The sequence below is a fragment of the Erwinia sorbitola genome, assembly GCF_009738185.1.
GTDB classification, from domain to species: Bacteria; Pseudomonadota; Gammaproteobacteria; order Enterobacterales; family Enterobacteriaceae; genus Erwinia; species Erwinia sorbitola.
In genome coordinates, this window is record NZ_CP046509.1 from 1,877,230 (window position 1) to 2,338,602 (window position 461,373).

The 461,373-nt window shown below is 53.6% G+C and carries 404 protein-coding genes, 2 tRNA genes, 4 pseudogenes and 1 other annotated feature (2 of these 411 cut by a window edge); of the genes and pseudogenes, 208 read left to right on the plus strand and 202 right to left on the minus strand.

All coding sequences use genetic code 11. The features are described from left to right. Positions 1 to 745, plus strand: partial view of a glycosyltransferase family 9 protein gene (locus tag GN242_RS08395; RefSeq protein ID WP_154751506.1) — the 3' portion only. Its footprint begins 341 nt before the window's first position; the window shows 745 of its 1,086 coding nt (coding positions 342–1,086); the start codon falls outside the window, past its left edge; the stop codon is at positions 743 to 745. A gap of 450 nt (positions 746 to 1,195) precedes the next feature. Here GN242_RS08395 and GN242_RS08400 read toward each other — a convergent pair whose 3' ends face one another. Together GN242_RS08400 and GN242_RS08405 are read right to left on the minus strand one after the other, a co-directional pair. Beyond that, complete coding sequence (locus tag GN242_RS08400) at positions 1,196 to 1,624, minus strand: type II toxin-antitoxin system HicB family antitoxin (protein ID WP_154751505.1); 429 nt, start codon at positions 1,622 to 1,624, stop codon at positions 1,196 to 1,198. Positions 1,625 to 1,735: 111 nt separating this feature from the next. After that, a complete protein-coding gene (locus GN242_RS08405) occupies positions 1,736 to 1,939 on the minus strand; it encodes a hypothetical protein (RefSeq protein ID WP_156287279.1) in 204 nt (67 codons plus the stop codon). Positions 1,940 to 2,288: 349 nt separating this feature from the next. Between GN242_RS08405 and GN242_RS08410 the strand changes: the two genes are divergently transcribed. Next, a complete protein-coding gene (locus GN242_RS08410; protein ID WP_154751503.1) occupies positions 2,289 to 3,668 on the plus strand; it encodes an aspartate aminotransferase family protein in 1,380 nt (459 codons plus the stop codon). Positions 3,669 to 3,735: 67 nt separating this feature from the next. Here the strand turns inward: GN242_RS08410 and GN242_RS08415 are convergent, their stop codons facing one another. Genes GN242_RS08415 through GN242_RS08425 form a run of 3 tightly spaced genes read right to left on the minus strand, consistent with a single transcriptional unit; the run spans position 3,736 to position 5,270 of the window. Continuing rightward, complete coding sequence (locus GN242_RS08415) at positions 3,736 to 4,119, minus strand: EamA family transporter (RefSeq protein WP_197094776.1); 384 nt, start codon at positions 4,117 to 4,119, stop codon at positions 3,736 to 3,738. Further along, a complete protein-coding gene (locus GN242_RS08420; protein WP_154751502.1) occupies positions 4,116 to 4,472 on the minus strand; it encodes an EamA family transporter in 357 nt (118 codons plus the stop codon). The genes GN242_RS08415 and GN242_RS08420 overlap by 4 nt, the downstream gene beginning before the upstream one ends. Positions 4,473 to 4,532: 60 nt before the next feature. Next, positions 4,533 to 5,270 (minus strand): MtnX-like HAD-IB family phosphatase, encoded by a 738-nt coding sequence (locus GN242_RS08425; protein ID WP_197094777.1) that lies wholly within the window; start codon positions 5,268 to 5,270, stop codon positions 4,533 to 4,535. 288 nt (positions 5,271 to 5,558) lie between these two features. On the opposite strand from GN242_RS08425, the gene umuD reads away from it, so the two are divergent. Then, positions 5,559 to 5,978: a translesion error-prone DNA polymerase V autoproteolytic subunit gene (gene umuD / locus GN242_RS08430; RefSeq protein ID WP_154751501.1), complete on the plus strand. Its 420-nt coding sequence runs from the start codon at positions 5,559 to 5,561 to the stop codon at positions 5,976 to 5,978. A 2-nt stretch (positions 5,979 to 5,980) separates the two neighbouring features. Then, on the plus strand, positions 5,981 to 7,243 hold the full coding sequence (gene umuC, locus GN242_RS08435; RefSeq protein ID WP_156287280.1) for a translesion error-prone DNA polymerase V subunit UmuC: 1,263 nt from the start codon (positions 5,981 to 5,983) through the stop codon (positions 7,241 to 7,243). A 7-nt stretch (positions 7,244 to 7,250) separates the two neighbouring features. Here umuC and GN242_RS08440 read toward each other — a convergent pair whose 3' ends face one another. After that, a complete protein-coding gene (locus GN242_RS08440) occupies positions 7,251 to 7,397 on the minus strand; it encodes a hypothetical protein (RefSeq protein ID WP_154751499.1) in 147 nt (48 codons plus the stop codon). 365 nt (positions 7,398 to 7,762) lie between these two features. Here GN242_RS08440 and GN242_RS08445 point away from each other — a divergent pair, with 365 nt between their 5' ends. From GN242_RS08445 to GN242_RS08455, 3 genes are all read left to right on the plus strand, one after another. After that, positions 7,763 to 8,143, plus strand: coding sequence for a putative holin (locus GN242_RS08445; protein ID WP_154751498.1), 381 nt, complete (start codon positions 7,763 to 7,765; stop codon positions 8,141 to 8,143). Further along, complete coding sequence (locus GN242_RS08450) at positions 8,130 to 8,417, plus strand: phage holin family protein (RefSeq protein WP_154751497.1); 288 nt, start codon at positions 8,130 to 8,132, stop codon at positions 8,415 to 8,417. The genes GN242_RS08445 and GN242_RS08450 overlap by 14 nt, the downstream gene beginning before the upstream one ends. A gap of 549 nt (positions 8,418 to 8,966) precedes the next feature. Beyond that, positions 8,967 to 9,167 carry a hypothetical protein gene (locus GN242_RS08455; protein WP_156287281.1) on the plus strand — a complete coding sequence of 67 codons (201 nt, stop codon included), beginning with the start codon at positions 8,967 to 8,969 and terminating at the stop codon, positions 9,165 to 9,167. 26 nt (positions 9,168 to 9,193) lie between these two features. On the opposite strand, the gene GN242_RS08460 is transcribed toward GN242_RS08455, so the two are convergent. The 4 genes from GN242_RS08460 to ldcA form a co-directional block, all read right to left on the minus strand. Further along, a complete protein-coding gene (locus tag GN242_RS08460; RefSeq protein ID WP_154751496.1) occupies positions 9,194 to 9,442 on the minus strand; it encodes a hypothetical protein in 249 nt (82 codons plus the stop codon). A gap of 296 nt (positions 9,443 to 9,738) precedes the next feature. Further along, entirely contained in the window at positions 9,739 to 9,984 is a 246-nt protein-coding gene (locus GN242_RS08465) for a DinI-like family protein (protein ID WP_154751495.1), read from the minus strand. A gap of 108 nt (positions 9,985 to 10,092) precedes the next feature. Further along, complete coding sequence (locus tag GN242_RS08470) at positions 10,093 to 10,767, minus strand: MBL fold metallo-hydrolase (protein ID WP_154751494.1); 675 nt, start codon at positions 10,765 to 10,767, stop codon at positions 10,093 to 10,095. Positions 10,768 to 10,784: 17 nt separating this feature from the next. Next, positions 10,785 to 11,708, minus strand: coding sequence for a muramoyltetrapeptide carboxypeptidase (ldcA, locus tag GN242_RS08475; RefSeq protein WP_156287282.1), 924 nt, complete (start codon positions 11,706 to 11,708; stop codon positions 10,785 to 10,787). Between the two features lie 195 nt (positions 11,709 to 11,903). Between ldcA and emtA the strand changes: the two genes are divergently transcribed. Then, the gene (gene emtA / locus GN242_RS08480) at positions 11,904 to 12,539 is read left to right on the plus strand and encodes a membrane-bound lytic murein transglycosylase EmtA (protein ID WP_156287283.1); all 636 of its coding nucleotides are present in this window, start codon (positions 11,904 to 11,906) and stop codon (positions 12,537 to 12,539) included. Positions 12,540 to 12,542: 3 nt separating this feature from the next. On the opposite strand, the gene GN242_RS08485 is transcribed toward emtA, so the two are convergent. After that, entirely contained in the window at positions 12,543 to 13,280 is a 738-nt protein-coding gene (locus GN242_RS08485; protein ID WP_156287284.1) for a flagellar brake protein, read from the minus strand. A gap of 200 nt (positions 13,281 to 13,480) precedes the next feature. On the opposite strand from GN242_RS08485, the gene GN242_RS08490 reads away from it, so the two are divergent. Beyond that, positions 13,481 to 13,729: a GlsB/YeaQ/YmgE family stress response membrane protein gene (locus tag GN242_RS08490; RefSeq protein ID WP_154751490.1), complete on the plus strand. Its 249-nt coding sequence runs from the start codon at positions 13,481 to 13,483 to the stop codon at positions 13,727 to 13,729. Between the two features lie 100 nt (positions 13,730 to 13,829). Here GN242_RS08490 and treA read toward each other — a convergent pair whose 3' ends face one another. The 4 genes from treA to GN242_RS08510 all read right to left on the minus strand — a co-directional run bounded on the left by treA (position 13,830) and on the right by GN242_RS08510 (position 19,617). Continuing rightward, on the minus strand, positions 13,830 to 15,506 hold the full coding sequence (gene treA, locus GN242_RS08495; protein WP_154751489.1) for an alpha,alpha-trehalase TreA: 1,677 nt from the start codon (positions 15,504 to 15,506) through the stop codon (positions 13,830 to 13,832). 221 nt (positions 15,507 to 15,727) lie between these two features. After that, entirely contained in the window at positions 15,728 to 16,657 is a 930-nt protein-coding gene (argC, locus tag GN242_RS08500; RefSeq protein WP_156287285.1) for an N-acetyl-gamma-glutamyl-phosphate reductase, read from the minus strand. Positions 16,658 to 16,771: 114 nt separating this feature from the next. Further along, positions 16,772 to 17,494: a DUF3142 domain-containing protein gene (locus GN242_RS08505; RefSeq protein ID WP_156287286.1), complete on the minus strand. Its 723-nt coding sequence runs from the start codon at positions 17,492 to 17,494 to the stop codon at positions 16,772 to 16,774. Further along, positions 17,464 to 19,617 (minus strand): PA5441 family protein, encoded by a 2,154-nt coding sequence (locus tag GN242_RS08510; RefSeq protein ID WP_156287287.1) that lies wholly within the window; start codon positions 19,615 to 19,617, stop codon positions 17,464 to 17,466. Before GN242_RS08510 ends, GN242_RS08505 begins: the two co-directional genes overlap by 31 nt. 383 nt (positions 19,618 to 20,000) lie before the next feature. Between GN242_RS08510 and GN242_RS08515 the strand changes: the two genes are divergently transcribed. The 6 genes from GN242_RS08515 to GN242_RS08540 all read left to right on the plus strand — a co-directional run bounded on the left by GN242_RS08515 (position 20,001) and on the right by GN242_RS08540 (position 32,153). After that, the gene (locus tag GN242_RS08515) at positions 20,001 to 25,637 is read left to right on the plus strand and encodes an Ig-like domain-containing protein (RefSeq protein WP_156287288.1); all 5,637 of its coding nucleotides are present in this window, start codon (positions 20,001 to 20,003) and stop codon (positions 25,635 to 25,637) included. Between the two features lie 31 nt (positions 25,638 to 25,668). Beyond that, entirely contained in the window at positions 25,669 to 27,165 is a 1,497-nt protein-coding gene (locus GN242_RS08520; protein ID WP_154751835.1) for a TolC family protein, read from the plus strand. Between the two features lie 16 nt (positions 27,166 to 27,181). Next, a complete protein-coding gene (locus GN242_RS08525; RefSeq protein ID WP_230320637.1) occupies positions 27,182 to 27,973 on the plus strand; it encodes an efflux RND transporter periplasmic adaptor subunit in 792 nt (263 codons plus the stop codon). Continuing rightward, the gene (locus tag GN242_RS08530) at positions 27,970 to 29,289 is read left to right on the plus strand and encodes an efflux RND transporter periplasmic adaptor subunit (protein WP_156287289.1); all 1,320 of its coding nucleotides are present in this window, start codon (positions 27,970 to 27,972) and stop codon (positions 29,287 to 29,289) included. Before GN242_RS08525 ends, GN242_RS08530 begins: the two co-directional genes overlap by 4 nt. Before the next feature lie 3 nt (positions 29,290 to 29,292). Continuing rightward, positions 29,293 to 31,395: a site-2 protease family protein gene (locus GN242_RS08535; protein ID WP_156287290.1), complete on the plus strand. Its 2,103-nt coding sequence runs from the start codon at positions 29,293 to 29,295 to the stop codon at positions 31,393 to 31,395. A gap of 83 nt (positions 31,396 to 31,478) precedes the next feature. Beyond that, positions 31,479 to 32,153, plus strand: a complete 675-nt coding sequence (locus GN242_RS08540) for a phage tail protein (RefSeq protein ID WP_156287291.1) — start codon at positions 31,479 to 31,481, stop codon at positions 32,151 to 32,153. A gap of 62 nt (positions 32,154 to 32,215) precedes the next feature. Here GN242_RS08540 and GN242_RS08545 read toward each other — a convergent pair whose 3' ends face one another. The 3 genes from GN242_RS08545 to GN242_RS08555 form a co-directional block, all read right to left on the minus strand. Then, the gene (locus GN242_RS08545) at positions 32,216 to 33,793 is read right to left on the minus strand and encodes a methyl-accepting chemotaxis protein (protein WP_156287292.1); all 1,578 of its coding nucleotides are present in this window, start codon (positions 33,791 to 33,793) and stop codon (positions 32,216 to 32,218) included. Between the two features lie 208 nt (positions 33,794 to 34,001). Then, complete coding sequence (gene fumA / locus GN242_RS08550; protein WP_154751481.1) at positions 34,002 to 35,648, minus strand: class I fumarate hydratase FumA; 1,647 nt, start codon at positions 35,646 to 35,648, stop codon at positions 34,002 to 34,004. A 178-nt stretch (positions 35,649 to 35,826) separates the two neighbouring features. After that, on the minus strand, positions 35,827 to 37,338 hold the full coding sequence (locus GN242_RS08555; protein WP_154751480.1) for a DASS family sodium-coupled anion symporter: 1,512 nt from the start codon (positions 37,336 to 37,338) through the stop codon (positions 35,827 to 35,829). Positions 37,339 to 37,931: 593 nt separating this feature from the next. Here GN242_RS08555 and GN242_RS08560 point away from each other — a divergent pair. Both GN242_RS08560 and GN242_RS08565 read left to right on the plus strand, forming a co-directional pair. Beyond that, complete coding sequence (locus tag GN242_RS08560) at positions 37,932 to 40,709, plus strand: flavocytochrome c (RefSeq protein ID WP_156287293.1); 2,778 nt, start codon at positions 37,932 to 37,934, stop codon at positions 40,707 to 40,709. A 72-nt stretch (positions 40,710 to 40,781) separates the two neighbouring features. Beyond that, entirely contained in the window at positions 40,782 to 41,744 is a 963-nt protein-coding gene (locus tag GN242_RS08565; RefSeq protein ID WP_156287294.1) for an FAD:protein FMN transferase, read from the plus strand. Here GN242_RS08565 and dcuR read toward each other — a convergent pair. The 4 genes from dcuR to GN242_RS08585 form a co-directional block, all read right to left on the minus strand. Next, positions 41,725 to 42,444: a two-component system response regulator DcuR gene (gene dcuR / locus GN242_RS08570; RefSeq protein ID WP_154751477.1), complete on the minus strand. Its 720-nt coding sequence runs from the start codon at positions 42,442 to 42,444 to the stop codon at positions 41,725 to 41,727. The two genes, GN242_RS08565 and dcuR, sit on opposite strands and share 20 nt — an antisense overlap. Next, entirely contained in the window at positions 42,441 to 44,084 is a 1,644-nt protein-coding gene (locus GN242_RS08575) for a sensor histidine kinase (protein ID WP_156287295.1), read from the minus strand. The genes dcuR and GN242_RS08575 overlap by 4 nt, the downstream gene beginning before the upstream one ends. Before the next feature lie 241 nt (positions 44,085 to 44,325). Then, complete coding sequence (locus GN242_RS08580; RefSeq protein ID WP_154751475.1) at positions 44,326 to 44,556, minus strand: YgdI/YgdR family lipoprotein; 231 nt, start codon at positions 44,554 to 44,556, stop codon at positions 44,326 to 44,328. An 18-nt stretch (positions 44,557 to 44,574) separates the two neighbouring features. Beyond that, complete coding sequence (locus tag GN242_RS08585) at positions 44,575 to 44,808, minus strand: YgdI/YgdR family lipoprotein (protein WP_154751474.1); 234 nt, start codon at positions 44,806 to 44,808, stop codon at positions 44,575 to 44,577. A 388-nt stretch (positions 44,809 to 45,196) separates the two neighbouring features. Between GN242_RS08585 and GN242_RS08590 the strand changes: the two genes are divergently transcribed. Continuing rightward, a complete protein-coding gene (locus GN242_RS08590; protein ID WP_156287296.1) occupies positions 45,197 to 45,400 on the plus strand; it encodes a biofilm development regulator YmgB/AriR family protein in 204 nt (67 codons plus the stop codon). Positions 45,401 to 45,557: 157 nt separating this feature from the next. On the opposite strand, the gene GN242_RS08595 is transcribed toward GN242_RS08590, so the two are convergent. The 4 genes from GN242_RS08595 to GN242_RS08610 all read right to left on the minus strand — a co-directional run bounded on the left by GN242_RS08595 (position 45,558) and on the right by GN242_RS08610 (position 47,195). After that, positions 45,558 to 45,776: a biofilm/acid-resistance regulator YmgB/AriR gene (locus GN242_RS08595; RefSeq protein ID WP_309547462.1), complete on the minus strand. Its 219-nt coding sequence runs from the start codon at positions 45,774 to 45,776 to the stop codon at positions 45,558 to 45,560. Positions 45,777 to 45,844: 68 nt separating this feature from the next. Beyond that, entirely contained in the window at positions 45,845 to 46,144 is a 300-nt protein-coding gene (locus GN242_RS08600; protein WP_154751472.1) for a hypothetical protein, read from the minus strand. A gap of 175 nt (positions 46,145 to 46,319) precedes the next feature. Then, the gene (gene ycgZ, locus GN242_RS08605) at positions 46,320 to 46,565 is read right to left on the minus strand and encodes a regulatory protein YcgZ (protein WP_154751471.1); all 246 of its coding nucleotides are present in this window, start codon (positions 46,563 to 46,565) and stop codon (positions 46,320 to 46,322) included. A gap of 309 nt (positions 46,566 to 46,874) precedes the next feature. Next, positions 46,875 to 47,195: a hypothetical protein gene (locus tag GN242_RS08610; RefSeq protein ID WP_154751470.1), complete on the minus strand. Its 321-nt coding sequence runs from the start codon at positions 47,193 to 47,195 to the stop codon at positions 46,875 to 46,877. 518 nt (positions 47,196 to 47,713) lie between these two features. Here GN242_RS08610 and GN242_RS08615 point away from each other — a divergent pair. The 3 genes from GN242_RS08615 to aphA all read left to right on the plus strand — a co-directional run bounded on the left by GN242_RS08615 (position 47,714) and on the right by aphA (position 51,093). Beyond that, positions 47,714 to 48,892: a NupC/NupG family nucleoside CNT transporter gene (locus tag GN242_RS08615; RefSeq protein WP_154751469.1), complete on the plus strand. Its 1,179-nt coding sequence runs from the start codon at positions 47,714 to 47,716 to the stop codon at positions 48,890 to 48,892. Positions 48,893 to 49,006: 114 nt separating this feature from the next. Next, the gene (locus tag GN242_RS08620) at positions 49,007 to 50,347 is read left to right on the plus strand and encodes an OprD family outer membrane porin (protein WP_231617158.1); all 1,341 of its coding nucleotides are present in this window, start codon (positions 49,007 to 49,009) and stop codon (positions 50,345 to 50,347) included. Positions 50,348 to 50,370: 23 nt separating this feature from the next. Continuing rightward, the gene (aphA, locus tag GN242_RS08625) at positions 50,371 to 51,093 is read left to right on the plus strand and encodes an acid phosphatase AphA (RefSeq protein WP_154751468.1); all 723 of its coding nucleotides are present in this window, start codon (positions 50,371 to 50,373) and stop codon (positions 51,091 to 51,093) included. A gap of 148 nt (positions 51,094 to 51,241) precedes the next feature. Here aphA and GN242_RS08630 read toward each other — a convergent pair whose 3' ends face one another. Further along, complete coding sequence (locus tag GN242_RS08630; RefSeq protein ID WP_156287297.1) at positions 51,242 to 51,973, minus strand: nucleoside/nucleotide kinase family protein; 732 nt, start codon at positions 51,971 to 51,973, stop codon at positions 51,242 to 51,244. 180 nt (positions 51,974 to 52,153) lie between these two features. Between GN242_RS08630 and GN242_RS08635 the strand changes: the two genes are divergently transcribed. From GN242_RS08635 to lptG, 7 genes are read left to right on the plus strand one after another with little or no spacing between them, the layout of a single operon-like run. Next, complete coding sequence (locus tag GN242_RS08635) at positions 52,154 to 52,873, plus strand: nucleoside/nucleotide kinase family protein (RefSeq protein WP_156287298.1); 720 nt, start codon at positions 52,154 to 52,156, stop codon at positions 52,871 to 52,873. Between the two features lie 35 nt (positions 52,874 to 52,908). Further along, positions 52,909 to 53,667, plus strand: a complete 759-nt coding sequence (locus tag GN242_RS08640) for a nucleoside/nucleotide kinase family protein (RefSeq protein ID WP_156287299.1) — start codon at positions 52,909 to 52,911, stop codon at positions 53,665 to 53,667. Continuing rightward, positions 53,664 to 55,004 carry a lipopolysaccharide biosynthesis protein gene (locus GN242_RS08645; RefSeq protein WP_154751465.1) on the plus strand — a complete coding sequence of 447 codons (1,341 nt, stop codon included), beginning with the start codon at positions 53,664 to 53,666 and terminating at the stop codon, positions 55,002 to 55,004. The genes GN242_RS08640 and GN242_RS08645 overlap by 4 nt, the downstream gene beginning before the upstream one ends. Continuing rightward, positions 54,997 to 55,842: a hypothetical protein gene (locus tag GN242_RS08650; protein WP_156287300.1), complete on the plus strand. Its 846-nt coding sequence runs from the start codon at positions 54,997 to 54,999 to the stop codon at positions 55,840 to 55,842. The genes GN242_RS08645 and GN242_RS08650 overlap by 8 nt, the downstream gene beginning before the upstream one ends. Positions 55,843 to 55,893: 51 nt before the next feature. After that, a complete protein-coding gene (locus tag GN242_RS08655) occupies positions 55,894 to 56,454 on the plus strand; it encodes a YtfJ family protein (RefSeq protein WP_156287301.1) in 561 nt (186 codons plus the stop codon). Between the two features lie 42 nt (positions 56,455 to 56,496). Beyond that, positions 56,497 to 57,567, plus strand: a complete 1,071-nt coding sequence (gene lptF, locus GN242_RS08660; RefSeq protein WP_156287302.1) for an LPS export ABC transporter permease LptF — start codon at positions 56,497 to 56,499, stop codon at positions 57,565 to 57,567. Beyond that, positions 57,564 to 58,643, plus strand: a complete 1,080-nt coding sequence (gene lptG, locus GN242_RS08665; protein ID WP_156287303.1) for an LPS export ABC transporter permease LptG — start codon at positions 57,564 to 57,566, stop codon at positions 58,641 to 58,643. The genes lptF and lptG overlap by 4 nt, the downstream gene beginning before the upstream one ends. 8 nt (positions 58,644 to 58,651) lie before the next feature. On the opposite strand, the gene spt is transcribed toward lptG, so the two are convergent. The 4 genes from spt to GN242_RS08685 are packed head-to-tail and all read right to left on the minus strand — an operon-like array spanning position 58,652 to position 62,758. Continuing rightward, on the minus strand, positions 58,652 to 59,824 hold the full coding sequence (spt, locus tag GN242_RS08670; RefSeq protein WP_154751460.1) for a serine palmitoyltransferase: 1,173 nt from the start codon (positions 59,822 to 59,824) through the stop codon (positions 58,652 to 58,654). Beyond that, a complete protein-coding gene (locus GN242_RS08675; RefSeq protein ID WP_154751459.1) occupies positions 59,811 to 60,071 on the minus strand; it encodes an acyl carrier protein in 261 nt (86 codons plus the stop codon). The genes spt and GN242_RS08675 overlap by 14 nt, the downstream gene beginning before the upstream one ends. A gap of 31 nt (positions 60,072 to 60,102) precedes the next feature. Then, positions 60,103 to 61,017, minus strand: a complete 915-nt coding sequence (locus GN242_RS08680; protein WP_154751458.1) for an NAD-dependent epimerase/dehydratase family protein — start codon at positions 61,015 to 61,017, stop codon at positions 60,103 to 60,105. Between the two features lie 4 nt (positions 61,018 to 61,021). Further along, positions 61,022 to 62,758 carry a fatty acyl-AMP ligase gene (locus tag GN242_RS08685; RefSeq protein WP_374189819.1) on the minus strand — a complete coding sequence of 579 codons (1,737 nt, stop codon included), beginning with the start codon at positions 62,756 to 62,758 and terminating at the stop codon, positions 61,022 to 61,024. A gap of 653 nt (positions 62,759 to 63,411) precedes the next feature. On the opposite strand from GN242_RS08685, the gene GN242_RS08690 reads away from it, so the two are divergent. Beyond that, entirely contained in the window at positions 63,412 to 64,542 is a 1,131-nt protein-coding gene (locus GN242_RS08690) for an N-acetyltransferase (protein ID WP_156287305.1), read from the plus strand. A gap of 80 nt (positions 64,543 to 64,622) precedes the next feature. Here the strand turns inward: GN242_RS08690 and ychF are convergent, their stop codons facing one another. Next, a complete protein-coding gene (gene ychF / locus GN242_RS08695; protein ID WP_154751455.1) occupies positions 64,623 to 65,714 on the minus strand; it encodes a redox-regulated ATPase YchF in 1,092 nt (363 codons plus the stop codon). 355 nt (positions 65,715 to 66,069) lie between these two features. On the opposite strand from ychF, the gene GN242_RS08700 reads away from it, so the two are divergent. Further along, positions 66,070 to 67,551, plus strand: a complete 1,482-nt coding sequence (locus GN242_RS08700) for a SulP family inorganic anion transporter (protein ID WP_156288237.1) — start codon at positions 66,070 to 66,072, stop codon at positions 67,549 to 67,551. 137 nt (positions 67,552 to 67,688) lie between these two features. Continuing rightward, the gene (locus GN242_RS08705; protein WP_154751454.1) at positions 67,689 to 68,369 is read left to right on the plus strand and encodes an EAL domain-containing protein; all 681 of its coding nucleotides are present in this window, start codon (positions 67,689 to 67,691) and stop codon (positions 68,367 to 68,369) included. Positions 68,370 to 68,418: 49 nt separating this feature from the next. Here GN242_RS08705 and pth read toward each other — a convergent pair whose 3' ends face one another. After that, positions 68,419 to 69,006, minus strand: coding sequence for an aminoacyl-tRNA hydrolase (gene pth / locus GN242_RS08710; RefSeq protein ID WP_156287306.1), 588 nt, complete (start codon positions 69,004 to 69,006; stop codon positions 68,419 to 68,421). A gap of 272 nt (positions 69,007 to 69,278) precedes the next feature. Between pth and ychH the strand changes: the two genes are divergently transcribed. Next, on the plus strand, positions 69,279 to 69,566 hold the full coding sequence (gene ychH / locus GN242_RS08715; RefSeq protein ID WP_154751453.1) for a stress-induced protein YchH: 288 nt from the start codon (positions 69,279 to 69,281) through the stop codon (positions 69,564 to 69,566). 32 nt (positions 69,567 to 69,598) lie between these two features. Here ychH and GN242_RS08720 read toward each other — a convergent pair whose 3' ends face one another. Both GN242_RS08720 and GN242_RS08725 read right to left on the minus strand, forming a co-directional pair. Beyond that, on the minus strand, positions 69,599 to 70,795 hold the full coding sequence (locus GN242_RS08720) for a GGDEF domain-containing protein (protein ID WP_156287307.1): 1,197 nt from the start codon (positions 70,793 to 70,795) through the stop codon (positions 69,599 to 69,601). Positions 70,796 to 70,884: 89 nt separating this feature from the next. Continuing rightward, the gene (locus GN242_RS08725; protein WP_156287308.1) at positions 70,885 to 72,354 is read right to left on the minus strand and encodes an MFS transporter; all 1,470 of its coding nucleotides are present in this window, start codon (positions 72,352 to 72,354) and stop codon (positions 70,885 to 70,887) included. 101 nt (positions 72,355 to 72,455) lie between these two features. Here GN242_RS08725 and GN242_RS08730 point away from each other — a divergent pair, with 101 nt between their 5' ends. Continuing rightward, positions 72,456 to 73,358, plus strand: coding sequence for a LysR family transcriptional regulator (locus GN242_RS08730; RefSeq protein ID WP_154751450.1), 903 nt, complete (start codon positions 72,456 to 72,458; stop codon positions 73,356 to 73,358). A 97-nt stretch (positions 73,359 to 73,455) separates the two neighbouring features. On the opposite strand, the gene prs is transcribed toward GN242_RS08730, so the two are convergent. The 3 genes from prs to lolB form a co-directional block, all read right to left on the minus strand. Beyond that, positions 73,456 to 74,403, minus strand: coding sequence for a ribose-phosphate diphosphokinase (prs, locus tag GN242_RS08735; RefSeq protein WP_085939527.1), 948 nt, complete (start codon positions 74,401 to 74,403; stop codon positions 73,456 to 73,458). A 255-nt stretch (positions 74,404 to 74,658) separates the two neighbouring features. Beyond that, on the minus strand, positions 74,659 to 75,522 hold the full coding sequence (gene ispE / locus GN242_RS08740; RefSeq protein WP_154751448.1) for a 4-(cytidine 5'-diphospho)-2-C-methyl-D-erythritol kinase: 864 nt from the start codon (positions 75,520 to 75,522) through the stop codon (positions 74,659 to 74,661). Then, positions 75,519 to 76,145, minus strand: a complete 627-nt coding sequence (gene lolB / locus GN242_RS08745) for a lipoprotein insertase outer membrane protein LolB (RefSeq protein WP_154751447.1) — start codon at positions 76,143 to 76,145, stop codon at positions 75,519 to 75,521. Before lolB ends, ispE begins: the two co-directional genes overlap by 4 nt. A 213-nt stretch (positions 76,146 to 76,358) precedes the next feature. Between lolB and hemA the strand changes: the two genes are divergently transcribed. The 7 genes from hemA to GN242_RS08780 all read left to right on the plus strand — a co-directional run bounded on the left by hemA (position 76,359) and on the right by GN242_RS08780 (position 82,198). Beyond that, positions 76,359 to 77,615, plus strand: a complete 1,257-nt coding sequence (hemA, locus tag GN242_RS08750; RefSeq protein ID WP_154751446.1) for a glutamyl-tRNA reductase — start codon at positions 76,359 to 76,361, stop codon at positions 77,613 to 77,615. A gap of 38 nt (positions 77,616 to 77,653) precedes the next feature. Then, entirely contained in the window at positions 77,654 to 78,736 is a 1,083-nt protein-coding gene (gene prfA / locus GN242_RS08755) for a peptide chain release factor 1 (protein ID WP_154751445.1), read from the plus strand. Further along, positions 78,736 to 79,569 (plus strand): peptide chain release factor N(5)-glutamine methyltransferase, encoded by an 834-nt coding sequence (prmC, locus tag GN242_RS08760; RefSeq protein WP_156287309.1) that lies wholly within the window; start codon positions 78,736 to 78,738, stop codon positions 79,567 to 79,569. Before prfA ends, prmC begins: the two co-directional genes overlap by 1 nt. Positions 79,570 to 79,581: 12 nt before the next feature. After that, the gene (locus tag GN242_RS08765; RefSeq protein ID WP_154751443.1) at positions 79,582 to 79,980 is read left to right on the plus strand and encodes a SirB2 family protein; all 399 of its coding nucleotides are present in this window, start codon (positions 79,582 to 79,584) and stop codon (positions 79,978 to 79,980) included. Continuing rightward, positions 79,977 to 80,786 (plus strand): invasion regulator SirB1, encoded by an 810-nt coding sequence (sirB1, locus tag GN242_RS08770; RefSeq protein WP_154751442.1) that lies wholly within the window; start codon positions 79,977 to 79,979, stop codon positions 80,784 to 80,786. The genes GN242_RS08765 and sirB1 overlap by 4 nt, the downstream gene beginning before the upstream one ends. A gap of 28 nt (positions 80,787 to 80,814) precedes the next feature. After that, on the plus strand, positions 80,815 to 81,669 hold the full coding sequence (gene kdsA / locus GN242_RS08775; protein WP_154751441.1) for a 3-deoxy-8-phosphooctulonate synthase: 855 nt from the start codon (positions 80,815 to 80,817) through the stop codon (positions 81,667 to 81,669). A 109-nt stretch (positions 81,670 to 81,778) separates the two neighbouring features. Next, positions 81,779 to 82,198: an META domain-containing protein gene (locus GN242_RS08780; RefSeq protein WP_154751440.1), complete on the plus strand. Its 420-nt coding sequence runs from the start codon at positions 81,779 to 81,781 to the stop codon at positions 82,196 to 82,198. A 687-nt stretch (positions 82,199 to 82,885) separates the two neighbouring features. On the opposite strand, the gene chaA is transcribed toward GN242_RS08780, so the two are convergent. From chaA to cscK, 6 genes are all read right to left on the minus strand, one after another. Beyond that, on the minus strand, positions 82,886 to 83,977 hold the full coding sequence (gene chaA / locus GN242_RS08785) for a sodium-potassium/proton antiporter ChaA (RefSeq protein WP_154751439.1): 1,092 nt from the start codon (positions 83,975 to 83,977) through the stop codon (positions 82,886 to 82,888). Positions 83,978 to 84,398: 421 nt separating this feature from the next. Continuing rightward, positions 84,399 to 85,421 (minus strand): LacI family DNA-binding transcriptional regulator, encoded by a 1,023-nt coding sequence (locus GN242_RS08790; protein ID WP_156287310.1) that lies wholly within the window; start codon positions 85,419 to 85,421, stop codon positions 84,399 to 84,401. Positions 85,422 to 85,449: 28 nt separating this feature from the next. After that, positions 85,450 to 86,859, minus strand: coding sequence for a sucrose-6-phosphate hydrolase (locus GN242_RS08795; RefSeq protein WP_154751438.1), 1,410 nt, complete (start codon positions 86,857 to 86,859; stop codon positions 85,450 to 85,452). Beyond that, positions 86,856 to 88,229 (minus strand): sucrose-specific PTS transporter subunit IIBC, encoded by a 1,374-nt coding sequence (locus GN242_RS08800; RefSeq protein ID WP_154751828.1) that lies wholly within the window; start codon positions 88,227 to 88,229, stop codon positions 86,856 to 86,858. The genes GN242_RS08795 and GN242_RS08800 overlap by 4 nt, the downstream gene beginning before the upstream one ends. 33 nt (positions 88,230 to 88,262) lie before the next feature. Beyond that, positions 88,263 to 89,801, minus strand: coding sequence for a carbohydrate porin (locus GN242_RS08805; protein WP_154751437.1), 1,539 nt, complete (start codon positions 89,799 to 89,801; stop codon positions 88,263 to 88,265). A gap of 147 nt (positions 89,802 to 89,948) precedes the next feature. After that, the gene (gene cscK / locus GN242_RS08810) at positions 89,949 to 90,869 is read right to left on the minus strand and encodes a fructokinase (RefSeq protein WP_154751436.1); all 921 of its coding nucleotides are present in this window, start codon (positions 90,867 to 90,869) and stop codon (positions 89,949 to 89,951) included. A gap of 292 nt (positions 90,870 to 91,161) precedes the next feature. On the opposite strand from cscK, the gene GN242_RS08815 reads away from it, so the two are divergent. Further along, complete coding sequence (locus GN242_RS08815) at positions 91,162 to 91,839, plus strand: gamma-glutamylcyclotransferase (protein WP_154751435.1); 678 nt, start codon at positions 91,162 to 91,164, stop codon at positions 91,837 to 91,839. Positions 91,840 to 91,945: 106 nt separating this feature from the next. Here the strand turns inward: GN242_RS08815 and GN242_RS08820 are convergent, their stop codons facing one another. From GN242_RS08820 to GN242_RS08855, 8 genes are all read right to left on the minus strand, one after another. After that, positions 91,946 to 93,361 (minus strand): serine/threonine protein kinase, encoded by a 1,416-nt coding sequence (locus GN242_RS08820; RefSeq protein ID WP_154751434.1) that lies wholly within the window; start codon positions 93,359 to 93,361, stop codon positions 91,946 to 91,948. A gap of 33 nt (positions 93,362 to 93,394) precedes the next feature. Beyond that, a complete protein-coding gene (locus tag GN242_RS08825; protein WP_154751433.1) occupies positions 93,395 to 94,345 on the minus strand; it encodes a hypothetical protein in 951 nt (316 codons plus the stop codon). A gap of 14 nt (positions 94,346 to 94,359) precedes the next feature. After that, positions 94,360 to 95,136, minus strand: a complete 777-nt coding sequence (locus GN242_RS08830) for a PP2C family protein-serine/threonine phosphatase (RefSeq protein WP_154751432.1) — start codon at positions 95,134 to 95,136, stop codon at positions 94,360 to 94,362. Then, a complete protein-coding gene (tagH, locus tag GN242_RS08835) occupies positions 95,133 to 96,308 on the minus strand; it encodes a type VI secretion system-associated FHA domain protein TagH (RefSeq protein ID WP_154751431.1) in 1,176 nt (391 codons plus the stop codon). Before tagH ends, GN242_RS08830 begins: the two co-directional genes overlap by 4 nt. A gap of 38 nt (positions 96,309 to 96,346) precedes the next feature. Next, a complete protein-coding gene (tagF, locus tag GN242_RS08840) occupies positions 96,347 to 97,045 on the minus strand; it encodes a type VI secretion system-associated protein TagF (RefSeq protein WP_154751430.1) in 699 nt (232 codons plus the stop codon). After that, a complete protein-coding gene (gene tssM, locus GN242_RS08845) occupies positions 97,029 to 99,167 on the minus strand; it encodes a type VI secretion system membrane subunit TssM (RefSeq protein ID WP_154751429.1) in 2,139 nt (712 codons plus the stop codon). Before tssM ends, tagF begins: the two co-directional genes overlap by 17 nt. Next, the gene (gene icmH / locus GN242_RS08850; RefSeq protein ID WP_156287311.1) at positions 99,167 to 100,387 is read right to left on the minus strand and encodes a type IVB secretion system protein IcmH/DotU; all 1,221 of its coding nucleotides are present in this window, start codon (positions 100,385 to 100,387) and stop codon (positions 99,167 to 99,169) included. The genes tssM and icmH overlap by 1 nt, the downstream gene beginning before the upstream one ends. 113 nt (positions 100,388 to 100,500) lie before the next feature. Next, positions 100,501 to 101,013, minus strand: a complete 513-nt coding sequence (locus tag GN242_RS08855) for an SH3 domain-containing protein (RefSeq protein WP_154751827.1) — start codon at positions 101,011 to 101,013, stop codon at positions 100,501 to 100,503. Between the two features lie 472 nt (positions 101,014 to 101,485). Here GN242_RS08855 and GN242_RS08860 point away from each other — a divergent pair, with 472 nt between their 5' ends. The 10 genes and pseudogenes from GN242_RS08860 (at position 101,486) to astE (ending at position 115,982) form a co-directional block, all read left to right on the plus strand. After that, positions 101,486 to 102,772, plus strand: a complete 1,287-nt coding sequence (locus GN242_RS08860) for a nitrate regulatory protein (RefSeq protein ID WP_154751427.1) — start codon at positions 101,486 to 101,488, stop codon at positions 102,770 to 102,772. Positions 102,773 to 103,131: 359 nt separating this feature from the next. Then, positions 103,132 to 105,948: pseudogene (gene nirB / locus GN242_RS08865) on the plus strand (nitrite reductase large subunit NirB); the annotation flags it as partial. Beyond that, positions 105,948 to 106,802 carry a uroporphyrinogen-III C-methyltransferase gene (cobA, locus tag GN242_RS08870; RefSeq protein WP_156287313.1) on the plus strand — a complete coding sequence of 285 codons (855 nt, stop codon included), beginning with the start codon at positions 105,948 to 105,950 and terminating at the stop codon, positions 106,800 to 106,802. The pseudogene nirB and the gene cobA, both read left to right, overlap by 1 nt. Positions 106,803 to 106,863: 61 nt before the next feature. Continuing rightward, positions 106,864 to 108,306 carry a YchO/YchP family invasin gene (locus GN242_RS08875; protein WP_156287314.1) on the plus strand — a complete coding sequence of 481 codons (1,443 nt, stop codon included), beginning with the start codon at positions 106,864 to 106,866 and terminating at the stop codon, positions 108,304 to 108,306. 146 nt (positions 108,307 to 108,452) lie between these two features. Then, the gene (locus tag GN242_RS08880) at positions 108,453 to 109,358 is read left to right on the plus strand and encodes a bestrophin family protein (RefSeq protein ID WP_156287315.1); all 906 of its coding nucleotides are present in this window, start codon (positions 108,453 to 108,455) and stop codon (positions 109,356 to 109,358) included. 506 nt (positions 109,359 to 109,864) lie between these two features. Continuing rightward, the gene (locus GN242_RS08885) at positions 109,865 to 111,085 is read left to right on the plus strand and encodes a bifunctional succinylornithine transaminase/acetylornithine transaminase (protein WP_156287316.1); all 1,221 of its coding nucleotides are present in this window, start codon (positions 109,865 to 109,867) and stop codon (positions 111,083 to 111,085) included. Then, positions 111,082 to 112,116 (plus strand): arginine N-succinyltransferase, encoded by a 1,035-nt coding sequence (gene astA / locus GN242_RS08890; RefSeq protein ID WP_156287317.1) that lies wholly within the window; start codon positions 111,082 to 111,084, stop codon positions 112,114 to 112,116. The genes GN242_RS08885 and astA overlap by 4 nt, the downstream gene beginning before the upstream one ends. Next, positions 112,113 to 113,582 (plus strand): succinylglutamate-semialdehyde dehydrogenase, encoded by a 1,470-nt coding sequence (gene astD / locus GN242_RS08895; RefSeq protein WP_154751420.1) that lies wholly within the window; start codon positions 112,113 to 112,115, stop codon positions 113,580 to 113,582. The genes astA and astD overlap by 4 nt, the downstream gene beginning before the upstream one ends. Continuing rightward, positions 113,579 to 114,907 (plus strand): N-succinylarginine dihydrolase, encoded by a 1,329-nt coding sequence (astB, locus tag GN242_RS08900; RefSeq protein ID WP_154751419.1) that lies wholly within the window; start codon positions 113,579 to 113,581, stop codon positions 114,905 to 114,907. The genes astD and astB overlap by 4 nt, the downstream gene beginning before the upstream one ends. Before the next feature lie 73 nt (positions 114,908 to 114,980). After that, entirely contained in the window at positions 114,981 to 115,982 is a 1,002-nt protein-coding gene (gene astE, locus GN242_RS08905) for a succinylglutamate desuccinylase (RefSeq protein WP_156287318.1), read from the plus strand. Positions 115,983 to 116,020: 38 nt separating this feature from the next. On the opposite strand, the gene GN242_RS08910 is transcribed toward astE, so the two are convergent. From GN242_RS08910 to GN242_RS08925, 4 genes are all read right to left on the minus strand, one after another. Further along, complete coding sequence (locus GN242_RS08910) at positions 116,021 to 118,144, minus strand: peptidase domain-containing ABC transporter (RefSeq protein ID WP_156287319.1); 2,124 nt, start codon at positions 118,142 to 118,144, stop codon at positions 116,021 to 116,023. Then, positions 118,134 to 119,234: an HlyD family secretion protein gene (locus GN242_RS08915; protein ID WP_231617147.1), complete on the minus strand. Its 1,101-nt coding sequence runs from the start codon at positions 119,232 to 119,234 to the stop codon at positions 118,134 to 118,136. The genes GN242_RS08910 and GN242_RS08915 overlap by 11 nt, the downstream gene beginning before the upstream one ends. Before the next feature lie 282 nt (positions 119,235 to 119,516). Next, positions 119,517 to 119,768 carry a hypothetical protein gene (locus GN242_RS08920; RefSeq protein WP_154751415.1) on the minus strand — a complete coding sequence of 84 codons (252 nt, stop codon included), beginning with the start codon at positions 119,766 to 119,768 and terminating at the stop codon, positions 119,517 to 119,519. A 10-nt stretch (positions 119,769 to 119,778) separates the two neighbouring features. After that, a complete protein-coding gene (locus GN242_RS08925) occupies positions 119,779 to 120,537 on the minus strand; it encodes a hypothetical protein (RefSeq protein WP_156287320.1) in 759 nt (252 codons plus the stop codon). A gap of 558 nt (positions 120,538 to 121,095) precedes the next feature. Between GN242_RS08925 and spy the strand changes: the two genes are divergently transcribed. Continuing rightward, the gene (gene spy / locus GN242_RS08930; RefSeq protein ID WP_156287321.1) at positions 121,096 to 121,584 is read left to right on the plus strand and encodes an ATP-independent periplasmic protein-refolding chaperone Spy; all 489 of its coding nucleotides are present in this window, start codon (positions 121,096 to 121,098) and stop codon (positions 121,582 to 121,584) included. Positions 121,585 to 121,662: 78 nt separating this feature from the next. Here the strand turns inward: spy and cho are convergent, their stop codons facing one another. The 4 genes from cho to GN242_RS08950 all read right to left on the minus strand — a co-directional run bounded on the left by cho (position 121,663) and on the right by GN242_RS08950 (position 125,345). Beyond that, positions 121,663 to 122,538 carry an excinuclease Cho gene (gene cho, locus GN242_RS08935; RefSeq protein ID WP_156287322.1) on the minus strand — a complete coding sequence of 292 codons (876 nt, stop codon included), beginning with the start codon at positions 122,536 to 122,538 and terminating at the stop codon, positions 121,663 to 121,665. Positions 122,539 to 122,622: 84 nt separating this feature from the next. Then, the gene (gene nadE, locus GN242_RS08940; protein ID WP_156287323.1) at positions 122,623 to 123,450 is read right to left on the minus strand and encodes an NAD(+) synthase; all 828 of its coding nucleotides are present in this window, start codon (positions 123,448 to 123,450) and stop codon (positions 122,623 to 122,625) included. A 123-nt stretch (positions 123,451 to 123,573) separates the two neighbouring features. Further along, positions 123,574 to 124,764: a multidrug effflux MFS transporter gene (locus GN242_RS08945; RefSeq protein ID WP_154751411.1), complete on the minus strand. Its 1,191-nt coding sequence runs from the start codon at positions 124,762 to 124,764 to the stop codon at positions 123,574 to 123,576. Beyond that, positions 124,761 to 125,345 carry a TetR/AcrR family transcriptional regulator gene (locus tag GN242_RS08950; RefSeq protein ID WP_154751410.1) on the minus strand — a complete coding sequence of 195 codons (585 nt, stop codon included), beginning with the start codon at positions 125,343 to 125,345 and terminating at the stop codon, positions 124,761 to 124,763. The genes GN242_RS08945 and GN242_RS08950 overlap by 4 nt, the downstream gene beginning before the upstream one ends. Before the next feature lie 197 nt (positions 125,346 to 125,542). On the opposite strand from GN242_RS08950, the gene osmE reads away from it, so the two are divergent. Both osmE and GN242_RS08960 read left to right on the plus strand, forming a co-directional pair. Then, positions 125,543 to 125,878, plus strand: coding sequence for an osmotically-inducible lipoprotein OsmE (osmE, locus tag GN242_RS08955; RefSeq protein ID WP_154751409.1), 336 nt, complete (start codon positions 125,543 to 125,545; stop codon positions 125,876 to 125,878). A 381-nt stretch (positions 125,879 to 126,259) separates the two neighbouring features. Next, entirely contained in the window at positions 126,260 to 126,499 is a 240-nt protein-coding gene (locus GN242_RS08960; RefSeq protein ID WP_154751408.1) for a hypothetical protein, read from the plus strand. Between the two features lie 133 nt (positions 126,500 to 126,632). On the opposite strand, the pseudogene katE reads toward GN242_RS08960, so the two are convergent. From katE to hxpB, 5 genes and pseudogenes are all read right to left on the minus strand, one after another. Then, positions 126,633 to 128,759, minus strand: a pseudogene (gene katE / locus GN242_RS08965) (catalase HPII); the annotation flags it as partial. A gap of 150 nt (positions 128,760 to 128,909) precedes the next feature. Further along, positions 128,910 to 130,307, minus strand: coding sequence for an L-cystine transporter (locus GN242_RS08970; RefSeq protein WP_154751406.1), 1,398 nt, complete (start codon positions 130,305 to 130,307; stop codon positions 128,910 to 128,912). A 175-nt stretch (positions 130,308 to 130,482) separates the two neighbouring features. Further along, positions 130,483 to 131,064, minus strand: coding sequence for a metal-dependent hydrolase (locus tag GN242_RS08975; protein ID WP_154751405.1), 582 nt, complete (start codon positions 131,062 to 131,064; stop codon positions 130,483 to 130,485). A 152-nt stretch (positions 131,065 to 131,216) separates the two neighbouring features. Beyond that, positions 131,217 to 131,978 carry a 2-dehydro-3-deoxy-D-gluconate 5-dehydrogenase KduD gene (gene kduD / locus GN242_RS08980; protein WP_156287324.1) on the minus strand — a complete coding sequence of 254 codons (762 nt, stop codon included), beginning with the start codon at positions 131,976 to 131,978 and terminating at the stop codon, positions 131,217 to 131,219. A gap of 189 nt (positions 131,979 to 132,167) precedes the next feature. Continuing rightward, entirely contained in the window at positions 132,168 to 132,839 is a 672-nt protein-coding gene (gene hxpB, locus GN242_RS08985; RefSeq protein WP_154751403.1) for a hexitol phosphatase HxpB, read from the minus strand. A gap of 170 nt (positions 132,840 to 133,009) precedes the next feature. Between hxpB and GN242_RS08990 the strand changes: the two genes are divergently transcribed. After that, on the plus strand, positions 133,010 to 133,549 hold the full coding sequence (locus GN242_RS08990; RefSeq protein ID WP_154751402.1) for a YniB family protein: 540 nt from the start codon (positions 133,010 to 133,012) through the stop codon (positions 133,547 to 133,549). 29 nt (positions 133,550 to 133,578) lie between these two features. On the opposite strand, the gene GN242_RS08995 is transcribed toward GN242_RS08990, so the two are convergent. Both GN242_RS08995 and ghoS read right to left on the minus strand, forming a co-directional pair. Beyond that, positions 133,579 to 134,472, minus strand: coding sequence for a fructosamine kinase family protein (locus tag GN242_RS08995; RefSeq protein WP_154751401.1), 894 nt, complete (start codon positions 134,470 to 134,472; stop codon positions 133,579 to 133,581). A 101-nt stretch (positions 134,473 to 134,573) separates the two neighbouring features. Further along, on the minus strand, positions 134,574 to 134,864 hold the full coding sequence (ghoS, locus tag GN242_RS09000) for a type V toxin-antitoxin system endoribonuclease antitoxin GhoS (RefSeq protein WP_154751400.1): 291 nt from the start codon (positions 134,862 to 134,864) through the stop codon (positions 134,574 to 134,576). A 453-nt stretch (positions 134,865 to 135,317) separates the two neighbouring features. Here ghoS and GN242_RS09005 point away from each other — a divergent pair, with 453 nt between their 5' ends. The 15 genes from GN242_RS09005 (at position 135,318) to GN242_RS09075 (ending at position 149,454) form a co-directional block, all read left to right on the plus strand. After that, positions 135,318 to 136,073: a DUF481 domain-containing protein gene (locus tag GN242_RS09005; RefSeq protein ID WP_154751399.1), complete on the plus strand. Its 756-nt coding sequence runs from the start codon at positions 135,318 to 135,320 to the stop codon at positions 136,071 to 136,073. A 472-nt stretch (positions 136,074 to 136,545) separates the two neighbouring features. After that, positions 136,546 to 138,474: a threonine--tRNA ligase gene (thrS, locus tag GN242_RS09010; RefSeq protein ID WP_156287325.1), complete on the plus strand. Its 1,929-nt coding sequence runs from the start codon at positions 136,546 to 136,548 to the stop codon at positions 138,472 to 138,474. Positions 138,475 to 138,477: 3 nt separating this feature from the next. Continuing rightward, positions 138,478 to 139,029, plus strand: coding sequence for a translation initiation factor IF-3 (infC, locus tag GN242_RS09015; RefSeq protein WP_072277407.1), 552 nt, complete (start codon positions 138,478 to 138,480; stop codon positions 139,027 to 139,029). 91 nt (positions 139,030 to 139,120) lie between these two features. Beyond that, positions 139,121 to 139,318, plus strand: a complete 198-nt coding sequence (gene rpmI / locus GN242_RS09020) for a 50S ribosomal protein L35 (RefSeq protein WP_005968897.1) — start codon at positions 139,121 to 139,123, stop codon at positions 139,316 to 139,318. Between the two features lie 163 nt (positions 139,319 to 139,481). Next, positions 139,482 to 139,838 carry a 50S ribosomal protein L20 gene (gene rplT / locus GN242_RS09025; RefSeq protein WP_154751397.1) on the plus strand — a complete coding sequence of 119 codons (357 nt, stop codon included), beginning with the start codon at positions 139,482 to 139,484 and terminating at the stop codon, positions 139,836 to 139,838. Positions 139,839 to 139,948: 110 nt separating this feature from the next. Beyond that, positions 139,949 to 140,074, plus strand: a sequence feature (Phe leader region). After that, positions 139,955 to 139,999 carry a pheST operon leader peptide PheM gene (pheM, locus tag GN242_RS09030; RefSeq protein ID WP_123225455.1) on the plus strand — a complete coding sequence of 15 codons (45 nt, stop codon included), beginning with the start codon at positions 139,955 to 139,957 and terminating at the stop codon, positions 139,997 to 139,999. It overlaps the preceding feature by 45 nt. 88 nt (positions 140,075 to 140,162) lie before the next feature. Beyond that, on the plus strand, positions 140,163 to 141,146 hold the full coding sequence (pheS, locus tag GN242_RS09035) for a phenylalanine--tRNA ligase subunit alpha (RefSeq protein WP_154751396.1): 984 nt from the start codon (positions 140,163 to 140,165) through the stop codon (positions 141,144 to 141,146). A gap of 15 nt (positions 141,147 to 141,161) precedes the next feature. Further along, positions 141,162 to 143,549, plus strand: coding sequence for a phenylalanine--tRNA ligase subunit beta (pheT, locus tag GN242_RS09040; RefSeq protein ID WP_154751395.1), 2,388 nt, complete (start codon positions 141,162 to 141,164; stop codon positions 143,547 to 143,549). A 4-nt stretch (positions 143,550 to 143,553) separates the two neighbouring features. Continuing rightward, on the plus strand, positions 143,554 to 143,853 hold the full coding sequence (gene ihfA / locus GN242_RS09045; RefSeq protein ID WP_017802142.1) for an integration host factor subunit alpha: 300 nt from the start codon (positions 143,554 to 143,556) through the stop codon (positions 143,851 to 143,853). A gap of 143 nt (positions 143,854 to 143,996) precedes the next feature. Further along, positions 143,997 to 144,977, plus strand: coding sequence for a vitamin B12 ABC transporter permease BtuC (gene btuC / locus GN242_RS09050; protein WP_154751394.1), 981 nt, complete (start codon positions 143,997 to 143,999; stop codon positions 144,975 to 144,977). Between the two features lie 46 nt (positions 144,978 to 145,023). Continuing rightward, positions 145,024 to 145,566: a glutathione peroxidase gene (locus tag GN242_RS09055; RefSeq protein WP_154751393.1), complete on the plus strand. Its 543-nt coding sequence runs from the start codon at positions 145,024 to 145,026 to the stop codon at positions 145,564 to 145,566. A gap of 3 nt (positions 145,567 to 145,569) precedes the next feature. Further along, the gene (gene btuD, locus GN242_RS09060) at positions 145,570 to 146,310 is read left to right on the plus strand and encodes a vitamin B12 ABC transporter ATP-binding protein BtuD (protein ID WP_156287326.1); all 741 of its coding nucleotides are present in this window, start codon (positions 145,570 to 145,572) and stop codon (positions 146,308 to 146,310) included. Between the two features lie 72 nt (positions 146,311 to 146,382). Continuing rightward, entirely contained in the window at positions 146,383 to 146,841 is a 459-nt protein-coding gene (locus GN242_RS09065; protein ID WP_154751392.1) for an NlpC/P60 family protein, read from the plus strand. Positions 146,842 to 147,180: 339 nt separating this feature from the next. Further along, complete coding sequence (locus tag GN242_RS09070) at positions 147,181 to 147,924, plus strand: EAL domain-containing protein (RefSeq protein WP_154751391.1); 744 nt, start codon at positions 147,181 to 147,183, stop codon at positions 147,922 to 147,924. Positions 147,925 to 148,014: 90 nt separating this feature from the next. Beyond that, positions 148,015 to 149,454 (plus strand): protein adenylyltransferase SelO, encoded by a 1,440-nt coding sequence (locus GN242_RS09075; protein WP_156287327.1) that lies wholly within the window; start codon positions 148,015 to 148,017, stop codon positions 149,452 to 149,454. Here GN242_RS09075 and GN242_RS09080 read toward each other — a convergent pair. From GN242_RS09080 to ppsR, 6 genes are all read right to left on the minus strand, one after another. Further along, positions 149,451 to 150,227 (minus strand): heme ABC transporter ATP-binding protein, encoded by a 777-nt coding sequence (locus GN242_RS09080; protein ID WP_154751389.1) that lies wholly within the window; start codon positions 150,225 to 150,227, stop codon positions 149,451 to 149,453. The two genes, GN242_RS09075 and GN242_RS09080, sit on opposite strands and share 4 nt — an antisense overlap. Next, positions 150,220 to 151,221 (minus strand): FecCD family ABC transporter permease, encoded by a 1,002-nt coding sequence (locus GN242_RS09085; RefSeq protein ID WP_156287328.1) that lies wholly within the window; start codon positions 151,219 to 151,221, stop codon positions 150,220 to 150,222. Before GN242_RS09085 ends, GN242_RS09080 begins: the two co-directional genes overlap by 8 nt. Then, a complete protein-coding gene (locus GN242_RS09090; RefSeq protein ID WP_154751387.1) occupies positions 151,218 to 152,039 on the minus strand; it encodes a heme/hemin ABC transporter substrate-binding protein in 822 nt (273 codons plus the stop codon). The genes GN242_RS09085 and GN242_RS09090 overlap by 4 nt, the downstream gene beginning before the upstream one ends. After that, positions 152,036 to 153,067: a hemin-degrading factor gene (locus GN242_RS09095; protein WP_154751386.1), complete on the minus strand. Its 1,032-nt coding sequence runs from the start codon at positions 153,065 to 153,067 to the stop codon at positions 152,036 to 152,038. Before GN242_RS09095 ends, GN242_RS09090 begins: the two co-directional genes overlap by 4 nt. 175 nt (positions 153,068 to 153,242) lie before the next feature. After that, a complete protein-coding gene (locus GN242_RS09100) occupies positions 153,243 to 154,289 on the minus strand; it encodes a 3-deoxy-7-phosphoheptulonate synthase (protein WP_154751385.1) in 1,047 nt (348 codons plus the stop codon). A 148-nt stretch (positions 154,290 to 154,437) separates the two neighbouring features. Then, complete coding sequence (ppsR, locus tag GN242_RS09105) at positions 154,438 to 155,271, minus strand: posphoenolpyruvate synthetase regulatory kinase/phosphorylase PpsR (protein ID WP_154751384.1); 834 nt, start codon at positions 155,269 to 155,271, stop codon at positions 154,438 to 154,440. Positions 155,272 to 155,743: 472 nt separating this feature from the next. Between ppsR and ppsA the strand changes: the two genes are divergently transcribed. Continuing rightward, positions 155,744 to 158,122 carry a phosphoenolpyruvate synthase gene (gene ppsA / locus GN242_RS09110; RefSeq protein ID WP_154751383.1) on the plus strand — a complete coding sequence of 793 codons (2,379 nt, stop codon included), beginning with the start codon at positions 155,744 to 155,746 and terminating at the stop codon, positions 158,120 to 158,122. Between the two features lie 476 nt (positions 158,123 to 158,598). Here ppsA and ydiK read toward each other — a convergent pair whose 3' ends face one another. Then, positions 158,599 to 159,723 carry an AI-2E family transporter YdiK gene (ydiK, locus tag GN242_RS09115; RefSeq protein ID WP_154751382.1) on the minus strand — a complete coding sequence of 375 codons (1,125 nt, stop codon included), beginning with the start codon at positions 159,721 to 159,723 and terminating at the stop codon, positions 158,599 to 158,601. A 362-nt stretch (positions 159,724 to 160,085) separates the two neighbouring features. On the opposite strand from ydiK, the gene ydiJ reads away from it, so the two are divergent. Together ydiJ and GN242_RS09125 are read left to right on the plus strand one after the other, a co-directional pair. Further along, positions 160,086 to 163,142, plus strand: coding sequence for a D-2-hydroxyglutarate dehydrogenase YdiJ (ydiJ, locus tag GN242_RS09120; RefSeq protein ID WP_156287329.1), 3,057 nt, complete (start codon positions 160,086 to 160,088; stop codon positions 163,140 to 163,142). Continuing rightward, positions 163,142 to 163,555: a hotdog fold thioesterase gene (locus GN242_RS09125; RefSeq protein ID WP_154751380.1), complete on the plus strand. Its 414-nt coding sequence runs from the start codon at positions 163,142 to 163,144 to the stop codon at positions 163,553 to 163,555. The genes ydiJ and GN242_RS09125 overlap by 1 nt, the downstream gene beginning before the upstream one ends. 63 nt (positions 163,556 to 163,618) lie before the next feature. Here the strand turns inward: GN242_RS09125 and GN242_RS09130 are convergent, their stop codons facing one another. Continuing rightward, a complete protein-coding gene (locus GN242_RS09130; RefSeq protein WP_154751379.1) occupies positions 163,619 to 164,023 on the minus strand; it encodes a hypothetical protein in 405 nt (134 codons plus the stop codon). A 391-nt stretch (positions 164,024 to 164,414) separates the two neighbouring features. Between GN242_RS09130 and sufA the strand changes: the two genes are divergently transcribed. The 7 genes from sufA (at position 164,415) to GN242_RS09165 (ending at position 171,531) form a co-directional block, all read left to right on the plus strand. Then, the gene (sufA, locus tag GN242_RS09135) at positions 164,415 to 164,789 is read left to right on the plus strand and encodes a Fe-S cluster assembly scaffold SufA (protein ID WP_154751378.1); all 375 of its coding nucleotides are present in this window, start codon (positions 164,415 to 164,417) and stop codon (positions 164,787 to 164,789) included. Between the two features lie 5 nt (positions 164,790 to 164,794). After that, positions 164,795 to 166,288, plus strand: coding sequence for a Fe-S cluster assembly protein SufB (sufB, locus tag GN242_RS09140; RefSeq protein WP_154751377.1), 1,494 nt, complete (start codon positions 164,795 to 164,797; stop codon positions 166,286 to 166,288). 50 nt (positions 166,289 to 166,338) lie between these two features. Beyond that, positions 166,339 to 167,085, plus strand: a complete 747-nt coding sequence (gene sufC, locus GN242_RS09145; protein WP_154751376.1) for a Fe-S cluster assembly ATPase SufC — start codon at positions 166,339 to 166,341, stop codon at positions 167,083 to 167,085. Next, positions 167,060 to 168,337 carry a Fe-S cluster assembly protein SufD gene (sufD, locus tag GN242_RS09150; protein WP_154751375.1) on the plus strand — a complete coding sequence of 426 codons (1,278 nt, stop codon included), beginning with the start codon at positions 167,060 to 167,062 and terminating at the stop codon, positions 168,335 to 168,337. The genes sufC and sufD overlap by 26 nt, the downstream gene beginning before the upstream one ends. Further along, positions 168,337 to 169,557, plus strand: coding sequence for a cysteine desulfurase SufS (gene sufS, locus GN242_RS09155; protein ID WP_154751374.1), 1,221 nt, complete (start codon positions 168,337 to 168,339; stop codon positions 169,555 to 169,557). The genes sufD and sufS overlap by 1 nt, the downstream gene beginning before the upstream one ends. A gap of 379 nt (positions 169,558 to 169,936) precedes the next feature. Then, positions 169,937 to 170,359 carry a cysteine desulfuration protein SufE gene (sufE, locus tag GN242_RS09160; RefSeq protein WP_154751373.1) on the plus strand — a complete coding sequence of 141 codons (423 nt, stop codon included), beginning with the start codon at positions 169,937 to 169,939 and terminating at the stop codon, positions 170,357 to 170,359. Between the two features lie 140 nt (positions 170,360 to 170,499). After that, positions 170,500 to 171,531, plus strand: a complete 1,032-nt coding sequence (locus GN242_RS09165) for a L,D-transpeptidase family protein (RefSeq protein ID WP_154751372.1) — start codon at positions 170,500 to 170,502, stop codon at positions 171,529 to 171,531. A gap of 106 nt (positions 171,532 to 171,637) precedes the next feature. Here GN242_RS09165 and GN242_RS09170 read toward each other — a convergent pair whose 3' ends face one another. Continuing rightward, positions 171,638 to 171,874, minus strand: a complete 237-nt coding sequence (locus GN242_RS09170; RefSeq protein WP_034895178.1) for a major outer membrane lipoprotein — start codon at positions 171,872 to 171,874, stop codon at positions 171,638 to 171,640. Positions 171,875 to 171,976: 102 nt separating this feature from the next. Between GN242_RS09170 and GN242_RS09175 the strand changes: the two genes are divergently transcribed. Continuing rightward, positions 171,977 to 172,171, plus strand: a complete 195-nt coding sequence (locus GN242_RS09175; protein WP_154751371.1) for a hypothetical protein — start codon at positions 171,977 to 171,979, stop codon at positions 172,169 to 172,171. 8 nt (positions 172,172 to 172,179) lie between these two features. Here GN242_RS09175 and pykF read toward each other — a convergent pair whose 3' ends face one another. From pykF to GN242_RS09195, 4 genes are all read right to left on the minus strand, one after another. Next, on the minus strand, positions 172,180 to 173,592 hold the full coding sequence (gene pykF, locus GN242_RS09180; RefSeq protein WP_154751370.1) for a pyruvate kinase PykF: 1,413 nt from the start codon (positions 173,590 to 173,592) through the stop codon (positions 172,180 to 172,182). A gap of 420 nt (positions 173,593 to 174,012) precedes the next feature. Then, positions 174,013 to 174,089: transfer RNA gene (locus GN242_RS09185), tRNA-Val, on the minus strand. Positions 174,090 to 174,300: 211 nt separating this feature from the next. Next, positions 174,301 to 174,377 (minus strand) — tRNA-Val (locus GN242_RS09190). Between the two features lie 146 nt (positions 174,378 to 174,523). Then, positions 174,524 to 175,897: an MATE family efflux transporter gene (locus GN242_RS09195; protein WP_156287330.1), complete on the minus strand. Its 1,374-nt coding sequence runs from the start codon at positions 175,895 to 175,897 to the stop codon at positions 174,524 to 174,526. A 286-nt stretch (positions 175,898 to 176,183) separates the two neighbouring features. On the opposite strand from GN242_RS09195, the gene GN242_RS09200 reads away from it, so the two are divergent. Then, a complete protein-coding gene (locus GN242_RS09200; RefSeq protein ID WP_154751369.1) occupies positions 176,184 to 176,849 on the plus strand; it encodes a riboflavin synthase subunit alpha in 666 nt (221 codons plus the stop codon). 48 nt (positions 176,850 to 176,897) lie between these two features. On the opposite strand, the gene cfa is transcribed toward GN242_RS09200, so the two are convergent. Together cfa and punC are read right to left on the minus strand one after the other, a co-directional pair. Continuing rightward, positions 176,898 to 178,046 carry a cyclopropane fatty acyl phospholipid synthase gene (cfa, locus tag GN242_RS09205; RefSeq protein WP_154751368.1) on the minus strand — a complete coding sequence of 383 codons (1,149 nt, stop codon included), beginning with the start codon at positions 178,044 to 178,046 and terminating at the stop codon, positions 176,898 to 176,900. Positions 178,047 to 178,359: 313 nt separating this feature from the next. Continuing rightward, positions 178,360 to 179,571 carry a purine nucleoside transporter PunC gene (punC, locus tag GN242_RS09210; protein WP_156287331.1) on the minus strand — a complete coding sequence of 404 codons (1,212 nt, stop codon included), beginning with the start codon at positions 179,569 to 179,571 and terminating at the stop codon, positions 178,360 to 178,362. Positions 179,572 to 179,685: 114 nt separating this feature from the next. On the opposite strand from punC, the gene punR reads away from it, so the two are divergent. After that, positions 179,686 to 180,603, plus strand: coding sequence for a DNA-binding transcriptional activator PunR (punR, locus tag GN242_RS09215; RefSeq protein ID WP_156287332.1), 918 nt, complete (start codon positions 179,686 to 179,688; stop codon positions 180,601 to 180,603). Between the two features lie 17 nt (positions 180,604 to 180,620). Here the strand turns inward: punR and purR are convergent, their stop codons facing one another. Then, positions 180,621 to 181,646, minus strand: coding sequence for an HTH-type transcriptional repressor PurR (gene purR, locus GN242_RS09220; protein ID WP_154751365.1), 1,026 nt, complete (start codon positions 181,644 to 181,646; stop codon positions 180,621 to 180,623). 296 nt (positions 181,647 to 181,942) lie between these two features. On the opposite strand from purR, the gene cydH reads away from it, so the two are divergent. Next, the gene (gene cydH / locus GN242_RS09225) at positions 181,943 to 182,032 is read left to right on the plus strand and encodes a cytochrome bd-I oxidase subunit CydH (protein WP_154751364.1); all 90 of its coding nucleotides are present in this window, start codon (positions 181,943 to 181,945) and stop codon (positions 182,030 to 182,032) included. Positions 182,033 to 182,096: 64 nt separating this feature from the next. Here cydH and GN242_RS09230 read toward each other — a convergent pair whose 3' ends face one another. Continuing rightward, entirely contained in the window at positions 182,097 to 182,999 is a 903-nt protein-coding gene (locus tag GN242_RS09230) for a C40 family peptidase (RefSeq protein WP_156287333.1), read from the minus strand. Between the two features lie 387 nt (positions 183,000 to 183,386). Here GN242_RS09230 and GN242_RS09235 point away from each other — a divergent pair, with 387 nt between their 5' ends. Continuing rightward, positions 183,387 to 183,725, plus strand: a complete 339-nt coding sequence (locus GN242_RS09235; protein WP_062743464.1) for a Grx4 family monothiol glutaredoxin — start codon at positions 183,387 to 183,389, stop codon at positions 183,723 to 183,725. A 76-nt stretch (positions 183,726 to 183,801) separates the two neighbouring features. Here the strand turns inward: GN242_RS09235 and rnt are convergent, their stop codons facing one another. The 5 genes from rnt to eptA form a co-directional block, all read right to left on the minus strand. Beyond that, a complete protein-coding gene (gene rnt / locus GN242_RS09240) occupies positions 183,802 to 184,470 on the minus strand; it encodes a ribonuclease T (protein ID WP_154751362.1) in 669 nt (222 codons plus the stop codon). Positions 184,471 to 184,566: 96 nt separating this feature from the next. After that, the gene (gene gloA, locus GN242_RS09245) at positions 184,567 to 184,974 is read right to left on the minus strand and encodes a lactoylglutathione lyase (RefSeq protein ID WP_154751361.1); all 408 of its coding nucleotides are present in this window, start codon (positions 184,972 to 184,974) and stop codon (positions 184,567 to 184,569) included. An 87-nt stretch (positions 184,975 to 185,061) separates the two neighbouring features. Beyond that, entirely contained in the window at positions 185,062 to 186,162 is a 1,101-nt protein-coding gene (locus tag GN242_RS09250; protein WP_154751360.1) for an alkene reductase, read from the minus strand. 43 nt (positions 186,163 to 186,205) lie between these two features. Further along, a complete protein-coding gene (locus GN242_RS09255; protein ID WP_154751359.1) occupies positions 186,206 to 186,796 on the minus strand; it encodes a TetR/AcrR family transcriptional regulator in 591 nt (196 codons plus the stop codon). A gap of 38 nt (positions 186,797 to 186,834) precedes the next feature. Beyond that, positions 186,835 to 188,472, minus strand: a complete 1,638-nt coding sequence (gene eptA, locus GN242_RS09260) for a phosphoethanolamine transferase EptA (protein WP_156287334.1) — start codon at positions 188,470 to 188,472, stop codon at positions 186,835 to 186,837. Positions 188,473 to 188,811: 339 nt separating this feature from the next. On the opposite strand from eptA, the gene GN242_RS09265 reads away from it, so the two are divergent. Both GN242_RS09265 and GN242_RS09270 read left to right on the plus strand, forming a co-directional pair. Continuing rightward, on the plus strand, positions 188,812 to 189,051 hold the full coding sequence (locus GN242_RS09265; RefSeq protein ID WP_156287335.1) for a DUF1289 domain-containing protein: 240 nt from the start codon (positions 188,812 to 188,814) through the stop codon (positions 189,049 to 189,051). Between the two features lie 89 nt (positions 189,052 to 189,140). After that, positions 189,141 to 190,037 (plus strand): aldo/keto reductase, encoded by an 897-nt coding sequence (locus GN242_RS09270; RefSeq protein WP_154751356.1) that lies wholly within the window; start codon positions 189,141 to 189,143, stop codon positions 190,035 to 190,037. 30 nt (positions 190,038 to 190,067) lie between these two features. On the opposite strand, the gene GN242_RS09275 is transcribed toward GN242_RS09270, so the two are convergent. From GN242_RS09275 to GN242_RS09285, 3 genes are read right to left on the minus strand one after another with little or no spacing between them, the layout of a single operon-like run. Then, complete coding sequence (locus GN242_RS09275) at positions 190,068 to 192,068, minus strand: FUSC family protein (protein ID WP_156287336.1); 2,001 nt, start codon at positions 192,066 to 192,068, stop codon at positions 190,068 to 190,070. Further along, entirely contained in the window at positions 192,065 to 192,922 is an 858-nt protein-coding gene (locus GN242_RS09280; protein WP_156287337.1) for an efflux RND transporter periplasmic adaptor subunit, read from the minus strand. The genes GN242_RS09275 and GN242_RS09280 overlap by 4 nt, the downstream gene beginning before the upstream one ends. A 9-nt stretch (positions 192,923 to 192,931) precedes the next feature. Beyond that, positions 192,932 to 193,168 (minus strand): DUF1656 domain-containing protein, encoded by a 237-nt coding sequence (locus GN242_RS09285; RefSeq protein ID WP_156287338.1) that lies wholly within the window; start codon positions 193,166 to 193,168, stop codon positions 192,932 to 192,934. A 150-nt stretch (positions 193,169 to 193,318) separates the two neighbouring features. Between GN242_RS09285 and slyA the strand changes: the two genes are divergently transcribed. Next, entirely contained in the window at positions 193,319 to 193,756 is a 438-nt protein-coding gene (gene slyA, locus GN242_RS09290) for a transcriptional regulator SlyA (RefSeq protein WP_154751353.1), read from the plus strand. Positions 193,757 to 193,803: 47 nt separating this feature from the next. Here slyA and GN242_RS09295 read toward each other — a convergent pair whose 3' ends face one another. Beyond that, entirely contained in the window at positions 193,804 to 194,271 is a 468-nt protein-coding gene (locus tag GN242_RS09295) for an outer membrane lipoprotein (protein WP_154751352.1), read from the minus strand. Between the two features lie 276 nt (positions 194,272 to 194,547). On the opposite strand from GN242_RS09295, the gene anmK reads away from it, so the two are divergent. From anmK to pdxY, 5 genes are all read left to right on the plus strand, one after another. Next, complete coding sequence (gene anmK / locus GN242_RS09300; protein ID WP_154751351.1) at positions 194,548 to 195,666, plus strand: anhydro-N-acetylmuramic acid kinase; 1,119 nt, start codon at positions 194,548 to 194,550, stop codon at positions 195,664 to 195,666. Positions 195,667 to 195,728: 62 nt separating this feature from the next. Beyond that, entirely contained in the window at positions 195,729 to 196,049 is a 321-nt protein-coding gene (locus GN242_RS09305) for an MliC family protein (RefSeq protein ID WP_154751350.1), read from the plus strand. Between the two features lie 64 nt (positions 196,050 to 196,113). Continuing rightward, a complete protein-coding gene (pdxH, locus tag GN242_RS09310) occupies positions 196,114 to 196,770 on the plus strand; it encodes a pyridoxamine 5'-phosphate oxidase (protein WP_154751349.1) in 657 nt (218 codons plus the stop codon). Between the two features lie 132 nt (positions 196,771 to 196,902). Next, a complete protein-coding gene (gene tyrS / locus GN242_RS09315) occupies positions 196,903 to 198,177 on the plus strand; it encodes a tyrosine--tRNA ligase (protein WP_154751348.1) in 1,275 nt (424 codons plus the stop codon). A 70-nt stretch (positions 198,178 to 198,247) separates the two neighbouring features. Continuing rightward, positions 198,248 to 199,108, plus strand: coding sequence for a pyridoxal kinase PdxY (gene pdxY / locus GN242_RS09320; protein WP_154751347.1), 861 nt, complete (start codon positions 198,248 to 198,250; stop codon positions 199,106 to 199,108). Positions 199,109 to 199,158: 50 nt separating this feature from the next. Here the strand turns inward: pdxY and gstA are convergent, their stop codons facing one another. Next, positions 199,159 to 199,764, minus strand: a complete 606-nt coding sequence (gene gstA, locus GN242_RS09325) for a glutathione transferase GstA (RefSeq protein ID WP_156287339.1) — start codon at positions 199,762 to 199,764, stop codon at positions 199,159 to 199,161. Positions 199,765 to 199,862: 98 nt separating this feature from the next. After that, positions 199,863 to 200,780 carry a LysR family transcriptional regulator gene (locus GN242_RS09330; RefSeq protein ID WP_156287340.1) on the minus strand — a complete coding sequence of 306 codons (918 nt, stop codon included), beginning with the start codon at positions 200,778 to 200,780 and terminating at the stop codon, positions 199,863 to 199,865. A 93-nt stretch (positions 200,781 to 200,873) separates the two neighbouring features. Between GN242_RS09330 and GN242_RS09335 the strand changes: the two genes are divergently transcribed. Then, positions 200,874 to 201,491 (plus strand): glutathione S-transferase family protein, encoded by a 618-nt coding sequence (locus GN242_RS09335; protein ID WP_156287341.1) that lies wholly within the window; start codon positions 200,874 to 200,876, stop codon positions 201,489 to 201,491. Positions 201,492 to 201,493: 2 nt separating this feature from the next. Continuing rightward, complete coding sequence (locus GN242_RS09340) at positions 201,494 to 202,381, plus strand: pyridoxamine 5'-phosphate oxidase family protein (RefSeq protein WP_156287342.1); 888 nt, start codon at positions 201,494 to 201,496, stop codon at positions 202,379 to 202,381. 45 nt (positions 202,382 to 202,426) lie between these two features. On the opposite strand, the gene dtpA is transcribed toward GN242_RS09340, so the two are convergent. Further along, complete coding sequence (dtpA, locus tag GN242_RS09345) at positions 202,427 to 203,920, minus strand: dipeptide/tripeptide permease DtpA (RefSeq protein ID WP_156287343.1); 1,494 nt, start codon at positions 203,918 to 203,920, stop codon at positions 202,427 to 202,429. A 554-nt stretch (positions 203,921 to 204,474) separates the two neighbouring features. On the opposite strand from dtpA, the gene betI reads away from it, so the two are divergent. Genes betI through betA form a run of 3 tightly spaced genes read left to right on the plus strand, consistent with a single transcriptional unit; the run spans position 204,475 to position 208,245 of the window. Next, a complete protein-coding gene (gene betI / locus GN242_RS09350) occupies positions 204,475 to 205,074 on the plus strand; it encodes a transcriptional regulator BetI (RefSeq protein ID WP_154751341.1) in 600 nt (199 codons plus the stop codon). 20 nt (positions 205,075 to 205,094) lie between these two features. After that, complete coding sequence (betB, locus tag GN242_RS09355) at positions 205,095 to 206,552, plus strand: betaine-aldehyde dehydrogenase (protein ID WP_154751823.1); 1,458 nt, start codon at positions 205,095 to 205,097, stop codon at positions 206,550 to 206,552. 46 nt (positions 206,553 to 206,598) lie between these two features. Beyond that, on the plus strand, positions 206,599 to 208,245 hold the full coding sequence (betA, locus tag GN242_RS09360) for a choline dehydrogenase (RefSeq protein WP_154751340.1): 1,647 nt from the start codon (positions 206,599 to 206,601) through the stop codon (positions 208,243 to 208,245). Between the two features lie 63 nt (positions 208,246 to 208,308). Here betA and GN242_RS09365 read toward each other — a convergent pair whose 3' ends face one another. The 10 genes from GN242_RS09365 to ydgT all read right to left on the minus strand — a co-directional run bounded on the left by GN242_RS09365 (position 208,309) and on the right by ydgT (position 216,453). Continuing rightward, positions 208,309 to 208,944 carry a carbonic anhydrase gene (locus tag GN242_RS09365; protein WP_154751339.1) on the minus strand — a complete coding sequence of 212 codons (636 nt, stop codon included), beginning with the start codon at positions 208,942 to 208,944 and terminating at the stop codon, positions 208,309 to 208,311. A 104-nt stretch (positions 208,945 to 209,048) separates the two neighbouring features. Next, positions 209,049 to 209,684, minus strand: a complete 636-nt coding sequence (gene nth, locus GN242_RS09370; RefSeq protein ID WP_156287344.1) for an endonuclease III — start codon at positions 209,682 to 209,684, stop codon at positions 209,049 to 209,051. Beyond that, the gene (locus GN242_RS09375) at positions 209,681 to 210,382 is read right to left on the minus strand and encodes an electron transport complex subunit E (protein ID WP_154751338.1); all 702 of its coding nucleotides are present in this window, start codon (positions 210,380 to 210,382) and stop codon (positions 209,681 to 209,683) included. The genes nth and GN242_RS09375 overlap by 4 nt, the downstream gene beginning before the upstream one ends. Continuing rightward, on the minus strand, positions 210,375 to 211,007 hold the full coding sequence (rsxG, locus tag GN242_RS09380; protein WP_154751337.1) for an electron transport complex subunit RsxG: 633 nt from the start codon (positions 211,005 to 211,007) through the stop codon (positions 210,375 to 210,377). Before rsxG ends, GN242_RS09375 begins: the two co-directional genes overlap by 8 nt. Then, a complete protein-coding gene (gene rsxD / locus GN242_RS09385) occupies positions 211,007 to 212,068 on the minus strand; it encodes an electron transport complex subunit RsxD (protein WP_154751336.1) in 1,062 nt (353 codons plus the stop codon). The genes rsxG and rsxD overlap by 1 nt, the downstream gene beginning before the upstream one ends. Next, entirely contained in the window at positions 212,069 to 214,402 is a 2,334-nt protein-coding gene (gene rsxC, locus GN242_RS09390) for an electron transport complex subunit RsxC (RefSeq protein WP_156287345.1), read from the minus strand. Further along, positions 214,395 to 214,970 carry an electron transport complex subunit RsxB gene (rsxB, locus tag GN242_RS09395; RefSeq protein ID WP_154751334.1) on the minus strand — a complete coding sequence of 192 codons (576 nt, stop codon included), beginning with the start codon at positions 214,968 to 214,970 and terminating at the stop codon, positions 214,395 to 214,397. The genes rsxC and rsxB overlap by 8 nt, the downstream gene beginning before the upstream one ends. After that, complete coding sequence (gene rsxA, locus GN242_RS09400; protein WP_062743415.1) at positions 214,970 to 215,551, minus strand: electron transport complex subunit RsxA; 582 nt, start codon at positions 215,549 to 215,551, stop codon at positions 214,970 to 214,972. The genes rsxB and rsxA overlap by 1 nt, the downstream gene beginning before the upstream one ends. A 126-nt stretch (positions 215,552 to 215,677) precedes the next feature. Beyond that, positions 215,678 to 216,118 carry a DUF2569 domain-containing protein gene (locus GN242_RS09405; protein ID WP_156287346.1) on the minus strand — a complete coding sequence of 147 codons (441 nt, stop codon included), beginning with the start codon at positions 216,116 to 216,118 and terminating at the stop codon, positions 215,678 to 215,680. Between the two features lie 119 nt (positions 216,119 to 216,237). Next, entirely contained in the window at positions 216,238 to 216,453 is a 216-nt protein-coding gene (gene ydgT / locus GN242_RS09410) for a transcription modulator YdgT (protein ID WP_154751333.1), read from the minus strand. Positions 216,454 to 217,021: 568 nt separating this feature from the next. Between ydgT and ytfQ the strand changes: the two genes are divergently transcribed. From ytfQ to yjfF, 4 genes are read left to right on the plus strand one after another with little or no spacing between them, the layout of a single operon-like run. Beyond that, positions 217,022 to 217,978: a galactofuranose ABC transporter, galactofuranose-binding protein YtfQ gene (ytfQ, locus tag GN242_RS09415; RefSeq protein WP_154751332.1), complete on the plus strand. Its 957-nt coding sequence runs from the start codon at positions 217,022 to 217,024 to the stop codon at positions 217,976 to 217,978. A 51-nt stretch (positions 217,979 to 218,029) separates the two neighbouring features. Next, on the plus strand, positions 218,030 to 219,553 hold the full coding sequence (ytfR, locus tag GN242_RS09420; protein ID WP_156287347.1) for a galactofuranose ABC transporter, ATP-binding protein YtfR: 1,524 nt from the start codon (positions 218,030 to 218,032) through the stop codon (positions 219,551 to 219,553). Next, the gene (gene ytfT, locus GN242_RS09425) at positions 219,546 to 220,565 is read left to right on the plus strand and encodes a galactofuranose ABC transporter, ATP-binding protein YtfT (RefSeq protein ID WP_156287348.1); all 1,020 of its coding nucleotides are present in this window, start codon (positions 219,546 to 219,548) and stop codon (positions 220,563 to 220,565) included. Before ytfR ends, ytfT begins: the two co-directional genes overlap by 8 nt. Continuing rightward, a complete protein-coding gene (gene yjfF, locus GN242_RS09430; protein ID WP_156287349.1) occupies positions 220,558 to 221,541 on the plus strand; it encodes a galactofuranose ABC transporter, permease protein YjfF in 984 nt (327 codons plus the stop codon). Before ytfT ends, yjfF begins: the two co-directional genes overlap by 8 nt. Positions 221,542 to 221,685: 144 nt before the next feature. On the opposite strand, the gene araA is transcribed toward yjfF, so the two are convergent. Continuing rightward, positions 221,686 to 223,191 carry an L-arabinose isomerase gene (gene araA, locus GN242_RS09435; protein WP_154751329.1) on the minus strand — a complete coding sequence of 502 codons (1,506 nt, stop codon included), beginning with the start codon at positions 223,189 to 223,191 and terminating at the stop codon, positions 221,686 to 221,688. A gap of 11 nt (positions 223,192 to 223,202) precedes the next feature. Then, positions 223,203 to 224,888, minus strand: coding sequence for a ribulokinase (locus GN242_RS09440; protein ID WP_154751328.1), 1,686 nt, complete (start codon positions 224,886 to 224,888; stop codon positions 223,203 to 223,205). Between the two features lie 372 nt (positions 224,889 to 225,260). Between GN242_RS09440 and GN242_RS09445 the strand changes: the two genes are divergently transcribed. The 5 genes from GN242_RS09445 (at position 225,261) to GN242_RS09465 (ending at position 231,055) form a co-directional block, all read left to right on the plus strand. After that, positions 225,261 to 226,244 carry an arabinose ABC transporter substrate-binding protein gene (locus GN242_RS09445; protein ID WP_154751327.1) on the plus strand — a complete coding sequence of 328 codons (984 nt, stop codon included), beginning with the start codon at positions 225,261 to 225,263 and terminating at the stop codon, positions 226,242 to 226,244. A 241-nt stretch (positions 226,245 to 226,485) separates the two neighbouring features. Further along, a complete protein-coding gene (gene araG / locus GN242_RS09450; protein ID WP_156287350.1) occupies positions 226,486 to 228,009 on the plus strand; it encodes an L-arabinose ABC transporter ATP-binding protein AraG in 1,524 nt (507 codons plus the stop codon). A gap of 20 nt (positions 228,010 to 228,029) precedes the next feature. Then, on the plus strand, positions 228,030 to 229,010 hold the full coding sequence (gene araH / locus GN242_RS09455) for an L-arabinose ABC transporter permease AraH (RefSeq protein ID WP_154751325.1): 981 nt from the start codon (positions 228,030 to 228,032) through the stop codon (positions 229,008 to 229,010). Between the two features lie 11 nt (positions 229,011 to 229,021). Then, the gene (araC, locus tag GN242_RS09460) at positions 229,022 to 229,942 is read left to right on the plus strand and encodes an arabinose operon transcriptional regulator AraC (RefSeq protein WP_154751324.1); all 921 of its coding nucleotides are present in this window, start codon (positions 229,022 to 229,024) and stop codon (positions 229,940 to 229,942) included. 72 nt (positions 229,943 to 230,014) lie between these two features. Beyond that, the gene (locus GN242_RS09465; RefSeq protein ID WP_154751323.1) at positions 230,015 to 231,055 is read left to right on the plus strand and encodes an oxidoreductase; all 1,041 of its coding nucleotides are present in this window, start codon (positions 230,015 to 230,017) and stop codon (positions 231,053 to 231,055) included. A 44-nt stretch (positions 231,056 to 231,099) separates the two neighbouring features. Here GN242_RS09465 and add read toward each other — a convergent pair whose 3' ends face one another. After that, positions 231,100 to 232,098, minus strand: a complete 999-nt coding sequence (add, locus tag GN242_RS09470) for an adenosine deaminase (RefSeq protein ID WP_154751322.1) — start codon at positions 232,096 to 232,098, stop codon at positions 231,100 to 231,102. Between the two features lie 175 nt (positions 232,099 to 232,273). Here add and GN242_RS09475 point away from each other — a divergent pair, with 175 nt between their 5' ends. Further along, positions 232,274 to 233,620 (plus strand): hypothetical protein, encoded by a 1,347-nt coding sequence (locus tag GN242_RS09475; RefSeq protein ID WP_156287351.1) that lies wholly within the window; start codon positions 232,274 to 232,276, stop codon positions 233,618 to 233,620. Between the two features lie 35 nt (positions 233,621 to 233,655). Here the strand turns inward: GN242_RS09475 and GN242_RS09480 are convergent, their stop codons facing one another. Both GN242_RS09480 and manA read right to left on the minus strand, forming a co-directional pair. Continuing rightward, complete coding sequence (locus tag GN242_RS09480) at positions 233,656 to 235,158, minus strand: YdgA family protein (protein WP_154751320.1); 1,503 nt, start codon at positions 235,156 to 235,158, stop codon at positions 233,656 to 233,658. Between the two features lie 137 nt (positions 235,159 to 235,295). Then, positions 235,296 to 236,480 (minus strand): mannose-6-phosphate isomerase, encoded by a 1,185-nt coding sequence (manA, locus tag GN242_RS09485; protein WP_156287352.1) that lies wholly within the window; start codon positions 236,478 to 236,480, stop codon positions 235,296 to 235,298. Between the two features lie 200 nt (positions 236,481 to 236,680). Between manA and fumC the strand changes: the two genes are divergently transcribed. Then, entirely contained in the window at positions 236,681 to 238,078 is a 1,398-nt protein-coding gene (gene fumC, locus GN242_RS09490; RefSeq protein WP_154751318.1) for a class II fumarate hydratase, read from the plus strand. A gap of 47 nt (positions 238,079 to 238,125) precedes the next feature. On the opposite strand, the gene tus is transcribed toward fumC, so the two are convergent. Together tus and ynfM are read right to left on the minus strand one after the other, a co-directional pair. Continuing rightward, a complete protein-coding gene (tus, locus tag GN242_RS09495) occupies positions 238,126 to 239,061 on the minus strand; it encodes a DNA replication terminus site-binding protein (protein WP_156287353.1) in 936 nt (311 codons plus the stop codon). Positions 239,062 to 239,311: 250 nt separating this feature from the next. Beyond that, entirely contained in the window at positions 239,312 to 240,580 is a 1,269-nt protein-coding gene (gene ynfM, locus GN242_RS09500; protein WP_508610858.1) for a multidrug efflux MFS transporter YnfM/SxtP(Kp), read from the minus strand. 102 nt (positions 240,581 to 240,682) lie between these two features. Here ynfM and GN242_RS09505 point away from each other — a divergent pair, with 102 nt between their 5' ends. From GN242_RS09505 to bioD, 3 genes are all read left to right on the plus strand, one after another. Further along, positions 240,683 to 241,570, plus strand: coding sequence for a LysR family transcriptional regulator (locus GN242_RS09505; RefSeq protein WP_154751317.1), 888 nt, complete (start codon positions 240,683 to 240,685; stop codon positions 241,568 to 241,570). A 234-nt stretch (positions 241,571 to 241,804) separates the two neighbouring features. Continuing rightward, positions 241,805 to 243,025: a sugar metabolism global transcriptional regulator Mlc gene (mlc, locus tag GN242_RS09510; protein ID WP_156287354.1), complete on the plus strand. Its 1,221-nt coding sequence runs from the start codon at positions 241,805 to 241,807 to the stop codon at positions 243,023 to 243,025. 122 nt (positions 243,026 to 243,147) lie between these two features. Next, positions 243,148 to 243,813: a dethiobiotin synthase gene (gene bioD / locus GN242_RS09515; protein ID WP_154751316.1), complete on the plus strand. Its 666-nt coding sequence runs from the start codon at positions 243,148 to 243,150 to the stop codon at positions 243,811 to 243,813. Positions 243,814 to 243,929: 116 nt separating this feature from the next. Here the strand turns inward: bioD and GN242_RS09520 are convergent, their stop codons facing one another. Next, entirely contained in the window at positions 243,930 to 245,324 is a 1,395-nt protein-coding gene (locus GN242_RS09520; RefSeq protein ID WP_156287355.1) for a glycoside hydrolase family 1 protein, read from the minus strand. A gap of 20 nt (positions 245,325 to 245,344) precedes the next feature. Then, complete coding sequence (gene bglF / locus GN242_RS09525; protein ID WP_156287356.1) at positions 245,345 to 247,237, minus strand: PTS beta-glucoside transporter subunit IIABC; 1,893 nt, start codon at positions 247,235 to 247,237, stop codon at positions 245,345 to 245,347. A gap of 349 nt (positions 247,238 to 247,586) precedes the next feature. Between bglF and zntB the strand changes: the two genes are divergently transcribed. From zntB to dbpA, 5 genes are all read left to right on the plus strand, one after another. Continuing rightward, complete coding sequence (gene zntB / locus GN242_RS09530) at positions 247,587 to 248,570, plus strand: zinc transporter ZntB (protein WP_156287357.1); 984 nt, start codon at positions 247,587 to 247,589, stop codon at positions 248,568 to 248,570. Positions 248,571 to 248,852: 282 nt separating this feature from the next. After that, on the plus strand, positions 248,853 to 249,002 hold the full coding sequence (gene ynaL / locus GN242_RS09535) for a proline-rich small protein YnaL (RefSeq protein ID WP_154751312.1): 150 nt from the start codon (positions 248,853 to 248,855) through the stop codon (positions 249,000 to 249,002). Positions 249,003 to 249,203: 201 nt separating this feature from the next. Further along, a complete protein-coding gene (gene ttcA / locus GN242_RS09540) occupies positions 249,204 to 250,097 on the plus strand; it encodes a tRNA 2-thiocytidine(32) synthetase TtcA (protein ID WP_154751311.1) in 894 nt (297 codons plus the stop codon). 112 nt (positions 250,098 to 250,209) lie between these two features. Next, complete coding sequence (locus GN242_RS21660; RefSeq protein ID WP_195918328.1) at positions 250,210 to 250,347, plus strand: hypothetical protein; 138 nt, start codon at positions 250,210 to 250,212, stop codon at positions 250,345 to 250,347. A 514-nt stretch (positions 250,348 to 250,861) separates the two neighbouring features. Then, positions 250,862 to 252,241: an ATP-dependent RNA helicase DbpA gene (gene dbpA / locus GN242_RS09545; RefSeq protein WP_156287358.1), complete on the plus strand. Its 1,380-nt coding sequence runs from the start codon at positions 250,862 to 250,864 to the stop codon at positions 252,239 to 252,241. A 58-nt stretch (positions 252,242 to 252,299) separates the two neighbouring features. Here dbpA and GN242_RS09550 read toward each other — a convergent pair whose 3' ends face one another. Further along, positions 252,300 to 252,587 carry a putative quinol monooxygenase gene (locus GN242_RS09550; protein ID WP_154751310.1) on the minus strand — a complete coding sequence of 96 codons (288 nt, stop codon included), beginning with the start codon at positions 252,585 to 252,587 and terminating at the stop codon, positions 252,300 to 252,302. Between the two features lie 121 nt (positions 252,588 to 252,708). Further along, positions 252,709 to 253,365 (minus strand): MgtC/SapB family protein, encoded by a 657-nt coding sequence (locus GN242_RS09555; protein ID WP_154751309.1) that lies wholly within the window; start codon positions 253,363 to 253,365, stop codon positions 252,709 to 252,711. Positions 253,366 to 253,565: 200 nt separating this feature from the next. Between GN242_RS09555 and GN242_RS09560 the strand changes: the two genes are divergently transcribed. After that, positions 253,566 to 253,838, plus strand: coding sequence for a putative hemolysin (locus tag GN242_RS09560; RefSeq protein ID WP_154751308.1), 273 nt, complete (start codon positions 253,566 to 253,568; stop codon positions 253,836 to 253,838). A 103-nt stretch (positions 253,839 to 253,941) separates the two neighbouring features. Here the strand turns inward: GN242_RS09560 and GN242_RS09565 are convergent, their stop codons facing one another. After that, complete coding sequence (locus GN242_RS09565; RefSeq protein ID WP_154751307.1) at positions 253,942 to 254,934, minus strand: 2-hydroxyacid dehydrogenase; 993 nt, start codon at positions 254,932 to 254,934, stop codon at positions 253,942 to 253,944. 189 nt (positions 254,935 to 255,123) lie between these two features. Here GN242_RS09565 and GN242_RS09570 point away from each other — a divergent pair, with 189 nt between their 5' ends. From GN242_RS09570 to GN242_RS09580, 3 genes are read left to right on the plus strand one after another with little or no spacing between them, the layout of a single operon-like run. Next, positions 255,124 to 257,754, plus strand: a complete 2,631-nt coding sequence (locus GN242_RS09570; protein ID WP_156287359.1) for a YdbH family protein — start codon at positions 255,124 to 255,126, stop codon at positions 257,752 to 257,754. Then, positions 257,738 to 257,929, plus strand: coding sequence for a YnbE family lipoprotein (locus tag GN242_RS09575; protein WP_154751305.1), 192 nt, complete (start codon positions 257,738 to 257,740; stop codon positions 257,927 to 257,929). Before GN242_RS09570 ends, GN242_RS09575 begins: the two co-directional genes overlap by 17 nt. A 10-nt stretch (positions 257,930 to 257,939) precedes the next feature. Next, positions 257,940 to 258,263 (plus strand): YdbL family probable chaperone protein, encoded by a 324-nt coding sequence (locus tag GN242_RS09580; RefSeq protein WP_154751304.1) that lies wholly within the window; start codon positions 257,940 to 257,942, stop codon positions 258,261 to 258,263. 67 nt (positions 258,264 to 258,330) lie between these two features. Here GN242_RS09580 and GN242_RS09585 read toward each other — a convergent pair whose 3' ends face one another. Then, positions 258,331 to 258,936: an FMN-dependent NADH-azoreductase gene (locus GN242_RS09585; protein ID WP_154751303.1), complete on the minus strand. Its 606-nt coding sequence runs from the start codon at positions 258,934 to 258,936 to the stop codon at positions 258,331 to 258,333. A 236-nt stretch (positions 258,937 to 259,172) separates the two neighbouring features. Between GN242_RS09585 and hrpA the strand changes: the two genes are divergently transcribed. Beyond that, on the plus strand, positions 259,173 to 263,072 hold the full coding sequence (gene hrpA / locus GN242_RS09590) for an ATP-dependent RNA helicase HrpA (RefSeq protein ID WP_154751302.1): 3,900 nt from the start codon (positions 259,173 to 259,175) through the stop codon (positions 263,070 to 263,072). 49 nt (positions 263,073 to 263,121) lie between these two features. Here hrpA and GN242_RS09595 read toward each other — a convergent pair whose 3' ends face one another. From GN242_RS09595 to rstA, 7 genes are all read right to left on the minus strand, one after another. Continuing rightward, positions 263,122 to 264,012: an N-acetylmuramoyl-L-alanine amidase gene (locus tag GN242_RS09595; protein WP_156287360.1), complete on the minus strand. Its 891-nt coding sequence runs from the start codon at positions 264,010 to 264,012 to the stop codon at positions 263,122 to 263,124. Positions 264,013 to 264,124: 112 nt separating this feature from the next. Next, positions 264,125 to 264,931, minus strand: coding sequence for a trypsin-like serine peptidase (locus GN242_RS09600; RefSeq protein WP_154751300.1), 807 nt, complete (start codon positions 264,929 to 264,931; stop codon positions 264,125 to 264,127). Positions 264,932 to 265,051: 120 nt separating this feature from the next. After that, positions 265,052 to 265,135, minus strand: coding sequence for a small membrane protein YdgU (ydgU, locus tag GN242_RS22005; protein WP_508610860.1), 84 nt, complete (start codon positions 265,133 to 265,135; stop codon positions 265,052 to 265,054). A gap of 87 nt (positions 265,136 to 265,222) precedes the next feature. Further along, entirely contained in the window at positions 265,223 to 265,759 is a 537-nt protein-coding gene (gene asr / locus GN242_RS09605; RefSeq protein ID WP_154751299.1) for an acid resistance repetitive basic protein Asr, read from the minus strand. 197 nt (positions 265,760 to 265,956) lie between these two features. Continuing rightward, a complete protein-coding gene (locus tag GN242_RS09610; RefSeq protein WP_156287361.1) occupies positions 265,957 to 267,441 on the minus strand; it encodes a carboxypeptidase M32 in 1,485 nt (494 codons plus the stop codon). A gap of 17 nt (positions 267,442 to 267,458) precedes the next feature. Further along, positions 267,459 to 268,748, minus strand: coding sequence for a two-component system sensor histidine kinase RstB (gene rstB, locus GN242_RS09615; protein ID WP_154751298.1), 1,290 nt, complete (start codon positions 268,746 to 268,748; stop codon positions 267,459 to 267,461). Further along, positions 268,745 to 269,473 carry a two-component system response regulator RstA gene (rstA, locus tag GN242_RS09620; protein ID WP_154751297.1) on the minus strand — a complete coding sequence of 243 codons (729 nt, stop codon included), beginning with the start codon at positions 269,471 to 269,473 and terminating at the stop codon, positions 268,745 to 268,747. The genes rstB and rstA overlap by 4 nt, the downstream gene beginning before the upstream one ends. A 177-nt stretch (positions 269,474 to 269,650) precedes the next feature. Here rstA and GN242_RS09625 point away from each other — a divergent pair, with 177 nt between their 5' ends. After that, positions 269,651 to 270,082, plus strand: coding sequence for a hypothetical protein (locus GN242_RS09625; RefSeq protein WP_154751296.1), 432 nt, complete (start codon positions 269,651 to 269,653; stop codon positions 270,080 to 270,082). 76 nt (positions 270,083 to 270,158) lie between these two features. Here the strand turns inward: GN242_RS09625 and GN242_RS09630 are convergent, their stop codons facing one another. Both GN242_RS09630 and ydgH read right to left on the minus strand, forming a co-directional pair. Then, positions 270,159 to 271,550, minus strand: a complete 1,392-nt coding sequence (locus GN242_RS09630) for an amino acid permease (RefSeq protein WP_154751295.1) — start codon at positions 271,548 to 271,550, stop codon at positions 270,159 to 270,161. A gap of 210 nt (positions 271,551 to 271,760) precedes the next feature. Next, on the minus strand, positions 271,761 to 272,711 hold the full coding sequence (gene ydgH, locus GN242_RS09635; protein WP_156287363.1) for a DUF1471 family protein YdgH: 951 nt from the start codon (positions 272,709 to 272,711) through the stop codon (positions 271,761 to 271,763). A gap of 961 nt (positions 272,712 to 273,672) precedes the next feature. Between ydgH and pntA the strand changes: the two genes are divergently transcribed. Beyond that, positions 273,673 to 275,202, plus strand: coding sequence for a Re/Si-specific NAD(P)(+) transhydrogenase subunit alpha (gene pntA / locus GN242_RS09640; protein WP_154751293.1), 1,530 nt, complete (start codon positions 273,673 to 273,675; stop codon positions 275,200 to 275,202). Between the two features lie 10 nt (positions 275,203 to 275,212). Further along, the gene (pntB, locus tag GN242_RS09645; protein WP_154751292.1) at positions 275,213 to 276,601 is read left to right on the plus strand and encodes a Re/Si-specific NAD(P)(+) transhydrogenase subunit beta; all 1,389 of its coding nucleotides are present in this window, start codon (positions 275,213 to 275,215) and stop codon (positions 276,599 to 276,601) included. A gap of 77 nt (positions 276,602 to 276,678) precedes the next feature. Here the strand turns inward: pntB and GN242_RS09650 are convergent, their stop codons facing one another. The 3 genes from GN242_RS09650 to fnr all read right to left on the minus strand — a co-directional run bounded on the left by GN242_RS09650 (position 276,679) and on the right by fnr (position 278,779). After that, complete coding sequence (locus GN242_RS09650; protein ID WP_156287364.1) at positions 276,679 to 276,945, minus strand: DUF2534 family protein; 267 nt, start codon at positions 276,943 to 276,945, stop codon at positions 276,679 to 276,681. Between the two features lie 11 nt (positions 276,946 to 276,956). Next, on the minus strand, positions 276,957 to 277,907 hold the full coding sequence (gene uspE, locus GN242_RS09655; RefSeq protein ID WP_154751291.1) for a universal stress protein UspE: 951 nt from the start codon (positions 277,905 to 277,907) through the stop codon (positions 276,957 to 276,959). A 116-nt stretch (positions 277,908 to 278,023) separates the two neighbouring features. After that, positions 278,024 to 278,779 carry a fumarate/nitrate reduction transcriptional regulator Fnr gene (gene fnr, locus GN242_RS09660; RefSeq protein WP_154751290.1) on the minus strand — a complete coding sequence of 252 codons (756 nt, stop codon included), beginning with the start codon at positions 278,777 to 278,779 and terminating at the stop codon, positions 278,024 to 278,026. Positions 278,780 to 279,137: 358 nt separating this feature from the next. Here fnr and smrA point away from each other — a divergent pair, with 358 nt between their 5' ends. Beyond that, positions 279,138 to 279,698 carry a DNA endonuclease SmrA gene (gene smrA, locus GN242_RS09665; protein WP_156288241.1) on the plus strand — a complete coding sequence of 187 codons (561 nt, stop codon included), beginning with the start codon at positions 279,138 to 279,140 and terminating at the stop codon, positions 279,696 to 279,698. A gap of 4 nt (positions 279,699 to 279,702) precedes the next feature. On the opposite strand, the gene GN242_RS09670 is transcribed toward smrA, so the two are convergent. Further along, positions 279,703 to 280,626: a LysR substrate-binding domain-containing protein gene (locus GN242_RS09670; protein ID WP_156287365.1), complete on the minus strand. Its 924-nt coding sequence runs from the start codon at positions 280,624 to 280,626 to the stop codon at positions 279,703 to 279,705. Between the two features lie 345 nt (positions 280,627 to 280,971). On the opposite strand from GN242_RS09670, the gene GN242_RS09675 reads away from it, so the two are divergent. From GN242_RS09675 to GN242_RS09685, 3 genes are all read left to right on the plus strand, one after another. Beyond that, a complete protein-coding gene (locus tag GN242_RS09675; protein ID WP_156287366.1) occupies positions 280,972 to 282,291 on the plus strand; it encodes an MFS transporter in 1,320 nt (439 codons plus the stop codon). 103 nt (positions 282,292 to 282,394) lie between these two features. Then, positions 282,395 to 283,918 carry a carboxylesterase/lipase family protein gene (locus GN242_RS09680; RefSeq protein ID WP_156287367.1) on the plus strand — a complete coding sequence of 508 codons (1,524 nt, stop codon included), beginning with the start codon at positions 282,395 to 282,397 and terminating at the stop codon, positions 283,916 to 283,918. 244 nt (positions 283,919 to 284,162) lie between these two features. Beyond that, a complete protein-coding gene (locus GN242_RS09685; RefSeq protein WP_156287368.1) occupies positions 284,163 to 285,806 on the plus strand; it encodes a methyl-accepting chemotaxis protein in 1,644 nt (547 codons plus the stop codon). Here GN242_RS09685 and GN242_RS09690 read toward each other — a convergent pair. Then, a complete protein-coding gene (locus GN242_RS09690; RefSeq protein ID WP_156287369.1) occupies positions 285,803 to 286,654 on the minus strand; it encodes a LysR family transcriptional regulator in 852 nt (283 codons plus the stop codon). The genes GN242_RS09685 and GN242_RS09690 overlap by 4 nt on opposite strands. Before the next feature lie 134 nt (positions 286,655 to 286,788). On the opposite strand from GN242_RS09690, the gene GN242_RS09695 reads away from it, so the two are divergent. Together GN242_RS09695 and GN242_RS09700 are read left to right on the plus strand one after the other, a co-directional pair. Beyond that, complete coding sequence (locus tag GN242_RS09695) at positions 286,789 to 287,958, plus strand: methionine aminotransferase (RefSeq protein WP_156287370.1); 1,170 nt, start codon at positions 286,789 to 286,791, stop codon at positions 287,956 to 287,958. A gap of 24 nt (positions 287,959 to 287,982) precedes the next feature. Continuing rightward, a complete protein-coding gene (locus GN242_RS09700) occupies positions 287,983 to 288,759 on the plus strand; it encodes a transporter substrate-binding domain-containing protein (RefSeq protein WP_156287371.1) in 777 nt (258 codons plus the stop codon). A 63-nt stretch (positions 288,760 to 288,822) separates the two neighbouring features. On the opposite strand, the gene pepT is transcribed toward GN242_RS09700, so the two are convergent. Further along, positions 288,823 to 290,055 carry a peptidase T gene (gene pepT, locus GN242_RS09705; protein ID WP_156287372.1) on the minus strand — a complete coding sequence of 411 codons (1,233 nt, stop codon included), beginning with the start codon at positions 290,053 to 290,055 and terminating at the stop codon, positions 288,823 to 288,825. Between the two features lie 127 nt (positions 290,056 to 290,182). Between pepT and GN242_RS09710 the strand changes: the two genes are divergently transcribed. Further along, the gene (locus GN242_RS09710) at positions 290,183 to 291,775 is read left to right on the plus strand and encodes an ABC transporter substrate-binding protein (RefSeq protein ID WP_154751280.1); all 1,593 of its coding nucleotides are present in this window, start codon (positions 290,183 to 290,185) and stop codon (positions 291,773 to 291,775) included. Between the two features lie 31 nt (positions 291,776 to 291,806). On the opposite strand, the gene GN242_RS09715 is transcribed toward GN242_RS09710, so the two are convergent. Next, complete coding sequence (locus GN242_RS09715) at positions 291,807 to 292,730, minus strand: LysR family transcriptional regulator (RefSeq protein WP_154751279.1); 924 nt, start codon at positions 292,728 to 292,730, stop codon at positions 291,807 to 291,809. A gap of 162 nt (positions 292,731 to 292,892) precedes the next feature. Here GN242_RS09715 and GN242_RS09720 point away from each other — a divergent pair, with 162 nt between their 5' ends. Together GN242_RS09720 and GN242_RS09725 are read left to right on the plus strand one after the other, a co-directional pair. Further along, positions 292,893 to 294,311: a M20 family metallopeptidase gene (locus tag GN242_RS09720; RefSeq protein WP_156287373.1), complete on the plus strand. Its 1,419-nt coding sequence runs from the start codon at positions 292,893 to 292,895 to the stop codon at positions 294,309 to 294,311. Between the two features lie 2 nt (positions 294,312 to 294,313). Continuing rightward, a complete protein-coding gene (locus tag GN242_RS09725; protein ID WP_156287374.1) occupies positions 294,314 to 295,585 on the plus strand; it encodes an MFS transporter in 1,272 nt (423 codons plus the stop codon). Between the two features lie 47 nt (positions 295,586 to 295,632). Here GN242_RS09725 and GN242_RS09730 read toward each other — a convergent pair whose 3' ends face one another. After that, positions 295,633 to 296,673, minus strand: a complete 1,041-nt coding sequence (locus tag GN242_RS09730) for an acyltransferase family protein (protein ID WP_195918327.1) — start codon at positions 296,671 to 296,673, stop codon at positions 295,633 to 295,635. 448 nt (positions 296,674 to 297,121) lie between these two features. Further along, the gene (locus tag GN242_RS09735) at positions 297,122 to 299,011 is read right to left on the minus strand and encodes a sigma-54-dependent Fis family transcriptional regulator (RefSeq protein ID WP_154751275.1); all 1,890 of its coding nucleotides are present in this window, start codon (positions 299,009 to 299,011) and stop codon (positions 297,122 to 297,124) included. Between the two features lie 275 nt (positions 299,012 to 299,286). Between GN242_RS09735 and ssuD the strand changes: the two genes are divergently transcribed. The 8 genes from ssuD (at position 299,287) to GN242_RS09775 (ending at position 308,837) form a co-directional block, all read left to right on the plus strand. Then, entirely contained in the window at positions 299,287 to 300,459 is a 1,173-nt protein-coding gene (gene ssuD / locus GN242_RS09740; RefSeq protein WP_154751274.1) for an FMNH2-dependent alkanesulfonate monooxygenase, read from the plus strand. Positions 300,460 to 300,504: 45 nt separating this feature from the next. Further along, positions 300,505 to 301,896 (plus strand): FAD/NAD(P)-binding protein, encoded by a 1,392-nt coding sequence (locus GN242_RS09745; protein ID WP_156287375.1) that lies wholly within the window; start codon positions 300,505 to 300,507, stop codon positions 301,894 to 301,896. Positions 301,897 to 301,997: 101 nt separating this feature from the next. Then, positions 301,998 to 303,407, plus strand: a complete 1,410-nt coding sequence (locus GN242_RS09750) for an LLM class flavin-dependent oxidoreductase (RefSeq protein ID WP_156287376.1) — start codon at positions 301,998 to 302,000, stop codon at positions 303,405 to 303,407. Then, entirely contained in the window at positions 303,404 to 304,417 is a 1,014-nt protein-coding gene (locus tag GN242_RS09755; RefSeq protein ID WP_154751271.1) for a methionine ABC transporter ATP-binding protein, read from the plus strand. Before GN242_RS09750 ends, GN242_RS09755 begins: the two co-directional genes overlap by 4 nt. Beyond that, positions 304,414 to 305,118 (plus strand): methionine ABC transporter permease, encoded by a 705-nt coding sequence (locus tag GN242_RS09760; RefSeq protein WP_154751270.1) that lies wholly within the window; start codon positions 304,414 to 304,416, stop codon positions 305,116 to 305,118. The genes GN242_RS09755 and GN242_RS09760 overlap by 4 nt, the downstream gene beginning before the upstream one ends. After that, the gene (locus GN242_RS09765; protein ID WP_156287377.1) at positions 305,115 to 305,990 is read left to right on the plus strand and encodes a MetQ/NlpA family ABC transporter substrate-binding protein; all 876 of its coding nucleotides are present in this window, start codon (positions 305,115 to 305,117) and stop codon (positions 305,988 to 305,990) included. The genes GN242_RS09760 and GN242_RS09765 overlap by 4 nt, the downstream gene beginning before the upstream one ends. Positions 305,991 to 306,175: 185 nt before the next feature. Continuing rightward, on the plus strand, positions 306,176 to 307,639 hold the full coding sequence (locus GN242_RS09770; protein WP_154751268.1) for an MFS transporter: 1,464 nt from the start codon (positions 306,176 to 306,178) through the stop codon (positions 307,637 to 307,639). Further along, positions 307,632 to 308,837, plus strand: coding sequence for an acyl-CoA dehydrogenase family protein (locus GN242_RS09775; RefSeq protein WP_154751267.1), 1,206 nt, complete (start codon positions 307,632 to 307,634; stop codon positions 308,835 to 308,837). Before GN242_RS09770 ends, GN242_RS09775 begins: the two co-directional genes overlap by 8 nt. A gap of 167 nt (positions 308,838 to 309,004) precedes the next feature. On the opposite strand, the gene GN242_RS09780 is transcribed toward GN242_RS09775, so the two are convergent. Then, positions 309,005 to 309,916, minus strand: a complete 912-nt coding sequence (locus tag GN242_RS09780; RefSeq protein ID WP_197094792.1) for a sulfonate ABC transporter substrate-binding protein — start codon at positions 309,914 to 309,916, stop codon at positions 309,005 to 309,007. Between the two features lie 175 nt (positions 309,917 to 310,091). After that, complete coding sequence (aldA, locus tag GN242_RS09785; RefSeq protein WP_154751265.1) at positions 310,092 to 311,531, minus strand: aldehyde dehydrogenase; 1,440 nt, start codon at positions 311,529 to 311,531, stop codon at positions 310,092 to 310,094. Positions 311,532 to 311,912: 381 nt separating this feature from the next. Here aldA and rhaT point away from each other — a divergent pair, with 381 nt between their 5' ends. Then, entirely contained in the window at positions 311,913 to 312,947 is a 1,035-nt protein-coding gene (gene rhaT, locus GN242_RS09790) for an L-rhamnose/proton symporter RhaT (RefSeq protein WP_154751264.1), read from the plus strand. Between the two features lie 64 nt (positions 312,948 to 313,011). Here rhaT and rhaR read toward each other — a convergent pair whose 3' ends face one another. Further along, positions 313,012 to 313,875: an HTH-type transcriptional activator RhaR gene (gene rhaR, locus GN242_RS09795; RefSeq protein WP_156287379.1), complete on the minus strand. Its 864-nt coding sequence runs from the start codon at positions 313,873 to 313,875 to the stop codon at positions 313,012 to 313,014. An 11-nt stretch (positions 313,876 to 313,886) separates the two neighbouring features. Continuing rightward, entirely contained in the window at positions 313,887 to 314,711 is an 825-nt protein-coding gene (gene rhaS, locus GN242_RS09800) for an HTH-type transcriptional activator RhaS (protein WP_156287380.1), read from the minus strand. A gap of 309 nt (positions 314,712 to 315,020) precedes the next feature. On the opposite strand from rhaS, the gene rhaB reads away from it, so the two are divergent. From rhaB to rhaM, 4 genes are read left to right on the plus strand one after another with little or no spacing between them, the layout of a single operon-like run. Then, positions 315,021 to 316,493: a rhamnulokinase gene (rhaB, locus tag GN242_RS09805; protein ID WP_156287381.1), complete on the plus strand. Its 1,473-nt coding sequence runs from the start codon at positions 315,021 to 315,023 to the stop codon at positions 316,491 to 316,493. Next, positions 316,490 to 317,746, plus strand: a complete 1,257-nt coding sequence (locus GN242_RS09810) for an L-rhamnose isomerase (protein ID WP_154751261.1) — start codon at positions 316,490 to 316,492, stop codon at positions 317,744 to 317,746. Before rhaB ends, GN242_RS09810 begins: the two co-directional genes overlap by 4 nt. Positions 317,747 to 317,755: 9 nt before the next feature. Next, complete coding sequence (gene rhaD / locus GN242_RS09815; RefSeq protein ID WP_156287382.1) at positions 317,756 to 318,598, plus strand: rhamnulose-1-phosphate aldolase; 843 nt, start codon at positions 317,756 to 317,758, stop codon at positions 318,596 to 318,598. Then, entirely contained in the window at positions 318,588 to 318,902 is a 315-nt protein-coding gene (gene rhaM / locus GN242_RS09820; RefSeq protein ID WP_156287383.1) for an L-rhamnose mutarotase, read from the plus strand. The genes rhaD and rhaM overlap by 11 nt, the downstream gene beginning before the upstream one ends. A 101-nt stretch (positions 318,903 to 319,003) precedes the next feature. Here the strand turns inward: rhaM and hpxO are convergent, their stop codons facing one another. Continuing rightward, positions 319,004 to 320,161 (minus strand): FAD-dependent urate hydroxylase HpxO, encoded by a 1,158-nt coding sequence (gene hpxO, locus GN242_RS09825; protein ID WP_156287384.1) that lies wholly within the window; start codon positions 320,159 to 320,161, stop codon positions 319,004 to 319,006. A gap of 254 nt (positions 320,162 to 320,415) precedes the next feature. Here hpxO and GN242_RS09830 point away from each other — a divergent pair, with 254 nt between their 5' ends. The 3 genes from GN242_RS09830 (at position 320,416) to GN242_RS09840 (ending at position 322,068) form a co-directional block, all read left to right on the plus strand. Beyond that, positions 320,416 to 321,048 (plus strand): hypothetical protein, encoded by a 633-nt coding sequence (locus GN242_RS09830; protein ID WP_154751257.1) that lies wholly within the window; start codon positions 320,416 to 320,418, stop codon positions 321,046 to 321,048. A gap of 100 nt (positions 321,049 to 321,148) precedes the next feature. Next, complete coding sequence (locus GN242_RS09835; protein ID WP_156287385.1) at positions 321,149 to 321,595, plus strand: DUF441 domain-containing protein; 447 nt, start codon at positions 321,149 to 321,151, stop codon at positions 321,593 to 321,595. Between the two features lie 47 nt (positions 321,596 to 321,642). After that, positions 321,643 to 322,068, plus strand: coding sequence for a hypothetical protein (locus GN242_RS09840; RefSeq protein WP_156287386.1), 426 nt, complete (start codon positions 321,643 to 321,645; stop codon positions 322,066 to 322,068). Between the two features lie 816 nt (positions 322,069 to 322,884). Here the strand turns inward: GN242_RS09840 and GN242_RS09845 are convergent. Together GN242_RS09845 and GN242_RS09850 are read right to left on the minus strand one after the other, a co-directional pair. After that, positions 322,885 to 323,709: a sugar phosphate isomerase/epimerase family protein gene (locus tag GN242_RS09845; RefSeq protein WP_154751254.1), complete on the minus strand. Its 825-nt coding sequence runs from the start codon at positions 323,707 to 323,709 to the stop codon at positions 322,885 to 322,887. 309 nt (positions 323,710 to 324,018) lie between these two features. Continuing rightward, on the minus strand, positions 324,019 to 325,293 hold the full coding sequence (locus GN242_RS09850) for a Glu/Leu/Phe/Val family dehydrogenase (protein WP_154751253.1): 1,275 nt from the start codon (positions 325,291 to 325,293) through the stop codon (positions 324,019 to 324,021). 407 nt (positions 325,294 to 325,700) lie between these two features. Here GN242_RS09850 and dsdA point away from each other — a divergent pair, with 407 nt between their 5' ends. From dsdA to GN242_RS09870, 4 genes are all read left to right on the plus strand, one after another. After that, a complete protein-coding gene (gene dsdA / locus GN242_RS09855) occupies positions 325,701 to 327,035 on the plus strand; it encodes a D-serine ammonia-lyase (protein WP_154751814.1) in 1,335 nt (444 codons plus the stop codon). Positions 327,036 to 327,237: 202 nt separating this feature from the next. Further along, a complete protein-coding gene (gene fabV, locus GN242_RS09860; protein WP_156287387.1) occupies positions 327,238 to 328,437 on the plus strand; it encodes an enoyl-ACP reductase FabV in 1,200 nt (399 codons plus the stop codon). A gap of 253 nt (positions 328,438 to 328,690) precedes the next feature. Beyond that, positions 328,691 to 329,248 (plus strand): DcrB/PsbP domain-containing protein, encoded by a 558-nt coding sequence (locus GN242_RS09865; RefSeq protein ID WP_195918326.1) that lies wholly within the window; start codon positions 328,691 to 328,693, stop codon positions 329,246 to 329,248. A gap of 387 nt (positions 329,249 to 329,635) precedes the next feature. Then, the gene (locus GN242_RS09870; RefSeq protein WP_154751250.1) at positions 329,636 to 329,956 is read left to right on the plus strand and encodes a YuaE family lipoprotein; all 321 of its coding nucleotides are present in this window, start codon (positions 329,636 to 329,638) and stop codon (positions 329,954 to 329,956) included. A 187-nt stretch (positions 329,957 to 330,143) separates the two neighbouring features. On the opposite strand, the gene GN242_RS09875 is transcribed toward GN242_RS09870, so the two are convergent. Further along, entirely contained in the window at positions 330,144 to 331,061 is a 918-nt protein-coding gene (locus GN242_RS09875; RefSeq protein ID WP_156287388.1) for a bestrophin family protein, read from the minus strand. A 239-nt stretch (positions 331,062 to 331,300) separates the two neighbouring features. On the opposite strand from GN242_RS09875, the gene GN242_RS09880 reads away from it, so the two are divergent. The 3 genes from GN242_RS09880 (at position 331,301) to GN242_RS09890 (ending at position 335,850) form a co-directional block, all read left to right on the plus strand. Further along, a complete protein-coding gene (locus tag GN242_RS09880; protein WP_154751248.1) occupies positions 331,301 to 332,638 on the plus strand; it encodes an LLM class flavin-dependent oxidoreductase in 1,338 nt (445 codons plus the stop codon). A 74-nt stretch (positions 332,639 to 332,712) separates the two neighbouring features. Next, the gene (locus GN242_RS09885; RefSeq protein WP_154751247.1) at positions 332,713 to 333,192 is read left to right on the plus strand and encodes a GNAT family N-acetyltransferase; all 480 of its coding nucleotides are present in this window, start codon (positions 332,713 to 332,715) and stop codon (positions 333,190 to 333,192) included. Between the two features lie 270 nt (positions 333,193 to 333,462). Continuing rightward, positions 333,463 to 335,850 carry a TonB-dependent receptor domain-containing protein gene (locus GN242_RS09890; protein ID WP_156287389.1) on the plus strand — a complete coding sequence of 796 codons (2,388 nt, stop codon included), beginning with the start codon at positions 333,463 to 333,465 and terminating at the stop codon, positions 335,848 to 335,850. A 63-nt stretch (positions 335,851 to 335,913) separates the two neighbouring features. On the opposite strand, the gene GN242_RS09895 is transcribed toward GN242_RS09890, so the two are convergent. After that, positions 335,914 to 336,216 (minus strand): Rdx family protein, encoded by a 303-nt coding sequence (locus GN242_RS09895; RefSeq protein ID WP_156287390.1) that lies wholly within the window; start codon positions 336,214 to 336,216, stop codon positions 335,914 to 335,916. 31 nt (positions 336,217 to 336,247) lie between these two features. Beyond that, positions 336,248 to 336,862, minus strand: a complete 615-nt coding sequence (locus GN242_RS09900) for a TetR/AcrR family transcriptional regulator (RefSeq protein ID WP_154751244.1) — start codon at positions 336,860 to 336,862, stop codon at positions 336,248 to 336,250. A gap of 107 nt (positions 336,863 to 336,969) precedes the next feature. On the opposite strand from GN242_RS09900, the gene GN242_RS09905 reads away from it, so the two are divergent. The 4 genes from GN242_RS09905 to GN242_RS09920 all read left to right on the plus strand — a co-directional run bounded on the left by GN242_RS09905 (position 336,970) and on the right by GN242_RS09920 (position 340,746). Then, a complete protein-coding gene (locus GN242_RS09905; protein WP_156287391.1) occupies positions 336,970 to 337,632 on the plus strand; it encodes a DUF3313 domain-containing protein in 663 nt (220 codons plus the stop codon). Between the two features lie 155 nt (positions 337,633 to 337,787). Then, positions 337,788 to 338,933: an LLM class flavin-dependent oxidoreductase gene (locus tag GN242_RS09910; RefSeq protein ID WP_156287392.1), complete on the plus strand. Its 1,146-nt coding sequence runs from the start codon at positions 337,788 to 337,790 to the stop codon at positions 338,931 to 338,933. Continuing rightward, the gene (locus GN242_RS09915; RefSeq protein ID WP_154751241.1) at positions 338,933 to 339,805 is read left to right on the plus strand and encodes an ABC transporter substrate-binding protein; all 873 of its coding nucleotides are present in this window, start codon (positions 338,933 to 338,935) and stop codon (positions 339,803 to 339,805) included. The genes GN242_RS09910 and GN242_RS09915 overlap by 1 nt, the downstream gene beginning before the upstream one ends. Continuing rightward, positions 339,802 to 340,746: an aliphatic sulfonate ABC transporter substrate-binding protein gene (locus GN242_RS09920; protein WP_156287393.1), complete on the plus strand. Its 945-nt coding sequence runs from the start codon at positions 339,802 to 339,804 to the stop codon at positions 340,744 to 340,746. Before GN242_RS09915 ends, GN242_RS09920 begins: the two co-directional genes overlap by 4 nt. 67 nt (positions 340,747 to 340,813) lie before the next feature. Here the strand turns inward: GN242_RS09920 and GN242_RS09925 are convergent, their stop codons facing one another. Both GN242_RS09925 and GN242_RS09930 read right to left on the minus strand, forming a co-directional pair. Beyond that, a complete protein-coding gene (locus GN242_RS09925; RefSeq protein WP_156287394.1) occupies positions 340,814 to 341,713 on the minus strand; it encodes a LysR family transcriptional regulator in 900 nt (299 codons plus the stop codon). Positions 341,714 to 341,859: 146 nt separating this feature from the next. Then, entirely contained in the window at positions 341,860 to 342,255 is a 396-nt protein-coding gene (locus GN242_RS09930; RefSeq protein WP_156288243.1) for a (R)-mandelonitrile lyase, read from the minus strand. A gap of 474 nt (positions 342,256 to 342,729) precedes the next feature. Between GN242_RS09930 and GN242_RS09935 the strand changes: the two genes are divergently transcribed. The 5 genes from GN242_RS09935 to GN242_RS09955 are packed head-to-tail and all read left to right on the plus strand — an operon-like array spanning position 342,730 to position 348,547. Beyond that, positions 342,730 to 344,826 (plus strand): TonB-dependent receptor, encoded by a 2,097-nt coding sequence (locus tag GN242_RS09935; protein ID WP_195918325.1) that lies wholly within the window; start codon positions 342,730 to 342,732, stop codon positions 344,824 to 344,826. Continuing rightward, positions 344,816 to 345,733, plus strand: coding sequence for an ABC transporter substrate-binding protein (locus GN242_RS09940; protein WP_156287395.1), 918 nt, complete (start codon positions 344,816 to 344,818; stop codon positions 345,731 to 345,733). Before GN242_RS09935 ends, GN242_RS09940 begins: the two co-directional genes overlap by 11 nt. Beyond that, a complete protein-coding gene (locus GN242_RS09945; RefSeq protein WP_156287396.1) occupies positions 345,730 to 346,719 on the plus strand; it encodes a FecCD family ABC transporter permease in 990 nt (329 codons plus the stop codon). The genes GN242_RS09940 and GN242_RS09945 overlap by 4 nt, the downstream gene beginning before the upstream one ends. Beyond that, positions 346,712 to 347,743 (plus strand): FecCD family ABC transporter permease, encoded by a 1,032-nt coding sequence (locus GN242_RS09950; protein ID WP_156287397.1) that lies wholly within the window; start codon positions 346,712 to 346,714, stop codon positions 347,741 to 347,743. Before GN242_RS09945 ends, GN242_RS09950 begins: the two co-directional genes overlap by 8 nt. 12 nt (positions 347,744 to 347,755) lie before the next feature. Beyond that, a complete protein-coding gene (locus tag GN242_RS09955; RefSeq protein ID WP_156287398.1) occupies positions 347,756 to 348,547 on the plus strand; it encodes an ABC transporter ATP-binding protein in 792 nt (263 codons plus the stop codon). A gap of 8 nt (positions 348,548 to 348,555) precedes the next feature. On the opposite strand, the gene GN242_RS09960 is transcribed toward GN242_RS09955, so the two are convergent. Then, a complete protein-coding gene (locus GN242_RS09960) occupies positions 348,556 to 348,747 on the minus strand; it encodes a hypothetical protein (protein ID WP_154751234.1) in 192 nt (63 codons plus the stop codon). 208 nt (positions 348,748 to 348,955) lie between these two features. Between GN242_RS09960 and GN242_RS09965 the strand changes: the two genes are divergently transcribed. The 3 genes from GN242_RS09965 (at position 348,956) to GN242_RS09975 (ending at position 354,053) form a co-directional block, all read left to right on the plus strand. Beyond that, positions 348,956 to 350,914: a methyl-accepting chemotaxis protein gene (locus GN242_RS09965; RefSeq protein WP_197094779.1), complete on the plus strand. Its 1,959-nt coding sequence runs from the start codon at positions 348,956 to 348,958 to the stop codon at positions 350,912 to 350,914. A 210-nt stretch (positions 350,915 to 351,124) separates the two neighbouring features. After that, positions 351,125 to 352,312: an aminotransferase-like domain-containing protein gene (locus GN242_RS09970; protein WP_156287399.1), complete on the plus strand. Its 1,188-nt coding sequence runs from the start codon at positions 351,125 to 351,127 to the stop codon at positions 352,310 to 352,312. 283 nt (positions 352,313 to 352,595) lie between these two features. Further along, positions 352,596 to 354,053 (plus strand): MDR family MFS transporter, encoded by a 1,458-nt coding sequence (locus GN242_RS09975; RefSeq protein ID WP_156287400.1) that lies wholly within the window; start codon positions 352,596 to 352,598, stop codon positions 354,051 to 354,053. A gap of 44 nt (positions 354,054 to 354,097) precedes the next feature. On the opposite strand, the gene GN242_RS09980 is transcribed toward GN242_RS09975, so the two are convergent. Together GN242_RS09980 and GN242_RS09985 are read right to left on the minus strand one after the other, a co-directional pair. Next, entirely contained in the window at positions 354,098 to 354,394 is a 297-nt protein-coding gene (locus GN242_RS09980; RefSeq protein WP_154751231.1) for a DUF1161 domain-containing protein, read from the minus strand. Between the two features lie 53 nt (positions 354,395 to 354,447). Continuing rightward, positions 354,448 to 354,795: a DUF1283 family protein gene (locus GN242_RS09985; protein ID WP_154751230.1), complete on the minus strand. Its 348-nt coding sequence runs from the start codon at positions 354,793 to 354,795 to the stop codon at positions 354,448 to 354,450. A 137-nt stretch (positions 354,796 to 354,932) separates the two neighbouring features. Between GN242_RS09985 and GN242_RS09990 the strand changes: the two genes are divergently transcribed. Next, on the plus strand, positions 354,933 to 355,259 hold the full coding sequence (locus tag GN242_RS09990; RefSeq protein WP_156287401.1) for a YnfA family protein: 327 nt from the start codon (positions 354,933 to 354,935) through the stop codon (positions 355,257 to 355,259). 22 nt (positions 355,260 to 355,281) lie between these two features. On the opposite strand, the gene ydfG is transcribed toward GN242_RS09990, so the two are convergent. Next, positions 355,282 to 356,028 carry a bifunctional NADP-dependent 3-hydroxy acid dehydrogenase/3-hydroxypropionate dehydrogenase YdfG gene (ydfG, locus tag GN242_RS09995; RefSeq protein WP_154751229.1) on the minus strand — a complete coding sequence of 249 codons (747 nt, stop codon included), beginning with the start codon at positions 356,026 to 356,028 and terminating at the stop codon, positions 355,282 to 355,284. A gap of 399 nt (positions 356,029 to 356,427) precedes the next feature. On the opposite strand from ydfG, the gene guaD reads away from it, so the two are divergent. Both guaD and dcp read left to right on the plus strand, forming a co-directional pair. Then, complete coding sequence (gene guaD, locus GN242_RS10000) at positions 356,428 to 357,759, plus strand: guanine deaminase (protein ID WP_154751228.1); 1,332 nt, start codon at positions 356,428 to 356,430, stop codon at positions 357,757 to 357,759. 104 nt (positions 357,760 to 357,863) lie between these two features. Continuing rightward, positions 357,864 to 360,008: a peptidyl-dipeptidase Dcp gene (gene dcp / locus GN242_RS10005; RefSeq protein ID WP_154751227.1), complete on the plus strand. Its 2,145-nt coding sequence runs from the start codon at positions 357,864 to 357,866 to the stop codon at positions 360,006 to 360,008. A gap of 95 nt (positions 360,009 to 360,103) precedes the next feature. Here dcp and lplA read toward each other — a convergent pair whose 3' ends face one another. Then, entirely contained in the window at positions 360,104 to 361,120 is a 1,017-nt protein-coding gene (gene lplA / locus GN242_RS10010) for a lipoate--protein ligase (RefSeq protein WP_154751226.1), read from the minus strand. Between the two features lie 321 nt (positions 361,121 to 361,441). Here lplA and GN242_RS10015 point away from each other — a divergent pair, with 321 nt between their 5' ends. Genes GN242_RS10015 through GN242_RS10040 form a run of 6 tightly spaced genes read left to right on the plus strand, consistent with a single transcriptional unit; the run spans position 361,442 to position 367,786 of the window. Next, positions 361,442 to 362,659: an SfnB family sulfur acquisition oxidoreductase gene (locus GN242_RS10015; protein ID WP_154751225.1), complete on the plus strand. Its 1,218-nt coding sequence runs from the start codon at positions 361,442 to 361,444 to the stop codon at positions 362,657 to 362,659. Positions 362,660 to 362,669: 10 nt separating this feature from the next. Beyond that, complete coding sequence (locus GN242_RS10020; RefSeq protein WP_154751224.1) at positions 362,670 to 363,881, plus strand: SfnB family sulfur acquisition oxidoreductase; 1,212 nt, start codon at positions 362,670 to 362,672, stop codon at positions 363,879 to 363,881. After that, positions 363,878 to 365,230 carry an LLM class flavin-dependent oxidoreductase gene (locus GN242_RS10025; RefSeq protein WP_154751223.1) on the plus strand — a complete coding sequence of 451 codons (1,353 nt, stop codon included), beginning with the start codon at positions 363,878 to 363,880 and terminating at the stop codon, positions 365,228 to 365,230. Before GN242_RS10020 ends, GN242_RS10025 begins: the two co-directional genes overlap by 4 nt. Before the next feature lie 24 nt (positions 365,231 to 365,254). Next, positions 365,255 to 366,055, plus strand: a complete 801-nt coding sequence (locus GN242_RS10030) for a MetQ/NlpA family ABC transporter substrate-binding protein (RefSeq protein ID WP_154751222.1) — start codon at positions 365,255 to 365,257, stop codon at positions 366,053 to 366,055. Between the two features lie 2 nt (positions 366,056 to 366,057). Further along, positions 366,058 to 367,152 carry a methionine ABC transporter ATP-binding protein gene (locus GN242_RS10035; protein ID WP_154751221.1) on the plus strand — a complete coding sequence of 365 codons (1,095 nt, stop codon included), beginning with the start codon at positions 366,058 to 366,060 and terminating at the stop codon, positions 367,150 to 367,152. Continuing rightward, positions 367,136 to 367,786, plus strand: a complete 651-nt coding sequence (locus GN242_RS10040; protein ID WP_156287402.1) for a methionine ABC transporter permease — start codon at positions 367,136 to 367,138, stop codon at positions 367,784 to 367,786. The genes GN242_RS10035 and GN242_RS10040 overlap by 17 nt, the downstream gene beginning before the upstream one ends. 73 nt (positions 367,787 to 367,859) lie before the next feature. On the opposite strand, the gene GN242_RS10045 is transcribed toward GN242_RS10040, so the two are convergent. The 8 genes from GN242_RS10045 to GN242_RS10080 form a co-directional block, all read right to left on the minus strand. Continuing rightward, positions 367,860 to 369,125 (minus strand): SfnB family sulfur acquisition oxidoreductase, encoded by a 1,266-nt coding sequence (locus tag GN242_RS10045; protein WP_374189529.1) that lies wholly within the window; start codon positions 369,123 to 369,125, stop codon positions 367,860 to 367,862. 120 nt (positions 369,126 to 369,245) lie between these two features. After that, entirely contained in the window at positions 369,246 to 371,441 is a 2,196-nt protein-coding gene (locus tag GN242_RS10050) for a DUF262 domain-containing protein (protein ID WP_154751218.1), read from the minus strand. Next, complete coding sequence (locus GN242_RS10055) at positions 371,438 to 373,228, minus strand: DUF262 domain-containing protein (protein ID WP_154751217.1); 1,791 nt, start codon at positions 373,226 to 373,228, stop codon at positions 371,438 to 371,440. The genes GN242_RS10050 and GN242_RS10055 overlap by 4 nt, the downstream gene beginning before the upstream one ends. A 161-nt stretch (positions 373,229 to 373,389) precedes the next feature. Further along, on the minus strand, positions 373,390 to 373,677 hold the full coding sequence (locus tag GN242_RS10060; RefSeq protein WP_154751216.1) for a hypothetical protein: 288 nt from the start codon (positions 373,675 to 373,677) through the stop codon (positions 373,390 to 373,392). 58 nt (positions 373,678 to 373,735) lie between these two features. Then, on the minus strand, positions 373,736 to 374,545 hold the full coding sequence (locus tag GN242_RS10065; RefSeq protein ID WP_154751215.1) for an SDR family oxidoreductase: 810 nt from the start codon (positions 374,543 to 374,545) through the stop codon (positions 373,736 to 373,738). Further along, on the minus strand, positions 374,542 to 375,453 hold the full coding sequence (gene iolE / locus GN242_RS10070; protein ID WP_154751809.1) for a myo-inosose-2 dehydratase: 912 nt from the start codon (positions 375,451 to 375,453) through the stop codon (positions 374,542 to 374,544). Before iolE ends, GN242_RS10065 begins: the two co-directional genes overlap by 4 nt. Positions 375,454 to 375,479: 26 nt before the next feature. Then, positions 375,480 to 377,324 carry a 3D-(3,5/4)-trihydroxycyclohexane-1,2-dione acylhydrolase (decyclizing) gene (gene iolD, locus GN242_RS10075; RefSeq protein ID WP_154751214.1) on the minus strand — a complete coding sequence of 615 codons (1,845 nt, stop codon included), beginning with the start codon at positions 377,322 to 377,324 and terminating at the stop codon, positions 375,480 to 375,482. Positions 377,325 to 377,470: 146 nt separating this feature from the next. Next, positions 377,471 to 378,388, minus strand: a complete 918-nt coding sequence (locus GN242_RS10080; RefSeq protein WP_156287403.1) for a MurR/RpiR family transcriptional regulator — start codon at positions 378,386 to 378,388, stop codon at positions 377,471 to 377,473. A gap of 393 nt (positions 378,389 to 378,781) precedes the next feature. Between GN242_RS10080 and GN242_RS10085 the strand changes: the two genes are divergently transcribed. From GN242_RS10085 to GN242_RS10105, 5 genes are read left to right on the plus strand one after another with little or no spacing between them, the layout of a single operon-like run. Next, entirely contained in the window at positions 378,782 to 380,215 is a 1,434-nt protein-coding gene (locus GN242_RS10085; protein ID WP_154751212.1) for an NAD-dependent succinate-semialdehyde dehydrogenase, read from the plus strand. A 10-nt stretch (positions 380,216 to 380,225) separates the two neighbouring features. Further along, positions 380,226 to 381,038 (plus strand): HpcH/HpaI aldolase family protein, encoded by an 813-nt coding sequence (locus GN242_RS10090; RefSeq protein WP_154751211.1) that lies wholly within the window; start codon positions 380,226 to 380,228, stop codon positions 381,036 to 381,038. Between the two features lies 1 nt (position 381,039). Then, positions 381,040 to 382,020 carry a hydroxyacid dehydrogenase gene (locus GN242_RS10095; protein ID WP_156287404.1) on the plus strand — a complete coding sequence of 327 codons (981 nt, stop codon included), beginning with the start codon at positions 381,040 to 381,042 and terminating at the stop codon, positions 382,018 to 382,020. Between the two features lie 49 nt (positions 382,021 to 382,069). Beyond that, on the plus strand, positions 382,070 to 383,065 hold the full coding sequence (gene iolG, locus GN242_RS10100; RefSeq protein ID WP_156287405.1) for an inositol 2-dehydrogenase: 996 nt from the start codon (positions 382,070 to 382,072) through the stop codon (positions 383,063 to 383,065). 21 nt (positions 383,066 to 383,086) lie between these two features. Beyond that, the gene (locus GN242_RS10105) at positions 383,087 to 384,205 is read left to right on the plus strand and encodes a Gfo/Idh/MocA family protein (protein WP_154751208.1); all 1,119 of its coding nucleotides are present in this window, start codon (positions 383,087 to 383,089) and stop codon (positions 384,203 to 384,205) included. Between the two features lie 41 nt (positions 384,206 to 384,246). On the opposite strand, the gene fhuE is transcribed toward GN242_RS10105, so the two are convergent. Continuing rightward, positions 384,247 to 386,436 (minus strand): ferric-rhodotorulic acid/ferric-coprogen receptor FhuE, encoded by a 2,190-nt coding sequence (gene fhuE, locus GN242_RS10110; protein WP_154751207.1) that lies wholly within the window; start codon positions 386,434 to 386,436, stop codon positions 384,247 to 384,249. A 276-nt stretch (positions 386,437 to 386,712) separates the two neighbouring features. On the opposite strand from fhuE, the gene GN242_RS10115 reads away from it, so the two are divergent. Beyond that, entirely contained in the window at positions 386,713 to 386,922 is a 210-nt protein-coding gene (locus GN242_RS10115; protein ID WP_133846571.1) for a YMGG-like glycine zipper-containing protein, read from the plus strand. A gap of 31 nt (positions 386,923 to 386,953) precedes the next feature. Here GN242_RS10115 and glgX read toward each other — a convergent pair whose 3' ends face one another. From glgX to treZ, 3 genes are all read right to left on the minus strand, one after another. Next, positions 386,954 to 389,029 (minus strand): glycogen debranching protein GlgX, encoded by a 2,076-nt coding sequence (gene glgX / locus GN242_RS10120; protein WP_156287406.1) that lies wholly within the window; start codon positions 389,027 to 389,029, stop codon positions 386,954 to 386,956. A gap of 72 nt (positions 389,030 to 389,101) precedes the next feature. Beyond that, positions 389,102 to 391,627 carry a malto-oligosyltrehalose synthase gene (treY, locus tag GN242_RS10125; protein WP_156287407.1) on the minus strand — a complete coding sequence of 842 codons (2,526 nt, stop codon included), beginning with the start codon at positions 391,625 to 391,627 and terminating at the stop codon, positions 389,102 to 389,104. After that, positions 391,624 to 393,411: a malto-oligosyltrehalose trehalohydrolase gene (treZ, locus tag GN242_RS10130; RefSeq protein ID WP_156287408.1), complete on the minus strand. Its 1,788-nt coding sequence runs from the start codon at positions 393,409 to 393,411 to the stop codon at positions 391,624 to 391,626. The genes treY and treZ overlap by 4 nt, the downstream gene beginning before the upstream one ends. A gap of 175 nt (positions 393,412 to 393,586) precedes the next feature. Between treZ and GN242_RS10135 the strand changes: the two genes are divergently transcribed. Further along, positions 393,587 to 394,051, plus strand: coding sequence for a GNAT family N-acetyltransferase (locus tag GN242_RS10135; protein ID WP_156287409.1), 465 nt, complete (start codon positions 393,587 to 393,589; stop codon positions 394,049 to 394,051). A gap of 15 nt (positions 394,052 to 394,066) precedes the next feature. On the opposite strand, the gene GN242_RS10140 is transcribed toward GN242_RS10135, so the two are convergent. The 3 genes from GN242_RS10140 to GN242_RS10150 all read right to left on the minus strand — a co-directional run bounded on the left by GN242_RS10140 (position 394,067) and on the right by GN242_RS10150 (position 396,669). Beyond that, complete coding sequence (locus GN242_RS10140) at positions 394,067 to 394,429, minus strand: cupin domain-containing protein (RefSeq protein WP_156287410.1); 363 nt, start codon at positions 394,427 to 394,429, stop codon at positions 394,067 to 394,069. Positions 394,430 to 394,670: 241 nt separating this feature from the next. Continuing rightward, the gene (locus tag GN242_RS10145; RefSeq protein WP_374189834.1) at positions 394,671 to 395,999 is read right to left on the minus strand and encodes a glycoside hydrolase family 10-like protein; all 1,329 of its coding nucleotides are present in this window, start codon (positions 395,997 to 395,999) and stop codon (positions 394,671 to 394,673) included. Positions 396,000 to 396,252: 253 nt separating this feature from the next. Beyond that, positions 396,253 to 396,669, minus strand: a complete 417-nt coding sequence (locus GN242_RS10150; protein ID WP_154751201.1) for a winged helix-turn-helix transcriptional regulator — start codon at positions 396,667 to 396,669, stop codon at positions 396,253 to 396,255. Between the two features lie 304 nt (positions 396,670 to 396,973). Here GN242_RS10150 and GN242_RS10155 point away from each other — a divergent pair, with 304 nt between their 5' ends. The 4 genes from GN242_RS10155 to GN242_RS10170 all read left to right on the plus strand — a co-directional run bounded on the left by GN242_RS10155 (position 396,974) and on the right by GN242_RS10170 (position 400,529). Then, positions 396,974 to 397,813, plus strand: a complete 840-nt coding sequence (locus tag GN242_RS10155; RefSeq protein WP_197094796.1) for an SDR family oxidoreductase — start codon at positions 396,974 to 396,976, stop codon at positions 397,811 to 397,813. Between the two features lie 32 nt (positions 397,814 to 397,845). Further along, positions 397,846 to 398,694: an SIR2 family NAD-dependent protein deacylase gene (locus GN242_RS10160; protein WP_197094780.1), complete on the plus strand. Its 849-nt coding sequence runs from the start codon at positions 397,846 to 397,848 to the stop codon at positions 398,692 to 398,694. Continuing rightward, positions 398,691 to 399,449 (plus strand): protein-ADP-ribose hydrolase, encoded by a 759-nt coding sequence (locus GN242_RS10165; RefSeq protein WP_156287414.1) that lies wholly within the window; start codon positions 398,691 to 398,693, stop codon positions 399,447 to 399,449. Before GN242_RS10160 ends, GN242_RS10165 begins: the two co-directional genes overlap by 4 nt. Before the next feature lie 102 nt (positions 399,450 to 399,551). Further along, entirely contained in the window at positions 399,552 to 400,529 is a 978-nt protein-coding gene (locus GN242_RS10170) for an alpha/beta hydrolase (protein ID WP_197094781.1), read from the plus strand. Positions 400,530 to 400,668: 139 nt separating this feature from the next. Here the strand turns inward: GN242_RS10170 and GN242_RS10175 are convergent, their stop codons facing one another. After that, positions 400,669 to 400,920: a YdgH/BhsA/McbA family protein gene (locus GN242_RS10175; protein WP_154751197.1), complete on the minus strand. Its 252-nt coding sequence runs from the start codon at positions 400,918 to 400,920 to the stop codon at positions 400,669 to 400,671. Between the two features lie 185 nt (positions 400,921 to 401,105). Next, positions 401,106 to 401,266 (minus strand): annotated as a pseudogene (locus tag GN242_RS10180) (SDR family oxidoreductase); the annotation flags it as partial. A gap of 249 nt (positions 401,267 to 401,515) precedes the next feature. Between GN242_RS10180 and GN242_RS10185 the strand changes: the two are divergent. Next, entirely contained in the window at positions 401,516 to 402,409 is an 894-nt protein-coding gene (locus GN242_RS10185; protein WP_154751196.1) for a LysR family transcriptional regulator, read from the plus strand. 34 nt (positions 402,410 to 402,443) lie between these two features. Here the strand turns inward: GN242_RS10185 and GN242_RS10190 are convergent, their stop codons facing one another. Both GN242_RS10190 and GN242_RS10195 read right to left on the minus strand, forming a co-directional pair. After that, complete coding sequence (locus tag GN242_RS10190) at positions 402,444 to 403,433, minus strand: aldo/keto reductase (protein ID WP_154751195.1); 990 nt, start codon at positions 403,431 to 403,433, stop codon at positions 402,444 to 402,446. A gap of 26 nt (positions 403,434 to 403,459) precedes the next feature. Continuing rightward, entirely contained in the window at positions 403,460 to 404,311 is an 852-nt protein-coding gene (locus tag GN242_RS10195; protein WP_154751194.1) for an aldo/keto reductase, read from the minus strand. A gap of 223 nt (positions 404,312 to 404,534) precedes the next feature. Here GN242_RS10195 and GN242_RS10200 point away from each other — a divergent pair, with 223 nt between their 5' ends. Continuing rightward, positions 404,535 to 405,413, plus strand: coding sequence for a restriction endonuclease (locus GN242_RS10200; RefSeq protein ID WP_045341144.1), 879 nt, complete (start codon positions 404,535 to 404,537; stop codon positions 405,411 to 405,413). A 48-nt stretch (positions 405,414 to 405,461) separates the two neighbouring features. Here the strand turns inward: GN242_RS10200 and GN242_RS10205 are convergent. From GN242_RS10205 to GN242_RS10245, 9 genes and pseudogenes are all read right to left on the minus strand, one after another. After that, positions 405,462 to 405,670 (minus strand): annotated as a pseudogene (locus GN242_RS10205) (transposase); the annotation flags it as partial. A gap of 108 nt (positions 405,671 to 405,778) precedes the next feature. Further along, positions 405,779 to 407,548, minus strand: coding sequence for an SIR2 family protein (locus GN242_RS10210; protein ID WP_226079124.1), 1,770 nt, complete (start codon positions 407,546 to 407,548; stop codon positions 405,779 to 405,781). A 218-nt stretch (positions 407,549 to 407,766) separates the two neighbouring features. Further along, a complete protein-coding gene (locus GN242_RS10215) occupies positions 407,767 to 408,831 on the minus strand; it encodes an alpha/beta hydrolase (protein ID WP_154751193.1) in 1,065 nt (354 codons plus the stop codon). A gap of 107 nt (positions 408,832 to 408,938) precedes the next feature. After that, positions 408,939 to 409,523 (minus strand): flavodoxin, encoded by a 585-nt coding sequence (locus GN242_RS10220; protein ID WP_156287415.1) that lies wholly within the window; start codon positions 409,521 to 409,523, stop codon positions 408,939 to 408,941. A gap of 9 nt (positions 409,524 to 409,532) precedes the next feature. Continuing rightward, positions 409,533 to 410,294, minus strand: coding sequence for a carboxymuconolactone decarboxylase family protein (locus GN242_RS10225; RefSeq protein WP_156287416.1), 762 nt, complete (start codon positions 410,292 to 410,294; stop codon positions 409,533 to 409,535). Then, positions 410,272 to 410,751 (minus strand): (R)-mandelonitrile lyase, encoded by a 480-nt coding sequence (locus tag GN242_RS10230; protein ID WP_154751190.1) that lies wholly within the window; start codon positions 410,749 to 410,751, stop codon positions 410,272 to 410,274. Before GN242_RS10230 ends, GN242_RS10225 begins: the two co-directional genes overlap by 23 nt. A 65-nt stretch (positions 410,752 to 410,816) precedes the next feature. Further along, positions 410,817 to 412,274, minus strand: coding sequence for a heavy metal sensor histidine kinase (locus tag GN242_RS10235; protein WP_156287417.1), 1,458 nt, complete (start codon positions 412,272 to 412,274; stop codon positions 410,817 to 410,819). 14 nt (positions 412,275 to 412,288) lie between these two features. Next, positions 412,289 to 412,969 carry a heavy metal response regulator transcription factor gene (locus tag GN242_RS10240; RefSeq protein WP_156287418.1) on the minus strand — a complete coding sequence of 227 codons (681 nt, stop codon included), beginning with the start codon at positions 412,967 to 412,969 and terminating at the stop codon, positions 412,289 to 412,291. Positions 412,970 to 412,983: 14 nt separating this feature from the next. Then, positions 412,984 to 414,150: an aldo/keto reductase gene (locus tag GN242_RS10245; RefSeq protein WP_197094782.1), complete on the minus strand. Its 1,167-nt coding sequence runs from the start codon at positions 414,148 to 414,150 to the stop codon at positions 412,984 to 412,986. Positions 414,151 to 414,424: 274 nt separating this feature from the next. On the opposite strand from GN242_RS10245, the gene GN242_RS10250 reads away from it, so the two are divergent. The 3 genes from GN242_RS10250 to GN242_RS10260 all read left to right on the plus strand — a co-directional run bounded on the left by GN242_RS10250 (position 414,425) and on the right by GN242_RS10260 (position 418,168). Continuing rightward, positions 414,425 to 415,450: an alpha/beta hydrolase gene (locus GN242_RS10250; RefSeq protein WP_231617163.1), complete on the plus strand. Its 1,026-nt coding sequence runs from the start codon at positions 414,425 to 414,427 to the stop codon at positions 415,448 to 415,450. A gap of 1,166 nt (positions 415,451 to 416,616) precedes the next feature. After that, positions 416,617 to 417,525, plus strand: a complete 909-nt coding sequence (locus tag GN242_RS10255; protein ID WP_156287420.1) for a LysR family transcriptional regulator — start codon at positions 416,617 to 416,619, stop codon at positions 417,523 to 417,525. 133 nt (positions 417,526 to 417,658) lie between these two features. Beyond that, the gene (locus GN242_RS10260; protein ID WP_156287421.1) at positions 417,659 to 418,168 is read left to right on the plus strand and encodes an SRPBCC family protein; all 510 of its coding nucleotides are present in this window, start codon (positions 417,659 to 417,661) and stop codon (positions 418,166 to 418,168) included. A 128-nt stretch (positions 418,169 to 418,296) separates the two neighbouring features. On the opposite strand, the gene GN242_RS10265 is transcribed toward GN242_RS10260, so the two are convergent. After that, positions 418,297 to 419,034: a carbonic anhydrase gene (locus GN242_RS10265; RefSeq protein WP_156287422.1), complete on the minus strand. Its 738-nt coding sequence runs from the start codon at positions 419,032 to 419,034 to the stop codon at positions 418,297 to 418,299. A gap of 133 nt (positions 419,035 to 419,167) precedes the next feature. Then, a complete protein-coding gene (locus GN242_RS10270) occupies positions 419,168 to 419,905 on the minus strand; it encodes a hypothetical protein (protein ID WP_156287423.1) in 738 nt (245 codons plus the stop codon). 221 nt (positions 419,906 to 420,126) lie between these two features. Here GN242_RS10270 and GN242_RS10275 point away from each other — a divergent pair, with 221 nt between their 5' ends. Next, positions 420,127 to 420,819, plus strand: coding sequence for a YetF domain-containing protein (locus GN242_RS10275; protein ID WP_154751182.1), 693 nt, complete (start codon positions 420,127 to 420,129; stop codon positions 420,817 to 420,819). A 48-nt stretch (positions 420,820 to 420,867) separates the two neighbouring features. On the opposite strand, the gene GN242_RS10280 is transcribed toward GN242_RS10275, so the two are convergent. Continuing rightward, positions 420,868 to 421,272 carry a GFA family protein gene (locus GN242_RS10280; protein ID WP_154751181.1) on the minus strand — a complete coding sequence of 135 codons (405 nt, stop codon included), beginning with the start codon at positions 421,270 to 421,272 and terminating at the stop codon, positions 420,868 to 420,870. 212 nt (positions 421,273 to 421,484) lie between these two features. On the opposite strand from GN242_RS10280, the gene GN242_RS10285 reads away from it, so the two are divergent. Next, complete coding sequence (locus GN242_RS10285; protein ID WP_154751180.1) at positions 421,485 to 421,697, plus strand: hypothetical protein; 213 nt, start codon at positions 421,485 to 421,487, stop codon at positions 421,695 to 421,697. Positions 421,698 to 421,749: 52 nt separating this feature from the next. On the opposite strand, the gene GN242_RS10290 is transcribed toward GN242_RS10285, so the two are convergent. From GN242_RS10290 to GN242_RS10300, 3 genes are read right to left on the minus strand one after another with little or no spacing between them, the layout of a single operon-like run. Continuing rightward, complete coding sequence (locus GN242_RS10290) at positions 421,750 to 422,565, minus strand: carbohydrate ABC transporter permease (RefSeq protein ID WP_156287424.1); 816 nt, start codon at positions 422,563 to 422,565, stop codon at positions 421,750 to 421,752. Between the two features lie 2 nt (positions 422,566 to 422,567). Next, the gene (locus tag GN242_RS10295) at positions 422,568 to 423,437 is read right to left on the minus strand and encodes a carbohydrate ABC transporter permease (RefSeq protein WP_154751178.1); all 870 of its coding nucleotides are present in this window, start codon (positions 423,435 to 423,437) and stop codon (positions 422,568 to 422,570) included. Between the two features lie 57 nt (positions 423,438 to 423,494). Beyond that, a complete protein-coding gene (locus GN242_RS10300) occupies positions 423,495 to 424,835 on the minus strand; it encodes an ABC transporter substrate-binding protein (protein WP_154751177.1) in 1,341 nt (446 codons plus the stop codon). A gap of 530 nt (positions 424,836 to 425,365) precedes the next feature. On the opposite strand from GN242_RS10300, the gene GN242_RS10305 reads away from it, so the two are divergent. Both GN242_RS10305 and GN242_RS10310 read left to right on the plus strand, forming a co-directional pair. Then, positions 425,366 to 425,965, plus strand: coding sequence for a GNAT family N-acetyltransferase (locus tag GN242_RS10305; protein WP_156288251.1), 600 nt, complete (start codon positions 425,366 to 425,368; stop codon positions 425,963 to 425,965). 12 nt (positions 425,966 to 425,977) lie between these two features. After that, positions 425,978 to 427,072, plus strand: a complete 1,095-nt coding sequence (locus GN242_RS10310) for an ABC transporter ATP-binding protein (RefSeq protein ID WP_156287425.1) — start codon at positions 425,978 to 425,980, stop codon at positions 427,070 to 427,072. A gap of 22 nt (positions 427,073 to 427,094) precedes the next feature. On the opposite strand, the gene GN242_RS10315 is transcribed toward GN242_RS10310, so the two are convergent. Together GN242_RS10315 and GN242_RS10320 are read right to left on the minus strand one after the other, a co-directional pair. After that, positions 427,095 to 428,231 (minus strand): ROK family transcriptional regulator, encoded by a 1,137-nt coding sequence (locus GN242_RS10315; RefSeq protein WP_154751175.1) that lies wholly within the window; start codon positions 428,229 to 428,231, stop codon positions 427,095 to 427,097. Then, positions 428,228 to 429,118: a glucosamine kinase nucleotide-binding domain-containing protein gene (locus tag GN242_RS10320; RefSeq protein WP_156287426.1), complete on the minus strand. Its 891-nt coding sequence runs from the start codon at positions 429,116 to 429,118 to the stop codon at positions 428,228 to 428,230. Before GN242_RS10320 ends, GN242_RS10315 begins: the two co-directional genes overlap by 4 nt. A 288-nt stretch (positions 429,119 to 429,406) precedes the next feature. Here GN242_RS10320 and GN242_RS10325 point away from each other — a divergent pair, with 288 nt between their 5' ends. Both GN242_RS10325 and GN242_RS10330 read left to right on the plus strand, forming a co-directional pair. After that, positions 429,407 to 430,552 carry a Gfo/Idh/MocA family protein gene (locus GN242_RS10325; RefSeq protein WP_154751173.1) on the plus strand — a complete coding sequence of 382 codons (1,146 nt, stop codon included), beginning with the start codon at positions 429,407 to 429,409 and terminating at the stop codon, positions 430,550 to 430,552. Between the two features lie 216 nt (positions 430,553 to 430,768). Further along, a complete protein-coding gene (locus GN242_RS10330) occupies positions 430,769 to 431,977 on the plus strand; it encodes a diguanylate phosphodiesterase (protein ID WP_154751172.1) in 1,209 nt (402 codons plus the stop codon). 28 nt (positions 431,978 to 432,005) lie between these two features. Here the strand turns inward: GN242_RS10330 and GN242_RS10335 are convergent, their stop codons facing one another. After that, positions 432,006 to 432,455 (minus strand): DUF4385 domain-containing protein, encoded by a 450-nt coding sequence (locus tag GN242_RS10335; RefSeq protein ID WP_156287427.1) that lies wholly within the window; start codon positions 432,453 to 432,455, stop codon positions 432,006 to 432,008. A 552-nt stretch (positions 432,456 to 433,007) separates the two neighbouring features. Here GN242_RS10335 and GN242_RS21775 point away from each other — a divergent pair. Both GN242_RS21775 and GN242_RS10340 read left to right on the plus strand, forming a co-directional pair. Then, positions 433,008 to 433,175, plus strand: coding sequence for a YnfU family zinc-binding protein (locus GN242_RS21775; protein ID WP_255474417.1), 168 nt, complete (start codon positions 433,008 to 433,010; stop codon positions 433,173 to 433,175). Between the two features lie 125 nt (positions 433,176 to 433,300). Then, complete coding sequence (locus GN242_RS10340) at positions 433,301 to 441,916, plus strand: glycoside hydrolase family 94 protein (protein WP_374189826.1); 8,616 nt, start codon at positions 433,301 to 433,303, stop codon at positions 441,914 to 441,916. On the opposite strand, the gene GN242_RS10345 is transcribed toward GN242_RS10340, so the two are convergent. From GN242_RS10345 to exaC, 4 genes are all read right to left on the minus strand, one after another. Next, positions 441,885 to 442,793 (minus strand): LysR family transcriptional regulator, encoded by a 909-nt coding sequence (locus GN242_RS10345; RefSeq protein WP_156287428.1) that lies wholly within the window; start codon positions 442,791 to 442,793, stop codon positions 441,885 to 441,887. The genes GN242_RS10340 and GN242_RS10345 overlap by 32 nt on opposite strands. A gap of 44 nt (positions 442,794 to 442,837) precedes the next feature. Further along, a complete protein-coding gene (locus GN242_RS10350) occupies positions 442,838 to 443,671 on the minus strand; it encodes a YdcF family protein (protein WP_230320635.1) in 834 nt (277 codons plus the stop codon). A gap of 65 nt (positions 443,672 to 443,736) precedes the next feature. Next, complete coding sequence (gene adhP / locus GN242_RS10355; protein WP_156287429.1) at positions 443,737 to 444,762, minus strand: alcohol dehydrogenase AdhP; 1,026 nt, start codon at positions 444,760 to 444,762, stop codon at positions 443,737 to 443,739. A gap of 25 nt (positions 444,763 to 444,787) precedes the next feature. Further along, a complete protein-coding gene (gene exaC, locus GN242_RS10360; protein ID WP_154751168.1) occupies positions 444,788 to 446,308 on the minus strand; it encodes an acetaldehyde dehydrogenase ExaC in 1,521 nt (506 codons plus the stop codon). A 284-nt stretch (positions 446,309 to 446,592) separates the two neighbouring features. Here exaC and GN242_RS10365 point away from each other — a divergent pair, with 284 nt between their 5' ends. After that, on the plus strand, positions 446,593 to 448,407 hold the full coding sequence (locus GN242_RS10365; protein ID WP_154751167.1) for a sigma-54-dependent Fis family transcriptional regulator: 1,815 nt from the start codon (positions 446,593 to 446,595) through the stop codon (positions 448,405 to 448,407). Here the strand turns inward: GN242_RS10365 and GN242_RS10370 are convergent. Then, entirely contained in the window at positions 448,380 to 448,775 is a 396-nt protein-coding gene (locus GN242_RS10370; RefSeq protein WP_156287430.1) for a YybH family protein, read from the minus strand. The genes GN242_RS10365 and GN242_RS10370 overlap by 28 nt on opposite strands. A gap of 310 nt (positions 448,776 to 449,085) precedes the next feature. Between GN242_RS10370 and mqo the strand changes: the two genes are divergently transcribed. Next, a complete protein-coding gene (gene mqo / locus GN242_RS10375) occupies positions 449,086 to 450,738 on the plus strand; it encodes a malate dehydrogenase (quinone) (RefSeq protein ID WP_154751165.1) in 1,653 nt (550 codons plus the stop codon). Positions 450,739 to 450,800: 62 nt separating this feature from the next. On the opposite strand, the gene GN242_RS10380 is transcribed toward mqo, so the two are convergent. The 4 genes from GN242_RS10380 to GN242_RS10390 all read right to left on the minus strand — a co-directional run bounded on the left by GN242_RS10380 (position 450,801) and on the right by GN242_RS10390 (position 452,595). Further along, positions 450,801 to 451,190 (minus strand): hypothetical protein, encoded by a 390-nt coding sequence (locus tag GN242_RS10380; RefSeq protein ID WP_156287431.1) that lies wholly within the window; start codon positions 451,188 to 451,190, stop codon positions 450,801 to 450,803. A 148-nt stretch (positions 451,191 to 451,338) separates the two neighbouring features. After that, the gene (locus GN242_RS10385) at positions 451,339 to 451,773 is read right to left on the minus strand and encodes a hypothetical protein (RefSeq protein ID WP_154751163.1); all 435 of its coding nucleotides are present in this window, start codon (positions 451,771 to 451,773) and stop codon (positions 451,339 to 451,341) included. A 404-nt stretch (positions 451,774 to 452,177) separates the two neighbouring features. Continuing rightward, complete coding sequence (locus GN242_RS21840; RefSeq protein WP_255474415.1) at positions 452,178 to 452,300, minus strand: hypothetical protein; 123 nt, start codon at positions 452,298 to 452,300, stop codon at positions 452,178 to 452,180. A 136-nt stretch (positions 452,301 to 452,436) separates the two neighbouring features. Beyond that, positions 452,437 to 452,595, minus strand: a complete 159-nt coding sequence (locus GN242_RS10390; protein ID WP_154751162.1) for a hypothetical protein — start codon at positions 452,593 to 452,595, stop codon at positions 452,437 to 452,439. Positions 452,596 to 452,864: 269 nt separating this feature from the next. On the opposite strand from GN242_RS10390, the gene GN242_RS10395 reads away from it, so the two are divergent. The 4 genes from GN242_RS10395 (at position 452,865) to GN242_RS10410 (ending at position 460,717) form a co-directional block, all read left to right on the plus strand. Continuing rightward, complete coding sequence (locus GN242_RS10395; RefSeq protein WP_156287432.1) at positions 452,865 to 453,491, plus strand: Vat family streptogramin A O-acetyltransferase; 627 nt, start codon at positions 452,865 to 452,867, stop codon at positions 453,489 to 453,491. A 406-nt stretch (positions 453,492 to 453,897) separates the two neighbouring features. After that, positions 453,898 to 455,346 (plus strand): SrfA family protein, encoded by a 1,449-nt coding sequence (locus GN242_RS10400; RefSeq protein ID WP_156287433.1) that lies wholly within the window; start codon positions 453,898 to 453,900, stop codon positions 455,344 to 455,346. Continuing rightward, positions 455,346 to 458,330 carry a virulence factor SrfB gene (locus GN242_RS10405; protein WP_154751159.1) on the plus strand — a complete coding sequence of 995 codons (2,985 nt, stop codon included), beginning with the start codon at positions 455,346 to 455,348 and terminating at the stop codon, positions 458,328 to 458,330. Before GN242_RS10400 ends, GN242_RS10405 begins: the two co-directional genes overlap by 1 nt. Further along, positions 458,327 to 460,717, plus strand: coding sequence for a virulence factor SrfC family protein (locus tag GN242_RS10410; protein ID WP_156287434.1), 2,391 nt, complete (start codon positions 458,327 to 458,329; stop codon positions 460,715 to 460,717). The genes GN242_RS10405 and GN242_RS10410 overlap by 4 nt, the downstream gene beginning before the upstream one ends. On the opposite strand, the gene GN242_RS10415 is transcribed toward GN242_RS10410, so the two are convergent. Both GN242_RS10415 and GN242_RS10420 read right to left on the minus strand, forming a co-directional pair. Continuing rightward, entirely contained in the window at positions 460,714 to 460,998 is a 285-nt protein-coding gene (locus GN242_RS10415) for a barstar family protein (protein WP_154751157.1), read from the minus strand. The genes GN242_RS10410 and GN242_RS10415 overlap by 4 nt on opposite strands. 1 nt (position 460,999) lies before the next feature. Beyond that, positions 461,000 to 461,373: the 3' portion of a ribonuclease domain-containing protein gene (locus GN242_RS10420; protein ID WP_156287435.1), read on the minus strand. The gene runs 100 nt beyond the window's last position; only the last 374 of its 474 coding nucleotides appear in the window; its start codon lies off the right edge, out of view — the gene reads right to left on this strand; the stop codon is at positions 461,000 to 461,002.

The window sequence follows — 461,373 nt, forward strand, 5'->3', positions numbered from 1 at the left end:
TATAGAGGCAATGCGTAAGAAAAATTTAAAAACAATTTTTTTTATCAGTAATCTAAGAGCGAAAACAAATCTTCAGGCAGTAGGGTTAAATATGAGGTGTTGTTCACCATTATGCACGATAGCCTCAAAAATGGATCAGGTTTATCGAGCGCCTGTTCCTATGACTTGGGCGATCCTGATGAGAGAAACTGGATTTCCTGTTGTACGCTCTATGTTTGAATTTCCCCTCAGCAAAGAGGTTATAGCCGAAGTACGTTGTGAAACAGGTGTATTTGATAGCTATATTGCATTCAATTTTGAAGGAAGTGTAAAGGAGCGAACCTTTTCACTCTCTGTCGCTAAGAGTCTTATAGAGTTAGTCAGAAATGAGCTAAAAATGCCGATTTTCATTGTTCATGGGCCAAAGGGTGCTGATAATGCAGTTGAATTGACAAAATCCTATGACTATGTGTATAGAATTACACTGTCTCCTTCAATAACACGCTCTGCGGCAGTGGTAAAGGATGCCTCTCTGATAATAACGCCAGATACCTCCATATTACATATAGCTAGTGCTTACAATGTCCCAGCTATTGCTGTATACGCTAATTACAAAACTCGCTGGCCTGCTATGCAGGATTTTTCGGAAACAATTGTAGTAGGACGTGATGTTGACTACATTGATATCGATGAGTTCAGAAATTCCTTGAGACGCCTTATTTCTAGAGTTCGTACAACCAAACGGTCATCAAACAAATTATTATAAATATATACAGCGTTGCTATACTGAATATCCACAGTTCCAGGTGTTTTTTTATTTATTCGGCTGCCTTGTGGCGGCCTTTTTAATACCTTGAATCAAAATGAGTCAGAGAATTAATTCAACCGGAAAGAGATGGGAGTGATTTTTATCCAGTCCTGAGGACATCTGTAGTCTGCTGCTTAAGGGTTATATGAATAGCGCCGGTTTCTTACCGGTGTAGTGTGAACTGAAAATTATTCGAGGATGAAGGAGTGAGTAATGGCAGCACTATAGCCGGTTACCTGACACCCGTTAGCCATGGGCCAGATTATGACAGATAGATTTGATAAGGCTAAAATAAAAAATACATTTATTGCTATGTAGACAGGCTTAAAAGTACAGCGGAGTTATTTATTCAAACGAAGAAAGAGAGAAGCAGACCTGTCAGTGATAGTAATCTGCTTCTCGTCCTTTTCAGGTAATCCTGATGGCAACCGAGACTTCACGACCCAGCAGATACAATGCCTGCTCTAAGGCCTCGACTTTAGAAGCATGCTCAACATCTAACAGTCGGTCAATCTGCGGGCCTTTCATATTGAGCTTGCGTGCCAGATCCGCTTTACGCGTTCCGCTCTGAATCATGGCATTGTGCAGCGCTGCTTTCAGGCAGGTGAGTACAGGGAGATGGATCAAAATATCATCCTCTTCTGCCTGAGAAGGGGCGGGTATAGGCTGGCGTGAACTGATGCTTTCGCCGATAGCTGCCGTTAAACCGTCAAGAGCTTCCAGCTCAATATCTTCCTCTGCAAACGCCACAGAAGAGAGGGTGTCGAAATCAGGAAAACTGATCTCATAGGATTGAGTCTCTTCGTCATACGAAACTGACGCCGGATATTTAAACATGCCGTACCTCTCGCTCAGGCCTTAAAGCCTTCAGATATCATGGCGGCATGATAACAGATTTGTTGTAAAATATAACAAAAGTGTTAGTCCTGTTTTCCGTGGGAGCCATCACTAACGATGTTCCGGCACACTCAGAGTAGATTTCTCACAGTCAGCCTGCAGTCGTGCCTGCACATCCGGAGGCACCGGCGCGGTCTTCATGCTGCGCCAGGAAAGGCACTCGCGGGTCTCACGGCGCTCCGCTACCGGCCCGCGCTGCGAGCAGGCGGTTGATACCGTAACAATGGAAATCAGCAACACAGCGCTGTAGTTCATCTTCTTCTCCGTTTCATCACCAGGATAGATCTTGTATCACTGTGGCCGGGCATTGTCCTGCCTTATGCGGCGATTCTGTAAGTTGATATTTATTCTTTAGCGGTAGCCATTTTACTCCAGATAATAGACTATCTGGTGGCGGTTTTTTTTGGCTATTCTGTGCGGATCCCCTCTGATAATTAGCTTAAATATAACTTGTTTAGAGTTGATTAACGCTAACTTCTATAAAGATTAAACGACATGCATAAAAAAGTAATACAAGGTAATTTTAGTCAAAAACCGGCGGTCATGTGAATGAGGGGGGCTGATAAACTCAGGCCACCTCGTCAAGCCAAAATAAGGACTTTGTATGACTCCGTATGAAGAACAACTGCTAGCAGATGAAGCTAAATATTGTTCACATGGTGATACCGTGCATTATGTCAGTACGCCAAAAATTTTTGATAGCTGTAGGGGTAGTTACCTTTTCGATGCGGAAGGAACGCCTTATCTGGATCTTCAGATGTGGTATTCCGCAGTTAATTTTGGCTATGCCAACCCGCGGCTGGATAATGTTCTCAAACGCCAGATTGATGTGCTGCCGCAGATTGCCAGCCAGTATCTGCACCCAACCAAAATTGAATTAAGTAAAGCTATTGCTCAGGATATGGAACGTAAGTTTGGTCTGCCGGGGCGTGTTCACTATAACGTAGGCGGCTCACAGTCTATTGATGACTCCCTGAAGTTGGTGCGTAACTACTGTAACGGTAAAAGCCTGATGTTTGCCTTCGAAGGTGGCTACCATGGGCGCAGCCTGGGAGCATCTTCGATTACCTCCAGCTACCGTTACCGGCGTCGTTTTGGTCATTTTGGCGAACGTGCTCAGTTTATTCCGTTCCCTTATCCGTTCCGGCGTCAAAAAGGGATGACAGCGGAAGAGTATGCAGAAAAACTTATTGCCGACTTTGCACGCCTGTTTGCCAACGAGTATCACGGAGTATGGGATCCTAAAGCCGGGCAGTCCGAATATGCTGCATTCTATATTGAACCCGTTCAGGGAACCGGCGGCTATGTTATTCCGCCGCGTAACTACTATAAAGGCCTGAAAAAAGTACTCGACGAGCACGGCATTCTGCTGGTGGTTGATGAGATCCAGATGGGTTTCTATCGTACCGGCAAGCTCTGGTCGGTTGAGCACTTTGGTATCACACCGGACGTGCTGGTATTTGGTAAGGCATTAACCAACGGCCTGAATCCGCTGGCTGGTATCTGGGCGCGTGAAGAGATGATTAATCCAGTGACCTTCCCGGTAGGATCAACTCATTCAACCTTTGCCTCTAACCCATTGGGAACCTCAGTCGGGCTGGAAGTGATGCATATGCTGGCGGAAAAAGATTATGAGAAACAGGTTATGGAAAGCGGAGCCTGTTTCCTGGAAGGGCTGAAGTCGTTGCAGCTGCGCCACCCGGAAATTGGCGATGTGGATGGCCTGGGCCTGGCGCTGCGCGCCGAACTCTGTACTGCCGATGGCTTTACACCCAATAAGCCGCTGCTGGATAAAATGGTGGATATTGGATTATCCGGTACTCTGGACTATCACGGGCAGAAAACCGGGCTGGTGCTGGATGTGGGCGGATACTACAAAAATGTGATTACGTTTGCGCCGTCACTGGAAATCAGCCGTGCCGAAATCCATCAGGCGATTGAGCTGCTGGATCAGCTGATCGTACGCGCTAAAAAAGAGATGTGATTACCATACTCTGTGTTGTTCAGTCAGCTAACGCCCCGTATTTACGGGGCGTTTTTTTGGCGCTGTTTTAGTGTGACAGGTGAGTTCCCGCATCTTTTGCCAGGCACAGAATACCCAGCAGGATCAGTATGCCGCCGATAATTTTTACCAGAGTAAGCTCATCGTTAAACAGCCAAATGGATACCAGCGTCACGGAGACAACATCAAGATGCGAAGCGGCAAAAGCGGGGCCAACCGGTGCGTGCCTGAGCAGTGTCATCCAGGTATAAAAAGCGCCCATATAACCGGCAAAGGCAATATATACCCAGGGATGGGTAAAGATCCGCCCCAGCCATGCGGCATCCAGCGTTAGTGGGGAGGCGTGGATCGCCGTGTATTTAAAACTGACCTGTGCCAGCGTATCAAATAGCATCAGGGCAATAAATCCCAGCAGATAAAAGCGTTTCATCATTCCATTCCTACAGCCACCACACCCAGCGCGATCAGCAGGATGCCAATGATGCGCCATTTGCTTAAGCGCTCCTTAAACCACAGCCTCCCGGCAATCATAATCACGACGACACTGATGGCACCCAGCATCACTCCGACGGAAAGCGGCACCAGCGACAGAAAGGCCAGCCAGAGGACAAATTGCAGCACATAGCAGCCCACTCCCAGCCAGATCCAGCCATGACAGAGCATATAGCGCCACCAGGTGAGACTACTGGATTGCCCGCTGTGGCGCGTGGCGGCCTTAAAAGAGAGCTGGCCGCAGGTATCGACCAGGACGTTTAACAGCCATAAAATCAGGGTGAGTTGACTCATACCATCAATAAGTTTGCTACGCCGATCCTGTGGGTTGCAGGCGGCAGGAGATCATGGTTGTTAATCATGAGTCCTCCACGGCATCAGCGGATTAAAAGAAAAGGGGGGACACTTCCCGTCAGGTGAGTTCAGCAGCTGTTCCAGGGCAGGCACGGCATCGCTAAAGTCATTAAATGCCGTGTGTGCAATACCTTTACGGCGGCACTCACCGATTAAACTGCCCTTTGCCAGAACATGGTCGGCTTGTGCAGCAACGCAAAAATCGGAATGTCCGTCGCCCACCATCAGTACGCGGCCTTTAACCCTTTGAGCAATGGCACATTTACATACCCCGTTAGCGCAGCGGCAGTGGGGCGCACGCCAGGGAAATTGCAGCCCCCAGCTCCGTTCACCCTGCTGCTCGAGGTGGTTAGCGATGACCGTTAAATGCCCCAGACCATGGCGATCGAGGATGCGCTGAATAGCGTAATCCAGCCCGTCGCTGACAATCTTCAGGGGGACATTCAGACGCCGGGCGAGGGCGACAAACTGTTTAAATGCAGGATCAATACTGATGCCGCTGAGACAATTATCCAGCGCTTCACGCGTCATATCGAGTAGCGCAATTTGCCCGGACATACACTCTCCGGAGCCTATCTCTCCCGCCAGCCACTGCTGTTCCAGCCTTTCCCAGCCGGGAAGAGCAAAGCGTGCGAGCAGGGTATCCGTAGTGTCTTCAGCGCTAATCGTTCCATCAAAATCACATAAGATCATCCAGGGAAAAGCATCATTAAATTCGAGGGGAGGCCTGGTTATCATGCATATACCTGTTTGTATGGGTTGCTATGCAGGTTAATAACATTTTTTCTGCTTTAAGAGTTGTTCATTGATGGGGTACACCCGGCGGTAGCATTTATCGTTAGAAAACGTGAGTTTACGTGCAGGCTTCATGATTTTTACAGCATAGCGTAACCCTGGCCGTCTTACCGCTAAGTGCTAAATATAGAGTGACTTCAAACTCTTCCCGGAATCATCTGACAAGATGCTTGATTGATTACCGCGAATGGTAATACTGTATATAAATACAGTGTCATTGAGATTTATATTATGCAGTTCATTCACCCGGCCAACAGTTATCACACCATGCAGCTGCCGCTGTTCCTTGAGCGCGTACCCTGCGGCTTTCCCAGCCCGGCTCAGGACTATGTTGAAGATCGGCTTGACCTCAATAAGTTTGCGATTAAACATCCCAGCGCCACCTACTTTATCAAGGTCAGCGGTGACTCAATGCGCGGCGCAGGAATAGGCGATGGGGATCTGCTGATTGTGGATCGTTCTCTGAGCGCCGTGCATGGCGATATTGTGGTCGCCGCCGTAGCCGGCGAGTTCACGGTAAAAGAGCTGCGCACCCGGCCCTCTCTGCAACTGGTTCCCCATAACAGCCAGTATTCTGCGATCTCCTTTCTGAGTGAGGAAGAGCTGGAGATCTTCGGCGTGGTGACCTTTACCCTTAAAGCGCATAAATAACGATGTTTGCGCTGGTAGATGTCAACAGCTTCTACACGTCCTGTGAAACGGTTTTTCGCCCGGATCTGGCGGGAAAACCCGTGGTGGTGGTATCGAACAACGATGGCTGTGTGATTTCCCGATCCGCTGAAGCCAAAGCGCTGGGGATAAAAATGGGCGCACCCTATTTCAAGCTGAAACAGGAGCTGTACCGTCAGCATGTGCATGTTTTCAGCTCTAACTATGCGCTTTATGCTGACCTCAGCCACCGGGTAATGACGTTACTGACGGAGATGGCGCCAGGCGTAGAAATTTACTCCATTGATGAAGCCTTTATTAACGTTACCGGGGTAGAGAACTGTATGGCGCTGGATGCTTTTGGTCACCAGATGCGCCATCGCATTCTGAGAGATACGGGCCTGACGGTGGGCGTGGGGATTGGCCCAACGAAGACGCTGGCAAAACTCGCCAACTATGCCGCTAAAAAATGGCATAAAACCGGCGGCGTGGTGGATCTGTCGAATATCGATCGCCAGCGCAGATTGCTGGCACTGGTACCGGTAGAAGAGGTGTGGGGAGTGGGGCGCAGAATTGCTAAAAAACTCAATCTGATGGGTATTGAGAATGCGTTACAGCTGGCGGAGTCCTCTCTCTGGGTTCTTCGCAAACATTTTAATGTGGTACTGGAGAGAACCGCCCGCGAGCTGCGCGGCGAATCCTGTCTTGGCATGGAAGAGTTTGCGCCCACTAAGCAGCAGATTATCTGTAGCCGCTCGTTTGGACATCGGATTACGGCTTATGAAGAGATGCATCAGGCCATCTGCGCCTATGCCGAGCGTGCTGCGGAAAAACTGCGTCAGGAAAAACAATTTTGCCGCTTTATCAGCGTTTTTCTGCGCACCAGCCCCCATGCGGAAGGGGAAATCTTCTATGGTAATCAGGCTTCGGGTACGCTGCTGACTCCCTCTAATGATACGCGGGACATTATCCGCGTGGCATCGGAGTCGCTCGACCGTATCTGGGTTGAGGGGCATCGTTATATGAAAGCCGGAGTGATGCTGGGGGACTTCTTCAGCCGCGGCGTGGCCCAGCTAAACCTGTTTGATGAACATCAGCCGAAGGCCAACAGTGAGGCGCTGATGGGCGTGCTTGATGCTCTGAACCAGTCTGGCAAGGGTAAAGTCTGGTTTGCCGGGCAGGGAATAGATAAAAGCTGGGCGATGAAGCGGGAGATGCTGTCGCCCGCTTACACTACGCGCTATGCAGATTTTCCGGTGGCGAAATAAAACCAGGCTAATGCTCGCTTTTGAGATGCATCCTTTCTCCGAGCAGATGCCATAACGCCAGCAAAATGCCCGGCAGGCAGACGCCGATAATCACTAAAAACCCCATCAATGGCCCACCAATCAGCAGCAGAGAAAAGAGTAAAGCGGCGTTCATAGGGATCCTTCGTTATCTGGTTTTTCCTGGTAATTAATGCTGTTCCGTCCACGAAAGGCATGTTTTGATCGCGATCATAATGTGAGATTTTGCCTGGCAATAATCTGACGCCGACCGGTACAGCCCTAAGGATAATCCTGGTGTGGTTAAGGGCGGGGATCCGGGATGATGCTATTTTTTTAATAAACTAGCGGTACTGAAAAAATGCGTGAAATTTGTTTTCCCTGCTCACGCGTACGCAAAAACCCATGTAACTTAATACAAAGACAGTTATCCACATAAGCGTTGTAACTGTTTATCAACCCGGCATTTGCCGGGTTTTTTTTATCCCTGAATCGGTAAGAGGGCACAGTAAAGGGGGCAACATGGCAGGAACTCTATTAGCAGTAAGTCTGGGGGCCGCAGTAACTTCGGGCGTTAGTCTGTTCAGTTTTATCGGTGCCACCGACTATGGTGTCCTGTTTGGCGCTTTTGCCGGTGCGGTGTTTTATGTCACTACCGCGGCAGATATTCAGGTCATTCGCCGCGCTGCATATTTTATGGTGTCGTGGATTGTCGGTATTTATGGTGCTGGCCTGGTTGGCGCGAAACTGGCGCTGATACTGGGTTATAGCGATAAACCGCTGGATGGTTTGGGTGCAGTGCTGCTGTCTGCACTGGCGATTAAAACGTTGACGTTTTTCAGCCAGCAAGATCCGTCAAAATGGCTGGCTCGCTGGAGAGGAGGGCCTCATGGTAACAAGTGATCCTATGGTCATCACCAATGTGGTGGTGTGCTCGGCAATTGTGTTACGCCTGATGTTCTTTTATAAGGCAGGCTCCAGGCATCAGTCCTGGGCCGCATGGCTTGCCTATTTGATCATCCTGGCTTACGCCTCGGTGCCGTTCCGCTTTCTGTTTGATGTTTATGTCCATACACACTGGGCTGCGGTGACTATGAATCTGATTTTCTGTGCAGCGGTGTTTCGTGCGAAAGGCAATGTTGCGATGGTGTTTGAGGTGCTGCGTCCACGGCGTTGAATGGTTTGTATCGGGCGGGTATTCCTTATTTACATCGGCCCTGACCGAAACCGTAGATGAAACCAGATCGGGAGGGGCGTATGGTCTGTCAGTCGCAGTTTACCTGAAAAGGTAACAGCGGCGGTACAGAGGAACATGGAGCGGTGAGGATGGTGGCCGCTACCGTGTCAGCCCCTGCCAGCACTGTGCTGGTGGGCAATGACACACTCGATATCAACAGCATTAAACGCAAACTGTGGTACTTCAGCCAGCCAGAGGTAAAAGCACTAACCGCCCTTAATTGGGCGGTTTTGTATTTATCGCTATCAATTGTCCGAATCAGACTCTTTTCCCGATAACCCCGCATAAAACAGATGATATATTCGCCTTTATTGCCGGTTTTTTGACACTTTCAGGCTGGCGATAATCTGAATTAAGGAGAAAAAATACCTTTTTTAGCCAATAAACGTTTGAAAAGCAGGCAAGGTGCAATTTAAATCCGGCGCCGGGGTTGTGATGACGTCATCAGGCTACGTAAAATAGATCCAAAAGGTAAATCAGGAGAAGATCGTGTCTGAGACTGTATCTGGCGAAAATCGATTTGAACGGCTTGAAGAAGCAAAAAATATTGCCCTCGGCTGGCGTATTGTGGGGCAGATGTCACCTCAGACTCTTGAAGAAGCCATTCAGATGCTGCGTGACAGTTCAAATTTCGCCGCAAAAGTGTGCGATTTGCTGTCAGAAGAGCTGGCGGCAAATACCCGGCGCTGAACACCACACGTTAAGGCAGTTTGTCTTTACAGGCGTTGATCGCTTCGTGGTTCACCGCGATGGCGAAAGCGTGACCACTCTTCCCAGCAGTTTTCCGGATTTATATCACTGAAGTTTTGTGAAGGCTCCAGCGCACAGGCGATACGGTCGGGAACAGAGACACAAATGGCGGTGTCGCGCAGCGCCTCAACTTCTTCGCGCGTCAGGCTCGCCCCTTTTAGTTGTTCAGCATCGCTGAGTAGTTCCATCAGCGATGGAATGTAGATTGTCGCCATACGTTGCCCCGGCTAAATGTCCATCATAATTTGAACGAAGGTATATGTTGTTGGTTATGGTTGATTTTTCGGCAATGGGCGGGGAAACTTTAGCGATGAACTCTGTGCGGGGGCAGTAACAGTTTACGGGGACTGATATTTAAGACAAAAAAAAGCCCGCTAAGAGCTTTAGTGCGGGCCAACACCAGGGAAATCGATTAAATAAAATAATAGGATCTATCTTAATAAATGCAAACAGAAAGCATCCCTATTAGCTATTAAATCCAAATTTGTTCGTTGGCCACGCAGAATTTGCATCAAAACTCTTCAGATACCATCCACTGGTCTGCTTCATCAAACATCTCTTCGATGATGCGCAGCAGCGTAGATTTATCGCTTTTACTGGCATCGCTCTTCACACCGTTAGCCTGCATAGGTTTTACTTTTACCTGCGCGTCCGGAAAAACCTTCTGTACTCGTTTTTCCAGTTCGTTAAGGATCAGTTGTTCGGCATTGGCCAGACCGGCTACGTTGCGCTTGTCATAAATCAATTCAACAAACATTTTTGCTCCTTATGCTGTTTTGCTGGATAAAAATACAGGTATCTCCTGCCGGGTTCAAACACTATTTCCGTTCACGGCAGAAGAAAGCGTATAAACAGCTAAAAAGAGCTAACCGCTGCCGAGATGGAGCAGAGGCTGGCGGAGATCGAGGATATTATTTTCAGCTTCATCCAGCAGCGCCAGCCACTGGCGCACATCGACTTCCTGCCATGCCAGCTGCCCGACAGTGGTGCCCATCAGCACCACATCCGGACGTAATGCCCGATAAAACTCCAGCGTCTGGCGTAAATCGCTTTCATTACTCTCTTCTACCAGTATGGTCACCCAACGGTCAGCGGACAACGTGACAGTGTCACCGACAAACAGATAAGTTTTACCGTAAGGGGAAGCATAGAGATAGCTGGTACTGCCTGGAGTATGCCCCGGAGTGGGTACCACATGGAAACTGCCGCAGTGAACTTCCGCCGCGTTGAAGGTGGCGTCAGCTTCAGCAAAGTGGCTTACCTGGCCCAGTGCCCGTGCATGGCAGTAAAGCGCAGAGTTAAAACGCTGCTGTAAGCGCTGGGTAGCCGGGCTGGCTTCGTGCCAGTGCGTCAGATAGTGGCGAATAATACCGCCCTGATCGGCGATGGTCTGATGGTCTTCCGGGTGTTCAACCCGGGATATCAGCAGGTTTCCACGTACGTGTTGCAATAAAAAACCGTGCATTATCAGCTGCGGTTCATCATCACTGGTGGGAAATTCCGGGGCGGAAACCCAGAGGTCTTCATACAGCTGTTTCATTGTTGCGCTCCCAACGATCAGCGCAGCACCGGATATCCAGATAGCTGTAATGAAGCGGCACTGTCAGCGACCGTCAGCACGCCCCGGGAGCCAAGGGGCAGGGTAACGGTGTCTGCGCTGTGGCCAAATGGTAAACCGGTAATCACCGGGATACCCGTCAGATCGCGTATCAGATTCCAGACGCTGGTAAAATCGTAGCCATTGTCGTAGTCCGTTGAAGTGGTTCCGCTAAAGCTGCCGGTGATAATGGCATTCTGGCGGGAAAGAATACCGCTCTGATGCAGTTGCAACAGCATGCGTTCAATACGGAAAGGGTGTTCATTAACATCCTCGATCACCAGAATGCCATCCTGAATTTCAGGCATCCATGGGGTGCCAATCAGTGAGGCGATCATGGCCAGATTCCCGCCCCAGACGGTGCCGGAGACTTGAACCTGCTGCGAGACTGTCGTCCACTCCAGTGTTAATTTAGGCGAAGTCAGCGCGCGCCAGAAGTGCTCAATGGTAAAATCAGATAAAACCTCAGCACCAAAATTGCCCGCCAGCATCGGGCCGCTAAAACTCACAATCCCGCTTTGTGTCAACAAAGCTAGCTGAATGGCAGTAAAATCACTGTGGCCGCAGAGCGCGGCAGGTGCATCAGCCAGGCAGGCACGCAGTGCATCATAGTGCAGATTCGGTAACAGCCGGGTAGCGCCATAGCCGCCGCGTACTGCCAGAATGATGTCCGGCAAAGGGTTAAGCTGTGTCAGACCGTTGATATCAGCCAGTCGCTGGCTGTCGTTACCGGCAAAGCGCTGCTCGCGACGGGCAATAATGCCGCTGTTCTCTACCCGGTGGCCCGCGGCCTGCAAACGCGCGACGCCGCGGGCAGCTGCCGCAGGGTTATGACAGTAACCAGAAGGAGCAACCAGATGAATTGTACGAGGAATTGTTGCCATAACGCTCACTTTGATGATTTTTTATGCACCAGCGTTGAATTATTTTAAACTCAGCGCTGTCCAATAATCTTGATGATGAACAATAGCCGCTGTGAAGTCACCAGCGCACAGCACAATTTAAGAGTTACGGTAATTTCCTGATGACGATCATTCCGTATGATAGTCGCTGGCTACGGCTCAAAGGATAATAAAAGCGTGAGAAAAAGCGTAAAGATGGCGGCGATAGTCGCTGCACTATTACTGGCAGGTTGTGCCAGTACACCCCAGAGAAAAATTGTTCGTCAGCCTGATACGCCATTAACTCAGGCACCACCTTCACAGGTGGCCAGCGCCTGGTCGATGATGACCGAGCAGGCAGCTCAACGTAATGGCGTGGATCAGAAGCTGGTGGAAGCGATTATCGCAGTGGAATCGGGCGGCAATCCAACGGTAGTCAGCAGGTCAAATGCCGTGGGTTTGATGCAGATAAAAGCCTCCACGGCAGGGCGGGAGGTATATCGCTCAAAGGGGCTACGCGGGCAGCCGACGAAATCGGAACTGCGTGATCCGGTGAAGAATATCGATATAGGCACAGCGTATCTGCGCATCCTTCAGGAGCAGCAGCTGGCAGGCATTCGCGATCCGAAGACCCTGCGCTATGCCACTATCGTATCCTATGCCAACGGAGCCGGTGCGTTGTTGCGCACATTCTCACGTGACCGCGATCGTGCAATTGCGATGATCAACGCCATGACGCCAGAAGCCTTTTACCAGCATGTGCAGAATAAACATCCTGCCGCACAGGCTCCGCGCTATCTGTGGAAAGTGACCACCGCTTATCGCACTATCTGATGATTACTGGAAACGGTTGGCTTTATCGCGAGCCAGCCGTTCCAGAGAGAAGATAACCTGCTGTAGCTCGCGCTCCTGCCCGGCATTCAGTGACAGGAAGCGGAAGCTGAGGCGCGGTGTCACAATCGTCTCATTTTTACTGCCCACCACGCTGCGTTTGCCGATGGTAATCAGCTGCGCATCCACTTCAAGACGGCCATACTCCTCCATCTCAACACGCAGCTTTTTAATGCTGTCACCGGTTTTTAACACCTCCGGCAGGGGGGCATCAGACAACACACCAATGCCACCCAGCGACAGATCCTGTAAGCGCAGACGCCCTTCACCAGAACCATCGGGCCACGGAATATAGCAGTAGAATATTGGATTGAGAGGAGCGGTAACGCGGAAAAATTCACGGCGCTGGATCATCCACAGCAGTTCCGGGATATCGGCGGAGAACGCAGGCAGCCCTTCATGCTCGCATACGCTGATTGCGGGAAGCGCAAACTCCACTTTGGCACCGCGAGTTTCAGCGGTGATATGCAGGTTGTGAGCTTCTGTCGCCAGCTGATTATCGTAATCATTACTGCCGAAATCGAGAATCATACTCTCTTTATCAGCGTACAGCAGTCGGGTAATAAACTGACCGCGCGGGTGTGAAACCATCACCGGCGTTTGGTTTTCATGCAGGTCACGCAGAACAGCCAGCACAGCCAGTGGCCCGCGTTTCAGGTATTGTTCTTTGTCGTCCTCTTTCACATCCGGCTCCAGTCGAATAGCAATTCATGCGTGTTAGCGATCCTGTTACGGTTATCGGCAGTTCCGTCAGGGCCTTTACAATTATCTTACTAAAATAGCGAAGAAAGTTTAGATTTAAATCACAGACTTATAAACCTCACCTATACTTACTCCGTTTTACCAGCTCACGTATTAAATCAGAAGATATTAAGGAGTTATTGATGGGTATTCTTTCATGGATCATTTTTGGTCTGATCGCCGGTATTATCGCCAAGTGGATTATGCCGGGTAAAGATGGTGGCGGCTTCATCATCACCGTAGTTCTTGGTGTGGTGGGTGCGGTAGTGGGTGGCTGGATCAGCACCTTCTTTGGTTTTGGTCGGGTAGATGGTTTTAACTTCGGCAGCTTTGTTGTTGCGGTGATTGGCGCCATTGTGGTGCTGTGGATCTATCGCAAAGTGCGCAGTTAAACAGCATATTTAAAAAAGGGAGGCAGATGCCTCCCTTTTTGTTGCCCGTGACCGGTACTGAATAGCGATTGATCCGGGCACTGTTGCAGAGCGTTACAGATTACGGAGCGGGTTTTGCCGCGCTGATATCACCAACGTTATTACAGGTCACCCCTTTCGGGCAGTAGAGATCCATCAGTTTTAGCGTCACGCCGTTAGTCCAGCCAAAGCCGTCCTGTAGCGGGTACTCGCCGCCACCGCCGCCTCCCAGCCCTTTACCTTCCACTACGTATTTCTCCACCAGCTTATGCTCTTTATCGTAGGTGGCCTGCACATTTTGCAGGAAGCGCATGCCGACTTCTTTCGCCAGCTCCTGTTTACCGTAGTGGTTCAGACCTTCAACGGCGGCCAGCTGCAACGGTGCCCAGCCGTTAGGCGCATCCCACTGCTGGCCGTTATTTACGGTGGTGGTGACCAGGCCGCCCTCTTTAAGCAGCTGCGCTTTGACCGCGCTGGCAGTGCGATCGGCGTGATCTTCGCTTGCCGCCTGTAAATAGAGCGGGAACAGCGTGGCCGCCGTCAGCTGTGGTCGCACCTGAGCTTTCTGCCAGTCATAATCCGCAAACCAGCCCTGTTTCTCATCCCACAGATAGTGGTTAATGGCGTCACCACGCTGTGCGGCACGTTCTGTCAGACGCTTGCTGGCCTCCTCATTTTTATCCACTTTGTAGGCGTGGGCGAGGGTATTTTCCAGATGGAACATCAGGGCGTTCAGGTCAACGGGCACAATGCGTGTCGTATGGATAGTGGCAAGATCCCCTGGTTTATCAAACCAGCGCGAGCTGAAATCCCAGCCCGATGCCGCACCGGCACGCAGGTCACGATACAGCCCGGCTTTATCACGGGACGGCGCTTTTCCGGCGGTGGCGATATCATCCATGTAAGATTCGGTACGTGGCACATCGCGCGCATCCCAGTAGCGGTTCAGCAGGGTGCCATCTTTCAGTTTCACCACCCGTTTGCTGGCGGTACCTGGAGCCAGCTTGTCGCTATCGGCCATCCAGTAGCTGTACTCTTTCTCCAGCTGCGGCAGATATTTGCGGTAGACATCTTCACCGTTATGTTTCGCCAGCAGATCCACCATCATGCTAAAGAACGGCGGCTGTGAACGGCTGAGATAGTAGCTGCGGTTACCGTTAGGGATATGGCCGTATTTATCCAGCTCGGAAGCAAAGTTATCGACCATATCCTGAATGCGATCCCAGTGGCCGCTTTCAGCCAGCCCCAGCATGGTGAAGTAGCTGTCCCAGTAATAGACTTCGCGGAAACGCCCGCCCGGCACCACATAAGGCTTCGGCAGCGGCAGCAGTGAGTCCCACTGATTAGCCTGGCTGGCGGAGCGTGTCAGCACCGGCCACAGACCGTTAATATGTTCACGCAGGCTCTGGCCGGCAGGCGGCACATATTTCTCCCCGGCAGCAGGCAGGATAAAGTTGGTATCAACGAAGCGTTTTAGATCGAAATTACGCTGCATTTTCTGCATCTGCCAGTCGCTAAGAATCGCGGTCGGATCCTGTTTGGGTACGGCATCAGCGAAGGTTTTCTGGTCGGGGAAAATCTTCGCCGCCTGCACCGCGTGGAACAACGGCCCGAGCCGGATATCCGGTGGCTGCGGATTATTACTCAGCATACGCTGATTATCTTCCGCCTGAAGTGTGAAGCTGGCGGTGAGCGCGGCGGTGAGCAGCAGGGGGGTAATCAGGCGCGTATTCCATTGACGTTGTTCGACTCTTCTCATTAGCCATTCTCCATGTCCAGACCATATCCGATCTGTAAGTAGTTGAGCAGATTAAAACTTTAGTAGATTTTAACCGTATGAACAGGAATCGAATTGGCAAAGTGTGAGTCAGGTTGGGGTTTTAGCCACCTCAGATGCTGAAAGTGGACGAAAAAAGCAGGGGAGCAGGGTGAGAAAGAGGGCGTGAATACGGGGGCGGGCATGCCCCCCGTGAAAGGAAATTACAGATTAACGCAGGTCTCTTCCGGCAGACCAAGCATGAGGTTGAGGTTCTGCACCGCCGCGCCGGAGGCCCCTTTGCCCAGGTTATCAAGCCGCGCAACCAGAATGCTCTGCCGCTGCCGGGCATGGCTGAAGACGAACAGCTCCATATTATTGGTATTATTCAGCGCCTCAGGCAGCAGGTACGGTGCCGTATCTGCGTCCAGACTGTTCAGTTCGTTGACGTGAATAAAGCGCTGACCGGCATAGAAGCTTGCCAGCGCCTGCTGCAACGCCACGCCATCGCTGTTATTCAGTGGAATAAATACCAGCATTCCCTGTGCATAATCACCGACTGACGGCTGGAAGATTGGCCTGCTGTCTAGCCCGCTCCATGCCTGAATCTCTTTAATATGTTTGTGATCGAAGCCAAGACCGTAGGCGGCGAAACCCGTACCTGCCTGCTGATATTTTTCAATCATCGCTTTACCGCCGCCGCTGTAGCCGGAAACGGCATTAATTGCCAGCGGCTGATCCGCCTGCAACAGGCCGCTCCGGGTCAACGGTGCCAGCAGGGCGATAGCGCCTGTGGCGTAGCAGCCAGGGTTGGAAACGTGGCTGGCGGTGCGGATCTTCTCGCGCTGGTCGACGGCCAGTTCCGGCAGACCATAAACCCAGCCTGCCTCAACCCGGTGCGCGGAGCTGGCATCCAGCACGCGTGCGCCCACTTCATCGGCAAGCGCTACCGCTTCACGTGCAGCGGCATCGGGCAGGCAAAGGATACTGACATCAGCCTGCTTCATCAGCGCCTGACGTGCAGCCGCATCTTTACGCTGCGCCTCATCGATGTTGAGCATTTCAATCTGAGGATGAGTGGCCAGCCGCTGTTGGATCTGCAACCCGGTGGTGCCCGCCTGACCGTCGATAAACACGCGATATTTCTGACTCATTACCGTCTTTGCCCTGACTTTGTAAAAAAAAGAGTGCGGAGAGTATGCGAGATTTATAGCAAGGGGACAATAGATAATGACTGAATATCTGTTTTTATTGCATAATAAATCACTTTATCGCGAGTTCAGCATAAACACCACGCTGCCGCGATACCAGGGTGAGGCCAACAGGTGCTGCTCATCCTGTTTGTCCCAGTGCCCATGCTGAACCAGACCAAGCCGGAACGGAATACGCAGCGCCGCCAGCGCCGGAAAATAGTCGGCGTAGTTGCTTACCGTCTGGCGTCCCTGATAGCTTTGAATGACCAGTTCATCCACCGGCAGCGTATTCAGCGTTGCCACATTACCGGTTTTTGCCCAGTCCAGCAGCCCGGTCACACCCAGGGAGAATTGCCCGGGCAGCACCGTTCTCAGCCGTTGCAGAAAGATACTGTAGCTGTCCAGTCGGTGGGTGGCCGCATCAAAGTCAATCTGTACCCCCACCACCTGGTTACCCGCCTGCGCCCAGCGCTGCGCCAGTCGTACAATACGCGCCAGCATCTCATCCGGTACGTCGAGGGTTTCCATCCGTACGGTGAGCCAGATTTGTGGAAAGGATAAACGGCTGACCGGCAGCCCCATCCGCACAAACTGTGCCTGGCCCTGCCGGGTGATAACTTCGCCCTGATGCAGATAGACGGTGCGCGCCGCCTTCAGCTCCGGGCCGGGGCGAACCCCGGACCACAGCCAGAAGGCCTGATAATCGCTGGCGTTAACCTGCTGCGCGGCACCCGCCGGAAGGCCGCACAGCGCGGCCAGCAGCAGGCTTACCAGTAGTACTTGAGCTTGTTTGCCCATGTGCTTCCCGGATACTGTTTTTTCAGCTGAACGAACCAGCGCTGACGCTGCGCTTTATCGACGTCTTTGCCGCCGCAGTCGTTATAGCCGGACGGGGCATAGCACATCACGGCACGGTAAAGCGCGTAGCTTTTATCTTCCGGCTCGGTTTTACTGTTACCGATCACCTGCTGATAATAGTGCTGGCGATCGGGACGCCCCGGGTGCTTACCGGCCGCCACAATAGTATCGAGGGTGCCGTTGCCGCCGCTGTCACTCCAGGTGCTGACCGAGACGTTAGTGGTGCGGAAGAACTCGCTCAGGCAGTTCAGCGCATGGCTGTTGCCGGCGCGTTGACTGAGCTGTGTCACTACCGTTTCCAGCGCCGGACAGACGTAGCCTTTCTCGGTCTTTTCGCCAGTCCAGTCAAAGGCAGTGAGCTGCACATCAGCAAACGCCTCGCTTACTACCGGCTGCGTAATATGCTGGCTGAGTTTTCTGTCCTGCAACCATTCGCCGTAGCGCCCTTCGGTTAAATCCCTCACCAGTAAAGTATGCAGGGCAATAGTGCGTTCTTCATCGTTCGGCCCGCTGCTCGCCTGCTGGCGCAGCAGTTCCGGCGTGGCACGGGTTTTCAGCACCAGCGAACGGTAGCGCAGGTTGGTCACCCGGCTGTCCGGGGCATAAATGCGGTCAACTTCATCGCCTGAAACCAGCGCTGCGGCCAGCCTGGCCTGGAGAAACTGCTGCTGCTCTGCATCCTGGGTGAGGGTTAACAAATGCGTCCAGCGATCGCGGGCAGCAGGCCACTGCTGCTGTGCCATCAGCGCATCGCCGTACAGCACCTGCTCACTGAAAGTGACAATATCCCGGGCGGGCAGCGTTTTCACCTCAGTGATATTGGCGGTGACCGCGGCATAGTCCGCTGTGCGGAATGATTGCACCAGCGTCAGGTAGTGCCACAGCGGCAGCTGGCTGGCCTGCGCAAAAATCGGTTTAAGAGTATCAAGATACGCCTGATCAACGCAGGGCTGGCGAGGATTACAGTCGTTGCTACGCATCAGGCGCAGCGTCTGGGTAAATGTGAGCAGCGGGGCGTTGGGAGCACTGATAAACATCGCATCGCCGCTTTGATCTTTACTTTGCAGTTTCAGATCGTTTTCCGCTATCAGCTTCACAATCTCATCTTTGGTACTCGCCTGGTTCAGCGATTGCTCATAGCGAACGGCCAGCGTATCCCAATCCTCCAGATACCAGTCAATACGCCGCATCATACCTTCAGCGGAGGCTCTGTATTGCCCATTCGGCCAGGCGGTAAGATAGGCCTGAGCCGCCGTCCGCGCCAGGGTCGCGGCGTTTTTATCGATCTTCTTCACATCGAAATCGCCATATTCGCCGCTGGCATTTTCACTGCTCTGATTAAGCGCAGTGCGCATCAGCATATAGCTGGCGGTTTCCGCAACCCACTTCTGTTTAGCGGTTTGCAACGCAGTGAATGCCTGGGTGGCATCAGGGTAGCTGCCCTGATAAAAGTCATTGGCGGCCAGCAGGTAGTCACGGAAAGCACGCGCAGAGGAGCCTTCAGGGTAGTTCAGGGCTTCCGTCTGCGAGCCTGATTCCGGGCTGTCCGGGAGCGACATGCGGGCAATCGCCAGCGCCCGGCGCTGCTCCGGCGTCAGAGAGGTATCGTCCAGCAGAGCCTGGTAGAAGAGGGAAACGGTCGTCAGAGAATTGGATATATGGCGATTTTCCTCTTCGCCCTGAGACATCTTAGCCACTTCCAGCACGCTGGTATCCAGCCCAAGCGCGGCAATCTGGCTCTCCAGAGGAGCAGGGAGAGCGTCTGCCGGAGTGGCAGGGGATGCAGGCGCGGAGCTGGTGGCGTCATGGTAGCCGAAATAGAACGAGCGGCTGCGCGTCATATCTGCGGGTACGGGCTGCGAGTCGAGGGTAACGGGTTTCTTTTCACTGACCAGGCGTAACAGGTTGTCACGGGTGTCGTTGGTCACGTCCAGTACCGGCGGGCTGACAATAAAACAGTCGGTACTGCCCCACTGGCAGCTTTCAATATCAGAGGAGGCAAACGTCTGGAAACTGGCTGTCAGTGACGCCAGTACGGTCAGGGCAATCCTTGTTTTACGCATAATCCTTTTCCGGCAGGTGATGGAGAGTTGATGAGCCGGCGAATTCTAAGCTGAAAAGGCGTTTTTCATCAACGGTATTGCCGTCTCCATTCTCTCATTCCGGGGGGAGTTGCAGCCTGAATACGTGTTTTCAGCAGCCTGCACAATGCTGGCTGGTAATGTAAGCTTATGTTAATTTTCTGAAATTTTTGTACACAAAAACATTTCAAAGATAACACTTCTATAAGTTTATGTTTTTTGCTAAAAATGCTTTGGTTAATTTGATTAATAGGATTATTCCTGATCCTCCGTCAGATGAAACCTTAACTGAGATCGCATATCAATATCCCAACGCGTGAATATATAGCCCATTGCCAGCGGCTGTGCGGCTCAGGAGCATCATCATGACATGGCAAAACTGGTTCGGCAGCACTAAGCGGGCGTCATCTCAGAATGTGACGAACCCCAAAGAAATGATTAGTAATTCTGTTCCCCGTACCGTGCCTGCCGCCTGGCTGCTTGAGCCGCGTATGCTGTTCGATGGTGCCATTGCTGCCACAGTAGTTGAGAACGCGGCGAACAGCGCCACGGCGTCGGATACCCACGCGACGGCCGCAGATAGCAAGGCAGACAGCCACGCCGACAGCTCCCACGCTGCGGCCACGACAAATACTGCCAGCGAAACAACCAGCAGCAGCGATCAACATCACAACAGTGACAGCAGTGACAGCCAGAGCGATGCCGTGACGCCAGCGGCCACCCCGGCGCGCCATGAAGTGGTGTTTATCGACACTTCCCTTAAGAATTATCAGACGCTGGTGGACGGTATCCAGCCCGGCGTTGAAATCGTCCTGATCGATGGCAGCAAAGATGGATTACAGCAGATCGCCAGCTGGGCCTCGACGCATAGCGGTTACGACGCGATTCATATCTTTTCCCACGGCTCGGAAGGCAAGCTTAACCTTGGCAGTACCGTACTGACCGACAGCAGCATCAAATCTGCCGATGTGCAGGCGGCGCTGGCGGTGATTGGTCAGTCGCTGAAGGCCGACGGTGACCTGCTGCTGTACGGCTGCGATGTTGGAGCAGGCAGCGACGGCGCGGCGTTTGTTGCCGATCTGGCAGCGGCGACCGGGGCAGATGTGGCCGCTTCAGTCGATGCAACCGGCAGCAGCAAGATAGGCGGCGACTGGGTGCTGGAAAAAAGCATCGGAGATATCGATACCGCCGCGCTGCATATAGACGGTTACCAGGACGTGCTGTCGGTGGTGACCTTCAGTGAAAGTGATAGCGATCTTGACGGCTCTACTCTGAGTATTACGCGTCCGGTTGAAGGACAGAACATCACGTTTGCTGTTCCCAATAACGGCGCTTATATGGGCTTAGATATGTCCAGCTATGGCACAGGGATATATGCTCTGGATGGCTCTATCAACGGCAGTAATACCAGCCTGGTGATCTCATCACCGGCAGGCTACAGCTTCGATCTCACCGGGCTGAAAGGAATAGCCACCACCGGTATTCTGCACTTTGAGCTGACCTTCTCTAACGGCACCACCGGCTCGTTTAACGCTGTGGTCAGTGAAAACGGCTATACCGCTATCAGCAACTTTTCAACGGCGATCAATGATGTTACCCGGGTGGTCATCACCTCCAATGATTATTCGGCACTGCAGGATATCACCATCTCCGATGTGAAGCCGATCGCGCCTGCGGTGGTCAGTGTTAGCGCCACCACGGCCAACGGTGCCTATAAAGCCGGTGATACGGTTATGGTTACCGTTAATTTCTCCTCAGTAGTGATGGTGAATACCACCGGTGGCACGCCCACTCTGCTACTGGAAACCGGTACTATCGACCGACTGGCAACCTACGTCAGCGGTTCAGGCACCAGTCAGCTTATCTTCAGCTATACGGTGTCAAATGGCGATCAAAGTGCCGATCTGAATTATGTCAGCAGCAGTTCGCTGGCGCTGAATGGCAGCACCATCAGCGATAGCAACAGTGTAAACGCCACCCTGACGCTGCCAGATACTGGCGCGCAGTATTCCCTGGGGTGGGGAAAAAATATTGTTATCGATACCCAGCTGCCAACGGCCACTATCACACTCAGTGATACCGCGCTGAAGACCGGTGAGACGGCAACGGTGACCATCATCTTTAGCGAAGCGGTTAGCGGATTTGATAATTCGGATTTAACCGTGGCAAACGGTACCTTAAGTGCGGTGTCCTCAGCCGATGGCGGTGTCACCTGGATAGCAACCTTTACGCCTGACAGCAGCGTTACCGACAATACAAATACTATCGGCCTCGCAATGAGTGGGGTGCACGATGTGGCGGGGAATAACGGCAGCGGTAACGTCAGCTCGCCCAACTACGCTATTGATACATTGCGCCCTACCGCCAGCATTGTGGTGGCTGATAACACGCTGACCGCAGGCGAAACCTCTTTAGTTACCATCACTTTCAACGAAGCGGTTACAGGCTTCACCCTCGCCGATCTTAGCGTGGAAAATGGCGTGATGAGCGGCTTGAGCACTTCTGATGGCGGCATCACCTGGACGGCAACGCTTACCCCTGTCTCAAATGCCAGTGACGCTACCAATGTGATCACGCTGGCCAACAGCGGCGTGGCAGATCTGGCAGGTAATGCGGGCAGCGGCACCACAAACTCGAACAATTTTAGCGTGTCGACCCGGCAGCCAACCTCAACGATCGTTATCGCGGATAACACGCTGAATATCGGGAAAACCTCGCAGGTAACTATCACTTTCAGCGAGGCGGTCACCGGCTTTACCAACGCGGATTTGGTGGTGGCTAACGGTACGTTAAGCGCGGTGAGTTCATCAGATGGTATTACCTGGACAGCCACCCTTACGCCAACGGCTGACACTACCGATGCCACCAACGCGATTACGCTGGACAATAGCGGCGTACAGAATGCCGCGGGAAATATCGGCATCGGCTCGGCAACCTCGAACAATTATGCTGTTGATACCCATCGCCCGACGGCAACGATTACTATGAGTGATACCGCGTTGAAAATTGGCGATACCTCGACGGTCACCATCACCTTCTCTGAGGCCGTCAGCGGGCTTACCAATGCAGATGTGACTACTACTAACGGAGGACTGAGCCTGATTAGTTCAGCCGACGGCGGTCTCACCTGGACGGCAACCTTTACGCCAACATCAAATATCACTGATACCAGCAATATCATTACGCTGGATAACACCGGCATCGCTGACCTTGCAGGTAACGCCGGCAGCGGCAGCACCGAATCAGTCAGCTATTCGATAGACACCCGTCGGCCGAACGCCACCATCGTGGTGGCCGATAATGCCCTCACCGCAGGTGAAACGTCGCTGGTCACCATCACCTTCTCGGAGGCGGTAACCGGTTTTACTAACGCGGATCTGACCGTGACAAACGGCACCTTAAGTGCGGTCAGTAGCTCTGATGGTGGCGTCACCTGGATAGCAACCTTTACTCCGGTACTGGGCTTCAAAAGTGCCAGTAATCAGATCACCCTGAATAACGCGGGGGTGGCGGATCTGGCGGGCAATGCGGGAAGCGGTAATATCAGCTCAAATAACTTCAGTATTGATACCCAAAGACCGACCGCCAGCGTTGTGGTTGCGGATAATGCTCTCAGGATTGGTGAAACTTCGCTGGTCACCATCACCTTCACAGAACCGGTAACCGGATTTACCAACGCGGATTTAACCGTTGCTAACGGAACCTTAACAGCGGTCACCACCTCAGACGGCGGCATGACCTGGACGGCGACCTTTACACCATCCAGCGACCTGACAAATGCCGCTAACATGATTATCGTGGATAACACCGGGGTAGAGAATATGTCGGGCAATGCCGGTAGTGGCACAACCAGCTCCAATAACTACGCCATTGATACCCAGCGCCCGACGGCCACCATCGTGATGGCGGATAATGCTCTGGCCGCCGGTGAAACCTCGCTGGTGACCATTACCTTCTCTGAGGCGGTAACCGGCTTTAGCAATGCTGATGTCACTGTGACTAACGGCAGCTTAACCGCTCTCAGCTCCTCTGACGGCGGCATGACCTGGACGGCAACCTTTACGCCAACGGAGGGAACCAATAATGCCAGCAATGCGATCGTGCTGGATAATTCCGGGGTGACGGATCTGGCGGGCAATGCGGGCAGCGGCACCACCGAGTCAGGCAACTATTCGATTGATACCCTGCGGCCAACCGCCACCATTGTTATGGCTGACAGTACGCTGGCGGCTGGCGAATCTTCACTGGTGACCATCACCTTCTCGGAGGCGGTCACCGGTTTCAGTAACAGTTCACTCACTGTGCCCAATGGCACCCTCAGTGCGGTAAGTTCAGCGGATGGCGGTCTCACCTGGACGGCGACCTATACTCCGGCGACGAATGTTCGTGATACCACTAACCTGATTGTGCTGAATAATACTTCCGTAGCGGATCTGGCGGGCAATCTGGGTACGGGCACCACCAGTTCCGTTAATTTCACCATTGATACCGTGCGCCCAGCCGCTACGGTGGTGGTGGCGGATCCGTCGCTGAGAGCAGGACAAAGCTCACAGGTGACCATTACCTTCACGGAGGCGGTCACCGGTTTTACTAATGCCGATCTGACCGTTGCGGGCGGTACGTTAAGCGCAGTCAATTCAATCGATGGCGGTATAACCTGGACGGCGACCTTTACCCCGGCCGCCAGCCTGACCAGCACCAGCAATCTGATCAGTCTGGATAATACCGGCGTTGCGAATGCTTCCGGCAACACAGGGAGCGGTACGACGGTTTCCAATAACTACAGCATCGATACAGCCTTACCAGCGGCCTCCATCGTGGTGAGCAATCCGTTAATGGGTAACGGGGCGACCTCGCTGGTGACGATCACCTTCTCTGAAGCGGTCAGCGGTTTTGATTTGTCCGATATCTCGGTGGCGAATGGCACACTGAACAACCTGAGTTCCGCGGACGGCGGCATCACCTGGACGGCAACGCTGACGCCGACGGCAGGAGTGACCGACAGCACTAACCTGGTGCTGGTGGATACCAGCGGGGTGCAGGATGCCGCCGGAAATGCGGGCAGCGGTAGCGCCATTTCCAATAATTATGCCCTGGACGCTACGCCGCCTGTCGGCACCATTACCCTGAGTGACACTCAGCTCACCGCAGGGGAAACGGCCCGGGTAACGATCACCTTCAATGAGGCGGTTACAGGCTTCAGCAATGCCGACCTGAAGGTCAGCAACGGCACGCTGAGTGCAGTAGTCTCGACGGATGGTGGTATCACCTGGACGGCACTCTTTACCCCGACGGCGGGAACGGTTGCGGCGGGTAATCTGATCACTCTTGATAACAGCGGCGTCACCGACCTGGCTGGCAATGCGGGCAGCGGCAGCAGCGCCTCCCCAGCGTTCTCCATCGACAGCCGTCCGGTAGAACCGACCACCACCGTTGCGGGTAATCCGCAGTTTCTGTCAACCGACGGGCAGCCAGGTGCAGCGGCGCTTGCGGGCGGTGACGGCCCGCGCAGTCAGATTCAGCTTATCACGCTGCCGGATGTGCCCGCTGGTCTGCTGGCCTCCGGTTCAACCATCTTTGGCGCGACCACCGGCTTAAGTACTACGCCTTCAGCGGCTATCGTCTTCAGCCAGCCCGGTCAGGGTGGCGGAGCGGCAGCGCCCTCTGCGCTGGCAGCCGTCTTTAGTCAGAATGATGTTAACCATTACGAACCCGGCGTGATCCGCTCTCAGTCGGTTGATCTGAATCAGCCGATGGGCGGCAGATCGACCCTTGCCGGGCTGTTTGGCGGCATCAACCTGCCAGGCACCACCGATCTTGAAGTGTTCTCCGGCAGCAGCTGGAAGAGCGTCTCTGACAACAGCATTACAGGCGCAATTGCCCCGACCTCCGTGTTTGGTGCGCCGGTATTCAGCCAGCAGTTGCAGTGGCTGGATGAGGTTCAGTCGCAGCAGGTGGCCTCGCTCGAAGTGGCCCTTAAAAATATAAAGCCGGCAGTCTAAAAATAACTCAGGTCTGGGGTAAGGAATGATGATGCATAAATATGGAAAAATCTTCAGCGTTAGCGTGATTGCTCTGTTGATTAGCGGCTGTGCGGTCTCTACGCAGCCCATAGATAAGAAGGCCAGCCAGCAGCGCGCCGATGCCGATCTCACTGCGATGTTTAAGAATCAGGATCCTGTGACCGCACCGATCACCCTGCACGATGCGATGGCCCGTGCGCTGAAATATAACCTTGAAGCGCGACTGAAAGTCATGGAGCAGGCGCTGTCTCAGCAGCAGGTCGATCTGTCACGCTTCGATCTGCTGCCGAAAATGGCGGCGGAAGCCGGGTATGCTACCCGCGATAACTACAGCGCCTCCAGCAGCCGCAGCGTTGAATCCGGTAACCAGTCGCTGGAGCCATCAACCTCACAGGATCGTACCCGTCGCGTGGCCGATCTGACGATGGTGTGGAACATTCTCGACTTTGGCGTCAGCTACGTAACCGCCCATCAGCAGTCGGACAAACGCTGGATTGCTGAAGAGCGACGCCGCAAGGTCACTCATACAATCGTGCAGGATGTGCAGTCCGCATACTGGCGCGCCGTGGCGGCTGAACGCCTGCTGGGCCGCATTGATACCTTAATTGGCCGCGTCAATATGGCGCGGGAAAACAGCCAGAAAATGTCGACGCAAAAAGTCGGCGATCTGATTGAAGCCTACAGCTATCAGCGCGCACTGCTGGATGCTACCCGCCAGCTGGAAGAGCAGCGCCGGGCGCTGTCGCTGGCAAAAACTGAGCTGGCCACGCTGATGAACCTGCCGCTGGGCACCAGCTATACGCTGGCACTGCCTGATCGGGAACAGCTGGTGGAACCGGCGCTGAATGTACCGATGGACGATCTGGAAAAAGCAGCGCTGGTGAATCGCCCGGAACTGCGCGAGCAGGACTACCAGGTGCGCATCAGTGCGGCTGAAACACGGAAATCCCTGCTGCGGATGCTGCCGGGTATTGAACTCTCCATTGGGGGGAATTACGACAGCAACTCCTTCCTGGTGAACCAGAGCTGGGTCGATGCCGGGGCAAAAGTAACCTGGAACCTGTTTAATCTGCTCTCTGGTCCGGCGGCCTACGATGTGGCCAAAGCGGGGGAGAGTGTTTCCGAGCTGCGCCGCCAGGCAATGTCGATGGCGGTGCTGGCGCAGCTCTACGTGGCGCGTGCCAACTTTAATGAAGCGCTGCGTCAGTATCACACCGGTAAAGAGTTGCAGGTACTCGACAGTGAAATTCTGGCGCAGCTGAATAACCGCTATCAGGCTGGCAGCATTGGTGAACTGCAACTGATCCAGGGAGAACTTAATGCGGTGAATACTTCGCTGCGTAACGATCTCGCCTATGCGGAACTGCGCAACGCCTACGGACAGGTATTTGTTACCGTGGGTCTTGATCCGCTGCCGGAAGCACAGAAGCTGACGGATATTCCGTCCGTCGGGCAGGCACTGGATCGCACCGAAAAACGCTGGGCAGCCGGCAATATTTCACTGTAAGGCGCAGGGTAATCTGTTGAACAGCAAAATCCGATATTCTCTCATGGTGATGGCCGCGCTGTGCGCGACCTCACAGCCAGGCTATGCCGCCGGTGAGTTACAGCTCGACCCGGTGGCCGCCACTCACGCGGCCCCGGAGGGAAAAGCCCGGGAAGCTCGCGGCGTGCTGCGGGCGGTCGACCAGGCGGTACTCTCCAGCGAACTGAATGCCAAAATTACTGAGATGCCGTTTCGTGAAGGCGAAGCCTTTAACAAAGGCGACCTGCTGGTAAAGTTTGACTGTTCCGCCTATCAGGCGCAGCTATCAGCATCCCAGGCGGCGATGCGTGCCGCGCAGCAGGAGGTAAGCCAAAACCGTCAGCTGGCGGCGATGAAATCCGTTGGCCGCAATGCGGTGGCGCTGTCGGAGGCGCGACTGGCACAGGCAGCGGCGGAAAGTCAGGTTTATCAGATTCAGACCAGCCGCTGTCGCGTTATTGCACCGTTTTCCGGGCAGGTAGTATCGCGTAAAGCACAGGTTTCTGAATATCTGGCGCAGGGCGCTCCGCTGCTGGAAATCGTTGATAACCGCCATCTCGAAATTAATCTGCTGGTGCCGTCGAGCTGGTTAGCCAGCCTGAAGCCGAAGCAGACGTTTACCTTTACTCCTGATGAAACCGGAACCGAGTTGCAGGCGGAAATAGTCCGCGTGGGCGCGCGTATTGATGAAAGCAGCCAGACTCTGGTGCTGATTGGTCGTGTCACTCAGGCTGACAGCGGCCTGATTGCAGGGATGAGCGGCAGCGCACGCTTTACGGATCCGCAGTGAGCAGCACGGCTCCTCCGGCACCAGAGCGGGTGTTTGCCGAGTTTTTCCAGCTTGAATGCCGGGCCAGAGCGGCAAAAACCAGCGAAACTCTCGCCTGGTCAATAGTTAACGATGGCCAGAAATTGTTCGGCTTTCGCCATGTGGCGCTGATTATCAATGGCCGCGTGCGCGCGGTTACCGGGGTGTCAGTGCCCGATCCCCATGCGCCGTTTATCGCCTTTATTGAGCGTGCTGCAAAGCAGCTGATCGCCGGGCAGCATGCTGGCGAAGCCGGCATCATTCAGGCGGACTGGCTGGATGCACAGTCACAGCGTGACTGGCAGACGCTGTCAGCGGCAGAAGCGCTGTGGGTGCCGCTTAACGATCGCCACGGGCAGCTGTTTGGTGGGCTGTGGCTGGCGCGTGATACTCCCTGGCAGGAGGCAGAGCGCCTGCTGGCGCAGCAGCTTGGCGATGTCTACAGCCACGCCTGGCTGGCGCTGGAGCCGCGCAAAGCCTGGCAACCCCGGCTGCCTAAATTAAAAATTCTGGCGGCCGCCGTAGCGGTGATAGTTGTGATGCTGATCCCGGTCAGGCAGTCGGTGCTGGCCCCGGCCGAAGTGGTGCCGCTGGGGGGCAGGGTGGTGACGGCTCCGCTCGATGGCGTGATTGCGCAGTTTATGGTGAAACCCAACCAGCCGGTGAAAAAGGACGACCTGCTGGTACGTTTTGATAACACAGTACTAAAAGCACAGGCTGATGTGGCTGAACGGGCGCTGGATGTGGCGGAGGCCGAGCGGCGCACTGGCGGCCAGCGTGCTTTCCAGGATGCTGATTCCAAATCCAAACTTGATCTTCTTTCCGCCCAGGTGGAGCAGAAACGGGCGGAGCTTAACTATGCACGCGATCTGCTGCAACGCAGCGAAGTGCGCGCCGAACGCGACGGTATTGCGGTATTTGCCGATGCGGAACGGCTGGTGGGCAAACCGGTAAGAACCGGCGAGCGGCTGATGGAGCTGGCCGACCCGCGCCAGGCAGAGCTAAAAATCGAGCTGGATGTGGGTGATGTTATCCCGTTTCCGGCCGATGCGGGGGTAGCGCTGTTTCTTGACAGCGATCCGCTGCATCGCCACGACGCGCAGCTGACCCGTGTTGCCTATGAAGCCGCCATGACGCCCTCTGGTCTGCTGGCCTACCGTCTGGATGCGCGTTTCGTGAACAGCACTCCGCGTATCGGGCTGCGCGGTACGGCAAAAATCTACGGTGAGTATGTTCCGCTGGCGGCCTATCTGTTCCGTCGGCCGCTGGCGGCACTGCGTAAAACGGTAGGTCTGTAAATCATGGCGGCGCTTCCGGCGTTACGCGACGATCTGCAACTCTCGCAGGCGGCTCCGGCGCTGGATGGTTCGCCACAGTGGACGCTGGCGGATACCCTGGCCGGGCGTTACTTCAAGCTGAACGCCAGTGCGATACGCCTGCTGCGTCACTGGGCGCTGGCTGATGATGAGAGCGTACTGGCGGCCGCCAACCGTGAGCCGGGGATCCCGCTGCTGGCGGAGGAGCTGGCTGAGTTTTTACGCTTTCTGCGGGCTCACGACCTGGTCAGCGGCACGGATGCCGAACAGCGCGCCAGCTATCCTCTGAAGTCGGCGGCCCGTCGGCAGGGCCTGCTGAAAAGCGTGTTGCATCAGTATCTCTTCTTTCGTATTCCCCTCTGGCGGCCCGATCCTTTCCTCAACCGCACCTGGCCGTGGCTGGATCAATACGGCGGCGCTCTGCTGCGTTACCTCTTCCCGCTGCTGCTGGTTACCGGGCTGTTTCTGGTCAGTCGCGACTGGCCGCGCTATCAGGGATCCTTTTCTTATCTGTTCACCATGGGCGGGGCGATGGCCTTCGGCTGCACCCTGGTGGTGGCGAAGTTTATTCATGAGCTGGGTCACGCCTGGATGGCCAAACGTGCCGGTTGCCGGGTACAGAGCATGGGCGTGGCGTTTATCGTTATGCTGCCAATGTTTTATACCGATGTCAGCGATGCCTGGCGCATACGTGAGCATCGTGCCCGCATCCTGATTGGTGCGGGGGGGATTCTGGCCGAGCTGCTGTTGGCAATTGTTGCACTGTTTGCCTGGTCACTGCTGCCGGAAGGGCCGCTGCGCACGGCCGCTTTTCTGCTCTCCAGCGCGACCTGGATCACGACCGTGATTATCAATATTAACCCGCTGATGCGCTTCGATGGCTACTTCATGTTAAGCGACCTGTGGCGTATCGATAATCTTCAGGGGCGTGCCTATGAGCTGTGTCGCTGGCAGCTGCGGGAGGTGCTGTTTGGCTACGGTGAAGCGCCGCCTCAGCGCTGGTCACCGCGTATGCGCCGCCGTTTGCTGCTGTGGGGCTACGCGTCCTGGCTGTGGCGCTTCTTTCTGTTCCTCGGTATTGCGCTGACGGTCTATCACTACTTCTTCAAGGTGCTGGGTCTGTTGTTAATGATGGTGGAGATCGGCTGGTTTATTGTGCTGCCGGTCGTACAGGAGATGGCGATGTGGTGGAAACAACGGCAGCATTCGCGGCGAAAAATAATGGTACGTAGTCTGCTGATGGTCGTGCTGCTGCTGGCGGTGCTGTTTGTACCGTGGCGCAGCAGTATTGAGATCCCGGCGCTGATGGAGGCCAGCCGGGTCAGTACGCTCTATGCCCCGGCCCCTGCGCAAATTGTCCGGCTGCACGTTCATGACAGTGAACGGGTGCGCGCCGGTCAGCTGCTGCTGGAGCTGGCTTCACCTGACCTGGATGCCCGCCTGATTATTGCGCGCCAGCGTATCGCTATTTTACAGCTGCAACTGCGTCGCCAGGCGGCACGGCAGGATACGGTGGGTGACATGCTGATCCTGCAACAGCAGCTGGCTGCTTCGCTGGCGGAGCATCGTGGTCTGGCGGCCCAGCGTGAACAGCTGCTGATACGTGCCCCGCAGGCGGGGGTTATCAGGGATATCGCCCGCGACCTGACGCCGGGGCGCTGGCTGTCGCCGGATATCGCTGTGCTACGCGTAGTTGGACAGGAAACCGGCGAGCTTCATGGCTATTTGCGCGAAGATAATCTGCAACGGATTACCCCTGGCGACGGCGGGCGATTTATCGCCGATGACCCGACGCTGGCGGCATTTCCGGTGCGTCTGACAGCGATTGATCCGACCGGGAGTCCGTTCCTGGAAGAGGAGAAACTGGCCTCCGATCGCGGGGGACCGGTAGCGGTCAGGCGGGATGAAGAGAAAAGGGCGCGCCCGGTTCAGGCGTGGTATGGCGTCAGGCTCGAACCCGCCAACGCCACCGCCGCGCCGCAGCAGCCGGTACGTGGAATCGTGGTGATCAAAGGGGAGGCAGAGTCTCTGTTTACCAGTCTGTGGCGGCGAGTAGCGGCGCTTGGTCTGCGGGAAAGTGGTTTTTAAGTTTCGTTATCTGTAAGGCTAAGGCTTTTTGTCCGGCAAAAAAAATAGTTTGGCTAACCTATTGTGATAAAAAGGAAACCTTTATGAAATCTTCAGTGAAAACGGCGTTATCTCTGGCAGTTTCTGGTCTGGCTGTCCTGGCGTATGCGCAGAGTGCGCAGGCATCCTGCACCAGCGAACCTTATCTTGGTTCAGTCTGCTATACGGCGGCCAGCTTCTGTCCTGCAAATGATTATGTGGAAGCCAACGGTGCCACGTTAGCCATCAGCCAGAACTCAGCGCTGTATGCCCTGCTGGGCACCACCTACGGCGGTAACGGTCAGACTACCTTCCAGCTGCCCGACCTGCGCGAGAGAGGGATCGTTGGTGCTAATGGCGGTACTCTGCCGCTGGGAACGGTACGCGGGGCTGATACGATTACCCTGACCCAGAGCCAGATGCCGACGCATACCCATGTTGCCACCCTGACGACACAGCCGGCAACGACCGTGGTGGTTAATGCCAGCGGTAATAACGCTGCCTCGACCGCACCATCCGCCACCAATAACCAGCTGGCGGTGCTTAACGGGCCAGCAGCTAAAGCCTATGCCCCGCAGGGCGGTACGCAGGTTGCGCTTGGCGGCGTCAGCGCCACGTCCACCGGCGGTACTATTGGCGTTTCCAACGCTGGTTCCAGCCTGCCTGTGACGATTATACCTAAACAGACCGCACTGCTGGCCTGCATCGCTGTCCAGGGGCTGTTCCCGTCACGTCCTTAATATCCCGTAAGGTACTGCCCGACGTCAGCACTCTGCGCGTCGGGCAGGTTAACTTTCACCCGTTACTTTTCGCGTAGTTTAAACACCCGCACCATTTCCAGAAGCTGCTCCGCCTGCTGCTGCATCGCCTGAGCGGCCGCCGCCGATGCCTGGGAAAGCGTGGCATTCTGCTGAGTGGCGGCATCCATATGCACCACCGCCACGTTCACCTGGTCAATACCGCTGCTCTGCTCACCGCTGGCCAGCGAAATGGTTTCCACCAGCTGGCTGACGCGCTGTACGCTGGTAACAATCTCCTCCATGGCACTACCCGCCACTTTCACCAGCGAGTTACCCTGGTTGATACGCGCCACTGAACTGTCGATAAGAGTGCCAATCTCTTTAGAGGCGGTAGCAGAACGCTGTGCCAGCGCCCGGACTTCTGCCGCTACTACGGCGAAACCTCGCCCTTCGCTGCCTGCCCGTGCAGCTTCAACCGCCGCATTAAGTGCCAGAATATTGGTCTGGAAGGCGATGCTGTCAATCACACCGATAATGTTGCTGATTTCGGTAGAGAACTGGTGGATTTCGCTCATGGTTTTCACCACCTGTTCTACCACCTCACCGCCGTGGCTGGCCACGCCAAAGGCTTCTGCGGAGATATTGCTGGCGATACGGGAGTTCTCGGCGTTGTTTTTCACTACCGACGTCAGCTCTTCCATTGATGCAGCGGTCTGCACAATAGCGCTGGCCTGTGCTTCATTGCGGGTAGAGAGTTCGCGGCTGCCAGTGGCTATCTCGCTGGAGGCGGCGGCGATGGTCTCAGTACCGGATCGAACCCCGGAGACAATACGGGTCAGATTGCCGTTCATCTCATGCAGGGCATTCATCAGTTCGGCGGTTTCATCACGGCCAGTGACGATAATCTGCGTCTGTAAATCACCGGAGGCCACCGCACGCGCAATAATGACCGCCTGCGCCAGCGGACGGGTGATACTGCGGATCAGCCACCAGGTTATTAAAAATCCGGCCAGCAGCGTCAGCCCCATCGCCAGCAGCAGCATCAGGCGCGTCTGCTCATAGAGATGCTGAGTGCGTGCATCGCTCTGCTGACGGATCAGCACCGCCTGTTTCAGCGTGGCGCTCACCATCTCATCGATCATGCGCGTGGGTTCGCGGTCAATGCCAGCTACCAGCGTATCGACACGATGGGGGCTGCCGGCGTCCTGAACATTGTACTGTTGCAGGGCGGAGAGGTAGTGCTGTTCCAGTTCAGCATGCAGCGTGCGGGTTTTTAAAACCTCTGTATTGCTCATACCAATCTGCGGCAGCAGGGTACTGAGCCGGGTCAGCAGCTCCTCGGTTTTCTGGCTCTGCATCACAAATGCATCGCGATATTTATTAAATTTATCCTGCCCCTGAGTGCCGCGCAGCAGGGTGTTTTTCCACTCCTGAACCTGAATTTTAAACTGTACCTGCGCATTACGCGCGGTATCGATGCTCTCTGCAATGGTCTGTTCCGTGGCCATAATATGCTGGTTCTGCTTCAGCCCGTCGGTGTTGACCGTCAGACCACGTATGCCGATAAACAGGGTCGCCAGCAGCAAAATAGCTGCCAGCAGACCGAGGCGTTGCCCGATGGAGAGATGATTAAGTTTCATGGTGTCAGGATCCCCGGTAAAAAGGTAAAAAGCTCACATATCTCAGAGATATCGGCCTGTGCGGCAGTGGCTTTAATCGGGAGGGGAGGGAGTAACAGCGGATATTGAGGCTAACTGGCTAATCTGTAGGGATAAGTCTGGTTTATGACATTTTCGTGACAATTGCGTTCCCCCTCAATACCGCGAGGGGGAGCGCCACGTTATGCGATTATTTTACGCATTTATCGCACTGGGCCTGATGGATCTTCTGGAAGAAATCGTTGCCCTTATCATCGACCAGAATAAAGGCCGGGAAGTTCTCAACTTCAATTTTCCAGATGGCTTCCATTCCCAGCTCAGGGTACTCGATGCACTCCAGACTCTTGATACTCTGCTGTGCCAATACCGCTGCCGGGCCGCCAATGCTGCCGAGGTAGAAACCGCCGTGTTTATGGCAGGCATCGGTCACCTGCTGGCTGCGGTTGCCTTTCGCCAGCATGATCATGCTGCCGCCGTTAGCCTGAAGCTGGTCAACGTAGGAATCCATACGGCCTGCGGTTGTCGGGCCGAGGGAGCCGGAAGCATAGCCTTCTGGTGTTTTCGCCGGTCCAGCGTAGTACACCGGATGATCCTTGATGTACTGCGGCAGACCCTCACCGTTGTCAATGCGCTCTTTCAGCTTGGCGTGGGCAATATCACGGCCAACGATAATTGTGCCGCTCAGAGAGAGGCGCGTGGAGACCGGATACCCGGAGAGCTGGGCAAGGATCTCTTTCATCGGACGATTCAGGTCAACATGCACCACATCGCCTTCACCCTGCTGGCGCAGTTCGGCAGGGATGTACTGGCCTGGGTTATCTTCCAGCTTCTCGATCCAGATGCCTTCGCGGTTAATCTTCGCTTTGATATTACGGTCAGCGGAACAGGAAACCGCCATCGCCAGCGGGCAGGATGCGCCATGACGCGGCAGACGGATAACGCGGATATCGTGGGCAAAGTATTTGCCGCCAAACTGTGCACCGAGGCCCAGCTGCTGTGCTGCCAGCAGCAGTTCCTGCTCCAGCGCTACATCGCGGAACGCCTGGCCGTGTTCGTTACCTTCGGTAGGCAGCTCATCGTAGTAGTGCGTTGAGGCCAGTTTGACGGTCTTCAGCGTGCTGTCGGCAGAAGTACCGCCAATCACAAAGGCGATATGGTACGGCGGGCAGGCGGCTGTGCCGAGGCTGCGCATTTTCTCGGTGAGATAATCTTTCAGTTTACCCGGGGTAAGCAGCGCTTTGGTTTCCTGGTAGAGGTAGGTTTTGTTGGCAGAACCGCCGCCTTTCGCCATACACAGGAATTTATACTCTTCACCATCAACGCTGTAGAGGTCGATCTGTGCAGGCAGGTTAGTGCCGGTGTTGACCTCACGGTACATATCCAGCGGCGCATTTTGCGAGTAGCGCAGATTGTCTTCGGTGTAGGTGTTGTAAACGCCCTGCGCCAGCGCGGCTTCATCGCCGCCGCCAGTCCACACGCGCTGACCTTTTTTACCCATGATAATCGCGGTTCCAGTGTCCTGGCAGGTAGGCAGAATGCCTTTAGCAGCGATCTCGGAGTTTCTCAAAAACTGTAAGGCAACGTACTTATCGTTTTCACTGGCTTCCGGGTCAGCCAGGATGGCCGCCACCTGGCGCTGGTGGGCCGGACGCAGCATAAACGAGGCATCGTGAAACGCCTGCTGCGCCAGTAAAGTCAGGGCCTGTGGCTCGACTTTCAGTATCTCCTGCCCTTCAAATTCAGTCACGGAAACGTGGTCGCTGGTCAGCAGGTAGTATTCGGTATCCTCTTTGGCAAGAGGGAACGGGCTCTGATAATAGAAAGGTTTTTTCGACATTTTAATCTCACTTAATGATGTGTTGCCGCGTGTCTTCTCGGAGCCACAGGCAACATCACTGGCGATAATTTGGTTATTGATTTTTTATCTTGCCAGCCCGTGGGGAAGGGTGGGCCGGCAAGTGTAAGGAGAATGTTACATTACTGCTCTGTAATCTGCATGCTCTTGCATGTCATATTCAGAACATCATTACCATCCACGGATAACCAATCAGCATCAGTGCGCAGAGGAAGATTGCGCCGAAGATCGTACCCAGACGCCAGTAGTCTTTGGTTGGCAGGTAGCCACTACCGTAGTAAATCGGGCTTGGACCGGTGCCGTACGGAGTAATGATGCCCATCAGACCCAGTGAGGTACACATCATCAGGCAGAACACCGGCATATTGATACCCGGAATCGAAGCGGCAATTGTCAGCATGGCCGGTAACAGCGCCGTGGTGTGCGCAGTGGTACTGGCAAACAGATAGTGCAGCAGGAAGAAGGCAATCATCAGCACCACCGCCGAGACCTGAGGATCATAGCCTTGCAGCAGCATCCCGCCTTCTTTACCCAGCCAGGCGATGAAGCCAACCCGTGCCAGACCATCTGCCAGTGCAACCAGGGTAGCGAACCAGGCGAAGGTGTTCCAGGCCGGTTTGTTGCTGGTAATGTCGTTCCAGTTGAGTACGCCAGTCCACAGCATCAGTACCACCACCAGCAGTGCTGCCATGGCAGGTTCAATCCACGCCGTTGCGAAGATCCACATCAGCAGGGCTGAGACCACAAATACCAGCAGCAGGATTTCATGGCGTGTCAGTTTGCCCAGTTTTTCCAGCTCGCTGATCGCCCAGCGCGGTACTTCGTCGTTAAATTTCACTTCCGGTGGATAGAACCAGTAAGCCAGCAGCGGCATGGTCAGCAGCAGCAACAGACCTAATGGCAGGAAGGCAAGGAACCACATCCCCCAGGAGATATCAAAGCCAATCACACTTTTCACCAGCGCCAGGGCCAGCAGGTTAGGTGCCAGCGCCGACAGGAACATCGAACTGGTGATACAGGCGGCGGTAATCGCAACCCACATCAGGTAAGAACCGATTTTACGTGCGCTTGGATCGTTTGGTTTTGAACCATACAGCGGCGGCAGGTTGGCAATAATCGGGTAGATTGTGCCCCCGCTGCGTGCGGTATTGGATGGAGTGAACGGTGCCAGCAGCAGGTCAGCGAAGGTAATGGCGTAACCCAGCGTCAGGCTGCGACGACCAAGGTATTTCACCAGAATCAGCGCCAGGCGGCGGCCAAACTGCGTTTTGTCATAACCCGCGGCAAACATAAAGGCACCGAAGATCAGCCACACAGTCGAGTTACCAAACCCGCTGACAGCCCATTTAAACGCCTGCGCAGCAGTTTTGAATTTCGGATCCGCCAGTTCGGCAGGGCTGAACAGCAGCCACTGACTGAATAGCGCAATAACCACGACCCCGGTCAGGCCGATAACAGCGCCCGGCAGCGGTTCGAAGATCAAACCAACAATCACCCCAACAAAGATAGCGAAGAAGTGCCATGCATATGGTTCCAGACCGTGAGGTACCGGCACCAGCAGCAGCAATACCGCAACCAGTACTGGCAGGAACAACATGATCAGGCGTTTTTTTTGCCCCGCAGCGGCAGGAGGAGCCTTTGCGGTATCACTTACCATAGATGTTTGTTTCATAGTTTTTGTCTGCAAGTTAATAAGAATGCGTTAAGTGTCCCGGTACTTATAACTGATTTTTTTACTTTCTTTTCTATTTATTTAGCTTTTTTACCGTGACATCTGAAATGAGTTTCGCCTTTTCCCAATAAAAACGACCTCTATTTATTGGGTGGATATAAATATAATGCGACTTCCTTAAATATAGACTTTGATCTGGATCAAGAAAAATTGGAGCCTCTTTATATTTTTAACAAATCATAATTTTTTATTAAGAGTAACTTTCATTTAAAGGCCGTAAGAGTCATCTGATTGTACATTTAATTTCCAGTAACGCCAGTGTTATTTTTATATGTTGTTGATTTTAAATGCTTTAAATTTTATGTAAACGATGGGTTGATTTTTTGTAGCTGTTGGTTAACAATTAATAAAACTATTTGTGTCATCCAAGGGAAATAAAAAGTATTCGTTTATTTAAAAGTTAAATAATTAAAGTTATCGATTATATAGCTAAAGAAATTGTTATATTAACGATATGACATCGGATGACTAAAACAATTAATAAAATATCGTCCGCTACAGAATTCAAAAACTTTTAATTTGGAGTCCACCTAATGAATACGCTAACACCTATTCTGAACCCGCTGACACTGCCTAACGGTGCAGTACTGAAGAACCGCCTGCTGATGGCACCGATGACGACCTGTACTGGCTTCTACGATGGTACTGTGACCAGCGAACTGGTGGAGTATTACCGCGATCGTGCCGGTAGTATCGGCACCGTGATTGTCGAATGCTGCTTTATTGACCCGAAAGGCCCGGCCTTCCCGGGTGCCATCGCTATCGATAGTGATAATAAGATCCCGGGACTGGCGAAAATCGCCCATGCCATCAAAACCGAAGGCTCGAAGGCGATTCTGCAAATCTACCACGGCGGCCGTATGGTGGAGCCTGAGCTGATCGGGGGCAGAACGCCGGTAGCACCAAGCGCCATTGCCGCACCGCGCGAGGGTGCGACCACGCCACAGGCGCTGACTGCTGAAGAAGTTGATGTGATGATCACCAAGTTTGGTGATGCGGTTAACCGTGCAATCAAAGCGGGCTTTGACGGTGTGGAAATCCACGGCGCAAACACCTATCTGATCCAGCAGTTCTACTCTCCGAACTCTAACCAGCGCGACGACAAATGGGGCGGCAGCCGCGATAATCGTGCGCGCTTCCCGCTGGAAGTGCTGGAGATCACCCATAAAATGGCGGAACGCTTTGCGGATTCGTCCTTTATCATCGGCTACCGTTTCTCTCCGGAAGAGATCGAAGTTCCTGGTATTCGCTTTGACGACACCATGTATCTGCTGGAAAAACTGGCGGCACGCGGGCTGGACTACGTGCATTTCTCCGTTGGTCAGCTGCTGCGCTCTTCGATTGTCGATCGTGAAGATCCTACGCCGCTGATCACTAAATATCGTGCTGCTCGTTCTGCAACGCTGGCGAAAGTGCCGGTGATTGGCGTCGGCGGCGTGGTGAACAAAGCGGACGCCGAAATGGCGCTGGAGTACGGCTTTGATCTGGTGGCAGTGGGTAAAGCCTGCATTGCCTACCCGGACTGGGCTGACCGTATTATCAAAAATGATCACCTGGAGCTGTTTATTGACAGCACCCAGCGTGAAGCACTGAACATTCCTGAACCGCTGTGGCGCTTCTCTCTGGTTGACGCCATGATCCGCGACGTCAGCACCAGCGGTCGTAAATATAAAGCCGGGGTTTACCAGGAGAAAGTGGAAGCCGAAGCGCTGAAGCTGAAAATCAACGTTACCCTCGATACCGACCGTATTACCGATATTTCGCTGATCCCGGATGACACCCTCGACGTTGACTTTACCACTACGTTTGAGAGCCTGCGCAGCCGTATGCTGGTGGCTAACAGCCCGCATGTGGATGCCGTTACCGGGGCAACCACTCAGAGTGAGGCGCTGAAAAAAGCCGTCTCCCGTGCGATGGCTACCTCCAGCAAAGAGCATGTGATTGAAGAGGGCGGCAACCCACAGGCACCGCAGAACTTTGATGTGGTGGTGGTAGGCAGCGGCGGTGGCGGTCTGGCGGCAGCGATTCAGGCCAGCGATGCGGGTGCTCATGTGGTGATCATCGAGAAGATGCCTACCATCGGCGGTAATACCATTAAAGCCTCCGTCGGGATGAATGCGGCAGAAACCCGCTTCCAGAAGCTGAAAGGCATCGAGGACAGCAAAGAGTTGTTCTATGAGGAGACGCTGAAAGGCGGCAAGTTTAAAAACAACCCTGAGCTGCTGCGTGAGTTCGTTAACCTGGCGCCGGAAGCAATTGAGTGGCTGGCGACGAACGGTATTGAGCTGAACGACATCACCATTACCGGCGGTATGAGCATTGACCGTACACACCGTCCTGCGGATCGCTCTGCGGTAGGGGGCTTCCTGATCAGCGGGCTGGTGAAGAATATTAACCAGCGCAATATCGAAGTACTGCTGGAGACCTCCGTCGCCGAAATTCTGATGGAAAATGGCGCGGTGAGCGGCGTGAGAGTGGTCGATGAATATAACGACACGCGTATTCTGCATGCCAAAAGCGTGATTGTCGCTACCGGTGGCTTCAGTGCCAACCGCGAGATGGTGGTTAAATATCGTCCAGAGCTGGACGGCTTCGTCACTACCAACCACAAAGGCGCGACCGGTAGCGGGATCGCGATGCTGGAGAACATTGGCGCAGGCACTGTGGATTTGGGCGAAATCCAGATTCACCCGACCGTGGAACAGACCACTTCCTATCTGATTTCAGAAGCAATTCGCGGCGGCGGTGCCATTCTGGTGAGCCAGGCTGGCCAGCGTTTCTATAACGAGATGGAGACCCGCGACAAAGTTTCTGCTGAGATCATTGCCCTGCCTGAGAAGAGCGCGTGGATTATCTTTGACGACCAGGTACGCACTAATAACAAAGCGGCCGATGAGTATATCGCCAAAGGCTTTGTTATCAGCGCGCCAACGCCGCATGAGCTGGCAGTTAAACTGAATATGGATCAGGAGACTCTGCAAACCACCCTGGGCCGTTACAATCAGTTTGTGGCAGAGCAGAAGGACGAGGACTTTGGCCGTGCCACGGCGCTGCGTCACCCGCTTAATCAGGGGCCTTACTACGCTATTCGCATCGCACCAGGCGTGCACCACACTATGGGCGGTGTCACCATTAACACCGATACTGCGGTGCTGGATGCGCAGAAACAGGTGATTAAGGGTGCCTGGGCGGCAGGTGAAGTGGTTGGGGGCATTCACGGCGCTAACCGCATCGGTGGTAATGCCGTAGCCGATATTATCATCTTCGGTATTCTGGCAGGGCGTAACGCAGCAGCTTACGCGAAACGTTAAATCGGCGTCGGGTTAAGCCGACGATGCGCAGGGGAGGAGCATGCTCCTCCCGCTTGCCAGGAGGATGGCGCGATGTCCGCAGGTTCCTACTCTTATTCCGCAGTACTGATGGGTTCTCCCATTCTTCTCAAACTGTTTGAACATGATGAAGCACTCGCTGGTCGGGTGTTTCGTCTTATCAGGCATCAGGAAAATCTGTTTACCGTAAACCGTGCGCAGTCGGAAGTGATGGCGATTAATCATGCGGCGGGGCTGCATCCGGTGGTGGTTTCTCCTGCGGTCTATCCGCTGATTAAGCGTGCCAGCGAGGTCAGCAAGCTGAAAGATAGCTGCTTTAATTTCGCCATCGGGCCGCTGGTAAAGCGCTGGAAAATTGGTTTTCAGGGCGATACGGTACCGCCTGCCGGCGAGTTACAGGCGTTACTGGCGCTCACCGATCCGCATCAGGTGATCCTTGATGATGATGCCCGTTCGGTGTTTCTGCAACAGGCGGGAATGGAGATCGATCTGGGGGCCATCGCCAAGGGCTATATCGCTGATGTGGTGCGCGACTATCTGCAACAGCAGCAGGTGGAGTGCGCGCTGATCAATCTTGGCGGTAATGTGCAGACGCTGGGCCATCCGCATCAGCAGAGCTGGGGCATTGGCCTGCAAAAGCCGTTTGCCGGGCCTGAAGAGCTGATCGGGGTGATTAACGTCACCCATAAGTCAGTGGTGACTTCCGGAGTCTATGAGCGCTATTTCGAACGGGATGGCCGCCGTTATCACCATATCCTTGACCCCCGTACCGGCGCACCGCTGGATAATGAGCTGCTGAGTGTGACGATTATTTCGGAGGACTCAATTGACGGGGATATCTGGACGACGCTGCTGTATGGTCTGGGTGTGGAAAAAAGCCTCGCCTGTTTGCGTGATACGCCACAGATCGAGGCTATTTTTGTCACCAGAGACCGCGAGGTCATCTGCTCTTCACAGCGCGGTTACCGCTTTACGCTGCTTGACCACAGCTACCGGCTTACTGGCAGTACTGCTTAAGCAGGGCGGTATGTTCAGGTTGCAGGCGGTAGCGATAGACCGGCCTGCCGGTTGCACCATAGTGAATGCTGGTAAACAGGATATTGCTGTGAGCCAGCCAGATAAGATATTTTCGGCAGGAGACGCGTGAAATATTCACCGCTGCGGCAAGATCGTCGGTGGAAAACTCCTCGTGCGGATGGGCATCGATCCACAGGCACAGCGTGCGTAACGTTTGCGGCGTTAATCCTTTCGGCAGGCGTTTAGTATCTTCAACGGCGGGATGGTTACCATGGATAAGCTGGTCAACTTCGGCCTGTTCATAAAACTGATGGTTATCCATCAGCGTCTTTTTCTGTTTCCAGCCGGTCAGCGCTTCTTCAAAACGTGAAAACTGGAAAGGCTTGATCAGGTAATCCACCACACCGTAATGCAGAGACTGTTTAATGGTGGCGGCATCGGCCGCAGAAGAGATAACAATCACATCCACCGGACGCTTTGCTTCCCGCAGCGCGGGCAGAAGATCCAGCCCGTTATCCTGCTGCATATAGACATCCAGCAGAATCAGATCGACCGGCAGCTCGCTGTTCAACACCAGGTCTTTCGCCTGCTGAAGGGTTGAGGCAACGGCGCAGCAGGAAAATCCTGGCAGTTGGGCGACATAGCAGCGGTTCAGTTCTGCGACCATCGCATCATCATCGACGACTAAAACATTGATCATGCGTTTTTACTCTCTCCATCATCCCAGGGCAGTTGTACAAAAAATTGCGTATAAACGCCAGGCTCGGACTCTACAATAATTTTTCCGCCAAGGCTTTCAGTTTGTTGTTTTACCAGAAACAGCCCGACGCCACGCTCTTCACCTTTTGACGAGAAGCCCTTATTAAAAATCGCCTCCAGCTGGTCGGCGGCAATGCCGGGACCGTCGTCGCTGACCTCGCAGGCGAGATAGCCATTCTGGTAGTGCAGCAGTACGCTCACTTCCCCTTCAGCGTTTGGCCCCAGTGCATCCAGAGCATTTTCAATCAGGTTCCCCAGCACGGTGATCAGCGCCGCAACCTGCTGTTCGCTGCCGCTGTCCGGCAGCAGGCAGTCATCGCTGATCAGCAGATGGTTGCCGCTATCTGAGGCGCGGTTGATTTTACTTAACAGGAAACCGGCAATCACCGGTGACTTGATCTTCCCCAACAGCGATCCGATCTCCGTCTGATAATTATTAGCGGTTTTAAGAATATAATCCTCTACTTTGCCGTAACTTTTCATATGCAGCAGGCCGAGTATGACATGCAGTTTATTCATAAACTCATGGGAACGCTCGCGTAACGCATCCACATAGCTGACCAGGCCATCCAGCCGCTGCATCAGCTGGCTGACTTCCGTTTTATCCCTGAAAGTGCAGATAGCGCCGATAATCACGCCGTTGCTGCGAACCGGCATAGTGTTGCAGAGCAGAACCCGGCCTTTAAAATCGATCTCTTCATCACGACGAGGAACTCCATGGCTCAGGACATCACGAAGATTGGAGATCAGCGGCCCGGAGGCGGCCACCATCTCGCCGACTTCGGTGTTGATCGCCTGCTGAAGGCCGGTTTCGCGCAGCAGCTGTCGTGCCGCACGGTTGATTAGCGTCACCTGCATATGATCGTCAATGGCGATCACCCCTTCTTTCATCGATTGCAGCATCGCCTGACGCTGTTCAAACAGCGTGGAGATTTCATACGGTTCCAGACCGAACAGAATACGCTTGGCGGCGTTCACCAGCATATAGGTGCCAATGGTCCCAACCAGCATCCCGCACAGGGCCGTCCAGAAGATATTCCAGCGGCTTTTGCTGATCTGCAAGGCCACCTCACTTAATGAGATGCCAATGGCCACCACGCCAATTTGCCGCTGCTGGCTGTCATAGACCGGGGTGAACAGCCGCAGCGCCTCCGCCAGTTTGCCGTGGTTGATGGCCATATTTTCTCGGCCATGCAGCGCAGGCTCAATGTCATTGCCGATAAAATGCTGATTAATCAGCTCCGCGTTGGGATGCGAATAGCGGATGCCGTCCATATTGGTGACCACCACAAACAGCAGGTCGTTACTCTCCTGTACCGCGCTGGCAATTGGCTGAATGATGCCGCTGGCAGGTGGCAGCAGCAGAGCGCGCTGGATCTCGGGGGAGTCTGCCAGAGTGCGCGCCACCGCCAGCGCTTTATCTTTAACGCTCTCCTGAGTGACGTTGCTGATCTGAAAGAAATAGAACAGGTGAACAATCAGCAGCACTGTGGCAATCACCGCACTGACCATCAGACTGACGGAGGTACTGAGTTTCATCGGACGCTTGCGCGCGGCAATCGGCTGCTGCGGGTCGCTCATCGGGACTCCTGAAAGAAGGGAACCAGCTTAATCTGCGGCTAATATAACGCGGGAAGCCGGGGAAGCATGATGATTTTGCATAAGAATATCAGCAAGCGGGGGAGCGACACTATCAGCGAACGGGTGAAGAGAGTCTGATGGTTTGAAAATATATAGGGGAGGCGACGCAGAAGGGGCAGAAACAACGGACTGCGCTGAGGAGTGTCAGGTAATTCCCTCAGCGCTGTAACGATGTACGGACTTAGTGCGGCAGCTCGCTGAGTTCTTTCACATCAGCTTTGTTGATCTGCTGCTCAGTACCGTTAGCATCGGTATAACCAATCAGACCCGTTTTAGCGTCCTCTTTCGGTTTACCGTCACTGATAATCGTTCTGCCATCATTGGTATGAATGGCGTAGCTGCTGCGGGTACAGCCTGTCAGTGCAGTGATACAAAAAAGTGCTGCCAGAGAAAGTGCCATTGTCTTTTTCATCTTATTAACTCCTGTTATTTAGTTGTCGAGTTCACTCATGTTTTTGATCTGTTCGCGGTTAATCTGTTCTGTCTTGCCAGTCTGTGCATCTTTATAAGAGACCAGGCCGGTTTCATCATCTACCTGCGGTTTACCATCGGTGACGATTGTTTTACCGTCAGTAGTTTGAATTGACTGGTTTGAAGAACAGCCCGCAAGCATTACCAGAGACAGTGCAGCGATAAAGGTCGCTTTAAACATTGTGACTTTCATTAGGATTTCCTTATGTGTTTCTTTCTCAATAACCTTCTTTGTAATTGTAGATGAGTTCTGAGATTTCGCCTGTAATCTCACTGAGATAATTCCGATACATGATATGCAGGGTAGATTAAGAAGTGGGTAAAAGAAGGCAGGACGGAATACTCTGAAAGTTAGTTTTTTAACTTGCAATTTTGATATTTGTTATTTAATGCTAATGGCATTCTACAGTTAATCTCAATTGATACAGTAGGCTGAAATAAAAAAATCATTTAAATCAAAAGGTTTAAATAATCGTCAGGGCGGGGTGGTTTATATTTAGCCGTGGACTATATCAGGAGATGTGCATTATTCATTTTGAAATGATAAGCTGTATGTACATACAGCCAGATAAGGGGTGCATGTGCACGGCAATAACCACGACTATCCCAAAGAGATTTATGCAGTTATTGGGCGCGCAGTCTCAGAACTGATTGCGGCCAATCAGCCTTTGGATAAAAAGAGTGTGCTAATTATGTTGCAGGCTCACAGTACCAAAACTACAGATGCTGATATCCAGAGCATTTATCGTCAGGCATTCCGCTATCTGCTGGAAAGTTTTCATTGATGATAACAAGAGGGTGTCGCCGGTTTCCGCCAATATCCGGGAGCGGGCCACAGGCAAATTATTCTATTTTAATAAATGTGCACCCGCACACCTGAGAGAACACTCAGGTGTGCGGGCGAAACGCTATGCGCTGCAATACTGACAGATTAATAAAGTATCATGCATCGTCAGGGGTCATACCGACCACGACTTCCAGCACCTGGCGGTATACATCTAACTGGATAACATCTTTTGTGGTTTCCAGCTTCTCAATAAGACTAAGGATAATGGCCTTATTGCTGACATGTCTGCCGCCGGAAGCCAGTTCTTTGATCACTGCCCCGAGAACCTGAGCTTCCTGAGAAAACTTCTCACCACCACCTTGAAAGTAAGTCATGATTTCGGATTCAGATGACATCTGTTGCATTGTGTTAGCCTTAAATTTAATTGAGAGGGGAGAAGCCCTTAATGTTTTTTACTTCCGTCAGAAGGCCCTTCACTGGTAAACAAGTGAGTGACATTGTCGCGATCGCGAATTTCCTGAGTATCATGATGGCGTTCGGGAGACTGATAATTTCTCACCTCAGCAATCGCCCGCCTGCATGCGCGCTGTCGCGATAAATCTTTCTCTGCCGCAGCCATCGACTGTAGCTGTCGTACCAGAGCTGCACTGCTGATGGCCGCATCGGCTTTCAGCAGAACCATGACAGCTTCGCCCATAATAATATCGGATAGTATTTCTTCTTCGTCTTCGTTTCTGTACATACCAACTTCTCTGATTCAGTGATGCGGGTCAGTCTTGAAGACCCGCAGAAACCTGCATCCCGTTACCGCTGCACTGGCGTAAAGCCAGGAGGTCGAGACGGTCAGATGGTCGGACTGAGTCGTAACGTAAAGTGCACTGTAAAACCTTTAATCAGCAAACATAATGCTCTGAAACTCAGTCACCGCGGCCAAAAAGCATGCCAATCAGTTCTTGATAGTGCCGTTCCTGCTCCGGTCCTGAAGCCAGCTCAAGGCGCGTCAGCAGCTTTGAACAGATGGCTTTACGGTTGAGATTACGTCCTGAACGCAGGATCTCAACCACAATATGGCCAAGAGTTTCCTGCTGGGAGGGCATAATCACCTCACTAAAGTAACGGCTGATGTCATTTTCGATTTTCGGATTGGAACCGTCCTGACGCATAACAATGTCCCTCAGTCGTAGTAGTCAATTTAGTTAAAATTCCCGCACTAAAGTTATACATCTATGGGTAATTTGTACAGGAATAGTGAATAATCATTCAGCATTAGCTTAAGCAAAAAATGCTAAGTGTTAAATATCATCAGGTTATGATGTGAATTATTGGCAAATAATACATTTCTGTAACGTGCAGAAAAGAGGGAATAATCCGAATTTTGGCAGGAAATGGTGAGAAAACCGTCATCCCTGACGGAAGTTAACCGTGGGCTGTCGCCACGGTGTGACGGATATTGTCCGAACTATAAGCGGGTTTTAGCTTTTTGATTTATCGGTTTTGGCAAAAATGCTCATATTGATGTCGGATTCCTTGCTCACCGGGTCGCTGTGGTGACCGGGGGATGAGAGCCATAGGTTATCTGCGGGCAGAGCGAGGCTTCCTTTTTTGTATTCGAGCAACCACCTTCTGGCTTCCCAGATTTTCAGTAGCCGATCGTCATCCTCTTCTGCACTGGCCATACTTTGTAACTGGTTGATAAGTGAGCCGAGACTGATCTCTTCCCTGCTGAAGATTAGATTCATGGCAGCCTCGCCAATAATGACGTGTTGGTTTTCATCTTCATCAGAAATATACAAATTACCTCCAGCGAGCTTTTCTAAAGATTAACTATTGAACTGCTCTTTTATTATAAGCCATAGCGCTGAAAGTGGCGGCTCAGGAGGCACTTTTGGGCCAATATCATTGATAGCTTCTGGCGATTAAACTTCGGGCGTTTTACATCACGACAGGTTTTACGCCGCCATACTGATGCTAATCACAGGTGAAAAAGCCATCTGACAGCGAGGATCATCCTGCCTGTTGCCTGCCGCTCTCCGCCAGTTTGCCCGCCAGAAGTGAAAATCGATATCGCATGCAGTGTTAGTTTTCAATGCTGGATAGCCTGATTTTTCGCAGAAAACACTCCATTTGTTACTAAAACAACAAATTCGACTGATATTACCGTCTTATTTGTTCTTATAATCACATTCTATGTGACGTTTGTCACTTTAATCACACCCATAGTTGGTATCATTTACCCACACTTGGAGGAAGACTGCCCGATGCCATCGGGAGATGTTCCGTTAGTTCACACAGACATTTATCAGGACAGATAATGAAGTTTCTTATAGGCGTTGTTAGTTTAGCGGTCATATTCCTCCTTGCGCTGATGGTCAGTAACGATCGCCGTGCTATCCGTTACCGGCCTTTAGTGACGATGTTGTTTTGCCAGTTTGTGCTGGCAGCGTTGCTGCTGAAAACCAGCGCAGGTAACAAGATTATTGCGGTGATTGCCGGGGTCTTTGAGAACCTGATGCATTATGCCAGCGAGGGGGTGAACTTTGTATTTGGTGGGATGCAGAACCCGGGGCAGATAACCTTCTTTATATCGGTACTGCTGCCAATCGTCTTTATCTCGGCGCTGATTGGTATTTTACAACATTGGGGAATACTCAATTTCCTCATTCGTTACATCGGATTAGGCCTGAGTAAAATTAACGGTATGGGCAGGCTGGAGTCCTATAATGCCGTGGCTTCTGCGATTCTGGGTCAGTCCGAAGTGTTTATCTCTCTTAAACAGCAGCTCGGCAAGATCCCTCAGCACAGACTCTACACGCTGTGTACCTCGGCGATGTCAACGGTTTCAATGGCTATCGTTGGGGCCTATATGGTGATGCTGGATCCGCGCTACGTGGTGACTGCACTGGTGCTGAACCTGTTTGGCGGCTTTATTATGGCGTCACTACTGAACCCTTATGTTGTTGACCCTGCGGAAGATCTGCTGGAGGTGGTTGAAGAGAAGCAGAGCTTCTTTGAGATGTTGAGCGAATACATCATGGATGGCTTTAAAGTCGCTGTGATTGTTGGTGCGATGCTGATTGGTTTTATCGCCCTGATAGCTCTGGCGAATGCGCTGTTCACTTCACTGTTTGGCATTTCGTTCCAGCATGTATTGGGATATATCTTCTCTCCGCTGGCGTTTCTGGTGGGTGTTCCATGGCACGAGGCGGTTTCTGCTGGCGGCCTGATGGCGACCAAGATTGTCAGTAACGAATTTGTCGCGATGATCGATCTGACTCAGGGTGATTTGAAATTCTCTGAGCGCACAATGGCTATTCTATCTGTGTTTATGGTCTCTTTCGCTAACTTTTCGTCTATCGGAATTATTGTCGGTGCCATTAAGGCGCTCAATAATGATCAAGGTAACTGTGCTGCGCGCTTTGGTTTAAAACTGTTATATGGTTCAACGCTGGTCAGTTTCCTTAATGCAACAATTGTAGGTCTGTTTTATTAAATATTAATACAAGGGTGAGCAAAGCTGGCATGAAGCCTGTCTTTGCTCAATAAACCTGTACTATCCATGCCAGTCTGTTAGCCAGACCAGGAGAAAAGGACTTTAATAATGATGATGCATTTATTTGCTCGTTCAAAACCCCTGCTCGGAACTCTTATATTGACTACAGCTCCTTTACCGCTATTTGCGGCCGAAGAAGTTAAATATGAACTTCCTGATGCAATAAATAGTTTTATTACCGACAGCCACGCAGATATTTCTTTAAGGAATCAGTTTAAAAACTTAAATACCTCCGATTATGGCGATCGCTCTGTGCAAACTGCCTGGGGGCAGGGTATTTCGCTGGATTTTAGCTCTGGATATTTAGCCGATTTTATTGGTGTTGATGCCTCTTATTATCAGGTACTGAAACTGGCAGCCAGTGATAACTTCTGGGGCCGCAGTATTCTTCATAATGAAGATGGCAAGGCCAAAGGGTTCAATAAATTTGGCCAGTTATTTGCCAAGATTAAATTAGAGGGTGAAGACAGCTATTTTAAACTCTATTCCGGGTGGCAAAAAATCCATAAGTGGGGGGCGCTGACCAACTCAAGTCGTGCGATTCCAAGCACCTATCAGGGCTGGCGCATGGACAGCGGATATGGGCCGCTGATGCTGCGTGGAGCCTGGGTGACGCGTTATAGCGACAGGGGTTCACCAGATCAGATTCGCTTCGAAACAGCCGATCGTAAAAAGCAGATCGACCATATCGCCACCGGCGAAGTGATCTATCAGGATAAGGGCTATAGCGCACTCTATTTCTTTGGTGAAAGCCATAAGTACCTTCAGCGTCATGGGGTTGAGCTGGGCTGGCAGCCGGAATCACTGGCGGAGAATAAAGTTAAAATCGTGGGGATGTTCTATTATAACCACGGCCTGAGTGACTGGACGGCGATGAATCCCGACTACCGGCCATTTAATAACGATGCCTTCCACCCGGCCTTCTATGCTGAGTGGCAGCAGAATAACTGGAAACACAAGTTGGGTGCCGCTTATACCAAAGCAAACTCTACCGATCACCTGGGTTATTTCGAGCGTCATATGACGAAAAACAGCCGCGGTCGTTTTAACTCGATGGCAGATGCCTGGGGTAATGACTACGTCGGTAACAACGAGAAAATGGTGGGCTGGACCACGGAATATCTGATTACACCAGAAGTGAAGCTGGGTCTGCAAAGTGCCTTTGGCTGGGGAATGAAATACCAGGGCCAGCAGATCAGACGTGGGGAAACGATCCTCTTCTCCAAATGGCAGCCATCAGAAATTAAAAACCTTAGTCTGCAGCTGTCCGGTGGCCCGTCATGGAACTATCAAAGTAACAAGAATCGGCCGCTGCTGACGGAAGATGGTAAACCAAAACGTGCAGTAAACCACTCAGTTGAGTTCCAGGTAGATTACGCCTTTAACCTGTTTTAATTTTCAACACTAAGGAAAAAAATATGTCTCTGTTAAAACGTAAAAACCTTCGCTTCACGCTGCTGGCCTCTCTGCTGTGTGTCGCTCCGGCATTTAGCGCCGTTGAAATACCCGCTGTAGCAGCAGACACGGGTGCGACGCTGCAACAGCTTAACGTTCAGTATCCTATCCATTTTATCTCGATCGATCAGATTGCTGCGGGCCTGAAAGGGCGTGCACCGATTGATGTGGGCTTTGATATTGACGATACGCTGCTCTATTCAACTCCGGCTTTCTTCCATGGTCAGCAGCTGCTTTCACCGGGAAGCAACGACTTCCTGAAGAAAAGTGAGTTTTGGGATCAGCTCAGTAACGGCTGGGATGCGTTCTCGGTACCTAAAAAATCAGCGCTGGCGCTGGTGAAATTGCATATGGATCGCGGCGACCGCATCTGGTTTATCACCGCCCGTCCAATGCCAACCACCGGTAAAGAAACCGTAACAGAGCAGCTTGGAAAGAGCTTCTCCATCCCTGCGGATAAGCTGAATAAAGTGATCTTCGTCGGTGAGAGCAAAGGCGCTAAAGTGAAGGACATTCGCGATCATCATATCGAAATCTTCTACGGTGATGCAGATGGCGACATTCGTGATGCCCGCGAAGCTGGTGCAGAACCTATTCGTGTGATCCGCGCGCAGAACTCTTCTAACCAGCCGATGCCACGTAACGGCGCATTGGGCGAAAAAGTGTTAGTGAATTCCGACTACTAATACATCGGGCTATTGCTCTGCTCTGTCAGAAGCCGTTCAGTTAAGCATTAAATGAGCGGCTGTATGGGCAGCGCTGCTGATGAAATCCGTAATCTCTCAGGGATTACGGATTTTTTTGTTAACGCGGGGGCACCATTGAGGTGAGGTCTTATGATTTAAGATGAGCCATGGAGTGGCTGCTGGCGTCAGCATAGTGATAGCCAAGAGACTCCATCAGATTTGATATCGCTTTTTCGGCAACAGAGAGCACTTCAGCAAGAGGGCGGTTGGCATCAATATTGACAATTTTTGCCCCTTCAAATGAGAGTAGCGGCATGATCGCAATTTTTTTGGCCAGCGACTCTGGCCGGTGATCGGGTTTACGCGCGCAGGCAACATTAAGATCGACGTGCAGCTTTATCACTAAATCTGGTTTTTGCCTGGTCATCCAGTCAAAGGCACGACGCTCCAGTTTTGCCAGCAATGATATAAAGCTATGGCCTGCACAATTAACCGGAAAAACGATTCCATCATTAGAACCAGGGATCTGTATCTGAGGGAAACGGTCGGTTAATACAATCATTCCCCGCCGACGAAAACTCATCATACGCCTGAAACGGTAGAGACGCCGCAATACAAAAAATATAACAACGATGGAAGCGAGAAAACCCGGGCATTTTCTGACCGACTTTTTATTTTTCTTAATAACTTTGTCGAAAGAACCCCCCAGAACCGGTAATTTAATCACGGCACGGCCTACATTTCCTGCTTGTTTTCCCAGGTGGACTCTTACCGCAGGGCCATATTTTTTTACATGAAGAATAAGATGCTCACAAACAGTAGTTTTTCCTGAACCATCGCTGCCAATAACGGCGATAAGTGGCGGGGTTTTCGGTTTCATACCTGTATATACTCTTCTCAAAAATGATTTACAGAAGCTACGCCATTCTTTAATTATCCTCAAGATGGCGGACTTTAGAAAAGCATCAACTCACCAAGTCGATTTTATGGCACATACAGCAACTATCTTTAATTACCGATCAATTAGCATGGGGTAAATAAACTTGTTACTGGATTTTTTGTGTGCCAACAAACTATTTCTTTTGCCAATCATGCTCCGGTCAGAGTTATAGCGATTGCCGGATGTGATGGCGCGGGTAAATCGACGCTGGCCACAAGCCTTGTCACTCATTTGTCACCCCTGCAACCAACGAAACTATTTTATCTCGGGCAGTCATCAGGCCGGATTGGCAAATGGATCGGCAGCCTTCCGCTTATTGGCGCACCTTTTGGCGGTTATCTACAGGCAAAGGCTGCGCGTGTTCATGATTGTTCTGCGCCACCTCCCGGTGCGCTCACTGCGCTGGTGATCTTCCTGCTCTCCTGCTGGCGAACCTTTATGTTCCGGCGGATGCTGGCCTGGAGCCGGCAAGGATATTTGATGATTACAGATCGTTATCCGCAGGACGAGATGGCAGGATTTCGCTTTGATGGCCCTCAGCTGTCTAAAACTGCGGGAGGCAGCTGGTGGGTATGTGAACTGCGAAAACGCGAGCGGAAAATGTACCAATGGATGGCTTCTTACCCTCCGGCACTGTTAATCAGACTGGATATTGACGCAGCGACGGCACATTCGCGTAAACCCGACCATACACTCTCAGCGCTGCGCGAGAAGGTGGCGGTGATACCTCATCTGACGTTTAACGGCGCGAAGATTGTTGAAATAGATGCCTGTGAGCCAGTAGAGATGATTCTGGAGAAGTCTCTCGATGCTGTTGAGAAATTTCTCGGGCGGGAATGAATTATAACTTTATGATTAAATTAAGATTATTTTAAATGCAAACTGATGCGCTGCAAAGTACTCATGCTTTAAAACCAACGTTAGTTCCAGGATTGGTGGCGGTGGTCGGCTGCGATGGAACAGGTAAATCAACGTTGACCGCAGACTTAGTGAAGAGTATGGAAGCACACTGGGTGACCGAAAGACGGTATTTAGGTCTGCTTTCCGGAGAGGATGGCGACAAGATCAAACGCCTGCCACTGATTGGCGTATGGCTGGAAAGGCGGCTGGCGGCCAAGTCATCAAAGACCCAAAGTATGCGCAGCCGCTCTCCGGCTCTGTGGGCTGCGCTGGTTATGTATGGATTTTCCCTGCGTCGTCTGGCCAATTTTCGCCGGACGGTGCGTCAGGCACAGCGCGGCGTGTTGATGATTAGCGATCGCTATCCGCAGGCAGAAATATCTGGTTTTTACTACGACGGGCCAGGCATTGGCGTGGAGCGCGTGACGGGTTGGCTGATGATGCGTTTAGCTTTGCGCGAACGGCGACTTTACCAGCAAATGGCACTATATCGCCCTGAATTAGTGATAAGACTGAATATCGACCCCGAGACCGCCTGTTCCCGCAAGCCCGATCATGATTACGAAGAACTCCGCGATAAAATCGGCGTGATGGAAAAGATTAATTACAACAATTGCGAAATTCTTGAGCTGGATTCCCGGGCTCCCTATAGCGAAGTGCTGAAAAAAGCACAGCTCGCCGTATCTTCAGTTGCGACTTCCTCTCAACGCAGAGCTGTCAATGGCAAAACATGAAACACTGGTTTTCTGATGGTGCCCTGCGCACTATGATTCGTAACACCGCTTTTCTGGGTTCCAGCAATGTGGTCAGCGCGCTACTGGGCTTGCTTGCGCTTTCCTGTGCGGGTAAGGGCATGTCTCCGGAGATGTTTGGCTCGCTGGTGGTTATCCAGTCCTATGCAAAGGCGATAAGCGACTTTATTAAATTTCAGACATGGCAGTTTGTGGTTCAGTACGGTACACCTGCACTGGCAAGTAACAATCTGCAACGTTTTAGCGATGTGGTGTCATTCTCCTTTGGCCTGGATATTACCAGCGGTGTGGTTGCAGTACTGGGCGGAATGTTGCTGCTTCCATTTCTTTCGCACTCTTTAGGCTTAGGCGCAAACGATTTTTGGTTTGCCATGCTTTATTGCACTTTGATCCCTTCTATGGCGGCGTCAACACCCACCGGAATTTTACGTGCCTTAGACCGTTTCGACCTGATAGCTATTCAGCAGGCAACCAAACCTTTCCTGCGTGCAATTGGCAGTGTTATTGCCTATTTCGGTGATTATGGCTTTGCAGGTTTTATCATTACCTGGTATGCCTCAAATTTAATTGGCGGCACGATGTACTGGTGGTTTGCTGCGCGGGAATTAAGGCGGATTAACATTCATGGCGCATTGCGGCCCCGGCTTTTTAACGTTGCTCAGAGAATAGAGGGAGCCTGGAATTTTGTCTGGACGACCAATATTGCTCACTCCATCTGGTCTGCACGCAATACATGCAGCACGGTGTTTGTTGGTATTATCCTCGGGCCAGCGGCCGCAGGGCTGTTTAAAATCGCCATGACATTTTTTGATGTCACTGGAACTCCCGCTAAACTGCTGGAGAAAAGTTTCTATCCTGAGATTATGCGTCTGGATCCGCGTACGAAAAAACCCTGGTTACTGGGGCTGAGATCTGCATTGCTGGCGGGTACTTTGGGTATGCTGGTAGCGCTTGCCGTTGTTGTTATCGGGAAACCGCTTATTTCTTTGGTATTTGGTTATAAATATCTGATGGCCTATAACTTAATTCTAATTATGCTGTCAGCCATTGTTGTATCAATGCTGGGTTTTCCGCAGGAGTCATTATTATTTATGGCCGGGAAACAGCGTGCATTTTTAGCGGCCCAGTCAATAGCATCAGTATGCTATATCACACTGTTGATCGCGCTATCCCATTTTTTCGGCGTGTCTGGGGCGGCTTTTGCCTATTTAGGCGGGCAATGTCTGGATGTGTTGTTGTCGTTGATTCCTACTTTACGAGCCTACAATAATCGCCATTTGTTAAATTTACGGGTGCCAGAAGGAGTTGTTAATGATTAAAGGAAAAGAGTGCCGAAAATTCTCACCTGAAACCATGCAGTTATTATTTACGGCAGTAGATGAAGATGATGTGGTAGATGAATCTGTCAGCTTGCCAGTGGTAATAAATTTGCAATGTTCACAGGAGGATATAAAAAATAATTATGCTTTGTGTATTCAGCATTGGGAGGAGGGTTTTACCAGGAGGATGCTCCTGGGTTTGATTCTTAAGGTGTCAGGGGGCGCAGGATTAAATGAAGAAGAGCGCAGGCAGCTCAAAAATATTCGATCCCGTTATAAACATTTGCGTTTTGCTCAACGACTATACAGTAAAAATCATCGTTCGATGTTTTTTTTTAGCAAAATAACGATGTTTCTGGGACGTTTCCAGGACGCTTTTCGCAACGATAAAACAGAGGAAATTACATTTTATAGCAGACTATTGCGTATTTATCTGACGCCACCATTCTGGCTATGGGTGAAGTACTCTGTACGCCATGTTTCACTGGATTCAGTGAGTGCGTTTATTCACTATCGGCAACAGCAAATACTCAAGCTAAAGGCATTAATTGCCTCTCCACAGCTGACCGGAAAAGAATTTCACACGGTGCGTAAAATAATCAGCCAGCAGGTATCGTATTATGACACGTTAAGAGCAATTAAGCCGGCTGATAATGAGGCCCGGGAAATTTCCCGCTTTCTTGCTGCAATTAATGGTTTGATGGGGGATCGGCATGACGAGATGGTAGCGGACAGCCTATCAGGCCGGAAATCCTATAAGGAGAAGGTTTCGATGGATCTCGATATTCGCCAGCGCCTGGAACTGCTGGTAGAGAGATATCCTGTCGGCCAGCATTAGATAGATGCCGTCAGATCCCTTGTTGCGGTTAGCCGAAGAAAAGGAAACTCCATGAAGTTGTGCAGAGTGATGTCGGTTTTATTCCTGTTATTTCCCGTGCTGGCATGGGCGCATAATTTTGTCGTTGGTCAACCGGTCACGCCGGTTAGCATTACCGATCGGGGAGAGCAGCTATTAAGAAACGGTATTTTTAGCTATCAACCCTGGAATAGTTCAGAACTGGCGGGGAAGGTTCGCGTGGTGCAGTACATTGCCGGGCGAACTTCGGCAAAAAAGGAAAATTCTTTGCTGGTGGGTGCGATTAAAAATGCTCAGTTTCCCGGCGATCGCTTTCAGCCGACAACTATCGTAAATACAGATGATTCGATCCCCGGTACTGGTTATTTCGTGCGTAAAAAAATTGAGAAAAATCAGCGGCGCTATCCCTGGGCGCAATTCATTATCGACAGCAACGGCATTGGTCGCAAAGCCTGGCAGCTTAAGGAGGAGAGTTCGACCATTTTGGTACTGGATAAACAGGGGCAGGTTCAGTGGGCAAAAGATGGTGCGCTGACTCCGGAAGAAGTGCGTCAGGTGATGAGCAGAGTGGCTGAACTGTTAAATGACCAGTGAGACTCACACTAAAACACGCAGGGCGTGAGAGAGGCTAACACTATGTACCTGATCGAGCGCTATATCGTAGCTCAAACCCAACGGCTGGTGCTGACCATCGTAGGTTTTCTGATCTTCATTTTTGCCAGCTACTCCGCACAACGCTATCTGACTGAGGCGGCCAATGGCACATTAACCCTGAAGGTCGTGGCTGATATTATTTTCTACAAGGTTCTGATTGCACTGGAAATGTTGCTGCCCGTTGGCCTTTACGTTTCCGTAGGCGTTGCGCTTGGTCAGCTCTATAGTGACTCGGAAATCACCGCTATTTTTGCCTCTGGCTCCAGCCCGATACGGCTCTATAAGGCGGTAATATTTCTGGCTTTACCACTTGGTATAATCGTTGCGCTGCTATCGGTGTACGTCAGGCCCTGGGCCTATCAGCAGATTTATCTGTTGGAAGGGCAGTCACAATCTGAACTGGATGTTAACCGTCTGGAACCGCGAAAATTTAATGTGAACGATGATGGCCGTATGGTGCTTGCCGCAGCGGTTGACCCGGAAACCAGCATTTTGACTGATGCGCTGATTTATACTTCCTCGGGTGATAAAAGCAGCGTGTATCGTGCCCGCAGCGTTAAAGTGACCGATCCTTCGCCTGCAACGCCGGCAGTTTTACTGCACACCGGCACCTCATATGTGCTGCAGCATCAAGGTATGGGTGATAAAGAGTCATATTATCATGAGCTTAACCTTCATCTTAAACCACAGCTGCAAAGTATTAATATCAGACGTAAGTCGTCATCAGTCATCATGCTGGCAAGATCGGTCACACCCGCAGATCGGGCGGAGTTGCAGTGGCGAGAAAGCCGTGGTGTTAACACGATTTTGATGGCGCTGTTAGCCATCCCGATGAGCCGTATTAAGCCCCGGCAGGGGCGGTTTGCGACTCTGCTTCCCCTGACGGTGCTGTTCACCCTGATATTTTACGGTGGAAATCTCTGCCGCACGCTGGTTGCTAACGGGACGTTACCCGTGATCCCGGGTGTTTGGCTGGTCTCTGTGGCGATGCTGGCAGGATTAATATTGCTGCTGGCCCGTGATTTTTCGTTACTGTCGAAATTCTTTCGATGAATATCTTTAACCGCTACTTAATACGAAATGTCTTTATTGGATTTGCCGCCGCAGCCGGGATGTTAGTGCCACTGTTTACCACCTTTAATCTGATCAATGAGCTTGATGATATCAGCCCTGGTGGATACCGCTGGACGCAGGCCATGATGGTTGTGCTGATGACCTTACCCCGCAGCGTGATTGATTTGGGGCCTTTTATAGCCCTTATCGGTGGGATTGTCGGGCTTGGCCAGCTATCAAAAACCCTTGAGCTGACGGCGATACGTACGGCAGGTTTTTCTATTTTCAGAATTGCGATGGCTATCCTGTGTGCCGGGGCGATGTTAACTATTGCACTTGGCGTACTCGATGAATGGGTCGCTTCCCCGTTGCAGCAGCGCGCGTTGCATCTGAAGAACATCGCAATGGCGCAGGGTTCTGAAGGGGATAATAATGGAAATTTACTCTGGGCCAGACGTGATAATCAATTTGCGACGGTAAAAAGTCTTGATGAACATAATCAGCCTGTGGGTATCGAGATATTTTATTACCGGCCCGATCTCTCACTGCAATCCTATATTTATGCGAAAAAAGCCACGGTGCTGAAGAGTGGAGCATGGCTTTTACAAGGGGTAAATCGAAAAAGCTGGGCGGGCAAACAAGAGCAGGGTGAGGCGCTGAGTACACTGCAATGGCCGTCGATTTTTACCCAAATGAGCCTGGCAGAACTTACTATGCCCAGCGACAGTTTTTCTGTCAGGCAGCTGTACCATTATATTCACTATCTGCAAGATACTCATCAGCCCAGTCTGGAATATAAGATCGCTTTATGGCAGAAGTTAGGACGCCCGATATTAATGCTGGCGATGATTTTAATGGCCATCCCCTTCACCTTCAGCATTCCGCGCTCACCAGGTTTAGGCAGCCGGTTAGCCACTGGCGTTATCGTCGGGCTACTGACCTATATCAGCTATCAGATTATCGTTAACTTAGGGCTGCTGTTCTCTCTTAATGCCCAGCTAACAACGCTGGCTGCGCCAACGTTACTGCTGGTTATCGCCTTAAAGCTGGTCTGCCGTTTTAATCAGCAACACTGAACAAATTATCAGCCTTTTAGTGCAGCGAAAGCCTGAATAATGGTCTCTATCTGTGCATCGGTGTGTGCTGCGTTGATGCTACAGCGCAGCAACGTTATTCCGGCCGGAGTCGCTGGCGGTAACACCAAATTCACATAGACATTGTGAGCAATCAGATCCCGCCAGACACGCAGACCTTTCTCTTTGCTGCCAATGATCACCGGAACCACCGGGCTGATATGTGGCCCGAGGTCATAACCCAGCTGCTGAAGGCCCTGATAGAGTTTGTGTGCATTATTCCACAGTTTTTTCCGTAGTTCCGGATGTTGCGCAATGGTCTGTAAAGAGGAGCGAACGGAAGCAATACTTGAAGGGGAGGGCGAGGCTGTAAAGATGTAAGGCCGGCTGCTGTAGCGCAGTACTTCCATTGCTCGCGAACCCACGGCAAAACCGCCGATAGAGGCCAGACTTTTGCTGAAGGTGCCGATAATAATATCGATATCCTCTTCAACGCCCAGCTCTTCAGCCAGGCCCCGGCCATGAGCGCCCATGACGCCAAAAGAGTGCGCTTCGTCTACCAGAATGTAACCGCCAAGGCGGCGTTTAATGTCGACAATTTCTGCCAGGGGTGCAACATCCCCCAGCATGCTATAAATACCTTCAACGATGATAAGTGCCTCACGGGCACGTTCACCCAGGCGTATCATGCGGTGTTCAAGATCGCGGGCGTCGTTGTGTCGGAAACGAATAATGGTTGCTCCGCCCAGCGTGCAGGCATCATAAATACTGGCATGGCAGTCGGCATCCAGCATTACCACTGCATTATTATCGGCAAGGGTACTGATAATACCGAGGTTAGCGGTATAGCCGGTGGAGAAGACAATGGCCGTTGGCCGGCCAAAAAAAGCGGCAATCTCCTGCTCTAACGCCAGATGTGAACCATAGCTGCCGTTTGCCATTCGCGAGCCGGTGGTGCCGGTTCCCTGTGCCGCTAATGCTGCCTGACCATCTGCAATAGCCTGTTGATTAAATGTCAGTCCCAGATAGTTATTGGTACCTGCGAGGATAATCCTCTGATGACCAATGCGACCTTCCGTTGCAGAATAGACCTCATCAATGCAGGTACCAAAGGGGTTAAGCCCGGACGTCAAAAACTCTTCCCGATGCTGCGCATAACGGGCAAATTTGTCATAAAGGGCCATAGGTTTTCTCCAGATGAGGGAGCAGAGCATCCCGCAGCTGCCCGGGAGTCCTGATATCCAACAAAATATTTATCGGAATTGGAATATCAAACCTGTCTTCTAACATCATTAAGAGATCCATCACTTTGATAGACTCAAGACCAAGTTCATCGACGAGATCGCTGTCCGGCCTTATCTCCTCTTCACTTGTTACCATACCCCGTAAGCACTCAAGGATATAATCCATTACCGCGTCACGATTTTTCATATAAACCTTTAACTTATCTATTTTCAGATGATCAAAAGGCCCCTTCACGCAGTGCGTGCTCCAGACTAATCTGTGGGAACCAATTGATCTGCCCGGATAAACACGTATTGCTGGCCGACCAGTCTTTATGGGTCAGTTCACGGATTTTATTACGGGTCAGCATCGGCTCTGATCCGACTACACGGTTTGACAGCCAGCTTATATCGGCAAAAAGTTTCAGCAGAGGTAAAGGAATGTCTATCAGCCGAACTGAACCGTGGCGTATATCCGCACCTATTTCCTGTAAGCGACGCCAGCTATATCCACCGGCGATGCCATCACAAAGCTCAAACGGCCCGAATGGATGCTGATCGGATAAAATCCACTGGCTGGCGGCAGCGGCTAAATCACTGACATGAAGAAACGACAGCCGGGCATCTGCCTCACCCAGCCGTGGCAGCAGGCCACGCAACAGCCAGCTAAATAGTGGTTTTAACTCACGATCGCCAGGCCCATACACGGCGGTAGGACGAAAGATCCCAAGTTTAATATCCGTTGCCAGCGCGGTAAGCTGCTGCTCGGCAAGATATTTTGAATGGGCGTACCAGGAGAGTTCGGGATGGCGCGCAGCGAGGGAAGAGATATACAGAAAACGCTTACAGCGCTCACTCTCTTTCGCTGCCTGCATCAGTCGTATACTGCCGTTAACATTACAGTTAATAAAACTCTCTTCTTTGTGCCCGCGAACCTGGCCTGCGCAATGTATAACGCTGTCGGCTCCCCTGACTAACTCATCAAGAGCATCGCGCTGCTCCAGAGCACCATAAACCCATGTGAGATTATTCAGCGAGCTTTCACATACATGGCGGGTCAGTGCTCTTACGTCAAATCCGCGTTCAAGCAGGTTAGCGGCAATATGCCTGCCGATAAAACCGGATACACCGGTGATTGCTACGGTGGCAGTCATTACATTATCCCGCCAGTTCAGCCTGTGGACTCAACCCGGTAAGAGCGCTCAGATAGCGCTTCTTCGCTTCAGCACGGGCGGGTTTCCCTGAGGAGGTTCGGGGCAGGCTGTGGGGCGGCAGAAGCTCAATATCAACGGCAACGCCGAACTCACTTTGAATATGCGCCATCAGCGTATGCACGATTTGCGCACGTCGTTCTTCAGAACTGACCTTGCACTGGATCTGTAAAATAATCCGGTCACCGTCATCATGATCGTGTGTATTGACGAACGCTATCGCATCGCCTGAGTGGATTTCCGGTTCCAGCTCCGCAACATATTCAATATCCTGCGGCCATATATTACGGCCACGAATAATAATCAGATCTTTCTTGCGGCCGGTGACGAACAGGCAACCATCCAGCAGATAACCTAAATCACCGGTATCCATCCAGCCATGTGCGCGAATCTCTTCCTGAGAAGCCGCATCCTGAAAATAACCGCTCATCAGGCTGGGGCCTGAGATAAAGATATGGCCGACTTTACGGTCGGGCAACCTGACGCCTTTATCACTGCGAATCTCAATGCGATGCTGAGGAAGCGCTTTGCCACAGTTTACAAATGTAGAGATGGCGCGGGTTTTTTTGCCGGGCTTCACGGCTTTACTCTGGTATTCCAGAACTGCGCGGTCGACATTGTCCACCTGGAGTCCGCTATCTGCCTGCGCAAAGCAGACGGCAAGCGTATTTTCCGCCAGGCCATAGCAGGGCATAAAAGCCTGACTGTCGAAGTTTACTTTACTGAAATATTTCCCAAACTGACTCAGCAGGGCGGCAGAAATGGGTTCGGCACCCACTCCGGCTACACGCCAGCTGGAGAGATCAATATCGGCTAACTCGTTATCGTTACTTCGGCGTAAGCATAAATCGTAGCCGAAAGGGGGGGCAACAGAGATGGTACAACGGTTTTTACTGATAAGCTTCAGCCATTGCATCGGCCGCATGGCAAAGTCCTGAGTACGTAAGTAGTCAACGGATACCTGCGTAGCGACAGGGGTTAGCATACAACCTACCAGACCCATATCGTGATAGAACGGCAGCCAGGAAATACAGCGATCCCCGCTACGTAATTTAATGCCATCATGACTGATAACGCGTAAATTAGACATCGCAGCCCGGTGAGTGATAATAACTCCTCGCGGAAATCGCGTACTGCCAGAAGTATATTGAAGGTAGGCGATGTCCTCTGGAGATGGTAACTGCAATTCAATCTCATTCTCTGGTAATGCATCCAGATTATTATTACTTAAGATGTGTATTCCATGAATGCCAATACTGGCATCACTCACCAGTGGTAACCACTCTTCGCTGCTGATAATAGCTACCGGTTGACAGTTGGATAATAATTCGTGGAGCTTAGTGATATAAGACTTTCGCTGACCAACCCCCATGGGTATAGGCAGTGGCACTGCAACTAATCCGGCATACTGGCAGGCGAAAAAAGCCTCCACGAAACCTGCATCAGTTTCAGCAATAAGTGCAACTCGATCGCCTTTTTTAAAATTCAATGATAACAGGCGCCTGGCTCCTGCAACTGCCCGCTCTTTCAATATGCGATATTCCAGCGCGGTGACAAGTTGATTGCGCCGATCGTAAAAATTCATACCTGTATTACCACCAGCGGCGTAGTCTAAGGCCTCAATTAATGAGGGGAAATCCGCATAGCGCATCGGCAAAGACTGGGTTGAGCTTGTTTTAGACATATATAACGGAGCCATAGATTTTTAATTACCAAACAGGACAGAACAGCTATGAATGGATGATGTTTTTTGCAAAAAACTATTCGTTTTTTTGATTTTCACAACTTAATTTAACCTTTGTGTTTAATTGTAAGATTACTGCCTGTATATATTAATCTACAGGTGTTGTTTATTAAATCATGCTAAATCAATTGGTTAGTAAGCGATTTCCCATGGATTGTCAAATATGCCTTTTATCGTTCTCAGGTCAGGATAGAAGTATCTTGCATATGGAGTTTTCTTGAGTGAATAGAGTAAGGTTATTATGGCCGTTCGGTTTTCAAAAGTGTATGGCTAGTTTTACAATATCAGCTGTAAAGGCATTTACTGGTAAAAATAGCCATACCTGCTTTTTAGTGTTTTGTAATACATTAATCCTGTTAAATTATCCTGGAAGGGTGGGTATAATAGAGTAAGGGATAATATATACATGCCGATATTCTTACCGTGCGGTTTACACAGTGGAATCTTAAGCCCTGTTGCGACAGGTTCCCTGAATATGGTTATTCCTTTTCCGGTTATTAGTCTGGATGGTAAAAAGCAATAAATCGCAAATACTGTTAAGCCTGCCAGGTATATTGTGTCCGCCTGATGTCAGAGCTGGATGTAAGGATTGTATGATTCATATTGAAAAGGTTCATAATAAGCATGAGCTTAATAACTTCATTGCTTTTACTTCATCATTATATTCTGATGACCCCAACTGGATTGACCCTCTCTATATTGAGCGCACGGAGCATCTCTCTGAGAAAAATCCAGGTGTCGACCATATCGAATGGCAGGCATGGGTAGCTAAAAAAGAGGGTAAGATAGTTGGAAGAATAACCGCGCAAATTGACAGCCTGCATCATGACCGTTATGGAGCAGATACCGGACATTTTGGCATGATTGATGCTATTGACGATCAGGATGTATTCAGTGCGCTATTTTTTGCGGCTGAATCCTGGCTGAAATCAAAAGGTATTCGTAAAGTAACCGGGCCGTTTGGTCTCAATATTAATCAGGAAAGTGGGTTATTGATCGAAGGTTTTGATACACCACCCTCTGCCATGATGGCTCATGGAAAGCCCTATTATGCCACCAGGGTAGAGCTGCAAGGTTATAAAAAAGGAACTGACTTGCTGGCCTACTGGATGCGGCTTAAGGATTTACACTTCCCCGTTTCCTTGCAGAAACTGATGGAAAAAGTACGCCAAAAGGTGACGATCCGGCCACTGAATCGTAAGCGTTTTGCTCATGAAATGCAGATTATGCGGCAGATCTTTAACTCTGGCTGGCAGAATAACTGGGGCTTTGTCCCGTTTACTGAGCGTGAGTTTGCCAGAATGGGCGATCAGATGAAGTTCTTCGTCCCCGACGATATGATCTACATCGCTGAGATAGACTCCTCCCCCTGTGCTTTTATCGTCGGTTTGCCCAATATTAATGAGGCCATCGCTGATTTAAAAGGGCGTCTGCTGCCGCTGGGCTGGGCAAAGCTGCTGTGGCGTCTGAAGGTGAGCGGGGTGCATACGGCGCGTGTGCCGCTGATGGGGGTGTGTCAGGAGTATCAGTTTAGCCGTTCAGGCCCGGTGATTGCGCTACTGCTTATCGAGGCATTACGCGACGCTTTTTTCCGGCAAAATATTGAAGCGTTAGAGATGTCATGGATTCTGGAGTCCAATACCGTAATGTGTACAATTCTGGAGCGGATCGGCGCTGAACCCTATAAGCGCTATCGTCTGTATGAAAAGCATCTGACTGAATGACAGAGATACAATAAAAAACCCACGCCGTAGCGTGGGTTTTATCGGTCTATTTTGTGCTGTCAGCGATGCGGGCAGCAGTATCAGACGTTGAACAGGAAGTTCATCACATCGCCATCTTTCACGATGTAATCTTTACCTTCTGAACGCATCTTACCCGCCTCTTTTGCACCCTGTTCACCTTTGTAGGTAATAAAGTCTTCAAACGCGATAGTCTGGGCGCGGATAAAGCCTTTCTCAAAGTCAGTGTGGATCTTACCGGCAGCCTGAGGGGCGGTAGCGCCAACAGGAATTGTCCATGCGCGTACTTCTTTTACGCCAGCGGTAAAGTAGGTTTGCAGGTTCAGCAGGGCATAACCGGCACGGATCACGCGGTTCAGACCGGGTTCTTCAATGCCAAGCTCGGCCATAAACTCTTCGCGATCGCCATCTTCCAGTTCAGCAATATCAGATTCAACGGCAGCACAGACCGGTACCACTACGGAACCTTCTTTCTCTGCAATTGCGCGCACTACGTCGAGGTATGGGTTATTTTCAAAACCGTCTTCGTTAACGTTAGCGATATACATGGTTGGCTTCAGAGTCAGGAAGCTCAGATAGCGGATTGCCGCTTTATCTTCATCGCTCAGATCCAGCGCGCGCAGCATACCGGCTTTCTCAAGGTGCGGCAGGCACTTCTCCAGCGCAGCCTGTTCAGCTTTTGCGTCTTTATCGCCGCCTTTGGCCTTCTTCTGTACGCGCTGCAAAGCACGCTCACAGGTGTCCAGGTCAGACAGTGCCAGTTCAGTGTTAATGGTATCGATATCGTCTGCCGGATCGACTTTATTATTTACGTGAATAATATTGTCGTTTTCGAAGCAGCGCACTACGTGACCGATAGCTTCGGTTTCACGGATGTTAGTCAGGAACTGGTTACCCAGGCCTTCACCTTTAGACGCGCCTTTCACCAGACCGGCAATATCAACGAATTCCATAGTGGTTGGCAGGATACGCTGTGGCTTAACGATCTCAGCCAGCTGGTCGAGACGTGAATCAGGCATCGGCACGACGCCGGTATTCGGCTCAATGGTACAGAACGGGAAGTTAGCTGCTTCGATGCCCGCTTTGGTTAACGCATTGAACAGTGTGGATTTACCGACGTTTGGCAGGCCCACAATACCGCATTTGAATCCCATGTTGAATCACCTTAATATCTTGATAATCAACGCACTTGTACATGCACTGATAGTGTCACAGACGGTTGTCTTAAAAGTTTCCGCGCATTATACACGTAATTTCAGCCTGGCGGCGGTTGATTTCTGAGACGAGGGCTAAGTTATCTCTTGAGATCGGCCTCACATTTTTTCATACTGACACGTCTTTACAGAATGCGGAGAACTTCACAGATGCATCGCTTGCAGCTTACGCCACCCTGAATGTTCTCCTCCCTGCGCAACCCCTGTTGCCGCCTTTCGTCGCTCTGACGAGCCTGTTGTGCGCCATATCACCTGCGGTATGGATGAACGATCACATAATAAAATTGGAAATATGATGTTTAACCTGAGCAATTTCAGGGCGAGTGACGTCAAAAATGACGTGCTGGCCGGTGCCGTGGTGTCCGTGGCGCTAATTCCGGAGGCCACTGCGTTCTCTCTGCTGGCGGGGCTGTCGCCAACTATTGGCCTGCATACCGCTTTTATTCTCGGGCTGGTGACCGCCTTCTTCGGCGGTAAGCCGGGGATGATCTCCGGCGCTGCCGGATCCATTATCGTGGTGCTGATTAGCCTGATTACCCAGCACGGCTATGAATATGTGCTGCTGGCAACCATTCTTGCCGGGCTGATTCAGCTGGCGATCGGCGTACTCCGTCTGGGTAAATTTATTCGTCTGGTGCCCCAGCCTGCAATTTACGGTTTTGTTAACGGGCTGGCGATTGTCATCATGCTGGCTCAGTTCCCGATGATTAAAGGGCAGGGGCCGGTGATGTATGCGCTGGTGGCGCTGGCGATGCTGATAGTCTGGTGGTTCCCGAAGCTGACAAAAGCGATACCGGGTTCGCTGGCGGCGCTGATTGCCATTAGTGCGCTGGCTATTGGTCTGGGGCTGGATACCAAGCGCGTCGGTGACCTTGCGGATATCTCCGGTACGCTGCCCTCATTTCATCTGCCCGCAGCTCCCTTAAGCTGGGAGACGTTAAAAATTGTGCTGCCCTATGCGGTGGTGATCGCCCTGGTCGGGCTGATAGAGTCGCTGCTGACCCTCGCCGTGCTGGATGAAATGGGCGGAAAGAAAGGCGCAGGTAATCAGGAGTGCGTGGCGCAGGGCATCGGTAACACCATTTGTGGTTTCTTCGGCAGCTTCGCCGGTTGCGCGATGATCGGCCAGTCGATTATCAATTTTACCTCTGGCGGGCGCGGGCGTATATCTAACCTGGTGGGCGCGGTGCTGCTGATTTTATTTGTCGTCAGCCTGTCGCAATACATCGCGTTGCTGCCGGTGGCGGCGCTGGCCGGAATTATGTTTGTGGTGTGCATTAACACCTTTGAGTGGAGTTCGCTGCGTCGCCTTAAGCGGATGCCGAAAGCCGATGCGGTGGTTATGGTGGCCGTCACGCTGGTGACCATTTTTACCGACCTGGCGATGGCGGTTATCTGTGGAGTTATTATCTCTGCGCTGGTTTTCGCCTGGCAGCATGCGCGCATCACTATCCTGTCGCAGTCAGAGCAGGAGGGTCAGAAGACGTATCGTCTGGAAGGGCCGCTGTTCTTTGGTTCTGCCGCCAGCTTCCAGGAGCTGTTCCACCCGGAACAGGATCCGGACAGCGTGGTGATTGATTTTGCCCGCACCCGGGTGATGGACTCCAGCGGTGTTGAGGCTATCGACAAATTAACGGCGCGCTATCTTGAAGCGGGTAAAACCCTGCGTCTGCGCCACCTCAGTGAGGATTGTGTCAGTTTGCTGCGCCAGGCGGGGCCTTTCTGTAGCCATGAACTGGATGATCCGGATTATAAAGTTGCTAGCAACGATGCCTGAACCATAAAGCTAATGCTGGCCCTGCCGATAATCTAAAAATCGTCTTTTACCGACGGCGAATACAGAATTTACTCCTATAGTTTATCTGTGCGACGATTTTATACACTGGCAGGACGCCCGTTAACTGGCCCGACGGCATGAAAAACGACTTTTTTTGTACTCCTGTTCATACGCTCACCGGTGAGCTGATTGCCATTGATCTGGGTTACCGGCCTCAGCCGGTGGCCGTAAACGGGCCGCCCGGGGCCGTATTACCCCCGTTATTGCCTCAGGATCGGTTGTTAAATCAGCTGCTGATTATTGAAGAGTACGCCGACTACTTTCGTCAGCATGGGCTGATGTGCAGCGTGGCGATTGATTTCCAGCTGGCGCGTGCGGTAACTGAGTCATCATTTATCCAGCAGATCCTCAGCCATCTGCCCTTTGTACGGCTTAAGCTCTCGGAAGATTTTCCTAATCTGCATGACGGTATGGCTAATCCGCTACTGCGTACCCTGATTGAACAGCTGAATATTTTATGGCTGGATGACCTGGGTGCTGGCGATGCCAATCTGAATGCGTTGCAGTCAAATATGTTTGAAGCGGTGAAACTTGATCGCCAGTTTTACCTTGAAAACGTTAATAAACCTTTTTTCACCGTGCTGATTAATCATATCCGTCAGTACACTAACCGGGTGATTGTTGAAGGGGTGGCCGGAGACGGGCACCTTGAGGCGCTGCGTAGTAGCAAAATCTGGGGAGTGCAGGGTTATTTCAGCCCGATGCTGACGCTGGAGAGCCTGGAGCAGGGTAACGACCAGCGCTGTCAAAATCATTAGCATCGCTGTGGCAGTGGTGCCGCAGCGATGAGCAGATAAAGAGCGCGCCTTAGCCCGCCTTGTAACTGTGCAGTCGATTCATGGCTTTCAGCCGATCCTCTTTTAACCATACCTCGGTGCAGCGCACCGCTTCATCTACGGCGTTATCAATCAGTGTCTGTTCCGCAGCCTGCGGTTTACCTAACACAAATCCCACCACTTTATTACGATCCCCCGGATGGCCGATGCCGATGCGCAGGCGGTGGAACTCCTGGTTATTACCCAGCTTGCTGATGATATCTTTAAGGCCGTTATGACCGCCGTGACCGCCACCCAGCTTGAACTTTGCCACTCCTGGCGGCAGGTCAAGCTCATCATGCGCCACTAAAATCTCTTCGGGGGCAATGCGATAGAAGGTCGCCATCGCTGCCACGGCTTTGCCGCTCAGATTCATAAATGTGGTGGGAACCAGCAGGCGCACATCTTCGCCGCCGATATTCAGACGCGCGGTATAACCGTAAAATTTGCTCTCTTCTTTTAACGACTGATTATGGCGTTCAGCCAGCAAGTCAACATACCAGGCACCAGCGTTATGGCGTGTGGCGGCGTATTCAGCGCCAGGATTGGCAAGGCCAACAATCAGTTTAATGCTGCTCACAAGTAGGTTTTCCTGAAGCGTGCGGGATGAAAACGGCTAGTTTACTGAAGCGGCTGCGAGAACTCAAAGATCTGCCGCCATTGTGATGAAAATCACAATAATTGAACAGCGTGATAATACATTTTCTATATAAAAACAGTCTGTTAAAAGTAAAGTTTTGTCAAAGATTAAGCGATAAATGTGATCGGTGACTCATCAGGCTTGTTAAACATTGCCTACACTAGAGGCTTATGGCAAGGAGTCTGCCTTTATTGACAAACTGGAGGTACGCAATGAAACGTAAACATCTACATTTGATGGGTAATACCCTGATGGTACTAGGTTTGGTGGTGATGATCGGCGGGGTGGGGTATTCGGTGCTGAACCAGCTTCCACAGCTCAACTTACCGCAGTTTATGGTGCATGGTGCTATCTTTAGTATTTTCATTGGCGCACTGTTATGGCTGGTGGGCGCGCGCATCAGCGGCCGGGAAAAAATTGCCGACCGTTACTACTGGGTACGCCACTGCGGTGAAAAACGCTGCCGCCATGGTGCCAGCCAGCATCATCTGAATCGTTAGTAAGATTAATATTTATTCTGTTGCACACCCGGTTATGCCGGGTGTGTTGCGTGGGGCTGACTGACAAGCGCTTCTTCCGCTCCCGGGGTGTCCCGCGGGCGAAAAGTTTTCACCTGATTTCTTCCTGCCGCTTTCGCCTGATATAACGCCTCATCTGCTGCGGTCATTAAGCTGTCAATATCTTCACGCTCTGGCTGACAGCTGGCAACGCCGATGCTGACCGTATATTTTACCTTCTCCGGACAAGAATCCTCCACCACCAGGCGAATGCGTTCGGCAATCTGCTCACACTCGGCTTCACCACACATCAATACTGCGGCGAACTCCTCACCTCCCAGACGGGCAAAATAGCTGTTTGCAGGCAGAAGGGCGGTAACCTGCTGGCAAAAATCGGTGAGCACCCGGTCGCCGCTGGCGTGGCCGTACTGGTCGTTTATGGTTTTGAAGTGGTCAAGGTCAAACAGCATCACCGAAACGGGCTGCTGGAGAGAGTTCCAGTTAGCATTCAGCTGGGAATTTTTCTCGAACAGTGCGCGGCGATTCCAGATCCCGGTGAGTGGATCAAGCAGTGAGGCCTGACGATAGATAATCTGCGTCCGCTCATTGACCATCGCCATCATAGTAAAGCTCAGGCCGATCACCACCAGAATAGATTCGAGAATAACGTAAACAGAGAAGGTCGAGCCGCCGATAGCACCATGCAGCGGGCTGGGTATGCCGCCGTCCAGCAGTGCGCGCAGCAGATTAAAGCCCAGGTGGATGCCCAGCAGCAGCTGCGCCGGCCACCACGTTACCGGCAGCAGAGCGCGTGCGCGATGCAGCTCCCGGAGCATCGCCGAGGTATAAATAATGCACAGCAGTGAGCTCATCAGAATGCGCAGCGGCAGGGAGTTATAAAAGGCGGGAGCCAGGCACAGCATCCCCCAGACCACCATACCCACTATCCAGAACCAGCCGCAGCGGGCACCGCGCAGCGCTCGAAATGCGTTCAGTTGCAGACCGTAAGCGCACATGACCAGCAGATTGCCGGCCACAATGGGCATAAATACAAATCCTGAGCTGCGCATGCTGCTCAGGCCTACCGCAACAATGCTTAATACCAGCGAGAGACAGTTAAATCCCAGCACTCGGTTGAACTGCGCGCCACGCCAGGCGAATACCATGATGACGCTGAGAAAAGTCAGCACATACAGTTCGCAGACAAACAGCGTATAAACGTCGAGTACCATTTAGGATTATTCCTGGAAGCAGCCATCCGGGCAAAATATCACTAAAAAATACTCTCCAAAAGGGGAGCTGAACCGTTCCGCGAAAATAATTAATCTTTTGCCGGCAAACCGGACGCCCGTTTCGGGAGCAGACAGCGCCATATAGCGATGGCACACAGCAGCGTGATGGTCATCAGTACCAGCAGTAGCTGTTGAAATGCCTGTTCTGCCAGGGGCAACAGATGGGGGCCGGAGAGGTGATAACTTGCCAGCTGGCGGGCACTTTCTGGTGCTTCACCTTGAGTATTAAGCTGGTTTACCAGCAGCTGACTGAAGAGTGTACTGACGCTGGCCAGCGCCACGCCTTCTCCCGCAACGCGTACCGTACTGAAAATACCTGTCGCCATTCCGGCACGCTGCGGCGGTACTACGCTGACGGATAGATTATCCATTAACCCCCATGGCAGACCGCTGCCGCTGCCAATCATCACCATCGCCAACAGTGTGACTGGCAACGAGCTTTGTGGAGTTACCACACTCAACAGCCCAATTCCGGCGGCGGCCAGCAGCAGGCCTGCACAGCTGATGCTGCCCGGATGAAAGCGCCGCGTCAGGGATACTGCAACTGATGGAACAATCAGCATCGGTAGTGAAATAGCCAGCATTAACAGGCCGGTGGTCAGCGCGTCATAGCCATAAAAACCCATAAAACGTAGCGGCAGTACCACCAGCAACACCACAAAGCAGTAGCAGGTCGCTACCGGCAGCAGCTGTACGCCTACAAAACGGCCATACCTGAACAGGCTGAGGTCGAGCATGGGGTGGGGGCTGCGGCGCTCAATCCAGACGAACAGCAGCGCCGTTACCAGCGATGCGGTGAGTAGTGATGTCGACAGCAGACTACTGCCACTGTCGGCCACTTCGAGCATTCCCCAGGTAAACAGCGTCAGCATGATACTGAAGCTGAAAATCCCCGCCCAGTCCAGCGCCTGAGCATCGGGGTTGCGTGATTCAGGCAGAGTGCGGATACCAATCACTAACGCCAGCACGCCGAACAGTGCGCAGCAGAGAAATACGCTGTGCCATCCTGCTACGGCCATCAGCATACCGGCAATCACCGGCCCCGCAGCGAGGCCCACACCAAAGCTGGTTCCCAGCAGGCTGAATGCACGCGCCCGTTCGCTGCCGTCAAATGCATTTGCCAGCGCCGCGCCTCCTCCGGCCAGCGCAGCGGCGGCGGCAGCTCCCTGTAAGGCGCGCACCACGTCCAGCCATACCACGGAGGGTACCCAGCCGGTCAGCAGCGACAGCAGCGTAAATACGCTCACTCCGCTGATAAACAGGCGTTTACGTCCATAGCGATCCGCCAGGGAGCCAGCTGCCATCAGCAGACTGCCGAAACTGAGCAGGAAGGCGTTGGTGATCCAGCTCAAAGCCAGCGGAGATCCCCCGGGTTGCAGGGCAATGGCCGGGGTAGCGATCACTCCGGCTGAAAAACTCAGGGGCAGCATCAGCGCTGCGCTGCACACCGCGAAGATGCTCCAGCGGCTGCTGTTGGCAGTCAGTGTCAGGGTACTCATGGTTAACTCTCCGCTTCCTTCCAGTAAAAAAGCAGGATAAATTGGCTTTCGTTGGCGATAAACAGGCCATGTGTACGCAGATAAAGGACAAAAAGTCTCGAATGAGTAGCGTAGAGAGTTTAAGCGGGTTAAATGCGTTTGTGAAAGCGGCACAGCTTGGCAGCTTTGTTGCGGCCGCAGATCGGCTTGGCGTATCGGCATCGGCTATCGGTAAAAGCGTGGCGCGGCTGGAGGCCAGCCTCGGCGTCAGCCTCTTGAATCGCAGTACGCGCAGCCTGAGTCTGACCGAAGAGGGCCTGCTATTTTTTGAACGCAGCCAGCGCATTGTGGCAGAGCTGGAAGAGGCAGAAGAGGAGCTTTCGAGGCTGATGGCCGCGCCTCGCGGGCGACTGCGTCTGAGTTTTCCGGCGATTGGTTACCGGCTGCTGCTGCCGCTGCTGCCAGGGTTTACCGCCCGTTACCCGGAGATTGAGCTGGATCTGGATTTTAACGATCGGCTGGTCGATGTGATCGGTGAAGGGTATGACGCAGTGCTGCGCAGCGGCGAATTTGCCGATTCACGGTTGAAAGCGCGCAGGATGGGGGGATTTCGCTTCCGTATCGTGGGCGCAACGGGCTATTTCCGGCAGCATGGTATTCCGCAAACACCCGCCGATCTCGCGCAGCACGCCTGCCTGCTCTATCGTTTTTCCGGAAGTGGCCAGATCCAGCCATGGCAGTTTGACACCAGCCATCAGGCACGTCCGCTCTCCCTGACCGGGCCGCTGGTGTTTAACAATCTGGAAGCGCAGATTTCTGCCGCACGTCGCGGACTTGGGGTGATCTACGTGCCTGATTTTGCCGTAAAGGAGTATCTGGAAAAAGGAGAGTTGCGCAGCGTGCTGGATGAGCAAATCAGTGCGGGAGGGCAATTTTCACTGCTGTGGCCGGGAAACCGGCATCTGTTACCCAAACTACGGGTATTGATCGATTATCTGGCAGAGCATATTGAACTGAGCAAATAAAAAGGGACAGGTATCAGCCTGTCCCTTTTCTGCGGGTTAGCGGGAAAATCATCGATGCCTGGGTGCAGGCAACGATTGTTCTCCAGTCAGGCCCGGATTAGTGCTCAAACATCGCAGAAATAGATTCTTCGTTGCTGATGCGACGGATCGCTTCAGCCAGCATGCCTGACAGGGTCAGGGTACGCACGTTTGGCAGCGCTTTAATTTCTTCCGGCAGTGGAATGGTATCGCACACTACCACCTCATCAATCACCGAGTTACGCAGGTTTTCGACCGCGTTGCCGGAGAAGATAGGGTGAGTAGCGTAGGCAAATACGCGTTTAGCTCCACGTTCTTTCAGCGCTTCCGCTGCTTTACACAGAGTGCCACCGGTATCGATCATATCATCGACCAGCACGCAGTCACGGCCAGCAACATCACCGATGATATGCATCACCTGAGAGACGTTGGCACGCGGGCGGCGCTTGTCGATAATGGCCATATCGGTGTCGTTCAGCAGTTTAGCAATAGCTCGTGCGCGAACTACACCACCAATGTCCGGGGAGACCACAATCGGGTTTACCAGGCCAATTTGCAGCATATCTTCAAGCAGAATCGGGCTACCAAATACGTTATCAACCGGGACGTCAAAGAAGCCCTGAATCTGTTCAGCATGCAGATCCACAGTCAGAACGCGGTCAACACCAACGCTGGAGAGAAAATCGGCAACGACTTTAGCTGTGATCGGCACACGGGCAGAGCGCACACGGCGATCCTGGCGAGCATAGCCAAAGTAAGGGATAACCGCAGTAATACGACCAGCGGAAGCGCGACGCAGGGCGTCAACCATAACAACCAGTTCCATCAGGTTATCATTGGTCGGGGCACAGGTGGACTGGATGATGAAAATATCACCACCGCGTACATTTTCGTTAATTTGTACGCTCACTTCACCATCGCTGAAACGACCGACGGCGGCGTCGCCCAGGCTGGTGTAAAGGCGGTTGGCAATACGTTGTGCTAGTTCCGGGGTGGCGTTACCAGCAAAAAGCTTCATATCAGGCACGAGAAGAACCTCAGGCTTTGCGTCCAGAGAATGAAATACCATAAGTCGCACTGGGCGGTATACGACCTACGTTTTCATACGGGTGTTTTGACCCAGCGATCTTGATGCTACAGCAGGCATTGGCAGCATGTAGTTGCCTCATTCACTTATCGGGTAAGTTTCCGAGACTCCTCCACTTGCCGCTTTGCTACAACACAATAACGCGGGCTAAATCAGAGCAGTAGTGCAGTATCTGGAACAGGTGACACTGTCACATCAACTCAATTGCTCGGAAAGTGTCCGGTGCAGCGGCGAAACGTTAACGCCTCGCGCAACAAACCCCTGCAACTCTTTCGGAGCCAGCTCAAGCACCTGACGCGCGGCATGCTCAGTGTCGAATTCGGCAAACACACAAGCACCCGTTCCAGTCAGGCGCGACGGCGCGTATTCTAGCAGCCAGGAAACAAGCTGTTCAACCTCGCGAAAACGATTTCTTACTGCTGCTTCACAATCATTGCGGAATTCGGCCTCTAATAAGGCGCTGATTTCACGTTTTGCGGTGTTTCTGGTCAATTGAGGATCGTTAAACACTAACGGCGTGGGGATGCTGACGCCGGGATGCATCACCAGATACCACTTTTCTGCCGGATAAACCGGCGTCAGCTGTTCGCCAACGCCCTCTGCAAAGGCGGAAAAACCGTGCACAAAAACGGGAACATCAGCACCCAGGCGCAGCCCAAGTGCTGCCAGCTGCTCAAAACTGAAGCCGGTTTGCCATAAATAATTGAGTGCCACCAGCACGGTGGCCGCATTGGAAGAGCCTCCGCCCAGCCCGCCACCCATCGGTAAACGCTTCTCTACCGCCAGGGTAGCGCCAGCATTATCGGGCAGAACGCCCTGCGCGAATGCCTGGTCGCGCAGCAGCTGTGCCGCCCGCACTATCAGATTCTGCTCATCCGGCACGCCGTCGATTGGGGTCAGCAGGCGCAATTCACCCTCGCTGTTGGCCTCAATTTGCAGCGTGTCACCATAGTCAAGAAACTGAAACAGCGTCTGGAGATCGTGATAACCGTCTGCGCGACGGCCGGTGATATAGAGAAATAAATTCAGTTTTGCCGGGGCAGGCCATATTGAGATCATTTAACTGTCCAGCTATCCATCTTCAGTTTAATTCGCTGGTCGCCTTCACGCAGTTCAAGATTTGACGGCAGCTGTGGGTTCTGCTTGCTGTCGTAACCCTGATAAGTCACCTTCCACTGTTTGCCATCCTGACTGTAATTTACCTCACGCAGGCGGTACTGATCGTCAAGAGTGAAATCGGTGGCATCACCCGGCAGGCCGAGGATCCACTGACGCAGGTTATCCAGCGGAATGCTCATACCAGTAAGCTGAGAGATCATTTTTGCCGCATCGTTGCTGACGTAGCGCTTGCCTTTGTTATCCACGATCTGAGCCACCTGACCCTGCTGGTCAAGCTGCAATTCGGTACTGCCCAGTGGGTTGGTCAGCAGCAGGCGATAGCGATCCGCTGCGGTTTGCTGCCAGTTAAATCGGGCATAGACTTTCTGCCGATCGGAAAGATAGGCAAAAGCACCACGCGTCTGGTACTGGGTGATTTTCTCTACCGCCTGCTGGTGTTCACGCCATTGTGGAGCGGTCGGGCTCTGGCCGGGTGTTTGCGCTGGATTGTTCAGAACACACCCGGTCAGCAGCAGGGCGGCAAGGGGAACAAGCCGCAGCAGGCGGCGATTCGACGATAACATGTTCAGGTAAGCTCCTAAGTACTCAGTTCGCGATCAACCCTTCACGCTAACGAGCTAAAACGGCTGCGTCAATGCTCAAATTGTCTCATTTCATCGTTCAGAGGTATATCTTGTTACAGGGATAGGCGAAGCATGGCTTTTATTGATCTCGCTCATCTTGTAGAATGCGCCTCACAAAACCCTATTAACTGTGGGATCACCCAAACCTGCAACATGACGTTACTGGCTCTCGGCATCAATCATAAAACGGCACCTGTGGCCCTGCGTGAACGTGTAACGTTTTCGCCGGACACGCTACAACAGGCGCTAAATAGCCTGCTGGCGCAGCCGCTGGTACAGGGCGGCGTTGTGCTGTCTACCTGTAACCGGACCGAGTTGTATCTGAGCGTTGAGCAGCAGGAAAACCTGCAAGAGCAGCTGGTTGCATGGTTATGTGATTACCATCAATTAAGTGTAGAAGAGGTGCATAAAAGCCTCTACTGGCACCACGACAATGACGCCGTCAGCCATTTGATGCGCGTTGCCAGCGGGCTGGACTCGCTGGTACTGGGTGAACCTCAAATTCTTGGTCAGGTAAAAAAAGCTTTTGCCGACTCCCAACGCGGCCACTCGCTTTCCAGCGAGCTGGAGCGTATGTTCCAGAAATCATTCTCCGTCGCCAAACGTGTGCGCACCGAAACCGAAATTGGTGCCAATGCGGTATCGGTCGCCTTTGCGGCCTGTACGCTGGCGCGTCAGATCTTCGAATCGCTCTCCACGGTTAACGTGCTGCTGGTAGGAGCGGGTGAAACCATTGAACTGGCTGCCCGCCATCTGCATCAGCATAAGGTGAAGAAGTTGATGATCGCCAACCGCACCCGTGAGCGTGCGCAGGCGCTGGCCGATGAAGTCGGTGCTGAAGTTATCAGTCTGCCGGAAATAGATTTACGTCTTGCAGAAGCCGATATTATTATTAGTTCAACAGCCAGCCCGCTGCCGATTATTGGCAAGGGGATGGTGGAGCGTGCGCTGAAGAAACGCCGCAACCAGCCAATGCTGCTGGTGGATATTGCCGTACCCCGTGACGTAGAGCCGGAAGTGGGCAACCTGCCTAACGCCTATCTCTACAGCGTTGATGACCTGCAGGCGATAATTGAAAGCAATCTGGCCCAGCGCCAGGCAGCGGCCGTGCAGGCTGAAACTATCGTGGTGCAGGAGAGCAGCGAATTTATGTCCTGGCTGCGGGCACAGAGCGCGGTTGAAACTATCCGTGACTATCGCTCACAGGCAGAACAGGTGCGGGCTGAACTGGAAGCACGTGCAATCGCTGCACTGCAACAGGGTGGCAATGCCGAAGAGGTGTTGCGTGACCTGGCCCATAAGCTGACCAACCGTCTGATTCACGCCCCTACCAAATCTCTTCAGCAGGCCGCGCGCGATGGCGATGGCGAACGCCTGCAAATTTTACGCGACAGCCTCGGGCTGGACTAGCGTTTCAAGCCTCTTTTTTACAAGGTAAAAAACTACGAATGAAGCCTTCTATTGTTGCCAAACTGGAAGCCTTGCAGGAGCGCCACGAAGAAGTGGAGGCGATGCTGGGCGATGCCGGAGTTATTGCCGATCAGGATCGTTTTCGTGCACTCTCCCGCGAATATGCCCAGCTAACCGACGTCAGCCAGTGTTTCCGTCAGTGGCAGCAAACCCAGCAAGATATCGAAACCGCTGAATCAATGCTCAGTGATCCTGAAATGCGCGAAATGGCTCAGGAAGAGCTGAAAGAAGCGCGCGCCGCCAGTGAAGTGCTTGAGCAACAGTTGCAGGTGCTGCTGTTACCAAAAGATCCAGACGATGAGCGTAACTGCTATCTGGAAGTGCGTGCCGGTACCGGCGGTGATGAAGCGGCAATTTTCGCGGGCGATCTGTTCCGTATGTATTGCCGTTATGCCGAGTCCAAACGCTGGAAAGTGGAAGTGATGAGCGCCAACGAAGGCGAGCATGGCGGTTATAAAGAGGTGATCGCCAAAGTGATTGGTGAGGGTGCCTATGGTCGCCTTAAGTTCGAATCCGGTGGTCATCGCGTCCAGCGTGTGCCGGAAACGGAATCTCAGGGCCGTATCCACACCTCAGCGTGCACCGTAGCGGTGATGCCTGAGCTGCCGGAAGCCGAACTGCCGGATATCAATCCATCTGATTTAAAAATCGATACTTTCCGCTCCTCAGGGGCTGGTGGTCAGCACGTTAACACCACCGATTCTGCTATCCGTATTACCCACCTGCCAACCGGCATTGTGGTGGAGTGCCAGGATGAGCGCTCTCAGCATAAGAACAAAGCGAAAGCATTGGGCGTGCTCGGTTCGCGTATCCGCGCGGCAGAAATGGCCCGCCGTCAGCAGGAAGAGTCCTCAACTCGCCGTAACCTGCTCGGCACCGGTGACCGCTCTGACCGTAACCGTACTTATAATTTCCCTCAGGGCCGTGTCACTGACCACCGCATCAACCTGACCGTCTATCGCCTGGATGAAGCGATGGAAGGAAAGCTGGATGCGCTGATTGAGCCAGTGGTGCAGGAGCATCAGGCTGACCAGCTGGCGGCACTCGCCGGGCAGGATTAATGCAGATTCGTGTCTGGCTGCGTCATGCAGTGGCTCAATTGTCAGCCAGCGATAGCCCGAAGCGCGATGCGGAGATTCTGCTGGGTAAGGTGACCGGTAAATCTCGCTCCTGGCTGATTGCCTTCGACGATACCAGGCTTGACGACGCGCAGCTGACCCGGCTTGAAGCGCTGCTGGCGCGGCGTGTCGCCGGGGAACCGGTGGCATATCTGACCGGCGAGCGCGAGTTCTGGTCACTGCCGCTGACGGTATCGCCAGACACGCTGATCCCCCGGCCAGATAGCGAAGTGCTGGTGGAGCAGGCGCTGGCGCGTTTGCCCTCCGCTGGCTGTGCGCTGCTTGATCTTGGCACCGGAACAGGCGCCATTGCGCTGGCGCTGGCCAGTGAGCGAGCGGATTGCCAGATTACCGGGGTAGATCGTATTCCGGCTGCGGTGGCTCTGGCGCAGCACAATGCCAGCAAGCTGGCGCTGACCAACGCCCGGTTTCTCCACAGCGACTGGTTCTCCGCGCTTGCCGGGCAGCAGTTCGCGCTGATTGTCAGCAATCCTCCCTATATTGATGCTGACGACCACCATCTGTCAGAGGGGGACGTGCGTTTTGAACCCGCCAGCGCGCTGGTGGCGGACGATCACGGGCTGGCGGATATCAAGATTATTGCCGCCGAAGCAGGGCGCTATTTGCTTAAAGACGGCTGGCTGCTGCTGGAGCACGGCTGGCAGCAGGGCGAACAAGTCCGGCAAATTTTGCGCGAGAACAGCTTCCATGCCGTGGAAACCTGTCAGGATTACGGCGGCAATGACCGCGTAACAGTCGGGCAAATAAAAGGATAAAAAGGAACATTTATGGCTGCCTGGTACCTCCCGCTTAAATATTTTCATCTGTTGACCGTAACTATCACCGCACTGATGTTCATGCTGCGTTTTTACTGGTTCCAGACCCACTCTCCAATGCTGCAACGTCGCTGGGTGCGCATTGTGCCGCATCTGAATGATACGCTGCTGCTGCTGTCGGGCGTGTTACTGGTGGCGATAACTCACTTTTATCCGTTTACTCCGCAAGGCAACTGGCTGACTGAGAAGCTGTTTGGCGTTATCATCTATATTGCGCTGGGCTTTATTGCCCTCGGACGCCGTCCGCGTGCGCAAAAAGTGCGCTGGTTTGCGTTCTTAGTGGCGTTGATCGCCCTTGTGGTCATAGTGAAACTCGCCACAACTAAAATGCCACTGCTGGGGTTTGTATGACGTCTATAGCTGATTTTGATTTTACCGCAGCGCCGCTCAGTGAGGCGGTGATTGCTGCGTCGCTGGCTATTCGCAGCGACTTTCCGGCTGAAGATGTCAGAGCGCGCTTATCGGCGCTGGTTGCCGAAGCTCGGGCTGAAATTCCTTCAGAACTTGCCGCCGATTTACAGGTTGAGCAGTTGATCGAACTTTTCTGGGGTCGCTGGGGTTTCGGCGGCGCGAGTGGTGTTTACCGGCTCTCTGATACTCTGTGGCTGGATAATGTATTACGTACCCATCAGGGTACAGCGGTGTCGCTCGGGGTGATTTTTCTCCATATTGCCGACCAGCTTGACCTGCCGGTGCTGCCGGTGATCTTCCCGACGCAGCTGATTCTGCGGGCGGACTGGATCGATGAGAATATGTGGCTGATCAATCCGTTTGACGGCGAAACGCTGGACGAACATCAGCTGGAAGTGTGGCTCCAGGGCAATATCGGCCCGTGGACTGAACTGTATGAGGATGATCTTCAGGAAGCCGAGCCGCTGATGGTGTTGCGCAAAATGCTCGACACCCTGAAATCTGCACTGATGGAAGAGAAGCAGATGGAGATGGCGCTGCACGTCAGCCAGGTGCTGGTGCAGATGGATCCGGAAGACCCGTATGAAATACGCGATCGCGGTCTGATTTTTGCTCAGTTAGAGTGTGAACATGTGGCCCTCAATGATTTAACCTACTTTGTTGAACAGTGCCCGGAAGACCCGATTAGCGAGATGATTAAAGTTCAGATCCACTCGATTGAACAGAAACAGATTACCCTTCACTAATTGAAGTGAACTCTATAAAGGCGAAGACATGAAACAAAAAGTGGTTAACATTGGTGATATCAAGGTCGCTAACGATCTGCCGTTCGTCCTGTTTGGTGGTATGAATGTGCTGGAATCGCGCGATTTGGCGATGCGCATCTGTGAGCACTACGTCACTGTGACCCAGAAACTGGGTATTCCATATGTGTTCAAAGCTTCTTTCGATAAAGCCAACCGCTCTTCTATTCATTCCTACCGTGGCCCAGGCCTGGAAGAGGGCATGAAAATCTTCCAGGAGATCAAACAGGCTTTCGGCGTGAAAATCATCACCGACGTTCACGAAGCCAGCCAGGCGCAGACCGTTGCCGACGTGGTGGATGTGATTCAGTTACCGGCTTTCCTGGCGCGTCAGACCGATCTGGTTGAAGCGATGGCGAAAACCGGCGCAGTGATCAACGTGAAGAAGCCTCAGTTCGTCAGCCCGGGTCAGATGGGCAATATCGTTGATAAATTCGCTGAAGGCGGCAATGACAAAGTGATCCTGTGCGATCGCGGTGCTAACTTCGGTTATGACAACCTGGTGGTGGACATGCTGGGCTTCAACGTGATGAAGCAGGTTTCTAACGGCAGCCCGGTGATTTTCGACGTGACCCATGCCTTGCAGTGCCGCGACCCAATGGGCAGCGCTTCAAGCGGACGCCGTGCACAGGTTTCCGAACTGGCGCGCGCCGGTATGGCGGTAGGTATTGCTGGCCTGTTTATTGAAGCGCATCCGGATCCGGCTAACGCTAAGTGCGACGGCCCTTCAGCGCTGCCGCTGGATAAGCTGGAGCCGTTCCTGGTTCAGATGAAAGCGATTGATGATTTGGTTAAAAGCTTCCCTGAACTGGATACCAGCAACTAAGTTGGTACTATCTCAATACGGGCCAGGAAACTGGCTCGTTTTTTTTGTGCAGTACCCTCAGAACCCCTGTTTTATTACCTACAATGGAAAGTAAATTAAAGGAGTCTTTATGAAAAAAACGATGTTGCTACTACTTGGCGCGATGGCGCTGACCGGCTGTAGTAATGCCAGCCAGACGGGTAACCAGCCCGATGCCGGGAAGTTAGCGAATCGCTTATTTGCGCTCACTTCTGTTGATGGTCAGGCTGTAACGCCGCGCGAAGGGATGAAGCCCGGCATCAGCTTTGGTGAGAATCTGAAGGTGAGCGGTGTGATGTGTAATCGTTTCTTCGGCCAGGGCAAGCTGGAGCAGGGGCGACTGTTTGTGCCGCAGCTGGCTTCAACCCGGATGATGTGCAGCGATGCGCAGCTTAATCAGTGGGAGCAGACGCTATCGGCCGTGCTGGTTCAGGGAGCTGAGGTGAAGCTGACTGAACAGACGCTGACCTTAACGGGAAGCGGTCACACCCTGGTGTATCAGGCGCATTAACCAGTGGCGAATATACCGCTGGCTGTTGTAGGGGGCAGGCATGCCTGACCCGGGGACGAGGCGAACCTCGCTTCTGCCATAAACCAGTGGCGAATAAACCGCTGGCTGTTGTAGGGGTCAGGCATGCCTGACCCGGGGCGAGACGAACCTCGCTTCTGCCATAAACCAGTGGCGAATATACCGCTGGCTGTTGTAGGGGGCAGGCATGCCTGACCCGGGGACGAGGCGAACCTCGCTTCTGCCATAAACCAGTAGCGAATATACCGCTGGCTGTTGTAGGGGTCAGGCATGCCTGACCCGGGGCGAGACGAACCTCGCTTCTGCCATAAACCAGTGGCGAATATACCGCTGGCTGTTGTAGGGGCAGCATGCCTGACCCGGGGACGAGGCGAACCTCGCTTCTGCCATAAACCAGTAGCGAATATACCGCTGGCTGTTGTAGGGGTCAGGCATGCCTGACCCGGGGCGAGACGAACCTCGCTTCTGCCATAAACCAGTGGCGAATATACCGCTGGCTGTTGTAGGGGTCAGGCATGCCTGACCCGGGGACGAGGCGAACCTCGCTTCTGCCATAAGCCAGTGGCGAATATACCGCTGGCTGTTGTAGGGGTCAGGCATGCCTGACCCGGGGCGAGACGAACCTCGCCCCTTCAATACACGCTGATATCGCCGAAAATCTGGCTGCCTTTAAAGCATAATCGTCATCAGATACGCAATAAACAACGCCAGATGCGCCGCACCATTCAATACATTGGTACGCCCGGTTGAAAACGAAATCTGGCACAGCAGCAGTGCGGCGATCATCACTACCATCTGCGGCGGCTCAAGGCCGAAAATCAGCTGCTGGCCCGTCAGTGTCGCGATCAGCGTCACCGCAGGAACCGTCAGAGAGATGGTTGCCAGCACCGAACCAAAGAACAGGTTCATCGCGCGCTGTACCTGGTTTGCCAGCACCGCTTTAATCGCTCCCAGCCCTTCAGGTGACAGGATCAGCAGCGCTATCAGGAAGCCGGTAAACTGTTCCGGTGCCTTAAGTTCTGTCAGCAGTGACCCCAGCGTATTGGCATTCATCTTCGTGACGGCAATCACCGCAACCAGATGTATCACCAGCCACAGAGTATGCCAGGTGCTGGAATGAACGGAGGGTTTGCCATGGTGTGGATCATCGCCTTCATCCTCATGCTCATAGACAAACAGGCTCTGATGGGTTTTGGTCTGAATCAACAGGAAAACCCAGTACATTGCGGCTGAAATTGCGGAAGCCAGCAGCGCCTGTCCAATGGAAAAGTTACCGCCGGGCAGGGCGTTGGGGAACACCAGCACAATGATACCCAGCGGGAAAATAGCGATAAGATACTGTTTGACCCCGGCAAGATTCACATACTGTGTGGCGAATTTACGCCCACCCAGCAGCAGAGCGAAGCCCACCAGACCACAGGTCACAATCATAATGATGGAGTAGAGCGTGTCTCGCATCAGTGCAGGTGCTGCATCACCGGTAGCCATCAGGGCAGAAATCAGGCTGACTTCAAGAATAACGACGGAAAGACTGAGGATCAGTGAGCCGTAAGGTTCGCCCAGGCGATGTGCCAGCACGTCCGCGTGGCGCACCACGCTAAAAGCGCTGCCTAAAATCGCCACCAGAGCTATCAGGTTGATGCCGATGACCAGTGGTATGGAGGCTGTGTTACCCCAAAACCATAAAATGGTCAGGGCCGCGACAGGGAAAATAAGGGAATACTCGGTGTGACGGGTTTTACTGCTCTCGTGCGCACTCATAGGCTGACGCTCCTTATTTATATCCTGTTGACCTGGAGTGGCGGGATCGCCACAGGCCTATTAAACATAGTCTGACAATGTGAAAGACAGGGGCGAAAGTGTAACCTTAGTTACAGATAGTTCTTAATAAATTTACGCGGATTTACGGACAGACAGAGAAAAAGGGATAAGAGGGCTATTTATCGGGGTTATGTCGCTATCTTGATGAATACTCATCAGCTTTATTGTCTCTTTAAGACCTCTAAGATGGGCTTTAAGGATTAAAATCAGCAGGTAACGTATAAAATCACCCGCCTTACTAAAAAATCAGCGGTTATGCTGGTAATTACGGCCTGTATTAAATCAGGGTGGGATGCGGGCTGATTTGCGCTGAAAATTGCACTCAATCGGCAGATAAAGACGGGGCAATTTCCCCGTCGGATCAGGAAATTACCGGCGTGGCACGTCGCCACTTCAAACGCGCCGGCAGCCAGCGCTGCATCATCTCCGGCTTTTGCTCATCGATTAACTGCGTCACCATTTCAAAGCAGTTCCAGGCCAGCAGGCGTTCGTCCTGTGCCACGGTATCAATACGCACGGAGAGTGCATCATAGAGATAGTGGTCATCAAAGCTGCTCAGGTGCATGGGGGTATCCAGCAAATCATGCTGGCTGAGATAGCGTAATACACCCTCTTGCAGTCCGCAGGCCGCACAGAACAACGCCTGCGGCACACGGCCAAGCCTGGCATAAAGTTCGGCGAACATCTCATAACCTGAACTGGCATGATAGTGGCCGTGCATGATCCACTCCGGTTTTACCTCCAGACCTGCCCGCTCAAGCCCAAGGCGGAAGCCTGCCAGACGGTCACGGGTGGGGGAGATACGCGGCTGACCACCGAAGAAGTAAATCTCTTCATAGCCTTCCCGCGCAACGGCTTCCATTAATGTCGCGGTGGGGCCGGTAGCATCGGTAATCACCAGCGGCAGTGAGGATTCACCCAGATGGCGGTCGAACAGCACCACCGGCAGCTGCTGGTTGATTTTCAGATATTCGGTATCATTCAGCATACTTGAGGCAACAATCAGCCCGTCGACCTGGCGCTGAATCAGGTTATTTACCGCCAGCGTTTCCTGACTGGCATTCTCCGCAGTACAGGCAATCAGTAGCTGTAAACCGGCATCACGGCACAGCATCTCAAGTTCATGGGAGAAGCGGGCAAAGCCCTGGTTGGTCATTTCCGGCACCACCAGTCCAAGGGTATGGCTGCGCGCAGAGTTAAGCGCGCGGGCGTGGATGCTGGGTTGATAGTGCTGCTGGCGGGCGATCTCCAGCACACGCTGACGGGTAGCCTCGGCAACGCGCAGTTCCTTTCCGCGACCATTAAGCACCAGGCTGGCGGTGGATTTAGAGACGCCCGCCAGCCGGGCAATATCGTTAATCGTGATACGTTTGTTTTTAGTCACAGTGGCTTAGGTGTGATGGCTCATAGGCTCATTCTATCACGCATTGCTGCAAGCTCCAGTGACTCAGCCCGATCTGCCCAATGCCGTCAAAAGAGACCGTAGGGGTGGACGCCGGGAAATAGCGTGACGACATAACGGCTTCTCCTTCGTTGATAAAGATCTCAATGCTTGAACGGTCGCACAGGATACGCAGCAAGGAGACCTCACCACGCCAGTCACGGTTTTCCGGCTCTCCGCTGCGCAAATTATTACGCAGCAGGGTGACTCCTTCCGGGTGAACCGTTAGCCGTAAGGTATCGGCAAAATTAAGTTCACAGCTGCCGTCGATGCTGAGTTCCAGTTCAGCGCTGTCAATCGCCAGCGTCGGAAGGCTCCGCGCAACGCCTGCAAACCGGCTCTCCTGACCGCGCAGCTGTTGCAGCTCACGGGCAGGGTGCTGGAACAGGCGATCGCCGCGCAGGATGAGCTCACGCGGACAGGTCATGGTATGCATCCAGCCGTTAACCCGGGTGGGTTGATAGAACTCGTCGCCGTCAGGAATGCCCATCCAGCCGATCATCAGGCGGCGGCCATCGTCACTGAGGCAGGTTTGCGGGGCGTAAAACTCAAAACCCAGATCCAGTTCGTGAAATTCACCGTGATCGAACCGGTGGTTTGCGTAATCGAAGGAACCGCAAAAGTAACCGCTCTGGAAAGTGTTACGCCAGCGCCATGTATCGGCCTTCAGCCCCTGCGGACAGACTACCAGCACGCTGCGGCCGTCGAGTTCGAACAGGTCAGGGCACTCCCACATATAGCCGAAGTCACCAAGACCGTTAAGGTGGCTGCCTGCAATCTCACCCAGCGAGATCCACTGATGCAGATCGGGAGAGCTGAACAGCAGCACTTTCCCCTGCAACTCAAGATTCTGTGCCCCCAGAACCATGTACCACAGGCCGTTATGCTGCCACACTTTCGGGTCGCGTACGTGGCCGGTATACCCCTCCGGAAGCGCCAGTACCGGGCCAGATTTATGGAACTCCCCGTGCTCATCGCGGGTGGCGAGGCATTGCCATGCGGTGCGGCTGCCATCGTCAAACTTCACATTGCCGGTGTACAGCAGCGTCATGACGCCCTGGTTATCGACGGCACTCCCTGAATAGCAGCCGTGACTTTCATACGGCTCCGAAGGTGCCAGCGCCAGCGGTTCATGCCGCCAGTTGACCAGATCCTGCGAGCTCCACTGTCCCCAGAACTTGGCTCCGTGAGCACACGCGAGCGGGTTCCACTGGTAGCAGAGCACAAAACGCTGGTTGAAATGGATAAAGCCATTCGGGTCGTTCATTAATCCGACAGGGGGAGCCAGATGCCAGGCCGGACGATGAGGATCGGCTGCCGCACGCTGCTGGCCGGAAAGTACCGCCCGCAGCGCCTGTTTTAACAGATGGGCTTCACTCATGCTTTCACCTCAAATTTGATTTTCAGCAGCAGTGACAGTACAAAAGCCGTACCGAAGGCGATTACCATGCCAATCAGATAGTTAAGCATTGAGCTGGCCTGCACAATCGCCATACCCGGCAGGGCGGTCAGGCCAACGGCCGTCATATTAACATGCATGGTGACTACCCAGGCACCGCCGAGCGCACCGCCTGCCAGTCCGGCGATAAAGGGCTTAATATAGCGCAGGTTAACCCCAAAAATAGCCGCTTCGGTAATACCCAGCATGGCGGAAAACGCCGACGGCAGCACGATGCTGCGCACTTTTATATCGCGGGTTTTAAACCATACCGCGAGGCAGGCCCCTCCCTGTGCCACATTCGCCATTGACCAGATCGGCAACAGGAAATTGACGCCAATCGACGGATTACCCAATAATCCGGCCTCAATGGCATGGAAGCTGTGGTGGATACCGGTGATCACAATCACCGAGTACAGACCGCCGAACAGCAGTCCGGCCAGCCATCCCGCGTGGGCGATGAGCGTACTGAGCACCATAGAGATACCATCGCCGAGCATACGTCCCGCCGGGCCGATAATCAGCAGCGCGATAAAACCGGAGATAATCACCGTCAGGAACGGGGTCAGAATGATATCCAGCGCATCGGGGATCACCCGGCGCAGACGCTTCTCACAGTGGCTCATAAACCACACTGCCAGCAGCACCGGGAATACCGTGCCCTGATAGCCGATCATCGCAATCTCCAGCCCAAAGAAATTCATGGTATGGAAACCGCTGGCGACGCCCCATGCGTTGGTCAGCGCCGGGTGGGTGAGGATCCCGCCGAGAGTGGCACCAAGATAGGGATTACCGCCAAACTCTCGTGCGGCGGTAAAACCAATCAGGATCGGCAGAATGATAAATGCCGCCGAGCTGCACATATCCAGCATAATAAACAGTGCGCTACCGGCATCGACCCAGCCATAGGTTTTCACCATTCCCAGCAGCCCCATCAGCAGGCCTGAGGCAACGATAGCCGGAATAATTGGCACAAAGATATTCGATAGCACCCGTGCAATACGCTGGAATGGATTAAGTTTCTGCGCGGCAATATCAGCCGCTTCGCTCTTGCTGGATTCGTTTATTCCGGCGACCTTCACAAAAGCGGCATGAACTTTATTTACGATGCCGCTGCCAAAAATAATCTGCATCTGCCCGGCGTTGCGGAAGCAGCCTTTCACGCCCTCCAGCGCTTCAATGGCGTCCTTCTGTACTAACTCATCATCGACCATAACCAGACGCAGACGTGTGGCGCAGTGCGCGGCGCTGGCAATATTTTCCCGTCCACCGAGTAACGGCAGCAGTTCCCGGGCTGTTTTTTCAAAATCCATCATGTCACCTTTCTATTTATTGTGATGAGCTGATCAGAACCACGTTTCCATCTGTACACCGAAGTTCCATTCACCGCCGGAGCTGAAGCCGCTGCTGCCAAATGAGTCGTCACTGGCATAGCGATCGAGCGCGCTGTCCCAGTCCATCCAGCTGGCGAAGAGGCGAATTTCCGGACGGGTAAAGAAGTCACCGATATCCGCAACTTTAAAGGTCGGCGCTACGGTCAGCTTCCAGAAACTGCCGGAAACCGCCTGGCGATCTTTATAACCCTGAGGATCGAGATCCATATACTGATAGCTGCCTTCCCAGGCGAGAGCAAAGTTCTGGTTTATCTCCTGAATCAGTCGCGCATTAAGGGTGGCCCAGCGATAGCTATCGCCTGCGGCATAGCGGTCACTGCTGGTTTGCGCCAGTACAGCCGGGGCAAAACTCCATGTTTTGTTCAGCGGGGTGACCCCGTAGCTCGCAAGACGCCAGGTTTCTGCCTGCTGCGTCAGATTGCCGTCAGAACCCACGCCTTTAACCTCAGCCCCCAGTCCACGGCCGTAGAGCAGCGCCGTTTTAGCCGTGCCCTCGCGCAGCCCCCAGAAGCTGTCGTTATGCAGCGCCAGCATGGCATGAACGCCGGTGTCGCCTGCATTATCATTTTCCCGGGCAACATTCAGGCGTTCATCGTTATCTTTAGCCCGCAGGCCGCTGATCATCAGCTGGAAGGGGCCGGCAAAATTATTGCTGGTGACAATGTAGTTTTGAATGGTGTTATCAATGGCTTCAATATCACCGAAGTTACGTCCGTAGATCGAGAAGTTACTCTTTACACCGTCCGCCCACTGTACGTCGTAGATCCCGCCGCCGGTTCCGGCAAGGAACACCACATCGGAGTCCAGCCAGTGAATATCGAAGTTATCGCGGTCAAAACGCTTGCCCGCCCAGAGGGTGCTGTGGTCAAACACCCCTGAAAATTCCGGCAGGTTGCCCAGCTCAACAAAGGCCTGGCGGATATTCAGCTCGCTGGTGCTGCCCGTCCAGTCATTATAATCGCGCTGTCCGTCGGCCAGCATCGCCTTGAAGCGGGTGGTGGCACCGTTAGCCAGCTGCTGTTTATGCTCAAAGTTGAGTTCAACATAGGTATTGTTTTCGTTGCCGAGACGGCCAACGGCACCGCCGGTATCTCCGGCAGGGGTCAGATAGGGACCGCTCTGCGTGCTGGCCGCTGAGTCGTTCATTATCAGACCGGATCGCGCATAGCCATGGAACTCGAAGCCATCGGCAAAATTACCTGCACTGGCGGTCGCCACCGGTGCCGCCGGAGCTGGTAAGTTTACCGCAGCGGATGTTGCAGCTGTTTGCTGCTGCCGTTGCTGTGACTGCGCCTCCAGCCGGACAATCTTCTTCTCCGCTGTTTCTGCGCGGGTTTCGGCATTGGCGGCACGATCTTCGGCTTTTTGCAGGCGCTGCTCCATCGCCATCAGTCGCTCTTCGAGGCTGGTAAGCGTGGGGGCAGCGAAGCTGACAGATGGAGCCGTTAACGCCAGGCCAATGGCTAAGGCAAGAATACGAGGTTTGATCATTTGCACGGTTTCCCAGAGTGATTGTTTTGTTTTTTTGCTAAACCGGTTCGATGCAGAGAGTAAGCGAACAGGATTAGGCGATACAATCACATTTGCTAACCCGGTTTAGGAAGTGTGACCGGGTTGGCAATTTAGAGCGCGAAGGGGTTAAAAAGCGTTGAGATCGGCGGCGTAAGGCAGGGCGGTCATGGCCCCTTTGGCGGTAGTGGCGGCTGCACCGCTGCGCTGCGCCTGCTGCACAGCATGCGGGAGATTTTTCGGCTTCAAAGGATCGGCTTCCGTTGCCAGCGCGGCCAGCAGTCCGGCGACAAAGGCATCGCCTGCACCGGTGGTATCCACCACCTCAACGCGTGGAGCGGCGAAGTGCTGTAATAACTCTGTCTGCCAGAGATAAACCCCCTGACTGCCGCAGGTGATCAGCAGCAGTGACGGCTGATAACGACGGGTGAAACTGTCAACGCCCGCGGGCACATCGCTGCAATCGGTCAACGCATATAGCTCATCTTCAGACAGCTTGATAATATCTGCCAGCGTAAAGGCTTCGGCCAGCGCTGCCGCTAATTGTGCGGGGTCTGACCACAGGTCTTCCCGTAAATTAGGATCGAAGCTGACCCAGCCCCCGGCGGATTTAATCTCACGCATGGCCTGCATCGCTGCACTGCGTGAGGGTTCGGCGCTCAGGGCAATGGAGCACAGATGCAGACCTTCACCGGCGTGGAACGCGGGCAGGCGGTCGGCGCTGAGAAACAGATCGGCCGAGGGGCGAACCATAAAGGTAAACTGGCGCTCTCCCTCTGCATCCAGGCTCACCACTACCGTTGAGGTTCGCTGGCCCGGTGCGCGATACATCCACTCCGTATCCACCTGCTCGTCGTGCAGTGTTTGTTGCAGGAATTCACCGAATGGATCGCTGCCTACGCAGCCGATAAAGGCGCTGCTGCCGCCAAGTCGTGCAATGCCAACGGCCACATTAGCCGGTGCGCCGCCCGGACACTTCAGCAGATGTGTATTTCCCTCAGGCAGCAAGTCCACCACCGCATCGCCCAGTACCCAGATTTTGTTACTCATCGTCATTATCCTGATGTGATTATCTGCCGAAAAGCTAAACTGGTTTAGCAAAAAAATCAAAGTTCTTTTACCTCTGTCGCTGATGACCGGGACGGAAAGGAGTAAAGATTTCTCTCCGGCTGCCGATCAACTTAAGTGAAACTTTTTTTCTTTTGTGATCGCCTTCAAACTTGATTGCGTCCGTGGAAATGCATAAGGTCGTCAATAGCATTCAGTTTTTGCTTAAAACAAGACAGCTCAGGGATGCGGTCAGAACAGCGGAGCGTTAAGCAGTGGTGTGTTGGAGGTGGCAATGTTAACAAGAGATTTTCTATTGCAGGCAGATTGCAAAACGGCCTTCGGTGATATCGAAGAGTCGCTGTTGTGGACCTGCGAACAGCGTGCCGCTTCGCTGGCGGCAACGTTGTCCTGTCGTCCCGATCACAGTCCTGTGTGGATTTTTGGCTACGGCTCCCTGATGTGGAATCCGGTGTTTGAGGCGGATGAAGTCGCTGCTGGAACGCTGCAAGGCTGGCATCGTGCTTTCTGTCTGCGGCTGACCGCCGGGCGCGGTACAGCCAGTCAGCCCGGGCGTATGCTGGCATTGAAAGAGGGCGGCCAGACCACCGGGCTGGCGTTCTGCCTGCCGGAGGCAAAGCTACACGAAGAGCTGGAACTGTTGTGGAAGCGGGAGATGATTACCGGCTGTTATCTGCCTACCTGGTGCGATCTGGTGCTTGACGACGGGCGGACGGTGACTGCGCTGGTATTTGTAATGGATCCGCGCCACGCGCTGTATGAATCTGACTCCTGCCCGAAGACTATCGCACCGCTGATTGCCAAAGCCACCGGGCCGCTTGGTACCAACGCACAGTATCTTTTTTCCCTGGAAACGGAACTGAAGCAGCGGGGCATGCATGACGATTGCCTGAACGATTTAGTACAGCGGGTGCGCGAGCTACAGCAGTGCCATAACGGGCTGGCAGGATAATGCGGTATTTTCGGGTCAGGCGTGCCTGACCCCTGGGATAGATATGAGCAAGACGATGGGTAGGGGCGAGGCATGCCTCGCCCGTCTTACACCCGAGCATTAAACGTTAACGACCCGGATTAATCAGCCAGGTGCCCGCGCGGTCGATCTTCAGCTGCTGCGTATGCACGCCTTTAGCCGTGTGGACTTCAAGATGATAATCTCCCGCCGCCAGATTCAACGAAGCATAGCCGCTGTTATTCGGTTTTACGTCCATCACGCTGCCGTTCAGCAGCAGAGACTCGCCGCTATTTAACTTCAGATAGACCGTGGCCATGGCCGGAGCGCTGGTGGCTGTGGCCTGCGCAGCAGGTGGAGTAACGCCACTGCCAGCCGCAGCCGAGTGCTCAGGCTCAGTTTTATCACCACGGTTCAATCCCCAAACCAGCGCTGCGACTGCGGCCACCGCCAGAGTGCTGAGTAACAGCAGAGGACGTGACAGACGCTTCGCTATCCGTGGTGCCATCACCGGTTCGGTCGTTCCGGCCCCTGGATTAACCGCCAGCGCCACTGGCTCCGGATCGGGCAGCTGAGGCGGCTCTTCCAGAGGAATCGCGACGCTGGTGACCAGCTCTCCCATTTCACTCACTGGCAGATCAATCAGCGCTGCCAGCTCTTCGATGGACTGTGGTCGCTGCTGCGGATCCATTTGCAGTGCCTGGTCAATAGCACGCAGCAAGGGCAGTGAATAGCCTTCCGGACATAATGAACTCAGCGGCTGATAGTGGTCTTCAATGCAGCGAACGACGCTGACCGGCGGCGGATTACCGGTGATCAGCGTATGTAACACCGCGCCAAGCGCATAGATATCAGTCCACGGCCCCTGATCGCTGTCACCCTCTTCACTGTATTGTTCAATTGGCGCGTAGCCGGGTTTCAGCATGATCTCCGTTTCATCGGAGAGGTTACCAATCTCTTTGCGCGCTGAACCAAAATCAAGCAGTACTGGCAGCTGGTTATCCTGGATCTGAATATTATCCAGCGAGATATCACGGTGCAGATAACCGGCCTGATGAATGGTATCGATAGCACCAAACAGCGGCGGTAACAGCTGACGGATCCACGCTTCGTCAATCGTCTCCGGGGCACCCTGCTGCCACTCTTTCAGCGTCATGCCGCTGTAAAACAGCGTACCCATATAGGCGGTGCCGTTCTCTTCCCAAAAGCGCAATACATGCAGCAGGCCAGGATGGTTAAAACGTGCCAGCAGACGCGCTTCCTGGATAAAACTGTTCAGTCCGGCGTTAAACAGGCGCTGATAGCGCTCACCGCGCAGGGTGATAGAGAGATCTTCGCCCCGGCTGGCCAGCGACATTGGCAGATATTCTTTGATGGCAATGGTGCGCTCAAGCAGGTGATCCCATGCGCGATACACAATGCCGAAACCGCCGCCGCCAATCACTTCCTTGATTTCAAATTCATTAAAACGGTAGCCAGCCGGTAGGGCATTGGGTACATTTTTTTGTGGGTCGTTTGCCGTCATAGTGAAACTCTCCTGGCGTCCTGATAAGCGGGGTTAATTAACGGTACGCCAGGCGCCAATCGCCGGGTCGGCGAGGTCGGCGTGCAGGTCATCCACCAACAGCACAGTCACTTTCACACCAGCGTCAATGGTGCCCGACCAGCTTTTACGTGCGGCATCCACCGCCGCTTTTAATGCTGCGCCATCACTGGCCTGTTTTTTGTCCATTTTTACCAGCAGCGTGCCGTCAAAAGACCAGACGTGCAGGTTTGGATTAAATGGCAGCACCAGCCAGCTGTTGGGCGCATCGCTGCGAGCCAGCACCAGACGCTGGTTATTGACCGCCACCACATCCACCGATCCAGGCGTAGGATGAAGATGGGTCAGCGGGTAGCCCTGATAAAAGTTTACCGCCAGCGGTTCGCTGCGGTTGCCCTGTTGCAGGGTCAGTTTACTTGCCCCTTCCAGCCAGCCCTCTGTAGAGCAGGTTAACGACTTATCATCAGGAATAAACAGGGACTGACCGTTGTCATCCCACCAGGTTCGGAAGTGGCAACCGCCGGGCAGGTCGAAATGCTGCAACGGTTCGGCGTTGGCAGGCTGCGACAGGTCGAGCGGCGAGGCATTGCTTGCGGTGGCAGTGGCGGTAGCATCAGCGGTCACAATTGGCCGCCAGCTCTGCTCTTTGGCCGCCGTGCCTGTTGCCAGCACTGTTCCTTTGGTATTCGTCATCTGCCACGGCAGCTCCAGCAGTTTGCCGCACTGGTTTTGCAATAAATTACCCACACGCGGTAAGAAACTGGTCAGCACACCGGACTCGGTGCTTTTACCGGAAACGATGCGCAGGTTCAGCGTCTCCTTGCACCAGGCCGCCGGCGTGTTGCTGCTGACATTATCGATAAACACTTCCAGCTCAAGGCTGGGGGAATAGACCACCCGATAGTCTGCCGCCTGGGCCGTGGTGGCGAACAACAGAGTCAAAGTAGCTGGCAACCAAAATTTCATAGCATTCCTTGGTGTTAATCGCGCGGCGGGAGAAAACGGGCAGAATCCGCCATGGAAAAGAGTAATGTGGTCTCTTGTGGTGAACCAATCCAGACTGCCACGGCGCTCAGGTTATCTTTTTTTTCGCTCTGGTCGATGGCTTTTTGCATCAGCGCCAGCCACTCTGACGGGGAATTAACCATGCGCAGCGCCTGCTCCATCTCGCCGGGTGTGAGATTGCTCCAGAAACCATCGGTACAAATCAGAAACGCGTCGCCATCTTCCAGCGTGATGACATCGCTGTAGCCGTGCGGGTGTGTCACATCCGCACCCAGTGCATTATAGAGTAAGTTGCTGTTAATTCCCGTATTTTCATACCCGGCCGCCAGCAACTGTTGCGCAAGACTGTGGTCACGAGTCACGCTATGTACCACCCCACGGCGAAACAGATATACCCGGCTGTCCCCGGCATGCACCCACCAGGCCCTGAGGCTGTCGCGATCAATAAACAGCGCTGCCAGGGTCGTGCTCATCTTCTGATAATTCGGATTAATCCTCTGCGCATCAAGGATAGCCTGCTCGGTGCGATCGATCAGCGTGGCCGTTTCATGCGGGTGCAGGGGAGCATCGCCGTCAAGCTGGTTCAGCAAAGTATCACGGGCGATCTGTGCAGCCAGTTCGCCACCGGGGGTACCCGCCACGCCATCGCAGACCATAAAGCAGGCGCTGCGATGGCCTAACATTGTGCCGGTGGTGTCCTGGTTGCTCTCTCGTTTACCAATCTGAGTCGTGGCGGAATAGTTAATATTCATGCGTCTTCCGGGCGAATTTGCGAATCTTTGTATTGGTTAACTTCCATGTCATAGGCATGAAGGAACGCTTCGCCAAACAGGGTATGAAAGTCATCCTCGATTTCACCAGAGGTGTTCTGATAGTGGCGCAAAAAATAGTCCCACAGCGCCGCTTTCTTGCTGCTGTTAAGTGCAATACGCGGCACCTGACCATCGCGACGCGCCAGATCTTCCAGCCGCTGCGGATTAAATGATTGCAGCATCGCGGCGATAATCGCACGGATACCGGCAATCATTCCTAACTGATGGGCCTGGAGATCGACAAGGGCATCCCGTACCGCCTGCTCCGGCGGCATAAAGCCGGGCATCTGGCTCTGGTACATCTGCATCAGTACCGTTTTGCCGGAAGGGAGGATTTTAAACGGGTTATTAGCCTCATTGAGGATCATCGTCATTTCTGCTTTAACCCCGCGTTTGAGGATTGAACGCGAGGAGAGTAGCGCCACGGTGCCCTGCGAAAACAGACTGAGCATACGGCCCGTGGTTCGCATCTGATCTTCAGTCAGCGGCGTTTTATCAAGGGTGGTATCCAGACCCATACCTTCCAGCAGGGCGGCCAGCATGCGCTGTTCACGGTTGCCTCCTGCCGCCGGGCCACTTCCGCTGGCGGGGGGATCGTGGCTGACCGGATCGATGCCCAGACGGCCAACGGTCTGACGTGCCGAACGCAGGCTGGCAGCTTCAGCGCTCAACGCCTCGTGCAGTGATGAGGTGAAAGCATCCTGTGCGGCGTGCTGCATTCCGAGGGGATCGTTATCGCTGCCCTGATCGTCAGCAAACAGCGACAGCATATCAACTGACTGTTCAGCCGCAGGGACTTCGCGCTGCGGATCGCTGACATCAATCTGATAAGGGCCAATGGTCAGCGTATCGCCGTGCTCCAGGATGATCTGACTTCCACGCATCAGCGCACGGCCATTATGAATCACCGCGATAACGCTGCCCTGATTAGTAAGACGGCATTCGCCGTTCGCCGCCACATGCACCAGTGCCTGGAGGCGTGAAATGGTTCTGTCGGGATCGGGAAGTACCAGATCGTTATCCACACTGCGGCCAATTGTGCCGCCAGGGGGAACAAAATCACAGGCGATTACCGGAACATCGGCCTGATTCTGTAAAATGGTCAATCGCATGCTTTTTTCCTGCAATAAGGCCCTGAGGCCTAATCACTCTATTCAAACATCGGCGGATAGAGTCCGTTACGGCCCGGCTGTAACCCGGCCGCCGGATGAAATAACTGCGAAAACAGCTGGGCGGTAAGATTACCGCTGTGCTTGTGGCTGGTCAGTGGATAACCATCACTCTGGTTAGTCCACCAATAGCTGGTGTACTGCAACGGATCGAAGCGCTTTGCCACTTCCTGCCAGGCCAGCGTACAGGGGAGATCCTGATAGCCGATCACATCCATAATATCGGAACGCCCGGTGTCAGGCAGCGACAGCGGAGAGATACCCCGCAGCGCCTGCTCCAGCCAGTCGACGGAGTGGAGCTGCTGCACCGCCTCGTTCAGAGTGGCCCCAAGCTCCTGGAACCACTCCCCGGAGATGGTCAGCTGTGCCGGGTGCCATGCTTTTACCGGCACACTCTGGAGCGCCAGCAACGGCCATGCGCGTCCAACGCGATCCCGCGAGGGCATCAGACAGCCAATCTGCACCCGCTGCACGCCTAAGGTGGCGGGCAGGGCGAAGTTCCACACCGGTGCCCGGCTGAACGGGTCGGTGGCCCCATCATGATGGTGATGCCAGTGAACCAGCCCGAGCTGGAACCAGTTCGACCAGCTGTCAACTAAGGCTTCCGGCATCCGGCGCTGCAAAAAATCGCCGGTTGTTGGAAGCTTGCCATACCATCCCAGGTCATTTCTCGCTGCCATAATGATGACCTTTTCGCTGAACTGCGGTGAATTGCCCGCCAAAAGTGGCGCTCATTGCAGCAGGTTCCCCGACGTTTGCCTGGCGGGAGGCATTTTCCTGGTTAAAGGCTAACTTTTTCAATATCAGCGCGTTATCACGCATATAAGGTGAGCTGAGAATCTGACGATCCAGCAGCTGGCTTAAATGCCAGTCCAGCTGTTGAAGCTGGCTGTTGGTTACGCTGGATGGCAGGCTGAGTTGCAGATTCTTCATCACCCATCCGCGCAGGAATTCGCCATCGTAGCTGCGCGGCTGGTACAGCATCTGATAGGCACGCAGGGCATTCCGGCTGAACTCTGCGTCGTTGCCATCATCATCGCGCAGGGTTTGAGCGATAGTTTGCGCCACCCGCGGCAGTAACAGCGACTTCAGGGCACCCTGATACAGCCCCCACGCAGCATCGCTAATCTGATCGCCCCGGTATAGCCCGCCACGCAGCGTGAGGGGAGGAGCGTCCAGTGAGAAGCTGCTGGTTTGTGGTAGTGCCACCAGGCTGTTTAAGAAGGGTAGCAGATCAAGGATGTTACCGTGATTATTGCCGTTCAGCTTTTTTGCCTGCTCGGTAATCGCGGGTAAGCGCGCAGAGACCTGTTGCAGGTAGTGCTGATTATTATAGTAGCTGGTCAGCCACAGGGCTGAAGTGGCCAGCAGCGTCAGCGCCAGAACGACATAACCGGCGCGATGCAGCAGGCGATTACGATCCTCCCACAGGCGGTCACTGCCCGCCAGGCGGCTCTCTTTGAACACCACATCACACAGCAGACCGCGGATAAAGAAGCTCTGCCCTTTGTTGGCGGGGATCGGCGCGCTGCGGTTCACACTGTCCCAGCTGGCAATGGACTGCCCCTGCGGCTGCGGCAGTTGCAGCTTACGTGACAGCTCGCCCATCACCCGGTCAAACGGCAGTCCTTCCTGAGTGCCGCTGGTAAAGAACAGGCCGCGCGCAGCCCAGGGGGTTTCGCCATTTTGCGGTGAAAAGACAATATCAAGATATTCCGCCAGCAGAGGCCGCAATGCGCAGAACTCCTGCGGGAACTGGAAGCATTCGGCGCGCAGGGTGAGGTCGCTTTCCTGCGCCATCCTGTCGCTCAGATCGGTCATCAGCCGCGTTGAAAGCAGATGAAACTGCTGTTCAAACTGCGCATTAAGCCGACGGTCGCTCTGCCGGCCTGGCTCCCACGGGAAGGTGAAGCCCCAGATTTGCTCACGCTGCTGTTTATCCAGCCGGGCAAAGTAGCGTAAGAATCCTTTCAACAGGTCGGTTTTAGTCACCATAATATAGACCGGGAAAGCGATGCCGGTCTGCTGGTGTAACTCAGCCATACGCTGGCGTAGCGCGCTGGCCTGCGCGTGGCGAACTTCGGCTGAATCGCTCAATAAGTCGGCGATGCTGAGTGTCATAATGACGCCGTTAATCGGCTGACGCGGGCGATAACGCTTAAGCAGGGTGATAAAGGTCTGCCATTCACTGGCATCGCGGGTGCGCTGGCTCTCTTGCAGCGTATAACGGCCGGCGGTGTCGAGAAGTACGGCCTCCCCGGTGAACCACCAGTCACAGTGACGGGTACCGCCGATGCCGCGCAGTGCGGTTTTCCCCATTGAGTCGCTGAGGGGAAATTCGAGGCCGGAGTTGATCAGCGCGGTGGTTTTTCCCGCACCAGGCGCGCCGACGATCAGATACCAGGGCAGCTGATAGAGATACTGCGCACTAAAACGCTGTAGCCAGCCGCCACGCTTGCCGAACTGAGTTTTCTTTAACAGTGCGGCGGCTTCGCTGAAACGGTTATCCAGCATTTCACCAGTGGCCTCTAGTTCAGCATGATCGCTGCTGCTGAGTTGCAGACGGGTCAGCAGTTTGCTGTTAAACCAGGCACGGTAAAGCTGCGGGATGAGCTGAAACAGGATCCACAAAAAGTAGCTCAGGCCGATTAACAGCTGACGATTCAGCGGGCTGTCCAGTGCCTGAAAGCGGGTAAATGACAGCAGCGGCCCGACCATCCAGATCAGCGCAGACAGGGCAGTGACGCCAGTCAGTCCCCATAGCAGGCGGCCGGGCAGCCGTGAAAAAAAGTTCTTCAGCATTATTTTTTCCCCGTAGAGTGGCTGTTGTCTGATTCGGGGGCAGCGAACAGGGTGATTTCAACGCGACGGTTCTGTGCGCGGTTTTCCGCACTGTCATTCGGCAGCAGTGCGCCGCTGTCACCACGGCCCTGGGCACGTATGGTGATGCCCGGCTGGGCAATCAGCTGCGCCATCATGGTACTGATGGCGCGGGCCTGAGCGGCGGAGTATTCATAGTTTGACGGGAAACGGCTGGAAAGCACCCGTTCATCATCGGTGTAAGCGCTGACCTGAATAGTTCCTCTGGCCGTCTCCATTGCAGTTGCTACGCGGGCAATCAGCGCGCGACCTTCAGGAGAGAGTACCGTGGTGGAGTGAGTGAACAGGCGGTCGGCGGGGAGGATCACTTTACTGCCGTTGGCGCTATCGGCCACATCGAGCTTACGCTCGGCAATCAGGTCACTGAGACGCTGGCGCAGATCCAGCAGCTCCTGTGGTGCGGCACCGCGCTGTCCGGCAACCACTTTTGGTAGCGGTGTCTGCCAGATTTGACGCAGCAGCGGTTCGGCAGCATTCCCCAGTCGCCAGTTAAGAGCGGAGAAAATCAGGCAGCCAATAAAAGTGGCGAGGATGACGCAGACCCACAGCGGTACCGGCGGACGCCACAGCGTACTCTGCCCGGCGGCGACGGCGGTTTGTGGCAGCAGCGGCTCCTGCTGACTACGAACATCCTGGATTAGCTGCGCCAGCCGGGTGCGAACGGCATCACGTTGCAGACGGCCATTATCCATCCCGCGATAGCGTCCTTCATAACCCAGCAGCAGACAGAAATGAATCACTTCCAGCAGCCAGAGATGCTGGGCGGGGTTTTGTGAAATGCGCGACAGTAGCTGAAAGACTTTTTCGCCGCCCCAGCTTTCATTATGGAAAGTGATCAGCAGGCCATTGCCTGACCATACGCCCCGGCTGCCCCAGGGGGTTTGCGCGGCGGCTTCATCCAGCACGGCACAAAGGCAGTAACGGGCACCGATGATCATTTCAAAGGGCATACCCGCCTGCTTACAACGCGTCTCGAAATGACGCATCTCATCGATAAGCTGGTGGCGTAAACCGGCCGGGTCGTCATGGGTGGCTGCCAGGCGGATTTGTACAATAGCATTGAGCAGCGGAGAGGCTGCTAACAGTAATGGGTTATCTGGGCTGACCGGTGTGGCTGGGTCAACGGGAAATTCCGACGTCATCAGGATGTGTTAATCTCGGCTGTGTGCCAGCAGGTAATTAGGGTCAACTTCACCAGAAGGTGAATAAACGCTTTTGCTGCCGTCCGTGGCAACGCGGGCTGTGTCAGGTGCGATTACTCAAGAATCCAGGTCGCGGTATTATTGTTGCGACAGGCCTTGCTCTTCCCACCCACATCCACGCACACTTTCTTGCTGTTTTTACGCGGACGCGGTCGGTCACTGCGTAGAGTGGCATCGTACAGGTCGCTCTTCACCCCGGCTTTCAGGGGAACGTAGCCGATTAACTGCTGCTCATCGACTTCCGCAATAGCGAGCCAGCGGTTTTCAACTTCACCCAGCACGGTAAATGGCTTGCCGTTTTCCAGGTAGCGCACCACCTTACCGCTATAGTCAGGGCTGGTCATGACCGAGGCATTATACAGCGCCCGATAGTTCTCATTCACCGGGGTAAAGGACGCGGGTGCCTTCACTGCATGACGGTGCGTTAACGTCACGCCATCGACGACGCTGGTGACTATGGTGTCATCGTTAACGGGCGGCGGTGGTGCTTTGCATCCTGCTAAAGTGAGCGCGGCCAGCAGGGTAAACGCGATGCTAATTTTCACATTGATCCTCGTGAATATCATCAATAAGTCGGGTTCTTTTCACACGCAACACGGCGGCTTTGAGCTAGTCCGGGAACGCGTCATCAAACATAGACTGCTCTCAACATTCCGGGATAAAATTTTACAGGTTTACATAAAGATAATTCTTAGCCCAGTTTACCTGACGCTTTTGGGAATGGGAACAATTGCAGTAACGTGATGAACATGTTAGCACGGGTTTTAAGCGTGACAGAGTTTGCCTGAAAGGTGACAAAACGGCAATTTGATTAGCGTCAATAACCACTATTCTGCTCTGCGTTATGGTAGCTACTGAAAAACCAGCTGACACGTTTCTTCGCAGCCGGGTAAATGAGTAAATTTGGTTAATTAACTTTCAGTTGCCTCATTTAATTTCAGGTTGCGATTTTTCAGCTAAATGCCAGAACAGAGCAGTGTGTGATGTCGGTACGGCTTTTGCTTTGCTGGAATAATCGCGAAAAAGCGGAGAACACCGATGAGCACTCAATATCCTTCAGCCCTGGCATTTCTGCGCGCATCCAGACAACAGGAAATCGCCGCTTTGCGCCATCTGTTGAACAGCGGCAGGCTGACTACTGAAGTCAGCCATCTGATCCATGAGTTGCAGCGCGAACGTGGGGCCAGCAATATCTGGATCTGCTCTGCCGGTGAGGAGTTCAGCGATGAACTTTCCCGGTGCGGCCGTCAGGTAGCGCGCAGCCAGGAAAGAGTGATGGCGCTGCTGCCGTCGCTGCCCGAAGTGGCAAACGACTGGCCAGCATCCAGTCGGCTGTTCAGCGCTATTGCCATTGCGATGCAGGCGCTTAATGAACAGGAAGTGTTACGTCAGCAGGTGCGGGCGTTGCAGCTGACCCATACGCAGGCGATGACCGGCTTTAATCATATTATCCGGCAGCTGATGCATCTGGTATTTGAAATGGTTGATACCGCCTCCGATCCCGGCGTTTCACGGGCGCTGATCGCGATGTACAGCTTTATGCAGGGAAAAGAGCTGGCCGGGCAGGAGCGTGCTGTAGGATCGGCGGGGTTTGCCGCCGGGCACTTCCCTCCGGAACTGCGTCAGCAGATGCTGTCGCTGATTGATGCTCAGGAGCGCTGTTTTAGTAATTTCACCCAGTTTGCCGATGACGAGACGCTGCAATGCTGGCAGTCAGTGGCGCAAAGTGAGAGTGATGTGGAGCGGTTAAGGCGTATTGCCTGCACGCTTACACGGCCTGATGAACAGGGCGCGGCAATGGCGCTGCGCTGGTATCAGTCCCTTTCACGGCGCATTGACGGATTAAAAACCGTTGAAGACCGGCTGGCCCATGCGCTGATGCAGCGCTGTCGCCAGAGTATCAGCGAGGCGGAAGGGCGCGGAGATATCGGCCCGGCAGAGATGCAGCAACAGATGAAGCAGCGCGCGGAAGAACCGTCCTGGAGTGTATTTTTTACCAGCTACGACGGGCAGCAACCTCACGCGGAGCCATTACAGGCGGATGGCCTGGCACCACAGCTAGGGCGTTCGTTATTGACGCTGGTGCAGCAACAGTCCAGGCGCCTGCAGGATCAGGATGATGAACTGGCGGCCATGCGCGCCAGCATTGAAGACCGTAAACAGATTGATCGCGCCAAAGTACTGCTGATGCGTCATCAAGGCTACAGCGAAGATCAGGCGTGGCAGACCCTGCGCAAGATGGCGATGGATCAGAACAAGCGCATGGTAGATATAGCCAGCGCATTGCTGGCGGTGGCATCTGCATTTACCACCCCGGCGCAGTAAACCTGCACAAACAGTGTGCAGGATTTGCCTCATCGCAGCGCACAACGGCGTGCCCTGCGAAGAGGAGCGCACGGGCAGAGTAGCAAAGCAGGGCAGATAAGGTGTTGAGAAACCCGGCAGCGCAGCGCTGATAGCGCAGTAAGGCGTGTTGGCACACCGCTTGCATTTATTCTCAGGCAGTTTACAGACAACATAACGCATTTGTTCCGCCAACGGTGGGGGATCGAGTGCTTTGGATAAAGGCGTCCAACCGCATGCATCACGCATGACGGTGGACGCCTTTTTTTATGATTTTTTTTCAGGAAGCATCGATGATGAGCGATAAACATAACTTAGCGGCTGCCGCACACGGTGGCTTACCCGATAATGAAAAACCCACGCTGGTAGTGGTCGGGCACGGTATGGTGGGTCAGCATCTGCTGGAGCAGCTGGTCAGCAGGCAGCTTCATCAGCAGTATCACATCGTGGTTTACGGCGAAGAGCGCTATGTAGCCTATGACCGCGTGCATCTGTCGGAGTATTTCGCAGGCAAGGGGCACGCAGAGCTGTCGCTGGTCGCTGATGGGTTTATCGAACAGCACGGTATTGAGCTGCGTACCGGTCGTCAGATAGTGGCTATCGATCGTCAGCAGCGTCAGGTGCTGGAAAACGATGGTCGCGCCCAGCAGTATGACCGCCTGGTGCTGGCCTGTGGCTCCAGCGCGTTTGTTCCGCCGATCCCCGGCAGCGAACACTCATCCTGCTTTGTTTATCGTACCCTCGACGATCTGGATTCCCTGGCCGCCAGGGCTGCCGGGTCAAAGCGCGGCGTGGTGATTGGCGGTGGGCTGCTGGGTCTTGAAGCGGCTAACGCCCTGACCCGCCTCGGCCTGGAGACGTCAGTGGTGGAGCTTTCCCCGCGTCTGATGGCAGTACAGTTAGATGACGGCGGTGCGGCGATGCTGCGGCGTAAAATCGAGGCGCTGGGTGTCAGCGTACTCACCGGGAAGGCCAGCCAGCGTATTGAACCGCAGCCCGACGGTACCCTGCAATTACACTTTGCTGATGGCAGCCTGTTAGAAACGGATCTGGTGCTGTTCTCTGCCGGTATCCGTCCGCGCGATCGCCTGGCCGCTGATGCCGGTCTGACGCTGGGCGAACGCGGCGGTATCGCCATTGACGACCATTGCCAGACTTCCGATCCCTCTATCTGGGCAATTGGTGAATGTGCCGCCTGGCAGGGGCAGCTGTATGGTCTGGTGGCACCGGGTTATCAGATGGCTCGGGTGCTGGCCTCTACTCTGGCTGGTGAAGAGGCGGCGTTTGTCGGTGCGGATATGAGCACGAAGCTGAAGCTCCTCGGGGTGGAAGTTGCCTCAATGGGCGATGCGCATGGCCTGACGCCGGGCAGCCAGAGTTACTTCTGGACCAATGAACCGCGCGAGATTTACAAAAAAATCGTGGTATCAGCAGATGGTAAGAGCCTGCTGGGCGCGGTGCTGGTGGGTGACAGCAGCGAATATAATATGCTGTTGCAGATGATGCTCAACGGCATGGCACTGCCGGAGGCACCGGAAACGCTGATCCTGCCGCAAAGCGCGGGGCAGCCATCGAAAGCGCTGGGCGTGGCAGCATTACCTGACAGTGCGCAGGTTTGCTCCTGTCACAACATTACCAAAGGGGATATCTGCGCGGCGGTGAAGGCTGGCTGTAGCGATATGGCGTCACTGAAAGCGACGACCAAAGCGGCCACCGGCTGCGGCGGGTGCGCGGCGCTGGTGAAAGAGGTTATGGAGTACCAGCTGGCCGATCTCGGCGTTGAAGTTAAGAAGGATATCTGTGAGCACTTTGCATGGTCGCGTCAGGAGCTTTACTCACTGATCCGCGTTGGCAATATCAGAACCTTCGAACAGCTGCTGGCGAAGCATGGCCAGGGGAGCGGCTGCGAAATCTGTAAACCGCTGGTGGGGTCGATGCTCGCCTCCTGCTGGAATGATTATTTGCTGACCCCTGCTCTGCTGCCATTGCAGGATACCAACGATCGTTACTTTGCCAATATTCAGAAGGATGGCACCTACTCAGTGGTACCGCGCATGCCGGCAGGTGAGGTCAGCGCCGAGGGGTTAATTGCCATTGGTGAAATCGCCAGGAAGTATCAGCTTTACTGCAAAGTGACCGGCGGTCAGCGTATTGACCTGTTTGGTGCCCAGCTGGAGCAGCTGCCGGAAATCTGGCAGGCGCTGGTGATGGCCGGGTTTGAAACCGGTCATGCCTACGGCAAATCGCTGCGTACGGTGAAATCCTGCGTGGGTTCCACCTGGTGTCGTTACGGCGTACAGGATTCAACCGGATTCGCTGCCCGTCTTGAGAACCGCTACAAAGGCCTGCGCACACCGCATAAATTCAAAATGGCAGTTTCAGGCTGTACCCGCGAATGTGCGGAAGCCCAGAGTAAGGACATCGGTGTCATTGCCACCGATAAAGGCTGGAACCTGTATGTGTGCGGTAACGGTGGGATGAAACCGCGTCACGCCGACCTCTTCGCCAGCGATCTGGATGATGAGCAGCTGGTGCGTTACGTCGACCGTCTGCTGATGTTTTATATCCGTACCGCCGATCGTCTGCAACGTACCAGCACGTGGATGGATAATCTGGAAGGAGGGGTGGAGTATCTGCGCCAGGTGGTGATTGACGATGTGCTGGGGATTGCCGCTGAACTCTCCGACGATATGCAGCGCGTGGTTGACAGCTATCAGTGCGAATGGCAAACCACTCTTGCCAATCCTGACCGCCTTGCGCTGTTCCGTCGTTCTGTTAACGAGGCACAGCCGCTGTCAGAGTGGAATGCAGTGTGTCAGCTGGATGAAATCCCGCCGCAGGCAGGCATTGGTGCAAGACTCGGCGTACAGCCTATTGCACTGTTCCGCCTGGAGGATCAGGTTTATGCGCTGGACGATCGCGAGCCGGGAACGGAAGCCTGTGTCCTGTCACGCGGGATACTGGGCGACAGCGGCGGTGAAGCGATGGTGATCTCACCGCTGTACAAACAGCGCTTCCGCCTCAGGAACGGTCAGAGTCTGGATAACCCGGCGCTGTTCCAGCGTAGCTGGCCGGTGAAAGTGGAGCAGGGGCAGGTATGGGTCGCGGCCAATCCGCTGATACCAGCCGAGAGTGCAACCTTCGCCCGGAGTGAATAATGGCGACGAAAATACCTTCACTGGATAAACTGCTGCTGCGGGGGACGGCCTCGCAGCAGGCGGGTGCGGTATGGCTGGTTGGGGCCGGGCCGGGGGCAGTTGATCTGCTCACGGTTCGTGCGCTGCGCCTGATTGAACAGGCTGATGTGGTGGTGTATGACCGGCTGGTCAGCGCTGAAATTCTGGCGCTGATCCCGCCCGCGTCGCTGGGTATTGATGTCGGTAAAACGCCAGGCTTCCACGGCATGAAACAGTCGCAAATCAACCAGCTGCTGGCAGACCTGGCGCTGGCCGGACATCAGGTGATCCGCTTAAAGGGCGGCGATCCCTTTATCTTCGGCCGTGGTGGCGAAGAGATGGTGTGGCTGCAACAGGCAGGAGTAACCTGCCATATCGTCCCCGGAATTACCGCCGCTACGGGCTGCGCAGCGGCCAGCGGTATTCCGTTAACCCATCGCGATCTGGCGCAGTCGGTTCGTTTTATTACCGGCCATGGCCGTGATGGCAAGCCGGAGCTGGACTGGCAGAGCCTGCGCGATGCCCGCCAGACGCTGGTGTTCTATATGGGGCTGACATGGTGTGCGGCGTTAAGTGAGCGACTGATCGCCTCCGGACGTGATGCGCAAACCCCGGTGGCGATTATTGAGCGCGGTACCCGCGTCGATCAGCGCACCCTGATCACCCGGCTGGATCAGCTGGCACAGACTGTGGCGGAGCAGCAGCCGCAGTCACCGAGCCTGCTGATCGTCGGTGATGTGGTGAGTTTATACCGTGAGGAGGGAGAGCTGACCTCTGCTGTGATGGCTGCGGGGCGTCCGTTTTTCGCCTCAGTTACCGATTCTGTGCTAAGGTGATTAGTATGATTTTGTGAACAAACTCACACTTATGCGGTTAAAAAGTATTGCCATTGAGGTTATGAGTCAATTTAGTCGTTTTTTATCTATCTCCCCATCTCTGGTGTTGTTCCTGGCAGCGATCGGCCTGCCGCTTAACGCTGCGCAGGCGTTCGATCAGCCTGCGCGCGTACCCGATGCCCCATTTGACGATCCCACACGCTTCGCTCAGATGCAGCAGCAGCTGCCCGGGCTTGGCATAGTGGAGAGCGACAACGGACTGGCGAAAAAAATTGCCACCGCAGCAAAAAGCATCGGCGAAGCCAGTATGAATAACGACAGCGACAAGTCCCTGCGTGAAGAGGCTCGCGTCTGGGCTTTTAATCAGTTCCGGGATGCAGCCACTCAGCGCGCAGCCAGTGAAAGTGAGCAGCTGTTGTCACCTTATGGCCGGGCCAACGTTTCGCTGGCCGTTGATGATGCCGGAAGTTTTACCGGTACTTCCGCTCAACTGGTGACGCCATGGCAGGATAATTATCAGTATCTGACGTTCAGCCAGATCGGTGTGGAGCAATCTGACTACGGTACGGTCGGCAATGCCGGGCTGGGGCAGCGCTGGATCGCCGGGAGCTGGCGCGTGGGTTACAACGCGTTTGTTGACGATCTGCTGACATCACATCAGCAGCGTGGCTCACTGGGCGCTGAGGCCTGGGGGGAGTATCTGCGTTTTTCGGCAAACTATTACCATCCGCTTTCGGGCTGGCGCAACCACAACAGCGCCTCACAGCAGCGGATGGCGCGGGGCTATGACATTACCACCCGGGGCTATCTGCCTTTTTATCGCCAGCTGGGCGTGACACTCAGCTATGAGCAGTATCTGGGCAACCATATTGATCTGTTTAACAGCGGTAATGCCACGGAAAACCCCACGGCAGTTTCGCTGGGCGTAAACTATACCCCGGTGCCGCTGTTTACCCTCTCAGCCAGTCATAAAGAGGGGGACGGCGGGGAGTCGCAGGATCAGTTCGCGCTAAAAATGAATTACCGCATTGGCGTGGCTCTGAGCCAGCAGCTCTCTTCCAGCAACGTTGCCGAGGCGCAGTCTTTGCGGGGCAGCCGTTACGATCAGGTTAACCGCAACAACTCCCCGGTGATGGAGTTCCGTCAGCGTAAAACGCTGTCAGTGTTCCTTGCCACCCCTCCCTGGCAGGTACAGCCGGGTGAAACCCTGGCGCTGAAGTTGCAGGTACGCAACAGCAATCCTGTTAAAGCGGTCAGCTGGCAGGGGGATACGCAGTCGCTGAGTCTGACACCTCCTGCGGATAATGCCAGCGTTCAGGGCTGGAGTATTATTATTCCGCCCTGGGACAGCAGTCCGGGTGCCAGCAACGAATATCATCTTTCGGTAACGCTGGAAGACAGCAAGCAGCAGCGGGTAACCTCTAACTGGATCACCCTGAAGCTGGCCCCTCCGGTGACGCTGCAGGCCCCGGATAACGGCAGTTTCAACCTGATGGCCCCCTGAAAACAGGGTATTCTGCTATTTGCTGAATTCATGATTTTTGTCAATACGCCGCCTGAAAATATATGTGACTAAAGTCACAAAATACCACTTCTCAGCGGCGGAAATTTTCTGCACAATCTGCGAAAAATCCCACTCATCTGCACATCATGATCATCCGTCCTAATAGTCACTGGTTTGTACGCCTGTTTGCCTGGCACGGTTCGGTATTACCCGGAATCTGGTTCCGCTTAACGCTCAATCTGCTGATGTCCCTGATCGCTATTTTTTGTCTCGACTGGTATGAAACCCTGGGTATTAAGCTGACTCTCGCGCCCTTCAGTCTGCTGGGGGTGTCGATTGCGGTATTCCTCGGTTTTCGTAACAGCGTCTGTTTCAGCCGTTTTATTGAAGCGCGTATGTTCTGGGGGAATCTGTTGATAGCCTGCCGTACGCTGCAACGCCTCGCGCTGGCGATTTCACCTGCGGATGCGCCGCGTGTGATGGCGCTGCTGCTGGCTTTTTGCTACAGCCTTAAGCACCAGCTGCGTCACAGCGACGCCCACCAGGATTTGCGTCGTTATCTGGGGGATGAAGCGGATGAAGTGCTGAAACGCCGCTCGCCCACTAACTTTATTGAACTGCAACTGTCGCAATGGCTGGCTGAACAGCGCCGACGCGGTAATCTTTCTGACATTCTCTATATGCATATGGACAGCAATATTAATCAGCTGTCGCAGGTGCTGGGCGGCTGTGAACGGCTGGCCAGTATGCCAGTACCGTTTGCTTATGGCCTGCTGCTGCACAGAACCGTCTATCTTTTCTGTACGCTGCTGCCGTTTGCGCTGGTGCCTGATTTACATTATATGACGCCGCTGGTGTCGGTGTTTATTGCCTATACCTTCCTGTCGCTCGATACCCTGGCGGAAGAGCTGGAGTTGCCGTTTGGCTTTGCTAATAACCATCTGCCGCTGGATGCAATGTGTACCACGATTGAAATTAATCTACGTGAGATGAATCTGGAAGAGGATCTGCCGGATACTCCGCGACCAGATTGCCGCTATCGGTTGACCTGAACCGGGTTAAGTGACCACAGGCCGGCAGTCGCTCCGGCCTGTGGAAGCTGGGTAACCTGTACCGCCGGGTCAGGCATGTCTGACCTCTACGCCTTCTTCTCCCTCCCCCCGCAGTGGGGCATGTCTTGTCCTGCTTTTGCACTCTTCTGGCGCTCCTTTCTGGTGCAAACGGTTCATTCCAGGGCGTTAACTGACTATTTTTAAAACCAAATTCCGGCTTCGATCACAAATCCGATATTTTATTTTACCACTGCATAATTCTGCTTTTTATTGTGCTGTAAAGGCGCGTTGTTCAGATTGTTATTCACTTTTTATGCATTAACAATGAATAGCGATCTTGTGTAACTTGTTGATATTTGGTGGTTGCCTTCGGTTTATGCATTTTTTTCGCTGGATGGCACGCCTCGTGCAATCTACATTAGAGCTGCAATGAATCATTTCATTAACATTATTTAAACTTTTAATTCACTCTGCCAAAGGCAGGGAACCTGTAAAACGAGGCCGCCATGCAACCGTCAGTTACCCGTGAAAACTTTGATCAATGGATTGTTCCCACCTATGCGCCAGCCAGCTTTGTACCGGTGAAGGCGGAAGGTTCGACGCTGTGGGATCAGGAAGGGAAGTCATATATCGACTTTGCCGGCGGTATCGCGGTTAATGCTCTCGGTCATGCACATCCCGATCTGCAACTCGCCTTACAGCAGCAGGCCGCACTGTTGTGGCATACCGGAAATGGCTACACCAATGAACCGATCCTGCGCCTGGCAAAACAGCTGGTTGATGCCACATTTGCGGACAGAGCATTCTTCTGTAACTCCGGCGCAGAAGCTAACGAAGCGGCGCTGAAGCTGGCACGTAAGGTGGCGATGGATAATGGTCATCAGCATAAAAACGAAATCGTGGCGTTTAAGAATGCATTTCACGGCCGTACGCTGTTTACCGTTTCAGCGGGCGGGCAGCCTGCCTATTCAAAAGATTTTGCCCCGTTGCCGCAGGGGATTCATCACGCGGTGTTTAACGACCTGACTTCTGCTGCGGCGTTAATTAATGACCAGACCTGTGCGGTAATTGTGGAGCCTGTTCAGGGCGAGGGCGGCGTGGTACCGGCTGAACCGGCTTTCCTGCGCGGGCTGCGTGAACTGTGCGATAAGCATGGCGCACTGTTGATCTTCGATGAAGTGCAGACTGGCGTAGGCCGCAGCGGTTCCCTGTATGCCTACATGCATTACGGCGTGACGCCGGATGTGCTGACCACTGCCAAAGCGCTGGGCGGTGGCTTCCCGATGGGGGCCATGCTGACGACCGAAACTCTGGCGGCACATCTTAATGTCGGCAGCCACGGTACTACCTACGGCGGTAATCCCCTGGCAGGTGCGGTGGGCGGCAAAGTGATGGAGCTGATTAACCGTCCGGAAGTGCTGGCGGGCGTGGCTGAACGCCATCAGTGGTTTGTTGAAGGGTTAAATGCCATCAATCAGCGGCTGCAACTGTTCAGTGAAATCCGTGGGCTGGGCCTGTTGATTGGCTGCGTGCTGAATCAGGACTTCAGCGGAAAGGCGAAGCAGATCAACCTGGCCGCAGCACAGGAAGGGCTGATGGTGTTAATCGCCGGCGCCAGCGTGGTGCGTTTTGCGCCTTCCCTGATTATCACCCGACAGGAAGTTGAGGAGGGGCTGCTGCGCTTTGAACGTGCCTGCCGCGCCGTCACTGAAGGGGCCAGCGTATGATGTATATTCGTCCCGTTGAACGAGACGATCTGGCGCAGTTAATGCACCTCGCCGGGAAAACCGGCGGGGGGCTGACCTCGCTTCCTGCTGACAGTGACACGCTGTCAGCGCGTATCGAACGTTCGCTTTTGACCTGGCAGGGTAAGCTGCCGCGTGCAGAACAGGGATACGTATTTGTACTGGCAGACAGTGAGAGCCAACAGGCAGTCGGCATCTGCGCTATCGAAGTGGCGGTCGGCCTGCAAGACCCTTGGTACAACTTCCGCGTTGGCACCCAGGTGCACGCCTCTAAAGAGTTAAACGTCTACAACATGCTGCCTACGCTGTCATTAAGCAATGACCATACCGGCAGCAGCGAGCTGTGTACGCTGTTTCTCGATCCTGAGTACCGCAACGGCAAAAATGGCTACCTGTTATCGAAATCACGCTTTCTGTTTATGGCCGGTTTTCGCCAGCACTTTATGCAGAAGGTCGTGGCAGAAATGCGCGGCGTGATTGATGAAGAGGGCCGTTCGCCCTTCTGGGACAGCGTGGGTAGCCGTTTCTTTTCAATGTCATTTTCCGATGCTGACTACCTGTGCGGCACCGGACAGAAGGCTTTTATTGCCGAACTGATGCCAAAGCATCCTCTGTATATCGACTATCTGTCGGATGAGGCAAAAGCGGTGATTGGTCAGGTGCATCCTCATACCGCTCCGGCGCGCGCTGTGCTGGAAGCCGAAGGTTTTCATTTCCAGAATTATGTCGATATTTTCGACGGCGGGCCGACGCTGGAGTGTGATATCGACCGGGTACGCGCCATCCGTAAAAGCCGCCTGATCGCCGTGACCATCAGTACCGAACAGGACGAGCAGCTGCCGCTGTGCCTGGTGGCGAATGAAAATTACCAGCAGTTCCGCGTGATGCTGCTGCCCGCCGATCCGCAGAGCGACACAATCCGTGTCACTGCTGCCCAGGCAGAAATTTTAGGCTGCCAGTCGGGTGATAACCTGCGGGTGGTGACACTTTGTCGTGAGGAGAAAAAAGCATGACGCACTCTATTAATGGTCAGTGGCTGACCGGCGGTGGCGATAATTTCAGTAAAACCGATCCGGTAGACGGTGAACTGTTATGGCAGGGTAAGGCCGCGACGGCCGCGCAGGTGACTTCAGCCTGTGAAGCAGCGCGCGCTGCGTTTCCTGCCTGGGCACGCCGCCCGTTCTCTGAGCGCCAGGCGATTGCGGAAAAATTTGCTGCGCTGCTGGAAAAAAACAGGGTTGAACTGAGCGAAACCATTGCGCGTGAAACCGGTAAGCCGCGCTGGGAAACCCTGACAGAAGTGCAGGCGATGATCAATAAAGTGGCGATTTCGCTGCGCGCCTGGCATGCCCGTACCGGGGAGCATGCGGAAGGTGAAAGCTCGCTGCGCCACCGCCCACACGGGGTGATGGCGGTGTTTGGGCCGTATAACTTCCCTGGACATTTGCCGAATGGTCATATTGTTCCGGCACTGCTGGCGGGTAACTCCGTGGTGTTTAAACCCAGCGAACTGACGCCGATGACCGCCGAGCTGACGGTAAAGCTGTGGTTAAGCGCCGGGCTGCCGGGTGGCGTGCTTAATCTGGTGCAGGGGGGGCGTGATACCGGGCAGGCGCTGGCGCAGGAACCCCAGGTGGATGGCGTGCTGTTTACCGGCAGCGCCGCGACGGGTTATCAGCTGCATCGTCAGCTTGCCGGGCAGCCGGAAAAAATGCTGGCACTGGAGATGGGCGGCAACAACCCGCTGATCGTTGAAGATCCCGATGATATTGATGCCGCTGTACATATCGCCATTCAGTCAGCCTTTATCAGTGCCGGGCAGCGCTGTACCTGTGCGCGCCGTCTGCTGGTAAAACGCGGTGCCGCCGGGGATGCTTTCCTTGAGCGTCTGGTGGCGGTGGCAGGCAAGATCCGTACCGGCCGCTGGAACGACGAACCGCAGCCGTTTATGGGCAGCGTAATTTCTGTTCAGGCGGCAGAGAAAATTTTCAGCGAGTGGCAGGCGCGTATCGATGCTGGCGGTAAAGTGCTGCTGGCAATGGAGTGGCCGCAGCGCGCCAGCGCGATTCTGACGCCGGGCATTATTGATGTAACCGGTCTGCAAAATCTTCCTGATGAAGAGGTATTTGGTCCGCTGCTGACGGTCATCCGCTATGACGATTTTGACCGAGCGATCCGTATTGCCAATAACACCCGTTATGGCCTGGCATGCGGGCTGATTTCACCGCAGCGCGAGAAATTCGAACGTCTGCTGATCGAGGCACGTGCCGGAATCGTTAACTGGAATAAGCCGCTGACCGGGGCCGCGAGTACGGCGCCATTTGGTGGTATTGGTGCATCAGGGAATCATCGTGCCAGCGCCTGGTATGCAGCCGATTATTGCGCATGGCCAATGGCATCGCTGGAGACGGCAGAATTGACGCTGCCTGCCAGCCTGTCACCGGGCCTCGATTTTAGTGCACAGGGAGAGACGCCATGAGCGCACGCGAAGTTAATTTTGACGGTTTACCCGGTCTGACTCACCATTACGCCGGCCTGTCATTTGGTAATGAAGCGTCAACGCGTTATCAGCATCAGGTTTCTAACCCAAAGCTGGCGGCACTGCAGGGTCTGATGAAGATGAAAGCGCTGGCGGATATGGGTTTTGCTCAGGGTGTTATCCCGCCTCATGAGCGGCCGAATATTGAGGCGCTGCGTCAGATTGGTTTTAGCGGCAGCGACGAGCAGGTGCTGGCACAGGCGGCGAAGCAGAACCCGGCGCTGCTCTCTGCCGCCAGTTCAGCGTCCGCAATGTGGGTGGCAAATGCTGCCACGGTATCACCGTCTGCCGACAGTGCTGACGGACGGGTGCACCTGACCGTGGCGAACCTGAACAATAAATTCCACCGCGCCATGGAGGCACCTACCACCGGGGCGCTGCTGCGGGCAATTTTTCGCGATCCACAGCATTTCAGCGTCCATGATGCACTGCCGCAGGTAGCGATGTTTGGGGATGAAGGGGCGGCAAACCATAACCGTTTCAGCCAAAACTACGGTGATGCCGGGGTACAGATGTTTGTTTATGGCCGGGCTGAACTGGGGGGGGGAGTGGCTCCGACCCGTTACCCGGCACGCCAGACGCGCGAAGCCAGCGAAGCGGTAAGCCGCCTGCATCAGCTTGATGCGGCACGAACGGTTTTCGCCCAGCAGAACCCGGCGGTTATCGACCAGGGCGTGTTTCACAACGATGTCATCGCGGTCAGTAATCAGCAGGCGCTGTTTTGCCATCAGCAGGCTTTCTTGCATCAGCCGCAGCTGCTGGCTGAACTGGCGGAGAAAGTGCCAGGCTTTATTCCCATCGAAGTGCCTGACGATCGTGTCAGCGTGGCGGATGCAGTGGCAACCTATCTGTTTAACAGTCAGCTGTTGAGCAAGGACGACGGCAAAATGCTGCTGGTGCTACCTGAAGAGGCGCGCCGTCATGCGGGGGTCTGGTCGTACCTGACGGAGCTGGCGGCCAGCGGTGGCGTCATAGATGAACTGAAAGTGTTCGATCTGCGTGAGAGTATGTGTAACGGCGGCGGGCCGGCCTGTCTGCGCCTGCGCGTGGTGCTGAACGAGCAGCAACAGGCGGCGGTTAACCCGTCAGTGATGATGAACGAGCGGTTATTTGCTACACTGAACGGCTGGGTGGAGCGCCACTATCGGGACAGGCTGTCACAGGCCGATCTCGCAGACCCTCATTTGCTGCGCGAAGGACGCGAAGCACTCGATGACCTGACTAAGCTGCTAAACTTGGGCAATGTTTACCGTTTTCAGCAGTAAAGCGATGATCGCAGGGCCGGAGGGTTTCTCCGGCCTGTCAGGGCTGAACGGCGATTGATTTAAAGGAGTATAGATGCAGGATTTCCTCACATTAACCCTCAACGGGCACAGCCCTGCGCAACCGGATGGCCGCAATGAGCATCTGAACTGGCGCTGGATTGACGTGGGCATTCTTGAGCTAACCCCGCATGAAACGGTGTCAATGGCGCTGGTAGTCTCGGCGGGTATCCATGGCAATGAAACGGCACCGGTTGAGATTCTTGAAGAGATTATCGGCCCACTTTTGCGCGGCGAAAAGCCGCTGCTAACCCGCCTGCTGGTAATCTACGGCAACCCGGCGGCGCTGCGCCAGAATAAACGCTATCTGCACGGCGATATGAATCGTATGTTTGGAGGCCGCTGGCAGCAGTATGAAGATTGCCCCGAAGCCCGTCGCGCCTGGCGTCTGGAGCAGGCGATGGAGAACTTCTGGCAGGCAGGCGAGTATGAAGAAGTGCGCTGGCATATTGATATGCATACCGCTATCCGCGATTCGTATCACACCCGTTTTGGCGTAATGCCGCTGCGTGAAACGCCCTGGCCGGAAACATTTATTGACTGGCTTGGCGCTGCCGGGCTGGAAGCGCTGGTGTTCCACCGTGCACCGGGTGGCACCTTTACACACTACAGCAGCCAGCATTTCCAGGCCGCAAGCTGTACGCTGGAGCTGGGTAAAGCTCTGCCGTTTGGTGACAACGATCTCAGCCAGTTTAGTGCTTCAGAGCAGGCACTGAAGGCGCTGATCAGCGGTGGAACGCTGCCTGAAGTCGCCGCGCCGCCGCGCCGTTATCGCGTGTCACAGCAGATTACCCGTCTTTCCGATCGCTTTGTGCTGCACATGAGCGCGGAGACCCTGAATTTTACCGCTTTCCCTCAGGGAGTGTTGCTGGCCGAGGATGGCGATAAGCGCTATTACGTGCAGCAGGCGCAGGAATTTGTGCTGTTTCCCAACCCGTCGGTTGCCACCGGACTGCGTGCCGGGCTGATGCTGGTGGAAGATACCGCCCATAACGAAGCTCTGGGCTCCTCGTTGTAGTAGCAGAATGCCTGCCGCCTTTTCTCTGCATGTTACGGTTATCCGTTTATTGCTGAGGACAACTTGCCGAGATAAACCACACGTTGTGCTGAGGCAATGGTTGAAGGGCGGTGAGCAATGATAATGCGGGTGATGGCAAGCGCAGCAATAGCGTGGTTGATGGCGGCTTCGTTTTCTTCATCCAAATGGCTGGTGGCTTCATCCATAAATAAAATACCCGGGCGGCGATAAAGGGCGCGGGCAATGAAAATTCTCTGGCGCTGGCCGCCGGACAGTCCTTCTCCCAACTCTCCGATCAGCGTCTCATACCCCATCGGTAAGGTCATGATGTCCTCATGGATATGGCTGACCCTGGCACAAGCCTGCATCCACTCTTCATCTTTCTCCGCGTTGAATCCGGTCAGATTATCGCGTAAAGATCCGGCGAACAGGCGGTCATCCTGTAAAATACAGGCGATAGACTGGCGGTAGTTATTTAATCCGATCGCACTGATATCATGCTCATTAACGCTGATATTCCCCTCTCCTGGGGGAGTCAGCCCGCACATGATTTTCATCAGGGTGCTTTTCCCACACCCCGATGGGCCGGTGATAGCAAGACTTTCTCCGGCTGCCACCTGAAGGTTAAATGCCGACAGGATCGGAGGGGATTGCGCATCGTAGCGAAAAGTCACACTGTTGACGCTTAATGAGAGTGCTGTACCCGGCGTAAAGAAGCGCTTATCGCTGATGCAGGGTTCAGGCTCTGAAAGGGCGATATCTGAGATGCGGTCATTATGCAGTGAAAGCATACGTAGCCTGAGCAGCATATCGGTAATGCCGAGCACGCGGTCGGTAAACAGTTCGCGGAACGTTGTGAAGGCTACAAATGCACCGATAGTCATGCTGTTTCCCATAATCGCGTGGATCCCCAGCCATAAAATCATCACGTTATCGCAGGCGCTGGTAAAGGTGCTGATGGTGTTGAAAATAATATCAAATCTGCGCTGGCTGATGCCTGCATTGGCAGCATTAATACGCAGTGTCAGCCAGTTGTTGCTGCGGTTGTTCACCAGCCCCTGAGCGCGCAGAGTAGCGATGCCGTACAGTGTTTCGGTAAAATGGGAGTCGGCGACGGCACTCTTGATAATCTGCTCCTCATTCAGCTGGCGATAACGGGCAAAAGTTGCCAGCCTCAGTGCTGCATATACGGCGGTAAAGGCGAGAACGATGGTCGTCAGATAGCCGCCGTAAGCAATCAGCAGGATCAGCGCACCCACGACCATAATGCTGTCAATGATGCTGCCGGTAATATCGTGAATAAAGCTGTTGCGTAACACGTCCAGAGAGTCAAAGCGCGACTGAATATCGCCGATCCTGCGTTTCTCGAACCACTCCAGCGGCAGACGCAGCATGTGCCTGATTAAGCCATCCTTCCACTGAATATCCGTTAACGTATCAACCACCATCAGTGACCAGGCACGCACCATGCTGAGTATCGCCTGTAAAAAGACCAGGCTGAACAGAGATAAGCAGACCAGCGAGAGCAGACTGTAATCCGCCGCCGGAATAACGTGATCCATCACCACCTGAGTGCCGACCGGCAGCAGCAGGCTGATAAATTCAATCATCAGTGAGAACAGGGTAATCTTGACTAACGCTTTACCAAAGCCCTGAATATTGCCAAAGAGCTGATAAAATTTAAGCCTGTGCGTTGAGCGTCCGGGCGTAAAGATTTTTGCTGGCCACATTTCCAGCGCCACACCGGTAAAGGCGTCGGAAAAGGTTTTGCGGCTGATGATGCGCTTTCCCGCTGCGGGATCGTGGATAACAAATTTATCACGCGTGATTTTGACCAACACCACAAAGTGGCTGAAATTCCAGTGGATAATGCAGGGCAGATTTAGCTGGGTGACCTCGTCTATCTCCAGCGACAGCGCCCGGCATGATAGCCCGATCTCTCCTGCTGCGGCCTGCAGCGTACCCAGCGTTGCTCCCCGGGACGAAACACCAAAACGCGCGCGCAGAGACAGAATATCGGTATGAAGTCCGTGCCAGCCCGCCATCATTGCCAGGCAGGCTAAGCCACATTCGGTGGCTTCCGTTTGCAGGATGACCGGTACGCGTCTGCGCCCGGAGAAGTTAAGCTGCTCCCGCAGAAAACTCAGTGTCTCACTTGCCATTGACCTGGCCTCCCGCACTCTCTCTGATTTGGTATAGCGGCGACAGTAGCCACTGATAAAGTTTACGTTCTTCGAGGAATAGCGTGCAGGTGGCTTTCATACCGTTCTCGGGCAATAGCTGCTGCCCCTGCCAGTGGAAGCCGGATATATCCGGGCGCACCAGAACTTTGTACCAGGTGTGCGGACTGCCGGGATCGGGCCGCGGGGCTGCCGGGTAGCTAGCCATCTCCTGCGCGGAGGCAGGCGTCAGCGATATTCCGCTGATAGTGCCCGGAAACTGGCCAAACTTCTCTGATGGGTAGGCATCGTAACGAATATTAATTTTTTCACCCTGGCGGAGCCAGGGGATTGCGCTATCCGGTACCCAGAGCACCAGCTCATAAGATGAAACATTCCCTGGAATAATCTGCAGTAAACTGTCCCCGCCACTTACCATTTGCCCATCCGTAACGCTGACAGAATCAACTCGTCCGGCGACCGGTGAGGTGACAATAACGGTATCTGCTGCATCAATATCAGTTAACTGGCGTTGTAGTTCATGTTTCTGAATACCTAATTTCAGAATTTCATTATCAAAATCCGTTGACTGGGTGCGTAAACTGCCCTCCAGCATCAGTATCTGCAAGGTATTCTGTTCGTTTTGCGCAGTGAGGGTCAGCAGATCGTTTTGCTGCTGATAATAGACCGTGCTCTGATTAGTGAGCTGATCGTTATTGATTAATCCCTTTTGACGATAATGTTGATAATTCTCCATATTGGTTTTCATTACGCCCAATCCTTTTTGCGCCTCTTTTATGATGATATTGGCATGATCCAGCGCTTGCTGATAATGGGCTTTTTGCCGCGAGAGGGCTTCCAGCGTCACGCGTTTATTCTCCAGAGTTCTGGCGATAATTTTATCTGTTGTCTGGATCTGGCTCTCAATATCCTGATGCTGCCGCTGACCAACCACACCGAAAGTGGTAGAGCGGCTGACGTTGATTGCATACAGCGGCTGGCCGGCAATCACACGCTCCCCCGCTGACACTTTACGCTGGATAATAAAACCCTGCTGGGAGGAGGAAATAGTAATGGTATGCGGGATAGACACTAATTCGCCGCTGACATTAATCCTGCGGCTGTAGCTGCCAAATAAAATTATGGTGATAAAACAGATAAAAAAAAGCAGGGTGAAGGAGGCGGTTAGCCACAGAGGTAAGCCTGATGTCAACAGGGCTTTCCCGATCCATGCATTATCGCGCTGATGTAAAGCTTCCTTCCTGTAGAGAGACATGATGTTCTGGCCGACTAAATTACAATACGATGACATGACAGGCGTCAGGGGGTGAGCATTAATAGGGCCTCCTTGCGGAGGCCTGTTAAGCAAGCGAAATTAGCGGTTTTTACCGCCGCCGCGCTGCGAACTGGAAGATTTTGAGCTGCCGCTTTTCCCTGTGCTGCCTTTTCCGCCTTTAGATGTAGCTGAATCCGGTACGTTTACACCACAGCCCCCATGGAGACTGTAAGAGGTTGTGCTGCCTCCTTTACCATTTTCTGTGTGGCTGTAGCTACCGCCAAATGAACAGCTGCCAATTGAAAAACCGCCAGCTACAACATTCATTTCCTGTGTGGAGAGTTCGCGCATATTATAATTCCTATCTACAATGGTTAGCGAAAATAACACCGTTTTTTTTCATTGACTGAAGCCATTTTTCCTGGCCTTCAGAATAAAAAATATTGTTCACACCAAATGCTTCCAGGTCTTCCTTAGAATATGAGAACCATTTTTCTGGAAACCGTTGGTGATAATTTCTAAGGAGCTGCGGGCAAAATCCTATTTTATATTCCACTCCAATGGTGCGATAAAAATCACTCTCCATTTTTTTTAAAGCCAGAAATTCTGGCGCTGAAAAAAACTGTTGTCTGGTGATTTTTTCATTCGTGTAGTCGATAGTGAATTCAGCTTTAGGGCTGTGTGCGCTACCGTGCCATAACAGGTAAGAGTCAGGATTTATTTTTTTCTTTATACCCGCTGGGAATATGTAATTAGCGCAGGCTGAAGCGCAGACACTGCGTATTTCAATGTTTATTTTTCTCTGGTGAATAGCAAGACCGATATTCATCGCTGGAGCAATAGAGCCGCCAATGCTATTAATCGATAAGGTTTTTATCTGATGAGCTATAAGTAACTTATTAACGGTGGCGTCAGCGTTATCATCAATTTTCCCGTCATAGTAAAGCGTGTCGCCTTTAACATAAACAACGGGCGGTTCCAGTAGCACGCGCTCATCCTTAATATCAATTGGATGCCATGCTGCACAGATAAATGGAATACCGCTCAAGAGAAGAGTGAGTAAAGAATATTTTGAAATCTGACAGAAGAGTGCCACATCAACCCTGATGTTATTCATCATTGAATTAATATCCTGTACTGACGCGAAAATAGAACCGTGTGAGAATCCATTTTTATGCTTAAGGCATCGAGCGGATTTAATCTAAAGGTAAACTTATGTCATCTCAAAGTAAACAAGTGAAACAAAATATTTCATTAAAATATTTTATTGTTATTTATCAGTATCTTGATGTCTATTGTTTTTTTGTGGCGAACTGTGTGGGCATCCTGGGTTACCTCCTGAATTTTAATACAGTTAATCAAAATTACCATTAGTTGCAACATATTGGTTCCCGTCTGATCACCTCCAGGAAAAGTGCAGGCCTCCTCACTTTACCCTTTCGATTCTTTTTCACCTGTATTACACTTCTCCATAATTCCTGCATAAATCACTTCGTAAACATATTTTATTTCAATTCCTTACCTGATCCTTCTTATTTTCTCCATGATTGGCGTCAAAATGTCTTTTATGCTTTCACGGCTTTACTTTGGCTCTGAGTACTTGACATTCAGCATCGTAGACTTGCTTTCGTCATCACGACAACTGAATTGCCACAGACTGAAATACAAGGAAAATATAATGCGTAAATTAACTTCTTTCGTTGTTGCCGCTACACTGGCCCTCGGCTCTGCTGGTATTGTTCATGCCGCAGCAGATACATTGACGCCATCTCCAGCGGGTGCTGAAAAACCAATGATGCATAAAGGCCTTCATCATGGTGGTATGCATAACATGTTTAACGAACTGAATCTGACTGACGCGCAGAAACAGCAAATGCGCACTATCCGCAAAGATGCGCATAAAGAGATGCAGCGTCCGTCGCTGGAAGAGCGTAAAGCTATGCACAGTATTATTGCTTCAGATACCTTTGACAGCGCTAAAGCAGAAGCGCAGGCCGCTAAAATGGCGGAAAACGGCAAAGCGCGTGCACTGCTGATGATGCAGACTCAGAACAAACTGTACAACGTGCTGACTCCAGAACAGAAGAAGCAGTTTAATCAGAATTTTGAGAAGCGTCTGACAGAAAAACCTCAGCATGAAGGTAAAATGCCTGCTGCGGACGATTAAAAGTCGCTGAATCAGATAGGAGACCGCCGACGTTGCCCATCTTGCCTGAAAGGCGGTGGTCAGCGTCGGCGGTTTTGTTTATGGCGTGGCGACGGGCAGGGGGATCACCGGCAGTTTGCCCGAGAGCAGCGGCCGGCAAAGGATTTTGTAGCCGTCGCTGTCAAATCCTGGCGGTGTGCTGCATAGCGTTACCGCATCTTCAAGTTCGCTGACTGACCCCAGATACAGCCAGTTATTAATCACATGTATCTGCTTCTGCATAACGCCTTCTTCAACTACCGCCACTGCACCAGGCCACGGCCAGCACTGAAGCTGCACAGCCTCCAGGGCCGTCAGCAACCGCTGCTGATGATCTTCTACAGGCTCCTGACCGCAGCAGGCCCCGGCACAGCGGCGCAGGCCAAAGCGAAAGCAGGCTCGTCCCTTGCTGAGTGGCTCAAGGCCCAGCAATCCATAACAGAGGCGCTGTTCATCGGCAATTTTTTCCAGCGTGGCCAGTGCAGCGCGGCGATGAGCGTACAAACCGAACAGATTGGGCGTATGGGAGAAGTCGACTTCTTTGGCATACACGACTTCGGGCCGGTTGTTGCGGATCAGCAGCGAGCAAAGCTGACGATTTTTGCGCAGGCGTTTATTGAATAGCGGCTGTTGTAGTTTGATCATCTGCGCTTCCAGCAGCAGGGCACCCATCTCTCCGGCGGTAGGAATAAAGCTGATACGCCGCGCCTGGTAGAGCATTTTTGCTTCAGCGGGAGTGCGCAGATGAGACAGCACCCGGCTGCGGATATTGACGCTTTTGCCAATATAGAGCGGCAGAGTTTCACTCTCACCGTGAAAGATATAGACACCGGGAAGGTTAGGCAGGCTGGCAAGCCATGGTCGTAGCTGTTCAGGATACTGATAGATCGCCTCAGCCTCGAATTCCAGGCGATGGCTGGCTGCTTTTCTTGTCACTCACACCTCCGTTTACTGGTCAGGCATACAGTATAGCAGGAGATGTGCAGGGACGAAGCACCAGTTGCGCTTCGCCCCCTGAGTTTACTTTTTCCAGAAATCGTCGAAAACAGTGATCGGTGGACGACGTTTATGCTCGGTTTTCAGATACCAGTTTTCAATGGTTTTCGCCGCATCAGCATCAATGCTTTCACCCTGTAAATAGCGATCAATCATTTCATAGGTCACACCCAGCGCCACTTCATCCTGAAGGCCGGGACGATCGTCTTCAAGATCCGCCGTTGGCTGCTTGAGATAGAGATGCTCCGGGCATCCCAGCGCTTTCAGTAGCTGTTTCCCCTGGCCCTTATTCAGACGGAACAGCGGATTGATATCGGTTCCACCATCGCCGTATTTGGTGAAAAATCCGGTGACAGCTTCGGCCGCATGATCGGTGCCCACCACCACGCCAGAGGTCATGCCAGCGATACTGTACTGAGCTTTCATTCGCTCACGCGCTTTCTCGTTACCACGGATAAAGTCAGACAGGGTGATACCTGCATCACGCAGCGCCTGCTCGCTGGCCTGTACGGCAGCCTTGATATTAACAGTCAGCACGCGGTCGGGCTGGATAAAGGTAATTGCATCCTGGCAATCCTGCTCATCAGCCTGCACGCCGTGCGGCAGACGAACGGCAATAAACTGGTAACTGTTATCACCGCTTTCTTCGCGCAGTTCGTTGATGGCGGTCTGGCATAGTTTACCGGCCAGCGTAGAGTCCTGCCCGCCGCTGATCCCCAGCACCAGTGTTTTCAGAAACGGATAGGTTTTCAGGTATGACTTAAGAAACTCGACGCTGGTGCGTACTTCTTCACGGGGATCGATCGTGGGTTTTACGCCCAGTGCTTTGATAATTTCCTGTTGCAAAGTCATTAAACTCTCCTCAGATTCAGCGCCGACTCACGGCGGCCGGATGCGTGTATTGTCAGTTAAAACTAACGCGACGGGCGCGAAACAACAATAACTCCATCGTTATTCGCGCCATACGCTGATAAATCAGGCGTTTTTCGGTTTTAATGCCAGCACGTTAAACATCACTATTGCCAGCATATAGCAACCAAAAATGGTCGCAGTCATGGTAAGCAAAGAGGTACCACCGATGCCGGTAACCGGAACGCTGATGCCGCCCAGGGTGAACATCGTTACGCCTATTACCGCAGAGGCGCTGCCAGCCCGGTGACCCTGACTCTGCATTGCCAGCGATGATGCGGTAACGGAAATCACCCCGTTACTGGCTACGCTGAAGAACAGCGCCACCAGAACCAGCGGCAGGGCAGCCCCGGTTAACCCGGCCAGCAGCAGGCTGCCCGAAGAGATAAAGGCCAGCGTCAGACCACCTTTTAATACCCGGTATTCGCCCCATAGCGGGCTGAGGCGGGCACTAACCTGTGATGCAATAATCAGGCCGATACCGTTGGCGGCGAAACATAAACTGAATGTTTGCGGCGAAAGCTGATAGACCTGTTGCAAAACAAAAGGGGACGCGCCGATATAAGCAAACATGCCGGCCATCATAAAGCCCTGCGTCAGGCAGAAGCCCATAAACGGACGATGAGTTATTACCTGCCCCAGGGCAGCCCATGCTGAAAAAATACTGCCCTGGCTGCGCCGCTCCGGCACCAGCGTTTCATGCAGCTTAACTCGTGCGAGGATCAACAGCAGCAGCGCGATGACAGCGATAACCATAAACAACCCTCGCCAGTCGAGGAAAGCCATCAATGCTCCACCCATCACCGGTGCGGCAATCGGTGCCAGCCCGTTTACCAGCATCAGCAGAGCAAAAAAGCGGGTGAGTTCATGACCACTGTACATATCCCGTGCAATAGCACGTGACAGTACCGCTCCACCGGCACCGGACAGCCCCTCAAACAGGCGCGCCAGCAGCAGCTGATTGATATCCTGCGCCATGGCGCAGCCTATGGAAGCAACCAACAGCAGCACCAGTGACAGCAGCAGGGGGCGGATGCGGCCATACTTATCGCTCAGAGGGCCAAAAAATAGCTGGCCAAGGCCGAGGCCGAGCAGCCCGGCAGTGAGACTAAGCTGGGCCGTGGCCGTTGGGGTGTTGAGATCTGCTGCCAGCTCCGGCAGGGCAGGCAGATAGAGATCGATGCAGAGCGGGCCAAGGGCTGCCAGCAACCCGAGTGTGATAGCGTAACCCAGGCGTTTGTTTTGTACAGGTGTCATGATTCCTCTGTTTTAAAAAGCAGGTCGTTTATGTGTTGATACAACGTGTAGAGACGCTCCGGTGACGCTTTCTGCGGAGTCAACCGGCGATAGGAGGTGCCATCGACCAGTACGGCGATGATTTCAACGCTGGCATGAATACGTTCAGCGCTGAATCCGGGATGCATTCGGGAAGCTTTTTCGCAGGCGTGTCTGAACATGCGCTCATCAGCATCGGCCATCATTTTGGCTATGCGGGGATTGCGGGTGGCCTCCGCAGCCACCTCCATCATCAACGCTTCGTCATCGCTATTCTGCATCTGACGCCACGCCAGCAGTTCACAGAGGTGAACATTGCTGCTGGTGGCGAGCATTTCATGCACGCGTGAATCGACAATTCGCTTCACAATTTCTTCGATGATGGCGTCTTTATTTGTAAAGTATCGATAAATCTGCCCGACGCTTAACTGCGCCTCGCTGGCGAGCTGCGCCATACTGGCTGCGTGAAAACCGTGCTGACGAAAACAGCGTCTGGCGGCGACAATAATTTCGTCCTGGCGCAGCCTGTGGCGGGCATCGCGGGCTGTTCTCTGGATACTCATCGGGACTCCGCGTTAGCAAATGAAACCTGCAAGCGCGGATTGCACAAGCCAGGATTTGGGTGTGAATGTTCATTCTCAGTCAAGGGATTATAAGCGTCAAAGGCATAAAGTGATAATAATTTGACGCCATAAAGTTGATAAATCTGCATTTCTATTCCAGGCTTATCGATACATGGATAATAAAAGAGGAAGAAAACATGCGTAAATTGACGGGATTGATTGGTGCTGCGGTGGCTCTGGCTGTGTTATCTGGTTGTACAGCTTATGACCGTGTCGAAAGCTATGCGACTAAGCCAGTCGTTCAGGATGTGAAAAAAGGGATGACCCGCCAGCAGGTTCGTGACATCGCCGGACCACCATCAACCGAAATTACCATGGTACATGCACGCGGTACCTGCCAGACCTATGTTCTGGGAGAGCGTGACGGTAAACAACAGACTTACTTTGTCAGTTATTCTGATACCGGTCGTGTAATGAATTACGGTTTCCAGAGCTGCAAAGAGTACGATACCGATCCGCAGGCTAATCAATAATCCATTGCGGTTCGATAATAAACGGTCACCTTACGGTGGCCTTTTTTATATTCATTTTTTATTAATTCAGCTGATTATTTGTTAATATTTTGTAATACTGTGCATCCTCGCATAAATTCCTCCTATTTTTTACGATAATTGAATTTATTGGTCGTAATATATTTAAATTGATTTTTAACAAAACCTCTTTATATTTAACTCATTCAATAATATCAATGAGTTAAATAAATAATTATTTTATTCCACCTGATTTATTTGATGTTAACAGGCGGCGAACACTAATTATGGACGGTTCACTATGTCCTGTTTAGTGAAATTCGATTTTAATGTTCATGGGCACCGGGTAGTGCCCCAGTGGTTAATTTAACTAAGGAGTTTTAGATGAAAGAATTATCAATTTCCCAGGTAGAAAAAGTAAGCGGTGGTTTTAACTTTGGTTCATTCTTAAGTGCCATCGGACTTAAAGGAACGGGTAAACTGGTCAATGCAATTGAAACAGAAATTTACGACGCTACTTTTGGCAAAATCCCAGTCGTAGGGCCGGCTTTTAAAGATATTTGTACCGACTTTTTCGGTCAGGGTTTCTCACCTTCACAGTCAAATAATAAGCCCGCTGAATAATCAGTAGTCTTGCTATGAAACTGTTGTAAGAAAGAGAGGATCATTGACATGATCCTCTCTTTTACCGCCAGGGAACTTTACTTATCTTACTTACGGATGAGAAAGTCTCCCTGATATCTGCTTTAGCGCAGTATTAAGCCGGAACGCTTAACGCTTTCTGGCTACGTGACCAGATGCGGTGCGCCGCCATCGCTGTCAGAAACTCGCTCATCAATACGCCATCTGCCTTAGCCTCGGTGATGATACCTTCCTCCTGCTCATCGTCAGCCAGACCAAACTGTGCGGCAAAGCGCCGTGCGTTACCGCTCAGACCGATCACTTTTAGATGCTTATACGCTTCCAGCAGGAAATAGCAGGCATCGCCGCGCAGCAGCAGCGCATCAGTATTACCATCCGGCACAATAACCGCGTCGAAGGTCAGCGATGGCATGGCGCTAAAGGTTGCATCAACGGGCAGCGACGAACCATCGCTGGCTTTAACCTTGCCCATATGTGGTGCCAGCAGTCTGGCGTGGACGCCGTGATTTTTCAGCTCCTGTAGAATAGCCAGAGTGTCAGCAGCGTCGACACCATCGCTGATCAGCAGTGCTACTTTCCTTCCCTTGATGTTGCCACTTGGAACGGCATAGAGACTCAGGCTGGCATCTTTTTTCAGGCCGTTGATATCTTTTGGCGGGGCGGTCTGCAGCTGCTCTTCGGAGAGCGTCAGGCCCAGATTCTCCGCCACGCTGTTGGCCAGCGAAATATCGATATGGGTCAGCTGATCGAGCACGCGCGCGCGAATTTCTTCGCGTTCTACTTTGCTTAATTCAAAGGAGAAGGCATCAACAATATGCTGCTGTTCTACCGGCGTCTGGCTTAACCAGAAAAGGCGCGGCTGGGAGTAGTGCTCGGCGAACGACGGGCTGCGCTCACGAACTTTATGTCCTTCGATGCGCTCCTGGTAGCTTTCAAACCCACCGTGACGTGCAGCAGGGGGCGTTTCACGCGGCCAGTTATCATTGATTGAGTTAGGTTCATAATTGGCCGGATTGGTATCGATATCCATCCGGTGCATTCCCTGCCGCTGGAAGTTGTGATACGGGCACACCGGGCGGTTGATGGGGATTTCGTGGAAGTTAGGGCCGCCCAGACGGCTGATTTGCGTATCGGTGTAGGAGAACAGACGCCCCTGCAACAACGGATCGTTGGTGAAGTCCATGCCCGGAACAATGTGGCCAGGGTGGAAAGCGACCTGTTCGGTTTCAGCAAAGAAATTATCCGGGTTGCGGTTAAGTACCATTTTGCCAATCAGCTCAACCGGAACCAGCTCTTCAGGGATCAGTTTGGTTGCATCCAGCAGATCAAAATCAAAGGCGAACTCATCGCTCTCTTCTATCAGCTGTACACCCAGTTCATATTCCGGAAAATCCCCGGCGGCAATCGCTTCCCACAGATCGCGACGATGGAAATCCGGGTCACGGCCATTTAGTTTCTGTGACTCATCCCACAGCAGTGAGGCTTTACCCGCCACAGGTTTCCAGTGAAAACGAACAAAGGTAGCTTTACCCTCAGCGTTAATAAAGCGGAAAGTGTGAATACCAAAACCTTCCATCGTGCGATAGCTGCGCGGAATACCGCGATCTGACATCGCCCAGATGACGTTGTGCAAGGTTTCAGGTTGCAGTGAAATGTAATCCCAAAAGCTGTCATGAGCGCTGGCACCCTGAGGCATCTCATTGCCTGGCTCTGGCTTTACCGCATGAACGAAGTCCGGGAACTTGTGTGCGTCCTGAATAAAGAACACAGGGGTGTTATTCCCTACTAAATCGAATACCCCCTCTTCGGTATAGAATTTAGTGGCAAAACCACGGATATCACGCACGGTATCGGCGGAACCTGCGCCGCCCTGAACCGTTGAGAAACGGACAAATACCGGAGTAACAGTATCCGGGGATGCCAGAAAACCGGCTTTGGTCACGTGGCTCATATCACGATAAGGCTGAAAATAACCATGTGCCGCTGAACCGCGGGCATGCACAACGCGTTCTGGGATACGTTCGTGATCAAAATGGGTGATTTTTTCGCGCAGAATAAAGTCTTCGAGCAGGGTCGGGCCTCGGGTGCCTGCACGTAACGAGTTCTGATCGTCCGCAATACGAGTGCCCTGATTGGTGGTCAGCGGCTGCTCTTTGCCGCCCTTACGAAAGTATTCAAGAGCATCTACTTTGCTATTAGCAGGTGCTGAAGAGTGGCCTTGCTTCGGGCCTTCGGATTTTTTTGACATAATTCACTGCTCCAGTAACGGGCTTTAAGACACCAGTAACTATAGAACAGTGAGCAATATACGCCTGTAAAAAGCAGGGATAAGTCAAATCAGCAGAGTAAGTGAGGGAAACGAGCCGACAGACAGCCGGCTCGTGAGGGCTAATTAATGGTGTGCCAGTTTGGCTTCGTTATCCGCATCAGTGTTCATAATCGCCTTATCCGTCTGTTTCAGCCACTGGCTGGTCAGCGTACCGGCGGTCATTGAACCATTGACGTTAAGCGCGGTACGGCCCATATCGATCAGCGGTTCGATGGAGATAAGCAGAGCCACCAGGGTGACGGGTAAACCCATTGCCGGCAACACAATCAGTGCAGCAAAGGTTGCCCCCCCGCCAACGCCGGCAACACCCGCAGAGCTGAGGGTAACAATTCCGATCAGCGTGGCGATCCACATTGGTTCAAACGGGTTGATTCCGACAGTAGGTGCAACCATTACCGCCAGCATGGTCGGATAAAGGCCGGCACAGCCGTTCTGCCCAATGGTGGCACCAAAAGAGGCAGCAAAGCTGGCGATGGATTCCGGAATACCCAGACGACGAGTCTGTGCTTCCACGCTCAGAGGGATGCTGGCAGCGCTGGAGCGGCTGGTAAAGGCAAAGGTAATAACCGGCCATACTTTTCGGAAGAAACGCAGCGGATTAACACCGTTTACCGACAGCAGCAGCGCGTGTACAGCAAACATGATCGCCAGACCCAGGTAAGAGGCCAGCACAAAACTACCCAGCTTAATAATGTCGCTAAGGTTAGAGGTAGCAACAACTTTGGTCATCAGCGCCAGAACGCCATACGGCGTCAGTCGCATAATCAGGCGCACCAGCTTCATCACCCAGGCTTGCAGGGTATCAATCGCTTTCAGTACACGCTGACCTTTTTCAACGTCATCCTTCAGCAGCTGTAAAGCGGCCACACCCAGGAAGGCAGCAAAGATAACCACGCTGATGATCGACGTTGGGTTAGCCCCGGTCAGATCGGCAAACGGATTTTTCGGTACAAAAGAGAGCAGCAGCTGTGGTGCGCTGAGATCGGCGACTTTACTCACATAGTTGCTCTGAATGGCAGCCAGACGGGCTGTCTCCTGTGCACCCTGAACCAAACCACTGGCGTTAAGGCCAAACAGCCAGGTGACAAATACCCCAACCGCTGCCGCTATCGCGGTGGTGAACAGCAGCACACCAATGGTCAGCAGACTGATTTTACCCAGCGACGAAGCATTATGCAGGCGTGCCACCGCGCTGAGGATAGAGGCGAAGACCAGCGGCATTACAATCATCTGTAACAGCTGTACATAGCCATTGCCGACAAGGTTAAACCAGCTGACAGATTCGTTGATTACCGGGCTGTTTTCCCCGTAGATAGCGTGCAGGGCCAGACCAAACAGCACCCCGACCACCAATCCAAACAGCACTTTCTTCGACAGGCTCCAACCCGTGCGGCCGGTTTTCGCGACCAGCAGCAGCAGGGCGACAAAGGCCACAAGGTTAATAATTAGTGGAAAGTTCATTCCCATTTCTCCAAAAAAATACAGGCTATCTATATGTAGCCATACTGGCGACAGTTAATGGCTGTCGCACATTACGTAAATCAGTGGCGGAATGGTATCAGCTAGTTTTAGTGCAGCCTTATATCCAAACGGAATTATTTATAATCTTTTGTGATTATCTGTCTGTTTATTCATCTTATTGTTTTTTAATTAAGCGTTCGATGTGATTTTGCGCACTATTGACTACCTGGCTTGTCCATTCTGATGCACCAAAGGGAAGCGCTCCTGCCGGGAACCAGAGGGCATAGATCACCAGGCCTGTACACAAAACGCGCTCCAGCTGGTTGCCTTTTTGGCTTCTGAGCAGCGGCAGGCGAAAACGCCAGCGGCAGGGCCACAGTAAAGGTACGCCAGCGGGTGTGAGCATATCTGCCACGATATGGCTGAGGTAGCCGAGTACCATCCCCTGAAAAGCATCTGCCGGGATCAGCCAGCCCGCAGGCAATTTTAGCTGCAACAGGGCTACGCCACCGGCCACCGCCAGCAGACTATGGGTAAACCCCCGGTGACCAAAGGCACGGGCGATCGGCTGCGACAACCATCTCAGACGCTGACCGAGAAACGACTTTGGATGGTCGATATCCGGTAACAGGCAGGTGAGGAGCGTCGCAGGAATAATATGCCACCAGTCTGCGCTGGCCAGTACCGGGGTCAGTTCGGCACGTTTGGCAAAAATCGCACTGGCGATGGCAAAAATAAGATGGCCTTCGGCCGTCATGTGAATACCTGGCTACATTACTGTCAATGTATCCAGTATAGGGAATATATACAGTGGAATAAATATGTGACGTTGTAACGAAACATAAATATTTTTGTCACTATGCTGCGGCGAACGAATCGGGAGGGCAGATTCTGCTCACCGCATCGACGCTAACGCGCCAGCCATCCGCCGTCGACCGCCAGCGTAAATCCGTTGATGTAGTCTGAGGCAGCAGAGGCAAGAAACACCACCGGCCCCATCATATCTTCGCCACTGCCCCAGCGTCCGGCGGGGATGCGCTCCAGAATCTGTTGATTCCGTTCTTCATCATCCCGCAGCTGCTCGGTGTTGTTAGTGGCCATATAACCAGGCGCGATGGCGTTAACATTGATCCCGTACTGTGCCCATTCATTTGCCATGAGACGCGTCAGGCCCATTACTGCGCTTTTTGATGCGGTATAAGAAGGTACCCTGATCCCTCCCTGATAAGAGAGCATAGAGGCAATATTGATAATCTTACCGCCTTGCCCCTGCTGAACGAACTGTCTGGCGACCGCCTGAGAGAGGAAAAACAGCGTTTTACTGTTAACGTTCATCACATCATCCCAGTCACGTTCGCTGAATTCGAGGGCATCAGCGCGACGAATAATCCCGGCATTGTTCACCAAAATATCCAGCTGAGGAGAAGCATCCAGTGCCTGTGCCATCACCGCGTCGAGAGAGTGGCTGTCAGCCAGATCTGCTGTAATGCTGATAAATCGCCGCCCGGTAGCTGTGACTTTCTGCGCAGTTTCGCTGGCAACAGAACGGTTAACACCAATGATATCGCAGCCTGCCTGGGCCAGCCCCAGCGCCATTCCCTGACCAAGACCGGTATTGCAGCCGGTAACCATGGCGACTTTACCTTCCAGATTAAATGCATTCAGGATCATCGTGACTTCCTTATAGATAAGATGGCACACGCCATAATGGGAGGAAAAACAGGGATGCGTGCGCCGATAAACGGAGCATAGGCAGAAGAGAAGATGATTACAACAAAAATGAAACGATGTTTTATTTATTTTAACGACAAGGTGAAAATATGAAAAACCAGGCGGTAGGGGTTACCGCCTGATGCTGAGTTAGCGACCGTGCAGATGTTGTGCTGTCAGCTCTTCAAGGCTGGCAAGCTTCACGTCGGCCAGCGACCAGCGCAGATCCGCTGCATGGGCAGCATCCGGCACAACGACAGAACGCATGCGTGCTGCTTTGGTGGCAATCATTCCGTTGAAGGAGTCTTCCAGCGTGACGCAGTTCAGAGGATCAATCCCCAGTCGTGCGGCCGCATCGAGATAAACCTGCGGATGAGGCTTGCTGTAGGGCAGTGATTCCGCCGAAGCCAGCACTTCGAAGTAGTCACGCAGGTTGAACATCTCCAGCACCCGCTCCAGCATAAACAGCGGCGAAGCAGAGGCGAGGCCGATCTTTAACCCTTCTGACTGACATAGCTGTAATGCCTGTTCAACGCCTGGCAGCAGGGGGCGGGTTTCTTCAACCAGGCTTAAGGCCCGCGCAATAACCCGTTGGGTAACTTCTGTCTGGGAAGGCCCCTTCCACGGCAGGGTTTCGTACCACATACGTACCACCTGATCGATGCGTAACCCGAGTGCATCCGGCAGTTCGCTGCGGCGGCTCAGGTCGACATCAAGGGTGGTGAAAACATCCAGTTCGGCTTGTTGCCACAGGGGTTCTGAATCAATCAGCAGGCCGTCCATATCAAAAATGGCGGCGAGTACGGGGCGGTGGTAAGACATTCTACGGCTCCATTTGACAGTTTATGGCAGCTTATCATGAAGAGTTGATGAAAAAATTATCATCGTGGCAGCATACATGCGGAAAGGCGTCATTAAGTCCGTATTTTGCAGGCACTTTTAAGCGACTACAGGTAGACTTACAGCCAGACATCAGATGGACAGGAGTAAGCATGACGTATCAACAGGCTGGCAGGGTTGCGGTTTTAAAGCGTATCGCGGGCTGGATTATTTTTATTCCCGCGCTGTTATCAACGCTGATTTCACTACTGGGTTTTCTGGAAAAAAGTCGGGAGCAGCGTGAGGGTATCAATGCGGTGATGCAGGATTTCGCCCATGTAATGATCGACATGGTTCGTTTTAATACCGGTTTCCTCTCTGGTTTTTGGCATAATTCTCCAGTGCCAGATTTTAACCACGGCTCAAATATCCTTTTCTGGATCATCTACGTGCTGATTTTTGTCGGTTTAGCCTTACAGGCTTCCGGTGCACGTATGTGGCGTCAGACCCGCTTCCTGCGTGAGAATATTGAAGATCAGATGATCCTTGAGAAGGCACGCGGAGCTGAAGGCCACAGCCGGGAACAGCTGGAAGAAAAAATCGTGGTGCCACGGCACACTATCTTCCTGCAAATATTCCCGCTCTATATCCTGCCGGTGATCGTCGCCGTTGCCGGTTACTTCGTGCTTAAGCTGGCCGGATTTATCTACTAGTCTGCGTTAACCCACGTGCGCGCAGCCTGTCAGGCTGGACGCGCGTGGTGCTTCCCCGGTTCATCATTATCCAGTAATGCACATACTGCACGCTGCGCTTCTCCCAGCCAGTCCCCGCCAAAAACATTGGCCCGATTGAGTAAATAATAGAGCTGATAGATTGGCTGACGTTGCAGGTAGTCACCAGGGAGCGGCCAGACAGACTGGTAACCGTCGTAAATCTGTAAAGGAACCTCCGGGAACCAGGGCAGCATAGCCAGATCGCACTCGCGATCGCCCCAGTAACAGGCCGGGTCAAATATCCACGGCCCGTTGTCACCTCCGGCACAGTTAGCCGGCCACAGGTCACCGTGCAGCAGTGATGGCTCAGGATGGTGAGTTTCCAGTATCTTCTGCACGCAGCGGATGATTAATTCGCTGTCGCCATACTGGATGCCTTTCTCCTCAGCCAGCTGGAGCTGCCAGCCGATTCGTTGTTCGGAAAAAAACACTGACCAGCGGCGCAGCCAGCTGTTCGGCTGCGGCGTAGTCGTGATGTTATTGTCAAAGTCCAGGCCAAACTGTGGCTGCTCGCTCCAGCGATGAAGATGCGCCAGCTGTTGACCCAGCAGAAAGGCCCCATGTTCATCAAGCTTCCTGACTGGAATATATTCCAGCAGTAAAAAACTGGTATCACGATCGTTACCGACGCCATATACGGCAGGAACGCGCACGGTCTGACTGCGCGCCAAAAGTTCTAACTGGTCGGCTTCCCAGCGGAACATATCCTGCATCTCGCGCTGGTTACATTTAACAAAAACTTCATGCTCACCATAGCGCAGGTGCCAGGCTGGATGGACATCACCACCGGGCAGTTCCCTGCGTTCGGTAATCTCTGCCGGCCCCAGCTGCTCACTCAACAGACGACTAATGGCTGACCACATAGGACGCTCCTCTTTTTCGCTGTGACTTCATGCCATGTTAACGCTTAAAGAATAATCAAAAAATGCGTTAGCGCACGTTAAGCGTCAGTCTTTACATAAACTTAGCCAGTGTTACGGCGGAAGGTATCCCAGGGCTGGATCTCAATCTCCGGGGCCTCGCCCAATACCTGTTCACCTATTCCCACGGCCTGCTGGTGAATCTCCTCTTCTGATAGCGCACCAATGTAGCCAAAGTTGTTTGTACCCAGCTCATATGGCAGGCCGTTATCATCTTTAAGTGTGGCTGAAAAACCACTATTAATCAGTGCGCTACTCAGCTCCAGCACCTCTGACAATCCTTTCTCGTTATAGCGAAACGTCACAACATACTGATTAATTCCATGGTTACTCATGATTCACCTCATTGTTAAAAAACATGTTTTTAGCGTAGTCGATACCGCGGGTCACTGTGGTTAATTCAGAATATCGCAGGGGAGGGGCTGTGATTAACGCATTTGTGCGCGTAGTAAATCATGCAGTGTGACTTCACACGCGGAAGACGGTAAGGCGCAATCGAGGTTGATTACTGGTATTAACATTTAGTTACATTACTAACGGTTTTCGTTTGAAAAACACCTTTTGCTAAAGATATTTCTTATTTACATCCAGGTGTTTTATGACCAAATACCCTCTATAATGCGCCGCGTTAATGGGAATGTTCTCAATAACTGTGTTGTTTTGTCATGTTGCTTTGGAAAAAGAGCGGTTTAACAAATTGTTACGATTATTACCGTAAAATGCGTTGATCGTCCTTCAAAACGCTTCAGACTCACTCTTTTAAAAACTGTCGTACGGGTCACATTTAAATGAAAGCGCTTAATAAGCTGTCTGTAGTTCTGCTGCTCTCCGGGGGAGCACTGTGTCAACAAGCCCTGGCGGATAACAATGTCTTCACGGTTATGGATGACCCTTCTACGGCGAAAAAAGATTTTGAAGGTAACGCCGCCGCTGGTTATCTGGCGCAGTCTGGTAACACTACCAGCTCTTCAGCAACCGCTAATACTAACCTGACATGGTATACGCCTAGCTTCGCGTACAGCCTGTGGGGCAACGCCAGCAACACTTCCTCTAACGATGAGCGCTCCTCAGAGACTTATCAGGTGGGCGGACGTACGCGTTATAACATGAACAGTGCTGACTATCTGTTCGGTCAGGCAAGCTGGTTAAGCGATCGTTTTAATGGTTACGATGGTCGCTCGATTCTTGCGGCAGGTTATGGTCGTCAGCTGCTGAATGGCCCGGTGCATTCACTGCGTGTGGAAGCCGGTCCAGGTGTGCGTTATGACGATTACCATGAAGGTGGCCATGAGACTCAGGCGCTGGCCTACGGTGCATTGAGCTATCAGTGGCAGTTGACCGATACCACCAAGTTCGTTCAGGGTGTTTCTGTTCTGGGTAGCGACGATACTACCGTCAACTCAGAAACCGGCTTGCAGGTAGCGATCAACGAGCACTTTGCGCTGAAAATGGCTTACAACGTGACCTGGAACCAGAATCCTCCAGCGTCTGCGCCTGATCACACCGATACAAAAACAACGATCATGCTCTCCTACGCGATGTAATCTTCTGGCGAGCCGCGCGATGCGGCTCGTTTTCTACTGCTGTCCGGACATTAAGCCGCATCAAACCCAATACTGAACTGATAATACAGTTAAGCGGCAGTCGCAAAATATCGACCTTATTCCCCCTGAAACACTCTTAATCATTAAGCCTGCTTTTGCCTGGTTGCCATCTGCTGGTTCATTCAACAGATCATTTTGCTTAACCGATTGGTGTTACGCCACTAACAGTATTCACTTTATCTGGCACCTTACTTACTCAATACAGCCATCCGTGCAATTGAACTCTATGAAGTGTAAGATGTTCCTCCTTCGGAAGTTTTTTACTCATTCACTTTCGATAATGTGTACCAGGCAGTGCACCAAATCGGCAAATGTGAGTCGGTTTCAAGTGCAAAGTGCTTGTTGTATAAAGAAAATTTTACTTTTGCATGTAATCTTACGTGTGGGTTACCACTGCAATTAAGGATGTTTCATGCCCGTTATTACTCTTCCTGATGGAAGTAAACGTTCGTTTGACCACGCCGTCAGCGTGATGGATATTGCTATGGACATCGGGCCTGGCCTGGCGAAAGCCTGCATAGCCGGTCGTGTTAATGGCGAACTGGTTGATGCGGTTGACCCGATCACCGAAGATGCCAATGTAGCTATCATCACCGCAAAAGACGAAGCTGGTCTGGAAATCATTCGTCACTCCTGCGCCCACCTGTTAGGACATGCGATCAAGCAGCTGTGGCCCGATACCAAAATGGCAATCGGTCCGGTTATCGACAACGGTTTTTACTACGATGTTGACCTTGATCATACGCTGACCCAGGAAGACATTGAGCAGCTGGAAAAGCGTATGCACCAGTTAGCTGAGACGAATTACGACGTTATCAAGAAGAAAGTCAGCTGGCAGGAAGCGCGCGATGCCTTCGCTGCACGTGGTGAAATTTATAAAACCACCATCCTTGATGAAAACATCAGCCATGACGACCGTCCTGGCCTGTACCATCACGAAGAATATGTAGATATGTGCCGCGGCCCGCACGTACCTAATATGCGTTTTTGTCACCACTTTAAGCTTCAGAAAATTTCTGGCGCTTACTGGCGTGGCGACAGCAATAATAAAATGCTGCAACGTATCTACGGTACTGCATGGGGCGATAAGAAGCAGCTGGCGGCCCATCTGCAACGCCTGGAAGAAGCGGCGAAGCGTGACCACCGTAAAATCGGTAAGCAGCTCGACCTGTATCATATGCAGGAAGAGGCACCGGGTATGGTGTTCTGGCACAATGACGGCTGGACGATCTTCCGTGAGCTGGAAGTCTTTGTACGCACCAAGCTGAAAGAGTATGAGTACCAGGAAGTTAAAGGTCCATTTATGATGGATCGCGTGCTGTGGGAAAAAACCGGGCACTGGGAAAACTACAAAGAGGCGATGTTTACAACCTCTTCAGAGAACCGCGAATACTGCATTAAGCCAATGAATTGCCCTGGTCACGTGCAAATTTTCAATCAGGGTCTAAAATCTTACCGCGACCTGCCGTTACGTATGGCTGAGTTCGGTAGCTGCCACCGTAATGAACCGTCAGGTGCATTACATGGTCTGATGCGAGTGCGTGGTTTTACCCAGGATGATGCCCATATCTTCTGTACCGAAGAGCAGGTACGCGATGAGGTCAACGGCTGTATTAAGATGGTGTACGATATGTACAGCACCTTCGGCTTTGAAAAAATCGTTGTAAAACTCTCTACCCGTCCAGAAAAACGTATCGGTAGTGATGATCTGTGGGATCGCTCAGAGGCTGACCTGGCCGCTGCGCTGAAAGAGAACAACATACCGTTCGACTATCAGCCGGGTGAGGGCGCCTTCTACGGCCCTAAAATTGAATTTACCCTGCATGACTGTCTCGACCGTGCATGGCAATGTGGTACTGTGCAGCTCGACTTCTCACTGCCGAGCCGCCTGAGTGCCTCATATATAGGTGAAAGTAATGAACGTCAGGTGCCGGTGATGATTCACCGTGCAATCCTGGGGTCCATGGAGCGCTTTATCGGGATTTTAACCGAGGAATATGCCGGTTTCTTCCCGACCTGGCTGGCTCCAGTACAAGTTGTGGTGATGAATATCACCGATGGTCAGTCCGAATATGTTGCAGAATTGACCCGAAAACTGCAAAATGCGGGCATTCGTGCAAAAGCGGACTTGAGAAACGAGAAGATTGGCTTTAAAATCCGTGAACATACTTTACGACGTGTTCCCTATATGTTGGTCTGTGGTGATAAAGAGGTGGAAGCTGGCAAAGTGGCCGTTCGCACCCGCCGCGGTAAAGACCTGGGAAGCATGGACGTAAACGAAGTGATCGCTAAACTGCAGGGTGAAATCCGCAGTCGCAATCTTCATCAATTGGAGGAATAAAGTATTAAAGGCGGAAAACGAGTTCAACCGGCGCGTCCGAATCGCATAAATAGAGAAATTCGCGCCACTGAGGTTCGTCTGACTGGCGTCGATGGCGAACAGATTGGTATTGTCAGTCTGAATGAAGCTTTGGAAAAAGCTGAAGAAGCAGGAGTTGATCTTGTTGAGATCAGCCCCAACGCCGAGCCGCCCGTTTGTCGTATAATGGATTACGGCAAGTTCCTTTACGAAAAAAGCAAATCTTCTAAAGAACAGAAGAAGAAGCAAAAGATTATCCAGGTTAAGGAAATTAAATTCCGTCCTGGTACCGATGATGGCGACTATCAGGTAAAACTACGCAACCTGATTCGCTTTCTGGAAGATGGCGATAAAGCCAAGATCACACTGCGTTTCCGTGGTCGTGAGATGGCGCACCAACAGATCGGTATGGAAGTGCTTAACCGCGTCCGTAAAGATCTGTGTGAAGATATTGATCTGGCAGTTGTCGAATCCTTCCCAACAAGGATTGAAGGCCGTCAGATGATTATGGTGCTCGCTCCCAAGAAGAAACAGTAGGCCCTAAAGTAATCATGCCGCGTACTTCGGTGCGCGGTTTGATTCGCCTGTCTGGTTCATTTTATTAACAATGCGAAGTGGATATTTTTAAATGCCAAAGATTAAAACTGTACGTGGCGCGGCCAAGCGCTTTAAGAAGACCGCCGGTGGCGGCTTCAAGCGTAAACACGCTAACCTGCGTCATATTCTGACTAAAAAATCTACTAAGCGTAAACGCCACCTGCGTCCTAAAGGTATGGTGTCTAAAGGCGATCTGGGTCTGGTTATTGCCTGCCTGCCGTACGCATAAGTAAACTTTTTTTAGTACCCGATAGATTTCGGATTGCAGTAAGGCGGCAACTTAAGTGAATTCCTGATCTTACCTGTGTAAGTGACTGGATTGAACCAGGAAGCCAATACCGCTGCAACATGAAAAATAAAGGGTAAAACAGAATATTAAACAGGAGAGCTAAATGGCTCGTGTAAAACGTGGTGTAGTTGCTCGCGCACGTCACAAGAAAATCTTAAAACAAGCTAAAGGCTACTACGGTGCACGTTCACGTGTATACCGTGTTGCTTTCCAGGCTGTTATCAAAGCTGGTCAGTATGCTTACCGTGACCGTCGTCAACGGAAGCGCCAGTTCCGTCAGCTGTGGATTGCGCGTATCAACGCCGCAGCCCGCACTAACGGTATGTCTTACAGCCGCTTCATCAATGGCCTGAGAAAGGCTTCGATCGAAATCGACCGTAAGATTCTGGCTGACATCGCAGTATTCGACAAAGCAGTATTTGCTGCTCTGGTAGAAAAAGCGAAATCAGCTCTGGCGTAAGCCAGATTGAAGAGGGAGCTGGTCTCCCTCTTTTTTTATTATATGAAATGATTGACATTTTTACCCTCCGGCCTTTCAATAGAGCGGTCAGAAACTGCATATAAGGTCAACTAAACATGAAAACTGCTATTTTCCGTTTCTTTTTTTACTTTAGCGCCTGATTGTCGGGGGCTTAAGCGCAAAGAAAAGAAACGAAAAATCGCGCTGAAAGCCTCCCTCGTGGAGGCTTTTTTCGTTTTAGCGCAGATGAAATAACGATTACCGGACGGCTATTCGTCCCTGATTAAAACAGACTGGCCAGCTTGGCTGGAAGAAGAGGAAAGCATGTCACATCTCGCAGACCTGGTAGCGAGCGCGAAAGCCGCTATCAAAGATGCTCAGGATGTCGCCGCGTTAGATAACGTACGCGTCGAATACCTGGGTAAAAAAGGGCATCTTACGCTCCAGATGACCTCCTTGCGTGAACTGCCTGCGGAAGATCGTCCGGCAGCGGGTGCGGTGATCAATGAAGCTAAACAGCAGGTACAGGAAGCGCTGAACGCGCAGAAAAATGCGCTTGAGTCTGCGGTAATGAATGCCCGCCTGGCACAAGAGACTATCGACGTTTCTTTGCCGGGTCGTCGTATTGAAAACGGTGGGCTGCATCCGGTAACGCGCACCATCGACCGTATCGAAACCTTCTTCGGTGAGCTTGGTTTTTCTGTGGAAACCGGCCCAGAAATTGAAGATGACTATCACAACTTCGATGCGCTGAATATTCCAGGCCACCATCCGGCCCGTGCCGATCACGATACCTTCTGGTTCGATGCCACGCGCCTGCTGCGTACGCAGACGTCTGGTGTGCAGATTCGCACCATGCAAAATCAGCAGCCGCCCATCCGTATTATTGCGCCGGGCCGCGTTTATCGTAACGATTATGACCAGACTCACACCCCAATGTTCCACCAGATGGAAGGGTTGATTGTTGATAAAAACATCAGCTTTACCAATCTTAAGGGAACGCTGCATGACTTCCTGAATAACTTCTTTGAAGAGGATTTACAGGTGCGTTTCCGCCCGTCTTATTTCCCCTTCACTGAACCTTCCGCTGAAGTTGATGTAATGGGCAAAAACGGCAAATGGCTGGAGGTTCTGGGCTGTGGCATGGTACATCCGAATGTGCTGCGTAATGTCGGGATTGACCCGGAAGTGTACTCAGGTTTCGCCTTTGGTATGGGAATGGAGCGTCTGACCATGCTGCGTTATGGCGTGACCGATCTGCGTGCCTTCTTCGAAAATGATTTACGTTTCCTCAAACAGTTTAAATAAGGGCGGGTAAAACCAATGAAATTCAGTGAACTCTGGTTACGTGAATGGGTCAACCCGGCCATTGACAGTACAGCCCTGTCCGATCAAATCACTATGGCCGGTCTGGAAGTGGACGGTGTTGATGCGGTGGCAGGCGCTTTTCATGGCGTGGTAGTTGGCGAAGTGGTCGAGTGCGGTCAGCACCCAAACGCGGACAAATTGCGTGTCACTAAAATCAATGTGGGCGGCGATCGCCTGCTGGATATCGTCTGTGGCGCGCCTAACTGCCGTCAGGGGCTGAAAGTTGCCGTGGCAACCGTGGGTGCAGTGCTGCCGGGTGATTTCAAAATCAAAGCCGCTAAACTGCGCGGCGAGCCGTCTGAAGGGATGCTGTGCTCGTTTTCTGAGCTGGGTATTTCCGACGATCATAACGGTATTATTGAACTGCCGCAGGATGCCTCCATCGGCACCGATATTCGTGATTATCTCAAGCTGGATGACAGCACCATCGAGATTAGCGTTACCCCGAACCGTGCCGACTGCCTGGGTATTATTGGCGTGGCGCGCGATGTGGCCGTGCTGAACAAGCTACCGTTAACAGCACCAGAGATGGCCCCTGTTGCCGCCACCGTGCAGGATACTTTCCCAATCCGCGTTGAAGCGACAGAAGCCTGCCCGCGTTACCTTGCCCGTGTAGTAAAAGGGATCAATGTTAACGCTGCCACGCCGCTGTGGATGAAAGAAAAGCTGCGTCGCTGCGGTATTCGCTCAATCGATCCGGTTGTTGATGTGACCAACTATGTTCTACTGGAACTGGGTCAGCCGATGCATGCCTTCGATCTTGATCGTCTTGAAGGTGGGATCGTAGTGCGTATGGCAGAAGAGGGCGAAACCCTGGTTCTGCTGGACGGCAACGAAGCTAAACTGAGCAGTGATACGCTGGTTATTGCCGACGAGAAGAAAGCGCTGGCGATGGGAGGAATTTTCGGTGGTGAACACTCAGGTGTTAACGAAGAAACCCAGAACGTGCTGTTTGAGTGTGCCTTCTTCAGCCCGCTGTCAATCACCGGCCGTGCGCGCCGCTATGGCCTGCATACCGATGCTTCACATCGCTACGAGCGTGGCGTAGACCCGGCACTCCAGCACACCGCAATTGAACGTGCGACTCGTCTGCTGCTGGATATCTGCGGTGGTGAAGCCGGCCCGGTTATTGACGTGACCCATGAGGCATCCTTGCCTGTGCGCGCCAGTATCACGCTGCGTCGCGAGAAACTGGATCGTTTGATCGGCCATGTGATTGCGGATGCTGAAGTAAGCGATATCCTGCGCCGTCTTGGTTGCGAAGTGACTGAAGGACAGGACGAGTGGCAGGCTGTGGCTCCAGGCTGGCGTTTTGATATTGCCATTGAAGAAGACCTGGTAGAAGAAGTCGCTCGCATCTATGGTTACGATAACATCCCAGACGTGCCTGTACAGGCCGGTCTGGTGATGACCAGACACCGTGAAGCGAACCTCTCCCTGAAGCGTGTTAAGGCATTGCTGGTGGATAAAGGCTATCAGGAAGCGATTACCTACAGCTTTGTTGACCCGAAAATCCAGGCACTGCTGCATCCGGGTGAAGAAAGCCTGGTGTTGCCAAGTCCGATCTCAGTTGAGATGTCGGCAATGCGTCTGTCCCTGTGGAGTGGCCTGCTGGGTGCGGTGGTATATAACCAGAACCGTCAGCAGTCTCGCGTACGTTTATTTGAAAGCGGTCTGCGCTTTGTGCCTGATACACAGGCAAACCTCGGTATTCGTCAGGATGTTATGCTGGCAGGGGTAATTAGCGGCCATCGTAATGAAGAGCACTGGGATCTGGCGCGTAGTCCGGTTGACTTCTATGATTTAAAAGGTGATTTAGAGTCCTTGCTGGAGTTAACCGGCAAACTTGATGAGATCCAGTTTGTGGCAGCGACCAATCCCGCGTTACATCCGGGGCAGAGCGCTGCAATTTATTTACGCGGTGAACACATTGGATTTATTGGTGTAGTGCACCCGGAACTTGAGCGTAAACTGGATCTTAACGGCCGAACCGTGGTGTTTGAACTGCTGTGGGATAAGGTGGCAGACCGCGTCCTGCCTGATGCCAGCGGTATTTCACGCTTCCCGGCTAACCGCCGTGATATCGCTGTTGTAGTGGCAGAAAATGTGCCGGCAGCAGATATTATCACCGAGTGTAAGAAAGTTGGCGTAAATCAGGTAGTTGGCGTAAACTTGTTTGACGTGTACCGTGGTAAGGGCGTAAATGATGGTTTTAAGAGCCTCGCTATCAGCCTGATTTTGCAAGATACCAGCCGGACACTCGAAGAAGAGGAGATTGCCGCTACCGTTGCAAAATGCGTAGAGGCACTGAAAGAGCGATTCCAAGCATCCTTGAGGGATTGAACCTATGGCGCTTACAAAAGCTGAAATGTCTGAATACCTGTTTGAGAAGCTTGGTCTTAGCAAACGGGATGCCAAAGAGCTGGTTGAACTGTTTTTTGAAGAAGTGCGTCGCGCTTTGGAGAATGGTGAACAGGTCAAACTGTCAGGATTTGGTAATTTCGACCTTCGCGACAAAAATCAACGTCCGGGGCGTAACCCTAAAACGGGTGAAGATATTCCCATTACGGCTCGCCGTGTTGTGACGTTCAGACCGGGTCAGAAACTCAAAAGCCGGGTTGAGAACGCTTCACCGAAAGAAGACTGATTTCTGCCATTCAAAAGGCCGCGCAAGCGGCCTTTTCATTATCAGTTACTCAGCTACAATTATATCGCCCACGCCGGACGCCCTTTCTTTTTTTCGATTTCCCTCTACAATTAACCCTCTGTTTTCCTTTAAAAACTCTGGTTATGACGCTGCTTGCTCAACAGATTTCCGCCGCTCAACGACGTTCCGGCTTATGGCTGTGCGGGCTGGGGATATTTTGCTTTGCGCTTTTGCTGGTCAGCCTGTGTGCAGGGGATCGCTGGATCCCGCCGGGGGAGTGGTTTACCCGCGATGCACAGCTCTTTGTCTGGCAGCTGCGCCTGCCGCGCACGCTGGCGGTGATGCTGGTTGGCGCGGCGCTGGCCGTGGCAGGTGCGACAATGCAGGCTTTGTTCAGTAATCCACTTGCTGAACCTGGCCTGCTTGGCGTGTCAGGCGGCGCTGGTGTCGGTCTGGTATTGTGTATTCTCTCCGGTATCAGTAACCCGTGGCTGATGAGCCTGAGCGCTATCCTCGGGGCGCTGCTGGTTACCCTGGTGCTGTTGCACTTTGCCCGTCAGCACCTCTCCAGCAGTCGTTTGCTGCTGGCAGGAGTGGCGCTGGGCATAATTTGCAGCGCGCTGATGACCTGGGCGGTCTATTTTAGCAGCAGCATGGATCTGCGTCAGTTAATGTACTGGATGATGGGTGGGTTTAGCGGCGTTGACTGGCGCTACAGCTGGCTGATGCTGGCGCTTATTCCGGTGCTGATCTGGTTAAGCAGCCGGGTACGAGTGTTAAACCTGCTGGCGCTGGGGGAGGTCTCTTCACAGCAGCTGGGCCTGCCGCTGGTGCTATGGCGCAATCTGCTGGTGATGGCAATTGGCTGGCTGGTGGGGGTCAGCGTAGCGCTTGCCGGAGCAATCGGTTTTGTCGGTCTGGTCGTTCCGCATATTCTGCGGCTTAACGGTCTGAGCGATCATCGTATTCTGTTGCCTGGCTGTGCACTGGCCGGTGCGGGTGTGCTGCTGGCCGCCGATATTATTGCCCGTGTGGCGCTCACTTCCGCTGAACTGCCGATAGGAGTGGTGACAGCAACGCTGGGCGCACCGGTGTTTATCTGGCTATTATTGAACCACCGCTGACAGCCTGACGGCTGTTTTTCTCCTTACGTTAAAACAGGAAAAGACCATGAGTATTTTCGAAACAGAACTGGTGACGCTCGACGGCGATAAAACTACCCTGGCCCAGTGGCAGGGGGATGTTCTGCTGGTGGTTAACGTGGCATCAAAATGTGGCCTGACACCGCAGTATGAGGCGCTGGAGAATCTGCACAAGGAGCTGCACGATAAGGGACTGACGGTACTGGGCTTCCCGTGTAACGCTTTCCTGGAGCAGGAACCGGGTAGCGAGGCAGAGATTAAAACCTTTTGCAGCACCACCTACGGCGTGACGTTCCCGATGTTCAGCAAAATAGAGGTAAATGGTCCGCACCGTCATCCTTTGTATGCGCAGCTGGTGGCGGCACAGCCTGAGGCTATTGCCCCGGAAGGCAGCGGTTTTCTGGAGCGCATGACCAGTAAAGGGCGTGCTCCGAAGCAAAAGGGCGATATTCTGTGGAACTTTGAAAAGTTCCTGATTGGCCGGGACGGTAAAGTGATAGGGCGCTTCTCGCCGGATATGACGCCGGATGACCCACAGTTAGTTGCCCGAATCCATCAGGCACTGGCGTAGCAAGTGCTGCTGAGATTAACAGACGTTGCTGTAACCGGACGCCTGTTTCCGTTCAGTGCGCAGGTGACGGCCGGGCAGATTATTCATCTGGTTGGCCCCAACGGTGCGGGTAAAAGCTCGCTGCTGATGGCGATAGCCGGATTACTGCTAACGGCAGGAGAAGTGCAGTTTGCCGGGCGAGCGCTGAAGGACTGGCCCGGTATTGCTCTCGCACGCCAGCGTGCTTATCTGGCGCAACAGCAGTCTCCCCCCGGGCAAATGCCGGTCTGGCACTATCTGCTGATGCATACACAGCAGCAGGGTGAGGCATCACATACCACGCTGCTGGCGCTGGCGCAGGCCTTACAGCTTAGTGATAAACTGGCACGGCCGCTGACGCAGCTTTCCGGTGGAGAGTGGCAGCGGGTACGTCTGGCGGCGGTCATCTTACAGGTTAGCCAGCCTGAGGGAAGTCTGCTGCTGCTGGATGAGCCGTTAACCGGGCTGGATATTGCCCAACAGGCAGCGTTTGACCGCCTGATCCCACAGCTGAAGGCGCAGGGCGTCACGGTGATCATGAGCAGCCATGACTTGAACCACTCCCTGCGTTATGCGGATCAAATCTGGCTGATGCGGCCAGGGCAGCCTGCATTGCAGGGTTGCCCGCAGCAGGTGCTGACGCCGGAGCATCTGAATGCGCTCTATCAGGTTTCATTCCGTCTGCTGGAAATTGAGGGACAGGCGATGCTGACAACACTGTGCTGATCATATTGGCGCTGTTGCCAGTTACAGGTATTGCCGTTAGATTACAGACTGTTGCTATTAAGGTGCATCATTATGCGTTACTGGCTTCTGCTTGTTGTTATTATTCTGGCCGGCTGTAGCAGCCGTGCACCTGCCCCGGACGGGCGTCTGTCGGACTCCATCGCCGTGATCGCTCAACTTAACGATCAGCTCGGTCAGTGGCGGGGCGCTCCTTACCGCTATGGTGGCATGAGCCGCCGTGGTGTTGACTGCTCAGGTTTTGTTTACCTTACCTTCCGCGATCGTTTTAATATGCAGCTACCGCGCACCACGTCTGCGCAGACTGATATTGGCACGCGCATCGACAAGGCACAGCTGCTGCCGGGCGATCTGGTCTTCTTCAAAACAGGCAGCGGTGAAAGTGGCCTGCACGTCGGGATTTACGATACTGATAATCAGTTTATCCATGCCTCAACCAGCCAGGGTGTGACCCGTTCGTCTCTGGATAATGTTTACTGGCGTAAAGTTTTTTGGCAGGCACGGCGAATTTAATCGCCAGTAAAGCACCAGTCTGTTGTTTTACAGCTTATTTGATATATGTCCGCACAATTAACCTATGCGGAATATAAAATACCACTTTAGCCTCCATTTCTCTTAAGTCATCATTTCAATAAATCAGTGCATTATTTCCATAAAGACAACACAAACATAAAGGGTAATGAAATCGATTAGCATCGTTTATGTCAGTTTTGTGTTAGCTTAATGATCTGGATTACAAGCAAATGCACACTGCAAATGAATTGCCGCAGAGTGACAGTCTCTTGACACTGTTGCGTGTCCTATTTTGTTGATATAGGATGCTGTGAGTGCCGCTTAATAATGGCGAACAAGATGAATATCTTTCTGGAAGCTGATTATAAAACTTACACAGCATTCTGCCCGGTTTACAGCCCTGGCGGGCTGTTAACGTCCGTCGAAATGTTAACTCACTTCACCCATGCCAGTATCAATGTAGCAATGCCGCAGGACATTTTAACGCCGCTATTAAATGACAGACAGCGTGTCCTGTTGTTGCAGGAACAAATTAACATCGTCGAGAAGCATTACGAATTTTTTAACGATAACGACCTGAAAGTGGCGATTAATATTGATCAACCGCTGGCTGAGACTATCCTCGGTAGTGAGTTTATTCTGAAAAAGATGTGCCAGCTGGATTGCCTCGAACTTGAGATTAGTGAAAGCTTTCCTGATTTAACCTTAGGTAAAAATAATAATTTCTTGCAGGCATTGAGTGAGAAATTTAACTTAAGTCTGAATAATTATGGCGCTGGTAAGGCGACTTCAAAAGCAGTTTTTGACGATCTTTTCTATCGAATCAAACTGGATAAAGCATTTATTCAGCATAATATTAAGCGTTTATCCTTTCATCCCTTTATCAGCGCTATCCTTGATCATATCAAACCGCACTGCCAGGAGATTGTGGTGCAGGGTGTCGATGATATGCCGGGATTACAGGTGGTGCGTGACTATGCTTTTGATGGTATCCAAAGTGCTCTCTTCCCGACGGTCAATGAAGATGCGCTCACCCATCTGACCGTACCTCCCTATCAACTGCGGGAACGTATGTTGCAATAACCCTGAAAACTCTCCGTGTTTGATAACGCCACCGCGCTTTACACTAACGGAGTCAGCGGGGATGTTCCCGTCGACTCTGACGGAGACGCCATGCAATTTAATAATACCTGGTATCAAGAGCTGAGTGGTTTCTATACCGCGCTTGAACCTGCGCCGTTAAAAAACCCTCGACTGCTGTATCACAGCGCGCCGCTGGCGCGTGAGCTTGGGCTGGATGAGCAACTGTTCGGCGCAGAACATGTCGGATTCTGGAGCGGCGAGCAGTTGATGAACGGCATGCAGCCGCTGGCGCAGGTTTACAGCGGGCATCAGTTTGGTGTCTGGGCCGGTCAGCTCGGCGACGGGCGCGGACTGCTGCTTGGTGAGCAGCAGCTGCCCGACGGGCGTAAATTTGACTGGCATCTGAAAGGGGCAGGGCTGACACCCTACTCTCGTATGGGAGATGGGCGGGCAGTATTGCGCTCCACGCTGCGGGAGTTTCTGGCTTCTGAAGCGATGCACGCGCTCGGTATTGCCACCTCGCGTGCTCTGACGGTGGTAACCAGTGATGAGCCGGTCTATCGTGAAACCAGCGAGCCTGGCGCGATGCTGCTGCGCGTGGCCGAAAGTCATCTGCGTTTTGGTCACTTTGAGCATTTCTACTACCTTGGGCAGCAGGACAATGTCACCCGGCTGGCGGACTACGCAATTCTGCACCACTGGCCGCAGTGGCATCAGGAGCCGGATAAATACCTGCTGTGGTTCAGCGATGTGGTGAAGCGCACCGCCCGGCTGATTGCTGGCTGGCAGAGCGCTGGCTTTGCCCACGGCGTTATGAACACCGACAATATGTCGATTCTCGGACTCACTCTGGACTACGGCCCTTACGGTTTCCTCGATGACTACCAGCCGGGCTTTATCTGTAATCACTCTGACCATCAGGGGCGTTACAGCTTCGAGAATCAGCCGATGATCGGACTGTGGAATCTTAATCGTCTGGCGCATGCGCTATCAGGATTAATGAGCACCGAGCAGTTAAAACAGGCGCTTGCACTGTATGAACCGGAACTGATGCGCGGCTGGGGCGAGAAAATGCGCGCCAGGCTGGGTCTGCTGACTGCCGGTAAAGACGACAATAATATTCTTACCGGCCTGCTGTCGCTGATGGCGAAAGAGGGCAGCGATTATACCCGGACATTCCGCCAGTTAAGCTCCGTTGAGCAACAGCAGTCACGCTCGCCGCTGCGAGATGAATTTATCGACCGTGAAGCGTTTGATAGCTGGTACAACGTCTATCGCCAGCGTCTGTTACAGGAAGAACGTTGCGATGAAGAGCGTCAGCGGACGATGAAACAGGCAAATCCGGCGCTGGTGCTGCGTAATTATCTGGCGCAGCAGGCGATTGAGCATGCGGAACAGGATGATATCAGCGTGCTGGAACGACTTCATCAGGCGCTGCTGAGGCCGTTCGACGATGCGCCAGAGTTTGCTGATCTGACGCGTCGTCCACCGGACTGGGGCAAAAAACTCGAAGTGAGCTGCTCCAGCTAACGGCGCAGTGAGACCTGCGGGACACCCTCATTCAGATGGGGGTGTACCATTACGTCGGCATGATACCAGCGCGTTAGCGTAGCCTCATCCAGCACCTCTGATGGCAGGCCCTCGGCCACCAGTTTTCCCTCTGCCAGCAACATCACACGATCTGACCACAGAGACGCCAGATTTAAATCGTGCAGTATGCAGCAGACGTGGAGCGGATACTGCCGGGTTAACTGCGATAATAGCCGCAGCAGATGCTGCTGATGATAGAGATCCAGCGCGGAAGTTGGCTCATCGAGAAACAACCATCCCTGCGGGCCATCCTGCCGCCACAGCTGTGCCAGCGCGCGGGCAAGCTGCACCCGCTGCTGCTCACCGCCGGAGAGTTGCAAATAGTCGCGTTGAGCCAGAGTATCGCAGCCTGTTAACGCCATCACTTTCTCTACCACCGGTTGCACCGGGCCAGGCCAGGGTGCGCGCCCCATGGCCACCACGTCATATACGCTAAGGGGAAATGCCATGCTGCTCTGCTGACGCATCACGGCGCGCTGTCGTGATAGCTGCATGGCAGGCCACTGCACCAGAGGTTGATCGTTTAAACAGCAGCTACCACGCTGCGGCGTTAGAAAACCGGTAAGCAGCCGTAGCAGGGTGGATTTACCCGCTCCATTGGGGCCAATCAGCGAAACCAGCTCTCCCGGCCGCAGCGTCAGTGACACATCATCAATCAGCCAGCGTTGCCCCAGCTGGTAGCTTAACCCGCTGGCGTTCAGTAAATCAGCCATTGAGACCTCCCCGGCGGCGCAGAATCAACCACAGGAACCACGGCCCGCCAATCAGACTGGTCAGCAGGCCCACCGGCATCTCTGCCGGAGCCACCAGGGTGCGTGCCAGCGTATCGGCTAACAGCAGCAGGATGGCACCGCTGAGTAGCGAAGAGGGCAGCAGCCAGCGATGATCGCCACCAAGGCAGAAACGCATCAGATGCGGCACGACAAGACCAATAAACCCAATCACCCCGCTGACCGCCACCGCCGCCGCCACCAGAAAAGCACTCAGTACCAGCAGATAGCGCTGTGTGCGCGGCACATCAATGCCCAGATAGTGTGCTTCTTCCTCACCCAGTTGCAGCAGGTTAAGACGCGTCGCCAGCCGCTGTACCAGCACCATGCAGGGCAGTACCACAGAAGCACATACCAGCACCGTTGGCCATTGTGACTGTCCAAGACTGCCCATGGCCCATAGCGAGAGCTGACGGAGCTGCTGGTCGTTGCTTAACCAGGACAGAACGCCTACCGACGCACTACACAGGGCATTAATGGCAATGCCGACCAGCAGCAGGCGGCTCAGGCCACTCTGTCCTTGCTGACTGAGCAGGAAGATCACCAGAGTTACTGCCAGACTACCCAAAAACGCTGCCAGCAGCGGCAGATACAGCATCAGTACTCCTGGTAGTGAAACTGATAGCACGATAGAGAACGCCACCGCCAGCGCTGCGCCACTGCTGATCCCTAACAGGCCCGGATCAGCCAACGGGTTACGAAACAGTCCCTGCATGACGCAGCCGGAGAGCGCCAGCGCGCCGCCAACAACTACCGCCAGCAGCACGCGGGGCAGGCGAATGGTAAACCAGATTTGCCACAGGCTGCTGTCAATGCCGGCATGCCACAACATCGGCAGCGACAAATGCATCGCGCCGCTGTTGGCAGCGCTGATACCCAGAATCAGCAGCAGCAGCACAAGTCCGCACAGCCAGCGCAGGTAACGTGCTGACATCACGGCAGGGCTTCCGCGGTCTGACGCAGTTTCAGAATGGCCGCAGGAGTGTCGATCCCAAAGCCGAGCAGCGCCATATCATCCACGATCAGCAGCTGCTGATTTTTGCCTGCCGGGGTCAGTGCCAGGCCGGGGATCTTCCACAGATTTTCTTCACCGCCGAGAGTGCGAATACCATCGCTGGTTGCCACAATCAGCTGCGGCGCGCTGGCAATCACCCCCTCCTGCGACAGCGGCTTATAGCGCTGAACGCTGGCCATTGCATTTTGCAGACCTGCCGCATGAATCGCTGCATCGGCAGAGGTTTCGCTGCCAGCGCCCATGGTGCCCATTCCCTGATGGGCGAGAATAAATAGTACTTTGACCGGCAGCGGCGATTTTGGCACGCTTGAGAGCTGTTTCCGTACTTTTTCCTGCAAAGCCTTACCGGCATCTTCGCGATGCAGGGCGGTGGCGATAGTGTGGATTTTCTCGCTGATTGCGGAAATATCGGCCTTGCCGGTGACATCCACCACTTTCACACCGTTTTGCTCAACCTGTTTCAGCGCCAGCGCCGGTTTGGCCAGCTCACTGGCGATCACCAGCGTTGGTTTTAGCGCCAGAATGCCCTCAGCGTTGAGCTGACGCATATAGCCAACGTCAGGCAGTTTTTTTGCCACTGCCGGATGCAGACTGGTGCTGTCTCGCGCCACCAGCTCTTGCTGCGCATCCAGCGCATAGATAATCTGGGTAACATCGCCGCCAATACTGACGATGCGCTCGGCGGCGGCGGCCTGCAATGCCAGCGGCAGGGCAATCAGAGCGAGCAGGCGGGATTTCATACGGAGGCACCTTCTGCACTGAGAGCGGTTAACTGTTCACGCCAGCGGGTCTGCTCTGGCTGGCCTTCGCTACGCTGGCCGTACAGTTGCGCAATCTGCGTACCATCGGCCGCAAACAGCTCCAGGCTGGTGACAATGCCATCAGCGGTAGGCTTCCGGGTGATCCAGCTCTCAGCAATAAGCTGTTCTTGCAGGTGCAGGGTGAACGCCGGGTTAAAGATATTCAGCCAGTTGTGCATTGGCATCAGCTTCTCGATCGTCCCGGTAAAAATCTGCACACAGGCGCGGTTGCCGACAAAAATCATAATTTCATTGCCATCATGGCGTACGGTCTCCAGCAGCGCAGCCAGCGACTGATTGCTGACCTGCTGTGCCAGATCGTCGCTCACGGCCTGGAAAGCCTGCTGACGGGATACGTCGTGTTTTTTCAGCAGACGGAAGAACTGATGGACATCGGTCATGGCGCGCCAGTCGCTTTCAAGCGCAGCACTGTCAACGTTGCTGGAGAAGGTCGCAGCAGCGGCGGGGATAACGCTAAATACTGCCGCCGCATCGGTACGATACTCCGCGAGCAGCTGCCGCCAGGCGTCCATATGGGTATTTTCGGTTGCGTAAACTTTCAGAACGGCGTCGCCGTGCTGGTCAAAAAACTGAATACTTTGACGTTCACCGTGGCCGGTCATCTCCGTAAGATGGAAGACGCTGGCCCACTGATTGACGAAGACGCGCAGGTCGAGCGCACGCGGATTAAGCACAATACCCGCATGAGCACCGATATGAATATTACTGAAAACACCCAGATGTTCATGTACCGCATATTCGTTGCGCGTAATGCATTTGGTTTCGCCGACGGCTTCCAGAGCGTGCAGCAGTTCACGCATATCAGGGCGCAGCGGCTGTGCCTGATGGCCCACACGAGCGGCAGTCAGCTCTGCCTCGCTGATACCCATTAACGCTGCCAGATCGCGCGCATATTTCTTCGGATGCCGTTCTTTTAAGTCGCTGTATTGTTGATAGTGCGCAGTCATTGCTGTAGTCCTCACGGAAGCCGCTTAAAGGAAAGAGTATTCATTATCAGAATGATAATCATTATCAATGAAAGAGGCCGGTGCGCAAGCAGAAATTAACCGGCGGGTAACACTTAAGGGGCGAAAAGCATAATATGAAACGGGCCGACCCGTTGCAGGCCAGCCCGACGAAGGGTCAGAAGCGGGTGTCTACCGCCTGCGCCAGCTGCTCCAGTACGCTGACAGTATCTTCCCAGCCGAGGCAGGGATCGGTAATCGACTGACCATAAACCAGCGGCGTCTCCGCGAGCACCTTCTGCGTGCCTTCCTGTAAGAAGCTTTCAATCATCACACCTGCGATGGCACGCGATCCGTCACGGATCTGCTGTGACACGCTGGCGGAAACCTCTTTCTGTAAGCGATGCTGCTTCAGGCAATTACCGTGACTGAAATCGATAACCAGCTGCTCCGGTAAATTAAATTCGCGCAGATGTGCTGCGGCAGCGGCTATATCTGCCGGGTGATAATTCGGCGCTTTACCGCCGCGCATAATGATATGTCCGGACGGGTTTCCGCTGGTCTGATAGATGGTCATCTGACCGCGTTTATCCGGCGAAAGGAACATATGGCTGACGCGGGCGGCGCGGATTGCGTCTACTGCAATGCGCGTATTGCCATCGGTACCGTTTTTGAAGCCTACCGGGCAGGAGAGTGCAGAGGCCATTTCACGGTGAATCTGGCTCTCCGTCGTACGGGCACCGATAGCGCCCCAGCTGATCAGGTCGGCAATAAACTGACCGATCACCATATCCAGAAACTCGGTGGCGGTGGGCATACCCAGAGCATTGATATCCAGCAGCAGTTTACGCGCCACCGCCAGCCCGTGGTTAACCCGGAAACTGCCGTCAAGATCGGGATCAGAGATCAGCCCCTTCCAGCCAACTACGGTACGCGGCTTTTCAAAATAGGCGCGCATCACGATTTCCAGGCGTGAGTGATATTTTTCACGCAGTACGTTTAAGCGTTCAGCGTACTCCAGTGCAGCCAGCGGGTCATGCAGCGAGCAGGGGCCTACCACCACCAGCAGGCGCGGATCTTCGCCGCTGAGAATTCGGGCAATACGCTTACGTGACGCTGTCACGTTTTCGACGATGGACGTGGTGATTGGCAGCCGATCCTGCAATTCAGCAGGCGTAACAAGGCTGTCGATGCGCGCGGTCCGCAGTTCATCTGTTTTGTTCATGGTGATCTCTAAATTTTTGTCTTCACAACGGCAGGAATACCGGGAAGTAATGGCGTTCACCTTAAACCAAAATGCGATGAATTCAACCGCCAAACAGCAGGGGAATAGCATTTCCGGCTCCATTTAAAAGCAGCCGGAAGTGGAAGATTCAGTACATACGGCGCGTAAGTCCCATGATATCGAGGATCTTAGTGGCGATCTCCTCAACGGAATAATTGGTGCTGTTAAGGTAACGAATCTGGTTAGTACGGTACAAAGCTTCAACTTCGCCCACCTCCATACGGCACTGGCGCATGGAAGCATAGCGGGTATTTTCTGCCCGCTCCTGACGGATGGCCGCCAGACGTTCAGGATCGATGGTTAAGCCAAACAGCTTGTTCTGGAAGGTTTTCAGCGCCGGAGGCAGCTTCAGGTTATCCATATCATCGGCGATAAAAGGATAGTTAGCCGCGCGGATACCGAACTGCATGGCGAGATAGAGGCTGGTGGGGGTTTTACCGCAGCGCGATACTCCCAGCAGAATAACCTGAGCATCTTCCAGCCCACGCAGCGAGATGCCGTCATCGTGTGCCAGGGTGTAATCGATGGCGGCGATACGCGCATCATATTTGCCAAGATTACTGGCGGTCAGACCATGGGTGCGGTTGGCAACGGGCGCGGGGTCAACCCCCAGCTCCTGCTGTAGCGGTGCCACCAGCGACTGGACGATATCCTGACAGAAGCCATCGCTTTGCAGAATAATCTCGCGAATTTCCGGGCTGACAACCGAAATAAATACCAGCGGACGCACGCCGCTCTGCTGATAGAGGGCATTAATCTGCGCTTTTACCGCCTGAGCGCGCTGCACATTTTCCACAAACGGCAGGGTGACGCTTTGCGTCACAACGGGAAACTGCGACAGCACGGCATGGCCAAGGACTTCGGCAGTAATGGCGGTGCCATCTGAAATATAAAAAACACTACGTTCGGCGTTCACGTCCATTTTATCTCCGCAGGCAGGGGTAGAGTGCAGACTAAATTAATCCGTACTGATAAAGCAAATCGTGATGCGGGTTGCAAAACAGAACGAAAAAACCATTTTTTATATAAATGAACATTTTGTTTTTATAAAATCAGAGAAATCTCTATAAATTAGAAAATGAAATGATGTTTCTGTTAATTATGCATATTTACCGCCCTTTCAAATAAAAGCATGCGCATATGGAATCATTTTTTGTTGCGCAAGCGCTGTTTTAACTTTTACGACTGATTGATTTTAACTGATTGATTAAACACAACAAAAATAATTAATCTTGTTGCGCAACGCTGATGTTATAAGCGGAGAAATCTTAAAAATAAAAAAATCATCTGCTTGAACGATTCACCACTTTAACAATTCGGCTTATCTGTGCCAGTCTCAAGAAGCAATGCTGTATCCCAGTTATTTCTAATTAAATCTTACAAGGATTGCTTCAATGTCCAATAAAGGCCAATTGCCGCTAGTGCTCTGGTATAACCAGCTTGGCATGAACGATGTGGATCGGGTGGGGGGCAAAAATGCATCCCTGGGTGAAATGATTACTAACTTGTCATCGTTGGGCGTCTCTGTGCCAAACGGTTTTGCGACAACCTCGGAAGCGTTCAACCTGTTTCTCGACCAAAGCGGCGTCAATCAGCGGATCTATGATCTGCTGGATAAGACCAATATTGATGATGTTGATGAGCTGGCAAAGGCGGGTAAACAGATTCGTCAGTGGATTGTTGAAACTCCGTTTACTCCCGAACTAGAGCAGGCGATTCACCAGGCCTACAACCAGCTCTCTGCCGATGATGCCGAAGCCTCTTTCGCCGTGCGCTCATCGGCCACTGCTGAAGATATGCCGGATGCTTCTTTCGCCGGACAGCAGGAAACCTTCCTTAACGTACAGGGTTATGATGCGGTGCTGGTGGCGGTGAAGCATGTATATGCCTCATTGTTCAACGACCGTGCAATCTCGTACCGTGTACATCAGGGCTACGATCATCGTGGTGTAGCGCTCTCCGCTGGCGTACAGCGCATGGTGCGCTCCGATCTCGCCTCATCAGGTGTAATGTTTACCATTGATACCGAATCTGGCTTCGATCAGGTGGTGTTTATTACCTCCGCCTTCGGTCTGGGCGAAATGGTGGTGCAGGGGGCCGTAAACCCGGATGAGTTCTACGTGCACAAACCAACGCTGGCCGCCGGGCGTCCGTCGATTGTGCGCCGTAATATGGGCTCGAAAAAAATTCGCATGGTTTACGCCGACTCACAGGAGCATGGCGAGCAGGTAAGAATTGAAGATGTGCCAGAAGCAGAGCGCGACCGGTTCTCCCTTACTGACGACGAAGTGGAAGCGCTGGCGGCACAGGCCGTGCAGATTGAGAAACACTACCAGCGCCCGATGGATATTGAATGGGCAAAAGATGGCCATACCGGCAAGCTGTTTATCGTGCAGGCGCGTCCGGAAACCGTGCGTTCTAACGGTTCAGTGATGGAGCGTTACACGCTACAGGGTAAAGGTAAAGTGGTGGTTGAAGGCCGCGCAATCGGCCATCGAATCGGCGCGGGTGAAGTAAAAGTCATTCACGATATCAGTGAAATGAACCGTATTGAAAAAGGCGACGTGCTGGTAACTGATATGACCGACCCGGATTGGGAACCGATCATGAAGAAGGCCTCAGCCATTGTTACAAATCGCGGAGGACGAACATGTCACGCGGCGATTATTGCCCGCGAACTGGGTATTCCGGCGGTGGTAGGCTGCGGTAACGCAACCGATATTCTGAAAGACGGGCATAAAGTGACGGTTTCCTGCGCGGAAGGTGACACCGGCTATGTCTATGATGACCTGCTCGATTTTGAAGTTAAAAGCTCGCAGGTTGACGAAATGCCGTCGCTGCCGCTGAAAATCATGATGAACGTAGGTAACCCCGATCGCGCATTTGACTTCGCCTGCCTGCCTAATGAAGGTGTCGGTCTGGCGCGACTGGAGTTCATTATTAACCGCATGATCGGCGTACACCCGAAAGCATTGCTCGAGTTTGATCAACAGACCCCGGAGCTTCAGCAGCAGATCCGCGGAATGATGAAAGGCTTCGACGATCCGCTTGAGTTCTATATTGGCCGCCTGACCGAAGGGATTGCCACGCTGGGTGCTGCATTTGCACCTAAGCGCGTAATTGTGCGCTTGTCCGACTTTAAAACTAACGAATACGCCAATCTTGTGGGCGGTGACCGATATGAGCCGGAAGAGGAGAACCCGATGCTGGGCTTCCGCGGTGCCGGTCGTTACGTTGCTGACAGCTTCCGTGACTGCTTCGCGCTGGAATGTGCGGCAGTTAAACGGGTACGCAACGATATGGGGCTGACCAACGTTGAGATTATGGTGCCTTTCGTTCGTACCGTGGCACAGGCGAAGGCGGTGGTAGAGGAGCTTGAGCGTCAGGGGCTGAAGCGCGGCGAGAACGGGCTCAAGATCATTATGATGTGCGAGATCCCATCCAATGCGCTACTGGCTGAAGAGTTCCTGCAATACTTTGACGGTTTCTCCATTGGCTCCAACGATATGACGCAGCTGACGCTGGGGCTGGATCGTGATTCTGGCGTAGTGTCTGAGCTTTTCGATGAGCGTAACGACGCGGTGAAAGCGCTGCTGTCGATGGCTATTCGCGCCGCGAAGAAGCAGGGAAAATACGTGGGGATCTGTGGCCAGGGGCCATCCGACCATGAAGATTTTGCAGCATGGCTGATGGAAGAGGGCATCGACAGTTTGTCCCTCAACCCGGATACCGTGGTGCAGACCTGGCTGAGTCTGGCTGAGTTAAAGAAATAACGCGGAGAGCAAACAGCGGATCGGCTAAACCCGATCCGTACTGATAATCCGGCATCTGAACAGGGATAATCGCCAGTCGATTATCCTTTTTTTATCTCTGATTTTGGGCAAAAAAAAGCCCATCACAGTGGATGGGCAAAGACTACACACAGCAATTCTTTTACTCAGGGGAAATGAGTTGTTTAGAAACCATTGAGTTGGCTTCAAACCTGATATCCATACTATGCAACCGCGTTCCAGGCGTCTTTAAGAATCATCTTATTAGTTTAAAAGTAGTAATACTTTTACGCCTGTCTGGCTATTTTTGACGCAACAAGGTGAGGAAAATCTCATCAATTAACAGAGGTCTGGCCTGAAACGGCTAAAAAACGCGGTTTAGTGATAAATTCTATTAATGAAATTCAGAATTTGTGAAACGGATATATTCCAGCCACTAATGTTTGCAGCCGGCGGGCCGGCTGCAAACAACATGACGATTACGCTTTTGGCGGCTGCGCTTCGGCCTCAATTTCAGCCAGTTCTTCCACCACCGCCAGCGGATCCTCCTCTGGTGCCGGGGCTTCATGCACCCAGACAGAAACCAGCCGGTAGGAGACGGCCAGCACCACCGGGCCGATAAATAAACCAATCATTCCAAAGGCAATCAGGCCGCCAATCACACCTGACAGGATAAGTATCATTGGTAAATCGGCACCCATGCGAATCAGCATAGGTCGCAGCACGTTGTCCAGCGTGCCGACCACGCAGCTCCAAATCAGCAGTACCGTGCCCCAGGTGGTGTCCCCACTCCAGTAGAGCCAGATGATCGCCGGAACCAGCACAACCAGAGGGCCAAGCTGCACCAGGCAGGAGAGAATCATCAGCACCGTCAAAATAGTGGCATAAGGAATTCCGGAGATTGCCAGCCCGATCCCGCCCAGCACACCCTGCACTAACGCTGTGACCACCACCCCAAGCGCCACCGCACGGATTGCCTGCCCGGCCAGCAGCACCGCTGCATCTCCCCGGCGTGACGCCAGGCGAAAGGCAAAGTGACGAATGCCGTGCCCGACTTGCTCACCGCGCCAGTACAGCAGCACGCTGAACAGCAACATCAGACCAAGATGCATCATAAAACGGCCAAAATGACCGGCCTGAGCAAAGAAAAATCCTGTGGTGCGGCCAATATAGGGCTGAATTTGTGCCAGCAGGGCAGAGCCGCCCCCGGCCAGCAGATGGTTATAGGCCGAATACAGTTTTCTGCCAACCAGTGGGATGCTGCGTATCCAGTGCAGTTCCGGCATTTGCAGATGGCCGGAGCCGAGCCAGGCCAGCATTGGTGCGCTGTTCTCTATCAGGCCGTTGACCAGTACGGCAACGGGAATAATAAACACCAGGATCAGCAGCAGAGTCATCACCAGCACCGCCAGCCCACGGCGGCCCCATAGCCACTCCTGAACTTTGATCATTAACGGCCAGGTGGCGATAACCACCATGCTGGCCCAGGCAAACCCCAGGATAAAGGGTTGCACCACCCAGAAACACGCAACAATCATGATGCTGATAAACAGCAGCGTAAACACGATTTGCGGTAAGTCCCAAGCTTTTTGCGCGTTCTTCATCGATTAACAATGGCCTCAGTAAAATGCGATATATCTCTTAAAATCAGTGCTGACGCTGCGGTTAAGCTGGCTCTGATGTTTTAATCATGATGTATGAAGTCGTTTCCTGACAGAAACAACAGGTTATTCTTTTACTACGTTTTTTGAAATCGCGGCAGGTCATAAAAAAATATGATATACCCTAAATAATCCGGGGTGCGGGCGGGCGGTATCGCAGCGAATCCCCAGGAGCCTGGATCGGTAAGTATCCGGGCCGAATTGCGAGAAAAGCCAGCGATCCTGAGCTTGAAGTATCTCGAAGTACATATCCTGAATAATTTGAGCAACGCACACGATTCACATAACTTTTTGGTCACCCGATAATGATCCCACAGATTTCACAGGCACCGGGTCTTGTTCCGCTGGTGCTGAGTTTTTTGGATGCCCTAAAACAGAACGGTTTTAGCGGCGATACGGCGACAAGCTATGCCGACCGTCTGATTATGTCTACTGACAACAGCATTTATCAGCTGTTGCCCGATGCGGTAATTTTCCCCCGTTCTACGGCTGACGTCGCGCTGATTGCACGCCTCGCCGATGATATCCGCTTTGCATCCCTGGTTTTTGCACCACGCGGTGGCGGCACCGGCACTAACGGCCAGTCGCTCAACCAGGGCATTGTGGTGGATATGTCGCGTCATATGAAGCGCATTCTGGATATTAACGTCGAGGAAGGCTGGGTCAAAGTTGAAGCTGGCGTGATAAAAGATCAGCTCAATGCTTACCTGAAACCTTTTGGCTATTTTTTCTCCCCGGAACTGTCGACCAGTAACCGTGCCACCCTGGGCGGCATGATTAACACTGATGCTTCAGGACAGGGATCGCTGGTCTATGGCAAAACTTCCGACCACGTGCTGGGATTAAAAGCTGTGCTGTTGGGCGGTGAGGTAATGGATACTTACGCCATTCCGGTAAGCGAGGCGGAAAAACGCGCGCAGGTGCCGGGTGCGGAAGGCGACATCTACCGCGTGGTGCTGGATCGCTGTCGTGAACAGCGTGAACTGATCGTCGACAAGTTTCCTAAACTGAACCGCTTTCTTACCGGCTACGATCTGCGCCATGTGTTGAGCGATGATCTGCAACAGCTCGATCTGACGCGCATCCTGTGCGGTGCGGAAGGGACGCTGGCATTTATTGCAGAAGCGACGCTGGATATCACCCCGATCCCGAAAGTGCGGCGGCTGGTGAATATCAAGTATGACTCCTTTGACTCCGCGCTGCGTAATGCGCCGTTTATGGTTGAGGCGCAGGCGCTATCGGTGGAAACCGTTGACTCTAAGGTGCTGAACCTGGCGCGTGAAGATATCGTCTGGCACTCCGTTAGCGAACTGATCACCGACGTACCGGACAAAGAGATGCTTGGCCTGAATATGGTCGAATTTGCCGGAAATGATAAAGCGCTGATCGACAGTCAGGTGGAGTCGCTGTGCCAGCGCCTGGATACGCTGATGGTGCAGCGGCAGGGCGGGGTGATTGGCTATCAGCTGTGTAACGACGTTGCAGGCATTGAACGTATCTACGGTATGCGTAAAAAAGCTGTGGGGTTGCTCGGTAATGCCAAAGGCCGCGCCAAACCGATCCCGTTTGTCGAAGATACCTGCGTACCGCCGCAGAACCTCGCTGACTATATTGTTGAGTTCCGTGCACTGCTTGACGGGCATAACCTCAGCTACGGCATGTTTGGTCACGTAGACGCAGGAGTGCTGCATGTGCGCCCCGCGCTGGACATGTGCGACCCGCAGCAGGAGATGCTGATGAAGCAGATTTCTGATGAAGTGGTGGCGCTGACCGCACGCTATGGCGGCCTGCTGTGGGGCGAACATGGCAAAGGGTTCCGCGCTGAGTACAGTCCGGCGTTCTTCGGTGAGGTGCTGTACAACGAGCTGCGCCGCATTAAAGCGGCTTTTGACCCGGCTAACCGTCTCAATCCGGGGAAAATCTGCGCCCCGCTGGGGGTGGATGACCCGATGCTGAAAGTGGATGCGGTTAAACGCGGTACCTACGATCGTCAGATCCCGGTTAATGTGCGCAGCGACTGGCGCGGTGCAATGGAGTGTAACGGTAACGGGCTCTGCTTTAATTTCGATGTGAAAAGCCCGATGTGCCCGTCAATGAAGATCACCAGCAACCGTATGCACTCGCCAAAAGGCCGTGCCACGCTGACGCGTGAATGGCTGCGTCTGCTGGCGGAGCAGGGCGTGGATCCACTGGTGCTGGAGCAGCAGCTGCCGTCGAAAGGCATCAGCCTGCGCGGCATGATCGAGCGTACCCGTAATAGCTGGCAGGCAAAACGTGGGCAGTATGACTTCTCCCATGAGGTAAAAGAGGCGATGTCCGGCTGTCTCGCCTGTAAAGCCTGTTCGACCCAGTGCCCGATTAAAATTGACGTACCCGGTTTCCGTTCGCGCTTCTTGCAGCTCTATCACACCCGCTATCTGCGCCCTGCCAGCGACTATCTGGTAGCCACGGTGGAGAGCTATGCGCCACTGATGGCCAAGGCGCCGAAAACCTTTAACTTCTTCCTGCGTCAGCCCTGGGTCAAATCTCTCAGCAAGCGCCATATCGGTATGGTCGATCTGCCGCTGCTGTCGTCACCGACTTTAAAACAGCAGCTGGCCGGGCATCGTGCATCCAGCACCACCCTGGAAGAACTGGAGAAGATGAGCGCGGAGCAGCGCGCGCAGTGTGTGCTGGTGGTACAGGATCCGTTTACCAGCTACTACGAAGCGCAGCTGATCGGTGATTTTGTTCAGCTGATTGAGAAACTGGGCTTCAGGCCGGTAGTGCTGCCATTTTCCCCTAACGGTAAAGCGCAGCATATTAAAGGCTTCCTGCAACAGTTTGCCCGTACGGCTCAGAAAACCGCTGATTTCCTCAATCGCGTGGCACAGTTAAATATGCCGCTGGTGGGTGTCGATCCGGCGCTGGTGCTTTGCTATCGTGATGAGTATCGTGAGGTGCTGGGCGAGAAACGCGGTAACTTCCACGTGCAGCTGGTGCATGAGTGGTTGCAAAACGCGCTGGCTGCCCGTGATCCTCAACCGGTAGCGCCAGCAGAACCCTGGTATCTGTTTGGCCACTGTACGGAAGTGACCGCTTTACCGGGGTCAGTTAAGCAGTGGGAAACGATCTTTGCCCGCTTCGGCGCGAAGCTGGAAAATGTCAGCGTCGGCTGCTGCGGCATGGCGGGTACCTACGGCCATGAAGCGAAAAATCTGGAGAACTCGCTGGGAATTTATGCACTTTCCTGGCAGCAGGCTCTGCAAAAATTGCCGCGTCAGCGCTGTCTGTCAACCGGCTACTCCTGCCGCAGTCAGGTCAAGCGTATTGAAGGTAGCGGTATACGCCATCCTCTACAGGCTTTACTGGAGATTGTTTAATGGGAATCTGGCAGCGTGAAGCAACGCTTGAGCAGCTAAATTTACGTAGTAAAGAGACAATGGTGGAGCATATCGGCATCCGCTTTACGCTACTGGATGATGACAGCATAGAAGCGGTAATGCCCGTCGATCGTCGGACGCGCCAGCCGTTTGGATTGCTGCATGGTGGCGCATCGGTGGTGCTGGCGGAAACCCTCGGCTCAATGGCTGGCTATCTCTGCACCACGGGTGAGCAGCAGGTCGTAGGCCTGGAAATCAATGCTAATCATCTGCGTGCTGCGCGTGAAGGAGAGGTGCGGGGAGTGTGCCGTGCCGTGCATATCGGGCGGCGCAATCAGGTGTGGCAAATAGAAATTTTCGACGACAATAACCGCTTGTGCTGTACGTCCCGCCTCACAACTGCTGTGATTTGACCTATAACCCCGTTATTTACGGGGTTTTTTTGCATCACCAGCACGCGTTATAATGCTTCCAGATTACATTATCCACGACGCGTGCTTAACAAACTCGCTTTGCAACACGCTCGCTTTATCCCATTCGCCATTCATTGCCAGCTGATGACAAAGGCGACTCAGGGAGTGGCGTGCCAGTTGCCAGGCCTGCATCCTGTAAAGCCGCTCGCGCGAGGTGTCGCTCAACTCAACAACCAGTCGTTGATGGAGTTTTCCCATAGCGTGAAGATAGCTCTGATCGTCGCCATTTAACTGGCAGAGTTCGGCCATGTCGAGGCAGGTATCATTGAACTTACGTAGCTGTTCAATGGAGCACTCAGGACGGTTTAACCTGGCCTGGGCCATATAAAAATCGACGGTCATATCACGTATGGAAAATTTGTACTCATCAATTTTATGTTGCAGCCACGCACTCATCGACAGATTCATTACGGGTTCCAGTCGCGCTAATGATAATCATTATCATATTATAATTACGTGAATATACAATCTCTGAGGCGGATTTTTTATTGATAACGCCCGCCTCTCAGAAAAATCGGTGATAACGATAAACGCTTTTTGAGCAATAGCTACAATAAAGCAGGTAATAAATTTGTTTTGAATAACAAAATATAAACATCTTGTTTTCAAACGCTTATCTTTTCCGTTGCAGGGCCTGACGGGCAGAGCGCAATCTGTTTCACAGGGTCTAAACTTAGATAAAGAGTCTCTAAAAATGGCCCTGAGCCTTTATCCCTGCAAAACAAGAGGTTGAAGTGATTCTGGTAATCACTAACATAGAGGCACTAGCCCGAAGGGCTAACGTATCGTGAGGTAAATTATGCAATCAGCAAATCCTGCCACTTTTTCTCCAGAAGACTTTATCTGGAAAGGTCTGACGCTTACCGACAGCGCAGCAAAACAAATCATCAACCTGGCCGCAGGCGACCCTGAGATTAAGGGCCTGAAGCTGGGTGTGAAGACCTCCGGCTGTGCCGGTTTTGGTTACACCATGGACATGGCGAAAGAACCAGCGGCAGATGATTTGGTGTTCAGCCATAACGGTGCGTTGTTATTCGTGCCCCTCCAGGCGATGCCTTACATTGACGGTACGGAAGTTGATTTCGTCCGTGAAGGCCTGAACCAGATTTTCAAATTTAATAACCCTAAAGCTCAACACGCCTGCGGCTGTGGTGAGAGCTTTGGCGTTGAGTGAAACTTATGTCCCGTAATACTGACGCGTCTGACGATGTACAGGTTTGGGAAGGCAGCCCTCAGAACTACAAAGAAGGCTTCTTTACCCAACTGCAAACCGAAGAGTTCGAGCACGGCATCAATGAAGATGTGGTGCGTGCAATCTCGGCTAAACGTAACGAACCTGAGTGGATGCTGGAATTCCGCCTGAAAGCTTTTGCCGCGTGGCTTGAAATGGAAGAGCCGCACTGGCTGAAAGCCAACTACAAAAAGCTGGATTATCAGGATTACAGCTACTACTCAGCGCCGTCATGCGGCAACTGTGATGACAGCTGTGCTTCAGAGCCGGGTGCGACTCAGGCCTCAGCGACTGATGCGCCAAATTACCTGACGCAGGAAGTGGAAGACGCATTCAAACAGCTGGGTGTTCCGGTTCGTGAAGGCCAGGAAGTGGCTGTTGATGCCATATTTGACTCCGTCTCTGTGTCGACCACCTACCGCGATAAGCTGGCGAAAGAGGGAATTATTTTCTGTTCGTTCGGTGAAGCTATCCATGAGCACCCGGAGCTGGTGCAACAGTACCTTGGCACCGTGGTTCCGGCTAATGACAACTTCTTCGCTGCGCTGAACTCGGCTGTCGCGTCTGACGGTACTTTCGTTTATATCCCGAAAGGGGTGCGTTGTCCGATGGAGCTGTCGACCTATTTCCGTATTAATGCGGCGAAAACCGGCCAGTTCGAACGCACAATCCTGATCGCCGATGAAGGCAGCTACGTGAGCTACATCGAAGGTTGCTCCGCGCCGGTGCGTGACACCTATCAGCTGCATGCAGCGGTGGTGGAAGTGATCATCCACAAAGATGCGGAAGTGAAATACTCCACGGTGCAGAACTGGTTCTCTGGTGGTGATTCTGAAGGCGGGATCCTCAACTTTGTGACTAAACGTGCGCTGTGTGAAGGGGCGAACAGCAAGATGTCCTGGACGCAGTCTGAAACAGGTTCGGCAATCACCTGGAAATATCCAAGTGTTATTCTGCGCGGCGACAACTCTATCGGTGAGTTCTTCTCTGTGGCGCTGACCAGCGGACGCCAGCAGGCGGATACCGGCACCAAGATGATTCACATTGGCAAAAATACCAAGTCGACCATCATCTCCAAAGGGATCTCTGCCGGAACCAGCCAGAATACCTATCGTGGTCTGGTGAAAATCATGCCAACCGCCACCAATGCGCGTAACTTTACTCAGTGCGACTCAATGCTGATTGGTGCCGAGTGTGGTGCGCATACCTTCCCTTATGTGGAAGTGCGTAACAACACCGCACAGTTAGAGCACGAAGCGACCACATCACGTATTGGCGAAGATCAGCTGTTCTACTGCCTGCAACGCGGGATCAGTGAAGACGATGCGATTTCTATGATTGTTAATGGCTTCTGCAAGGATGTCTTCTCAGAGCTGCCGCTGGAGTTTGCAGTGGAAGCGCAGAAACTGCTGGCAATCAGCCTCGAACACAGCGTGGGCTAACCCGCGCAAAGCATTGATATGGTGCCGGAAAGCACTGCGAAGGAAACATTATGTTAAGCATCAAAGATTTACAGGTAAGCGTAGAAGACAAAGCTATCCTGCGTGGATTGAATCTTGAAATCAAACCTGGGGAAGTTCACGCCATCATGGGGCCTAACGGCTCAGGGAAAAGTACCCTTTCTGCTACCCTGGCAGGGCGTGAAGACTATGAAGTCACCGGCGGTTCCGTTGAGTTTAAAGGCAAAGACCTGCTGGAACTGTCACCGGAAGATCGTGCGGGTGAAGGCATCTTTATGGCTTTCCAGTACCCGGTTGAGATCCCGGGAGTCAGCAACCAGTTCTTCCTGCAAACCTCTGTGAATGCGGTGCGCAAATACCGCGAGCAGGAAGCGCTGGATCGCTTTGATTTCCAGGACTTCATCGAAGATAAAATCCAGCTGCTGAAAATGCCTGAAGATCTGCTGACTCGCTCAGTCAACGTCGGTTTTTCCGGCGGTGAGAAAAAGCGTAATGATATCCTGCAAATGGCGATGCTGGAGCCGGATCTGTGCATCCTTGATGAAACTGACTCTGGTCTGGATATCGATGCCCTTAAAATCGTGGCAAACGGCGTTAACAATCTGCGCGATGGTAAACGCTCATTTATCATTGTTACGCACTACCAGCGTATTCTTGACTACATCAAGCCAGACTTCGTGCATGTGCTGTATCAGGGCAAAATTGTGAAATCAGGTGATTTCTCACTGGTTAAACAGTTAGAGGAGCAAGGCTATGGCTGGCTTACCGACGAAGAGTGATAATGCGTTGCAACAGTGGCATCACCTGTTTGAAACGCGTGGTGAAAGCCGTTCGTTGCAGGCACAACAGCACTGGCAGCAGCTGCTTCGTTTAGGCCTGCCTACGCGTAAGCAGGAAAACTGGAAATATACTCCGCTGGATTCGCTCCTGAGCCACCAGTTCGTGCTGCCTCATCCTGCGCAACTCAACGCTGCCACTATCGATGAGCTGGCGCTGGCGATTGACGCCGTGCGTCTGGTCTTTATCGACGGTCGCTTTGTTTCTGGGTTGAGCGACAGTGAGTTTGACCTGTTCTCCATTCAGGTGACCCAGGCGGCTGAACGCCGTGAGTTAAGCGCACCCATTCAGCCTGAGGTGTTCCTGCATCTGACGGAAAGTCTGGCGGAAGAGGTTACCACTATCCAGCTGGCGCGTGGCAAAGCAGCACCGCGTCCGCTCTATCTGCTGCACATCAGCAGCGGAAGCGCCACGGGCGAGATGAATACCTCGCACTACCGTCATCATCTTCAGCTTGAAGAAGCAGCAGAAGCGACGGTGATTGAGCATTACGTTACGCTCAACGGCTGCACCCACTTTACCGGCGCTCGTTTTACCGCCGACGTGGGTAATAACGCACAGCTGAAGCACTACAATCTCTGCTTTGAAGACCAGAGCAGCTATCACTTCTCACATAACGACCTGATGCTGGGCCGTGACGTGCGTGTGCAGAGCCACAGCTTCCTGCTGGGTGCGGGCCTGACCCGTCACAACACCAGCACCAGGCTGGAAGGTGAGGGCAGCGATCTGGTGATCAACAGCCTGATGCTGCCGCTGGACAAAGAAGTGTGCGACAGCCGCACCTATCTGGAGCACAACAAAGGTTATTGCCAGAGCCGTCAGCTGCATAAAACTATTGTGCGTGACCGCGCCCGTGCCGTGTTTAATGGCCATATCAAAGTGGCTAAATATGCGCTGAAAACCGACGGTCAGATGAGCAACAACAACCTGCTGCTGGGGCGTCTGGCAGAGGTGGATACCAAACCGCAGCTGGAAATCTATGCTGATGATGTGAAGTGCGGGCATGGTGCCACTATCGGACGTATCGACGAAGAGCAGATGTTCTACCTGCGCTCGCGTGGTATCGACGAAGCTGCGGCCCAGCGCATGATTATCTTTGCTTTTGCCGCTGAGTTAACCGAAGCCATTTCTGACGAGACTCTGAAAGAAGCCGTCATGCAGCGTATCGCACAGCGTTTCCCTGGAGGACTGTAATGAGTTTTGACCTGGCCCGCGTTCGGGCGGAGTTTCCGCTGCTCTCGCGTGAGGTCAACGGGCAACCGCTGGCCTATCTCGACAGTGCAGCCAGCGCGCAAAAGCCGCAGGCAGTCATTGACGCGGAAAGCCGCTTTTACCAGCACGGTTATGCTGCCGTGCACCGAGGTATTCACACGCTGAGTGCTGAAGCCACCACGGAAATGGAAAATGTGCGCGTCCAGGCGGCACAGTTTCTTAATGCTGCCTCAGCGGAAGAGATTGTCTTCGTTAAGGGCACCACTGAAGCGATTAATCTGGTTGCTCAGAGCTGGGGCGGCAGCCAGTTACAGCCGGGTGATAACATCATCATCACTGAGATGGAGCACCACGCTAATATCGTGCCGTGGCAGATGGTGGCCGAGCGCACCGGTGCTGAAGTGCGCTTTATTCCCCTGACTGCCAGCGGTGAGCTGGATATTACTCAGCTCCCTGCGCTGATTGACAGCCGTACCCGCCTGCTGGCGGTGACGCAGGTCTCCAACGTACTTGGTACTGAAAACCCGGTTAAAGCGCTGGTAGCGCAGGCTAAGGCCGCTGGAGTGGTCACGCTGATCGATGGCGCGCAGGCGGTAATGCATCACCATGTTGATGTGCAGGATCTGGACTGTGATTTTTATGCTTTCTCCGGGCATAAGATTTATGGGCCAACCGGGATTGGCATTCTGTATGGTCGAAAGGCGCTGCTGGATCAGATGCCGCCTTGGGAAGGGGGCGGGGCGATGATTGCTACCGTCAGCCTCACCAAAGGCACAACTTACGCCGCCGCTCCATGGCGTTTCGAAGCAGGTTCACCGAATACCGGGGCGATTATTGGTCTTGGCGCGGCGATGAAGTGGGTAAGCGATCTGGGTCTGGATGTAATTGCCGAACGCGAGCAGCAGTTAATGCGCTATGCACTGGATAAACTGGCATCTGTACCGGATCTGGTGATTTACGGCCCTCAGCAGCGCGCTGGCGTGATTGCATTTAATCTGGGTAAACACCACGCCTTTGACGTTGGCAGCTTCCTGGATCAGTATGGCATCGCTATTCGTACCGGTCATCACTGTGCCATGCCGTTGATGCACTATTATCAGGTGCCGGCCATGTGTCGCGCTTCTTTTGTTATCTATAATAGTGAAGAAGAAGCGGATCGCCTGGCCGCCGGGCTGACACGTATTCACCGTTTGCTGGGTTAAGCTTAACCCGTATCGCTCTTTGAGCGCGATGCATGCCTCGATTACCCGACACCGGTTCGTAGGGGCGATGCATGCCTCGATGACCCGACACCGGTTCGTATGGGCGATGCATGTCTCGGTTACCCGACACCGGTTCGTATGGGCGATGCATGTCTCGGTTACCCGACACCGACCCGTAGGGGCGAGGCATGCCTCGATTACCCGACACCGGCCCGTAGGGGCGATGCATGCCTCGATTACCCGACACCGGTTCGTAGGGGCGATGCATGTCTCGATTACCCGACACCGGTTCGTAGGGGCGATGCATGTCTCGATTACCCGACACCGACCCGTAGGGGCGAGGCATGCCTCGCCCTTGCGTTTTTAAAGTGAGGAAGCAATGGCAACTTTGCCAGATAAAGACAAACTGGTACGCAACTTTAATCGTTGTGCAAACCAGGAAGAGAAGTATCTCTACATTATTGAACTGGGTGCTCGTCTGCCTGAAGCCACAGACACGCTCCATCAGCCGGAAAACATTGTTCCAGGCTGCCAGAGCCAGGTATGGATTGTGGTTGATACTGACGAAAGCGGCTGCGTACGCCTGCAAGGCGACAGCGATGCTGCGCTGGTAAAAGGGCTGATTGCTATTGTCTTCGCGCTTTACCAGAAGATGACCCCGCAGGAAATTGTCGATTTCGACGTGCGTCCCTGGTTTGCCGAGCTTTCACTGACTCAGCAGCTCACTCCCTCCCGCTCACAGGGGCTTGAGGCGATGATTCGTGCCATCCGTAAGAAAGCGCTGATTCTTACTCAGGCGTGAGTTGCTACACTTCTCGGTAAGTACCCCGCTGCGCTACAGTGGGGTGTTTACGCAGGCTGAAGCCGGTTACCGTTGCGTTTATCGCGCGGCAATATGGGGTTCAGTCTGTGTACTTATCCATTCATAACCGAGAAATGCGCATGAAACTTTTTTACCGCTTTGCCGGGATTTCTGTTCTTACCTTTCTTGCCGGGATGCACTGCGCCAGCGCTACCGAGTACCCACTTCCCCCTGAAAACAGCCGTCTGATTGGTGAAAATACCACCTGGGTAGTGCCCGATGACCGGCAGCCGCTGGAATCAGTGGCGAAGAAATACAAAGTTGGTCTGCTTGGTTTGCTGGAAGCTAATCCGGGAACCGACCCGTGGTTGCCTAAACCGGGGACGCAGCTGACTATTCCTGCTCAGATGCTGCTTCCCGATACCAAACGTGAAGGGATCGTCGTTAACGTAGCGGAACTGCGGCTCTACTATTATCCAAAAGACGAAAACAAAGTGATTGTCTATCCGATTGGAATTGGCCAGCTGGGAGCCAATACGCCTGCCATGGTTACCAGCATCAGTCAGAAGATCCCCAATCCTACCTGGACACCAACCCCCAATATTCGTAAACGCTATGCGGCTGAAGGCAAATCACTGCCGGTTACCGTTCCTGCGGGGCCTGACAACCCTATGGGGCTGTATGCGCTGCGTCTGGCATACGGTAAGCAGCATTACCTTATTCACGGCACCAACGCAGATTTCGGTATCGGGATGCGTGTCAGCTCAGGCTGCATCCGTCTGCGCCCGGATGATATTGAAGCCCTGTTTAACAGCGTACCGAAAGGTACTCGTGTGCAGATTATCAATCAGCCGGTGAAATATGCGGTTGAACCGGACGGTAAACGCTACCTGGAAGTGCATCAGCCGCTGTCGCACAGTGAAAATGACGATCCGCAAACCATGCCGATTGCGCTGACGGCGGCCGCGAAGAAGTTTATCAACAGTGATGCCAGCGATCGTGCCGTGATTAAAGCGGCAATTGAACGCAGAGCGGGGATGCCAGTTCTGGTTAATGAAGGTGAGAAAGTGACAGGGGATAGTCCAGTGCCTGTTAACGAAGCACAGCGCGATCCTGCGGCCCTGAAAGGGAATGCTGCGCCAATCACTAAGGCTGGTAAGGGAAGTGCGTAGCGTTGATTACAGAGCGTTTTAAGTACTATTAAGAATACAAAGAAATATAGTGAAAAAAAGGCAAAAAAAATGGCGCACATTGTGCGCCATTTCATTACCAGAACTCTTACTTACGGTAAGAGTGAGCCTGGTTGTCCAGACGCTGGTTAGCACGAGCTGCGTCATCTTTAGCAGCCTGAACGTCAGAACGGATTGCGTTCACGTCGTTGCTCAGCTGGTCAACTTTAGCGTTCAGAGTCTGCACGTCGGTAGACAGCTGATCGATTTTAGCGTTGCTTGAGCAACCAGCCAGCATAGTTGAAGCCAGGATTACCGCGCCCAGTACCAGTTTAGTACGATTCATTATTAATACCCTCTAGATTAAGTTAATCTCCATGTAGCGTTACAAGTATTACACAAAGTATTTTCTAATGAGAATAATTTTTTGATGAGAAAGTGCTTAAACTTGATCGTTCGCTCAAAGAAGCATCTTATTTCTGATTTTTTACAAAAAATGAAGCTAAAACAGGCGATTTTAATTGGAGGGATGATCGGATTTGCGGTGATTAAATCGTTAATTTCGATTGGACGCTTTGTTAAACACCTTACTCAAGTTATAAAAAAAGCGCCACTCGGGGCGCTTTTTATCTACAAGGCGTAATCTTTCAATTAGAGAACGTGGACCGATGCAGTATTTGTGGTTCCACTTGGAACCAGCGCACCAGAAACCATCACAACCACATCTCCTTTCACAGCATAGCCGCTTGCCTCTGCCGCTTCTTTACCCAGGCGGTAGAAATCGTCAGTAGAGGCGATCTCTTTCACCACAGAAGTGATGATGCCTTTGCTCAGTAACAGCTGACGCGAAGTCTGTTCATTGGTGGTCAGCGCAAGGATAGTTGCGTGCGGGAAGTACTTACGAATTGATTTCGCAGACTTACCGCCTTCGGTAGCGACAACAATCAGCGGAGCTTCCAGTTTTTCAGCAGTTTCTACCGCACCACGGCATACCGCTTCGGTAATGCGCATTTTGCGGTTGTCATGCTGAGAATCGATGCGGCTCTTCATCACGCGGTCAGTACGCTCGCAGATGGTCGCCATGATGGTGACAGACTCCAGCGGGTATTTCCCTTTGGCGCTCTCACCTGACAGCATGACAGCATCAGTACCGTCCAGGATGGCGTTAGCAACGTCACCCGCTTCCGCACGGGTAGGGCGCGGGTTTTTGATCATTGAGTCAAGCATCTGGGTTGCAGTGATAACCACTTTACGTGCGCGGTTACACTTCTTGATCATCATCTTCTGCGCGAAGATCACTTCTTCAACCGGGATCTCAACGCCGAGGTCACCACGAGCGACCATGATACCGTCTGAGGCATCAAGGATTTCGTCGAAGTTGTTCAGGCCTTCCTGGTTTTCGATTTTAGAGATGATCTGAATGTGTTCGCCGCCGTGTGCTTTCAGATGCTCACGGATTTCAATCACGTCTGAACGTTTACGGATGAACGAGGCAGCAACAAAATCAACGCCCTGTTCACAGCCGAAGATCAGATCCAGCTTGTCTTTTTCAGCCAGCGCAGGCAGCTGAATGGAAACGCCCGGCAGGTTAACGCCTTTGTTTTCGCCCAGATCGCCGTTGTTCAGTACTTTACATACCACGGTGCTTTCAGTGACTTCGGTAACTTCCATACCGATTAAGCCATCGTCAACCAGCACGGTGTTACCGATTTTCAGGTCAGCGGCGAAGCCAGCGTAGGTGACAGCCACGGTATCAGCATTACCGATAACGGTCTGATCGGTGGTGAAGGTGAAGGTCTGACCCGCTTTCAGGGAAGCATCATTTCCGCCTTCCAGTTTCATGGTGCGGATTTCAGGGCCTTTAGTATCCAGCAAAATAGCAGCCTGGTGACCGCTTTTGCTCATGACTGAGCGCAGGTTAGCAATACGCTGACCGTGCTCTTCATAGTTCCCGTGGGAAAAGTTCAGACGCATCACGTTCATGCCAGCATCAAGCAGATTGGTCAACATCTCTTCAGATTCGGTTTTTGGGCCGATAGTACAAACGATCTTAGTCTTTTTCATGACGATTTATCTATAAGTTGTGATGGATGATTAAAACTGACTCCCGGCGGTATAGAACCTCCGGACGGAAAAATTGCGTTGTAAAAACGGCGATACGTAAGGATAGGTGATGGAGTAAAAGCGTGCAGGGCAAATAAAGACGCGGTTTCGGCGCAGACGCAGCAAGACGTTGCGCAACAGGTACTCGTTATAAATTGAGGGGTAACCATACGCTGAAACCATTCAAGTGAAACAACGTTCCGTATTATAGTCGCTAAGTCTACGAAAACCAATTAAAAAGCATTAAATAGCCTGTGCCTATGATGCGTATCAAATTCGTTGCGCAAACGCAGCATAAAGTAAGGATAATCTGAAAGATTAAAGGGTTTAGTTTTTGAAAAAAGAGGGGAGTGAACAACAGAAAAGTGGATTTCAAGAAATTGGTGCGTCTGAATGGACTCGAACCATCGACCCCCACCATGTCAAGGTGGTGCTCTAACCAACTGAGCTACAGACGCAAATTACTTCGTCTTTCGCACTTCAGCTTTGTTAGCTGCCTTCGTTCACCTCAGTCACATACCGATGTATGCTCCTGCGGACTCACTCAGTTGCTGCCGCGCTGTAGCACGAAATACTCGTACTTAGACTACTTCGTTTCACACTTCAGCTTTGTTGCTGTAGCACGAAATAACCGTAATTCGAAATACTTCATCTTTCGTAGAAGAAAGATGGTGCGTCTGAATGGACTCGAACCATCGACCCCCACCATGTCAAGGTGGTGCTCTAACCAACTGAGCTACAGACGCAAATTGCTGTCATGGTGACAACGGGGACGAATATTAGCGGCACCCTGAGCGACTGGCAAGGAGAAAAAAGGTTTTTCCTGCCTGATTGCTGCGCAACTGTGCGAAGCGCAGCAATTTTAATCACCTGGCAGCGAAATAATCGGAAATTAACGCGCAGCACGCGTCAAAATCATCTCCGCAGGCTGACGTTGCAGACGACGAATACGCCAGATCATCATCACAGCTGAGGAGGTCAGGCCGATAATAAAGCCCGTCCAGAAACCGGATGGCCCCATCGCAGGTACCACCCAGTCCGTCATTGCCAAAATATATCCGCTTGGCAGGCCGAGGATCCAGTAGGCAACAAAGGTGATAAAGAAAATTGACCGCGTATCTTTGTAGCCGCGCAAAATACCACTGCCAATCACCTGAATCGAATCAGAGAACTGATACACCGCCGCCAGGAACATCAGCTGCGCCGCCAGAGTAATAACCTCCGGGTTATCGGTATACAGCAGCGCTATCTCCTCGCGGAAGGTAACGGTAAACAGAGCTGTCAGGCAGGCCATGCAGATACCCACGGCCTGAGCTGTCCATGCAGCCACTTTTGCCTGTTCAACAGACCCCTGACCGAGACGGAAACCCACGCGAATCGTTGTTGCTACGCCCAGTGACAGCGGCAGTACAAACATCAGTGAACTGAAGTTCAGGGCAATCTGGTGACCCGCGACTTTTACAATGCCCATTGGTGAAACCAGCAGGGCGACCACGGCGAATAACGTCACCTCAAAAAAAAGTGCCAGCGCGACCGGAAGCCCAAGCCCCGCCAGGCGGCGTAATGCTTTCCAGTCAGGCGCACTGAAGCGCTCCGGAACATGGATATCGCGCATTGATCTCGCACGGTTCACCCAGGCTTTCATCACGATAAACATCACCCAGTATACGGAGGCAGTCGCCACGCCGCAGCCTACGCCGCCGAGTGCAGGCATTCCGAAGTGGCCGTAAATAAAGATGTAGTTCACCGGAATGTTAACCAGCAGGCCGAGAAAGCCCATTACCATACCCGGTTTGGTTTTAGATAAACCTTCACACTGATTACGTGCCACCTGGAAAAACAGATAGCCCGGAGCGCCCCACAGCAGCGCATGCAGGTAGCCTACGGCTTTCCTCGACAGCTCGGGGTCAACATTGTGCATCGCACCGATAAGGTATCCGGCATTATACAGCACCACCATTATCAGCACTGAAACCATGCCAGCCAGCCAGTAAGCCTGACGAACCTGATGAGCAATACGTTCGCGGCGACCTGATCCATTGAGTTGAGCCACCACCGGTGTCAGCGCGAGGATCAAACCATGACCAAATAGAATGGAGGGTAACCAGATTGAGGTTCCCACTGCAACGGCGGCCATATCCGTGGCGCTAACGGCACCGGCCATTACTGTATCAACAAAGCCCATGGCAGTTTGCGCAACCTGCGCAAGGATCACCGGAATAGCAAGGGCTAATAACTGACGCGCCTCTGAGAGGTACTTCTGCACAAATACACCTTTTTAATTTTATCCACTATGTTCCGCGCCTGCTGGTCGCAACGTGAAATCCACTGGGGAGCTGAATGATGAAAAGACACTGCTGAAGAAATATACGGCATTTACGATGACGCCGGCAGAGCAGGCGTTACATTCTAGTGTCCATGCTGAAAATAGCCAATCTTCTGATACGAGAATCGCTCTTTATGTCACGCAAATATACTGTGCTTTATTTGGTTTTGTTGCGATGCCAGGGCAAACTAACCACAGCGAAAACACATTGATTGAGGCAACAGCTATGTTTACCGGTATTGTGCAGGGCACCGCAAAGGTGCTGGAAATTGACGAAAAACCTAATTTTCGTACCCACGTGATACAAATGCCGGAGGCGTTACTGCCAGGGCTCGAACTGGGTGCGTCTGTCTCCCATAATGGTTGCTGCCTGACAGTAACCGAAGTGGATGGTGACCGCGTCAGTTTTGATCTGGTAAAAGAGACGCTGCGTATTACTAATCTGGGCGATCTGAAAGTAGGCGATGCCGTTAACGTTGAACGCGCTGCAAAATTCAGCGATGAAATTGGCGGACATCTGATGTCGGGGCACATTATGACCACGGCGGAGATCAGTAAAATACTCACCTCAGAAAATAATCGTGAGATCTGGTTTAAACCGCAGGACTCCAGCCAGATGAAATATATTCTGCATAAAGGTTTTGTTGGCATCGACGGTATCAGTCTGACGGTGGGGGAGGTCACGCGGACAAAATTTTGTGTCCACCTGATCCCGGAAACACTGATGCGCACCACCTTAGGCAGCAAGCGCCTCGGGCAGCGTGTGAATATCGAGATTGATCCGCATACTCAGGCAATTGTTGAGACCGTTGAGCGCGTTCTCGCTCAGCGTGAAGCCGCGCTACTGGCTGCTGCTATCAGCGAGCAGCAGAATGAAACACCTGAGGCATAAAGCATAAAAAAGGGCGACACCACGTCGCCCTTTTTACTTGCTGCATATTTAGCGCGCCACGCGCAGCCCGCCTTGCTTTCCATGCGTAAACACCACCTGCCACAGCTGAATATCCCTTGCGCGAAATGCACCGGCACAAGAATTCAGATAGTAAGTGAACATTCTTTTAAAACGCTCACCGTACTTATCAGAGAGCTGAGGCCAGGCGTTGATAAAGCGCTGATACCAGTGCATCAGTGTGACATCATAATCAGCACCGAAATTGTGCCAGTCCTCCATAACAAACCATGGTTCACTGGCTTCCGCAATATGCCGCACTGACGGCAGGCAGCCGTTAGGGAATATATATTTATCAATCCATGGATCAACATTGTTGTTGGTCTTATTCGCGCCAATCGTATGCAGCAGGAAAATGCCCTCTGGTTTCAGATTGCGGTTGACCACGTCAAAATAGGTAGCATAATTTTTCGGCCCGACATGCTCAAACATCCCGACGGAAACAATTCGGTCGAATTGTTCGGACAGATCACGGTAATCCTCAAGCAGAATGGTGACATCCAGTCCCTCGCAACGCTGCTGTGCCAGTTTTTGCTGTTCAACTGAAATGGTGACACCTGTGACGCTCACGCCAAAATTGCGCGCTGCGTATTCCGCCAGTCCACCCCAGCCGCAGCCTATATCCAGCAGCGACATGCCCGGCTCCAGATTCAGCTTCTCACAAATCATCTGCAATTTAGCTTCCTGAGCCTCTTCCAGCGTACGGGCCTGTTTCCAGTAAGCACAGGAGTACTGCATATAGGGATCGAGCATCAGAGTGAACAAGTCATTGCCCAGATCATAATGCTCTTTGCCAACAATCCACGCGCGCTTACGTGATTGCAGATTGGTGATACGTGCAGCGACCACACGCAGCGTATCGCGGAAATGATGCGGGAGCTGCTGATCCAACTTTGCCTGTAAAATACGCTGGAAAAAAACATCCAGCCGTTCACATTGCCACCAGCCATCCATATAGCTTTCACCTAACCCCAGCGAACCTTCCTGCAATACGCGTTTGAAAAAATCGGGGTTAGAGATCTGGATATCCCAGGGGCGGGATCCGTTGATTTCGATATTTGCCTGACTCAACATCTCCTGCACGATGCGATACCACGGATTGTCTTCCAGGCTCACTTCTTCTATACACGATGAACTCATAGCTTCTCCATCACCCTGTGTGATTGAAACCTGAGAAAAAGAATAGTCAATTTCTACAGATATGTGAGAGCAATCACGGCACATGCCGCGGTCTGATATCCGACGTTAAAAAAGAGGTTTGATTTGAATCTGGCAGAGGTCGTAACTGAGTCACGCGGAACAACATCATGACAACCTTGTCAGAATCTAACAGTGGACGATGACCAGAAGCCACCATCCACTCAAAAATGTTGTTAAGTTGTTATTTTATAATGCGCTATGAAGTATATGCTCACGCACAGCAATATTCAACGCATTATTGTTAGTGTGCTAATTAAATGTTTTTACAAGATTTTACCTGGCCGTCAGTGCGGTGAAGCGCCTGCTTTTGCTCCGCAGAGCGTTGGACAAGGTAACCGATTACAGCCAGAACGATGGTGCTCGCCATCACCAGCGTTGTTGTGCGCAGCGGCGACTGAATCCATGCAGACACGGCCAGACTGGCTAAAAAGCAGAGGCCGAGCTGCAACATATTCTGTAACGCAGCGGCCTTGCCGGTAGCCTGGGGGAAGGGCAGTAGAGCACTGGAGACGACAACAGGATAGATCGCACCATTTGCCATCGCCATACCGCAGAACGGCAGCAGCAGCGCAAACAGTGAAGGCTGTGACTGATGTGACACCAGATAAAGCGCAACGGTACTCAGCGTGTAGAATGCCAGCAGCCATGGCAGCAACTGACGCCCGGCATAGTGATTCAGCAGGGCCCGGCAGCCAAACCCACCAATAAGAAACGCCGCAGTTTGCGGAACGTAGCTCAAACCGATATCCGCAGGTGTTAAGCCAAGATTACCCAGGATAAATGGTGAGCCGGTCAGCCATGCAAAGAAACTGGCGGAACAGGCGGCATAAATCGCCACGTTCCCGCTGTATACCGGCGACTTTAGCAGGGTGAAAAAGCCGGGTGCGGGGGGCTTTACCGCCGCTTTATCCACCAGCGGTCTTGATGGCAGTCGCAGCGTAGGAATCAGCAGCGTGACGCTAACCAGCAGCAGGACGACGAAAATAGAGCGCCATGAAAAATGTTGCAACAGCCATGCACCCAGCAGCGGTGCCAGCGCGGGGGAGAGTGCAACCAGCGGCATTATGGTGGCAAACACGCGGTTGGCCTGCGGGCCGCTGTAACGGTCAACCACCAGCGCCTGCCAGCTTACCGCTGCGGCACAGACACCTACCGCCTGAAGGAAACGCATGGCCAGCAGCCAAAAGGCAGACTCTACCCACAGCATGGCCGCACAGCCAATAATAAACAGGCTCAGGCCCATGATTAATACCGGCTTGCGACCGATGCGGTCAGAAAGCGGGCCCCATACCAGCTGGGCGCAGGCAAAACCGGCGAGGAAGATACTCAGGCTGGCGCTGATGGCTCCGGCACCTGTTTGCAGATCCTGCTGCATCACGCCAAATGCGGGCAGGTACATATCAGTAGCAAGGAAGCCCAGCATACTGAGCAGCGCAAGGTAAATCATAAATCCTTTGGAACGCATATTTATTAACTCTTATCAGACAATTTTTTTACGTGTGGAGTTTAATCTCGTGCTGAGTCACCTGTGAAACGTTAATATTAGCGGGTTGCAGTGAAAAATATTGAAGGCAAAAATATGTGGTCTGAACATTCTCTGGAAGTGATTGATGCTGTCGCCAGAACGGGCAGCTTTACCTCTGCGGCGGCAGAGCTGCATCGCGTACCCTCGGCGATCAGTTATACCGTGCGTCAGATGGAAGAGTGGCTGGCAATCAGCCTGTTTGAACGTCGTCATCGCGATGTGGTACTGACAGAGGCAGGTCGTGTTTTTATTGAAGAAGGGCGGGCTGTTATCAAAAAAATGCTCGTCACCCGTATCCGCTGCCAGCAGGTGGCTAACGGCTGGCGCGGGCAAATCAATATTGCTGTCGACCGGATTGTGCGCCCGGCCCGCACCCGGCAGCTGGTGGTGGATTTTTATCGGCGTTTTCCGGATATGGAACTGCATATCATGCCAGAAGTTTTTAACGGGGTGTGGGATGCGCTGGCAGATGGTCGCGTGGACGTGGCGATCGGAGCAACCCAGGCGATCCCGGTCAAAGGGCGCTTTGCCTATCGTGATATGGGAAGCCTCAACTGGCGTTGCGTGGTGCAAACTGAACATCCATTATTCAGTCAGGATGGCCCGTTAAGCGAGGCGCTGATCCGCGAGTGGCCATCACTGGTACTGGAGGACACCGCACGCGCATTACCAAAACGCACCACCTGGACGCTGGATAACCAGCGGCGGCTGGTGGTGCCCGATTGGGAGAGTGCTTTTGACTGCCTGCGCGCCGGTTTGTGCGTGGGGATGGTGCCCGGGCATTTTGCGCAACCGTGGTTGCAGCAGGGGGTTCTCGGCGAACTGACGCTGACAGCAGCGTTTCCTGACAGCCCCTGCTATCTCAGCTGGTCAGAGCAAAGCGCATCGCCTGCATTAAACTGGCTGCTTGAATATCTGGGGAACACGGAAACGCTTAACGCTGAATGGCTGAGTGAACAACCCGGCCTGTAGCCGGGTGGGGACAGAGCTTATCGACGATAGTCGCGGTACGGGCCATCGGCAACGGAGCGGCGCTCAATCAGCGATGGATGAACTTCAATGGTCTGCGGCTCTTCGCGCTTGCTGGTGATGCGATCGAGCAGCATATCAAAGGCAGTTTCACCCAGGCGCTCTTTTGGCTGGTGTACGGTCGTCAGCGCAGGGGTAAAGTAACGCGCGTTGCGCACGTTATCATAACCGATCACCGAAATATCCTGCGGCACGCGCAGCCCCATCTCATCTGCTGCGCAAATCGCCCCCATTGCCATAATATCGCCGCCGCAAAAAATGGCTGTCGGGCGCTGTTTTTGCGATAAAATCTGTTGCATGGCGCGATAACCTGACTCGGGTTCAAAGTCACCTTGCACCAGCCACTCATCGCGCAGGGTGATCCCCGCTTCTGCCAGCGCTTTGAGGAATCCCGCATGGCGACCGCCGCCGGTATTACGCTCAAGCTGTCCCGGAATCGCACCGATATCGCGGTGCCCGCGCTCAATCAAATAACGCCCAGCCAGATAGCCCCCTTCAAAGGCATTATCCTGTACGCTATCGGTGAAATCACCGCGCGACTCGCCCCAGTCCATAACCACCATTGGAATATTGCGATTATCTTCCAGCATGGAGATTAGCGTATCGGGATACTCTGAACACATAACCAGCAGGCCATCAACGCGCTTTTGCGCCATCATCGACAGGTACGCCTGCTGCTTTTGCAGGTCATTATGCGCGTTGCCTAAAATCAGCGTATAGCCTTTGGCAAAGCAGCGGTTTTCAATCGCTTCAATAATCTCAGCAAAATAGGGGGCTTCACTGGATGTTGCCAGCAGACCAATAGTTTTGGTGTGGTTGACCTTAAGACTGCGAGCCACGGCGCTGGGGGAATAGTGCAACTCTTTAATTGCTGCCCACACCGCTTCGCGCGTCTCTTCGGCTACAAAGCGCGTTTTATTAATAACGTGGGACACTGTGGTGGTTGAAACACCTGCGCGCTTTGCCACATCCTTAATTGTTGCCATTAAAATCGTACTCCTGGTGTTATCATAACATCTTGATAACTAATTGGTTAAACGTTTGCCTGGGTACAGCCATTCCTGCCCGAACAGAATAAATTTAGGTGCTGTCTCAAAGGGGCTGGAAGGGGTAGAATCGTCCGTAGAGTGACATGCAGTACTGGCTAAAAAAAAGTTCCCGGGTCTGTTGCGCAACGGAAAGGACGAATTCTAACAAGGCTGCGCGCAGAAAACGAGATTTTTACAGGTAACTGTGGGAAAATATGTTGGCTTACAAATAACAAGGTTATTAAGGAGAGGGGATGAACACTGATATGAAAATGACAGCTATTGCTGTTGTGGGTTCACTGCTGATGATTATTGCGTTTAGTTTTACGGCTGTAATGCACTAAATCCTAACGGGAAGGGGTAACTCTCTTCCCGTATAACCTTTATCTAAATGGCAATGGCTTTACATCAGCGAATGGTTTTAGGCGTCATCATACGGCGCGCGCCGATGTAGTGTTCCTGCCAGTAATCCTCGCTCAATGCGCTGACCTGAATATCCTTCCCGGTACGCGGTGACTGGATAAATTTGCCGCCCCCAAGATAGACGCCAACATGGTCAGCGGTTCCGCGTCCGTTAATACGGAAGAACACCAGGTCGCCTTTCTCTAACTCATCGCGCTTAATCGCAGCGGCATCGCGCAAGTGATACATTTCATTAGCAGTGCGGGGGATCTTGAATTTAACCAGGTCTTTATAGGCGTACCACACCAGGCCACTGCAATCGAAACCGGTTTTGGGTGAGGTGCCGCCCCATTGATAAGGCTTACCAAGCTGCCCCATCAACTTATTCATCGCGGTTTCGCGGGCTTTCTGATAGCGCGCACGGTGAGCCTTACTGAGTTTCAGCGGGGCGCTGCCCGGTTCAGTCATGTCACTTTCGACTGTTTTGCTACCCGCGCGTTTACGGCCATATAACTTTTTACCCGCTTTCTTATTAGCAGCGAGTTTTTTACTCAGCGTCTGTTTCTCTGCCTTTAACTTGCGCGGCGGTTCAACGGCAGTTTTTTTCTTCTCTTTATCTTTCAGTTTTTTTGCCAGAACGAGGCGCGCAGCTTTAGATGGCTCTTTTTTGGTGGCGGCGCGAGTGGGTTCTTTTTTAGCGGTAACCTTGGTTTTTTTAACCACAGGTTCTTTCGCTTTTTTGGTCGATGTGGTTTTGACCGGGCGACGTTTACGGCGATCGTCTGCGTGAGCACTGTTGCTATCAGCTTTCTGCTGATTTGCATTAATAGGGGCATGTGGCGATGCGTGCGCCATATTGAAAAATAGCTGGGTGAAAGCCAGTATGAAGAGCGTGATAAGTAAACGCATCGTTCCCATTAACAGTTTGTGCGCTGCTACGACACAGCAACGCGGTCAGAAAAGAGATTTCCGCTGTAAGGCAGAAGGTTAGGGCAATTCTAATCTAACTTCTTAACAAAGGGTAAGGTCTTTTTTGTTTCAATATTACAGATCAAGAAAATGATGGAATATTGAACACAATCAGCTGTTTAACTCAGCAATAAAAACAAATTTAATCCTGTCTGGTGCAGCAGCCATGATAAGAAAATGTTATTTTGTTTCCTGGTATTGTCTATTGGCTGCATTTTCACCAGATACCCTATGTGAAAATGTCATTTTCATCACCATGACAGAGCCGCTACAATAACAAGGCTGCGCCTAGCCTACACATGAAGTATCGTATTGAGGAAGACATTTATGAGTACTGTTGAAAAAATTCAACGCCAGATCGCTGAAAACCCTATTCTGCTGTATATGAAAGGTTCTCCGAAACTGCCAAGCTGCGGTTTCTCTGCGCAGGCTGTGCAGGCACTGTCGGCATGCGGTGAGCGCTTCGCGTTCGTTGATATTTTGCAGAACCCTGACATCCGTGCTGAAATGCCAAAATATGCTAACTGGCCAACTTTCCCTCAGCTGTGGGTGGACGGTGAGCTGGTAGGCGGCTGCGATATTATCATTGAGATGTATCAGCGCGGTGAGCTGCAACAGTTGATCAAAGAGACTGCGCAGAAATATCCGTCTGACGCCGCAGAGTGATGCCGGCTTAGTGTCAGCATAAAAAAACGGGCCTGTTATGGCCCGTTTTTTTTTGCTGAATACAAGGGTAAATAGCTTACTCCTCGCTGTCGTCACTCCCGGCGTCAGCAGGCAGCGGCCAGCCGCCAAGACGCTTCCAGCGGTTCACCAGCTCACAGAACAGATCGGCAGTTTGCAGGGTGTCGTACAGGGCAGAGTGCGCCTGTGCATTGTCAAATGGTAACCCCGCAGCGGTACAGGCTTTCGCCAGAACCGTCTGACCCAGTACCAGTCCGCTAAGGGCAGCCGTATCGAAGGTGACGAACGGGTGGAAAGGGTTGCGCTTCAGCGCGGCACGTTCGGCGGCGGCATTCATAAAATTCAAATCGAACGTCGCGTTGTGCGCCACCATAATTGCCCGGCTACAGCCGCTCTCTTTAATCCCTTTACGCACCAGTTTAAAAATGGCATGCAGGGCTTCGTACTCGCTGACTGCGCCGCGCAGTGGATTTTCTGGATCAATGCCGTTAAATGCCAGTGCTTCAGGTTGCAGAACTGAACCGACAAAAGGCTCAACGTGGAAATGGATGGTTTCATCCTTCTCCAGCCACCCGTTGTCATCCATCTTAAGCGTCACCGCCGCGATTTCCAGTAATGCGTTTGTTTTGGCGTCAAAACCAGCGGTTTCAACATCAATAACGACTGGATAAAAACCGCGAAAACGGCTGCTAAGGGTATTCAGTTCATTCGATTCAGACATCAGCATCTCACAGGCGAAAAAAGGCAGCGCGTATTATGGCAAATTTTAGCGGGGGTTGCAGCAGAGGAGGGAAGGAGGGTGCCAGAAAGGCACCCAAAATATTTAATGGCCGAGGCCTTTTCCTGCTTGTTTATTCTCGATTAGCTCGATTTTGTAGCCATCCGGGTCTTCAACGAAGGCAATGATCGTGGTGCCACCTTTAACCGGGCCAGCTTCACGGGTAACATTGCCGCCATCATTGCGGATGCGATCGCAGGTTGCAGCCACATCATCTACGCCCAGCGCGATATGACCGTAAGCATTACCCAGCTCATAGCTGTCAACGCCCCAGTTGTAAGTAAGCTCAAGGACGGCACCTTCGCTCTCTTCGGTATAGCCGACAAATGCGAGGGTGTATTTATATTCGGTATTTTCACTGGTGCGCAGCAGGCGCATACCCAGCACTTTAGTATAGAAATCAACGGAGCGTTGCAGATCGCTCACGCGCAGCATGGTATGAAGTAAACGCATAACATCCTCTTTTAAATCGGCGTCATCATTGATGACGTAAAAAAACCAGTATAGCTTTTATGCCATCCGGTGCGAACCCTTGTAGCATTAACCGAGGAACGGATAGTCGGTATAGCCTTCCGCGCCGCCACCATAGAAGGTTTCAGGCTTAGGTTCGTTCAGCGGTGCACCGTTTTGCAGACGGGCTACCAAATCCGGATTGGCAATATAGCTGCGACCAAAGGCAGCGGCATCAATCAGCCCCTGTTCGATCAGTGTCTCCGCTTTTTCCGCTGTATAACCACCTGCGCCAACAATTACGCCGGGGTAAACAGCACGGATCGCCTGGCGGAATTCGTTGGTGTAAGGTTTGCCACCGGCCCAGTCAGGCTCGGAGATATGCAGATAGGCCAGCTGACGTTTCGCCAGTTCAGCAATAAAGTACAGCGCTGCTTCTTCCTGGTCTTCGCCGTTATCCAGACCATTAAAAGGTCCCAGCGGTGAGATACGGATGCCGATGCGGTCGGCACTCCAGCCTGCAATAGCCGCATCAACCACTTCGAGAGCAAAGCGGGTGCGATTTTCGATGCTGCCGCCGTACTGGTCGTCGCGCTGGTTAGAGGCCGGTGAGAGGAACTGGTGAATCAGGTAGCCGTGAGCAGCGTGCAGTTCAACCAGGTCAAAATCAGCTTCCCGGGCATTGATGACTGCCTGACGGAAATCACCCACGATACCGGCGACCTCTTCAGTAGCCAGAGCGCGAGGGGTGGACGTGGCTTCGCGGATAGCGTTCCCCTCTGCATCACGCAGGGAAGTACGGGTTTCTGCATTAATCGCGGACGCTGACACCGGAGCCTTACCTTCAGGTTGCAGGCTGGCATGAGAAATACGCCCGGTGTGCCACAGCTGCACTGCGCTGTGACCGCCATCCTGATGAATACCGGCGTTAATCGCTTTCCAGGCGCTGATTTGCTCTGCTGTGTGCAGTCCTGGCGCTCCGGCATAGCCTTTGGCCTGGAAACTGATCTGCGTGGCTTCGGTGATAATCAGCCCGGCGGATGCGCGCTGGCGATAGTACTCACCCATAAGTGGAGTAGGAATATCGCCCGGCTCAATGCTGCGCAGGCGCGTTAACGGCGCCATAAAAATACGGTTCGGTACAGTAATAGCACCGGTTTTCAATGGGGTAAAAAGCTTATTCAGTTTCATAACTTACTCCTGGTAGACCGGTCGACTAGAAAGGGTGTTTTTTTTAATCTTTACGCAAGATTCGCGTCATTTCATGCCATGCATTGAGCAACGGAGCATTATCACGGCAGATTTTACTTTGCAGGCTGGCACCCAGCCAAAGGGTATAAAGCGTTTGCGCACACTCTGCACTGTTGACTTCCCTGGACAAACATCCCTGCTGCTGCGCCTTCTCCAGCGCACTCGTCAACGTCGCCATCAATGCATTCGAACCTGCATTTAACGCCTTGCGCATGGCTTCTGAGAGATCGCAAACTTCAGCAGAGAGTTTCACCGACAGGCAGCCAGCGAAGCTGCTTTCCTCACAGAATGAGAGCGACTGAAGATAGTAATCAAGCACGCGCTGGCGCGAATCACTCTGATGATCGTCAAGATATTCCTGCAAGCGTTGATGGTAACGGGCGAAATAACGCTCCAGCATTTCAACGCCAAACACTTCTTTAGATGGAAAGTAATGGTAGAACGACCCTTTTGGCACTTCTGCCTGTCTCAGCAACTCAATCAGGCCCATACCGTTGAAGCCGCGCTGCAGGCAGAGCAGCTCACCGGTATCAAGCAGATGTTCACGTGTGTCAAAGCGGGTCGTCTTATTCATCGCAGCAGAGTACTAGACCGAACGGTCGGTTTCAACCCTCAACTGCTTTTACGACACGAATGGATCATATCCAGCGTGGGCTGATACTCCCGGGTCTGCACATTCATCATTCCCAACAGGGTATGGAAAATATTGTCCTGTGAGATATCAACCGTCTGAGCCTGCTGTTGCAGACACTGCTGGTCGACGCCAAATGCAGCGGCGTAATCCGGTGACATCCAGAGTAAAAACGGGATATGTGTCTGCTGGCTGGGTGCAAATACGTAAGGTGCACCGTGCAGATACATTCCGCGCTCGCCCAGGGACTCTCCATGGTCAGAGAGATACACCATCGCCACGTTATATTTATCACTGTACGATTTCAGCAGAGTAATGGTGCTGTCCAGCATGGAGTCAGTGTACAGAATCGAATTATCGTAAGTGTTGACCAGCGCCTGATGGTCACAGTCCTGAATCTGGTTACTGTCGCAGGTTGGCGTAAACTTGCGCATCGAATCCGGATATCGCAGGTAGTAAGCCGGCCCGTGGCTGCCCATCTGATGCAGCACAATCACTGTGTCATCTTTAACGCTGTCGATATAGTTGTTGAGGCGGTGCAGCAGCACCTCATCAAGGCAGTAATCGCTTTTACATAACTCGCTAACCTTCCACCTGGTCATATCGGTATGGGGTACCCGATCGCAGGCACCTTTACAGCCGCCGTCATTCTCGCGCCACAGCACATTGACTCCGGCGTGCGCCATCACATCCAGCAACCCCTCCTGATGCCGGGCGAGCGCTGCGTCATACCGGGTGCGTGGCATATTGGAGAACATGCAGGGCACGGAGATGGCGGTTTCCGTGCCGCATGAGGTGGCATTACGGTAATAGATAACATTGTCCTGCTTCAGTTTCGGGTTGGTTTCCCGGGAATAACCCCCGAGTGAAAAGTTTTCCGCCCGCGCGGTTTCACCCAGCACAAAGATCACCAGTGTTTTCTTCTTCTCGCCGCTAATAACCGGGCCTTTTCGCGCATCAGTACCGATTTTTATCAGCGTCTGATCCCCGGCAAACCAGCGGTTATTAACGTAGTGGCCGATGCTGCTCACCACGTTTACCGGCGTGATCATTTTCACCAGGCCTTTGTTGTTGCGGATCATTGAGGCGTAATCTTTATAGAACAGCGCAGCCACCAGCAGCACGATGAGGATGGCCCCAAGAGAGGTCAGCAGACGCCAGACAAATGACATCCACCATGGGCGGTGATTTTCAATACGCGTATAAAGCATGATAACGACGGGTAACACGCCCAGCAGCAGCATCCAAAGCAGATATCTGGCGCTAAAGAGGGCGGTTGCCTCTTGCAGATCTGTTTCGAATACGTTCTGAATCATATTGGTGTCGATCACCGTGCCGAAGCTGTACATAAAGTAGTTAGCAGCGGCGCTGAAGACGATCAGCAGCAGCAGCAGGGGTTTACGCAGCCACGGCAGCGCCAGACAGTTAAAGATTATTAAAAAAGCACTGAACAGCACGACGGGAATGGTTGCTGCATACAGATAGTCGCGTACATGCTCAAACGGAATACTGGCCCATGCACGTAACAGGAAAATACCGTTAAGGATCAGTGCAAAAAACAGTGCCGCACAAAAATTGAAAGTGATTTCGTTACAACGTAACTTATTCAGGTGTTTCATGGTCTTCCAGCATCAGAATATTCTGCAACAAGAGTAGCCGGGAAATATTAGTTAAACCTTAACTTTGGTTAAACATAGAGATAGGCCATCGGCGTTGGGCTGCGGAATTTAGTAAGCAATGGTAAAAACTGACGAATACGCACTGGATGATCGATACGGTACCCCATAGCGGCGGCATGCTACCCATGCTGTGCTGTTGGCAAGGCAGGTGTTGAGCGAAAGTGTGAACATACCGCGCACCTTGAGCGACAATTTTCGTAAAAATCATCGCATCGCGCTTGCGGACATGGGATCAGCCGTCTTCAATGAAGAGAGAGGATGAATAAACCAGGAGTCGCGGTGGCCGAACAATTAGAGTTTTTCCCGGTACCCAGCCCGTGTCGGGGTATTTGTCAGGTAAATGAGCGCGGCTACTGCCGTGGCTGCCTGCGTAGCCGGGAAGAGCGCTTCAGCTGGATGAGCTACAGCGACGCACAGAAACGTGAGGTTCTGCGCCTCTGCCGCCTGCGTATTCAGCGTCAGCGCCGCATCGGGACGCCGGAAGTGCCTGATGAACCTGAGCAGCCAGCACTGTTTTAATCCCTGCGAGATCCCGTGCTGTTATGGCAGCACCCTGATAGCGTATTATGCGTCCAGCTAATTTGCTAACGGGTAACGGGAGTAACAAGATGCCAGAACGCGTACAGATCGCCCCACAGGGGCCATTATTTTCACCGCTGGTGATGGGATACTGGCGGCTGATGGAGTGGGGAATGACCTCACAGCAGCTTGTAGAATTTATTGAGCAACATCTGGAAAGCGGTATCAGTACGGTGGATCATGCCGATATTTACGGCGGCTACCAGTGTGAGGCAGAGTTTGGCAAAGCACTGCGTCTGCAACCCTCCCTGCGCCAGCGTCTGGAGCTGGTCACCAAATGCGGCATCGCCACCACGGCAGATCCGCAGCATGCTCTCGGTCACTACATCACTGACGCTGCGCATATTATCCATAGCGCGGAGAATTCACTGCGCTATTTTAATACCGACTACCTTGATCTGCTGTTAATACATCGTCCCGATCCGCTGATGGATGCCGACGAAGTCGCTGGTGCATTTCAGCATCTGCATCAGAGCGGCAAAGTGAAATATTTTGGCGTCTCTAACTTTACCCCGGCGCAATATTCGCTGTTGCAGTCGCGTCTGCCTTTCACTCTGGTTACTAATCAGGTTGAGATCTCTCCGGTGCACCAGCCGCTGCTGCTGGATGGCACGCTGGATCAGTGTCAGCAGATGCGGGTCAGACCGATGGCCTGGTCATGTCTGGGGGGCGGCAGCATGTTTACCTCTCCTGAGTATCAGCCGCTGCGCGATGAGCTGGCGCTGATCCAGCAGGAGACGGCAGCAGACAATATAGAACAGCTGATCTATGCCTGGATTATGCAGCTGCCGTCGAAGCCGCTGCCAATCATTGGTAGTGGCAAGATTGAGCGGGTCAGGCTGGCGGCGAAAGCTGCTCACATCTCCCTGTCACGTCAGCAGTGGTTCCGCATCCGCAAAGCCGCACTTGGCTATGATGTGCCGTAAAGAGGGCTGCCAGTCCCACGGCAAATACCTTTAAGTTGTCTGCAATCGCGATAGCGAACAGTACAAACGCCAGATAACCCCGGCAAGCTCGATCTCCTCTGCCTGCCGGGAGTCACTCAGTTTATTAATACGCTCCTGCAACGTTTTTAACGTATCGTTGAGGGGATTATGATGGACGCCTCGTTCGCTGATTATCGATTGTAAATCACGCAGCACAGCGTCGCGTATGCTGGCCAGCGCGGCTGAATCTGTTTTCCATTCGCGCAAAATCCACGCTACGTGCGAACAGTTCAGCAATACCACTCCCCAGCGCATCAGCCAAAGGTGCGCCTGCTCGTCACGACTGTTTTTGAGCTGGTTAATATGATGATAAACCACGGATTCAAATTCATTCTTACTGAGCCGTGGATGCCTGCCCAGCTGGTTAATAAACTCACGGCGCAAAGCCCGTATATGGCGTCTGCCGCGGCGCTTATCGGAACTGGGGCGCAAGATACTATAGGCAAGCCAGACCAGGGCAACACCTAAGACTTTGGCCAGATTCTGATTCATAAAATCCTGATAGTCATAGGTGGGAGGATTGGTAAGTGCCAGAAATGAACCCATAAAAACAATCAGTTGCCCCCAAAGAGCAGCCCGTTTTTTTTGCTGTAGCTTGAGTAGCTGCATGGTGATAAGCAGTGGAAAGAGCACCACCAGGAACTGCCAAAGCACCGTGACCTGCACCATAAACCCAAACTTCATTACAAAGGTGAAAAGTGACAGCAATCCCAGGGTCTTAATCAGCAGCGTAGCACTACTGACGGGCGAGGGCGAAGATGAATAGAGTACGCAGCTGATGGCAGCCAGCGTCAGTGCAGAATCACCGGCATCCCACTGAGTGATGATGCAAAATCCAGTGGCAAGGAAAATAACGCTGAAGGTACGCAGGGCATTCCAGCTGGCTTCCGCGCCGTCTGACTCACTGGCCAGTGAGGGCACCGCCGGTGGATTAAGATCCGTATGATTGTCTGCCCGCTCAAACTGACGTAGCCAGCGTGCAATATTCAAATACAGCCAGCAGAAATAGCGTAACCGCTCCCAGAAAGCCCGGTGCCGGTAATCCGCACTGTCGGTGGGTGCGGCACGGTATAAGATCTTCGCCAGATAATATTTATCCGTTTCGCCTCTTACAATTGCCTCCAGCAGTTCATGCATCGCAGTGAACATGCTTTCCGGCGGATTATCCCAGTTCAGCAACATGCGGCGCAGGCTGGAGATTACGCTGGTCAGGCGCAGCTGCTGGTGTAATACATATTTCAGAACATTGTTCTGGCGGCGGAAGCGATAATGGCTCCAGAATGCCTGAATTCGTAACAGGTTAATCGTCAGAATCTCACCGATAACATTTTCGTGAGCCTGGCGGATCGTGAGGGTATCCTCTTTCTGCAACAGCATCATTGCGTGGTCGATCAGCTTACTGTGCATCTCTTTCAGCGAGTTGATCAACGCGTCCCCATCGGAGGTGCTGGGCAGGATCATCATCATCAGTGCGCCACATAAAATCCCGGAGATCACCTCGCATACCCGCGCCTGAGCAATCGTCCATATACTATTGATCTCAACCACATTAATAGTGGTAAACGCGATGATGGCTGCGGTATAACCCGCCAGGGAAAAGGCGTATGCCACATTGTTTTGATGATGGTTGGACACCCAGGTACACACGGCCAGCCACCCTGAAATAGAAAAGGCGAAAAGCCAGGGTTCGTCCAGCGTATGACCGGCGATAATCAGCGCCGCCGTGGCACCAAGCATACTGCCCACGATGCGCCCGAGGCTTTTACTGATAACGCCGCCTACGGTAGGAAAACTTACTACCGCAGCAGAGGTCATTGCCCAGTATGGCTCATCCAGTTGCAAGCCATACGCGATACTCAGCGCCAGACACATGGCGATGGTATTACGCAGCGCATAACGCCACTGCGGGCTGGTGGCTTTTAGCCATGGCAGTTGTTTAAGATCCAGCAGCGTGAGGTTAACAGGTTTCATTGTTCAACGGAGATGGTGCAGGTGGTTCCGGCGACCAGCAGCAAATTGGGTGGAGTATTGGTCAGGCGGATACGTATTGGCACGCGCTGGGCCAGCCGCACCCAGGGGATATTCGGTTTAATATCGGGTACCAGACCGCTGTCAGATTCGATGCTCTGATCGTAAATGGCGCGACCGATACTCTCCACAACACCGGTTAACGGCTGGTTATTACTGTAGAGGACGATATTGGCCGCCGCACCCGTGTGGATATGGCGCAGTTTGGTCTCTTCAAAATAACCCATGATGTAAAACGAATGACTGTCTACCAGCACGAACAGCGGCGAGCCGGTTGAAGCATAGTTACCCACGCGGGTTTCAAGGTTGTTGATCCAGCCGTCGGTCGGGGCGTAAACCTTGGTTTGCGACAGGTTCCAGCGTGCGCGATCCAGTTCAGCCTGTGATGCTTTGGCGGTGGCGACCATGGCCTTAACAGTCAGATTAGCTACATCAAGATCTTCTTCTGAAATGACGTTGCGCGGCAGACTCTGACGACGATGTGCCTCATGTTGTGCTTTGACAAGGTCTGACTGCGCTTTTGCCAACTGAGCTTCGGCATTCAACACCGCGATGCGATAAGGCTCATCATCAAGGGTAAACAGCAGGGTGCCTTTCTTCACAAACTGGTTATCTTCCACATCCAGCCCTACGATACGCCCGGCGACCTGAGGGGTAATATTAACCAGTTCAGCCCTGACTTTCCCATCACGCGTCCAGGGGGCCTGCATATAAAAGTTCCATAACCACCAGCCGGCACAGAGTGCCACCGCAAAGAAAATTATTGTGGTGAAGTACTTAAGTGAACTCAGATTCATAACATTACATTACCTGATGATCAGCAGCCCCAAAGCGGCCGCGATGCAGAGAATAAACAGGGAAAGATCCAATAAAGTGGGGTGCCAGATCTCACCCGAATACATCCAGTCACGAAGCAACGGGTGAAGCAGCAGCCAGAAAAAAAAGCCCAGCAGAACAGGTTTGAACAGCGGTGGGAAAAAAAGCGAATCTCCGAAAACCAGTTCGGTGATGGGGCTGGTAGCAGGCAGAATTGACGTTATCACACACAAAATTCCTATGATTGGCACAATGCAGGCGAAGCATAGCTGAAGAGATCCCTCTGCCGATGATGGATTTGTGTTTTACCTTGTAAACTCGCAGAATAGTCTAAAATCATGCTTGATAGCTAGCAAGCTAATTATAAGGGGTGGGAATTGGATACAACTCTGGGAACAGACCTGTCAAGGCTGGTGCGCATCTGGCGCGCATTAATTGATCAACGATTAAAACCGCTGGAGCTGACGCAGACCCACTGGGTGACGTTACACAACATCCATCAGCTTCCGCCGGAGCAATCGCAAATCCAGCTGGCAAAAGCCATTGGTATTGAACAGCCTTCCCTGGTGCGGACACTCGACCAGCTGGAAGAGAAAGGGTTAATTACACGCAGTACCTGCGCCAGCGATCGCCGGGCCAAGCGTATCAGCCTTACTGAGCAGGCCGCGCCGATTATTACTCAGGTTGAGCATGTTATTGAGGCCACCCGTGATGATATCCTGGCGGGGATTTCGCAGCCTGAGATCGACAAAATGGTCACGCTGATTGCCAGGCTGGAAAAAAACATTCTTGAGCTTCACGGAAAAGACGAATAAAAAAAACCGGCATAATAAGCCGGTTTTTTTATGCCAGTCGCCCGGCATTAGCGTGGGGAAACTGTTACCTGGCTGCCGTTTGCGGCCATTGCCACGCGCTGACCAACAGAGTAGCGGCTTGCCGCCTGTTTCTGAACCACGATGATAGTGTTGCCATCATCTTTGCGGATTTCCAGCTCTACGCCCTGACTTTTGTTCATGGCGCCCTGAACGCTCTGACCGGCAACACCGCCTGCTACCGCACCTGCTGCGGTTGCCAGCTTACGTCCGGTACCGCCGCCAACGGAGTTCCCAAGGAAGCCACCCAATACCGCACCACCAATTGCACCGATCACGTTGGTGTCATCGCCACCCTGAATCTGAACGGGACGAACAGCGACCAGCGTACCGTAGGTGACTGTCTGGATCTGCTTGGCCTCAGAGGCGCTGTAAACATCACCGGACAGCGTATTATCATTTACACAGCCAGCCAGCGTTATCCCGGCAAGCGCCACGATTAATAAACGCATCATCATCTTTAAAACTCCTATGTGTAGCAGTCGCTGCGGATCGTCGGGCAGCGGTCAAAGTCGCTATTATAAGGCACAAGCGGTGCATTTCTTACTATTAGTTTGTAAAAGCACCGCAGAAAGATAACTGCAATTGCTTAAACAAGGTATCAATCACCGTGAAAAATGCCTGCTGGTTCACAGAGCAAAGAAAAGATCACTAAATCATAGAATTGCCGCGTCAATTTTGCCAGGCTGGCGCAATAAAACTCATACACCCCGCAGACGGGATAAGGCGAAGGCATGAAATCAGGGCGATTTATTGGCGTTATGTCCGGCACCAGCCTCGACGGCATTGACGTGGTGATGGCAGTAATTGATGAACAGATGGTAGCCCAGCAGGCCAGTTACAGTCATCCGATCCCCCAGGAGCTGCGTCAGCAAATTCTGGCGATCTGTCAGGGCCAGTCGCTGACGCTGTCGCAGTTAGGGCAACTGGACACCCGCTTAGGTCGGCTGTTTGCTGAAGCCGTTCAGGCGTTACTGAAACAGCAGGGGCTGTCAGGCGAAGATATTACCGCCATTGGCTGCCACGGACAGACCGTGTGGCATGAGCCGCAGGGGGATGCGCCGAATACGCTGCAAATTGGTGACAATAACCAGATTGCAGCCGCGACCGGCATCACCGTCGTGGGCGACTTCCGGCGGCGTGATATGGCGCTGGGCGGGCAGGGCGCTCCGCTGGTTCCGGCTTTTCATCATGCGGTATTAATGCATCCCGGCGAGCGCCGTATGGTGCTGAACATCGGTGGTATTGCGAACCTCTCACTGCTACTGCCTGGGCAGAAGCTGCGCGGATTTGATACCGGCCCCGGGAATATGCTGCTGGATGCCTGGATCTGGCGTCAGCAGGGCAAACCCTATGATAAAGACGGAGCATGGGGAGCCGGAGGCAGCGTGGTCTGGCCGCTGTTGCAACAGATGCTCAACGATCCCTATTTTTCCCTCAGCGCGCCGAAAAGCACCGGGCGTGAATATTTCAACCTCAGCTGGCTGGAGCAGCAGCTCTCATCCTTCCCGGGCTTACCTGCGCAGGATGTCCAGGCAACGCTGGTGGAGCTGACCGCCACCACAATTGCGCAGCAGGTTTTACTCAGTGGAGGCTGCGATCGTCTGCTGGTGTGCGGCGGCGGCGGCCATAACCCACAGCTCATGGCGCGTCTGGCGGCACAGCTGGCGGGAACGGAGGTGACGAGCACCGACAAGGCGGGTATCAGCGGAGATGATATGGAAGCGCTGGCTTTTGCGTGGCTGGCATGGTGCACACTCAGCGGGTTACCGGGTAATTTACCGTCCGTTACCGGCGCACGCGAAGCCAGTGTGATAGGCGCTATATTCCCGGCAAATCGGCCTTTTCGCTGATTGCATCAGCGCAAATGGTGATTTAGCCTGAACAGCGATCCCGTAACTTACAGGAATGAACAATGAAAAAGTGGTACACCGCCGCTATGCTGGTGGCATTGTCAGGATGCAGCTATTTTCAGACCGCCACGCAGGAGCAGACCAGAACGTTGCATTATACCTGTGGCACGCTGCCTTTAACGGTCAAACTGGATAACAGTAAAGGCGAAGTGAGTCTGATACTCGACGGACAACAGCTGGTGCTGAAAGAGCAGCCAGCGGCCTCGGGCACGCGCTATGCCGACGACCATTACGCCTTCTGGTCTAAGGGTGACAGTGCCTTTATTGAGCGTAATGACAAGATCATTATCAATGATTGCCACCTGCAAGAGCCAGCATCTTAATCCATTGAACTATTGTGGGGTGCGGCGCACAATGCCGTATCCTTACTTATCAGAAGCCAGAGCAATGACCGACAGCGACCATCTGCAACAAATTGCCCATCTGCGGCGTGAATACACTCGGGGCGGCCTGCGCCGTAAAGACCTGCCAGCTGACCCGTTAGCCCTTTTCGAACAGTGGATCAACCAGGCGGTGGACGCGCAGCTACCGGATCCAACCGCGATGAGCGTGGCGACGGTTGATGAGCGCGGGCAGCCCTATCAGCGCATCGTACTGTTGAAGCATTTTGATCAGCGTGGCCTGGTATTTTACACCAACCTCGGCAGCCGCAAGGCGCAGCAGCTGGAACAAAATCCGCGTATCAGCCTGCTGTTCCCATGGCATATGCTTGAGCGCCAGGTGATGGTGCTGGGAAGCGTTGAGCGTCTCTCCACCCTCGAAGTTCTGAAGTATTTCCACAGTCGGCCACGTGACAGCCAGCTCGGGGCCTGGGTATCGAAACAGTCCAGCCGTATCTCGGCTCGCGGCATCCTTGAAGGTAAGTTCCTTGAACTGAAGCAGAAGTTCCAGCAGGGCGAAATCCCCTTGCCGAGTTTCTGGGGGGGTTACCGCGTAAAAATTGACTCAATGGAGTTCTGGCAGGGCGGTGCTCATCGCCTTCATGACCGTTTTTTCTACCAGCGTGAAGATGACGCGTGGAAAATCGACCGTCTGGCACCCTGAACAGGAAATATTGCCCTAAATGGGTGGATCGCAGCGGCCTGGCCCTTTATTCTATATCCTTCATTTTTTTCCGCGTCCCGGCGGAAAGCTGTGTACCAGCTTAGGTGCAGACTTTTTCACATGGAGTCTTAGATGGCCAGCAGTAACCTGATCAAACAATTGCAAGAGCGGGGCCTTGTCGCCCAGGTAACGGATGAAGATGCGTTAGCAGAACGACTGGCACAGGGGCCAATCTCTCTCTATTGCGGCTTCGATCCTACCGCCGACAGCTTGCACTTGGGGCATCTGGTGCCGTTGCTCTGCCTGAAACGTTTTCAGGATGCCGGACATAAGCCAGTGGCTTTAGTCGGTGGCGCAACTGGCCTGATCGGCGACCCGAGCTTTAAAGCAGCGGAGCGCAAGCTGAACACCAGCGACACCGTGAGTGAGTGGGTTGAAAAAATTCGCCATCAGGTTGCTCCGTTCCTCAATTTCGACAGCGGCGACAATAGCGCTATTGCGGCCAATAACTATGACTGGTTTGGCAGCATGAACGTGCTGACCTTCCTGCGTGATATTGGCAAGCACTTCTCTGTTAACCAGATGATTAATAAAGAAGCGGTTAAGCAGCGCCTGAACCGTGACGATCAGGGGATCTCCTTTACCGAATTCTCTTATAACCTGTTGCAGGGTTACGACTTTGCCTGTCTGAACGAGCGCTACGGCGTAGCATTACAGATTGGCGGCTCCGATCAGTGGGGTAACATCACCTCAGGTATCGACCTCACCCGTCGTCTGCATCAGAATCAGGTGTTCGGTCTGACTGTGCCACTGATTACTAAATCTGACGGTACTAAATTCGGTAAAACTGAAGGCGGCGCAGTATGGCTGGATGCGAAAAAAACCAGTCCATATAAGTTCTACCAGTTCTGGATTAATACCGCAGATAGCGATGTTTATCGCTTCCTGAAGTTCTTCACTTTCCTGAGCATTGAAGAGATCAACGCGCTGGAAGAGGAAGATAAGAACAGCGGTAAAGCACCGCGCGCCCAGTATGTCCTGGCAGAGCTGGTAACTCGCCTGGTACATGGCGAAGAAGGCCTGGTAGCCGCACAGCGCATTACCCAGAGCCTGTTCTCGGGTGCACTGAGTGAATTGACTGAGCAGGATCTGGCGCAGCTGGCGCAGGACGGCATGCCAGGGGTAGAGCTGGAAAAGGGCCTGGATTTACAGCAGGCGCTGGTTAACACCGAGCTGGCTCCATCCCGTGGTCAGGCACGTAAACTGATTGATGCGAAATCCATCAGCATCAACGGTGTGCTGCAAACCGAGGCAGAATATGCCTTCGTTGATGCTGACCGCCTGTTTGGCAAATATACCCTGCTGCGCCGTGGCAAAAAGAACTACAGCTTAATCAGCTGGAAATAAAAATATAATCTGAGTAACAGGAAGCCGGCGATGCCGGCTTTTTTCAGGCAAGCAAGGTCAGAGTCTCGCGATGAAAAATATTCTCTCTATCCAGTCCCATACTGTTTTTGGTCATGCCGGAAACAGCGCAGCAGAATTCCCGATGCGGCGCCTTGGCGCAAACGTTTGGCCACTTAACACCGTTCAATTCTCAAACCATACGCAATATGGTCAATGGGCGGGTTCGGTAATGCCTGCCACGCATTTGACTGATATTGCCAGCGGTATTGCGGCCATTGACCGCCTGAAAACCTGCGATGCCGTGTTAAGCGGTTATCTCGGATCCGCCGAGCAGGGCGAAGCTATTCTTGAAATTGTTCGCATGGTTAAGGAAGCCAACCCGAAGGCATGGTACTTCTGTGATCCGGTAATGGGCCATCCGGAAAAGGGGTGCATCGTGGCCCCTGGCGTGGCTGAGTTTCACGCTAAAGCCTCGTTACCTGCCAGCGATATTATTGCGCCCAATTTGCTGGAGCTGGAGATGCTCAGTGGACATCAGGTTACCGATGTTGCCCAGGCAGTAGCGGCAGCACGTGAACTGATTGCTAAAGGGCCGAAGGTGGTGCTGGTTAAGCATCTTGCTCGTGCCGGTTACCGCAGTGACCGTTTCGAAATGCTGCTGGTCACCGCAGATGAAGCCTGGCATATTGCCCGCCCGCTGGTTGACTTTGGTGTGCGCCAGCCTGTAGGTGTTGGCGATCTGACCAGTGGACTCTTGCTGGTGGATCTGCTGCACGGGCTTTCTCTACAACAGGCGCTGGAACATGTCACCGCCGCCGTATACGAAGTTATGCTGAAAACCCATCAGATGGGCGAGTATGAGTTGCAGCTGGTCGCGGCACAGCAGGCTATTGCTGAACCACAACAGCATTTCACGGCTGAAAAACTGTAACCGACAACTGTTTTCAGGCTATTTGGGCAGGTTTCGCCTGCCCGTTATCCTCAGTTCAGACCTTCAGCCTTGAGCGCTTCCATAACGTCAGGGCGCTCTGCCACCCGATCAAACCATTCGTTAAGTGCATCCAGTCCGGCCAGGTTTAGCTTCAGGGCGTGCGCCCAGCGAGTAACGGTGAACAGATAAGCATCTGCCACGGTGAAGCGCAGGCCCATCAGCCACTGTTTCTCTTTCAGCTCGGCATTCACATACTGAAATTTCTGCTCCAGAAGCTCCCGACTCAGCGTCTTGTAATCCTCCGGCGTACCCGGTCGAAACAGCGGGCTGAAACCCTTATGCAGCTCCGTGGCAATAAAATTCAGCCACTCCAGGGTGTGGTAGCGTGTCAGGCTGCCTGGGGGAGCCAGCAGCTGGCGGTCAGGCTTCAAATCAGCAAGATACTGCACAATCGCCACGCCTTCGGTGAGCACTGAACCATCATTAAGCTGAAGGGCCGGAACCTGCCCTTTAGGGTTGATCTGCAAATAGTCTTCACCCTGCTCGGTCTTTTTGGTCCTGGTATCCACGGTGATCAGCGTGAAATCAAGGCCGCTTTCGCGCAGCACAATATGTGGTGACAGTGAACAGGCACCAGGTTTACAGAACAGCTTCATTGCTCGCTCCTTTTTTTCCTCAGATGAACTAATTTAGCTTAATGCCGAAGCGGGGAAAAGTCTGCGCAGCAAAAGATATAAGCCGTTTTTTTTGCCGATTATTTAACCTGTGACAAATTCGGCCCTCTTAAACTGTCAAGCGCAGGCAGGGATGTGCGCGCCAGATCCCAGAATGCGCGAACTTTGGCGGGCATATATTTTACACTCTGTGCTACCAGCTGCACCGGCACCGCTGAAGGCCGAAATTCCGCCAGCACTTCGCATAGCGTGCCTCGTTGCAGGTCATCATAAACCTGATAGGAGAGCAGGCGGGCGATGCCTTTATTGCCCCGGGCCGCAATCAGCTGCGCCTCCACTTCATTAACCGTGAACCTCGGCGTAATACGGACTCTCTCCTGGTGTGCTTCACCGCCGAAACGCCACTCGCGCTGTGCTGCGGGGGCTGCGCTGGCGATAAGATGATGCCCGGTCAGCATCGCGGGCGTGAGCGGCGTGCCACAGCGCCTGAGATAGCCCGGACTGGCCACCAGCATGCGTTGTACCTGACCAACCTCAGTCGCTATCAGCGAAGAGTCACGCAGCTGGCCAATACGCACCGCCATATCCAGCCCCTGTTCGATCAGATCCTGATAACTGTCACTGAGCATCAGATCAATCTGGATATCGGGATAAAGCTCAAGAAAAGTCAGCACCAGCGGGGTGATATGCTGGCGTCCGAACTGTACCGGGGCCGTCAGACGAATTTTGCCACTCAGCTGATTGCCCGCGCTGGCTGCTAAAGCCTGTTGATAATCCTCCAGCAACCCCTTTGCCCGCTCAAACAGCGCCAGCCCGGCGGAGGTGGGCGACAGTCGCCGGGTGGTGCGCTCTATCAGACTTACCGCCAGGCGGCTCTCAAGGGCGGCCAGCGCGCGTGTGACGGCCGCCGGAGAGCGTCGCAGCGTACGTGCCGCAGCGGCCAGACTGCCCTGCTGAACCACGGCCACAAAAACCGCCATTTCATCCAGTTTATCCATGATTATTCCGCCTGGCGAAATTATGAATTGCTATTTTTGCCCGTTTACCCTGTTTTCAGCAAGAGTAAGCTGGCAAAAAAACTGGAGGTAAACATGAGTTCATTAACACTGTACGGTACTGCGCTTTCCGGTCACGTTCACCGCGTAAAGTTACTTCTGACTATGCTGGGGCTTCCCTATACCTGGATAGAGGCGGGGGCTGAAGTGAGGAAGAGTGCGGAATATCGCGCATTTAATCCCCTCGCGCAAATACCGGTACTGGTCGACGATGGTATCGCTATCAGCGACAGCAACGCGATTCTTATCTGGCTGGTGAAACGCTATGCACCCGCAAGTGGCTGGTTGCCGCAGGATCTGCTGGAGGAAGTGCAGGTACATCAGTGGCTGGCGAAAGCTGCCGGGGAGATCCGCTACGGCGTTGCCTCTGCGCGGCTGATTAAACAGTTCAATGCGCAGGAAAATTATGATTCAGCCGTTCAGGTGGCGAAGAAGTTTTTACCCACACTGGAGGCTCATCTGAGTGAACGCCTGTGGCTGGCAGGCGAGCGTGCGACCATTGCCGATCTGGCCTGCTATGCCTATGTTGCCTGTGCGCCAGAAGGGGGTATCCGGCTGGAACCTTATCCTGCAATTAACAGCTGGCTCCGGCGGATTGCGGCGCTGCCAGGTTTTATCCCGCTGCCGTCACTGCCGTTGCCTGCGGAAGTGTGACCATGTTTCATTCGGGAGAGCAACAGGCGCAGCAGAAGGCGGGCTATCAGCAGGTCAGGGCTGCGCTCTATACGACGATGCCTGAACAGCACCGGCTGTTTTATCAGGGACTGGAGACATTTTATCTCAGCGTATTGGATCACGACGGCTGGCCGGTGGCGGCACTCATCCAGGGAGCCAGCGGCTTTATTGCCAGCCCGAATGAAACTCAGCTCACCCTGCCTCAGGATGCACTCGAAGCGGTGCCATATCTGCCCGCTTTGAAAGCCGGAATGGCGGTGGGCGGGCTGGGAATCGATTTTTCTAATCGTCGCCGCAACCGGGTGAACGGTGTGGTTGAAGGCGTCAGTGACGGTCGGTTGCAGCTGCATGTACAGGAGAGTTTCGGCAACTGCCCGCAGTATATTCAGCGGCGTAACCTGGCGCAGCATAACAGCCGGCGTAGGCTACAAATCGAATCGCTGAACTCTTTGGATGCGGATGCGCGCTATTTAATTTCTGCGGCTGATACATTATTTGTCGCCAGTCACGCGCCACGGCAGGGTAGCACAGGTGGTGCGGATATTTCGCATCGCGGAGGTATGCCTGGGTTTATTATCCTCAAGGGAGGAAAACTGTGGATCCCGGATTACACGGGTAATCGCTATATGAACACCCTGGGTAACCTGCTGCTGGAACCGCGTTGCGCTCTGCTGATTATGGATTTTCACCAGGGGGCTGCACTGCATATACAGGGAAGGGCAGAGATCTTGTGGCAGATGCCAGGGGAAGGGCGAACGGAGCGCTTCTGGACGGTGGAACCACAGCGAATCTTGCGGCTGCGCCAGCTGCTGCCCGCTGCCGGAACTGACGTAGAATACGCCGATTCGACGCTGGCCGCCGGGCAATAAAAAAGGGCGACCTTATGGTCGCCCTTTAGTTTAAACCTTTAACAATCAGGCATTCACTTTCTGCGGTGCAGGAGCTGCATCCTGAGTCATGCGGTTCAGCAGCGGCGCTGTAATCATCATTAATACCGCAATCACGCCGGTAACAATGCCGATTTTCAGGAACACATCGCCGTACACATGCAGCGACAGCAGCGGATCAGTAATATTCTCTGGCACCGCCATCAGATTAGCTACCTTACCCGCGACCATAGCCGCACCCGCGGTGGTCAGGAACCATGAGCCCATAATAAAGCCCATCAGGCGCTGCGGTACCAGCTGCGCGACCATCGCCAGGCCCAGCCCGGAGATCATCAGTTCGCCCACGCTTTGCAGTGCATAGCTGAGGATCAGCCAGTTCACCGACACAATACCCAGCTGATTAGCAAACGACGCCCCCAGAGGCAGCACCAGGAAAGCTGCGGAGCAGAGCACCATACCCAGCGCAAACTTATGCGGCATCGGCAGGCGGTCACCCATCTTATTATAGATAGCTGCCAGCAGCGGGCTGAAGATCATAATCCAGAACGGGTTAAGCGCCTGGAACTGTTCAGGCTGGAAGGCAATACCCAGAATGCTGTGCTCGACGTTACGGATAGCAAAGAAGTTCAGTGAGGTAGGCATCTGCATATACAGCACGAAGAACACAATTGCCTGCACCATCAGTACAAAAGCAACAATCATCTTACGGCGTGCGTGGCCCTTAAGTGCAAACGTCTCTTTAGCGAATACCAGCACAATACCGATAGCGATCACTGCCAGAACCAGGCGTGCAATGCCCTGATTATGCAGCAGCCAGGTTGCCAGGGTAATCATCACCACAATACCTACCAGCGTGGCCAGCAGTTTGCTGATATTCAGCGGCGCGAAGTCTGCTTTAGAGCCGTGATTTTTCACCCATTTACGGAAGAACATAAAGTTCACGAGGGTGATCAGCATACCAACAAAGGAGAGGGCAAACGCGGTGCTCCAGCCATACTCAGCCGCCAGCCATGGGGTGGCAAGCATAGAGAAGAATGAACCGATATTGATCGCCATGTAATACATGGTGAAAGCACCGTCGAGGCGCGGATCGTCTTTCTCATAGCAGGTAGAGAGCAGCGAAGATGGGTTGGCCTTAAACAAGCCATTACCGACAGCGATGGTCGCCATGCCAATATACACCAGGCTGACGTCATGACCGGACCAGGCCACCAGGGCATAGCCCAGCGCCAGTACCAGAGTACCCAAAACGATCACGCGTTTGGTTCCCAGTACTTTATCTCCCAGCCATCCGCCGACGGCTACCAGGCCGTAAACCAGCGCGCTGAAGGAGGCGAATAGTGTAATTGACTGCGCTTCGGACATTCCCAGCATTTTCACCAGGTAGACCGCCATAATCCCTTGCAGGCCGTAGTAACCGAAACGCTCCCAAAGTTCGATGGAGAAAATCAGATAAAACGAGCGGGGTTGCTTAAACGCGTTGAGGCTTGCTGCCTCTGGTTTCTTGTTTGCAGTTGACACTTGTACCTCTGAGTGCTTGACCTGTTTCGAGACAGGAAATAAGTCGGCGTAACGCGGGACGTGCGCTCGCCTTATAGTTATATGAAAGGGAAAACGCGGAATAATCTCGCCGATTGCAGCCTTTGAGGCAAGTATTATTTCAATACTGTCATTTAGTAAAATGGCAGGTAGAAATGAAGCGTTTAATCGTTTGCTCGATTTTATATGCTGCATGTTGGTGTTTATATGGTTTTATGATTCATACGCTGGTGGCTGTTTACTCAGCTTGCAGACAATAGTGCTGGTGGATCTGTATGCAACCACAAGTTCTGACTTAATATCTTTTGTGAGAGTTATCATCTGCCAGCCAGGTAAAAAACAGAGAGTAATCATAGTTGTTGCGCAGGAATTTAGTGATAATTGCAAATAAAGCACCTTAATGTGATTTAAATCACAAAAACATCGATAATTTATGAAGTTAAAGAACTAGCTATTGACAGTATTTTTTATTGATTGAACGTTCAATATAAAACAACTACACTTACTGCTATTCAATAGCTAAAACCGATGAAGCGATGCCAAAAATAGGAATGAAGGCGATTCGTCAGGCGCAGCTGATCAACGCGACGCTGACAGTGATTGACCGTGTGGGCCTGGCTGACGCCAGCCTGGCTTTAATAGCGAAAGAGGCGGGGGTATCCACCGGGATTGTCAGCCACTATTTTGGCGACAAAAACGGTCTGTTAGATGCCTGTATGCGGCAGATCCTGTCTGACCTCTACGTCGCCTTAGAGCACCATCGTCGTAAGGCGACGTCCGATCCTGCTGCGCAGATCCGGGCCATTATTGACGGCAACTTTGACGTGACGCAGATTGCCGCCCCGGTGCTGAAAACCTGGCTGGTATTCTGGGCGAATAGCCTGCATCAACCTAATCTTCACCGCTTGCAACGGATGAACGATCGTCGACTTTATTCCAATCTTACGGCGCATTTCCGCCGTGTTCTGCCTGAAGAGCAGGCCCGCGCTGCTGGCGCAAGTATGGCGGCGATGATTGACGGGGTGTGGTTACGAATGACACTGGCCCCTCAGCCGATGGAACAGGGCCTCGAACTGGCCCGCACGCTTTGTTATCAAAATCTCGCGCTGTGGCTGAACAGCGCATCCACCCCCTGAAAGGAGGAGACATGGCCGATATGAAACGCCACGGTTTATACATCAACGGACGAGAAGTTGCAGGCAATGGCGAACTTTTCACCACCATCAATCCTGCTAATGGTGAAGTGCTGGCCGAAGTTACCGCAGCCAGCCAGCAGGATATTGATGACGCCGTTGCCTCCGCTCACGCCGGGCAGCGCATCTGGCGCAGCTACACCCCGGTAGAGCGCAGCCGCGTCCTGCTCAAGGCCGTTGCGCTGCTGCGTGAGCGCAATCAGGCGCTGGCTGAACTGGAAACCGCTGATACCGGAAAACCTATCAGCGAAACCTCCGCTGTTGACATCGTTACCGGCGCAGATGTGCTGGAGTACTACGCCGGACTGGCCGTGGCGGTGGAAGGTGAGTCAATTCCTCTGCGCGACACCGCGCTGGTCTATACCCGCCGCGAACCGCTGGGCGTCTGCGCTGGCATCGGAGCCTGGAACTACCCGATTCAGATTGCTATGTGGAAAAGCGCACCCGCGCTTGCCACCGGTAACGCGATGATCTTTAAGCCAAGTGAAGTCACACCGCTCAGTGCGCTGGAACTGGCTAAGATCTTTAGCGAAGCCGGACTGCCTGATGGGGTATTCAACGTTGTGCAGGGGGCGGCTGCCGTCGGGCAGGGACTGAGCCAGCATAGCGGAATTGCCAAAGTTTCATTTACCGGCGAAGTGAATACCGGTAAGCGCGTGATGGCCGATGCTGCGCTGGCGAACCTGAAGTCTGTCACCATGGAGCTGGGCGGAAAATCACCGCTGGTGGTGTTCGGGGATGCCGATCTGGAGCGCGCGGTCGACGGCGCAATGATGGCGAACTTCTACAGCAGCGGCCAGGTTTGTACCAACGGAACGCGCGTATTTGTCCAGCGCTCGCTGCTGCCTGCCTTTGAAAAACGGCTGCAAGAGAAAATGGCGGGCATCCACTGTGGTGATCCGACGGATCCTGCGGTGAACTTCGGCCCGCTGGTGAGTGAGGAACACTGCCAGAAGGTGGTCTCCTATCTGGAGATCGGCAAGCAAGAGGGCGCGCGTCTGCTGGCTGGTGGCTCACGCATTACCGAAGGCCCGCTGGCGAAAGGCTGTTACGTGCAGCCGACAGTGTTTACCGACTGCACCGATGAGATGCGTATTGTGCGCGAAGAGATCTTCGGCCCGGTCATGAGTATCCTGGCGTTTGATGACGAAGATGAAGTGATTAAACGCGCCAATGATACCGAATACGGTCTGGCGGCCGGAGTGTTTACCACCTCGTTAAATCGCGCACACCGTGTGATTCATCAGCTGGAAGCCGGCATCTGCTGGGTTAACAGCTGGGGCGAGTCACCGGCACCGATGCCGGTTGGCGGCTACAAGCAGTCAGGTGTCGGGCGTGAAAACGGCCTGGAAACCCTGCACCACTACACCAGAACCAAATCCATTCTGATCGAGATGGGCGACTACCCGTCCGCATTCTGATTATTCGCCGCGACGCGCGCGTCGCGGCAACATTCCCGGAGGTTTAATGCAGAAATTTGACTATATCATTATTGGTGCGGGTTCAGCAGGCAACGTGCTGGCGACCCGTCTGACTGAGGATGCTGACGTATCGGTACTGTTACTGGAAGCAGGCGGTAAAGATCACCGCTGGGACTTCCGTACCCAAATGCCAGCCGCTTTAGCTTATCCGTTGCAGGGTAAACGCTACAACTGGGCATTTGAAACCGATCCGGAACCACATATGGACAACCGCCGCATGGAGTGTGGACGGGGCAAAGGCCTGGGGGGATCGTCGCTGATTAACGGCATGTGTTATATCCGTGGTAACGCGATGGACTACGACAACTGGGCGAGCAAACCGGGCCTGGAAAACTGGTCATATCTCAACTGTCTGCCCTATTTCCGCCGCGCGGAAAAGCGCGATATTGGTGAAAACCACTGGCATGGTGGCGAAGGTTATCTCAGCGTCACGACGCCAAAAAAGGGCAATAATCCGCTCTACCGGGCGTTTATTGATGCTGCAAAGCAGGCCGGGCACCATGAAACCGACGACCTCAACGGCTATCGGCAGGATGGTTTTGGGCCGATGGATCGTACCGTTACCGCTAAAGGCCGTCGTTCCAGCACCGCGCGTGGTTACCTCGATGTGGCAAAACAGCGTCCCGGACTGACGATTGTGACCCAGGCGCAGACCGACCGCATTCTGTTTAGCGGCAAAACGGCTACCGGCGTTACCTGGTTGCGCAACGGTAAGCAGGGGCAGGCGGAGGCGCGCCGGGAAGTGCTGCTGTGTGCCGGTGCCATCAACTCACCGCAGATCCTGCAACGCTCCGGCGTTGGCCCGGAAGAGTGGCTGCGCGAGCTGGATATCGAAGTGGTGCACGCACTGCCGGGTGTCGGCCAAAACTTGCAGGATCACCTGGAAGTCTATATGCAGTACGGTTGTAAAAAACCGGTCAGCCTTTATCCGGCATTGCAGTGGTGGAATCAGCCGGCTATCGGTGCTGAATGGCTGTTCAACGGAACAGGCGTCGGTGCCAGCAACCAGTTTGAAGCAGGTGGCTTTATCCGCAGCGACGATCGGGCGGACTGGCCGGATCTGCAATACCACTTCCTGCCGGTCGCAATTAACTACAACGGCAGCAGCCCGGTAAAACAGCATGGCTTCCAGGCCCACGTCGGGCCAATGCGCTCCATGAGCCGTGGCCGCATTAAGCTGACTTCAAAACATCCGTATGCAGCGCCGTCGATCTTCTTCAACTATATGTCGGAAGAGCGCGACTGGGTCGAATTCCGTAATGCGGTGCGCCTGACGCGTGAAATTATGCGTCAGCCCGCGCTGGCGGAATACTGCGGTGAGGAGTTACAGCCGGGTATCAACGTGCAAAGCGACGAAGAGATTGATGCATTTATCCGTGAGCATGCTGAAACGGCCTATCATCCCTGCGGCAGCTGCGCGATGGGTAACGATGAGATGGCGGTTGTTGATGCAGAAGGGCGCGTACACGGTCTGAACCGCTTACGCGTAGTTGATGCTTCCATCATGCCGCAGATTGTCACCGGTAACCTGAATGCACCCACGGTGATGATTGCAGAGAAAATCTCTGACGCCATTCGTGGTAAAGCACCACTCCCGCTTTCTGAAGCGGAATACTATCGGTTAGTTCGTTAACAGAGCTTTTAGTCTGAATCGGTAGAAAAAACCAAAAAAAACGGGGCCAGGGCCCCGTTATTCTTACTCGAAGTAAACACCCGGGTTATCAGACAGTAGTACAAATTCTTTCGTGTCTTTTTCTAACGCCCGAATGGCTCCACTTTCAATATCATACACCCAGCCGTGCAGGCGCAGCGTATTGTCACGCAGGCCTACAGCAACACACGGGTGCGTCTTAATGTTATTCAGCTGCGCGATCACATTCTCCTGCACCATCGCATTCACTTTTTCCTCTTCGCTGGTGTAGGTGCGTTTATCCACCACCGCTTTCGCTGCGTCAGCAAAATGCAGCCAGTGCGCTACGGCTGGCATTGGATCCAGACACTGACAGGTGGCGATAGCTTTCATCGCACCGCAGTTAGAGTGACCACAAATCACGATATCCGTCACGCCCAGTGCGACCACAGCATACTCAATGGTGGCAGAGACGCCGCCGGGTTCAGGGCCAAAAGAGGGAACGATATTGCCTGCGTTACGGATCACGAAGAGCTGTCCAGGTTCCTGCTGGGTGACCAGTTCCGGAACCAGACGGCTGTCGGAGCAGGAAATAAACAACGCTTGGGGATTCTGGCTAGAGGCGAGGCTGCGGAATAGCTCTTTCTGGTGTGGAAAAACATCTTTCTGGAAGTTTAGAAAACCTTCAATGATATGTTGCATAGCGAAATCTCTATTCTTGATTATGGCCGAGAAGCGGTAAAAACCGACTCATAATGAGGATAAAAGTTATAATTTTAAGCAGGTTAGCAGGCATCTTTAAACGCCTACTCTTCTACTTTAGCATCAAACTCACAAAGATCCTCAATCAGGCAGGAGCCACAGCGCGGTTTTCGTGCAATACAGGTGTAGCGTCCGTGGAGGATCAACCAGTGATGGCAGTCGACCATAAACTCTTTGGGCACCACTTTAAGCAGTTTTTCTTCCACCTGCTCGACATTCTTACCCGGAGCAAAGCGGGTGCGATTACAGACGCGGAAAATATGAGTATCAACGGCGATAGTTGGCCAGCCAAAGGCGGTGTTTAATACCACGTTGGCGGTTTTGCGCCCGACGCCCGGCAGCGCTTCCAGTGCCTCACGGCTCTCCGGCACTTCGCCGCCGTGCAGTTCCAGCAGCATACGGCAGGTCTTGATTACATTTTCCGCTTTGCTGTTAAACAGGCCGATAGTCTTGATGTGCTCTTTCACCCCATCCACCCCCAGCGCCAGAATCGCGGCGGGAGTATTCGCCACCGGATATAGCTTTGCGGTGGCTTTATTGACGCTCACATCGGTCGCCTGCGCGGAGAGCAGCACCGAGATCAGCAGTTCAAAAGGGGAGGTAAATACCAGTTCCGTGGTGGGGTGCGGGTTGTTATCCCGCAGCCTGGTCAAAATTTCCTGACGCTTGTCCTTGTTCACAGCACACCTGTTTTTCCATCCGGCAGCGCCTGAGCTTCTGTTTCAGCTTTCAGGGCGGCACGTTGTTTCAGTTTATTATCAATTAAATACTTCGCTGCCAGCAGCATACCCAGGCCGATAAAGGCACCCGGTGGCAGCATTGCCAGCAGCATCGGCGAGTCGAAATGAACCACCTCGATACGCATCGCCTTAGCCCAGGGGCCAAGCAGCAGATCTGCACCGTTAAAGATGGTGCCGTTACCGATAATCTCACGCATCGAACCCAGCACCACCATCACGCTGGTAGCGCCCAGCCCGATCGCCATGCCGTCCAGCGCTGCCAGCGGAATGCTGCTTTTCGAGGCCACCGCCTCAGCGCGTCCGACCACAATACAGTTGGTGACAATCAGCGGGATAAAGATCCCCAGCGACTGATAAAGGCCATAAGCGTAGGCATTAATCAGCATCTGCACGCAGCTTACTACCGCGGCAATTATCATCACATAAATAGGAATACGAATTTCTGACGGTACCCAGCGGCGGGAGAGGGAGATCCCGCTGTTAGTACAGGTCAGCACCAGCGTGGTAGCCAGGCCGAGGCCGAGCGCATTGGTGGCGGTAGAGGTTACGGCCAGCAGAGGACACAGCCCCAGCAGCTGAACCAGCGCTGAGTTATTCTTCCACAGCCCACCTATCAGCAGGGTTTTAGCTTCACTCATTGGATTCTCCACAGGCGGGCAGCGTAGCAAGCTGCCCCGGTAAGGTTTCAATATATAACGTAGTGCGTTTTACCGCATTCACCACTGCGCGAGGGGTGATGGTCGCGCCGGTAAACTGGTCAAACTCGCCGCCATCTTTTTTCACCGCAAACTGGCTGTCATCCGCACCTTTGACCTGCTTACCGTTGAAGCTGTTAATCCAGTCAGAAATACGCAGATCGATCTTATCGCCAAGACCCGGTGTCTCATGGTGTTCAACCACCCGCGTTCCGTACACCATACCGGTAAAACTGGCGCCAACCACCATCTGTATATTTCCCGAATAACCATCGGGAGCAGTGGTTTCAATCGCCACCGCCACAGGCTTACCCTGCTTGCGCGCCAGATAAAGGCGATGCGGGCTGCCGTTGCCCAGCGCCGGATTGCTGACGATATAGCACTCCTGCTGGATATGGTTATCGTACAGATCAGGCGGCACCACCTGATCCAGCAGTACCTTCTGCTGTAAGGCAGTCTGGTGAGCAATCGTCGGTTTGGTTACGGTGTTCACTACCGCGGTAAGACCCGTTGTGATGGCAGCAAACACCGCCAGTGTGACACCGTTTTTACGAATGGCATCCAGCATTATTTATCCTTCCGGTGGCCGTAAACGCGCGGCTGCGTGTAGTAATCGATCAGCGGAACGCAGATATTCGCCAGCAATACAGCGAAGGCAACGCCATCCGGATAGCCGCCGAAACTGCGGATCAGCCAGACCAGCAGACCAATTAATGCGCCGTACAGCAGCCGTCCTTTATCGGTAGTGGAGGCTGTCACCGGATCCGTAGCAATAAAGAATGCGCCCAGCATGGTAGCACCGGATAAAAGATGAATAGTCGGTGATACCAACGTCTGGGGGGAAATCAGCCAGCCGAGGGTGGCGCAAAATGCCAGAGAAATCAGCATTCCCGCCGGAATATGCCAGCGGATGCTGCGTGTATACAGCAGAAAAATCCCGCCCAGCAGATAGCCCACATTTACCCACTGCCAGCCAAGCCCGGCGAGTACGCCACTGTATATCGGCTGTGCCAGCAGTTGCTCTGCACTGTGCCCGGCGCGCAGTCCGGTTTTGAAGGTATCCAGCGGTGTAGCCTGACTGACGCCATCAATCCCTACCTGCAACTGCTGCATGGTGTGACCATCAAGGGTGTGGTAATGGAAAATCATGCTCAGGGTATCGCCAAGAGTTGGCGTGATACCTTGCAAACTATCCGGCGGCAGCCAGCTGGTCATCTGTACCGGAAATGAGATCAGTAACACCACATAGCCAACCATCGCCGGGTTGAATGGATTCTGCCCAAGACCGCCGTACAGCTGCTTGGCGATCACCACCGCGAATATCGTACCGATAACAATCAACCACCAGGGAGCCAGCGAGGGAATACTGATCCCTAACAGCAGGGCGGTGAGCAGCGCTGAGTTATCTTTCAGCGTATCAGCCAGCGGCAGCTTGCGCAGTCGCAGAATAGCAGCCTCAGCGCCGATAGCAGCAAGGGCGGCAATCATCACCTGAATCAGATTACCCCAGCCAAAGTAATACCACTGCGCAGCCATACCGGGCACGGCGGCAATCAGCACCAGCAGCATGATGGTACTGGTGCTGCGGCGGTTATGAGTGTAGGGCGAACTTGCAATACGAAAAGCCATTTAATCCTCTTGCGTTGAAGGCTGCTGCGATTTACGCGCTTTCACGCGTGCAATGGCCGCGGCCACCGCCGCTTTACGTGCACTATCCGAAGCGGCGGGCGCTTCATTTTCATCTGTCTGAGCTGCATCCGCAGCCTGGGCGGCTTTCTTCGCTTTGGCGCGGGCAATGGCGGCTTCAATTGCCGCTTTACGCGCATCCACCACCGGTTCAGCGGCAGGCACATCCGCCTCAGCGGGCTGTGCCGGGCTGTCAGCGGCCTGGGCGGCTTTCTTCGCTTTGGCACGGGCAATGGCGGCTTCAATCGCCGCTTTACGCGCATCCACCACCGGTTCAGCGGCAGGCACTTCCGCCTCAGCGGGCTGTGCCGGACTGTCGGCGGCCTGGGCGGCTTTCTTGGCTTTGGCACGGGCAATGGCGGCTTCAATCGCCGCTTTACGCGCATCCACCACCGGTTCAGCGGCAGGCACTTCGGCTTCAGCGGGCTGTGCCGGACTGTCGGCGGCCTGGGCGGCTTTTTTCGCTTTGGCACGGGCAATGGCGGCTTCGACCGCCGCTTTACGTGCATCCACCACCGGTTCAGCGGCAGATGCGTCGGCCTCAGCGGGCTGTGCCGGACTGTCGGCGGCCTGGACGGCTTTCTTCGCTTTGGCACGGGCAATGGCGGCTTCGACCGCCGCTTTGCGCGGGTCGTCAGTTTGTCGTGTCACCGGCTCGGTAACGCTCTGTTCTGCCACCTGCCGGGCGCGGGCCTCAGCCTGGCGGGCTTCACGCAGAGCCTGTTTTCCTGCGCGTTCGGCGCTATCCTGGCCTGAGGTTTCGGCCTGTTTAGCTTTCACTCGCGCACGCGCAGCCGCAATGGCATCCGCATCGGTGGCGGCGACGCTGCGTTTTGCCTGCTGGTGTTTCGCATCTCTGGCTGCTTTTTCGCGCTCAAGCCGCTGCTGGCGCGCCTCAAAACGCGCTTTCGCCAGAGCGTTACGCTCTGCTTCCTGATCAATCGCCAGGATCTCAGCTTTTTCCTGACGGTAATACTGCACCAGAGGAATGTTACTCGGGCAGACATAAGCACAGGCACCGCACTCTATACAGTCTGCAATATTATATTCACGCGCTTTATCATGATCGCCACCGCGGCTGTACCAGTAAAGCTGCTGAGGTAGCAGGGCAGCCGGACAGGCATCGGCGCAGGCGCTGCAACGAATACAGCCCTGTTCTGGTTCGCTCTGGCCCATTTCGCTGGCGGAAGGAGCCAGAATACAGTTGGTAATCTTCACCACCGGCACATCGAGGGTTGGCAGCGTAAAGCCCATTAACGGCCCGCCCATCACCACCATCTGTTCTGCGCCGGGTTGAAAACCGGCCTGTTGCAGCAGATGGCTGATGGGGGTGCCGAGGCGCGCCCAGACATTACCCGGCTGCGCCACCGACTCTCCGGTCAGGGTCACTACACGCTCGGTTAACGCTTCACCGTCAATAATTGCCCGTTTAACGGCAAAGGCGGTGCCGACATTCTGCATCAGAACGCCAATATCAGTTGAACGACCGCCGTGCGGGACTTCCTTACCGGTCAGGATTTTGGTCAGCTGCTTCGCGCCACCTGACGGATACTTGGTCGGGATCACGCGGATTTGCAGATCGGTAGCGCTACCCAGCGCTCGCTTCAGTGCCGCAATGGCTTCCGGTTTATTGTCTTCAATGCCAATCAATACCTGATCCGCCTGGAGGATCCACGCCAGAATACGGCTGCCTTCCAGCACCTCATCGGCACAGTCCTGCATCAGACGATCGTCTGCGGTAATGTAGGGTTCGCACTCGGCACCGTTGATAATCAGCGTGTTTACGCCACGCAGGCCGCCTTTCAGCTTGGTCGCCGTCGGGAAACCAGCGCCGCCAAGGCCCGCCACCCCGGCCTGATGGACTTTCTCCACCAGTACAGTGCGCTCAACGCTGCGGTAATCACTCAGCGTTTGCTTCTCAATCCAGCGATCTTCGCCGTCCGGTGTAATAAACAGGCACATCTCTGCCAGCGCCGATGGATGGGCTGTCATATGTGGCGCTATTTTAGTTACCGTGCCGGAGGTAGGCGCATGGATTGGTAGCATTCTGCCGCTACCAAACGTCAGCGGTTGCCCGCGCAGTACCTTATCGCCCGGACGAACAGCTATCTCACCTTCAGGGCCGATATGCTGCTTCAGCGGCAGTATAAATTTTGCAGGCAACGGCAGCTGACGCAGAGGCGTACCGCTGGACTGGGTTTTCATCTCCGGCGGATGAATACCACCGTCGAAATCCCAGAGACGATCTTTCTTGAAAAAGTTAAGCAGGTTAAACATGACTATCTACAGGAATAACCCGGATTGGGATGGCGTTCAGATCCCATTTCCAGTTAGCAGTGGTGGGCGCAACCGGACGCATTTCAATGCAGTCGGTCGGACAGGGGGCAACACACAGATCGCAGCCGGTACAGACATCGCTTAACACAGTGTGCATCGCGCGCGTGGCACCGACAATGGCATCGACCGGGCATGCCTGAATACATTTGGTGCAGCCGATGCAGTTGGCTTCGTCAATCCAGGCAACTTTTCGCTCGGGTTCGCTCTGCATCTCATCGCCCAACGGCTGAGGATCGACGTTAAGCAGCGCCGCCAGTTTTAGCATCGTCTGCTCCCCGCCGGGGGCGCATTTATTGATCATCTCACCGTTATTACCAACCGCGTCCGCGTAGGGGCGGCAGCCAGGGTAGCCGCACTGGCCGCACTGGCTTTGTGGCAAAATAGCATCGATTTGTTCAACAATCGGATCTTCTTCAACCTTAAAACGGCGCGAAGCATAGCCCAGCAGGCCACCGAAAATCAGGCTAAGAGCACTTAATACCGCAACCGCAATCCAGATAGCACTCATCAGAACTTAACCAGCCCGGTAAAGCCCATAAACGCCAGCGCCATCAGTCCGGCAGTGACCAGTGCAATCGAAGAGCCTTTAAACGGCGCGGGTACATCCGCCAGCACCAGACGTTCGCGGATACCGGCAAACAGCACCATAACCAGTGAAAAACCCAGTGAAGCACTGAAGCCGTAGAGTGCCGCCTGGAGAAACGTATGGTTGAGGTTAACACTGAGCAACGGCACGCCGAGCACCGCACAGTTGGTGGTGATCAGCGGCAGGAAAATGCCCAACAGACGGTAGAGGTCAGGGCTGGTTTTACGAACCACCATCTCGGTAAACTGCACCACGACGGCAATCACCAGGATATAGGCCATAGTACGTAAATAGACCAGATCCAGCGGCAGCAGGATCAGATGGTTCACCAGCCAGGCACAAATAGAGGCCAGCGTAATGACGAAAGTCGTGGCGAGTCCCATGCCAATCGCCGTTTCCAGTTTTTTGGAAACGCCCATAAAGGGACAGAGGCCGAGAAACTTCACTAACACGAAGTTATTCACCAGCACTGTGCCAATAAAGAGAAGCAGGTATTCGGTCATTGATACGCCTGAAAATATAGAGAAAGCGGGCTATTATCAGGCATTGCGAGCCTGACCACAACAGCTCCAGGTGTAAGGGGTTTTAATAGCGCACTCAGGATTAAATTCCTGACGATTTTTTCAACATCAGGATTCAACAAAAGTGGTTTTAACCCGCTGAGAACGCTTGAAATAGGGCACCAGTATACTGGTCATCAGCAGGGCAAACAGCAACGTGCGTATTGCCAGGCTATCGGACACCGGGGAGAAGACAAAGGTCTTGATTGCTAATACCAGATTCAGCAACAGCCAGATAATGTAGTGACGCGGCAGGCGCTGAGATCGTTTACAAAAGATCCACAAAATCCAGCCACTGTAGCCCAGCACCAGCGCTGAGGTCAGCAGCGAAGCCCCCCACTGTAGCAGCAATCCCTGCGGCAGAGAGGGTGAATTGTCGCTCAGAGCATGGCTGAACAGCGCGGTAACATACATCGTCATCGTAAGGGTTGAGGCCAGCAGCGTAACTATCAGCCAGGCCAGCGGTACCATCAGCCAGCCGCCGAGGCGCGGTTTCGAATCAACAGCCACACAGAGTCCTTATCAGCCAGAAACGGCAAAAAGCGTATTGTACAGTACGATACGCACGATCTGGCGAATTATACGGAATATCGCGCTTAAGGTCATCAACGCGATTTTCATCTGACAGGCTACACCACGTAGCGCCAGACCGTTTTCGGAACGCAACCAAGATCAAACAGACGCCCGCCGGAAACCAGTTCGGCTCGACGATGATCGGCAGCTCGGTACATTTGAATTAAGTCAGCATCGTCTGTTAACGAGTAATTAAGATGATCAAATAGTTTTTCCAGACTTTCCAGCGAATTCACTTTACGAAATTTAAACAAATAGTCTTGAGCAGTCATTGTCGTTATCAAGAGATATAAACGTGCTGGCAAGTATATAATGCCGTGAAAAAGAGTCCACTGCGTTTCGGCCTGCTGATATCAAAATCAGAAAATTCAGCAAAACTGCGCGGTAAATTAAAAACATGAACAGCTGATTTACCTTCACGATGTAAAGCTTTTTTTATTTAATTTAGTTAAACAATTAACATGGTTTTTAAGTTAAAGGGCAGAGGCAGGCCAGTGTGCCTCTTCCGTAGAGAAAACTGTGCAATAGCTCACAAATTCGTAGTTTCATCAACGCACTATCTGTGCCACCCACGGTGACAGAACTGTACCCGGTGCTGTAATCGCTTCCAAATGCTTCTGGCGCAAACGCTTCTGTTTATTACACTTATTTAACCTATTTTTTTCGCCCGATACCCGTTTCTTCCATATGCCTGCGGAAGCAATTCGCCATCATCAATGGTGTAACTCATTTGTTTTGTTGAATTTTGTGAGCATTGTCGTAAATGTTTTTTGGTGAATAGGCCAGGCTTGAGTGGCTCTTAACCCTATACGATGAAATCCCTTCAGAGGAATAATGACCATGTGGAAGCGTTTACTCTTATCCACCCTTATCAGTGCCAGCCTGGCTGCACCTGCGCTGGCTGAATCTATGACCGTTGGATTCTCACAGGTTGGTTCTGAATCCGGCTGGCGCGCAGCAGAAACCAGCGTGGCAAAAAGTGAGGCTCAGAAGCGCGGCATTACGCTTAAGATCGCTGATGGCCAGCAAAAACAAGAGAATCAGATCAAGGCGGTACGCTCGTTTATCGCTCAGGGCGTTGACGCAATCTTTATTGCACCTGTGGTTCAGACCGGCTGGGAACCCGTGCTCTCAGAAGCCAAAGACGCCAAAATTCCGGTGTTCCTGCTCGACCGTGCCATTGTGGTAAAAGATAAGTCCCTGTATCAGGCGGTGGTCACGGCGGATAACGTCTATGAAGGGAAGCTGATCGGTGACTGGCTGGTGAAACACCAGGCGGGCAAGCCGTGTAACGTGGTAGAGCTGCAAGGTACCGTAGGTGCCAGCGTGGCCATCGACCGTAAAAAAGGCTTTGCTGAAGCCATCGCCAACACCCCAAATATAAAAGTTATCCGTTCACAGTCCGGCGACTTTACCCGCAGCAAAGGTAAAGAAGTGATGGAAAGTTTTATTAAGGCAGAAAATAACGGCAAGAATATCTGCATGGTTTATGCCCATAACGATGATATGGCAATCGGTGCCATTCAGGCGATTAAAGAAGCGGGGCTTAAACCGGGTAAAGATATTTTAACCGGATCAATTGATGGTGTTCCGGATATTTATAAAGCGATGCTGGCCGGTGAAGCGAATGCCAACGTAGAGCTGACGCCAAATATGGCTGGCCCGGCATTTGATGCGCTGGAAAAACTGAAAAAAGACGGCACCATGCCGCCAAAAATCATTAAAACTGAAACCAAACTGTTCCTGCCAGCCGATGCGCAGGCGCAGTTAGATACCAAAAAAGGGATGGGTTACTGATCCCCGCGCCGCCCCTCTCGGGGCGGTTTAATCATGGCCTGAGGCACACCTATGACCATCGACACCCCAACGCCGGCGTTGCTGAATATCAGCAACGTCAGCAAATCCTTTCCCGGCGTCCGGGCGCTGGATAATGTCTCGTTTGACCTTCGCCCCGGCGAAATCATGGCGCTGCTGGGGGAAAACGGTGCGGGAAAATCCACGCTGATTAAGGTGCTGACCGGCGTTTATCAGCGTGATGCCGGAACGATCATGCTTGACGGGCAGGCAATTCACCCGCGCAACACCGCCGAAGCACAGCAGCTTGGGATTGGCACCGTTTATCAGGAAGTGAATCTGCTACCCAATATGTCGGTAGCCGATAATCTGTTTATTGGGCGCGAGCCGAAGCGTTTTGGTCTTATCGACCGCAAAACCCTGAATCAGCGAGCAGTTAAACTGATGGCGGATTATGGCTTTGAGCTGGATGTTACCCGTCCCCTTGGGCAGTATTCGGTGGCGATGCAGCAGATTATTGCCATCTGCCGCGCAGTAGATCTCTCGGCAAAGGTGCTGATACTGGATGAACCGACGGCCAGTCTGGATGCCAGTGAAGTCACCATGCTGTTCACGCTGATGACCCAGCTGAAAGAGAAGGGCATGAGCCTGATCTTTGTCACCCATTTCCTCGACCAGGTCTACCGCATCACCGATCGTATTACAGTGCTGCGTAACGGCCAGTTTATCGCTACGCGCGACACCGCAACGCTACCGCAAATTGAGCTGATTAAGCTGATGCTTGGTCGCGATTTACTGGAAACAGCGCTACAGCGTGCCGGAAGCACGTTAAAAAGTAATCAGCCGGTGGTGGAATTTAAAGACTATGGCAAAAAAGGGACGATTGAGCCCTTCAGCCTGAGCATACGCCCCGGTGAGGCAGTCGGACTGGCCGGACTGCTGGGATCCGGGCGAACCGAAACCGCGGAACTGCTGTTCGGTATTAAACGTGCCGACAGCGGCAGCGCCTTCATCAAGGGAAAACCACAGACCATTCGCTCACCCGCGCAGGCATCCCGCCTGGGCATGGGCTTTTGCCCGGAAGATCGCAAAACTGACGGGATTATCGGTGCGGCTTCGGTACGGGAAAATATCATCCTCGCATTACAGGCCCAGCGCGGCTGGCTAAGGCCGATCCCAAAACGTGAGCAGCAGCAGGTTGCCGATCGCTTTATCAAAAGTCTGGGGATTCGTACGCCGAATGCTGAACAGCCGGTGGAGCTGCTTTCTGGCGGCAACCAGCAAAAGGTATTGCTGTCGCGCTGGCTGGTGACAAAACCGCAGTTCCTGATCCTCGATGAACCAACGCGCGGTATCGACGTTGGCGCACATGCGGAGATTATCCGTCTGATAGAAACCCTGTGCGCCGATGGTCTGGCGCTGCTGGTGATCTCGTCAGAGCTGGAGGAGCTGGTGGGCTACGCCGATCGGGTGGTGATCCTGCGCGATCGCCAGCAGGTGGCCGAGATACCACTGGAGCAGCTGTCCGTTGCGGCCATCGTCAACGCGATCGCCGCAGGAGGGGAGCAACATGCCTGAATCGCATTTGATGGCGGGGAAACCACCGATGTTAAAACGCAAACTGCCGCCGGGATTACCCCAGATTGGCGCGCTGCTGCTGGTGCTGCTTATCGACAGCCTGGTAGCGAATAATTTTTTTGCCGTTCATCTCCAGGACGGGCGGCTGTTCGGCAGCCCGATTGATATTCTCAACCGTGCGGCCCCGGTGGCGATTCTCGCCATTGGTATGACGCTGGTTATTGCTACCGGGGGAATCGATCTGTCCGTTGGCGCGGTGATGGCGATTGCCGGAGCTACCGCCGCCACGTTAACCGTAGCCGGGCACAGCCTGCCGGTGATTATTATGGTGACGCTGGGCAGCGGCATCCTGTGTGGGTTATGGAATGGCGTGCTGGTGGCATTGCTTAAGATCCAGCCGTTTGTCGCCACCCTGATTTTAATGGTGGCGGGGCGCGGTATCGCGCAGCTGATAACCCAGGGGCAGATTGTTACCTTCGACAGCGACGCGCTGGCACGGCTGGGCAGCGGAACGTTGCTGCTGCTGCCGGTGCCGGTATGGATAACCCTGGCGCTGGCGCTGCTGGTCTGGCTGCTGACGCGCAAAACCGCGCTGGGTATGTTTATCGAAGCCGTGGGTATTAACCTGCGTGCGGCGCGTAACGCCGGGGTCAACGGCTGGCTGGTGGTGATGAGTACCTACATCCTCAGCGGTTTGTGCGCGGCGGTAGCCGGGCTGATTGTAGCCGCTGATATTCGCGGTGCAGATGCTAACAACGCCGGACTGTGGCTGGAGCTGGATGCGATCCTGGCGGTGGTAATCGGCGGCGCATCGCTGATGGGCGGGCGATTTAATCTGCTGCTGTCGCTGATTGGCGCGCTGATCATTCAGGCGATGAATACCGGCATTCTGCTTTCCGGATTCCCACCTGAGCTGAATCAGGTGGTGAAAGCGGTGGTAGTGATGCTGGTACTGCTGCTGCAATCTCCGCGCTTTATCCAACTGTTTAAAAGAGGGCACCGCCGTGATTAAACGTCATCTGCCGTTAATGATCACCCTGCTGGTGTTTGTAGCGGGGTATCTGTTCTGTCTCAGTCAGTTCCCGGGGTTTGCCTCCACGCGGGTGATAGCGAATATCCTCACCGATAATGCCTTCCTCGGCATTATTGCTGTTGGGATGACTTTTGTGATCCTGTCCGGCGGTATTGATCTCTCGGTGGGGGCGGTGATCGCCTTTACCGGGGTGTTTCTGGCCCGTGCCATTGGTGATTTTCATCTTGATCCCTGGCTGGCTTTTGCGCTGGTACTGTCGATGGGAACCGCGTTCGGCGCTTTTATGGGTTGGTTAATCGATGCACTTAAAATTCCGGCGTTTATTATTACCCTGGCCGGGATGTTCTTTCTGCGCGGCTGTAGTTATCTGGTGGCAGAGAGTTCATTGCCTATCGATCATCCTCTGTACGCAACGCTCTCTTCGATGGCGTGGAAGATCCCGGGCGGAGGCCGCCTCAGTCTGCTGGCGGTAATAATGCTGGCGGTAGTGGCGCTGGGCATTTTGCTGGCACACCGCAGCCGCTTTGGCAATCAGGTGTATGCCATCGGTGGCAACGCCACCTCCGCTCAGTTAATGGGGATCTCCACCCGCAGCACCACGGTGCGTATTTATATGCTCTCATCCGGTCTGGCAACGCTGGCGGGTATTGTCTTCTCCATCTATACCTCTGCGGGCTACGCGCTGGCAGGCATGGGCGTGGAGCTGGACGCCATCGCCTCCGTCGTTATTGGCGGTACGCTACTTTCCGGCGGCGTTGGCACGGTGCTGGGTACGCTGTTCGGCGTGTTGATTCAGGGGCTGATTCAGACATGGATTAACTTCGATGGCACCCTGAGCTCCTGGTGGACGAAGATTGCTATTGGTGTGCTGCTGTTTGCATTTATAGCGTTGCAGCGTTTGCTGACGGTAATGTGGGATCGCCAGCAAAATGCGCCGGTTAAGCGGTTGCTTTAAAGAATCTGTTCTTCACAGGGCAAGGCATGCGGTCGGTTTGTACCCATGCCTTATCCGCAGCAAAAGAGTTACTCTGATCTCCTTGCATAAAAAAGGCCGGCCTTCTGGCCGACCCGTCAACATATAACCAAAGCTCCGGAATAATTAACGCTGATTTAAGCGGTAGTACGCCTCATTCCAGCGCAGCGCATCGCGGAAACCGTGCAGCGTCGTCTCTTCATCAATCACCAGCACTTCAATACCGGTCAACTCAGCGTATAAACGCATATCTTCTACCGTCAGCGCCTGGCTGAAGACCGTATGGTGCGCACCGCCACCAAGAATCCATGCTTCTGAGGCTGTCGCCAGCGAAGGCTGTGCACGCCACAGAGCACGCGCTACCGGCAGTTTAGGCAGCGCCTGAGGCTGCTCAATGGCATCCACGACATTGACCAGCAGACGGAAGCGATCGCCCATATCAATGACGCTGGCATTGACGGCTCGTCCGGCAGGAGCGGAGAAGATCAGACGGGCCGGATCGGCCTTGCCGCCAATGCCCAGCGGCTGTACATCCAGCAGTGGTTTGGCTTCGCGCGCAATAGAAGGGCACACTTCCAGCATATGAGAACCCAGCACCAGATCGTTGCCTGGTGCAAAGTGATAGGTGTAATCCTCCATAAACGAGGTGCCGCCGGCTACATTGCCCGCCATCACTTTGAACACATGCAACAGCGCTGCCGTTTTCCAGTCACCTTCACCAGCGAACCCGTAACCCTGCTGCATCAGGCGCTGTACTGCCAGACCCGGCAGCTGCGTCATACCGTGCAGCGTCTGGAAATTGGTGGTGAAAGCGCGGCAGCCTTCGCCATCGAGGAAGCGTTTGATACCCAGTTCAATGCGTGCGGCGTCCAGTACGTTCTGGCGTTTATCACCATTGACTGCGGCGGCTGCGCTAAACTCGTAGCTGCTTTCATACTCATCAACCAGCGCGTTTACGTCGCCGTCGCTGACCTGATTAATCACCTCAACAAGATCGCCCACGCCCCAGCCGTTGACCGCATAGCCAAACTGGATTTGAGCCGCGACTTTGTCACCCTCGGTCACTGCCACTTCACGCATATTATCGCCAAAACGGGCTACTTTAAGCTGCTGACTGGCCTGAAGGGCTGCCGCGCCGCGCATCCACTGAGCGATGCGCTGCTGTGAACGCTCATCCTGCCAGTGCCCGGTCACTACCTGATGCGGCAGACGCATACGTGCGCCGATAAAACCAAACTCACGGCCGCCGTGGGCGGTCTGGTTGAGGTTCATAAAGTCCATATCCATGGTATCCCACGGAATTTCCGCGTTGAACTGGGTATGGAACTGCAACAGAGGTTTATTCAGAATCGACAGGCCGCCAATCCACATCTTCGCCGGGGAAAAGGTATGCAGCCAGGTGACAATCCCCAGACAGCTCTGATCGTGATTGGCCTCACGGCACAGTGACAGGGCCTCATCTGGCGTTTTCACCAGCGGCTTGAGCTGTAAGGAGAAGGGCAGCTTACCCGCCCGGTTTAATCCATCCACTACCTGCTGTCCATGCTGCTCCACCTGACGCAGGGTTTCCGCACCGTACAGATGCTGGGTACCAATCACAAACCATACGCTGTGGGTATTTAACTGTGTCATAAAACGGTTCCTTAGCTGACTAATGAAGGTTGTGGAGCAAACTGCGGTTCCGCCAGTTCACACCATTGAAGATAACGCTGATAAAGCTGCTGGAAGCGGGCGACGCGGGCAGGATCTGGCTGCAAGGTCTGCGCCAGCGGGCTGGCCATTTGCGCCTGGGCTGACGGAATATCGTCGTAGACCCCGGCCGCCACGGCGGCAAAGATTGCCGCACCCAGCGCACAGCACTCATCGGAGGCGACAATATCCAGCGGACGATTCATCACATCGCAGCACACCTGCATAATCGTCGGCGATTTACGCGCAATCCCACCCAGCGCCAGAATCTGCTGCACCGGAATATCCTGCTGTTCGAAACACTCCATAATCGCGCGTGCGCCGAAGGCAGTGGCGGCAATAAAACCGCCAAACAGCGTCGGGGCATCGGTGCCGAGATTCAGATCGGTAATCACACCTTTCAGGCGCTGGTTGGCAAATGGTGTACGCCGGCCGTTGAACCAGTCGAGCACCACTGGCAGATGATCAAGCTGCGGATCGGCAGCCCAGGCAGCGGTCAGCTGTTCCAGCAGGCTGTGCTGTATCTGCTCCAGCTGAGGCTCAAGCTGCGGATGCAGCAGGGCAGCCTGCGCCAGCGGCCAGTTCAGCAGACGGCCAAACCAGGCGTACATATCACCAAAGGCTGACTGTCCGGCCTCCAGGCCAATCATTCCCGGCACCACACTGCCGTCCACCTGTCCGCATATCCCCTTAATCGCCCGGTCGGCCACGCGATCCGCATCGGCAATCAGAATGTCGCAGGTCGAGGTACCGATGACCTTCACTAAGGTATAGGGCTGCGCACCTGCGCCAACGGCACCCATATGGCAGTCGAAGGCACCGCCGGAAAGCGTCACTTTGCCGGGCAGACCCAGGCGTTCAGCCCACTCCGCACTGAGCTGACCCACTGGCACATCTGCGGTCCAGGTGTCGGTAAACATCGGATGATCAAGATCGGACGTCAGCAGGGGATCAAGCGCATTCAGGAACTGCGCCTCAGGTAAGCCCTGCCACAGAGGATGCCAGAGAGATTTATGACCTGCTGCACAGCGGCCACGTCTCAGGTCAGCCGGGGCGGTGGTGCCGCTTAACAGCGCAGGCACCCAGTCGCACAGCTCCACCCAGGAGACGGCAGCTTCACGTACCGCAGCATCGTTACGGCTGATATGCAGGATCTTGGCCCAGAACCACTCGGAGGAGTAAATACCGCCAATAAAGCGTGAATAGTCCTGAAACTCACCGCTGTGGCAGAGCCGGGTAATGGCTTCAGCTTCTTCAATGGCGGTGTGATCTTTCCACAGCACAAACATCGCGTTCGGATTGTCGGCAAACTCCGGGCGCAGGGCCAGCACGCGACCTTCACGGTCGATGGGGGCCGGGGTGGAGCCGGTGGAGTCCACGCCAATACCGACGACGTTAAGCCGCTGCTCTGGCGTCAGCTGAGTGACAACGTCACGAATAGCCTGTTCCAGAGCATCGATATAGTCTTGTGGATGGTGACGAAACTGGTTGTTTGCCGGGTTACAGAAGCGGCCAGCCTTCCAGCGCGGATAGGCTACCACCTGCTTGTGAAGCTCGCGCCCGGTGGCGCACTCCACCGCCAGTGCCCGTACCGAGTCACTGCCGAAATCCAGTCCGAGGGTAATCGCACCCTTATGCATAGTTGTTCTCCGTTATATTCAGAACAGGCTTTTTTAATGTTCCTCTATCCTGGAAACATGGCGGGGAATCGGTTAGGTGCGGCTGGCTGCAAATATGCACTTTTCTGTCATGGAGGGCGGTATTGTGATGGGCTTCAAATGTTGCTCATCGGTTAAATTGGCTGAAAAGATGGACAAAACGACTGTAATTTCAGGGTGTGATAGCGCTCTACATATTTCAGTTTACTTGCGGGTAAAACTAGCGCACTACCGCCGCTGGCCCAAAGTTAGTGTGCAGGTAAGGTATTGTTTAACTGATTTTAATTTTTTCAACAGCCGATTGTTACCGTTTACACAATCCCGCCCAAGGCGGGCACTGAGCCGGAGAGCCTCATGCACAAATTCACTAAAGCGCTGGCCGCGATTGGCCTCGCAGCCGTTATGTCACAATCCGCTATGGCGGAGTCAATGAAACTGGGTTTTTTGGTAAAACAGCCGGAAGAGCCATGGTTCCAGACTGAATGGAAATTTGCCGACAAAGCCGGTAAGGATCTCGGTTTTGAAGTGATTAAAATCGCGGTGCCGGATGGTGAGAAAACCCTGAATGCCATCGACAGTCTTGCCGCCAGTGGAGCGAAAGGGTTTGTTATCTGTACCCCCGATCCGAAACTGGGTTCAGCGATCGTCGCTAAAGCACGCAGCTACGGTCTGAAAGTGATTGCTGTAGACGATCAGTTCGTTACTGCCAAAGGTAAGCCGATGGACACCGTGCCGCTGGTGATGATGGCCGCCACTAAAATTGGCGAACGTCAGGGGCAGGAGCTGTACAAAGAGATGCAGAAACGCGGCTGGGATGTAAAAGACACGGCCGTGATGGCGATTACTGCTAACGAGCTTGATACCGCCCGCCGTCGTACCGGTGGCTCCATCGATGCACTGAAAGCCGCCGGATTCCCGGAAAAACAGATCTATCAGATCCCAACAAAATCTAACGATATCCCCGGTGCTTTTGACGCCGGTAACTCCCTGCTGGTTCAGCATCCTGAAGTGAAAAACTGGCTGATTGTGGGCATGAACGACAACACCGTTCTCGGTGGTGTCCGTGCAACGGAAGGTCAGGGCTTTAAAGCACCAAACGTCATTGGTATTGGCATTAATGGTGTGGATGCGGTCAGCGAGCTGTCAAAAGGCCAGGCGACAGGTTTCTATGGTTCGCTGCTGCCAAGCCCGGATGTACACGGTTATCGCAGTATTCAGATGCTGCATGACTGGGTAACCAAAGATATTGAGCCTGCGAAATTTACGGAAGTTACCGATGTGGTGCTGATCACCCGCGACAATTTCAAAACCGAGCTGGCGAAAAAAGGTCTGAAGTAATCTCTGGCAGCGGGTCGGGCATGCCCGACCCCTACAGAAATCGTCACATGTTGTGTTCGGTTATACCCAGGGGCGAGGCACGCTTCGTCCGGAATGACATCACGGTTATACCCAGGGGCGAGGCACGCTTCGTCCGGAATGACATAACGGTTGTACGTAGGGGCGAGGCACGCTTCGTCCGGAATGACATAACGGTTGTACGTAGGGGCGAGGCACGCCTCGCCCGAAACCTGGAGAAATCATGAGTCAGCAACCTCCATATCTCAGTTTTCACGGCATCAGCAAAACTTTTCCGGGCGTGAAAGCGTTGCAGGACATCAGTTTTGACTGTTATGCCGGGGAAGTGCACGCCCTGATGGGTGAAAACGGCGCGGGAAAATCGACGCTGTTAAAAATTCTCAGCGGCAGCTATCAGGCCAGCGGTGGAGAAATCCGCATCAAGGGTCAGCCGGTGAATTTCCAGAACACCACCGATGCGCTGAACGCCGGGGTGGCGATTATTTATCAGGAATTACATCTGGTGCCGGAAATGTCGGTGGCGGAAAACATCTTTTTAGGTCAGCTGCCGCAGCGCGGTGGGCTGGTGAACCGCTCGCGCCTGCGCTCTGAGGCTGCGCGTCAGCTCAATACTCTGGGTATGGATATTGACCCGGATATGCCGTTGAAATATCTCTCACTCGGCCAGTGGCAGATGGTGGAGATCGCCAAGGCGTTAACACGTAACGCGCAGGTTATCGCTTTCGATGAACCAACCAGCTCACTCTCAGCGCGCGAGATAGACCAGCTGTTCCGCGTCATACGCCAGCTGCGTGCTGACGGCCGTGTGGTGCTCTACGTCTCTCACCGTATGGAGGAAATTTTTGCCCTCAGCGATGCCATCACGGTGTTTAAAGATGGTCGTTACGTGCGCACCTTTACCGATATGGCCACCACCGGAAACGATGAACTGGTGCAGGCGATGGTCGGGCGTGAAATTGGTGATATCTATGGCTACCGGCCGCGCGTTCAGGGTGAAGTCAGGCTACAGCTGAACAACGTTCATGCTAAAGGCGTGCGCAGCCCGGTGTCATTTAGCGTGCGTGCAGGTGAAATTGTCGGGCTGTTTGGCCTGGTAGGGGCCGGTCGTAGTGAACTGATGAAAGGATTGTTTGGTGCCACGCGGCTGACCAGCGGTGAGCTGTGGCTGGATGGCAAAATGCTTAACATCAGGGAGCCGATTGAAGCGATTCGCGCGGGCATTATGCTCTGCCCGGAAGATCGCAAGGCCGACGGCATTATCCCGGTGCATTCGGTACGCGACAATATCAACATCAGCGCCAGACGTAACAACCTCACGGCGGGCTGCCTGATCGACAAACGCTGGGAAGCCAGCAACGCCGGAATACATATTCGTTCACTGAATATCAAAACCCCCTCGGCAGATCAGCTGATTATGAACCTTTCAGGTGGCAATCAGCAAAAGGCGATCCTCGGTCGCTGGCTGTCAGAGGAGATGAAAGTGATCCTGCTGGATGAACCAACGCGTGGAATCGACGTTGGCGCAAAAAACGAAATTTATCAGCTGATTTACGCGCTGGCAGATCAGGGGATCGCGGTGCTGTTCGCCTCCAGCGACCTGCCGGAAGTGATGGGGCTGGCTGACAGAATTCTGGTGATGCGCGAAGGTGAAATCGCCGGAGAACTGGATCATAACGACGCCACGGAAGCGCTGACGCTGAGTCTGGCGATGCCAAAAACCGCCAAACCAGCCACATCCGTGGCCTGAAGAATATGCAGGAGAAACCTATGTCAACGACCTCATCCGTTACACCCGCAGCGCCATCGCGCTTCAGTCTGAGCCGCATCTGGGACAATTTCGGGATGCTGGTGGTATTTGCCGCGCTGTTTATTGCCTGTACGGTCTTTGTGCCGAACTTTGGCTCACTGATCAATATGAAAGGTCTTGGTCTGGCGATGTCGATGTCCGGCATGGTGGCCTGTGGGATGTTGTTCTGCCTGGCCTCCGGCGATTTCGACCTGTCGGTAGCCTCAGTAATTGCCTGCGCCGGGGTGGTCTGCGCGGTGGTGATCAATATGACCGAAAGTCTGTGGATCGGTGTCGCCGCCGGACTGCTGCTCGGCGTTGCCTGCGGCCTGGTAAACGGTTTTGTCATTGCTAAACTGAAAATTAATGCGTTGATTACCACGCTGGCAACCATGCAGATTGTGCGCGGACTGGCCTATATCTTTTCTGACGGTAAAGCGGTCGGCATTGAAGATGAGCGCTTTTTTGCTCTCGGTTACGCCAGCTGGCTGGGTATTCCGGCACCGGTATGGCTGACGATTATAACTCTGGCGCTGTTTGCGTTTCTGCTGAACAAAACCACCTTTGGTCGTAACACGCTGGCAATTGGCGGCAATGAAGAGGCGGCGCGTCTGGCCGGTGTTCCGGTGGTGCGTACCCGTATCATTATCTTTATTCTTTCCGGACTGGTATCAGCGGCGGCGGGGATTATTCTGGCATCGCGTATGACCAGCGGCCAGCCGATGACCTCACTGGGCTATGAGCTGATTGTTATCTCAGCCTGTGTACTCGGGGGCGTCTCTTTGAAGGGGGGCATCGGTAAAATCTCCTATGTGATCGCCGGGGTACTGATTCTAGGAACGGTGGAAAATGCGATGAATTTACTCAATATATCGCCTTTCTCACAGTACGTAGTACGTGGTCTGATATTGTTAGCGGCGGTAATTTTCGACCGTTACAAACAAAAAGCGAAAGCGGTCTGACAGGAGGCGTTATGTATCATCGTCTGGCGCCGGTGGCGCAATCCAACCCATTGCTTCCCGGCTATCCGTTTAGCGCCTGGCTGGTGGCGGGACTGACGCCAATAAATGCGGCGGGGCCGCTCGATTTCTTTATCGATCGCCCGCACGGCATGAAAGGCTACATTCTCAACCTGACCATCAAAGGGCGCGGGCGGGTATTTGACGGTGAGGCAGCCTTTGATTGTGAACCCGGCGATTTGCTGCTGTTTCAGCCAAAAACCCCACACTATTACGGGCGGCTGCCGGAGAGTGACTGCTGGTATCATCGCTGGGTTTATTTCCGCCCACGGGCCTACTGGAGCGACTGGCTGGAGTGGCAGGATGAGGCGCAGGGCGTGGGCCGCCTGCGCCTGCCGGAGTCGCTGCGCGGTGAGTTTGACCGGTTGTTCGCGAATATCGAACATACCCATAACTCCGGGCGTCCGTTTGCTGAAGAGCTGGCAATGAACCTGCTGGAAAGGCTGCTGCTGCGTGCGGTGCAGGAAGACCCGCGCAGTCAGCAACAGGTGCGCGATGCGCGCGTAGTGGAGGCCTGCCAGTACGTGACGAATAATCTGGCGGCTGAAGTGAAAATCGAAGAGGTGGCAAAACATGTCTGCCTGTCGCCGTCGCGGCTGGCGCATCTTTTCCGCGAGCAGATGGGGGTTAACCTGTTGCGGTGGCGTGAAGACCAGCGGGTGATCCGTGCCAAACTGCTGTTGCAGACGACCCAGGAACCGATCGCCAGCATTGGCCGTGAAGTGGGGTATGACGATCAGCTTTACTTCTCGCGCGTGTTCCGCAAACGGGCCGGGGTCAGCCCCAGCGATTTCCGCCGCCGCAGTCTGGATGCCCATGATGCGCTGGTGGCTCAGGAAACCTGGCATGTACCACGACGTGCCCACGAGGCGTAATTCATCCAATTCTTTCTTGTGGTTAATGAGTTGATCGTCTTAAATCAACGGGTAACCACGAGAGGGATTAAAATGAGTGACAAGATTCGAGTTGGCCTGGTTGGCTACGGCTTTGCCAGTAAAACCTTCCATGCACCGCTGATTGCCGGCACTTCAGAAATGGAGCTGGCGGCAATATCCAGCAGTGATGCGACTAAAGTGCACGCTGACTGGCCTTCAGTGCAGGTAGTGTCCGATCCCCAGACGTTGTTTGACGACCCCACGCTACAACTTATTGTTATTCCTACTCCTAATGATACTCACTTCCCGTTAGCCAAAGCGGCGTTAAACGCGGGCAAACATGTGGTGGTGGATAAGCCCTTTACAGTGACGTTGTCACAGGCGCGAGAGCTTGATGCGCTGGCTAAGGCCAAAGGTCTGCTGCTGTCGGTGTTCCATAACCGCCGCTGGGATAGTGATTTCCTCACCGTAAAAGCACTGCTGGCAGAAGGCACGCTGGGTGAAGTACGCTATTTCGAGTCGCATTTTGACCGTTTCCGTCCGCAGGTGCAGCAGCGCTGGCGTGAGCAGCAGGGGCCGGGCAGCGGCATCTGGTACGATCTTGGCCCGCATGTTATCGATCAGGCATTGCAGCTGTTTGGTTCCCCGGTAGCGATCAACGTTGATACCGCCGATCTGCGCCCCGGGGCAGTGACTACCGACTATTTTCACGCCACGCTGATCTATCCTCAGCGCCGTGTGGTGCTGCACGGCAGTATGCTGGTGGCCGCAGAGTCTGCGCGTTATCAGGTGCACGGCACCCGCGGCAGCTATGTAAAATATGGTCTTGATCCGCAGGAAGACAGCCTTAAATCCGGTGCACGCCCTCCACAGGCTGACTGGGGTTACGACATGCGTGATGGCGTGCTGACGCTGGCGGAAGGCGATACGATGGTAGAGAAAACGCTGCTGACCATCCCCGGCAACTACCCGGCTTATTATGCGGCGATCCGTGATGCGGTAAACGGTACGGGTGAAAACCCGGTGAAGGCGGAAGAAGCCATTCAGGTGATGGAGCTGATTGAACTCGGCCTGCAATCTGCCGAGAAACGTCAGACGATGTCGTTAAGATAAAATCAAGAGGGGGGTAAGGCGTACCTTGCCCCCTCCTGATGAAATTATGCCGCTACGCGGGCACGAACTGCGGTTTTTTCCGCATCGCTGAGGAAGGCGATCTTCAGTCCATTCTCCTGCGCCACACGCATCTGGGCCAGGCTCAGACCTGCTGCGGGCGCGGCCACGCTATATTCATGACCAATTTCAATTCCCTGAACCGCCGGATCGTCGGTATTAATAGTGGCGAGAATGCCGTGCTCAAGGAACGTCTTCAGCGGATGGCGCGCCAGCGAGGCCACAGTGCTGGTCTGAATATTCGATGTCAGGCATGACTCAACGCCAATGCCATGCTTCGCCATAAAGTCCATCAGTGCCGTATCCTCTACCGCTTTGACTCCGTGACCAATACGTTCAGCGCCCAGCTCGCGGATCGCCTGCCAGATGCTCTCGGCTCCTGCTGCTTCTCCGGCATGTACCGTAATGCGCAGTCCGGCATCGCGTGCACGGTTAAAGTGGCTGAGGAACTGGCTGCCGGGGAAACCAAGCTCATCACCCGCCAGGTCAAGCGCTGTAATGCTGTCACGATGCGCCAGCAGCCCATCAAGCTCGCGCAGACAGGCTTCTTCACCAAAGGTACGGCTCATAATACCAATCAGACGCACATCAATATTGTGTGCGCTGCAACCCGCTTTGATCCCGTCAATAACTGCTTCCACCACGCCTGCTACCGGCAGGTTATGGGTCATCGCCATATAGCCCGGTGAAAAGCGCAGCTCTGCGTAGTGGATCCCGGCACGGGCAGCATCTTCGACGTTTTCCAGCGCCACACGGCGACAGGCATCCAGTGAGCCGAGCACTTTTACGCCCCAGTCCAGCTTGTTGAGGAAGCTGACCAGGTCTGGCTCAGTCTCAATCACCTGCACATGAGGACGCAGCGTTTCCAGGGTAGCGGCAGGCAGAGCAAGATTAAACTCACGGCCTAAATCAAGGATGGTTTGTGCGCGAATATTGCCGTCAAGATGGCGATGAATATCGGTAAGGGGAAGCTGGGAATCGATCATGTCGGCACTCTCTGTTTTTTTAATAAAAGTGCAGACCATTATAAAAACTCTTTGCGCAACAGCGCCAGCAAATTGCGCAATGGGCTAAAGGTTTATGTTTGTTTGCCGAAAATAACAGCAGAAGTACCACATTTACTGTGACGCTACGGCGTAAAAGACCAAGGGATTGAACACAATGACTGCTATTTCTTCAATTGGAAACCTGTCAGTGAATACGTTGCTTAACGCAACCAGACAGGCAAACGACTCCGCTGCGTCACAGACGGCGCAAACTCTCCCCGCCGCTTCAACCCAGGTCACTCTGGGCCAGGCCGCTACCCACTCACCGGTCTATTCTCTGGCAAAAACCATCACCATCGCGCCGCCGGTCAGCAATACTCAGGGCACCCTGAGCGTTAAGACCGCTGGCGGTGCGCTGGTGGAACTCTCTCAGGCCAGCGACGGTTCGGGTATTGAGATGAACGTGAAAGAGGGGACGTTAAGCGATGCCGAGCGCAGCGCACTGGAAAAACTCTCTGAAGGCTTCAGTAAAGCGCTGGATAGTTTGTCCGGGCAGCCGCCGCGTCTTGATCTCACTGCGCTGACCAAATTTAACAGCGCGGTGCTTAAGTCGGTGGATCTGCATGCCACGGTGGCGGGCGATAATAAGCTGACGCTCGATTTCCATGCTGACAGCAACACGCGTTCGGTTAAATCCAGCGGCGCTATCGGCACGGTGAATATCAGCGTTGATATGAGCAAACGCGCCATTCTCGGCAATGAAAGTCAGCAGCAGCGGGCGCTGAATCAGTATCTGAAGCAGTTTGACCGGGCGCAAAGCCGGGGTGAGGGTGACAGTACGCTGATGGCGATGTTCAAAGACGCATTCACCGCCTTAAACAGTAACTACAGCGAAAGTGGTACCAGCGTAAAAAGTGGCCGGGAAACAACCTATATCTCCCTGACGCGTTCAGATAAAAATATGCTCAGTGGATTAGCTGATTTTACCGCTTCGTTAACGCAGACGCCGGTATCCATTAATCCGACCCGTCTGGGGGAGGTGGATTCCTTCTCTTATCAGGTGTCGCAGGCGAGCACTATTACCGGCACCAGCGATCAGAATCGCAATATTACTCAGAAACAGCAGTCCCATCTGACCGCCAGCTTCCACAAGGCACTCACTGCCGGGCTGCAACTCAATCTGACTACCGACAGAAACTCACAGAATTACTTTTACACCCAGATTGATGACAAGGCGGAAAGCACCACTGAAATTGAGTATCGCAAGGGGGCGCTGGTGTCGGCAACGCTCGATCGGTCGGCGAGTACCGCTACGCGTGTTCAGAAGTATGTGAAAGGGTGGCTGGAGTCTGATACTGCAACCCCGCAACAGACGTCGAAATCAACCGATCTGCTGGCTGAGTTACAGACGGCATGGGATAAGGCGGATTCGCGCATGTCATTTGCTGATTATCTGCGTCAGCATTCGCTGCCAGATTTCGGTGATAAAGTGCTGCTGGAGTCTGATCCACAGGCTTTATAAAAAAGACGGGCCGCGATTGCGGCCCGTTGAGGGATTTACTGCGGCATTGCTGGTGGAACTGCGCCACCGCCCAGCATGTAGCGGGAGAGGAACTGTTCCAGCGGCATTTTCTCACCGTTCATGGTGATCTGACCGTCGCCATATTGCAGGCTGGTACTGATGTTGTTGTCCTGCTGCGTGGTCAGTTTAAACATCTGGCCCATTGCAGCCAGACCTTTCACCTGCTGGTCAGCCAGCTTCGCAGCATCTTCCTGCTTATAGCCTTCAGCCATTGCCACATGAGTCATCATTTCGGTAGCCATTGGCATCGAAATAGTCAGCCTGGTGTCCAGCGCTTTCAACACGGAGTCGACCTGCTGGCCAATACTCTGCGCAGGAGCTGCGTCAGCTACCTGCTCTTTAAACTGTGCGTTCAGCGTATAGGTGCTTTCACCCTTGTCATTTTTCCAGCTAAATGGCGCAATACTGATGGAAGGGTTGCCCTTCAGCAGCAGCGGGAGATTTGTCGTCAACAGTTCACTGGCACGCTGCTGATACAGCTCAGGATTTTCCTGCATCGCCGGATCGTTGGTGAGTGCCTGTACCTGACGGTTATAGGTTTCAGAGAAGGTCTTGAGTGCTTTGCCATCGAAACCATCCAGCTTCAGCGCCAGTTTACCCTGACCAAAGCTCTGCCCCTGCAACTTCAGGCTGTCGAGGGTGTAATCAATCAGGCCGTTAACGCGGTTGTTGGTTGAGTCGAAGCTCGATTTGCCGTTAAGACCTTCGGCAACCATCGCCTCTTTACCATCGACCGCAGCGGTCAGCTTTTTCAAATTGATAGTTTGATCGCCAATGCGCAGCCCTTCCGGGCTAAGGCGGGTATTCGCCGCGATTTTAAGGCCATTGACGGTAAACAGCACCGGCATATCCAGCTCATTTTTGGTGGTCATCACCAGGCTGTCAATATCGCCGCTAAAGTCAACTTTATCGCCTTTATCATCAGCGCTTACCTTCAGAAGGCCGCCATTGAAGGCAAAGCGTTCGCCGGTCTCGGCGTTGCTGTAATCAGCAGGCAGCAGAGTAATATCTGAATCAGTACTGCCACCGTAGCCGATACGGGTTTCGGCCTGCACGATTGACTTACCTTTGGTGATCTCAAACAGCTTTTTCACCACGTCAGTATTTTCCAGTTCGCTATGAACGGAAGCCATGCTCGGGATAAGGTTGAATTTTTTCAGCTGGGCCAGCGGGAAAGGGCCGTGAGAAATATTTTCACTAAAGATGATGCTCTGGCCTGGCTTCAGAATGGAGTTATCTTCGGTTTGTGAACTTGATTGTAAGACAAAGCGTGCATGGCTGCTGAATACGCCACGCTGGAAGTCCTGATAGCTCAACTTCAGGCGGCTTTCCGGTGCGGTGCTCTGGATTTGCGCGTTAGCCTGTTGAACCATCTGATCCATGTTTTTTTCTAACTGCTTACCGGTAAACCAGGCGCTTGCAGTCCAGACTACGCCAAGAGCAACGACCACACCCACGGCAATCTTTGTTTTTTTCATCTGTAATATCGTCCTTTTTCCATTCACGAAGACTGGTTAACCCGTTCAGGTCCTGCAGGTAACCCTTTGGCGATAAAAAACGCCCTGAAGGCGTTTTGATAATTCATGGATAATCTTAGCAATTATGGTCGCTGACGTCAGCCGCATTTCCGAAGATCGTTATATACCCTGGCAACGCGTCCGTCTCCGGTCATGCTTACAGGAGACTCGCTGGCGGCGATCCATGCTGATTCACCCGCTTGTAAGGACAGCGTCTGTTCGCCACAGTTCAATGTAGCCTGACCTTCGATACAGAAGATTATTGCGGCGCTTTGCTGGCTGACACTCAGCGGCCGGGCGCTGAGGGTGTGAATAGCAAAGGCAAAATCTTCGACGGGAATCGGGAAGTTAAGCGTGTCTCCCTGTTGAACCGGCTGAGTCAGAAGACTCTCAGCCGAACGGGAATCAAAGCGCAGATTGGCCAGCAGTTCCGGAACATCAATATATTTTGGCGTCAGTCCGGCGCGCAGCACATTATCTGAGTTCGCCATCACCTCCAGCGCCACCCCGTGCAGATAAGCGTGAGGCGTTTCGGCAAACAGAAACATCGCTTCAGAAGGCTGTAGGGTGACGACATTCAGCAGCAGCGGGGCAAACAGACCGCTGTCATCCGGATAGACGTTTGCGATTTCAGCGATGGTCTGCCAGGGTTCAGCGTGCTGGCTGGCAACATTCGCCCGCAAAATATCCAGCGCCAGCGCTTTCTCATCCCCCTGCATTGAGAGCAGGCTGGAAAACAGCGAGGCGAGGGCCGCTGCATCCGGAGCATTCAGGAAGTGGGCTATCGCCGGATGCCCCCCCGCTACAGGTTGCAGCAGCGAGATAATCTCTGAAATCGGGCGGAAACCGTTAATCGCTTTAAACGGAGTCAGGGCGTAGACCAGCTCTGGCTTGTGGTTGGCATCTTTATAGTTACGCGTAGGGGCATCAAGCGGAACTCCGCTGGCATTTTCACGCGCATAGCCCACTTCAGCGGCAGCTTTACTCGGATGAACCTGAATAGACAGCGGTTGTTCAGCGCACAATACCTTAAATAAAAACGGCAACTCGCCAAATCGCTCTGCAACTTCCGCGCCTAACAGCCCGGCCTTGTCTGCATCAATCAGTTCGCGCAGCGAATGGGGCCTGCCGTCAACCATCACCTGCGAAGAGCTTTTCGGATGGGCACCCATCCACAACTCTGCCATCGGCTGTTGTGAAGGATTTTTAACACCATACATTTCAGTGAGGGCGGTTTTGCTGCCCCATGCGTAATTTTGCAGCGAATTGATTAATTTTTGCATCACATTCCCCTGGTTATTCACTGGTTATTGGCGCTATTAAAGCAGAAAAACACATTAGAAAGACAATCGGGATGCAAGAAACGCGAATGAGTCGCATAATCGTAATCCTCTGTATGTCAGACTACCGCCGCGCTTTTGGCCGCCTTACTGGTCAGATTGCGCCACTTTATAATCATATGTCCGTGCTAAAGGAGACAGGAATGGCTGCCAACCGCGTTGAAAAAGACTCAATGGGCCCGATTGATGTACCTGCCGATAAACTCTGGGGGGCGCAGACGCAGCGCTCGCTGGAACACTTTCGCATCTCCACTGAAAAAATGCCTGCGGAGCTGGTTTATGCCCTGGCGCTGACCAAACGGGCTGCCGCTAAGGTCAATAATGACCTGGGGCTGTTACCGGATGACCGCGCCGGCGCGATCGTCAAGGCCGCAGATGAAGTACTGGCCGACAAGCATCATGGGGAATTTCCGCTGGCAATCTGGCAGACCGGCTCCGGCACGCAAACTAATATGAATATGAACGAGGTACTGGCGAACCGTGCCAGCGAAATCCTCGGCGGTGAGCGTGGCATGTCGCGTCTGGTGCATCCGAACGACGACGTTAACAAAAGCCAGAGTTCTAACGATGTCTTCCCGACCGCAATGCACGTGGCGGCGGTGGTGGCTGTGCAAGAGCATTTGATTCCTCAGCTGAAAGTACTGCAAAAGACGCTGAATGAGAAAGCGGAAGCCTTTAAAGACATCGTTAAAATTGGTCGTACCCACCTGCAGGATGCCACGCCGCTGACGCTTGGCCAGGAGATCTCAGGCTGGGTGGCGATGTTAAGCCACAGTCTGAAACATGTAGAGCAGAGCATTCCACATCTGGCCGAACTGGCGCTGGGCGGCACGGCGGTGGGTACCGGTCTGAATACTCACCCGGAATATGCCGTGCGCGTGGCAAAAGAGCTGGCAGAACTGACCAGGCAGCCATTCGTTACTGCACCGAACAAATTCGAAGCGCTGGCCACCTGCGACTCACTGGTACATGCTCACGGCGCATTAAAAGGGCTGGCGGCATCGCTGATGAAAATCGCTAACGACGTGCGCTGGCTCTCTTCAGGCCCGCGCTGCGGTATCGGTGAACTGGCTATCCCGGAAAATGAGCCGGGCAGTTCGATTATGCCGGGCAAAGTAAACCCGACCCAGTGTGAAGCGATGACCATGCTGTGCTGCCAGGTGCTGGGTAATGACGTGGCGCTGAATATTGGCGGTGCATCCGGTAACTTCGAGCTGAACGTCTACCGTCCGATGGTGATCCATAACTTCCTGCAATCCGTACGCCTGCTGGCCGACGGTATGGACAGCTTTAATCACCATTGCGCCATTGGTATTGAACCGAATCGTGACCGTATCAGCCAGCTGCTGAATGAATCCCTGATGCTGGTGACCGCGCTGAATACTCATATCGGCTACGATAAAGCGGCAGAAATTGCCAAAAAAGCTCATAAAGAGGGGCTGACGCTGAAAGGTTCCGCGCTGAAGCTCGGCTATCTGACGGAAGAGGAGTTTGATGCCTGGGTGCGTCCGGAGGAGATGGTTGGCAGCATGAAGGTATAATTCGCGCTGCTGAACTCAAAAAGCCAGGTCATCTGACCTGGCTTTTTTTATCCCTGCACCAGGCGATCGGTATAGAGATGCAGGCGCGGGATCAGCAGATAGAGCGGCTGGGCATCCGGCTTGTAGCGATGCGTGACGTTAGCTGCATCATAGTTCAGCAGCTCACCCAGCTTCGGCACACTATTGGCATCCGGGCAGAGCACCAGCAGCGGCGAAGGGCAGGCCAGCTGGGTCTGTTTTTGAGTGCTGCTGTTCCAGACGCGGGCAATAGGCTGCACTTTTACCGGACGTTTGATTTTTAGCGCGGCACTGGCAGGCAGTGATGTTATCGCTTCAATTTCGCCAGCCACGCGCCCGGCCCATTGCTCCCGCGTCCAGGGGGCAACCGCGCGTCCGGCCTTCAGACTTTTTTCCAGCGTCGCGAGCATCTCATCGCGGCTGATATTTTTAATAATATGCTTATTCGCCCAGCCAAAACGCACCGAGTCTGGCGCTTCCAGCAGGGTAAGGGATCGGTAAGCGTTCAGGGTGATCAGACCGCGCAGATGACGGTGGACAAACTCGAACCGCTCTTCGCTTGGCAGGCCGGATTCCACAGTAATTATCTGCTCCAGCCGCTGTTTCAGCTGATTAATCTCTGCCACCTGCTGATGGAGCAGGGCAGACTGCGTACTGTCGGCCTCAAGACAGACGGCTCCCGGCAGACGTACGGCAGCCTTGGTGCTTATTTTTTCCGACTGGTGCTGCATAAACAAACGGGAATAGTGGGCAAGGGCGCGATCTGAAGCTGCCTGTCCGGTGAGCTGCTCGACTTTAATCTGGGTTAGCGGATCATGTTCTTTGCCTTTTTCCACTTCAGGCAGTTCAAACACCCTTGCGGTCAGCAGACGCATACTCAGGATCTGCTGTTTCAATGCCTCCAGCCCTTGTTCAAGATCGGCCACGCAGCGATGAAGTTGTTCAACTGTATCGTAACGGCTCACATTAGTTACTCCATTAGTTACAACATACTCAGACTATAGCAGCAACAAAGGGAGATAAACATCAGCAACAGCGTAGATTTTCGTCGGGCAGGGAAAGCAGGGGCCATCATATCCGGCGACAAAGGGCGAGGCATGCCTGCCCCTGCGGGATGAAATGCAGGGATCAGACATACCTGATCCGTCGGTTTACCAGCGCCTGACATTGATTGCAGAATTAAACGCAGGGCTACGGCATCCCTGACTCTCTGCTTTACAACCGCCTGCCATGCAGACGGCTGCCCACCAGTAGCGCCAGCACCAGCATGGCAGAGATAAAAGCGGTAATACCGTGCCAGCCAAAATTATGCCAGAACAGACCACCCAGAGTCCCTGCAACGCTGGAACCCAGGTAATAGCTGAACAGGTAAAGCGAAGAGGCCTGGCCTTTAGCACGGCGTGCACGCGGGCCAATCCAGCCGCTGGCCACGGCATGTGCGGCAAAAAATCCGGCAGTAAACAGCATCATCCCCGGCAGAATCAGCCAGATATTGTTCGCCAGGGTGATCAGTAGCCCGGTAAGCATCAATGCTGTGGCGAACAGCAGCACGGGAGCGCGACCATATTTTGCCGTCATCGCGCCCGCTTTCGGCGAGCTCCAGGATCCGGTGAGATAAACCACCGACAGCAGGCCGACAATTGCCTGATTCAGTGAATAGGGCGGTGCCAGCAGACGATAGCCGATGTAGTTAAACAGGGTGACAAACGATCCCATCAGCAGGAAACCTTCGGCAAAAAGCAGCGGCAAACCGTTGTCACGCCAGTGCAGACGGAAGTTGATTAACAGGCTGCGCGGTTTCAGCGAGGCTGGCCGGAAATGGCGCGACGCAGGCAGAATTTTCCAGAACATCAGCGCGGCGGCCAGCGCGCAGCACCCGATAATCATGACGGCAATACGCCAGCTGCTGAAATCAGTGATAACGCCACTCAGCAAACGGCCACTCATACCCCCAATCGAATTACCGCTGATATACAGGCCCATCGAAAACGCCACCACGCTGGGATGGATCTCTTCGCTGAGATAGGTCATACCGACCGCCGCAACGCCGCTTAAAGAGAGGCCAGTCAAGGCCCGCATCAGCAAGATACCGTGCCAGCTGGTCATAGTTGCAGACAGCAAAGTACAAATGGCGGCCAGCATCAGCGACGTTACCATTACTGATTTACGCCCAACGGCATCCGAAAGTGGCCCGGTCACCAGCAGCCCCAGCGCCAGCATCCCGGTCGAAATCGACAGCGAGATACTGCTTGCAGCCGGTGAGACGCCAAATTCCTGCGACAGCACCGGAAGAATTGGCTGCACACAGTAAAGAAGAGCGAAAGTCGCCAGCCCGGCGGAAAACAGCGCCAGCGTGACACGCATAAACTGCGGCGTACCACGTTTGATAAAAACATTTTTGTCGATCGCTGGCTGTTCGGTGATGGCGGGAGTGGCACGGTCAGCAGAATAGGTCGAACTGCTGACAGGGGATGAGCGGTTCACAACGATTCCTTAGAGATATTCAGGGAGTTAACGTTGTAAAGGGTAAGAAAGTCGGATTATGATGTCTAATATATTAATAATCTCGAATGATACTTTTAAGATATGAATATTGAGTTGCGTCACCTGCGGTACTTTATTGCCGTTGCTGAAGAGCTGCATTTCGGTCGTGCTGCGCTGCGTCTGAATATTTCACAGCCGCCACTCAGCCAGCAAATCCAGATCCTCGAACATGAAATCGGCGCGCGCCTGCTTGCCCGCACTAACCGCAGCGTGCATCTGACCGCGGCGGGGCAGCAATTTTTACAGGATGCCCGTCTGGTACTGCTACAGGTTGATCAGGCCGCCGACAAAGCCGCGCGGCTGCATCGCGGAGACGAAGGCGAAATTCGCATCGGATTTACCTCCTCCGCGCCGTTTATTACTGCGGTATCCGATGCGCTGTTCACCTTTCGTCAGCGTTTCCCTGCGGTGCATATTCAGATGCAGGAGATCAACACCCGCCAGCAGCTGGCTCCCCTGAGTGACGGACGTCTTGATCTCGGCGTGATGCGCAATACCGTATTGCCGGAGAATCTTAATCACCAGCTGCTGCTGCGTGAACCCATGTACGCCCTGGTTCATCGCGCCCATCGTCTGGCCGACCGGCAAAAAATTGCCCTCAGTGAACTGGCGCAGGAGCCATTTGTCTTCTTTGACCCGCAGGTGGGCACAGCGCTGTACAGTGAAATCCTTGGTCTGCTGGGCCGTTACGATATCCAGCCTGATATTGCACAAGAGGTCGGGGAGGCGATGACCATCATTGGCCTGGTATCTACCGGACTGGGGGTATCGATTCTTCCTGCATCGTTTCGGCGGGTACGTCTGAGCGATGTGGTATGGATCCCTCTGGTTGAACAGGACGCCCGCTCAGAAGTGTGGCTGGTTTGGTCAAAACAGCGTGAAATTCCGGCGGTGGCGGCGGCAATGATGAACATGTTGCTGCCCGCATAACGCATATATCGTGGAAAACATGAGCGTTCAGATACGGAATATGTGCTGTAAATCACAATCCGAATCAAATATTTGACGTCATCTTATAAGTGTTTCAACATGAGCATAATGCTTTATTTTGAAGCGTGAAAATAAACGCCTGAGCAAAGAAATTTAGCCTTAAATATCGTTTTTATTCCGGCTGAAAAACAGGCTGCATAGCCTTGTGAGAAAGGTAACAACTGGGAGTAGGGAGTGATTGCGGATAGTAGTCAGCCTGGTCATATCGATCAGATTAAACAGACTAATGCCGGAGCGGTGTATCGACTGATTGATCGGTTTGGTCCCATCTCGCGTATTGAGCTGTCCAAAAAAGCTCAACTGGCTCCGGCCAGTATCACTAAGATTGTGCGTGAGATGCTGGAAGCGCATCTGGTGCAGGAAACGGAGTTTCAGGATCCGGGCAGCCGCGGTCGCCCTGCGGTCGGACTGGTGCTGGATACGCAAGCCTGGCATTTTCTCTCCGCCCGTATCGGCAACGGTGAAATCACACTCGCCCTGCGGGATCTCAGCAGCAAATTAGTGGTTGAAGAGAAATTCCCCCTGCCAGCTGAAGCTGAACTGCCATTACTGACGCGTATAGTTCAGCAAATTGACCAGTTCTTTATTCATTACCAGCATAAGCTTGAGCGTCTGACGGCCATCGCCATCACGCTGCCGGGCATGATCAACAGCCAGTCCGGCATTGTGCACCGCATGCCTTTTTATGACATTAACGATATGCCGCTGGGGCCGGTGCTGGCCGAACGCAGCGGACTGCCAGTCTATATTCAGCATGATATCTGTGCCTGGACAATGGCGGAGTCGCTGTTTGGTGCGTCACGTGGTGCCAGCGATGTGCTGCAAGTGGTCATTGATCACAATGTTGGTGCCGGGGTGATCACCGGAGGGCGTCTGCTGCACGGTGGCAGCAGTACGCTGGTTGAAATTGGTCATACCCAGGTCGACCCCTGGGGTAAACGCTGCTACTGCGGTAATCATGGCTGCCTGGAAACAGTGGCAAGTATCGACAATATGCTGGAACTGGCGGCGCAGCGGATGCAGGCCTCAATGAGCTCATCCTTGCATAATCAGGCGCTGACCATCGATGCACTGTGTGACGCAGCGCTGGCAGGGGATCATATCGCCTGTGATGTGATTACCGGCGTAGGTAACAGCGTGGGGCGCATACTCGCTATCATGGTCAATCTTTTCCATCCGCAAAAAATTCTGATTGGCTCTCCTCTGAACCGTGCGCAAAAAATCCTTTTCCCGGCGATTCTTAGCTGCATTCGCCAGCAGGCATTACCTGGTTACAGCGCTGATTTGAACGTGGAACCTACTGAATTTGTTAATCTTGGCACCATGCCTGGCGCAGCGCTGGTGAAAGATGCCCTTTATAACGGATCGTTATTAATCAAACTGCTACAAGGCTGATAAATCCACTAAACATTGCGCTAACGCAATCCCCGGCATCCGGCACTACCCTACAATTTTCGTTCTTTCATCAAAGTACGAAAATTCTCAATGAGGCCAGGCAGTGCCTGTCGGAGTCATCCATGTTGAAACGTTTATTTGTTACCGGCACCGATACGGAAGTGGGTAAAACCGTGGTGTCGCGCGCGTTATTACAAAAGCTGGCTGCAAACGGTAAACAGGCCGTCGGTTATAAGCCGGTCGCTAAAAGCAGCCAGCAAACAGAACAAGGGCCGCGCAACAAAGATGCACTGGTTTTACAGGCGTCATCATCTTTACAGCTGCCTTATCAGGCGATCAATCCGGTAACATTACTGGATGATGAAATTAGCACCAGCCGTACAGAGATCAGCTATGCGATGCTCAGTAAAGGGCTTCATGAGCTGGATCATCACGCGGATTATATCGTGGTGGAAGGGACGGGCGGCTGGCGTAGCCTGATGAACGATCTGCGTCCGCTATCTGACTGGGCGGTTCAGGAGCAGCTACCGGTGGTGCTGGTGGTAGGCATTAAACTGGGCTGTATCAGCCATGCATTACTGACGGCGCAAGCGGTGATTAACGATGGTCTTCCGCTGCTGGGCTGGGTGGCAAACCGTATTAACCCGGGTTTGGCGCATTACGCCGAAATTATTGATGTGCTGCGCGATAAGATCCCGGCACCGCTGCTGGGTGAGCTGCCTTATCTTCCGCGTGCAGAGAGCCGTGATTTAGCTCATTACCTTGATTTAACCCCACTGAATTTATAACTGTCTCCTCCGCTGCGAGAACCTTGCAGAGAGATCATCGCCCTGAGTGATAAGACCTGTCGCCACAGGGCGGGGAGAACAGGGCAGTAAAACCTCTTACTGCCCGGGCAGCCTGATTACTTCAGTGATTCGCCGTGGGTTTTAATCACGTCCTGATACCAGAAGAAACTCTTTTTACGGCTGCGTGCAAGGGTACCGTTGCCCCGATCGTCACGGTCAACGTAGATAAAACCGTAGCGTTTGGAGAACTCCGCCCTGGAAGCGCTGACCAGGTCAATCGGCCCCCAGCTGGTATAACCCAGCACTTCAACCCCATCTTCAATCGCTTCACGCACCTGCACCAGATGATCGTTCAGATAGGCAATGCGATAGTCATCATTGATGCTGCCGTCAACCTCAACAACATCACGCGCGCCCAGACCATTCTCCACGATAAACAGCGGTTTCTGATAACGATCGTACAGTTCGTTCATTAAATAACGCAGCCCTTCAGGATCGATCTGCCATCCCCATTCAGAACTGGCCAGGTGTGGGTTTGGCACCATATTGAGAATATTGCCGCGCTCTTTATGGTTGTGCTCTTCATCAGTAGTGACACAGCCGGTCATATAGTAGCTGAACGAAATAAAGTCGATCGGTTCGCGCAGATCCAGCCTGTCCTGCCCGGTGATCTCAAGCTGGATGCCGTGCTGCTTAAAGAATCGCGTCATATAAGCCGGGTAATACCCGCGTGTCTGCACATCGCCGAAGAACAGCCAGTCACGGTTTTGCTGCATGGTTTCCATCACGTCAGCCGGTAACGGGCTGAGAGGGTACAGCATGGCACCCAGGAGCATATTACCGATTTTGGCATCAGGGATTATCTGATGACAGGCTTTTACTGCCCGCGCACTGGCCACCAGCTGATGATGAATTGCCTGATACACCGCCTGTTTATCACTCTCTTCTGGCAAGCCGACACCGGTAAAGGGCGCGTGTAATGACATGTTAATTTCATTAAAAGTCAGCCAGTATTTCACCTTGCTTTTATAACGGGTAAACACCGTCTCTGCATAGTGTACGAAACAGTCGATGGTTTTACGGCTGCTCCAGCCGCCATATTTTTTAATCAAACCATAAGGCATTTCATAGTGTGACAGGGTTATCAGCGGCGCAATATTGTATTTTGCCATCTCGTCGAACAGGCGATCGTAGAATGCCAGACCGGCTTCATTCGGCTCTGCTTCATCCCCTTCAGGGAAAATACGCGTCCATGCAATCGAAGTACGCAGCACGGTAAAGCCCATTTCTGCAAACAGCTTTATATCTTCCGGATAGCGGTGATAGAAATCTATGGCGATATCTTTAACGTTAAAATCACCTTCCTGACGTTCCACGCGCTCACCGAAAATGCCATTGGGCTGTAAATCTGAGGTCGATACCCCTTTACCTTCTGCCTGCCATGCACCCTCGACCTGGTTCGCTGCAACTGCGCCGCCCCAGAGGAAATGTTGTGGGAAACGTTGTGTCATTTTGATCTCCTTATAAAAGATTATTTAATCAGGGTCAGCAATGGCTCGCCTGCGGCTACGTCGTTCTGCTGGCTGGCTGGCAGCACGTCGATATAGTCATCGCTGTTACTGATTATCACCGGAGTGGTGAGGTCATATCCCGCAGCACGAATCGCCGGGATATCGAATTCCAGCAGCAGGTCGCCGACGCGTACTTTGTCGTCCTGGCTGACGTGAGCAGTAAAATGCAGGCCGTCGAGTTTCACCGTATCAATGCCCACGTGAATCAACACTTCGGAACCATCTTCAGCTTCCAGACCAATGGCGTGGCGGGTGCGGAACAGAGAGGCTACGGTGCCGTTAACCGGCGAGAGCACTTTGCCAATAGCTGGCTGAATACCCACTCCTTTACCCAGCAGGCCGCTGGCAAAGGTCTGATCCGCGACCTGATCAAGGGCAACTACCGCACCGGTCATCGGGCTGACCAGCGTTAATTTATGCAGCAGTTCGGGATTGGTAACGGCCACTGGTTCTGCCGGAACAGCTTCTGTGTCGGCTGCGTTTGTCGTTGCTGCTGGCAGGCCAAATAGCGTGGTAGCAATCGCCGCGAAGAGAAAGGCAATCAGCGCACCGGCTATAGCGGCAATTACGCTGGCGTCGAAGCCGGTTTTTGGAACCACCTGACTGAAGGTAAACACGGAAGGCAAACCAAAGGAGAAACTGGTGGTGTGATAAAAACCCAGCACCGCAGCGCCAAGCGCACCGCCAATACAGCCGAAGATAAACGGACGGCGATTAGGCAGGGTAACGCCGTATACCGCAGGTTCGGTGATACCGAACAGGCTGGCACTAAAAGCGGAGGCGGCAATCCCTTTCAACTTGATATCACGGGTGCGTAATAATACGCCAAGAGTGGCCCCGGCCTGGCCCAGCACCGCAGGCATCAGCAGCGGCAGCAGGGTATCTGCACCGTGCACGGCAAGGTTGTTCAGCATGATAGGCACCAGCCCCCAGTGCAGGCCGAAAATCACGCACACCTGCCAGAATGCGCCCATAAAGGCCCCGGCGAATGTCGGACTGAAGCTGTAGGCATGCAGATATCCTGCCGCCAGCATTTGACTAATCCAGGTCGCTACCGGGCCGATCAGCATAAAGGTGATCGGAACCACAATAGCCAGACAGAGTAATGGCGTGGTGAAATTGCGCACCGATCCAGGCAGGCGGTTATGCACCAGCCGCTCAATCAGGCAGGAGAACCATGCGGCGAAGATAATCGGGATCACCGATGAGCTGTAGTTAATCAGGATCATTGGAATGCCGAGGAAGTGCAGGGGAGGGCTGCCTGCCTGGGAGGCATTAAAGGCCGTCATCATCATCGGATGAACCAGCGCAGCACCGATAATCATAGTAGTAAAGGCATTACCGCCAAACTTCTTACCTGCACTGTAGCCGAGCAGGATCGGCAGGAAATAGAAGACGGCATCACCGGTGGCAGAAAGTGTAATCCAGGTACCGCTGGTTTCGGTTGTCAGACCGCAGGCCAGCGCCAGCGAGAGCAGCCCTTTGATAATACCGGATGCGGCCATAATGCCGACAAACGGGGTAAATATACCGGAAACAATGTCAATAAAACGGGCAAACAGAGAGGCGTTATCATCACCTGCGGCGTCACTGTTTTTGCCATCATCCAGCCCGGCGATAGAAATCAGCGCCTGATACACTTCGCTCACGTGGTTACCAATCACTACCTGATACTGTCCGCCGCTCTCCACCACCATAATTATCCCGGCGTTGGCTTTCAGCGCGGGAGTGTCCACTTTGCGGCTGTCTTTAAGTTTAAAGCGCAGGCGTGTGGCGCAGTGAATGACAGAATTAATGTTCTCTTTGCCGCCCACACCTTGCAGGATCTCTTCTGATAAAACCTGATACTTCATCGTGTGCTCCTGGTTCCTACATCTGTCTCAACGGGCTGTTGTTGAATTCAGGCCAAAAAAAAACCTAAACCGTTTCAACGTCGCCTGATTGGCGCGAAAAGCGGTTTAGGTTTTGCCTGAAATTCAGTAGCAATCCTGTATATATCACAGCGATATTTCCTTACTCGCCGGGGGTTAGCAAGAGGCAGGGAGTGGAATAAGTGTTTTTCGTGACCTGGATCGACTTTTGTCCGTTCACTAATTTGCAGATTGTCACGATTATTGACGTTCAGTTGGCGGCCAGGATTATGCAACGGCTTCTGCACAGGCTAGACTGCATCGTATTGATTATGTTGAGGGCAAAGTAACCGTGGAAGTTATTGCAGGTAAGTCTTTACAGGTGTCCGATGCGATTATTGCCTGTCAGCTTGATGGCAAGGGTGGGTTAATCCCCATCGACGACAGCGAAGTGTTGAGCTGCGACAGGCCGTGCTGGCTGCATCTGAATTATACCCATCGCGAGAGTGCCGACTGGCTGGTATCAACGCCGCTGCTGCCGGACGCTGTGCGCGATGCGCTGGGCGGCGACAGTATGCGCCCGCGCGTTAACCGCCTGGGCGATGGCACGATGATCACCCTGCGCAGCATCAATCTCAACAGCGAATCACGCCCTGAACAGCTGGTCGTCATTCGGGTATTTATTAATGAGAAACTGATTGTATCTACCCGGCAACGCAAGGTATTTGCCATCGACGAGGTGCTGACCGATCTGAAAAACGGTAACGGCCCGGTGGATGGCGGAAGCTGGCTGGTGGATGTGTGCGATTCGCTGACCGATCACACCAGTGAGTTTATTGAAGAGTTGCACGATAAAATTATCGATCTGGAAGATGCCGTTGTTGACCAGCAAGTGCCGCCCCGCGGTGAGCTGGCGCTAATCCGCAAGCAGCTTATTATTATGCGGCGCTATATGGCACCGCAGCGCGATGTCTTTTCACGCATTGCCAGCGAGCGTCTGCCGTGGATGAGCGATGACGATCGCCGCCGTATGCAGGATATCTCCGATCGCCTGGGTCGCGGGCTTGATGACCTGGATGCCAGCGTGGCGCGAACCGGCGTTCTGGCAGATGAAATCAGTACCGTGATGGCTGAAGCCATGAACCGTCGCACTTATACCATGTCGTTGCTGGCAATGCTGTTCCTGCCGACTACCTTTCTGACCGGGTTGTTTGGCGTCAATCTGGGCGGTATCCCCGGTGGTGAGTGGCGCTATGGTTTTGGCACCTTTTGTCTGCTGTTGATGCTTCTGGTTATCGGGGTTGCCTGGTGGTTAAGAAAACGTAAATGGTTGTGATAAATAACAATTATCCTCCCTGCAAAGGAGATAAAGGGGTTAAAGCTGATCGACATCAATAAATAATTGCAGCGATCAGGGCAAAATCTTTCTCGCAGGTGAATGCAACGTCAAGCGATGGGCGTTGCGCTCCATATTGTCTTACTTCCTTTTTTGAATTAATGCATAGCACATTTGATTCGTACGACGCCGGCTATTTGCCGGCTTTTTTTTGTGCGTTTGCCAGCGCGGCCAGATGTCCTACGCTTAAGGTTCATCCCACGTTTGAGGAGGAAAGAAGGCATGTCAACTGACCGCACTATGACGATTCATTCGTCAGAACCACTCAGCGATCCGGCCCCAGTTCCTGGCCCTGTTCCAGTACCGCAACCGATGCCTGACCCGCCACCGATCGACCCTCATCCGATTATCGATCCGCCGCCATTCCGCTGATTGCTCATATTGGGCTTTATCCGGTGACCGGCAGACGCTGGCCGTGCCGCCGGATAAGCAGACGACTGATGCTTAAATAAACCTCAATGTTGAAACTTTTCTTCTCATGTTTCCCGTGTTGGCAAACTTCCGTATAATGCCCCCTCAAACTGTCTGCTGAAACACGTCGTTATAAAGCTACCAGGGCCCAGAGAAGTATTTATGAATCAAGTGGATGTACGCAAAGAAACCCTGGAGATCAATAAACTCCAGAAGCGCCTGAGAAGAAATGTTGGCACTGCCATCACCGATTACAACATGATTGAAGAGAATGATGTGGTAATGGCCTGCATGAGCGGGGGCAAAGACTCGTTCGCGATGCTGGATATTCTTCTCAGCCTGCAAAAAGTGGCGCCGATCAAATTTGAGGTTATTGCCGTCAATCTGGATCAAAAGCAGCCAGGGTTTCCCGAACACATTCTGCCCGCTTATCTCGATAGCTTAGATATCCCTTATTATATTGTGGATAAAGACACTTATTCTGTCGTTAAAGAGAAAATCCCGGAGGGTAAAACCACCTGTGGTTTATGTTCGCGCCTGCGCCGTGGCACGTTGTACTCTTTTGCCGAGAAGATCGGAGCAACAAAAATTGCTCTTGGGCACCATATGGATGACATCGTTGAGACGTTATTCCTTAATATGTTCCACGGTGCCAAAATGAAAGCGATGCCGCCTAAACTGCGTTCTGATGACGGACGTAACGTGGTTATTCGTCCGCTGACCTACTGCCGTGAAAAAGATCTGATCGCCTATGCGGAATACAAAGATTTCCCGATTATCCCGTGTAACTTGTGCGGTTCGCAGGAGAATCTTCAGCGTCAGGCGATAAAAGCCATGTTGACTGAGTGGGACAAAAAGACTCCGGGTCGCGTCGACAGCGTATTTAAGTCGATTCAAAATATCAGCCCAAGCCAGTTAGCAGACAAAAACCTCTTCGACTTTGAAGCATTGCCTCTTGATCGCAGCGGCGATCGGGCTGAATACGCCTTTACTGAAGCCACCGTCTCTTCGACTAATATCGATAAATCACTCTATATTGATGTCGCTAACCTCTGATGCTTAACGCAGGTAATATTTACCTGCGTTCTCCCCATAACTTTACAAAGTAAGCGTGGAGAGTGGGGCGCTATCAACTACGCTTAATATAAACGAGCGAGTGGAGGGCGTAATGTCACAGAGTAAACCTGGTGAGAAACCGGAAAAGGATCAGCACCCGGCAAGGGACAATCCCAATGAGCATGGCGAAATCCCACGCACGCGGGATGACAGCGATGATGACCATAAAGATCCTTATAACGACCAATAACCTTGCAGGCCATACCTTGTGCGCACCGCGCGCAGGGTATTATCAGGGTCTTCTCTTAACTCCATGATTTAACTCTCGTAACAGTAATGGTTCCGTTACTGAAAGTAATCGATGACACCTTTTTTCTCTGTTAAAACTGCATGTTTGATTTCTTTTTTCATACATTTCTTCGCCAGCTGCGATAATTAACAGGCGACATTTAAGACCAGGCTTTACTATAATCCTGGTTAAGACTTTCGTCTTATGCAGGCATTTACGCAAATGGCTGAATGAGAACGCAAGTTAGGAGAAGGAATACAAATGAAATGGAACCGGAGAAATACCTGGATTGCGATGGTGGCAGCCTGCCTCATTTTCTGGCTGTTAATCGCGTTGGCTTTATCTTAGTCTGACTATATACACTCACTACAGCGCTGAAGGGGAACGTCCCTTTAGCGCTTTTCTCCCCGTCCGTGCGGTTATCTGCTACAATCAGCGCCAATATTCCTGTCCGTTTTTACCAGAGAACTCTTCCGTGACTGCTTTTTCTACCCTGACACAACTTCCAGCCAGCCAGATCGAAAATCTTAACGAACTGGGCTACCTTGATATGACGCCGGTTCAGGCTGAATCACTGCCTGCTATTCTTGAAGGGCGGGATGTTCGCGCTCAGGCGAAAACCGGTAGTGGTAAAACCGCAGCCTTTGGTCTTGGTGTGATGCACCGCGTGGATGCCAGCCAGTATGTTACTCAGGCGCTGGTACTGTGCCCGACGCGTGAACTGGCAGATCAGGTAGCGAAAGAGCTGCGTCGTCTGGCTCGATTCACCGCCAACATTAAAATCCTTACCCTTTGCGGCGGTCAGCCGGTTGGCGCACAGCGTGATTCACTGGTGCATGCGCCGCAGATTGTTGTGGGCACACCGGGACGTATTCTTGACCACCTGAAGCGCGAAACCCTGAAGCTGGACGGCATTACCACTCTGGTGCTGGATGAAGCCGACCGCATGCTGGAAATGGGCTTTCGTGAAGATATCGACAGCATTATCCGCCACTGCCCGCAGGAGCGTCAGACGCTGTTATTCTCTGCCACCTGGCCACAGGGTATTGCTCAGATTAGCCAGAGCATCCAGCGTAATCCGCTGACGGTAGAAACCGGCGATGTTTCCGACCTGCCTGCCATTGAGCAAACTTTCTATGAAGCAGGGCCGCGTGAGAAACTGACAGCGCTGATTGGCCTGCTGAGTGAGCGTCAGCCATCCTCCTGCGTGGTGTTCTGTAACACTAAACGTGAATGTGATGATATCGCTCATGCGCTGGAATCTGCGAATATCAGCGCGCTCGCGCTGCATGGCGATCTGGAGCAGCGTGACCGTGACCAGGTGCTGATCCGATTTGCCAACGGCAGCTGCCGCGTGCTGGTGGCTACCGATGTCGCCGCGCGCGGGCTGGACATCAAATCACTGGCGATGGTGGTTAACTACCAGCTGTCGTTTGATCCGGAAGTGCATGTGCACCGCATTGGCCGTACCGCACGTGCCGGACAGGAAGGCTGCGCAGTGAGCTTTGTCGCGCAGGATGAGATGATCCGCGCCCATGCGCTGGAAGATTATCTGCAACAGAAACTGGTGTGGCGCAATGTGTCTGAGCTGAAATCTGTTGCTGCTAAACCGTTACCGGCAGAGATGGTCACCGTGAGCCTGGATGGCGGGCGTAAAGCTAAAATCCGTCCGGGTGACATTCTCGGTGCGCTGACCGGTGATGGTGGCCTGACGGGCGATCAGGTGGGAAAAATCGATATTGGCCCGACTCAGGCTTATGTGGCTATTCGTCATTCGCAGGCGCGCCAGGTGATGCAGCAGCTCCATCAGGTGAAAATCAAAGGCAAAACCTGCCGGGCGCGGTTACTGAAATAATAAAACAGGGCCGGATGGGAAATTGCATCCGGCCCTCAGCAACCTGATACGCGGTGATTTAGATTTTGGTGATCACCGGAGGTTCAGCCAGCAGGTTTTCAACTCCCGCCAGCAGTGCTTTAAAGTGGGGCTGCGCTTCATGCAGTTCGATAGCGGCAGCGCTTTTCCACGTTTCATGGAACAGGAACAGATCGCTGTTCTCAACGCTGCGGTACAGATCGTAATGTACGTTTCCTTCCTCCAGGCGGCTCGGCGCCACGCAGCGGTTCAGCACTTCATACAGCGCATTGCCTTTACCGGTAGCAGCGGCGAAAGTGGCAACGATCATAATTGGTTTGTCAGACATCTGTCTCTCCTTTAGAAACATCGAACAACGGCGCTGATAACAGAATGTAATCCCACCGCCTAAATTTTGCAGCTTTTAAGCCTGGCATGTTTGTGCCGGTTTGACATGATCTTTTCAGGCTTCAGTGCATTTCTACTGACTCTACGCCTTTGATCTCCAGCAGGGAATCATATAGCTCATGCGGCTGTCGTTTGCGTGACAGTGTCACGTCTACCATCATTTCACATAGCCCACTTTCTGCATCACGGTTGACGACAGAAACTTGCCCCATACGCACCTGCTGCTGCTGAAGTGCTATCAGCACCACAGGGACACTTTTGGCCTTCAGATGAAATACCAGCGTATGGTGACGACCAATAAGCCAGTAGCTGATACGGCGGAAGGTTTCAAGCACCAGCAGCGCCAGCAGGGTGCCGTAAATGCCTATTTCATACATACCGCTACCGATCACCAGACCGATTGCCGCCGTTACCCACAGACCGGCGGCGGTAGTCAGCCCTTTAACCACCTGTTTTTGAATAATAATGGTACCGGCACCCAGAAACCCCATACCGCTGACAACCTGTGCCGCAATACGGCTGGGGTCAAGGCCGACGTGGTTTTGCGAAAGAATATCGTCAAAACCATATTTGGAGACGATCATAAACATGGCGCTGCCAATACCGACCAGAATATGGGTGCGTAAGCCGGCTTCTTTCGCCCGCAGCTGGCGTTCAAGACCAATTAACCCTCCGAGCGCACCAGCAAGTGCAATACGTAATAGTAAATCGACAATCATAACTTACCTTTTCTCACTCTCTTTGCAGGTGACTTCAGTCTTCCCTTAACTCAAATCGGGTAGTTATAAAATAAGACAGCAGAGTATTGATATTTATTTAAAGATGATTTTGTAAAATTCAATGACAGCTATCGACCTGCTCCGCATCGTAGCATATGCTGGCTGTCGCATTTCTGCGTACGTTACCCGGAGTTTATCAGATGAAAGCAGCGATATTTTTGCTGGCGGCAGCGACGTTATTATTGTCAGCTTGCAGCAGCGACAGTGATAATGAACCGCCACAGCAGGCTACTGCGGCCCACATTCCGGCCCGGGTTGTGATGGACGAACTGGCGGAGAGTGCCTGTGCCAACGCGGGCGGTACGCTGGCGTTGTCCCGTCAGCTTGATGGCAGCTCGGTGGGGATGTGCCAGATGGCCAATGGTCGTCGCTGCGGGGAAAGTGCGCTGATAAACGGAAGCTGTGTGCGTTAACCGGCTTTATACTGCGGCACAGGTCATGCGCGGATAATACAGGGCGAGGCACGCCTCGCCCGGACAGGTGCCAGCATACCTGGCACCCGTCGGAATGCACCGCTTAATTCGTTAAAACGTTATCGCATGGCTCACCTTTTTCCAGCCGACGCAAATTATCCAGCGTCGTCTCGGCAATACTGGTCAGCGCTTCCGCCGTCAGGAATGCCTGATGCCCGGTAAATAGCACGTTGTGGCAGGCCGACAGACGGCGGAATATATCATCCTGAATCACGTCGTTGGATTTATCTTCAAAGAACAAGTCACGCTCGTTTTCGTAGACATCCATTCCCAGTGAGCCAATTTTCTGCTGCTTCAGAGCATCAATTGCCGCCTGTGAATCAATCAGGCCACCACGGCTGGTGTTAATAATCATTACCCCGTCTTTCATCTGGGCAAAAGCCTGTTCATCCAGCAGATGATGGTTATGCTCCGTCAGCGGGCAGTGCAGGGTAATAACATCTGACTGACTAAACAGCGTTTTAATATCTACATACTCCGCACCCAGTTCCAGCGCCTGCGGGTTCGGGTAAGGGTCAAAAGCCAGCAAACGCATACCGAAACCTTTCAGAATACGCATCGTCGCTATGCCGATCTTGCCGGTACCAATCACTCCCGCAGTACGGCCATGCATATTGAAACCAATCAGACCTTCAAGCGAGAAATTCGCATCGCGTGTGCGCTGATAGGCGCGATGAATACGACGGTTAAGGGTCATCATCATACCCACCGTATGTTCCGCCACGGCTTCCGGGGAGTAGGCTGGCACACGAACTACCTGCAGACCCAGCTCGCGAGCGGCATCCAGATCAACATTATTAAACCCGGCACAGCGCAGGGCGATGAATTTTATGCCCAGTTCAGCCAGCTCTTCCAACACTTTGCGGCTACCGTCATCGTTGACGAAAATACAGACGCCATCACAGCCAACGGCGTTCTTCGCCGTTCGTTCGCTTAACAGAAAGTCAAAAAACTCCAGCTCGAAGCCAAACTCTTCATTGACCAGTGTGAGGTATTTTCGGTCATACTGCTTAGTGCTATATACCGCAAGTTTCATCGCTTTTTCCTTTCGCCATGCGTCAGTTATAACGCAGTGTAACAACAAATTGTTCCTGTCGGATAAGTCCGTGGTTTTCATGATGTAAAAAACAGCGAATCGTTTGATTTCAGGTGAAAAACTTCACCCGGCGGGGATTCCGTGCCATCATTCAGGAGATAATAACGGACTGAACAGGATGTCGCCGCCATGAATCGGGGCTGGAAAATAGCGCTTGCCGTGCTGATGGCAGTGATACTGCTGCTGACTGGCATACTCCTCACTGTCACTCATTGGCTGCCCCGGCTGGCCGGTTTTTGGCTGCCTGCTGATACCACTATTGCCCTCGACGGTAACCCTCGCTGGCACCACGGCGCACTCTGGCTGCCCGGCGTACATTATCGGGCAGGAGAGTGCGAACTGGCTGATGTTAAAGGAGTGGCACTCGCTTATCACCAGGGGCGCTGGCAGCTTGCCGCCGATGCTGTCACTGTGGATACAGCATGTGCAGCGAATATCCCGGGCTCTGAAACTCAGGATGCCCCTCGTACGCTGGCTGAATGGCAGCAAATGCTGCCCGCTGCCAATGTTACCGTCCATCAGCTCACCATCGCACCCTGGCAAAGCTGGGCCGGAGAGCTGCGCCTCAATCTCGATCCTCTGCGCCAGCATCTCTATTATCAGGGCAAGAATCTGTCACTCAATGCCGAACTCAACGGGCAACAGCTGACAGTAACCTCATTAAGCGCTCAGGCTCCCGGTGTGCCTGAACCTGTCAGCCTGAGCGGAACGCTGACGCTGCCGCGCATCCCTGATGCATTACCAGAAGCGGGTGCATTGCAGGGTGACCTGGCGCTGGATGCCGTCCCCGATCCCCTCCATTTTCGTCTCGAATGGCAGCAGCAGAACGGCACGCTGGCGGTGACATCGAAGGAGCATCCTGAGCCGCTGCTGACAATTCCCTGGGACATCACCCGTGAAGAGATTGTGGTGCAAAAGGGGCAGTGGAGCTGGCCCTGGGCGACACAGCCGCTTTCAGGGGGTTTTACCCTGTCGGCCAAAGGCTGGATGCAAGGTCTGCCAGCCACGGAGTTGAGCGGGCGCTTTAATATGCTGACCCAGGGCCGTGGTGGTAAAGGTAACGTGGTACTGACGCTGGGGCCGGGCCATCTTGACTGGCTCAACAGCGAGTTGCCGTTCCGGCTTACGGGTGAAAGTAAACTCGATACCCTGCAATTTTTTGCTGGCTTACCTGGCGATTTACGTGGGCCGCTGCTGGATCCGCAAATAGTCATGCGCCCTGGCGCGCTGCTGCGTATGAAAGGGCGTTTGTTAACGTCACTGGAAGTCGATGAAGCCCGCTGGCCGCTGGCAGGGGTGTCGCTCTCCTCTGCGGGCATCGATGGCCGCTTGCAGGCTATCCTCAGTGTTCACGACAAAGATATGGGGCGATTCCGTCTGCATCTGGACGGGCGTGCCAGCGATTTCTGGCCGGATAAAGGTCAGTGGCTGTGGCGTTACTGGGGCGACGGATTCCTGGCACCGCTGGCGGCAAAGTGGGATGTCAAAGGGCATGGACACTGGCAGGATCGGCTTATCGAGCTGACGTCGCTATCCACCGGTTTCGACCAGCTGGCCTATGGCAACGTGACGATGAATGCGCCGCGGCTGACGCTGGAGCAGCCTGTAAGGTGGCAGCGCGATCCGCAGACGCCGTCATTCACCGGTCAGCTGAGTCTGAAAGCCAAAGAGACCCGCTTCAGCAGCGGCGGCTACCTGCCGCCATCAACCCTGACTCTGGCAGTAAAAGGGCAGGATCCGGAAGCGTTTCTGTACAAAGGAAGTTTGCAGGCGCAAAAAATTGGCCCGGTTCAGGTTCTCGGCCGCTGGGACGGTGAGCGTCTGCGCGGGCAGATGTGGTGGCCGGAGCAGCCTTTAAACGTCTTCCAGCCGCTGGTAAATCCTGAACTGAAGCTGGCTATTCAGGGCGGCACATTAAAGGCGCAGGTGGCATTTTCTGCCGCCAGCGATCAGGGGCTGAAAGCAGGGGGGCACTGGCTGGTCAGCAATGGCAATGTACTGCTACCGGATAATGAATTCACGGGCGTTGACTTCTCATTGCCATTCCGTCTGGAAGCACACCGCTGGTATCTGGGATCTCACGGGCCGGTATCGCTGCGCATAAAAGAGATTAACAACCAGTTCTCCATGCAAAATGTGACAGCCGATCTCCAGGGCTGGTATCCCTGGAGTGACGGTCAGCCGCTTCAGCTGAGTAATGTCAGTCTTGAACTGCTTGGCGGCCAGTTGAGTATGGCCAGCCTGCAAATGCCGCAAACTGAAGCGGCGACCATTGAGCTAAAACATCTGAGTCTCTCCGAGCTGATCACCACGATGAAACTCAAACAGCTGGCGATGTCAGGCTATATCAACGGCGCACTGCCGCTGTGGCTGAATAACTCTCACTGGCTGGTAAAAGAGGGCTGGATTGCTAACAGCGGGCCGCTGACGGTTCGCATGGACAAAGATATGGCAGATGCCATCAGCAGTAATAATATTGCCGCCGGGGCGGCTATTGACTGGCTGCGCTATATGGAAATATCGCGCAGCTGGGCAACCATTGACCTCGATAATCTGGGGGTAATGAATATGACCGCTAAAGTGGATGGTACCAGCCGTTTCAGTAACAGAAACCAGCGTGTATCGCTTAACTACAGCCAGCAGGAAAATATGTTCCAGCTCTGGCGCAGTTTACGCTTTGGCGATAATCTGCAATCCTGGGTGGAACAGAATGCCACCCTGCCGTCGCAAAAGGAAAATCGTGATGAAAGCCCTCAGTAGCCTGTGGATAGCAGGTGCTTTACTGCTTCTTGCCGGGTGTATCCCGAGAATTGAAGTTGCCGCGCCGAAAGAGCCGATCACCATCAATATGAATGTCAAAATTGAGCATGAAATTCATATCAAGGTGGATAAAGACGTGGAAGCGTTATTAAAAAACCAGAGCGATCTGTTCTGAGGGCGGAAAAATGAAACGACTATACTGCGGTATCTTGCTGGGGTGCCTGTTGTTATCGCCAGCGGTAATGGCCTTAACGCTGGAACAGGCGCGGCAACAGGGGCGGGTAGGCGAAACGCTTAATGGCTATATTGCAGCGGTGCAGCAGGATGCGGAAACGCTGGCGCTGGTAAAACAGATTAACGAAGGGCGCGCGCACCAGTATCAACTGCTGGCGCAGCAGAATAATATGACCACGCGAGAAGTCGCCAGCATAGCCGGTTTAAAACTGGTTGAGAGAGCGAAATCAGGGGAGTATGTGCGCGGGATTAACGGTCAGTGGTTGAAAAAGTAGCGGCGGCACCGACACAGTGCCACCGCAAAGGTTGAGGAGGGTAATCTCAACCTGGTCTGAGTGATTATCAGGCAGTGACGATCTGAGAAATCACTTCTTTTGCATCGCTGGCTGCCTTAGCTGCCACTTCCGGGCCGTAGCCAATGCCTTCAGCAAACACAAATTGCACATCGCTCATGCCCAGGAAGCCCAGGAAAAGAGTCAGGTATGGGGTCAGCAGATCGCTTGGGGTATCTTTATGGATACCACCACGGCTTGACAGAACCACAACTTTTTTACCTTTGATCAGGCCTTCCGGACCCTGCTCGGTGTAACGGAAAGTTACGCCAGCACGGGCAACCAGGTCGAAGTAGTTTTTCAGCTGAGTAGGGATGTTGAAGTTGTACATCGGCGCGGTGATCACGATGGTGTCATGGGCCTGGAGTTCAGCAATCAGTTCGTTGGAAAGATCCAGAGCTTCCTGCTGACGCGGAGTCAGAGCTGCATCAGATGGACGCAGCGCGCCGACTAATTCGCCGTCCAGCACCGGAATTGGGTTCGCAGCCAGATCACGTTCGGTGACTTCATCACCAGGATGGGCAGCTTTCCACTCGGAAACCAGGTGATCAGCCAGCTGGCCAGACTGAGAGTAACCGGCAAGAATACTTGATTTCAGTACTAATACTTTGCTCATGGTTCTATTTCCTGTTTTGTGATGCGGAGCACTCTCCGCTCAATAAAGGACACTTTACGGATAAATTGGCGGCAGTGTAAGTGCGAGTTTTCGATATCAATGTTCAAAAAAATTGAATTAACTCAGGCGGGCAATTAAAACGCTAAGTACTTGTCTGTGTTACACTACGCAAAATTCTGATCTCATATTTAATTCATGTTGCCTGATGTAACGGCGACAAAGCGAGTTTTACTACCATGTCTGATACACCACAATCTGCCCTGACGCCCCTTTATGCGCGGCTTGATACGCTGATGCTGCGCGACCGCCAGCGTTTGCAGCGTCGTCTTCATGGCGCAAAAAAAAGTAAAAACCCGACGGCACTTCAGGCGCTGATTGAGGAACTGAGCAGCGATATTGCAGCGGCAGAGCTGCGGGTGGAGGCTCGACGTGCCGCAACGCCGGTTATCCGCTATCCGGAAAATTTACCGGTCAGCCAGAAAAAGCAGGATATTGCCGATGCCATCCGCGATCATCAGGTAGTGATTGTTGCCGGGGAAACCGGCTCAGGTAAAACCACTCAGCTGCCAAAAATCTGCATGGAGCTGGGGCGCGGTATTCGCGGGCTGATTGGCCATACTCAGCCGCGTCGCCTCGCCGCGCGCACGGTTGCCGACCGTATTGCGGCAGAGCTGGAAACATCACTCGGCGGCTGCGTAGGGTACAAAGTACGATTTAACGATCAGGTCGGTGACACCACCCAGGTGAAACTGATGACCGACGGTATTCTGCTGGCGGAAATTCAGCAAGACCGTCTGCTGATGCAGTACGACACCATCATTATTGATGAAGCGCATGAGCGCAGCCTGAATATTGATTTCCTGCTGGGCTATCTGCGCGAGCTGCTGCCAAAACGGCCTGATTTAAAGGTGATTATCACCTCTGCGACCATCGATCCGCAGCGTTTCTCCCGCCATTTTCACAATGCGCCGGTGATTGAAGTCTCAGGCCGAACCTATCCGGTTGAGGTTCGCTATCGTCCGGTAGTAGAAGACGCCGAGGATACCGACCGTGATCAGCTTCAGGCGATTTTTGATGCAGTCGATGAGCTGGGCAAAGAGAGCCGGGGCGATATCCTGATCTTTATGAGCGGCGAACGTGAAATTCGTGACACCGCCGATGCGCTGATGAAACGCGACCTGCCGCATACCGAGGTGCTGCCGCTTTATGCGCGACTGTCGAATGCAGAGCAGAACAGGGTGTTTCAGTCTCACGTCGGGCGGCGCATTGTGCTGGCGACCAACGTGGCGGAAACCTCGCTCACCGTGCCGGGAATAAAATATGTTATTGACCCGGGCACGGCGCGTATCAGCCGATACAGCTTCCGCACCAAAGTGCAGCGCCTGCCGATTGAACCAATCTCTCAGGCCTCGGCTAATCAGCGTAAGGGCCGCTGCGGGCGCGTATCAGAGGGGATCTGCATTCGTCTGTATGACGAAAATGATTTCCTCAGCCGCCCGGCGTTTACCGATCCGGAAATTCTGCGCACCAACCTGGCATCGGTCATTCTGCAAATGACCGCGCTGGGGCTGGGCGATATTGCGGCGTTCCCGTTTGTTGAAGCCCCTGACCAGCGTAATATCCAGGATGGCGTGCGCCTGCTGGAAGAGCTGGGTGCTATCACCCTGAAAGAGGGCCAGCATTATCAGCTGACGCCGTCTGGCCGTGCGCTGGCCCAGCTGCCGGTTGACCCGCGTCTGGCAAAAATGGTGCTGGAAGCGCAGAAGTATGGCTGTGTGCGCGAGGTGATGATTATCACCGCCGCACTGTCGATTCAGGATCCGCGCGAACGTCCCGCAGAGAAAAAGCAGGCGTCTGACGAAAAGCATCAGCGCTTTGCCGACAAAGACTCTGATTTTCTCGCGTTCGTTAATCTGTGGAACTACGTGCAGGAGCAGCAAAAAGCGCTCTCCTCCAGCCATTTCCGTCGCCTGTGTAAAACCGACTATCTCAACTATCTGCGGGTACGCGAATGGCAGGATATCTATACCCAGCTGCGTCAGGTAGTCAGGGAGCTTGGGCTGCCGGTCAACAGCGAACCCGCTGAAATCCGTGAAGTTCACACCGCGCTGCTTACTGGTTTGCTCTCACATATTGGCCAGAAAGATGCCGATAAACAGGAGTTCACCGGTGCGCGTAATGCGCGTTTTGCCATTTTCCCTGGTTCCGGTCTGTTTAAGAAGCCGCCAAAGTGGACAATGGTGGCAGAACTGGTGGAAACCAGCCGCCTCTGGGGGCGAATTGCCGCGCGTATCGAGCCGGAGTGGATTGAACCGGTGGCACAGCATCTCCTCAAGCGTAGCTACAGTGAACCGCACTGGGAGAAAGGCCAGGGCGCAGTTATGGCCAGCGAGAAAGTCACGCTGTATGGACTGCCGATTGTTGCGGCGCGTAAGGTCAATTACGGCCCGATAGATCCGGTGCTGTCACGTGAGCTGTTTATCCGTCATGCGCTGGTAGAGGGCGACTGGCAAACGCGTCATGCGTTCTTCAGGGCCAACCTTAAGCTGCGTACGGAAGTGGAAGAGCTGGAACATAAATCCCGCCGCCGCGATATTCTGGTTGATGACGAAACTCTGTTTGAGTTTTACGACCAGCGTATCGGCCACGAAGTTGTCTCTGCCCGCCATTTTGACAGCTGGTGGAAAACAGTCAGCCGTGAAGAGCCGGATCGCCTTAACTTTGCCCGTGAAATGCTGATTAAACAGGGTGCAGAGAGCGTCAGTAAACTCGACTACCCGAACTTCTGGCATCAGGGCAACCTTAAGCTGCGCCTGAGCTATCAGTTTGAACCGGGAGCTGATGCTGACGGGGTCACGGTGCATGTGCCGCTGCCGCTGCTTAATCAGGTTGAAGAGCGGGGCTTTGAGTGGCAGATCCCGGGCGTACGCCGCGAACTGGTGATTGCGCTGATAAAATCACTGCCTAAACCGCTGCGCCGTAATTTTGTTCCGGCCCCGAATTACGCTGATGCATTTCTCGGTCGTGCCACTCCGCTGGAATTACCGCTGCTGGAGTCGCTGGAGCGTGAATTCCGTCGGATGTCCGGCGTCACGCTGGAGCGTGAAGCATGGCAGTGGGAACAGGTGCCCGATCATCTGAAAATCACCTTCCGCATTATCGATGAAAATAATCGCAAGCTGGCCGAAGGCAAAGATCTCACCGCGCTTAAGGTGCAGCTGAAAGGCAAGGTGCAGGAAACGCTGTCGAAAGTGGCAGATGATGGTCTGGAACAGAGCGGGCTGCATATCTGGAGCTTTGGCGATCTGCCGGATCACTTTGAGCAGAAGCGCGGTAACTACAGCGTGAAAGCCTGGCCTGCGCTGGTGGATGAGAAAGACAGCGTGGCAATCCGCCTGTTTGACTCCCGGCATGAGCAGCAAAAAGCGATGTGGCGCGGCCAGCGGCGTCTGCTGTTACTCAATATCCCTTCGCCTATTAAGTATCTGCACGAAAAACTGCCGAATAAAGCCAAGCTGGGTCTGTACTTTAACCCTTACGGTAAAGTGCTGGATCTGATTGATGACTGTATTGCCTGCGGCGTGGATAAGCTGATTGCAGAATCCGGAGGCCCCAGCTGGCAGGAGCAGGGCTACGCACAGCTGCATGATAAGGTTCGCGCGGAACTGAACGAAACGGTGGTAGAGATTGCTAAAAAAGTCGAGCAGATCCTTACGTCAGTATTCGCAATCAATAAGCGATTGAAAGGGCGCGTGGATATAACCATGGCACTGGCGCTGTCGGATATTAAAGCGCAGATGAACGGTCTGGTGTATCGCGGTTTTGTTACCGGCAACGGCTGGAAACGGCTGGGTGATACCCTGCGTTATTTACATGCCATTGAGCGTCGCATGGAGAAACTGGCCGTTGATCCGCACAGTGACCGGGCGCGGATGCTGAAGGTTGAGTCTGTGCAGCAGGCGTGGGTTCAATGGTTTAATAAACTGCCGCCGCAGCGTAAAGATGATGAAGAGGTACAGGATATCCGCTGGATGATTGAAGAGCTGCGCGTCAGCTTCTTTGCGCAACAGCTGGGTACGCCTTATCCTATCTCTGAAAAACGTATTCTACAGGCCATAGAGCAGGTGACACTGTAACTTATTTCTCTGCCAGTCAGCGTTGGCTGGCAGAGAAAAACCGGGGGCGTCAGATATCCATATCACTCTCCGGAGGGTGGCGCAGGATCTGGCTATCCGGATGATATTTTGCCACCAGCGCAGCGGCTATTGCCTCAGTTTCAGCATCTGCTTTCCCGCTGTAATCCGACGGGCGGAAATGCATCTGAAATGCGGTAATTGTCTGCTGAGTCAGCGCATCCAGAATGCCCGTTTGAGGGATCGCGTAGCCATAACGCGCCAAATCAATCTGAATATTTCTGACCGAACCTCTGTCATCAGGCGCACGTCCTGCCAGATAGTGCCGTATCGTACTGCGATCCGGCCATGCGCCAATACCCATCTCAGCTAACTGTTGCCATGGAAAAAGCGGGCCAGGATCAACCTTACGGGTGGGCGCTACATCACTGTGGCCGAGTACGCGATCCGGGGTAATGTCATAGCGTTTAATAATATCGCGGGCGAGGCGGGCAACAAGGTTGATCTGCCTGCCATCCCAGGGATACCACTCCAGACTCTTCGAACTCTTTTTATAGCCCAGATTAACAATTTCGATACCGATCGAGCTGTCATTAAGATGAGTACGGCCACGCCATTCACTGACTCCGGCGTGCCAGGCGCGTTTATCTTCCGCCACCAGCTGATAAACGGTGCTCTGATTCAGCAACGGGCTGCCAGTACCGGGAACCAGATAATGTGCGCTGACCGTGCCCTGACTAAGCAGGCGCAGCGATTCAGCATCATTGGCAGCGGTGTAATGGAGGATCAGAAAACGTACTCGTTCGCTCTGACTTTGGGAGGGGTGCTGGCTGTTCACCTGATAACCCGGGTGGCTTGCCTGATTGTCGGGTTGTGGGGAATCTGTCGTATTAGCGCAGCCCGTTATAAAAAATATAAGGGCAATTAACGCGATGTTTTTCATAGCCTCATCCTTGAACACTGAATTATATCCAGCGCCATTATTGGCGAATGTGTGACAGAAAAACATCTATTAAATGTCGAAAAAGATGAGCGAAAACAACGACTATCTATATTTATTGTGCCAGGGCTTCCAGCGTATCGCGAAATGCCGTTACCGCAATGGCGCGGTTATCCGCCAGATAGCGATCTTTGGCTGCGGGTGCCGAACTTTGCACCGCAATTAGCTGCCATTCGCCATCCACTTTCAACAGCAGCGGTGACCCACTATCTCCGGGCAACGTATCGCACTGATGCGACAACACGGACTTTTGCGCCCAGCCGGTAACCATGCAATCGCTATGGGAGTAAAGGGTATCGAGGTGGTCTTCCGGATAGCCCGCCTGAGTCACATGACGGCCTGCGGTTTTAAGCGCAGCGGTGAGATCTTTGCGCGTGCCTGCAAACAGGGGAATCGGCTGGATCCCGGAAGGGGGATTACGCAGAATAATCAGGCCAAAATCATAGGGCGCGGCGGAAGCGGGAACAATCCAGCCGTCGCCGTCTGCCTTCAATTTTTTACCCAATGCGGGGTCTACACGGCCTTCGATATCATGAATTTCATAGCGCCAGCTGCTGTTATTACCTGAGATAAAACGCAGGGCAACGGCCTTATCAATTTTACCTGGGGGAGCAAGCAGGCAGTGTCCTGCGGTCAGCGCCAGGTGGGGAGCAATCAACGTCGCGCTACACAGATTCCCGCTCTCGGTCTCAAGCTGGCCGATGGCTTCCCAGGGAGCAGAGGCCGTATCTTTGATTGGCTGACGATCGTCTTTACCAAAAAACAGTGTTTTGGTATCAGCGTCGCTGCGCTCTTCATCATCAGCATGGGCAAAACAAGACCCGGCAAGGAAACCTATCAATAACACAGCGGTCAGACGCATATTTTTCTCAGGCTGGAAAAACGTTGATATCAGTGATTATGTTAGTGCAGTAACTATAGACGGATAGTGCTGGAAAAGGGAGATTAATTTGTAATATCAGCACACTACGGCCATCTGTCATTACAGATAAAAGCTGGCAGCAACCAGGCCACAAAGGATCATAATAGCCAGAATGATTTCGAATAAATAGCGACGCACCATCATCCGAAACTCCTTAAAGAAACACCCGGAAAAACCGGGTGTTTGAGTTAACTCATGTGCGTGAGGTGGCGGGCACCCCGGCCGTCAGTGTTATGCTTTAGGAGCAGTTTTCTTAACAGCTTTGTGGTGTTTTTTGGCAGCCTGAGCTTTCTGAGCTACTGGTTTTTTAGCAGCTTTGTGGTGTTTTTTGGCAGCCTGAGCTTTCTGTGCAGCTGGTTTGGTAGCGGCTTTGTGGTGTTTTTTGGCAGCCTGAGCTTTCTGTGCAGCTGGTTTGGTAGCGGCTTTATGGTGTTTTTTCGCAGCCTGAGCTTTCTGAGCTACTGGTTTGGTAGCAGCTTTATGATGTTTTTTTGCAGCTTGTGCATTCTGAGCTACTGGTTTTTTAGCAGCTTTGTGGTGTTTTTTGGCAGCCTGTGCTTTCTGCGCTGCTGGTTTCTTAGCAGCTTTGTGATGTTTTTTAGTATGTTTAACAGAAGCTTTCACTGGTGCCGGAGCAGCAGTAGTGGTGTTGGTAGCAGCAACGGTTGGAGCAGCGGTGGTTGCTGGAGCAGCAGTTGTTTCAGCGGCGAAAGCGACTGAAGACAGACCCATTGTAGCAGCGACAACCAGAGCAAATAATTTTTTCATTGCAAAACCCTCAAGGTGTTTAGTTCAGGTGTCAGCCCACTCTGGGGCCGGTGAAAAGACTATATGTGAATAAGAGAGGGCTTTCCGTGAGTGATTAGTATCGGCGTGTAACCGATTGTACAAGCGGGAGTCTGGATTAATACCTGTGTTCTTCAACCGTTAGGGGGCACAGGCACGCCTGCCCCCCTGATCCGCAATCACTTCAGATAACGGCTTTCCAGATGCTGGCGGAAATAGTGTGGATTCAAATCTTCCCCGGTCGCATTTTCAATCAGCTGACGGGTACTGAAACGGCTACCGTGCTGCCAGATATTCTGCTGTAACCAGTCAAACACCGGTTGCAGATCACCCTGACGAATATGCTCATTGACCTGTGGAATAGCGCGCTTCAGCGCCTGGAATAACTGAGCGGCATACATTGCACCGAGAGTGTAGGTCGGGAAGTAACCGAAGGCACCATCTGTCCAGTGAATATCCTGCATACATCCATCACGATAGTTACCCCGGGTATCCAGACCCAGCCAGGCCAGCATTTTTTCATCCCACAGTGCCGGGATATCATCAACCTCGATCTCACCGCTGATTAAGGCTTGCTCAATTTCATAACGCAGAATAACGTGGGCCGGATAGCTCACTTCATCGGCATCCACGCGGATTAAACCCGGCTTAACGCGCTGGTTAAGAGCAATAAAATTCCCTTCGTTCAGCTCCGGGCGATCGCCCAGCAGCAGCTGCACCTGCGGTAGAATCAAACTGAGAAAATCCGGGCTGCGGCCAAGCTGCTTTTCAAAAAACAGACTTTGCGACTCGTGAATTGCCGTGGAGCGCGCCAGCGCCACCGGCTGATCGGCCCATTGCTTAGGCAGGTTTTGCTCATAGCGGGCATGACCGGTTTCGTGGATCACTCCCATCATGGCGCTGATAAATTCGGACTCATTATAGCGAGTGGTAATACGCACATCGTCCGGCACGCCGCCGCAGAATGGATGAGCGCTGATATCAAGGCGTCCGGCGTTAAAATCAAAGCCCAGTTGCTGCATAATCGCCAGGCCAAGCTGCTGCTGAGAAGCCTGTGGGAACGGGCCGGCAGGGCGATCAACAACTTCGCCCGCCTGCTGTTCAACGATCTGCTGTAACAGGCCCGGCAGCCACTGTTTTAGATCGCCGAAAGTTTTATCCAGTTTGGCACTGGTCATGCCGGGTTCGAACACATCAAGCAGGGCATCGTAACGTGAGGTGTTGTTAGCCTGAGCGCGGATCTCTGCCTCTTCGCGGCTCAGTTTTACCACCTCTTTCAGATTGGCGGCAAAGCCCGTCCAGTCGTTCGCCGGGCGCTGCTGACGCCAGGCGTGCTCGCAGCGCGACCCGGCAATAGATTTGGCCTCAACCAGCGATGCAGGCAGCAGCGATGCCTGTTGCCATGCACGCTGCATCTCATACAGGTTAGCCTGTGCCACATCATCCAGATCTTCCTCACGGGCCTGTTGCAGCCAGATGCCAACCTCTTTTGCGGTTAAAATCTCATGGCGCAGTACGCTAAGTTCAGCCAGCGCTTCACCGCGTGCGCGGCTGCCACCGGCGGGCATCATGGTCATCATATCCCAGCCTGCGATGGCCGACAGATGGCCAAAACGAGAGAGGCGCTGGAAGGTGCGGGTGAGGTTCGCGTAAGCAGAAGACATAGATTTCCTTTAATAAATTAAGAGTGCATAGCAGGGGACACGGGCCAGCAAAAACGCACGCTGGCTCCCCCAAGCGGGCTACTGTCGATGGTGACATAGCCGTCGAAAGCCTGGGCGATAGAGTGAACAATCGCCAGACCAAGACCGCAGCCTCCGGTAGCGCGATCGCGGCTCGGATCAAGGCGAACGAAAGGTTCGAACACGCGCTGGCGTTCATCCAGCGGAATACCGGGGCCATCATCCTCAACCTGCAAAAATGCCATATCGCCGTCAAACCACAGGCCAACCCGCAGGCGCTGTCCGGCATAGCGCAGGGCATTATTGACCAGATTATCAAGTACGCGCTCCATCAGCCGGGTATCAGCAACGCCAATATTTTCGCGCTGCGGGGTATCCAGTGCAATATCAAACTCCGGGTGAACCAGGCGGATATCGTCGAGCCGCTCATGTAACCACTGGGCAAGATCTAAGGTTTGCAGATTCAGATTCACCTGTGGACGGTCGAGACGTGCATAGGTGAGCAGCTCTTCAATCAGCGATTCAAGTTGACCAATATCGCGATTAAGTGCGGCGGATTCAGCTTCGGTCAGATTTTCACTCATCTCCAGACGATAACGCAGGCGCACCAGCGGGGTACGCAACTCATGGGCGATGCCGTCAATTAACTGTTTCTTACTGGCTACCAGCGTATTGATATTATCCGCCATCTGATTAAACGCCACGCCAAGACGGAGCAGGCTGGAGGCGCTGTCAAAATGAATACGCTCATCAAGATGCCCCTGGCCCAAACGCTGTGCGGCGTTTTCCAGCTTCAGCATGTCCTGCCAGTGCGGCCGCATCCAGATGAATACTGGCAGCGCCAGCGAGATGCCGATAAAGGCCAGCAGCGCGATATCCAGGATACGCATCTCATGCAGGTAGAACAGATAGGGGATCGGGCCAACGGCCAGCACATAGTGGCTGCGAGGAATATGCTGCAAAAAAGTGTATTCATCATCCAGCGCCACAATCTCACCCGCCCGCAGACGGCGCAGCGTTACCGGGTCGAGCTGATATTTACTCATCGGCTCAATATGCAGCTTAAACGACAGATTGAGATCGAGATTATCGATGGTTCTGTTCCAGTCATGGGGGGGGATTTCCCGTAGCTCGCTCCGCATCAGGTAGAGCGAGCTTTTCATCAGATCATCCATCGACTGACGCCCGGCACGTTCAGCGGTAAATTTGTAGACCAGCCCGACCAGCATTGCCATCACCAGAAAACAGACGAACAGCAAAAGGTAAAACTGGATAAACAGTTTTTTCATTGGGCATCCCAGGCGTGCGGAGCGAACAGATAACCTTTGTTACGAATGGTTTTGATTCGGTAAGGTTCTGTGGCGCTGTCGAGCAGTTTTTTACGCAGGCGAGAGATCGCCACATCAATGCTGCGATCCATGCCGTCGTAGCTGACGCCACGCAGCGTTTTCAGCAGTGCGTCACGGTTAAGAATCTTGCCTGCATGGGTTGCCAGCTCCCATAGCAGATCAAAATCCGCCGTCGAGAGGGCAATAACCTCCTCAGAAAGCATCACCTGGCGGTTAATCGGGTCGATGCTTAACGTACCAAAGCGCAGGGCGTTTTGGCCGCTAATGCCGGGCGCGATCTCTTCATGCTGGCTATTTACCCCGGCCTGACGCAGATGCAGACGCAGGCGAGCAAGCAGCACCGCAGGCGGCGTGGTTTTGAGAATATAGTCATTTGCGCCCATTTCCAGCGACAGAATATGGTTCATATCGCTGTCCAGTGAGGTGAGCAACACAATCGGCCCTGACCAGCTATTGCGCGCGCGTAAATCCCGACACAGCGTCATGCCATCTTTGCCAGGCAGCATGATGTCCAGCATCACCAGATCGGGGTTAACGGCGGCGATTGTCTCTTCCGCACGGTCGCCACGGCTTTCAACAATAACATCGATATCATGCCTGCCAAGGTAGGCGGCAATCAGTTCACCGACATCTTTATCATCTTCAACGAATACAATTTTGTTCATAGGGCTGGATATCTGACTATTAAGAACCGTAGCTTATCCTTTCCTGGTCGTTACGACTATTAATCAGCGCTAAATGTTAGGGGGAATGTATTACAATTTTGCCGGGATATGTCATTATATCCCGCGCCTGAGAGGGTGTATTGTACAGATGCCTGTCAGGGCAGTTCTTGCGTCGAAATGGATAAGGAGAGAAGAGTGTCAGAAGAGAAGCTGGCTTCAGCAGCGTACAGTGATCGTATCTGCCTCAACTATATCGATTTCCTCTCAGCTTCCTGCAAAAAACGCTGGAGCTTTGTTGATGCTATTTACGGTGTGATCCCATTTTTTGGCATGATTACCCGTAAGTCTCCGGCCACACTCCCGTCTTCATCCGAACCTCTGAAAGATCTGGCGCTGCAAATCATCTCTACTCAGGTCAGCGATGAAATTAATATTGCCCGTCTTATCACTCTTGCCCGCCAGCAGAATATCGGCCAGTTCGACATCCTGCTTCCTTATCCGCTCTCAGATGCGCAGCTCGACGTTATTCGTCAGGAGTACGCCAGGCCCCTCGACCTTGAGCAGCATGACGACCGCATCAGCGTGAAGATCCCGCTGCTGTCACACTGACAGCACCTGGGGCGGGTGATCAAATAAAACCGTCACGCAGATGCTTGTCAGGGAAGGGGGAAGGGCTGATATGCCCTTAACGCGCCAGCATCCAGACTGCGGGCACCGCAGCGATAACCAGCAGCACCATCAGAGATTTTTCTGCCAGATGCAGTGAGTCTGCGGCACGGCCTCCGCGGCGGGCATAGAGAAACAGCACCATACCCGGCGCGTAAAGCACCACAGACAGCAACAGATGCATCGGCCCGGAAGCATACAGCAGCCACAGGCCATAAATACTGGCACCCACCGCGATCGCCATCGCTCCTGGCTTATTCAGGCCGCGCGCCACCTTAAACAGATAGGCACCTACCAGCAGGTAGGGCACCAGAATCATCTCAGAAGCAATGGTCAGCAGCGTATTGTAGTCAGAACCGGTAAGCCAAATCAGAATCAAACACACCTGTACACAGCCATTGGTCAGCCACAGCGAGGCGGCAGGTGCACCACGTGAATTCTGCCGGCTGAGTGATCGCGGGAAAGCGCCATGCAGCGCCGCCACCAGCGGAACTTCTGCCGCCATAATCGTCCAGCTCAGATAGGCACCGCAGACGGAAACAATCAGCCCGCCCACGATCACCAGATTGCCCCAGTGACCAATCAGCGAGGTCATTAATCCCGCCATGGACGGGTTACGCATCTCTGCAAGGGTCGCTCGCGGCACAATACCCAGCGATAGCAGCGTCACCAGCAGATAGATCGCCAGCGCAGCGCTTACCGCCAGCAGCGTAGCGCGCCCGACATCATGACGGTTTCTGGCGCGTGATGAGACCACCACTGCACCCTCAATGCCGATAAACACCCAAAGAGTGATCAGCATCGTGTCTTTCACCTGCTGCCAGACCGGTTTACCCAATGCCAGCCCGGTGAAGTCGAAGCGGAAGCGATCGTAGTTGAAAGCGGCAATGGCCAGCAGCACGAACAGCCCCAGCGGCAGCAGTTTACCCAGGGTTGCCACCAGATTGATGCTTGCGGCGGTCTGCACTCCGCGCAGCACCAGCGCATGCACCAGCCACAGCAGAATGGATGCGGCAAGTACCGCCTGCCAGGTGTTACCATCGCCGAAAATTACATGGCCCGGGGAGTCGGTAAAAAAACTCATCGCGGAGAAAACAATTACCAGATAAGAGACATTGGCAATAACCGCACAAAGCCAGTATCCCCAGGCGGAGCAGAAGCCAATCAGCTCGCCAAACCCCGCCTGCGCATAGCTGAAAATACCGCCATCCAGCTCAGGTTTTAAACGGCTTAATAGCAGCATTGCCAGCGCCAGCAGCACAATCCCCACGCCGGTGATTGCCCAGCCAATTAACAGTGCGGCCGGGCTGGCAACCGCTGCCATATTTTGCGGCAGGCTAAACACCCCAGCGCCAAGCATTGAACTGAGCACCAGCGCAGTCAGCGCGGTAAGACCTAACTTTTTGTCCAAAAAATACTCCGGTTACAGAATAAAAAACCAGTTGTAAAGACCATGTTGGTTTTAACTCAGGGTGTAAGGCTAAATAAGGCAATTAAACGCCTGAAAGTGGCGGGGAATTCTACGGACTGAGGCGGCAGGATGCAATGACTTACTATGCAAAAACAGAAGGGAATTATTCAAAATAGCGGGGCAGCCAGGCGGCAGCCCCGCAGAAAAAACTTACTTGAAGAGATCGGCAGAGACAGTCAGGTTACCGCCGCTCTGATTCGACCACTGGCGGGTAACATGATAGTACTTGGCACCTTTAGCGATCGCACGGCGGCCAACTTCTTCCGACACCTCCGTAGGAGTACCGAAGTGACCAGTGAAAGTGATGCTGTCAAACGGCTGCATTTGCGCCGCAGTAATCGCATTCACTTCCTGTACGCTTTTACCATCAGGGCGTGTCACGGTGTAGCGCTTGCCGGTAGAACTTTGAGTTTCATAGAAACGGCCCACTTTATTGCTTGGGGTTTCATTGGAAGCCACGCCCGGAAGTTCAACCGTCTTAGCCGCCGCTCCACCCGCAGCCAGCGCCGCTTTACCCGCTTCAGAGTCAGCCGGGATCAGGTTAGGAGACTGCACCTGACGCTTCGGTGCATCAGCTTTATAGATATAGGCAGTGATAATCTGATTACCACCGCTGTTGGTATCAATCTGACGCACGATAAAGAAGGACGCAGCCCCTTTTGCCTTCGCAGAACGGGTAATAGCATCATTCACATCCGGCTGGCTGCGGAAAAATCCGCTGGCGCTGACGGTATCGTAAGGCTCAAGAGTAAAGGCTTCTGCTTTAGTCAATTCACGCACGCCGTTGATAATACGATCTTTATTTTTTGGCGCTTCAGGAGCATCAGCATGGTACAAATCAGCAGTAACATTCCAGTTGCCGCCATTACCGTTGATATCGTTGATACCCTGAATGTAATAAGCGGCAGCACCCCGGGCATCAGCACGTTTAGATACTGCATCGCTGGCTTCGTAAATGGCATTAAAACGCCCGCTGATAGTGATCCGATCGAACGGTTTCAGCGCTGCGGCTTTCTCCGGTGTCAGTTCCTGCGCCGCGTGAGCGGACAATGCTGTCATAGACAACAGGGCTGATGCCAGAATGGTATTCTTCAGCTTCATAAAAATTAATCCTTCGCCTTACGCAAAAAATGAGTACAAAAACGAGCTGGACTCTTGATGTGTAACAGATTAGGCAATGATTATTGCATGTAATAATGTTTGCTGTCTCAGTCATTTTATACCCGTCATACTTCAAGCCGCAGGATCGTTGGCTCTCCTCGCGCACCCCGGTCACTTACCGGAGTAAGCTCCGGGGATTTGCTGCGTGGCCGCCTGCCTGCAACTCGAATTATTTAGGGTATACGTGTTTAGGGTATAGGTGATGTGTTTTAGGGTATACGTGCTTAGGGTATATGCGTTTAGGGTATAGATAGCGTCATACTTCAAGCCGCAGGATCGTTTACTCACCTCGCGCACCCCGGTCACTTACCGGAGTAAGCTCCCGGGGATTTGCTGCGTGGCCGCCTGCCTGCAACCCGAATTATTTAGGGTATGGATAGCGTCATACTTCAGGCCACAGGATCGTTGGCTCACCTCGCGCACCCCGGCACTTACTGGAGTAAGCTCCCGGGGATTTGCTGCGTGGCCGCCTGACTGCAACCCGAATTATTTAGGATAAAAAGGGAATTTTGACCTTTGAGCAATTCCCGTTTTATGAATAATCAAGAAAGCAGGCTGAATCGTGTCATATTTAATTATTAACCACTAAAACTGGTAATTATTAACACTTATTGCGTTAAAGTATTGTTAATTAATGGAATTTGATAAAATTTATCGATTAATGTTAAAATTTATCGTAGCACGTTATGCGTTCTTTACCCTGCAATTCAGGCTCAATATATCGTAACCAGGGGGCAGTTATGCTTTTTTATCGGTTACTCAACGATAAGCGCTGACTGCAACTGGATCGGAAGACGCATTTTCAGTAGGTTATAAACCAGTTTGAACCTGTTACGTTTCGGTCATAAGGGCCGTGGCGATGAGAACAAACCATCGTACTCTCTGAAGAAAAGGGAAGATTATGCTTATTGGTATTACCAAAGAGCGGTTACCTAATGAAGCCCGTGCAGCTGCCACGCCAAAAACGGTGGAGCAATTATTAGCACTTGGTTTCAGTGTCGCTGTCGAAAGCGGCGCGGGTAAACTCGCCAGTTTTGAAGATGCAGCCTATGAAGCGGCTGGTGCCACAATTACTGACTCGGTCAATGTCTGGCAGTCCGACATTGTGCTCAAGGTCAATGCACCAACCGATGAAGAGATTGCACTGACGCGTGCCGGAAGCACGTTGGTAAGCTTTATCTGGCCGGCGCAAAATCCGGAACTGCTGGCTAAACTGGCAGAGCGAAATGTCACAGTGATGTCGATGGACGCGGTGCCGCGTATCTCTCGTGCTCAATCTCTTGATGCCCTTAGCTCTATGGCGAATATCGCTGGCTACCGTGCCATCGTCGAAGCCGCTCACGAATTTGGTCGCTTCTTTACCGGGCAGATTACCGCCGCTGGTAAAGTGCAACCCGCCAAGGTGATGGTGATCGGTGCTGGTGTTGCCGGTCTGGCCGCTATCGGTGCGGCGCGCAGCCTGGGTGCGATTGTGCGTGCCTTCGATACCCGCCCTGAAGTAAAAGAGCAGGTGCAGAGTATGGGTGCCGAATTCCTCGAACTCGATTTTGAGGAAGAGGCCGGCAGCGGCGATGGTTACGCTAAAGTGATGTCCGAAGCTTTTATTAAGGCTGAAATGGCGCTTTTCGCCGCTCAGGCAGCAGAAGTGGATATCATTGTTACCACCGCACTGATTCCTGGCAAACCGGCACCGAAGCTTATCACCGCAGAGATGGTTGCCACGATGAAACCGGGCAGCGTCATTGTCGATCTTGCTGCACAAAATGGCGGCAACTGTGATCTGACCGTGGCTGATACCGTCACCATCAGCCCGAACGGCGTTAAAATCATCGGTTACACCGATTTACCAAGCCGTTTGCCTACCCAGTCTTCACAGCTTTACGGCACCAACCTGGTGAACCTGATGAAGCTGCTGTGCAAAGAGAAAAACGGTGAAATCACTATCGATTTTGACGATGTGGTTATCCGTGGCGTGACAGTGATCCGCGATGGCGAAATCACCTGGCCAGCGCCGCCGATCCAGGTTTCTGCCGCGCCAAAAGCAGCAAAAGTGGAAGCCCCTGCGGAAAAAGCTCCGGAAGTACCTGCTTCTCCGATGCGTAAATACGGATTATTGCTGCTGGCAATTATCCTGTTTGGCTGGCTGGCAAACGTGGCTCCGCCTGAGTTCCTCTCGCACTTTACCGTGTTCGCACTCTCCTGCGTGGTGGGTTACTACGTGGTGTGGAATGTCAGCCACGCACTGCATACGCCGCTGATGTCGGTGACCAATGCTATTTCCGGCATCATCGTGGTCGGCGCAGTATTGCAGATAGGTCATGGCGGCTGGGTTAGCTTCCTCTCCTTTGTGGCGGTGCTGATTGCCAGCATCAATATCTTTGGTGGCTTTACCGTCACCCAGCGCATGCTGAAAATGTTCCGTAAAAACTGAGGGGTAGACCATGTCTGGCGGATTAGTGACTGCAGCATATATCATTGCTGCGATCCTGTTTATTTGCAGCCTTGCCGGGTTGTCTAAACATGAAACCTCGAAACAGGGGAATATTTTTGGTGTAAGCGGAATGGCGCTGGCACTGGTGGTAACTATCTTTGGCCCGGAAACTGGCAACGTCGCCTGGATCCTGCTGGCGATGGTCATCGGTGGCGCTATCGGTATTCGCCTGGCAAAGAAAGTCGAAATGACCGAAATGCCAGAGCTGGTGGCGATGCTGCACAGCTTTGTTGGTCTGGCAGCGGTTCTGGTTGGTTTTAACAGCTACCTTGACCACGGCCCGGGCCTGCTTCCGGTGATGGAGAATATCCATCTCACCGAAATCTTTATCGGTATCTTTATCGGTGCGGTGACCTTTACCGGTTCAATCGTCGCTTTTGGCAAACTTTGCGGCAAGATCTCATCTCGCCCGCTGGCATTGCCACATCGTCATAAGCTGAACCTGCTGGCGCTGGTCGTCTCACTGGCGCTGCTGATTATCTTTGTGCGCACTGATAGCGTTGGCACCCAGACCTTTGCGCTGGTGGTTATGACGCTGATTGCTCTGGCATTTGGCTGGCATCTGGTGGCTTCAATCGGCGGTGCCGATATGCCGGTTGTGGTTTCAATGCTTAACTCTTACTCGGGCTGGGCGGCAGCGGCGGCGGGCTTTATGCTCAGTAACGACCTGCTGATCGTTACCGGTGCTCTGGTGGGTTCAAGCGGTGCTATCCTCTCGTACATTATGTGTAAAGCGATGAACCGTTCGTTTGTCAGCGTAATTGCGGGTGGATTCGGTACCGACAGCAGCTCAACTGGTGAAGGTGAAGAGATGGGCGAGTATCGCGAAATCGATGCCGCAGGCACCGCTGAACTGCTGAAAAACTCCACCTCTGTGATCATCACCCCGGGCTACGGCATGGCGGTGGCTCAGGCGCAGTATCCGGTGGCAGATATTACCGCCAAACTGCGTGAACGCGGCATCAAGGTACGTTTCGGTATTCACCCGGTTGCCGGGCGTCTTCCGGGTCATATGAACGTCCTGCTGGCGGAAGCCAAAGTACCGTATGACATCGTTATGGAAATGGATGAGATCAACGATGATTTCAGCGATACCGACACCGTGCTGGTTATCGGTGCTAACGATACCGTCAACCCGGCAGCCCAGGAAGATCCGCGCAGCCCGATTGCCGGAATGCCGGTGCTGGAAGTGTGGAAAGCGCAAAACGTGGTGGTCTTTAAGCGTTCGATGAATACCGGCTATGCTGGTGTGCAGAACCCGCTGTTCTTCAAAGAGAATACTCAGATGCTGTTTGGCGATGCGAAAGCGTCGGTGGAAGCTATTCTGAAAGCACTCTGATAGCGATTGATAGCGCTTAAATGCTATCAGCGTCCTACAAAAAAGGCCCCGGAAGGGGCCTTTTTTTCGTCTGGCACTTAACCTCTGCTGTCAGGATCCTGCTCACCAATAAAGAAATACCACAGCGGGATGGAGAGCAGCAGCGTAAACACGCCGCTATAAATAAGGATCATAAAAAACTCAGAAACATACAGCTCTGCTGGCCAGCTAGAGAAGGGCATTTGGTACTCATCAATGGCACCGCCAATGATGGCTTTGGTCATCACAATAGCGGCAGTGACCAGAATACAGGCCTGGGCGATAAAAAAGTTACGGCGTTTTTTGCCCGGGGGAAAGAGTGACACAGCATTTACTCCTAATCGTCTTCGTCGTCATCCATTTCAACTGGCGAGGTAAAGCCATCAGGCTTGATCGCCAGCAGGTCACAGCGCAGGTGATCGATCACCTGTTCGGCGGTATTCCCGAGAAACGCAGCGGACAGCCCGGTGCGGCCAATGGTGCCAAGCACCACCACACCCGCATCAAGATGCGCAGCCAGTTCAGGGATTACCTCTTCCGGCAGTCCTTTCTCAACATGAGTAAATTTTTCATCAATAGAGAAAGACTGACGCAGTGCTTTCATTGCCACCAGATGCTGACCGCGGATAGCATCGTTATAGACGCTGGGATCAAAGTCTGGCAGCTCAATGGCAATATTAATTGGGGTCACCGGATAGGCACCAACCAGATGCACTTCGGTATGATTGACCCGTTCAGCCAGCTCCAGCGTTTCCCTTACCAGCTTGCTGTTCAATGGATCGTGATGCGGCTCTTCACTGGCAAGATTTACCGCCACAACGGCTTTGCCACCCTCCGGCCAGGCCTGATCTTTGACCATCCACACCGGGCAGGGGCATTTGCGCAACAGGTGCCAGTCAGTTGGGGTAAACACTACCGACTGTAAACGGTCATGCTGGTGCGCCATCTTAATCACCAGGTCATGCTTATTGTTAAGCACTTCCTGGATAATCGCTTCAAACGGACGATTGTGCCAGATAACCTTGATATCAATCTGCACACCGGCTGCAAGATAGGCCTGCGCCTGTTCACGGATCCACTCAGTACGTTGACTGATCACCCCTTTACGCATGGTGATGCGCTCATCAGGAGAGAGCAGGGTAGTCATCTCATAGGAGAAGTCGTAAATGGGAAGAAAGCAGGTAATCTTACCGCCAAGGCGCTGATTAAGATAAACAGCGCGGCGAAGCGCGGGCTGATCGTCCTGTTGCGGATCGATCGCCACCAGAATGTTTTGATACTGAGCCATAACGGTTTCTCCTTACACTGAGCGTGTCAGTCTAAAGATAGCCCAATCAAGGCAAAGGAAGAAGGGGAAAAGTCGTTGCCGGATCAATAAAATAAGAAATATCGACCCGGCAATGGTCAGGCGATGGCGCGGCTCTGGCCCGCCAGTTCAGAGAGAATTTCGTGATTCTCAATGGTGATGTACTTACCTTTCACCGCCAGCATGCCACTTTTCTGGAAGCGGCCCAGCAGTCGGCTGATGGTTTCAACCGTCAGACCAAGGTAGTTACCGATGTCGCCGCGAGTCATGGTCAGGCGGAACTCGCGCTGAGAGAAACCACGCTGACCAAAGCGGCGTGACAGGCCGTAGATAAAGGCCGCCAGACGCTCTTCAGCATTCTTTTTCGACAGCAGCAGGATCATCTCCTGGTCGCCTTTAATCTCACCGCTCATCAGGCGCATCATTTGCTGACGCAGGCTGGGCATTTTGCCGGAAAGATCGTCAAGGGTTTCGAAAGGAATTTCGCACACCATGGCGGTTTCTAACGCCTGAGCAAAGCTGGGATGCTGACTTCCGCTGATGGCATCAAAGCCCACAAGGTCACCCGCCAGATGGAAGCCGGTGATCTGCTCATCACCCTGTTCGGTGATGGTGTAGCTTTTAATGGTTCCGGAACGAATTGCGTACAGGGAGCGCAACTCGTCACCGGCTTTAAACAGCGTTTGCCCTTTCTGAATAGGTTTTTTACGCTCGATAATGTTATCAAGCTGATCCAGTTCATGCTCGTTAAGCGTGAAGGGAATACAAAGCTGGCTGATGCTGCAATCCTGGCAGTGAATGGCGCAACCACCCGATTGTATGCGTCTAGTGATAATTCGCTTTTCCGGAATCATAATGTACGCTCGATGATAATTGACTGATATCAATTTACCATCTTTCGCGCACACAAGGGAACTCATCTGAGCAGTTTTAGGCACAATAAATATGTGGACGTTAGAAATCTTCGACATCCATGTGAAATCTGTGTGAAAAACAATCGCCAGTAAGATGATTCCTGATGCATACCCCGCTTAATATAATTATTTAGAATTTCCATTGTTACGCACACTGGAATAGACCTTAATGATCGGCATCAATAACATGGCAAACACAATTCACGTGAAGAGAGGATGTTTTTTGCTAAACTGACATCCGTAACTAAATGATGATGATGCGCGCCAGGCGTGGATTGACAGGGGGCAACTGATGACCATCAACGCGGATGAGCAGGATCTGTTTAAACATGCGATGGAAGACGTCAAACCATTAAAAACGTGTGCCGCTACGCTGTGGCTGAAAACTCCTCCCGCCAGGCGAGACGTAGTGACCGATCCCCAACTCGATAATCCCCTGACTACCGGCCTGCTGGATATCGTACCGCTGACCGTACCGCTGGAATATAAAGCCGAAGGCATTCAGCAGGGCGTACTCGACAAACTGTCACAGGGAAAATATCCGCCGCAGGCTACCCTTAACCTGCTGCGCCACACCGTTGAACAGTGCCGCCAGGCGTTATATCTGTTTATGTTGCAGTCAACTAAATATGGCCTGCGCAATGTGCTGATCGTTCATGGAAAAGGGCGGGATGATGCTTCCCATGCCAATATTGTGCGCAGCTATCTGATGCGCTGGCTCCCGCAGTTTGACGATGTTCAGGCATTTTGCGCCGCCCGGCCGCAGGATGGCGGCAGCGGGGCGTGCTATGTGGGGCTGCGTAAAAATGAGCAGGCGCGGCTGGAAAATCGCGAGCGTCACGCCAAACACAGTCGCTGAATGATTAGCCTGAGTGGGATTTGCGGATGGTTGCCAGCAGGATCTCCGCGCTGAGAGTCAGAGGCACGCCTGAACGGGTCATGATACCGATGGCTTCCCCTGGCCCGTGGGAGGCGATCGGCAGCGCAGCCAGCGCGTGATGCAGTAAGTCTTCTTTGATGGCGCCGGACGGCACAAACCACACATAGTTATAACGCAGCGCCAGCTGGCGGGCCAGCGAAGTGGAAGAGGTCTCTACCAGCGTGCCGGGAAGCTTGCAGCCTTGCTCTTTTAGCATTGATTCTGCCAGGCGGCGCGGTGCAGTCCCCTCAGGAGAGATAACCACTGGCCAGGATAAAGCTTTTGATAACGTGACGTTGTCACTTAATAGCGGGTGATCCGGACGTACCACCAGGCGTAATGACTCAAGAAACAGCAGCTCATAGGTCAGCCCCGTCATCAAATCAGGATCGGCCATACGGCCAATTCCCACATCAAATTCACCGGCTTTTATCGAAGCGATCAGCACATTGTTATGCAGCGTTGCCACCTGCACAATCGCCTGCGGCTGCTGCTGATGAAAACGGTCGAGAATCGAAGGCAGCATACCCAGCGCCACGGTGGTCAGTACCCCGAGGCGCATCACTTCGGGCGTTTTTTCCTGCGGCAGTGTAAACGACTGACCGGCATGATTCAGTGCGTCAAGAACCCGCACTGCATGGGTAAGAAATTGCTCACCTATGGTGGTCAGCTGCGCACCAAGGCGTCCGCGCTCAAACAGCCTGACGCCCGCCAGTTCCTCCAGCTCGTTCAGCGTCTTAGAGAGAGCAGGCTGGCTGAGTGACAGGGTTTCGGCGGCACGTCCCAGCGTCCCTTGCTGCGCCACGGCAACAAAGGTGTGTAAATGGCGCAGACGAATTCGCTGATTAAACTGATATTTTTTGTCCATAACGCAGAGTAATAACGCAGCGGATAAACTGGCAAGTTTTCTGTGAGTGTTTTGTTAACCTTATTGCAAAATTTTATTAACATTTTCACTAATCACCACGCCTCTGCTTCCTGCCAGGGTGGTGGTTAGGTCAAAGGCCAGCGCATAGATGATTAATCCATTGAAAAAGTGGGCGAATAGCCTGATGGCGCAGCGAGAACATCACGGTGGCACTTCAGGAAAAAACGGACATATTTTCGCAGGAGAATTCCATAACAATCCGTTATGATAACCGCCACTTTTTCTGAAAACCTCTGCTACGTTGTCAGGCGGTTGAGGTTAGAACTGCCTGTTATGGAGCGCGACGTGGAGAGTACCGCAGCGATCGATATCCGTGCCCTGATTAATCAGGGATCGTTGAGCCGATATCAAAAACGCATCATCGCCCTGAGTTTTGCCGTGGTGGCGATGGATGGTATGGATATTGCGCTGATGGGCTTTATTGCCCCGGCGCTAAAAAGTGCATGGGGTGTCACCAACCATCAATTAGGTGCCGTGATCAGCGCGGCGCTGATTGGTCTGGCGCTGGGCGCGATGTTTGCCGGGCCGCTGGCCGACCGTTTTGGCCGCAGAGTCATCATTATATGCAGCGTGTTCTTTTTTGGCCTCTGGACGCTGGCAACTGCTTTTTCACAAAATCTTGACCAGATCATGCTGTTCCGCTTCCTCACAGGGCTGGGGCTGGGTGCTGCGATGCCCAATGTCGGCACGCTGGTAGCGGAATACTCTCCTGAGCGTAAGCGCGCTTTTCTTATCACCGTCGTGTTCTGCGGCTTTACCTTTGGCGCAGCGTCCGGTGGCTTTGCTGCATCCTGGCTAATTCCTAACTTTGGCTGGCATTCGGTGCTGGTAATGGGGGGGATTCTGCCGCTACTGATTGTGCCGCTGCTGCTGCGCTGGCTGCCGGAATCCGTGCGTTTTATGCTGACCCGTAACGCCCCGGCGTCGCAGATTCGGCAAATTGTTGAAAAAATGCATCCTGGCTGCGTCGGGGAAGCATGCATCTTTACCCGCAGCGAAGCCGCAGTCAGCGAAGGGGCGGTTAAAGTGGTGCTGTCACGCCGCTATCTCTTCGGCAGCATGATGCTGTGGGGCAGCTACTTTATGGGGCTGTTTCTGGTTTACCTGATCGGCTCCTGGTTACCTACGCTGGTAAAAGACGTGGGCATGACGGTAACCCAGGCGGCGCTGGTCACCGCGATGTATCAGGCGGGTGGCACCGTTGGCTCTCTGTTTGCCGGCTGGATGATGGATCGTTTCAACGCCAACCTGGCACTGGCGGGCATCTATTTTACCGGCTCGATTGCCACCGTCTGCATTGGCTATGCGCCTGCGGATGTCTGGCTACTGGGAGGCGTAGCGTTCTGTAGCGGATTTTGTCTCAACGGGGCGAACACCGGTATGAATGCGCTGTCGGCCAGCTACTATCCTACCCATGCCCGCGCTACCGGCTCCAGCTGGATGCATGGAATCGGGCGTATTGGCGCCATTCTCAGCGCCTTTGCGGGAGCACAAATGCTCTCTCTGGGATGGAATATCACCGATGTCTTCTCTTTCCTGGCGATTCCTGCGGTGCTGACCACCCTGATGCTGGTGGCTAAATACCTCTATGGTTATCAGCGATAAGTAAAATTGACGTTACACCAGCATAATCTGCAAATTTCTCGTTGGGATGGACTTTCATTTATCAACTGCAAATAATTACCCCAGATATGCAGTGGAAGAACCCATGAGAAACGAACGTACATTACGGATTATGACCGCGGAAGGCAGCCTGCGCGGGAGTGTGGAAGAGGGGATTTTCGTCTTTAAGGGTATTCCTTATGCAGCACCGCCGACAGGCGATCTGCGCTGGAAAGCACCGAAGCCAGCGCCATCCTGGCAGGGAGACAAAGAAGCCACTGCCTGGGGGCCAGCCAGCTGGCAGAGTCAGGAGTTCTGCCAGGCGGTAGGCGGCGGTGACCCGGGCATCATTGATGAAGACTGCCTGTATCTTAACGTCTGGACGCCGGACGTGGCCCCCGCAACGCCGTTGCCGGTGATGGTGTGGATCCACGGAGGAGGCTACACCGTCGGATCCGGCGGTCTCAGCCCTTACCTCGGTGCACCGCTGGCGCAGCGCGGCGCGGTGATCGTCACCATTAACTATCGTCTCGGCCAGTTAGGTTTTTTTGCACATCCGGCGCTGGATGCTGAATATACCGATGGCGAGGTGGTGAATAACTTCGCCTTACTCGACCAGATCGCCGCCCTGCAATGGGTGCAGCGTAATATCCGGGCCTTCGGCGGCAATCCTAAAAATGTCACGCTGATGGGGGAATCCTCCGGCGGCCGCAGCGTGCTTTCTCTGTATGCTTCGCCGCTGGCGCAGGGGCTGTTTCACAAAGGAATAGTTCAGAGCGCCTACGGCGTGCCGGATGTGTCGCGTACGGAGGCGTTGAAAAAAGGGCAGGCGCTGGCTTGTCATTTTGATCTGCCGGACGCCAGCGCGGAACAGCTGCGAGCCTTACCTGCCGAATCATTCTGGTCATTAGACAGCTCGCTGAGTATCGGGCCTGTGGCTATTTCTGGCGACCGCGTCCTGCCGCTTCCGATGCTCAACGTTTTTGCTACCGCCCGGCAGCAGCGCCTGCCGCTGATGATTGGCAGTAACAGCGACGAAGCCAGCGTGCTGGCCTATTTTGGCGTGGATGCATCGCAGGTCATTGCCGATATACGTAAAAAACATCCGCTGGCGTTAAAGCTGATCAAGCTACTGTACCCGGATGTCTGGGAAGACAGTGAACTAGGCCGCCAGGTGGCGCGTGATATGACCTTTACCACCATGGGTTATGTTGTGGCCCAGGCCCAGCATCGCGTGGGGATCCCTGGCTGGCGCTACTATTTCGATTATATCTCTGAAAATTCACGTGACCTTTACTGTCACGGAACCTGGCATGGCAATGAAATTCCCTATGTTCTGAATACGCTCGCACAGCTTGAACCGATTGAGGAAGGGCGTTCGTTCACCCATGGTGACGTTGAATTTTCCCGGCGCGTCAGCGAGTACTGGCTCAATTTTGCTCGCGATGTGACGGCGTTCTCCCATCAGATTAATGGGGAAACCGACTGGCCAGCCTGGCATCCCTGGAGCGATATAACGATGCGTTTTGGTCGTTACGGTCTTGCAACTGTTGCCCTTGAAAAACGCTTTATGCGTCGCAGAATGCAGATTTTTCGTCTGTTGATGAAGGCATTTGTCCACCTCAAATAGCTTTGCAAACGATTTTTCGCACAAATAGTTAATATTTATTGCTGTATTTAATATGACCAAAACTGAAGGAAAGTGGCGTCATAGCAAGAGCTTATGATTTCACATGTAAAATACAGGGGATTAAATTCAGCAATATAAATCGTGTTAAATCCTTCATTTTTTTAAGACTCCCTGCCGATAACATTAGGTGATAGCCACTTGATAACAACACTTTTAATCGGTGTCACCAGGTTACGGAGTCAGTATGCAAATATTAAGAAATTTTACAATCCGCGCAGTTTTGTTGTGGATTCTGGGTCTTTTCTGCCTGCTCTGGGGCGCTGTAGGAATGTACAGCGTTTATTCACTCAATCAGCTAAGTGACGGTAATACCGTCGATCGTCATCTGGTAGGGCAGATGAGTACCTTAAGTAAGGGAAACGATCAATATTTCCGCGTGATCACCCGCTTAACGCGCGCGATAGATTCGAAAAAACCAGAGGATATGGCCTCGGTGCAGAAAGCACTGGATAACATGACTGCGCTGCTGGCTGAGTTTAAAAAACAGTCACCCGGCCCACTGGATGAGCAGTACGCAGCGGGCGCAATTGACAGCTGGCAGAAGCTGCTGGACGAGGGCGTGACTCCGCAGGTGCACCTGGCACAGCAGGGCGCTCTGGATGATTATCGCCGTCAGGCAACCAGCATTACCCCAGCTCTCAGCCGCGATTTTGGTGCCAGCGTGGAGAAATTCAACACTGCCGCAGCGTTAGAACTGGATGCAACGCGAGTGACCGTTGACCATTTGACCAACGTCACTAAAACCGTGCTGGTACTGGCGGTGATTGCCGGCCTGCTGATCCTGCTGTTTACCGACCGTTACCTGGTGGTGATGCTGGTTCGCCCGCTCGACACCATCCGCGAACACTTTCGTGTGATTGCTGAAGGGGATCTGACTCAGCCGGTCAATGACTTTGGCCGTAACTGCGTGGGTAAACTGGTGCCACTGCTGCGTGCCATGCAGGATAGCCTGCGTGAAGCAGTCAGTGCCATACGCAGCGGAACTGAGAATATTCATCGCGGTGCAGCGGAGATCTCCTCCGGCAATAACGATCTCTCCTCACGTACCGAAGAGCAGGCATCGGCCCTTGAACAGACCGCAGCCAGTATGGAACAGCTGACGGCAACGGTGAAATTCAACGCCGATAACGCTCGTCAGGCCAGCTCCCTGGCAGACACGGCATCCATCACCGCCAGTAAAGGCGGCAAGCTGGTTGGTGAGGTTATCAGCACCATGCAGGGTATTGCAGGTAGCTCTAAGAAAATAGCCGAAATTACCACGGTGATTAACAGCATTGCCTTCCAGACCAATATCCTGGCACTGAACGCCGCAGTAGAAGCGGCCCGCGCCGGTGAGCAGGGCCGTGGTTTTGCCGTAGTCGCCAGCGAAGTGCGTAACCTGGCGCAGCGCAGCGCCGGAGCTGCCAAAGAGATCGAAACGCTGATTGCAGATTCCGTCTCTCGCGTGGATACCGGCTCGAAACTGGTGGGTGAAGCAGGCAGCACGATGGATGATATTCTGACGTCGGTTGCTGAGGTCACTGAAATTATGAAGCAGATCGCGTCCGCGTCCGAAGAGCAGAGCAAAGGCATTTCTCAGGTGGGTACGGCGATTTCCGAGATGGACAGCGTCACCCAGCAGAACGCCTCGCTGGTTGAAGAGGTATCTACAGCGGCCAGCGCGCTGGAACGTCAGACTGAAGAGCTGACGCTGTCGGTGGCGAAATTCCGTCTTTCTGCGGACAGCTCCCCGGCACACCGTGCTGCGGGAAAATCAGCTCAACTGAAAAGCCCGCTTAAAACCCCGGGTGCAGCAAAAGCAGGCACTGACGACTGGGTCGCTTTCTAAGGCTGTTCACATAACCACGCCACCAGCTCATCCAGCAGCGGTGGCGATACTGACGGCGGGCGACGGATCAGACTATAAACCGCGCCCGTTTTTACACTGCCCGCAAACGGTGCCACCAGGCGCCGCATCGCCAAATCCTCAGCTATCAGCGTGACATCCGCCACTGTGACCCCAAAACCCTGAATCGCCGCGCTGATCGCCAGATCCATCGTCGAAAAATGTTGATTACGTTTCATCACCAGCGGCTGCTGCTGTGCCTGAAGCCAAAGCTGCCAGTCGCGGCTGTCGGCAGTGGGATGCAAAAAAGTCATCTCTGCCAGCGAAGGAACAGCATCAGGTTCGCCGGGCATCAGGGAGAGCGCCATCACCGGAGTCAGCGCCTCTTCAAACAGCAGCACGCTGTGGCGCGGACTGCTGCCGTAGAGGATGGCCGCATCAAAGTTATCCAGCTGGCTGCTGTGATCCACCGTGGTGGTGAGAGAAACATGCAGTTCCGGACGCGCTTTTTCCAGTGCCACCAGCTTTGGTACCAGCCAGCGCATTGCACAGGTCGGCGCTTTCAGGCGGATCACCGCGTTCTGCCTGCTGGCCTGTTGAGCCGCATCGTGCATCTGCTGATAGCCACTTTGCAGCGCAGGCAGCAGGCTGGCCCCCTGTGGGGTAAGATGCAGGCCGCGTGCGTGGCGGTCAAACAGCGAAAAGCCCAGCCATGCCTCCAGTGCGGCAATTTTACGGCTCACCGCTCCCTGAGTGATACAGAGTTCGCTGGCGGCGCGGGTCAGATTGAGGTGACGCGCGGTCACGATAAAAGCATGGATGGCATTCAACGGCAGCGGGCGCTGTGGCATGGCTATTCTCTGAGCTATGAGCAAACATCATGGCTATTATGACAACAATTCGCTTGTCGCCTCAAGTGCCGCCACGTTGAATAGGGATGACAATTTTCTTCTCAGATGGGCTAATGTCCTGACCTGGAGCTTCCATGACCATCACCTCTTCGGTGCAGCAGCGTTCAAAATTACCGGATGTCGGCACCACTATCTTTTCTGTGATCGGCCAGCTCTCTGCACAGTACAACGCCATTAACCTGTCGCAGGGCGCGCCCAACTTCCCCTGCGATCCGCAGCTGGTTAACGGCGTAACCCTCGCCATGCAGCAGGGCCATAATCAGTACGCACCCATGACCGGGCTGTCGGCGCTGCGCGAAGTGCTGGCGGCCAAAGTTGAAACGCTTTACGGGCAGAAATACGATACGGCGAGCGAAGTGCTGATCACCGCCAGCGCCAGCGAAGGGCTATACTCCGCCATTGCCGGGCTGGTTCATCCGGGCGACGAAGTGATCTTCTTCGAACCGGCGTTCGACAGCTATGCCCCCATCGTGCGTTTACAGGGAGCCACCCCGGTTGGCCTGAAACTACAGTTACCTGAGTTCGTCATTAACTGGGATGAAGTGGCGGCGGCAATTACGCCGAAAACGCGCATGATCATCATCAACACCCCGCATAACCCAAGTTCGCAGGTGCTGAACGCCGACGATCTCCAGCGGCTGGCAGCGCTGACGCGCAATACCGATATCGTGGTGCTGTCGGATGAAGTGTATGAACATATTCTGTTTGATGGCCGTAAGCATCACGGAATGGCCACCCATCCGGAGCTGGCGCAGCGCAGCGTGATTGTTTCCTCTTTCGGCAAAACCTTCCATGTTACCGGCTGGCGCGTAGGCTACCTGCTGGCTCCGGCAGAGCTGATGGGGGAGGTGGTAAAAGTGCATCAGTTTATGATGTTCTCCGCCGATACTCCGATGCAGGTGGCATTTGCCAACTATCTGCATCAGCCTGCCAACTACCTGGGGCTGGGCGAGTTTTACCAGCGTAAGCGCGACACGTTGACCAGCCTGTTGAAAGATTCACCGTTTACGCTGCTGCCATCGGCAGGATCGTTCTTTATGCTCGCCAGCTATGCAGATTTCAGTGACGAAACTGACAACGAGATGGTAAAACGGCTGATCGTCGATCACGGCGTGGCGACCATTCCACTGTCGGCGTTTTACACCGATGGAACTGACAATAAATTAATCCGTCTCTCTTTCGCAAAAGACGAAGCCACCTTACAGGCAGGTGCTCGTGCACTCTGTCAGGTCAAGCCTCGCTAACAGTATCACCTTGAGGGTAAAAAAATGAAGAAACTGAATGCGTTGTTTGTGGCAATAGGGTTATTAAGCTCGGCATCGGCGCTGGCGCAGGAGACGCTGCGTTACGGCCTGGAGTCGCAGTATCCACCGTTTGAAAGCCGCAACGCCTCAGGCGAGCTGGAAGGGTTTGATATTGAGCTGGGCAAAGCCATTTGTCAGGTGGGAAATTTCAAATGCAGCTGGGTAGAAAGTAGTTTTGATGCGCTGATTCCGGCGCTGGCGGCGAAGAAGTTTGACGCTATCAACTCGGCGATGAACATTACCGAAGCCCGCATGAAAAGCATTGGTTTCACCAATCCAATCTACCGCATCCCGAGTATGCTGATTGTCAAAACCGGTTCAGGCCTGCTGCCCACTGTTGACAGCCTGAAAGGCAAAAGTATCGGCGTTCTTCAGGGTTCCATTCAGGAAACCTTTGCCAAGAAACACTGGGAACCGCAGGGGGTAACCGTCACGCCTTATCAGGATCAGAACCAGGTTTACAATGATATGGTCGCTGGCCGCCTCGACGGTACTCTGGTGATGTCAGCCGCCGGACAGTCTGGTTTCCTGGAAAAACCGCAGGGTAAAGCGTTCAGCTTTGCCGGTAAAGCGGTGGAAGATCCGGTGGTGCTGGGCGTAGGTATCGGTTTTGGCCTGCGGAAAGATGACGCCAAACTGAAAGCCGCGCTGGATGCCGCCATCGTCAAAGTACAGAACGACGGCACCCTGACCAGACTGGCAGCGAAATTCTTCCCGGGTATAGATGTTAGCGTGAAGTAATTCCAGCCGTCCTGAGTGCCAGGGCGAGGAAAACCTCGCCCTTTAATAGCGACAAACAGCTGATTACTCCGCTGCCAGCAGGCAGATCTTCTCCGCCACCAGATAGGATTTTACAAACGATGGGATCGGCAGGAATTCAAATTTAGAGTGGAAATTATGTGCGCCGGTAAAGAAATTAGGCGTTAACAGACCTTTGGCCGAAAGAGCGGCACCGTCCGTTCCTCCGCGCATCGGGATCACCTTTGGCTCAATATCCAGCTGCTGCATAGCGGCAAAAATCAGGTCGATGGGGCGGCGGTCGCTGCCAATGGCATTACTGATATTGCTGTAGGTATCGGAAATGTTCACTTCTACCTTGCCAGTTGGATAGGCCTGACGAATCATCTCAGCAACCTTATGCATCTGCTGTTTGCGCTGCTCAAAACTGTCCAGATCAAAATCCCGAATCGAAGCCTTAAGCCGCGCCTCGCTGGCATTGGCCTGCATATCATTAAACCAGGTGTAGCCCTCACGTCCGGCGGTGTGTTCCGGCGTCTGCTGGCGGTCAAAGTGGCCGATAAAGTCCCATGCCATCAGCAGCGGGTTAACCAGTACCCCTTTGCCCGACATTGGGTGAGCCGTCACGCCGGTCAGAATAATTTCAGCGGCGGCGGCGTTAAAGTTCTCATACACCACCTCACCCAGTTCACAGCAGTCAATGGTGTAGGCGAAGTCCACATCAAAGCGCGTTTTCAGATCCAGCGCTTTGGCACCGCGCAGACCGATCTCTTCATCCGGCACAAAGGCCACCACAATATCGCCGTGCGGTTGCGTATCGTTAAGATTTTCCATCAGCGTCATCACCACGGTTACCGCCGCTTTATTATCAGCACCCAGCACGCTGGTGCCGTCGCTGAAAATAATCTCCTGGCCTTCATAGGCCTTAATCTCCGGGTGTTGCGCCTGGCGCAGCCAGATATCCTGCGCAGCATTCAGACACAGATCTTCCCCTTCATAGCGCAGGGTCTGCGGGTGAATATGCGGCGAGAGGCCGACATCAACGGTATCAATATGAGTGATAAAACCGATGCGCGGCGCGTTGGGGCGGTTGCCCGGCTTCACGGCGGTGACGGTAGCAAACTCATCAATCACCACGTTGTGCAAACCAAGCTGACGCAGCTCATCCGCCAGCAGCTGTGCCATCTCATGCTGTTCCGGGGTGCTGGGCAGGATGCTGGACGCGGCGTCACTCTGGCTGGTGACCGCCAGATAGCGATAAAAACGTTGCGTGAGCTGACGTGCCAGTGAATCAGTCATAAGCTTTCCTTATTTGTCTCGGGCAGTAAGATTTCTGTAATGTTAAAAATCATGTTATTCCTGAAAGAGTTATTAACAGGTTTACGCACCACCCCATGATAATGTCAAATAAAAAGCGAGGATGGAGATGAAGAAAGCGGTATTACGCACGGTACTGGCGGCTCTGGCGCTGACCGTCACAACAGCGGTTTCGGCCAAAACGCTGGTGTTCTGCTCTGAGGGATCGCCAGAAAACTTTAACCCCCAGCTCTACACCTCGGGAACCAGCGTTGATGCCAGCGCGGTGCCAATCTATAACCGCCTGGTGGACTTTACCCCCGGCACCACCACGCTGATCCCGTCGCTGGCGGAAAGCTGGGATATCAGCCCGGACGGCACGGTTTACACTTTCCATCTGCGCAAGGGCGTCAAGTTTCACAGTAATAAAAACTATAAACCGACGCGTGATTTTAATGCCGATGATGTGATCTTCTCGTTTATGCGCCAGAAAGATGCGGCCAATCCCTATCACAACGTCTCTAACGGCAGCTACACCAACTTTGAAAGCCTGGAGTTTGGCAGCCTGCTGAAAAGCATCGATAAAGTCGACGATCACACCGTGCGCTTTACCCTTGCTCATGCGGAAGCGCCTTTCCTTGCGGATCTCGGCTGGTATTTTGCCTCGATACTTTCCGCTGAATACGCGGATGCCATGCTGAAGGCCGGTACCCCGGAAAAAGTCGATCGTGAACCGATTGGCACCGGGCCGTTTGAACTGGCGCAATACCAGAAAGATTCGCGCATCCTGTACCGCGCCTTCCCGCACTACTGGCAGGGCAAGGCGAAGCTGGATCGGCTGATCTTCACCATCACCCCGGATGCCTCAGTACGCGCGGCCAAGCTGGAGAAAAACGAGTGTCAGGTGATGCCGTTCCCCAATCCCGCCGACCTCAAGCGGCTGGAGGCAAACCCGAATATCACCATGATGCAGAAGGCGGGGCTGAATACCGGCTTCCTCGCCTTTAACACGCAAAAAGCGCCGCTGGACAATGTCAAAGTGCGTCAGGCGCTGAGTATGGCGATTAACAAATCTGCGATCATTGAGGCGGTGTTCCAGGGAACCGGTAGCGCTGCGAAAAACCTGCTGCCGCCGGGCGTATGGAGCGCTGACCAGGATTTAAAGGATTACGATTACGCGCCGGATAAGGCCAAAGCGCTGCTGAAAGAGGCGGGAATTGCCCCGGGTACCAGCATCGATCTCTGGGCGATGCCGGTGCAGCGCCCGTACAACCCGAACGCACGTCGTATGGCAGAGATGATCCAGGCGGACTGGGCGAAGGTGGGTATCAAAGCCAATATTGTCAGCTTTGAATGGGGCGAATACCTCTCACGAGTGAAAAACGGCGAACATCAGGCGGCACTGATGGGCTGGACTACCGCCACCGGGGATCCGGATAATTTCTTCGGCCCGCTGTTCAGCTGCACCTCCGCCAACGGCGGTTCCAACTCGGCGAAGTGGTGCTATGCGCCGTTTGATAAGCTGATCACCCAGGCGCGTGCCGAGCAGAACCACGACAAGCGGGTGGCGATGTATCGCGAAGCGCAGCAGATCATGCACGACCAGGCTCCGGCTGTCATGATTGCTCACTCCACCATTTTTGAACCTGTACGCAAAGAAGTGACCGGCTACGAAGTCGATCCTTTTGGTAAGCATATTTTCTATCAGGTAGACGTGAAGTAACCCCGTCGGCGGCCTGCCACGGGCCGCCGCATCAGAAATTAAACGCCGTTCTGATGCTCTCATCCTTCTGTGTCAACTCATGACGGACAAAATCCAGAAACAGCGCCAGCGCGGTTCCCGGGGTACGGCCAATAGCCGTCTGCACCTGTAACGAACGCTGACTGAGCTGATCGGCTCCGACCGACTTCAGCGTCAGCCCATGTTCAGCCGCCTGGTACATCACCGTAAACTGACTGCAAATAGTGATCGCCCCGGGAGTTTGCAACAGAAACTGATACAGCGTGCTGAAATTATTGCAGGTCAGCGTCGGCTCAACAAAAGTCCCGCTCATCCGGCAGGAGAGGTCAAACAGCTGGCGCACCGTGGTACCCGCATCCGGCAGCGCCAGCGGCCAGGTCAGCAGATCGCTGAGTTGCACCTGCCGCTGTGCCAGGGGATGGCTTTGATGCATCACCAGCAGCACCGGAGCCGGCCAGGCTGCCACCACTTCGACACCGCGTTCCGGATGCAGGCTGAACTGAAACGCGACGTCACACTCTCCCCGCCGCATAATTTCCGTCACCTGCTGCGCGCTCGCCACGGTGAGATGAAAGCTCACCCCGGGATGAAGTAAACGGAACTGAGTGCAAAGCACGGGCAGCAGGCTGAACGCCATTCCCTCAGTGCAGGCCACCCGCAGGGCGGTGCGTCTGATCGCTTTCAACCCTTTGATCTCAGCGATGGCATGTTCCATATCCATCATGCTTTTCCGTACGTGGTTTTCGAAAATCTGCCCGGCATCATTTAATACCATGCCCCGCGCATGGCGCTCGAACAGCGGCGCGCCAACGCGAGCTTCAAGGCGCTGGATCTGACGACTGATGGCCGATACAGCAACAAACAGCTGCTGACTGGCGGCGCTGAGGGATCCGCTGTTAACGACGGCGAGAAAATAGCGAATTTCACTGCTGTGCATCGGGCTGCCTCTGCTTGGTGCGTGTTCAACGATTGTGCAAACGAGCGTTGCTTTAAAAGCAATGCCAGTTTGATTATTTGATAATTGTGGCAAGGCGCGATTCTAGCTTAAAACTGAGTGGCAAACATACAAAGCAAACACAATAAAAAACGGACAGACATCATGACAGCAGAAGAGGCGGTAACGCAGGCCACGGCGTACTTTGACAGTGGCAAATTCAGGGAGGTGCTGGCACGCCGTATCGCAATGCGCAGTGAAAGCCAGCGTGACGATCGCGATGACATTATTCAGCGCTACCTCGACGAAGAGATAGCTCCGGCGATGCAGGCGCTGGGATTCACCACACAACAGCTGGATAACCCGCAGGCTCCTTCACGGCCTTTCCTGCTGGCAACACGGATCGACGATCCGCAGCTGCCGACCGTGCTCTGCTACGGGCACGGCGACGTGGTGTTTGGTGATGATGAAAACTGGCGCAGCGGCCTGACGCCCTGGGAACTGGTGGAAGAGGGTGATCGCTGGTACGGGCGCGGTAGCGCAGATAACAAAGGCCAGCACTCGGTAAATATTGCCGCACTGGAGCAGGTGACCGCCGCACGCGGTGGCAAACTGGGCTTTAACTGTAAATTCCTCTTTGAAATGGGAGAGGAGATCAGCTCACCCGGCCTGATGGCACTGTGCCAGCGACACGCCGATCTGTTGAAAGCCGATATCTTTATCGCTTCTGACGGCCCGCGCCTCAACGCGGTACGTCCGACCCTGTTCCTCGGCTCACGCGGCGCGGTTAACTTTCGCTTCAGCATTGATGCCCGCGACCGTGACTACCACTCAGGAAACTGGGGCGGTCTGCTGACTAACCCCGGCACCCAGCTGGCGAATGCGCTGGCCTGCCTGGTAAACCAGCACGGACAGCTACAGGTTGCGGCACTGAAACCGCCTGCCATCAGCGCGGCGGTAAAAGCGATTCTCAGCGATATTGACCTCGGTGAAGGCGATGGCCCGCAGATCGACCCGAACTGGGGAGAGCCAGGCCTGACGCCGGTCGAACGTCTCTACGGCTGGAACACGCTGGAGGTGCTCTCCCTGCTGGCGGGTAATCCGGCGCGTCCGATGAATGCCATTCCCGGCAGCGCGACCGCCGTGTGTCAGCTGCGTTTTGTTGTTGAAACCGACTGGGAAAATATTGCCACGCATCTGCGCCAGCATCTCGATGCCCACGGCTTTAACCAGGTAACGGTGGAAGTGCTGCGCGGCTCTCCGGCAACCCGCCTTGATCCGCGCGACCCGCTGGTAGGCTGGGCGCTGGATATTATGGCTGAAACCACGGGTAAAAAACCGGCACTGCTGCCAAACCTCGGCGGTTCGCTGCCGAACGACGTCTTTGCCCACGCGCTGGGGCTTCCCACGCTGTGGATCCCGCACTCCTATCCGGCCTGCGGCCAGCATGCTGTCGACGAACATATGCTGAAGTCGGTTGCACGTGAAGGATTGCAGATTATGACCCGGTTGTTCTGGGATTTAGGCGAACAGGGCAGCACTCTGCTGGCCCGTCATCGCGCGCATTGTGCACAAGGAGAGTGACTGTGAACAGCAACGTACAGCAATCGCAGGCGGTGAAACCGAACCTGTATAAAACCCTGTTTGCCACCTGCGTGGGTAACGCGCTGGAGTGGTTTGATATTACGGTATACGCTTTTTTTGCCAGCTATATCGCCCATGCATTTTTCCCCACCGAAGATCCGTCGGTATCACTGCTGCTGACCTTCGGTAGTTTCGGCGTCTCCTTCCTGATCCGCCCGCTGGGTGCCGTCATACTTGGGGCTTATGCCGATCGGGTGGGGCGCAAAAAAGCGCTGCTGATGTCGATCACCCTGATGATGATCGGCAGTCTGATGATCACCGTGATGCCTTCATATGCCAGTATTGGCCTGCTGGCGCCCGTGCTGATCCTGGTTGCGCGTCTGATTCAGGGGTTCTCAGCAGGCGGTGAGTTCGGCAGCTCCACCGCGTTTCTGGTGGAGCACTTTCCTGAGCGCAGGGCGTTTATTGCCAGCTGGCAGTTTGCTACCCAGGGAGCCAGCACGCTGATGGCATCCGCGTTTGGCCTCGGTCTGAGCGTATGGATGACTGAGGCGCAGATCCAGGAGTGGGGATGGCGTATTCCGTTTGCTTTTGGTCTGCTGATTGGCCCGGTCGGGCTCTATATTCGCCGCCATCTGCATGAACCAGCCAGCTTTGTTGCCCAGCCGAAAACTCATGCGCCGCTGAAGGATTTGATGGGTGCTCAAAAAGTGCTGCTGCTGCTGGCTATCGGGCTGATGGTGATCTCCACCGGCGTTAACTATATGCTGAACTATGTGCCGACCTACGCCACGAAAACGCTGCATCTTTCGGGTTCGACGGCCTATACCGCCACGCTGGTGGCCGGAATTATTCTGACGGTGGTGACGCCGCTGATGGGCCTGTGGGCGGAGAAAATCGGGCGCGCTAACCTGATGTGGGGCGCGTTAATTCTGCTGGCGGTCACTATTTATCCGGCCTTCAGGCTGATGGTGAATAACACCACACCTGCCAGTTTAATACTGCTGGTCGGCTGGATGGCACTGCTGAAGTCAGCCTACTTCTCCACCGTGCCGTCAATGATGGCGGATCTGTTCCCGATGACCACCCGCGCCAGCGGTATGGCTATCAGTTACAACATAGCGGTGACCATTTTCGGCGGCTTTGCTCCGCTGATCTGTACGCTGCTGATCACCATGACCGGCTCCAGCCTGGCACCAAGCTATTATCTGATGCTGCTGGCGGTATTCAGTGCCGTTGCGCTGTATAACAGTCAGCGCCGGGTCGGGCGTTAGTTTTACCATCAGGAGAAAGGGCCGGATAACTCCGGCCCTTTTTAGTTTCAGCCTGCTTTAAAGCGGAATGCCATGGTGGTTCGTTTTTCAATCAGCCAGTAGATGAGATAACCCACCACGGCGGAGGCGACGCTTAATATCACCATCGCCAGATAGAGGGTGACGGTACCGGGTGTCGGTATCAGCACATGCAGCACTTTCTCCAGTGCACCCATAAACAGACGGTGGCAGAGATAGATAGAGTAAGAGGCCAGACCGATACCGGTAGCGATGCGCGTTAAACGGGTCTGACGCCCGGAAGAAAACTCCAGTCCGGTCAGCATAAAGAAGCAGAGCGAGAGCAGCAGCAACTGCGGGAAACCCTGCAACCACAGCGTAGATATTGCCAGCAGCACCACAATCACGGTAAGGGAGAGTGCACTGTGGGCATAGCGCTGACTCAGGCGTTTTTGCAACATAAAGCAGCTAATCCCGCTGAGGAAATAGAGCATAATTTCGTTAGTATAAAATTGTGACCAGGGCTGCCGGGGATTGGCTAATGCGCCGCAGACCACCAGTGCAACTATGGTGATAAAAATAAACTGCATGCCACTACGGCGGCTGAACAGCATGCCAACAGCAAATACCAGATAAAACAGCATTTCATAGCAGAGCGTCCAGCCCACCGATAATACCGGCGTTAGCGTATCCAGCTCTTTAATATACACCGAAGGAATAAACAGCAATGAAAGAATATCATCGATCGGCGTTAATATTGTCGACGGGAACCAGCCCGGATTAACCACCCAGGCCATAATAGTAATCAGGGTGAACAGATAATACATTGGCAGTATACGGACAAGGCGTTTTTTGACAAACAGCCCCATCTTGCCCTGACCGAAATCTTCCCAGTGCACACAGGCCATCAGATAGCCGCTGATCATAAAAAACAGATATACGCCGAGTTTCCCCACGGCACCGCCATAGCCGAACAGCCCGGTAAAATAAGCTGGCGTTAGCTTGGCGGAAAAACTTTCAGCATGACATACGACCACCAGCATACAGGCAATGGCCCGCAGATATGTAATCGACAGAATATTATTTTTCACCACCAATCTCCCATGGAGTTGTTGTTTTAGGAATTGATATAGAGGTTGAATATTAAAATAAGAAATACGCATTTAATATTGGTATTAAAGCTTATGAAATCTGGCGTGGTTTCCCTGGTGTTGTAGCTAAATAGTATTAATCGCGCTGCGTAATATAACCGGCTGCGACAAATAAACTCTACCTCAGCAATAAACTAAATTCCAAAGATAAAATTATTGCTGCGGCTATTTAAGAATTAGTCGCAGATGATCGGAAAAAACATATCAGCATTTTCTCACCAGACCTGTTAGCTTTTTTAATGGTTATAAGATTCAGTACAGTCTGTTATCCTGCGGTTTTCCTTACAGTAATCTTACGCAATCCTTACAATGGCCGAAAAAAACATCACCGCCGTTGAATTATTTTGCCGTGATATTAAGGCAAGATTCAGCCAGGCTAATGATTACCTTAATCACGCCACACGGCATCACGGACATTCACCGCTTTAGGCAGCAGCCCCAGTGCGAAAAAACGATCAGCAATCGCCTGCTGGGCGCGGATCGCTGACAGATCCATTCGCCGGGTTTGATGGCTGCGCCGCAGCAGCGCATGCGACAGCGCCTGCGGCGACAGGCCGAGTTCAGCAGAGAGCAGGGCGGCCGCTTCGCTGCGGTTGGCATCGATATAGCTGCCGGTCTGTACCAGCGCGGCCAGCAGCTGATGCAGCAGATCGGCAGAGTGAGCAGCAAAATCCCGGTGTGCGAGGTAGAACTGATGGTTGTTAACCCGGCCGCGCCCGTCGGCGATCACCCGCAGCTGGTTACCCTGCTCGGCATCGCTCAGTAGCGGATCCCACATCATCCACGCATCAACGGCATGATGATCGCTGGGTGTCAGAGGATATTTGGGCGGTGCGTAGAGTACGCGGACATCGTTTAGCGTCATGCCCGCTTCATCCAGCATCTGCACCAGCAGGTAATGCACATTGGAACCTTTATTCACCGCAATCCGCCTGCCGCGTAAATCGGCAATGGTCTGGATTGGGCTATCCTGCGCCACCAGCAGGGCCACACTTTGCGGTGCCGCCGGTTCCCACGCCACATAGAGCAGCGGGCTGTTACCTGCCTGAGCAAAGACCGGCGGAACCTCGCCGGTGGTACCAAAATCTATTTCGCGATTATCCAGGGCATGCAGCAGCTGAGGCCCGGCGGGAAACTCACTCCACAGTACGCTGATACCGCGATGGGCAAAGGCTCCCTCCAGGCTCTGACGGGCTTTTAAAATGCCGAGGTTGCCGAACTTCTGGTAGCCGATACGCAGCACGCGATCCTGAATATTCTGCTGCGTAATATCGCGCCGCTCTCCGCTTGCCAGGCTGCGGCGTGCTTTAATCAGTCCGAGGTGGCCAAGATGGGTGCGCAGTGTGTTACGGCTGATCCCCAGCAGTGCAGCGGCCTGAAGCTGATTCTCACCGCTCAGTTCAAACGCGTTTCGCACCAGCGCATCCAGCACCCGTTGATAGAGCGGCCCGCTATCGCTTTGCAGCTGCTGGCGCAGAAACGTATCCAACGCCTGTTCGCCGATCGGCTGCTGCTCAAGAACTTCCGTATTCAGCCTGAGCTGATGGGGCTGAATCAACGGCTCTTTACTCAGCAATACGGCGTTATGCAGGGTATTTTCCAGCTCACGCACATTCCCCGGCCAGGCGTACTCCATCAATGTGGCGAGGCTCTCTGCGCTCAGGCGCAGCTGCGGTCGCCCAAGACGGCGGGCATACAGCGTGAGAAAATGATCCGCCAGCAGCGGAATATCTTCGCGCCGCTGACGCAGCGGCGGCAGGGTAACCGCCGCGACATTCAGACGATAAAACAGATCCTCACGGAAGCGACGTTCGCGAATAGCGTGGGCAAGATCGACGTGGGTAGCGGCAATCACCCGCACGTTAACCTTGACCGGGCGGCGCGAACCCACGCGCGTCACTTCGCGCTCCTGCAATACACGCAGCAGCTTAACCTGCAACGGCAGGCTCAGTTCACCAATTTCATCCAGCAGCAGCGTGCCGCCTTCGGCCGCTTCGAACCAGCCCTGATGGCGTTCTGCCGCACCGGTAAATGCTCCTTTCTCATGGCCGAACAGCTCAGACTCCGCCAGGCTTTCGGTCAGCGCACCGCAGTTCACCGCAACAAACGGCTGCGCCTGGCGCGGGCTGTGATGATGGAGGTAACGCGCCACCACCTCTTTCCCGGTGCCGGTTTCTCCCACAATCAGCACCGTGGCGTCGGTGGGTGCCAGCCTGTCCAGTACGCTTTGAAACGCAATGGAGGCGGGATCGATCAGTAACGGGCCGGGGTGTGACATGCTGAATTCCTGGTCGGGGGATGAGGAGGCAAGAGTATCCTGGCCTGCACACGGCGGCGAGAGGGTGAGCGGGCGGTTTGCTGCAATTGCAACAGCAGCCTGACAATACCTGCTGCATTTGCAACATTTTTACCGCTGTTATCTTCCTGCTAATGCACTGATAAATATGATTATTTACAAGAATTACAGTTGGCACACTTCCTGCTAATGTTTTTATAACCAAAGCGTAACTTTGTATCGAATAAATTCAGATATAGTTATATAGGAAACAGATAATGAGCGAGTCAGCGCAGGACAATATCAACGTATTCTGGTTTCTCCCGACCCACGGAGATGGCCGCTACCTCGGCACCACTGAAGGCGGGCGTCCCGTCGATCTGCCGTATCTCCAGCAGGTGGCACTGGCCGCCGACAATCTCGGCTATTACGGCGTGCTGATCCCCACCGGCAAAAGTTGCGAAGACTCCTGGCTGGTTGCCGCCGCGCTGGCGCCAATCACCAAACGCCTGCGCTACCTGGTTGCGGTACGTCCGGGCCTGCAACCGCCGAGCCTGGCGGCCCGTATGGCCGCCACGTTGGATCGCCTGTCAGAGGGGCGATTACTGATAAACGTGGTGACCGGCGGCGATCCGGTTGAGAACAAAGGGGACGGTATCTTCCTGAGTCACGCTGACCGTTACCAGGTTACGCGGGAGTTTCTTGAGGTCTACTCGCGTCTGCTTAAGGGCGAAAAAGTCGATTTTCACGGTGAGCATATCCGCGTGGAAGGATCGGAAATTCTGTTTCCTCCGGTTCAGGAAGATGGCCCGCCGCTCTACTTTGGCGGCTCTTCCGATGAAGCCATTGACGTGGCGGCGAACCAGATTGACACCTACCTTACCTGGGGTGAACCGGTAGCTCAGGTGGCGGAAAAGCTGGCGGTAGTGCGGCAGCGGGCTGAAGAACGGGGACGGCAGTTAAGCTACGGTATCCGCCTGCATGTGATTGTGCGCGAAACTGAAGAGGAAGCCTGGGCCGCGGCCGACCGACTGATTGCCCATCTGGATGATGACACTATCGCCGCCGCGCAGAAAATTTTTGCCCGTATGGACTCCACCGGTCAGGCGCGTATGAGCGCGCTGCACAGTGGTTCCCGCGACGATCTGCGTATTGGCCCGAACCTGTGGGCGGGGGTGGGCCTGGTACGCGGCGGTGCAGGCACCGCGCTGGTGGGTAGCCCGCAGCAGGTGGCCGATCGTATCCGCGAATATCAGGCGCTGGGCATAGAGAACTTTATTCTGTCGGGCTATCCGCACCTTGAAGAAGCTCACCGTTTTGCTGAACTGGTCATGCCGCTGCTGCCGCTGGCCTCGAATGCAGAAAAACGTCAGCGTACGGTGAATACCGGGCCGTTTGGTGAAACCATCGGCGGCGATCGTCGTCCGGCTAAACATAGCAGTGCCAGTTGATGGCATCGGCTGAGAGAACCTTTTTCCCCGCTGTGGAGTTTAATAATGACTGAGCGTCATATCGTTATTGTCGGCGGTGGCTTTACCGGCACCGCAGTGGCCATCCATCTGGCAAGGCTCGGTGACGCCGGGCTGACGGTAACGGTTATTGAACCGCGTGCGCAGCTGGCACAGGGGGTGGCCTACGGCACTCGCGATCCGTCGCACCGCATCAATGTTCCGGCGGATCGTATGCAGCTGTCGGCGGCAGAACAGGGCGATTTTGATCGCTGGTTCCGCGCGTCACCGGCTTATCAGGCCGATGCTGACGCGCGCTGGCAGGATGGCAAGGTGTATCCTCAGCGCGGTCAGTTTGGCGCGTATATCGCTGAACAGTTCGCCCGTGCACAGCAGCACTCAGCGGTCAGGCTGCATCACCTCTGCGACCGTGCGGTGGCGCTGGAACAGGGCGTGGTGACCACGGCGCTGGGCAAAAAATTGGCGGCGGATGAGGTGGTACTGGCCATCAGTCATCCGCCTCCGGCGCTGCCGCGCACGGTGGCGCTGGCGCTGGAAGGGCATCCGGGGCTGATTGCCGATCCCTGGCGGCAGGATGCGCTGGCAGGGATAGCCAGCGACGAGCGGGTGGCGATTATGGGCAGCGGCCTGAGTATGTCAGACGTGGTGGCAACGTTACAACGTCACGGCCATCGTGGGCCGGTGTTGGCATTTTCGCGCCGGGGCCTGCTGCCGCGTCCGAATCTCAGCGGTGAGTTTGACCCACGACCATTAGATTATCAGCAGCCACAGCCGTCCGGCGTTCGCGCCTGGCTGCGCCGTATCCGCAAGGAAGTTGCCCTTGCCGCTGAACAGCAGCTGCCCTGGCAGCTGGTGCTTGATGATATTCGCCTTAACGGGCAGCGCATCTGGCAGCAGCTGTCGCTCAATGAGCAGCGCCGTTTTCTGCGGCATCTGCGCCCCTGGTGGGACGTCCATCGCTATCGTATTGCGCCACAGGTGAGTGCGGTGCTGGAGCAGTGGCAGCAGAGCGGGCAGCTCTCGGTCAATGCCGCTCGCCTGGCCGCAGTTAATGCCCGCGGCGCTGAGATTAAACTGCTGCTGCAATCACGCGGCGCGGTGCCGCAGAATCTGACTGTTGATCGCCTGATTATCACTACCGGCCCGGCTCACGGCGGACTGCTGCAAAGTGATGCGCTGCTGCATCAGCTGGCTTCAGCCGGGATCATTCAGCCCGATCCGCTGGCGCTCGGCATTCTGGTTAACGGCCATTCGCAGACCCTGCGGCAGGACGGCAGGGCCAATCCGCATCTGTATGTTGCCGGCCCGGCGGCCCGTGCTTATTTCGGCGAGCTGATGGGGCTGCCCCAGGTGGCGGAACATGCTGAAAGTGTCGCGCGGCAGCTGCTGGGGCGCGATGCAGAGCGATGTCCCGGCTGACGCGTTACTGCACCGAAAAACACCTTCAACCCTGAATCATTCGAATTGCCATTACCTGCAACGGGCGGGCTGGATCCGGCCGTTTAAAATCTGGAGTGTCTATGTCTCAACAACGTGAAATTCGCCTGAATGCCTTTGATATGAACTGTGTCGGCCACCAGTCGCCGGGCCTGTGGGCGCATCCCCGCGATCGCTCTGCGGAGTATAAGGATCTGAGCTACTGGACCGATCTGGCGCGCCTGCTGGAGCGCGGTAAGTTCGACGGCCTGTTTATTGCCGATGTGCTGGGGGTGTACGACGTGCTTAACGGCGATAACGCCGCAGCCATTCGTAACGCCACTCAGGTGCCGGTCAACGACCCGCTGGCGCTGATCACGCCTATGGCACTGGTGACGGAACATCTTGGCTTTGGCCTGACTGCTTCGCTCTCATTTGAGCATCCGTATCCCTTTGCCCGTCGCATTTCCACACTCGATCATCTGACCAAAGGGCGTATTGGCTGGAATATTGTCACCTCCTATCTGGAGAGCGGCGCACGTAATATCGGCCATCAGTCGCAGACCGATCATGATGCCCGTTACGACTACGCCGACGAATACCTTCAGGTGATCTACAAGCTGCTGGAAGGGAGCTGGGAAGAGGGGGCAATTCTGCGCGACCGTGAGCGGCGTATCTTCAGCGACCCGGGCAAAATCCATCCGATTAACCATCAGGGTACCTTCTTCCAGGTGCCGGGTATTCATCTGTGCGAACCGTCGCCGCAGCGCACCCCGGTGCTCTATCAGGCCGGGGCGTCCAGCCGGGGCAAACAGTTTGCCGCGGAACATGCAGAGTGTGTATTTGTTGCCGCGCCATCGAAAGTGTTGCTGAAGAAAACCGTGGCGGATATTCGCCGCCGGGCGGCAGAAGCCGGACGCGATCCGCGCAGCATCCTGATCTTCAACCTGCAAACGGTCATTGTTGATGAGACCGACCAGGCCGCCCAGGCAAAATGGCAGGAGTATAAAAGCTATGTCAGCTACGAAGGCGCGCTGGCGCTGATCTCCGGCTGGACGGGTATCGACTTCGGGCAGTATCAGCCTGACCAGGTGCTGAAGCATCTGCACACCAATGCTATTCAGTCGGCGGTGGAGACCTTCTCGACGGCGGATCCTGACCGTCAGTGGACGGTACAGGCGCTGGCGGACTGGGTGGGCATTGGCGGCTTTGGCCCGCTGCTGGTGGGCAGTGCACAAACCGTAGCCGACGAGCTGCAAAGCTGGGTGGAAGAGACCGACGTCGACGGCTTTAACCTCGCCTACGCGGTCACCCATGAAACCTTTAGCGATGTGGTGGAGCACCTGATCCCTGAGCTGCAAAAACGCGGCGTCTATAAAAAAGAGTACCAGCCCGGCACCTTGCGCGAGAAATTATTCAATCAGGGCGCACGTCTGGCGACTCCGCATCCGGGTGCAGGCTACCGGCGTGAAACCCGGCCCGTCACACAGGCGGAAGATGAGGTCACGCCATGATTGAAATCGACGGCCTGCGAAAACAGTATCACACAGCCGGGGGGCGTACGGTTGAAGTGCTGAAAGGCATTTCATTGACGGTACCCGCAGGCTCCATCACCGCGGTGGTTGGGCCGAGCGGTGCCGGAAAATCGACGCTGGCAAAGTGCATCAGCCTGCTGGAGCGCCCGAGCTCTGGCAGCATCCGCGTAAACGGTGAGGATCTGTCGCGGCTGTCCGGTGCTGCACTGCGACGTGAGCGCCGCGCAATCGGCACAGTATTTCAGTCATCTGCGCTGCTGCAACGCAAAACAGCCTGGGAAAATGTTGCGCTGCCGCTGGAGTGGCTCGGCGTGGTGCCGGGAGAGATAAAACGCCACGTCGGACAGCTGCTGGAGAGTGTCGGCCTGTCGGATAAAGCAGACAGTTATCCGGCGCAGCTCTCCGGCGGCCAGCGTCAGCGCGTTGGAATTGCCCGCGCACTGGCGCTGAAACCTTCAGTACTGCTGGCTGATGAAGCCACCTCGGGGCTGGATCCCCAGGCTACTGCGGCCATTCTGCTGCTGCTGAAACAGCTGCGTCAGCAGTTTGGACTCTCGATCATCTTAATCACTCATGAGATGGATGTGGTACGCAGTACCGCCGATGCAGTTGCGGAAATCCGCGATGGTCAGCTGGTGCAGCAGGGGCCATTACAGCAGCTGCTCAGTAGCCCCGATTCTGCCCTGGGCGCGCAGCTTTTCCCGCTGCGCCCGGTAGATGCTGCGGGGGATCTGCAACTGCGTTTGACCTGTGCGCCGCCGCTGGCAACCGACTGGATCAGCCGGCTCAGTGTGCAGCACAACTTACAGGTCGATCTGCTGGCGGCCCATGTGGAAGAAGTTTCCGGTCAGCTGGCAGGAAGGATGCAGATTGCCGTGCGTTTTAACCAGCGTCCGCTGGCACCGCAGGCGCTGATTGATGCGCTGGCGCAGCTGGGAATGAAGGCACAAATCATGGCAGAGCGCCCGCGCTTGCAGGAGGCCGGATGAAACCTGTTGATGTCACCAGTCAGGATACCCCCTGGAACCAGATCCACCAGCTGATGTTGCCCGCCTATGGTGAAACCTGGCTGATGGTCGGCATTGTGATGCTGTTTGTCGTTACCCTCGGCGGCACGCTGGGCGTGGTGCTGTTTAACACCTCACGCCGCGGATTATTTCCTCAGCCAGGACTGAACCGCAGCCTGAGCTGGCTGGTAAATATTGGCCGATCGCTGCCGTTTCTGGTGCTGATGGCAGCGATTATTCCCTTCACCTTCTGGCTGACCGGGACGACTATCGGCATTCCTGCGGCGGTTATCCCGATGATTGTGGCCGGAACGCCGTTCTTTGCCCGACTGGTGGAGAATGCGCTGCGTGAGCTGCCGCCGGAAGTGACCGCCGTAGGGCTGGTATCCGGCGGTTCTCGCTGGCAGGTAATTACCGGGGCGCAGCTCAGTGAGGCGCTGCCCGCTATCGTGGCGGCGATCACCCTTAACGTTATCTCGATGATCGAATATTCCGCCATCGCTGGCACCATCGGCGCGGGAGGTATCGGCTATCTGGCGGTGGTCTATGGCTACCAGCGTTTTGATAATCACATCATGATCGCCACGATTGTGGTGCTGATTGTCACTATCCAACTGATTCAATTTATTGGCGACCGCGTGGTGGCCGCACTTCAACACTCACAGGGTACACATTCATCATGACGCAGCAGAATTTTGAACTGAAAAAGAAAAAAACCTGGCCGTGGCTGGCAGCCATAGTGGCAATCGTGCTGATCGCCGTTCTCGGCTGGTACTTCAGCGCCCAGCAGCGCCACAGTGTGACTTTTGGCACTACGCTGAAAGTGCATTTTGAACCTGCCATGGCGGGCGAGCAGCGACTGATTGAATATGTCGGCCAGCATATTGCGCCGGACTACGGCATCAGGCTGGAAGCGGTTGGGCTTCAGGATCCGGTACAGGCCGACCGTGCGGTGGCTGAAGGTCAGTACGCCGCAACGGTATATCAGCACCAGTGGTGGCTCAAGCAGGTAGTGGATGCGAATAAATTTGAGCTGACATCAACCCTGCCTCTGTTCCAGTGGGCGTTTGGTATCTATTCCGATCGTTATAAAACCATTGCCGACCTGCCTGAAGGGGCGGAAATTGTGGTGCCGAACGACGGTGCCAACCAGGGGCAGGCGCTCTGGCTGTTGCAGCGTATCGGTCTGATTGGTCTTGACCCGTCAGTGGAACCACGTACGGCGAAATTAAAAGATATTAAAGAGAACCCGCATAAATTTAATTTTAAAGAACTCGATCTGCTCACCATGCCGCGTGCGTTAAATTCTGTTGATGCCGCTATTGGTTATGTTTCACAGTTTGATGCCGGGAAAGTATCTCGTGATAAAGGCATATTATTCCCACCAGCGCCCAGGACATTTGCTTCGCAGCTGGTCATTGGTACGCCTTATTTAAATGATGAGAATATTATTAAACTGAAAAAAGCCTTTGCCGATCCGCGTGTGCAGCAGTGGTTAAAAGAGAGTGACGATCCGCTGGTGCAGGGGGTATTAGTTCCGGTCTCTGATAAATAATATTGTAGTTTCTCAATAACCGGATCGGCGAAAGCCTTTCCGGTTTTTTGTGTTGCCGTTATTAAGCAATTTCCTTATTTAATTAGCTGTTATTTAAATCATATTTTGTTGTTTGTTATTACAGTCCCCCCTCTTTATAAAGGTACTGCCTGCTAATAAATAATATTAAATATATCGAGGATACTATGAGTACATTAAATATTGATGATGGCATTGCTTTACCGCCATCTCACTCAACACCGGTTCGATCCGTCAGTGATGTGGCACAGTTAATCAATACCAGCACCAGTAAAAACAGCTATGCACGCTGGATCGTTTTCCTTGCTCTGGGCGGAGTGTTTCTTGATGCCTATGACCTGACCACGCTCTCATATGGAATTGACGATGTGGTGAAAGAGTTCGGCCTGACCCCGACGATTACCGGGCTGGTAACATCTTCAATTATGATTGGTACTATCGTCGGCAATTTAATCGGTGGCTGGCTGACCGATAAATATGGCCGTTACTCGGTGTTTATGGCCGATATGCTGTTCTTTGTTGTCTCTGCAATCGCGGCCGGATTAGCCCCTAACGTCTGGGTACTGATTGGTGCCCGTTTTCTGATGGGGATTGGGGTAGGTATCGATCTGCCGGTGGCAATGGCCTATCTGGCGGAGTTCTCGAAATTTACCGGCAAGGGTAACAAAGCCGCACGACTGGCGGCCTGGTGCCCGATGTGGTACGCCGCCTCATCCGCCTGTTTCTTTATTATTTTCGCCCTCTATTTCCTGCTGCCTGCTGAACATGCCGACTGGCTGTGGCGCGCGTCACTGCTGTTTGGTGCGGTACCCGCGCTGATTATCATCGCTGTGCGCAGCAAATTTATGAATGAATCACCGCTGTGGGCTGCCAATCAGGGTGACCTGGAGGGGGCGGCGCGTATCCTGCGTGACTCCTACGGCATTACCGCCCATGCGGCTGAACCTGATGAAAAAAATGCGGTAAAACCCGTTCCGCCAAAGGTCAGCTTCCGCGTGCTGTTCCAGAAGCCGTACCGCGAGCGCACCATCGTCACCGCTGTAATGAATATCTGTATATCGTTTGAATATACCGCCATTGCCTTCTTTTTGCCGTCGATCCTCGCACAGTTTCTTGGCGCAGGCGTGTTTGAAACCATCTCTGCATCGCTGGGGCTGAATGCGCTGTTTGCGTTTACCGGCGGTCTGCTGGGGATGCGTCTGGCGTGGAAATTCCCGTCGCGCCACGTGGCTATTGCCGGTTTTGCCCTGCAATTTATTGCGCTCATCTCACTGGCGCTGATTGGCCATCCGAGCGCCACTCTCGGCGTGGTGTTTGCCATTCTGATGCTTGGCCTGTGGCTGTTTGCTGAAGGTTTTGGGCCTGGGGCGCAGATGATGATCTATCCGGCGCTCTCCTATCCCACCCATATCCGCGCCACCGGCGTAGGTTTTGGCCGCTCTCTCTCCGGCGTGGGCAGTGCGCTGGCGCTGTTTATCCTGCCGATTTTACAGGCCACCTTTGGCACCAATATGTTCTGGATTGTCTCGCTGGCCGCGATTATCCCGATTATTTTCCTGCTGGTGATCCGTTTCGAACCCACGAAGCAGGACATCGACGACCAAACCGAAACTGGAGAATCCCATGTCTGAATCCGCTGCTGATTACACCGCACTGGCCGCCCGTTTTCGCCCGATCTTTGCCCGCATTGCTGAAGGTGCAGCCGGGCGTGAAGTGAACCGTACTCTGCCGCTGGAGCCGATTCGCTGGCTGAAAGAGGCAGGTTTTGGCACTCTGCGTATCCCGCTGGAACAGGGCGGTTTTGGTGCCACACTGCCGCAGCTGTTCCAGCTGCTGACCGAGCTGGCCGAAGCGGATTCCAACCTGCCGCAGGCGCTGCGTGCCCATTTTGCTTTTGTTGAGGATCGGCTGAATCAACCGGACAGCGAAGAGCGCCAGCGCTGGTTCCGCCGCTTTATTGACGGTGAGCTGGTCGGCAGCGGCTGGACGGAGATCGGCAATCTGAAACTGGGTGAGGTGATCACCCGCGTGTCGCCGTCGGATAACGGCTGGCTGCTCTCCGGCGAGAAGTTCTACAGCACCGGCACTCTTTACGCTGACTGGATTGATGTTTACGCCCGGCGTGATGATAACGGACGCGATGTCATTGCGCTGGTCAATACGCACCAGCCAGGGGTGGAGCGCGAAGACGACTGGGATGGTTTCGGCCAGCGCCTGAGCGGCAGCGGTACCACCCGCTTCCATCAGGCGCAGGTTGAGCAGGCGCATGTGTATGATTTTAGCGAGCGTTTCCGCTATCAGACGGCGTTCTATCAGCATGTATTGCTATCGACGCTGGCGGGAATTGGTCGTGCAGTAAAACGCGATGCCGCCGCAGGGGTTGCCAGCCGCAGGCGTGTCTACAGTCACGGTAATGCAGGCCAGGTGAAAAACGATGTACAGGTGTTGCAGGTGGTCGGGCAGATCTCCAGCTGGGCCTACGCGGTGGAAGCCGCAGTTCAGCAGGCCACGCACGCGCTGCAACGTGCTTACGAACTGCATGACAGCGGCGATGAGGCGTTGATTCAGCAAGCTAATGTGCTGGCCGAACTGGAATCCGCGCAGGCGCAGGTGATTGCCAGCGAGCTGATCCCCCGTGCCGCCAGCGAACTGTTTAATGCGCTGGGGGCCTCGGATACCCGCGTCAGCAAGGCGCTCGACCGCCACTGGCGCAATGCGCGCACCGTGGCGTCTCATAATCCGGTGATTTATAAAATTCGTAATGTCGGGGACTGGGAGGTTAATGGCAAACAGCCGACGTTTATCTGGCAGATTGGGAATGGGGAGTAGGGGGCAAAGGGATCCCGGGAATACGCCTCGTCCTGTGTTGGTGGGTCAGGCATGCCTGACCCCTGCGACAGATATTAATGCGTTTCGCAGGGGCGAGGTGCGTATCGTAGGGGCGAGGCACGCCTCGTCCTGTCCCGTTCCGCCTCGCCCTGTGCTCGTCCCTGCGGTTATTTATCCAGCGACCACGTTGCGGAACTCACATCCACCTTCACCGGCAACAACCCAATCTGCGTAAACTTATCTGCCAGCGCCTGCTGTTGCTTGAATACCTCAGGCGTCATACGTTCGGCACCGTACGGCATTCTGGCCAGTGCCCGCTGCCAGATAAGCTGCGGTAGCCCGGTTGAGGTCGAGAGGATTTTAGCCGCTTCTTCCTGATGGGCGTTGGCCCAGGTACTGAGCGAGCCAAGCTCATCCACCACCTGCTTTGCCGTCTGCGGATAAGTCTCAGCAAACTTGCGGCTGGCAAGATAGAAGGTGTAGTGCGGCACCAGACCTTCAGCGTTTTTTATCAGGCGTGCGTGGGCATTGGTTTCCACCTCCGCATAGTACGGATCCCAGATTACCCAGGCATCCACCGCGCCGCGCTGAAATGCCGCGCGGGCATCAGCCGGAGGCAGGTAAACCGGGGTGATATCTTTGTAGCTCAGGCCCGCATCTTCCAGCGCACTGACCAGCAGATAGTTCACATCTGAACCTTTATTCAGCGCCACGCGTTTCCCTTTCAAGTCCGCTACGCTTTTAATCGCTGAGTTTTCCGGCACCACGATCGCCTCGGTTTTAGGATTTGCCGGGGAGTGTGCCAGGTAAACCAGATCCGCCTGCGCCGCCTGGGCAAAGGTCGGCGGGGCATCGCCGGTAGCAGCCAGATCGATACTGCCAACGTTCAGCCCTTCCAGCATCTGCGGCCCGGCTGGAAACTCCACCCATCGCACGGCGATACCCTGTTTTTTAAACTGCTCGTCGAGCGTACCGCGATACTTCAGCAGCGCAAAGATATTGGCTTTTTGATAGCCAATATTGATTGTTTTCGGCGCAGGCCCGGCGGCGGCGGCAGATAATGAGATGCCAAGAACCATGCTGGCAATCAAACCGCTGAGTAATGCTTTCTTCATGTTATTTCCCCAGGTAATAAGTGCAGTGGGAAAAACATAACAAAATGCATGAGGGGGTCTTAACGAGTAGATCTGATAACGATAGATGCAGAGCGAATAACGACAGGGCAACCCGGCTGACGAGTCGCCCCTGGTGAGTTTATTGATATTGCAGATAGGCAACGTGCGTTTGCAGATATTCCTCCAGGCCATGACGACCATCGGCTCCGCCAATCCCTGACTTACGCCAGCCTGCGTGGAAACCCTGCATTGCTTCGAAATGCTCGCGGTTAATGTAGGTTTCACCGAACTTCAGCTGCTTCAGGGCCAGCATGGCGGTGTTAAGGTTCTGCGTAAAGATTGACGATGTCAGGCCATATTCGCTGTCGTTAGCCAGCGCGATGGCTTCATCCAGCGTGCTGAATTTCATCACCGGCAGCACCGGCCCAAACGTCTCTTCCTGCATAATGTTCATCTGCTGTGTGACATGGGTCAGCAGGGTAGGCTCGAAGAAGAAACCTCTGGTGCCTGCACGTTTACCGCCGGTCACCACTTTTGCCCCGGCATCCACCGCCGCCGCGACTTTTTGCTCCACGCGTTGCAGCGCTGCCGCAGTAATCAGCGGCCCCATATCCAGCCCTTTCTGCACCGCCGGGTCACCCCATGTTACCTGTTTAAATGCCGCGCTCAGGCGCTCAACTACCTCATCATAGACGCCGTCCTGCACATAGAGACGCTCGGCGCAGTTACACACCTGTCCGGTATTGATCATCCGTGAGGCCACAATCGCTTTAACCGCCAGCTCAAGGTTGGCATCATTCATCACGATTACCGGTGCTTTACCGCCTAACTCCAGCGACACTTTTGTGATGTTCTGCGCTGCCGCCTGCATGGTGGCGATCCCGGCACCGACGCTGCCGGTCAGACTGACCAGGCCAACCTTTGGATTTGCCGCCAGCTCATGACCCACCACCGGACCGTAGCCGGTGACCAGATTAAATACCCCGGCAGGCAGGCCGATCTCATCGACTATTTGCGCAAAGATCATCGCATTGTTCGGCGTCAGTTCGCTGGGTTTAACCACAATGGTGTTGCCGGTCAGCAGTGCCGGAGCCGCTTTACGTGCAATCAGGAAGAAGGGGAAATTCCACGGCAGAATACCGGTGGTGACGCCGATGGCTTTCTTAAACACCAGGATATTCTCCTGCGGGCGATCGCTCTGCACGATTTCACCCTCATAGCGGCGCGCCCACCCGGCCATATAGTCGAGATAATCCGCCGTAAAGAACACTTCGGTCTCCGCCAGTTCCTGAGTTTTTCCCCCTTCAGCAACAATAGTGGCGGTCAGCTCTGCGGCGCGCTGGCGGATACCCTGGGCAATTTTTTGCAGCCAGTTACCCCGCTCAACGGCAGGCAGTGCCTCCCAGGCTGGCTGTGCTGCGGCAGCGGCATCAATGGCGCGCCGGGCATCTTCAGCGCTGCCTTCAGGAATACGCGACAGCACTGCTTCCGTCGCCGGATTGATCACCTCGATCCAGCGATCGGCGCGGTTTTCGACAAATTCACCATTGATATACATCTGTTGCTGAACTGGGTTCATGGCAGCTTCTCCGTGACACACTTTTTAGAAGGTTGTTAATTAACAGCATAAAAACTGTTGCAGGCCTGAGAAGGTGCAATAGCGCAGGGCGAATCACCTTGATGTGGCTGCCATCAATGAGAGCTGGCTGGCAAAATCAGCAAGAAGCCCGTGCCGGAGCTGGCATTTTTAACATTTAGTGATAAATATGAGCAGTTTAGGGAAATATCCCGTTTCGGGGCATGACGATGACCCAGATGAGTGAATTGTGACAACGGTCGACGGGAGGCACTGAATTTTGCCATCTTTGTTCCGGCCAGGGCAGCCAGCCTAAGGTTGCTTACCACCTCTTCTACGTAGACTCCTTCGTCAACAGGGCAAACAACAACGAAGGAATAAAAAATGAGTGAAGCCATCGTCTCGGGAATTATGTGGCATCTGGTGGGGGCTGCCAGCGCCGCCTGCTTCTATGCACCGTTTAAGAAAGTCCGTAACTGGTCATGGGAAACCATGTGGTCGGTGGGGGGGATCATGTCATGGATCCTGCTCCCCTGGGCGGTCAGCGCCATTCTGCTGCCAAACTTCTGGGCCTATTACAGTTCATTCTCACTGTCGCAGCTGATGCCGGTGTTCCTGTTTGGCGCCATGTGGGGGATCGGTAACATTAACTACGGCCTCACTATGCGCTACCTCGGCATGTCGATGGGCATTGGCATCGCCATCGGCATCACGCTGGTGGTGGGAACGCTGATGACCCCGCTGATCCAGGGGCGCTTTGTTGAGCTGTTCAGCTCCGCCGGAGGGCGCATGACGCTGCTTGGCGTACTGGTGGCGCTTGTCGGGGTGGCGATTGTCTCCCGGGCGGGGCTGTTAAAAGAGCGGGCGATGGGGATCACCGCCGAAGAGTTCAACCTGAAGAAAGGGCTGGTGTTAGCGGTACTCTGCGGGATCTTCTCTGCCGGTATGTCATTCGCGATGGATGCAGCCAGGCCGATGCATGAAGCCGCAGCCGCGCTGGGTATCGATCCACTCTACGTGGCATTACCCAGCTATGTGGTGATAATGGGCGGCGGCGCGCTGGTTAACCTCGGCTTCTGTTTTATACGCCTGGCAACTCAAGCGAACCTGTCGGTGAAGGCGGACTTCTCCGTGGTGAAATCGGTGCTGATAGCTAACGTCGCACTGTCGCTGCTCGGCGGCACCATGTGGTATTTACAGTTCTTCTTCTATGCCTGGGGTCATGCGCGTATCCCTGCTCAGTATGACTTCGTCAGCTGGATGCTGCATATGAGCTTCTATGTACTGTGCGGCGGTCTGGTCGGGCTGATTCTGAAAGAGTGGAATAACGTGGGGCGTAAGCCAGTAGGTGTATTGAGCGTTGGCTGTTTTGTGATAATCCTGGCGGCCAACATTGTCGGTATGGGTATGGTCTCCTGACGGCTGCTGAACGGGTAACATATCAAGGGCTGGCCATCTGGTCAGCCCTTTTACATGGCGGTGATTATGCTTTTTCAGATCCTGTGTGTAACTGCGGGCTGCGCACAAATCGCTGACGCCAGCCGCTGGGCGTCATGCCCGTTTCGCGGGTAAACACCACGGAAAAGTAGTTACTGTCGTCAAAGCCGCAGCGTGCAGCGACTTCACCGATCAGACATTCGCTGGTGCGCAGCAGATGTTTTGCCTGGCACAGCTGTAACTGCCGTAAATAGTGACCAACGGTCATCCCGGTTTGCTGACGAAAAAGCTGTTTTAACGCACGTTCTGACAGCTGATGCTGCGCGCAAAAAGTGGCGAGATCGAACGGCAGAGCAATCTGTCCCTGAATCGCCGCCATCAACAGATCGAGCTGTTCACCTTCAGGCATTTGCCAGGCGCGGTCGGAAGCATAGCGATGGCGCTTGAGCACTAATGCCAGCTGCAAAAACAGGGCTTCGGTGAGCTGGCGCGACAGTACATCACTTTTGCGGCTCTCCTGCTCCAGCTGCTGGATCACACCGCGTGCCAGTGCCATACCTCGCGTGGTTAAACGCCAGGCGGAGGAGTCAGCTGGTGGCAGCAGCTGCTGCCAGTCCAGGCTTAACTGAAAGCGCTCCGGGCAGTAGATAATATTATCCAGCGCCAGCTCATTTACCGATTCATAGCTGTGGCAGTCACTGGCGCTGATATAGAAGATATCCCCGCAGGTGACCAGCCAGGGCCGGTCATTCATCACATGCAGGCCGTTACCGCGCCATACCAGCACAATCTCATTAAATTCATGAACGTGAGGCGGAAAGGAGGGTTGAGAGGTGCGTTCCGCCACCGCTACAGGCATCTGTTCCGACGGTAAATAATCAGCTTTTGCCAGCCGCAGGGGAGCAGTCACGGGTCACCTCATCAGTTGTTTTGTCGCAGTGTACGTGGAGAAGAGCCAAATTCGCGTTTAAACAGCGTGGAAAAGTGATTGCTGTCACCAAAACCACAGTGAAAGGCAATATCTGTTACGCGCATTTCACTGTGCCGCAGCAGATGGCGCGCCTCCAGCAGACGCAGGCGATTAAGATAACGCTGCGGAGTACTGCCGGTTTGCTGCTTAAGCTGGCGATGCAGGGTGCGCAGCGATAGCGAGAAGCGGTCGGCCAGTTTTTCCCACTCTATATCCTCACTGTAGTGATCCGCCAGCCAGTCCAGCAGCCCGCGCAGACGGCCATCCTGGTCGTCACTGCTGGCGGCACTGCATCCCTGACGTAACAGCACCAGCAGGCGCATAAAGTTCATCTCCTGTTCAGCCTGGCAGGCCATGCTGTCATTGAGCGGCGGCAGTTCTAACTGGTCAATCAGCTGCCTGGCCTGTGCCAGCACCTTATTGCCGATGCGCCAGTGGGAGGAGTAATGCCCATCCTGCTCCTGAGGCAGCAGATGCTGAAGACCCGAGAGGAAACGAAACGATTCCGGCCCGCGATACAGCACGTTAGTCAGGCAGAGATTCTCCGTCTGTTCGTACAGATGGCGGTCATGGCTGCGCACAAAGCAGACGCAGCCGCTGCACAATGGCTGTGACTGGCCGTTAAAGACATGAATCCCTGATCCCTGTTCAACAATGACGATTTCATGAAAATCATCGTGATGATGTTCCGGAAACACGCCCTGCGGTGCACGCGGCTCAATGGCCACCGGGAAGTGCCCGGTCGGGAAGAAATCAACGCTGTGTAAGACGGTCATGATCGTTTCCTCTTTAACATTCAGGTAACAGAGTCTACGCAGCGCGGAAAAAAGGCACCTTGAATTTCTGACAGTGAAAGCGGCTATCCCGGTGATATTTTTAAGAAAGTACCGGGGAAAAGTGAGAAATGCGGCCAGCGTCACATCCTCCATTTCACCGCCATAAAACTGTTCTGCCACGGTTTTGTGAGCTGCTTCACGTACATCTTTGTCATGCTGCCAGCGGCCAGATCCGGTTGGCAGTAACAAGAAGGTAGCTAAATCAGGCTCTTTTACACTGGTGACATTGAATCATCAGGAAGCTATTACATGAGCCTTCGTCACTTTGTTGCCATCGATCTTGGTGCTTCCAGCGGTCGCGTTATGCTGGCACAGCACGACTCACACAGCGGTGAAATTACGCTGAGTGAAATCAGTCGCTGCGTCAATCAGCTGGTCACGATTGATGATCGTCAGTGCTGGGATCTTGATGCACTGGAACGGTTTATTACCGCCGCACTGGAAAATATTGACCGGCAGGGCATTGTGCCGGAAAGCATCGGTATTGATACCTGGGCGGTGGATTACGTGCTGCTGGATGCGCAGGGCGGACGCGTCGGGCCTCCCGTTGCCTATCGCGATGACCGTACCCACGGCGTGATGGCTCAGGCCTGCCGTGAGCTGGGGCTCGACGCTATTTATCAGCGCACCGGTATCCAGTTCCTGCCATTTAATACGCTTTATCAGCTGCGGGCGCTGTGCCGCGATCGCGCTTCCGATCTGGCACGGGTCGCTTATGCACTGCTGATCCCTGACTATCTGCATTACCGGCTGACAGGCCAGCTTAACTGGGAATATACCAACGCCACCACCACTCAGATGCTGAATATCACCAGCGGTGAGTGGGATGCAGAGCTGCTGCGCTGGAGCGGGGCGAATCCCTCCTGGTTTGGCAAGCCGTCGCAGCCCGGCCGACGGGTGGGCGTCTGGAGCAGCCCGTCAGGAAAAGAGATTCCGGTGGTGGCGGTTGCCACCCACGACACCGCCAGCGCGGTGCTGGCAACCCCGCTGAACGGTGAAAACGCAGCCTATCTCAGTTCCGGAACCTGGTCATTAATGGGGTTCGAAAGCCGCCAGCCTTTTACCAGCCAGGCCGCGCAGGATGCCAATATCACCAACGAAGGCGGGGCCGAAGGGCGCTTTCGGGTGTTGAAAAATATCATGGGCCTGTGGCTGCTGCAGCGCGTATGCGACGAGCTGGCCATTACCGACCTCTGTCAGCTGATTGCTGATGCCGAACGGCAGCCCGCCTGCCAGTGGCTGATTAACGCAAACGATGAACGCTTTATTAACCCGTCCAGCATGGTGCGTGAAATTCAGGATGCCTGCGCCCGTCAGCAAATGCCGGTGCCGGCGACTCCGGCGGAGCTGGCGCGCTGCATCTTCGACAGCCTGGCATTTTGTTACCGCCAGGTGTTGCTCGAACTGGAACAGCTGCGCGGCAGACGCTTCAGCCAGCTGCATATTGTCGGCGGTGGCTGTCAGAACCAGTTTCTCAACCAGCTCTGTGCCGATGCCTGTGGCATTCCGGTCTTCGCCGGCCCGGTGGAAGCTTCCACGCTGGGTAACATCGGCAGTCAGCTGATTGCCGCCGGAGCAGTGGCGGATGTCACGGCTTACCGCCAGCAGCTGAGTCAGCATTTCCCCCTTATCCGTTTTGACTCTCACGGTAGTGATCTGTTTCGCCGCAATCTGCCGCGCTTCCAGTCACTGACCTCTTCAGCAAAGGAGCTTTGTATATGACCCAGGCAATCGAACAGGCTTTCGCCCTGGCTAAACAGCGTTTCGCCGAGATCGGTGTAGATGCAGAAGCCGCACTGGTACAGCTCGATCAGCTGCCCGTTTCCATGCACTGCTGGCAGGGCGATGACGTGCGCGGTTTTGAAAACCCGCAGGGCGCGCTGACTGGCGGTATCCAGGCCACCGGTAACTATCCGGGCCGTGCGCGTAATATCGAAGAGCTGCGTTCTGACCTTGACCAGGCAATGGCGCTGATCCCCGGGCCAAAACGCCTTAACCTGCATGCGATCTATCTGGAAAGCGATCAGGCGGTAAACCGCAATGAAATCAAGCCACAGCACTTTGCCGGCTGGGTAGCCTGGGCGCGCGATCGTCAGCTGGGCCTGGACTTTAACCCAAGCTGCTTCTCACATGAGCTGAGTGCCGATGGCTTTACCCTCGCGCACGGCAACGCTGAGATCCGCCAGTTCTGGATTGAGCACTGCCAGGCGAGCCGCAAGGTGTCGGCTTATTTTGGTGAGCAGCTGGGTTCCGCCTCGGTGATGAATATCTGGGTACCGGACGGAATGAAGGATCTGACCGTTGACCGTCTGGCACCGCGCCAGCGTCTGATGGAGTCGCTGGATAAAGTGATCGGGGAAAAACTGAACCCGGCCCATCATATTGATGCGGTGGAGAGCAAGCTGTTTGGCATCGGTGCAGAAAGCTACACCGTTGGCTCAAATGAGTTCTGCCTTGGCTATGCCGCCAGCCGCCAGACCGCGCTTACCCTTGATGCGGGCCACTTCCATCCGACAGAAGTTATCTCCGATAAGATCTCCACCGCCATGCTGTACGTGCCGCGCCTGCTGCTGCATGTCAGCCGTCCGGTGCGCTGGGACAGTGACCACGTGGTGCTGCTGGATGATGAAACCCAGGCGATTGCCAGTGAAATCGTGCGTCAGCGGCTGTTCGACAAAGTACATATCGGCCTCGACTTCTTTGATGCATCAATTAACCGTATTGCCGCCTGGGTTATCGGTACACGTAATGCAAAAAAAGCCCTGCTGCGTGCGCTGCTGGAGCCGGTAGAGATGCTGAAAGCGCTGGAAAACGACGGTGACTACACCGCACGTCTGGCGCTGCTGGAGGAGCAGAAATCCCTGCCGTGGCAGGCGGTATGGGAAGCCTGGTGTCTGCGCCACGATGTTCCGGCCGGGGCCAGCTGGTTAAAAGATGTGCGTCACTACGAACAACAGATTCTCAGCCAACGTTAAGGATGTAATATGAAAAAAATTCTCGATTCCTGGTTTGTTCAGGGGATGGTTAAAGCCACCACCGATATGTGGCTGAAGGGCTGGGATGAACGTAACGGTGGTAATGTTTCGCTGCGTCTGTTGGATGAAGAAGTGCAGCCGTTTGCGGCAGATTTCGATCGTCAGCCGCGTACGCTGGAACTGAGCCAGCCGGCCCCTCAGCTGGCCAATGACTGGTTTCTGGTTACCGGTTCTGGCAAATTTTTCCGCAATGTGCAGCTCGATCCGGCCGACTGTCTGGTGCTGCTGCGCGTCAGCGAAGATGGCCGGGCCTTTACCATCCACTGGGGACTGTCCAACGGTGGCGTGCCAACGTCAGAGCTGGCGTCACATTTCCAGTCCCACAGCGTGCGTAAGCAGCTGACTAACGGTGCAGACCGCGTGATTATGCACTGCCACGCCACTCATTTTATGGCGCTCAGTTACGTGGTGGATCTCGATTCTGCCAGCTTTACCCGCCTGTTATGGGAAGGCAGCACCGAGTGTCTGGTGGTATTTCCGGACGGTGTGGGAATTATACCGTGGATGGTTCCGGGAACTGATGGCATCGGCAGCGCCACCGCCGAGAAGATGCAGTCACATACGCTGGTGATGTGGCCGTTCCACGGTATTTTTGGCAGCGGGCCAACGCTTGATGAGACTTTCGGTCTGATCGATACGGCAGAGAAATCCTCAGAAGTGGTGGTGAAAGTGCTGTCGATGGGCGGCATGAAGCAGAGTATTACCACGGACGAACTGGTGGCGCTGGGCGAGCGTTTCGGTGTGAAACCCTGGCGCGCGGCGCTGGAAGCGAAGCACAGCCATGTTGCGTAAAGCCTTTGTTATGCAGGTGCATCCTGACAAGCATCAGGAGTATCAGCAGCGGCATAACCCCATCTGGCCGGAGCTGGCGCAGACGCTGAAGGATCACGGGGCGCATCACTACAGTATATTTCTCGATGCGCCGCGCAATCTGCTGTTCGCGGTAGTGGAGATTGAGTCTGAGGAGCGCTGGAACGCGGTGGCGGAAACCGAGGTGTGTCAGCGCTGGTGGCGATCGATGAGTGAGCTGATGCCGTCGAATGCGGATAGCAGCCCGGTCAGTGCCGGGTTGCAGTCAGTGTTTTATTTAGAGTGATAGCAGCCATTGAATTCCGCAGGGCGGGGTATGCCTCGTCCTGCGTCTGCCGCTGGCACCCGTGCCTTCTCTTACCAGAAACCCCCGCAGCCAAAACTAATCTACGCCAGTGGCCCGCCCTGGATGGTCTCACACATGCCGCTGATAATCCGATCGCCGTTCTCCTGCCTTAATCCCGCATACCACTCGGCAGTTACAGCAGGATCTTTTGCATGGGTAACATCGCAGCGCTTACGTGCCTTCAGTACCAGCTCTTTCACCCGGTCGGCACGCTTAAGCTGATAGCGCAGCAGGGAGTCTTCAATACTCAGCGAATTACTTTGCAGTGCCATCGCCAGCACTACTGCATCCTCCATTGCGGCGCAGCCGCCCTGGCCGATATCTGGCGTGGTGCTGTGCGCCGCATCACCCAGCAGCGCTACGCGGCCGTGAACCAGCCGGGCAAACGGTTCAATATCGTGGATCTCCACGCGGTTAGTGGTTTCCGGATTAAGCTGCGCGATAAGGTGCTGAACCGGGGCCGCCCAGCCGGAGAAATACCGCGACAGATCGTCGCGCAGACTGCGGCGATCCTCTGCTAAACCCTTTGGCAGCGGTACGTCAAAAAAGAAGTAAAAACGATTGCCGGCAATGGGCATCAGCGAGACACGTTTACCTTCACCCACAAAGGTCGTCCAGTGATCGGCCGCCGCCAGCGACTCATCAATTTCCACCAATCCGTTCCAGTTAACATAACCCGCATAACGGCGTTCGGCTGCATGGCCCAGTACAGACTGGCGGATCACCGAGTGGGTGCCGTCGCAGGCAATCAGCAGGTCGCCGGAGGCGGTAGTGCCATCGTCAAAATAAGCGGTGACACTGTCACTTTTTTGTTCAACACGGCTTACGCGCTTGCCGAACTGGACTTTATCTCTCCCCCAGTTATCCAGCAGCATCGCCTGAAGTTCAGCGCGTGCGACCGGGTAAGGGCGTTCGCCCGAATCCTGCACCAGCGGCTCCAGACTAAACTGCGTCAGAGTCTCCGCGCTCTGGTAATCTTTATAGGCCATATAGTGCATCGGGCCGCCAATGGCACGCAGGGCATCTTTCATTCCCAGATAGTTGAGGCATTTAACACCGTTAGGCCAGATGGAGATTGCAGCGCCAACCGGCTTAATCTCTTTCACCGCTTCAAACACCACGCTATCAATCCCGCAGCGTTTCAGCGCAATAGCTGCACACATGCCACCAATACCGGCACCAATGATAATTGCTTTCATCTGTTTCTCCTTCACGAGTCTGCCAGTAATCAAGCAATTTCCATACCAGCCCCCGGTCAGGCAGAAAGTGCCGTCTGGCGGACTCTGTCAGCCAGGATGAAACAAAGGGTGCAGCAGCTCGCGGCGCAATAATAATGCATTGCACGATTATGGTGCCTTACGCGTGAAACTTTTGTACTGCGTTAACAGGTTTGACTGGTAATTTCTGGAATATTTGCCACAGTAACCTTCTGCCCCCTCACTGAGATGCTGTTATGACCATCATTGCCTGCCTGCATGCAGCCAGAAGCAATATAGAAGTATTTGAACAGGCGTTAACCGTGCTGGATTATGACGACGTTCAGCTTTTGCACCGCGTGGAGAGCGAGCTGTTTGCGCAGACGCAGGGGGAGGATGGCGTGACTGCCGATATTGTTGCCGCCACGCGTCAGGCTATTGAAGAACTTTGCCAGCAGGCCGATGCGGTGATTGTCACCTGCACCACGCTGGGCGTAGCAGTGTGGGAGGCTGAGTTCAGTAAACCGGTGCTGCGTGTCGATGCCACGCTGGCGAAAATTGCCTCACGTTATCACGGTACTATTCTGGTGCTGTGTACCGCGCAGTCAACGCTGGAGTCCACCACTCAGCTGTTCAGCGCCTTTATCCCCGGCGATCGGCTCTATGTTGAGCTGGTTCCCCGCGCCTGGGCCTGGTTTAATCAGGGAGACATTGACGGTTATCACCAGCAGATTGCTGACTATATTCAGCAGCGCCCTGAGTGCGCTCTCGGTTGCATCGTGCTGGCGCAGTCCTCAATGAGCGGGGCTGAAAAACGGGTGAACAGCACGCTGGCGGTACTGAGCGGCCCCCAGGTAAGTTTGCAGGCTGCTCTGGATATTGTTGATTAACAGCGGGCCAGATATGGGAAAAAAACAGTAGTGTCAATGCGTAGAATGCTTATGCTTGTAAACACAAGAAGTTATATAACTGTGATTTCAGGATGATAAAATGTTTGATCTGACCCTCGCTATTCTGCTGTTTCTTGCCGCTTTAAGTTATTTCAGCCACAACCTTACCGTAACCATTGCGCTGCTGGTGCTGGTTGCTATCCGCATGACGCCGCTGCAACAGACGTTTCCGTGGATTGAAAAGCAGGGAGTGACGGTGGGGATCATTATTCTGACTATCGGCGTGATGGCACCGATTGCCAGCGGTACGCTGCCAGCAACTACCCTGATGCACTCCTTTTTAAACTGGAAATCACTGCTGGCAATCGCTGTCGGCATCTTCGTTTCCTGGGTTGGCGGGCGCGGCGTGGCATTAATGAGCAGTCAGCCTACGGTAGTGGGGGGCTTACTGATTGGCACCATAATCGGTGTTTCGTTATTCCGTGGCGTACCTGTGGGGCCGCTGATAGCCGCAGGGCTGGTGTCGTTGATGATCGGGAAATTCTGAGAAGATATGTTATCCTGCCGCCATAATTTTATCTGACAGAGAAACATGTGAGCACTAAACAGGATAAGCGTAACAAACGCGCCAAACTTAAGCAGAAACAGGCTAATAAAACCCGCGCCCACGGCCGCCAGATGGATGCCATCGGCCGCCAGAATTATGAAGCGACGCCAGAAATGGTAGAGCTGTTTACCACGCTGCCAGAGCTGGAAGAGAGCGGTGATATGCCGTTTGTTGGTCAGATCTATCACTGGTCGCTGGCAGAATATCAGTTTGACGGCAGCAACGATGAAGGCGATAAGTTGCAGGTCGCGGCGCTGTGCGTAATGTACATTCACTGGAAAACCAGCGACGGTGCAACCACCCTGGTGCAAAACGAGCTGATTGAAGCGGCGCTGCGCCTGGTGGAAGATAACGAAGCGTTTAAGCAGCGCTATCAGCAGGCAGAAGTAGAAGCAGGGATTAAAACTGCCTAAAAAAAAGGGCAGGTGTCGTTACAGCACCTGCCAGTCATCCTGCCAACCCTACTATATCCTTCATAATTCAAGTTCTGGCTGCGTTGGCTGCGGTTGTGCGCCCTGGTCACATAGTTATCTATGCTCCCAGGGACTTACTCCCTGGCCGCCTTGCCACAACCCGAATTATTTTGGCTATCTCTACATTCCTTCATAATTCAAGTTCTGGCTGCGTTGGCTGCGGTTGTGCGCCCTGGTCACATAGTTATCTATGCTCCCAGGGACTTACTCCCTGGCCGCCTTGCCACAACCCGAATTATTTTGGCTATCTCTACATTCCTTCATAATTCAAGTTCTGGCTGCGTTGGCTGCGGTTGTGCGCCCTTGTCACATAGTTACCTATGCTCCCGGGGACTTACCCCCTGGCCGCCTTGCCACAACCCGAATTATTTTGGCTATCTCTGGTTTCCTTCATATATTCAAGTTTTAGCTGTGTTGGCTGCGGTTGTGCGCCCTGGTCACATAGTTATCTATGCTCCCGGGGACTTACTCCCTGGCCGCCTTGCCACAACCCGAATTATTTTGGCTATCTCTACATTCCTTCATAATTCAAGTTCTGGCTGTGTTGGCTGCGGTTGTGCGCCCTGGTCACATAGTTACCTATGCTCCCGGGGACTTACCCCCTGGCCGCCTTGCCACAACCCGAATTATTTTGGCTATCTCTGGTTTCCTTCATAATTCAAGTTTTAGCTGTGTTGGCTGCGGTTGTGCGCCTTGCTAAACCACAAATTAGTCTGGCTAGTCTTTGCTAATTCTGAGTGATTGAACGTCTCAGCTTTACTGCGTATAGGCGGTCAGGCTGCTCATGGAGTCCTGAGCAATCTGCCATAAATCATCCTCCCAGTGAGTGGGACTGAGCAGCTCGGGGCACCATACGCCGTTATAGCCGCTCTGTTTTACCGCTGCGACCCAGCGGGCGATATCCACTTCACCTTCACCCGGCTGATAGTTACGCTGCACGCGTTCATCCCAGGCTTCGCCAGGATGCAAGCGGCGGCCGTCGCAGAAGTGCACACCATAAATAAGGTCAGCGTTCATCGCCGCTACTTCTTCCGGCGTAGTATCGCCACCGGCATACAGATGCCAGAAATCGATGACCACGCCAACGTTATCTGCCCCTACCGCCTTGATGATCTCCAGACCCTGCTTAAGGCTGTTGAATGGGGTAAAGGCCACTACCTCGATCTGGAATTTAATACCGTACTGCGCGCCGATAGCGGCAATCTCTGTCAAATTTTCGGTCAGAATGCGGGTTCGGTCGTGTGGCGTCAGGTCGTCAATCTCATTAAGCGCCATCACCTGTACTACCGGGCAATTCAGTGCCTGAGCAGCGCGGCAGATTTTATCCGCCTCATCCAGCATTTCGCGGCGTTCCTGCGGCTGGTGGCGGCCAATACGTTTCAGCGCGTTGATACAGCTAATCTCTATTTGATAGTGCTGCATCAGCTGTTTAAATTTTTCCAGCGTACCGCCGTGTTCCAGATAACGGAATAAATGTTCCGGCAGCAGCTCCAGGGCATCAAAACCCGTCTCGTGAGCAATACGCAACTGTGTCACTGCGTTGCTATGTAGAACGGAAACGCCATGCAGAGCCTTTTTCATTGGTCATCCTTTATCACGAGCTGAAAGAAACAGCGAAAGAAGTATGCTAAGAGCTATCATCAACTATCAGTGAAAATGATAAAAAACCATCTTTGCGTCGCGGTGATTATTGCGCTGTAGTGTGATCTACTCTGTTACAGAAGGTTTGAGACTAAGTTAAAGGGAATTTAAATTCCATTTATTGTGCCAGTGAAATATAAATTCTTTGAAGTGTGTCAAAATTATCAGGGGGGAGTGATAGGGCGTGATAGCTTTGATAGGTTTTTCGCAGAAATAAACGGGGTGGAGATCTCCACCCCGCAATCAGAATCAGCCAGGGTAGATACCGCGATCTTTACGCGCCATCAGGATGCGCTCGCAGGCCACGATATAGGCGGCGGTACGCAGGCTGCACGTTTTCTCACGGGATTTATCCCAGACGTGAACCATCGCTTCGGTCATAATCTTATCCATGCGTTCATTGATTTCACCTTCGCTCCAGAAGAAGCTGGCCATATCCTGAACCCACTCAAAGTAACTGACGGTAACGCCGCCAGCATTACAGATCACATCCGGTACCACGGTAATTCCGCGTGAGGTCAGCACATCATCGGCTTCCGGGAAGGTCGGGCCGTTAGCCCCTTCCAGTACCAGGCGGCAGCGCAGTTTTTCTGCACGCTGACGGGTGATCTGGCCTTCCAGCGCCGCCGGGATCAGAATATCCATCTCGGTGTCCCAGAAGGCTTCATCGTCAATAACCTGCGCTCCGCTGAATCCGGCAATCTTCTTGTTAGCTAACTGCCATTCGCTTAGTGCTACCAGGTCAATACCTGCCGGGTTGTAAAGGGTGGCGGTATGATCCTGAATCACCACTACGCGTGCACCGGCAGCGTTAAACAGGCGGGCGGCTTCGCTTCCCACGTTGCCGAAGCCCTGAACGGCCACCTTCGCCCCTTCGATTTCGATACCGCTGCGGCGAGCCACTTCACGCCCGGTAATAAACACGCCGCGTCCGGTGGCTTTTTCACGCCCGAGCGAGCCGCCGAGGTGAATAGGTTTACCGGTGACGACGCCAGTGATTGTGGTGCCATGGTTCATGGAATAGGTATCCATCATCCACGCCATCACTTTGGCATTGGTACCAACATCCGGGGCAGGAATATCTTTTTGCGGGCCGATAATCAGGCCAATTTCGCTGGTGTAGCGGCGGGTCAGGCGCTCAAGCTCGCCTTCTGAAAGGGTGAACGGATCAACACGAATTCCGCCTTTTGCCCCGCCGTACGGCAGGTTGACCGCCGCACATTTGATCGTCATCCAGGCAGAGAGCGCCATAACTTCATTCAGATCGACGTTAGGATGATAACGTACGCCGCCTTTGCCCGGACCACGCGACAGGTTGTGCTGTACGCGGAAGCCTTCAAAGTGGCGAATACTGCCGTCATCCATTTGCAGCGGAATATCAACAATCAGGGCACGTTTAGGATGACGCAGGGTATCCACCCAGCGCGACAGGTCACCGAGGTAGGGTGCGACACGGTCGATTTGCTGTAAGTAAGTTGACCAGGCCGTTTTGCTGCCTTCAGAAACGTAAGAGAGCTTTTCCATAACAAACCTTTTTTGTTTAGCGCCTGTCCGTCTGGCTTATGACTTAGCGGGCGGGTAGCGCTTAGTTATAAATACTGTAAAACCGTGGATGGCTCAGTGCATCTCACTGAGTTGCACATAATTTAACATCAAAAAAAGGTTTCCAAGTTTTTAAAAGATTGTGAAATTCTGCGTTGTGGCGGCTTTTTGTGGGGAGCAACTGCATAGTTAGCAGGTCGTATCGCAATGACCTGTTACGGTAGCCGTTGGCAGGCGGTAATTATGCAGATAAAATGCATATGCGGATTTTCTTTATATTTTTCAGAAATTTGAATGCGATCAAACTTTGGCTTTTGCCAGACATTCTCTCTTTACTGGCTGCAAGATACCCCGGGTACAATCCCGATACAGGAGAAGTCACCATGTTAATGGATGTCGCACGTCTAAAGCAGCATTTTCCACTGCTGAATCAGCTATGCGCCTTACAACCGGTTACCTGGTTTAATCCCAAAAACAGCCCGATGGCTGAGGGGTATCCCCACGTCGGGTTGACGCGCGAACAGGTCAGCGACGCCAGCGAACGGCTGAAACGCTTTGCGCCCTGGCTGATGCAGGTATTCCCGGAAACTCGCGCCCGCCAGGGAATTATTGAATCAGATATCGCTCCGTTGCCCCAGCTGCAGCAGGTGCTTGATATGCGCTATGGACAGCGCCTGGAGGGCAAACTCTGGCTAAAAAAAGACAGCCATTTGCCGGTGTCTGGCTCGATCAAGGCACGCGGTGGTATTTATGAAGTACTGGCCCACGCTGAAAAACTGGCAATGGCCGCCGGGTTATTAAATTACCATGACGATTACCGCCTTCTCGCTACTCCTGCCTGCCGTGAACTTTTCAGCCAGCAGCGCATTGCGGTAGGTTCAACCGGCAACCTGGGGCTGTCGATCGGTATTATCAGCGCCAGCCTGGGGTTCGATGTTACGGTGCATATGTCGGCGGATGCACGCGCATGGAAGAAACAAAAATTGCGCGAGCATGGGGTTAAGGTGGTGGAGTATCAGCAGGACTATGGCGTCGCAGTGGCGGAAGGGCGTCGCCAGGCGGCATCAGATCCGCACTGCTTCTTTATTGATGATGAAAACTCCCACAATCTTTTTCTCGGCTATGCGGTTGCGGGGGAGCGGTTAAAGCAGCAGCTGGCTGCTGAGAATATCACCGTGGATGCTGACCATCCGCTATTTGTCTATCTGCCCTGCGGTGTGGGCGGTGGCCCCGGCGGGGTAGCATTTGGCCTCAAGCTGGCGTTTGGCGATCATGTTCACTGCATCTTTGCCGAACCGACACACTCGCCCTGTATGCTGCTGGGCGTGCACACCGGGTTGCATGACGGGATTTCCGTGCAGGATCTGGGTATTGATAACCGCACTGCGGCGGACGGCCTGGCGGTAGGACGCGCTTCGGGATTTGTCGGCCGCGCCATGGAGCGTCTGCTCTGCGCCTTTTATACTCTCAGCGATGAGGAGATGTATGCACTGCTGGGATTATTGCAACAGCATGAGTCTCTGGCGCTTGAACCTTCTGCCCTTGCCGGAATGTGTGGGCCGTGGCGCATCAGCGCGGATCCACAGCCCCTGGCAGAGCAGGGAATTAGCAGCGCATCCCTTGCCGCCGCAACGCATCTGGTGTGGGCGACCGGCGGTGGCATGGTGCCGCCAGGCCCCATGGCAGAATATCTTGCGCAGGCCCGCAGGCTGCTTAATACCTGAGCGGATGCCGGGCAGAAAGTAACACTATTACGATAACAATGTTTCCGCACTTTGCGTGAACGGGCAGACGCGGTATTCTAGCGCGCTTATTTCATGAAAAATACGATGAAATATACCCCAAACAGTTCGGGTTGCAGGCCAAAAACACCCTGCATCTGTCGCCCGAAGTACGACGGGTATAGTTACTATTACTGAGGTCAATATGATAATTAAACCACGCATCCGTGGCTTCATCTGTGTTACTGCCCATCCGGAAGGCTGTAAGGCTAACGTAGAAAAACAGATCGAGTACGTCACTGCTCAGGGCACGATTGCCTCCGGCCCGAAAAAAGTGCTGGTGATTGGTGCGTCTACCGGTTACGGCCTTGCTGCCCGCATCTCTGCTGCGTTTGGCTGCGGCGCTGACACGCTGGGCGTCTTCTTTGAGCGCCCGGGTGAAGAAACTAAACCGGCAACTGCTGGCTGGTATAACTCTGCGGCATTTGAAGAGTTCGCGACTGAAAAAGGCCTGTATGCAAAAAGCATCAACGGCGACGCATACTCCGATGCGGTTAAGCAGAAGACTATTGAACTGATTAAAGAAGATCTGGGTCAGGTTGACCTGGTCGTGTACAGCCTGGCTGCGCCGCGCCGTACCCATCCGAAGACCGGTGAAGTGTTTAACTCTACCCTTAAGCCGATCGGCAAGCCGCTGACTACTCGCGGTCTGAACACCGATAAAGAGACCCTGACGGATGTGTCGCTTGAGCCTGCTACTCAGGAAGAGATCGACGGCACCGTAGCGGTAATGGGTGGTGAAGACTGGCAGATGTGGATTGATGCCCTGCTGGAAGCTGGCGTACTGGCTGAAGGCGCGAAGACCACCGCCTTCACCTATCTGGGCGAAAAAATCACCCACGATATCTACTGGAACGGTTCCATCGGCGAAGCGAAGAAGGATCTGGACAAGCGCGTCCTGACTATTCGTGACACCCTGGCTGCCCACGGTAACGGTGATGCCCGTGTTTCCGTGCTGAAAGCGGTAGTGACTCAGGCCAGCTCTGCAATTCCGGTGATGCCGCTGTATCTCTCTCTGTTGTTTAAAGTGATGAAAGAGAAGGGCACCCATGAAGGCTGTATTGAGCAGGTTTACGGTTTGTTCAAGGACAGTCTGTACAGCGCATCGCCAGTTATGGACGACGCTGGCCGTCTGCGTGCTGACTATAAAGAGTTGCAGCCGGAAGTGCAGGATGAAGTTACCCGTCTGTGGCAGACCGTGACCGATGAAACTCTGAATGAAGTTTCTGATTTTGTCGGTTACAAAACCGAGTTTATGCACCTGTTCGGCTTTGGCCTGGACGGCGTCGACTACGCGGCGGACGTCAATCCCGATGTGAAAATCAAAAATCTGGTACAGATGTAATTAACGTCTGTTACCGATGATAACAAGGGGTAGCCAGATGGCTGCCCTTTTTTTATTCTGGGGGTGTAGTGCGCCAGAATCGTCATTGAGTTATTTTCTACTCTCATCACTGTTTGAGTGAGCGCATATATTTAAAGTACAACTCATTAGCCAGTTATTATGAAGCGGCTTTCTCCTTCAAGAGTAATCTTATGTTTTTATTAGTAATAATATTTTTACAATGGAGCTTAATTTGAAGAAGGAAGATCGAATAATGAAATTAACTAAAACAATGACTCTGGCAGGATCACTCTGTATGGCTATGGCATTCAGCAGCGTTGCAAATCTGGCCGTGGCGGCGGAAGCCAAAACAGCGGCAGCGAATCCAGTTCCCGCAGATAAGGTTTCTCTGCTTGGCGGACATCTTGCCTTTAATTTGAAAGGCTATGAGATGCAGCCCGTTCCTGGCGGCGGCCCGGGTAATATGTATGTCAGCAAGGCAGAAAAACGCGTAATGCTGATTGGCGAAGATGCCATTCCGGTTGTTGCCCGCGGTGCCAGCGATGCTGATTTTATTAATGGTATGAAATCCATCAAAGACAAGCAGAAGCAGGCGTCTCCGGATTATACCGTAATCAGCGAAAAGACCGAGAATGTGAAAGGACTTGAGGTTTATCACATCGAAGCGACCGATAAAATGGACGGCAAGAATGTCCAGCAGGCCACGCTGTTGTCTGCGGCCGATAATAAATTCACCGTAATTCAGGTGATCTCCGGTTCTAAAGACAAAACCGGCCATGCTGCGGCAGTGAACAATATTCTCGCGAAATAAGCGCGATTATCTGCCCCATAGGGGACGCCTGCACAACAGGGCGTCCTTCTATTTTTGTCCGCCCCCTGCTGCCCGCCGCCGTTCTGACACCCACCAGCATGCTTCATCCTCAATTCCCTCCAGACCGCCCGACGGTGTTATCCCTGCAAATCCTGGCAGCGCCAGCGCTGTGCGGTTATCTCATGGCTCATCAGAAAGTGTCGCGGCGTAATGCTTGAATAAAATTTTATATATGCTTTATGTGTTTGTGGCTAATTCGCGACATTTTTTGCTATCATCTTGCGCAGCAGTAAATTTTATCCTGCAAAAGCAGGACTTTGACTCGGTGATAAAATGAAAAAATTTGCCCCGGTTTTGATAGCTTCAGTCCTGGCTACGGGTTGTGCCATGCCGCCTAAACACGTTCCGGCTGATAATCCGCCGCCGCCGCCCGTGTCGCAGCCACAGGCACAGACCAGCTTTGATGCGCGCGTGAGCCAGTGCCGCAAAGAGTTGCAGGTGATGCAGTCTTATAATGTCAGCGTTTATCAGCAGTACAATCAGCGCTTTGAGCGCGCCAATGGCCAGATGGAAAAATACCTTGAAATCCGTGACAAGGTTGGCAGCGACATTGATGATATTGCTACGCCTAAATACCAATACAATGTGCGTCGCGTGTGTGAAGAGATTCGCAGCAGTCTGATGCAATTGATCATTAAAGAAGTGTAATTGATGCCGGGGCCGGTCAGTCAGGCCCCGTCGAAACATAATCCTTTATACCGCGTTTAAACCTGACTTTCCCGTCCTGATATTCTTCGGACGTATTTTGACACTCCACTCTTTTTACTGCGCGCCGTGCGTGCAACCGTGCAGCTAACCACCGTGGCAAGGCAAATTGTTTAATGCCAGAAAGCCATCAAATCAGATTAAACTTTGCATCCGGCTGGTGAACAGCAGGTAGTGGCGACAGATCGCTCATCTCACTCAACAGGCGCTCAGTGGTGTTGCAGATGGCATCCAGCGGCAGATCGTTCGCGGCGATACCGAACGGATCCTCCAGCTCTTCCGCCAGTGACTCCAGTGAGAGGAAGGTATAGGAGATAAATACCGATACCAGCGGTGTCATATAGTGCAGATCGGCCACCAGCGCGAACGGCAGCAGGGTGCAGAACAGATAGACAGTACGATGCACAATCAGGCTGTAGGCAAAAGGGATCGGCGTATTGCTGATGCGTTCACAGCCGCCAAGAATATGTGCCAGCTCGTTAAGGTTGGCATCCATCCCGTTATACAGCAGATCTGAAATCGCTCCTTCTTCACGTCTGTCCGCCAGCCAGGCACCCATGCAGAGCAGCAGACGGTTGGTGCGAAACGGACTTGCCAGTACCTCATCGCGCACACTTTCCGGTGCCAGACGGCGGATATCGTCGCTGGAATCCGTGCCGCGCAGCTGATGTTTAAGGCTCCAGCTAAAGGCCATCAGCATATCGCCAAACTCTTTTACCGCCGCCGGATCGCGCCGCAGTGCGCCTTTCGCCTGACGCAGCAGGGAACGCTGGGCAATCAGCAGTCCGCCCCACAGGGTGCGGGCTTCAACAAAGCGCGCATAGCTGGCGCTGTTGCGAAAACCCAGGAAGATAGCGATCGCCACACCCAGCAGGCTGAACGGGGCGGTAGTAAGACGGATGCCAAGCGTTTCGTACCATTGGAAACAGATCACCGCGAACACGGCCATCATCAGATTCAGACTGAGGCGGAACAAAATTTTTGATAACACGGCACCGTGCCAGGAGAAGAGGCGCGGGAACCAGTGCTGATAAGGACGAACGATCATAGCGAAGTGTATCCAGAGAAGTAGCAGGCAAACAACATTTGTATAACCAAAGGGCCACATCATACGCCTCTGAGGGGGTGAGGAAAATGAGAACCTCAGTAAATTCTGCCTGCGTACCCCGCAGCGGTTTCCCCCGGGTTTGCCACAAAGCGGCATTGCAAAGTGGATATTGGTATTTAATTCCGTCGGTGTTTTATGAAAATCTGGGGGCCATACACCATTAAACAGGGATCAGCAGAATGAGCCAGAAAACCCCGCAACGGATTAAACTCGGCATGATGTTACAAGGCGCAGGTGGCTTTATGAACGCCTGGCGTCATCGCAGCGTGCCCGCTGACGCCAGCGTCAACGTCGGCTGGTATCACCAGCTGGCACAACGGGCGGAAGAGGCCGGGCTGGATTTCCTGTTTGTGGCCGATGGCCTGCATATCAACGAAAAATCACTGCCGCATTTTCTTAACCGTTTCGAACCGGTGGCGCTGCTGTCATCGCTGGCCTCCGTCACCCGGCGTATCGGGCTGGCGGGCACCATCTCCACCTCGTACAGCGATCCGTTCACCGTGGCGCGCCAGCTGGCATCGCTTGATCTGCTCAGTAACGGCCGTGCGGGATGGAATGTGGTGACGTCACCGCTGGCAGGGTCGGCGCGTAACTTTGGTAAGGATCACCCTGAGCACGGCCAGCGCTACCAGATTGCCCGCGAATATATTGATGTGGTGCAAGGGCTGTGGGACTCCTGGGAGGAGGGGGCGTTTATTCGCAACCAGCAGAGCGGTGAGTTTTTTGATGCGCAGAAGCTGCATAAGCTGAACCATCAGGGAGAGCACTTCTCGGTAGAAGGGCCGCTGAATATTCAGCGTTCGTCACAGGGCCAGCCAGTAATTTTCCAGGCGGGCGCGTCAGAATCAGGTATCCGTCTGGCGGCAGCATCTGCCGATGCGGTATTTACCAATGCGCGCACGCTGGAAGAAGCGCAAACCTATGCTGCACAGCTGAATCAGCAGGTGCTGAAGCAGGGGCGCGATCGGGTAGGGATTTTCCCGGGCATCAATCCGATTGTCGGGGCTACAGAGCAGGAAGCTGAGGAAAAATATCGTTATCTGCTGTCGCTGCTGTCACTGGAGCAGGCGCTTAATTATTTGGGCCGTTTCTTCGATCATCACGACTTCAGCCAGTACGATCCGGACGGCCCGTTCCCGCAGCTGGGTACGCTGGGGGAAAACAGTTTCCGCTCCACCACCGATCAGATCAAACGGCTGGCGGCGGAAGAACGGCTGACGCTGCGTGAAGTCGCCTTCCGTACCACGCTGCCAAAAGGTGAATTCTTCGGCACTCCTGAACAGGTGGCCGACACCTTTATTCGCTGGGTGGAGCAGGGTGCTGCCAGCGGTTTTATTATCTGCGGCCCGGTACTCAACGAAGCGCTGGAGGATGTGGTGCGCCATGTGCTGCCGATCCTCGAAGCCCGCGGTTACTGGCATCATGATGATAGCGTCACGCTGCGTGAGCGGCTGGATATCCCGGCGCGGCCTAACCGCTACACCCAGGCACGAGAGCATTTACGTCAGGCGGGGTAAGGGATTTCTGCTTTTTTCAGTGGAAATTTACGGTTATGCTGGCGCGCATTAACCGCATGTATCAGGGAGTCTGTATGAATATCGTAATCCGTCGCGCCGAACGTCAGGACGCTAAACTTATCCTCGCGATGATCGCCGAGCTGGCCGAATATGAAAAAGCACTGCATGAAGTGGTTGCCAGCCAGCAGGACATTGAAAATTCGTTATTTGCTGATAACTCCACCAGCGAAGCGCTGATTTGTGAAGTTGACGGCGAGGCGGCAGGCTATGCGGTGTTCTTTACCAGCTACTCAACCTGGCTGGGGAAAAACGGTATTTACCTGGAAGATCTCTACGTCAGCCCACGTTTTCGCGGTCAGAAAGCGGGTAAACAGCTGCTGCGCCATATTGCCCGGCTGGCGGTAGCGCGCGGTTGCGGTCGTCTTGAGTGGAGCGTGCTTGACTGGAATCAGCCAGCTATCGACTTCTACAAAAGCATCGGTGCCGCGCCGCAGGACGAGTGGGTACGCTACCGTATGGAAGGCCAGGTGCTGACCGATTTCGCCGAGTCCTGATCCTCTTTTCTAACGCCAGCATCATGCACAGCGGCATCCCAATGGGGTGCCGTTTTTTGTTGCAGCAGGGGTTGTGCATAAAATGTTACGTCTGCGGGATATTTTCGCAGGAAATTGTAAACTTTGTCATTTTTTCATTGATAATGATTATCATTTGTATATGATGTCGCAAATTATAAAAGCGTTTGCTCTGTTTTTAGAGCCTTGTTAGTTGTTGTTTTGGAAGCCATTGTTGAGCGAATACCCATAAAAACATCGCAGGTATTTCGCATGCTTAAGTATTCATACCGTCAGGGGCTACTGCACACCTCTCTTGTTGCAGGGACACTGTTCAGCGCAGCCGTCTCTGCCGCTGCTGAACAGACCGATAAATTGGCAACAGCAGAATCCAGCCAAAATCAGAAGGCGGGCAGGTTACCGTCAGATGACGCAGAAATGACCGTATTGTCGCCACAAGTGAAACTGGTTGCCGGGAGTTCGGTGACGATTGATGCTGCTGAAATGCAGCAACGCGGTGGCAATGATTTCGGCACGATTATGCGTTACCAGCCGCTGATTGGCGCGGTGGGCAGCAGCGGCGGTTCCTCGACGGGTAAAAGCGGATTCGATCGCGGCGGTTACACCGGCTATAACATCCGTGGTCTGGAAGGCAACCGCGTGGCGCTTGATGTTGATGGCATTCCTCAGCCGGAAGCCACAGGACGCAGCTACGCCAGCCGCGCCGGGGTAAATACTTTTGGTATCGGGCGCGACTATATTGATCCCTATCTGTACGGCCGCGTGGAGATTGAATCCGGCGCTACCGCTACTCAACGTGCCAACACCGCCATGGGTGGCTCGGTCTCATTCCTGCCAAAATCTGCTGATGATTACCTGGCTCCGGGCAAATCCACAGCGTTTGGTTTCCAAAGCGATTACGACTCATCCAACCGCAGCTGGCACAACGGCATCACCGCCGCCGCCGGAGATGAAACCCTGCGCGGGCTTCTGGTTTACAGCCGTCGCGACGGTCAGCAGACCCGCAATAACAGCGATGAGTTCGACGCTTATCCGGAGAACTGGCACTCTGATGCCTTGCTGACCTCCGCTATCTGGCAGCCAAATGATGAGCATAAATTAACCGGCACGGTAGATTTCTACAGTAAGGTTAATCACACTCATTACGACAGCTGGGACAATAACGGCGATGTGATCGAGGGCGTGGCTAATCAGCAGAGCAATACCCGCCGCTGGGGCCTGAGTCTGAAAGATGAGTGGACGCCGGGTAATGACTGGGTTGACAGTCTGAGCAACAAAATTTATTACCAGCACACGGAAGCGCACGATAATACGCTGATGCCGCTCAGTACCACCGGTGCCATGCAGCGGGTTTACTCAGACTACAACGTGGAAACTTATGGCTACGAGGCACAGCTGGCGAAAAGTCTCGGCCGCCATGATTTGCGGGCTGGCATCAACGGGCGCATTGCCGAAACTGAACGCCCGTTCAGCCAGTCGCCTGCCCAGAGCGGCACCACGATGACCACCAAACCCGAGGGCGACAGCCGTACTCTGGTACTGGGCGCGTTTGTGCAGGACAGCATCCAGTTTGACCTCGACGGTCATGCATTCTCCGTGGTACCGGGCGTACGCGTAGCGCATCAGGAAACCAAACCGCAGAATCTGGCTAATATGGCCGCCGGAACCGATGTCCTGACGCCGGAAGATGCTGAAACCCTTTACAATAAAACTAACAGCGACACCCAGGTACTGCCGTCCATCAGCTTCAACTACAATATTACCCCGCAGCTGATGACCTATGTGCAATACAAGCGTGGCGCGCAGTTCCCCAACGCCAGCCAGCTCTACGGCTCCTGGAATCTGGGATCCAGCTACGCCGGAAACAGGCAGTATGCGTTACTGGGCAACACCGATCTTGATACCGAAACCAGTAATAACGTTGAGTGGGGCGTAAAAGGTCAGGCGGTGGAAGGGATCACCGTGCAGGGCGCCATGTTCTACAACACCTACAAAAACTTTATTGCTTCTACTCGCTATACCCGTGCCGCAGCGCCGGATAAATTCGTCAATGTACCGGCGAATATTGCCACCATCTATCAGGCAGAAAACCGCGATAAAGCCTATATCTGGGGCGGGGAAGTCAGCACTAAAATTAACTACGGCACCTGGTTTGAGCAGGTTAACGGCCTGAGTACCACCTTTGCGCTGGGCTACAGCAAGGGCCAGTCTAAATCCAGCTATGACGGTGACAAATATGTTGACCTGGATAGCGTGGCACCAATGAAAGCGGTGGTGGGCGTGGCCTGGGACGATCCGGCACAGCGCTTTGGTACTGCTGTCACTGCCACCTTCGTTAAGGGTAAGCAGGCGCAAAGTACCAATCGCAACAGCTATCTGAACAACGGCACCACGCTGACCGATTCCACAACAGAATATACGCGCGTGCCGGGTTACGGCATGGTGGATATGACTGCCTGGGTGAAAGTGGCGAAAAACGTCAAACTCAGCGGAGGAATATATAACCTGACCGATCGCAAATACTGGGATTACCTCAGCAGCCGTAATCTTACCGATACCAGCGCCAGGGATGTTAACGACCATGCGCTGGCCGTACAGCCGGGACGTAACTTCCAGCTGGGCGTCAACGTCGACTTCTGATTTGCAACTAACGGATGATAAGGGCCGATCGCTGACGATCGGCCCTTTTTGCTTTAACTGACGTTAATTTTTCTCTGCCGGGCTGGCATGCTGATCGATATGTCCGAGATCGCGTTCCGGGAAACAGACGGCGCGCAGGCGGCGTTTGATTTCGGCGGCATCCGGGAAACCGTTGTCCGTTTTACGGTTCCAGATAACCTCTCCATTGACGGTAATTTCGTATACGCCACCTGTACCGGGGATCAGGGTTACCGCGCCGAGATCGGTGCTAAAAGTATGCAGCAGCTCCTGCGCCATCCAGCTGGCGCGCAGCATCCAGTTGCACTGGGAACAATATTGAATCGTGACAACAGGTAATTGACTCACGGTCTGTGACCTCACCATCGCGTTTGGAGGATTATTTTCCTGCCCCGGCCATAAACATGCGTACCGCACAGGATGTCATTTCACGCACGCGTTTTTCGCTCAGTGGCGGTGCTGTGCGCTGGAAAATACGTATTTCAATTTCAGCGGTAATCAGTGACAAAAATTGCAGGGCGCGTATCTGCGGATCCCCGAGACGCAGTATGCCGTTATCCATCGCTGACGAGAATAGTCGCGCCAGTTTTTCCACGCTCTCACGCGGGCCGGCCTCATAAAACAGCATACCCATATCAGAATGTCCGGCTTCACCCACCACCATGCGATAGACGGCGAGGGCGGTATTATCGGTGGTCATCACCTTCAGCATCTGCTCGCCAAAATGCTGTAGTTTCTCTTCCAGCGTGACGCTTTTTGCCACGGCATCGTTTAACGCACTGGCGGCGTCAGTCAGATGCTGTGTGGCATAGGTACGGATCACTGCGCTGAACAACTCCTCTTTTGAGGGAAAATAGTTATACAGCGTGGCTTTAGAGCCGCCAAGCCGCTTCGCCAGTTCATTCATTGATGCGCGCTCGTAGCCCATCTCCTGGAAAAGCTGTGCGGCAGCTTCCACTATTGCCTCGCGGCGTGCTTCGGTACGGACTTTCATCGTTTCTCCCGCGAAAATAAACCCGAGTGTACATTTTATTGACAGAAAAATCCTGCCAGGGCATAACTATACCGTACAGTACGGTTCACTTATAAAAAAGGCAACTTATGTCAACGCAAACCCAGGTTTTTCGCTCATCGTTATTAATATTGTCGATGGTTATAGCAGGCTGTGCGGGCACACCGACCGCACGCTATGCGGGTTTATCCTCCGCTGAAAAGCTGCAATCCAACAGCGGTGACAATGCCCACAATCAGCCGTGGAGAACCACCGGACAGATTGACTGGCACAAGTACAGCGAAGTCATGGTCGATCCGGTGGTGATCTATCAGGGGGCAGATAATCAGTTTGGCGACCTCAGCCAGGCAGATCGTCAGGAACTGGCCGACTATCTTTACCAGCGCTGTAATGAGGTACTTAAAACCCGTTTTTCGCCCACGCAGAGACCCTCATCAAAAGCGCTGCGAGTTAAGCTGACGCTTACCGGCGCGGAGACGACGACGCCGGTGCTGGGCACGTTCACTAAATTTGATCTGGCTGGCGGGCCATACAATATCGTGCAGTCCATACGCGGGCGGGAAGGGCTGATGAATGGATCCGTCAGCTACGCCGTTGAGATCTATCAGGCTGATAACAACCAGCTGTTGCAGGCATGGGTGACCAAAGAGTACCCCAATGCGATGAACGTTAGCGCCAGCTTTGGCTCACTGTCAGCGGCAAAAGTGGGCATTGATAAAGGCACTGAGCAGCTGCTCAGTCAGCTGAAATAACCAGCGTCAACACCAGGAAACAGAGGCGGCTACTGAGCCGCTTTTTAGTCTAAATGCGTTTTATCGCTGAACATTCCCCGATTTCTTCTTTGTTCTGCCTGAGCGGCTTTGTTATTGCTGTCCTTTATTTCAGGCAAAAAAAGAAGGAAGCTTTAGTGGAAATCTACTGGTATCTCACCGCCCCCGACGGGCCACAACCCTGGACCGCCTCCGGCAGCCGCAAAATTGATTACGCCTGGTTTCAGGAGGTGGCAACGGCGGTGGATAATCTGGGTTTTACCGGAGCACTGCTCGCCACCGGTGCACACGATCCCTGGATTGTCGGGGCATCGCTGATCCCGCTTACCACGCGGATGAAATTTCTTATCGCTATTCAGCCCGGGCTGGTTTCACCTACTCTGCTGGCAAAAATGGCGGTAACCTTTAACCAGTTCTCACAGGGGCGTGTGCTGCTGAATGTGGTTAGCGGCGATAAAAATACCCTGGGCGCTTATGGAATGCATCTCGAACACGACCAGCGCTACCAGCTGAGTGATGAGTTTCTTAGCGTACTGAAGCCGCTGCTGGCAGAGCAGACGGTGAATTTCCACGGTGAACATCTGCATATCAGCAACGCCCGGCTGGCCCTTGGCAACGGCGGCTATCCACCGCCTGCGCTGTGGTTCGGCGGCTCTTCCGCTGCGGCACAGGATGTGGCCGCCAGACATGTTGATACTTATCTCTCCTGGGGAGAGACGCCGCCGCAGGCTGCCGGGAAAATCAGCGCCGTGCAGCAGAAAGCATTGCAACATCAACGTACGCTGCGTTTTGGCATCAGGCTGTATGTGATTGTACGTGAAACCGATGAGGCGGCGTGGCAGGCGGTGGAGGAGCTGTACCGATCGATGGATGATAAAGCCATTGCTGCCTGCCAGGCGCTGGCCGCTGGCTCTGATTCAGTGGGCCAGGCGCGGATGAGCGCGTTGCATAACAACCTGCGCCCGGAAAACCCGCGCGATCTGGAAATCTATCCCAATCTGTGGGCCGGTATTGGCCTGGTTCGTCCGGGGCCGGGAACGGCTATCGTCGGCAGCCCGGAAACGGTTGAGCGCACGCTGCGTGACTATCAGCAGGCGGGTGTAGAAGTATTTATTCTTTCCGGCTTCCCGCTGGTGGAGGAAGCGCAGCGCTTCAGTGAGCTGGTTCTGCCGCGACTGTCGCTGGAACCGCCAGCTGAGACGCATGTGGCTAATGATTCCGCCAATACTTTTACCTGGAGTAACCTGTGGGACAGCCCGGTAGCCCGGCAGGAGGATCGCTGATGACCCTACGCATTGGCAGTCATCCGAACAATCTTTCGCTATTTATTCTGCGCCATCGCGGCGTGCTGGAAGCAGCCTTTGCTCCCCACGGCGATGTGGTATGGATCGACTACCTGCACGGTGGCGACAGCGCAAACTATCTGGCAGATCAGCGGCTGGATGTGGTCGGTACCGGATCAACGCCGCCGGTACTGGCGCAGGGAAATGGGCTTGACGTGGCGTATCTCGCCTCATCGCCAGACCGCACCGCCAACTGTGCGCTGCTGGCAATGAAGGAGAGTTCGCGCCAGCGCACCGCGGATATTGCCGGGGCGCGTATCGCCTGCATGAAAGGATCCTTTACCGATCACTTTCTCGCCCGGCTGCTGTTGCAGAACGGCCTGACCCTTGATGACATCACCCTGGTTGACCTTAACGGCAGCGACTCAGCCCGTGCTTTGCGTGAAGGGCGGGTGGATCTGTGGGCCGCTATTGACCCCTGGCTAACCGCTGCGCAGGATGCTAAAAAGGTGCGTTGCCTGGCACAGGTGGGAGAGGTGATCCGTAACCGCTCTCTGTTCTGGTGCCGTGAGCGCTGGCTGCGTCAATCAGCGCAGCAGGCTGAGACGCTGCTGACGGTGCTGGCAGATAACGATCGCTGGATAGCCGGGCACAGCCAGCAGGCCGCCGAGCTGATCCATCATCATATTTCTGGTTCGCTCAGTGTGACCAGCTGGCTATCCGCCATTCGTTCCCGCTCCTGGGGGATTTATCGCGTCACTCCGGAGCTGCTGGCAGAACAGCAACAACAGGCTGACGATCTGTTAGCCGCCAGATTTATCACCACGCCGCTGACGATTGGCGTTGCGGCAGAAAATGGAGTACAGGCATGAACAGGGGAGTGTTGCGCTGGCTGATGTCCGCAGCGTTAGGGGTAACGATGACGACGCAGGCCGCTGAGAGCATCACCTTACGTATTGGCTTTTTACGTGCTCCAACCGATCTGGCGCTGGCGAAAGAGAACGGCAGCCTGGAAAAGGTGCTGGCTGCACATAATGTGAAACTGGAGTGGGCGGGGCCGTTCTCTTCGGCAGCACCGGCTTATGAGGCGATGAATGCTAACGCTATCGATATGACGACCGGCAGCTCCACGGCGTTTGTCACCGCCATTGCTGCCGGGCTGCCGCTGGTGTTCTTTGGTTATCAGGCGATGCCAGCGGATGGTGAGGGCATCGTGGTACGCAACGATTCGGCGCTGAAAACGCTGGCGGATCTGCGTGGTAAAAAAGTGGCGGTTAATAAAGGCGGCACCGGAGAATATTTGCTGTCGCGCGCGCTACAGACTGCCGGAATCAAAGAGAGTGAGGTACAGAAAGAGTATCTGACGCCAACCGACAGCGGCAGTGCTTTTGTTGGCGGCCATGTGGATGCGTGGGCGGTGTGGGATCCGTTCCTGTCGCTGGCACGTCAAAGCTACGACGGTCGCCTGCTGACCAACGGTAAACAGTTAGGTTCGGAGAATGCCGTCGGTTACTTCGTTACCGGGGAGTTTAATCGCCAGCATCCGGAGGTGGTGAAAATTGTCTGGCAGGTGATGAAAGAGCAGAATGCCTGGGCCAAAGCGCACCCGCATGAAGCCGGGAAAATATGGGCGCAGCAGATGGGGCGTCTTGGTGAAGGCCTGTCCGAGCGGCTGGGCGATGTTAACTCCGTGCCTCTATCGTCAGTGGGCGCAGAGCAGCGCCAGCATATTCAGCACGTTGCGGAGTGGTATCTGCAACAGGGGCTGATTAAGGCCATTCCCGATATTAACGGCCATAGCGTGGAACTCTGAACCCCTGATCCGCGTTCATTTTCCGTAGGGGCGAGGCATACCTCGCCCACGGGCCGGACACCTGAAATCACACATTGCGTGGAAATCTCAACGCATCAATCATGTGCGAAAATGCCGCAGTATGCTGCTTACGGCTGGGATAATAGAGATAATAACCGGTAAACGGCTCGCTCCAGTCGAGCAGAACGCGCTCCAGTTCTCCTCTGGCAAGCTGTTCCGTTACCGTATCTTCCGGCACACAGGCGATCCCGAGGCCAGACAGTGCGGCCTCAATGCGCGGCTCCAGATTATTGGCAATCAGCTGGCCCTCAACGCGCACACGCAGTTCGCGCTGACCCTGCTTAAACTCCCAGGCATACAATCCCCCCATGGTGGGCAGGCGCATATTAATACAGTTGTGCTGCTGTAACTCCTGCGGAGTTTGCGGACGGCCGTGGCGGTCAAAATAGTCCGGGGAAGCCACCACCGCCATGCTCCAGTCCGGGCCGATACGCACCGCAATCATATCTTTTGCTACCTGCTCACCTAACCGCACGCCGGCATCGTAGCGGCCGCTGACAATATCGGTCAGCGTATTGTCGACGGTGATTTCTACGTTTACGTCAGGGTATTGTTGCAGAAAAGGTTTCAGAGCGGGCCAGATGGTGGATTTTACCGCGTGTTCTCCCGCCGTCAGACGAATATTACCCGCTGGTTTATCACGCATTTCAGTAATGGCGATCAGCTCGGATTCAATCTCCGTGAGACGCGGGCCGATAGTATTAATTAACCGTTCGCCCGCTTCAGTGGGGGCGACACTGCGCGTGGTGCGCGTCAGCAAACGCAGATCCAGCCGCTCTTCCAGGGCGCGGATCGAGTGACTGAGCGCCGACTGTGATACCCCGAGTTTTGCTGCCGCCCTGGTGAAACTGCGCTCACGCGCTACCACCATCAGGGAAATAAGATCGTTGAAATTATCTTTTAACACATGAAACCTCGTCGTACCTGAGCGGTGATTAGAGGCAGTGTATCGCTTAACTACTCTTATACTTAGGCGAAAAACTCATAGATGTGCTCAGGTGAGAGGGAAGCAGGGGCGGATCACGCCCCCATTCTTAGAGGTTATCGTTCAGGCTATCGTTGATACTGTTCGTCGCTGACATGTTCCAGCCAGTCCACTACTTTACCTTCCAGCGCTTCTGCAATCGCAATATGCGTCATCGCCGAATCAGCTGCGGCACCGTGCCAGTGTTTTACCTCAGGGCGGATCCAGACGATATCGCCGGTAGCAATAGCCTGCGCTTCCTGGCCCCACTCCTGTACCCAGCCCTGGCCTGCGGTAACAATCAGCGTCTGCCCGAGTGGATGAGTGTGCCAGGCAGTACGTGCTCCGGCTGAAAATGAGACGGTGGCACCCCCAACGCGAGCCGGTTCAGTGGTGCTGAAAGGGGCATTGATCTCAACCGTGCCGGTAAAGTAGTCCGCCGGACCCGCTGACGCAGGTTTGCTACCCTGTTTAATAATCTCGATCATCACTATGTCCCTCTGCGTTTTCGCGTAAATGTAGCTTTATCATAGGTGATTACCCGCGGGGGATTGAGTACAGAGGAGATATAGATGCCATGAGCTGAATTCATCAATCAACGATATTTCCCGGCGCTATTGGAATATTTCGGCACTAATCAGCCCTGTGGCAGCCTGTTTTTGAGACTGCAAGGTGTGATCTGAATCACACTTAAGCCAAAAATAGCGCCACTTATCAAGCCGGTGAGCGATTCACACCGATATGTTTTCTTCTTAATCATCAATCCACTAAGCCAGCTATTTCCTAAGTCCTTTACCCGCGTAAGGATTTCGTAAGTAAAAATGTCTAATTGTTCCTATTGTTACTGCAAATGATAACGATAATAATCTCATTCGCATTTAGATAAGCTCCGAAAGGCGCATTTAACCCGCCAGATTGTGGGTTTTTCCTCAGGTAACTCCAGGTAAAAGGATCGTGAGATGAAAATCAGGGCGCTATGTTCGCTGATGCCGCTGTTAATGGCAGGCCCACTGTATGCTGAAGAGGCGACTGAAAGCGGCGATGATATGGTTGTCAGCGCCAGCCGTACCGCCAGCGAGAAAAAAGACTCACCGCAGGTCGTCACCATCATTACCAAACAGCAGATCGAGCAGCAGCGACAGATCACCTCTGATACCTCGCAAATTCTCAGTAACCTGCTGCCTTCATTCTCTCCCAGCCGCCAGAAAATGAGCGGCAGTGGGGAAACGCTGCGCGGACGCACGCCACTGGTGATGATTGATGGTATTCCCCAGTCGAACCCGTTACGTCCCACCGGGCGGGAAATGCACACCATTGATGCCTCAATGATTGAGCGTATTGAGGTGATCCACGGTGCCAATGCCAGCAACGGTATTGGCGCTGCGGGAGGGGTGATTAACCTGATCACCAAACGACCGGAACCTGGCGCTTTTAATCAGCATTTTGGCGTGGAAGCCTCGTCTCCGACCTCGCAGCTCAAAGGCGAGACTATGGGGTATAAGACCACCTATGGTGTTGATGGCCGCGAAGAGTATCTCGACTATCTGTTCTCAGTCAGCTACGAAGATCAGGGACTTTATCTTGACGGTAACCATCGCCCGGTCGGGGTGGATAACACTCAGGGCGATCTGATGAACTCCCGGGCTTATGACCTGCTGGGTAAAGTCGGCTACTGGCTGGACGACGATCAGCGCATTCAGCTGAGTGCCAGTTATTACCAGCTTAAGGGGAAGAATGACTATCTCAGCGTTACCGGCGATCGTGAACGGGGTATCCCAACGACCTCGATTAAAGGGACGCCTGAAGGTGAAGCACCGCATAACAACGTCTGGAACACAGCAGTTACCTACGATAATTACAATCTGGCTGGCATGAAGCTGTCGGCACTGGCCTATTATCAGCACTATGAAGCGCTGTTCGGCTCTGCACTGTCTGGTTCGTTCCAGGATGCGAACATAGCACCGGTCGGCACGCTGTATGACCAGTCACGCGCCGTCACCACAAAATACGGCAGCAAGATGGCGCTCACCAAAGACGATCTCTGGGACGATTACCTGAAAGTCACTCTGGGTTTCGATACTCTGTTCGACCAGTCGAAACAGGATCTGTGGGGTACGAAACGCACCTATGTTCCGGAAATTAAATACACCGATCTTTCACCGTTTTTACAGCTGGAAGTCGCGCCCGTCGAGTCCGTCAAACTCTCAGGCGGCGTGCGCTATGAGTATGCACGTCTGGATATCGACAGCTACCAGACGATTGCCAGCGCCAACAGTGTCACCGTTGAAGGGGGCAAGCCGAGCTTCGATAAAACGTTGTATAACGTTGGCGCCGTGTGGACACCGGTTGAGCCACTCAGCCTTTTTGCCAACTACTCTGAGGGCTTCGCCATGCCGGATGTTGGCCGCGTGCTGCGCGGTATCAACCAGCCTGGGATGAGTGCCGGAACCTTCCTGAATCTGCAACCGATCGTGACGAAAAATACCGAACTGGGCTTTCGCGTCGAACAGCAGCCGTTTGATTTTGAACTGAGCTACTACCAGTCGAGATCGAAACTTGGCAGCCGCGTTGATCGCGTAGGAGATGTGTACGTCACCCGCCGTGAGAAAACAGAAATCGATGGCTTTGAGAGCACGCTGGGCTATGCCGTCAATGACGATCATCGCCTGAAGTTAAGCTACTCACATATGCGCGGCCGCTATGATAGTGATGAAAACGGCAGTCTTGATGCCAAACTCGACGGACTGAACGTCTCCCCTGATCGCATTATCGCCAGCTGGTCGGCAAACTGGACACCGCAATGGAGTTCGTTTATTCAGGCCAACTGGGCGTTAAGCCGTGAGTTCGACGAAGAGGATAAAGACTTTACGGGTTATGCGCTGGTCGATGCAGCAGTCGGTTACAAACTGCCGCGCGGGCGTCTGAATCTGGCGGTATCCAATCTGTTTGATAAACAGTACATCACTTATTATTCACAGAGCGCGCTGGTGGAGCCGGATCGTTATTTCTCCGGTCGCGGTCGTACGGTGACGCTGGGATATAACGTTGATTTCTGATGGCTTAAACGATGGTCGACGCAGAGTGCTGCGGTTTGGGCTGGGGATACTGGCGGCCTGTGTGCTGGCCCCGGCGAGGGCGCATGGCAGTAACTCCCTGCGGGTGGTCACCCTGTTTCAGGGGGCCACCGATGCTGCCGTGGCGCTGGGTGTTACCCCCTGCGGGATAGTCGATTCCTGGAGTGAAAAGCCCACCTATCGCTATCTGCGGAATGCGTTGCAGGGCGTGCCTCACGTGGGCCTGGAAACTCAGCCAAGTCTGGAAGATATCGTGCTGCTGCGCCCTGAGGTGATTATTGCCTCGCGCTTTCGCCATCAGGCGCTGGCGCCTCTGTTGCAACAGATTGCTCCGCTGGTAATGCTGGAAAATGTCTACGAGTTCAAACAGACCGTGGCAGCAGTGGGCGCGGCGGTCAATCGCCAGCAGGGGGCGGCAGAACTGCTGCAACGCTGGCAGCAGCGTATTCGCTCTCTGCGGCACCGGCTGGAGCAGCATTTTGCAGTACGCTGGCCGCTGACGGTATCGGTACTGGATATCCGCGCTGACCATCTGCGCAGCTATCTGCCGCAGAGCTTTCCCGGCATGATCCTCAGCGAACTGGGTTTCGCCTGGAATGAAGCGGCCAGGCAAAGCGCCGGAGTTTCAATCAAACTTAGTGGACGTGAGAGTCTGCCGGTAGTGAATGCCGAACTGTTTTTTGTCATGCTGCATGCGGAAAAAAGCGTGGTACGGGAAAACTATCGTAGCCTGGTGCATCATCCGCTCTGGCGACAGATGCAGGCACCCAGGCAGCATCAGGTATGGCAGGTGGATAGCGTGACCTGGGTACTGTCCGGCGGGATTATCGCGGCCAGCGCCGTGCTGAATGACATTGAACGCCTGCTGCTGTCGGGCGAAAAACCATGAGTAGCCTGATAAAGCTCTGCCTGCTGGTGCTGCTTTTGCTGATGGCTTTTCTGCTTAGTCTGATGACGGGAGCCGGCTGGATTTCACTGCCGCAGGTGATGGCCGCGCTGACTCAATACGATGCGATAAACCTTCAGCATATTCTGGTGAATACCTCCAGGCTGCCGCGCACCCTGATGGCGCTGTCAGTCGGAGCCAGTCTGGCGGTTGCCGGGGCGCTGATGCAGGCGCTGACACGTAATCCGCTGGCCTCACCCGGGCTGTTTGGTATTAACGCCGGGGCGACACTCTTCATTATCCTTTTCAGCTCAATTTTCTCTCTCGCTTCGCTAAACGCGCTGCTGTGGTGCGCCTTTGCCGGAGCAGCGCTGGCGGGAACGCTGGTCTGGGTGATAGGAACGGCGGGGCGCGGCGGCCTTAATCCGCTGCGCATGGTGCTGGCGGGAGCATCCATCACCGCTCTGTTTACTGCTTTCAGTCAGGCGATGCTGGTGATTGATCAGCAGGGACTGGATACGCTGCTGTTCTGGCTGGCCGGGTCGCTCAGTGAGCGTGAGCTCTCAGCGGCATGGCCGATTCTGTTATTGAGTACGCTGGGGCTTGGCGCAGCCATTCTGTGTGCCGGGCAGCTTAACGTGCTCAATGCCGGAGAAGATATAGCCACGGCACTGGGGCAGCGCGGCGGGCGCATTCGTCTGCTGCTGGCCGGACTCATCGTTCTGCTGGCAGGGAGTGCGGTCGCGCTGGCCGGAAGCATTGGCTTTATTGGCCTGGTGGTGCCGCATATGGTGCGTCGGGCGATCTCAGTGGATCATCGCTGGATGCTGCCGGACTGTGCGCTGGCCGGAGCACTGCTGTTACTGCTGGCGGATATTCTGGCGCGTGTGGTGATCCTGCCGCAGGAAGTGCCGGCAGGCGTGATGACCGCGCTGTTCGGAGCCCCTTTCTTTATCTGGCTGGTACGCAGCGGAGGGCGCTATGGATAAAATTATCGTATTACGCTGGGGGCCATTTTCACGCCAGCTTAATCTGACTACGCTACAACGTCTGCTGCTGGCGGCAGGGGCGCTGCTGATAGTAATACTGCTGTCGCTGACGCAGGGAAAAGTGACACTGTCACCCCTTGCCGTGCTACGCCTGCTGGGCAGTGACGACCCCGGCGGACTGGCATTTATCGTGCAGCAGCTGCGTCTGCCGCGCATTGTACTGGCGGGCCTGGTTGGGGCCGCGCTGGCAGTTTCCGGACTGATTTTGCAAAACATTATTCGCAATCCACTGGCCTCTCCCGATCTGCTGGGTATCACCAGCGGTGCCGGAACCGCAGCGGTACTGTACCTGGCGTTTTTCAGCCTGACCCTGGGCGACAGTATGCTGCCGCCGGCGGTGATTGCTGGTGCCGGGCTGGCTACCGGCAGCGTCTGGCTGCTGGCCTGGAAGCAGGGGGCAACGCCGCTGCGGCTGGTGCTGATTGGCGTCGGAGTTTCGGCGCTGCTTGGTGCGGTGACCACGCTGGTTCTGGTATTCAGCCCGCTGACTACCACGCTATCGGCCTATGTCTGGCTGACCGGCAGCGTCTATGGCGCTACCTGGTCACAGGCGCTTGCTCTGGCGCAGTGGCTGCTGGCGATCCTGCCGTTGCTGATCTGGCTGGCCCGTCAGGTGATGGTACAACAGCTGGATGAGAGCCTGGCGGGCGGTATTGGCGTGCGTATTCAGTGGCAGCGTGGCGGGCTGCTGCTGGTCAGCGTCGCCCTTGCCGGCGTGGCCATTGCCTGGGGCGGGGCGATGGCGTTTGTCGGTCTGATTGCGCCCCATATTGGCAAACGGCTGGTTGCCGCCGGGTTTGCCGGGCAGGCGACAATGAGCGCGATAGCCGGAGCAATAGTGCTGATACTTGCCGATCTGATCGGCCGGGTGCTGTTTCTGCCTGCCGATTTGCCAGCCGGGATTTTTGTCGCCGTGCTCGGCACGCCATTCTTCTTATATCTGTTGCTAAAACAACGTCATTAAGGAAGCTGAGTTATGACGGCCATCGCCGCCCGTGATCTGACCCTGAGTTACCAACATCAGACCATTATTGATGGCCTGAATATCAGCCTGCCGCAGGGAAAAATAACGGTGCTGATTGGCAGTAACGGCAGCGGTAAAAGTACCCTGCTGCGATCGTTCGCCCGCCTGCTGAAGCCGCAGCAGGGCGAGGTGATGGTCAATGGTGAAAATATTCAGCAAAAATCCACCGTTTCTGTGGCGCGTGAGCTGGCAATTCTGCCGCAAAATCCGCTGGCTCCGGAAGGGATTAACGTGCGCCAGCTGGTAAGCCTTGGGCGCTATCCGTGGCAAAACTGGTTGCAGCAGTGGTCGGCGCAGGATGAAGTGCAGGTCAATGCTGCGATGGAGCAGACGGGTGTTGCCGCACTGGCAAACCGTCCGGTGGAGGCATTATCCGGCGGTCAGCGCCAGCGGGTATGGATCGCCATGACGCTGGCACAGGACACCGGCATCCTGCTGCTGGATGAGCCGACAACATTTCTTGATTTATCCCACCAGATTGAGGTGCTGGATCTGCTGCGCGACCTCAATCGCCAGCAGAGCAAAACCATCATTATGGTGCTGCACGATCTTAATCTGGCATGCCGCTATGCAGATCACCTGGTGGCAGTGCATCAGCGTGGAGTGGTGGCAGAAGGTGCGCCGGATAAGATCCTGTCTGAGACGCTGGTGAAGACGGTGTTTGACCTCAACTGCCGCATTATTGACGATCCCTGCTACGGTACGCCTTTGGTTATACCACTAAGCAAACAGCACGGTCGTTGAGATGGCGGCTAGCGGCTACAGGCCTGAATACAGCTCTGCAATGCCCCGCTACAGCCACTGTTTTTATCCCGATCGCAGCGGCTGTCCTGCACATAGCAACTTTGCTGACAGCCGGTACTGTCGGCAACGGCAGCCCGGATGGGTATCAGAGCAGTAAGCACTGACAGCATGACAACCGCCATGGTGACGCTCCGCAGCATGTTAGCTCCTCTCCGCTAAGGCCAAACTAAAAGATCATGGTAGCGCGGCATGCAGCCTGTTGCTGACGGTTGGTGATATTTTGTGCAAACAATCACAGAATGTGTTTCTTTATACGAATGCCCGTAAGGCTTAATTTCAATATGCCGATACAAGAGAGGTATAAATCGCATCGCACGGAGGCGGTAACACATAAATAAGTAGGCAATAATGAGCGAAACCTCTTTCTGGAACACTGCAACCAGGCTTAAAAATAGTGGTAGTTCACCGCGGGCAGGCGTTTTTGACGCAACTGTTCCCCCTTCAGGTATGAGCGCACTGGGCCTTGGGCGCAACAGTGCCGGGCTGTTACTTAGTTTTGTTCCACCCAATGCTGATTTCAGCCGCGTCAGTCGCGCGTGGCAAAGTCTGAACAGCGAACGCCGCAGTGTAATTACACTCTCTTCCAACGGCGCGCTCTGTAGCAGCCAGAAACAGAGTACTTACTGCGACGGTGCCGGACAACAGGGGAGCTGGCTATGGCTGCCCGAGAGTCTGATTGCCCGGCATGAAGTGCATGAAGTTGATCTGCATGTGCAGGATACGCAAACAGCGCAGCAGCGCGTGAGCGCCATTCAGCGTGAGCTGGAGCGCGTAACGGTCAAAATGCCGCTGTCGGCGGATCGCACCTTTGCACTGGTTTTTTGCGACGGGCTCTCGGCCTCCGAAGGCTTTCTCATGCAGGCCTGGTATGCCAGCGGGCGTTTACCTTGCCTGGCAATCGGCGGTTCTGCGGGTGGAAAGCTGGACTTCGACGGCACCTGGATTGGTCACGGTGGGCGGGTTTTACAGGGTAAAGCCGTTATTGTGTTTTGCCAGATGGTACCGGGCAAATCCTTCGCCCCCTTCAAGAGCCAAAACTTTGAGCCAACGCAGCAGAGCTGGCTGGTGGCAGAAGCCGATCCGGTGGCACGCACCGTCTCCTCGCTATTTGATAGTAAAGGCCATCAGCACAACGTTATTGATGCTCTCTGTACTCAGCTACAGTGCACCCCAACCGGGCTGACCGCCCGCCTGGAAGGGCTGACATTTGCCGTAAAAGTGGAGGAGGAGTACTTCATCCGTTCCATTGCCAAAATTTTGCCCGATCGCATTCAGTTCTTTTGCGATCTGGAATTTGGCGACCGCCTGCACCTGCTGAAAGAGACCGATTTTGCTGCCACGACGCGCAGCGACTGGGATAAATTCACCGCACATTACGGTCAGCCTGTCGCTATGCTGCTCAACGACTGCGTGCTGCGTCGTGTGGGCAACCAGCCGAAGCTTGCGCAATCGCATTTCTTTGCCGGGATCCCCGCTGCGGGCTTCTCCAGTTTCGGTGAAATTCTGGGCGTACCGATTAACCAGACGCTTTCTGCACTGGTATTTTTCAATCACACCTCCGACGCCATGCGCAGCTTCCCGGTGCAGTATGCTGCTTATGCCAGTCACTATGTTCAGCGTTCACTGCGTCGCTGGGAGGCGCTGAATGCGCTGCAAACGCGCATCGTGAATCAGGTGGTGGAGTATCAGAAAAAGCTTGATCCGCTGATGAAATCGCTGCCGCTGCTGGAGCATGCCACCCGCAGCCAAAGTGACGCGCTGAAAGATGCAGAAGCCAATATTCGCACCATCAGCGATGCGGCGCTGCACAGTCAGCAGAGCCAGCATCAACTGAGCGAAGGTCTTGATCAGCTGGAAACCATCTCTTCCGGGATCACCACCATCAACAGCGGCATCAGCAATATTGCCTTCCAGACCAATATTCTGGCGCTGAATGCGGCAGTGGAAGCCGCCCGTGCCGGTGAAGCCGGGCGCGGATTTGCAGTGGTAGCCAGTGAAGTACGTCGCCTGGCACAGTCCTCGAAAGAGCAGGCCGATGCAACCTCGCGCAGCATCCGCGATGCGGTCAGCACCATTCTGCATATTCGTAAAGTGGCGGTGAACACCGTTGAAAATGCCAAGCAGATGGCGCAGGAGAGTATCGACGCCGCCAATGCCATTGCAGCCATGAGTAGTCAGACTGCTAATGAGCGCCAAAGCATCAGTGATAACCTGGACAGGTTGCACGAAATGACCAGCGGTATTGATGCGATGCAGGAGGCGGTAGCGGAGCTTAAGATCCTGCAAAAACTGGTGGCCAGCAGATAATCAGTGACACTGTCACTTATGCGCCACTCTGAAGCCCCGAAAGGGGCTTTTTTATGCCAGCTATCCCGCAGCGCCAGGCTGACTGTCCTGTGGACGCTGGTGTGTTAACTTTCTGCATCAGAATGAAATAAAAAGTTAACTCATTGACAGCTTATGCCAGTTTCTCATAACGTGAATTCCAGCCCAATCCCATTGAAGAGAATACGGAATATGACCACGCGTTACGCTGACAGAATGGAAGGCGTCAAGCCTTCAGCCATCAGGCAACTGCTTCAGTACGGAGCAGACCCGACGATTATTTCATTTGGCGGCGGTTATCCGGATTCCAGCCTGTTCCCGGCACAGGCATTGCAGGACATTTTTGCCGAGCTGCTGTCAGGCCCGGGAGAAGTTTCGCTGCAATACACCCACTCCACCGGGATGCCTAAACTGCGTCAGCAGATTGCCAGCCGTATGGCGGCCGACGGCATCGCCTGTGGGGAAGAAAATGTACTGATTCTTCAGGGAAGTCAGCAGGGGCTGGATCTTGCCGCGCGCCTGCTGATTAATCCTGGCGATCTGGTGGCAACAGAAGCGCCGACCTTCCTTGGTGCGCTGATCGCCTTCAATACCTGTCAGCCAAATTACCTCGCTATCCCAATGGATGAGCAGGGGCTGATGACCGGGATCCTCGAAGAGCAGCTGAAAGCCGGAAAGCGCATCAAGCTGCTTTATACCGTGCCGGATTTCCATAACCCAACCGGAATAACGCTGTCGCTGGCCCGTCGCCGCCATCTTATCCAGCTGGCAAATCAGTATGATTTTATTATTCTCGAAGACTCGCCGTACCGTGAAGTTCGTTATCAGGGTGAGAAGGTCGCTACCCTTAAAAGTATGGATACGGAAGGACGCGTTATCTACTTCGGTAGTTTCTCTAAAATCCTTGCCCCGGGGCTGCGCCTTGGCTGGTCGGTGGCCTCCGCTGAGATCACCGAAAAACTGGGGCTGCTGAAGCTGGCAGCGGACACTCAGTGCAGCACGCTGAATATGGCGGCGGTGTCGATGTATCTGGAACGGCATAATATTGATGATCATATTCAGACCATCAAGGCGCAGTATCTGCGTAAAAAGGAAACCATGCTATCGGTTGTCAGAAGTGAATTCCCGCAGGGGATTAGCTGGACAGATCCCGACGGCGGTCTGTTTACCTGGATGGAGTTTCCGGAAGGTTTTGATACAGCGAAATTTATGCTCGAGCATGCGGTGCCGGAGGCAAAGGTCGTCTGGGTGCCGGGTGCGACGTTCTTCCCGACGGTACAGCGCGATAACTTTGCCCGCTTCAGCTACTCTACCCACGGCGATGAGAAAATAATTAAAGGCATGACGGCTCTGGCTGATTTGCTTAAAAAACACCTCTGATACCAGCTGCGACAGGCGGAGCTGAACCTTGTTTGGCTCCGTATCTCTCCCTCTCTGCTTGCTGCCCCCGCGAAAAGATCTTATTCGCTTCAGATAAAAGCCAGAATGTACGGTTAAACCTTTGCCGGTCAGCTTAAATATTAAAAGTGTTTATAAATTGGGAGGCTATTGTTTAATCCGGTAGACTCGTGCCCGGACTATACAGGGGATAATAAGCACAATCCGAAAACTGCTGTGCAAAATATCATGCACACTTTCAGGATGTTTTACAGGAAGGGACGATATGTCAGAACAAACAGCAACACAGGTGACGCATCGTCACTGGATCCTCATCGCCTCTATGCTGGCGATGTTTATGGCGGCAATTGAAGTCACCATCGTGGCTACGGCGATGCCAACCATTATTGCTGAACTGGGAGGCTTTTCTCAGTTTGGCTGGGTGTTTTCCATCTATCTGTTAACTCAGGCGGTGAGCGTTCCGATTTATGGTCGCCTGGCAGATCTGTGGGGCAGAAAGCGCATGTTCTTTATCGGTACCGGACTGTTCCTTGTTGGTTCGGTGCTGTGCGGATTCGCGCCAAATATGGGCTGGCTGATCCTGTTCCGTGCTTTCCAGGGGCTGGGTGCCGGGGCCATTATGCCGCTGACCTCCACGATTATCGCCGATGTTTACCCGCCTAAAGAGCGCGCAAGTGTACAGGGCTGGCTGTCGAGCGTGTGGGGCATTGCTGCGATCGTCGGGCCACTAACCGGCGCCTGGCTGGTGCAGCACTTTAACTGGGCGCTGATCTTCTGGGTAAACGTGCCTGTCGGCATCATTTCCATGCTGATGCTGGCCCGTTTTTTCCCGGAATCAAAGCAGCGCAGCCCGCACAAGCTTAACCTGGCAGGCAGTGGCTGGCTGATGCTCACCGTCAGTGCGCTGCTGGTGGCGCTGTTGCAGGCGGAAGCCCTCGGCAGCGTGATGGTGGTGGCGCTGTTGATACTGGCGGCCCTGGCGGGAACCGCGCTATTACGCCATGAACGCAGCGCCAGCGAGCCGCTGTTTCCTCTGGCGATCTGGCGCAGCCGTACGCTGCTGGCAGGCAATGCGGGAAACCTGCTGATTGGTGCGGCGATGATGGGTATCAGTGCTTTTCTTCCCACATGGATTCAGGGCGTTAACGGTGGAACTCCGCTTCAGGCGGGCAGTGCGCTGGCGATGATGTCGATTGGCTGGCCGCTGGCGAGTACCCTCAGCGGGCGGCTGATGCAGCGTACCTCCTACCGGTTCACCGCGCTGCTGGGTTCCATTCTGCTGATACTGGGCACCGGGCTGTTGCTGACGCTGCACCGTGAAAGCCCGGTCTGGCATGCCGGACTGTTTGCTTTTGTTATTGGTACGGGAATGGGGATGTGCAGCACCACCTTCCTGATAGCGGTGCAGAATACGGCGGATTTCGCTATTCGAGGCATCTGTACGGCGTCGATTATGTTCAGCCGTATGCTGGGGTCAGCGCTGGGAACAGCGGTGATGGGAGCGGTGCTGAACTACAATCTGCTGCTGCGTTTGCCGGGCGCTCACGATCCGGTGCAGCAGGTAATGTCACACAGCCAGCGGCAGCAGATTGACAGTGCCACTCTGGATGTGATGCTCAATCAGATAGCGCACTCTCTGCACTGGGTATTTGCCGTATCGGCGGTGATTGCGGTAATCAGTCTGGGTGTTTCACGCTTTATTCCGGCGCAAAAACCGCACTAGCAGCGGGACAGGGCGGCTATCAAAGACCGCCCTGAAAGATGATATTACTGGGTTGGGGTATCCTGGGAGGTACCTGCGCTGGCAGGAACGCTACTGTCGCCGTCATTGCCGTTGCGCTTATAGACAATTTTCTGCGAGTCATTTTCGCAGTGACCAACAACCTGTCCGCCAGCCTGATCTGCCTGATCGCTTGGCACGATATCAAGAGAGAAACCGGATGCAGGAACGCCGTTATTAATAATTTTCTGATTAATATCAGCTTTAACTGTTTCGCACGAGGCCTGAACGGCCAGCGGGGCGGCAACAATCAGTCCGGTTAAAATCCACTTAAACCCTTTCATAAAGACATCCTTTTATTACGTGAGAATGGCGCTAATTATAGCAGTAATCTCTGCTATGGGGTAACCGCACGCCCTGTACGACGGTCAAGGCAGCGCAGCGTGTTAGGCTCCCAGTAGGCGTTAACATTCAGGCTTTTTTCACAGCCTTCGCGGGTATCAAATGCCTGGTCAACACGGTCGAACTCTTTTTCCACGCGGTTGTTAACTTTGCCACGCAGACGGTGGGTCGCATCCCACTGCTCTTTCTGTTCGCGGGCCTGCTCTTTGCTGAGAGAGTTATCGCCATCCTGAATAATCAGATGATCGGTACGTGCCTGCGCCGTGTGCTGCACAGAGAACAGCGCGGCCAGCAGCAGCAGAGGCAGGGTGGTTCTGGCCAGACGATGTTGTAAAATATTCATGATTATCAGGTCCTTTTTAATAGCAGCCGACACCGTGACGGCGACTGAGCAAATCATATGCTGTAGTATATCATCTGCTTTCAGGCCGCTGCCAGTGGGCCGCTGCCGCCGTTGAACATTGAGAGAGAAAAGCGCGCGTGCTGACAACAACGTTACTGTTTTTTGCCACTGCTCTGGCTGAAATTATCGGCTGTTTCCTGCCTTATCTGTGGCTGAAGAAAAATGCTTCCGCATGGCTGCTGCTGCCTGCCGGCGTCAGTTTGATGCTCTTTGTGTGGTTACTGACGCTGCATCCCGCTGCCAGCGGGCGCGTCTACGCAGCCTACGGTGGGGTGTATGTGGTGACGGCTCTGCTATGGTTACGGATTGTTGATGGCGTCAAGCTGAGTAGCTATGACTGGCTGGGGGCGGCGGTGGCTTTCTGTGGCATGCTGATTATTGTCGCAGGATGGGGTCGGGCCTGATGCAGGCCCGAACAGGGTAAAATCAGGCTTTATGCACCCGCAGACCCGCCTGGCTCTGGCCCACTGGCATCATTTCCAGCGCACTGATATTAACGTGCTTAGGCAGAGTGGCCACCCACCACACCGCTTCCGTTACATCCTCCGGAGTAAGCGGTTCAGTGCCGTCATAGACGCTGCCTGCGCGGCTGTCGTCACCTTTAAAACGCACGTTGGAAAACTCAGTGCCGCCGACCAGGCCCGGCTCAATATCAGTTACACGCAGGGCGGTGCCGTGCAGGTCGGTACGCAGGTTAAAGCTGAACTGACGCACAAAAGCTTTGGTTGCACCGTAGACATTGCCGCCCGGATAGGGCCAGCTGCCGGCAATTGAACCGATATTGATGATGTGGCCGACGTTACGTTCCACCATCGCTGGCAGCAGGGCGCGTGTCATATACACCAGGCCTTTATTGTTGGTGTCGATCATATCTTCCCAGTCTTCCAGGCTGGCACGCTGCGCAGGCTCAATACCCAGCGCCAGTCCGGCGTTGTTCACCAGTACATCAATGTCACGCCATTCCGCAGGCAGGCTCGCCACGGCAGACTCAATGCCTGCGCGATCGCGCACATCCAGCACCAGCGTACAGATACTCTCGCCAAATTCCTCTTTTAAGGCTTGCAGACGCTCCTGACGGCGACCGGTAGCAATAACTTTATGGCCCTGAGCAATAAAGCGGCGGGTAATGCTCTGACCAAATCCGGCGGTTGCGCCCGTAACAAATACGATCATCTCACTGTTCCTCAACACATTTTGGATTTTTATCACCTTACCACCTCAGGCCGAAGGTGATAAGAAACGAATTGTGATGATTAATAAGAAAATCTGCACCACCAGCGTGCAGTGGTTCTGTTGCTGCCTGAATAGAGTGCAGGACAAAAAAAGAGAGGCAGAAAGGAGTGCCTGATTAGTGAAAAGCAATCGATTGCCGGGTGAGCAACCGATTGCGTACACGACAATCTGTCCCTGAGCAGGATGATCGGTGTATACTTAATTAACTCATTGTAATTTATGGTTAATTTTTGGTTTCATTATCTGGCATAACTTTTGCAAATCATTTTGTTATCGAAAATTATTTCCTCACCCTTGATTACACTTTGCGGTGCAGGCGACTCAGATTAAGGAATAACTATGTCACCAGGCTACACCCAGGCCATCCGCGCCAGTTTTTTTGATATCACCCGTACAGTCGATCAGCCACAACAGCTCCCTGACGTTGCGCGTTATCTGGAAGATGGTCTGCTGTTACTTAATCAGGGCTGCATCGTCAGCCTGTCAGCCTGGGAAGAGGGGCAGCATCTGCTGCATCCGGATCTGGAGCCGCTCGACTATCGCGGTAAGCTGATTGTCCCGGGCTTTGTTGATACTCATATCCACTATCCGCAAACCGAAATGGTCGGCTCTTATGGCGAGCAGCTGCTGGAGTGGCTGAATCAGTACACTTTCCCGGTGGAAAGTCAGTATCACTGCCCGCAGCATGCAGCGCGTATGTCCGCGTTTTTCCTGCAACAGCTGCTGAGTAATGGCACCACCACCGCGCTGGTATTTGGCACCGTCCATCCACAGTCGGTAGATGCGCTGTTTACTGCCGCCTCCGCGCTGGAGATGCGGCTGATTGCCGGTAAAGTGATGATGGATCGCCATGGCCCTGACGCGCTGATGGAAACCCCGGAAGAGAGCTATCAACAAACCCGTGAGCTGATTGAGCGCTGGCATAATCATGGCCGTCTGAGCTATGCCCTGACACCGCGCTATGCGGCAACGTCCACACCGGAACTGCTGGAAAAAGTGCAGCAGCTACGCCATGAGTTCCCCGATACCTGGTTACACACTCATCTGAGCGAAAACTTGCAGGAGATTGCCTGGATCAAAGAGCTGTTCCCGGAGCATAACGGCTACCTGGATGTTTATCATCAGTACCAGCTGACCGGCCAGCGCAGCCTTTTTGCCCACTGCCTGCATCTGGAAGATCACGAATGGGACTGCCTGCACCATACCGATTCAGCCATTGCTTTTTGCCCGACCTCAAATCTGTTCCTCGGGAGCGGGCTGTTTGATCTGAAAACCTGCTGGCACAAAGGGGTGAAAATGGGTATTGGCACCGATATCGGGGCCGGCACCACCTTTAATATGCTGCAAACTATGGGCGAAGCTTACAAAGTAGGCCAGCTACAGCGCTACAAACTCTCCGCCTGCGAAGCTTTTTACCATGCCACTCTCGGCGGTGCGAAAGCACTGGATCTTGACGACCGCATCGGCAACTTTATGCCGGGTAAGGAGGCAGATTTTGTGGTTATTGATCCCGCCGTATCCCCATTGCAACAGATGCGCCATACCAACAGCCGCGATATCTGGGAGAAACTGTTTGTGCTGATGACGCTGGGTGACGACCGCAATATCGCCGCCACCTGGGTCAACGGGCGCTGCGTCTGGGAGGTCAACGCCCCTGCTGTAAACAGCTGATTCGATGCCGCGGTAAACAGCATTAATGGCAGGAATGATTTTGCGCAACAGCTGCCGGGCGCTTATGCTGAGGTATCAGCCATAGGGAGTGGGAGCAGAGAAAGATGAGGATCGCACCGTTAGTCTGGGCTATTAGTCTGGCAATGACCGTCAGCACGCCGGGCGTGCTGGCGGCAGAGTCGCAAAAGGAGAGTCACCCAATGTTATCGCAGCACAACAACCCCTTCAGTCAGGCCAGCTCATTGCCATTTCAGGCCCCGCCTTTTGATCGCATTACTGATAACGATTATCGCCCGGCGCTGGTGGCAGCAATGGCAGAGAAACGTGATGAAATTGCGCGTATTGCCGATAACAGCGCCGCGCCGACCTTTGAAAACACGTTCCAGGCGCTGGAGCAGAGCGGTCAAAGTCTGCGGCGTGTAAGCAATGTGTTTAGTGCAATGACGTCCGGCAATACCAGCGATGAACTTCAGGCGCTGGATGAAGAGATGTCACCGAAGCTGGCCGCGCTGGATGATGATATCAAGCTGAATAGCAGGCTTTTTGTCCGGCTCGATGCGGTTTATCAACAACGGCAGCAGCTGGGGCTGGATGCGGAATCACTGCGCCTGGTTGAAGTGACCTGGCAGGAATTTGTGCTGGCAGGGGCGCGCCTTAGCGATGCAGAAAAAAACCAGCTGAAAGCACTCAATCAGGAATCCGCCACCCTCAGCACCCGTTTTACCAATCGACTGCTGGCGGCGACTAAAGCCGGGGGCGTGCTGTTTGACGATCCCCAGGCGCTGGCAGGATTAAGCGCCAGTGATATCGCCGCCGCGGCCGAGGCCGCAGAAGCTCGCGGGCTTAAAAATCAGTGGCTGCTGGCGTTACAAAACACCACTCAGCAGCCTGACCTGCAAGCAATGAGCGACCGTGCCGCCCGTGAAAAGCTGTTTACGGCCAGCTGGACGCGTGCGGAAAAAGGCGATGCTAATGACACCCGCGAGCTGATTGTTCGCCTCGCGCAGCTGCGTGCCCGGCAGGCAAAACTGCTGGGCTTTAACAGCTATGCAGCGTGGAAATTGCAGGATCAGATGGCAAAAACTCCGCAGGCAGCTTTTGACTTTATGCGCCAGATTGTACCGGCAGCAACGGCGCGAGCGCAGAGTGAAGCCTCTGATATTCAGGCGGTTATCGATCAGCAAAAGGGCGGTTTTACCCTCGCCCCCTGGGACTGGCAGTATTACGCCGAACAGGTGCGTCGTGCCAAATACGACCTCGATGAAGCACAGATCAAACCCTATTTTGAGCTGAACAATGTGCTGGAAAACGGTGTGTTTTACGCTGCCACACAGCTGTACGGCATCACCTTTAAACCACGCCCGGATCTGCCGGTTTACCATCCCGATGTGAAAGTATATGAAGTGCTGGATAAAGACGGCACTCCGCTGGCGCTGTTCTATGCTGACTGGTTCAAGCGTGATAATAAGGGCGGCGGTGCCTGGATGGGCAACTTTGTTGAGCAGTCGACGCTGCTGGGTACCAAACCGGTGATCTATAACGTGGCGAACTTCAGTAAACCCGTGGCCGGGCAGCCTGCGCTGCTCTCCTGGGATGATGTGATTACCATGTTCCACGAATTTGGCCATGCGCTGCACGGAATGTTCGCCGATCAGCGTTACCCGAGCCTTTCCGGCACGGAAACCCCACGTGATTTTGTTGAATTTCCGTCACAGTTTAATGAGCACTGGGCCAGTAATCCGCAGGTATTCAACCATTTTGCCCGCCATTTCCAGAGTGGCGAACCGATGCCTGCGGCTCTGCGCGAGAAGATGCTGCGCGCCAGCACCTTTAATAAAGGCTATGACATGAGCGAGCTGCTGGCCGCTGCGCTGCTGGATCTGCACTGGCACAGTCTGAGCGACGGGCAACCGCTGCAACAGGCCGATCGCTTTGAGCAGCAGGCGCTGGAGCAGGAGCATATCTATCAGGCCGCCATACCGCCACGCTACCGATCCAGCTACTTCCAGCATATCTGGGGCAACGGTTATGCTGCCGGTTACTACGCCTATTTGTGGACTGAGATGCTGGCCGATGATGGATTTGCCTGGTTTGAGGAGCATGGCGGGCTGACGCGGGAAAATGGCCAGCGCTTCCGTGACAAAGTACTTTCACGCGGCAACAGTGAAGATCTGAAGCAGCTCTACCAGCAGTGGCGTGGACAGGAACCTTCCATTGAACCAATGCTGCATAACCGTGGTTTGAAATAACCTTTTATCAAAGCAGTGCTGAGACTCCTTCACTGGACGGAAGTGACCACTTTTCTCCGTCCATTCTCAGTCCAGTGAAGAGATCTCTGACCTGATTATCTGATACTCTCCGCCAGCCACATTTCGAGCTGCCCCAGCTCATCTGCCTGCTGTGGATACACCTCTTTTAAGCGCGCAACCTGGGCCGACAGCGCCTGGGGCCGATATTCTGTTCCCGGCAATACCTCTGCCAGCTGCTCCAGAGGTGCCGGGTTCAGACTGTCGGTGAAGATCTGGCAGCGGCTGATGACCCCGCGCTCGACGTCCACATGCAGCTCGACGCCGCCCCAGCTAAAACGGTTATCCAGCAGATGCTGAAACTGCGGTGCCTGACCAAAATTCCACTGCCAGCTGCTCTGTTTAGCAAACTGCGCCTCAAAGCCGGGCAGATCAGGTAGCGCCGTCGGGGAGATATGCTCCGGCTGACATTCACTGCCGAAATGGTCAAAGAATGCTGCCGTCACGGCCCGGCAAATGGCCTCAAAGGTGATGTCCGGCACCAGCTCAACAAGATTAGCTACCCGCGAACGCACAGAGGTAATGCCTTTAGCTTGCAGCTTCTTGACGTCCGGGTTGAGATAGTCGGCCAGCCGGGAGAGATCCGCATCCAGCAGGATGGTGCCATGGTGAAAGCCACGGTCACGGGTTTCATGGTAGGCGGAGCCGGATATTTTACGCACCCCGTCAGGGGTATTGACCACCAGATCGTTACGTCCGGAGGTTTCCGCCGCAATGCCCAGAGAGGCCAGCGCACGCAGAATAATCCCGGTAGAGACGCTCTTATCGTACTCCGGCTTACCGGCCATAAAAGTAAAACAGCAGTTACCCAGATCGTGAAACACTGCGCCGCCGCCGCTGCTGCGTCGGGCCAGCCGGATGCCGTCTTCTTCCATCCGTCGCGTATTACACTCTTTCCATGGGTTCTGCGACCGGCCAATCACCACCGTCTCGGCATTACGCCATAAAAACAGCACTCGCTGTGTGGCAGGCATCTGACGAAAAATACACTCCTCCACGGCCAGGTTAAACCAGGGATCGTATGAATCAGATAACAGTAAACGCAGTGTGGACATGATGACTCCATTGAAGTTTCAGCAGCGCTGATGATGATAACACCAACCCGGAAAAGCGTGTGAAATCTGATAGTTTGATTTCGATCGACTGGATTTATTGATGAGGCTATCGTTTTTGCCATTATTTCCATGTTTAAAATGAAATAAAATCCCTTTAGCTGAATAATAAGAAATTAAAGCCATATTTGTCATAAGTATGGCGCTTTACTTATTATTCCTGCTCTGATTATTATCCCTTTAATTAATAAGATACTTTGCAGGGCCGGTATTTAATACACCGGGCCGGCAGGAGCTTCTTTGCCTGTTAATTAAAGGAACATTATGAGCGATATCGCCATTTTCCCCTGGCCGCCGTCCGATCCGGCGGCGATCATTCACAGTGACGAACAGGCAATCCAGGCGGCGAAGGCTGTTGCTGCGCTGGCGCTGGGTGAGGCCGTAGTCCGCGATCGCGAGCGTATCTATCCGCTTGAGGCGCTGGAACTGTTCAGCCGCAGCGGGCTGGGCAGTATCTCCGTTCCTCGCGTTTTTGGCGGTGGCGGGCTTTCATACCGCACGGTGATGGAGGTGTTCCGCATAATCTCGGCGGCGGATCCTTCACTGGGGCAGATCCCGCAAAACCATTTTGCTCTTATCCAGCTGCTGCTGGATGAAGGCAGCCAGGCCCAGCAGCAGGCGATTTTCAGCGCCGTGGTGCAGGGGCAAAGGCTGGGCAACGGCGGCCCGGAAAAAAATACCCGTCACACCCGTGAAGTGACTGCGCGCCTGCGTCAGCATCAGGACGGTCTGCGCCTCAGCGGCAGCAAGTTCTACTCAACTGGCGCACTGTTTGCCGACATCATTGTCACCACCGCGCTGAATGATGAAGGAGAAGCAGTGATGGCATTTATGCCGCGCAAATCAGTCGGGCTGGAAATTGTCGATGACTGGTCAGGAATCGGCCAGCGCACCACCGCCAGCGGCACTATCCATCTGCATGAAGTGCGGGTAGATGCGGCTCTGGTGATCCCGGTGCCCGCCGGTGATAAACCCTCGCTGCGCGGACCGGTTTCACAGCTGATTCAGGCTGCTATCGATGCCGGAATTGCCCGCGGAGCCTTCGATGAGGGCTGCGAGTTTATCCGACGCCACTCGCGCCCCTGGGTGGATGCCGGGGTAGAGCGTAATAGCGACGATCCACATTTACAGGCGGATGTGGGTCGGGTGTATATCGAACTTGTCGCCGCAGAGTCGCTGCTGCGTCGGGCAGCCAGCACGCTGGATGCTATCGATCCGGCACTGCTGGATGCACAGAACGCTGCATATGCCTCAATTGTCGTGGCGGAAGCCAAAGTACTGACGACGGAGATTGCACTGAAGGCCAGTGAAAAGCTGCTGGAGTGGGGCGGCAGCCGCGCCACCCTCGGCGAGCACGGGCTGGATCGCCACTGGCGTAATGCGCGCACTCATACTCTGCACGATCCCATCCGCTGGAAATTCCACGCCATCGGCAATTACTACCTCAACGGCCAGCTTCCGGTGCGCCATGCCTGGATTTAAGGAGAACACGATGCCGCCTCTCAGCCAGGTTCAGCCGAAACAACCGGCCAGCCGCATTACCAGCGCCGCGCAGGCAATAGAAGTTGCACAGCAGCTGGCGCAGGAGTTCCGCAGCGGTGCGGCAAGGCGTGACCGCGATCGGGAACTGCCGGTAGCTCCGCTGCGCGCACTGTTTGCTTCCGGTCTGGGAGCGATTACCGTGCCGAAAGAGTACGGTGGAGCAGATGTCTCTACTGCGGTGCTCACCCAGGTCATCGCCATTATCAGCGAAGCCGATGCCGCCATCGGCCAGGTGCCGCAGAACCACTTTTATGCGCTGGAAGTGCTGCGGCTTAACGGCAGCCCGGCACAGCAGCAGCGTCTGTATCAGGAAGTACTGGCCGGTGTACATCTCGGCAATGCGCTGGCGGAGTTCAGTTCGGCCGCTGCTCACCATCGCAGCACCTCAATAACACCAGAAGGGGACGGCTGGCAGTTAAATGGACAAAAGTTTTACGCCACCGGTGCACTGTTTGCCGACCGCATTCCCACTGCTGCACGCGGCAGCGATGGCAAAGAGCAGCTGGTATTTGTGCCGCGTCACCACCCTGGCGTGACCGTTACCGATGACTGGTCAGGCTTCGGCCAGCGCACCACCGGCAGCGGAACGGTGTTATTTACAGGCGTATCTGTGGATGCTGCCGATAGCATTCCGTTTCAGAGTGCGTTTGAGCGGCCAACCCGCCTTGGGCCATTTGCACAGATTCTTCATGCTGCCATTGAGCAGGGCATTGCGCGAGCTGCCTTTAACGACATGCTGAACTTTATTAACACCCGCGCGCGCCCGTGGCCCGATGCCGGGGTAGAGCATGCGGGGCAGGATCCGCTAACCATCGATCGCGTCGGCCAGCTGGCACCGCGTTTACAGGCTGGAGATGCGCTACTGGCAGATGCAGCGGAAGCCGTCGATGCGGCGCGCCATCAGGCTAATGAAACGACGGTGGCCGCCGCGTCGATTGCGGTTGCTACGGTGAAAGCCTGGACCACCGAACGGGCGCTGGAGGCCTCAAACCTGCTGTTTGAACTCTCCGGCACGCGTTCAGCGCTGCGCGAGCACAATCTCGATCGTCACTGGCGCAATGCCCGTACCCATACGCTGCACGATCCGGTGCGCTGGAAATATCCGGTGATTGGCAATTACGTGCTAAATGGCGTACTGCCGCCGCGCCGGGGAACCCTATGAGCCAGCCAAAAGAGATCCTGCTCAACGCTTTTAATATGAACTGTGTCGGCCATATTCATCACGGGATGTGGACTCATCCCCTTGACCGTTCTACAGAGTTTAATGATTTACGCTACTGGCTGGATCTGGCACGTACGCTGGAGCGCGGGCTGTTTGATGGGCTGTTTATCGCGGATATCCTCGGCGTGTATGACGTTTATCAGCAGGGTATCGCCCTGACCGCCAGCGAGTCGATCCAGCTGCCGGTCAACGACCCGCTGATGCTGGTTTCCGGTATGGCCAGCGTTACCGAACATCTTGGTTTCGGTCTGACCGCCAATTTGAGCTACGAAGCGCCTTATCCTTTTGCCCGCCGTTTTTCCACGCTCGATCATCTGACCGCAGGGCGCGTAGGCTGGAATATTGTCACTGGCTATCTCGACAGCGCCGCACGTGCCATGGGGCAGACTCAGCTTCTCGGGCACGACCAGCGTTACGATCAGGCCGATGAATTTCTCGATGTCAGCTATCAGCTGTGGGAAGGGAGCTGGCAGGATAATGCTGTGCTGGCCGACCGCCAGCAGCGGCGCTATGCCGATGCGGCAAAAATCCATCCGGTGCGTCATCACGGCGAGTATTACCAGGTTGAGGGCTATCACCTCAGTTCACCGTCTCCCCAGCGCACGCCGCTGCTGTTTCAGGCGGGTAGCTCCGCACGTGGTATTCGTTTTGCCGCCCGTCACGCGGAGTGCAGCTTTGTTAACGGCAGCACTCCGGCCGCGATGCGCAGCCAGGTCGACACCTTACGACAGGCAGCGGTGGATGCCGGACGTGAACCCGGCGATCTCAAAGTATTTATGGGCGTGTCGGTGATCGTGGCCACCAGCGAAAAAGAGGCGCAGGAGAAGCATCAGGAGTATCTGCGCTATGCCAGCCCGGAGGCGGGGATCGCTCATTTTTCCAGCTCGATCGGCATCGATCTTGCGGCGTTCGCTCTGGATGAACCGATCGGCAGCGGATCGGGTCGCGCCATTGAGTCGGTCAGCAAAACCTACAGCGGCTGGACGCGTCGTCGCCTGCTGGAGCAGCACGCGCTGGGTGGCCGCTACCCGTTGATCGTCGGCAGCCCTTCACAGGTGGCCGATGCGCTCATTCTCTGGATGGATGAGGCTGGCATCGATGGCTTTAACCTGACACGCATTGTTAATCCGCAGAGTTACATCGATTTTATTGATCTGGTGGTACCGGAATTACAGCAGCGCGGCCGCTATAAAACCGCCTATCAGCCAGGCACCTTGCGTCACAAACTGTTCGGACATGATCGTCTTCCGGCGCGCCATCCTGCGGCACGCTGGCGTCGTGATATCTGAAACCTCCGGGAAAAAAGGAAAAAAATGAAATTACTCAATACTCTGGTGCTGACCGCACTGTTAAGTACCGCCGCCACCGCAGGTGCGGCAGACTACAGCGGCCCGTTAAAAGTGGGCACCACCGCCGCTTTTGCGCCACCGCTGGAAACCGCCGTTGATGAGGCAAAAAAACAGGGGCTGAAAGTCGATCTGATCGAGTTCAGCGACTGGACAGCGCCAAATGTCAGCCTCGAAAACGGTGATATTGACGTTAACCTGTTCCAGCATCAGCCGTTTCTCGACAACGCCAACCAGCAGGGCGGTTTTCACCTCGTCAAATACGCCCCGGCCATTATCAATAACGTCGGTCTCTATTCGAAAAAGCATAAGGCTATCAGTGAGATACCCGATGGCGGTACCGTGGCAATAGCTAACGATCCCATTAACGGCGGGCGCGGCCTGCTGCTGTTGCAGAAATCCGGTCTGATTACCCTGAAACCCGGTGCGGGGCTGAAATCCACCGTCGATGATATTGTAACGAACCCGAAGCACCTGAAGATTATCGAAGTTGAGGCAGTACAGCTTTCGCGCTCTCTGGAAGAGGTGGATCTCGCTCAGGGCTATCCGCACTATCTGCGTGCCTCCGGGGTGATTGATCCAAACAATGCGCTGCTGTTCGATGGTCTGGAAAACCCGGAATACGTAATTCAGTTTGTGATTCGTGACGGCCATCAGGACGACCCGCGCCTGAAAAAGTTTGTTGATATCTATCAGCACTCTCCGGCGGTACGCGCCAGCCTGGATAAATTCTACGGCAAGCTCTATCAGCCCGGCTGGAAGCAGTAACCATGGTGAGTCTTACCTGGCCGGAGAGTGCCGAACAGAGCACCGCTGTCGCCCGTCAGACCGGGACAGCGCATGTTGCTATTGAAGGGCTGTATAAACGCTATGCGGGCCAGCAGAGTGATGCGCTGCACGATATTAATCTGCATATTCCACGCGGAACTATTTTCGGCATTATCGGCCGCAGCGGAGCGGGGAAATCCTCGCTGATCCGCTGTCTTAACCGGCTGGAAAACCCGACCGCTGGCAGTGTGGTGGTGGACGGGGTGGATATCGGCACGCTGAGTGACAACCAGCTGGTGAACTGGCGACGCGGCACCGGGATGATCTTCCAGCACTTCAATCTGCTGTCGGCAAAAACCGTGCGCGAAAACATTGAGCTGCCTTTAAAGGTGGCCGGAGTGGCGGCGCAGGCACGGCAGCAAAAAGTTGATGCGCTGCTAAAGCTGGTGGGGCTGGAAGATCGTCAGCACGCCTGGCCCGCTCAACTTTCCGGCGGCCAGAAACAGCGCGTGGGAATTGCCCGGGCGCTGGTGCATGAACCGCAGCTGCTGCTGTGTGACGAAGCCACTTCGGCCCTCGATCCGGAAACTACCGCCTCGATTCTGGCGCTGCTGCGTGAGATCAACCAGCAGCAGGGCATTACAATTGTGCTGATCACCCATGAGATGAATGTGATCCACGATCTCTGCGATCGGGTGGCCGTGCTGGAACAGGGCAAAGTCATTGAACAGGGGCCGGTCTGGCAGGTTTACGGCGATCCCCGACAGCCCACCACGCAAATACTCCTCAGCCCGCAGCAGCATGCGCTACCCGCCAGCCTGAGGGATAATCTGCGGCCGCAGCCCTCACGTGCAGATGACCGGATGCTGGTGCGCCTGACATGGACCGGGCAGGGTGCCGCGCCACAGCTGGCGGCGATAACCGCGAGGCTGGGGGCAGAGACTGAACTGATTCAGAGTGCGCTGGAGTGGGTACAGGATCGGCAGATCGGGCAGATGATCCTGCTGACTGCCGCCGGTGCCGCACCCTATGCCACTACCTTATGTGAACCGTTAGCCGACCGTGTGGAGGTGCTGGGCTATGTCACTGCAAATTGATCGTTTATGGCAGGGGCTGCTGGATACGCTAATGATGGTCGGCGTCTCCTCACTGGCGGCACTGCTGCTGGGGCTGCCGCTGGCGGTGATCCTGGTGATCACCGATCGTGAAAACCTGTTTGCCAACCCGTTACTTAACCGGCTGCTGGGCTGGGTGGTGAATCTGTTCCGCTCGGTGCCGTTTCTGATCCTGATGGTAGCGCTGATCCCGTTTACCCGCATGGTGGTTGGCACCTCGTATGGCGTCTGGGCGGCCGTGGTGCCGCTGACACTGGCGGCCACACCGTTTTTTGCGCGCATTGCCGAGGTTAGCCTGCGTGAGGTAGACAAAGGGCTGGTGGAGGCGGCGCAGGCGATGGGTTTCCACCGGCGGCATATTATCTGGCATGTGCTGCTGCCGGAGGCGCGGCCGGGCATCGTCAGCGGCTTTACCATTACGCTGGTTACCATGATTAACGCATCAGCGATGGCAGGAGCGATCGGTGCGGGTGGCCTGGGGGATCTGGCCTACCGTTACGGCTATCAGCGTTTTGACTCGCAGGTCATGTTGACGGTTATTGTCGTTCTGGTAGCTCTGGTCACGCTTTTGCAGCTGTCTGGTGACCGTTTATCACGGCGTCTGAATCATCGTTAGCAATATAGAAAGCCCGCTTAGTACGCCGTGGGTATTCACTTAAGCCGCCACAACAACGCGGCGGCTTTATTGATCAATTCCACGCATGGCGCGGCGGATTAACATCGTTCAGATAGTAGTTTCCCACATGGAAATACTTCCAGCGCACCGGGTCATGCAGGGTATGGGTGCGGGCGTTGCGCCAGTGACGATCAAGCTGATACTCCGCCAGAGTTGAACGCGTTCCTGCCAGTTCAAACAGCTTATTTCCCGCCAGAATAGCAATCTCCGTCGACAGTACTTTCGCTTCGGCAGTGGCGACGGTTGCTGCTGCCACTGTGGCTTCATCCGGCGTAGCCAGCGCCACGTCAATCAGCTCTCCGGCGCGCCACAGCAGCGCTTCGGCGGCGTGCAGGCGGATTTGCAGATCGCCAATGGCGGCAATAGTGAACGGATCATCGCTGGCGCGCTCTTTACCGCTATCGATCCACGGGCGTGACTTCTCACGTATAAACGTCAGGGTATCTGCCAGCGTACCACGCGCGATGCCCGTATCTACCGCGGCCTGAATAATCTGTGAAATCGGGCCTGCGGCGGTCGGGCGTTCAAACGCCTGCCATACCGGGATCAGCCTGTCCAGAGGTGCATGGACATTATTTAACAACACGGTGCCGGAAGCGGTGGTACGTTGACCAAAGCTCGACCAGTTATTAATTACCGTCAGACCGGAAGCATTGCGATCCAGCACCACCAGATTAGCCCGGCCCTCGTCGTCCACCGCTACGGTATGCACCAGATGGGCGAGCAGGGCGCCAGTAGCGTAAAACTTCTCACCGTTAACCACCAATTCTCCATGATGCTGGCGCACGGTGGTTTTGAAATCAGCCACGGTTGCCGTGCCTTTTTCGGAAAAGGCGTTGCCCCAGCGTAGCCCGGAGAGCACACCTGCCAGCAGTGTCTGCTTCTGGCTTTCACTGCCATCCTCCAACAGATGAGCCACGCCTGCCAGATGATTTTGCGGGATCTGCCCCAGCGCCGAGTCAGCGGCGGAGATAATCGCAATCACTTTTGCCACGGTAGCGTAGGAGACGCCAGCGCCGCCATACTGCCGTGGAATATTGATGCCCCAAAGCCCGCTCTGTGAGAAGGCATCCAGTTCGGCCACCGGCAGTATACCGTCGCGATCGCGACGGGCGGCCCCCGGAGCAAACTGCTGCGCCAGCTGGTGCGCTATCGCAATCGCTTCTTCATCGCTGGTAATAATATGCGCATGCTGCGCCGGTCGCGGCAGCGGAGCGAAGGGGGCCGGAGAGTTAACATAAAATTCAGTGGCTTCCGCCAGGGATTCAATAGCAGACACGGGCGACTCCTTAAACGAGGGTGACAGGGCGCAATAGCGCGGATAAACCATCCTGTCACACTGTAAAGAGGTCGGTTATAAGGATTATTGGTATCGATTGTAGCATTGCTGATAAGCCGGTTAAGGCTGGCAATAATCTTCCGGCATCAGGATATCTGTCAGCTGTTTGAAGAATTTCGGCAGCGGACGGGCGCGGCCTGCATCCGTGGTATTCCACAGCGAATATTTCCCCTGCTCATAGCCAAAAGTCAGCTCCTCATGATTGTCGAGTGTCAGAACGAAGAAGGGGTACTCGTCGCCATAGACTTCGCAATAGCGAACAGCCGTAACCGGAACATCCAGTTCGCCTTGTTCAAGGCTGGCCTGCATACGCCTGACCAGCACCGCGCCCCGCAGTTCGCAGAAATAACCGCGCAGGGTGGATTTGCTTAACAGATAGATATCGTCGCTGTATTTATCAACCAGCCGTTCGCTACACCAGCTGATGGTCCAGGGATTATTAACGATCAGCTCGCGCCAGCCGCCACAGTTCACGGAGGCGATGATCTGACGCAGCGTGCTGGTGATATCGCCAGCGCCTATCCGTTGCAACAGCTGACCGAACAGCGGGTTTTCTGTCACGGTTAACCAGTTATCGCTGCGTTCGCGCAAGGTGTGATGAACGGCGCGACAGAAACTGAAGCGGTTGCCGCCCTGATGCACCAGATAGTCGCCAAGCGTCAGCAGTGCGCGCTCAAGCAGATGCTCCCCGCCCTGTAATATCTCCCGGTTAAGCACCCGCCAGGTTTTGTCGGTCAGAGTGATAAATGTCTCAAGCTGATGGCCGCTGGCGTCTTTAGCCAGCTCCAACAAGCCACGCACGCGACCGCGCAGGAAAGGATGATTCTCCGCATGGATCAGTGCTGCTTCCCAGTCGTGGCTGGCGTTAATCAGCCCGGCTTTCAGGCTCTCTTCCTGCCATTGAGCATTAAACCCGGGGCGTTTGCTGTCGGTCAGCAGCCAGTCGTAGAGAGTGGCTGCATACGGCAGAACCTCGTTTAAAGCACGCAGCGAGGCGATAAACGGCGTTATCGAGTCGAGGCGCTGGTTATTCAGCAGATTGTTCGTCACGCGCTCCCAGCGATGCAGCACGACCTGCTGCGTATCATGCCCGGCAAAGATCGCCAGGCTGAGGGCAAAAAAACGCGCCTGAACAACATAGTCGTTGTCGGTCAGGAAGTCGCGCAGCAGTTGGCTAACGGACGGCTCTGCCTGCGGATTTGAGAGGAAGTCGAGCACCTGTTCAATTTTAGCCAGATCCGCCTCACCGAAAGCCTGATGTTTTTCACATTCGACGGCGGAGAAAGGCGCACGTGCGTCACGCAGCAGGGTGAACCACTCCGCATGCTCCTCGCTCAGTTTACTGAGCGGCTGGCGATAGTCGTCACAGGCAAGCAGAAACGCCATGCGGTTAAAGAAACGCAGATAGAGGGTATCAACGGGAATTTTTTCCGTTTTATGTAACGCCCAGAACAGATCCGTCCACTGCTGATCAAGCTTCTGCCCAAAACGAGACGCATATTGCCATTGCCGGTGACGCCCCGACAGCCATGCCTTGAAGTTTTCAAAGTCGGTCAGCATTTTTCCCCGGGCATTCATTTTGATATAAAGCTCATCAGAAAGACCGAAGGATTGCAGGTTAAGATACTGGAATACCAGATATGCCGGGGCGCTGCTGCACAGACGCTGATAAAGACCTGCCTGGGTGTGACGGAATTTTTCTTCCATCGATTGCAGCATCCCAAGGCAGGCACTGACGGTCGGGTCATTAAGCCAGGAGGCGAAAAACCAGTTACTGTTGACGATCTGCTGGTCTGCTGACGGTAAACCGGTTTGCACCTCTGAGGAGAAGGCAAAGTAAGCGGGATCGGCCATCACCAGCGCATTAAAAAACTCGCCGGAGCTGCTGCGCGTCTGGTAGCAGAAGCGCGACTTGCCGTCTCGGGTAAAGCGCTGGCGGAAATCGTCAATCTGCTGCTCTTTGACCGCCAGGAACCAGTGCAGCAGGAATAAAGTGGTGAGACGCTGCTGGCCGTCCAGTACTGCCAGCACGCTGCCGCTGCCATCATCTTCCAGGTTGCCATAAATAAAGTCGAGATCCAGCGGCAGGGTAAACGGCTGCTGGGTTAATGCATTGCGGATGGCTTCCAGAAAGACTTCGCGGATCTCCCTGGCTGACTGACGGCCCTGCGCATAGTCGCGCTGGATCATCGGTATTTCAATGCGTTCTACCTGGTTAAACAGTCCGGCGAAGGTGGTTGATTTGCCCTGATTCATTGTGTTCCTCCCTGGAAAAAGTTCGCCAGCGTGTTGCCAATAGCGTTCTGATAGTGGTGATGATCGTCAATTGTCCAAAAGGTCATATTATCGACGCTGCGGCTGTAGTATTTAAGAAACACATTTTTGGTCGCAACAGGAATAAAGGTTCCGTTCTTATCGGCTTCGATAATGCGCAGTCGTTTAATCGGAAAGATGGCGTTTTTATAGCTGCGGTTGGTGGTGCTGTCCAGCAGAGTCAGGTTGCCAATACTGTTATCCAGCGCCTGCGGGCGTTTTTTGTTAAGTGTTTTTTGCACGCGGTTAAACAGGCTGGAAAACTTATCGGCATCGAAAGGCTCATGCGCTAACAGACCGGCCGCCAGCTGATGCAGCCTGTTTTTAGCGCGGCGGAGTTTATCGTCTGGCTCCATCACGTTGTCATCAGGGCGCAGATGGTCGCGAATATTCTTTGTCCAGGCTTTCTGTCCCGGCACATCGCCGGGGATCTGCGAGCTGACCGCGCTGATATGTTCGATATCCCACCGATCGTTTTTATAGCGGCTGAATTGAAAACGCAGGCTCTGCTTATCGCAAAGCAAGATAGCGATATTAAACAGCAGCAGCAGGGCGCGCAGACGTTTGTCCGGGTAGTCGAGCGCGGAAATATCGGCGGCCAGCAGCTGCGGGAACTCTTCGCTGTTTACCTGTTTGAGATTAATAGCCGGATGAACCTGGTGCAGGATGCGTTCCTTCAGCAGCAGGATAAAGTGTGGCTTGTTCTGGCTGGCGTTATGCAGGGTGATAACGCTACGGATGGTTTCCCCCATGCTGATGAGGTATCCCACCAGGTGATAGGTTTCGTGATTTTCGAACCACTCATTCAGCATCATAAAACGCTGACGGATGCGCGCCCACAATTTTTCTATATGCCGGGGATCCTCTGGTGCGTGTTTCATCATGCTGGCAAAGGTCAGGAACAGATAGGATGGATGTGTGCGCGGTACCGGGGAGTCTGTTTCGGCGGCAATAATGCTGAGAATAAACTCAATCCGGTTACTCTCAACCTGCTGATTACTGATGAAATACCAAAAATCACTCTGTTGCAGTCGTTTCTCTATTTCGTCCCACTCCTGCGCCAGCCGCTGCTGCTGATGGAGAGCACTGCGCCCGCCGGAGACAAAGTTAGCGGACTGAAGCAGCAGGGCTTTTACCAGCTCGCCGTTGCTCAGTGCAATTTTGCCGTGATTAAGCCGTGAGAAAACCGTTGTTGCGTCAGCATCGTCATGGAGCTGATACCAGATAACCCGGACATTTTTACTCCCGCTGTTACCGCTACCCAGCAGCGTGGCGAGAAAGCCGGTTTTATCCTCTGCTGATTTAGCGCTGAACCAGCTATTAATGGTTTCCCAGGCCTCTACTATATGGTGGAAATCGATATTGTCCTGCGCCAGTTCAGGAGATATATCTTGCAGGAACTGCTCGCTGTGCGGACGGCTTTCAAAGCGCAGGCTGTAGCAACCAAACTCATTCGGCGCTGCCATCTCTTTGAGATAGCGCAGAATAAGATAGAGTGTAGTCAGGCGCTGCTGACCATCGACCAGCTCCCACTCATGGTGTTTTTTCTTTACCACCACCGGCTGTAAACAGTAAAACGAGTCCCGGGGATTGTTATGGCTGGAGAGCCGGAACTCGGCAATATCATCCAGCAGATCCTTTACTTCCAGCGCTGTCCAGCGGTAGCCGCGCTGATAAGATGGAATAAAAAAGTGCTCGTTAAGCAGAGCGCTGACAGGCCTTAATGACAACAGATTACTGTTCAGAATTTAGTCTCCATGACATTCCATTAATAGCTTACCGGTGACCCTGTATGCATATAAGGCCACTCTTACGCTATGGTATTCAAAACAGGGGGTATTAATCAGCAGAATAAGGGTAATTCAGCAGGCTTTTTACATTGGCGCCTGATTTAGCGGATCTCCTCCAGAATCAGCAGACAGTTTTCATGCAGAGTGCGTACCCGCCGCTCAAGGTTAATCAGTGAATGCTGCTCAACCTCATCATACATGCTGAGGATTTCGTTTTTACGATGCGCCCGGCAGTGGCGTGCGCGTCCTGCTTTCCCCAGCCAGGCGTTGATCATCGCTTTCTTTTCAGCTTCATGGCGCGAAAGAGAACTGCCGATGGCAGCGCGGATCACCAGCAGCAGTTCCTGGTAGAACCCGGTGATATCTTGCATTTTATCCACATTCATCATAGCGAACCTCTGGCTCCATCAAACGGCAGCCAGCGTTGAGCTGGCTGCGGCAGGCTGATTACAGTGGGTGGGCGGGGGCGGGGGTGTTGTCGTAGCCGCCCCAGACCGACTGGTCATAATTGATCATTGAGCCGGTCATCAATCCTGACTGTGTACTGGCAAGAAAGCATACCGCACGGGCCACTTCCGCCGGATCAATAAGCCGGCCAAAAGGCAGCTGGGCAGAAGCCTCTTCCAGCCAGTTATCTGCCGCACCGTGAAACTCCCTCATGGTACGATCTTCACCCTCAGAGGCCATCCAGCCAATATTCAGTCCGTTGACACGGATATTATTGCGCAGCGTAGCAAAGGCGGTATTGCGCGTCAGGGTTGCCAGTGCGCCTTTTGAAGCGCAGTAGGCGGCGATAAACGGCTGGCCCGCCAGGCCGGACATGGAGCAGATATTCACAATGCTGCCTTTGATATTGTCGCGCTTCATCAGTTTGATGCTCTCCTGCATCAGGTAGAAAGGCCCCCGCACATTAGTGGCAAACATCTGGTCGAACAGCTCCGGCTCCGTATCCAGAATGGTGCCACGGTCGGTCATCCCTCCTGCATTCACCAGAATATCCAGCCGGCCAAACTCCCGATCCGCCTCATGGATCGCATGGCGGCACTCTTCCACATTGCTGAGATCGGTTTTAACAAAATGTACCCGGCAGTCAGGGGTGGAGAGACGTTCAGCCACTGCAAGGCCTTTACTGCTGTTACGGCCACAGATAATCAGGCCTGCCGCCCCCGCGTTGACAAATTCCTGGGCAATTGCTGCTCCCAGTCCCTGAGTACCGCCGGTAATGACGGCGATATTGCCACTAAGCGAATGAGTCATGCATTTTCTCCATTACGCAGCTGATAGCCTGCGGCGTTGAGTGATTTTTTCAGGCTGTTGAAGCCAATAATGGCGTATTCCAGCGGCGGAGCCAGTGCCGGATCCTGCTCGGCTTCCACCACAAACCAGCCCTGATAGCCAATAGTGGCCAGCTCGGCGATCAGCGCGTCAAAATTGATGCAGCCATCGCCAGGAACGGTATAAACCCCTTTCAGCACGGCATCGAGGAACGAATCACGATCCCAGTCCAGCGATGCCCGCACGTCCGCACGGATATCTTTGGTGTGTACGTGATTGATGCGCCTGCCGTGTTTCTTCAGGATGCTGAGTGGATCGACCCCGGCAAACACCAGATGCCCGGAGTCAAACAGCAGGCCAACCTCAGGCCCGGTGGCGGCCATCAACAGATCGATGTCGCGTTCATCCTCAATGGCAGTACCCATATGATGGTGGAAGGCGAGCGGAACGCCGAAATCTTCGCAGTAGCGGGCAAATTCGGTCAGTCTGGCGCCGTACAGGGCGATCTCTTCATCACTCAGCCTGCGGCGGCGACTGAGTGGAATATGTTGCTGGTTCTGAATGGTACCCGCGGTTTCGCCATACACCAGGCAGGCTGCACCGCACTCTTTAAACAGCTGCAACTGCGGAGTGACTTTCTGGATTTCACTGGCGATGTCATTATCCAGCAGGGTGCCGGAATACCAGCCGGACACCAGTTGCAGCTGATATTCAGCCAGCTGTGGCAGCAGTTCGCCGCTGGTGAGTGGGAATTTCCCACCCGTTTCCACGCCGGAAAATCCGGCCTGACGGCTTTCCGCCAGGCAGACTGAGAGCGGGGTGTCGCCGCCGAGCTGCGGCAGATCGTCGTTGGACCAGGCGATCGGGGCAATACCAAGTCGGGCTTGCAGGTTCATCTTGTCGGTTCCTGGGTCAGTTAAATACCAATACGCTGTTTTTTACGCCCGGCCTCGTGTTCGCGGCGGGCCTGGTTAACGCTTTCGCGGGCGCTGACTTCCGGCACCCCTACATCCCACCATGCATCGCCCGGTGTCCACTGATGCGGATGGGTGTCAATGCAGATCACCGTGGTGCGATCGTTAGATTTTGCCCAGTCAATGGCGTCTGAGAGTTCGTCCAGGCTGCTAACTTTACGCGCCAGTGCTCCCATCGATTGCGCATGGGCAACAAAGTCGACGTGGAACGGCTCTGTCACCCGGCAGTCTTTCAGCAGGTTATTAAACGATGCACCGCCTTTGGCATTTTGCAGACGGTTGATCACCGCATAGCCGCCGTTATCGCATACCAGCAGGATCATCTTGTGGCCGGAGAGGACGCTGGAGTAGACGTCGGAGTTCATCATCATGTAGGTGCCGTCACCAATCAGTACAAAGACATCGCGCGGCTGCTCCATCATGGCAACGCCCCAGCCTGCGGATATTTCATAGCCCATGCAGGAGAAGCCAAACTCACAGTCAAAGGTACCGGGGTTCTTCACCTTCCAGCCTTTAACCAGCTCACCCGGCAGCCCTCCGGCGGCGGTAATCACATAATCTTCTGCGGCGGCGCGTTCATTGACCACGCCCACCACCTGCGCATAGCTGGGAGCGTCCCCGGTAGCGGTGCGCTGCTGTTTTTCAGCAATCAGCTGATTCCAGGCAGCAAAGGCGGTCTGTCCACTCTGTAACCAGCCCGCTTCAGCACGGTAATCTTTCAGGGCCGCATGCAGCTCGCGGATACCTTCACGCGCATCCGCCACCAGCGGCAGCGACAGGTGTTTATTGGCATCGAAACGGGCGGCATTAAGGGCAATAAAGCGCGCGTCGGCGGCAAATACTGTCCAGGATCCGGTGACAAAATCCATCAGCCTGGTGCCGATGGCGATCACCACATCTGCTTTCGCCGCCAGCGCATTGGCTGAGGTGGAGCCGAGGATCCCGACCGGGCCAATATTTAACGGATGATCATGGGTGAAGGTGCCTTTACCGGCGATGGTTTCGACTACCGGAATGCCGCATGTATGGGCAAACGCTTCCAGTTCGGCTTCGGCACGGGAGTAGCGGACACCTCCGCCAGAGATAATCAGCGGACGTTTGGCCTGCGAAAGCAGTTCAGCGGCCTGTTGTAGTAGCTGGTGGTCAGGGCGCGGACGTGGGATCGCATGCACACGGCGGGTAAAGAACGCTTCCGGATAGTCATACGCCATCTCCTGCACGTCCTGGCACAGGCCGATAAACGCCGGACCGCAGTCGCCCGGATCGAGCATGGTAGCCACTGCCTGCGGCAGCGAAGAAAGGATCTGCTCAGGCCAGGTGATACGATCCCAGTAGCGGGTGACGGCTTTAAAGGCATCGTTTACCGTCTGCGTTGGATCGTTAAAATGCTCGATCTGCTGCATTACCGGATCCGGATGACGTCGGGCAAAGGCGTCACCGCAGATCATCAGAAATGGCAGGCGGCTGACGTGCGCCACGCCTGCGGCGGTCAGCAGATTCGTGGTGCCCGGGCCGATAGAGGCGGTGACCACCATAATCTGCTGACGCAGGCGAGCTTTCGCAAACCCCGCTGCGGCAAACGCCATTGACTGTTCATTCTGGCCGCGCCAGGTTGGCAGCACATCCTGCACGCTTTCCAGCGCTTCACCAATGCAGGTGACGTTACCGTGGCCGAAGATGCCAAACACGCCGGGAAACAGCGGTACTTCTTCACCATCGACATGAATAAACTGGTTGCTGAGGTAACGAACCACGGCCTGTGCGGTGGTACAACGATACGTCGACATAATTTCTACCTGCTGTAGGGCCTGGAAAACAGGCTGTTTATGGAATTTAAGTTGCTTTAATCTTGTTTCGGCAATTTTCTTTGCAAAAAATGGTCGTAATGACCCCGGGCGGAAGGGGAATATACGCCTTCCGCTTCAGGGTCGATCTATTTCGCCGCCGACCGCTGGGTGCGTTCAGTCAGCGTCTCAATACGTGGCTGTTCTTCTTCCGGATGCAGCGCGGCGGCCAGCGCCAGCGCCATGCACTGTACCAGGCAAACCGGAGCCGCCAGCGAGCGGGAAAAGCTGTACTCCTCTTCTGGAATGGTAAACAGCACGCTGGCATTTCTCGCCAGTGGCGATAACACGCTGTCCGTGATGGCGATGGTCGGCACGCCTTTTTGTTCGGCGATCTCACTGATATTGACCACTTCCTGCGCGTAATGGCGGAAGGAGACCGCAACCAGCACATCGCGCTGAGTCATATTCATTGCCATATGCGGTGCCAGCCCTCCGGGGGTGTCCAGCAGGATCACCTTACGGTTTAACATGGTCAGCAGGTAGCGCAGGAGAATTGCCACCGGCTCGGAGCGCAGCTGACCGGCAATAAAGATAGTTTCAGCGCGGCTCAGGAGCTGCGCGCTGCTATCCAGGTCGCTGGCGGCGATCCCTTCCAGCATTCCCTGCAAGGTGGCGATATCACGCACCACCAGGTTTTGCAGAAAGCCGAGGCTTCCCTGTTTCTCATTTTTTTGCAGGTCATTTTCCAGCGCGACGATACGTTCGTTGTAACCCGGCGCAGTGGTTGCCAGCCGCGTCTGAAATACCGACTGCATCTGTTTAAAGCCGCTGTAGCCAAAATGCTGGGCAAAGCGCACCAGCGTAGAAGGGTGCAGCTCACAGCGGGCGGCAATGGCATTAATTGATTCCAGCGCCACGGCATTTGGATTCTGGGTAATAAAGCGGGCCACCTGCTGAAAACGGTCAGACAGCTGCGGGTAACGCTCGGTAATATCATTCACCACCTGTTCGTAATTACGATGAGGTGGGGAGCTATTGTTGGTCGTCTCTTTACGACTCGCCATAACGTCATGCCCTTAAATTCAATTCTGCTTATCTTCTCTTCAAGCTAGCGCAACTAAAATTGCATTTCAATTTATGTTGCAACACTAATAGCGAAAAGCGTGATCTGATTCTGATATTTCACATTTGATTATTCTTTCTTATGCGGTTTTTCGCGCCGTGGCCCAACGAATGCCGGGAAAATAAACTGTTTAAAATCAATAGAGTAATTGAGATTTTTTCGGCTAAAAAGAGCTGATGTTTCATTGAATCAGCCCTTTGCAATTTTTATTGCGCATCCGTGGTAATTGCAACTATGTTATTTACTTGTGTAGCGGGACGATGGAATTTTAACACCCGCTGTGTTCACTACATCGGCCGGTTGCAGGCTGGCGGCAGGAAACAGGAAACGCATCATGTACGAGAAATATGGGCAGTTTATTAACGGTGCCTGGCGTAAAGGTCAGGGGAAAGAAACCATCGTCGTTACCGATCCCGGACGTAATGAAAAGCTGGGAGAGATTGCCGGTGCTTCACAGCAGGACACGCTGGACGCCATTGCCAGCGCGGCGGCGGCACTGCCTTTATGGCAGCAGCTTTCTGCCTGGGAGCGCGCCAGCAAGCTGCATCGTGTAGCTCACGAGATGGAGCAGGTGCGCGAACAGGCCGCACATATTATCTCCCTGGAGAGCGGCAAACCGCTGGCGCAGGCCAGCCGCGAATGGACGCTGGCGATCGACCAGTTCACCTGGTATGCCGAAGAGGCGCGCCGTATTTATGGTCGAATTGTTGAAAGCCGTGTGCCCGGCGGGCGTTGTGAAGTCTCTCATCAGGGCGTTGGCGTGGTAGCGGCTTTTACGGCCTGGAACTTCCCGGTGGTGCTGATTGCCCGCAAAGTCGCCCCTGCGCTGGCGGCGGGATGCAGCGTGGTGCTGCGCCCATCCAGCGAAGTGCCGGGCTGTGCCAGCATTATTATGACCTGTCTGCAAAAGGCGGAGATCCCGTCCGGAGTGGTGAATATGGTGGTGGGCGTTACCGCTAACACCTATCAGCCGCTGATCGACTCGCCGGTAGTCAGAAAAGTGACGCTCACCGGTTCAACCGCCATTGGCCAGCAGATGATCCGCGACTCCGCCGCCACCATCAAGCGCCTGAGTATGGAGCTGGGCGGCAATGCGCCAATGATCGTCTTCGAAGATGCCGATATTGAGAAGGCGCTGGATATGGCGGTGCCGACCAAGTTTGCCAACTGCGGACAGGTCTGCGTTACGCCGGATCGCTTCTATGTTCATCATTCGGTGGCGCAGGCCTTTATTGAGGGTTTTGCCCGGCGTGCGGAGGCCATCAAAGTGGGTTACGGCCAGGATGAGAGCAGCGAAATGGGCCCGCTGATTAATCAGCGTCGTCTGACGGCGATTGAAAAAATTGTTGAAGATGCACGGCAGAAGGGCGCGCGCGTGGTTACCGGCGGTCATCGTATCGCGGGGACGCCGGGATTTTTCTATGCCCCGACGGTGCTGGCAGATGTGCCGGAAGAGGCGCTGGCGCTGGCGGAAGAGAATTTCGGACCGATTGCCGCTATCACCACCTTCAGTGATGAAGATGAGGTACTGGCGCGGGTCAATCGCAGTGATTATGCGCTGTCGGCCTATGCCTTTACCCGTGATGCAGCGCGAATTCGCCGCGTCCCGGCACAGCTGCAGGCGGGTATGGTGGGTATCAACAGCTTTGCGCTGGCTTCGGCCGATGTGCCGTTTGGCGGTATCAAGGCCAGCGGAATGGGCAGTGAAGGGGGCAGTGAAGGCATCCTCGAATATATGAACGTCAAACTGACGCAGGTCGTCCTGTAAGGAAACCGCAATGATTGCCAATAACGTAAAGCGTTTATGGTCGGAGGGGCACACGGTGCTCAACGGCTGGTTGTCGGTAGCCAGCCCGTTTACCGCTGAAATAATGGCGGCGCAGGGCTATGACTCGGTCACTATTGATATTCAGCACGGGCTGGTGGGCTATGAAACGGCCACCACTATGCTACAGGCGATGCGGGCCAGCGGCGTTACGCCCATGGTGCGGGTACCCTGGCTGGCGCCGGGGGACATTATGAAGGCGCTGGATGCCGGGGCTTTCGGCATTATCTGCCCGATGATTAACAATGCTGAAGAGGCGCGGCAGCTGGTCTCCTGCGTACGCTATCCGCCGCTGGGTACGCGCAGTTTTGGCCCGACGCGGGTCAGCTTTTCCGCCGGACAGGACTACGGCCAGCACGCCGATAACGAGGTGCTGTGCTTTGCAATGATTGAAACCGCAGAGGCGGTGAAAAACATTGAGGCGATCGTCAATACCCCGGGTCTGGACGGTATCTATATTGGGCCGGCAGATCTGACGCTCGGTCTGACCGGGCGAACATATCGTACCGGATTCGACCGGGATGAACCGGAAATTGTCGCGGCCATTCAGCAGATCCTCGCCTGCGCACATCGCGCGGGGATCCGCGCCGGACTGCATAACGGCAGCCCGGAGTATGCCGCCCGTGCAGCACAATGGGGTTTTGACCTGGTGACGGTGTCGAATGATGTACAGCTGCTGCGCTCTGCGGCCACCGCCAGCGTCGGGCAGTTTCGCCAGCTGACCGGCGCGGCATCGGCTGCTGAAGTGCACAAAGGAGGGTACTGAGATGCCTCATGTACTGATTGCCGGGAAGATTCATGATGCAGGTTTATCCATTCTGAAAAATACCCCGGGCTTCACCTGGGATTTGGTGGATGAGGTAAGTACCGCCAGCTATGCGCCGTTTATTGCTAACGCCGATGCGCTGCTGCTGCGCACCCAGCCGCTGACCGCAACGGAAATCACCCGCGGGACGAAGCTTCAGGTGGTATCACGGCACGGCGTCGGCTATGACGCGGTGGATGTGGCGGCGCTGAATCAGCGCGGCATTCCGCTGACTATCGTGGGTGACGTGAACTCGCTGTCGGTAGCGGAACATACGCTGGCACTGCTGCTGGCGGTAGCAAAGCAGGTGCGTATCTATGATGCCAGCATCCGCAGCGGTAACTGGAACTGCCGTAACAGTTTTTCCGCTATTGAGCTGTCCGGACGCACGCTGCTGGTGCTGGGCTTTGGCCGTATTGGCCGTGAGGTGGCGCGTATGGCGGGCTGCTTTAATATGCACGTAGTGGCGTGGGATCCGTATGTTGCGGCGGAGATCTTCAGTGCGCTAAAGGTTCAGCGCGTTGAAACACTGGAGGAAGGGCTGAAAATGGCCGATGCACTGACGGTACATCTGCCACTCAGCGACAGTAAGCCGCTGCTGGGGCGTGCCGAGCTGGCGCTGCTGAAGCCGGAGGCCATTGTGATCAACACCGCCCGTGGGGGCATTGTTGATGAAAAGGCGCTGGTGGTGGCGTTGCAAAATCATAAACTGGCCGGAGCCGGGCTGGATGTCTTTAGCCAGGAACCTCCGCCGTCAGACTCTCCGCTGCTGCTGGGGAGTGAACGCCTGATCCTCAGCCCACACTCAGCCGGGCTGACGCAGGAAGCGGCAATGAGGATGTCGGTATCCGCAGTAAATAATATTATTAATTATTTTAACGGAACCCTCGACGATAATTTAATTGTTAATCAACGCCAGATAAAAAAGGCGGACGCTATTTAATTTCTGGCGATAAATAAAAAATAACATCTACTCTGTACAGGAATAACATATGCTGAAAATAGCCGTATTAGGTGCGGGCCGCATCGGGAAGATCCATGCCGCCAATATAGCCGCCAGCCCGCTGGCCACGCTGGTTGCTATCGCCGACCCCTATTTTGATAATGCGCTACAGCTGGCGAAATTATATGGGGCCAACGCCGTAAAAGATCCGCTGGAGTTAATTAACGACCGGGAAATCGACGCCGTGGTTATTGCCACGCCCACCGATACGCATGTGGATTTAATGCTGGCGGCGGCGCGTAACGGTAAAGCCGTGCTGTGTGAAAAACCGGTAGATATGGATTTAGATCGCGCCCGTCGAGCCAGCGAAGAACTCGCCACGCTTCAGGTGCCGGTGATGGTGGCGTTCAACCGCCGCTTTGATCCAAGCGCACAGCAGATCCGCCAGGCCATCGTCCGGGGAGAAGTGGGTGAGGTACATCAGGTGATGATTACCAGCCGCGATCCGGGCTTTGCCCCGGTTGATTATTTGCGCCACTCCGGCGGAATTTTCCGCGATATGGTGATCCACGATTTCGATATGGCGCGCTGGTTACTGGGCGAAGAGCCTGTCAGCGTTTATGCCTCTGGCAGCCGCCTGCTGAACCCTGCGCTGGCGGAGTTTAACGATGTGGACACCTGTATGGTGCAGATGGTGACCGCTTCCGGCAAGCAGTGCCATATCAACTGTAGCCGTCAGGCGGTATACGGTCACGACCAGCGGCTGGAGGTCTACGGATCGGCGGGGATGCTGTTGAATGACAATATGCGCGCCTCCAGCGTCCGGCGCTTTACTCACCAGCTGACCGAAGCCCGGGAGCCGCTGGTCAACTTCTTCCTTGAGCGCTATGCAGACGCCTATCGCCATGAAATGGATGCTTTTATTCAGGCCGCAACCGGTGCACAGCCGGTGCCCGTTACCGCCTGGGATGGCGTCATGGCGTTGAAACTTGCAGAGTGCGCGCAGCGTTCAGTGGAAAGCGGTAAACCAGTCAGCGTTGATTGATTGTTGTTCAGGAGAAGAACCATGAAGAAGACAGGAATTGGCATTATTGGCACCGGTTTTATGGGGCTGTCACACGCGCTGGCGTACCGTGCGGCGGCGGCTATTCTGCCCGGAGAGGTGATACCGGAGCTGATTGCGGTAGCAGATATCGATAAGGCTGCGGCAGAGAATGCCGCCCGGCGTTTTGGCTTTCGCCGTGCAACCGACGACTGGCAGTCGCTGATTAACGATCCGGAGATTGACGTTATATCGATTACCACGCCGAACCGCTTCCATCTTGAACAGGCTCTGGCGGCTATTCAGGCGGGTAAGCACGTTCACTGTGAGAAACCCATCGCCCCGAACAGTGATGATGCACGGATTATGACGCTGGCGGCAGAAGCGCAGGGGGTGATCACCCAGGTGGGTTTTAACTACCTGAAAAACCCGATGATTAAGCTGGCGCGAACGATGATCGACAGCGGCGAACTGGGGGATATTGTCAGTTTTCGCGGGATTCATGCGGAGGATTTTATGGCCTCGCCGCTGACGCCATGGTCATGGCGTCTTGATCCGGCAGGTGGTGCGGGGGCTGTGGCCGATCTCGGCAGTCATATTGTGGCAATGGCGCGTTATCTGCTTGGCCCGGTGGTGGCGGTTCAGGCCGATCTGGAGACGGTAATTAAGCAGCGTCCGATTCTCTCTGGCGCGCAGGGGCTGCGTAAAGTTGAAGTTGATGATATCGCCCGGCTGACCGTCGAGTTCGCACGCGGTTGTAAAGGCAGTATCGAAGCCAGCTGGGTGGCGACCGGGCGCAATATGCAGCTGGGCTTTGAGGTTTACGGCACCCTGGGAGCACTGCACTTTACTCAGGAGCGTTTTAATGAGCTGCACTATTACAACACGGATACTGCCGGCGGACAGCGGGGCTTCCGGAAGATAGAAGCAGGGCCGCAGCATGCCCCTTATGGCGCATTCTGCCCGGCACCGGGTCACCAGCTGGGCTTTAACGATCTTAAAACCATTGAGATTGCCGAATTCCTGCGTGCGGTGGCCGGTCAGCCGGTGAGCGGGCCGGATTTCCGTGAAGCGTGGGAAATTCAGAAGATTATCGATACCGCCATACGCTCCTCCCGTGAGCAGCGCTGGCTCACTCTGTAACAGCATAATATTGCCCCGGCTCACTTACCGGGGCTGGCTGATCAGAAGGCGTAAGAGAGATTGACCGAATAGCTGCGCGGTTCGCCGTAAACCACATAATCACTGGCCCAGGAGTAATAGCTGCGGTCGAACAGGTTGTCGATGTTCGCCTGTACTGCCAGCTGCCGGGTGATTTCATAGCGGGCAAACAGATTGGCCAGCGGGTAGCTGCTCTGATAGATCCTGGTGGTTTGACCATCGGCACCCGTTGCATCCTGGAAGGTGCGATTTTGCCAGTTAACGCCGCCGCCAACCGTCAGATCCTGCAACATCGGCAGACGATAGCGTGAGAACAGTTTAAACGAGGTTTGCGGCATATTGCTGTTAAAGCGGCCGGAAGCGTCTTTCGCCACATAGCGCGTGGCACCGAAAGTCATTTGCAGATTATCGGTCACGGCACCGTTCAGCTCAAACTCCGCGCCTTTGCTCACCGCGCCTTTTGCCGCGACGTAAGCCTGCTCGCTGGAGCCGTTAACAAAGCGGCTGCCATCGGCCTGGCCAACATTCTCCTGCTCAATACGGAACAGTGCGAAGGTGGCGGTCAGACGGCCATCAAACCAGTCGGACTTCAGGCCCGTTTCGTAGTTTTTACCGGTGACCGGGGAGAGATAGCGCCCGTCGCTGTCGCGATAGGTTTGCGGCTGGAACACCGAGGTATAGCTGGCGTAGGCAGACCAGGCCTCGTTGATATCGTATACCAGGCCACCGTAAGGGGTGATGTTGTTCTTATTCATATTGCCGCTGCTGCCGACGGTGCTCCACTGGGTGTAGCGCGCCCCGAGGATCAGCGACAGCGGATCTGCCAGTGAGAAGCGTGCCGCGGTATAGGCCGATTTCTGCCGCACCACATCATCGGCATTCAGATACCAGTCACCCCATTCAGGCTCCGGCACACTGCCGTTCCAGCCGTCGTTAAAGCTGCCCATCTGCGCATAGTCCAGCGCGCCGTCAACGCTGTAAGCCTGATTATGCTGGCGGCTGTAGCTGACGCCCGCCATCAGTTCATGCTGACGCCCAAGCAGCCGGAACGGCCCGCTGGCGTAAGTATCAACCGATTCCTGCTGGCGCTTGCCGCGATCCAGACTGCCATAGCCGCTGACGCCTTGCCCGGTGACCCGGTCGGGGAACTCCATCACATAGAGCAGCTTGTCGGCAAAGGTCTGCTCGGAGTGGGTGGCATTGACGCGGAACGTCCAGCCGTTATCAAAATTGTGCGTCACGTTGGCAAAGACTTTACGTGAATCGAGGCTGTAGCGCGTCCAGTCTGCCGCTGAGTTAGTGCTGCGGTCAAAACCGGTGCGGGAACCGTTGCTGTACCAGGCGGGCAGGCCACCCCAGGTAGGGTTGCCGGTGTTGCTCTCCTGATAGTCGTAACCAAGGGACACCGTGGTGCTGTCGGTAACGTCGGCGTCCAGCACGCCATAGAGGAACTTTTTGCTTTTATGATAGCGATCCAGCCAGCTGTCCTGATCCTGATAGCCTGCAATCACCCGGCCGCGTACGCTGCCGGTTTCATTCAGCGGAGCGGAGAGGTCGGCTACATAGCGCTGTTTGTTCCAGCTGCCGTAGCTGGCGCTCAGATTTCCGCTCACGGTTTTACTGTCGGCGTGCTTACGCACCATATTTACCGATGCCGAAGGGCTGCCTGCGCCGGTCATCAGCCCGGTAGCTCCGCGTACCACTTCGATGCGGTCATAGATAGCAGTGTCTTCTCCGGCGTCGCCGTAGTTCCAGTTATCCGCCGCCGAGGTGGGAATATCATCAAAGGTATAGTTGGTAATCTGAAAACCGCGTGAGAAATAGGCGGAGCGTTCGCTGTCGATCAGCTGTGTCGCGATGCCGGTAGTGTTATCCAGTACTTCGCCCACGGTTTGCAGATCCTGATCCTGCATCCGCTGCTGAGTCACCACGCTTAATGACTGCGGCACATCACGCGGAGTCATCAGCATTTTTGTACCCGCACGCGTGGTTTTAACCGTGTAATCCTGTTTCTCGCTGGCAGCGGACTCATCGGCAGTGGCATCGACCACCAGCTCCTGCGGGGAGGCGGTTTCCTCAGCCAGCGCCGGATTAATCAGAGCATGGATCGCCAGCGCCAGCAACGAGATGGAGAGGGCTTTTTTGTTACCCGGTACGCGCAGGCGCGTGGCAATAGCCCCTGAGCGGGAAGTGCTGCTGGTGCGGGAAGACATGGTTTTTCCTTGTGAGCGAATATGGCATAGCCAAAGGTCAATAGTAATGATTATGATAATCATTTTCTTTTGAGAACATTCTCACTATTTTTTCCCGCCCTGCAACACTAAGTGTGAAAAAGTCCCACTTTTTATCAGAATTTTTACCTGCCCGACGCCAGGAACAAAGCTTATATTCTGCTGCGAAAGGAGCAGGTGCTTCCAGCGGAAATGGAAAAGAGAATAAAACGTTTAACTTTTTTACATGCCATTATTCTTATGGCGGTGAGGTTTGTGATGCTTTTAAAACGCAGCGGTACTATTGCAATTGTTCTACTGGTTACGCTTTCAGTAACAGCCTGTGGCATGTCTCATCGTGGCAGAAATACGGCGATCGGTGCCGGTGTGGGGGCAGTCGGTGGGGCGGTTCTGACCGGGGGAAGTACCTGGGGAACGCTCGGCGGTGCAGCGATTGGCGGGGTGATCGGGCATCAGGTCAGCCGTTAAGCTGACCCGTTGCTGTTAGATTTGTGACACGTTACGGTCTGCGGTAAAGGGCAATGCTGCGGCCTTCCAGTTCGACATTCTTCTCTTTGGTGATCACCTGGCCGGGTTTTGCTCTCTCCGATGTGCAAAGCTCCAGCACCCAGCCACCTTCTCCAAACTGAGGAATAAGGAAGGGCACATTGCCTTCAAACGGATTAAACAGCATCAGCACGTCATGCCAGATGCCATCCTCTTCAGTCAGATCCGCACGGCCAATATAGACGCCAAGCGTGGAGCCTTCATCCCACTGCTCCGGCTGCTGAAAACCTCCGCCAGCGTTAAACCATTTGATCTCCATATTATCGCGCCAGCTTTCACGACGCAGCAGCGGCTGTTTGGCTCGCAGTGCAATTAACTGGCGGGTAAACTGGCGCAGCATTTCACCGCTTTCTGGCACATTGTCCCAGTCAATCCAGGAAATTTCGTTGTCCTGGCAGTAGCCATTATTATTGCCTTGCTGGCTGCGGCCAAACTCATCTCCCGCCTGGAGCATCGGCGTACCGTGGGAGAACAGCAGCGTAGCGAGGAAGTTACGCTTCTGACGCTCGCGCACGGCGTTAATCCCGGCATCATCCGTTGGCCCTTCGACACCGTAGTTATATGAACGGTTATCGTTGTGACCGTCATTGTTATCTTCGCCGTTATCCTCGTTATGTTTTTCGTTGTAAGAGACCAGGTCATTAAGCGTAAAACCATCGTGGGCGGTAATAAAATTAATGCTCTCCCAGGGACGCCGGCCACGCTGATCGTAGAGATCGCCCGAGCCTAACAGGCGGGCAGCAAACTCCGTCGATACGTTGTCTCCTTTCCAGTATTCCCGCACCGTATCACGATATTTGTCGTTCCACTCGGCCCAGCCAGGAGGGAAAGCCCCGACCTGATAGCCACCCGGCCCGATATCCCAGGGTTCACCAATCAGCTTCAGCCGGGAGAGCACCGGATCCTGCATGATGGCATCGAAAAAGCCACCGCGGGGATCGAAACCTCCCGGCTCACGGCCGAGAATAGTCCCTAAATCGAAGCGAAAACCGTCGATATGCATCAATTCAGCCCAGTAACGCAGCGAGTCCATAATCATCTGTAACACGCGCGGATGGGAGGTATTTACCGTGTTGCCGGTACCCGTGTCGTTGATGTAATAGCGGTGCTGTTCAGGCAAGGTGCGGTAGTAGGAAAAGTTATCAATGCCCTTGAATGAGAGCGTTGGCCCCAGTTCGTTTCCCTCTGCGGTGTGGTTATATACCACGTCGAGGATCACCTCGATTCCGGCATCGTGGAAAGCGCGCACCATATCACGGAAGCCCTGTATTCCACGCGGGCCAAAGTAGCGTGAAGCCGGGGAGAAAAAGGCGAGGGTGTTATAGCCCCAGAAGTTTTTCAGCCCTTTATCAAGCAGGTGCTGATCGTCGGGAAACCAGTGCACCGGCAGCAGTTCCACCGAAGTGACGCCCAGGCTCTTGATATATTCTACGCACGCCGGATGGGCCATCCCTTCATAGGTGCCACGCAGCTCTTCGGGCACGGCGGAGTTAAGCTGGGTGAATCCCTTAACATGGGTTTCGTAGATCACCGTTTTTGCCCAGGGAATAACCGGACGATTTTCATCGCGCCAGCTAAATTCATCCGGGTCGATCACCCGGCATTTAGGCGTATACGGCCCGCTGTCTCGGGTATCAAAGGTCAGATCCTTCTCATCATCATAAAGATCGTAGGCGAAATGGGCTTCATTCCACTCAATATCCCCCGACAGCTCGCGGGCATAAGGATCAATTAGCAGCTTATTGGGATTAAAACGATGGCCGTTCTCCGGATCGTAAGGGCCGTAGACACGATAGCCATACAGTGCGCCAGGCTGCAGGCCGGGTACATAGCCGTGCCACACCTCGTGGGTATATTCGGGCAGATCCAGTCGGGCGATTTCCTGCTGGCCGCTCGGATCATACAGGCAGAGTTCAACGCGCTCCGCGTGCGCGGAAAACAGGGCAAAATTGACTCCCCGGCCATCATAATTGGCGCCGAGCTGGTGGCTTAACCCTGGTTCTATTGCAAATGGATGTTCGGTTGTCATTGTTTTCTCTTTATCCGGTCGCAGATGGGATGCCATGGCGATACACAGCATCCGTTGGTTAAATTCAGATGTTTATTCACTGATCAGCACAATCGGCACTCCTTCCTCAGGGCCGGTAAGGGTGATCCGGTCAGTGAGGAAGGTCACTTCGCCGCTGAGAATATTACGGTAACGACGCCGGGCAAGCGGCGCAGCCAGAGCGAGGGTGGTATCACTTAACGGTTCAGCAGGGTGCTGATGCGCCAGGTTAAGTACCAGACGTGGGGCGATCACGATCAGCGCATCGCTACTGTTGACGCGGGCAAAGGCAATCAGGTTATCTTCACGGCTGCCATGAGCGCTGAGGGGGACGTAATCACCACGACGGAACAGCGCCGGTCTGGCCAGACGGAGATGCAGCAGGGCAGCGATCACATGCTGATTCAGCTGGCCGTTCAACCATTGTGGCAGTGAGGTATCGGGCGGGGTTTTACCCCCGGCCAGCATCCGTTCCAGCGCAGCAAAATCCGGCTCACGGCGGTTATCAGGATCGATCAGGCTGAAATCCAGCGTCTCACTTCCCTGATAGATATCCGGTACTCCCGGAGCGGCAAGCTTCACCACGGTCTGGGTCAGGCTGTTAACCAGCCCGGCGAGAATAAAGGGCCGGAGTGAAGCGGTGAAATCTTGCAGGAACAGGGCGTTGGTGGGGGAAAGCAGATGGCGCGCATAGTCCAGCACTGCGTTCTCGTAAGGATCATTGACCGCCGTCCAGTTGGTGCGCTGCTTCGCCTCGCGCAGCGCCTTCTGTACATAGGTGACAAAGCGCTCTTCCAGCGCTGCCAGTCCGGCACTGTCTCCCGGCTGTAAGGTGGCAGGCCAGACGCCCGCCAGCGCCTGATACAGCATCCAGACCACCGAGGGTTTGGGTGCCGGGCCATCATCAAGCGTTACTACCAGGCTGCTATTCATCTCGCTCCAGTGCGAGACACACGCCGCCCAGTGTTCCGGCGCTTCTGACAACGTGTAGAGCCGTGCCCGGGCGTCTTCGCCGCGTTTGGTATCGTGCGTGGTGGTGCCAGAAAGAGCATCCGGCTGGCGCTGAAGGCGAGTTTTCATCTCATTATGAAAGCGGCCAAGAGAGAATGCTCGCGGCAGCGGCTCTGCCCCAACTTCATTAAGCGCCAGCGCCATATGCTGGCGGAAAAACAGCGTGTCCTCTACTGATTTTGCCATCAGAGGGCCTGTCAGCTGCTGGAAACGGATACGGAACCTGGTGGCCTGGTCAAGTACCTCCGCTGAGAGGTCATCCCCGGCAAGAATGCGTAAAATAACCTCCAGCGCGGCCGGATCCGGGGCTGTGATACTGTTTTTTACCGTGTTGGCAACGGTGTGCAGCAGTGCGCGATCGGCAGCGGACAGGCCGTGCGCGGTACCATAAGTGCGGTATACCGGGAAGGCGACCAGCAGCTCGCGCAGGGCCTGGCGCAGGCTATTCTCCTCCTGTACCAGTCCCTCCCTGCTGGCGATATCGCAGACAATGCCCAGCAGCGTGCTGAATTCTCCGGCAAAGTTTTTATCGACCATCAGCAGCTTGGCCGCTCGCAGCTCGGCGGTCATATTCACCGGCTTATCCACCACATCGTTATAAATTTTGCGCAGTGCACCGATTTTGCTGCCATCAACCAGCGCATCGGAGAGTGCCGCCATGAATTCATAGCCTGTCGTACCCGAAACCGGCCAGTCCTCCGGCAGATGCTCATCTTTACCGAGGATTTTTTCCACGGTGATATAGCACTCTTCCCCGGCTTTCTGGCGCAGATGCATCAGGTAGGCCTGTGGATCCGCCAGGCCGTCAACATGATCCACTCGCAGGCCATCGACCGCGCCGCTATGAACCAGTTCCAGGATTAAGCGGTGTGTATCATCAAAGACCGTTTCATCCTCAACCCTGACTCCCACCAGTCCGGTGATTTCAAAGAAGCGACGGTAGGAGAGTTCACCGGCAGCGTCACGCCAGTGCATCAAGCGCCAGGGCTGCTGCTGATGAAGTTCGGCGATCTGTTGGCGATCGTGCAGCGCCAGTATTTCACTTTCGCGCCCCTGCCAGCTGTCGGGTGTCAGCGGGTAGAGTGCATCGTAATAAGCCAGCGCGGGTCTGCCGGTGGCCGGGTCGGCTTTGATCTGAATCTCACCATTTTCCAGCGCGGTATCAAAATCATCGCCGAGGAATGGCAGGGTGAGACGCCGCGACCAGTCGATATCGAAATGGCGCGCGTAACGGCTGTTCTCACCGTTCTCTATAACATCGCGCCACCAGGCGTTTTCCAGCGAGGCCGCCATATGATTTGGTACGATATCGAGAATCAGGCCAAGTCCGGCATTTTTCAGCGCAGTGACCATACGATCAAAGCCTGCGCGGCCACCAATTGATGGCTCAATTTCATTAGCATCAGTCACGTCATAGCCGTGGGTTGATTCGGCCGTGGCGGTAAAGATCGGCGAAGCATAAAGATGGCTGATTCCAAGCTGCTTGAGGTAGGGAACCAGGCTAGCGGCGCGATCGAAGGTCATGCCGTTACGGAACTGAATACGATAAGTCGCGGTTGGAATGGTCACTTTGCATCTCCCGCTTGAAAACGAACAGTTATTGAATGCTGCGGCAGCTCATGTGCTGGCTGCGGCCAGGCAAAAATCGTCTCACCGGGCAGTGCCGGCAGTGGCTGAGTGTCAGCACCAATGTTCAGCGCCAGCGAGAGTGTTCCCTGTGGGAATCTCCAGCTCACCGCCAGAAAGCCTGGGGCAGTTCTCACCACCTGGCCTTGACCTCCGCCTGGATTCGCCAGCAGCGGCACAATATATTGCTGGCGCAGCGCCAGCAGTTGTCGGGTAAATGCCAGCCATGCGATGCCGTGCTGGCTTTCCTGTTTTTGCCAGTCGAGCTTAGAGGTATCAAACGTGGTTTTTGCGTTTGGATCGGGTACGCTTTCGCCTTCGTGCCCCGCATGCCCCTCAAACTCTTTCGCCCGGCCTTCACGTACCGCCCGGGCCAGATCGCCGTGGAAATCGGTGAAAAACAGGAAGGGGTTGCTCTCACCGTACTCTTCACCCATAAACAGCAGCGGAATATGTGGCGACAGCAACAGGGTGGCGAGCAGCACTTTGGTTCGCTCTGCTCCGGCAAGAGAGATAAGTCTTTCACCCTGCGCCCGGTTGCCGATCTGATCGTGGTTCTGGATAAAATCAACAAAGGCCGTCGGGTGCTGGCTGCGGCTGTCTACGCCTCGCGGCTCACCTGACTGTTTTGAAATCTCTCCCTGATAGACAAATCCCTCGGCCAGCGCTCGCGCCACACCTTTTTCTGGCTGGCTGGCAAAATCCTGATAATAGGCGTGCGTTTCACCGGTAGCGAAAACATGTACTGCATTGTGGAAGTCATCATTCCACTCGCCGCTGAACAGCGGGGCGCTGCCGTCTTCATCGCGTGGATGAAGGAAAATAACGTTGCGGCAGTCTTCCGTGGTCAGATGGATCGGACGCTGAGGAATTTCTGTGCGGATGCGCCGGGCAATCTCAATCAGTATATGGTTGTCGGCATTGTCTTCTATCTGATCGATGGCATCGAAGCGCAGGCCGTCGAGGTTAAACTCCTGTAACCAGTAGAGCGGCGCTTCAATAATATAGCGGCGCACGGCATCAACATCGTAGGCGATGCCCGCTCCCCAGGGCGTCATACGCTCCTGGTGGAAGAAATCAGGAGCAAGCAGCGGCAGGTAATTACCCTGCGGGCCAAAGTGGTTGAGCACGATATCCAGTACCACAGAAATGCCGTAACCGTGGGCAGCATCGATAAAGGCTTTAAAATCATCCACGCTGCCGTAGGCTGAATGGGGCGCATAAAGCAGAACGCCGTCGTAGCCCCAGCCCCGATCGCCACCAAACTGCGCCACAGGCAGCACTTCGATCATGGTGATTCCGAGATCTGCAAGGTAGGGGAGTTTTTCCATTGCAGCCTTGAAGGTTCCCTGCGGCGTGAAGGTGCCGATATGCAGTTCATAGACAACGGTTTCCTCCCATGGACGGCCTGCCCAATGGGTGTTTTGCCATGAATAAGCATTGGGATCGATAACCAGGGAAGGGCCTTCAACACTATTTTTCTGCGCACGGGAAGCCGGATCCGGCACCGTCATGCCATCGGCAACAACAAAATGATACTCCGCCCCCGGGGCAACACCGCTAACCTGAAGCTCAAACCAGCCATCGCCCGCTGGCTGCATTTCTCTGTCTGTACCAGAAAGTCTGAGAGTTACCTTACTCTGGCCAGTGGCCCAGAGACGAAAACGTACGGTATCGGCAGCCACAAATTCGGCTCCCCAACTTTTAAGAAATGATCGGGTTTCCATTTATCATCCTCATTTTATCCAGTAGTAAGGGATAGCCAGCCGGCAACTCATTGTCGCCGCTGTTAGTAAGCATTTGTCGGAAAGGTAATATCGGGTTCTGGATAGTGTTCAGGACATAACAATCATAGACTAAGATATAGTGATAAGTGGGAATGCAAGGATAGGTCGAGAACAGATGAACATCAGTATCAGAGCATTCCGGGCCAGCGATCTTGATGCGGTAATTGCACTTTTTGAGGGCGCAGTGCGTCAAATTGCTTCACGGGATTACAGCGCTGAACAGATCGACGCCTGGGTGCAGATTGACAGGGAAGACTGGCAGCAGAAATTTCAACAGAGCGAGTGCTGGCTGGTTATTCGTCATGGAGAAATAGCCGGATTTGGCAATGTGGAATCTGACGGGCATCTGGATATGTTATTTATCCATCCTGAACACCAGCGCTGCGGTGTGGCAACAGCCCTGTTGAAATGGCTGGAGTTGCAGCTGGTGAAAATGGGTATTCCGGTAATATTTACCGAGGCAAGCATCACCGCCAAACCCTTTTTCACCCGTCAGGGGTTTCAGCTGATTGAAGCCCAGCAGGTATCAGTGCGTGGGCAGAGTTTTATTAACTACAAACTACATAAGGTGCTGATATAGAAGATTTATATCTCTTTATCGCGCTTCAGTATCAAAAATGACATAGAGCTTGCGCATCTGCGTTTCAACGACCCAGGTGCCTTCAGTGTTAGCCTCAAAAAAGAAAGAGTCGCCGGGTTTAAAGGCTAACGTTGGTTCCCCGTCAGGGGTAAAGGAGCCGGTGCCGCCGAGAAAATGCATTATCTCTGCCTGTTTCACCGAGCGCCGATAGCTCCCCACGCCGCATTCGAAAATTCCGCAATCAATTTCTTCCTTTCCCGGAATAACTTTCTGCACACCCGATAGCGCAATGGTTCCGCTGCCTGGCAGGCCATCGACCGTTCCCCAGGATTCCAGATTTTTCATGGTGGCGGGTTGCTCTAGTTTTTGAACTTTCATCTTATTGATCCTTTAAAGTGACAGTGTCATTGTTATCTGTGTGCCGCATAAATACCAGCGGCCATTTATGCCGGTTTGTTGTTCAGATTAAAGGGTTTACTTAAAACATAACTGAATTTATTGACCGCCTGAAAACACTTTCAGACTGAAAAAGAGGTGAGTTTGGTAGAATCTTTCGTAAGAGAAGCAGATATAAGAGCAGGATCGGCAGGGTGCCAGGCTGCTGATCCTGATGATGATTTTAGCGGGTAACGGATGAATGGCCCCAGCGGCTTTGCAGATAATTGACTGCCTGCTGAGTCTGGGGCTGATTTAAATAGTTTTCCCGGAACAGGATGGTGCCGTCGATGCCCGCGAGAGACTCATTCATGTCGAGCTGTTTTTTCAGCTCGGGCACACCGCCCTGTACTGTCCAGTCAGGTTCGTTCTTCGACGGTTCGCCAACTTTATACAGCGCAATGCCAATATACAGACGCGTTTTCGTCGGTTTTACCACCTCAGCCCACCATTTAGCCAGCACATCATAGCGTGCAGCCTGACGTGAGAAAGGCCAGTAAACCTGCGGGGCAATATAGTCGAGCAAGCCCTGCTGAACCCAGCGGCGGGTATCGGCGAAGGACTCATCATAGGCAGCCGCGCCGCGAGTGTCTGAACCTGCGGAATCATGTGAGATATTGCGCCAGACGCCCGCCGGGCTGACGCCAAACTCAACGTCAGGTTTTAACTGTTTGATAGTGCGTGAAACCTGTTCAATCAGGAGCTGAGTATTCTGTCGCCGCCAGTCTGCTTTGCTGCTGAACCCCTGACCATATTGCCGGAATGTCTGGCTGTCATTGAGCGTGGAACCCGGGGATTCAGCATAGAAATAGTCATCAAACTGCACGCCATCCACAGGGTAACGCGCCACGACTTCGGCCACGATGCTGGTTATCCAGTCGCGCACTTCCGGAATGCCAGGATCAAGAACGAAACGATCGCCAGAGGTGCGGATCCAGTCGCGATGCAGTACATAAACGCTGGCGGGATGCAGCGATAATGTGCGGTTGAGTTCGGCAACGGTAGAGGGTTTGGTATTCACCGATACGCGATAAGGGTTGAACCAGGCGTGAACTTTCATGCCGCGCTTATGCGCTTCATCCAGCATAAACTGCAACGGATCGTAGCCTGGATCCTCGCCGATATTTCCGGTCAGCATATCAGACCACGGCAAAATTTTTGAGGCCCACAGGGCAGTCCCGTCAGGCTTGACCTGGAAAAATACGGTGTTAATACCGAGGCTTTTAAGCTTATCCAGTTTATCGGTCAGCGCCTGTTTCTGCTGGCTGATGCGCAGCGCAGCACTGCTGACATTCACCGATGTCACCGGCGGCCAGTCGAGACGAGAAACCGTGGCCAGCCAGACTCCGCGCATCGGCTCTTGATTATGCCCGGGTTTTGTTGGCAGCGGTGGTTTTGCAACGGGCGGGAGCGGGGTAACCAGCGATTTCGGCGGCCCGGAAGAACAGCTGACCAGTAACAGCGATGCAGCAATAAGTGCACCCGCCAGCTTCAGAGGTTTAACAGGGGAGATGCGGCGACAACGGGTGATGGTAAACTCCGGTTTTTTCAGATAGTTGAGCGTAAAGATTCATTCTCGTACTATCCTGGGTAAAGTCAATGGAATAGGTGTTATACGTGGTGGATATCGAGGTTCGGGGATAGAAACAGGGCAGTTAAGCAGCGTGTCGCTACGCGAATTCTTGTGCATAATTACCCTGCAAGTTCTCCAGAATTCACGTAGCGACGCCAATTTCAGAGCATCTGTGTAACCGAAAAGGGAGTCATCACTCTTCTTCCATCTTCTCCACTAAGATATCTCCAATATTAAATTGGAGCCAGTCCACTAACTCTTTGATTTTGCTGGCAGCTTCTGCGCCGAGCGGCGTCAGGGTATATTCAACGTGGGGCGGGACAGTGTTGAATGATTTTCGCACCAGCATTTTATCTTCTTCCAGCTGTTGTAGGGTTTGGGTCAGCATGCGTTCGCTTATGCCCTCAACCTCTCGACGAAGTTCGCCGAAGCGTTTGGTGCCACTTTTCAGCGCCAGCATCACTAACAACCCCCACTTCCCCGTGATTTTGTGCAAAATTTGACGGGAAGGGCATTGCGAAAGCAACACGTTGCCGACCATTCTGCCGTTCACAAAGAACTCTGGAGGAATAGCCTTTTGCAATGCGGATTGATCCAGTTGATTATGCATTTTTCGCCCTATTAATAATAACCACTTACTAAAGGTAAGCTTAGTGAGTTTACGTTATTCCTGCAAGGAACAATGCATTAAATCTGACGGTTTCAAATGTGTTTTTTCATTTTAATAAGGTTTTTAATAAGTTTATTTAATTAAAAATCAATATGTTATGTGAAGAAGAAAATTTTTTTCCAAACTTACATTTTTGTATGTACTTCCTAAAAGGAAGTTATGACCTATAATTAGTGCATCACACCAACGCCGAACGCGTCGGCAGCAATATTGTTAGTCAATTTATTTCTAAGAGGAATGCATGATGAAAACTATCGCAGTCACAGGTGCAACAGGTCAATTCGGTGCAATCGCTTTAGCAAAACTACAGGAAAAAGGGGCAAAGCCGATTGCCCTGGTGCGTAACCCGGCAAAAATTTCAGGGGCAGAAGCCCGGGCATTTGATTATTCAAAAGTGGAAGGTCAAGTGGAGGCGCTGCAAGGTGTGGACACGCTCCTTTTAGTATCAGGTAGTGAAGTAGGGCAGCGCGAAGTGCAACACAAGAACGTGATCGAATCTGCGAAAAAAGCGGGAGTAAAACATATTATTTATACCAGTTTACTCGGTGCAACCAATGAAATTACCGTTGGTTTATTAGCAGGCGAACACGTGGCTACCGAACAGGCACTGAAAGAGTCTGGCTTAACCTACACCATTTTGCGTAATGGCTGGTACACCGAAAACTATACTGCTTCTGTGCAACCTGCATTAGCGTTAAATGCATTTTATGGTTCAGCAAAAGACGGGAAAATTGCCTCTGCATTACGTGCTGATTATGCGGAAGCCGCAGCAAACGTTGCACTCGGTGAAGGGCACGAAAATAAAACCTACGAACTGGCCGGTGACAACGCTTACACCCTTACGGAGTTAGCGGCAGAAATCAGCAAGCAGTCAGGTAAAGAGATCCCATATGTGGATATTCCAGCGGCAGATTACGAGAGCGCATTGTTAAAAGCGGGGTTGCCAGAGGGCCTGGCTCACTTACTTGCTCAGGCGGATGTGGATGCCTCAAAAGGGGCGTTATTCTCAACCGACAAAACGCTTTCTCGCCTGCTCGGTCGTCCAACGCAGGATTTAGCCGTGGCGGTGAAAGCAGCTCTTTAATTCCAATTGCTCCGATGTAAAAAGGGATCAACATGGAAAAAAGATTACAGGCGGCTAAGGCCGCCTTTAAAAATGCAGATTGTGTGCTGATTGGCGCCGGGGCAGGCTTTTCTGCTGCCGCCGGGCTGACCTATTCGAATAAGCGTTTTACCGATAATTTCCAGGCGTTTATTCAAAAATACGGTATGACGGATATGTATTCCGCCGGTTTTTACCCATTCCCCAGTGAAGAGGCGAAGTGGGCATACTGGGCGAAACATATCGAGATCAATCGTTTCGCTCCGCCAGCTTTACCGCTGTTTCAAACGCTATTTGAACTGGTTAAAAACAAAAATTATTTTGTGATAACCACCAATGTAGACGCACAATTTTACAAAACAGGCTTTGCTGCCGAGCGTATTTTCGCCACGCAGGGGGATTACGGTAAATTGCAATGTGCCACTGGCTGCCACAAAACGCTGTACGATAATGGCGATTTGGTAAAGCAATGGCTCAATCATACTGATTGCAACACCCTGGAAATTCCCACCGAACTTGTTCCGCAATGCCCTAAATGTGGTGGGAAAATGGCAATGCACCTGCGAATTGACGGCAATTTTGTTGAAAACGCCGAGTGGCACGCAGCGAGCGCTCGTTATGCTGAGTTTGCCCAACAAAGTTTACACGGGAATACGGTCTATCTCGAATTAGGCGTAGGCTATAACACGCCGGGTATTATCCGTTATCCATTCGAGAAAATGACCTACGATAACCCCGATGCCACGCTGGTTCGTATTAACCGCGACGAACCGCAGGGTTTTGCAGAAACCGCTGCTCAAACAGTGGCATTTACCGAAGATCCGAAAATGGTGTTAGAAAATTTAATGGAGAACACCAAATGAACAAGAACGCGCAACTGAGCCGTATGATTTCCTTGCTCGCCCCAGGTTATACACAGCCTGATAGCGTGACGGAAAAACGCCAACTTTTGCGAGCCTTGATGAACGTTTGGCGGCCTGAACAGCCGATCTCCACAGAATTTCTTCATCTGCAAGACGAGTTTTTACAACAGGAGTTGATGGAAAAAGGCATCGTGGATCTCACTGATCTCACGCCTGTTGAGCCACAAATTTACCTGTGGCAAGGCGATATAACTCGTCTAAAAGTGGGGGCAATCGTCAATGCTGCAAACAGCCAAATGCTGGGCTGTTTCTATCCATTGCACGCTTGTATCGACAACGCTATTCACTCAGCATCTGGTTTACAACTCCGTCAGAATTGCTGGGAAATTATGCAGAAACAAGGAGTTACCGAACCCACAGGCAAAGCAAAAATTACTCCTGGGTTCAACTTGCCTGCTGATTATATTTTACATACCGTTGGCCCGATTATAAGCGGTGAATTAACTGAAGAAGATTGTAAATTATTGGCAGAGTGTTACCGCTCGTGCCTTGAGTTAGCCAAAGAGAAGGGCGTGCAGTCGGTGGCATTTTGTTGCATCAGCACAGGCGAGTTCCGCTTCCCCAACGAAGCCGCCGCCGAAATAGCTGTCCGCACTGTGCGAGATTTTCTGCAAAATAACCCACAGATGAGGGTGATTTTTAACGTGTTTAAAGAGATCGATTTGCAGATCTATCAGAAGTTATTAGGGAAATGAGAAGATTTTTGTAAACTCTCCTGACTTACTAATTTGTTTGTACTTATAAAAAGTAAGTTTAACCATTAGGATAATGCTAATTTCAAGTTGAGGAGCCTTACAATGAAAAAATTAGCGGCGTGTTTTACTGCCGGTATATTGGCAATGTGTATGAACACTATAGCTATGGCAAGCGAACCGTCTGCCAATATGGATTCGTTGCGTGAAATGATGAGCAAAATGCCGCCAGTGAATACGCAGGGAGCTATTTCCAAATGGCTCGACGTGCCTTATGCGAACCAGTCAGATGCACAAAAATTAGATATCTATCTGCCCACTGAAGGTAAGGCTCCTTACCCAGCGATCATTGCTATTCATGGCGGAGGTTTTGTTTTTGGCGATAAAGGCACGAGCGAAGTGAACGCCCCAATGACAGGGCTGAAACGTGGCTATGCGGTAGTGTCGATCAACTATCGCCTGGCGGGCGAGGCCGTTTTTCCTGCGGCAGTTTATGATGTAAAGGCAGCAGTGCGTTTTGTTAAAGCAAATGCGGAAAAATATGGCTTAGATCCAAACCGGATCGTCGCGTGGGGTGATTCCGCAGGGGCAAACTTAGCATCAATGCTTGGTACAACGGCCGGCAATCCTGCTTTGGAAGATTTAACTCAAGGCAATGCTGAACAAAGTAGTCGGGTTAATGCCGTGGTCAATTTCTTTGGCCCAACCGATTTTTCAGTGATGGATGCTCAGTTCAAAGCAAGCGGTAAAAAACCTCTACAAATTCACAATGCAGCGGATTCGGGTGAGTCGCAATATATGGGGGTGCAAATCAGTAAAATCCCTAATTTAGTAAAATTTGCCAATCCGCAAAGCTATATTTCAAAGGATACCGTACCATTTTTCCTGATGAATGGTTCGGAAGATCCCATTGTGCCAACCCAACAAAGCGAAGATTTTGCCAAAGCTTTGCAAGCCGTGATTGGCGAAGACAAAGTTACCTATGTTCAGCTCCAGGGGGCAGGGCACGGCACTGCCGAATTTGAGGAAAAAGAAAATTTAGATAAAGTGTTCCAGTTTCTTGATAAACAACTTAAACGCTAAATTTATCTCAGATTAGAGTTTTGACTGAATAATTCAGATGTAATACAGCGGCAGGCATCAACACCCATAGATGCTGCCGCTGGTTAGTTTATGGCTCGTCAGTGAGGCTACTTTAGAGACAGTTATATAGATTCAGGTGCTATTTATATATCTCTGCAATACCGTGCAGTTTGTTATTACCTGCCGTCGACAGAATTTTGAATGATGTTGCGCCTTGCTCTTTAGCCTTACGAGAGAGGGCACTCGATAAATCATCAAGCGTATAGGCACTGCTGGCTGAGACTACACCCATCTTTTCTTTCCCATCTGCATGATTAATTTCCTGAGCGGCAGAGGCAGCATTCACTGAAATGAAGCCCATAACCAATGTAGTAATAAGTAGTTTTTTCATATCTGGTACCTCATTTAAAAATATATTTCAAACTGGATTTGTATCAGGAGTAACCTCCTCCATCTGTATGTTCAAATATACAGGCCTAAGCTGTCATGAGGATGACCGCTATATGACAAAGTTGTCAGTGTTTTTGATTAGTGTTTTTTTAAATACAGGTTCAGAACGTTAATAATGCACTCAGGTTATTCACACATAGGCATATTGTTTATGTCTAAAATACCATCATTTTCTGCGAATCATCAGCCCGCAGGTTTGCAAACAGTGGCGTAATATCCTGCTGTGCTGCGCCTCGTTCAGCCACCAGCCCGAACGTTTTATTTTTTGCCTCGTCTTCACTTTGCGCTTATTTCTGACCAGCGCTACGGGCTGATGTCCCATTTCAATAGCGGTATTCACGACATGAAGACCTGTACTCCCTGTCGCGCCTGCAACGAGTATTTTTATGATAAACCTTCTGATAATTCAGACTTATTTTCGCTAAGTTCAGAATATCAATTATCATTATTGTCCGTAATAAGGCTAAAATGATTGTGTCTATGAACACCCTTCATGAGTGTGTGATGAAGGGAATGCCCCCATAAGGAAATCGCCGATGCTCAAAGAAAACTTCAACGAACTGCAAATCTTTCTTGTGGTCGCGAGGGAGCGAAGTTTTACCAAAGCAGCGGGTAAACTGGGTGTTTCTCAGTCAGCCCTCAGCCACGCGATCAAGGCCCTGGAGGAAAGGCTGAATATCCGCCTTCTGACCCGCACGACCCGAAGCGTGGCCCCCACAGAAGCCGGTGAGAGGATTATTGCCTGCCTTGAACCTCGTATTGCCGATCTTGAACAGGAACTGGAATCGCTGGTTCAACTGAACGGCACAGCCTCCGGCAATATTCGCTTATCTGCCGGAGAGCACGCTGCGCGAAGTCTGGTGTGGCCGAAGTTAAAACCTTTCCTCAGGGAATATCCGGAAATCAAAGTTGAACTGGTGGTTGATAACGGTTTTGTCGATATTGTTGAGGGGCGTTTTGATGCCGGGATCCGCCTGGGTGAAAGTGTGGAAAAGGACATGATTGCGGTAAGAATTGGGCCGGATATGAGAATGGCCGTAGTGGGAGCACCATCTTATTTCTCTGCAAATCCTGCACCTGAAACGCCGCACGAGCTACAAAATCACCGGTGCATCAATATGCGCCTGCCGACTGCCGGAGGGCTTTATCACTGGGAGTTTGAGAAGGAAGGAAAGCCGTTAAGGGTCAGAGTGGAAGGGCAGGTGACGTTTAATTTGCAGGCAGAAAGGATTGATGCGGCGTTATCCGGTTTTGGCATCGCCTGTATACCTGAAGACAGAGTGCTGGATTATATAAAGTCAGGAGAGCTTATTCAGGTTTTGCAGGACTGGTGTCCGTCTTTCCCCGGATATTATCTTTACTACCCGAGCCGTAAACAGCATCCGCCCGCTTTCGCGCTGATGATCGATGCACTTCGCTACGCAGAATAATGGGTCCGCTTTACGCTGCGGACCCATCCGGGTATTAACGGCCTACGCGAGCCTGGTGCTCGGGAGAGTAACGTTCGCCGACGACTTTAATGGTTTCAAGCGCCTGGGTTATCTGCCGTGAGTCATCCTGCGAAAGGATGATGTCGGCAGCCCCCAGGTTTTCCTCCAGCCGGTGTAGTTTGGTGGTACCAGGAATAGGAGCAATCCACGGTTTTTGTGCCAGCAGCCACGCCAGCGCGATTTGCGCAGACGTCACGCCTTTCTCTGCCGCCAGTTCACCCAGCAACGAGACCAGCTTTTCATTGGCTTCAATCGCCTGTTCGGCGAAACGTGGCACGGTGCTGCGGTAATCATCCTTGCCAAAAGTGGTTCCTGGTTTAATTGATCCCGTCAGGAAGCCCTTACCTAATGGGCTGAAGGGCACAAAACCAATGCCCAGTTCCTCCAGCAACGGCAGGATCTCCTGCTCAGGTTCGCGCCACCACAGGGAGTATTCGCTTTGCAGCGCAGTGACCGGTTGTACGGCATGCGCGCGACGAATGGTTTGCGCACCTGCTTCGGACAGTCCGAAATGTTTGACCTTGCCTTCCGCGATGAGGTCTTTTACGGTTCCCGCGACATCTTCAATGGGGACATCCGGATCGACACGGTGTTGATATAGCAGGTCAATGACATCAGTCTTAAGACGGCGTAATGATCCTTCCACAGCTTCACGGATATGCTCCGGACGGCTGTTTAAAACCTGCTGCTTGTTGTCCGTACCGAAGGTAAAACCAAACTTGGTGGCAATGACCACACGGTCACGAAACGGTTTTAAGGCTTCGCCTACAACCTCTTCATTAAGGAAGGGGCCATACACTTCAGCGGTATCGAAGAAGGTGACTCCACGTTCTACCGCTGCGCGGATGAGCTCGATAGCCTGACGGGTTTCGGTCGCCGGGCCGTAGCCGTGGCTTAAGCCCATGCAGCCGAGCCCAAGGGCGGAAACTTCAAGTCCGGATTGACCCAGATAACGTTTTTGCATTGAATGAATACCTCTTTTATCGCGACTTAAACATCAAGTTTGCGGCCAGTCAGCCATTCCACCATCGCCGGGTCACGGTGAGAGAAGAAGGCGCTGGTTGCGGTGTCGAGGGCAGCAATTTGCAGCATATCCTCAGAGCTGAGTTCAAAATCGAGAATGTTGATGTTCTCTTCCATGCGTTCTTTGCGCACCGATTTCGCCAGTGAAACGATGCCTCGCTGGAAGATCCAACGCAGTACAACCTGACCCACGCTTTTTCCATACTTCTGACCAATTGCCGTTAACACCGGGTGCTGGAAGAGACCATTTCTCCCCTCGGCAAATGGGGCCCAGGCTTCCGGCTGAATGCCACGGCTGTGATTCCATGGAACGGCATGCAGCTGCTGATTGAAGGGGTTAACTTCAATCTGGTTTACCGCAGGGGCTACTTTGTTGAAGGCGATAAGGTCGGCAAGTCGGTCAGGATGGAAGTTGCTGACGCCAATAGCGCGAATTTTGCCTGCCTGTTGCAGTTCTTCCATAGCACGCCAGGCCCCATGGACATCGCCGTAAGGCTGATGAATCAGGTACAGGTCAACGTAATCAAGTTGCAGCCGATTCAGGGAGCGTTCGAACTGTGCTTTAGCGCCTTCGTAATTGGTATCCTGCAGCCACAGTTTGGTGGTGACAAAGAGTTCGTTACGGGCGATGCCGGTCTGTTTCAGAGCGTTCCCGACCTGGGTTTCATTCTGGTAAGACGCGGCGGTATCGATCAGGCGGTATCCCGTGTCGATGGCGTCAATAACGGCTCTTTCGCATTCGGCAGCATCCGTCATCTGGAAGACACCAAAGCCCAGCAGGGGCATTTCAATACCGTTGTTCAATTTTACAGTTTGCATGACGTTATCCTTCAGCTGTTGTCCAGTAAAAGCATAACGCAAAGTGATTTATTCGATTAGATGGGGTAATTAGCTAGGGTTTATTAGATGTGTTCATTAATTTAGAAGGGGGAGAAGGTCGGCTATGTGCCAATAGCGGAACACACTAATGCTGCTGTACAGGGGCTGACTCATTTCCTCCTCCACTTTCATCCCGTTATACTGTGAAAAAAAGGAGGTAGGCGTGAAACTGAAAATGCAGGATTTGAGGCTGTTTAATCTCGTGTTTGAGAGCGATCCTGGTTGGATACTGGATTTCTCTAACCGCACCTTGTCTGCTTTTTTTGATGAAGAACTGAACATTGATATTGATGATGAACGTTATCAGGAAGAGGGGACGTCAAAAGCCAAACGAGTTAGATGCTTGCTGAAACAGGCTGATCGTGAAACCGCTCTACGGGTTCTTGGCGCTCTCTGGCAGTATAAAACAGAATCCATGCCTGAACAGGCTGAACAAAGCCGTAATGACTATTACGCACTGATTTCCCGCTTAGAAAACGCTGACACCGATGAAGCCAAAGGCGTAAAGCCTGTCCAGGCATGGCATGGTGTTGACTGGCCTTCACTTATCGCTGAAATGAACGAGATGAAATCTCTGCCGCCACATCCACGTGGTTTTCGGTTTGAAGCCTGGCTTGCTGAACTGTTCAGTATCTTTAAGCTTGCTCCCCGTTCGTCTTTCCGAAATACAGGCGAACAGATTGACGGAAGTTTCCGACTGAATGATGAATTTTACCTGATGGAGGCAAAGTGGCATCAGAAAAGAACGTCGGCTGCCGATCTCCATGTATTTGAAGGAAAGCTCAGTACCAAGGCAACCTGGACACGCGGCGTTTTTATCAGTTGGATGGGGTTTACGCCTGAAGGCCTGACGGCTTTTGGTAAAGGGAAGCGCGTTATCTGTGTCAGTGGTTATGATCTTTACCACTCACTGAGTCATGGAATCCCTTTGCCCGACCTTCTGGATGCTAAAACCAGGCACGCCGCTGAAACGGGAGAGCCCTATGCTGAGTTCGACCGACTATATGCACTGAAGAACAAACAGTACGGCACGCTGAAATAACGGGTTGGGAAGCGGTTACTGCTCCCCGTTGTTGTTAGTAATGTCGCATAACACCGTTTTTGACGAGTAGCCATTGCGAGTGTTTGAGCCTGTTTTGGGCGCATTTTTCTCATGCCCGAGGTGGTCAGTCAGCTCCGTATTAAGCGCCGTTTCGACGGTAAGCTTCGTCAACATACGGGAAAAGCATTGAGGTCGGCTTCGGTTTTAAGGCCTTTAGCCAGTTCAGCCGCAAGGGCTTTGAGTTTCTTTTCGTCCATAATTTCCTGTCTCCGTTACTGGATTGAACATATCAAAATCAGGCAATTACAAAATTTTAATTACAGTCTCAAGAAGAGATGCAATCCGCATCTCTTCCTCTGCTCACTTTACCAGCTCATGCGTCCTGCGATGCTTTCGAAACATCGTAAAAACAGAGCCAGGTCTTCTTCGCTATTGTTGGCAAAACCATGCGTTAACAAATCATCAAGGATGTTTGTATCTTTCAATTCCTGGGTGAGTATGCGGTAGGAAGAACTATTCCAGCCAACCCGGCCAACAGGCATACGGAAGTATTGTATGTCAATTTGGGTTTTATCCGGATATGTTGACAGTTGTTCCTCAAAGTATGCCAGTGATGCTAACGTTTCATATCGGTCGTAAGAGAGTTCGAAGTTGGCGGTTGTTCCGATGAAGCTGGATTTCCATTCATCCATAATCGTCAAAAGATGATCGCTTAACGCTGTTTTTCTTCTGTCTAGCCCATCCAATTGCTTCCAGATATCACCACCGCCTTCCCACGACCATAAAAATAAAAGCGTAATGATGCTGCACGGTTCGTGATGGGGGATCACTATTTTTTTCAAAAACAGCTCGTGTAATGTGCCCCATCGGCGAGAACGGATTAAGCCAAGCGCATACGCTGTCATAATCATCACTGCCGGGTAAGTGCGCAGATTTATCCATGCACTCAGCCCACCGTTGTGGTTTTTGGAATGGCTGATGATGTTATTAATGATATCAAATATTAATTCTTTATGTTTATCCTCTCCCCAACGACCCAGTATTCCGGCCATACGACCTAATGGCTCTGTTATCGATTCATAAGTTGATACCCGTTGACTGAACTCTTCAGGACTCCATCGGCCGTTAGGGGAGAGTGTGTCTGAATTCATTGCTTCTAATAAACGCTCAAACTCACCTGAAAAGAGCTCATCAAGTTGAATGCGAAATTCTGCTTTAGCCAGATATTTTTTTGTACTGTTGGTTAACAGTTCGACGCTTAATGGGTTTTGTTTTCGGCTTTGTTCAAGAATGGTTACTCGTTGCTGAAGTGTGTTGAAGAAATCATCGGCACCGGTGATTTCCATAATTTTTGCCTGCCGATGGGAGATAAGATCCTGGGCGTTTGTGCCCGGCGGATTTTTTGCTGCCCAGAACATGGGATATCTTTTGTTGGGCGCCCGCAGTATTGCTGCACGCAAAGCATGATCCCACTCACCAGACCAGCCGCAAATGATTAGGCCGTGTTCATCAATGATTCGGTCAAGCAACTGGTTGTATTCAACGGGATAGCTTGCCAGTTCATTATCGGTGTTGAGAATCCTTGCATCTTTGTAGTCGCCATGCAGCTTGAACAAATAACATTGAGAATGTGTCAAGGGTTCTGCGCCTGAAAGAGAATCCACGGAGGAAATCACGGTTGGTTCAACCCCCTGTTCCCGCAGCGCATTTTCCATTAATCGGTCAAAGTTGGTTGTGAGGATGACCCGAATATGGCCTGAGCGAACAAGCCTGGCAATGGCCTGATGTGCTGGCGTGGGTAATTTTTTACCCTCTTCTTTTTCTTCTTCATTCGGCTCAATGTAGTTGTGCAAAATAGAGCGGCGTTCAGCAGGCGAAATCGTCAGGTCTTCTAATAGTTTTGAGTAGTCGGGTTCGTTACCTGTTTTGTCACGGTACCATTGCGCCCAGTCCGTTTGTTCTTCAACGTCCTGCGCGGCGGCAATGCGTTTGATGAGATCGAGAGTGATTTCCCAGCCCGTGGGTATTTGTGCCGTTCGGGATAACCCAGAACCTAAAAGAACAGCAAAAACCCCTTTATTTTCGTGAACGGAGAAAGCGAGCTGGGTGAGTGGATCGGTGCTTAAGAGCGTCATTGTGGTTACTCTCCGATAGGCTAGATTTATAACAATCATTACGTTACATTTTTTAACCTAACTTTCAAATCCTCATTTCTGTTTGTTTGCTGCTTTTCCACTTTTCCACTTTTCCACTTTTCCCGGCTCACCCTGTGCTTTTTCCTTACAGTAGTGAATGATGAAACCTGCTTGCCTGGTTCTTTCCATATTGCTGGTATCCACTCAGGCCACGGCATCTATTGTAGATTTTTATCCTTCAGGAATTTACTCACCAAATCAGCAATCTGCACATTATTTAAATCAGAGAACGGGAAGTGGGTATTCCCTTTGATTCCCACTTCAGGCAGATGCGTCACAGTGACATCCCCGCCATGCTTGTTCACCACGTCACGCCACTCACGAGCCATCGCCAGACGTACGCGCCAGCTGTCCTGCGCGGGCATGGCTACAGGTTTTTCCGGTATGTTATCGCCGTAAATAATCAGAATCGGGATTTTGGTCAGTGCCATAAACTGCTCCATCGGCACAGGCTCACCCTTCAGCGTGTCGAACGCGCTTGGCATAGGGGCTGGGAGTTCTTTTTCGGGGAAGACAAAGCTGCTGCCAGGCTCAAAGGCGACAATGGCTTTGACCTTGTCATTTTTCATCGCCGTGTACCAGCCTGGTCCGCCACCCTGAGAGTGGGTGAAGAGGATAGCGGGGCCGGATTTATCCACGACGGCCGACATCGCATCAGAGATGACATTGATATCAAACGGCCCGGTATTCGGGGTCATCTGACGGAAATACTGGTTCAGTGCTTCTTTGTCGTGAGAGAACTGAACGCCTTTAAAATACTCTGGCCACACGCCAACGCGGAACTGGTTGAACCACATCTGTTCATCCGGTTTAGGCGTAACGGTACCTTCTACCGTCGTGCGCCCGGCGCTGCCCCGGCGTGGCTGATCGACAAGATAGGTTGAGAACCCGCGACGCAGGAAGATGTTCTGGAACCCTTCGCGACCATCCGGGGTACTTTCCCAGGTACGGGAGAACTGACCGGCGCCATGCAGCATGACGATAGGGTACTTATGCGGATTCTCCGGGATTTGGTAGAACACCGACGCATGATCGCCATGCCAGGTTTGACCAGCAGAGTCCAGCGGCTTTTTCGCATCAAATTTCCCAGGGGCGGTGATGATAGTGCCACCAGCAGAAAAGCTTCCCTGTTCCTGAATGACCAGCGGCTCGGCGTATACCGACTGAGCTACCAGGCCACCCGCCATCACGCAGATGGCCAGCGTTTTTAAGATTGTCTTCAAGATTACATCCTCTGTTATGTTTGCCGTTCGATCATATCTGAGTTGTCAGCGTTAATTATTCAGCACCCCTGATTGCCCTTATTGGGCAGACTCATAAATGCGGACGATTAACTGCGTATCGTCTCTAACCAGCTGGTGACCGTTTCCGTGATTCTTCGCTCCTGGTCGCATTCAATGACCAGCGGTTTTTCCCGATGTGCAGTCGGGGCGAGACGGGTAAGGATGTTGTCGCTGTCTCCTTTGCCGTAGCCGCCATGAGTAATAAAGGGAATGAGTAATTTGCCCGCAAGGTTATGGTTGCTGAGAAATGCTTGCACTACAGGCGGCACGCTGGTTCCCCAGATCGGAAAGCCTAAATACACGGTCTCGTAACGTGAGATATCTGCAACGCTATTTTTTAATGCCGGTTTAACGCCTCGCTCACGCTCATTTTTCGCCTGTTCAACGGTCTGAAAATAGTCTTCTGGATATGGCGTAGCCGGTTCGATTTCAAACAGATCGGTATTCAGGCTGCGGTGAATGACACCCGCAATGACTCGTGTATTTCCGCTACGGGAAAAGTACGCCACCAGAACAGTGCTTTTACCCTGCACGTTTGCGGTTCCGGTCGCAGCTGATGTCAAAGAAATGTTCGCCAGCGTGAGCCCGGCAAATGCGGTGATTAACATTCTGCGGTTGGGATCATGCTCCATAGCCCACTCCTAATTGTTTGCGAGCGACTGCTGCAGCGCCTTTTCAGCTCGCGCTGCTGCATCACTTTCGCCATGTTCACGCAGAACCTGTGCCTGCTGGCGCAGCTGCGCTGCCGTCAGGCCGACCCGCATGCTGGCTCGCGTATGCGACAGCAGTTGTGATTCGACACCCGGCGTGGCCGCTAATGCGCCAACCGTTGCCAGCTCGCGGCTTTGCCAGTCGAGGTTATCGCGGGCGAAAATATCGCCGAAAAGGTGCGTTTGCAGGAACTGGTTAATCACCGGGGCAAAATCAAATAGCGGCCCCTGGACTGGCGCGCCTGAGATTTTTGTCTGGTTTGCGGTACCGACGCGGCGAAGCTCATCCCCGACGGGGAGGGTGGCGGCCGGTTCTTTACCCTCAACGTCTTCGATGCCTCGTTGTTTACGTGCTTCGACGACCTTCATCAGCTCATTAAGCGCATTCAGGCTGCGAGGGAAACCTGTGTAAGCATAGAGCTGGACAAGAATCTCTTTGGTTTCGTTTATCGTGAGCCCGGCGTCGAGTCCCTGATTCAGGGCGGTATTCAGCTTATCCATTTGACTGCTGGCCATCGATGCGGCAATCAACGGGATGGCCTGTTGGCGGGCTGACAGCGTATCTGAAACCGTTTGTTCGTGGTTCATTTCTGAGGCTCCTTTATTGACGGGCGCAGCATTTACCGCCAGACCAAAACCAAAGGTCAGCAGTACCGATGCCGCTAATGCCTTAATGGGCGTGGTATTGTTCATCTGTTACTAACTCCTTCCAGTTAACGCTTTTGCCATCCACAATCCCGGTTATCGCCAGATGCGTCATCGCGCTACCGGGGGCTGCGCCGTGCCAGTGTTTGACGCCCGCCGGGCAAGAGACAACGTCACCCGCGCGGATGATCTGCACCGGCTGGCCTTCCTGCTGGGTCAGCCCAACACCCGAGGTCACAATCAGCCGCTGACCTGCCGGATGCGTATGCCAGGCAGAGCGGGCACCAGGCTCAAAGGTGACATAGGCCCCGGAAACATGGATGTCATTATCAGGCTTGAAGAGAGGATCAACCCTGACGCGACCGGTAAAGTTTTCGGCTGACCCGTACACCGCATTCTGGCTTCCTGCGGGGGCGATATGAACAGCGGGATTTTGCTCCGCGGCCCAGGATGAAAATGTGAAGAGGGGCAGTAACAGCCCGAGGTAACGTAAATGTCCGATCATGCAAAGCGTCCTTATCAATGAAGAGGCGGATTGCCTGCGATGATTTTATCGAGAGGGTAATGACGTCAGGCTGACGCCCCCCTGACAATTCTGTCAGTTAACCCGGGTCCCGGCTCAGTGCCGGATTGCGTATTGCCCGCCGCTTTATCCGCTTGTATCGCAAAGGTGAGGCCAAATGTATTGATGCCGTTTTCACTACGGGCAAAGACATCTCCCCGGTGCATAATGGCGACAGCACGCACGATCGACAGGCCCAGCCCATGATGGGTATCACTCCTCGCTCGGGAGGTATCGACGCGATAAAAGCGCTCGAAAAGCCGGTGTAAGTGCTCTGGCGCTATCGGCTCGCCAGGGTTGGAAACTTCAACACAGGCCTGATGACCAGTTTCGCTTAACCGCACCCTAACCGTGCTGTTGGAGGGCGAGTGTCTTGCGCTGTTTTCCAGTAAATTAGCCAGTGAGCGGTGGAACAGTCGTCGGTCGATGTGCACGGTGACGTCGCCCTGTACATCAAGAGAGAGCTGTTTTTCAGCAAAAGAGGGTTCAACGTACTCCGCGGTTTTCAGGGTTTCTTCCCGCAGGGACACCTGCATAAGCTGGGAAGCATGTTCACCCGCGTGAGCATGAGACAGGAACAGCATGTCGTTAACGATAGAGGTCATACGCTCAAGCTCCTCAAGATTGGAACTCAGTAACTCTTCCAGTTCATCCTGAGAACGTCGGCGCGAGAGCCCCAGCTGCGTCTGGCCGATCAGATTAGTCAGCGGTGTGCGGAGTTCATGCGCAACATCGGCGTTAAAGCTTTCGAGCTGTCGCCAGGCCACTTCCTGACGCTCTAACACGCCGTTAAAGGATGATGCTAACTGCTGTAATTCGTCAGGTAACGCTTCGGTATTCAGGCGCTGACCATGATCCCCGGGAGCGAGCTGCCGGGCCTGTTTACTGAGCGCCCCAACGGGACGAAGACCGATCTTTGAAACGACGTATCCCAGTAAGGCAACAATCACGACGCCCAGTGCGGCAATAATCAGCAGAGTACGTGTGAACGCATCGAGTGTTCCCATGTACGGCGTGGAGTCGATGGCAACCACATAGCGCAGCTCAGGTCTTTCTCCGTTTGCGGGGATGGTTTTCACTAACAGGAACAGTGAGCATGCACCTTCTGATGCGCCGGGTACTTTATTAAAACCTTCCTGTAGAGAAGACCACTGAACACCTACCGGTGGTGCCCCCCCCATGCTGAAGCGTGGGTTATCGCTCACTATCCAGTAGCGAACGCGTTCACCCTCAGAATTGGTTAACACGGTGAATTTATTGGCAAGCAGTGACCAGCCGTCAGCCGAGGTGCGTGCGGTGATCCACGGACTCATTAATGATTCCCGGAACAACAGCTCGTTGTGCATCTGCTTTTGCAAAGAGTCATGCAAGGAGCTTCTGAGCAGGATACCGATAACGGATACAATCAGCAGCGCGGATAAGGCAAACATCAGCGCCAGGTGAACGGAGATGGAACGCTTAAGCATGCTTATCCCCTTCATTATTCTGACCGGATCTCGAGGACATAACCCATGCCACGAACGGTGTGTAACAGTTTGATATCGAACGGGGCATCCACTTTGGCTCGAAGTCGTTTAATGGCCACTTCAACCACGTTGGCATCGCTGTCAAAATTCATGTCCCATATCTGCTCCGCAATCATCATCTTTGACAGTATCTCTCCCTGATGTCGGGCCAGAAGACTCAACAGGGAAAACTCTTTCGCGGTCAGCTCCAGTCGCGTTCCGGCACGAAATACCCTGCGAGCCAGTAAGTCGAGATGCAGGTCGTGAATTTGCAGTTGGGTGATGTCCGCGCCATCCGTAGCGCGGCGACGCACCAGTGCCTGAATACGCGCCACCAGTTCAATAAGCGAAAAGGGCTTGGGCAGATAATCATCCGCGCCAAGACGCAGTCCTTTAACGCGCTCATCGACCGATCCCCGTGCCGAGAGCATCAGCACCGGCGTCTGTTTGGCTGCCCGCACACCCTCAAGTACCCGGTAACCATCCATGCCCGGCAGCATCACATCCAGTATTATCGCGTCGTAGTCGAACTCCAGCGCGTAATGAAGACCTTCCGCGCCATCTGCCGAGACATCTACCGTAAACCCGGACTCACCCAGCGCACGGGAGAGGTAGGTTGACGTTTTTTCTTCATCTTCGACTAACAACAGGCGCATAACGGGACTTCCTCTTAACTTTTCAACGGGGCTTCAACATCGGAATAAACCTGCACAGCATCCGGCAGACGTTGACCCTGGATAGTAATGGCATCCAGTGAGCGGGTGAGCTCGCTCATCTCAGCAGCGGTCAACGACACGCCGGTAGCCGCTGTGTTTTGCAGCATATGGTCTTTATTGGTGGTGCCAGGGATGGGAACAATCCACGGTTTACGGGCCAGAAGCCATGCCAGCGCAATCTGTCCCGGCGCGGCATTTTTTCTTATTGCCCAGGATTTCAGTAGCGCTACCAGCTGTAAGTTGTGTGGAAGGTTATCAGGCGAGAAGCGTGTTTCTGTCGCGCGGATATCACCGGCAGCAAACCGGGTATTCTCATCAATCCAGCCCGTTAAAAATTGCACGCCGAGTGGGCTCCATGGCACAAATCCAATGCCCAGCTCTTCACACACCGGAAGCACCTGTTTTTCAGGGCCGCGCCAGAGCATGGAGTATTCACTTTGTACGGCGGTAACGGGTAATGCGGCATGAGCGCGTCTCAACGTGTTGATGCCCATTTCAGACAGACCCCAGTGCAGGACTTTCCCTTGATCCATTAGATCTTTAACCACACCGGCGACATCTTCGATCGGGATCTGCGGATCAACCCGGTGCTGATACAGTAAATCGATACGATCGGTACGCAGGCGTTTGAGCATATTTTCGACGACCTGTCTGATATGCTCCGGTTTGCTGTTAAGGCCCGGCAGACGTTTCCCTGTCTGTTGGTCAATATTCCAGCCAAACTTGGTGGCGATAACGATTTTGTCCCTGAACGGGGCGACGCCTTCTCCGAGAATTTTTTCAACTTCCAACGGGCCGTAGGCCTCAGCAGCATCGAAGAACGTGACCCCTTCATCAAATGCCCGGTGAATAACATTGATCATCTCGGGACGCCAGGGAACGGACGTGTCGTATTTGCGACTCATGTTCTGCACGCCCAGCCCGACGGCAGAAACTTGCAGCTTCCCGAGTTTACGCTTGCCCGGAGCAGCAGGGCGTTTGCTGGTTTGGCGGGATGAATCGATCCGGGAGGATTGGCTCGCCGCCGATACGTGGGGAATCAGTGAGGCGGCGGCAATACCCGCCCCGGCGACTAAAAGCTTGCGTCGCTCTGGCATTGTCGGGTCATTCTGGCTGTTCATTGATCGCTCCTTTTCTCAGAAAATTGAACGTGAAACTCATTTACGCGAGACCATTCTGCCCCCTGATTGCCAACATAACGCTGACGATTACCTGACAGCCTTGTCAGAAACGCTTTCCAGTCTCAGTCCGTTTCCTGACAAAAATGTTATTTGCCTGTCACGATGCTGACAGGCCTCTCCGCCTAATCTGGGCCAGCAAATTTGATTCCGCGAGCCTGAATAATCAGGCCGACACCCATCGGGAGAGACCATGAAATTCACCCTTATCGGTGCAATGCTACTTACGGCAATGGCCGGAGTGACCTCAGTCAATGCGGCTGATTACAAAAAAAATCCATTCACACTCGTCTATAACGGTGCCATTACTGAGAACGTCAAAGGCAAGGTCAACATTCACCCAGTGAAATACGATCTGCATGGCATCCAGATTGCTGCGAATGTCTATACCCCTGCTAACTACGATCCCGCCAAAAAATATCCTGCGGTAGTGGTTGCACATCCTAATGGCGGCGTAAAAGAGCAGGTCGCCGGGTTATATGCCCAGCGTCTCGCCGAACAGGGCTACATCACGATTACCGCCGACGCGGCTTATCAGGGCGCCAGCGGTGGGATGCCTCGCAGCGTGGATAAACCCGCTAATCGTATTGAGGATATCCATGGCATGGCTGACTACATCAGTCAGTATCCTGGTGTAGATACCGCCCGCCTTGGTCTGCTGGGTATTTGCGGAGGCGGCGGGTATTCACTGGTTGCGGCCGAAACTGACAAGCGGTTCAAATCGATAGCAACCATCAGCATGTTTAATTCAGGCCTTGTGCGCCGCAACGGTATGCAGGATTCACAGCTGGATACTATCCAGCAGCGTCTTCAGCAGGCTTCTGACGCGCGTGCTCAGGAAGCAGCCGGAGGAGAGGTGCTTTACTCCGGCGATGCCAACCTGACGGATGAACAGATTGCTAAATTACCTTTTGCCTTGTATCGCCAGGGCTACGAGTACTACTGGAAAACCCACGCGCACCCGAACTCCACGTTTAAATACACCACCAGCAGTCTGTTAGACTTGATGAGCTTTGACGTAACGGACCATATCAATCTCATCAATAAACCGCTGCTGATGATTGCCGGTACAAAAGCGGATACGCTCTATATGACTGAAGATGCGTTCGCGAAAGCCACCGGTACGAAGGATAAAGAACTCTTCCTGATCGATGGTGCTACCCATATCGAGACGTATTGGGTGCCTGAGTACGTTGACAAGGCAATGCAAAAGTTAGACGTCTTCTTCGATAAGAATATTTAGTTAGCCTCCGATGATGCCCCAGCCGTGCAGGCTGGGGTATGTCCATCAGCTGTAGCCACTTTCCGCTTGCGTATTCACCCACGATATACCCAGATTAACGAAGTTGCGGTTAAAGATAATTACGCTGCTTAAATAGACGTTATGAATGGAATTCATAGACCTGATTCTTTTGGGATCCCAGATACAACGCATCCCTCCCTGAGCTGCAGGGAAGGGCGGGTATCTGTAGACAAAAGTTACGTCTGGCATCAATAACGAAGTTTTATTTTTTTTAGCTGAACGGTCAGTGCCATCCTAGCTGCTATGCTCCGTACGCTAATTAAAGGTACTTGCGGCTTTGCCGCTAAATCTATCGATGTTGGCCGCAACTCTAAATTTATCTCACGTATGCTTTCGGCGGATACTGATCCGGTCATAAAAGTATTTATGGCCGTAGTTAAATGCAGCCGAGAGACATCCGGCAAAAACGGCGCATTAAGCAGGCATGCAGCGCACTGGAGCCCGGCGCAGTCCGGGCTTTTTTGTATCCGTCATCCATGGCGCATAATCAGCAGTTAGCCTCCCAAAAATCCCTCAGAATTCACGTAGCGACACCAAAAGCCGAAGCCAGAATGACTGTCTTTAACGAAGGTTGCCCGGCGGCAGACAGGGCAGGTTTGTATCGTAATATTTGTAGCGATCGATTGTTTGTAGTTGAAATAGAAACGAGCAGCAGAAGCCTGTCTATAAGGACAGATAGGGGTAAAAGCAGCTTGCCATACCTGGATCCGCTCCAGCCCAGGTAATTTAACATAATATACATTATGCGCACCAAGGTAGCGGTACGTGAAAACTACGATTTATTGGCGGTTCATCTGTTGTTCTCTGATGGCATCTAAAAGCGCTTTCTCCAGCGATGAAACGAGGATTTTAGCCATTTCGTAATTGTGTTCACCGCCTCGTGTTGTTTTCCATACATCACACTCACGACGGGCTGTCTGCTGAAACGTTATCGTCAGTCTGGCCTGTTGAATGTCTCAGGGCATGAAGCGGACTTATCTGTACAAGGGTTACCATCCAGAAATAAAAGATCACCCAAAAAGAAAACCCTCGTAAACCTTCTAGACAACCTTTTCCCGAGCATTTAGCCTGAATTAAAATTTTTATATCTGTCAGGCTAATTCATTATGAAAAATGATATCAGAACCCTCGACCTTAACCTTCTTAAGGCCCTTGATGCATTACTGGATGAGGGAAGCGTGACTCGGGCAGCACAGCGCCTCTCCCTGACGCAGCCTGCCGTCAGTGGTATGCTTATTCGCTTGCGTGATTATTTTGACGATCCACTCTTTGTTCGCACCAGCCACGGTATGGTGCCCACAATGCGGGCCAACGAACTTTCTACGCCGGTAAAACAAATCCTCACCGATATCGCTATCCTTCTGAAACAAAAGAAATTTGACCCCATGACGGAGGAACTGACTTATACCATCGTCGCAACGGACTATGCCCTTAAGGCTGTTGTCGTTCCGTTGATGGCTGAACTGAAACAACGTGCACCGTATATTAAAATCGCCGTGCGGCCTGTGGACAATGAGCGGATGTATCAGCAGTTGTCTCGGGGTGAAGTTGATCTGGCTTTGATAACACCGCAAACAACCGCCGAAGACCTGCATGGCAGAGCGCTCTATGAAGAAGATTATGTCTGCGTAGCACGACGTCATCATCCTCTGGCAGCGAGTTCGGAAATGACGCTCGAACAATTTTGCAAACAGGAACATATTCTGGTGTCTTCAGAAGGTAACTTCACCGGTGTTACAGATGAAGCACTGGCTAAACTCAGTCTGAGACGACGAGTAGGCATGTCAGTTAATAGTTTTCAGGTGATACCTGATATATTGAAAGTGACTGATATGATTGCAGTTGTACCTCACCGCATGATCCTGGCTAACAACGATCTCATCATTCTCTCTTTGCCCCTGAAAGTACCCGGCTTTACCAAGAGCATGGCCTGGCATGAACGAACCCATCGTGACCCAAGTCATCAGTGGATTCGTGCTTTATGCGCAGAAGTAAGCCAACATCCCGCGCCATGATATAAATTATCTTATGAATAATATAAGTAATGGCGATTCGCCTTATAACTCCATTGCACCAATAATCACTGCCATCACCTTACTGTCGTAACGACACACGCAGTGCACTCAACTATCGCAATTGGAGAAATTTATGAACGCGATTAACTGGCCAGAAGGCTTTGTTCCGGGTTTTACCGATAACTTTGTTTCTAATGAAATGATCATCTCAGGTCTGAACGTCAATGATGTCTGGCCGCTGCTGAGTCAGCCATTGCTATGGCCGGAATACTATAAAAACTCCGCCGATGTACGCTTTTATGACAACAAAGGTCCAGAATTGGAAAATGGGGTGCGCTTCTATTTCAGCACGTTTGGTTTCCCAGTTGAAGCTCAGGTTGTAGAGTTTGTTCCGCCTGCTGAAGGTAAACCTGCTCGACTGGCATGGCACGGATGGTCCGGTGAAAAAGATACCGCTCAACGACTCGATGTCCATCATGCGTGGCTACTGGAGGATCTTTCCGGTCACAGGATCCGTATCCTAACGCAGGAAACACAGAACGGAGTCCCGGGAAAAGACCTGGCAAATACCCGCCCGAACCCAATGCTTAATGGTCATCAGGAATGGCTAGACGGCCTGATTCTCGCAGCCAAGGATAATTAACCGCTTTCCACAGTCATATCGCTGAGGCTGCACTTCCCCGCAGCCTCAGGAATATTTGCCCCTTTGCTATTGCACTTAATCACAGGTAAATCCTGTAACCCCTGCTAAGATAGCATGCTAAAACCGCCTTAATTAACAATAACGCGCCCATTCAGGGGCTGTATGGGGCGATTATTGTCATAAGAAATCACCGTCCTGAAATGATTAATCTGCCCGGAAGATACGCTGGCTATATCTTTTAACACCAGCCATCTGACACCTTCTGAACATGGAGGTGTAGTTAGTGAACCACTAAAACGGTAATACTCTGACTGCGTGGGTATTAAGGTACTAATATCCACAGCTTTATCTAATACGATAATTTTTTTTGCTTCGGTGGGAATCTGTTCCCAGGCATTATCCAGTTGAGGATTACCCTTCCCTTCCCTGAACATCAGAGCCACAACCGCAAGAGCACCCTGCGCATTTTTATAAACGAAGTGCGCTTCCAGAGGATACTGCTTACCCTCGATCTCATTCTCGCCAGGGGCATGAAAATGGAACTGTTGTAGTGTGAAGGCGTCATTATCCAGGTGCAGCAAGTTTCCCGCGCCAGTATTAACCTGGATGGTGTAACCCGTGTTGAGAACTTCCTGCACTCCCGGGTTAAAAGTAAAATTCAGTCTTTCATTAAGCGCCGTAAGCGCACCGTGAATATTGACCGGAGACTGATTTTTACCCGTTTCGCACAGTGAATAATTGGGTGAGAGCTTCCCCCAGTTTTCAGGATTTTCTTCACCTTTATAGCCCCAGTGAGGGTGGTTTTCTGTAGCATTACTTGAGGAGTATATTAACAATAGAGCTGAAAAAATCACTTTAATTTTCATCTTGATAACACCCGATTCCTTTCGGTAGGTTTATGTATGAATTACTCTACATATCGCAAGATATAGCCGTTTGATAATATGGCACTGCCTGAACTAAACAATCGTAATTTCATTATCATATGATTTTATATTTTTATTCTTTCTGTAATGGAGTTTTCACCTGCTCGCTTGTTTCAACGGTAACTGAACTCTTGTCGGTGAATGATGGCCAGTTATAGGATCTGGTAATAAACTTCCAGGAATAATATGACTTACCCTCATCAATAATTTTCAGATTAAGTATGCTCCAGCTTTCATCGTGGCAATGAGAGTTTTTTGCATAATCTTCTTCCGAAAAGCAGGCGCGGATCATTTCGCTTGAAGAGAAAGGAATATCTTTAAATGCCAGCTGGTGCGAGCCATTGCTGTTTAATATCAGGAAGTCAGCATACTCCTCGACACGACCACCGCCAGAGTAGGCCGTAGACCACTTTGATACCAGAGCAACAGCCTGTTCTGTTTTATTAATGGGGTATAATGCCGGAAATACTGATATCTCCTCGCGATTGAGTTCACCATCTGAACTATGATCTGTGCCCCTGTATTGGGAGAAACTCCATTCTCCATCTTTAATATAATTATTTTTTACTTTGCGTATTTTTATTATTGCAGGCGTTGAGTCCGTTAAATAATAGCCTTCCCCTACCCCTTTTTCTTTCCAGACTTTAGCACTTTCTGTACATCTGTTTTCAACAGCATGACAGACGCCAGCATACTGTTCGCTGTTCTTTTTCAACGCTATTAATGGGATGGGTTTTATTACAGGGACGTTGTCATTTGCCATCAATGGGCCTGAGGCGAGAATTAAAAACAGAATGGAGATTTTTTTCATTCCTGATTTCCTGATATTGACCTGACATCAATGAGTCAGATGCCAGATAACACCATAACTGACGCCAGCATATCTGACAAATTGCCTGTGCTCAATTCAAAAAGAACTGACGGCAGCTCTCTCTTTCAACATGGTGAGAAAAAACGATAACAGTACAAAACCAACTATAATCTGCCCAGGATTCAGCTGATTACCATAATTACACCAAGGATAAACACCCCATGACTGCATTCGATTTCCACCGTTTTTTACTCAATGACCTCCCCGCTACCTTTCTTTTCGAGGTCGCCGCCCGCGTGTTGATCGCCTACATTATCGTTTTTATCTTTCTAAAGGTGTCGGGCCGCAGAGGTATCAAGCAGCTTTCACTGTTTGAACTGGTGGTGATCCTGACTCTGGGGTCAGCATCTGGCGATGTCACCTTCTACGATGATGTGCCGGTGCTGCCAGTGCTGATGGTGTTTGTTATTTTGCTGTTGCTATACCGCACAACCACCTTTCTTATTGCCAGAAGTGTACGCTTTTCGAAATGGATTCAGGGGGAAGTGGTTACGCTGATAGTTGACGGGTTATATGAACTGAAAAGCCTGGATGGATTGAATATTTCAGAAGATGAGTTTTTCATGGAAATGCGTCAACAAGGCGTTGAGCATCTCGGACAGGTCCGGCTGGCACTGATCGAGCTCGATGGTCAGCTCAGTATCTACTTCTATGCTGACGAGGACGTGATTCCCGGCCTGAGTGTGCTGCCGCCGCCACACAGACAGGACTTCACGCTGATCCGCGAGAGCGGACTGTATGCATGTACCCACTGCGGTCAAACCGCTGAACTCATGGGCGGATCAAGTCATACCTGCCCGCGATGTAAAGCGGAAAAATGGGCGAAAGCACTTAGCTCGGTGCGCAATCACTAGGTCACTGCACTTAGTCAAATAGCGCAGCTTTCCGGCGGTTGATACGCTCTATTTCGGCCGCCAGCACAGCTCTCCAATTACACCGCCAGCGCCACCATCTTTCGGATGATTGATACCATCTGTGACGTTGACGCAGGCAAAATCAAACGGTGATACCCCTTCAATGCAGGAGGCATTTACCGCGTATTGATGAGGGTTGGAACGGCTCTGATGGAAGGTATAAATACCGCAGACTGAACAGAAGTAATGCGCCACTTGCCGGCTGTTGAAACGGTACTCCGTTAGCGTCTCTTTTCCTTTAGTCACCTCGACTGACGAGGCAAAAACCACTACGGCACCGCGCATGCGGCAGAATGAACAGTTGCAGCGTCGTGCGGTGTTCAGACCATCGATTAATGTAACGCTAAAAGTCACTGCACCACAGTGGCACTGGGCTGAAAGATTATCAGACATGAACATTTCCTCTACAAACGCATCGTCAGCACCTTATCTAATCAATGGATGACAATGGGGTGACTATTGGCAGTAATTAGAGACTAGCTTATAAAGTTTACAGTTGTACTTCCAAAATAATCTATCCTCACTGGCCAGGTTAAACCTGCCGCTGTGGCACAATAGAATGAGGGTAAATCTCCGTTACTAATCTGCCAACGCGAGGCGCTATCATGACATGCCGATCCGATTGTCCGTGCAAGAATCCGGATGCACCAAAGTTCCCGGCCGGGAAAATGTTTAATGACCAGCGTGGCCGCGCGCTGCTGGTGACCGGCAAAGAGGGCCGTTTCCCCGATGCCCGCTATAAGGTGCTGGATATTCGCACCGGCAATACCGCTGAATACAGCTATCCCGCGCTGGTGAGAAAGGAAAAAAACGCCTGATCAGCCGCTGCCGCAGTCATGCCCCGGGTGCATGGCTGCGTTAAGTTGCGAACTATTTTACAGCCCCTTCGGTTACCCCACTGATAAATTTACGCTGGAATATCAGGAAAACTGCCATCAGCGGCAAAATAACAATCATCGCGCCCGCCATCAGCACTGGAATATCGATGGTATTACGGTTCTGGAACAGCATCATGCCGATAGGCAGTGTCCGAAGTTCGTCTTTGTTGACCAGAATCAGCGGCATCAGAAACTCATTCCATGTCCAGATAAACAGCAGCAGAGCCAGGGTTGAAAGCGTCTGACCGATAGCGGGCACCAGCAGCCCCCATAGGATCTTCACTCGCGATGCGCCATCCATCACCGCCGCTTCCACCAGCTCTTTCGGCACCTGCTGGAACGCACTGGCGATCATCAGGGTGGTAAATGGCAGTGACAGTGCGATCTGGGGAATAATCAGCGCCAGGTAGGTGTTGGTTAATCCCATCCAGCGTAACTCATGATAAAGCGGGATGATAAATGCTTCACTGGGCAAAACCATGCCCAGCGCGAACATTGCGGCAATCGTTTTTTTACCGGGTATCTTCAGCCAGGCAAAACCGAAGCCTGCCAGAATCCCGAGAAAAATACTGCATATTACTACCGGGATGACCACCAGCACGGAGTTGAGAAAATAGACGTTAAAATGCCCCTGCTGCCAGGCAGTAATGTAGTTTTTAACGTTGAAGGAGCCGGGCAGTGTGAATACCCCCTGAAACAGCTCCATCTGGGTTTTAAATGATGTCAGCAACGCCAGCATAAAAGGCAGAACGGTGATCAGCGCTACCACCCAAATCAGCGCGCGGGAAGAAACCGGCGTATTGTGCATAATTAACGCTCCTTTAACGCCAGATGAATCAGCCAGTTAATCAGTAATACGATTAACATGCTGAAGACCGCGACCGATGAGGCATAGCCGAAATAGTGCAGATCGAACCCCTGCTTATACATAAAGATATTGGTAACCATCGTCGAGGTACCCGGGCCACCCTGCGTCATCACATAGACCAGATCGAAGGTTTTCAAACTGGCGATTACCGTCAGCAGCAGCGCGATACGTACTTCAGGTCTCAGCCCCGGCAGAGTAATGCGCATAAATTTCTGGCGTCGTGATGAACCGTCAAGATCGGCTGCTTCCAGCAGCGAGGGATCCATTCGTTGCAAACCCGCCATAAACAGCACCAGACAAAAGCCGAAGAAATACCAGGTAGCCACCATACCAACGGCTGGCAGTGCCCAGTCAAAATCCCCCAGCCAGGACAGTGCCAGATGCGGCAGCCCGATAGCGCGCAGCAGCTGATCGATTGGGCCAAAGGCCGGGTTATACAGCCAGCGCCACACTACTCCAAGTACTGCCATCGGCATGATATAGGGCAGAAAAAAGAGGATGCGCAGCAGGCTGCGTTCCGTATTGCTGCGCATATCATTGAGGAAGCTGCACAGCAGTAATCCAATGCTTATTGGCAGCAGCGTGTAAAACAGCATCAGCAGGGCATTGTTACCCAGCGCAATCCAGAACACCGGGTCGCTGAACATACGCATATAGTTGCTGATACCGGTATAAATCGGGGACGAGGTTCCATCCCATTCGGTAAAACTGATCCCCAGCGAGGCAATCAGTGGCAGCAGCAGAAAAACGCCGTATACCAGCACCGCAGGAAGAAGATAGAGAAAATTACGCCAACTGCTTAGATTCAACATAAACGTACTCACAGGCCAGACGTCTGTAAGCCCGGCGGGCGTGCCGGGCACTGTGGCTTAATGTTTCATGCTTTTAAGGTAGCGCTGATAGTTGTCGTCAAAGTTGGTGACCATTTTATCCACCGTCTGACGCCCTCCCAGCAGCAGCTGAACGTTCTGATTAAGCTCTGCATTCATGGTTGGTGTAGCCCAGTCAACATAATGGCCCAGTCCGTCGTTCTCATTGAGCGTCAGCCACACCTGCCATGCCTCTTTTAGCAGCACATTATCCGCAGGGACCTGCGCATTCTTGCTGGAGCTGGCAGGCAGGAAACCGGCTTTCAGCCAGCGGTCTGCCATCGTGTCAGAAACCATATAGTCAATAAATTTTGCAGAGGCATCCTGCTGGGTTTTGTCTTTCGCGGTGCTGGTCACCGAAAACGCTAAATCGGTTCCCCCGACCATCAGCGCGTGCTGAACGCCCTTGCCCGCAGGCATCGCCGCAAAGTGGATATCTTTATTATCTTTAAACTGGCCAAGATACCAGGTTCCGCTGATCAGGAAGGCTGATTGCCCATTCTGAAACAGTGTGGCCGCATCATCGTTGCCAATGCCCTGGAAGCCCGGGAAGAAGTAGCCTTTATCGTTCCAGCCTTTCATCATTTCACCGGCTTTAGTCAGCTGCTCATCTTTAAAGGTGCCGCCAACATCGTAAATAAGATCATCCAGTTTCTTGCGATCTTTACTGTCGATCTGCGCCTGCCAGAGCGTACTGAGCATCTGCTGGCCCATATTGCCGTCAAGCAGGCCCAGCATCATCGGTGCCACGCCCTGCTCTTTCAGTTTTGCCATTGCGCTTTCCAGCTCGGGAAGGGTTTTTGGCACGGCAATCCCGGCTTTATCCAGCAGGGCTTTGTTGTAGTAGAGCCCGACCATCTCCCCCAGGCTGGCGATGCCGTAGAGCTTGCCGCTGCCAAAATCACCTTTATCAGACCAGCGGTTACGTTTCAGGATTGAGTCGGGGAAGCGCTGAGTCCAGCCGTAGCTGCTGGCATAGCTGTCCAGCGGCAACAGGAGTTTATCTTTGACCAGTGACCCCATATCCCCGCCGCCCTGGTTCACCTGAGCTATCTGCGGGCCATCACCTGCGGTTAACGCCAGTTTGAGCGGGATACGGGTATCTTCAAATGAATGCACGGATCGGTTAATTACAATCCCGGGGTTTTTCTCAGAGAACTCTTTGATGCCTTCATCTACCGCTGCGGTTTGCTGCGGATAGTTGTAGATATCCCATTCATTAAGTGTGACGGCACGGGCGCTTTGCGCCATACACCCCACCAGCGCACCTGCCGCAATCAAACGAGAGAGGAGGCGCACGGAGGTGCGGAACTGGGACGAACGAACGGATGAACTAGACATAATGCTCGGTTTCTCCATCACTGAATGGGCATCCCTTCAGGTCGACATCTGCCAATCCCGCAGACTGAAGCTACGATTACAAATGCACTCCTTCATACTTACTTTAATAGGAAAATAAAGTCAAACAGTGCGGGTGTTGAATTTTAGCCCTGTGAGCGCGTGCATAAAAACAGCATTTTGCGCAGCAATTCAGCATGTCATAGCGTGCGCACAGCCATCACCATGCGATCGCCCGGCCATAAGCCGATACAGCCAGAATGTTAAGCTACTCAATGAGTTCTAAAACTAACTCACTGTATTACTATACGAAAATCATATATTTCGATATTCGTCGGCTGTCCTGTAATGGTGAGGATCAGTTCAGGCCGCAGCGCAGCAGGCATTCAGAGGCAACGGGAGCAAACGGTGGAGAGCAGAATGATACGCTGTTACGCCCGCTTTGTGATGTGACGCAATTATTTCATCTTGAAAACTAAGTCGGCATTCATTAACGTTGAAATTGCTCATCTGCTGACCAACGAGAATTGATGATGAATAATCACAGTGCGATCCGCCCGGCCACCCATGCAGACCTTCCTGCGCTCTATCATATCTGCCTGCAAACCGCTGACGCCGGAGTGGACGCCAGCGCGCTCTATTCCGACCCGGAATACCCCGGGCAACGTTTTGCCGTACCTTATGCACTCTTTGCGCCCGACTTCGCATTTGTGCTGGAGGTTGACGGTGAGGTGATGGGTTATGTTGTCGCCGCGCCCGATACCCGTGCGTTTGAAGCACAGCTTAATGAGGAGTGGTGGCCTGTGTTACAGGAAAAATACCGTCACCGTCAGCCAGAAGCGCCGCTTGATGAGAACCTGCTTAACAGCATCCGTCACCCTGATGCAGCTGCCGCCGGGCTGGTGAGCCAGTGGCCAGCACATCTCCATATCAATCTTTTACCTTCACAGCAAAAAGGTGGCTGGGGACGCAAAATGATTGAACATCAACTCGCCGCGCTACGTGCGGCAGGGGTTCGCGGCGTCCATCTTGGCGTGAGCCTGAAAAATGAGCAGGTTTGTGCATTCTATCAGCGGATGGGCTTCCGGCATCTGCTGCGCAGCAATGCCATTTATATGGGGCAGTTACTTTGAGTGAGGCAGTTCATGACCAGTTTGCGATTGCAGAACGTTGAAAAGTCTTACGAGCATATCAGTGTGATCAAAGGGATTGATCTGACCATTAACAGCGGTGAGTTTGTCGTGTTCGTCGGCCCGTCTGGCTGCGGCAAGTCTACGCTTCTGCGCATGATCGCCGGACTTGAAGAGATCAGCAGCGGTCAGCTGCTGATTGATGAAGAAGAGATGACTCATCGCCCTGCTACCGAGCGCGGCGTGGCTATGGTGTTTCAGTCTTATGCGCTCTACCCGAATATGACGGTGCGCGGTAACCTCGCCTATCCGCTTGAAGTAGCCAAACGACCAAAAGCGGAGATCGCCAGCGCAATTGCCGAAACGGCGGCTAAACTGCACCTCACTGAGCTGCTGGATCGTCATCCCCGCGCCCTTTCTGGTGGGGAGCGCCAGCGTGTCGCGATTGGCCGCGCCATTATCCGCCATCCGCGCATATTCCTGTTTGATGAGCCGCTCTCTAATCTCGATGCGGAGCTGCGTCTGCAAATGCGCATTGAGATTGCCCGCCTGCACGCCTCCCTTGGCAATACGATGATCTACGTGACCCATGACCAGCTGGAAGCGATGACGCTGGCAGACCGGATTGTGGTGCTGCGTCAGGGGCGTATTGAGCAGGTTGGCACGCCGCTGCATCTCTATCACGATCCCGATAATCTGTTTGTCGCGGGATTTATCGGTTCACCCAGGATGAACTTTATCGATGCAGAAGTCGTGGCTACCCGTGAAGGTGCGGTGCAGCTGCGCCTGCCTTCACTGGGCATTGATAATCTGATGCTGACGCTTAACGATCCCTGCCATGAAGGGCAGACAGTGCGTCTTGGTATCCGTCCCGAGCATTTTTTGCCGGTTAGTGATGCTGGCGAAAGCCTTACGCGATTTAGCGCGGAGCTTACCTATTGTGAATTGCTGGGGCATACCAACTATCTCTACCTGAATACAGGCAGTGAGCAGATGCTGGTTGTTGAAGAGCGGGAAACCCGGCAGCGAGAGATGGGAGCGCAGGTTGAATGGGTGATCCCACCGGCCCACTGCCTGGTGTTTAATGACCAGGGGCAGCGGATACGCTAGCAGGTTGCCTGAAGGGGGAGTGTTATCCCCCTTTCTGTTCGGCTGTTTCCGCTTCGTCGTTGGCCTGGGCGGCCAGCAAATCCAGCAGCATGTTAATGGCAAAACCAGCGGCGCCCAACGCCCACATACGGCTGGATTCGGTGAGAAATTGCAGCGGTGTGGTCTGCGGGGTGAGTTTCAGGCGGTAGGCCTGGAAATTCAGGGTAATGTGATCGAGCAGGATGCGTGATGCCATCTGTGGTTCCATCGCCAGATAAACCACATCAGGATCGTATGCGATAGACAGGTTAGCCAGCGAGATACCTAAATGCCGCCCGGCCTCCTCCAGTGCCTCCAGAGCTTCCTGCGTGGGCGCATCATCCAGAGATTTAAGCGTCACTGGTTTTGCCTGTGTACCGGCGGGCAGGCGCTGTAGAATGGCTCTTGATGAGGCAACGTCCTCCAGCAGGCGCAGTGAGCCATCTCCCAGCAGCGCATGCCCAATCTCGCCTGCCTTACCGTGGCGGCCACGATAGAGCTGACGATTAAGCAGGATCCCGGCACCGATGCCTTTGCCATAGGTGGCAATCACCGCAGACTGCACGTTACCCAGCTGACCAAACACCATTGCGGCCATAGCCATGGCGTTGGCATCGTTTTCAATAAATACCGGCAGCGAGAAACGCTCTTCCAGCAGCTGTGCAATGGGCACGTTATCCCACTCCAGCACGTTCGAACGGATGCAAACGCCCTGCTCTGCATCCACCAGTCCGGAGAGCGCAAGGCCGATGGCGCTGACGCGTTTACCTTCAACGCCGCGCAGAAACTTCGCCAGCGCATCACTGAGCTGGCGTGGTGTCATTGCCCCTGATGGAATTTGCTGTTCGCCGAGCAGATTCCCGTTAAGGTCGGTCATTACGATCAGATTGCGTTCGGCATTAAGCTGAATGCCGACTACGCTGGCGCGATCCGGATTAAGACCAAGCAGTGTTTTCGGACGCCCCATGGAGACGCGCCGCAGCCCCAGCTCCTGGATAATATCCTGAGCCAGCAGCCGGTTGGTGGCCTGTGAGACCGTCGACATACTCAGCCCGGTACGCACTTTAAGATCGGACTGACTGATCGGCGCGTTTTCAACAATCAGGCGCAAAATGCGCGCGGTAACGTTTGGAGCTGTCATAGTTCCCTTTTGTCAGCAAGTGAGGCGTTATGACGGGCCAGATGCAGCGCGCCCGCCATGGCATCCAGCTGCGGTGCCACCAGCAGCGCACGGATATCATCATCAAGCCACGGCTCTACCGGCGAGGCCAGCCCGCCCATTAATGCAATGCGGCCGTTGCTCAGTGAGCGCAGTCGGCGCACCATCATAGCGATATCGTCAGCGGTTTGCTGAATCAACTTAACGGCGTGAGGATCCTGCGCGTCTGCCGCACTGAATACCTCTGGTACCACGCTCGCCCAGTCCCCCGGCATGGCGCTGCGCGTCCAGAGCAGCATCTCTTCCGCGCTGTGATGGAAGCGCGCCATAACGGCCTGCGTGAAGTCGGTTTTTTCAGTCATATCTTCGTGTGCCAGCAGCGCCAGGCGCAATGCGCGACGGCCAAGCTCCGCTCCGGAACCCTGGTCGGAGAGTGCAAACCCCCAGCCGCCCAGCAGCGTGAAACGTTCGCCGTCCCATGCCGCGCCCTGACTGCCGGTGCCGACGATCATTACCGCCCCTGCACTTCCCGCATGAGCACCAACGCAGGCAATCTCAACATCACTGATCACCTGCAGGGAGGCACAGGAAGGACGCCAGTCGGCAAGCAGAGCTTTCACCGAGGCAACATTAGCTCCCGCCAGCCCTGCCACCAGCGCCGTTTTGTTCATCGCCGCAGATGGCAGGCCCGCGGCATCAAAGGCCCGGCCTTTTAGCAGCTCAACGCTATCGATAGCCTGGGTAAAGTGCGACCAGACATTTGCCGGGCCGCCGGTAACTTCGGCCAGTATCCTGCCGCTGCGATCTGTCAGCCGCGCACGGCAATGGGTGCCGCCCCCGTCAATACCAAGCAGATAATCTGAATGCACGGGCGCTCCCACTTTTATCTCTGTGAATCGTTGTTTCATTATTGACCGAACGATAGGTTAAAAAAACTTAAATCGCAATAACAAATAAATATGACGAAATTTACGCTGATAAAAAATGATTTATATCAATGCGTTGTTATCTTACCGCTTTGCGCGTCACAGTACAGTTATTGACATTAGTTTTCCTGTCGTAATAAGTTGGTGGTCAGATAATCTCCAGCTGCCCCTGCCTTTGGACGGCTGGCTTATGTCACCTCACGCTCATGCATTTCCGTCAGGGGTTTTAACATGAAAGTAGGCATTATCGGTCTTGGTTTCCGCCTGTCCCATGTGGTTCACGAGTTCAGCAAAGCTGATCCCTCCTTCGAACTGGCAGGTTATTACGATCCCGCACCGGCGGGGCTGGAAAATCTGCGCAGTTTCGGTATTGCTGCCGGAGCGGCATGTGATTCGATAAACGCGCTGCTGGAACTAAGCGGTCTCGATCTGATTCTGGTGGGTTCCCCTAATTTCTTACACCTGGAGCATATTCGCCAGGCGCTGGCGGCGGGTCATCGTGTATTCACGGAAAAACCGGTCGTGATTAATGAAGAGCAGACCATGGAGATGGCAAAGCTGGTGCGCCAGTACGGTAAGGATCGCATTCTGGTGGGGCTGGTGCTGCGCTACTCTCCGCTGTATCACGATCTGCTGACGGCGCGTGATGAAAACCGTTTGGGGGAAATTACGTCGATTGAAGCCACCGAGCATATCAAGCCTTACCATGGTGCTTTTTTCCAGCGTGACTGGCGTCGTCTGGAGAAATACGCCGGCCCCTATATACTTGAAAAGTGCTGCCATGATATCGATCTCTATCAGGGGCTGATGGGCGAGCGCCCGATACGGGTAGCCAGCTTCGGTGGCCGTAAGTCATTTACTCCGGCCCATGCTCCGCAGGGGGCGGTAACGGTGGATTCTGAGGTTTATCACGTTAAGCCGAGCGGATGGTCCAGTACCGATGCCGTCTTTGACAGTGATGCGGATATTGTCGATTACCAGACGGCAATCATTGAATATGCGGGCGGCGCTACTCTTTCTTTCCATGCCAATCTGAATGTGCCCGATGAGTTCCGCCGCTTCTGCGTTATCGGTACTGACGGTATGGCCGAGGGAGACTTTGTGCGTAATTATTTCCGCGTACATAATGCCCGCACCGGCGAAAAAGAGGTCGACACGGCCTACAGCGGTAACGCCTATGACGGCCATTACGGGGCGGATGCGCTGATGGCGGAAGAAATTGTAAAACATATTACCCAGGGGACACCGCTAAAAGTATCGGTGGTGGATGCGCTGGAAGCGGGCCTTACAGCAATTAAAATTGATCAGGCGCGTAAAACACGACAGGTGATCGATTTAACCGAGACCTGGAAAGAATTCGACGCCCACCAGGGCTAAACAGGGGGTGAGTTTACACCTCCCCTGATCCGGTGCGTTCCCCCTCACCGACAGGATGTTATAGCTATACGGACTGGCACTTACTCTCAACCGGCCACTGAGCCGGTTTTTTTTAGTTTAAAGCACTAAACAACCCCGGTCTGTGGCCGATAATAATTCTGCAATGAGTTTATCCCTCTCAAGTCGCCCATTTCATTTCTATCAGGTTCGGAACGTATGTTAACGACGCTTATTTATCGAAGTCGCCTGTGCAAAAGCGTCAGTTCGCCTTTTCTGGAACGGCTTTCAGGCAAAGCACAACGCTTTAATGAGACCGTTGGCGTCACAGGTATTTTGCTGTTTGACGGCGACTACTTTTTACAGATCCTTGAAGGTCAATCTGATGCGATCGATAAGGTGCTTTGCAGAGTCAGTGCCGATCCTCATCACCGCGAAATTGTGCAGCTGATGCGTGATTATGCCCCCGAACGGCGTTTCGGTAATCTGGGTATGGCGATTATTGATATGCGCAACCGGCAGCCCGATGTGCTGATTGAAGAAGTGCTGAAACAAGGTACCGCCAGATATCCGCTCACCTATGGTGATCGGGTATTCAAATTCATCAGAACATTTGTCTCTGGCCCGCGTAAAAGTCATCTGTCGCTGCCTGATGACAGCCGTCAGTGGCGCTTTGAGAGCGATATTCCCTCGGTACAGGTGACACCGTCACGCCCGGATAAAGCCGCCTGTCAGTTTGCCCTGCAACCTGTGGTTGAAACCAGCGTGCGGCAGATAAGCTATCTGGAAGCGCTGATACGCAGCCCTTCCGGCGGCTCTCCCGCAGATTATTTTGCCGCTATCCCGGCCGATAAACTGTATGAAGCCGATTTGTACGCCAAGAATGCTGCTTTTGCTCTGGCAAATCAGATGGATATTGGCAGCGCGCAGATTGCCGTCAATCTTCGCCCGATGTCTCTGGTGATGGTTCCTGGTGCCGTGAATATTCTGCTGGAGCAGATTGCCAGCAATGGTCTGGTGCCGGAACAGGTGGTAGTTGAAGTGACAGAAGATGAATTTATTTCCCGCTTTGATGAGTTTGAAAAGGCTATCCACCAGCTGCGTTATGCCGGTATCAGTCTGGCTATCGACGATTTTGGCGCGGGATTTGCCGGTTTATCTCTGCTCTCCCGGCTTCAGCCAGAAAAACTGAAGATTGATCGCAGCCTGATCGAAAATATTCAGTCTGACGGGCCTAAGCAGGCGATTGTGAAGGCCATTGTCGACTGCTGTTCAGCGCTGGAGATCACCGTGGTAGCCGAAGGGGTGGAAACCGCAGCGGAATGGCGCTGGCTGGAGGCCGCAGGGATACGGCATTTTCAGGGGTATCTGTTTGCCAGACCGCTGCTTAACGGCCTGCCCGCCGTCGCCTGGCCGCATAAAATCTGATGCTGGTGCTTCTGACGATAACGCTGCGCTAACCAAAGGCAGCCTGATGCTTTTTTTTGCGAGCCAGATAATCTTTGTCGGCGCGAATTTGATCCCAGCACGCCTTAAACACCGCCGCCGCAGCCGCCTTCTCTTCATTGAGTTCATAAGGCAGTACCTCTCCATCGGCATCGTACTTCTTGCCGCCTTTATGGTTAGCGTAGCGGCGGGCGCGGGTGTACCCCATCTGAATAAACTTGCGTGCCATATCCATGCCGACGAAATCATCGTCAGTGCGGTACTTTTCAAACAGCGCCATAATCTCCTTTGAAGACTCTTCTGCAATGGCAACCGTTTTGAAGCGCCAGTGCGGCAGGATTTCACCTTTATAAGGCTCAACCATCAAAACCCCCTGCTCTCCGCGTCCCACACGGTATAGCTCAGGATTTTTACGGCAGTCTGTCTGCTTATAATCCTGCTGATAGTCAAACTCCTTCATGGTTACTGCCCCTTCCTGACATGATGTGATTCAGCGCCCGTCAGGCCGCATTTGATACCTTTTAGCCTGGCATAAAGTGCATAGTAAGGCACGTAAAGCGGGTTGAAACGTCTGAGCATCCACTTAAGCCAGAATAAAATATCAATCAAAAAGAATTTCTTATGTTTTTTTGTTAAAAATCATCGTTTGTTGCAGTGTTATACTCTGTTTAGCAGGTAAGATAGGCGCTCAACAGTCGCCAGGAAGAAATATAAAATATATTCAGGTGTTGTGGGTTATTTGCAGGATATGACAGGACATAACAAAGCCAGGGGTATACAGTAGTGATGGCATATCTATTTATAAACTCTTCCTAATAAAATAAATAACAAGGGTTTATTTCAGTATTATCTTTATGTGAGGATGTAATAAATGTTCTTATTTTTTGATGTTTGATATTCACACCACTTTTAAATTTTTAGTTATGAAAGAATCATATGTAACTGGATCAGCCAGCATAACAATGTCTTAACGACCGATGATAATAATCGACAGCTATATGAGGTCTGTTTTATGTCATTTCTTGAGAATGTAATGAAACGCATCAGCAGTGCAACAACATCTACTGTGACCTGCCCGCTCTGTGGACACCGTTCAAGCCATGCAGCCAGTAAAATCCGTAAAAATCAAACGCTGCTTTGTCCGGCCTGCAAATCACTTTTTGTTGTTAATAATCAATAACCGACCACCTCTTCCTTCCCTCCAGCAGATACTGTTTTTTAATTTATTTAGAGCATTTGTGAGATTGTTTCCAACGTAATTTCACAATTGCTCTTGTGCGCCCGCTTCGCCTGAAGAGCCATATTATGAAATTAAGTCCAAAACATTCATTAAAGATGAAATTACGCGAAAAAATCGCCACTATTAAAAGTAAATGGCAGGGAGTGCCGGTGGCGGTTAATGACAGTGCGATCAAAGCAGAGCTATTTTCTGCCGCGCAGATGGAACTTTATGGCCAAAAGCTGGCGCGTTCACATCGCTTGTCACCAGATAAAATTCCTTACTACTTGCTGAAACGTCTGGACGATAACGAGTCAGTAATTACTAAGAATTGCTATCTGCTTAACAGCGCGGAAAAAATCAGTATTGCCCCCGCCGGTGAGTGGCTGCTGGATAACTATTATCTGATTGAAGAACAGATCCGCATGGTGCGGCATCATCTGCCTAAGAACTTTGGTAAAGGACTGCCGGTTCTTGCTGCACCACATGCCTGCCCAAGAATTTATGACATCGCATCGGAAGCGATTGCCCACGGTGACGGACGCTGGGATGTCGCCAGCCTGACCGGCTATATCAGCGCCTATCAGCGCGTCACACCGTTAACTCTGGGAGAGCTTTGGGCGCTGCCGGGTATGTTACGCCTTGCATTGATTGAGAACCTGCGCCGCGTCAGTAGTGAAGTGGCTCAGGCACAAAAAGAGCGCAACCTCGCCGATGCGTGGGTGAGTCAAATCATTGTCTGCGCCGAGAATACTCCGGCCGACCTGGTGATGGTTATCGCGGATATGGCCCGCTCACGCCCTCCTCTCAGCAGTGCATTTGTTGCTGAACTGGTGCGGCGGTTACAGGGCCGGGGCAATTTACTTTCCCTGCCGCTCAACTGGGTTGAGCAGCGGCTGGCAGAAAATGGAACCACTACCGACCAGTTGATACATCATTTTAATCAGCAGCTGGCTGCCAGTCAGCTCTCTGTCAGCAACAGCATCGCTGGTTTACGTTTGCTGAGTGAAACCAACTGGGCTGATTTTTGTGAGGCTTCAAGCCTGGTTGAACAGGTACTGCGCGAGGATCCCGCCGGGATCTATCCGCTGATGCATTTTGATACCCGTGACCACTATCGGCATGTGATCGAAAAGCTGGCCCGTATCAGTCACTTTAGTGAGCTGGATGTTGCGCGTCAGGTTCTGGCCCTCTCACAGGCCGCCAGTTCGCACTTCCCGCAGCACCATATTGGCCATTATCTGATCGGTGAAGAGCGCCATGTACTGGATAAACAGCTGTCAGCTAATACCAACTGGCTGACTCATCTGCGACATCGTTTTAACCAGGAACCGCTGCTGGCATGGCTGGGCAGCCTGTGCCTGTTGACTGTCGGGATCACTGCGGAAATTTTACAAACAACCGCCGAACAGGGCATGAACTGGATAATGTGGCTGCTGGCAGCACCGCTGGCGCTGGTTATCAGTCAGGTGGTGTTGCATCTGCTTAGTGAGGCAACTACCCGCTTCCGCAGCCCGCGCCCGCTTCCGCGTATGGATTTCTCCAACGGCGTTCCGGCCGAATTCAGCACCATGATTGCCATTCCCTGCCTGCTCACCAGTCGCAAGGCGGCAGAGGCGCTGCTTAATAGTGTGGAAGTCTTCTATCTGGGTAACAACAGTGACAATCTCTATTTTGCCTTGCTGACAGATTTCAGCGACTCGTTAACAGAGAGCAAGCCGGAAAACGACATGCTGCTGGAATGGACGATTTCACAAATCCACAGCCTTAATCGCCGTTATGCGCCCGATCGCCCGCTATTCTTCTTGCTGCATCGCTCATCCACGTGGAACGAGCAGCAGGGTGTATGGATGGGATATGAGCGCAAACGTGGCAAGCTGGCGGCACTTAACAGCTGGTTGCGCCAGCCCGCAGCACAGTTTTCTCATTGCGCTGGAGATGATAAATCCTTCCCTGTTGCGGTCAGATATGTCATTACGCTGGATAGCGATACGGTGCTCCCGCGTGATACTGCCCATAAACTGGTCGCAACGATGGCGCATCCGCTCAACCATCCGATTTATGATGCTGAGAAACAGCGGGTGGTGAAAGGTTACGGCATTTTGCAGCCAGGACTGGCTGAAGAGATCCCCCTTTCCGGTCAGGGTCGCTATGCGGCGATATGCAGCAGCCTGCCGGGTAACAACCCTTACTCAATGATGTCCTCAGATATTTACCAGGATCTGTTTGGCGAAGGAACATTTGTCGGCAAAGGGATCTATGATGTTGATATTTTTGCGCAAGCGACAGCGAACACCTGTCCTGAAAATCTGGTACTGAGTCATGACCTGCTTGAAGGGTGCTACGCACGTTCCGGGTTGCTGAGTGAGGTGCTGCTTTACGAGCAGTATCCGGCCAACTATTTATCTGATGTTGCACGGCGCACCCGCTGGATACGTGGCGACTGGCAGCTTCTCAACTGGCTAAAGCTGCGGGTAACAAGGGCTGATGGCTCCCGTGATAAGAATCCGCTCAGTACGCTGTCACGCTGGAAATTAGTCGATAACCTTCGCCGCAGCCTGGTGGCCCCGGCCCTGCTGCTGCTGCTGTTTGCCGCGGTACTGTGGGTTCCGAATCCGCTTTACTGGCTCGTCTTACTGGCGATGGTTCTGCTGTTACCCACTGCTCTGGCGATGGTTCAGGATCTCCTGTTCAGCAGTGTTCCGCTATTGCAGCGCCTTACTGGCGTAATCTCCGGCACGCTGCGCCGTTTGACACATATTTTTATCTCTTTTGCCACGCTGCCTCATGAGGCGGGCTACTCCTTACAGGCGATTTTTACCACCCTATGGCGACTGGGAATCTCACGCCGTAACCTTAATCAGTGGGCCAGCGTTGATCCTTACTCCGGAGCGGAAAAAACATCACCGACCCGTTTCTATCGCGCCATGGGGTTTAATGTTTTTTGCGGTCTGCTGCTGACGTCGCTGACTGCGCATTATGCACCGGCGTTGCTATGGTTTGCCGTACCTGTCAGCGTGCTGTGGTGCCTGGCACCGTTACTTCTCAGCTGGCTGAGTCGCACTCCCGCCCCGGTTACCGCGGCGCTGAATAGCGGACAAAAACGTTTGTTACGCCAGTCCGGCCGCGAGATTTGGGCGTTTTTCGACCACTTCGCCAGCGCTGAAGAGAACTGGCTGCCGCCGGATAATTATCAGGAACAGCCGAAACCGGCGATCGCCCATCGCACTTCGCCTACCAATATTGGCCTTTCACTGCTGGCCAACCTCACCGCATATGACTTTGGCTACATACCCGGATCTGAGGCGCTGAGACGTATCACCCTGACCCTCGATACGCTGGATAAAATGGAGCATTATCGCGGGCACCTGTTCAACTGGTACGATACCCGCACCCTTGCGCCCCTGAATCCACGCTATGTATCCAGCGTTGACAGCGGCAATATGGCCGGGCACTTGTTAACGCTTAGTTCGGGGTTAACCCGGCTGCGTCATCAGCCGGTTATGGATGTCAGCAGGATGCTGGAAGGTCTGGATGATACCCTGACCCTGCTGGAAAACCGCTGGGGCCAGAATGCACCCACCACACTGCGTCAGCTGCATAAACACTGCCGTAATGCCTCGGAGCTGCACCCGTCGCAGCTGCTGGATGAACTGAGGAAAATGGAGGGATTGAGTCAGCGCCTGCACCCTGCCGGTTCCGATGAAAATACCCCTGTTACCCGCTGGATTAGTCATCTTCAGCAACAGCTGACGCTATTTTGTCATGCATGGTCGTCGCTGCTGGGCTGGATTACTCCGGACTGGCAGGGTTCAACTCTGCCCTCCCTGTGCTGGCTGTCAACCGCCACGCCGGAGGGGCCAGGAGCGCCGACCGCTGAAACGCTGATCGCGGCACGTATACAGATCGATATTATCGCCGAGCTGGAACTGCGGCTGGCCGCGCATGCCAGAATGGATTTCGCCTTCCTGTATAACGAAGTCACTAACCAGCTCAGTGTTGGTTATGATTGTGATAATAACCGGCTGGACAGCAGTCATTACGATCTGTTCCCGTCAGAGATCCGTTTGACGACCTATCTGACCATCGCCACTAATCAGCTACCCGTCAAAAGCTGGTTTGCACTCGGACGTCTGTTTACCAAAATTGGCCACGATACGGCGCTGATGTCCTGGAGTGGCTCGATGTTCGAATATCTGATGCCTGATCTGGTGATGCCAACCTATCCGGGCAGCCTGATGAAGCAAATGAGCCTCTCTGCGGTTAATCGACAGATTGAATGGGGCAAAGAGCGTGGCGTGCCGTGGGGAGTCTCGGAATCGGGTTATTACGCCTTTGATGCCTCACAAAACTATCAGTATCACGCATTTGGTGTGCCGGGACTCGGTCTTAAGCGTGGGCTGGCAGGCGATATGGTGGTGGCCCCTTATGCCACTTTCCTGGCGTTAATGGTCACGCCAGGTAAAGCCTGCGACAACCTCGCCGTGCTGGAAAAAAACGGCGCTCATGGGGAATATGGTTTTTATGAAGCGCTTGATTACACCCCATCGCGTCAGGCCAGTGGCCAGAGGTTTGCTATCGTCCGCTCCTGGATGGCTCACCACCAGGGGATGTCGTTCCAGGCACTATCACATCTGCTGCACGATGCACCGATGACAGAGCGCTTTATGGCGGTACCTGCGTTTCAGTCCGCGCGGCTGCTATTGCAGGAACGGGTGCCTCATAATATCGAGCTTTACAGCCCGCGCAGGCATTTTGACGCACATGAAGGAACGCTGTTACCGGTTCATTATCAGCCGCGCGAGTTCACCGACGTGGACAGCAGCGCGCCGGAAGTTCAGCTGCTGTCAAATGAGCACTATCATCTGATGGTGACGCAGGCCGGCGGCGGCTACAGCCGTTGGAATGACCTGGCCCTCACCCGCTGGCGCAGTGATACCACCTGCGATAACTGGGGATCGTACTGCTATATCAGCGACGAAAAAACCGGAGAAGTGTGGAGTAATACCTGGCAGCCAGTGGGATCAGAACCCGATGAATATAAGGCCTCATTTACTGATGCCGGAGTAGAATTTACCCGCAGGCAAGGCACGCTGCATATCAAAACGCAGATTGTGGTTTCCCCTGAAGATGATATTGAACTGCGCCGCATTACGCTGACCAATCGGGGCCGCCAGCCACGTACGGTGGCACTCACCAGCTATGCGGAAGTGGTACTGGCCTCTGCCGGGAGCGATCAGGCTCACCCCGCTTTCAGTAATCTTTTTGTCCAGACCGAATGGATCGCCGATCATGAAGCGATCCTCTGCCATCGCCGGGCGCGTACGCCGGAAGAACAGAGCCCGTGGCTTTTTCATATGATGGTCGTGCATGGCAGAACGGAAAAAACAGCGTCGTTTGAAACCGACCGCGCTGCTTTTATCGGGCGCGGAAATGATACTTCCAGCGCTCTGGCTCCCGGGCAGAGTGGCCCGCTTGGTAACAGTGCGGGAGCAGTGCTTGATCCGGTGATGGCCGTGCGCCAGTCCCTGCTGTTGCAGCCTGGTGTTCCGGTGATCGTTGATATGGTGTACGGCGTTACGCCTGCTCGTGAGCTTAGTCAGGCGCTGCTGGAAAAATACCGTGATTCAGCGATTGCCGACCGCGTATTTGAGCTGGCATGGTCACACAGCCAGATTGTACTGCGCCAGATGAATGCCAATGAAGATGATGCATCGCTGTTTAACCGTGTTGCCAGCGCGGTGCTGTTCCCTGGTCCCGAGCTGCGGGCAGAAGCACAAATCATCGCCCGTAACCGACGTGGTCAGAGTGGTCTGTGGGGCTGGACTATCTCCGGAGATCTGCCGATTGTTATTCTGAACGTCGCCAGTGCGGAGAGCATTCCGCTGATTAATACGCTGATGCAGGCCCACCATTACTGGCGTCTTAAAGGGCTGGCTGTGGATCTGGTGATCCTGAATGATGGCCCGGGAGGTTATCAGCAAACGCTGCATAACCAGATTATGAACCTGATAGCCGCTGGCTCTGAGTCAGGCCTGACTGATAAATCGGGCGGTATATTTTTACGCAATGGTCAGCATCTTTCGCCAGAGGATCGTGTGCTGCTGCTGAGTGTGGCACGAGTGGTGATTGACGATCGCGCCGGTGGGCTGAAAGAGCAGCTTAATCTGCGGATGCAGACGGCGCTATCGTTACCGCTGCCTTTACCGCTGGTAACACCTGCTGATCTCCCTGCAAGTCAGCACCTCGAGTGGCAGCCGGATACTGACTCCCTGATCTTCTTCAACGGTCGGGGCGGCTTCTCTCCCGATGGACGCGAATATCAAATTCTGCTCGGTGAAGCGGGATCTACGCCAGCACCATGGTCAAATGTGATCGCTAATGACAGCTTTGGTACCGTGATTTCAGAGGCCGGACAAGCCTATACCTGGTTTGAAAATGCCCATGAATACCGGCTGACTCCATGGGAGAACGATCCGGTAAGCGATCGTTCTGGTGAAGCCTTCTATCTGCGTGATGAAGAGACGGGCGCTGTCTGGTCTCCGACTACTCTGCCCGTGCAGGGCCAGGGGCACTATCTCAGCCGTCACGGTTTTGGTTACAGCGTATTCAGCCACCGGGAAACCGGTCTGGACAGCGAGCTGACGGTGTTGGTAGCGGAACATGCGCCTGTGAAGCTGGCCATTCTGACCGTCGCCAATAACTCTGGCCGCACCAGGATGATATCTGTTACCGGCTACGTTGAATGGACGCTGGGCGAATCGCGCAGTAAGTCAGCTATGCATATCATCACTTCTCCTTCAGCGGTGAGGGCCGGATGCGGTGTGCTGGCTAACAACTACTACAGCAGCAACGGCTCTGACAGAACGGCGTTTTTCGCGGTGACCGGGGCGCACTGCTCTCTCACCGGCGATCGCCGGGCCTTCCTCGGCCGTCACGGTTCCCGTCACTCTCCTGCGGCGATGACACAGCGCAGATTGCCGGACACCACCGGAGCCGGGCTTGATCCCTGTGCGGCAGTTCAGTCGGCCACGACGCTAATCGATGGCGATCAGCGGACGTTTATTTTCGCTCTTGGCATCGGGCAAAACCCACAGGATGCGGAGGCGCTGATCGCTCATTATTTGAATGAAGATGCGGCCCGTCATGAACTGGCGCAGGTGCACCAGCACTGGCATAACATCCTGGATAAAGTCGTGGTCACCACTCCCGATCCGTCAGTCAACCTGCTGGTTAACGGCTGGCTGCTGTATCAGACGCTTGCCTGCCGGATTATGGCACGCAGCGGCTACTATCAGTCGGGAGGCGCATTCGGCTTCCGTGACCAGCTGCAGGATACTCTTGCCCTCAGCCATACCGCTCCTGAGCGTCTGCGCGACCAGATAGTGCTGTGCGCCTCAAGACAGTTTATTGAGGGCGATGTCCAGCACTGGTGGCACCCGCCTCTTGGGAACGGCGTGCGTACACGCTGTTCGGATGATTATCTCTGGCTGCCGCTGGCGATATGCCATTACGTGACCACCACCGGGGATACTGCGCTGCTGGACGAATCAGTTCCCTACCTTGAGGGGCGTCAGCCTGCGGCTGGTGAGGAGTCGGTATATGAACAGCCGACCATCAGTGCCATTGAGGAGACGGTTTGGCAGCACGGGTTGAAAGCCCTGCTCCACGGCCTGCGTTTTGGGGAACATGGACTGCCGCTGATAGGAACCGGCGACTGGAATGACGGTATGAACCTGGTGGGTATTGAAGGTGAAGGAGAAAGCGTCTGGCTCGGGTTCTTCCTGTACGATATTTTGCTGCGTTTTGCCGCTCTGGCCGACCAGCGCGGGCAGACGGATATTGCCAGACAGTGCCGTAAGGAAGCCGGTAAGCTGAAAAATAATCTCAACACCGCAGGATGGGATGGCGAATGGTATCGCCGGGGTTATTTTGATAACGGCGAACCACTGGGATCTCACCTGTCGCAGGCCTGCCAGATTGATGCCATAGCCCAGAGCTGGGCGGTACTCTCCGGCGCAGGTACGCCGGAACAGTGTGCACAAGCGATGCAGGCGCTGGACAGGCGGCTGGTCGATGAAGATGCCGGGATGATTAAGCTGTTAACGCCGCCATTTAATGGCGACGGGCCTAATCCCGGGTATATCCAGGGGTACGTCCCCGGCGTTCGTGAAAACGGCGGGCAATATACTCATGGGGCAATCTGGGCGGTTATGGCGTTTGCACAGCGGGGAAACAGTGAGAGAGCGTGGCAGCTGTGGTCGATGATCAACCCGATAAATCACAGCCTGGATGCTGGTGCAGTGGCACGCTATAAAGTAGAGCCTTATGTGATGACGGCCGACATCTATAGCGTTGCGCCTCATACCGGGCGCGGTGGCTGGAGCTGGTACACAGGTTCGGCAGGCTGGGCTTATCGGCTGCTGGTCGAGTCTTTGCTCGGGATCACCCGTGAAGGAGGCAGCCTCTCTGTCAGGCCGGTGTTACCTGAAGCCTGGCCTGCTGTCAGCCTCACTTATCGCCACGCCAGCAGCGAGTATCATATTCAGATTTCACGCGCGGGAGAAGGTTACAGTGTCACGCTGGACGGTGTTATCCAGCCCGGGGAACGCATTCCGCTGCTGGATGATGGACAACATCATCAGGTGGAGATCAGCCTGGGTGACAACGTCAGAAAGGAACCTGCTGACGGCATACGGTAAGCAACAGCTGACGCAGCCAGCGATGGGCCGGATCGGCTTCGGAACGAGGATGCCACATCTGTGATACGGTGATACTGCCGGTTTTCACCGGCAGTTCAAATATATGCAGAATTCCGGCGGGCTGATTAAGTAAAAAAGAGGCCGGAACCAGCGCCACCAGCTCGGATGCGCGGGCTACGGCCACCGCAGCAGGAAAAGCAGGCACCACGGCGTTTATCTGGCGGAACAGGCCGGATTCTGCCAGCGCCCGATCCACCGGGCCTTCTGCCCGGCCGCTGCGTGATGCCACCACATGGCCATAAGCGATATAGTCGTTTATGCCGACCTTTGGTAACAGTGACAGCGGATGTCCATTTCGCACCACGCCAACAAAACGATCGCGAAACAGCGCCTGTAAGCGAATTTCCGGCCCCATATCCCCTGCTACACCAATTTCCAGATCGACCCGTCCCTCGCGCAGCGGCTTAACGCTCTTTTCCGCCTTTGCGGCAAAAGTCAGCCGAACACGGGGTGCCGACGCGGCTGCGGCGGCTATTAATGCCGGGCCAAAGGCTTCCACAAAACCGTCATTGGCGCGTAGCGTAAAAGTACATTCAAGACTCGCCGGATGCAGTTCAGCACCCGCAGGACGCAGCACTGCACGAGCCTCAAATACTGCGTTCTGGCTGCGTTCGCGAAGCGCTTCGGCCTGGGGCGTCAGTACCATATTTCGCCCGGCACGCACCAGCAGCGGATCGCCAGTGACGCTCCGCAGGCGGCTGAGAGTACGGCTCATCGCCGAAGCACTCAACCCCAGACGCCGTGCAGCTGCCGCTACGCTGACTTCAGTGAGCAGCACATCAAGGGCAATCAGTAAATTAAGATCGGGTTCAGTCATGGCAGCAACGTGACCTGGTGATAAGTAACAGAAAGAAAAGTCGGCTAGCGTACCAGCGCCGCCAGTTCAGGATCCGCCATCAGCCGCTGCCAGGCCTGTTCGACGGCATGCGGCACATCAACATGGCCGATAAACCCAAGACCCAGCGGGCCATAGCCATTATGATCGTCACGCAGCCGACGCACTTCGCCCAGCGCCATGGAAACATAGCGCTCCAGCGTCCATAGCCCCTGCTGCGACGCGGCACCGCTCATCACAATCTGACCGTCCTGTAACGTCAGTTGCGGAATAAAGACCGGCCAGCTGATAAAATCCGCCTGTCGACCCTGACGCTGCCATTCGTGCTCAAAGGTCTCCACCGTTCTGCGCTGCATTAGCGGATCCTGAATAATAATAATACGGCGAGCCTCGATCTCACGGGCCTGTAAGATTCTGCGGCTGAAGGCAGCGTTCTCGCCACAATTGCGGGACTGATCTTCAACAATCAGCCGTTCAGGATGTATGCCAAACCTTTCCACCGCGACATCGGCCAGCAGCTGTGCTTCGCTTGATGCTGCGCTGGTTATCTGCATCTCATTTAATGCCGTTTTCAGTAGCCCGGTGGAGTGCCCAACGCCGCCGCTGAGTAATACAGGGATCGTGGTTGCCGCCAGGCGGGAAAATGCACCGAGGATCCCGGGAAGCACCGCATGGCCCGCAAGGATAGCGACATCGCCGTGCAGATCCTGCTCACCGCTGATGTCATTCACGGCAAGCCAGTGAGAAATCGTATTGAGATAGTCAAGATTCTGCGGGTTAAGGATCATAACCGGAGGCTTTTGCTGAGAGTACATCTGATGGATGATAACACCGATACTTTGTATTTTGCGAACAGGCATAGCACGGATGCTATGCCCTGGTTCAAAATCCGGGCGAACCCGGTGTTGCTATGGTCAGCCTGATATTACAGGGACATATCGACCACAATACGCCCTTCAATTTTACCGGCATGCATGCGGGCGAAGATATCGTTGATATTCTCCAGCGGCTCGACGGAAATACTGGCGGCTACTTTGTGACGTCCGGCAAAATCGAGAGACTCTTGCAGGTCTTTACGGGTACCTACAATTGATCCGCGAATAGTGGTACCATCCAGCACCATATCGAAGATCGACATGTCGAATTTACCCGGTGGCAGACCGTTCAGCACCATGGTGCCGCCACGGCGCATAGTACCAATCGCCTGTTCGAAGGCTTTCGGTGATACCGCCGTCACCAGCACACCATGTGCCCCGCCAAACTCTTCTTTAAACACCTTAGCCGGGTCAACTTTCAGGGCGTTTGCCGTTACGGTTGCACCAAGACGTTTAGCAAAGGCCAGCTTCTCGTCGTCAATATCCACTGCTGCTACGTTAAAGCCCATGGCAACCGCGTACTGCACGGCCATATGCCCCAACCCGCCAATACCGGAAATAACCACCCAGTCACCTGCTTTGGCTTCGGTCATTTTCAGCCCTTTATATACCGTGACACCGGCACAAAGGATCGGGGCGATTTCGTTATAACCGATGTTATCCGGCAGAATACCGACGTAGTTTGCATCGGCCAGGCAATATTCAGCGAAGCTGCCGTTAACCGAGTAACCAGCGTTTTGCTGCGAATGGCACAGGGTTTCCCAGCTGTCCAGACAGTGTTCGCAATGGCCACAGGCGGAGTATAACCATGGTACGCCCACGCGATCCCCTTCCTTTATGTGCTTTACGCCGTCGCCCACCTTGACCACATAACCCACGCCTTCATGACCAGGAATAAACGGTGGCTGTGGTTTTACCGGCCAGTCACCTTCCGCTGCGTGCAAGTCCGTATGGCAAACGCCAGTGGCAACAATTTTTACCAGCAGCTGGCCCGGGCCTACTTCAGGAATCGGTACCTGTTCAATTACCAGAGGTTTGCCAAAGGCTTTAACTACTGCGGCTTTCATCGTTTTCATTTTCAGTCCTCGAAGGAAAACAGGCTTAAAATAGCCCTAAAGGTGCTGTGTCATAGCTGACCAGCAGATTTTTGGTTTGCTGATAGGCATTCAATGCCATTTTGTGGGTTTCACGCCCTACGCCTGAGTTTTTGTAGCCCCCAAACGCAGCATGTGCAGGATAAATGTGGTAGCAGTTTGTCCAGACGCGGCCCGCTTTAATATTGCGGCCCATGCGATACGCCAGGTTACTGTCGCGCGTCCAGATCCCGGCCCCCAGACCAAACTGTGTCTCATTAGCGATAGCCAATGCTTCGGCTTCATCTTTGAAGGTTGTAATCCCGATAACCGGGCCAAAGATTTCTTCCTGGAAACAACGCATCTTGTTGTCACCTTTAATCAGGGTCGGCTGGATGTAATAACCGTTATCCAGCTCAGGAGAGATAGAGGCGCGTTCACCGCCGGTAAGGATATTTCCGCCTTCCTCACGCGCTATATCAATATAGGAGAGAATTTTATCAAACTGCTGAAGCGATGACTGCGCCCCGATCATTGTCTCGGTATCCAGCGGGTCACCGCGTCGGATTGTAGCCACTTTTGCCATCACTTTTTCCATAAACGGCGCGTAAATCGACTCATGGATAAGCGCGCGGGACGGACAGGTGCAGACTTCACCCTGATTGAAGAAACCGAGTAGCAGGCCCTCCACCGCTTTATCAATAAACTCCGGGTCGCCACTCATCACATCGGCAAAGTAAATATTCGGCGACTTTCCGCCCAGTTCGACGGTGCAGGGAATAATATTTTCCGCAGCACAGGCCATGATATGCCGGCCTACCGGAGTGGAGCCGGTAAAAGCAATTTTGGCGATACGCTTACTGGTCGCCAGCGCCTCACCTGCTTCACGGCCAAAGCCCTGTACAATGTTTAATACGCCAGCCGGGAAGATGTCACCGGCAAGTTCCAGCAGCAGAGTGATAGCCAGCGGGGTCTGTTCAGCGGGTTTCAATACTACGCAATTGCCTGCCGCCAGTGCCGGGGCCAGCTTCCACGCCGCCATTAACAGGGGAAAGTTCCACGGGATGATCTGCCCGACTACGCCCAGCGGTTCATGAAAATGATAGGCGACTGTTTTCTCGTCAATCTCCGCCGCGCTGCCTTCTTGTGCACGCAGACACCCGGCAAAATAACGGAAGTGATCAATAGCCAGCGGAAGGTCAGCGTTAAGGGTTTCACGAATTGGTTTGCCGTTATCCCAGCTTTCAGCGACTGCAAGATATTCAAGGTTAGCTTCAATACGGTCGGCAAGCTGTAGTAACAGGTTTGAGCGATGCTGCACGCTGGTTTTCCCCCAGTCCGCAGCGGCACGATGGGCAGCGTCAAGGGCAGCATCAATATCACGGGCGTCGGAACGCGGGAAATGTGCGATATCACTGCCGTTTACCGGGGAGGTATTCATAAAGTAACGACCGCTTTGCGGTTCTACGAATTTTCCATCAATAAAGTTGCCATAGGATGCTTTGAAGGACACTAAAGCCCCGGGTGTACCTGGATGGGAGTAACGCATCGCTAAATCCTCTTGTAGGGTAGGTCTTCGAGAGATAAACAACCGCGCTGCAAACCAGTTCTCGACTTTGTCACGGTTGACCCTTCCCTTTTGCACACATCGTGCCAGTTCTTAATTTCATTTCAATCGTAAAATTACGATAATTATCAAATATATGGAGGTAGGCCATTTGGGGTATTTTTTCGGCGGAAGAGAAACTTCCGCAACTGTGTTGCAAATCGCAACACAACAAAAACTTGATGGCTACAATATCGCAACAACATCATCAAGGCGTGAGGTTTTTAATGCAGGGAAATTCGTCAGCCGTCAGCACTTATGGGATCGCCACAGACCCCCTTCTCAATGACTCCTGGTATCGCAGCCAGCTTTACGGGCTGGATCGCCTTTCCGACGACTTTCCCCGTATCCGCCAGTCTGAGCTGGCAGACCTGCTTGCTCACCACTCTGCACTGCAACAGTTTGCGCGGCCGACTATTCGGATCCTGGCTGAAAAAATCGCTGATAAGCAGGCCGTGGTGATCCTGTCTGATGCCAGTGGCCTGGTGCTGAATACTTTTGGCGATATGCAGGCGCTGCAAAAAGCAGAGCGTTTTGCCCTTGCTCCGGGAAATTTGTGGAGCGAGTGCGGACGCGGCACCAATGCCATTGGCACAGCCCTCGCCATTGAAGAGTGCTGTGAAATTGACGGGCAGCAGCATTTCCTCACCAGCAACCAGGGGTTGTACTGCGCCGCGATCCCCCTGCAAAGCCCCTGCGGGAAGATTGCCGGCGTGCTTGATATCTCCGGCCCTGCCAATTTTGCGCACCCCCATACTCTGGCGCTGCTCAAGGATGCCGCACAACAGATCGAGTATCTGTGGGTAAAACAGAGCCTGAATCCAGACCAGTGGATAATGAACCTGCACCGGAAAATTGAAGGTCTCGACCGCGCTGATGAACTGCTGCTGGTGTTCTCAGATAATATGCTGATGGCGGCGAATCGGGTGGCGATGCGCGAGCTTGAACTGAGTGCTGAACAGATGGGCAGTGTCACTTTCCAGCAGCTGTTTCCGCAGTCAGAACAGCAGGCAAACCTGGTGCCCCAATCGTTGACCACCGCTGACCAGCAGCACTATTTCTTCCGCCTGCGCGCGCCAACACGCACCCGCTTTCACTCTGCTGACGTTACCCCCTCCGCGCTGCCTTTTTCTCTGCGTGATGACGGCAACAAAATGGTGCGCCTGATGAATGCGGGCGTTTCTCTCTGCCTGCATGGGGAAACCGGTAGCGGTAAAGAGTATGTCAGCCGGGCGCTGCATCAGCAGAGCCGCTGGCAGAGGGGAAAGTTTGTTGCCATTAACTGTGCCGCGATTCCGGAATCGCTGATTGAGTCAGAACTGTTTGGTTATCAGCCTGGTGCGTTTACCGGAGCCAGTAAAAATGGCTATATCGGTAAAATTCGCGAAGCTGACGGCGGCGTGCTGTTCCTTGATGAAATTGGCGATATGCCGTTAGCGTTGCAAACCCGTCTGCTGCGGGTATTGCAGGAGAAAGAGGTGGCTCCGCTAGGTTCCAGCCGCAGCTGGCCGGTAAGTTTTGCCGTTATCAGTGCCACTCACCGTAATTTGCCTCAGCTGGTGGCGGACGGCACCTTCCGCGAAGATCTGCTCTACCGCTTGCAGGAATTTGCGCTGACTATTCCGCCGCTGCGGGAATGGCCGGAACTGGACACCTTTATTATGCAGCTCTGGCAGAATATGGGGGGAGAACAGCGCGGGATCAGCATGAAGCCACAGCTGCTGGATATCCTGGTGCAGCACCCATGGCCCGGTAATGTTCGACAGCTGCGTAGCCTGCTGAAAGTACTGCTGGCGCTGGCAGAAGATAATGAAGAGCTGGATTGCAGCAGTCTGCCTGCCGAATACCGGATGGCAGTGAGTGAGCCGCTGCCTGCGCTGCAACAGCATGATGAGCAGCTGATTGCCGCTACTCTGCAACGTTTCAACGGCAATATCAGTAAAACGGCTGAAGCACTGGGCGTGGCACGCAGCACCCTGTATCGGCGTGCTGCGCGCAGCCATACTGTGGCAGGTCAGTTACCCAGTAAATCGGTACCATAAGAGTTATCAACAGTGCAGATCCAGCCGTCGTCCGGCTGATGCCGAAACACATAGGTGGCGCGCCGGGTGGTGGTGATCGTGCCGCCTGTGCCGTCCGGGTAGTGCAGGACAGTTTCCATAATCACCAGTGCATCACCCGCCCCCTCGATCACCTGCATCTCGCCCTGCTCTACCCGCAGCTGCCCCTGAAAATGGTCGGAAATAGCGATAAATGCCTTACGGATATTCTCGCGCCCTCTGACAATCATGCCCGGTTTAACCACCAGAGCTGCATCCTCTGCATAGTTGCGCATCAGGCTGTCAAAATCGCGTGCACTGATTGCACGGTCGCAGGCTTCTATGATCAGGCGTATCGGGTGTGAACTCATGGATCAGATCTCCGCACTGTGGAAGTTATAACGCCACACTGACATAATAGCCGTTCTTAAAACAAGCAGATTTGTGGTTCGCCGCGTACCCTGTCTCCGGTTAATGTTATAAACTGCTTTAAATATTAATTAATCAGTCTGTTAAGGACGTTATTTAACTAAATAAACCCGGCATGTAATTAAATTAACTGTTAAGTAATTAAATTAATTTAGAGATTTGGTTTAAATATAATAAATAGTTATTAACTTTTCGTTAAATTGCGCTAAAATATCGCCTCAATTTGTTAACCTATATTGATGCGTTATTAAAATGTCTAACTCCAAAAAAACTATTCCCCTGCTATCTCTGTCAGCATTATTGGTTTGTACCAGTACCTGGGCTGAAACCCCTGCATCGCAGAAAACCGACGTACTGCTGATTGGTGGCGGTATCATGAGCGCCTCTCTTGGCACCTGGTTACAGGAACTTCAGCCAGGCTGGAAACAGCTGATGGTAGAGAAGCTGGATGGTGTGGCCCTTGAATCGTCAAACGGCTGGAACAATGCCGGCACGGGGCACTCCGCGAATATGGAGCTGAACTATACGCCAGAGCGCCCGGACGGCTCTATTGATGTGTCCAAAGCGCTGGAAATTAACGAGCAGTTTATGATTTCCCGCCAGTTCTGGACCGCTCAGGTGAAACGCGGCGTATTGAATAACCCACACTCATTTATTAACTCCACCCCGCATATGAGTTTTGTCTGGGGCGACACTAACGTTAATTATCTGACTAAACGTTATGAAGCATTACAGCAAACCACCCTGTTCCAGGGAATGAAATTCTCTACTGACCAGAATCAAATAAAACAGTGGGCACCGCTGACTATTCAAGGTCGCGATCCGCAACAGAAAGTTGCTGCCACCTGGACTCCGGTTGGAACTGATGTTAACTACGGTGAAATCACCCGCCAGCTGATCGGCAGCCTGAAGAAAGACAAAAACTTTACGCTGGAAACCTCGGCAGAAGCCACGGATTTCAAACGTAATGCTGATAACTCCTGGCATGTGACCATCACCGATGTGAAAAGCGGTGAAGAACATAGCGTTGACGCGAAATATGTGTTTATCGGTGCCGGTGGTGGCGCATTGAAACTGCTGCAAAAAACCGGTATTCCTGAGGCGGATAACTATGCTGGTTTCCCGGTAGGTGGTTCGTTCCTGGTGAGCGAAAACCCTGAGATTACTAAACAGCACACTGAAAAAGTCTACGGTCAGGCCTCTGTAGGGGCACCGCCGATGTCCGTTCCGCATCTGGATGCCCGTTATCTTGACGGTAAGCGTGTGGTGCTGTTTGGGCCATTCGCCACTTTCTCTACCAAGTTCCTGAAAAATGGTTCGCTCTTCGATCTGTTAAGCACCACGACCACCAGTAACTTTATGCCTATGACTCATGTCGGCATGGACAACTTCGACCTGGTGAAATACCTGATCGGTCAGGTGATGCTGGATGATAACGACCGCTTTGAAGCGCTGAAAGAGTACTACCCGAATGCGCGTAAAGAGGACTGGAAACTGATTCAGGCCGGTCAACGCGTACAGATCATCAAGAAAGATGAAGATAAAGGCGGCGTGCTGAAACTCGGAACTGAAATTGTGACCGATCAGCAGAAAACCCTGGCAGCCCTGCTGGGTGCTTCACCGGGCGCTTCCACCGCAGCCCCAATCACCCTCAACGTGATGAAAAAGCTGTTCCCGGAGCAGTTCAACTCACCAGAGTGGCAGAGCAAGATCCGCAGCATCGTTCCAAGCTATGGCCAGCAGTTAAATGGCAACACTGCGCTGACTCAGCAGGTGTGGGATGACACTGCAGCAACTCTGCAACTGGTTAAACCGCCGGTTATCAATATGAACAACAAGCCGTCGGATGCACCTTCTCAGCCTGAGAAACGTGCCGAAAGCGCGCAGCACGATATGGCGCTGTAATCCTGTTGTTCTCTTGCCCTGGCTCACCGCCGGGGCAAGTCCCCTCCTGTTTTCTCTGCTGTTTATCCTGGCAAACGTGCAACTTGTGTAAACGCCGCTTTATCCCGAGCGACCGTGTACGCCACCGTAGTCACTTTATTTTGTGAGGTGGTAACATCCACCGCTGGAATTGTTACCCGTCCCAGCAGTGTCGGTACATAGCCACCCACTTTATGTTCGCCAGAGGGTACATGCAGCAGCGCATGCTCTCCGCCATCCAGCACGCCGGCATCCCGGCCATCCACGGTGACAACCACCGCAGAACCATCGTCCGTTTGAGTGACAATATGTGAAACGTTGATCTGGGTAGGACCGCTGGCATATTGATCAGCGGGAATATCTTGCGGATGTTGAGCACAGCCCGTCAACATCATAGCCGTCGCGATGGTGGTCAGCGTCAAACGATAAAACATCAGGTGCTCCCTCTGCGGCAAATGAACTGACCATTATAGCGGCTGAGAGCAGAGAGATCGGCGTTGAAGGGTTAGGGATCGTCTGAGAAATGACGTTTGCTACCCTGCTTCCGCCGCTGTTGCAAACGGAACAGGGTAGCAGACAGCATCAGCCTGCGGCTTTATCTGTCAGGGCAAATGCAGGTTTGTTTCTGGTCACTGAGTAGGATACATGTGTTGCCTGATCCGTTTTAGTGGTTACTTCCACCGACTGAATGGTCACCCGGCCCAGACCAAACAGCGTCTGTACATAACCACCAACCTTATGCTTGCCTTCAGGAACAAACAGTTCTTTGTTCTCTCCGCGCGTCAGCGTACCGGCTTCTACGCCGTCGATAGTGAGGATCACTGAGGAGCCATCGTCAGCGCGGGTAACCACGTGAGTCACGTTAATCTGCGTCGGGCCAGAGGCAAACTCAGAAACAGCAGGCGTCGCTTCAGCAGCAGACACTTCTACCGTAGCCGGAGCCTGAGTGGATTTGTGGCTGCAACCTGCCAGCAGTAAGGTGGCCGTGAGCGCGGCGAGCGTGGAACGATAAAACATTAAGCGGTCTATCCTCAGTATAATTTCAGACGGTTATAATACGCCTGCATCCGGCTAAAAACACCTGACTGAGCTTAGGGTTGTTCCTAATTTACGAGAAGTTTACATCTTTTACGTCACCAGATCGTTCCGCTGCGTCAGCTGACAATCGTCACCATCAGCAAGACTGGCGTGACGCATGGCCGGTTGCCGGGTTAATGCGCAAACTTGGCTGATAAATGCTCACTTTGAAGCCCGTACTATGTTGCGTAGTTGCGTATCGCCAGAGCCGGCTCTCCTGCTGAATCAGCATGCCGGACTGAGGTTCGCGTCCAGAGCTCAGGCGTGAAAAAAACCACGACCTGCTGCATAGGAGACCGTGGTTTTTATATCAGTAACATAAAATATTCAGAATTTATCAGCGATCAATAGCACTTAACCGGATTGCCGAATAGATAACCCAGACTGATACCCACTGTAAAAGCAATGCCGACAATAACAGATCCGCCGGAGACCTGTTTAATTTCTGATGGATTTAATACTTTCATTTAGCACACCTCTTTTTCAACCGCATGATGATTAATCATGAACTGAATCAGATTTAATCTGTTTCTTATAATACCTGAATAGCGCAAAACCTCGCGCGCCAGATTTCATTAGGATCAATGTGTAGAGAGGTTTCTGTTAATTATACCCACTCCATTTATTGGAAAGGCCACCGAGCCAGGAACCAATTTGCCATCCAAGCTGAAGAGCGCCAATAGGCGGACTAATTATGCCAACTAATTTACCAATACCACCACCGCTAACGCTTGCGATCTCATTCAATTTAAGTTCACGCATGTTAATGCTCCTTGTTGTGTTTTTTGGATAAATTCTATTATTGAAATTGAGAAGTGATTATAGATTAAAATATCTTCCGCATCGTGATTAAACTCACAAAAAACAGATCGCCACATTCAGAGGATTTGTTTTCAATATATTCTTACTCATTGTTAATAATTGGATTGTTTTGGTGGCAATAACGCTTTAATTAGACTGTTTTATTGCATTTTTAGGTTGGTGTTTATAGTCTATACTATCCGCTTAGATTTCTACTTCAGGAGAGCATTATGCACGGCCCCGACCCTAAAGATACTCACCCTTTGCCCGGTTTTCCGCAGGTCTGTTTTATTAAAAACAGCGTTAGTAATCCCAATATTATCATTGGTGATTACACCTATTATGACGACCCGGAGGATTCAGAGAACTTCGAACGCAATGTGCTTTATCACTACCCTTTTATCGGTGATAAGCTGATTATCGGCAAGTTTTGCGCGTTGGCACGCGGAGTGAGATTTATTATGAACGGTGCTAATCATAAAACCTCCGGTTTTTCGACCTTCCCGTTCTTTATTTTTGGCAATGGCTGGGAAAGTGCTGCACCTGAACCCGGCGACCTGCCCTTTAAAGGCGATACCTGCGTTGGTAATGATGTCTGGATAGGCTATGAATCACTGATCATGCCCGGAGTTAAAATCGGTAACGGTGCGATTATCTCCTCACGCTCCGTGGTGGTGTCAGATGTTCCTGCTTATACCATTGTGGGGGGTAATCCGGCAAAAGTAATCCGTCAACGTTTCAGTGATGAGGTTATTACTGAGCTGGAATCTATCGCATGGTGGGAATGGCCGGTAGAAAAGATCACACAGAATCTGGCGGCGATTATCGATGGTGATATTAGCTGTTTAAGGAAATAGAGAGCGGATCGGGCTGACCGATCCATCTCAATCTTCAAATAATAATGCTCGGGTATGTTACTCATTATTAATGACAAGCTACTTAAGAAAAAAATAATACTATTTAGCCACCTTAACAAGTACTGGAAATAATTAATCATGGCGTGACAGATGCTATTCCTCGAATAAAATAGATATAAATCAAATTTAGTCGCTTTCTAACACCTTCAAAAACTGCTACTTTCGCTCCTTTCCCAACCCCTTCGCGAGGATGACTGGCGAAATTCTCACCACTTCAGCAGGCTATGAGCAAAGTACTCACCTGTTTCACTGCTTATTTGCGCATTTGATTTAAGTCGCATACAACTAAAGTAGTCTGATTACTCACGCTTTTTACTTCCGAACTCTGACTATAAGGTCTTTTTGCGTGGCAAAAATCTTCTTACGCAGTGGTAACCTTGACGCCATCCTCGCCCTTGGTGAGAACGGACAGCCGGTTTATCTTTCGGCTCTTCAACTGCGCGAAACCCTGCGCCTGAGAAAGCAGGCACAGGTGGCAGACTGTCTGGCCATCCCGCAACCGAACGATGCCGGTGACCGCCTTGACTGGTATTCTCCGGTAGAGGGCAAAATCACCTCCTGGGCCGCAGCCAGTCATAGCGCTCGCACGTCCGCCCTCAACCAGCTGGTAGCCTGCCAGAACACTATTGCCTCGATTAGTGAACGCGCACAGCAGTCCGACAAACCCAGCCAGAAGCTGTTCGGTGCCCTGCTGAATAAAGCGTTGCAATTTCCCGATCAAAACTACGTTTACCTCGTTGGTGGCAAACCGGTAATTACTTTTTGGGGCTTCGTCAGCCTGGACAAAAAATCACGCCAGGACGTTTTCGACTGTCTGCGGATTGAAGAGGATGATGTGCCGTCGCTCGGGCTGTCACGCCTTGCCCCTGCGGCACCAGTGACGCCGCCATCAATTGCCGCCACAGTTTCCCCGGTTATTGCCCCACTGATTACTCCTGAACCCGCACCAGCTGCCGCGCCTGCACCGGCTCCGGTGGTATCACCCATGCCTGCGCTGGAAATTATTGATGAACCGGAAGTTGTTACTGAACCGGAAAAGGAGCCGCAGCCTGCAACAGTTGCTGCGCCAGGTAAGCCAAAGGCAAAAATATGGCTGCGCTACAGCTGGGTACTCCCGGCAGTAGCTCTGCTGATTACGTTTGGCGTGCAGCTGAAAAACAGCAGCGACAAACCAGCGGAAGAACCGCGCGAAACCCCTGCTGCCAAAGCGGCAACACCCAGTGCTGAACCCGTACCGCAGCCTGCACCTCAAGCGGTGGCTGAGGCCCCTGCTCCCGCGCCGGTAAAAACCACCTCACTGCCGCTGGCTGCGGCGGTTATCGCGCCGGTCACTCCTGCCACGACGGCAGTAGCAGAACCAGCTCCAGCACCGGCAGCAGAAGCTGTAGCTAACGTGCGCCCGGCAGGAAAAGATGATCTGGTGATGCCACAGGATGCCGTTAAAATTGGTTCGACAAAGTTCCTCAACGGCAACTGGCGCGTACTGGTTGAACTGAAAAACTCACTGACCGGCAAGCCACCGATGCTGAAATATCAAATGCAAAACGGTAAAGGTATCGCGCGCATTACTCAGGGTGACGGCGTAAGCTGCCGGGTGGAGGTGTTCGCCGGGCTGATGAAGTCAGGTAACCTGGTGATTAACAGCCGTACCAAAGCGCGCTGCACTGACGGTTCCCGCTATCAGATGCCGGAGCTGGTGTGTAAACAGGGTCTGACCGGTGCTGCGGAATGCAGCGGCCGCTATAACGACGACACGGTGCTGCCAATGACCATGAAGCGTGAGAGTAAATCATAATGCTGGCGACAATTGCTGACTTCAAACCAAATATGACGCTGGTACAGAACAGCGGTATTCAGTTTCTCGACTTTGCCTTAATTCCGGATCTGAATACCGACTGGCCGGGAAAATTCGTTCGTCAGACTGCGAACGGCCCACTGCTGCGCCTGAATTACAATGCGCAGGTAGGTAAATATCTGCTGCCGCAGGCGGCAGGCGCGACGCCGGAAGTGGTTAAACCTGAGTTCAGTTTTCCCCTGGCGCAGTCGCTAACGCTGCTAAACGGTCAGTGGCTGCCGCTGCCATTCTTCCGCTTCAATCCGCCCCGCACTTTTATTGGTGGCCCGGACAACTGGGCGCGCGTACGTATCATCGCGCTGGAAACCCCGGATGCAAACGGCAACACCCACCGCATAGTGCTGGCGTTTGATACTAAAGTCTGGGCCGAGGGTGAAGATGAGTCGCTGGCGCTGAATGAGAACGATGTAAAAAATGGCGTCAGCTTTGCGCTGGCACATCGCAGCGATGAACTGGGTGAGTTTCTCGACCATACCTGGGTCGACGGCTGGCTACGTGAGGCCTTTACCCAGGCAGCCTCAACGCTGGAACAGCGCCCGCAGGTAAATATTAAAGCCTCTCTGCGCGAGTTTGAATATCAGGCCCATTATCTGAATATTCTGCACCTGCTCGGTCAGCAGCTATCGGTGCCGGAGCTGAAAATCAGTGCGGCAACGCTCCAGGAACCCGCCATCGCCGTTGATTTGATCCTCGATGTTGGCAACTCCCACACCTGCGGCATCATGGTGGAAGATCACGTCGACGATCATCAGGGCCTGAAGCACACTTACGAATTACAGATGCGCAACCTCAGCGAGCCGCATCAGCTCTATAACGAGCTGTTTGAAAGCCGCGTAGAGTTTGCGCAGGCCAGTTTTGGTAAGCAGAACTTCTCGCTGGAAAGCGGCCGTGATGATGCTTTTATCTGGCCATCGATCACCCGCGTCGGTCGTGAAGCCGGGCAGCTGGCACTTCAGCGCCTTGGTACCGAAGGAGCAACCGGGCTTTCCAGTCCACGCCGTTATCTGTGGGACGAAGAGAGCTATACCCCGGGCTGGCGTTTCAGCCGTACACCGGGCAATCTGCTACAGGAACCGCTGGCAACAGCCCTGCCGCTCACCTATCTGATCAATGATGAAGGGCAGCCGCTGTATACGATCCCGCTGGAAGATCGTCTTCCCGTTTTCGCTCCGCACTACAGTCGTAGTTCGGTGATGAGCCTGATGCTGTCAGAGCTGCTGGCGCAGGCGATGTTGCAGATGAACAGCCCCTTACAGCGCCAGAAAATGTTGCACAGCAGTGCGCCACGCCAGCTGCGTAATATCATCCTTACCCTGCCGTCGGCGATGCCGAAGCCAGAACGTGAAATCTTCCGCCGCCGGATGCTGGAAGCCATTGCCCTTGTATGGAAAGCGATGGGCTGGCATCCGATGGATGATGACTTCACCAGCGCAGAAGATAAAGCCAAAAGCAGCGTGCCGGTGCCGGATGTGCAGATGGAGTGGGATGAAGCCACCTGTGGGCAGATGGTCTATCTGTATAACGAAACTCAGGTCAACTTTGGTGGCCGCGCAGAGGCTTTCTTTGCCAGCATGGCGCGCCCCGATCGCGCCCGTGCTGCCGATGAGCCGGCCGGGAAAACCCTGCGTATAGCATCAATTGATATCGGCGGCGGCACCACCGATCTGGCGATCACTCAGTACCGCCTGGATGATGGTGTGGGCAATAACGTTAAAATCATGCCACGCTTGCTGTTCCGTGAAGGTTTCAAACTGGCGGGCGACGATATCCTGCTGGATGTGATTCAGCTGTACGTACTGCCTGCCTTGCAGGCGGCATTTAAGCAGGCCGGGATGGTAAACCCGGAAGCGGTTATGACCCGCCTGTTTGGTCATGAGGGCCGCCTTGACGGCCACTCTACGCTGCGTCAGCAGGTGACATTGCAGCTGTTTATCCCGCTGGGCCAGGGGATCCTTGAAGCCTATGAAACCTTTGATCCGCTTGATCTGACGGCTGAAATTGACGCTCGTTTTGGTGAGCTGCTGACGCAGGCACCGACAGACAAACTACTCGACTACATCAACCGTGAGATCCAGCGTGAGCTGCCGGGCGAAGCCAGGGGTTTTGATATCTTGTCGGTACCGCTGATTGTCCGTCTCAGCAAGCTGCATGCGGAGTTCCTCTCACCGCGTATGAATATCACCCACAGCCTGCGCTCAATGTCTGAGGTGGTGGCGGTTTATGACTGTGACGTGCTGCTGCTGACTGGCCGTCCTTCGCGCTTCCCTGGCGTCCAGGCACTGTTCCGCCATCTGCAACCGCTGCCGGTGAGCCGGATTCTGTCACTCGACGGCTATCACACCAACGACTGGTATCCGTTTAACAAGCAGGGAAAAATCGAGAATCCAAAATCCACGGCGGCCGTGGGGGCAATGCTTTGCCTGTTGTCTCTCGATCTGCGTCTGGCGAACTTCTGGTTTAAAGCCGGTGATTTCCAGCCTTACTCCACTATCCGTTATCTGGGGATGCTGGATGGCACCGGCGCGCTGACGGCGGATAACGTCTGGTACAGCGATATCGACCTCGATCAGCATAATTTCACCCTTGACGTGCGCAGCCGCTTCCAGGTTCGCGGCGCCATCACGCTGGGCTTCCGCCAGCTGGACAATGACCGCTGGCCTGCCTCACCGCTCTATACGCTGACTATTGTTGATTCCCAACTGGCGCGAAGCGTGGCGGGCGATAAAGTGTTACGTATCAAGCTGGCGGTAAGTCGTCCGTTTGGTGAGTTTGGTCCGGAACGGTTTGATATTGCCGATGCTACTCTGGATGATGGCAGCCAGGTGCCGCTGGAGCATCTGCGCCTGCGCCTGAATACGCTGGCCAGCAGCGCCTCTGGAATGGCGCATTACTGGATTGACAGCGGGAGCGTCTTTAAGAAATGAAATCTCTCAATAAAATCCTGACAGCTCAGGCCAATAAAAAACGTGATGCCCTGACCCAGGGTATCGAGCAGGCGCTGACCTGGCTGGAAACAAACCGTCAGCAGGCACCGCGCCTGAATATGGAAGCGGATCGTCTGGCGATCAAGCTGCTGCGTCAGCATAATCGTGCCAGTGTGCTGGCACGCAATACTCCGCAGAACTGCGCCATCGGGCTGTTTGGCCTGTCTCAGGCGGGCAAGTCGTATCTGATCAGTGCGCTGGCGGCCAGCGAGAAAGGCCGACTTGAGTGCGCGCTCGGCAACAGCGTGCTGGATTATGCCAGTCAGCTTAATCCGCAGCAGCACACGGCTAATCTGGTTCAGCGCTTCAGCGGTCAGCAGCAGAGCAGCGATAGCAGCTGGCCGGTTCAGCTCTCTTTGCTGACCGAATGTGACCTTGTTGCGGTACTGGCTTTGCAATATGCACAGCGCGGAAGTGACACTGTCACTCCTCTTGATGAGTCTCAGTTTGGCGAACGCGTTCAGAATGCGGCGATGTATCGCCAGCCTGATGTCGTTAACGGCGTTAATCGCCATCAGATGGTTGCCCTGTGGGATGCTCTCAGTATCAGCCTGCCGCGAAACAGCGCGCAGGAGAGTCACTTCTGGCCGCAGGCCGTTGAGCTGGCACCGCTGCTGGGCGTAGATGACCGTGCCAGACTGTTCTCTCTGCTGTGGGGCGAAGATCGCCAGCTGACGGCGCTGTATCGCCAGCTGGCTCATGTTCTGCATCACCTCTCCGGCGTGACTCAGGTGTTAGCTCCCCTGAGCGTGCTGGATGAGCCTTCTTACAGTCTGCTTAACAGCTCCGGCGTCAGCCAGTTTAATGCCACAGCCGACCTGACGTTGCAGGTGGTACCACGCCATCTTGGCCGCAGCCTGGCACCCGTCAGCGTGGCACTGGCGGAGCTGACGCTATTGAGCCGTGAAGTACTGCTGCCGCTCTATAGTGCTCCGCGAGAAGAGCTGTTTACTGAAGTCGACCTGCTCGACTTCCCCGGCTTTATTGATTTAACCGTACTGCCCGACGATGAACAGCATGAGCTGGCGCTGGAATTTTTACAGGCGCGTCGTCCCTTCCTGCTTCAGCGTGCCGCCGAAGAGCAGGATGTCACCCATCTGCTGGTATGCAGTGCCTCAGCGCATCGCAATGAGACACGTCATATTGGTCGCCTGCTCGACTTCTGGGTTAAACAAACTCAGGGCGAAACCACAGCGCAGCGCAGCGGGCGTAAGCCCGGTCTGATCTGGGCAATGACACCGTTCGATCAACGCGTTACCCACGGTCATAATCACGACGCTGCGGTGCAACGTTTTGTGGGAAACCCCGGCGATGCCTGGGGTGCAATGCTGGCAATGGATGAGAAAGGTGTGCAGCGAATGGCTGCCTACCTGGTCAATGAAGTGCGTTCCGAAAGCAAACTGGCGCGAATTGCTACCCAGCGTGAGGAGATTCAGCGAGAGCTCAGTGAAAACCTTCTGGGACGCTGGTATCAGGCGGCCGAAGGGGAAGATCCGGCAGAGCGTCTGCGCATTGCTGAATCCCTGCTGAAAGCGCTGCAAACCCGCACAGGCGTACACGGTGAGCTGCTGGAACGTCTGGTGCCGGTTCGCGATACTCTGCGCCATCTGTTTCTGCAACGTCAGATGCGCACCGAACGCACCGCCGCCGACGAGTACAGCATTAGCGAAGACGATCCCTTTGGCATAGGAATGACAATCGACCTGTTAAGTGACGAACCTTTGAACGCTGTGCAGACCAGCTATCACAGTGCTCCTGTCGTCGATCAGGAAGCTGAATTTGCCCAGAGCGTCTACCGTCACTGGGTGAACCAGCTGCGCCAGCTGCCGGACAATGGCCCGCTGCTGGAGCTGTTGGGCATCAGTAAACCAACGCTGGAAATGCTGACAGAGGAGCTGATCACCGCCAGCGTTCGTCAGGAGCTGGAAGGATCGCTGGTGCGTGTGCTGGCCGACAGTGACGCACAGGGCTTACCGGCGGAGCAGATCGCCGATCGTCAGGTTTCCCGTGCACTTAGCGTGCTGGGTGATTTTGTTGCCTGGCTGGGTTTCCAGCAGCTGCCGGAAAAACAGCGCCCGGAAAGCCGCATCAATCGCGGACAGAAGATCTTTGCTAAACCAGAGGCGCAGACGGTGAATCTCGGCCCGGGACAACGTCTGACGCGTCTGGCATTAAAACCCAACAACCATGCGGCGTTTTACATCTACGACTGGCTGGTGGGCTTAAATGAGATGATTGTGCAGAATGCCGGCTATGCTGCATCGCGCGAGATCAGCCTTGAGCAGCGCGAGAAGCTGGCACAGATTTTAAAACTGATCCGCCGTTAATCCCCTGCGGGCATTGAGCTGATCCGTACGCTGAATGCCCCGCCGGTTTCCTGCTCTGCTTCCTGCATCACCGAGACAATCCGCTCCAGCGCTGCCTGCTGCGGATGGTTGTCCAGATGGCGTAAAGTAATTCGTACCGGCAGCGGAATACCTGCGGTTAACATATCCCACAGCGCATCGAGATTGGCACCGAAATAACCGAGATCAAACTTATGCGCAAACTGACGGTAGAACTCTTCCGTATCAGTGACGTGCTGCAAATCAATTGTCACCATCTGCATCTCAGTGTACCTGCTCAAAGTGGCGATAATGGTCGCGCGTGACATAGATCAGGCCGTCGCTGGAGTAAAGCATCCGATCCGTGCCGCGCCGCCCGCACTGATAGTTAACGTCGGCTTCAAACCAGCTCCGTCCGTTTTTCTCCGGCAGCCCTCCTTCACGATTACTGAAGCGATCGCCGCCAATGGCTCGCCCCGGCAGCACGCTACACAGATTGCCTTTAGCGGGATCCCATCCCTGACGGCGTGCATCACCTTTGCGGATGTAATACTCAGGAAGCTTCTGGTGCTGGCGAAAATAGTCTGCCACTCGCTGCTGCTTTGTCAGTTCGCTGATAGCGCTGCTGCTATCACTTTGACGCGTTGATACTGCCTGCT

Bases quoted from the DNA above. Each gene is read 5' to 3' on its own strand.
- GN242_RS08400 (WP_154751505.1), bottom strand. From the start codon at position 1,624: ATGTTTAAATATCCGGCGTCAGTTTCGTATGACGAAGAGACTCAATCC.
- GN242_RS08405 (WP_156287279.1), bottom strand. From the start codon at position 1,939: ATGAACTACAGCGCTGTGTTGCTGATTTCCATTGTTACGGTATCAACC.
- GN242_RS08410 (WP_154751503.1), top strand. From the start codon at position 2,289: ATGACTCCGTATGAAGAACAACTGCTAGCAGATGAAGCTAAATATTGT.
- GN242_RS08415 (WP_197094776.1), bottom strand. From the start codon at position 4,119: ATGATGAAACGCTTTTATCTGCTGGGATTTATTGCCCTGATGCTATTT.
- GN242_RS08420 (WP_154751502.1), bottom strand. From the start codon at position 4,472: ATGAGTCAACTCACCCTGATTTTATGGCTGTTAAACGTCCTGGTCGAT.
- GN242_RS08425 (WP_197094777.1), bottom strand. From the start codon at position 5,270: ATGATAACCAGGCCTCCCCTCGAATTTAATGATGCTTTTCCCTGGATG.
- umuD (WP_154751501.1), top strand. From the start codon at position 5,559: ATGCAGTTCATTCACCCGGCCAACAGTTATCACACCATGCAGCTGCCG.
- umuC (WP_156287280.1), top strand. From the start codon at position 5,981: ATGTTTGCGCTGGTAGATGTCAACAGCTTCTACACGTCCTGTGAAACG.
- GN242_RS08440 (WP_154751499.1), bottom strand. From the start codon at position 7,397: ATGAACGCCGCTTTACTCTTTTCTCTGCTGCTGATTGGTGGGCCATTG.
- GN242_RS08445 (WP_154751498.1), top strand. From the start codon at position 7,763: ATGGCAGGAACTCTATTAGCAGTAAGTCTGGGGGCCGCAGTAACTTCG.
- GN242_RS08450 (WP_154751497.1), top strand. From the start codon at position 8,130: ATGGTAACAAGTGATCCTATGGTCATCACCAATGTGGTGGTGTGCTCG.
- GN242_RS08460 (WP_154751496.1), bottom strand. From the start codon at position 9,442: ATGGCGACAATCTACATTCCATCGCTGATGGAACTACTCAGCGATGCT.
- GN242_RS08465 (WP_154751495.1), bottom strand. From the start codon at position 9,984: ATGTTTGTTGAATTGATTTATGACAAGCGCAACGTAGCCGGTCTGGCC.
- GN242_RS08470 (WP_154751494.1), bottom strand. From the start codon at position 10,767: ATGAAACAGCTGTATGAAGACCTCTGGGTTTCCGCCCCGGAATTTCCC.
- ldcA (WP_156287282.1), bottom strand. From the start codon at position 11,708: ATGGCAACAATTCCTCGTACAATTCATCTGGTTGCTCCTTCTGGTTAC.
- GN242_RS08490 (WP_154751490.1), top strand. From the start codon at position 13,481: ATGGGTATTCTTTCATGGATCATTTTTGGTCTGATCGCCGGTATTATC.
- treA (WP_154751489.1), bottom strand. From the start codon at position 15,506: ATGAGAAGAGTCGAACAACGTCAATGGAATACGCGCCTGATTACCCCC.
- argC (WP_156287285.1), bottom strand. From the start codon at position 16,657: ATGAGTCAGAAATATCGCGTGTTTATCGACGGTCAGGCGGGCACCACC.
- GN242_RS08505 (WP_156287286.1), bottom strand. From the start codon at position 17,494: ATGGGCAAACAAGCTCAAGTACTACTGGTAAGCCTGCTGCTGGCCGCG.
- GN242_RS08510 (WP_156287287.1), bottom strand. From the start codon at position 19,617: ATGCGTAAAACAAGGATTGCCCTGACCGTACTGGCGTCACTGACAGCC.
- GN242_RS08515 (WP_156287288.1), top strand. From the start codon at position 20,001: ATGACATGGCAAAACTGGTTCGGCAGCACTAAGCGGGCGTCATCTCAG.
- GN242_RS08520 (WP_154751835.1), top strand. From the start codon at position 25,669: ATGCATAAATATGGAAAAATCTTCAGCGTTAGCGTGATTGCTCTGTTG.
- GN242_RS08535 (WP_156287290.1), top strand. From the start codon at position 29,293: ATGGCGGCGCTTCCGGCGTTACGCGACGATCTGCAACTCTCGCAGGCG.
- GN242_RS08540 (WP_156287291.1), top strand. From the start codon at position 31,479: ATGAAATCTTCAGTGAAAACGGCGTTATCTCTGGCAGTTTCTGGTCTG.
- GN242_RS08545 (WP_156287292.1), bottom strand. From the start codon at position 33,793: ATGAAACTTAATCATCTCTCCATCGGGCAACGCCTCGGTCTGCTGGCA.
- fumA (WP_154751481.1), bottom strand. From the start codon at position 35,648: ATGTCGAAAAAACCTTTCTATTATCAGAGCCCGTTCCCTCTTGCCAAA.
- GN242_RS08555 (WP_154751480.1), bottom strand. From the start codon at position 37,338: ATGAAACAAACATCTATGGTAAGTGATACCGCAAAGGCTCCTCCTGCC.
- GN242_RS08560 (WP_156287293.1), top strand. From the start codon at position 37,932: ATGAATACGCTAACACCTATTCTGAACCCGCTGACACTGCCTAACGGT.
- GN242_RS08565 (WP_156287294.1), top strand. From the start codon at position 40,782: ATGTCCGCAGGTTCCTACTCTTATTCCGCAGTACTGATGGGTTCTCCC.
- dcuR (WP_154751477.1), bottom strand. From the start codon at position 42,444: ATGATCAATGTTTTAGTCGTCGATGATGATGCGATGGTCGCAGAACTG.
- GN242_RS08575 (WP_156287295.1), bottom strand. From the start codon at position 44,084: ATGAGCGACCCGCAGCAGCCGATTGCCGCGCGCAAGCGTCCGATGAAA.
- GN242_RS08580 (WP_154751475.1), bottom strand. From the start codon at position 44,556: ATGAAAAAGACAATGGCACTTTCTCTGGCAGCACTTTTTTGTATCACT.
- GN242_RS08585 (WP_154751474.1), bottom strand. From the start codon at position 44,808: ATGAAAGTCACAATGTTTAAAGCGACCTTTATCGCTGCACTGTCTCTG.
- GN242_RS08595 (WP_309547462.1), bottom strand. From the start codon at position 45,776: ATGACTTACTTTCAAGGTGGTGGTGAGAAGTTTTCTCAGGAAGCTCAG.
- GN242_RS08600 (WP_154751472.1), bottom strand. From the start codon at position 46,144: ATGTACAGAAACGAAGACGAAGAAGAAATACTATCCGATATTATTATG.
- ycgZ (WP_154751471.1), bottom strand. From the start codon at position 46,565: ATGCGTCAGGACGGTTCCAATCCGAAAATCGAAAATGACATCAGCCGT.
- GN242_RS08615 (WP_154751469.1), top strand. From the start codon at position 47,714: ATGAAGTTTCTTATAGGCGTTGTTAGTTTAGCGGTCATATTCCTCCTT.
- GN242_RS08620 (WP_231617158.1), top strand. From the start codon at position 49,007: ATGCATTTATTTGCTCGTTCAAAACCCCTGCTCGGAACTCTTATATTG.
- aphA (WP_154751468.1), top strand. From the start codon at position 50,371: ATGTCTCTGTTAAAACGTAAAAACCTTCGCTTCACGCTGCTGGCCTCT.
- GN242_RS08630 (WP_156287297.1), bottom strand. From the start codon at position 51,973: ATGAAACCGAAAACCCCGCCACTTATCGCCGTTATTGGCAGCGATGGT.
- GN242_RS08640 (WP_156287299.1), top strand. From the start codon at position 52,909: ATGCAAACTGATGCGCTGCAAAGTACTCATGCTTTAAAACCAACGTTA.
- GN242_RS08645 (WP_154751465.1), top strand. From the start codon at position 53,664: ATGAAACACTGGTTTTCTGATGGTGCCCTGCGCACTATGATTCGTAAC.
- GN242_RS08650 (WP_156287300.1), top strand. From the start codon at position 54,997: ATGATTAAAGGAAAAGAGTGCCGAAAATTCTCACCTGAAACCATGCAG.
- GN242_RS08655 (WP_156287301.1), top strand. From the start codon at position 55,894: ATGAAGTTGTGCAGAGTGATGTCGGTTTTATTCCTGTTATTTCCCGTG.
- lptF (WP_156287302.1), top strand. From the start codon at position 56,497: ATGTACCTGATCGAGCGCTATATCGTAGCTCAAACCCAACGGCTGGTG.
- lptG (WP_156287303.1), top strand. From the start codon at position 57,564: ATGAATATCTTTAACCGCTACTTAATACGAAATGTCTTTATTGGATTT.
- spt (WP_154751460.1), bottom strand. From the start codon at position 59,824: ATGGCCCTTTATGACAAATTTGCCCGTTATGCGCAGCATCGGGAAGAG.
- GN242_RS08675 (WP_154751459.1), bottom strand. From the start codon at position 60,071: ATGAAAAATCGTGACGCGGTAATGGATTATATCCTTGAGTGCTTACGG.
- GN242_RS08680 (WP_154751458.1), bottom strand. From the start codon at position 61,017: ATGACTGCCACCGTAGCAATCACCGGTGTATCCGGTTTTATCGGCAGG.
- GN242_RS08685 (WP_374189819.1), bottom strand. From the start codon at position 62,758: ATGTCTAAAACAAGCTCAACCCAGTCTTTGCCGATGCGCTATGCGGAT.
- GN242_RS08690 (WP_156287305.1), top strand. From the start codon at position 63,412: ATGATTCATATTGAAAAGGTTCATAATAAGCATGAGCTTAATAACTTC.
- ychF (WP_154751455.1), bottom strand. From the start codon at position 65,714: ATGGGATTCAAATGCGGTATTGTGGGCCTGCCAAACGTCGGTAAATCC.
- GN242_RS08700 (WP_156288237.1), top strand. From the start codon at position 66,070: ATGTTTAACCTGAGCAATTTCAGGGCGAGTGACGTCAAAAATGACGTG.
- GN242_RS08705 (WP_154751454.1), top strand. From the start codon at position 67,689: ATGAAAAACGACTTTTTTTGTACTCCTGTTCATACGCTCACCGGTGAG.
- ychH (WP_154751453.1), top strand. From the start codon at position 69,279: ATGAAACGTAAACATCTACATTTGATGGGTAATACCCTGATGGTACTA.
- GN242_RS08720 (WP_156287307.1), bottom strand. From the start codon at position 70,795: ATGGTACTCGACGTTTATACGCTGTTTGTCTGCGAACTGTATGTGCTG.
- GN242_RS08725 (WP_156287308.1), bottom strand. From the start codon at position 72,354: ATGAGTACCCTGACACTGACTGCCAACAGCAGCCGCTGGAGCATCTTC.
- GN242_RS08730 (WP_154751450.1), top strand. From the start codon at position 72,456: ATGAGTAGCGTAGAGAGTTTAAGCGGGTTAAATGCGTTTGTGAAAGCG.
- ispE (WP_154751448.1), bottom strand. From the start codon at position 75,522: ATGATCTCAATATGGCCTGCCCCGGCAAAACTGAATTTATTTCTCTAT.
- lolB (WP_154751447.1), bottom strand. From the start codon at position 76,145: ATGTTATCGTCGAATCGCCGCCTGCTGCGGCTTGTTCCCCTTGCCGCC.
- hemA (WP_154751446.1), top strand. From the start codon at position 76,359: ATGACGTTACTGGCTCTCGGCATCAATCATAAAACGGCACCTGTGGCC.
- prfA (WP_154751445.1), top strand. From the start codon at position 77,654: ATGAAGCCTTCTATTGTTGCCAAACTGGAAGCCTTGCAGGAGCGCCAC.
- prmC (WP_156287309.1), top strand. From the start codon at position 78,736: ATGCAGATTCGTGTCTGGCTGCGTCATGCAGTGGCTCAATTGTCAGCC.
- GN242_RS08765 (WP_154751443.1), top strand. From the start codon at position 79,582: ATGGCTGCCTGGTACCTCCCGCTTAAATATTTTCATCTGTTGACCGTA.
- sirB1 (WP_154751442.1), top strand. From the start codon at position 79,977: ATGACGTCTATAGCTGATTTTGATTTTACCGCAGCGCCGCTCAGTGAG.
- kdsA (WP_154751441.1), top strand. From the start codon at position 80,815: ATGAAACAAAAAGTGGTTAACATTGGTGATATCAAGGTCGCTAACGAT.
- GN242_RS08780 (WP_154751440.1), top strand. From the start codon at position 81,779: ATGAAAAAAACGATGTTGCTACTACTTGGCGCGATGGCGCTGACCGGC.
- chaA (WP_154751439.1), bottom strand. From the start codon at position 83,977: ATGAGTGCGCACGAGAGCAGTAAAACCCGTCACACCGAGTATTCCCTT.
- GN242_RS08795 (WP_154751438.1), bottom strand. From the start codon at position 86,859: ATGAGTGAAGCCCATCTGTTAAAACAGGCGCTGCGGGCGGTACTTTCC.
- GN242_RS08800 (WP_154751828.1), bottom strand. From the start codon at position 88,229: ATGGATTTTGAAAAAACAGCCCGGGAACTGCTGCCGTTACTCGGTGGA.
- GN242_RS08805 (WP_154751437.1), bottom strand. From the start codon at position 89,801: ATGATCAAACCTCGTATTCTTGCCTTAGCCATTGGCCTGGCGTTAACG.
- cscK (WP_154751436.1), bottom strand. From the start codon at position 90,869: ATGAGTAACAAAATCTGGGTACTGGGCGATGCGGTGGTGGACTTGCTG.
- GN242_RS08815 (WP_154751435.1), top strand. From the start codon at position 91,162: ATGTTAACAAGAGATTTTCTATTGCAGGCAGATTGCAAAACGGCCTTC.
- GN242_RS08820 (WP_154751434.1), bottom strand. From the start codon at position 93,361: ATGACGGCAAACGACCCACAAAAAAATGTACCCAATGCCCTACCGGCT.
- GN242_RS08825 (WP_154751433.1), bottom strand. From the start codon at position 94,345: ATGAAATTTTGGTTGCCAGCTACTTTGACTCTGTTGTTCGCCACCACG.
- GN242_RS08830 (WP_154751432.1), bottom strand. From the start codon at position 95,136: ATGAATATTAACTATTCCGCCACGACTCAGATTGGTAAACGAGAGAGC.
- tagH (WP_154751431.1), bottom strand. From the start codon at position 96,308: ATGCGATTGACCATTTTACAGAATCAGGCCGATGTTCCGGTAATCGCC.
- tagF (WP_154751430.1), bottom strand. From the start codon at position 97,045: ATGGCAGCGAGAAATGACCTGGGATGGTATGGCAAGCTTCCAACAACC.
- tssM (WP_154751429.1), bottom strand. From the start codon at position 99,167: ATGCTGAAGAACTTTTTTTCACGGCTGCCCGGCCGCCTGCTATGGGGA.
- icmH (WP_156287311.1), bottom strand. From the start codon at position 100,387: ATGACGTCGGAATTTCCCGTTGACCCAGCCACACCGGTCAGCCCAGAT.
- GN242_RS08855 (WP_154751827.1), bottom strand. From the start codon at position 101,013: ATGATATTCACGAGGATCAATGTGAAAATTAGCATCGCGTTTACCCTG.
- GN242_RS08860 (WP_154751427.1), top strand. From the start codon at position 101,486: ATGAGCACTCAATATCCTTCAGCCCTGGCATTTCTGCGCGCATCCAGA.
- cobA (WP_156287313.1), top strand. From the start codon at position 105,948: ATGGCGACGAAAATACCTTCACTGGATAAACTGCTGCTGCGGGGGACG.
- GN242_RS08875 (WP_156287314.1), top strand. From the start codon at position 106,864: ATGAGTCAATTTAGTCGTTTTTTATCTATCTCCCCATCTCTGGTGTTG.
- GN242_RS08880 (WP_156287315.1), top strand. From the start codon at position 108,453: ATGATCATCCGTCCTAATAGTCACTGGTTTGTACGCCTGTTTGCCTGG.
- GN242_RS08885 (WP_156287316.1), top strand. From the start codon at position 109,865: ATGCAACCGTCAGTTACCCGTGAAAACTTTGATCAATGGATTGTTCCC.
- astA (WP_156287317.1), top strand. From the start codon at position 111,082: ATGATGTATATTCGTCCCGTTGAACGAGACGATCTGGCGCAGTTAATG.
- astD (WP_154751420.1), top strand. From the start codon at position 112,113: ATGACGCACTCTATTAATGGTCAGTGGCTGACCGGCGGTGGCGATAAT.
- astB (WP_154751419.1), top strand. From the start codon at position 113,579: ATGAGCGCACGCGAAGTTAATTTTGACGGTTTACCCGGTCTGACTCAC.
- astE (WP_156287318.1), top strand. From the start codon at position 114,981: ATGCAGGATTTCCTCACATTAACCCTCAACGGGCACAGCCCTGCGCAA.
- GN242_RS08910 (WP_156287319.1), bottom strand. From the start codon at position 118,144: ATGGCAAGTGAGACACTGAGTTTTCTGCGGGAGCAGCTTAACTTCTCC.
- GN242_RS08920 (WP_154751415.1), bottom strand. From the start codon at position 119,768: ATGCGCGAACTCTCCACACAGGAAATGAATGTTGTAGCTGGCGGTTTT.
- GN242_RS08925 (WP_156287320.1), bottom strand. From the start codon at position 120,537: ATGATGAATAACATCAGGGTTGATGTGGCACTCTTCTGTCAGATTTCA.
- spy (WP_156287321.1), top strand. From the start codon at position 121,096: ATGCGTAAATTAACTTCTTTCGTTGTTGCCGCTACACTGGCCCTCGGC.
- nadE (WP_156287323.1), bottom strand. From the start codon at position 123,450: ATGACTTTGCAACAGGAAATTATCAAAGCACTGGGCGTAAAACCCACG.
- GN242_RS08945 (WP_154751411.1), bottom strand. From the start codon at position 124,764: ATGACACCTGTACAAAACAAACGCCTGGGTTACGCTATCACACTCGGG.
- GN242_RS08950 (WP_154751410.1), bottom strand. From the start codon at position 125,345: ATGAGTATCCAGAGAACAGCCCGCGATGCCCGCCACAGGCTGCGCCAG.
- osmE (WP_154751409.1), top strand. From the start codon at position 125,543: ATGCGTAAATTGACGGGATTGATTGGTGCTGCGGTGGCTCTGGCTGTG.
- GN242_RS08960 (WP_154751408.1), top strand. From the start codon at position 126,260: ATGAAAGAATTATCAATTTCCCAGGTAGAAAAAGTAAGCGGTGGTTTT.
- GN242_RS08970 (WP_154751406.1), bottom strand. From the start codon at position 130,307: ATGAACTTTCCACTAATTATTAACCTTGTGGCCTTTGTCGCCCTGCTG.
- GN242_RS08975 (WP_154751405.1), bottom strand. From the start codon at position 131,064: ATGACGGCCGAAGGCCATCTTATTTTTGCCATCGCCAGTGCGATTTTT.
- kduD (WP_156287324.1), bottom strand. From the start codon at position 131,978: ATGATCCTGAATGCATTTAATCTGGAAGGTAAAGTCGCCATGGTTACC.
- hxpB (WP_154751403.1), bottom strand. From the start codon at position 132,839: ATGTCTTACCACCGCCCCGTACTCGCCGCCATTTTTGATATGGACGGC.
- GN242_RS08990 (WP_154751402.1), top strand. From the start codon at position 133,010: ATGACGTATCAACAGGCTGGCAGGGTTGCGGTTTTAAAGCGTATCGCG.
- GN242_RS08995 (WP_154751401.1), bottom strand. From the start codon at position 134,472: ATGTGGTCAGCCATTAGTCGTCTGTTGAGTGAGCAGCTGGGGCCGGCA.
- ghoS (WP_154751400.1), bottom strand. From the start codon at position 134,864: ATGAGTAACCATGGAATTAATCAGTATGTTGTGACGTTTCGCTATAAC.
- GN242_RS09005 (WP_154751399.1), top strand. From the start codon at position 135,318: ATGAAAGCGCTTAATAAGCTGTCTGTAGTTCTGCTGCTCTCCGGGGGA.
- thrS (WP_156287325.1), top strand. From the start codon at position 136,546: ATGCCCGTTATTACTCTTCCTGATGGAAGTAAACGTTCGTTTGACCAC.
- rpmI (WP_005968897.1), top strand. From the start codon at position 139,121: ATGCCAAAGATTAAAACTGTACGTGGCGCGGCCAAGCGCTTTAAGAAG.
- rplT (WP_154751397.1), top strand. From the start codon at position 139,482: ATGGCTCGTGTAAAACGTGGTGTAGTTGCTCGCGCACGTCACAAGAAA.
- pheS (WP_154751396.1), top strand. From the start codon at position 140,163: ATGTCACATCTCGCAGACCTGGTAGCGAGCGCGAAAGCCGCTATCAAA.
- pheT (WP_154751395.1), top strand. From the start codon at position 141,162: ATGAAATTCAGTGAACTCTGGTTACGTGAATGGGTCAACCCGGCCATT.
- ihfA (WP_017802142.1), top strand. From the start codon at position 143,554: ATGGCGCTTACAAAAGCTGAAATGTCTGAATACCTGTTTGAGAAGCTT.
- btuC (WP_154751394.1), top strand. From the start codon at position 143,997: ATGACGCTGCTTGCTCAACAGATTTCCGCCGCTCAACGACGTTCCGGC.
- GN242_RS09055 (WP_154751393.1), top strand. From the start codon at position 145,024: ATGAGTATTTTCGAAACAGAACTGGTGACGCTCGACGGCGATAAAACT.
- GN242_RS09065 (WP_154751392.1), top strand. From the start codon at position 146,383: ATGCGTTACTGGCTTCTGCTTGTTGTTATTATTCTGGCCGGCTGTAGC.
- GN242_RS09070 (WP_154751391.1), top strand. From the start codon at position 147,181: ATGAATATCTTTCTGGAAGCTGATTATAAAACTTACACAGCATTCTGC.
- GN242_RS09075 (WP_156287327.1), top strand. From the start codon at position 148,015: ATGCAATTTAATAATACCTGGTATCAAGAGCTGAGTGGTTTCTATACC.
- GN242_RS09080 (WP_154751389.1), bottom strand. From the start codon at position 150,227: ATGGCTGATTTACTGAACGCCAGCGGGTTAAGCTACCAGCTGGGGCAA.
- GN242_RS09090 (WP_154751387.1), bottom strand. From the start codon at position 152,039: ATGAAATCCCGCCTGCTCGCTCTGATTGCCCTGCCGCTGGCATTGCAG.
- GN242_RS09095 (WP_154751386.1), bottom strand. From the start codon at position 153,067: ATGACTGCGCACTATCAACAATACAGCGACTTAAAAGAACGGCATCCG.
- GN242_RS09100 (WP_154751385.1), bottom strand. From the start codon at position 154,289: ATGAACAAAACAGATGAACTGCGGACCGCGCGCATCGACAGCCTTGTT.
- ppsR (WP_154751384.1), bottom strand. From the start codon at position 155,271: ATGGACGTGAACGCCGAACGTAGTGTTTTTTATATTTCAGATGGCACC.
- ppsA (WP_154751383.1), top strand. From the start codon at position 155,744: ATGTCCAATAAAGGCCAATTGCCGCTAGTGCTCTGGTATAACCAGCTT.
- ydiK (WP_154751382.1), bottom strand. From the start codon at position 159,723: ATGAAGAACGCGCAAAAAGCTTGGGACTTACCGCAAATCGTGTTTACG.
- ydiJ (WP_156287329.1), top strand. From the start codon at position 160,086: ATGATCCCACAGATTTCACAGGCACCGGGTCTTGTTCCGCTGGTGCTG.
- GN242_RS09125 (WP_154751380.1), top strand. From the start codon at position 163,142: ATGGGAATCTGGCAGCGTGAAGCAACGCTTGAGCAGCTAAATTTACGT.
- GN242_RS09130 (WP_154751379.1), bottom strand. From the start codon at position 164,023: ATGAATCTGTCGATGAGTGCGTGGCTGCAACATAAAATTGATGAGTAC.
- sufA (WP_154751378.1), top strand. From the start codon at position 164,415: ATGCAATCAGCAAATCCTGCCACTTTTTCTCCAGAAGACTTTATCTGG.
- sufB (WP_154751377.1), top strand. From the start codon at position 164,795: ATGTCCCGTAATACTGACGCGTCTGACGATGTACAGGTTTGGGAAGGC.
- sufC (WP_154751376.1), top strand. From the start codon at position 166,339: ATGTTAAGCATCAAAGATTTACAGGTAAGCGTAGAAGACAAAGCTATC.
- sufD (WP_154751375.1), top strand. From the start codon at position 167,060: ATGGCTGGCTTACCGACGAAGAGTGATAATGCGTTGCAACAGTGGCAT.
- sufS (WP_154751374.1), top strand. From the start codon at position 168,337: ATGAGTTTTGACCTGGCCCGCGTTCGGGCGGAGTTTCCGCTGCTCTCG.
- sufE (WP_154751373.1), top strand. From the start codon at position 169,937: ATGGCAACTTTGCCAGATAAAGACAAACTGGTACGCAACTTTAATCGT.
- GN242_RS09165 (WP_154751372.1), top strand. From the start codon at position 170,500: ATGAAACTTTTTTACCGCTTTGCCGGGATTTCTGTTCTTACCTTTCTT.
- GN242_RS09170 (WP_034895178.1), bottom strand. From the start codon at position 171,874: ATGAATCGTACTAAACTGGTACTGGGCGCGGTAATCCTGGCTTCAACT.
- pykF (WP_154751370.1), bottom strand. From the start codon at position 173,592: ATGAAAAAGACTAAGATCGTTTGTACTATCGGCCCAAAAACCGAATCT.
- GN242_RS09200 (WP_154751369.1), top strand. From the start codon at position 176,184: ATGTTTACCGGTATTGTGCAGGGCACCGCAAAGGTGCTGGAAATTGAC.
- cfa (WP_154751368.1), bottom strand. From the start codon at position 178,046: ATGAGTTCATCGTGTATAGAAGAAGTGAGCCTGGAAGACAATCCGTGG.
- punC (WP_156287331.1), bottom strand. From the start codon at position 179,571: ATGCGTTCCAAAGGATTTATGATTTACCTTGCGCTGCTCAGTATGCTG.
- punR (WP_156287332.1), top strand. From the start codon at position 179,686: ATGTGGTCTGAACATTCTCTGGAAGTGATTGATGCTGTCGCCAGAACG.
- purR (WP_154751365.1), bottom strand. From the start codon at position 181,646: ATGGCAACAATTAAGGATGTGGCAAAGCGCGCAGGTGTTTCAACCACC.
- cydH (WP_154751364.1), top strand. From the start codon at position 181,943: ATGAACACTGATATGAAAATGACAGCTATTGCTGTTGTGGGTTCACTG.
- GN242_RS09230 (WP_156287333.1), bottom strand. From the start codon at position 182,999: ATGCGTTTACTTATCACGCTCTTCATACTGGCTTTCACCCAGCTATTT.
- GN242_RS09235 (WP_062743464.1), top strand. From the start codon at position 183,387: ATGAGTACTGTTGAAAAAATTCAACGCCAGATCGCTGAAAACCCTATT.
- rnt (WP_154751362.1), bottom strand. From the start codon at position 184,470: ATGCTGATGTCTGAATCGAATGAACTGAATACCCTTAGCAGCCGTTTT.
- gloA (WP_154751361.1), bottom strand. From the start codon at position 184,974: ATGCGTTTACTTCATACCATGCTGCGCGTGAGCGATCTGCAACGCTCC.
- GN242_RS09250 (WP_154751360.1), bottom strand. From the start codon at position 186,162: ATGAAACTGAATAAGCTTTTTACCCCATTGAAAACCGGTGCTATTACT.
- GN242_RS09255 (WP_154751359.1), bottom strand. From the start codon at position 186,796: ATGAATAAGACGACCCGCTTTGACACACGTGAACATCTGCTTGATACC.
- eptA (WP_156287334.1), bottom strand. From the start codon at position 188,472: ATGAAACACCTGAATAAGTTACGTTGTAACGAAATCACTTTCAATTTT.
- GN242_RS09270 (WP_154751356.1), top strand. From the start codon at position 189,141: ATGCCAGAACGCGTACAGATCGCCCCACAGGGGCCATTATTTTCACCG.
- GN242_RS09275 (WP_156287336.1), bottom strand. From the start codon at position 192,068: ATGAAACCTGTTAACCTCACGCTGCTGGATCTTAAACAACTGCCATGG.
- GN242_RS09280 (WP_156287337.1), bottom strand. From the start codon at position 192,922: ATGAATCTGAGTTCACTTAAGTACTTCACCACAATAATTTTCTTTGCG.
- GN242_RS09295 (WP_154751352.1), bottom strand. From the start codon at position 194,271: ATGATGATGCGTTTATTAATCGTGGCGCTTGCCGGGATAACGCTGGCT.
- anmK (WP_154751351.1), top strand. From the start codon at position 194,548: ATGAAATCAGGGCGATTTATTGGCGTTATGTCCGGCACCAGCCTCGAC.
- GN242_RS09305 (WP_154751350.1), top strand. From the start codon at position 195,729: ATGAAAAAGTGGTACACCGCCGCTATGCTGGTGGCATTGTCAGGATGC.
- pdxH (WP_154751349.1), top strand. From the start codon at position 196,114: ATGACCGACAGCGACCATCTGCAACAAATTGCCCATCTGCGGCGTGAA.
- tyrS (WP_154751348.1), top strand. From the start codon at position 196,903: ATGGCCAGCAGTAACCTGATCAAACAATTGCAAGAGCGGGGCCTTGTC.
- pdxY (WP_154751347.1), top strand. From the start codon at position 198,248: ATGAAAAATATTCTCTCTATCCAGTCCCATACTGTTTTTGGTCATGCC.
- gstA (WP_156287339.1), bottom strand. From the start codon at position 199,764: ATGAAGCTGTTCTGTAAACCTGGTGCCTGTTCACTGTCACCACATATT.
- GN242_RS09330 (WP_156287340.1), bottom strand. From the start codon at position 200,780: ATGGATAAACTGGATGAAATGGCGGTTTTTGTGGCCGTGGTTCAGCAG.
- GN242_RS09335 (WP_156287341.1), top strand. From the start codon at position 200,874: ATGAGTTCATTAACACTGTACGGTACTGCGCTTTCCGGTCACGTTCAC.
- GN242_RS09340 (WP_156287342.1), top strand. From the start codon at position 201,494: ATGTTTCATTCGGGAGAGCAACAGGCGCAGCAGAAGGCGGGCTATCAG.
- betI (WP_154751341.1), top strand. From the start codon at position 204,475: ATGCCAAAAATAGGAATGAAGGCGATTCGTCAGGCGCAGCTGATCAAC.
- betB (WP_154751823.1), top strand. From the start codon at position 205,095: ATGAAACGCCACGGTTTATACATCAACGGACGAGAAGTTGCAGGCAAT.
- betA (WP_154751340.1), top strand. From the start codon at position 206,599: ATGCAGAAATTTGACTATATCATTATTGGTGCGGGTTCAGCAGGCAAC.
- GN242_RS09365 (WP_154751339.1), bottom strand. From the start codon at position 208,944: ATGCAACATATCATTGAAGGTTTTCTAAACTTCCAGAAAGATGTTTTT.
- GN242_RS09375 (WP_154751338.1), bottom strand. From the start codon at position 210,382: ATGAGTGAAGCTAAAACCCTGCTGATAGGTGGGCTGTGGAAGAATAAC.
- rsxG (WP_154751337.1), bottom strand. From the start codon at position 211,007: ATGCTGGATGCCATTCGTAAAAACGGTGTCACACTGGCGGTGTTTGCT.
- rsxD (WP_154751336.1), bottom strand. From the start codon at position 212,068: ATGGCTTTTCGTATTGCAAGTTCGCCCTACACTCATAACCGCCGCAGC.
- rsxC (WP_156287345.1), bottom strand. From the start codon at position 214,402: ATGTTTAACCTGCTTAACTTTTTCAAGAAAGATCGTCTCTGGGATTTC.
- rsxB (WP_154751334.1), bottom strand. From the start codon at position 214,970: ATGAGTGCTATCTGGATTGCGGTTGCGGTATTAAGTGCTCTTAGCCTG.
- rsxA (WP_062743415.1), bottom strand. From the start codon at position 215,551: ATGACCGAATACCTGCTTCTCTTTATTGGCACAGTGCTGGTGAATAAC.
- ydgT (WP_154751333.1), bottom strand. From the start codon at position 216,453: ATGACTGCTCAAGACTATTTGTTTAAATTTCGTAAAGTGAATTCGCTG.
- ytfQ (WP_154751332.1), top strand. From the start codon at position 217,022: ATGTGGAAGCGTTTACTCTTATCCACCCTTATCAGTGCCAGCCTGGCT.
- ytfR (WP_156287347.1), top strand. From the start codon at position 218,030: ATGACCATCGACACCCCAACGCCGGCGTTGCTGAATATCAGCAACGTC.
- ytfT (WP_156287348.1), top strand. From the start codon at position 219,546: ATGCCTGAATCGCATTTGATGGCGGGGAAACCACCGATGTTAAAACGC.
- araA (WP_154751329.1), bottom strand. From the start codon at position 223,191: ATGACACAGTTAAATACCCACAGCGTATGGTTTGTGATTGGTACCCAG.
- GN242_RS09440 (WP_154751328.1), bottom strand. From the start codon at position 224,888: ATGCATAAGGGTGCGATTACCCTCGGACTGGATTTCGGCAGTGACTCG.
- GN242_RS09445 (WP_154751327.1), top strand. From the start codon at position 225,261: ATGCACAAATTCACTAAAGCGCTGGCCGCGATTGGCCTCGCAGCCGTT.
- araG (WP_156287350.1), top strand. From the start codon at position 226,486: ATGAGTCAGCAACCTCCATATCTCAGTTTTCACGGCATCAGCAAAACT.
- araH (WP_154751325.1), top strand. From the start codon at position 228,030: ATGTCAACGACCTCATCCGTTACACCCGCAGCGCCATCGCGCTTCAGT.
- araC (WP_154751324.1), top strand. From the start codon at position 229,022: ATGTATCATCGTCTGGCGCCGGTGGCGCAATCCAACCCATTGCTTCCC.
- GN242_RS09465 (WP_154751323.1), top strand. From the start codon at position 230,015: ATGAGTGACAAGATTCGAGTTGGCCTGGTTGGCTACGGCTTTGCCAGT.
- add (WP_154751322.1), bottom strand. From the start codon at position 232,098: ATGATCGATTCCCAGCTTCCCCTTACCGATATTCATCGCCATCTTGAC.
- GN242_RS09475 (WP_156287351.1), top strand. From the start codon at position 232,274: ATGACTGCTATTTCTTCAATTGGAAACCTGTCAGTGAATACGTTGCTT.
- GN242_RS09480 (WP_154751320.1), bottom strand. From the start codon at position 235,158: ATGAAAAAAACAAAGATTGCCGTGGGTGTGGTCGTTGCTCTTGGCGTA.
- manA (WP_156287352.1), bottom strand. From the start codon at position 236,480: ATGCAAAAATTAATCAATTCGCTGCAAAATTACGCATGGGGCAGCAAA.
- fumC (WP_154751318.1), top strand. From the start codon at position 236,681: ATGGCTGCCAACCGCGTTGAAAAAGACTCAATGGGCCCGATTGATGTA.
- GN242_RS09505 (WP_154751317.1), top strand. From the start codon at position 240,683: ATGAATATTGAGTTGCGTCACCTGCGGTACTTTATTGCCGTTGCTGAA.
- bioD (WP_154751316.1), top strand. From the start codon at position 243,148: ATGTTGAAACGTTTATTTGTTACCGGCACCGATACGGAAGTGGGTAAA.
- GN242_RS09520 (WP_156287355.1), bottom strand. From the start codon at position 245,324: ATGACACAACGTTTCCCACAACATTTCCTCTGGGGCGGCGCAGTTGCA.
- bglF (WP_156287356.1), bottom strand. From the start codon at position 247,237: ATGAAGTATCAGGTTTTATCAGAAGAGATCCTGCAAGGTGTGGGCGGC.
- ynaL (WP_154751312.1), top strand. From the start codon at position 248,853: ATGTCAACTGACCGCACTATGACGATTCATTCGTCAGAACCACTCAGC.
- ttcA (WP_154751311.1), top strand. From the start codon at position 249,204: ATGAATCAAGTGGATGTACGCAAAGAAACCCTGGAGATCAATAAACTC.
- GN242_RS21660 (WP_195918328.1), top strand. From the start codon at position 250,210: ATGTCACAGAGTAAACCTGGTGAGAAACCGGAAAAGGATCAGCACCCG.
- GN242_RS09550 (WP_154751310.1), bottom strand. From the start codon at position 252,587: ATGTCTGACAAACCAATTATGATCGTTGCCACTTTCGCCGCTGCTACC.
- GN242_RS09555 (WP_154751309.1), bottom strand. From the start codon at position 253,365: ATGATTGTCGATTTACTATTACGTATTGCACTTGCTGGTGCGCTCGGA.
- GN242_RS09560 (WP_154751308.1), top strand. From the start codon at position 253,566: ATGAAAGCAGCGATATTTTTGCTGGCGGCAGCGACGTTATTATTGTCA.
- GN242_RS09565 (WP_154751307.1), bottom strand. From the start codon at position 254,934: ATGAAACTTGCGGTATATAGCACTAAGCAGTATGACCGAAAATACCTC.
- GN242_RS09570 (WP_156287359.1), top strand. From the start codon at position 255,124: ATGAATCGGGGCTGGAAAATAGCGCTTGCCGTGCTGATGGCAGTGATA.
- GN242_RS09575 (WP_154751305.1), top strand. From the start codon at position 257,738: ATGAAAGCCCTCAGTAGCCTGTGGATAGCAGGTGCTTTACTGCTTCTT.
- GN242_RS09580 (WP_154751304.1), top strand. From the start codon at position 257,940: ATGAAACGACTATACTGCGGTATCTTGCTGGGGTGCCTGTTGTTATCG.
- GN242_RS09585 (WP_154751303.1), bottom strand. From the start codon at position 258,936: ATGAGCAAAGTATTAGTACTGAAATCAAGTATTCTTGCCGGTTACTCT.
- hrpA (WP_154751302.1), top strand. From the start codon at position 259,173: ATGTCTGATACACCACAATCTGCCCTGACGCCCCTTTATGCGCGGCTT.
- GN242_RS09595 (WP_156287360.1), bottom strand. From the start codon at position 264,012: ATGAAAAACATCGCGTTAATTGCCCTTATATTTTTTATAACGGGCTGC.
- GN242_RS09600 (WP_154751300.1), bottom strand. From the start codon at position 264,931: ATGCGTCTGACCGCTGTGTTATTGATAGGTTTCCTTGCCGGGTCTTGT.
- ydgU (WP_508610860.1), bottom strand. From the start codon at position 265,135: ATGATGGTGCGTCGCTATTTATTCGAAATCATTCTGGCTATTATGATC.
- asr (WP_154751299.1), bottom strand. From the start codon at position 265,759: ATGAAAAAATTATTTGCTCTGGTTGTCGCTGCTACAATGGGTCTGTCT.
- GN242_RS09610 (WP_156287361.1), bottom strand. From the start codon at position 267,441: ATGTCTTCTGCTTACGCGAACCTCACCCGCACCTTCCAGCGCCTCTCT.
- rstB (WP_154751298.1), bottom strand. From the start codon at position 268,748: ATGAAAAAACTGTTTATCCAGTTTTACCTTTTGCTGTTCGTCTGTTTT.
- rstA (WP_154751297.1), bottom strand. From the start codon at position 269,473: ATGAACAAAATTGTATTCGTTGAAGATGATAAAGATGTCGGTGAACTG.
- GN242_RS09625 (WP_154751296.1), top strand. From the start codon at position 269,651: ATGGATAAGGAGAGAAGAGTGTCAGAAGAGAAGCTGGCTTCAGCAGCG.
- ydgH (WP_156287363.1), bottom strand. From the start codon at position 272,711: ATGAAGCTGAAGAATACCATTCTGGCATCAGCCCTGTTGTCTATGACA.
- pntA (WP_154751293.1), top strand. From the start codon at position 273,673: ATGCTTATTGGTATTACCAAAGAGCGGTTACCTAATGAAGCCCGTGCA.
- pntB (WP_154751292.1), top strand. From the start codon at position 275,213: ATGTCTGGCGGATTAGTGACTGCAGCATATATCATTGCTGCGATCCTG.
- uspE (WP_154751291.1), bottom strand. From the start codon at position 277,907: ATGGCTCAGTATCAAAACATTCTGGTGGCGATCGATCCGCAACAGGAC.
- fnr (WP_154751290.1), bottom strand. From the start codon at position 278,779: ATGATTCCGGAAAAGCGAATTATCACTAGACGCATACAATCGGGTGGT.
- GN242_RS09670 (WP_156287365.1), bottom strand. From the start codon at position 280,626: ATGGACAAAAAATATCAGTTTAATCAGCGAATTCGTCTGCGCCATTTA.
- GN242_RS09680 (WP_156287367.1), top strand. From the start codon at position 282,395: ATGAGAAACGAACGTACATTACGGATTATGACCGCGGAAGGCAGCCTG.
- GN242_RS09685 (WP_156287368.1), top strand. From the start codon at position 284,163: ATGCAAATATTAAGAAATTTTACAATCCGCGCAGTTTTGTTGTGGATT.
- GN242_RS09690 (WP_156287369.1), bottom strand. From the start codon at position 286,654: ATGCCACAGCGCCCGCTGCCGTTGAATGCCATCCATGCTTTTATCGTG.
- GN242_RS09695 (WP_156287370.1), top strand. From the start codon at position 286,789: ATGACCATCACCTCTTCGGTGCAGCAGCGTTCAAAATTACCGGATGTC.
- GN242_RS09700 (WP_156287371.1), top strand. From the start codon at position 287,983: ATGAAGAAACTGAATGCGTTGTTTGTGGCAATAGGGTTATTAAGCTCG.
- pepT (WP_156287372.1), bottom strand. From the start codon at position 290,055: ATGACTGATTCACTGGCACGTCAGCTCACGCAACGTTTTTATCGCTAT.
- GN242_RS09710 (WP_154751280.1), top strand. From the start codon at position 290,183: ATGAAGAAAGCGGTATTACGCACGGTACTGGCGGCTCTGGCGCTGACC.
- GN242_RS09715 (WP_154751279.1), bottom strand. From the start codon at position 292,730: ATGCACAGCAGTGAAATTCGCTATTTTCTCGCCGTCGTTAACAGCGGA.
- GN242_RS09720 (WP_156287373.1), top strand. From the start codon at position 292,893: ATGACAGCAGAAGAGGCGGTAACGCAGGCCACGGCGTACTTTGACAGT.
- GN242_RS09735 (WP_154751275.1), bottom strand. From the start codon at position 299,011: ATGTCACACCCCGGCCCGTTACTGATCGATCCCGCCTCCATTGCGTTT.
- ssuD (WP_154751274.1), top strand. From the start codon at position 299,287: ATGAGCGAGTCAGCGCAGGACAATATCAACGTATTCTGGTTTCTCCCG.
- GN242_RS09745 (WP_156287375.1), top strand. From the start codon at position 300,505: ATGACTGAGCGTCATATCGTTATTGTCGGCGGTGGCTTTACCGGCACC.
- GN242_RS09750 (WP_156287376.1), top strand. From the start codon at position 301,998: ATGTCTCAACAACGTGAAATTCGCCTGAATGCCTTTGATATGAACTGT.
- GN242_RS09755 (WP_154751271.1), top strand. From the start codon at position 303,404: ATGATTGAAATCGACGGCCTGCGAAAACAGTATCACACAGCCGGGGGG.
- GN242_RS09760 (WP_154751270.1), top strand. From the start codon at position 304,414: ATGAAACCTGTTGATGTCACCAGTCAGGATACCCCCTGGAACCAGATC.
- GN242_RS09765 (WP_156287377.1), top strand. From the start codon at position 305,115: ATGACGCAGCAGAATTTTGAACTGAAAAAGAAAAAAACCTGGCCGTGG.
- GN242_RS09770 (WP_154751268.1), top strand. From the start codon at position 306,176: ATGAGTACATTAAATATTGATGATGGCATTGCTTTACCGCCATCTCAC.
- GN242_RS09775 (WP_154751267.1), top strand. From the start codon at position 307,632: ATGTCTGAATCCGCTGCTGATTACACCGCACTGGCCGCCCGTTTTCGC.
- GN242_RS09780 (WP_197094792.1), bottom strand. From the start codon at position 309,916: ATGGTTCTTGGCATCTCATTATCTGCCGCCGCCGCCGGGCCTGCGCCG.
- aldA (WP_154751265.1), bottom strand. From the start codon at position 311,531: ATGAACCCAGTTCAGCAACAGATGTATATCAATGGTGAATTTGTCGAA.
- rhaT (WP_154751264.1), top strand. From the start codon at position 311,913: ATGAGTGAAGCCATCGTCTCGGGAATTATGTGGCATCTGGTGGGGGCT.
- rhaS (WP_156287380.1), bottom strand. From the start codon at position 314,711: ATGACCGTCTTACACAGCGTTGATTTCTTCCCGACCGGGCACTTCCCG.
- rhaB (WP_156287381.1), top strand. From the start codon at position 315,021: ATGAGCCTTCGTCACTTTGTTGCCATCGATCTTGGTGCTTCCAGCGGT.
- GN242_RS09810 (WP_154751261.1), top strand. From the start codon at position 316,490: ATGACCCAGGCAATCGAACAGGCTTTCGCCCTGGCTAAACAGCGTTTC.
- rhaD (WP_156287382.1), top strand. From the start codon at position 317,756: ATGAAAAAAATTCTCGATTCCTGGTTTGTTCAGGGGATGGTTAAAGCC.
- rhaM (WP_156287383.1), top strand. From the start codon at position 318,588: ATGTTGCGTAAAGCCTTTGTTATGCAGGTGCATCCTGACAAGCATCAG.
- hpxO (WP_156287384.1), bottom strand. From the start codon at position 320,161: ATGAAAGCAATTATCATTGGTGCCGGTATTGGTGGCATGTGTGCAGCT.
- GN242_RS09830 (WP_154751257.1), top strand. From the start codon at position 320,416: ATGACCATCATTGCCTGCCTGCATGCAGCCAGAAGCAATATAGAAGTA.
- GN242_RS09835 (WP_156287385.1), top strand. From the start codon at position 321,149: ATGTTTGATCTGACCCTCGCTATTCTGCTGTTTCTTGCCGCTTTAAGT.
- GN242_RS09845 (WP_154751254.1), bottom strand. From the start codon at position 323,709: ATGAAAAAGGCTCTGCATGGCGTTTCCGTTCTACATAGCAACGCAGTG.
- GN242_RS09850 (WP_154751253.1), bottom strand. From the start codon at position 325,293: ATGGAAAAGCTCTCTTACGTTTCTGAAGGCAGCAAAACGGCCTGGTCA.
- dsdA (WP_154751814.1), top strand. From the start codon at position 325,701: ATGGATGTCGCACGTCTAAAGCAGCATTTTCCACTGCTGAATCAGCTA.
- fabV (WP_156287387.1), top strand. From the start codon at position 327,238: ATGATAATTAAACCACGCATCCGTGGCTTCATCTGTGTTACTGCCCAT.
- GN242_RS09865 (WP_195918326.1), top strand. From the start codon at position 328,691: ATGAAATTAACTAAAACAATGACTCTGGCAGGATCACTCTGTATGGCT.
- GN242_RS09870 (WP_154751250.1), top strand. From the start codon at position 329,636: ATGCCGCCTAAACACGTTCCGGCTGATAATCCGCCGCCGCCGCCCGTG.
- GN242_RS09875 (WP_156287388.1), bottom strand. From the start codon at position 331,061: ATGATCGTTCGTCCTTATCAGCACTGGTTCCCGCGCCTCTTCTCCTGG.
- GN242_RS09880 (WP_154751248.1), top strand. From the start codon at position 331,301: ATGAGCCAGAAAACCCCGCAACGGATTAAACTCGGCATGATGTTACAA.
- GN242_RS09885 (WP_154751247.1), top strand. From the start codon at position 332,713: ATGAATATCGTAATCCGTCGCGCCGAACGTCAGGACGCTAAACTTATC.
- GN242_RS09890 (WP_156287389.1), top strand. From the start codon at position 333,463: ATGCTTAAGTATTCATACCGTCAGGGGCTACTGCACACCTCTCTTGTT.
- GN242_RS09900 (WP_154751244.1), bottom strand. From the start codon at position 336,862: ATGAAAGTCCGTACCGAAGCACGCCGCGAGGCAATAGTGGAAGCTGCC.
- GN242_RS09905 (WP_156287391.1), top strand. From the start codon at position 336,970: ATGTCAACGCAAACCCAGGTTTTTCGCTCATCGTTATTAATATTGTCG.
- GN242_RS09915 (WP_154751241.1), top strand. From the start codon at position 338,933: ATGACCCTACGCATTGGCAGTCATCCGAACAATCTTTCGCTATTTATT.
- GN242_RS09920 (WP_156287393.1), top strand. From the start codon at position 339,802: ATGAACAGGGGAGTGTTGCGCTGGCTGATGTCCGCAGCGTTAGGGGTA.
- GN242_RS09935 (WP_195918325.1), top strand. From the start codon at position 342,730: ATGAAAATCAGGGCGCTATGTTCGCTGATGCCGCTGTTAATGGCAGGC.
- GN242_RS09945 (WP_156287396.1), top strand. From the start codon at position 345,730: ATGAGTAGCCTGATAAAGCTCTGCCTGCTGGTGCTGCTTTTGCTGATG.
- GN242_RS09950 (WP_156287397.1), top strand. From the start codon at position 346,712: ATGGATAAAATTATCGTATTACGCTGGGGGCCATTTTCACGCCAGCTT.
- GN242_RS09955 (WP_156287398.1), top strand. From the start codon at position 347,756: ATGACGGCCATCGCCGCCCGTGATCTGACCCTGAGTTACCAACATCAG.
- GN242_RS09960 (WP_154751234.1), bottom strand. From the start codon at position 348,747: ATGCTGCGGAGCGTCACCATGGCGGTTGTCATGCTGTCAGTGCTTACT.
- GN242_RS09965 (WP_197094779.1), top strand. From the start codon at position 348,956: ATGAGCGAAACCTCTTTCTGGAACACTGCAACCAGGCTTAAAAATAGT.
- GN242_RS09970 (WP_156287399.1), top strand. From the start codon at position 351,125: ATGACCACGCGTTACGCTGACAGAATGGAAGGCGTCAAGCCTTCAGCC.
- GN242_RS09975 (WP_156287400.1), top strand. From the start codon at position 352,596: ATGTCAGAACAAACAGCAACACAGGTGACGCATCGTCACTGGATCCTC.
- GN242_RS09980 (WP_154751231.1), bottom strand. From the start codon at position 354,394: ATGAAAGGGTTTAAGTGGATTTTAACCGGACTGATTGTTGCCGCCCCG.
- GN242_RS09985 (WP_154751230.1), bottom strand. From the start codon at position 354,795: ATGAATATTTTACAACATCGTCTGGCCAGAACCACCCTGCCTCTGCTG.
- ydfG (WP_154751229.1), bottom strand. From the start codon at position 356,028: ATGATCGTATTTGTTACGGGCGCAACCGCCGGATTTGGTCAGAGCATT.
- guaD (WP_154751228.1), top strand. From the start codon at position 356,428: ATGTCACCAGGCTACACCCAGGCCATCCGCGCCAGTTTTTTTGATATC.
- dcp (WP_154751227.1), top strand. From the start codon at position 357,864: ATGAGGATCGCACCGTTAGTCTGGGCTATTAGTCTGGCAATGACCGTC.
- lplA (WP_154751226.1), bottom strand. From the start codon at position 361,120: ATGTCCACACTGCGTTTACTGTTATCTGATTCATACGATCCCTGGTTT.
- GN242_RS10015 (WP_154751225.1), top strand. From the start codon at position 361,442: ATGAGCGATATCGCCATTTTCCCCTGGCCGCCGTCCGATCCGGCGGCG.
- GN242_RS10020 (WP_154751224.1), top strand. From the start codon at position 362,670: ATGCCGCCTCTCAGCCAGGTTCAGCCGAAACAACCGGCCAGCCGCATT.
- GN242_RS10025 (WP_154751223.1), top strand. From the start codon at position 363,878: ATGAGCCAGCCAAAAGAGATCCTGCTCAACGCTTTTAATATGAACTGT.
- GN242_RS10030 (WP_154751222.1), top strand. From the start codon at position 365,255: ATGAAATTACTCAATACTCTGGTGCTGACCGCACTGTTAAGTACCGCC.
- GN242_RS10035 (WP_154751221.1), top strand. From the start codon at position 366,058: ATGGTGAGTCTTACCTGGCCGGAGAGTGCCGAACAGAGCACCGCTGTC.
- GN242_RS10040 (WP_156287402.1), top strand. From the start codon at position 367,136: ATGTCACTGCAAATTGATCGTTTATGGCAGGGGCTGCTGGATACGCTA.
- GN242_RS10050 (WP_154751218.1), bottom strand. From the start codon at position 371,441: ATGAATCAGGGCAAATCAACCACCTTCGCCGGACTGTTTAACCAGGTA.
- GN242_RS10060 (WP_154751216.1), bottom strand. From the start codon at position 373,677: ATGATGAATGTGGATAAAATGCAAGATATCACCGGGTTCTACCAGGAA.
- GN242_RS10065 (WP_154751215.1), bottom strand. From the start codon at position 374,545: ATGACTCATTCGCTTAGTGGCAATATCGCCGTCATTACCGGCGGTACT.
- iolD (WP_154751214.1), bottom strand. From the start codon at position 377,324: ATGTCGACGTATCGTTGTACCACCGCACAGGCCGTGGTTCGTTACCTC.
- GN242_RS10080 (WP_156287403.1), bottom strand. From the start codon at position 378,388: ATGGCGAGTCGTAAAGAGACGACCAACAATAGCTCCCCACCTCATCGT.
- GN242_RS10085 (WP_154751212.1), top strand. From the start codon at position 378,782: ATGTACGAGAAATATGGGCAGTTTATTAACGGTGCCTGGCGTAAAGGT.
- GN242_RS10090 (WP_154751211.1), top strand. From the start codon at position 380,226: ATGATTGCCAATAACGTAAAGCGTTTATGGTCGGAGGGGCACACGGTG.
- GN242_RS10095 (WP_156287404.1), top strand. From the start codon at position 381,040: ATGCCTCATGTACTGATTGCCGGGAAGATTCATGATGCAGGTTTATCC.
- iolG (WP_156287405.1), top strand. From the start codon at position 382,070: ATGCTGAAAATAGCCGTATTAGGTGCGGGCCGCATCGGGAAGATCCAT.
- GN242_RS10105 (WP_154751208.1), top strand. From the start codon at position 383,087: ATGAAGAAGACAGGAATTGGCATTATTGGCACCGGTTTTATGGGGCTG.
- fhuE (WP_154751207.1), bottom strand. From the start codon at position 386,436: ATGTCTTCCCGCACCAGCAGCACTTCCCGCTCAGGGGCTATTGCCACG.
- GN242_RS10115 (WP_133846571.1), top strand. From the start codon at position 386,713: ATGCTTTTAAAACGCAGCGGTACTATTGCAATTGTTCTACTGGTTACG.
- glgX (WP_156287406.1), bottom strand. From the start codon at position 389,029: ATGACAACCGAACATCCATTTGCAATAGAACCAGGGTTAAGCCACCAG.
- treZ (WP_156287408.1), bottom strand. From the start codon at position 393,411: ATGGAAACCCGATCATTTCTTAAAAGTTGGGGAGCCGAATTTGTGGCT.
- GN242_RS10135 (WP_156287409.1), top strand. From the start codon at position 393,587: ATGAACATCAGTATCAGAGCATTCCGGGCCAGCGATCTTGATGCGGTA.
- GN242_RS10140 (WP_156287410.1), bottom strand. From the start codon at position 394,429: ATGAAAGTTCAAAAACTAGAGCAACCCGCCACCATGAAAAATCTGGAA.
- GN242_RS10150 (WP_154751201.1), bottom strand. From the start codon at position 396,669: ATGCATAATCAACTGGATCAATCCGCATTGCAAAAGGCTATTCCTCCA.
- GN242_RS10155 (WP_197094796.1), top strand. From the start codon at position 396,974: ATGAAAACTATCGCAGTCACAGGTGCAACAGGTCAATTCGGTGCAATC.
- GN242_RS10160 (WP_197094780.1), top strand. From the start codon at position 397,846: ATGGAAAAAAGATTACAGGCGGCTAAGGCCGCCTTTAAAAATGCAGAT.
- GN242_RS10165 (WP_156287414.1), top strand. From the start codon at position 398,691: ATGAACAAGAACGCGCAACTGAGCCGTATGATTTCCTTGCTCGCCCCA.
- GN242_RS10170 (WP_197094781.1), top strand. From the start codon at position 399,552: ATGAAAAAATTAGCGGCGTGTTTTACTGCCGGTATATTGGCAATGTGT.
- GN242_RS10175 (WP_154751197.1), bottom strand. From the start codon at position 400,920: ATGAAAAAACTACTTATTACTACATTGGTTATGGGCTTCATTTCAGTG.
- GN242_RS10185 (WP_154751196.1), top strand. From the start codon at position 401,516: ATGCTCAAAGAAAACTTCAACGAACTGCAAATCTTTCTTGTGGTCGCG.
- GN242_RS10190 (WP_154751195.1), bottom strand. From the start codon at position 403,433: ATGCAAAAACGTTATCTGGGTCAATCCGGACTTGAAGTTTCCGCCCTT.
- GN242_RS10195 (WP_154751194.1), bottom strand. From the start codon at position 404,311: ATGCAAACTGTAAAATTGAACAACGGTATTGAAATGCCCCTGCTGGGC.
- GN242_RS10210 (WP_226079124.1), bottom strand. From the start codon at position 407,548: ATGACGCTCTTAAGCACCGATCCACTCACCCAGCTCGCTTTCTCCGTT.
- GN242_RS10220 (WP_156287415.1), bottom strand. From the start codon at position 409,523: ATGGAGCATGATCCCAACCGCAGAATGTTAATCACCGCATTTGCCGGG.
- GN242_RS10225 (WP_156287416.1), bottom strand. From the start codon at position 410,294: ATGAACAATACCACGCCCATTAAGGCATTAGCGGCATCGGTACTGCTG.
- GN242_RS10230 (WP_154751190.1), bottom strand. From the start codon at position 410,751: ATGATCGGACATTTACGTTACCTCGGGCTGTTACTGCCCCTCTTCACA.
- GN242_RS10235 (WP_156287417.1), bottom strand. From the start codon at position 412,274: ATGCTTAAGCGTTCCATCTCCGTTCACCTGGCGCTGATGTTTGCCTTA.
- GN242_RS10240 (WP_156287418.1), bottom strand. From the start codon at position 412,969: ATGCGCCTGTTGTTAGTCGAAGATGAAGAAAAAACGTCAACCTACCTC.
- GN242_RS10245 (WP_197094782.1), bottom strand. From the start codon at position 414,150: ATGAACAGCCAGAATGACCCGACAATGCCAGAGCGACGCAAGCTTTTA.
- GN242_RS10250 (WP_231617163.1), top strand. From the start codon at position 414,425: ATGCTACTTACGGCAATGGCCGGAGTGACCTCAGTCAATGCGGCTGAT.
- GN242_RS10255 (WP_156287420.1), top strand. From the start codon at position 416,617: ATGAAAAATGATATCAGAACCCTCGACCTTAACCTTCTTAAGGCCCTT.
- GN242_RS10260 (WP_156287421.1), top strand. From the start codon at position 417,659: ATGAACGCGATTAACTGGCCAGAAGGCTTTGTTCCGGGTTTTACCGAT.
- GN242_RS10265 (WP_156287422.1), bottom strand. From the start codon at position 419,034: ATGAAAATTAAAGTGATTTTTTCAGCTCTATTGTTAATATACTCCTCA.
- GN242_RS10270 (WP_156287423.1), bottom strand. From the start codon at position 419,905: ATGAAAAAAATCTCCATTCTGTTTTTAATTCTCGCCTCAGGCCCATTG.
- GN242_RS10275 (WP_154751182.1), top strand. From the start codon at position 420,127: ATGACTGCATTCGATTTCCACCGTTTTTTACTCAATGACCTCCCCGCT.
- GN242_RS10280 (WP_154751181.1), bottom strand. From the start codon at position 421,272: ATGTCTGATAATCTTTCAGCCCAGTGCCACTGTGGTGCAGTGACTTTT.
- GN242_RS10285 (WP_154751180.1), top strand. From the start codon at position 421,485: ATGACATGCCGATCCGATTGTCCGTGCAAGAATCCGGATGCACCAAAG.
- GN242_RS10290 (WP_156287424.1), bottom strand. From the start codon at position 422,565: ATGCACAATACGCCGGTTTCTTCCCGCGCGCTGATTTGGGTGGTAGCG.
- GN242_RS10295 (WP_154751178.1), bottom strand. From the start codon at position 423,437: ATGTTGAATCTAAGCAGTTGGCGTAATTTTCTCTATCTTCTTCCTGCG.
- GN242_RS10300 (WP_154751177.1), bottom strand. From the start codon at position 424,835: ATGTCTAGTTCATCCGTTCGTTCGTCCCAGTTCCGCACCTCCGTGCGC.
- GN242_RS10305 (WP_156288251.1), top strand. From the start codon at position 425,366: ATGAATAATCACAGTGCGATCCGCCCGGCCACCCATGCAGACCTTCCT.
- GN242_RS10310 (WP_156287425.1), top strand. From the start codon at position 425,978: ATGACCAGTTTGCGATTGCAGAACGTTGAAAAGTCTTACGAGCATATC.
- GN242_RS10315 (WP_154751175.1), bottom strand. From the start codon at position 428,231: ATGACAGCTCCAAACGTTACCGCGCGCATTTTGCGCCTGATTGTTGAA.
- GN242_RS10325 (WP_154751173.1), top strand. From the start codon at position 429,407: ATGAAAGTAGGCATTATCGGTCTTGGTTTCCGCCTGTCCCATGTGGTT.
- GN242_RS10330 (WP_154751172.1), top strand. From the start codon at position 430,769: ATGTTAACGACGCTTATTTATCGAAGTCGCCTGTGCAAAAGCGTCAGT.
- GN242_RS10335 (WP_156287427.1), bottom strand. From the start codon at position 432,455: ATGAAGGAGTTTGACTATCAGCAGGATTATAAGCAGACAGACTGCCGT.
- GN242_RS21775 (WP_255474417.1), top strand. From the start codon at position 433,008: ATGTCATTTCTTGAGAATGTAATGAAACGCATCAGCAGTGCAACAACA.
- GN242_RS10340 (WP_374189826.1), top strand. From the start codon at position 433,301: ATGAAATTAAGTCCAAAACATTCATTAAAGATGAAATTACGCGAAAAA.
- GN242_RS10345 (WP_156287428.1), bottom strand. From the start codon at position 442,793: ATGACTGAACCCGATCTTAATTTACTGATTGCCCTTGATGTGCTGCTC.
- GN242_RS10350 (WP_230320635.1), bottom strand. From the start codon at position 443,671: ATGCCTGTTCGCAAAATACAAAGTATCGGTGTTATCATCCATCAGATG.
- adhP (WP_156287429.1), bottom strand. From the start codon at position 444,762: ATGAAAACGATGAAAGCCGCAGTAGTTAAAGCCTTTGGCAAACCTCTG.
- exaC (WP_154751168.1), bottom strand. From the start codon at position 446,308: ATGCGTTACTCCCATCCAGGTACACCCGGGGCTTTAGTGTCCTTCAAA.
- GN242_RS10365 (WP_154751167.1), top strand. From the start codon at position 446,593: ATGCAGGGAAATTCGTCAGCCGTCAGCACTTATGGGATCGCCACAGAC.
- GN242_RS10370 (WP_156287430.1), bottom strand. From the start codon at position 448,775: ATGAGTTCACACCCGATACGCCTGATCATAGAAGCCTGCGACCGTGCA.
- mqo (WP_154751165.1), top strand. From the start codon at position 449,086: ATGTCTAACTCCAAAAAAACTATTCCCCTGCTATCTCTGTCAGCATTA.
- GN242_RS10380 (WP_156287431.1), bottom strand. From the start codon at position 451,190: ATGTTTTATCGTTTGACGCTGACCACCATCGCGACGGCTATGATGTTG.
- GN242_RS10385 (WP_154751163.1), bottom strand. From the start codon at position 451,773: ATGTTTTATCGTTCCACGCTCGCCGCGCTCACGGCCACCTTACTGCTG.
- GN242_RS21840 (WP_255474415.1), bottom strand. From the start codon at position 452,300: ATGAAAGTATTAAATCCATCAGAAATTAAACAGGTCTCCGGCGGATCT.
- GN242_RS10390 (WP_154751162.1), bottom strand. From the start codon at position 452,595: ATGCGTGAACTTAAATTGAATGAGATCGCAAGCGTTAGCGGTGGTGGT.
- GN242_RS10395 (WP_156287432.1), top strand. From the start codon at position 452,865: ATGCACGGCCCCGACCCTAAAGATACTCACCCTTTGCCCGGTTTTCCG.
- GN242_RS10405 (WP_154751159.1), top strand. From the start codon at position 455,346: ATGCTGGCGACAATTGCTGACTTCAAACCAAATATGACGCTGGTACAG.
- GN242_RS10410 (WP_156287434.1), top strand. From the start codon at position 458,327: ATGAAATCTCTCAATAAAATCCTGACAGCTCAGGCCAATAAAAAACGT.
- GN242_RS10415 (WP_154751157.1), bottom strand. From the start codon at position 460,998: ATGCAGATGGTGACAATTGATTTGCAGCACGTCACTGATACGGAAGAG.